The organism is Anabaena azotica SJ-1 (assembly GCF_047275885.1).
GTDB lineage: Bacteria > Cyanobacteriota > Cyanobacteriia > Cyanobacteriales > Nostocaceae > Trichormus_B > Trichormus_B azotica_A.
Genome location: NZ_CP178454.1, coordinates 3,804,630 through 4,266,002, shown reverse-complemented (window position 1 = coordinate 4,266,002; position 461,373 = coordinate 3,804,630). Strand labels below are relative to the sequence as shown.

Annotated in this window: 402 protein-coding genes, 3 tRNA genes, 3 rRNA genes, 13 pseudogenes and 2 CRISPR repeat arrays (2 of these 423 running past the window's edge); of the genes and pseudogenes, 233 read left to right on the top strand and 188 right to left on the bottom strand. The window is 38.8% G+C overall.

Annotation, left to right across the window (positions count from 1 at the left end; genetic code table 11):
- From ACLLO5_RS18760 to ACLLO5_RS18750, 3 genes are all read left to right on the top strand, one after another.
- Positions 1-908, top strand: the end of a protein-coding gene (locus ACLLO5_RS18760; protein ID WP_413171993.1) for an ATP-binding protein. The gene continues 2,131 nt to the left of window position 1, outside the view; only the last 908 of its 3,039 coding nucleotides appear in the window; the start codon falls outside the window, past its left edge; it ends in the stop codon at positions 906-908.
- Positions 909-911: 3 nt separating this feature from the next.
- Positions 912-1,952: a diguanylate cyclase domain-containing protein gene (locus ACLLO5_RS18755; protein ID WP_413171992.1), complete on the top strand. Its 1,041-nt coding sequence runs from the start codon at positions 912-914 to the stop codon at positions 1,950-1,952.
- Positions 1,953-2,844: 892 nt separating this feature from the next.
- Complete coding sequence (locus ACLLO5_RS18750; protein WP_413171991.1) at positions 2,845-3,438, top strand: diguanylate cyclase domain-containing protein; 594 nt, start codon at positions 2,845-2,847, stop codon at positions 3,436-3,438.
- 250 nt (positions 3,439-3,688) lie between these two features.
- Here the strand turns inward: ACLLO5_RS18750 and ACLLO5_RS18745 are convergent, their stop codons facing one another.
- On the bottom strand, positions 3,689-5,137 hold the full coding sequence (locus ACLLO5_RS18745) for a protein adenylyltransferase SelO (RefSeq protein ID WP_413171990.1): 1,449 nt from the start codon (positions 5,135-5,137) through the stop codon (positions 3,689-3,691).
- A 119-nt stretch (positions 5,138-5,256) separates the two neighbouring features.
- On the bottom strand, positions 5,257-5,826 hold the full coding sequence (locus ACLLO5_RS18740) for a GNAT family N-acetyltransferase (RefSeq protein ID WP_413171989.1): 570 nt from the start codon (positions 5,824-5,826) through the stop codon (positions 5,257-5,259).
- 51 nt (positions 5,827-5,877) lie between these two features.
- Between ACLLO5_RS18740 and bioB the strand changes: the two genes are divergently transcribed.
- Positions 5,878-6,885 carry a biotin synthase BioB gene (gene bioB, locus ACLLO5_RS18735; protein WP_413171988.1) on the top strand — a complete coding sequence of 336 codons (1,008 nt, stop codon included), beginning with the start codon at positions 5,878-5,880 and terminating at the stop codon, positions 6,883-6,885.
- Positions 6,886-7,280: 395 nt separating this feature from the next.
- Here bioB and ACLLO5_RS18730 read toward each other — a convergent pair whose 3' ends face one another.
- On the bottom strand, positions 7,281-8,648 hold the full coding sequence (locus tag ACLLO5_RS18730; protein WP_413171987.1) for a cytochrome P450: 1,368 nt from the start codon (positions 8,646-8,648) through the stop codon (positions 7,281-7,283).
- 185 nt (positions 8,649-8,833) lie between these two features.
- Here ACLLO5_RS18730 and ACLLO5_RS18725 point away from each other — a divergent pair, with 185 nt between their 5' ends.
- The gene (locus ACLLO5_RS18725; protein ID WP_413171986.1) at positions 8,834-10,132 is read left to right on the top strand and encodes a cation:proton antiporter; all 1,299 of its coding nucleotides are present in this window, start codon (positions 8,834-8,836) and stop codon (positions 10,130-10,132) included.
- Positions 10,133-10,358: 226 nt separating this feature from the next.
- Here ACLLO5_RS18725 and ACLLO5_RS18720 read toward each other — a convergent pair whose 3' ends face one another.
- Positions 10,359-11,459: a saccharopine dehydrogenase family protein gene (locus ACLLO5_RS18720; protein ID WP_413171985.1), complete on the bottom strand. Its 1,101-nt coding sequence runs from the start codon at positions 11,457-11,459 to the stop codon at positions 10,359-10,361.
- Between the two features lie 666 nt (positions 11,460-12,125).
- Between ACLLO5_RS18720 and ACLLO5_RS18715 the strand changes: the two genes are divergently transcribed.
- The gene (locus ACLLO5_RS18715; RefSeq protein ID WP_413171984.1) at positions 12,126-12,806 is read left to right on the top strand and encodes a hypothetical protein; all 681 of its coding nucleotides are present in this window, start codon (positions 12,126-12,128) and stop codon (positions 12,804-12,806) included.
- Between the two features lie 215 nt (positions 12,807-13,021).
- On the opposite strand, the gene ACLLO5_RS18710 is transcribed toward ACLLO5_RS18715, so the two are convergent.
- The 5 genes from ACLLO5_RS18710 to ileS all read right to left on the bottom strand — a co-directional run bounded on the left by ACLLO5_RS18710 (position 13,022) and on the right by ileS (position 20,705).
- Positions 13,022-13,459: a hypothetical protein gene (locus tag ACLLO5_RS18710; RefSeq protein ID WP_413171983.1), complete on the bottom strand. Its 438-nt coding sequence runs from the start codon at positions 13,457-13,459 to the stop codon at positions 13,022-13,024.
- 5 nt (positions 13,460-13,464) lie between these two features.
- Positions 13,465-14,733, bottom strand: coding sequence for an AAA family ATPase (locus ACLLO5_RS18705; protein WP_413171982.1), 1,269 nt, complete (start codon positions 14,731-14,733; stop codon positions 13,465-13,467).
- A 180-nt stretch (positions 14,734-14,913) separates the two neighbouring features.
- Positions 14,914-16,608, bottom strand: coding sequence for a beta-carotene ketolase CrtO (gene crtO, locus ACLLO5_RS18700; RefSeq protein ID WP_413171981.1), 1,695 nt, complete (start codon positions 16,606-16,608; stop codon positions 14,914-14,916).
- 101 nt (positions 16,609-16,709) lie between these two features.
- The gene (locus ACLLO5_RS18695; protein WP_413171980.1) at positions 16,710-17,471 is read right to left on the bottom strand and encodes a DUF2993 domain-containing protein; all 762 of its coding nucleotides are present in this window, start codon (positions 17,469-17,471) and stop codon (positions 16,710-16,712) included.
- 243 nt (positions 17,472-17,714) lie between these two features.
- Positions 17,715-20,705, bottom strand: coding sequence for an isoleucine--tRNA ligase (gene ileS, locus ACLLO5_RS18690; RefSeq protein ID WP_413171979.1), 2,991 nt, complete (start codon positions 20,703-20,705; stop codon positions 17,715-17,717).
- A gap of 152 nt (positions 20,706-20,857) precedes the next feature.
- Here ileS and ACLLO5_RS18685 point away from each other — a divergent pair, with 152 nt between their 5' ends.
- On the top strand, positions 20,858-21,103 hold the full coding sequence (locus ACLLO5_RS18685) for a hypothetical protein (RefSeq protein WP_413171978.1): 246 nt from the start codon (positions 20,858-20,860) through the stop codon (positions 21,101-21,103).
- A gap of 3 nt (positions 21,104-21,106) precedes the next feature.
- On the opposite strand, the gene ACLLO5_RS18680 is transcribed toward ACLLO5_RS18685, so the two are convergent.
- The 8 genes from ACLLO5_RS18680 to ACLLO5_RS18645 all read right to left on the bottom strand — a co-directional run bounded on the left by ACLLO5_RS18680 (position 21,107) and on the right by ACLLO5_RS18645 (position 30,475).
- Positions 21,107-22,456 (bottom strand): leucine-rich repeat domain-containing protein, encoded by a 1,350-nt coding sequence (locus ACLLO5_RS18680; RefSeq protein ID WP_413171977.1) that lies wholly within the window; start codon positions 22,454-22,456, stop codon positions 21,107-21,109.
- A 379-nt stretch (positions 22,457-22,835) separates the two neighbouring features.
- Complete coding sequence (locus ACLLO5_RS18675) at positions 22,836-23,792, bottom strand: NAD-dependent epimerase/dehydratase family protein (RefSeq protein ID WP_413171976.1); 957 nt, start codon at positions 23,790-23,792, stop codon at positions 22,836-22,838.
- 61 nt (positions 23,793-23,853) lie between these two features.
- On the bottom strand, positions 23,854-24,699 hold the full coding sequence (locus ACLLO5_RS18670) for a GNAT family N-acetyltransferase (RefSeq protein WP_413171975.1): 846 nt from the start codon (positions 24,697-24,699) through the stop codon (positions 23,854-23,856).
- Between the two features lie 97 nt (positions 24,700-24,796).
- Positions 24,797-25,849 (bottom strand): uroporphyrinogen decarboxylase, encoded by a 1,053-nt coding sequence (gene hemE / locus ACLLO5_RS18665; RefSeq protein WP_413171973.1) that lies wholly within the window; start codon positions 25,847-25,849, stop codon positions 24,797-24,799.
- Between the two features lie 152 nt (positions 25,850-26,001).
- Entirely contained in the window at positions 26,002-27,324 is a 1,323-nt protein-coding gene (locus ACLLO5_RS18660; RefSeq protein ID WP_413171972.1) for an ABC transporter substrate-binding protein, read from the bottom strand.
- Between the two features lie 129 nt (positions 27,325-27,453).
- Entirely contained in the window at positions 27,454-28,647 is a 1,194-nt protein-coding gene (locus tag ACLLO5_RS18655; protein ID WP_413171971.1) for a glycosyltransferase, read from the bottom strand.
- Positions 28,648-28,692: 45 nt separating this feature from the next.
- Positions 28,693-29,343, bottom strand: coding sequence for a glycosyltransferase family 2 protein (locus ACLLO5_RS18650; RefSeq protein ID WP_413171970.1), 651 nt, complete (start codon positions 29,341-29,343; stop codon positions 28,693-28,695).
- Between the two features lie 328 nt (positions 29,344-29,671).
- On the bottom strand, positions 29,672-30,475 hold the full coding sequence (locus tag ACLLO5_RS18645) for an FkbM family methyltransferase (RefSeq protein WP_413171969.1): 804 nt from the start codon (positions 30,473-30,475) through the stop codon (positions 29,672-29,674).
- Positions 30,476-30,668: 193 nt separating this feature from the next.
- Between ACLLO5_RS18645 and ACLLO5_RS18640 the strand changes: the two genes are divergently transcribed.
- Complete coding sequence (locus ACLLO5_RS18640; protein ID WP_413171968.1) at positions 30,669-31,412, top strand: class I SAM-dependent methyltransferase; 744 nt, start codon at positions 30,669-30,671, stop codon at positions 31,410-31,412.
- A 10-nt stretch (positions 31,413-31,422) separates the two neighbouring features.
- Here ACLLO5_RS18640 and ACLLO5_RS18635 read toward each other — a convergent pair whose 3' ends face one another.
- From ACLLO5_RS18635 to ACLLO5_RS18625, 3 genes are all read right to left on the bottom strand, one after another.
- A complete protein-coding gene (locus ACLLO5_RS18635; protein WP_413171967.1) occupies positions 31,423-32,337 on the bottom strand; it encodes a S66 peptidase family protein in 915 nt (304 codons plus the stop codon).
- Positions 32,338-32,497: 160 nt separating this feature from the next.
- Positions 32,498-33,616, bottom strand: coding sequence for a peptidoglycan-binding protein (locus ACLLO5_RS18630; RefSeq protein WP_413171966.1), 1,119 nt, complete (start codon positions 33,614-33,616; stop codon positions 32,498-32,500).
- 15 nt (positions 33,617-33,631) lie between these two features.
- Positions 33,632-34,702 carry a DMT family transporter gene (locus ACLLO5_RS18625; RefSeq protein WP_413171965.1) on the bottom strand — a complete coding sequence of 357 codons (1,071 nt, stop codon included), beginning with the start codon at positions 34,700-34,702 and terminating at the stop codon, positions 33,632-33,634.
- A gap of 198 nt (positions 34,703-34,900) precedes the next feature.
- Between ACLLO5_RS18625 and ACLLO5_RS18620 the strand changes: the two genes are divergently transcribed.
- Complete coding sequence (locus ACLLO5_RS18620) at positions 34,901-35,911, top strand: DNA-methyltransferase (protein WP_413171964.1); 1,011 nt, start codon at positions 34,901-34,903, stop codon at positions 35,909-35,911.
- A gap of 78 nt (positions 35,912-35,989) precedes the next feature.
- Here ACLLO5_RS18620 and ACLLO5_RS18615 read toward each other — a convergent pair whose 3' ends face one another.
- Together ACLLO5_RS18615 and ACLLO5_RS18610 are read right to left on the bottom strand one after the other, a co-directional pair.
- The gene (locus ACLLO5_RS18615; RefSeq protein WP_413171963.1) at positions 35,990-38,425 is read right to left on the bottom strand and encodes a filamentous hemagglutinin N-terminal domain-containing protein; all 2,436 of its coding nucleotides are present in this window, start codon (positions 38,423-38,425) and stop codon (positions 35,990-35,992) included.
- Between the two features lie 277 nt (positions 38,426-38,702).
- Positions 38,703-39,008, bottom strand: a complete 306-nt coding sequence (locus tag ACLLO5_RS18610; protein WP_413171962.1) for a hypothetical protein — start codon at positions 39,006-39,008, stop codon at positions 38,703-38,705.
- Between the two features lie 98 nt (positions 39,009-39,106).
- Between ACLLO5_RS18610 and ACLLO5_RS18605 the strand changes: the two genes are divergently transcribed.
- Positions 39,107-40,321, top strand: coding sequence for a murein hydrolase activator EnvC family protein (locus ACLLO5_RS18605; RefSeq protein WP_413171961.1), 1,215 nt, complete (start codon positions 39,107-39,109; stop codon positions 40,319-40,321).
- 29 nt (positions 40,322-40,350) lie between these two features.
- On the opposite strand, the gene ACLLO5_RS18600 is transcribed toward ACLLO5_RS18605, so the two are convergent.
- A complete protein-coding gene (locus ACLLO5_RS18600) occupies positions 40,351-40,611 on the bottom strand; it encodes a hypothetical protein (RefSeq protein ID WP_413171960.1) in 261 nt (86 codons plus the stop codon).
- Positions 40,612-40,722: 111 nt separating this feature from the next.
- On the opposite strand from ACLLO5_RS18600, the gene ACLLO5_RS18595 reads away from it, so the two are divergent.
- Together ACLLO5_RS18595 and ACLLO5_RS18590 are read left to right on the top strand one after the other, a co-directional pair.
- The gene (locus ACLLO5_RS18595) at positions 40,723-40,872 is read left to right on the top strand and encodes a hypothetical protein (protein WP_413171958.1); all 150 of its coding nucleotides are present in this window, start codon (positions 40,723-40,725) and stop codon (positions 40,870-40,872) included.
- 34 nt (positions 40,873-40,906) lie between these two features.
- Positions 40,907-40,979, top strand: a tRNA-Arg gene (locus ACLLO5_RS18590).
- 4 nt (positions 40,980-40,983) lie between these two features.
- On the opposite strand, the gene ACLLO5_RS18585 is transcribed toward ACLLO5_RS18590, so the two are convergent.
- From ACLLO5_RS18585 to ACLLO5_RS18575, 3 genes are read right to left on the bottom strand one after another with little or no spacing between them, the layout of a single operon-like run.
- A complete protein-coding gene (locus ACLLO5_RS18585) occupies positions 40,984-41,187 on the bottom strand; it encodes a hypothetical protein (RefSeq protein WP_413171957.1) in 204 nt (67 codons plus the stop codon).
- On the bottom strand, positions 41,184-41,375 hold the full coding sequence (locus tag ACLLO5_RS18580) for a hypothetical protein (protein ID WP_413171956.1): 192 nt from the start codon (positions 41,373-41,375) through the stop codon (positions 41,184-41,186). Before ACLLO5_RS18580 ends, ACLLO5_RS18585 begins: the two co-directional genes overlap by 4 nt.
- 34 nt (positions 41,376-41,409) lie before the next feature.
- Entirely contained in the window at positions 41,410-41,580 is a 171-nt protein-coding gene (locus ACLLO5_RS18575) for a hypothetical protein (RefSeq protein ID WP_413171955.1), read from the bottom strand.
- A 507-nt stretch (positions 41,581-42,087) separates the two neighbouring features.
- Between ACLLO5_RS18575 and ACLLO5_RS18570 the strand changes: the two genes are divergently transcribed.
- A complete protein-coding gene (locus tag ACLLO5_RS18570; protein WP_413171954.1) occupies positions 42,088-42,501 on the top strand; it encodes a DUF2809 domain-containing protein in 414 nt (137 codons plus the stop codon).
- 292 nt (positions 42,502-42,793) lie between these two features.
- On the opposite strand, the gene ACLLO5_RS18565 is transcribed toward ACLLO5_RS18570, so the two are convergent.
- A complete protein-coding gene (locus ACLLO5_RS18565; protein WP_413171953.1) occupies positions 42,794-42,964 on the bottom strand; it encodes a hypothetical protein in 171 nt (56 codons plus the stop codon).
- 371 nt (positions 42,965-43,335) lie between these two features.
- On the opposite strand from ACLLO5_RS18565, the gene ACLLO5_RS18560 reads away from it, so the two are divergent.
- From ACLLO5_RS18560 to ACLLO5_RS18540, 5 genes are all read left to right on the top strand, one after another.
- Complete coding sequence (locus ACLLO5_RS18560; protein ID WP_413176131.1) at positions 43,336-44,910, top strand: general stress protein; 1,575 nt, start codon at positions 43,336-43,338, stop codon at positions 44,908-44,910.
- A gap of 127 nt (positions 44,911-45,037) precedes the next feature.
- Positions 45,038-45,493, top strand: coding sequence for a BON domain-containing protein (locus ACLLO5_RS18555; protein ID WP_413171952.1), 456 nt, complete (start codon positions 45,038-45,040; stop codon positions 45,491-45,493).
- 350 nt (positions 45,494-45,843) lie between these two features.
- Complete coding sequence (locus ACLLO5_RS18550; RefSeq protein ID WP_413171951.1) at positions 45,844-46,011, top strand: hypothetical protein; 168 nt, start codon at positions 45,844-45,846, stop codon at positions 46,009-46,011.
- Positions 46,012-46,073: 62 nt separating this feature from the next.
- On the top strand, positions 46,074-46,517 hold the full coding sequence (locus tag ACLLO5_RS18545) for a CAAD domain-containing protein (RefSeq protein ID WP_413171950.1): 444 nt from the start codon (positions 46,074-46,076) through the stop codon (positions 46,515-46,517).
- A gap of 622 nt (positions 46,518-47,139) precedes the next feature.
- Positions 47,140-47,547: a hypothetical protein gene (locus tag ACLLO5_RS18540; protein ID WP_413171949.1), complete on the top strand. Its 408-nt coding sequence runs from the start codon at positions 47,140-47,142 to the stop codon at positions 47,545-47,547.
- Here ACLLO5_RS18540 and ACLLO5_RS18535 read toward each other — a convergent pair.
- Together ACLLO5_RS18535 and ACLLO5_RS18530 are read right to left on the bottom strand one after the other, a co-directional pair.
- Complete coding sequence (locus ACLLO5_RS18535; RefSeq protein WP_413171948.1) at positions 47,544-48,503, bottom strand: YegS/Rv2252/BmrU family lipid kinase; 960 nt, start codon at positions 48,501-48,503, stop codon at positions 47,544-47,546. The genes ACLLO5_RS18540 and ACLLO5_RS18535 overlap by 4 nt on opposite strands.
- Before the next feature lie 18 nt (positions 48,504-48,521).
- Positions 48,522-48,689, bottom strand: a complete 168-nt coding sequence (locus ACLLO5_RS18530) for a hypothetical protein (protein ID WP_413171947.1) — start codon at positions 48,687-48,689, stop codon at positions 48,522-48,524.
- Positions 48,690-48,826: 137 nt separating this feature from the next.
- Here ACLLO5_RS18530 and hemC point away from each other — a divergent pair, with 137 nt between their 5' ends.
- Together hemC and glgA (ACLLO5_RS18520) are read left to right on the top strand one after the other, a co-directional pair.
- A complete protein-coding gene (gene hemC / locus ACLLO5_RS18525) occupies positions 48,827-49,795 on the top strand; it encodes a hydroxymethylbilane synthase (protein ID WP_413171946.1) in 969 nt (322 codons plus the stop codon).
- A gap of 158 nt (positions 49,796-49,953) precedes the next feature.
- A complete protein-coding gene (gene glgA / locus ACLLO5_RS18520) occupies positions 49,954-51,393 on the top strand; it encodes a glycogen synthase GlgA (protein ID WP_413176130.1) in 1,440 nt (479 codons plus the stop codon).
- A 47-nt stretch (positions 51,394-51,440) separates the two neighbouring features.
- Here glgA (ACLLO5_RS18520) and ACLLO5_RS18515 read toward each other — a convergent pair.
- Positions 51,441-51,695, bottom strand: a pseudogene (locus ACLLO5_RS18515) (hypothetical protein); the annotation flags it as partial.
- Between the two features lie 20 nt (positions 51,696-51,715).
- On the opposite strand from ACLLO5_RS18515, the gene ACLLO5_RS18510 reads away from it, so the two are divergent.
- The 3 genes from ACLLO5_RS18510 (at position 51,716) to ACLLO5_RS18500 (ending at position 54,157) form a co-directional block, all read left to right on the top strand.
- The gene (locus ACLLO5_RS18510) at positions 51,716-52,249 is read left to right on the top strand and encodes an Rpn family recombination-promoting nuclease/putative transposase (protein ID WP_413171945.1); all 534 of its coding nucleotides are present in this window, start codon (positions 51,716-51,718) and stop codon (positions 52,247-52,249) included.
- A gap of 255 nt (positions 52,250-52,504) precedes the next feature.
- Positions 52,505-53,368, top strand: a complete 864-nt coding sequence (locus ACLLO5_RS18505; protein ID WP_413171944.1) for a M23 family metallopeptidase — start codon at positions 52,505-52,507, stop codon at positions 53,366-53,368.
- A 186-nt stretch (positions 53,369-53,554) separates the two neighbouring features.
- A complete protein-coding gene (locus ACLLO5_RS18500) occupies positions 53,555-54,157 on the top strand; it encodes a peptidoglycan-binding domain-containing protein (RefSeq protein ID WP_413171943.1) in 603 nt (200 codons plus the stop codon).
- An 81-nt stretch (positions 54,158-54,238) separates the two neighbouring features.
- Here ACLLO5_RS18500 and ACLLO5_RS18495 read toward each other — a convergent pair whose 3' ends face one another.
- On the bottom strand, positions 54,239-54,673 hold the full coding sequence (locus tag ACLLO5_RS18495; RefSeq protein ID WP_413171942.1) for a SufE family protein: 435 nt from the start codon (positions 54,671-54,673) through the stop codon (positions 54,239-54,241).
- Between the two features lie 224 nt (positions 54,674-54,897).
- Here ACLLO5_RS18495 and psaK point away from each other — a divergent pair, with 224 nt between their 5' ends.
- Positions 54,898-55,158: a photosystem I reaction center subunit PsaK gene (gene psaK, locus ACLLO5_RS18490; protein WP_413171941.1), complete on the top strand. Its 261-nt coding sequence runs from the start codon at positions 54,898-54,900 to the stop codon at positions 55,156-55,158.
- 166 nt (positions 55,159-55,324) lie between these two features.
- On the opposite strand, the gene ACLLO5_RS18485 is transcribed toward psaK, so the two are convergent.
- Positions 55,325-55,663: a hypothetical protein gene (locus ACLLO5_RS18485; protein ID WP_413171940.1), complete on the bottom strand. Its 339-nt coding sequence runs from the start codon at positions 55,661-55,663 to the stop codon at positions 55,325-55,327.
- A 474-nt stretch (positions 55,664-56,137) separates the two neighbouring features.
- Between ACLLO5_RS18485 and ACLLO5_RS18480 the strand changes: the two genes are divergently transcribed.
- Positions 56,138-57,406: a hypothetical protein gene (locus ACLLO5_RS18480; RefSeq protein WP_413171939.1), complete on the top strand. Its 1,269-nt coding sequence runs from the start codon at positions 56,138-56,140 to the stop codon at positions 57,404-57,406.
- Positions 57,407-57,707: 301 nt separating this feature from the next.
- Here ACLLO5_RS18480 and ACLLO5_RS18475 read toward each other — a convergent pair whose 3' ends face one another.
- Complete coding sequence (locus tag ACLLO5_RS18475; RefSeq protein ID WP_413171938.1) at positions 57,708-58,997, bottom strand: Glu/Leu/Phe/Val family dehydrogenase; 1,290 nt, start codon at positions 58,995-58,997, stop codon at positions 57,708-57,710.
- 205 nt (positions 58,998-59,202) lie between these two features.
- Between ACLLO5_RS18475 and ACLLO5_RS18470 the strand changes: the two genes are divergently transcribed.
- From ACLLO5_RS18470 to ACLLO5_RS18460, 3 genes are all read left to right on the top strand, one after another.
- A complete protein-coding gene (locus ACLLO5_RS18470) occupies positions 59,203-59,472 on the top strand; it encodes a type II toxin-antitoxin system Phd/YefM family antitoxin (protein ID WP_413171937.1) in 270 nt (89 codons plus the stop codon).
- Positions 59,459-59,740 (top strand): type II toxin-antitoxin system RelE family toxin, encoded by a 282-nt coding sequence (locus tag ACLLO5_RS18465; protein WP_413171936.1) that lies wholly within the window; start codon positions 59,459-59,461, stop codon positions 59,738-59,740. Before ACLLO5_RS18470 ends, ACLLO5_RS18465 begins: the two co-directional genes overlap by 14 nt.
- Before the next feature lie 74 nt (positions 59,741-59,814).
- Positions 59,815-61,158 (top strand): cytochrome P450, encoded by a 1,344-nt coding sequence (locus ACLLO5_RS18460; RefSeq protein ID WP_413171934.1) that lies wholly within the window; start codon positions 59,815-59,817, stop codon positions 61,156-61,158.
- A 49-nt stretch (positions 61,159-61,207) separates the two neighbouring features.
- On the opposite strand, the gene ACLLO5_RS18455 is transcribed toward ACLLO5_RS18460, so the two are convergent.
- The 3 genes from ACLLO5_RS18455 to ACLLO5_RS18445 form a co-directional block, all read right to left on the bottom strand.
- A complete protein-coding gene (locus tag ACLLO5_RS18455) occupies positions 61,208-62,683 on the bottom strand; it encodes a carotenoid oxygenase family protein (RefSeq protein ID WP_413171933.1) in 1,476 nt (491 codons plus the stop codon).
- Between the two features lie 213 nt (positions 62,684-62,896).
- Positions 62,897-64,261 carry a folate/biopterin family MFS transporter gene (locus ACLLO5_RS18450; protein ID WP_413171932.1) on the bottom strand — a complete coding sequence of 455 codons (1,365 nt, stop codon included), beginning with the start codon at positions 64,259-64,261 and terminating at the stop codon, positions 62,897-62,899.
- Positions 64,262-64,687: 426 nt separating this feature from the next.
- Positions 64,688-64,882 (bottom strand): hypothetical protein, encoded by a 195-nt coding sequence (locus tag ACLLO5_RS18445; RefSeq protein ID WP_413171931.1) that lies wholly within the window; start codon positions 64,880-64,882, stop codon positions 64,688-64,690.
- 617 nt (positions 64,883-65,499) lie between these two features.
- Between ACLLO5_RS18445 and xth the strand changes: the two genes are divergently transcribed.
- Complete coding sequence (gene xth, locus ACLLO5_RS18440; protein ID WP_413171930.1) at positions 65,500-66,282, top strand: exodeoxyribonuclease III; 783 nt, start codon at positions 65,500-65,502, stop codon at positions 66,280-66,282.
- A gap of 196 nt (positions 66,283-66,478) precedes the next feature.
- On the opposite strand, the gene ACLLO5_RS18435 is transcribed toward xth, so the two are convergent.
- On the bottom strand, positions 66,479-66,841 hold the full coding sequence (locus tag ACLLO5_RS18435) for a DUF5615 family PIN-like protein (RefSeq protein ID WP_413171929.1): 363 nt from the start codon (positions 66,839-66,841) through the stop codon (positions 66,479-66,481).
- The gene (locus ACLLO5_RS18430; protein ID WP_413171928.1) at positions 66,834-67,187 is read right to left on the bottom strand and encodes a DUF433 domain-containing protein; all 354 of its coding nucleotides are present in this window, start codon (positions 67,185-67,187) and stop codon (positions 66,834-66,836) included. The genes ACLLO5_RS18435 and ACLLO5_RS18430 overlap by 8 nt, the downstream gene beginning before the upstream one ends.
- Before the next feature lie 258 nt (positions 67,188-67,445).
- On the opposite strand from ACLLO5_RS18430, the gene ACLLO5_RS18425 reads away from it, so the two are divergent.
- Both ACLLO5_RS18425 and ACLLO5_RS18420 read left to right on the top strand, forming a co-directional pair.
- Positions 67,446-68,321 carry an SDR family oxidoreductase gene (locus tag ACLLO5_RS18425; RefSeq protein ID WP_413171927.1) on the top strand — a complete coding sequence of 292 codons (876 nt, stop codon included), beginning with the start codon at positions 67,446-67,448 and terminating at the stop codon, positions 68,319-68,321.
- A 112-nt stretch (positions 68,322-68,433) separates the two neighbouring features.
- Positions 68,434-69,930, top strand: coding sequence for an HlyD family efflux transporter periplasmic adaptor subunit (locus ACLLO5_RS18420; RefSeq protein WP_413171926.1), 1,497 nt, complete (start codon positions 68,434-68,436; stop codon positions 69,928-69,930).
- Between the two features lie 160 nt (positions 69,931-70,090).
- Here ACLLO5_RS18420 and glgA (ACLLO5_RS18415) read toward each other — a convergent pair whose 3' ends face one another.
- Positions 70,091-71,569, bottom strand: a complete 1,479-nt coding sequence (gene glgA / locus ACLLO5_RS18415) for a glycogen synthase GlgA (RefSeq protein WP_413171925.1) — start codon at positions 71,567-71,569, stop codon at positions 70,091-70,093.
- A 654-nt stretch (positions 71,570-72,223) separates the two neighbouring features.
- On the opposite strand from glgA (ACLLO5_RS18415), the gene ACLLO5_RS18410 reads away from it, so the two are divergent.
- Together ACLLO5_RS18410 and ACLLO5_RS18405 are read left to right on the top strand one after the other, a co-directional pair.
- A complete protein-coding gene (locus ACLLO5_RS18410; protein WP_413171924.1) occupies positions 72,224-72,511 on the top strand; it encodes a hypothetical protein in 288 nt (95 codons plus the stop codon).
- Between the two features lie 141 nt (positions 72,512-72,652).
- Positions 72,653-72,916, top strand: a complete 264-nt coding sequence (locus ACLLO5_RS18405) for a hypothetical protein (protein WP_413171923.1) — start codon at positions 72,653-72,655, stop codon at positions 72,914-72,916.
- A gap of 52 nt (positions 72,917-72,968) precedes the next feature.
- On the opposite strand, the gene ACLLO5_RS18400 is transcribed toward ACLLO5_RS18405, so the two are convergent.
- Entirely contained in the window at positions 72,969-74,351 is a 1,383-nt protein-coding gene (locus tag ACLLO5_RS18400) for a cytochrome P450 (protein WP_413171922.1), read from the bottom strand.
- Between the two features lie 201 nt (positions 74,352-74,552).
- Here ACLLO5_RS18400 and ACLLO5_RS18395 point away from each other — a divergent pair, with 201 nt between their 5' ends.
- From ACLLO5_RS18395 to ACLLO5_RS18350, 10 genes and pseudogenes are all read left to right on the top strand, one after another.
- Positions 74,553-76,766, top strand: coding sequence for a phosphoketolase (locus tag ACLLO5_RS18395; RefSeq protein ID WP_413171921.1), 2,214 nt, complete (start codon positions 74,553-74,555; stop codon positions 76,764-76,766).
- A 94-nt stretch (positions 76,767-76,860) separates the two neighbouring features.
- Positions 76,861-78,081 carry a hypothetical protein gene (locus ACLLO5_RS18390; protein ID WP_413171920.1) on the top strand — a complete coding sequence of 407 codons (1,221 nt, stop codon included), beginning with the start codon at positions 76,861-76,863 and terminating at the stop codon, positions 78,079-78,081.
- Between the two features lie 175 nt (positions 78,082-78,256).
- Positions 78,257-78,901 (top strand): hypothetical protein, encoded by a 645-nt coding sequence (locus ACLLO5_RS18385; protein ID WP_413171919.1) that lies wholly within the window; start codon positions 78,257-78,259, stop codon positions 78,899-78,901.
- Between the two features lie 303 nt (positions 78,902-79,204).
- Complete coding sequence (locus tag ACLLO5_RS18380; RefSeq protein ID WP_413171918.1) at positions 79,205-79,744, top strand: restriction endonuclease; 540 nt, start codon at positions 79,205-79,207, stop codon at positions 79,742-79,744.
- A 29-nt stretch (positions 79,745-79,773) separates the two neighbouring features.
- Positions 79,774-80,325 (top strand): hypothetical protein, encoded by a 552-nt coding sequence (locus ACLLO5_RS18375; protein ID WP_413171917.1) that lies wholly within the window; start codon positions 79,774-79,776, stop codon positions 80,323-80,325.
- Positions 80,326-80,654: 329 nt separating this feature from the next.
- Complete coding sequence (locus tag ACLLO5_RS18370) at positions 80,655-81,248, top strand: Uma2 family endonuclease (protein ID WP_413171916.1); 594 nt, start codon at positions 80,655-80,657, stop codon at positions 81,246-81,248.
- Between the two features lie 303 nt (positions 81,249-81,551).
- The gene (locus ACLLO5_RS18365) at positions 81,552-81,815 is read left to right on the top strand and encodes a type II toxin-antitoxin system ParD family antitoxin (protein WP_413171915.1); all 264 of its coding nucleotides are present in this window, start codon (positions 81,552-81,554) and stop codon (positions 81,813-81,815) included.
- 2 nt (positions 81,816-81,817) lie between these two features.
- Positions 81,818-82,138 (top strand): annotated as a pseudogene (locus ACLLO5_RS18360) (type II toxin-antitoxin system RelE/ParE family toxin).
- Positions 82,139-82,242: 104 nt separating this feature from the next.
- The gene (locus ACLLO5_RS18355) at positions 82,243-82,488 is read left to right on the top strand and encodes a hypothetical protein (protein WP_413171914.1); all 246 of its coding nucleotides are present in this window, start codon (positions 82,243-82,245) and stop codon (positions 82,486-82,488) included.
- A gap of 81 nt (positions 82,489-82,569) precedes the next feature.
- Positions 82,570-82,758: a hypothetical protein gene (locus tag ACLLO5_RS18350; RefSeq protein ID WP_413171913.1), complete on the top strand. Its 189-nt coding sequence runs from the start codon at positions 82,570-82,572 to the stop codon at positions 82,756-82,758.
- Here ACLLO5_RS18350 and ACLLO5_RS18345 read toward each other — a convergent pair.
- Complete coding sequence (locus ACLLO5_RS18345) at positions 82,717-82,953, bottom strand: DUF2281 domain-containing protein (RefSeq protein WP_200324050.1); 237 nt, start codon at positions 82,951-82,953, stop codon at positions 82,717-82,719. The genes ACLLO5_RS18350 and ACLLO5_RS18345 overlap by 42 nt on opposite strands.
- 99 nt (positions 82,954-83,052) lie before the next feature.
- Entirely contained in the window at positions 83,053-83,382 is a 330-nt protein-coding gene (locus tag ACLLO5_RS18340) for a hypothetical protein (RefSeq protein WP_413171912.1), read from the bottom strand.
- 60 nt (positions 83,383-83,442) lie between these two features.
- Between ACLLO5_RS18340 and ACLLO5_RS18335 the strand changes: the two are divergent.
- Together ACLLO5_RS18335 and ACLLO5_RS18330 are read left to right on the top strand one after the other, a co-directional pair.
- Positions 83,443-83,682, top strand: a pseudogene (locus ACLLO5_RS18335) (PIN domain nuclease); the annotation flags it as partial.
- A gap of 233 nt (positions 83,683-83,915) precedes the next feature.
- Positions 83,916-85,019, top strand: a complete 1,104-nt coding sequence (locus ACLLO5_RS18330; RefSeq protein WP_413171911.1) for an alkene reductase — start codon at positions 83,916-83,918, stop codon at positions 85,017-85,019.
- Positions 85,020-85,235: 216 nt separating this feature from the next.
- On the opposite strand, the gene ACLLO5_RS18325 is transcribed toward ACLLO5_RS18330, so the two are convergent.
- A complete protein-coding gene (locus tag ACLLO5_RS18325; RefSeq protein ID WP_413171909.1) occupies positions 85,236-87,338 on the bottom strand; it encodes an ATP-binding protein in 2,103 nt (700 codons plus the stop codon).
- Positions 87,339-87,357: 19 nt separating this feature from the next.
- Positions 87,358-88,620 carry an urea ABC transporter substrate-binding protein gene (gene urtA, locus ACLLO5_RS18320; protein ID WP_413171908.1) on the bottom strand — a complete coding sequence of 421 codons (1,263 nt, stop codon included), beginning with the start codon at positions 88,618-88,620 and terminating at the stop codon, positions 87,358-87,360.
- A 646-nt stretch (positions 88,621-89,266) separates the two neighbouring features.
- Between urtA and ACLLO5_RS18315 the strand changes: the two genes are divergently transcribed.
- The gene (locus ACLLO5_RS18315; protein WP_413171907.1) at positions 89,267-90,628 is read left to right on the top strand and encodes an NAD(P)/FAD-dependent oxidoreductase; all 1,362 of its coding nucleotides are present in this window, start codon (positions 89,267-89,269) and stop codon (positions 90,626-90,628) included.
- Positions 90,629-90,748: 120 nt separating this feature from the next.
- On the opposite strand, the gene petL is transcribed toward ACLLO5_RS18315, so the two are convergent.
- Complete coding sequence (petL, locus tag ACLLO5_RS18310) at positions 90,749-90,841, bottom strand: cytochrome b6-f complex subunit PetL (protein ID WP_413171906.1); 93 nt, start codon at positions 90,839-90,841, stop codon at positions 90,749-90,751.
- Between the two features lie 400 nt (positions 90,842-91,241).
- On the opposite strand from petL, the gene aroB reads away from it, so the two are divergent.
- Positions 91,242-92,336, top strand: coding sequence for a 3-dehydroquinate synthase (gene aroB, locus ACLLO5_RS18305; protein WP_413171905.1), 1,095 nt, complete (start codon positions 91,242-91,244; stop codon positions 92,334-92,336).
- 485 nt (positions 92,337-92,821) lie between these two features.
- On the opposite strand, the gene ACLLO5_RS18300 is transcribed toward aroB, so the two are convergent.
- A complete protein-coding gene (locus ACLLO5_RS18300; RefSeq protein WP_413171904.1) occupies positions 92,822-94,432 on the bottom strand; it encodes an acyl--CoA ligase family protein in 1,611 nt (536 codons plus the stop codon).
- 257 nt (positions 94,433-94,689) lie between these two features.
- Between ACLLO5_RS18300 and ACLLO5_RS18295 the strand changes: the two genes are divergently transcribed.
- From ACLLO5_RS18295 to ACLLO5_RS18280, 4 genes are all read left to right on the top strand, one after another.
- Positions 94,690-95,082: a CAP domain-containing protein gene (locus tag ACLLO5_RS18295; protein WP_413171903.1), complete on the top strand. Its 393-nt coding sequence runs from the start codon at positions 94,690-94,692 to the stop codon at positions 95,080-95,082.
- Positions 95,083-95,088: 6 nt separating this feature from the next.
- Complete coding sequence (locus ACLLO5_RS18290) at positions 95,089-96,111, top strand: IS4 family transposase (protein ID WP_413171541.1); 1,023 nt, start codon at positions 95,089-95,091, stop codon at positions 96,109-96,111.
- A 62-nt stretch (positions 96,112-96,173) separates the two neighbouring features.
- On the top strand, positions 96,174-96,455 hold the full coding sequence (locus ACLLO5_RS18285) for a CAP domain-containing protein (RefSeq protein ID WP_413176129.1): 282 nt from the start codon (positions 96,174-96,176) through the stop codon (positions 96,453-96,455).
- A gap of 87 nt (positions 96,456-96,542) precedes the next feature.
- On the top strand, positions 96,543-97,709 hold the full coding sequence (locus tag ACLLO5_RS18280; RefSeq protein WP_413171902.1) for a pyridoxal phosphate-dependent aminotransferase: 1,167 nt from the start codon (positions 96,543-96,545) through the stop codon (positions 97,707-97,709).
- Between the two features lie 157 nt (positions 97,710-97,866).
- Here the strand turns inward: ACLLO5_RS18280 and ACLLO5_RS18275 are convergent, their stop codons facing one another.
- From ACLLO5_RS18275 to ACLLO5_RS18250, 6 genes are all read right to left on the bottom strand, one after another.
- The gene (locus tag ACLLO5_RS18275) at positions 97,867-99,177 is read right to left on the bottom strand and encodes a tetratricopeptide repeat protein (protein WP_413171901.1); all 1,311 of its coding nucleotides are present in this window, start codon (positions 99,175-99,177) and stop codon (positions 97,867-97,869) included.
- 321 nt (positions 99,178-99,498) lie between these two features.
- The gene (locus ACLLO5_RS18270; RefSeq protein WP_413171900.1) at positions 99,499-101,550 is read right to left on the bottom strand and encodes a ribonuclease catalytic domain-containing protein; all 2,052 of its coding nucleotides are present in this window, start codon (positions 101,548-101,550) and stop codon (positions 99,499-99,501) included.
- A 229-nt stretch (positions 101,551-101,779) separates the two neighbouring features.
- Positions 101,780-101,995, bottom strand: a complete 216-nt coding sequence (gene rpsR, locus ACLLO5_RS18265) for a 30S ribosomal protein S18 (RefSeq protein WP_013193233.1) — start codon at positions 101,993-101,995, stop codon at positions 101,780-101,782.
- A 2-nt stretch (positions 101,996-101,997) separates the two neighbouring features.
- Positions 101,998-102,192, bottom strand: coding sequence for a 50S ribosomal protein L33 (gene rpmG / locus ACLLO5_RS18260; protein WP_013193232.1), 195 nt, complete (start codon positions 102,190-102,192; stop codon positions 101,998-102,000).
- 43 nt (positions 102,193-102,235) lie between these two features.
- On the bottom strand, positions 102,236-102,793 hold the full coding sequence (locus ACLLO5_RS18255; protein WP_413176128.1) for an RDD family protein: 558 nt from the start codon (positions 102,791-102,793) through the stop codon (positions 102,236-102,238).
- A 198-nt stretch (positions 102,794-102,991) separates the two neighbouring features.
- Positions 102,992-107,536, bottom strand: a complete 4,545-nt coding sequence (locus ACLLO5_RS18250; protein ID WP_413171899.1) for a glycoside hydrolase family 9 protein — start codon at positions 107,534-107,536, stop codon at positions 102,992-102,994.
- A 704-nt stretch (positions 107,537-108,240) separates the two neighbouring features.
- Between ACLLO5_RS18250 and ACLLO5_RS18245 the strand changes: the two genes are divergently transcribed.
- The 5 genes from ACLLO5_RS18245 (at position 108,241) to ACLLO5_RS18225 (ending at position 113,513) form a co-directional block, all read left to right on the top strand.
- Positions 108,241-110,286, top strand: coding sequence for a recombinase family protein (locus ACLLO5_RS18245; RefSeq protein WP_413171898.1), 2,046 nt, complete (start codon positions 108,241-108,243; stop codon positions 110,284-110,286).
- Positions 110,287-110,403: 117 nt separating this feature from the next.
- Positions 110,404-110,685, top strand: a complete 282-nt coding sequence (locus ACLLO5_RS18240; protein WP_413171897.1) for an AbrB/MazE/SpoVT family DNA-binding domain-containing protein — start codon at positions 110,404-110,406, stop codon at positions 110,683-110,685.
- On the top strand, positions 110,682-111,062 hold the full coding sequence (locus ACLLO5_RS18235; RefSeq protein WP_413171896.1) for a type II toxin-antitoxin system VapC family toxin: 381 nt from the start codon (positions 110,682-110,684) through the stop codon (positions 111,060-111,062). Before ACLLO5_RS18240 ends, ACLLO5_RS18235 begins: the two co-directional genes overlap by 4 nt.
- A gap of 286 nt (positions 111,063-111,348) precedes the next feature.
- Positions 111,349-112,578: a gephyrin-like molybdotransferase Glp gene (gene glp / locus ACLLO5_RS18230; protein ID WP_413171895.1), complete on the top strand. Its 1,230-nt coding sequence runs from the start codon at positions 111,349-111,351 to the stop codon at positions 112,576-112,578.
- Between the two features lie 389 nt (positions 112,579-112,967).
- On the top strand, positions 112,968-113,513 hold the full coding sequence (locus ACLLO5_RS18225; RefSeq protein ID WP_413171894.1) for a hypothetical protein: 546 nt from the start codon (positions 112,968-112,970) through the stop codon (positions 113,511-113,513).
- Between the two features lie 31 nt (positions 113,514-113,544).
- Here ACLLO5_RS18225 and ACLLO5_RS18220 read toward each other — a convergent pair whose 3' ends face one another.
- Positions 113,545-115,149 carry a B12-binding domain-containing radical SAM protein gene (locus ACLLO5_RS18220; RefSeq protein ID WP_413171893.1) on the bottom strand — a complete coding sequence of 535 codons (1,605 nt, stop codon included), beginning with the start codon at positions 115,147-115,149 and terminating at the stop codon, positions 113,545-113,547.
- Between the two features lie 176 nt (positions 115,150-115,325).
- Here ACLLO5_RS18220 and ACLLO5_RS18215 point away from each other — a divergent pair, with 176 nt between their 5' ends.
- The 3 genes from ACLLO5_RS18215 to ACLLO5_RS18205 are packed head-to-tail and all read left to right on the top strand — an operon-like array spanning position 115,326 to position 117,037.
- Positions 115,326-115,691, top strand: coding sequence for a hypothetical protein (locus tag ACLLO5_RS18215; protein WP_413171892.1), 366 nt, complete (start codon positions 115,326-115,328; stop codon positions 115,689-115,691).
- 5 nt (positions 115,692-115,696) lie between these two features.
- On the top strand, positions 115,697-116,014 hold the full coding sequence (locus ACLLO5_RS18210) for an RNA-binding protein (protein WP_413171891.1): 318 nt from the start codon (positions 115,697-115,699) through the stop codon (positions 116,012-116,014).
- Positions 116,015-116,047: 33 nt separating this feature from the next.
- Positions 116,048-117,037: a DUF4365 domain-containing protein gene (locus ACLLO5_RS18205; RefSeq protein ID WP_413171890.1), complete on the top strand. Its 990-nt coding sequence runs from the start codon at positions 116,048-116,050 to the stop codon at positions 117,035-117,037.
- Between the two features lie 289 nt (positions 117,038-117,326).
- Here ACLLO5_RS18205 and ACLLO5_RS18200 read toward each other — a convergent pair whose 3' ends face one another.
- Positions 117,327-117,572: a hypothetical protein gene (locus ACLLO5_RS18200; protein ID WP_413171889.1), complete on the bottom strand. Its 246-nt coding sequence runs from the start codon at positions 117,570-117,572 to the stop codon at positions 117,327-117,329.
- 366 nt (positions 117,573-117,938) lie between these two features.
- Here ACLLO5_RS18200 and ACLLO5_RS18195 point away from each other — a divergent pair, with 366 nt between their 5' ends.
- Together ACLLO5_RS18195 and ACLLO5_RS18190 are read left to right on the top strand one after the other, a co-directional pair.
- On the top strand, positions 117,939-118,169 hold the full coding sequence (locus tag ACLLO5_RS18195; protein ID WP_413176127.1) for a DUF433 domain-containing protein: 231 nt from the start codon (positions 117,939-117,941) through the stop codon (positions 118,167-118,169).
- Between the two features lie 15 nt (positions 118,170-118,184).
- Positions 118,185-118,418, top strand: coding sequence for a DUF433 domain-containing protein (locus ACLLO5_RS18190; protein ID WP_413171888.1), 234 nt, complete (start codon positions 118,185-118,187; stop codon positions 118,416-118,418).
- Positions 118,419-118,640: 222 nt separating this feature from the next.
- On the opposite strand, the gene ACLLO5_RS18185 is transcribed toward ACLLO5_RS18190, so the two are convergent.
- The 12 genes from ACLLO5_RS18185 to kdpA form a co-directional block, all read right to left on the bottom strand.
- Positions 118,641-119,639 carry a metal ABC transporter solute-binding protein, Zn/Mn family gene (locus ACLLO5_RS18185; protein WP_413171887.1) on the bottom strand — a complete coding sequence of 333 codons (999 nt, stop codon included), beginning with the start codon at positions 119,637-119,639 and terminating at the stop codon, positions 118,641-118,643.
- A 102-nt stretch (positions 119,640-119,741) separates the two neighbouring features.
- On the bottom strand, positions 119,742-120,017 hold the full coding sequence (locus ACLLO5_RS18180) for a hypothetical protein (protein WP_413171886.1): 276 nt from the start codon (positions 120,015-120,017) through the stop codon (positions 119,742-119,744).
- 50 nt (positions 120,018-120,067) lie between these two features.
- Complete coding sequence (locus ACLLO5_RS18175) at positions 120,068-121,108, bottom strand: WD40 repeat domain-containing protein (RefSeq protein WP_413171885.1); 1,041 nt, start codon at positions 121,106-121,108, stop codon at positions 120,068-120,070.
- Between the two features lie 230 nt (positions 121,109-121,338).
- The gene (locus ACLLO5_RS18170; RefSeq protein ID WP_413171884.1) at positions 121,339-122,310 is read right to left on the bottom strand and encodes a CobW family GTP-binding protein; all 972 of its coding nucleotides are present in this window, start codon (positions 122,308-122,310) and stop codon (positions 121,339-121,341) included.
- 52 nt (positions 122,311-122,362) lie between these two features.
- Complete coding sequence (locus tag ACLLO5_RS18165) at positions 122,363-123,262, bottom strand: alpha/beta fold hydrolase (RefSeq protein WP_413171883.1); 900 nt, start codon at positions 123,260-123,262, stop codon at positions 122,363-122,365.
- Between the two features lie 165 nt (positions 123,263-123,427).
- Positions 123,428-124,531: a non-hydrolyzing UDP-N-acetylglucosamine 2-epimerase gene (gene wecB, locus ACLLO5_RS18160; RefSeq protein WP_413171882.1), complete on the bottom strand. Its 1,104-nt coding sequence runs from the start codon at positions 124,529-124,531 to the stop codon at positions 123,428-123,430.
- Between the two features lie 174 nt (positions 124,532-124,705).
- Complete coding sequence (locus tag ACLLO5_RS18155; protein WP_413171881.1) at positions 124,706-125,077, bottom strand: hypothetical protein; 372 nt, start codon at positions 125,075-125,077, stop codon at positions 124,706-124,708.
- Positions 125,078-125,107: 30 nt separating this feature from the next.
- Complete coding sequence (locus tag ACLLO5_RS18150) at positions 125,108-125,263, bottom strand: hypothetical protein (RefSeq protein WP_413171880.1); 156 nt, start codon at positions 125,261-125,263, stop codon at positions 125,108-125,110.
- A 129-nt stretch (positions 125,264-125,392) separates the two neighbouring features.
- Positions 125,393-126,019 carry a K(+)-transporting ATPase subunit C gene (gene kdpC / locus ACLLO5_RS18145; protein ID WP_413171879.1) on the bottom strand — a complete coding sequence of 209 codons (627 nt, stop codon included), beginning with the start codon at positions 126,017-126,019 and terminating at the stop codon, positions 125,393-125,395.
- Between the two features lies 1 nt (position 126,020).
- Positions 126,021-126,251 carry a K(+)-transporting ATPase subunit F gene (gene kdpF, locus ACLLO5_RS18140; protein ID WP_413171878.1) on the bottom strand — a complete coding sequence of 77 codons (231 nt, stop codon included), beginning with the start codon at positions 126,249-126,251 and terminating at the stop codon, positions 126,021-126,023.
- Positions 126,252-126,351: 100 nt separating this feature from the next.
- Positions 126,352-128,418 carry a potassium-transporting ATPase subunit KdpB gene (kdpB, locus tag ACLLO5_RS18135; protein ID WP_413171877.1) on the bottom strand — a complete coding sequence of 689 codons (2,067 nt, stop codon included), beginning with the start codon at positions 128,416-128,418 and terminating at the stop codon, positions 126,352-126,354.
- 54 nt (positions 128,419-128,472) lie between these two features.
- Positions 128,473-130,158 (bottom strand): potassium-transporting ATPase subunit KdpA, encoded by a 1,686-nt coding sequence (gene kdpA, locus ACLLO5_RS18130; protein ID WP_413171876.1) that lies wholly within the window; start codon positions 130,156-130,158, stop codon positions 128,473-128,475.
- Positions 130,159-130,811: 653 nt separating this feature from the next.
- Here kdpA and ACLLO5_RS18125 point away from each other — a divergent pair.
- From ACLLO5_RS18125 to ACLLO5_RS18020, 22 genes are all read left to right on the top strand, one after another.
- Entirely contained in the window at positions 130,812-131,921 is a 1,110-nt protein-coding gene (locus ACLLO5_RS18125; protein ID WP_413171875.1) for a sensor histidine kinase, read from the top strand.
- Between the two features lie 9 nt (positions 131,922-131,930).
- A complete protein-coding gene (locus tag ACLLO5_RS18120; protein WP_413171874.1) occupies positions 131,931-132,593 on the top strand; it encodes a response regulator in 663 nt (220 codons plus the stop codon).
- A 313-nt stretch (positions 132,594-132,906) separates the two neighbouring features.
- Positions 132,907-134,184: a type IV pilus twitching motility protein PilT gene (locus ACLLO5_RS18115; protein ID WP_413171873.1), complete on the top strand. Its 1,278-nt coding sequence runs from the start codon at positions 132,907-132,909 to the stop codon at positions 134,182-134,184.
- A gap of 278 nt (positions 134,185-134,462) precedes the next feature.
- Positions 134,463-135,230, top strand: a complete 768-nt coding sequence (locus ACLLO5_RS18110; protein WP_413171872.1) for a circadian clock KaiB family protein — start codon at positions 134,463-134,465, stop codon at positions 135,228-135,230.
- Positions 135,231-135,391: 161 nt separating this feature from the next.
- Positions 135,392-136,144, top strand: coding sequence for an MBL fold metallo-hydrolase (locus tag ACLLO5_RS18105; protein WP_413171871.1), 753 nt, complete (start codon positions 135,392-135,394; stop codon positions 136,142-136,144).
- Positions 136,145-136,273: 129 nt separating this feature from the next.
- Positions 136,274-137,860: a tetratricopeptide repeat protein gene (locus ACLLO5_RS18100; RefSeq protein ID WP_413171870.1), complete on the top strand. Its 1,587-nt coding sequence runs from the start codon at positions 136,274-136,276 to the stop codon at positions 137,858-137,860.
- A gap of 44 nt (positions 137,861-137,904) precedes the next feature.
- A complete protein-coding gene (locus tag ACLLO5_RS18095; RefSeq protein ID WP_413171869.1) occupies positions 137,905-138,453 on the top strand; it encodes a hypothetical protein in 549 nt (182 codons plus the stop codon).
- 65 nt (positions 138,454-138,518) lie between these two features.
- Positions 138,519-139,289 (top strand): hypothetical protein, encoded by a 771-nt coding sequence (locus tag ACLLO5_RS18090; protein ID WP_413171868.1) that lies wholly within the window; start codon positions 138,519-138,521, stop codon positions 139,287-139,289.
- A 798-nt stretch (positions 139,290-140,087) separates the two neighbouring features.
- The gene (locus ACLLO5_RS18085) at positions 140,088-141,896 is read left to right on the top strand and encodes a GMC family oxidoreductase (protein ID WP_413171867.1); all 1,809 of its coding nucleotides are present in this window, start codon (positions 140,088-140,090) and stop codon (positions 141,894-141,896) included.
- 68 nt (positions 141,897-141,964) lie between these two features.
- A complete protein-coding gene (locus tag ACLLO5_RS18080) occupies positions 141,965-143,068 on the top strand; it encodes a ferritin-like domain-containing protein (RefSeq protein WP_413171866.1) in 1,104 nt (367 codons plus the stop codon).
- A 153-nt stretch (positions 143,069-143,221) separates the two neighbouring features.
- The gene (locus tag ACLLO5_RS18075) at positions 143,222-143,719 is read left to right on the top strand and encodes a hypothetical protein (RefSeq protein WP_413171865.1); all 498 of its coding nucleotides are present in this window, start codon (positions 143,222-143,224) and stop codon (positions 143,717-143,719) included.
- 32 nt (positions 143,720-143,751) lie between these two features.
- Positions 143,752-144,498, top strand: a complete 747-nt coding sequence (locus tag ACLLO5_RS18070; RefSeq protein ID WP_413171864.1) for a pentapeptide repeat-containing protein — start codon at positions 143,752-143,754, stop codon at positions 144,496-144,498.
- 118 nt (positions 144,499-144,616) lie between these two features.
- On the top strand, positions 144,617-145,732 hold the full coding sequence (iolE, locus tag ACLLO5_RS18065) for a myo-inosose-2 dehydratase (protein ID WP_413171863.1): 1,116 nt from the start codon (positions 144,617-144,619) through the stop codon (positions 145,730-145,732).
- A 178-nt stretch (positions 145,733-145,910) separates the two neighbouring features.
- A complete protein-coding gene (locus ACLLO5_RS18060) occupies positions 145,911-146,306 on the top strand; it encodes a YybH family protein (protein ID WP_413171862.1) in 396 nt (131 codons plus the stop codon).
- Positions 146,307-146,385: 79 nt separating this feature from the next.
- A complete protein-coding gene (locus ACLLO5_RS18055) occupies positions 146,386-147,399 on the top strand; it encodes a sugar phosphate isomerase/epimerase family protein (protein WP_413171861.1) in 1,014 nt (337 codons plus the stop codon).
- On the top strand, positions 147,400-149,349 hold the full coding sequence (locus ACLLO5_RS18050) for a galactose oxidase-like domain-containing protein (RefSeq protein WP_413171860.1): 1,950 nt from the start codon (positions 147,400-147,402) through the stop codon (positions 149,347-149,349). It abuts the gene before it with no gap.
- 235 nt (positions 149,350-149,584) lie between these two features.
- A complete protein-coding gene (locus ACLLO5_RS18045) occupies positions 149,585-150,997 on the top strand; it encodes a Dyp-type peroxidase (RefSeq protein WP_413171859.1) in 1,413 nt (470 codons plus the stop codon).
- A 173-nt stretch (positions 150,998-151,170) separates the two neighbouring features.
- Positions 151,171-152,274, top strand: a complete 1,104-nt coding sequence (locus tag ACLLO5_RS18040; protein ID WP_413171858.1) for a hypothetical protein — start codon at positions 151,171-151,173, stop codon at positions 152,272-152,274.
- Between the two features lie 131 nt (positions 152,275-152,405).
- Positions 152,406-154,883, top strand: coding sequence for a glycoside hydrolase family 15 protein (locus tag ACLLO5_RS18035; RefSeq protein WP_413171857.1), 2,478 nt, complete (start codon positions 152,406-152,408; stop codon positions 154,881-154,883).
- 417 nt (positions 154,884-155,300) lie between these two features.
- On the top strand, positions 155,301-158,204 hold the full coding sequence (locus ACLLO5_RS18030) for an NACHT domain-containing protein (protein ID WP_413171856.1): 2,904 nt from the start codon (positions 155,301-155,303) through the stop codon (positions 158,202-158,204).
- A 236-nt stretch (positions 158,205-158,440) separates the two neighbouring features.
- A complete protein-coding gene (locus ACLLO5_RS18025; protein ID WP_413171855.1) occupies positions 158,441-158,671 on the top strand; it encodes a type II toxin-antitoxin system VapB family antitoxin in 231 nt (76 codons plus the stop codon).
- Entirely contained in the window at positions 158,668-159,096 is a 429-nt protein-coding gene (locus ACLLO5_RS18020) for a type II toxin-antitoxin system VapC family toxin (protein WP_413171854.1), read from the top strand. The genes ACLLO5_RS18025 and ACLLO5_RS18020 overlap by 4 nt, the downstream gene beginning before the upstream one ends.
- 95 nt (positions 159,097-159,191) lie before the next feature.
- Here ACLLO5_RS18020 and ACLLO5_RS18015 read toward each other — a convergent pair whose 3' ends face one another.
- A complete protein-coding gene (locus ACLLO5_RS18015) occupies positions 159,192-160,181 on the bottom strand; it encodes a PRC-barrel domain-containing protein (protein ID WP_413171853.1) in 990 nt (329 codons plus the stop codon).
- 125 nt (positions 160,182-160,306) lie between these two features.
- Positions 160,307-160,486: pseudogene (locus ACLLO5_RS18010) on the bottom strand (hypothetical protein); the annotation flags it as partial.
- A gap of 355 nt (positions 160,487-160,841) precedes the next feature.
- Here ACLLO5_RS18010 and ACLLO5_RS18005 point away from each other — a divergent pair.
- Both ACLLO5_RS18005 and ACLLO5_RS18000 read left to right on the top strand, forming a co-directional pair.
- Complete coding sequence (locus tag ACLLO5_RS18005) at positions 160,842-162,023, top strand: acyltransferase family protein (RefSeq protein WP_413171852.1); 1,182 nt, start codon at positions 160,842-160,844, stop codon at positions 162,021-162,023.
- Complete coding sequence (locus ACLLO5_RS18000) at positions 162,013-162,375, top strand: hypothetical protein (protein WP_413171851.1); 363 nt, start codon at positions 162,013-162,015, stop codon at positions 162,373-162,375. Before ACLLO5_RS18005 ends, ACLLO5_RS18000 begins: the two co-directional genes overlap by 11 nt.
- Positions 162,376-162,618: 243 nt before the next feature.
- On the opposite strand, the gene ACLLO5_RS17995 is transcribed toward ACLLO5_RS18000, so the two are convergent.
- From ACLLO5_RS17995 to smc, 4 genes are all read right to left on the bottom strand, one after another.
- A complete protein-coding gene (locus ACLLO5_RS17995) occupies positions 162,619-162,978 on the bottom strand; it encodes a hypothetical protein (protein ID WP_413171850.1) in 360 nt (119 codons plus the stop codon).
- Positions 162,979-163,087: 109 nt separating this feature from the next.
- Positions 163,088-163,339, bottom strand: coding sequence for a UPF0175 family protein (locus ACLLO5_RS17990; RefSeq protein WP_413171849.1), 252 nt, complete (start codon positions 163,337-163,339; stop codon positions 163,088-163,090).
- A 217-nt stretch (positions 163,340-163,556) separates the two neighbouring features.
- Positions 163,557-164,372 carry a hypothetical protein gene (locus ACLLO5_RS17985; RefSeq protein WP_413171848.1) on the bottom strand — a complete coding sequence of 272 codons (816 nt, stop codon included), beginning with the start codon at positions 164,370-164,372 and terminating at the stop codon, positions 163,557-163,559.
- A 190-nt stretch (positions 164,373-164,562) separates the two neighbouring features.
- A complete protein-coding gene (gene smc / locus ACLLO5_RS17980; RefSeq protein ID WP_413171847.1) occupies positions 164,563-168,288 on the bottom strand; it encodes a chromosome segregation protein SMC in 3,726 nt (1,241 codons plus the stop codon).
- 166 nt (positions 168,289-168,454) lie between these two features.
- Here smc and ACLLO5_RS17975 point away from each other — a divergent pair, with 166 nt between their 5' ends.
- From ACLLO5_RS17975 to ACLLO5_RS17960, 4 genes are all read left to right on the top strand, one after another.
- Complete coding sequence (locus tag ACLLO5_RS17975; protein ID WP_413171846.1) at positions 168,455-168,934, top strand: GNAT family N-acetyltransferase; 480 nt, start codon at positions 168,455-168,457, stop codon at positions 168,932-168,934.
- A 21-nt stretch (positions 168,935-168,955) separates the two neighbouring features.
- Positions 168,956-169,162, top strand: a complete 207-nt coding sequence (locus ACLLO5_RS17970) for a hypothetical protein (protein ID WP_413171845.1) — start codon at positions 168,956-168,958, stop codon at positions 169,160-169,162.
- Positions 169,163-169,204: 42 nt separating this feature from the next.
- Entirely contained in the window at positions 169,205-169,861 is a 657-nt protein-coding gene (locus ACLLO5_RS17965) for a ComF family protein (protein WP_413171844.1), read from the top strand.
- Positions 169,862-169,950: 89 nt separating this feature from the next.
- Entirely contained in the window at positions 169,951-170,427 is a 477-nt protein-coding gene (locus ACLLO5_RS17960) for a PPC domain-containing protein (protein WP_413171843.1), read from the top strand.
- 246 nt (positions 170,428-170,673) lie between these two features.
- Here ACLLO5_RS17960 and ACLLO5_RS17955 read toward each other — a convergent pair whose 3' ends face one another.
- Positions 170,674-171,291: a TetR/AcrR family transcriptional regulator gene (locus tag ACLLO5_RS17955; protein ID WP_413171842.1), complete on the bottom strand. Its 618-nt coding sequence runs from the start codon at positions 171,289-171,291 to the stop codon at positions 170,674-170,676.
- A 361-nt stretch (positions 171,292-171,652) separates the two neighbouring features.
- Between ACLLO5_RS17955 and ACLLO5_RS17950 the strand changes: the two genes are divergently transcribed.
- The 10 genes from ACLLO5_RS17950 to ACLLO5_RS17905 all read left to right on the top strand — a co-directional run bounded on the left by ACLLO5_RS17950 (position 171,653) and on the right by ACLLO5_RS17905 (position 180,125).
- On the top strand, positions 171,653-173,284 hold the full coding sequence (locus ACLLO5_RS17950; RefSeq protein WP_413171841.1) for a M16 family metallopeptidase: 1,632 nt from the start codon (positions 171,653-171,655) through the stop codon (positions 173,282-173,284).
- Between the two features lie 151 nt (positions 173,285-173,435).
- A complete protein-coding gene (locus tag ACLLO5_RS17945) occupies positions 173,436-174,944 on the top strand; it encodes a M16 family metallopeptidase (protein WP_413171840.1) in 1,509 nt (502 codons plus the stop codon).
- A 307-nt stretch (positions 174,945-175,251) separates the two neighbouring features.
- Positions 175,252-175,500 carry a hypothetical protein gene (locus ACLLO5_RS17940; RefSeq protein WP_413171839.1) on the top strand — a complete coding sequence of 83 codons (249 nt, stop codon included), beginning with the start codon at positions 175,252-175,254 and terminating at the stop codon, positions 175,498-175,500.
- A 256-nt stretch (positions 175,501-175,756) separates the two neighbouring features.
- Complete coding sequence (locus ACLLO5_RS17935; RefSeq protein WP_413171838.1) at positions 175,757-175,984, top strand: hypothetical protein; 228 nt, start codon at positions 175,757-175,759, stop codon at positions 175,982-175,984.
- A 70-nt stretch (positions 175,985-176,054) separates the two neighbouring features.
- A complete protein-coding gene (locus tag ACLLO5_RS17930; protein ID WP_413171837.1) occupies positions 176,055-176,282 on the top strand; it encodes a hypothetical protein in 228 nt (75 codons plus the stop codon).
- A 70-nt stretch (positions 176,283-176,352) separates the two neighbouring features.
- Entirely contained in the window at positions 176,353-176,580 is a 228-nt protein-coding gene (locus ACLLO5_RS17925; RefSeq protein WP_413171836.1) for a hypothetical protein, read from the top strand.
- 321 nt (positions 176,581-176,901) lie between these two features.
- Positions 176,902-177,117 (top strand): hypothetical protein, encoded by a 216-nt coding sequence (locus tag ACLLO5_RS17920; RefSeq protein ID WP_413171835.1) that lies wholly within the window; start codon positions 176,902-176,904, stop codon positions 177,115-177,117.
- A gap of 176 nt (positions 177,118-177,293) precedes the next feature.
- Positions 177,294-178,472, top strand: a complete 1,179-nt coding sequence (locus tag ACLLO5_RS17915) for a phosphotransferase (RefSeq protein ID WP_413171834.1) — start codon at positions 177,294-177,296, stop codon at positions 178,470-178,472.
- Positions 178,473-178,524: 52 nt separating this feature from the next.
- Positions 178,525-179,622 carry a T3SS effector HopA1 family protein gene (locus ACLLO5_RS17910; protein WP_413171833.1) on the top strand — a complete coding sequence of 366 codons (1,098 nt, stop codon included), beginning with the start codon at positions 178,525-178,527 and terminating at the stop codon, positions 179,620-179,622.
- Positions 179,623-179,822: 200 nt separating this feature from the next.
- Entirely contained in the window at positions 179,823-180,125 is a 303-nt protein-coding gene (locus tag ACLLO5_RS17905) for a HetP family heterocyst commitment protein (protein ID WP_413171832.1), read from the top strand.
- Positions 180,126-180,457: 332 nt separating this feature from the next.
- Here the strand turns inward: ACLLO5_RS17905 and ACLLO5_RS17900 are convergent, their stop codons facing one another.
- The 22 genes from ACLLO5_RS17900 to ACLLO5_RS17795 all read right to left on the bottom strand — a co-directional run bounded on the left by ACLLO5_RS17900 (position 180,458) and on the right by ACLLO5_RS17795 (position 207,306).
- Complete coding sequence (locus ACLLO5_RS17900; protein ID WP_413171831.1) at positions 180,458-181,243, bottom strand: peptidylprolyl isomerase; 786 nt, start codon at positions 181,241-181,243, stop codon at positions 180,458-180,460.
- Positions 181,244-181,397: 154 nt separating this feature from the next.
- A complete protein-coding gene (locus tag ACLLO5_RS17895) occupies positions 181,398-182,924 on the bottom strand; it encodes an HlyD family efflux transporter periplasmic adaptor subunit (RefSeq protein ID WP_413171830.1) in 1,527 nt (508 codons plus the stop codon).
- Between the two features lie 201 nt (positions 182,925-183,125).
- On the bottom strand, positions 183,126-186,173 hold the full coding sequence (locus tag ACLLO5_RS17890; protein WP_413171829.1) for an ABC transporter transmembrane domain-containing protein: 3,048 nt from the start codon (positions 186,171-186,173) through the stop codon (positions 183,126-183,128).
- A 17-nt stretch (positions 186,174-186,190) separates the two neighbouring features.
- The gene (locus tag ACLLO5_RS17885) at positions 186,191-186,790 is read right to left on the bottom strand and encodes a helix-turn-helix domain-containing protein (RefSeq protein WP_413171828.1); all 600 of its coding nucleotides are present in this window, start codon (positions 186,788-186,790) and stop codon (positions 186,191-186,193) included.
- 1,592 nt (positions 186,791-188,382) lie between these two features.
- Positions 188,383-188,634 (bottom strand): hypothetical protein, encoded by a 252-nt coding sequence (locus tag ACLLO5_RS17880; protein WP_413171827.1) that lies wholly within the window; start codon positions 188,632-188,634, stop codon positions 188,383-188,385.
- A 141-nt stretch (positions 188,635-188,775) separates the two neighbouring features.
- Positions 188,776-189,231: a HetP family heterocyst commitment protein gene (locus ACLLO5_RS17875; RefSeq protein ID WP_413171826.1), complete on the bottom strand. Its 456-nt coding sequence runs from the start codon at positions 189,229-189,231 to the stop codon at positions 188,776-188,778.
- 219 nt (positions 189,232-189,450) lie between these two features.
- The gene (locus ACLLO5_RS17870; protein WP_413171825.1) at positions 189,451-190,038 is read right to left on the bottom strand and encodes a hypothetical protein; all 588 of its coding nucleotides are present in this window, start codon (positions 190,036-190,038) and stop codon (positions 189,451-189,453) included.
- A 1,861-nt stretch (positions 190,039-191,899) separates the two neighbouring features.
- Complete coding sequence (locus ACLLO5_RS17865) at positions 191,900-194,311, bottom strand: GH116 family glycosyl hydrolase (protein WP_413171824.1); 2,412 nt, start codon at positions 194,309-194,311, stop codon at positions 191,900-191,902.
- A 135-nt stretch (positions 194,312-194,446) separates the two neighbouring features.
- Complete coding sequence (gene recA / locus ACLLO5_RS17860) at positions 194,447-195,526, bottom strand: recombinase RecA (RefSeq protein WP_413171823.1); 1,080 nt, start codon at positions 195,524-195,526, stop codon at positions 194,447-194,449.
- A 157-nt stretch (positions 195,527-195,683) separates the two neighbouring features.
- Positions 195,684-196,859, bottom strand: coding sequence for an MFS transporter (locus tag ACLLO5_RS17855; protein ID WP_413171822.1), 1,176 nt, complete (start codon positions 196,857-196,859; stop codon positions 195,684-195,686).
- A gap of 176 nt (positions 196,860-197,035) precedes the next feature.
- Entirely contained in the window at positions 197,036-198,208 is a 1,173-nt protein-coding gene (gene moeB, locus ACLLO5_RS17850; protein WP_413171821.1) for a molybdopterin-synthase adenylyltransferase MoeB, read from the bottom strand.
- A 61-nt stretch (positions 198,209-198,269) separates the two neighbouring features.
- On the bottom strand, positions 198,270-198,731 hold the full coding sequence (locus tag ACLLO5_RS17845; protein ID WP_413171820.1) for a Mov34/MPN/PAD-1 family protein: 462 nt from the start codon (positions 198,729-198,731) through the stop codon (positions 198,270-198,272).
- A 275-nt stretch (positions 198,732-199,006) separates the two neighbouring features.
- On the bottom strand, positions 199,007-199,810 hold the full coding sequence (locus ACLLO5_RS17840; RefSeq protein WP_413171819.1) for a carbonic anhydrase: 804 nt from the start codon (positions 199,808-199,810) through the stop codon (positions 199,007-199,009).
- 80 nt (positions 199,811-199,890) lie between these two features.
- Complete coding sequence (locus ACLLO5_RS17835) at positions 199,891-200,526, bottom strand: retron system putative HNH endonuclease (protein WP_413171818.1); 636 nt, start codon at positions 200,524-200,526, stop codon at positions 199,891-199,893.
- Positions 200,523-201,878, bottom strand: a complete 1,356-nt coding sequence (locus tag ACLLO5_RS17830; protein WP_413171817.1) for an AAA family ATPase — start codon at positions 201,876-201,878, stop codon at positions 200,523-200,525. Before ACLLO5_RS17830 ends, ACLLO5_RS17835 begins: the two co-directional genes overlap by 4 nt.
- A 47-nt stretch (positions 201,879-201,925) precedes the next feature.
- Complete coding sequence (locus ACLLO5_RS17825) at positions 201,926-202,651, bottom strand: ABC transporter ATP-binding protein (protein ID WP_413171816.1); 726 nt, start codon at positions 202,649-202,651, stop codon at positions 201,926-201,928.
- Positions 202,652-202,849: 198 nt separating this feature from the next.
- Positions 202,850-203,077: an indolepyruvate ferredoxin oxidoreductase subunit alpha gene (locus ACLLO5_RS17820; protein ID WP_413171815.1), complete on the bottom strand. Its 228-nt coding sequence runs from the start codon at positions 203,075-203,077 to the stop codon at positions 202,850-202,852.
- Positions 203,078-203,140: 63 nt separating this feature from the next.
- Positions 203,141-204,352, bottom strand: coding sequence for an ATP phosphoribosyltransferase regulatory subunit (locus ACLLO5_RS17815; RefSeq protein ID WP_413171814.1), 1,212 nt, complete (start codon positions 204,350-204,352; stop codon positions 203,141-203,143).
- Entirely contained in the window at positions 204,352-205,287 is a 936-nt protein-coding gene (locus tag ACLLO5_RS17810; RefSeq protein WP_413171813.1) for a J domain-containing protein, read from the bottom strand. Before ACLLO5_RS17810 ends, ACLLO5_RS17815 begins: the two co-directional genes overlap by 1 nt.
- 85 nt (positions 205,288-205,372) lie before the next feature.
- Positions 205,373-206,182 carry an inositol monophosphatase family protein gene (locus tag ACLLO5_RS17805; protein WP_413171812.1) on the bottom strand — a complete coding sequence of 270 codons (810 nt, stop codon included), beginning with the start codon at positions 206,180-206,182 and terminating at the stop codon, positions 205,373-205,375.
- A 154-nt stretch (positions 206,183-206,336) separates the two neighbouring features.
- Positions 206,337-206,930 (bottom strand): thermonuclease family protein, encoded by a 594-nt coding sequence (locus ACLLO5_RS17800; RefSeq protein WP_413171811.1) that lies wholly within the window; start codon positions 206,928-206,930, stop codon positions 206,337-206,339.
- Positions 206,931-206,937: 7 nt separating this feature from the next.
- Positions 206,938-207,306, bottom strand: a complete 369-nt coding sequence (locus tag ACLLO5_RS17795) for a 2Fe-2S iron-sulfur cluster-binding protein (protein ID WP_413171810.1) — start codon at positions 207,304-207,306, stop codon at positions 206,938-206,940.
- Positions 207,307-207,412: 106 nt separating this feature from the next.
- Between ACLLO5_RS17795 and ACLLO5_RS17790 the strand changes: the two genes are divergently transcribed.
- Together ACLLO5_RS17790 and ACLLO5_RS17785 are read left to right on the top strand one after the other, a co-directional pair.
- Positions 207,413-207,499, top strand: a tRNA-Ser gene (locus ACLLO5_RS17790).
- A gap of 189 nt (positions 207,500-207,688) precedes the next feature.
- A tRNA-Ala gene (locus tag ACLLO5_RS17785) sits at positions 207,689-207,761 on the top strand.
- A gap of 279 nt (positions 207,762-208,040) precedes the next feature.
- Positions 208,041-208,366: direct repeats of the CRISPR family, unit length 37 nt; unit sequence CTTTCAACCCACCCCTAGTCGGGATGGTAGTTGAAAC.
- Between the two features lie 491 nt (positions 208,367-208,857).
- On the opposite strand, the gene cas12k is transcribed toward ACLLO5_RS17785, so the two are convergent.
- Entirely contained in the window at positions 208,858-210,768 is a 1,911-nt protein-coding gene (cas12k, locus tag ACLLO5_RS17780; protein WP_413171809.1) for a type V CRISPR-associated protein Cas12k, read from the bottom strand.
- Positions 210,769-210,930: 162 nt separating this feature from the next.
- Between cas12k and ACLLO5_RS17775 the strand changes: the two genes are divergently transcribed.
- On the top strand, positions 210,931-211,104 hold the full coding sequence (locus ACLLO5_RS17775) for a hypothetical protein (RefSeq protein ID WP_413171808.1): 174 nt from the start codon (positions 210,931-210,933) through the stop codon (positions 211,102-211,104).
- Between the two features lie 86 nt (positions 211,105-211,190).
- Here ACLLO5_RS17775 and ACLLO5_RS17770 read toward each other — a convergent pair whose 3' ends face one another.
- From ACLLO5_RS17770 to ACLLO5_RS17750, 5 genes are all read right to left on the bottom strand, one after another.
- Complete coding sequence (locus ACLLO5_RS17770) at positions 211,191-214,433, bottom strand: type I restriction endonuclease subunit R (RefSeq protein WP_413171807.1); 3,243 nt, start codon at positions 214,431-214,433, stop codon at positions 211,191-211,193.
- Between the two features lie 82 nt (positions 214,434-214,515).
- A complete protein-coding gene (locus tag ACLLO5_RS17765; RefSeq protein WP_413171806.1) occupies positions 214,516-215,697 on the bottom strand; it encodes a restriction endonuclease subunit S in 1,182 nt (393 codons plus the stop codon).
- A gap of 62 nt (positions 215,698-215,759) precedes the next feature.
- Positions 215,760-215,972 (bottom strand): hypothetical protein, encoded by a 213-nt coding sequence (locus ACLLO5_RS17760; protein ID WP_413171805.1) that lies wholly within the window; start codon positions 215,970-215,972, stop codon positions 215,760-215,762.
- Positions 215,973-215,994: 22 nt separating this feature from the next.
- Complete coding sequence (locus tag ACLLO5_RS17755; protein WP_413171804.1) at positions 215,995-218,163, bottom strand: type I restriction-modification system subunit M; 2,169 nt, start codon at positions 218,161-218,163, stop codon at positions 215,995-215,997.
- A gap of 214 nt (positions 218,164-218,377) precedes the next feature.
- Complete coding sequence (locus tag ACLLO5_RS17750) at positions 218,378-222,520, bottom strand: HEAT repeat domain-containing protein (protein ID WP_413171803.1); 4,143 nt, start codon at positions 222,518-222,520, stop codon at positions 218,378-218,380.
- 353 nt (positions 222,521-222,873) lie between these two features.
- Here ACLLO5_RS17750 and ACLLO5_RS17745 point away from each other — a divergent pair, with 353 nt between their 5' ends.
- Both ACLLO5_RS17745 and ACLLO5_RS17740 read left to right on the top strand, forming a co-directional pair.
- The gene (locus ACLLO5_RS17745) at positions 222,874-223,206 is read left to right on the top strand and encodes a hypothetical protein (protein ID WP_413171802.1); all 333 of its coding nucleotides are present in this window, start codon (positions 222,874-222,876) and stop codon (positions 223,204-223,206) included.
- 5 nt (positions 223,207-223,211) lie between these two features.
- Positions 223,212-223,736, top strand: coding sequence for a hypothetical protein (locus ACLLO5_RS17740; protein WP_413171801.1), 525 nt, complete (start codon positions 223,212-223,214; stop codon positions 223,734-223,736).
- 103 nt (positions 223,737-223,839) lie between these two features.
- Here the strand turns inward: ACLLO5_RS17740 and ACLLO5_RS17735 are convergent, their stop codons facing one another.
- Positions 223,840-224,208, bottom strand: coding sequence for a helix-turn-helix domain-containing protein (locus ACLLO5_RS17735; protein ID WP_413171800.1), 369 nt, complete (start codon positions 224,206-224,208; stop codon positions 223,840-223,842).
- A 16-nt stretch (positions 224,209-224,224) separates the two neighbouring features.
- Between ACLLO5_RS17735 and ACLLO5_RS17730 the strand changes: the two genes are divergently transcribed.
- On the top strand, positions 224,225-224,527 hold the full coding sequence (locus tag ACLLO5_RS17730) for a hypothetical protein (protein ID WP_413171799.1): 303 nt from the start codon (positions 224,225-224,227) through the stop codon (positions 224,525-224,527).
- Between the two features lie 114 nt (positions 224,528-224,641).
- Here the strand turns inward: ACLLO5_RS17730 and ACLLO5_RS17725 are convergent, their stop codons facing one another.
- From ACLLO5_RS17725 to ACLLO5_RS17715, 3 genes are read right to left on the bottom strand one after another with little or no spacing between them, the layout of a single operon-like run.
- The gene (locus tag ACLLO5_RS17725; RefSeq protein ID WP_413171798.1) at positions 224,642-225,196 is read right to left on the bottom strand and encodes a TniQ family protein; all 555 of its coding nucleotides are present in this window, start codon (positions 225,194-225,196) and stop codon (positions 224,642-224,644) included.
- A complete protein-coding gene (locus ACLLO5_RS17720) occupies positions 225,153-226,004 on the bottom strand; it encodes an AAA family ATPase (protein ID WP_413171797.1) in 852 nt (283 codons plus the stop codon). The genes ACLLO5_RS17725 and ACLLO5_RS17720 overlap by 44 nt, the downstream gene beginning before the upstream one ends.
- A 3-nt stretch (positions 226,005-226,007) precedes the next feature.
- Positions 226,008-227,873, bottom strand: a complete 1,866-nt coding sequence (locus ACLLO5_RS17715) for a Mu transposase C-terminal domain-containing protein (RefSeq protein WP_413171796.1) — start codon at positions 227,871-227,873, stop codon at positions 226,008-226,010.
- A gap of 633 nt (positions 227,874-228,506) precedes the next feature.
- On the opposite strand from ACLLO5_RS17715, the gene ACLLO5_RS17710 reads away from it, so the two are divergent.
- Positions 228,507-229,682, top strand: coding sequence for a DNA cytosine methyltransferase (locus ACLLO5_RS17710; protein WP_413171795.1), 1,176 nt, complete (start codon positions 228,507-228,509; stop codon positions 229,680-229,682).
- A gap of 3 nt (positions 229,683-229,685) precedes the next feature.
- Here ACLLO5_RS17710 and ACLLO5_RS17705 read toward each other — a convergent pair whose 3' ends face one another.
- Both ACLLO5_RS17705 and ACLLO5_RS17700 read right to left on the bottom strand, forming a co-directional pair.
- Complete coding sequence (locus ACLLO5_RS17705; protein WP_413171794.1) at positions 229,686-230,069, bottom strand: hypothetical protein; 384 nt, start codon at positions 230,067-230,069, stop codon at positions 229,686-229,688.
- Positions 230,045-230,479: a hypothetical protein gene (locus tag ACLLO5_RS17700; protein ID WP_413171793.1), complete on the bottom strand. Its 435-nt coding sequence runs from the start codon at positions 230,477-230,479 to the stop codon at positions 230,045-230,047. The genes ACLLO5_RS17705 and ACLLO5_RS17700 overlap by 25 nt, the downstream gene beginning before the upstream one ends.
- A gap of 54 nt (positions 230,480-230,533) precedes the next feature.
- Between ACLLO5_RS17700 and ACLLO5_RS17695 the strand changes: the two genes are divergently transcribed.
- Positions 230,534-231,112: a hypothetical protein gene (locus tag ACLLO5_RS17695; protein ID WP_413171792.1), complete on the top strand. Its 579-nt coding sequence runs from the start codon at positions 230,534-230,536 to the stop codon at positions 231,110-231,112.
- A 30-nt stretch (positions 231,113-231,142) separates the two neighbouring features.
- Here ACLLO5_RS17695 and ACLLO5_RS17690 read toward each other — a convergent pair whose 3' ends face one another.
- Complete coding sequence (locus ACLLO5_RS17690; RefSeq protein ID WP_413176126.1) at positions 231,143-233,281, bottom strand: DNA phosphorothioation-associated putative methyltransferase; 2,139 nt, start codon at positions 233,279-233,281, stop codon at positions 231,143-231,145.
- Between the two features lie 593 nt (positions 233,282-233,874).
- Here ACLLO5_RS17690 and ACLLO5_RS17685 point away from each other — a divergent pair.
- Positions 233,875-234,093: a hypothetical protein gene (locus tag ACLLO5_RS17685; protein WP_013190303.1), complete on the top strand. Its 219-nt coding sequence runs from the start codon at positions 233,875-233,877 to the stop codon at positions 234,091-234,093.
- An 87-nt stretch (positions 234,094-234,180) separates the two neighbouring features.
- Here the strand turns inward: ACLLO5_RS17685 and ribD are convergent, their stop codons facing one another.
- The 4 genes from ribD to ACLLO5_RS17665 form a co-directional block, all read right to left on the bottom strand.
- Positions 234,181-235,308, bottom strand: a complete 1,128-nt coding sequence (ribD, locus tag ACLLO5_RS17680) for a bifunctional diaminohydroxyphosphoribosylaminopyrimidine deaminase/5-amino-6-(5-phosphoribosylamino)uracil reductase RibD (protein ID WP_413171791.1) — start codon at positions 235,306-235,308, stop codon at positions 234,181-234,183.
- 42 nt (positions 235,309-235,350) lie between these two features.
- Positions 235,351-235,989, bottom strand: coding sequence for a rod shape-determining protein MreD (mreD, locus tag ACLLO5_RS17675; RefSeq protein WP_413171790.1), 639 nt, complete (start codon positions 235,987-235,989; stop codon positions 235,351-235,353).
- A 127-nt stretch (positions 235,990-236,116) separates the two neighbouring features.
- Positions 236,117-236,914 carry a rod shape-determining protein MreC gene (mreC, locus tag ACLLO5_RS17670; protein ID WP_413171789.1) on the bottom strand — a complete coding sequence of 266 codons (798 nt, stop codon included), beginning with the start codon at positions 236,912-236,914 and terminating at the stop codon, positions 236,117-236,119.
- Positions 236,915-237,002: 88 nt separating this feature from the next.
- Entirely contained in the window at positions 237,003-238,010 is a 1,008-nt protein-coding gene (locus tag ACLLO5_RS17665) for a rod shape-determining protein (protein WP_013190299.1), read from the bottom strand.
- Positions 238,011-238,438: 428 nt separating this feature from the next.
- Between ACLLO5_RS17665 and ACLLO5_RS17660 the strand changes: the two genes are divergently transcribed.
- Positions 238,439-238,801, top strand: a complete 363-nt coding sequence (locus ACLLO5_RS17660; protein ID WP_413171788.1) for a single-stranded DNA-binding protein — start codon at positions 238,439-238,441, stop codon at positions 238,799-238,801.
- A 63-nt stretch (positions 238,802-238,864) separates the two neighbouring features.
- Here ACLLO5_RS17660 and ACLLO5_RS17655 read toward each other — a convergent pair whose 3' ends face one another.
- The gene (locus ACLLO5_RS17655; protein ID WP_413171787.1) at positions 238,865-239,611 is read right to left on the bottom strand and encodes an SIMPL domain-containing protein; all 747 of its coding nucleotides are present in this window, start codon (positions 239,609-239,611) and stop codon (positions 238,865-238,867) included.
- A 506-nt stretch (positions 239,612-240,117) separates the two neighbouring features.
- Between ACLLO5_RS17655 and ACLLO5_RS17650 the strand changes: the two genes are divergently transcribed.
- From ACLLO5_RS17650 to murI, 4 genes are all read left to right on the top strand, one after another.
- Positions 240,118-241,500 (top strand): cation:proton antiporter, encoded by a 1,383-nt coding sequence (locus ACLLO5_RS17650; RefSeq protein WP_413171786.1) that lies wholly within the window; start codon positions 240,118-240,120, stop codon positions 241,498-241,500.
- Between the two features lie 827 nt (positions 241,501-242,327).
- Positions 242,328-244,187, top strand: coding sequence for an N-acetylmuramoyl-L-alanine amidase (locus ACLLO5_RS17645; protein WP_413171785.1), 1,860 nt, complete (start codon positions 242,328-242,330; stop codon positions 244,185-244,187).
- A gap of 311 nt (positions 244,188-244,498) precedes the next feature.
- The gene (locus tag ACLLO5_RS17640) at positions 244,499-246,394 is read left to right on the top strand and encodes an N-acetylmuramoyl-L-alanine amidase (RefSeq protein WP_413176125.1); all 1,896 of its coding nucleotides are present in this window, start codon (positions 244,499-244,501) and stop codon (positions 246,392-246,394) included.
- A gap of 173 nt (positions 246,395-246,567) precedes the next feature.
- Positions 246,568-247,422 carry a glutamate racemase gene (gene murI / locus ACLLO5_RS17635; RefSeq protein ID WP_413171784.1) on the top strand — a complete coding sequence of 285 codons (855 nt, stop codon included), beginning with the start codon at positions 246,568-246,570 and terminating at the stop codon, positions 247,420-247,422.
- Positions 247,423-247,468: 46 nt separating this feature from the next.
- Here murI and ACLLO5_RS17630 read toward each other — a convergent pair whose 3' ends face one another.
- Entirely contained in the window at positions 247,469-247,666 is a 198-nt protein-coding gene (locus tag ACLLO5_RS17630; RefSeq protein WP_413171783.1) for a hypothetical protein, read from the bottom strand.
- Between the two features lie 864 nt (positions 247,667-248,530).
- On the opposite strand from ACLLO5_RS17630, the gene sds reads away from it, so the two are divergent.
- Positions 248,531-249,502 (top strand): solanesyl diphosphate synthase, encoded by a 972-nt coding sequence (gene sds / locus ACLLO5_RS17625; RefSeq protein ID WP_413171782.1) that lies wholly within the window; start codon positions 248,531-248,533, stop codon positions 249,500-249,502.
- Positions 249,503-249,558: 56 nt separating this feature from the next.
- On the opposite strand, the gene ACLLO5_RS17620 is transcribed toward sds, so the two are convergent.
- Positions 249,559-250,035, bottom strand: a complete 477-nt coding sequence (locus ACLLO5_RS17620) for a hypothetical protein (RefSeq protein ID WP_413171781.1) — start codon at positions 250,033-250,035, stop codon at positions 249,559-249,561.
- 179 nt (positions 250,036-250,214) lie between these two features.
- Here ACLLO5_RS17620 and hetZ point away from each other — a divergent pair, with 179 nt between their 5' ends.
- The 3 genes from hetZ (at position 250,215) to ACLLO5_RS17605 (ending at position 255,028) form a co-directional block, all read left to right on the top strand.
- Positions 250,215-251,405, top strand: a complete 1,191-nt coding sequence (hetZ, locus tag ACLLO5_RS17615) for a heterocyst differentiation protein HetZ (protein WP_413171780.1) — start codon at positions 250,215-250,217, stop codon at positions 251,403-251,405.
- Positions 251,406-251,599: 194 nt separating this feature from the next.
- On the top strand, positions 251,600-252,424 hold the full coding sequence (locus ACLLO5_RS17610) for a PatU (RefSeq protein ID WP_413171779.1): 825 nt from the start codon (positions 251,600-251,602) through the stop codon (positions 252,422-252,424).
- A gap of 282 nt (positions 252,425-252,706) precedes the next feature.
- Positions 252,707-255,028: a transglutaminaseTgpA domain-containing protein gene (locus ACLLO5_RS17605; protein WP_413171778.1), complete on the top strand. Its 2,322-nt coding sequence runs from the start codon at positions 252,707-252,709 to the stop codon at positions 255,026-255,028.
- Positions 255,029-255,081: 53 nt separating this feature from the next.
- On the opposite strand, the gene ACLLO5_RS17600 is transcribed toward ACLLO5_RS17605, so the two are convergent.
- Genes ACLLO5_RS17600 through ACLLO5_RS17590 form a run of 3 tightly spaced genes read right to left on the bottom strand, consistent with a single transcriptional unit; the run spans position 255,082 to position 257,373 of the window.
- Complete coding sequence (locus ACLLO5_RS17600) at positions 255,082-255,927, bottom strand: O-antigen ligase family protein (protein ID WP_413171777.1); 846 nt, start codon at positions 255,925-255,927, stop codon at positions 255,082-255,084.
- Positions 255,928-255,940: 13 nt separating this feature from the next.
- Positions 255,941-256,264: a hypothetical protein gene (locus tag ACLLO5_RS17595; protein ID WP_413171776.1), complete on the bottom strand. Its 324-nt coding sequence runs from the start codon at positions 256,262-256,264 to the stop codon at positions 255,941-255,943.
- 26 nt (positions 256,265-256,290) lie between these two features.
- Entirely contained in the window at positions 256,291-257,373 is a 1,083-nt protein-coding gene (locus tag ACLLO5_RS17590) for a glycosyltransferase (protein ID WP_413171775.1), read from the bottom strand.
- A gap of 321 nt (positions 257,374-257,694) precedes the next feature.
- On the opposite strand from ACLLO5_RS17590, the gene ACLLO5_RS17585 reads away from it, so the two are divergent.
- Both ACLLO5_RS17585 and ACLLO5_RS17580 read left to right on the top strand, forming a co-directional pair.
- Positions 257,695-258,837, top strand: coding sequence for a glycosyltransferase (locus tag ACLLO5_RS17585; protein WP_413171774.1), 1,143 nt, complete (start codon positions 257,695-257,697; stop codon positions 258,835-258,837).
- Between the two features lie 88 nt (positions 258,838-258,925).
- Positions 258,926-260,110, top strand: a complete 1,185-nt coding sequence (locus ACLLO5_RS17580) for a glycosyltransferase family 4 protein (RefSeq protein WP_413171773.1) — start codon at positions 258,926-258,928, stop codon at positions 260,108-260,110.
- On the opposite strand, the gene ACLLO5_RS17575 is transcribed toward ACLLO5_RS17580, so the two are convergent.
- Complete coding sequence (locus tag ACLLO5_RS17575; protein ID WP_413171772.1) at positions 260,089-262,179, bottom strand: GumC family protein; 2,091 nt, start codon at positions 262,177-262,179, stop codon at positions 260,089-260,091. The two genes, ACLLO5_RS17580 and ACLLO5_RS17575, sit on opposite strands and share 22 nt — an antisense overlap.
- Before the next feature lie 630 nt (positions 262,180-262,809).
- On the opposite strand from ACLLO5_RS17575, the gene ACLLO5_RS17570 reads away from it, so the two are divergent.
- The 14 genes from ACLLO5_RS17570 (at position 262,810) to ACLLO5_RS17505 (ending at position 278,148) form a co-directional block, all read left to right on the top strand.
- On the top strand, positions 262,810-263,553 hold the full coding sequence (locus ACLLO5_RS17570) for an HpsJ family protein (RefSeq protein WP_413171771.1): 744 nt from the start codon (positions 262,810-262,812) through the stop codon (positions 263,551-263,553).
- 14 nt (positions 263,554-263,567) lie between these two features.
- A complete protein-coding gene (locus ACLLO5_RS17565) occupies positions 263,568-265,148 on the top strand; it encodes a cyanoexosortase A system-associated protein (protein ID WP_413171770.1) in 1,581 nt (526 codons plus the stop codon).
- 270 nt (positions 265,149-265,418) lie between these two features.
- Complete coding sequence (locus ACLLO5_RS17560; RefSeq protein ID WP_413171769.1) at positions 265,419-266,630, top strand: glycosyltransferase; 1,212 nt, start codon at positions 265,419-265,421, stop codon at positions 266,628-266,630.
- The gene (locus ACLLO5_RS17555; protein ID WP_413171768.1) at positions 266,627-267,751 is read left to right on the top strand and encodes a glycosyltransferase family 4 protein; all 1,125 of its coding nucleotides are present in this window, start codon (positions 266,627-266,629) and stop codon (positions 267,749-267,751) included. Before ACLLO5_RS17560 ends, ACLLO5_RS17555 begins: the two co-directional genes overlap by 4 nt.
- A gap of 246 nt (positions 267,752-267,997) precedes the next feature.
- Complete coding sequence (locus ACLLO5_RS17550; RefSeq protein WP_413171767.1) at positions 267,998-268,750, top strand: FkbM family methyltransferase; 753 nt, start codon at positions 267,998-268,000, stop codon at positions 268,748-268,750.
- A 97-nt stretch (positions 268,751-268,847) separates the two neighbouring features.
- Positions 268,848-269,783 carry a glycosyltransferase family 2 protein gene (locus ACLLO5_RS17545; protein ID WP_413171766.1) on the top strand — a complete coding sequence of 312 codons (936 nt, stop codon included), beginning with the start codon at positions 268,848-268,850 and terminating at the stop codon, positions 269,781-269,783.
- A 12-nt stretch (positions 269,784-269,795) separates the two neighbouring features.
- The gene (locus tag ACLLO5_RS17540; RefSeq protein WP_413171765.1) at positions 269,796-271,160 is read left to right on the top strand and encodes a hypothetical protein; all 1,365 of its coding nucleotides are present in this window, start codon (positions 269,796-269,798) and stop codon (positions 271,158-271,160) included.
- Positions 271,160-272,287: a glycosyltransferase family 4 protein gene (locus ACLLO5_RS17535; RefSeq protein WP_413171764.1), complete on the top strand. Its 1,128-nt coding sequence runs from the start codon at positions 271,160-271,162 to the stop codon at positions 272,285-272,287. Before ACLLO5_RS17540 ends, ACLLO5_RS17535 begins: the two co-directional genes overlap by 1 nt.
- A 165-nt stretch (positions 272,288-272,452) precedes the next feature.
- A complete protein-coding gene (locus tag ACLLO5_RS17530; RefSeq protein WP_413171763.1) occupies positions 272,453-273,235 on the top strand; it encodes an FkbM family methyltransferase in 783 nt (260 codons plus the stop codon).
- 2 nt (positions 273,236-273,237) lie between these two features.
- Positions 273,238-274,413: a glycosyltransferase family 4 protein gene (locus ACLLO5_RS17525; protein WP_413171762.1), complete on the top strand. Its 1,176-nt coding sequence runs from the start codon at positions 273,238-273,240 to the stop codon at positions 274,411-274,413.
- Entirely contained in the window at positions 274,410-274,640 is a 231-nt protein-coding gene (locus tag ACLLO5_RS17520; RefSeq protein WP_413171761.1) for a hypothetical protein, read from the top strand. The genes ACLLO5_RS17525 and ACLLO5_RS17520 overlap by 4 nt, the downstream gene beginning before the upstream one ends.
- 105 nt (positions 274,641-274,745) lie before the next feature.
- Positions 274,746-275,870 (top strand): glycosyltransferase family 4 protein, encoded by a 1,125-nt coding sequence (locus ACLLO5_RS17515; RefSeq protein WP_413171760.1) that lies wholly within the window; start codon positions 274,746-274,748, stop codon positions 275,868-275,870.
- A gap of 11 nt (positions 275,871-275,881) precedes the next feature.
- The gene (locus ACLLO5_RS17510; RefSeq protein WP_413171759.1) at positions 275,882-276,547 is read left to right on the top strand and encodes a class I SAM-dependent methyltransferase; all 666 of its coding nucleotides are present in this window, start codon (positions 275,882-275,884) and stop codon (positions 276,545-276,547) included.
- A 74-nt stretch (positions 276,548-276,621) separates the two neighbouring features.
- Positions 276,622-278,148, top strand: coding sequence for a polysaccharide biosynthesis C-terminal domain-containing protein (locus tag ACLLO5_RS17505; RefSeq protein ID WP_413171758.1), 1,527 nt, complete (start codon positions 276,622-276,624; stop codon positions 278,146-278,148).
- Between the two features lie 1,090 nt (positions 278,149-279,238).
- On the opposite strand, the gene ACLLO5_RS17500 is transcribed toward ACLLO5_RS17505, so the two are convergent.
- From ACLLO5_RS17500 to sufR, 8 genes are all read right to left on the bottom strand, one after another.
- Positions 279,239-279,697: a YbhB/YbcL family Raf kinase inhibitor-like protein gene (locus ACLLO5_RS17500; protein WP_413171757.1), complete on the bottom strand. Its 459-nt coding sequence runs from the start codon at positions 279,695-279,697 to the stop codon at positions 279,239-279,241.
- A 119-nt stretch (positions 279,698-279,816) separates the two neighbouring features.
- A complete protein-coding gene (locus ACLLO5_RS17495; protein ID WP_413171756.1) occupies positions 279,817-280,077 on the bottom strand; it encodes a hypothetical protein in 261 nt (86 codons plus the stop codon).
- A 100-nt stretch (positions 280,078-280,177) separates the two neighbouring features.
- Complete coding sequence (locus ACLLO5_RS17490; protein WP_413171755.1) at positions 280,178-280,813, bottom strand: Uma2 family endonuclease; 636 nt, start codon at positions 280,811-280,813, stop codon at positions 280,178-280,180.
- 196 nt (positions 280,814-281,009) lie between these two features.
- Positions 281,010-281,246 carry a hypothetical protein gene (locus tag ACLLO5_RS17485; RefSeq protein ID WP_413171754.1) on the bottom strand — a complete coding sequence of 79 codons (237 nt, stop codon included), beginning with the start codon at positions 281,244-281,246 and terminating at the stop codon, positions 281,010-281,012.
- 169 nt (positions 281,247-281,415) lie between these two features.
- On the bottom strand, positions 281,416-281,790 hold the full coding sequence (locus tag ACLLO5_RS17480) for a hypothetical protein (protein WP_413171753.1): 375 nt from the start codon (positions 281,788-281,790) through the stop codon (positions 281,416-281,418).
- A gap of 27 nt (positions 281,791-281,817) precedes the next feature.
- On the bottom strand, positions 281,818-282,285 hold the full coding sequence (locus tag ACLLO5_RS17475; RefSeq protein ID WP_413171752.1) for a hypothetical protein: 468 nt from the start codon (positions 282,283-282,285) through the stop codon (positions 281,818-281,820).
- A 46-nt stretch (positions 282,286-282,331) separates the two neighbouring features.
- Positions 282,332-283,027, bottom strand: coding sequence for a hypothetical protein (locus tag ACLLO5_RS17470; protein ID WP_413171751.1), 696 nt, complete (start codon positions 283,025-283,027; stop codon positions 282,332-282,334).
- Between the two features lie 166 nt (positions 283,028-283,193).
- On the bottom strand, positions 283,194-283,865 hold the full coding sequence (sufR, locus tag ACLLO5_RS17465) for an iron-sulfur cluster biosynthesis transcriptional regulator SufR (RefSeq protein WP_413171750.1): 672 nt from the start codon (positions 283,863-283,865) through the stop codon (positions 283,194-283,196).
- 207 nt (positions 283,866-284,072) lie between these two features.
- Between sufR and sufB the strand changes: the two genes are divergently transcribed.
- From sufB to ACLLO5_RS17425, 8 genes are all read left to right on the top strand, one after another.
- A complete protein-coding gene (gene sufB, locus ACLLO5_RS17460; protein WP_413171749.1) occupies positions 284,073-285,512 on the top strand; it encodes a Fe-S cluster assembly protein SufB in 1,440 nt (479 codons plus the stop codon).
- An 80-nt stretch (positions 285,513-285,592) separates the two neighbouring features.
- Positions 285,593-286,378: a Fe-S cluster assembly ATPase SufC gene (sufC, locus tag ACLLO5_RS17455; protein ID WP_413171748.1), complete on the top strand. Its 786-nt coding sequence runs from the start codon at positions 285,593-285,595 to the stop codon at positions 286,376-286,378.
- The gene (sufD, locus tag ACLLO5_RS17450) at positions 286,378-287,706 is read left to right on the top strand and encodes a Fe-S cluster assembly protein SufD (RefSeq protein WP_413171747.1); all 1,329 of its coding nucleotides are present in this window, start codon (positions 286,378-286,380) and stop codon (positions 287,704-287,706) included. Before sufC ends, sufD begins: the two co-directional genes overlap by 1 nt.
- Before the next feature lie 184 nt (positions 287,707-287,890).
- Entirely contained in the window at positions 287,891-289,156 is a 1,266-nt protein-coding gene (locus ACLLO5_RS17445; RefSeq protein ID WP_413171746.1) for a cysteine desulfurase, read from the top strand.
- A 63-nt stretch (positions 289,157-289,219) separates the two neighbouring features.
- Positions 289,220-289,477, top strand: a complete 258-nt coding sequence (locus tag ACLLO5_RS17440; protein ID WP_413171745.1) for a hypothetical protein — start codon at positions 289,220-289,222, stop codon at positions 289,475-289,477.
- 33 nt (positions 289,478-289,510) lie between these two features.
- The gene (locus tag ACLLO5_RS17435; protein WP_413171744.1) at positions 289,511-290,110 is read left to right on the top strand and encodes a hypothetical protein; all 600 of its coding nucleotides are present in this window, start codon (positions 289,511-289,513) and stop codon (positions 290,108-290,110) included.
- Positions 290,111-290,119: 9 nt separating this feature from the next.
- The gene (locus ACLLO5_RS17430; RefSeq protein ID WP_413171743.1) at positions 290,120-290,752 is read left to right on the top strand and encodes a Uma2 family endonuclease; all 633 of its coding nucleotides are present in this window, start codon (positions 290,120-290,122) and stop codon (positions 290,750-290,752) included.
- Positions 290,753-291,601: 849 nt separating this feature from the next.
- Positions 291,602-292,216 carry a GerMN domain-containing protein gene (locus ACLLO5_RS17425; protein WP_413171742.1) on the top strand — a complete coding sequence of 205 codons (615 nt, stop codon included), beginning with the start codon at positions 291,602-291,604 and terminating at the stop codon, positions 292,214-292,216.
- Positions 292,217-292,414: 198 nt separating this feature from the next.
- On the opposite strand, the gene accB is transcribed toward ACLLO5_RS17425, so the two are convergent.
- Positions 292,415-292,945, bottom strand: a complete 531-nt coding sequence (accB, locus tag ACLLO5_RS17420; protein WP_413171741.1) for an acetyl-CoA carboxylase biotin carboxyl carrier protein — start codon at positions 292,943-292,945, stop codon at positions 292,415-292,417.
- 188 nt (positions 292,946-293,133) lie between these two features.
- Positions 293,134-293,691 carry an elongation factor P gene (gene efp / locus ACLLO5_RS17415; protein ID WP_413171740.1) on the bottom strand — a complete coding sequence of 186 codons (558 nt, stop codon included), beginning with the start codon at positions 293,689-293,691 and terminating at the stop codon, positions 293,134-293,136.
- Between the two features lie 242 nt (positions 293,692-293,933).
- Between efp and ACLLO5_RS17410 the strand changes: the two genes are divergently transcribed.
- Positions 293,934-295,040 carry a peptidylprolyl isomerase gene (locus tag ACLLO5_RS17410; RefSeq protein WP_413176123.1) on the top strand — a complete coding sequence of 369 codons (1,107 nt, stop codon included), beginning with the start codon at positions 293,934-293,936 and terminating at the stop codon, positions 295,038-295,040.
- 330 nt (positions 295,041-295,370) lie between these two features.
- On the opposite strand, the gene vapC is transcribed toward ACLLO5_RS17410, so the two are convergent.
- On the bottom strand, positions 295,371-295,772 hold the full coding sequence (gene vapC / locus ACLLO5_RS17405) for a type II toxin-antitoxin system tRNA(fMet)-specific endonuclease VapC (RefSeq protein WP_413171739.1): 402 nt from the start codon (positions 295,770-295,772) through the stop codon (positions 295,371-295,373).
- Complete coding sequence (locus ACLLO5_RS17400; protein WP_413171738.1) at positions 295,769-296,041, bottom strand: DUF2281 domain-containing protein; 273 nt, start codon at positions 296,039-296,041, stop codon at positions 295,769-295,771. Before ACLLO5_RS17400 ends, vapC begins: the two co-directional genes overlap by 4 nt.
- A gap of 128 nt (positions 296,042-296,169) precedes the next feature.
- Between ACLLO5_RS17400 and thiL the strand changes: the two genes are divergently transcribed.
- Positions 296,170-297,204: a thiamine-phosphate kinase gene (gene thiL / locus ACLLO5_RS17395; protein WP_413171737.1), complete on the top strand. Its 1,035-nt coding sequence runs from the start codon at positions 296,170-296,172 to the stop codon at positions 297,202-297,204.
- Between the two features lie 104 nt (positions 297,205-297,308).
- Here thiL and ACLLO5_RS17390 read toward each other — a convergent pair whose 3' ends face one another.
- Both ACLLO5_RS17390 and nadD read right to left on the bottom strand, forming a co-directional pair.
- Positions 297,309-298,322 carry a type I glyceraldehyde-3-phosphate dehydrogenase gene (locus ACLLO5_RS17390; RefSeq protein ID WP_413171736.1) on the bottom strand — a complete coding sequence of 338 codons (1,014 nt, stop codon included), beginning with the start codon at positions 298,320-298,322 and terminating at the stop codon, positions 297,309-297,311.
- Positions 298,323-298,438: 116 nt separating this feature from the next.
- Positions 298,439-299,065, bottom strand: coding sequence for a nicotinate (nicotinamide) nucleotide adenylyltransferase (gene nadD / locus ACLLO5_RS17385; RefSeq protein WP_413171735.1), 627 nt, complete (start codon positions 299,063-299,065; stop codon positions 298,439-298,441).
- Between the two features lie 452 nt (positions 299,066-299,517).
- On the opposite strand from nadD, the gene murC reads away from it, so the two are divergent.
- From murC to ACLLO5_RS17365, 4 genes are all read left to right on the top strand, one after another.
- Entirely contained in the window at positions 299,518-300,999 is a 1,482-nt protein-coding gene (murC, locus tag ACLLO5_RS17380) for a UDP-N-acetylmuramate--L-alanine ligase (RefSeq protein ID WP_413171734.1), read from the top strand.
- Positions 301,000-301,125: 126 nt separating this feature from the next.
- Positions 301,126-302,124, top strand: coding sequence for a UDP-N-acetylmuramate dehydrogenase (murB, locus tag ACLLO5_RS17375; RefSeq protein WP_413171733.1), 999 nt, complete (start codon positions 301,126-301,128; stop codon positions 302,122-302,124).
- Between the two features lie 180 nt (positions 302,125-302,304).
- The gene (locus ACLLO5_RS17370; protein ID WP_413171732.1) at positions 302,305-302,655 is read left to right on the top strand and encodes a YbaB/EbfC family nucleoid-associated protein; all 351 of its coding nucleotides are present in this window, start codon (positions 302,305-302,307) and stop codon (positions 302,653-302,655) included.
- 98 nt (positions 302,656-302,753) lie between these two features.
- Positions 302,754-303,227 carry a low molecular weight protein-tyrosine-phosphatase gene (locus ACLLO5_RS17365; protein WP_413171731.1) on the top strand — a complete coding sequence of 158 codons (474 nt, stop codon included), beginning with the start codon at positions 302,754-302,756 and terminating at the stop codon, positions 303,225-303,227.
- Between the two features lie 263 nt (positions 303,228-303,490).
- On the opposite strand, the gene ACLLO5_RS17360 is transcribed toward ACLLO5_RS17365, so the two are convergent.
- Positions 303,491-304,174, bottom strand: a complete 684-nt coding sequence (locus ACLLO5_RS17360; RefSeq protein WP_413171730.1) for a response regulator transcription factor — start codon at positions 304,172-304,174, stop codon at positions 303,491-303,493.
- 308 nt (positions 304,175-304,482) lie between these two features.
- Between ACLLO5_RS17360 and smpB the strand changes: the two genes are divergently transcribed.
- Together smpB and ACLLO5_RS17350 are read left to right on the top strand one after the other, a co-directional pair.
- Positions 304,483-304,950 carry an SsrA-binding protein SmpB gene (smpB, locus tag ACLLO5_RS17355; protein WP_413171729.1) on the top strand — a complete coding sequence of 156 codons (468 nt, stop codon included), beginning with the start codon at positions 304,483-304,485 and terminating at the stop codon, positions 304,948-304,950.
- Between the two features lie 156 nt (positions 304,951-305,106).
- Positions 305,107-305,385 (top strand): WGxxGxxG family protein, encoded by a 279-nt coding sequence (locus tag ACLLO5_RS17350; RefSeq protein ID WP_413171728.1) that lies wholly within the window; start codon positions 305,107-305,109, stop codon positions 305,383-305,385.
- Between the two features lie 126 nt (positions 305,386-305,511).
- Here ACLLO5_RS17350 and ACLLO5_RS17345 read toward each other — a convergent pair whose 3' ends face one another.
- Together ACLLO5_RS17345 and ACLLO5_RS17340 are read right to left on the bottom strand one after the other, a co-directional pair.
- Positions 305,512-306,927 carry an IctB family putative bicarbonate transporter gene (locus ACLLO5_RS17345; protein WP_413171727.1) on the bottom strand — a complete coding sequence of 472 codons (1,416 nt, stop codon included), beginning with the start codon at positions 306,925-306,927 and terminating at the stop codon, positions 305,512-305,514.
- A 241-nt stretch (positions 306,928-307,168) separates the two neighbouring features.
- The gene (locus ACLLO5_RS17340) at positions 307,169-308,713 is read right to left on the bottom strand and encodes a GAF domain-containing protein (RefSeq protein WP_413171726.1); all 1,545 of its coding nucleotides are present in this window, start codon (positions 308,711-308,713) and stop codon (positions 307,169-307,171) included.
- Between the two features lie 287 nt (positions 308,714-309,000).
- Here ACLLO5_RS17340 and ACLLO5_RS17335 point away from each other — a divergent pair, with 287 nt between their 5' ends.
- The 5 genes from ACLLO5_RS17335 (at position 309,001) to ACLLO5_RS17315 (ending at position 315,707) form a co-directional block, all read left to right on the top strand.
- A complete protein-coding gene (locus ACLLO5_RS17335; protein WP_413171725.1) occupies positions 309,001-310,143 on the top strand; it encodes a DegT/DnrJ/EryC1/StrS family aminotransferase in 1,143 nt (380 codons plus the stop codon).
- 68 nt (positions 310,144-310,211) lie between these two features.
- Positions 310,212-311,114: a cyanoexosortase B gene (crtB, locus tag ACLLO5_RS17330; protein ID WP_413171724.1), complete on the top strand. Its 903-nt coding sequence runs from the start codon at positions 310,212-310,214 to the stop codon at positions 311,112-311,114.
- Between the two features lie 46 nt (positions 311,115-311,160).
- Positions 311,161-311,883, top strand: coding sequence for a cyanoexosortase B system-associated protein (locus tag ACLLO5_RS17325; protein ID WP_413171723.1), 723 nt, complete (start codon positions 311,161-311,163; stop codon positions 311,881-311,883).
- Between the two features lie 27 nt (positions 311,884-311,910).
- Positions 311,911-313,281 (top strand): polysaccharide biosynthesis/export family protein, encoded by a 1,371-nt coding sequence (locus ACLLO5_RS17320; RefSeq protein WP_413171722.1) that lies wholly within the window; start codon positions 311,911-311,913, stop codon positions 313,279-313,281.
- A 239-nt stretch (positions 313,282-313,520) separates the two neighbouring features.
- The gene (locus tag ACLLO5_RS17315; RefSeq protein WP_413171721.1) at positions 313,521-315,707 is read left to right on the top strand and encodes a GumC family protein; all 2,187 of its coding nucleotides are present in this window, start codon (positions 313,521-313,523) and stop codon (positions 315,705-315,707) included.
- A gap of 52 nt (positions 315,708-315,759) precedes the next feature.
- On the opposite strand, the gene cofG is transcribed toward ACLLO5_RS17315, so the two are convergent.
- A complete protein-coding gene (gene cofG, locus ACLLO5_RS17310; protein ID WP_413171720.1) occupies positions 315,760-316,710 on the bottom strand; it encodes a 7,8-didemethyl-8-hydroxy-5-deazariboflavin synthase subunit CofG in 951 nt (316 codons plus the stop codon).
- A 198-nt stretch (positions 316,711-316,908) separates the two neighbouring features.
- Between cofG and psbA the strand changes: the two genes are divergently transcribed.
- Positions 316,909-317,991, top strand: coding sequence for a photosystem II q(b) protein (psbA, locus tag ACLLO5_RS17305; protein WP_413171719.1), 1,083 nt, complete (start codon positions 316,909-316,911; stop codon positions 317,989-317,991).
- A gap of 193 nt (positions 317,992-318,184) precedes the next feature.
- Here the strand turns inward: psbA and ACLLO5_RS17300 are convergent, their stop codons facing one another.
- Positions 318,185-318,526, bottom strand: a complete 342-nt coding sequence (locus tag ACLLO5_RS17300) for a hypothetical protein (protein ID WP_413171718.1) — start codon at positions 318,524-318,526, stop codon at positions 318,185-318,187.
- Between the two features lie 219 nt (positions 318,527-318,745).
- Here ACLLO5_RS17300 and ACLLO5_RS17295 point away from each other — a divergent pair, with 219 nt between their 5' ends.
- From ACLLO5_RS17295 to ACLLO5_RS17175, 25 genes and pseudogenes are all read left to right on the top strand, one after another.
- Complete coding sequence (locus ACLLO5_RS17295; protein WP_413171717.1) at positions 318,746-320,299, top strand: cytochrome P450; 1,554 nt, start codon at positions 318,746-318,748, stop codon at positions 320,297-320,299.
- Positions 320,300-320,453: 154 nt separating this feature from the next.
- Positions 320,454-320,828, top strand: coding sequence for a hypothetical protein (locus tag ACLLO5_RS17290; RefSeq protein WP_413171716.1), 375 nt, complete (start codon positions 320,454-320,456; stop codon positions 320,826-320,828).
- Between the two features lie 126 nt (positions 320,829-320,954).
- On the top strand, positions 320,955-322,046 hold the full coding sequence (locus ACLLO5_RS17285) for an AAA family ATPase (RefSeq protein WP_413171715.1): 1,092 nt from the start codon (positions 320,955-320,957) through the stop codon (positions 322,044-322,046).
- The gene (locus tag ACLLO5_RS17280; protein ID WP_413171714.1) at positions 322,043-322,666 is read left to right on the top strand and encodes a DUF4276 family protein; all 624 of its coding nucleotides are present in this window, start codon (positions 322,043-322,045) and stop codon (positions 322,664-322,666) included. Before ACLLO5_RS17285 ends, ACLLO5_RS17280 begins: the two co-directional genes overlap by 4 nt.
- Before the next feature lie 60 nt (positions 322,667-322,726).
- Entirely contained in the window at positions 322,727-323,656 is a 930-nt protein-coding gene (locus ACLLO5_RS17275; RefSeq protein ID WP_413171713.1) for a P-loop NTPase fold protein, read from the top strand.
- Positions 323,657-323,801: 145 nt separating this feature from the next.
- Positions 323,802-324,686 (top strand): hypothetical protein, encoded by an 885-nt coding sequence (locus tag ACLLO5_RS17270; RefSeq protein WP_413171712.1) that lies wholly within the window; start codon positions 323,802-323,804, stop codon positions 324,684-324,686.
- 119 nt (positions 324,687-324,805) lie between these two features.
- Positions 324,806-325,894, top strand: a complete 1,089-nt coding sequence (gene aroC / locus ACLLO5_RS17265; protein ID WP_413171711.1) for a chorismate synthase — start codon at positions 324,806-324,808, stop codon at positions 325,892-325,894.
- Between the two features lie 138 nt (positions 325,895-326,032).
- Complete coding sequence (locus tag ACLLO5_RS17260; protein ID WP_413171710.1) at positions 326,033-326,839, top strand: ADP-ribosylglycohydrolase family protein; 807 nt, start codon at positions 326,033-326,035, stop codon at positions 326,837-326,839.
- 239 nt (positions 326,840-327,078) lie between these two features.
- Positions 327,079-328,152, top strand: coding sequence for a TIGR03032 family protein (locus ACLLO5_RS17255; protein WP_413171709.1), 1,074 nt, complete (start codon positions 327,079-327,081; stop codon positions 328,150-328,152).
- Positions 328,153-328,241: 89 nt separating this feature from the next.
- Positions 328,242-332,930: a beta strand repeat-containing protein gene (locus ACLLO5_RS17250; RefSeq protein ID WP_413171708.1), complete on the top strand. Its 4,689-nt coding sequence runs from the start codon at positions 328,242-328,244 to the stop codon at positions 332,928-332,930.
- A gap of 44 nt (positions 332,931-332,974) precedes the next feature.
- Entirely contained in the window at positions 332,975-333,127 is a 153-nt protein-coding gene (locus tag ACLLO5_RS17245) for a hypothetical protein (protein ID WP_413171707.1), read from the top strand.
- Positions 333,093-333,236, top strand: a complete 144-nt coding sequence (locus ACLLO5_RS17240) for a hypothetical protein (RefSeq protein WP_413171706.1) — start codon at positions 333,093-333,095, stop codon at positions 333,234-333,236. Before ACLLO5_RS17245 ends, ACLLO5_RS17240 begins: the two co-directional genes overlap by 35 nt.
- 228 nt (positions 333,237-333,464) lie before the next feature.
- Positions 333,465-333,578, top strand: a pseudogene (locus ACLLO5_RS17235) (VOC family protein); the annotation flags it as partial.
- Positions 333,579-333,899: 321 nt separating this feature from the next.
- A complete protein-coding gene (locus ACLLO5_RS17230) occupies positions 333,900-337,874 on the top strand; it encodes a beta strand repeat-containing protein (RefSeq protein WP_413171705.1) in 3,975 nt (1,324 codons plus the stop codon).
- 107 nt (positions 337,875-337,981) lie between these two features.
- Positions 337,982-338,740 carry a hypothetical protein gene (locus ACLLO5_RS17225; protein WP_413171704.1) on the top strand — a complete coding sequence of 253 codons (759 nt, stop codon included), beginning with the start codon at positions 337,982-337,984 and terminating at the stop codon, positions 338,738-338,740.
- 17 nt (positions 338,741-338,757) lie between these two features.
- Positions 338,758-339,180 carry a M10 family metallopeptidase C-terminal domain-containing protein gene (locus ACLLO5_RS17220; RefSeq protein WP_413171703.1) on the top strand — a complete coding sequence of 141 codons (423 nt, stop codon included), beginning with the start codon at positions 338,758-338,760 and terminating at the stop codon, positions 339,178-339,180.
- A 666-nt stretch (positions 339,181-339,846) separates the two neighbouring features.
- Complete coding sequence (locus ACLLO5_RS17215; RefSeq protein ID WP_413171702.1) at positions 339,847-340,395, top strand: integrin alpha; 549 nt, start codon at positions 339,847-339,849, stop codon at positions 340,393-340,395.
- Positions 340,346-342,499: a beta strand repeat-containing protein gene (locus ACLLO5_RS17210; protein ID WP_413171701.1), complete on the top strand. Its 2,154-nt coding sequence runs from the start codon at positions 340,346-340,348 to the stop codon at positions 342,497-342,499. Before ACLLO5_RS17215 ends, ACLLO5_RS17210 begins: the two co-directional genes overlap by 50 nt.
- Positions 342,496-342,768 carry an integrin alpha gene (locus ACLLO5_RS17205; protein WP_413171700.1) on the top strand — a complete coding sequence of 91 codons (273 nt, stop codon included), beginning with the start codon at positions 342,496-342,498 and terminating at the stop codon, positions 342,766-342,768. Before ACLLO5_RS17210 ends, ACLLO5_RS17205 begins: the two co-directional genes overlap by 4 nt.
- Positions 342,769-342,851: 83 nt before the next feature.
- A complete protein-coding gene (locus ACLLO5_RS17200) occupies positions 342,852-343,418 on the top strand; it encodes a hypothetical protein (RefSeq protein ID WP_413171699.1) in 567 nt (188 codons plus the stop codon).
- Positions 343,415-344,347, top strand: coding sequence for a hypothetical protein (locus ACLLO5_RS17195; RefSeq protein ID WP_413171698.1), 933 nt, complete (start codon positions 343,415-343,417; stop codon positions 344,345-344,347). The genes ACLLO5_RS17200 and ACLLO5_RS17195 overlap by 4 nt, the downstream gene beginning before the upstream one ends.
- Positions 344,344-344,652 (top strand): M10 family metallopeptidase C-terminal domain-containing protein, encoded by a 309-nt coding sequence (locus ACLLO5_RS17190; protein ID WP_413176122.1) that lies wholly within the window; start codon positions 344,344-344,346, stop codon positions 344,650-344,652. The genes ACLLO5_RS17195 and ACLLO5_RS17190 overlap by 4 nt, the downstream gene beginning before the upstream one ends.
- A gap of 301 nt (positions 344,653-344,953) precedes the next feature.
- Positions 344,954-345,319 carry a VOC family protein gene (locus tag ACLLO5_RS17185; RefSeq protein ID WP_413171697.1) on the top strand — a complete coding sequence of 122 codons (366 nt, stop codon included), beginning with the start codon at positions 344,954-344,956 and terminating at the stop codon, positions 345,317-345,319.
- 79 nt (positions 345,320-345,398) lie between these two features.
- A pseudogene (gene ylqF, locus ACLLO5_RS17180) lies at positions 345,399-346,278 on the top strand (ribosome biogenesis GTPase YlqF).
- 181 nt (positions 346,279-346,459) lie between these two features.
- Positions 346,460-347,122, top strand: coding sequence for a hypothetical protein (locus tag ACLLO5_RS17175; protein ID WP_413171696.1), 663 nt, complete (start codon positions 346,460-346,462; stop codon positions 347,120-347,122).
- Positions 347,123-347,190: 68 nt separating this feature from the next.
- Here ACLLO5_RS17175 and ACLLO5_RS17170 read toward each other — a convergent pair whose 3' ends face one another.
- Both ACLLO5_RS17170 and ACLLO5_RS17165 read right to left on the bottom strand, forming a co-directional pair.
- A complete protein-coding gene (locus ACLLO5_RS17170; protein ID WP_413171695.1) occupies positions 347,191-347,844 on the bottom strand; it encodes a hypothetical protein in 654 nt (217 codons plus the stop codon).
- Positions 347,845-347,995: 151 nt separating this feature from the next.
- The gene (locus ACLLO5_RS17165; protein WP_413171694.1) at positions 347,996-348,697 is read right to left on the bottom strand and encodes a VanZ family protein; all 702 of its coding nucleotides are present in this window, start codon (positions 348,695-348,697) and stop codon (positions 347,996-347,998) included.
- Between the two features lie 836 nt (positions 348,698-349,533).
- On the opposite strand from ACLLO5_RS17165, the pseudogene ACLLO5_RS17160 reads away from it, so the two are divergent.
- From ACLLO5_RS17160 to ACLLO5_RS17150, 3 pseudogenes are all read left to right on the top strand, one after another.
- Positions 349,534-351,155, top strand: a pseudogene (locus ACLLO5_RS17160) (adenylate/guanylate cyclase domain-containing protein).
- Between the two features lie 205 nt (positions 351,156-351,360).
- Positions 351,361-352,730, top strand: a pseudogene (locus ACLLO5_RS17155) (NAD-dependent succinate-semialdehyde dehydrogenase).
- A gap of 104 nt (positions 352,731-352,834) precedes the next feature.
- A pseudogene (locus ACLLO5_RS17150) lies at positions 352,835-354,477 on the top strand (acetolactate synthase large subunit).
- A 188-nt stretch (positions 354,478-354,665) separates the two neighbouring features.
- Here ACLLO5_RS17150 and ACLLO5_RS17145 read toward each other — a convergent pair.
- Both ACLLO5_RS17145 and ACLLO5_RS17140 read right to left on the bottom strand, forming a co-directional pair.
- A pseudogene (locus tag ACLLO5_RS17145) lies at positions 354,666-355,489 on the bottom strand (metal ABC transporter permease); the annotation flags it as partial.
- A 78-nt stretch (positions 355,490-355,567) separates the two neighbouring features.
- Positions 355,568-356,302 (bottom strand): annotated as a pseudogene (locus ACLLO5_RS17140) (metal ABC transporter ATP-binding protein).
- Between the two features lie 388 nt (positions 356,303-356,690).
- Between ACLLO5_RS17140 and ACLLO5_RS17135 the strand changes: the two are divergent.
- Positions 356,691-357,604: pseudogene (locus ACLLO5_RS17135) on the top strand (metal ABC transporter substrate-binding protein).
- A gap of 163 nt (positions 357,605-357,767) precedes the next feature.
- Positions 357,768-358,106 carry a hypothetical protein gene (locus tag ACLLO5_RS17130; protein WP_413171693.1) on the top strand — a complete coding sequence of 113 codons (339 nt, stop codon included), beginning with the start codon at positions 357,768-357,770 and terminating at the stop codon, positions 358,104-358,106.
- A 293-nt stretch (positions 358,107-358,399) separates the two neighbouring features.
- Here ACLLO5_RS17130 and ACLLO5_RS17125 read toward each other — a convergent pair.
- Positions 358,400-360,014, bottom strand: a pseudogene (locus tag ACLLO5_RS17125) (mechanosensitive ion channel family protein).
- A gap of 352 nt (positions 360,015-360,366) precedes the next feature.
- Between ACLLO5_RS17125 and ahcY the strand changes: the two are divergent.
- From ahcY to ACLLO5_RS17065, 12 genes are all read left to right on the top strand, one after another.
- Positions 360,367-361,644, top strand: a complete 1,278-nt coding sequence (gene ahcY / locus ACLLO5_RS17120) for an adenosylhomocysteinase (protein WP_413171692.1) — start codon at positions 360,367-360,369, stop codon at positions 361,642-361,644.
- A 138-nt stretch (positions 361,645-361,782) separates the two neighbouring features.
- Complete coding sequence (locus tag ACLLO5_RS17115) at positions 361,783-361,974, top strand: AAA family ATPase (RefSeq protein WP_413171691.1); 192 nt, start codon at positions 361,783-361,785, stop codon at positions 361,972-361,974.
- Positions 361,926-363,065: an AAA family ATPase gene (locus ACLLO5_RS17110; protein WP_413171690.1), complete on the top strand. Its 1,140-nt coding sequence runs from the start codon at positions 361,926-361,928 to the stop codon at positions 363,063-363,065. Before ACLLO5_RS17115 ends, ACLLO5_RS17110 begins: the two co-directional genes overlap by 49 nt.
- A 3-nt stretch (positions 363,066-363,068) precedes the next feature.
- Positions 363,069-363,806 carry a hypothetical protein gene (locus ACLLO5_RS17105; protein WP_413171689.1) on the top strand — a complete coding sequence of 246 codons (738 nt, stop codon included), beginning with the start codon at positions 363,069-363,071 and terminating at the stop codon, positions 363,804-363,806.
- Positions 363,807-364,062: 256 nt separating this feature from the next.
- On the top strand, positions 364,063-364,248 hold the full coding sequence (locus tag ACLLO5_RS17100; RefSeq protein ID WP_413171688.1) for a hypothetical protein: 186 nt from the start codon (positions 364,063-364,065) through the stop codon (positions 364,246-364,248).
- Between the two features lie 6 nt (positions 364,249-364,254).
- Positions 364,255-364,449, top strand: a complete 195-nt coding sequence (locus tag ACLLO5_RS17095; protein WP_413171687.1) for a type II toxin-antitoxin system HicB family antitoxin — start codon at positions 364,255-364,257, stop codon at positions 364,447-364,449.
- Positions 364,450-364,770: 321 nt separating this feature from the next.
- On the top strand, positions 364,771-365,187 hold the full coding sequence (locus ACLLO5_RS17090) for a putative toxin-antitoxin system toxin component, PIN family (RefSeq protein WP_413171686.1): 417 nt from the start codon (positions 364,771-364,773) through the stop codon (positions 365,185-365,187).
- Between the two features lie 96 nt (positions 365,188-365,283).
- Positions 365,284-365,565: an element excision factor XisH family protein gene (locus tag ACLLO5_RS17085; protein WP_413176121.1), complete on the top strand. Its 282-nt coding sequence runs from the start codon at positions 365,284-365,286 to the stop codon at positions 365,563-365,565.
- A 19-nt stretch (positions 365,566-365,584) separates the two neighbouring features.
- Complete coding sequence (locus ACLLO5_RS17080) at positions 365,585-365,677, top strand: element excision factor XisH family protein (protein WP_413176120.1); 93 nt, start codon at positions 365,585-365,587, stop codon at positions 365,675-365,677.
- Positions 365,678-365,750: 73 nt separating this feature from the next.
- Complete coding sequence (locus ACLLO5_RS17075) at positions 365,751-366,086, top strand: XisI protein (protein WP_413171685.1); 336 nt, start codon at positions 365,751-365,753, stop codon at positions 366,084-366,086.
- A 116-nt stretch (positions 366,087-366,202) separates the two neighbouring features.
- Positions 366,203-366,784, top strand: a complete 582-nt coding sequence (locus ACLLO5_RS17070) for a Uma2 family endonuclease (protein WP_413171684.1) — start codon at positions 366,203-366,205, stop codon at positions 366,782-366,784.
- 357 nt (positions 366,785-367,141) lie between these two features.
- Complete coding sequence (locus ACLLO5_RS17065) at positions 367,142-367,930, top strand: HAD family hydrolase (RefSeq protein WP_413176119.1); 789 nt, start codon at positions 367,142-367,144, stop codon at positions 367,928-367,930.
- A gap of 98 nt (positions 367,931-368,028) precedes the next feature.
- Here ACLLO5_RS17065 and rrf read toward each other — a convergent pair.
- The 3 genes from rrf to ACLLO5_RS17050 form a co-directional block, all read right to left on the bottom strand.
- Positions 368,029-368,146 (bottom strand): 5S ribosomal RNA (gene rrf / locus ACLLO5_RS17060).
- A 55-nt stretch (positions 368,147-368,201) separates the two neighbouring features.
- Positions 368,202-371,027, bottom strand: a 23S ribosomal RNA gene (locus ACLLO5_RS17055).
- Between the two features lie 294 nt (positions 371,028-371,321).
- Positions 371,322-372,810 (bottom strand): 16S ribosomal RNA (locus tag ACLLO5_RS17050).
- The 16S, 23S and 5S rRNA genes sit together here, the layout of an rRNA operon.
- Positions 372,811-373,198: 388 nt before the next feature.
- Between ACLLO5_RS17050 and ACLLO5_RS17045 the strand changes: the two genes are divergently transcribed.
- Positions 373,199-373,570: a hypothetical protein gene (locus tag ACLLO5_RS17045; protein WP_413176118.1), complete on the top strand. Its 372-nt coding sequence runs from the start codon at positions 373,199-373,201 to the stop codon at positions 373,568-373,570.
- On the opposite strand, the gene nblS is transcribed toward ACLLO5_RS17045, so the two are convergent.
- Both nblS and purD read right to left on the bottom strand, forming a co-directional pair.
- The gene (gene nblS / locus ACLLO5_RS17040; RefSeq protein ID WP_413171683.1) at positions 373,559-375,568 is read right to left on the bottom strand and encodes a two-component system sensor histidine kinase NblS; all 2,010 of its coding nucleotides are present in this window, start codon (positions 375,566-375,568) and stop codon (positions 373,559-373,561) included. The two genes, ACLLO5_RS17045 and nblS, sit on opposite strands and share 12 nt — an antisense overlap.
- A 157-nt stretch (positions 375,569-375,725) precedes the next feature.
- On the bottom strand, positions 375,726-377,012 hold the full coding sequence (gene purD / locus ACLLO5_RS17035; RefSeq protein WP_413171682.1) for a phosphoribosylamine--glycine ligase: 1,287 nt from the start codon (positions 377,010-377,012) through the stop codon (positions 375,726-375,728).
- A gap of 399 nt (positions 377,013-377,411) precedes the next feature.
- On the opposite strand from purD, the gene ACLLO5_RS17030 reads away from it, so the two are divergent.
- Complete coding sequence (locus ACLLO5_RS17030; protein WP_413171681.1) at positions 377,412-378,362, top strand: NAD-dependent epimerase/dehydratase family protein; 951 nt, start codon at positions 377,412-377,414, stop codon at positions 378,360-378,362.
- Positions 378,363-378,865: 503 nt separating this feature from the next.
- Here the strand turns inward: ACLLO5_RS17030 and ACLLO5_RS17025 are convergent.
- The 3 genes from ACLLO5_RS17025 to ACLLO5_RS17015 all read right to left on the bottom strand — a co-directional run bounded on the left by ACLLO5_RS17025 (position 378,866) and on the right by ACLLO5_RS17015 (position 385,034).
- Positions 378,866-379,303 carry a DUF29 domain-containing protein gene (locus tag ACLLO5_RS17025; RefSeq protein ID WP_413171680.1) on the bottom strand — a complete coding sequence of 146 codons (438 nt, stop codon included), beginning with the start codon at positions 379,301-379,303 and terminating at the stop codon, positions 378,866-378,868.
- A 225-nt stretch (positions 379,304-379,528) separates the two neighbouring features.
- Positions 379,529-383,410, bottom strand: a complete 3,882-nt coding sequence (locus tag ACLLO5_RS17020) for a DUF2157 domain-containing protein (protein ID WP_413171679.1) — start codon at positions 383,408-383,410, stop codon at positions 379,529-379,531.
- Between the two features lie 184 nt (positions 383,411-383,594).
- Positions 383,595-385,034 (bottom strand): FAD-binding domain-containing protein, encoded by a 1,440-nt coding sequence (locus ACLLO5_RS17015; RefSeq protein WP_413171678.1) that lies wholly within the window; start codon positions 385,032-385,034, stop codon positions 383,595-383,597.
- 200 nt (positions 385,035-385,234) lie between these two features.
- On the opposite strand from ACLLO5_RS17015, the gene ACLLO5_RS17010 reads away from it, so the two are divergent.
- From ACLLO5_RS17010 to ACLLO5_RS16995, 4 genes are all read left to right on the top strand, one after another.
- On the top strand, positions 385,235-385,777 hold the full coding sequence (locus ACLLO5_RS17010; RefSeq protein WP_413171677.1) for a cupin domain-containing protein: 543 nt from the start codon (positions 385,235-385,237) through the stop codon (positions 385,775-385,777).
- Between the two features lie 139 nt (positions 385,778-385,916).
- Positions 385,917-386,564: a histidine phosphatase family protein gene (locus ACLLO5_RS17005; protein ID WP_413171676.1), complete on the top strand. Its 648-nt coding sequence runs from the start codon at positions 385,917-385,919 to the stop codon at positions 386,562-386,564.
- 78 nt (positions 386,565-386,642) lie between these two features.
- A complete protein-coding gene (locus ACLLO5_RS17000; protein ID WP_413171675.1) occupies positions 386,643-387,668 on the top strand; it encodes a glucokinase in 1,026 nt (341 codons plus the stop codon).
- Positions 387,669-387,960: 292 nt separating this feature from the next.
- Positions 387,961-388,317 carry a KGK domain-containing protein gene (locus ACLLO5_RS16995; RefSeq protein ID WP_413171674.1) on the top strand — a complete coding sequence of 119 codons (357 nt, stop codon included), beginning with the start codon at positions 387,961-387,963 and terminating at the stop codon, positions 388,315-388,317.
- Between the two features lie 188 nt (positions 388,318-388,505).
- Here the strand turns inward: ACLLO5_RS16995 and ACLLO5_RS16990 are convergent, their stop codons facing one another.
- The 3 genes from ACLLO5_RS16990 to ACLLO5_RS16980 all read right to left on the bottom strand — a co-directional run bounded on the left by ACLLO5_RS16990 (position 388,506) and on the right by ACLLO5_RS16980 (position 393,619).
- Positions 388,506-390,902 (bottom strand): VapE domain-containing protein, encoded by a 2,397-nt coding sequence (locus ACLLO5_RS16990; RefSeq protein WP_413171673.1) that lies wholly within the window; start codon positions 390,900-390,902, stop codon positions 388,506-388,508.
- 350 nt (positions 390,903-391,252) lie between these two features.
- Positions 391,253-391,552 (bottom strand): hypothetical protein, encoded by a 300-nt coding sequence (locus tag ACLLO5_RS16985; protein WP_413171672.1) that lies wholly within the window; start codon positions 391,550-391,552, stop codon positions 391,253-391,255.
- Between the two features lie 642 nt (positions 391,553-392,194).
- Positions 392,195-393,619 (bottom strand): hypothetical protein, encoded by a 1,425-nt coding sequence (locus ACLLO5_RS16980; protein ID WP_413171671.1) that lies wholly within the window; start codon positions 393,617-393,619, stop codon positions 392,195-392,197.
- A 170-nt stretch (positions 393,620-393,789) separates the two neighbouring features.
- On the opposite strand from ACLLO5_RS16980, the gene ACLLO5_RS16975 reads away from it, so the two are divergent.
- Positions 393,790-394,413 carry a hypothetical protein gene (locus ACLLO5_RS16975; protein WP_413171670.1) on the top strand — a complete coding sequence of 208 codons (624 nt, stop codon included), beginning with the start codon at positions 393,790-393,792 and terminating at the stop codon, positions 394,411-394,413.
- A gap of 133 nt (positions 394,414-394,546) precedes the next feature.
- Positions 394,547-395,149, top strand: coding sequence for a Uma2 family endonuclease (locus tag ACLLO5_RS16970; protein ID WP_413171669.1), 603 nt, complete (start codon positions 394,547-394,549; stop codon positions 395,147-395,149).
- Between the two features lie 88 nt (positions 395,150-395,237).
- Positions 395,238-397,435: direct repeats of the CRISPR family, unit length 37 nt; unit sequence GTTTCAATCCCTAATAGGGATTATTTGAAGTTTCAAC.
- A 378-nt stretch (positions 397,436-397,813) separates the two neighbouring features.
- Here the strand turns inward: ACLLO5_RS16970 and ACLLO5_RS16965 are convergent.
- Positions 397,814-398,311, bottom strand: a complete 498-nt coding sequence (locus ACLLO5_RS16965; protein WP_413171668.1) for a hypothetical protein — start codon at positions 398,309-398,311, stop codon at positions 397,814-397,816.
- Between the two features lie 40 nt (positions 398,312-398,351).
- Positions 398,352-399,722, bottom strand: a complete 1,371-nt coding sequence (locus tag ACLLO5_RS16960) for an aminopeptidase P family protein (protein ID WP_413171667.1) — start codon at positions 399,720-399,722, stop codon at positions 398,352-398,354.
- Between the two features lie 145 nt (positions 399,723-399,867).
- Here ACLLO5_RS16960 and ACLLO5_RS16955 point away from each other — a divergent pair, with 145 nt between their 5' ends.
- Positions 399,868-400,575, top strand: coding sequence for a 16S rRNA (uracil(1498)-N(3))-methyltransferase (locus ACLLO5_RS16955; protein WP_413171666.1), 708 nt, complete (start codon positions 399,868-399,870; stop codon positions 400,573-400,575).
- A 78-nt stretch (positions 400,576-400,653) separates the two neighbouring features.
- On the top strand, positions 400,654-401,736 hold the full coding sequence (locus ACLLO5_RS16950) for a tetratricopeptide repeat protein (protein ID WP_413176117.1): 1,083 nt from the start codon (positions 400,654-400,656) through the stop codon (positions 401,734-401,736).
- 476 nt (positions 401,737-402,212) lie between these two features.
- Here ACLLO5_RS16950 and ACLLO5_RS16945 read toward each other — a convergent pair whose 3' ends face one another.
- Complete coding sequence (locus ACLLO5_RS16945; RefSeq protein ID WP_413171665.1) at positions 402,213-402,572, bottom strand: hypothetical protein; 360 nt, start codon at positions 402,570-402,572, stop codon at positions 402,213-402,215.
- Between the two features lie 353 nt (positions 402,573-402,925).
- On the opposite strand from ACLLO5_RS16945, the gene ACLLO5_RS16940 reads away from it, so the two are divergent.
- On the top strand, positions 402,926-403,594 hold the full coding sequence (locus ACLLO5_RS16940; protein WP_413171664.1) for an esterase/lipase family protein: 669 nt from the start codon (positions 402,926-402,928) through the stop codon (positions 403,592-403,594).
- Here ACLLO5_RS16940 and ACLLO5_RS16935 read toward each other — a convergent pair.
- The 4 genes from ACLLO5_RS16935 to ACLLO5_RS16920 form a co-directional block, all read right to left on the bottom strand.
- Positions 403,524-403,955: a VOC family protein gene (locus tag ACLLO5_RS16935; RefSeq protein WP_413171663.1), complete on the bottom strand. Its 432-nt coding sequence runs from the start codon at positions 403,953-403,955 to the stop codon at positions 403,524-403,526. The two genes, ACLLO5_RS16940 and ACLLO5_RS16935, sit on opposite strands and share 71 nt — an antisense overlap.
- A gap of 45 nt (positions 403,956-404,000) precedes the next feature.
- Positions 404,001-404,717: a DevA family ABC transporter ATP-binding protein gene (locus ACLLO5_RS16930; protein WP_413171662.1), complete on the bottom strand. Its 717-nt coding sequence runs from the start codon at positions 404,715-404,717 to the stop codon at positions 404,001-404,003.
- Positions 404,718-404,832: 115 nt separating this feature from the next.
- Positions 404,833-406,014, bottom strand: a complete 1,182-nt coding sequence (gene devC / locus ACLLO5_RS16925) for an ABC transporter permease DevC (protein WP_413171661.1) — start codon at positions 406,012-406,014, stop codon at positions 404,833-404,835.
- Complete coding sequence (locus ACLLO5_RS16920) at positions 406,011-407,300, bottom strand: ABC exporter membrane fusion protein (RefSeq protein ID WP_413171660.1); 1,290 nt, start codon at positions 407,298-407,300, stop codon at positions 406,011-406,013. Before ACLLO5_RS16920 ends, devC begins: the two co-directional genes overlap by 4 nt.
- A gap of 123 nt (positions 407,301-407,423) precedes the next feature.
- Between ACLLO5_RS16920 and ACLLO5_RS16915 the strand changes: the two genes are divergently transcribed.
- The 3 genes from ACLLO5_RS16915 to ACLLO5_RS16905 all read left to right on the top strand — a co-directional run bounded on the left by ACLLO5_RS16915 (position 407,424) and on the right by ACLLO5_RS16905 (position 410,071).
- Positions 407,424-408,299: a TetR/AcrR family transcriptional regulator gene (locus ACLLO5_RS16915; protein WP_413171659.1), complete on the top strand. Its 876-nt coding sequence runs from the start codon at positions 407,424-407,426 to the stop codon at positions 408,297-408,299.
- A 240-nt stretch (positions 408,300-408,539) separates the two neighbouring features.
- Positions 408,540-409,295, top strand: coding sequence for a 16S rRNA (guanine(527)-N(7))-methyltransferase RsmG (rsmG, locus tag ACLLO5_RS16910; protein ID WP_413171658.1), 756 nt, complete (start codon positions 408,540-408,542; stop codon positions 409,293-409,295).
- A 26-nt stretch (positions 409,296-409,321) separates the two neighbouring features.
- On the top strand, positions 409,322-410,071 hold the full coding sequence (locus tag ACLLO5_RS16905; RefSeq protein WP_413171657.1) for an N-acetylmuramoyl-L-alanine amidase family protein: 750 nt from the start codon (positions 409,322-409,324) through the stop codon (positions 410,069-410,071).
- A 144-nt stretch (positions 410,072-410,215) separates the two neighbouring features.
- Here the strand turns inward: ACLLO5_RS16905 and ACLLO5_RS16900 are convergent, their stop codons facing one another.
- The 3 genes from ACLLO5_RS16900 to ACLLO5_RS16890 all read right to left on the bottom strand — a co-directional run bounded on the left by ACLLO5_RS16900 (position 410,216) and on the right by ACLLO5_RS16890 (position 412,633).
- The gene (locus tag ACLLO5_RS16900) at positions 410,216-411,391 is read right to left on the bottom strand and encodes a nuclease A inhibitor family protein (RefSeq protein ID WP_413171656.1); all 1,176 of its coding nucleotides are present in this window, start codon (positions 411,389-411,391) and stop codon (positions 410,216-410,218) included.
- Positions 411,392-411,492: 101 nt separating this feature from the next.
- The gene (locus tag ACLLO5_RS16895) at positions 411,493-411,798 is read right to left on the bottom strand and encodes a hypothetical protein (RefSeq protein ID WP_413171655.1); all 306 of its coding nucleotides are present in this window, start codon (positions 411,796-411,798) and stop codon (positions 411,493-411,495) included.
- A 118-nt stretch (positions 411,799-411,916) separates the two neighbouring features.
- Entirely contained in the window at positions 411,917-412,633 is a 717-nt protein-coding gene (locus tag ACLLO5_RS16890) for a superoxide dismutase (RefSeq protein ID WP_413171654.1), read from the bottom strand.
- 442 nt (positions 412,634-413,075) lie between these two features.
- On the opposite strand from ACLLO5_RS16890, the gene ACLLO5_RS16885 reads away from it, so the two are divergent.
- Together ACLLO5_RS16885 and ACLLO5_RS16880 are read left to right on the top strand one after the other, a co-directional pair.
- Positions 413,076-413,879 carry an SDR family NAD(P)-dependent oxidoreductase gene (locus ACLLO5_RS16885; protein ID WP_413171653.1) on the top strand — a complete coding sequence of 268 codons (804 nt, stop codon included), beginning with the start codon at positions 413,076-413,078 and terminating at the stop codon, positions 413,877-413,879.
- A gap of 354 nt (positions 413,880-414,233) precedes the next feature.
- Positions 414,234-414,761 carry a DUF29 family protein gene (locus ACLLO5_RS16880; RefSeq protein WP_413171652.1) on the top strand — a complete coding sequence of 176 codons (528 nt, stop codon included), beginning with the start codon at positions 414,234-414,236 and terminating at the stop codon, positions 414,759-414,761.
- Positions 414,762-414,803: 42 nt separating this feature from the next.
- On the opposite strand, the gene ACLLO5_RS16875 is transcribed toward ACLLO5_RS16880, so the two are convergent.
- Positions 414,804-416,225, bottom strand: coding sequence for an NADP-dependent isocitrate dehydrogenase (locus ACLLO5_RS16875; protein ID WP_413171651.1), 1,422 nt, complete (start codon positions 416,223-416,225; stop codon positions 414,804-414,806).
- Between the two features lie 428 nt (positions 416,226-416,653).
- Between ACLLO5_RS16875 and ACLLO5_RS16870 the strand changes: the two genes are divergently transcribed.
- Positions 416,654-417,370: a GUN4 N-terminal ARM-like repeat domain-containing protein gene (locus tag ACLLO5_RS16870; RefSeq protein ID WP_413171650.1), complete on the top strand. Its 717-nt coding sequence runs from the start codon at positions 416,654-416,656 to the stop codon at positions 417,368-417,370.
- Between the two features lie 404 nt (positions 417,371-417,774).
- Here the strand turns inward: ACLLO5_RS16870 and ACLLO5_RS16865 are convergent, their stop codons facing one another.
- A complete protein-coding gene (locus tag ACLLO5_RS16865; protein ID WP_413171649.1) occupies positions 417,775-418,968 on the bottom strand; it encodes a sensor histidine kinase in 1,194 nt (397 codons plus the stop codon).
- A gap of 664 nt (positions 418,969-419,632) precedes the next feature.
- Here ACLLO5_RS16865 and ACLLO5_RS16860 point away from each other — a divergent pair.
- Both ACLLO5_RS16860 and ACLLO5_RS16855 read left to right on the top strand, forming a co-directional pair.
- Positions 419,633-420,775 carry an ABC transporter ATP-binding protein gene (locus ACLLO5_RS16860; RefSeq protein WP_413171648.1) on the top strand — a complete coding sequence of 381 codons (1,143 nt, stop codon included), beginning with the start codon at positions 419,633-419,635 and terminating at the stop codon, positions 420,773-420,775.
- 334 nt (positions 420,776-421,109) lie between these two features.
- Entirely contained in the window at positions 421,110-421,964 is an 855-nt protein-coding gene (locus tag ACLLO5_RS16855) for a M48 family metallopeptidase (protein WP_413171647.1), read from the top strand.
- Positions 421,965-422,033: 69 nt separating this feature from the next.
- Here ACLLO5_RS16855 and ACLLO5_RS16850 read toward each other — a convergent pair whose 3' ends face one another.
- Positions 422,034-422,798 carry a metallophosphoesterase family protein gene (locus ACLLO5_RS16850; RefSeq protein ID WP_413171646.1) on the bottom strand — a complete coding sequence of 255 codons (765 nt, stop codon included), beginning with the start codon at positions 422,796-422,798 and terminating at the stop codon, positions 422,034-422,036.
- Between the two features lie 224 nt (positions 422,799-423,022).
- Between ACLLO5_RS16850 and ACLLO5_RS16845 the strand changes: the two genes are divergently transcribed.
- The 3 genes from ACLLO5_RS16845 (at position 423,023) to ACLLO5_RS16835 (ending at position 425,762) form a co-directional block, all read left to right on the top strand.
- Positions 423,023-423,307, top strand: coding sequence for a DUF2470 domain-containing protein (locus ACLLO5_RS16845; protein WP_413171645.1), 285 nt, complete (start codon positions 423,023-423,025; stop codon positions 423,305-423,307).
- Positions 423,308-423,608: 301 nt separating this feature from the next.
- The gene (locus ACLLO5_RS16840) at positions 423,609-423,926 is read left to right on the top strand and encodes a hypothetical protein (protein ID WP_413176116.1); all 318 of its coding nucleotides are present in this window, start codon (positions 423,609-423,611) and stop codon (positions 423,924-423,926) included.
- Between the two features lie 108 nt (positions 423,927-424,034).
- Positions 424,035-425,762, top strand: a complete 1,728-nt coding sequence (locus tag ACLLO5_RS16835) for a succinate dehydrogenase/fumarate reductase flavoprotein subunit (protein ID WP_413176115.1) — start codon at positions 424,035-424,037, stop codon at positions 425,760-425,762.
- Positions 425,763-426,093: 331 nt separating this feature from the next.
- Here ACLLO5_RS16835 and ftsE read toward each other — a convergent pair whose 3' ends face one another.
- On the bottom strand, positions 426,094-426,840 hold the full coding sequence (ftsE, locus tag ACLLO5_RS16830) for a cell division ATP-binding protein FtsE (protein WP_413171644.1): 747 nt from the start codon (positions 426,838-426,840) through the stop codon (positions 426,094-426,096).
- A 133-nt stretch (positions 426,841-426,973) separates the two neighbouring features.
- Positions 426,974-427,738 (bottom strand): WecB/TagA/CpsF family glycosyltransferase, encoded by a 765-nt coding sequence (locus tag ACLLO5_RS16825; protein WP_413171643.1) that lies wholly within the window; start codon positions 427,736-427,738, stop codon positions 426,974-426,976.
- Between the two features lie 301 nt (positions 427,739-428,039).
- Here ACLLO5_RS16825 and gloA point away from each other — a divergent pair, with 301 nt between their 5' ends.
- Positions 428,040-428,474 (top strand): lactoylglutathione lyase, encoded by a 435-nt coding sequence (gene gloA, locus ACLLO5_RS16820; protein WP_413171642.1) that lies wholly within the window; start codon positions 428,040-428,042, stop codon positions 428,472-428,474.
- Between the two features lie 177 nt (positions 428,475-428,651).
- A complete protein-coding gene (gene clpB / locus ACLLO5_RS16815; protein ID WP_413171641.1) occupies positions 428,652-431,336 on the top strand; it encodes an ATP-dependent chaperone ClpB in 2,685 nt (894 codons plus the stop codon).
- A 591-nt stretch (positions 431,337-431,927) separates the two neighbouring features.
- Here clpB and ACLLO5_RS16810 read toward each other — a convergent pair.
- From ACLLO5_RS16810 to ACLLO5_RS16785, 6 genes are all read right to left on the bottom strand, one after another.
- On the bottom strand, positions 431,928-434,705 hold the full coding sequence (locus ACLLO5_RS16810; RefSeq protein WP_413171640.1) for a tetratricopeptide repeat protein: 2,778 nt from the start codon (positions 434,703-434,705) through the stop codon (positions 431,928-431,930).
- Positions 434,706-434,973: 268 nt separating this feature from the next.
- On the bottom strand, positions 434,974-436,353 hold the full coding sequence (locus ACLLO5_RS16805; RefSeq protein ID WP_413171639.1) for an IS4 family transposase: 1,380 nt from the start codon (positions 436,351-436,353) through the stop codon (positions 434,974-434,976).
- A gap of 135 nt (positions 436,354-436,488) precedes the next feature.
- Complete coding sequence (locus ACLLO5_RS16800; protein WP_413171638.1) at positions 436,489-436,920, bottom strand: DUF29 family protein; 432 nt, start codon at positions 436,918-436,920, stop codon at positions 436,489-436,491.
- A 47-nt stretch (positions 436,921-436,967) separates the two neighbouring features.
- Complete coding sequence (locus tag ACLLO5_RS16795) at positions 436,968-437,222, bottom strand: type II toxin-antitoxin system HicB family antitoxin (protein ID WP_413171637.1); 255 nt, start codon at positions 437,220-437,222, stop codon at positions 436,968-436,970.
- Positions 437,222-437,407 (bottom strand): type II toxin-antitoxin system HicA family toxin, encoded by a 186-nt coding sequence (locus ACLLO5_RS16790; protein WP_413171636.1) that lies wholly within the window; start codon positions 437,405-437,407, stop codon positions 437,222-437,224. Before ACLLO5_RS16790 ends, ACLLO5_RS16795 begins: the two co-directional genes overlap by 1 nt.
- A gap of 7 nt (positions 437,408-437,414) precedes the next feature.
- Positions 437,415-437,804, bottom strand: coding sequence for a hypothetical protein (locus ACLLO5_RS16785; protein ID WP_413171635.1), 390 nt, complete (start codon positions 437,802-437,804; stop codon positions 437,415-437,417).
- Between the two features lie 231 nt (positions 437,805-438,035).
- Between ACLLO5_RS16785 and htpG the strand changes: the two genes are divergently transcribed.
- A complete protein-coding gene (gene htpG, locus ACLLO5_RS16780; RefSeq protein ID WP_413171634.1) occupies positions 438,036-440,003 on the top strand; it encodes a molecular chaperone HtpG in 1,968 nt (655 codons plus the stop codon).
- Between the two features lie 183 nt (positions 440,004-440,186).
- Here the strand turns inward: htpG and ACLLO5_RS16775 are convergent, their stop codons facing one another.
- The 4 genes from ACLLO5_RS16775 to ACLLO5_RS16760 form a co-directional block, all read right to left on the bottom strand.
- Complete coding sequence (locus ACLLO5_RS16775) at positions 440,187-440,417, bottom strand: BrnA antitoxin family protein (protein WP_413171633.1); 231 nt, start codon at positions 440,415-440,417, stop codon at positions 440,187-440,189.
- A gap of 61 nt (positions 440,418-440,478) precedes the next feature.
- The gene (locus tag ACLLO5_RS16770; protein WP_413171632.1) at positions 440,479-441,000 is read right to left on the bottom strand and encodes a hypothetical protein; all 522 of its coding nucleotides are present in this window, start codon (positions 440,998-441,000) and stop codon (positions 440,479-440,481) included.
- 302 nt (positions 441,001-441,302) lie between these two features.
- Positions 441,303-441,698: a RidA family protein gene (locus ACLLO5_RS16765; protein ID WP_413171631.1), complete on the bottom strand. Its 396-nt coding sequence runs from the start codon at positions 441,696-441,698 to the stop codon at positions 441,303-441,305.
- A gap of 255 nt (positions 441,699-441,953) precedes the next feature.
- Entirely contained in the window at positions 441,954-442,715 is a 762-nt protein-coding gene (locus tag ACLLO5_RS16760) for a pentapeptide repeat-containing protein (protein WP_413171630.1), read from the bottom strand.
- A gap of 120 nt (positions 442,716-442,835) precedes the next feature.
- On the opposite strand from ACLLO5_RS16760, the gene ACLLO5_RS16755 reads away from it, so the two are divergent.
- Both ACLLO5_RS16755 and ACLLO5_RS16750 read left to right on the top strand, forming a co-directional pair.
- Entirely contained in the window at positions 442,836-443,066 is a 231-nt protein-coding gene (locus ACLLO5_RS16755; RefSeq protein ID WP_413171629.1) for a ribbon-helix-helix domain-containing protein, read from the top strand.
- The gene (locus tag ACLLO5_RS16750; protein ID WP_413171628.1) at positions 443,063-443,473 is read left to right on the top strand and encodes a 6-aminohexanoate hydrolase; all 411 of its coding nucleotides are present in this window, start codon (positions 443,063-443,065) and stop codon (positions 443,471-443,473) included. The genes ACLLO5_RS16755 and ACLLO5_RS16750 overlap by 4 nt, the downstream gene beginning before the upstream one ends.
- Positions 443,474-443,578: 105 nt before the next feature.
- On the opposite strand, the gene ACLLO5_RS16745 is transcribed toward ACLLO5_RS16750, so the two are convergent.
- Together ACLLO5_RS16745 and ACLLO5_RS16740 are read right to left on the bottom strand one after the other, a co-directional pair.
- A complete protein-coding gene (locus ACLLO5_RS16745; protein ID WP_413171627.1) occupies positions 443,579-444,010 on the bottom strand; it encodes an NUDIX domain-containing protein in 432 nt (143 codons plus the stop codon).
- A gap of 67 nt (positions 444,011-444,077) precedes the next feature.
- Positions 444,078-444,947, bottom strand: a complete 870-nt coding sequence (locus ACLLO5_RS16740; protein ID WP_413171626.1) for a bacteriohemerythrin — start codon at positions 444,945-444,947, stop codon at positions 444,078-444,080.
- A 351-nt stretch (positions 444,948-445,298) separates the two neighbouring features.
- Between ACLLO5_RS16740 and malQ the strand changes: the two genes are divergently transcribed.
- The gene (gene malQ / locus ACLLO5_RS16735; RefSeq protein WP_413171625.1) at positions 445,299-446,807 is read left to right on the top strand and encodes a 4-alpha-glucanotransferase; all 1,509 of its coding nucleotides are present in this window, start codon (positions 445,299-445,301) and stop codon (positions 446,805-446,807) included.
- 231 nt (positions 446,808-447,038) lie between these two features.
- Here malQ and ACLLO5_RS16730 read toward each other — a convergent pair whose 3' ends face one another.
- Entirely contained in the window at positions 447,039-447,842 is an 804-nt protein-coding gene (locus tag ACLLO5_RS16730; RefSeq protein WP_413171624.1) for a helix-turn-helix domain-containing protein, read from the bottom strand.
- A 27-nt stretch (positions 447,843-447,869) separates the two neighbouring features.
- Positions 447,870-448,634: a pseudouridine synthase gene (locus ACLLO5_RS16725; protein ID WP_413171623.1), complete on the bottom strand. Its 765-nt coding sequence runs from the start codon at positions 448,632-448,634 to the stop codon at positions 447,870-447,872.
- Positions 448,635-448,818: 184 nt separating this feature from the next.
- Here ACLLO5_RS16725 and ACLLO5_RS16720 point away from each other — a divergent pair, with 184 nt between their 5' ends.
- Positions 448,819-449,532 carry a DUF2993 domain-containing protein gene (locus tag ACLLO5_RS16720; RefSeq protein ID WP_413171622.1) on the top strand — a complete coding sequence of 238 codons (714 nt, stop codon included), beginning with the start codon at positions 448,819-448,821 and terminating at the stop codon, positions 449,530-449,532.
- A gap of 66 nt (positions 449,533-449,598) precedes the next feature.
- On the opposite strand, the gene ACLLO5_RS16715 is transcribed toward ACLLO5_RS16720, so the two are convergent.
- Entirely contained in the window at positions 449,599-450,471 is an 873-nt protein-coding gene (locus ACLLO5_RS16715) for a phosphatidate cytidylyltransferase (protein ID WP_413171621.1), read from the bottom strand.
- A 64-nt stretch (positions 450,472-450,535) separates the two neighbouring features.
- Positions 450,536-451,138, bottom strand: coding sequence for a precorrin-6Y C5,15-methyltransferase subunit CbiT (cbiT, locus tag ACLLO5_RS16710; protein ID WP_413171620.1), 603 nt, complete (start codon positions 451,136-451,138; stop codon positions 450,536-450,538).
- Positions 451,139-451,315: 177 nt separating this feature from the next.
- Here cbiT and ACLLO5_RS16705 point away from each other — a divergent pair, with 177 nt between their 5' ends.
- Together ACLLO5_RS16705 and tatA are read left to right on the top strand one after the other, a co-directional pair.
- Entirely contained in the window at positions 451,316-452,713 is a 1,398-nt protein-coding gene (locus ACLLO5_RS16705) for a serine/threonine protein kinase (RefSeq protein WP_413171619.1), read from the top strand.
- A gap of 39 nt (positions 452,714-452,752) precedes the next feature.
- Positions 452,753-452,920 (top strand): twin-arginine translocase TatA/TatE family subunit, encoded by a 168-nt coding sequence (gene tatA, locus ACLLO5_RS16700; RefSeq protein WP_413171618.1) that lies wholly within the window; start codon positions 452,753-452,755, stop codon positions 452,918-452,920.
- A gap of 98 nt (positions 452,921-453,018) precedes the next feature.
- Here tatA and ACLLO5_RS16695 read toward each other — a convergent pair whose 3' ends face one another.
- From ACLLO5_RS16695 to ACLLO5_RS16685, 3 genes are all read right to left on the bottom strand, one after another.
- Entirely contained in the window at positions 453,019-453,495 is a 477-nt protein-coding gene (locus tag ACLLO5_RS16695; protein WP_413171617.1) for a hypothetical protein, read from the bottom strand.
- A gap of 256 nt (positions 453,496-453,751) precedes the next feature.
- A complete protein-coding gene (gene cphA / locus ACLLO5_RS16690; protein WP_413176114.1) occupies positions 453,752-456,454 on the bottom strand; it encodes a cyanophycin synthetase in 2,703 nt (900 codons plus the stop codon).
- A gap of 172 nt (positions 456,455-456,626) precedes the next feature.
- Entirely contained in the window at positions 456,627-457,490 is an 864-nt protein-coding gene (locus ACLLO5_RS16685) for a cyanophycinase (RefSeq protein ID WP_413171616.1), read from the bottom strand.
- Positions 457,491-458,134: 644 nt separating this feature from the next.
- Here ACLLO5_RS16685 and trmD point away from each other — a divergent pair.
- The 5 genes in view from trmD to ACLLO5_RS16660 are tightly spaced (at most 52 nt apart) and all read left to right on the top strand, a layout consistent with a single transcriptional unit that may run on beyond the window.
- The gene (gene trmD / locus ACLLO5_RS16680) at positions 458,135-458,845 is read left to right on the top strand and encodes a tRNA (guanosine(37)-N1)-methyltransferase TrmD (protein ID WP_413171615.1); all 711 of its coding nucleotides are present in this window, start codon (positions 458,135-458,137) and stop codon (positions 458,843-458,845) included.
- A gap of 52 nt (positions 458,846-458,897) precedes the next feature.
- Positions 458,898-459,380, top strand: coding sequence for a 2-C-methyl-D-erythritol 2,4-cyclodiphosphate synthase (ispF, locus tag ACLLO5_RS16675; protein WP_413176113.1), 483 nt, complete (start codon positions 458,898-458,900; stop codon positions 459,378-459,380).
- Between the two features lie 34 nt (positions 459,381-459,414).
- Positions 459,415-459,885: a type I restriction enzyme HsdR N-terminal domain-containing protein gene (locus ACLLO5_RS16670; RefSeq protein WP_413171614.1), complete on the top strand. Its 471-nt coding sequence runs from the start codon at positions 459,415-459,417 to the stop codon at positions 459,883-459,885.
- Positions 459,886-459,929: 44 nt separating this feature from the next.
- Positions 459,930-460,562, top strand: coding sequence for a PIN domain-containing protein (locus tag ACLLO5_RS16665; protein ID WP_413171613.1), 633 nt, complete (start codon positions 459,930-459,932; stop codon positions 460,560-460,562).
- Between the two features lie 25 nt (positions 460,563-460,587).
- Positions 460,588-461,373, top strand: the start of a protein-coding gene (locus ACLLO5_RS16660; protein WP_413171612.1) for an ABC transporter substrate-binding protein. The gene runs 1,002 nt beyond the window's last position; the window shows 786 of its 1,788 coding nt (coding positions 1-786); it begins with the start codon at positions 460,588-460,590; its stop codon lies beyond the right edge, outside the window.

The following is a 461,373-nucleotide window of genomic DNA, read 5'->3' as shown; positions in this document are numbered from 1 at the left end:
ACCAAGAATTAATTTTTGAAGCATTCCTCCAGTCCAAAGGTGGAAGACAGTTTATGCAAGGTACTGGACTGGGATTAGCTATTAGCCGTCAATTTGCCAGACTCATGGGAGGTGACATCACAGTTAAGAGTATTTTAGGTGAGGGTACAATCTTTACTTGTCGCGTTCAACTCAGTCTTGCTAATAAGGGAGATGTCATTTCTCCCATTAAAAATACCAACAGAGTTGTGGGTCTAGAACCAGGACAACGTAGATACAGAATCTTAATTGTTGAAGACATTTTAGAAAATCGTCTTTTGCTAGTTAAACTGCTAGAATCCGTTGGTTTAGATGTACGTGCAGTAGAAAATGGGTTACAAGCAATTGATATTTGCCAAGAGTGGGAACCCCATCTAATTTGGATGGATATACAAATGCCAGTCATGAACGGGTATGAAGCAACCAAACAAATTAGAGCCATGAATCAAGGAAAAAATATCATCATGATTGCTCTAACTGCAAGTGCTTTTGAAGAAGATAAACAAGCTATTTTACAAGTCGGTTGTGACGATATTGTTTCTAAGCCTTTTGAAGAAAAAATCCTCTTTGAAAAAATGGCACAGTATCTAAATTTACGTTATCTCTATGCAGATATTAATCAGCAAAAAAAACAAAATAAGCCGAAGAATGATCATAAATTAACAAAATTGAGTAGCTCTGATTTACAGGTTATGCCACCATCTTGGATTGCTCAGGTTCATGCAGCAGCAATAGTCATTGATGATGCACAACTTTATGAACTGTTTGAACAAATACCCGCAGAACATGAACAACTAGCTGAGGCATTAAAAAATTTAGTTTATAACTTTCATATAGAAACAATTATTAACCTCACTTCTCCTGACTTTAATCAAATTAAATTAAATTAAATTATGTTTTCATCTGATTACGAACACAATTTTGGACAAATTTTAATTGTTGATGATAATCCAGACAATCTCCGTTTATTGTCCAAAATGTTAGAATCAAAAGGATTTAAAGTTAAAAAAACAGTTAGTGGAGAAATTGCCATACAAGCAGCAAAAATAGAACCTCCTGATTTGATTTTACTAGATATTAATATGCCAGATATGAATGGCTATGAAGTATGTAGACAATTAAAATCTCAAGAAAAAACTGCTAATATACCTATAATTTTTATCAGTGCTTTAGATCAGACTACTGATAAAGTTATAGCCTTTGAAATTGGTGGAGCAGACTACATTACAAAACCTTTTCAAGAATTAGAAGTATTAGCAAGAGTGAGAAATCAAGTTGTTATTTACCAGCAAAATCAGCAACTTATTCAACAAAATAAAATTTTACAACAAGAAATCACAGAACGTCAACGAGTTGAAGCAGCTTTGCTGGCAGCAAATCAGCAATTACAACTTTTTGTTTTTCTCGATGGATTAACAGGAGTTGCCAACCGTAGAAAATTTGATGAATATTTAAATTTAGAATGGCAAAGACTCGCTCATAAAAAATTGCCTCTGTCTTTATTATTATGTGATGTAGATTTTTTCAAAAATTATAATGATACTTATGGTCATTTAACAGGAGATGATTGTTTAAAGCAAATTGCTAAAACACTTAAATTATCAGTTAAGCGTCCATCTGATTTATTAGCTCGTTATGGTGGAGAAGAATTTGCAGTAATTCTTTCCAATACCAATGAAAAAGGAGCTATTTACTTAGCTGAAGACATTCGACAAAAAGTATATAATCTTAAAATTCCCCATGCTCAATCTAAAGTTGATAATTTTGTTACTTTGAGTATAGGAGTTGCAACTATTTTCCCGAATATGCAAATTGCTCCCAATACTTTAATTGAAGTTGGAGATAAAGCACTCTATACTGCAAAAGCGCAAGGTAGAAACAGAATTGTAGCTGAAAATTTGATGTATAGGCATTTTCCTTATAAGGAGAATTAAGGTGGAATTAATCCGAAATCCAAAATTGCATGACACAGGATTCGCGGAGAGAACGCAGAATATACTGAGCAGATTTTGGGAAATGTTAGCATAAAATATCCTTTATAACACGGAAACGATAATCTATGTATCAGTATTTATTGATAGTATTAATTAGTAATAATTTGAGCTAGCTATTTGATAGTTAATAAGCGATTAATTAATAATGGACAATAAACCCATTGCTTCATAAGACTTTCAAAAATAGAGTTTTTTGTGAATCCTTGATGAATGTGGAATACAAGGTTGTCGTTTGTAGCAATAGCATCTATACTAAATTAAAGTATGTAGCCATACAAATTTGATTCGGATATAGTAGATGTCAAAACAATTACCTGAGATCGGCACATTGTTGAATATTCAGGAATGTGTGATAAAAGCTATATACTATCACGCTACACTACTTACTCTACTGCTTACTTAATTCCGCATCAACCAGGGTATATTTCAATACTAAATGAGGCAACGTTAAAAATTCAACGTATGTAACGAAATGTACAATAAACAAAGACCTTGAAAATAAATTATTCCACGGTTTTTACAAAAATATACATACATCGGTTTTATCGTGCCGACTTACTCAGGACTTACGCAAACAGAACGAAAGTCAAGGTAATTCATGAATTACCTCTACGCAAGAATAAGGTTTTTAGTCAAATCTTGCGTAAGTCCTATTACTTACTCAATTAATATCTAAAAGCTATCAGTTGGTTTGGGGAAAGGTTAAAGGGTAAAGATTTTTCTTTCCCATTCTCCTTTCTCCAGACGCGCAGCACCAGAAATACGAAGTCTTGATTTGAAACTCCTGATTTTAATGATGGAGTTTCCCATACCCTACACCCCCTTTATAAAAATGATTGAACAAAAAAATCGGGAAATAATTGCCTACAAACAACAGTTAGAACAAGCACAATATGAATACAACCGTTTTACAAAAGTTTTGGTTACAGCTAATCAGGATTTACAATCCGGTGTTCTCTTAGACCCTCTGACGAGATTGGCCAATCGGAAAAAGTTTGATGAATATTTAAATTTGCAATGGCAAAAACTTGCTCGTGAAAAATCACCAATTTCTTTATTATTATGCAATGTGGATTTTTTGAAAAACTGTATTGATGCTGATGATCATTTAACAACAGACAGATACTTGCAGCTATTAGCTACAAAAATTAAATCTGTAGTTAAACGTTCAACTGATTTAGTAGCTAGTTATGACAATAAAAAATTTGCTGTAATTCTCCCTAATACTGATTCTAAAGGTGCTGTTTATGTAGGCAAGTTAATCCAAGGAAAAGTTGATTATTTGAAAATAAATCATTTTCCATTTAGAAATAATGAATCTTTTACCTTGAGTATAGGAGTGGCTACTATTTTCCCTAATGTTAAAATGCTTCCAAATTCTTTAGTTGATATGGTGGAAAAAGCTGTTGATACTATAAAATTCTAAAAAAATATCTCTAAGCAATACACACTTAAGATGCACATTTTTTGAAGATATCCCTTAATTCAATAATGTTTAGTTCAGGATTTTTGTAGATTGGGTTATGCCTTCGGCACAATACGTGAACGTTTCGCAACCCAACCTACATAATTTAATTTTTTTGAGTGAGCTAAACCGAAAAGTATTGTCTCTTAAGTCCTCTAAAAAAGGGGACAATAGAGGTATTTTATCCCCCATTAGGAGAGAGGGTGGTATGTTATTGAAATTGTTGAACTAAATCATAAAAAGGTTGCCAATTATCTGCTTCTATTATTGGCTCCCAAATTGATTCAATTACAGGTCTTAATAAATTAGCTTGGGGATTATATTTAGTTAAATTTTTGGCAATTATTACCATTTGATCGGGGTCAAAATTATTGAGAATTTTATGATAAAGCACACACCAATTATCAAAAAGTGCAGATGATCCTAACGCCGGGACAATTTCAGAATCATTCATTACGAAAGCTGGCTCATCACGCCATTTACTTGAAAAAGTACGACTCATATCCGCGAAAAATTGATGATAACTAATTTGACTATCTTTTAAGAAGGTAATTGTTAGTTCTAATAAATCCTCAGCTTCTGCAAAATTTAAATTGTCAAAACCTAATTTTCTCAACATCAAATTTCGATATTCAACCTGATAATATTCGGCAAATTTAGCCAAACCATTTTGTAAATCACCTATATCAATTACTGCCTTTAATGGTTCTTGCAGCATTTCTAAATTCAAATGACAAATACTCGGTTGCTGACCGTAACAATAGCGTTGATAATAATCGAAGTATGCGGCGGTAAAGTATAAATCATAAGTAGGAATAAAAGCATAGGGTCCGTAGTCAAAACTCTCCCCTGTAATTGACATATTATCAGTATTCAAGACTGCATGACAAAAACCTGCGGCCATCCACTGTGCTACTAACTCTGCTACTCGCTGTACTAATTCTGCATAAAACAGGGCATATTTATCATTTTCATTAATTAGGTTTTGGTAATATTGCTCAATCACATGATCTAACAATTTTTTAGTTAAATCAGGACGTTTTAAATAGTGCAGTCTTTCAAAAGTGCCAAACCGGATATGAGATTTGCTCATTCGTATCATTACTGATGAACGAGTAGGGGAAGGTTCATCTCCACGCCATAAACCTAATCCGGTTTCAATCATGCTCAAACAGCGGGAGGTTCTGACCCCTAAACGGTGAAGTGCTTCGGCTGCAAGAACTTCTCTGACTCCACCTTTGAGTGTGAGCATACCGTCACCACCACGGGAGTAAGGTGTTCTCCCAGAACCTTTTGTACCAAAGTCATATAATTCGCGATCGCTTCCCCTAACTTGTCCATATAGAAACCCTCTACCGTCACCTAAATTTGGGTTGTATTCACCAAATTGATAACCGTGATAACGCAATGCTAAAAAGGGTTTTCGTTGTTGAAATTTACCAAAAGCGGTAATAAAATCTTCATCTTTTACTAGTTGTGGATCAAGTCCTAACCGAGGTAATAATGCATTATTGCGCCAACGCAGGATATGTTGAGGAAATTCCTCTGCGACAACTTCATCGTAGTAATCATTACCTAGAGATTCTAAGGCGCTTTCGTAGTTGAGAGATAGTAAAGGATTGCTAGAATTTTTGTAATTTGGAGTTTCAGTCAGTGTCATTATCAGCAATTTTAGATTGTTCTTATCTTTATCTTACATGATTAGTAATTGGTGGTTGGTAATTGGTGATTGGTAATTCAAAAACTCCTGACTTCTGACTCCTGGACTCCTGACTCCTTTTAATATGGTTTCCAGTTATAATTAGTCAAGCTGGTGAGAATATGATCTTCCCATTTACCATTAATTAATATATAGTCTCTAGCATATCCTTCAATGACAAAACCCAATTTTTTTAGCACGTTACCACTACGGCGATTGTGCGGCATATAATTGGCCATGATGCGATGAAAATTTAATTCTTGAAAGATATATTCTGTGCTGGCTTTTAATGCTTCTGTCATGAAGCCATGACCTTGTGCTGTTTCTGCTAGACTATATCCCACATTACAAAAATTAGCTGCTCCGCGCACAAAACTACTAAAATTGACAACGCCAATAATTTTCGTGGGGTCGATTTGGTGATATATAAATAATCTTAAGGCGCAGCCGTGAATTAATTCCAGATGATATTGTTCGATTTGATATTGCCAATATTCTGTTGTGAAAAAACCATCAACCCAAGTGGGTGAAAATGGTGTAAGATAGGCTTTATTAATAGTAAAATATTGGATAATTTGTGGTATATCTTCGGGAATCGCCACTCTTAATAACAGACGATTGGTTGTGATTAGTGGCAGTTCTGATTTCATACACTAGAATTATTAATTTTGTGTATTTTAGTAACAATCTACAAAAGGATAGTGAAGGTGGGAATACGCTACGATTGGCAGCAAGATGAGATTTTGGCAATATATAATACACCATTTCTAGAGCTTATTTATCAAGCTGCTAGTGTGCATCGCCAATTTCATGACCCAAAACAAATACAAGTTTGTAAGCTTATCTCTATTAAAACAGGTGGTTGCCCGGAAGATTGTGGTTACTGCGCTCAATCTTCCCGCTATAAAACAGAGGTAAAGCCGGAAGCACTGCTAGAAAAAGAAACGGTGATTAACATCGCTCAAAAAGCGAAAGAAACAGGTGTCAGTCGTGTCTGTATGGGTGCTGCATGGCGGGAAGTGCGGGATAATTCCCAATTTGAGGAAGTCCTAGATATGGTCAAGGATGTTACTTCCATGGGTTTGGAGGTATGCTGCACTTTGGGGATGCTAAATGCGAATCAGGCCAAGCGGTTAGAGGATGCGGGACTTTATGCTTATAATCATAATTTGGATACTTCCCAGGAGTATTATAGTACAGTGATCACTACGCGCACTTATGGCGATCGCTTGAATACAATTGAAAATGTCCGCCAAACTAATGTTACTGTCTGTTCTGGTGGCATTCTCGGCTTGGGCGAAAGTGTGGAGGATCGCGTAGGAATGTTGTACACACTCTCCAATTTACAGCCCCATCCAGAATCTGTGCCGATTAATATTCTCTCACAAGTTCCTGGTACACCGTTAGCGGATCAACCGGAAGTACCAATTTGGGATGTAGTACGGATGATTGCTACCGCTAGAATTGTCATGCCCACTTCTGATGTGCGCTTAAGTGCAGGTAGAGCAAAACTTTCCCAAGTTGAACAAGCTTTATGTTTTATGGCGGGGGCTAATTCGATTTTCTCCAGCGACGACAATAAAATGTTGACGGTGACAACGCCTTGTCCTGATTATGATGCAGACCGGGAAATGCTGAATTTACTGGGTTTAGAAATGCGTCCACCATTCCAAAAACAGGAAAAAACACCTGTGGCTTTGACTGTGTAGATCCTGGTTCAAAAATGCTAACCATTGCTAAAAATTGTCCTGATTTAGCTAAGTTTGACATTTATATGGCTTAATGCCACACTCCGCTATCAGCAAGACCTATTTAGCCCCCTTGTTAAGCTGCGGTGTACACACAAGTCTTACCAGTCTTCGTTTTGTGCCTATCTTGCCCCCTAAATCCCCTGCCCCCGTGACCCCCAAACTTGGGTGTAAAATGGGGGACTTTGAAAATTCTTGTTCCCCCATAATTGGGGGTTAGGGAGCGGTTCGGTAAGGGCTTGGCTAAATTCGATCACTTGTGTGTACACTGTAGCCTTGTTAAAAGGGGTTTAGGGGGGAATGGCCGCTATCAATAAGTGCCTAAAATCACAGCCAGAAACTTTTAAAACACCCTCTTAAACTCCCACTGCAATCTTCACCTTTTCCCGTTTACCAGTTGCAACCAACCATTTACCACCAGAAGGGGCTAAAGTCACACCCCGACGCATAGGTTTGACAGGAATATTATCTACTAATTCCAAATCTAGCTGCGATAAAACTGTGGCTAAAACCAATTTCATTTCAAACATAGCGAACGCCATACCAATACAAATACGATTCCCACCACCAAAAGGAAGATATTCATATTGTGAATATTGCCGTTCTAAAAAGCGTTCTGGTTTAAATTTTTCCGGTTCAGGATATAAATCAGGACGACGATGAGTTAAATATATGCAAGGTGCAAGTAAAGTACCTGCTGCAAATTCATAACCCATTATTTTTGTTGGTGTTTTGACTATGCGAGGTAAAGTAATCATCGCAATTGGGTAAATACGTAAAGTTTCTTGGCAAATGGCAGTCAGATAAGGCAAACGATAAATTTCATTTAATTCTGTATTTTCAGCAATACTATTTAACTCATTAATCAGCTTTTCTCGAACTGTGGGTAAATTGTGAATCCAATATAATGCCCATGTTAAAGCTGAAGCCGTAGTTTCATGACCAGCTAACAACAAAGTCATTAATTCATCACGCAATTCTATATCTGTCATTCCTTCCCCATTTTCATCTTGGGCTGACATCATTAAGGAAAGAATATCAGTGCGAGATGAATCAGGATTGTCTCTACGTTCCTGAATTTCGGTGTAGAGAATTTGATGAATTTTTTCTCTTTCACGTAGGAATTTTCCCCAAGGACTCCAAGCACCTAAATCTAGTTGTAATGCAGGGAAAAAAGTGACAGCAGAACGCAAAGGAGAACCTGATAAATCTAGTAAAGAAGTTACAAGTTTTTGTAATTTTGTCAAACGTTCTCCCTCACTCAAGCCAAATACAGCTTGTAAAATCACCCGCAGAGAAATTTCTTGCATGGAATCCCGCACAGAAAAAGGTTGACCAAGTTGCCAATCACTAATTACTTGTTGTGTAATGTTAGTAATAATTTGTGCGTAGGCTTTCATTCGTTCCCCATGAAATGGAGGAGTTAACAATCTCCTTTGACGTTGGTGATTTGCACCATCTATTAATAGTAAAGAATTATCTCCAACTAAGGGTTTAATCAGTTTATTTGATCTGCCAGCATCAAAATAATCTGGTGGAGTTGTAAAAACTTCTTGAATCCCTTGGGGGTTGCTAATAAATACTATTGGTTCTGCATTTGTTAGCTGAAGTGAAAAAAAATCGCCGTGAGTCTTGGCAGATATGTCCATGAGTTGCAAAGGATTGAAAACCCATTGCAGACGCTGAATAAAGCTGGGAATTTTTGAGCTAGGTGGGAGTTGCATGACAAAAATTAATATCTATTTATTTTCTCACTAGGCTAACAAATCTACCAATAAATGCCAAATATTTTTCAAAAATCTATCTTGAGGTTATTTCTACTTAAAAGTAGACTCGATTAAGTTGGTAAGGGAGAAATAATTTGTTATGTAATTATTATACAAATTTATACAAATTTATCCAAAAATCTATGGTAGATATTTATATTCTTGATTTATTGGTAATTGGTCTACTCTTACTGATTGTTACTTTAGGTTCAGGTTGGATTTCCCGTCTACCTCTTTCTTTTGCCATGATCTACCTCATGGTAGGGATTTTTTTGGGACCTTATGGTACAGGGTTGATTCAATTACGTCGTCATGAATTATTCAATGCTGAATTGCTGGAAAGATTAACTGAATTTGTTGTGATTATTTCTGTGTTTAGTTGTGGCTTAAAAATAGTTACACTTCTCCAGTGGAAGTTTTGGAATATTACAGCCCGACTGATTGGATTGTTAATGCCAATTTCCATCTTTTCCCTAGCTATTGTGGGGAAATTATGGTTAGGGATGAATTGGGGAGAGGCTATTTTATTAGGTGCAATTCTGGCACCAACTGACCCTGTATTAGCCTCAGAGGTGCAACTGACAGATACACATGACGATGATGAGTTACGCTTTGGTTTAACTTCTGAGGGAGGCTTAAATGACGCTTTAGCTTTTCCGTTTGTTTATTTTGGTATTTATGCCCTGAAAGATAGTAATTGGCATAATTGGTTAGGAAAATGGTTTGTAGTTGATGTAATATGGGCGATCGCAGCTGGGATAGTTATGGGGCTGATTGTTCCTTTGGTAATAGTATGGATTGATAAAAAAATCCAAAAACATCGTCCTGCTGATGCGGTAATGGAAGATTTTGTTGCTATCAGCACGATTTTGATCACTTATTCTTTAACAGAAATTGTCAATGGCTATGGATTTTTAGCAGTATTTGTAGCTGGTTTAGCTGTCCAAAGAAGTTACACAAATCCTCAAAAACCACTTGCACAATTAGAATTTATTGAGCGATTAGAAAAGCTATTAGAAGTTGGTCTAATTTTGCTTTTAGGAACAATATTATTATGGCAGCCAATGTTTAATTATGCTGCCCAATCTTTATTAGTCATCAGTTTGCTATTTTTCGTGATCCGACCTGTGGGAGTATGGATTAGTACCATTGGTAAACGTCCATTAAATTCTCATCGTCACACTTTTAAACCAGCCACTCGCTTGCTATTTGGTTGGTTTGGGATTAGAGGTATAGGTTCTTTATATTATCTTGCTTATAGTTTAAGCAACGGCTTAAAAGATGAGGCTGCTGAACAAATAGCCTGGATAACTTACACAACGATTGTCGCTTCTGTGATTGTACATGGAATTAGCGCCACTCCGTTAATGAATTGGTATGAGCGTAATATTGCCAATTGCACAAAATCTAATATTCCTGCAACAATTGATGAATTTGATTAACGAAGGCAGGAGGCAGAGGGCAGGAGGCAGGAGGCCATTTTTGTCACGGGGATTTATACCCCTCTCCAAGAACTTTGGACGAAGATACGGTTTTAGATCCGATTGTTTCGATAACTATTAAACTATCAGCAGTCAGCTTTTTTAAACTGCCCAAAATACCTATTTTATATTCAAACATTTTCACTCATGACTTCTGACTCCTGCTGGATCTTAAATATGCTTTGTATTACATTGTGACCCAATGAGAATTAATTTGTATTTCCCGTTCTTGCATAATTTCTGTAAATAAATTCGTAGGTAATGCTGATTCTACAGGTGAAACTCCAGGGTGTTTAAGTTTACCTTCTAGGATTAATTTAGCGATACTACCAGTACCGACACCAGAAACAACAGCAGTATTTTCATGGACTAAAGTTGCAGCATAAACAACTGTTTGACCATCTTTTGTTCCTGTCACTTCTGCGCGTACTGCTACTCCAATTCCAGTAAAGATATTTGTTAAATCAGTCATGCTATGACTAACATGAGACAAAAATTCGATCATGTAACGACGCTGCATTAACCATTTTGGAAAAATATGGGCAGCTATCCAAGTGAGATGGTTGTAAAAATCAGGAATTGAACCAAATTTAGTAATTACGGTTTTTACTGTGGGAAAAGAATGAGGTAGTGTGATAGTTTCTGGCATATCAAACCAATAAACTCCACTACTTTGATATGGATGAGGAAAGTTAATATTTTCTCGGTCAGAATAAGGTGTAACTAAACGCCATTCACCATTTATCCAAGCTTCAAAAGAATTCTGTAAACCCAGGAATGTAGTTCGCATGACGGTAACTCCAGCACCACCAGAACCAGAGACTAAATAACTTAAATGTATTTTTTCTGGTTGTTCAAATTTCTCAATTCCCTGACGTACTAAACTGTTAGAAATACCGGGAAAAATACCAGTATTAATAATTGCTGTTACTCCCGCCTCAACAGCTTGTTGATGTAAATTTAACGCCTTTTGAGTATAGGAACGGTGATCACTGACATCTAAGTAATTTACACCTTGGTCAATGCAAATTTCTAAAACTTGTGTATCTCGATAGTGAAAAGGCCCAGCACAGTGGACAACTAGATTTGATTGTGCGATCGCATCCCTTAATTTGTCAACTTCTCCCAAATCCAATTGCAAAAACCGTACTCTCTCACCTAAAGATAAACTCCCCTCTGGGGAACGTCCAGTGATAGTAATATCTGTCTGTGTATGCTTGAGGATATCATTAGCAACTGCGCTACCAATGCGTCCCCGTCCTCCAAGAATTAAAACACGGTCTGTCATGATTACAGTTTGGACAACATTATCTTTATTTCATCAGATTTATGTCCCTTTTGTCATCGGTAACAAGTCATACAATTTTAGATTTTAGATTTTAGATTTTGGATTGGGAATACCCTTCTGTGTCCGAGTCTTACCAAAATATTCTTTCAAAATCATTTTTAAAATTGGTACTAGACAGGAATTCATACTGATTATTTTGTGATTTTTAGTTCATTATGTAGATGGATTCAGGGAGACAGGTGTTGTCTTACCCTTTCAAAGCAAAAGCAAACACATATTTCCAAAACTTCAGCAAGTTTTCATCTGAACTTAATAATATCTTGATTTTTTATGTGTTAGGCTTACCGACATTAGTAAAAATACAGTACCTAAAATTTTGGAGTTAATATCTTCAAGGTATAAAATTAACGTGAAGAAATCGGCAGATAGCTTTCAAGAAAAATAAATTTCTCTGTCGAATCAACATCTTAATTAGCATCTACTCTAATTTTTTGGTACTCAGACAGGGTAATTTCATCGGCTGGTGATCAAAAATACCATCATCGCTACTGAACATCAAACAAATAACCGATAATTAACATTTTTAGCTCAATAACTTCATTGATGTCGTAGCCAAAATATCAAAATCAAATTCACTTTTGCAAAACTATTGAGGATTATTCAATAATGGTAGTTACTTTTAGGAAAACAGTTCGTGATCTTGTATTCAGCAATCGCCAACTAGCAAAACTATACTACTCTGTTAGTTTTAGTCAACCCGTTTTACCACACTGGGTCGGTGCTGATTACTACCGAACAAAATCATCATGGGAATTACAACCCCATCTTTGTCCCTGTGATATTGAATTGAACGAGTATTTGCAAAAATACAGTATTCAGGATCAGAGTATATTTCATTTCGGCACAGGCTCTCATCATATTGTGGGTTTAGAGAATCAGAAACTTGAAAAGCCCAATGAAATATTCGCCATTACTGCTTCTATCCCCGAACATGAAGAATATATCAGTCTATGTCGAAAAAATCGCCAACTCGCTAAATTTTACAAGGTGATTTGTACTGATATATACACTCTTACTGCTCGTTCTTTACCAATGTTAGATGTAGCTTCACTCTTTCATCTGGGTGAATTTTATATGCCTGAAGAAGCTCCTTTTGTACATCATGATGATGCATCTTTGGTTGATTTATTTTTGAGTAAGTTGAATCCTCACGGAAAAATTCTCTTTTACACAAAGTCTGTTGGTTGGGGTAAAGCTGAAGAAGTGATCAAATTATTCACAGCCCAAGGAAAAATCAAAAAAATCGAGGAATACAAAAATCTTTTGGTTTATTCCAAGCATGATTAATAGTTAGCGGTTTTCAAAATCCCTCTTCTCTAGTAGGGAAGGGGGTTAATCTTGTTATATCATGTCCAATTAAATACTTCTTCTTAAGGCAGAAGGGTGCAGGGGTAACTAGTACCGCAGGGCGGAAGTCAAAAGTCAAAAGTCAAAAGTCAAAAATAATATAGAATCAGCTTTTTGGCGGTTTAGAATGGCCATTTTATTTACGCCGTGTTGTACTAGTTATCAGCTATAATTGTATTGAGATTTTCAGTAGATCCTGTCTTTCTAATCCTTAAAACGGCATTATATTTGCTTTTAAATGACTTTGCCTTTACTTGGATTTGTGCAGAGGTTAAAGGACATCTAGTAGTGATTATATAGCAATACTTAGCAACTTCTTTATAATTTTGAGAAACAATTTTAATAGTATTTTCAATTTGTTCAAAAGCGTGTTCTACATCAGAACCTTTTAGTTCTACATAAATTTCAATATAAGGTTCATTAATAATTAATAACCAATCACATTTAACTCCTTGAATATCTAAACAACCATCCACTTGAACTTTAGTTACTTCTATTAAATTTTCATTAGAAAAAACTATTCTACTACTTTTCTTTTCTTCTATCAATATATTTTTATGTTTAATTTTCTCAGCACATTTCTCTAAATCCACAGATTTTATTCTCCAAGTTCAAGCTCTAATAATTTTTCAAAAACTCTACTGAACTCGTTGGATACATCATCAATTATATTTGTATCAATTAAGTTATTTTCTTGATTTATGATACTTTCCATCATGCCATTTTTGATGGTATAAGCACCAATATCATTAATATTTAACATTTGATTGTCTGGGATTATTTCAAATAAATCTTCTAATAAATGTAAGGATTCAGGTCTTTCTTGTAATGCTTTCAGAGTATTTCCTGCTTGAATTAAATTATTAAAAGCAGTTAATATGTAAGGGCTATGAGTTGTTATAAAAAAACTGTGTTTTTTTTGAGTTACGTTAAAAACCAAGCTAATCAAATTTACAATATATTTTTGCGATGTAGGGAATAAATGAGCTTCTGGTTCTTCGATAATAAAAAGATGGGTTGGACTTATAAAAGGTAAAATAGCTAGTATAATGGCCATCGGTAAAGCTTCTTGCTGTCCAGATGAAGAATTTGACAGATTAATTTTTCTATTATCATTTGTATATATCCAGTCCTGGTCTTTTTCAAATACGTAATTACCAACTATTATCTGATTTACTAGGTCATCAATTATATCAATGTATTCTTCATGAAACATTTTCCGGCTAGGGTATGTATTCTTTGCCATTTCATAAACTGATCCAAATTCTTTCAGAAAATAATCTATAGTGATTTTGCCAGATAGAAAAGAAAAAACATTTTTTTGTAAATCTGCAAAAAACGATCTTCCGGCTGGTATAAATGTTAGTAATCCGATATCTTGTTGAATGTATCGAGGAAAAATATTTTTTTCATATTCTGTAATCAATTCGGTATAAGGTTTGCCTATTTCTGTATATTCAGATATTTTATTTTTGTATTCTGCCAAGATAATTCTGCGAATTTTAACTAGATGTTCAGAGTATTCAAGAGATAGTTTATGCTGCTTGCCATGAGATATAATTTTATGATCTAAACGCACATAATACTGATCATTTTCATATAAAATATCGAATTCTTTGTCTTTCCAAGCATATTCAGGAAATATAGTTTTAAAATTAGCAATAATACTTCTATCAAACTCTGCTTTTCTTTGTCCATGAAACTGCATAGATAACCGATATTGAATGAAAAAATTTCTCCCAAAATAAACTAGTTTAGCAATTACACTTTTACCACTAGCTTGCTGTCCAATAATAATATTTATTTTTGATAAATTAAATTCAATATCTTTGATGTTTAAAAAGTTTTTTACTGTCAGTTTTTCCATAAGTTAAATTATAGTGTGAAATCCTCATTTAACACGATATTATACATGATACTTTATAAAGTTGAAACCCGCATAAATAGAAATTGTTGAGGTGCTATAACGAGAAATTCAGAAACCTGCAATGTATGAAATTAAGTGCGCTACATAGCGTTAACGCACCCTACATTATCTAAGTTATAACTACTTAATACCAAACACTGATCCAACAGTAGACTTAATCGAATTACCGGCATCCTTTAAAGTCTGAGTAATGGGGTGTTTATTTTGCAAAAATACCCTGGCACAATTGCGTCCTGGCATACCCGAAATTGAACCACCGGGGTGTGTACCCGCACCAGTTAAAAATAGATTGTCAATGGGGGTTTTGTAGTTCGCTAATTCTGGTAAAGGTCGGAAAAATATCATTTGATCCATAGTCATATCAATATGATAATAATTCCCTTTGTAAGCACCTAATCTTTCTCCTAATTCTGCTGGACTTTCTACTCTTCTAGCGATAATTGAAGTTTTCAAATTTGGTGAATAAGTTGCTAGTTTATCAACTACCCTATCTGCAACTTTATTTTTCAATTCATCAGTCCAACCTGTACCTTTTAAACCTGTACCTTCTGCACCTGCAATTTGATAAGGGGCAAAAAATTCAATCCACACTGTATGTTTACCTGGAGGTGCTAAACTGGGGTCAAGAAAGCTAGGCATGACTACATACATTGATGGGTCAGAGTCGGGAATTTCTCCTAATGTACATTTGCTATGAGCCTGTTCTACATGATTCATGGAATCAGCTATTAAGATCGAACCAATGAGATATTCATCTTGATGATTATGGTGGGGAAAATGTAGAGGTTCATCTAAGGCTAAATCTATCTTCAGGATGGTTTCATTGTTGTTAACAATGCGCCTTGTTAATCTTTCCCATAAATCAGGATCGACTGCATCAATATCATTTTTATCAGTCATTTGTAAAAACAAACGTTGAGCATCAATATTAGAAATGACTCCATATTTAGCTCGATATTCTTGACCACCTACAACCCTTACACCCACAGCTTTTGCATCATCAATTAAAACTTTTTCCACGTGCTGGTCTGTAAGAATTACGCCACCTTTGCTTGTGACTAAATTCACCAATGCTTGCACCAATGCACCTGTGCCTCCCCGTGGTCTAGCCATGCCGGGATTATGACGCATGGACATCATCATGACACCAATTGCCAGGTTTTTTTGTGAAGGTGGCGCACCGAGTTCTGAAGCTAATCTAGCAAGTGGTGCTTTCAAAAATTCTTCATCAAACCATTCATTGAGAATATCTTCAGCACTATTCAACATGGTTCGTACAAAGTCTAAGCTTTTAGATGGAGAACCAACAACTGAAACTAAATCTTTGACTTTTTGGATGTTGTAGTTACCAAAAATATCTATAATTGATTTGGGTGGGGCATTGAACATGGGAATCATGGCACTAATAGCTCGTTGCCAATAGTCTGTAAATTCTGCATATTTTTTAGCATCACGTTCATTGTAACGAGCAATTTCTGCACAGGTTTTTTCTAATGATTTATGAGCTAAGAAATATTTACCATCTGGGTGTGGACAAAAAACTACTGGGTCACATTCTAGATATTCCAAGCCGTATTTTGTTAGTTCTAATTCTTCAACAACTGGACCCAAATGAATAAATTCATGGTCAATAGCACACAAGTTAAATTTAAAGCCTGGTGCTTTGTCTGGTATACATTCTTCGGTTGTGGCTGCACCTCCAGGAACAGGGCGCTTTTCTAGTAGCAGGACACTATAACCTGCTTTGAGTAAATACGCAGCACATACTAAACCATTGTGTCCTGCACCGATAATTACAACATCATATTCTTTCATGAATTTTCTTGTCAAATAAACTAGGTTTTAGAGGTGAGAAAATTTTAATAAATTTACATTATTTTGAATTTATCAACATTTACTATTGAGTATAATAAACCTTAATTGTCAGAAAGTATAGTTTCTGGTAAGGGAATTTGCTTAACGTGCGCTTCAACTATGAGTATTAAATTACTCTTTTGTATTTCCATCTCTTTAATAGAAAATACCATATTTTCCCACTCAAATGATGGTAAGTTGATAATTTCTTTAACTTTTTGCATGGCGGCGGCAATTAATTCTATTCTAATTCCTTCTCCTTCGGTACAGCGAAAACTTTCCAGCATGGGAGGTTTGGTTTGAGTGCGGGGATGAGCGATCGCATGATAACCTAAAATGTGAGTGTCTTCCTTTTCTTTAATCCAGGTTTTACCTTGAAATTCAAGTTTGCCGTCACCAGGTAAGAATATGTGCATTTCTTGTGGTTCAAAATTGACAATCTCTCCATCTACATTCAACTTGAATTTTTTCACTAAGCGGTTAACTATCTCTGAAGTCAAAGCGTAGTTAATATCTGCTTCCGTGAGGACAATACGAATATTGGCATTTACTGGTGCATTAAGTTTAATTTGACCTAAAATCACACTTAAAGGATCAACAACAATATTATCTGTTTGCAGATTAATTTCTTGGACACGAATTTTTTGTTGTACTACCAATCCTTGACCTGCAAGGTAAACTCCATCTAACTTTCCCTGAAATATTTTTCCAATATCCGTTTGCACTTCTACATTTATTTGTTCTACTTCATCTAGTTGTGCTGATAGCCTTCTTGCAGCTTCTTGAGATAATAATTGTTCTTCTAATTTGGGTTTTTCAGACATAATATATTTTGCTCTCCCAGGCTTATACTACTAGCTAATGTAGACTCTGAATACTGAGAGTGTATCTATATTTAGATATAACTAATTAGACAGATGTTAATTCTTCCGCAGGGGTTATTAAACTTTAAATGTGTAGAATTTATACCAATTTCAAATAGTGTTAATAACAAGTTAAGTCAATAAATTTTAAAATTAATGTAGAGACATTTTAGGTAATATCTCTACATTAATTTTTAATGGGTTTTAAAACTCCCCAGCTAAAGCGGGAATACAGCGTTCACACAATAAGGGATGTTCTTCTGATTCACCAACATGGGTAGAATAGTTCCAACAGCGATCGCACTTCTGTCCATCTGCATTTACTATTGCTATAGTCCAGTCTTCTGTGGTTGCTGTATATTTCAATCCTTGGAGTCCCTTAGCAGAGTCTAAAATCTCCACTTGGGAGGTCAGCAACAAATACCGAAGTTCATCAATACCGTTACCGCTAACAGGGTTAAAGGCTTTGATAGCATCGTTTAACTGTTTGTGAGGGATATGAATCAAAGCTTTCGCTTCCAGGGAAGAACCGATTAATTTTTCTATCCGCGCTTGTTCCAAAACCTTATTAACATCGTTGCGGAGTGTACGCAGAGTATCCCAAAATTCGGCTAGATCTTCGTTTTCCCATTCATCATCTACCTTTACCCAACCAGCTTCAAACACTGACTTAGAGGCTGTTTTGTAGGGGATAAATTGCCAGATATCTTCCGCAGTATGACATAAAACTGGTGCGATCGCTCTTGCTAAATTCTCCAAAGCAATCTGCAACACCGTTTGACAACTGCGACGACGGAAAGCATCAGCAGCACTGATATATAATCTATCTTTCGCAACGTCTAAATAAAAGTTAGACAAATCCACAACACAGAAATTCTGCACCGTTTGGAAAAAGCGGAAAAACTGAAAACTATCAAAAGCTTCCGTCACCTCATTAAACACCTCACGAATGCGGTGCAGCATATACTTATCCAAATCTGGTAAATCATCAAAAGCTACAGCATCCTTTTGAGGATCAAAATCATGCAAACTACCCAACAAAAACCGTGCCGTATTGCGAATCTTATTCCTAACATCAGCTAATTGCTTGATGATGTTATTACCCAGACGCACATCACCAGAATAATCTACCGAAGAAACCCACAACCGCAACACATCAGCACCATAAGCCGGTTGTTGTTTTTGATTACTACCACCTTGAATCATCAACTGAGGATCAACCACATTCCCCACCGACTTACTCATTTTTCGTCCATTTTCATCCAAAACGAAACCATGAGTTAAAACCGTTTTATAAGGTGCAATACCATTAACTGCAACACTGGTTAAAAGAGAAGATTGAAACCAACCGCGATGTTGGTCAGAACCTTCCAAATACATATCGACAGGATAGCATAACTCCGGTCTTTGCTTCGCCACCGCTGCCCAAGAAGAACCAGAATCAAACCAGACATCCATCGTGTCTGTACCTCTGCGGTAAGTTTTGCCATTATTGCGGTATTGTTCCGGTAACAACTCCTCAACCGACAACTCCCACCAAGCATCAGAACCTTTCTCAGCAATGATAGCTTGAACGTGATTAATAGTTTCCGCATTCAGCAAAACTTCACCAGTTGCTTCATCATAAAACACCGGAATAGGAACACCCCAAGAACGCTGACGAGAAATACACCAATCGGATCTTTCCGCTATCATAGGCGTGATGCGGTTTTCACCTTGAGCGGGAATCCAACGCACAGATGAAATACCCTTTAAAGCATCTTCCCTAAAACCAGCCACAGAAGCAAACCATTGTTCAGTAGCGCGGAAAATCGTTGGTTTCTTCGTTCTCCAATCATAAGGATACTTGTGAGGATAAGCTTCCTCCTTCAACAGAGAACCCGCTTCACTCAAAGCATCAATAATCGCTTGATTCCCATCACCCAAAACATTCAAGCCAGCAAACTTACCAGCCTCATCAGTGAAATTACCACTATCATCAACAGGCGCAAGAATCGGTAAACCGTAACGCTGACCAACAATGTAGTCCTCTTGACCATGACCAGGGGCAGTATGTACCAACCCAGTACCAGAATCAGTAGTAATATAATCACCACCAACCACCACCGGACTTTCACGGTCAAACAAAGGATGACGGTAAATAGTCCCTTCCAAATCTTGACCAGAGAAACGCACCTTCACCATCAACTCAGCATCCAAAACCGCAGCTAACCTATCCACCAACTCAGCCGCAACGATGAGATACCGGAACCTCACCCCCTCAGTCCCCCTCTCCGCAAGCAGAGAGGGGGAGGTAAATTCTTCCTTTCCTGCTTCTGGGGTGGAAGCAACTTCCTCTTGCTCATCCCCCCTCCTCGCTTGCGGGGAGGGGGTTAGGGGGTGGGGTTCTACTTCCACAACCGCATAATTCAAATCTGCATTCACAGCCACAGCCAAATTACCGGGAATAGTCCAAGGCGTAGTAGTCCAAACAGCCACGCCCAAATCAGGCAAGAAGCCATCCAAACTAGCTTTTAACCCTTCTGCAACCTTCTGCACCGGGAAAGCAGCGTAAATACTCCGAGAAACGTGACCTTCAGGATATTCTAACTCAGCTTCAGCCAAAGCCGTTTTAGAACTAGGACTCCAATGCACCGGCTTTAAACCGCGATAAATATAACCTTTGAGGAACATTTCCCCAAAAACGCCAATTTGCGCCGCTTCGTATTCTGGTTTGAGGGTTAAATAAGGATTTTCCCAATCACCCCAAATCCCATAGCGTTTAAAGCTTTCTCGTTGTTCATCAACCGTCTTCAATGCGAACTCTTTCGCTTTTTGACGCAATTGTAAAGGTGTAAGATTTTGCCGTTCCGCCTGCTTCATATTTTGCAGAACTTTCAACTCAATTGGCAATCCGTGACAATCCCAACCAGGAACGTAACGAATTTTACGACCTTGTAATAGATGGTAACGGTTAATAATATCTTTGAGAATCTTATTTAAGGCATGACCAATATGCAACTGGCCGTTAGCATAAGGAGGACCATCGTGCAGTATAAATAATTCGCCAGGGTTTTCTTCAGATAAGCGAGAATAAATGTTGTTTTCTTCCCAGAATTTTTGGATTTCGGGTTCGCGCTTAATGGCGTTTGCCCGCATATCGAAGTTAGTCTTGGGTAAATTGACGGTATCTTTGTATTTTCCAGTTTCGGTCACAGTTTCATGCCTAAATATAGGTGTGCAGGTTTGATCAATTATAAATCGTAGGTTGGGTTGAGGAACGAAACCCAACAGCAGTTATGGGTATTTTGGAGTTAATTTTTTGTTTTTGCAGGTTTACAATATATAAAGTCACCCACAATAGACTTATGACACTAACCCTCAGCTTACCACCAGAATTAGAACAGTATTTAATACAGGAAGCACAACAGCAAGGACTTTCTGTGGAAACTTATACATTGGAACTTATCCAAAAATCTATTGTGCAAAAAGAAAAACAATTGAAAATAGTTAATGTGCTTCAGTCTTGGATAGATGAAAGTGATGAACAGGAACAGCAGGAAACAGGGGAATATTTAATTAATGCTTTAGATGAAAATCGTTTATCCAATTAAATATTACTTATTTTCTGGACACATACTCATTAATTCTTCTGGTAATCCTACGCAATTAGTAATAGGATTTCCCTCGAAATTTAACTGAGTTAACTTAGATAAACCGGATAAAGGTTGGATATCTGTTATTTGGTTTTCCCGTAAATCCAATAATTCTAACTTAGATAAACCGGATAAAGGTTTGATATCTGTTATCTGGTTGTCACCTAAAAACAACCATTCTAACTTAGATAAACCGGATAAAGGTTTGATATCTGTTATCTGATTTGACATTAAATTCAAATTTGTTAAATTAGATAAACTAGATAAAGGCTTGATATCTTTTATTTGAGTTTCTATTAAATACAAAAGTATTAAGTTAGATAAACCGGACAAAGGCTTGATATCTGTTATTTCATTTCCTGATAAAGTCAAATAAGTTAAATTAGATAAACCAGCTAAATGTTTGATATCTGTTATTTGGTTTAACATTAAATTCAAATTTGTTAAATTAGATAAAGCGGATAAATGTTTAATATCTTTTATTTGGTTTGACATTAAATTCAAATAACTTAAATTAGATAAACCAGATAATGGGTTGATATCTTTTATTTGGTTATACCCCAAACTCAATTGTTTTAAGTTAGATAAACCGGATAATGGTTTGATATCTGTTATTTGGTTTCCCGATAAACTCAATTGTTTTAAGTTAGATAAACCGGATAATGATTTGATATCTGTTATTTTGTTCCCCACTACATTAGTCTGTGGCAAAGAACAACAAAAAAATTTGTTCTCATTATAACCTAAACTCAAATCAGTTAAATTAAATAACCCTGACAAAGGACTAATATCTGTGATTTGGTTTGACATTAAATTCAAATAAGTTAAGTTAGATAACCTTGATAAAGGCTTAATATCTGTGATTTGGTTTCCCTCTAACTTCAAATAAGTTAAATTAGATAACTCTGCTAAAAGTTTGATATCTTTAATTTTGTGATAAACTAGACTTAGAGAAGTTAGATTTTTTAGTTTCTCAATTCCTGCTAACGATTTAATTTCTTCATCATCGGAATTAAAAAAACCCTTAAAAAAATCATCATTCTCTATCTTTAACTCTGTAATTTTCGCTAAAAGACCATCATTCTCTATCTTTAACTCTGTAATTTTCGCTAATTTATCTACTGTTAAAGGTGTTTTTTTACTAATTCCTAATTGTTTTCTAATTGCATTTTCTAAAACTGGATCTACAAATTTCACCTCAGTTTGCTGTTGCTGTGCCAAAATATTATTAATGGGGTTTGCTTTAATCATATTAGTATTACCTAAAATTAAACTCATGCTAACCGCAGCAAGCAATAAATTTTTTCTCATAGTTTTAACTCCTAATTTCACTCCATAACAAAAGGTGGTTTTCTCAGAACATAGACCACTAATTGAGATATTATAATCAATGGTGGGTTATGCCTTCGGCACACTTCGTAAACGTTCCTCAACACAACCTACAAATACCAAACTTGGGGGTAAAATAGGAAACTTTGAACATTCTTGTCCTCCCAGAATTGGTAGTTAGGGGACTGTTCGGTAAGATTTAAAATTTTCCAATTCACCTTAAAAGGGATATTTGATAATATTTATTTCCGGCGTTGCTGATTTTGGGGATGAAAACAATTTTGCATATATTCAAAACCCTTGTAGAGACGTTCCATGGAACGTCTCTACACTCAAAAACATCCCGCATTTATGCAACGCCTTATTTCCTACCTTTAATACCACTAATTTTTAGAACATCGCTCATAGTTGCACAGTAATTAGGTAAATTGAAACTGCTGGGATTAATGGCGTTAGCATAGCTAAAATGACGATAGTTCATACAAAATCTATCCCAAGCTGCCATTTGAATCCGAAATAAAGCAATAATCACATTTGCTAAACCTAAAGATAGAGGAATGCGAAAGTAAATCTTTTTACTTAAATAAGCACAAACTTCTTCTATAGCTTGATTAGCAGTTAAAGCAGATTGACCTAAAACAAATCGCCGTGGTTCTCCTGCTTGTGGTGGATAATCAATTAAATATTGAACGACTGTGGCAATATCTTGACCATGAATGAAGTGAAAACTGCCATCTGCTTGTAAAAAACGAATGATATTAATATATTTAGTAACTTCGGGAATACCAGATGTGAGATGAGAATAAGGTTTTGTTTCATCACCACCTAAGACTAGGGTAGGAAAAACTGTAGTGATTTTGGGGAAAATAGCTAATTTTTCGATTTTATGTAAACAATCATATTTAGAACGGATATAGTCTGTACCGATTTCTCCTGCTTCTTTGAGTGGTTGATTGTGGTGATTTAGGACACTGGCTGTTGAAAAATAAATTACCTGTTGACATTTCTCAGGATTTAGCAGGTTCATTAATTCTATAGTTTTGGAGACATTGATATCAAAAATGCCGTCACCACCCCAAGAAGTGGCTGTTAAAACCGCGATATCAATGGTTTTGAGTAAATTAGAGAAATTCGTAATTTCTTGCATATCACCCTGTAAAATGGTGATTCCTGGACGGGCTGTAGTATCAACTTGTAGTTTTTTTGGGTTTCTCACCAATAAATAAAGTTCGTGATTGGTGTTTTGAATTAAGGCTTCGCTGATATAGTGACCGATACAGCCACTTGCACCTGTAACTAAAATCCGTTTTTTGGGCATGAATTTCGGAGTTTTGGTTTTTATTTGTGGATGAGATTTGATTGATAATGTGAGATTAGATTTAGCCCAGTTCTAGACTTGTTACGCCAAAGATGCGGTTCATGGGTAAATCTGGAGTTTCTTTAGTGTACATCCGGGCGGCTTCAAATCCTGGCTGCATTTGGTGACGTTGCACTAAGGCGATCGCCTGTGGGTTAATATCGGGAATATCAATAAACACTGAAGAATGAATACCTTTGGTTAACAATGCTTGGAATATTTTCTCAGCAATCTCTTCGTTGTCGGCAAATAAGGGACCTATTCTATAACCTGATTCGCTGCGGCGAATGACTCCGTAACCTGTCAAATGTCCATCATTGAGAATACCACAGGCGGCACTGTTTGGTAAATTCAACCAATTTTTCAGGAATTTCCTTCTTTCGGCGGGGAAAAATTGACGATCATAGGTAACTAAGTCCTCAAAAGGAACTGTGTCCAGGAGGACGATATCAGGAGATATTACTCCACCACCTGTTTTTTGGTAGCGAATATGTTTATAGGCGATGTGAAAACCGGACTTTTTGTAGTTCTCCTGTTGGGCAATTACTCCATCTAAGCCGATGTTGCGGTTAGTACCGAGATATTCCATTGCTGCTTGCCAAAGTTTGATGCCAAAACCACGCCCACGATATTCTGGTTTGACGATGTAAAAGCCTAAAAAACCGAAGTATTCGTCGTAAGCAATAGCGGAAATACACCCAATTGGTTCACCGTTTAACTCACCCAATAAAAAGCCCTGGGGGTCAGTTTGATAAAAAGACTCAGCATCATAGATACCTGGATTCCAACCTTCAATTTTTGCCCATGTAATAGCTATATCTACCTCTAGCCTGTTCATGGGGCGAATTATCAAGGTGTCTGTAACCATAATATCGTGTTAATTATTTGCATCAATAAATTAATTTATGTTCAGTAGGAAGAGGATCACCTGTCCCTACTGAATTTGGTAAAACAAGAGTAGCTGACTAAACCAAAGCATTAAGCTGCTTTGCGGTTTCAAAGAAGAATGCGACGTTTTCTTCTGGTGTTTCTGGAAGTACACCATGTCCAAGATTGAGGATGTGTCCCCAGTTGCCGGCTTTGCGAACGGTATCCAAAACGCGATCGCGGATAAATTCCTTGGAACCAAATAACACACCTGGATCAAGATTACCCTGTACTTTCACGTGCTTACCTAATCTAGCTCTGGCATCTGCCATATCTACTGCCCAATCTACAGTAATTATATCTGCACCAGAAGCGGGCATTCTTTCCAAAAGCCCTGCACTACCTGTCACCAACAAAATTAATGGTGTGTCAGGATGAGTTTTTTTGACTTTCTCGAACACCATTTTTTGATAAGGTAAAGCAAAGGTGTCATAATCTTGGGGGCTTAATTGTCCTGCCCATGAATCGAACATTTGCACTACTTGAGCGCCGCAGTCAATTTGATAGCGCACATAATCAGCAATGGAGTCAGCTAATTTTGTTAATAGCTGATGCAGAATAGTCGGGTCTGAGAAGGCCATGTTTTTGATGATGGAATAGGTTTTTGAACCTTTACCTTCCACCGCATAAGCTGCTAATGTCCAAGGTGCGCCGACAAAGCCTAACACTGTGGATTGATTGCCTACTTCTTTACGTAACGATTCCAAAATCGTTTTAATAAACGGTAGTGCTGTTTCTGGATCTAGGGGACGCAGGTTTTCAATTTGTGCTTGAGTGCGTATGGGCGAATAAATAATCGGTCCCTTCCCTTCCGCAATATCCATGTCAATCCCCATTCCTGGTAAGGGGGTGACAATATCGGAAAACAAAATCACTCCATCGGGTTGGAAAGCTCTCCAGGGTTGGAGGGAAACTTCAATCGCTACTTCTGGAATTTCTGAGCGATCGCGGAATGAAGGATATTTTTCCCGCAAATCCCGATATGCTTTCATATATCGTCCCGCTTGTCGCATCATCCAAACAGGGGGACGATCTACTACTTCACCACGTGCAGCCCGAAGAAGGAGAGGAGCCGTTGAGGAAACACCCATTTAACACTTCATCCTAAGTCACTTTTATATGTCACTGTTTAGCTTATCATCCTCAGATTACGGTTTATCAACACATATCAAAAGCTCTTAGAATTGCTTTACTTAACTTAATAAAACGTTAAAAATTTAGGAGTCAGGAGTTACAATGCTAGTTATTTTTCACTCCAAATCACTTCTAAACGTTTTTGTGCGTCTTCTAAAGCTGCTTTTGCCGAAGATTTGCCTAATAAGGTAGTTTCAATAGCTCTACCCAAACTATCCGCAATCCGATTATAGCCAGCTACAGAAGGAACAGAATGTGCTACAGATAACTGTTCAAAAAATACTTTGAGTAAGGGGTTTTTGTTAATATATTGCTGATAAGTTTGACTACGAGCAGCAGAAAAAGTAACTGGCAAAAAACCCGTTTTCATAGTCCATTCTGTTTGAAATTCTTCACTTAAGACATACTCTAAAAATGTGAGTGCGGCTTTTTCTCTTTCTGGTGAAGTTTTCATTACAAACAAACTAGCAGTACCTGTGACTGTTGCAGGTATTACCCCAGCTGGTACAGGAAACACTTGATGATCAACTGGAGATTTCATGATTAATGTCCAAGGCCCAGTAATCTGCATTGCTACGCGACCTTCCAGAAAAGCATCCTCTTCGTAACCTCGTTCGGGAGCAGAAAGCAGAACTGAGCCATCTTTGATCAGGTCTTGCCAAAATTGTAAAGCGGCGATCGCACCCGGATTAGTTAAACTTGGGTAATGATCAGTGATAATCTCTCCTTGGGCAGCAAACAAAAACGGCAACCAACTAAAAACTGTCCATCCTCCCTTACCTAAAGGTAGTAAAATTCCATACTGTTCCGGCCGATGATCTCCATTTTTATCAATAGTCAATTTTTTCGCTACTGCTCTCAATTCTTCCCAAGTCTTTGGTATTTCCGTAATTCCTGCTGCTTGGAAAAGCTTAGGGCGATAAAAAAAACCAATATTACTGGTTTGCATAGGAACAGACCAAATCTGACCATTTATCTCCATTCCTGCTAATAGATTTGGTCTAATATCTGACTTAATTCCCAAGTTTTTTAACCAATCGTCTAAAGGTTTAATTGCTCCCAATTCTACAAACTGTCCAGTATATTCTGGGTAAAAAAATAAAATATCTGGTGAAGCATTACCAACAAATGCTGTTAATATCTTTGGTAATTGAGGATCTGGTTGAAATATAGGCTCAACTTGAATATTCTGATGAGTTTGATTAAATTTATTTACCAGCGTTTGAAAAAAATCTCTATTTTCAGGAGGATTGAGTGAATGCCAAAGTGATAAATGAATTACTCCTTGATCTTTTGGTTTTATTTGCTGACAACTGAATAAAAATAGCAGACAACAAACCAGAATAATTCCTAAACGAGAAATTAGTTTCATCCTGTAGAAAATGTGCTGGACAAAATTAATGATTTTGGATGAGAAAAAATTAATATTCATCTATAGTTAGGAGAGAATAATAGTCAAGTTCATTAGAAATCTCCAGAAATTAAATATGCGGTGTTTAGAACCCTTGTAGAGACGTTGCATGCAACGTCTCTACAGCCTTTTTTGGAGATGTCTATTTCATTACGTTTTTTCATCAAACACTTGCTGGAGCAACATTTCTAAGCTATTAGCACAGCTAGACTCACTAAAAAATCTTTCTATTTGCTCAGAACGGTCTATTATTTCTTGAGGTGTTTCTACATGACTAATAATTGCTGTTGCCAAAGCATCTACATCACTGATTGGGACTAAAGTTCCACAGTTCAGCACTTCAGAAATCTCACGGGGTCCAACGGGACAATCAGAGGAAATAAAAGTTACCCCACTAGCCACAGCTTCTACAAGCACCATCCCAAACCCTTCATAATGAGAGGCAAGTATAACTGCTCTAGATAATGAAAAGTAAGTTCTAGGATTAGTAACAGTACCTGCAAATAAAACAAGATTACTAATTTCTAAAGAAGTCGCTAATTCTTGGATTTCTGTTTGTAAATCACCATCTCCTAGTAAAATTAATCGGATGTTGGAGTGATATTGACTAGCTTGAGCAAAAGCTTTGAGTAATGTTTGATGATCTTTTTGATGATGAAATCTAGCAGCAGATACAAAGGTAATTAAATCAGGGCTTTTTAACCACGATTCGGCTGTAGGATTTAACGGCTGATGACTTGGATCAGGTATTGCTGGATTATAACATATTGCCATGCGACGAGAATTTAAGCCAAGATATAAGAATCTTTCATATAGACTTTTACAAACAAATACTAATCCACTAGCTTGCTGAAGACTACGCAAACTAATCCAATTATCAATCCGTATAAATAAATTCTGTAATAGTTTTATGAGTGAGTATAAACTGCCTTTGCTTTCAGCAGGTAGTTCAGAAATAACATCAGTATGAATATAACTGATAGAAGGAACTGAAAAACGACCAGGAATAAGTTGAGAAAAATAAAAAAGTTTGGTGAGAAATGCGGTATGACAAATAATAATATCTGGTTTTAAATCAGAAATTACTTTCCTTAATTGCATAGCTATCCATATTTGATGTATTAGTCCACCAATATAAAATGAACTGCCGGAAACTTTCATAATTATAAGTTTTTCCGATGCTTGAAAATTTACCATCCATTGTGAATCTAAGTCAGTTAATACTACGGTAGAGACTTTGTAACCGGCTTTTTTTTGAGAAGAAATTAACGAATCCGCAGTTCTTGGCGCTCCACCAATGTTACTCAAAACTAGATGACAAATATGTGGGTTTGATTTTATCATTAGCTTTATGATTTCAGCTTAATTAAACAACCTTAAATTAGGAAATTAGGACATCTCTGAAAAAGTTTTAGTAATACTATTTTCTCCTCTCGTATAATTATACGTTTCTGGTTTGGTTATTTTAGCAGTTTTGAATATTTTTTCGGCTCTTGCCCACAATTCTGCATCTTCTCCATAGGCAATATGTTTAAATCCTCCTAATTCAAAAAATACTTTTCTCTTGCCAAAAAATGTTGGACCCAAAACACAATCTCGAAGATTAATTAATTTACCTGGTTGATAATAGTCAGCCATGAAAATTTCTTCTTCACAATAAAATCCGCCTTCGATTAAATCAATTTCTGGATTGGCTTTCATGTACTCAATCCGCGATTCTAAATGATTTGGTTGATAGGAATCGTCACTGTCAAGCAAGGTAATATATTGACCAAAAGATGCTTGAATTCCGGCATTTTTGGCATAACATTGTTTTTTATTTTGATGTTTTAAATAACGAATGTTATTGAATTTTTGTAGATAAGGATTGACAATTTCAAAGGTATGGTCTTGGCTACCATCATCAGCTATAATTAATTCCCAATCAGGGAAGGTTTGATTGATAACACTGTTAATAGTTTTATCTAAATATGTGGCTCTATTGTAGGTACACATAACTACTGATATTTGAGGAACTGGGTCAAAGTTGATAGGAGTCATAGGATATTAATGTTTGGTAAGAATTTAGGAGTCAGGAGTCAGGAGTCAGGAGTCAGGAGTCAGGAGGCAGAAGGCAGGAGGCAGAAGGCAGGAGGCAGGAGGCAGAAGGCAGAAGGCAGAAGGAAGGCAGGAGGCAGGAGGCAGGAGGCAGAAGGTTTGAGAAATAGGTTAGTGATCAAATATAGCGGTATGCACTTGAATGAGATACACAATTAATGTCAAAAATCCAGACGCTCAAAGACTTTCAACTCTGTTCTCTGTTCCCTGTTCCCTGCTATAGGTGTTTTTGGCGTTAACCTAAAAAAGCTGAATGCTTAGATAAAATCATTTATAAACTAGCATGAGTATCATACCAAGGTTCTTTAATATTCAGTGTTTCCAAAAGCATCCTGCCTAAAGGTAAGCGGGAAATTATGCCTTTGACTCCAAAGATGTTGTAGTTTGTAAAAATGCTTTTATATGCCTTGATTACTTCACTTTCTGATAGCCAATCACCTGGTGTTTCTTTTCCAAAAAGTCCACTAGCACCATATTCAAATTGATAGGGAATATATTTACCTTCTTTTGCTGGTGAGGGACAAAGTTGTTGAGTTACTTTTGCTTGATTGACGGCTTTAAATTTCTGATAACCAAGTTCTTTCAATAATTCCAATTCCTCAAGCAAAGCTGGCCAAGAGGCTTTGGTGGATTCTATAGATATAAACTGTGGTTTAGTGTCAAATTGCTGTAATGCTTTGACGCATAATAAATCAGAACCTTCAATGTCTACTTTCAGGTAGTAGGGAACTCCAAATTCTGCCAAAATGCTTTCAAATCTGCGTCCTGTGACAGTTATCTCCACTGAACGAGTACCAAAAGAGCGATCGCTTTCCTTGACTCTATCGGGTGAAATTGTACCCCAAAAACTTTTATCTAAGTTCGCATAAAAGGTGATAGGTTCGTCTTGCGGTGAAACTGCAACATTTAAAAGGGTAAGTTGACCACTTTCAACATAAGATTTGAGGCGGTTTTTTGCAGATTCATAAATGTCGGGATGAGCCTCAATACCAATAACTCGAAAACCTTTTTTTAAGTAAAATTCTGTATCCTGTCCTGTGTGAACACCTACATCAATTATTAAGTTTTTATCCATAAAAAATTTACTCCTTAAATAAATACGATAATTAATTTATTATCAATTTACAGCAATTTTACACTATTGATGATGTTAAAATCCAGAATTTATAGGATTAATAATTATAATTAAATTTAAGTGTAAAAATGATACATTTTTTTGCTATAATGGGAAAACAAAATTTACTTTATAGTCAAATATCAACAATATTATGGCGCAGGTTGCACTTCCAGCTTTTCTAAGTGATTATTACCAAAATGCATTTAACTTAAAACAGCATTTACAAGAATTTTTGCATTTGGATTCAGAAACACTAGAGCAAAAGTTAGCGGCAGGTACACAACAGTTAGCCGAGTTAGGACATAGAGATTTTGATTGGGAAACAGCAACTACTTTTTATCGTGACAAAGTGGGAGAGATTTATTTATTTGAGTTGGGAGCATGGCATTTAGATTGTCTTAAAAATCTTGAAAGTACGTTATTTTTGATTGTAGATCATGCCCAAGGTCTGGTGTTAGATTTTGGTGGTGGAATTGGCACTCATACTATTTGTGCTGCCCTTTGTCCTCAGGTTGAACAAGTAATCTATTGTGATATTAATCCTCTGAATCGTGATTTTGTTCGTCATCGAGCCGAACAGTTAGGGCTAAGTCAAAAAATAGCTTTTTGTTCAGAAATGCCTCCTGAGAAAACTTTTGATACAATCATTTCTTTTGATGTTTTAGAACATTTACCTGATCCCTGTGAACAGTTGCTTTCGTTCCATCAAGCCTTAACACCTGAAGGTAAAACTATTCTGAATTGGTATTTTTTCAAAGGCTTTAATCAAGAGTTTCCTTTTCATTTGGATGACCCAAAAGTAATGGAAGCCTTTTTCAAAACTATTCAGAGTAAGTTTGTGGAAATTTTTCATCCTTACTATACCACGGCTCGTTGTTACCGTAAGTGGGTTTGAAAAAAATGCGTCATGAGTATGGTGAAATCTCTAATACCCCCTGATTTGCATCCAAAGTAGCCATTACACCTACAGGTAAAGCTGTATTGGGGCTATCATGACCAAAGGATAAATCTGAAACTATGGGAATATTTAAGTCTGATAATCTATCTTGCAAAACTTCCTCTATACTCAAACTAGGTATATTAGGTGGTGCGTCACACTTGGTAAATCCTCCCAAAGCAATACCGCAGACTTTAGATAAAACCCCACTCAAACGCCATTGAGTTAACATCCTATCAATTCGATAGGGTGGTTCTGTCACATCTTCCAGCGCCAATATTACACCATCAAGGTTAGGTAAAATCTGTGTACCCAAAAGATGGGTAGCCACTGTTAAATTACCAGGAAGCAATATTCCTGTAGCCACTCCACCACCCCAACCATTCCCCTTTGAAGGTGCGATCGCACGGCCTTCTAAAATATCAAATAACCGCTGTATTGACCATTCTGGCTCATCTACCAGGGTAGTGAGGACGGGACCATGTACACCCGAAATACCAGCGTTGTACAGACTCCACAACAGGGCTGTGATATCAGAAAAGCCTATCAACCATTTTGGATCTGCGGTGTTTTGTTGCCAAGTCCAATCTTCTAAAATGCGGGTACTCCCAAAACCACCTCTAGCGCAGATAATACCCCGACATTCCGGGTCATTCCATGCTGCTGCTAACTGTTGACGACGGTGGGGATCAGTACCGGCAAGATAACCATATCTACTTTCTAGGCGATCGCTAATTTCAACATGATAGCCGTGGGCTTTCCAAATTTCCAAACTTTGTTCAAACGCCGCAAATTCTCGCAACGCACCACTAGGAGCAATAACGCGCAATAAATCACCAGGTTTTAGAGGTGGTGGTAAAATAGCAGATTTGAAATTGGACATTTTGGTGATTGGTAATTGGTAATTTGTATTGATGATTGGTGATCAGATTATCATGTTTGTATTGTTGATTGTGAAATTATAAAAATCAGAATTTTTAAACAATTCTGGGAATTTAATTTCCCCTGAACTAACAACCATCTTAATTACAAATTACGAATTATTAATTAGGTTTTTTTGTACTCGAATCAGTTCTTTGTCCGGGAAAGCTACGCATACGGTTAATTTTATTTAAAGCATATTTAGCTATTGCTTGTACTTCTGGATCTGGATCTTCTAAGGCATAGCGTAAAATTTGACTCATCTGTGCCATCATGTCATAAATTCGCAATAAATCACGGATAGCATTTTTCCGTACTTGGGGATTATTATTTTGCATAGATATTGCCAAAGCACGGTTCATAGGTTTGAGGGTACGAGTCCCAATTTCTGCCAATGCTGACAAAATCAAACCTTGTTGTTGAGAATCTGCATGAATCAACAAGTCTACCAAAGGTTGAACTGCACGTGAATCACCTTGTTGAGCAATATTCCAAATTGCCTTGCGTTGTTGTGCCAAATCACCACTCTGTAAATCTGCCATTAATCTGTCAAACAAATTGAGTGTGGATACCACAGAAGTATGTTCAACTGGTAATAATTCTGTTGTAGAAATTGGTGATGGCACAGAAGGAGCAGATTTGAGAAAAAATCTTGGTCTTTTTTGAGTAGATGGATTTAAAAGGGGTTGTTCGGAATTAGCAGATTCTACATCTGGCTTGCTATCAGCTAACCTTTGGGCAATGTACAAAAATGCGCTCACAGTTCCTAAAAAACCAAAACTGATTATTTTCCAAAAATTATCATTGTTTGGCTGAGGTTGTACTTGAGTTTTTATTTTCTCCGTCACAGGAGGAGAAGTCTCACATTTAATTTTCTCGGATAAAATTTCTTGGAGATGCTGTCTTGTAGACTCATCAGCAATACCATCGGCTTTCTTTAAACCTTGTTCTTGCTGAAATCGAGTTACGGCATTCTGGGTACTAGAACCATATTGTCCATCTATTAAATCATTGTAATAACCTAACGCCTTGAGTTGGACTTGAATTACTTCCACTTCTGCACCTCGAACACCTGGACTAAGAACCATTAATGGCATAGGTGCTGATTTAGGTGTAGCAGTTATGGCTTGATTTGGATATAAACCCAGACACAGACAAGACGATAATATCAGGAGGGAATTAGTGATTGGTAATTGGTAATTTCCGATTGATAATGGTTTTTTATCCCTCATTTTACTCATCTCCTGCTGATTAAGTTAAGGTAAAATTTCTGGTTCGGATTTTCTGACAGATAAAGCAATATTTGTAAATTTTTTTGCGCCAGATGCTTCTAAAACTGGTTGTTGTTGAGTATGTTTTTCATTGACAGCCACTGTTTTATTATGACCTGCTAAATTTTCTCGTTGGTTAATTAAATAAATACTAATTAGAGTTAGGAAAACTCCCACCCATTGAATGGGACTGAGAACTTCTGAGAGAAAAAGATGACCAAATATCAATGCAAAAACAGGTGTGAGAAAAGTGAGAGAACTTAAGCTAGTGAGATTCCCACTGGAAGCAAAGTAGAAGAATAAACCATAAGCGATCGCACTGCCAAATATAGTTGCATAACTTAAAGCCAACCAATCAGAGATAACCAAACCTTGCCACTGTTGCGATTCCACCACAGCAGAAATTCCCCACAACGGCAAACTACCTAAAATAATATGCCATCCAGTCGCTGTCACCGGGTCAGCATACCTACACACATAGCGAATCAGCACAGTTCCCACAGCCATTGATAAAGCTGCCAGTAACATCAACCATTCACCACTCGCAAACAATTGTTCCCAGTTATCAGCTGTAATCTTTACCCCAGAGTCCAAAAGATGAAAAATCCATTCTTCCGGCAAGCCAATTAAACTAATACCTGTGACTCCCAATCCTAACCCTAACCATCCCCAAAGGCCAATATGTTCTTGAAATAGCCACAAGGAAAGTAAAGCTACTGCTAAAGGTTGAGAGTCAATCATCACAGAACCTAAACCCGCACTGGTTCTAACCAAACCCTCTGCTAAAAAGCCTTGAAATAACGTACCATCAACAAAAGCAAATATAGTAATCCATAGCCATGCTAACCATCCTTTTGGTTGGGGTCTACCCATAAATGCCCCAGCGATAAGAATTAACACCCCCGCAGGTAGCAAACGGACTCCTGCCATGAATAAGGGTGTGGTATGGGGTATTACACCTTTCATAGCCACCATTGCCGTACCCCAGAGGAAAAAAGGGGCAATTAACAGTAGGGAAGCTACGAGAGATTTAGATCCTCTGAGTTGCAGTTGCATGAGTGGTTTTGGTGTTTAGTAAATTAGGTGGAAAGATTACTTTACCTAATTTTACAGAAACATTGCTTTTTGTGTTCGTGTAGCATCTGAGAAACCAGGAATTAATACCTAATAGTAACAAAAGTTACAATAATTGACCTGAAAGACTAAACAGCGAATCGAGTTTAATTATTCTCCCAACTCCTGAATTTTTACGACATGGAAATAAATTTTAACCCTTACTATAAAACAAAATTGGGTACTGCTTATTTAGGCAACAGCTTGGAATTGATGGCAAATATTCCCGATGAAAGTATTGATTTAATTTGCACCTCTCCACCATTTGCACTGGTTCGTAAAAAAGAATATGGCAACGTTGATGCAGACCAATATATTGAATGGTTTCAAGATTTTGCAGTCCACTTTCACCGGATTCTGAAACCGACTGGTTCATTAGTTATTGATATTGGTGGTAGTTGGATTAAAGGAATGCCAGTTCGTTCTCTTTATCATTTTGAATTGGTTGTTGCTATGTGCAGATCAAAAGAAAAAGGTGGATTAGGATTTTATTTAGCACAAGAACTATATTGGTATAATCCAGCCAAACTACCCACCCCGGCTGAATGGGTAACAATTCGCAGAGAAAGAGTTAAAGATGCAGTAAATACAGTGTGGTGGTTGTCTAAAGAACCCCATCCTAAAGCTAATAATAGAAGAGTTTTAAAGCCTTATAGTAAATCAATGCAAAATCTGCTCAAGAATGGCTATCAGCCGAAAATTAGACCATCAGGACATGATATTTCTCATAAATTTGGTAATGACAGAGGAGGTGCTATTCCTCCTAATATTATTGATGGACGAGAGAATAAAGAACAAGAAGAAATGGGAAAACCAATCCTTCAACCAGAAGAAATATTTTCAGAAGATTTCATCCAGCCGGTAAATGTAATTTCTGCTTCTAATACTGCTTCTAATGATTATTATCAAAAGCGTTGTAAACAAGAAGGTATAAAACCACATCCAGCTAGATTTCCCCAAGCATTACCAGAATTTGTAATTAACCTGTGTACAGAACCAGGAGATATAGTTTTAGATCCTTTTGCTGGTTCTAATATGACAGGTCGAATAGCAGAAACTTTACAAAGACGTTGGTTAGCTTTTGAGATTGATGAAGATTATATCAAAAGTTCAAAGTTGAGATTTGAAGAAAATGCTGCCAGTGAAATATAGTCTGAATCAGGATTTACGGTTACTGAGCGAAATCGTTCGCGGAGCGTGGCGTTAGCCATAGTATCAGATTAAAGGTTGCTAAAGTTTATAAGCCTCCGCAGTACAGGTTAATAGTTGTTGCACCTGAGCAGAAGTTTTATCTGCAACTAACTCAATTTTGCCCTGGGTGTTACGATACCAAGATGTGGCTTGCACAAGAACCTCTGGGGATTGGGGTATTTGGGCTTTGACTGCGCTGATTTTGTGGTGTGCAGAGATATTTCGGATATCAGACCAAGTGCGATCGCTCTGAATATCCTGTGTGGGATTTTGCGGTACACCACCCCTACCTGTAGCAACAAAACTACTACCACTGGTATCTGCACATCCCGTAGCGATTTGTTGGGAAGCATCAGTCACATTTGCAGGTAATTCTATCAAGCCAGAGTTGGGGTCAACACCAATAGTATTAACTTTAACTGTGCCATTCACCCCAAATTGCGAACTAGCGGTAATATCATTTTCTAGTGTCATTTCTGAACGATATTCTAATCCTAAAATACCCTGAGTATTAATGTTAATATTGCCACCTGTGCCTTGAAAGGCATTAGCAACGATATCACTGTTTTCCCAACCAAAAATGATTGGTGAATTAATGGTAATATTGCCGCCATTACCGTTGCCTTGTGCTGTAGAGGTAATTTGGCTGCGATCGCGCAATCGCAAAGAGTTACCCACTTGTATATCTATATTGCCACCATTACCAGATAATGTTCTAGCTTCGATGAAAGCTTGATTTTGTAATTGGATAGTATTGGCATTAATTTTGAGGCTGCCACCATCACCAGTACCTTGATTGGTAACGGTCACAGTTCCTTGATTCTTCAGGATGAGGTTTGGTGTCGTCAGGTCGATCGTACCAGCATCAGCGGTCAACTTATATTCTGTTAGTCCAAATAACTTCTGCAATACTGAGTTGAGAATGAGAGCAGAGGAGTTAATAGCACTTGGTGTTAATGGATTGTAACCATTAACTTCCACAAATTCCGTAGCATTGATCTTCACATCCCCGGCATGACCGATAAAATATGAACTTGTGCCGATTGAGGCACCATCTATGACTTTTAACCTAGAGGTATCTATGGTTAAGAGTTTAGCATTGCCAACATTGAAAGTGACTGAGGCAATTCTTGTACCAAAAGGAGAGCTATTACTACTCTGCACAGTAGTATCTAGATTGCGAACCACAATTTCACCACTAGAACCAACACCCCGCGATACAGAAGACAGTCCGCCACCATAAGATACAAGTAAACTATCACCCTGGACGAAAATATTACCTGCATTCCCAGAACCAAATGTACTGGTGTTAATAAAACTGCCACTGGCGTTGAGGTTTGATAAGCCTGATATTTCTACATTTTTGGCATTAACCTGGATATTCCCACTGTTAGACACTCCATAAGTGTTACTACTTAATATCCCTCCATCGTAGAGATTGAGTTGAGGGGTAATAACATTGATATTGCTACCAGTTCCCTGGTTCCAGGTTTCACTCCGCACCCCACTTACTGCACCAATGAGATTCATGCTTTCGGTTGCTTGAAGATGCAAATTCCCGCTAGGGAGATTACCTTGATTTTGCGCCAGTACCAGTGAACCATCGGTAAATTGAATCTGCTTACCTTGTATCTGCACAGAGCCTGAATTCACACCACTGACATCTATTAGGGATTTTTGAGCAACTTGAATATCTCCAAAGCTGTTTACGTTCCCGTATCCCAATGTATACCCTTGAGTTGTTGATATCAGGTCAACAAATTCTGAGCTACCCACACTACCCAACTCAATGTTACCAGTTTCTGCTGTTAGCGTTGCTCCATGCAAATTCAGATTACCACCCACCAACGCCAGGGTTGTTCCCGGTTTTACTTTCAGTTGTGTCGGACTAGGCGTGTGAATAATGGGAGAGAGTATATTAGTGATATTTAAGCTATATCCTGTACCTTGTGCAATAATCTCTCCAGAATTTTGTCCCATCTGCAAGCCAATTGGCACACTTATCGTTAACAATGGCGACGTATCGCGGTTATTTGTCTGAAATTCCGTTCCATCAGCAAATTTAATGCTATTGGCAGTTGTGGCGACAAATGAACCACCAATATTTAAGCTGGCATTTTGCCCAAAAATTATGCCTGCTGGGTTGAGTAGGAATAAATTAGCACTCCCATTAGCACTGATTGAACCATCAATGTAGGAAGTAATACCTCCTGTTACCCGACTAAAAATATTTTGAATATCAGCAGCATTGTTAAATGATGCAGAACCACTACTAGGCACAGAGAATTGGCTGAAGCTATGAAATAAATTATTGCCAACACGAGTACCATTGGTGATGGTGAAGCTATTGTCATTTTGGAAGACGGTAGTGTTGAGGGTAGCATCGGGAATTACTTGAGCGTTAACCCAACTGCTGCAAATCCCAGATGTTAACATTCCACTGATTAAAGCCAACCAAGTACAAGTTACTTTCATCACCTCATTCCCATTTGAAATTACTTAATATATTATAGGTTTCCCAAATTTATATTTTTACTAACGGGATTTAAAGAAAAATCAAGCCCAAATAAAGCCAGTTTTGGTTTTATAAGCAGCAGAATTGAACAGATTTTTTATTATTTGAACCCAATAACAAGATAAAACGTTAAATAAGACTGTTTTTATCTCGGACTTGATTTTCTTTCAATCCTAAAAAATCCTTGGGTTTCTTTTTTTGCCTAAGTCCTGTTAGTTGCTTGAAAATGCCTAGAAACTAATGGGGAGAGTTATTTTTATCGGCGATGGTTGCTAAACCATGTATACCTATTCCGGCGATCGCAAATCCCAGTAACGCCCAAGTAGCATCGGCAAAAACATTGATCCGATGAGATAAAGCTCGATGATAGGCAAGTTGTAGACTTTTTTCATTAGCTTTTTCATCCCTTGCTAACTGTGCAACATAACTTTCAGCTTTGATAAGTGCTGAATAATCTGTACCAAAATAATACAACGAGATTAGAAATACTAATAAACCAGGCATGACTAAAGTTAAAACCAGAATTCCTGGGCGTGTGTTCATAATAAAATTATCATTAATTTTAATAGGTGTTAAATTTTGCCAAACTTTGGGCATAATACTGTAGTTATGCTTGTACTTCTTTGGCTGAATATCACGAGATGAAAACGGTATTTTGGCGAAAAATCAAATTTTGGTCGTTGTTGCTGACATCTTGTTGTATTGTTTGGAGGATTTTAGTCTGTTTACCAGTATACGCAACCTCTTCACCGACCATAAATAATCTTAAACAACAGCAGCAGCAAATTCAGCAACAGCATCAGAATGTGGTTCAAGAACAGAATCGCTTAACGAATCTGCAAAAAGAAGCACAAAAACATCTGGGTGGTTTAAATCAAAATCTCCAAACTACTGATAGCCAAATTAAAGATAGCGAAGCCAGGTTAAAATCCGCTACAGAACGACTCCAGCAACTAGAAGCTGATTTGCTTGTAGCAGAACGTAGTTATCAAGAAAGGCAAGCTGCAACAGTGGCGAGATTGCGGTATCTTCAGCGTTCATCAGCGTCTCAAGGATTAGCTGTTTTGTTGCAAAGTCATAATTTGAGCGATTTTGATAGTCATCGTCATCAGTTGAAGTTGGTTTATCAGGCAGACCAACAAATTTTAGCGAAATTAGCAACCCAAGGAAATTTATTACTTCGTCAAAGAACGGAAGTAGAAACGCAAAAAAATTTAATGGCTTTAATTAGAGAACAATTATTAGTTCAAAAAGCTGATTATCAAAATCAAGCGCAGTCACAAGCCGAATTGATTGAGCGTTTAAATAGCGATCGCTTGGCCTTGGAAGCTGCACAAAACCAATTAGAGCAAGATTCCCAAAATTTGACTGTGTTGATTCAACAAAAAATCGCTGAACAACAAGCTAAAGAAGCCAGGGAAGCCGCACAGGCTAAAGCTAACAGCAAAATTTGGGTTCGTGGTACAGGTATTTTTGCCTTTCCTAGTGATGCACCTACCAGTAGTCCCTTTGGTTGGCGGATACATCCTATTCTTGGTTATCGCCGCTTTCACGCTGGTTTAGATTTTGCCGCTAGTTATGGTAGTACCATTAGAGCCGCAGATTCAGGTACAGTGATTTTTGCTGGCTGGTATGGTGGTTATGGCAAGGCTGTGATTATTAGTCATGGTAAAGGAATTACCACCCTATATGGACATACCAGCGAGTTGTATGTGACAGAAGGGCAATCAGTTCAAAAAGGACAAGCGATCGCATCTGTAGGTTCGACAGGTTTATCCACAGGTCCCCACCTGCATTTTGAAGTTAGGAACAATGGTACACCTGTTGACCCAGCTAATTATTTAGGTTTGCTGTAGAAGTTCAACTTTTTGATCAGGAGTCAGGATTACCGATGATTTGGTTGAACCTGATTACGCTTTGCGTCATGATGATAAGGTTGACGCTGTTTCTGTTGTAGACGGGGTTGGCGATGTTTTACCTTTGGTTTTTGGCGTTGTAATTGCTTCTGGGGTTTTTTAGCCTGTTGTACAATCTGTGGATTGCGTTCAGCGGGAACTTCGGCGATCGCTTGATGGGGTGCAACAAAATTGGATGTACCAATCACAAAAGGAATCATTGCTGCGGCTAACATTGTACGAATATCCATGATCATTAACCTCGAAAATTACTGTTGTTGACATTTCTGATTAATTCATCTGCAAATGACAGCTTGCTTATTTTCGGAATTACATTTTTGTAATTTGAGCCGATGCGATCGATGGACAGAAAACGCCAACAAAGTTCTCAACTGGACTTTAGACTAAAAGAGAGCTATAAAGAGAGCGATCGCACTCACCGCTTCTATCTCCGCGATTCGGCACATAACCGCCAACTTGAACTCAGGCTGAATTTAACCTCAATTCCATAAAATTCAAAAACTGTGCTATACTAGTAGAGTATTTGGGCGCGTGGCTCAGTGGATAGAGCAACAGGTTCCGGTCCTGTGGGTCGGGGGTTCAAATCCCTCCGCGCTCGTTGGTTATTGTAGATTGCTGCATTTCAGAAAATTAAATGATGCTGTATCACTCGCAAACTGTGTTAACATATAACAAGTTTCAGTAACTACTGGATAAGTAGAAATTAGTGGTTCTGAAACATTATTAAAAGCAATCTGTGCTTGAGCATGATAAGTATCTCTTTGGTTAAATAATGCTAAAAAAGCACCCGTATCAACAATAATCATAATCTATTTTCTTCTTGTTTAGCCCTAAGATAATCAGCCATTTTAGTTTTATAATTAACCGACAGATCAGCATCACCCTGAAAACATCCAACTAAACCAAGTTCTTGAAATATTTGTAATGGTGGTTTATTAGTAGTGTTAATTTGGTTGTAATATTGCTCAATAGCTTGTTTGATCGCTGCGCTCAAATCTTGATTTGTCAGGACTTACGCAAATGGCATATTAGTAGGGTGCGTCAGACTTCATAAATCCTGCAAATAACCAGATATTTGATAGCTGACGCACCATAAAATAGATGTTTGGTGTGACACTTGCGTAAGTCCTATTTGTTTGTTCCTGAATATACGCAAGTTTTTGAACAGAGTCATCATCAAGTTGAATTTCCAACTGCATAATCTTACCTCATTGGTTGATAATAATAAACAATATCCTCTATATCCTCTTTTTTAAGATAAACCATTTTTGCATTATTCATAAATTACAAATAATTAAGTTATATCCGTTGGGTTGTTCGCTTCAGCGTTGCGGAGCAATAGAACGAAACCCAACTAAATCATGATAATGTTGGGTTTCACTGCGTTCTACCCAACCTACTCTCTACCTACTATATTTACAGTACCACCAGCAGTTAAAACTTGTTTTGCAGTTAATTGTAAATTGGAGAAAATAGAAGAAATAAGTAGATCATCATGTTGAAACAATTGCTTTTGATACTCATCTTCTATTAACTTACAAAAGGCTTACACCTGGAGTTGAGACTAAAGGAAAGCGTTAGCGTAACTCATCGTAGATATTGCTTGTTTGCGGTTCTGGAATCAGTGCAGATGATCATGTAGTTTTTTGGTAATTCAATTTAGGCATTCTACCAAAATCATGGACATCCACTGGAAACTCTAAATAATGCCATTACTTACAAATATTCGCAAGCGTTCCATTCTTTCGCTGGCTATTATTCTACCCATTGGACTTTTATACAGCCACTATCGCTATTCTATTTCGTGGTTAAACCAAGAAGTAGGAGGGATTTTTTATGAAATATTTTGGTGCTTGTTCGCCTTTCTATTTTTTCCCTCTCGTTCTGCAATTACGCCAATCCCTTTATGGGTATTGATAATTACTTGCTTGTTGGAATTTATGCAATTGTGGCATCCACCATTTCTAAATTGGGTACGTTCGTTTTGGTGGGGAAAAATGTTAATCGGAACTGCCTTTACTTGGTCAGATTTCCCTTATTATTTTATTGGCAGCGGGTTAGGGTGGCTATGGTTGCGGCTAATAGTTCGGCGAACAAAGCTAAAAAAAGTTATTACCTAGAATATGATCAAAAACTGTCAATCCCTTCTGAGAATTAAAAACTCAAAATAAAGGATAATCAGTGGCGAATTCAAGTTCCCACTGAATTTTTAGTTTCTGAATTTCATGCCGTGGGAGACTGTACTCGAAATTAAGTATGTGAGCAAAATAAATTATACATTGTGACAGGAGATAGAAATACCTATAATTTTGTTCTGTTCCCTGTCCCTGTACCGAAATGTGCAATTTATTCCGCAATCCCTACTTAATCAATTTGTAGATGATATTGCATCAATCTTAACGGTAACTTTACTTAACGATTTGAGTCCATTTCTGTATTTTTGTAACGGAGAGTTAAAGTAAAAACTTCATGGGTATTTTTGGAAGTTCCTAATAGTTCGTTTTTAGGATTAGACCAACCCAAATCTGCCAATAGACTGAGACTAAATGTTAAAATGGATGCTAATAATAGTTTTTCCAGCATAAGTGTTACTCTCCATAACCACCAAACAATAATTAAATTATTGAATTGATATAGTTTAAACCTGATTTACTTAACTCTAATTTATCTGCTACTTCCATTAAGTAACAGTGATATTAATAATAAAATTCACGTGATTAATATCACAACAGTATTTTTACTCTAATTTCAGATACCTCTGCTTTTTCCTATTCCCTACATCTACGAGCCAATAAATTAAATTGCATAGTATATCTAATGATAGAAAGATAAATTACTCCAGGGGATTGATGAAACCCTAATCAAAAAACGTAGTAATAGAGTTATTGCCTTAAGTTATTGCCTTAAATACTTTCGGGATTAATTATTGAGTATTTTTTTGGAGGATTATGAGTATGGTTATAGGTAGACATAGACGCGCTCTAGGTGTATTTCCCCATCGTCGTGATGCGGAACAAGCAATGCATGAATTGAAAAATTCTGGCTTTCCCATGGAAAGAGTTTCTGTTATCGCCAGACATGAACATGAGGGAGATGAAATAGCTGGTACACAAGTGCGGGAAAAGGTTGGTGATAAGGCGGATGAGGGGGCAAAAACTGGAGCGATTTCTGGTGGTGTTGTAGGTGGGTTAACTGGTTTATTAGTTGGGCTGGGAACTTTAGCGTTACCAGGAATTGGACCCATTATGCTGGCTGGAGCCACAGCTACCGCCTTGGCGACAACTTTGGCTGGGGCTGGGATAGGTGCGGTAACAGGTGGTTTAATTGGTGCTTTGATTGGTTTAGGAATTCCTGAAGAAAGAGCCAGGGTTTATCACGAAAGAGTAGAACGAGGAGAGTATTTAGTCATCATAGATGGTACGGATGCAGAAATTGCTAAAGCTAGAGAAATTCTTCATCGCTGGAAAATTGAAGAGTTTGAAATTTATGATCATCCAGATGATAAACACACAACTACGGATGTTGTGCATCGGGATGTGACTGTTAATAAATACGCTATTGGTTATTTCACAATGCTGCATGATGCGGAAGCAGCAATTAATGATTTACGCAATGCAGGTTTTCCGTTAAACCACATTTCTTTAATTCACAGGGAAAGTCCACAAAGGTCTGCATTTGCGGGAATTCAGGTGAAAGATCATTTTGAGCCTACTCTTCTAAATCTGCCACCTAACCGGACTGAGTTCTACAACGATTGCATCCATCAAGGTAATTATATCATCATCGTTAGCGGTACTGATGCGGAAATCCACCAGGCTGAGGTAATTCTCAACCGATATCCAATTAAACAGTGGGAAGTTTATGAACAAAATGGCTATGGGAATATCCCTTTGCAAACTACCAAAAGAGCGATCGGTGTGTTTTCCCATCGTCGAGATGCAGAAGCAGCATTGAGAGAATTAAGAAATGTTAGTTTTCCCATGAACCAAGCATCCTTGATTGGGAAAGATGCAAATGGCGGTGTAAACGGGAATTTAGACAGAGGTAATAAAGCCGATGAAGGGCTAAAAGCTGGTGCTGCTACTGGTGGAGCTTTAGGTGGTTTGGGCGGTTTATTAGTAGGTCTTGGGGCTTTAGCAATTCCAGGAGTAGGCCCCGTAATCGCCGGTGGTGCAGCTGCTACGGCTTTAGCGACAACGATCGCAGGTGGTGCTGTGGGTGCAGCAGTCGGAGGTATTGCGGGGGGCTTGGTTGGCTTAGGAATTCCTGAATCACGAGCGCGAGTTTACAGCGATCGCTTCCAAAAAGGCCATTACCTCGTCATTGTCGATGGTACAGAGGCAGAAATTCACCAAGCAGAAACAATTCTCAAACGTACAGGAATAGAAGAATTTGGCATCTATGATGCCCGGACTGTCAGCGAACCTCAACCCAGGTTGGAATCGGTTAAAAATACTGAAACCATTCCCAGTCATCACCCTGGAGAACCCTCTGTAGTGATTATTGACCACCGCCAAACAACGGTTTAATTCTCCAATAATCATTCCCAAGATTAGGAGCATTAATATTAATTTAAAATTAAAATTTTGCTCCTAATTTGTAACTCATATAGTCACAAAATTCACAATTATATCAAATCAAAAACTCCACAAACAAATGAAAAAGCTAACTTCTTTCTTAATTGGTTCGATTTTACTTTTTAGTGCTGCTTGTGATAATACAGCTAAGACAAGTGTAAACGCGCCCGAACCTGGAGAAGTTCCAGCAACTCCTGCTGCACAAACCACACAAGCGGCAAAAGAAGACGCTCAAAGTGAAGTCCGCAGAAGACAACTCAATGCAGATATCCGCGCCCGTGAAGAACGAAATTTGGCAACTGGCGATCGTACAGATAGAGCCACAGGAGATTTAGCAAGTGAAGTCCGATCTAAATTAGAGGCTAATATTCCCGGTGGACAATTAACAGTTAATTCCGCTAAAGATGGCACTGTTACCGTATCAGGAACTGTGAATAATCAAGAACAGTTAGCTAAAATTGAACCTTTAGCAAAAGAAATTAAGGGAGTCAAAAATGTAATTGTCAAAGCAACTGTTTTACCACCAAAAAGCTAAGGTTGCAAACAATTAATAATCCTAATTTGGCGGATATTAACTCAATTGTCATCAAGATACAAACTGAAATATTTTTAACCTTTTTTTGTGAACAGGACTTATGCAACTGGTATATTAATAGGATGTCTCGGACCTATATAGGAATCCGGTTTGATTCCTGATAGCGCAGCGTGGCGTAAGTCATATTTACTCGTAGAGGCAGAGAACAGGGAACAGAAAAGAAGGAATCAAAGTGAAACTGTATTACAGCAGGCTTCAGCCAAGCAAGCCGGAGTATTTCACAGAGAGATATCTTTTAAGCTGGAGATGTACGTGATGCATTCCCGCAAGGTAAGCCAAATCAGGCGTAAATGTCTCAGGAAATTCATGGTAGTATTGCTTTACTCCCTGAAGACGGTGAAAAACCTGATAAGTGGAAACAAAAGACACAAAATCAAGGCAACATTGAGATTAAACTCAGTGGAGCTATTAGAGGTGCATTGACTACACCTTTAAAAGTCTGTTTTAGGGCTACTTAAGGGCTACTTAAGAATCCCTGACCTAAAAGTGCAAAGAAAAGTCAACACAACTGTTCTGCCAAATGGCAAACATTATGGAAATTCAACAACAGCCACCAGACACAATAAATTCAGGTGCATCTGAAGGTGCATTAGCCCTTGAGGTTACAGCAACGGGAAATTTACCCAAACTACCGTCAGCTAAATCCTCGGACACCCAATGGCAGCGAATTAGTCAACAAATTATTGATTTGTTAGACCAACTGCCAAACTATGTAGGTAGTTTTTTCGACAAAAACAAGCAAGCTATATTAACTCTTGTTTTGATTTTGTCTGCGTTTGTGACGGTCAAGGTAGTGATTGCTGTTTTAAATGCTATTAATGGTGTGCCACTGTTAGCACCAATTTTTGAGATAATTGGCATAGTTTATGCTATCTGGTTTACTTTCCGTTATCTCATCAAGTCGGAAACTCGGCAAGAATTATCCTACAAAGTTAGTTCTTTCAAAAAACAACTTATAGGGTAATAATTTTCAGAGCTTTTAATTATTGAATGCGGGGTTGACATTGTTTACCCTGCATTTTTTATCAGTTATTGAAAGTAGGAGTATGGTTTCCCCTGGGTTGATACTCCCTTCTTTCTAAAAGAATATGGATTAAATGAACCGCAAAGACGCAAAGGACGCGTTCATGTAGTGTCCCGTAGGGATAGGAAGAAGGAAGAAGATATGTAATATTACACTGGGAAGGGAGTAGCAGAATATTAAGCTGGTTTTAGGTTAAGAATTTTTAGGGCGTTGCTGATTTTGGGGATGAAAACAATTTTGCATATATTCAAAACCCTTGTAGAGACGTTCCATGGAACGTCTCTACACTCAAAAAACATCCCGCATTTATGCAACGCCAGAATTTTTAGTTAAGCAATAGCGAAACCTAAAAAACATCGGTAAACGTTGGTTTTCCTAACCTCAACCCAACTTACATAAGTTTATTTTTTTCACTGAACTGACAAGTATTGTATCTCAAGATAGATATTGTCAAGTAATATTTATTATAAATTCACTTCTTAAGACAGTATTTTTTTATTCAAAATCAAATTAATCTAGTTGTCGAAGTTATTCTCAAAAAAATTAAAAAGGAATAATATTTATGGCTAATCAACCAGTGAAGAAAACTATAGATTCTGCTCATCGAGTTGATGTAGATAGTGATGATAGAGGAATTATCCCAGCAGAAACAGCAGCACGTATAGCTAGAGAAGGAGAACATTATAAACATCTTCCCACAGAGGAAAATCTCTCTAATGCATCTACAGATGATCAAACAGGTGCTGAAAGCATACGCACTACTGACGGTTACACTGTAGATAAGGAAGGTTTGTTAAATAATTATCCAGTTGAACCAGAAATGTATTATGAGGTTCCGGGTGATGCACGGAAAGATATGGCTGAAGATACTATAGAACGTTTGGAAGAACTTACAGAAGTGAATGAAGATAAAACAGGTGAGTTGACAGAAAAAGCAGATAGACGCGGTAAAGGAACAGGAATAATTTAATTTTTTATCTCCACAGTTAAGTTAGGTAATCCTTCTAATTTTTCTGTGGGAATATCTTCTGGTACGTTGGGAACAAAAACTCTCAAACCTGCGGGTATACAATTAATTTCTATGGGAGTTGTACCAAAAATTTCTCCATCTATAACAACTTTTTGTAGTGGGTCAGTTGTAATTTTAAATTGTTTAGATCGCAAATAACCAATGTCATCCCGTTCTACTGGTGTGCCTGTAGAAGCTGTTTGAAATAAATGAAATGTGGCTGCGATCGCACTGGCTTTAGTCTCTGGTGCTACAATGGTTAAATCTAGCAATCCATCATCAAAAATAATACCTGCTGGGCCTTGAGCTAAAACACAAGTGGGAGGTGCTGCATTTGCCACTGTCACCGCAGAAGCTATAGTCTGAATTATTTTATCTTCGGTTTCAATTTCGACAGCGAATTTTTGTAAGCTTCCTAATTCTTGAATTCCTGCCATGATATATGCCATCATGCCAAAGCGATTTTTAGCTTCTCGGTCTGCTTTTTCTACAGTTCCCGCTTCAAAGCCAATACCCGCTAATAATACCATTGGTCGCTCATTGCAATAGGCTACATCTATGAGCCGGGTTTTGCCTTGTAAAATTGTTTGACAAGCTGCGGCTATTGTATCAGGAATACTCAACGCTGCGGCAAAAGCATTGGCAGTTCCCCGTGAAATAATGCCAAAGGGGATATCTGTATTAATTACTGCTTCTAATGCTGCGGATAATGTACCATCTCCCCCAGATGCAATTATCGCTTCTACACCCCGTTCTACTGCTGCGCGTGCTAGTTCGTCAGCATCAATTTCTTCTGTAGTGAGATAAATATCTAATTCAATTTCTGGTTCTAATATTGACCTAATCTGATCTAGTTCTAATTCTGGATCACCCTGACCCGCAGCTGGGTTAAATATAAGGCAAGCGGAACGACTCATATAGATAAAATAATATAGTTAGGGATTAGGCAGACTTACTTTTAGCATATATTTAAAATTTAAACTTCTATCTATTGGTAGGTCTGGTTGTAGGTGGGTAAAATTTTTAGCCAACCATTTCTTTAACTTTTCTCGAAATTCCAGCACAGCATCTAAAGGATCATTTGCTACTGCAAATTGCGCCAATTTGGTTATTTTGTAAATAAATGTAAAGCCATTTTCAAATAAAATCCTCTGTAATTAGTCTCATCCAATCCAGTGCGTCACTTGCTGCGGTAGTCTAGATAAATGTGAATTTACCGCCTGGTTTGACATATAGTTTTATGACTTCAGTTTCTAGTCCTCCGCGCACTATTCGTATTGGTTCACGTAAAAGCCAACTTGCTCTAGTTCAAACATACTGGGTACAAGAGCAACTCCAGAAAAGCTTCCCTGATATTACTTTTGAAGTCCATACCATGTCTACCCAAGGCGACAAAATCCTGGATGTAGCATTGGCCAAAATTGGCGATAAAGGACTATTTACCAAAGAATTGGAACTGGGAATGATCAATAAGGAGATTGATTTTGCAGTTCATTCGCTTAAGGATCTGCCTACTAACTTACCAGAAGGTTTGACACTGGCAGCAATTACAGAACGAGAAAACCCCGCAGATGCGGTGGTGCTGCACGAAAAGCATAAAGGTCAACAAATTGAGACTTTACCAGCAGGTGCGGTGATTGGTACTTCTTCTTTGCGAAGACTGGCACAATTACGCCATAAGTTCCCGCATTTTACTTTTAAAGATGTCCGGGGAAACTTAATCACACGCATGGCTAAATTAGATGCTGGTGAGTATGATGCTCTAATTTTAGCGGTAGCTGGGTTAGAAAGATTGGATATGAGCGATCGCATCCATCAAATTTTACCCCCAGAAATTTCTCTCCATGCAGTGGGACAGGGTGCTTTAGGTATAGAATGCCGTGCTGAGGACACCGAAGTAATTTCCTTACTCAAAGCCATTGAACATCCACAAACGCGCGATCGCTGTTTAGCAGAAAGATCATTTCTACGAGTTTTAGAAGGTGGCTGTCAAGTTCCCATTGGTGTAAATACAGAAATCAATGGTAATGAATTAACATTAAAAGGTCTTGTCGCTAGTGTTGATGGTCAAAAACTGGTTAAAGATACCGTTACCGGTGCTGCTGCTGATGCCGAAAAATTAGGAGCAGAACTAGCCAGTATTTTACGGCAACAAGGCGCAACAGAAATTTTAGAACAAATCTTTACCGAGATTCAACGCGGTTCATAAGGTGACTGGGGACAGGTGACAGGTGACAGGTGACAGGTGACAGGAAAATTTTCACCACTCACCAATCACCAATCACCAATTACCAATCACCAATTACCAATTACCAATTACCAATTACCAATTACCAATTACCAATTACCAATTACCAAATAAATACTATGCGAATTCTATTTGTTGCAGCGGAAGCTGCTCCCGTTGCCAAAGTAGGTGGAATGGGTGATGTTGTGGGTGCATTACCTAAAGTCTTAAGACAAATGGGGCATGATGTACGGATATTTCTGCCTTATTATGGTTTTCTCCCAGACAAAATGGAAATCCCCAAAGAACCAGTCTGGAAGGGATATGCCATGTTCCAGGACTTTGCAGTATATGAAAGTGTCCTTCCTGGTACTGATGTTCCTTTGTATTTATTTGGACATCCTGCCTTTACACCACGCCGTATTTATGCCGGAGAAGATGAAGATTGGCGGTTTACCTTGTTCTCCAATGGTGCAGCAGAATTTTGTTGGAATTACTGGAAGCCAGAAATTGTCCATTGTCACGATTGGCACACAGGAATGTTACCTGTTTGGTTGAACCAATCCCCAGATATTACCACTGTATTTACCATTCATAACCTAGCTTATCAAGGCCCTTGGCGCTGGTATTTAGAGAAAATTACTTGGTGTCCCTGGTATATGCAAGGACATAACACCATGGCGGCAGCAGTGCAGTTTGCTAACAAGGTAAATACCGTTTCTCCCACCTATGCAGAACAAATCAAGACTCCTGCTTATGGTGAACTAATTGAAGGATTGCTATCTTTTATTAGTGGAAAATTATCAGGAATTATCAACGGCATAGATACGGAAATATATAATCCTGCCAATGATAAATACATCGCCCAAACTTTCACCACTGAGACATTAGATCAACGCAAAATTAATAAAATCGCCTTGCAAGAAGAAGTAGGTTTAGAAGTTAATTCTAAAGCCTTTTTAATTGGCATGGTGACAAGGTTGGTGGAACAAAAGGGTCTGGATCTAGTTTTACAAATTCTCGATCGCTTCATGGCGTATACAGATGCTCAGTTTGTCTTGTTGGGAACAGGCGATCGCTATTATGAAACCCAAATGTGGCAACTAGCATCTCGCTATCCCGGACGCATGGCAACTTATTTACTCTATAACGATGCCCTTTCTCGCCGCATCTATGCCGGTACTGATGCCTTCCTCATGCCTAGCCGTTTTGAACCCTGCGGTATCAGCCAAATGATGGCTTTACGTTACGGTTCTGTTCCTATCGTCCGTCGTACAGGTGGATTAGTTGATACAGTATCACATTATGATCCTGAAAATGAAGCAGGTACTGGTTATTGCTTTGATCGCTACGAACCTCTAGACCTATTTACCTGCATGATTCGCGCTTGGGAAGGCTTCCGTTTCAAACCACAATGGCAAGAACTCCAAAAACGAGGGATGAATCAAGATTTCAGTTGGTATCGTTCTGCTCAACAATACGATAATCTCTATCGATCAATATACGGTTTACCACCACGAGAAGAAGAACCAACATCAGAACCAAAGTTAATTTTAACCGAAGCTAATGAGAAATCCTAATTGATCACGTGGAGACGTTTGAACTAACGTCTCTGCAATTCAATAAACTAACTTAAATTTTCCGGATCAACTCCTAAACTCTTTAACATTTCTGCTAATTTGTGGGCTTTTTCTTCAGCTTCTAAAAGTTTTCTTTCCGATTCTAAACGCTTTTCTTCAGATTCCTGAATCCGTTCTTCTGGTGTGAAAAACCTTTTTCCTTGTTCATCAAACCAATACAACCATTCTCTAGTGATACCTTGATAAGTTCCTCTTTCCTTTCCAATTCCTAAACCTATTTCTGGTAGCCAAACAGGATTTCCATCGCTTTCCTAACAAGCAAATGCGTCAAGTAGTAGTTTACTTGCAAAAAACTGATTCAGAACTGGTTCAGCAAACCACATTTGCTCTAGAAGAAACATTTCATCGTTTCCAGGTCATCCGCTTATGGGAACAACCGACAGAAACATTTTTGCGAACTCCCGGTTTATTGCCTTTTGCTGTTTTAAGCAACACTGATAATAAAGTCAACACTTTGCAGGAAGTGGCAACCATCATTGATGACATCACCGACAAACAGATGCAAAGTAACCTAGCGGCATCTGCATTTATCTTAGCTGGGTTAGTATTAGAAAAAGAAGTGATTCAGCGTTTGCTGCGGAGAGATATTATGCGTGAGTCAGTCACTTATCAATTATTGATAGAAGAAGGACGGGAAGAAGGACGAGAAGAAGGACGGGAAGAAACTGTTCGACTTGTTGCTGTCAATATGATCAAGGAGGGTATGTCTATTGAAGTAGTTGCCAAAGTAACTGGTTTAACAGTTGAACAGGTGCAACAATTACAAACTACAGAAGCAGAAAACTCAGGGGATTGAGTACAAATCATATCTAACACCAACTACCTACACTTTACCTTTATTCAGGTCAGTGCAGTCTTGCAAGCTGATTTTTGCCAGTATGTGACTGTTAAGAGTTACAGCAGGAGTCAGGAGTAAAAGTCTGTTTCTGTATAGGTTTCAAGTTAGATTCTGTACCTGATTGATCTGCAATCTGCTGTATTAAGCGTAGCAATTTTCCTGATGTTAGCCGAGAGATGCTGAAACAGCAAATAAAGAACTCTAGAGTTTTTTATGAAAAAAAATACTATTTCTCGGTTGTGTAGTTATACTTTGATTGGGTTGATATCTTTAACATCTGTTTTAAGTATCAATACCTCTGCATTACCTCAGACTGTTACAGTCTCCCCAGTTAAACAAACTCCCTTACCTAGTAGTCACTTAATCTGGCCGACTCATGGGATTATTTCTCAAGGTTTCCGTAAATATCAACATGAAGGAATTGATATAGCGGGTGCTATTGGTACTCCTATTGTTGCGGCTGCATCAGGTACAGTTGTGAAAGCTGGTTGGGATGATTGGGGTTTAGGCAATTTTATCGAAATTAAACATCCCGATGGTAGTGTGACAGTCTATGGTCACAATAATCGTTTGTTAGTTAGTAAAGGTCAAGAAGTTAATCAAGGCCAAATTATTGCAGAAATGGGATCTACAGGTAATAGTACAGCCCCTCATTTACATTTTGAATTTTATCGAAATCGTCAGTTAGCTGTTGATCCTATGCCGATTTTATCCTCTTCAACCACTGCCAAATTACCATTAGAACAACCAGTTTCACCTTCACAACCAATTTCTGTAACTATTGCACCTGTAAAAGTTGATGCTGAATGCGCTGGGAGTACAGTTATTACAGGTGAGACTGCAAAAATTCGTGTTCAAGTCTGTGAAGAAAACGGTCATCTGTTTTACATTGGACAATCAAAGCAAGATGCGAGTAAACCTGTCAAGATAGCTGCTTGGAATGTTGGTAACAATAAATATCGAGCAGATAATGGTACTTATTCATACTTAGTTAGTCCAGAAAAGGTGGAAGTGTGGCGAAATGGTAGTCAGATTCGTTCTGATAGTTTTTATACTTCCTCTAATGCTGGCAATTAAAATTACTTTTTAGTTCAGTAATTGATGATTTCGATAAAAATACCGTAATGTGACAGTTTACAGGGCGTAATATGGTGTCAAAAATTCTGCAAATTAAAGAGTATAAAATACATCTAGATTAAATCTAGAAAAAATCACAGTCACGTTTGTAATATCCCTAGTATTTACATAAAGGAGCAAAAAATCATGGAATATATGGCTTATTCTTATATGTACATGGCGAATGAAGAGACTCCCGTTAATGTGGATTTGAATCTTCCCAAGTTGCAATTTAATTGGAAAAAATTACTGAAGTCTTCTGCGTGGTTAGCTTTAGCAGGTATTACTGTTTTAGTTGCTTCTGTTTCCCAAGTTAAAGAAGCTTCAGCAGATTATGTGAGAACTAATGGTAATTGTTTATATATTCGCCGGGGTCCTAGCAGTGGTAACTCGGCTGTAGCTTGTGTCCCCAATGGTACAAACATTGGAGAGACTGGAAATGTGCGTAATGGTTTTGCTCAAATTACTTCTGGACGTTACCAAGGATATTATGTTGCGGAAAGATGGATTGGTATGAATCCTGGAACTTCTCATGGTCGTCCTGGCCCTGGTGTTGGTGGTCGAGTTTTGCTGAGACAGGGCGCTAGAGGTGAGCGTGTGAGGGTGGTGCAACGAGCTTTAGGGATAAGAGTAGATGGTGTTTATGGACCGAATACTGCTTACCAAGTCCGCAATTTTCAAAGAAGAAATGGTTTGCTTGTAGATGGTATAGTTGGTCCTGCTACTCGCAGGGCTTTGGGTATTAGTTAGTGGTAACAGGGTATGGGGTATGGGAACAGTCGCAAGAGTTGTAAATCTCATCTGAATCCGTACCCAGTGATGCCCCAGTCCCTAACCTTCCAATTTACATTCCAATGCTTTTTTCTGCATGGTTTTAAAAATATTGTAAAAACCATTGGCGCGGGAAGGAGTTAAACTGACATTTAAACCTGTGGCTTGAATAAAATCAGGAGTTAGTTGGACGATTTCTGTTGGTGCTAGTCCATTTAATCCTTCTATCAATAATGCGACTAGTCCTTTAGTTAGCTGAGAATCCGAATCTCCTTGAAAAACCACTTTCTCGTTATCCAGTGATGCTGTTACATATACCTGAGAAACGCAACCAGGAACTTTGTTTTCGGGAATCTTATCAGCTTCGGGAAATTCTGGCAGTTTTTGAGCATACCAAATTAACTGCTCATAACGACGCTTTGGGTCAGCAGCACGTTGGAAGCGTTGAACAATCTTAGCTAAAGCAGGTGGTAAGGAGTCAAGACTTAAGGACATAGTTAATTCAGTAAATAATCAGTCTCACCTTGAGTTTAAATTATCTGGAGAGCGATCGCTGTTCAGGTTGGTAGACAGTTTAAATTATCAGTATAGTCATTGTTTATGTTAAGGATTGGCAACAACTGTTAAATATTGCTGCAAATTTGGGATTTTTCTTGAATTTTCTTAGTAATTCTGAAGATTATATTGTCAGTGATTCAATAATCTCAGGAGCAAATCCGGTGTTGACCTCAACTTTACTCGCTACTGTACCTACACCCCTAGAATGGAGTCCTACTGTTGGCATTATCATGATTATCGCCAACATTCTAGCGATCGCTTTCGGCAAATTTACAATCAAGTATCCCAGCGCAGAACCAGCAGTACCCGCAGCTAATTTCTTTGGTGGTTTTGGTTTACCTGCGGTACTAGCAACTACAGCCTTCGGTCATATACTAGGCGCTGGTATCATCTTAGGACTGCACAACATAGGTAGAATCTAAGCCTTAGCCTCAAACCCGCCTGTATTTAATTGCTTATTATTCACTTTTCAACTTAAGAACCAGAGAACTTGCTCTCTGGTTTTTTGTGTCTGTATAGAAAAACAGAAATCTTTTTTTAAAGTCAAAAAATATTCCCTGTTATCCTGTATAAATACTTTTTCTGATTCTATACAGGCAAGGGTGCCATACCATGCAACTGACGTACAGCATTAAGGCAAACTGGACAATCACAGCCAAACAACTTGATTGCTTCATCACTTTCTGCTTCCGTAAATTCTAGTTCATCAGGCTGATTTTTATCAGGTTGAACTTGATCAGCTTGAACTTGCGCTATTTGCATAGCTGGTTTAGCAGTCGTAGGAGTAGCATTATCCACCTGTATACATACTTGACGCACAGATGCTGAGTGGGGAGAACGCACACAAGATAGATGAGTACCTACAGGGTTAACAGTTTGACTAGCGTGGACTGGTCTAGCCATCATGACCATAGATATCATAGACATAAACAGGACTGGGCTAGAAAGCAAGGCCAAGATAAATTTTCTGTTCATTTTCTTTAAACAACTTTGTCACTAGGGAACTAAACCAATTCACTTATTCAGATCAATTGGTGTTAATCAGTCCATCTTATACAAACTTGCTGAAAATATGTGTTCCATTCAATGAAAACTATAGAAAAATTCTATTGTTTTTCCACCATGCGGTTTTTTGGTCTTACTCCACCTCTGTAGATGAACTCAATGAGTAGAGCAAGCAATAGTAGAGCAATAGTAGAGCGATCGCACACAAAGATGTATCAAATCAAACCTTGCATATTTACAAACGCCAAAAAGTGTAGATAATTACATGAACTTGGGAACTTGCAGCTAGGCATAAAGTCATATAGGACATCAAAATCAAGTAACCTATTTGACCCAGCACGTCACAAAAGGATCTCAATGTCACAAAAATATTCGCTTACTTCGTTATGCAAAAATGTGTTAACAGTTACAAGCCTGTCCGTTGTAGCTGCCATGTCTGTTCCCTCAGAAGTTTTCTCTTTAACCACGGAAATAGCCAATTTACAAGATAAAACTGTTGACACAAAAGAGCTAGAAACAAATTTCTTGACAAATAAATTGAATGGAAAGGAATCAGATTTTTTCCTTGCTAAAAAAGATAAAGACGATGACAAGAAGAATCATCACAGACGTGACAACGATGATGATGACCGAGATAATTATCGCAGACGTTATGACGACAATGACCGAGATAATTATCGCAGACATGACGATCACAGGGAAGGAGATTATCGTTCCTCAAAATTCTATCGTGTGAGAGATTGGAATTGCTTGTTCAAAGTAGGAAGATTAGTCAATTCCAACCGTAAAGCATTGGTCATACATTTAGATATCCTAGAAAAACCAGTTACTAAATACGCAAATGTCGTTTACACAGTTTATGCTCGTCAAAACAATCGTTGGGTGCAATTTTATAGCAGTACCGGATCAAGACTGATTGAAAAAAAAGCAGGTAAATTCTTATTGCAACCAGAAATAATAGAATTTAACAGACTGCAAGGAAATATTAATTTATCCAGATCGGACTTAAGATTTGTCACAGAAATTCGCTATGATTCCAACAGCAGACGCGATGAAAGAATAGTATTTGAAGATATCTGGAACTATAGCTCAATTACAGAAATAAGCAGTATTACTCAGTTCACTACAGTCAGAAACAGAACTGACGATAACGAGTATTATAACAACGACTATCGCAGACGAGATGATGACAATAATGATCGCAGACGCGAATATCGACGAGTAAACAATCGTTACTCATCAAAAGCATTTAGGAGCAAAGATTGGAATTGCTTATTCAAATTAGGAAGATTAGTTAATTCCAATCAAAGAGCCTTTGTTCTACATCTAGATATCCTAGAAAAACCAGTCACTAAATATGCAAATGTAGTTTACACAGTTTACGCTCGTCAAAATAATCGTTGGGTTCAATTTTACACCAGTAACGGCTCAAGACTAATTTCTAAAAAAGGCAACAAATACTTCTTAAGCCCAGAAGTAATAGAATTTAACAAACTGCGATTAGGTAATATTGATTTATCGAGGTCAGAACTAAGATTTGTCACAGAAATTCGCTATGACTCCGACACCAGACGTGAGGAAACATTAGTGTTTGAAAATAACTGGAACTACAATTCTATTACCGAAATTAATAGTATCAATCAGATGGATATTGTCAGCTTTTAATAAATGGGGAAAGTCTCGCTTACAGCAGTTTTCACCTAGTTAGACCACAGTAGAGACGTTGCATGAAACGTCTCTATAAGGGTTTTAAAGATTGTTTTGTGGTTCATTTACCTAAAAATCGCTGTAATTAAATCAGGACTTACTCAAAAAAAACGAAAGTAGAGGTAATTCATGAATTACCTCTACACAAGAATAAGGTTTTTAGGTGTAAAGATATTCACTCAAACATCTCTACATTTATAGGAACACCAAAAAATAAATTACCCAAAAATTGGGATTTTTTGATTTGGAAGCCTCGTAACTAAGGATACAAACCCCTATCAGTCAAAGCTTGCGCGACTCTACCCACACCCAGCGTATAAGCCGCCAACCGCAGATTTACTCCTCTCATCTGTGACCGTTGAATTACTTGACGATAAGCATTCACCATTAAGTGTTCCATTTCCCGGTTCACTCGTTCTTCATCCCAGAACAGGTAAGAAAGACCTTGTACCCATTCCAAATAACTCACCACCACACCCCCAGCATTGGCTAAAATATCCGGTAAAACCGTCACACCACGAGCTTCTAGAACTCGGTTAGCCTCCAAAGTTACAGGGCCATTAGCAGCTTCAGCAACAAACTGTGCTTGTATCTGATCAACATTTTCCTCAGTGATTTGGTTTTCCAAAGCTGCGGGAATCAAAACATCACAAGGTAAAGTTAGTAAATCTGCGTTACTAATAGGCGCAGCTTGGGGAAAACCCACCACACTCCGGCGGTTTTCAGCAGCATAGGCTTTCAAAGCCGGAATATCAAGGCCAGCTTCCGAAAAAACACCCCCTGCACCACCAGAAACAGCAATAATTTTTGCTCCTGCCGCGTGTAATAATTCAGCCGCCGCACCGCCCACATTACCGAACCCTTGAATAGCAACTCGCACACCTGCAAGGGATTTACCTTGATCTGCTAATGCTTCACGGACGATAATCATTACACCCCTTCCTGTAGCCATTTCCCGACCTAGAGAACCACCAATAGAAAGCGGTTTACCCGTCACCACACCTGGTACAGCATGACCCACATTCACAGAATAAGTATCCATCATCCAGGCCATTTCACGGGCAGATGTACCCATATCCGGGGCGGGTATATCCACCGACGGTCCAATATCTTTAATTAACTCACTAATATAACGTCTGCTAATTCTTTCCAATTCCCCCACACTATACTGTTTAGGATCTATGGGAATTCCACCCTTTGCACCACCATAAGGAATACCCAACAATGCACATTTCCAAGTCATTAACATTGCTAAAGCGGAAACTTCTCGTAATGTCACCGCCGGATGGTAACGAATCCCACCTTTATAGGGGCCTAAAATATCGGAATGTTGTACCCGATGTCCAGCGAGAACTCGCACTTGTCCATTATCCATTTTTACGGGTATGGAAACTGTCACTACCTTACGGGGATGGCTAAGAATTTCTACCACACCTTGATCTAGTTTTAATTCTTTAGCTGCCCATTCTAAATAACTACAAGCTTGATCAAATGGGCAAATATGCGCTGGAGAATGAGTTTCTATTACTGGGCGAGAGGTTGTAACCATAACATTTACTCCTCATCACGGTATTTTGGTGAACCGGATATGTATGGTTAGCTTACCCCAGGTTTTCAAAAAAATAGCGATTTTGTAGTTTTTGTTACAATTTTATTTTTTTAGTATGGTTTAAAATTGCTGTCCAATTTATTTTTGTGGGTTGTCTAAGTCAAATATGCTAAAATATAGTCAAAATGTCTAAATTAGTCATATTATGCAGAAATATACTCTGACAGATGTGCGTAATAAACACGGTGAAGTTTTTGATAAAGCTGCTGTTGAACCAGTTTTACTTACTAAACAATCACGTCCAAGTCACGTAATTATTTCCGCAGATAGCTATCAAAAATTACTTACTAGACTGCAAGAATTAGAGGATATGCTGTTAGCTCAAACTGCTCAAACTACTTTGAGTCAGTCAAAAATGGTTGGTACAGAAGCTTTTACATCGGCGCTGGAGCATTTAGCAAATGGCGCGGCTTGATGGGTTAGCAACTGTTCTAGATTTCCTCAATGGTTTACAGCCGAAAATAGCGGCGCAAATAGCAAAAAAGGTATTAGGTTTGAATGTTGAACCTTTACCAAATGATAGTAAGCAACTATCGGGTTATAAGGATTTTTATCGAGTTTATAGTGGTGAATATCGAATTGTTTATAGATACTTTCCAGAGCAAGATTTAGTAGAAGTTATTTTAGTCGGTAAACGCAATGATGATGATGTTTACAAAAAATTAGACAGATTAATAGGATAAACTAAAGAAATTAATCATTACTAATTATCAGCCCAAACAGATAAGATAAGCATTTCACCAGACTTAATCTAATTATGATAAACCAAGCAACAAAATCACAAAATCAATTACCTTTACCACCTGGAAACTTAGGCTTACCTGTAATTGGGGAAACAATTAGCTTTTTAAGTGATCCAGATTTTGCGACCAAACGACAAAATAAATTTGGAAACATTTTTAAAACTAATATATTTGGCTCGCCGACAATTATGATGATAGGAGCAGAAGCAAATCGCTTTGTATTTAGCAGTGAAAATCAGAATTTCACAATTAAATGGCCTGAGAGTGTTTCTGTTTTACTGGGGACTGCTTCTTTAGCAACACAAATAGGTAGCATTCATCAAAAAAGACGCAAATTATTATCTCAAGCATTTCAACCCAGGGCTTTAGCTAATTATTTACCATCAATGGTAGAAATAACTAATAGCTACTTACATAAATGGACAAATCTAGGTCAATTAACTTGGTATCCTGAATTAAGAAAATATACCTTTGATGTGGCTTGTAAATTATTAGTAGGAACAGATGCTACTAATGATCATCATTTCGCTGAATTATTTGAGGAATGGTGTCTTGGTTTATTTACTCTTCCCATTCGGTTACCTTGGACTAAGTTTGGTAAAGCTTTAAAATGTCGAGATCAGTTATTAGCCAAAATTGAAAAGATTATTCTCCAACGTCAACAACAACCCATTTCTGAACAAGATGCTTTGGGCTTACTATTAAATGCAAAGGATGAAGATGGTAATAGTTTGAGTATAGAAGAACTCAAAGACCAAATTCTTACTTTATTGTTTGCTGGACATGAAACTTTAACTTCTGCATTGTCTTCTTTTTGTTTACTGTTAGCACAAAACCCGGAAATTTTAGCAGCAGCGAGAAAGGAACAACAACAAATAAGTTGTACTGGTGCGCTAACATCTGAACATCTGCAACAAATGACTTACCTAGACCAAATCCTCAAGGAAGTTTTACGAGTTATTCCTCCTGTTGGTGGTGGTTTTCGTTCTGTAATTCAAACTTGTGAATTTAATGGCTATTGTATTCCTGAAGGTTGGTCTGTGCTGTATCAAATAGGTAAAACCCATCAGGATGAAACTATTTATAAAGACGCGAAAAGTTTTGATCCACAAAGGTTTGGTATAGATAGGGCTGAGGATAAATCTAAGCCTTTTAGTTATGCGACTTTTGGGGGTGGGATGAGAGAATGTATAGGTAAAGAATTTGCTAAATTGGAGATGAAAATATTTGCTGCTTTGCTATTGCGTGGTTATGAATGGGAACTTGTAGCTGGGCAAAATTTAGATTTAGCAATGATACCAACTCCTCAACCCCGTGATGGTTTAAAGGTGATTTTCCATTCTATTGACAAGGATTAAAAATTTTTGCGCGTTGGGTTGCGCTGTCGCTTAACCCAACCTACATGAATTAAAGGAATATTTCTGGGGTAAAACTCCCATGTAACCCATAAGGAATATGGTGTTTTAGATGTAGTTTTGCAACTGCACCTTTTTGAAAATTTTGAGCATCCAAAATGATTACATCTGAACGATGATGTTCTGCATCATAAACTAAAGCTATTACCCAACCATCATCTTCTGACTGAGAGTTTGGACGAGGAATAAAAATAGGTTCACCTGTAAAACCGCGTGGTGCTGCACTCCATATTTCTTGTTTTCCTGACTCTAAATCAAGTTTTAAAATTGCTTGTAAAGGTGCATTTTCTGTTGCTTGATGAGCAGAAGCAGTATATAAATAACGGTAGGGTTTACCTACATTATTTGGGTGAATAGTAGGAAACTCACAAGCACGGTTATCTATTAGCTTGTTTTGCACTTGATTTTCTTGTAAATTGAGATTAAAACGCCATATTTGTCCTGGTGCATTAGCTTCAAAGTTGGTTTGTCGATAATCGCTATTTGGTTCAACTTCTGTTAATGATTCATAGCAAATAGAATCAATGATAATTTCATTGCCGATTTCAAAAGCATTGACATGATGGAATATAAAACCTGCTTTAGTTTCTAAAACTTTTACCCCATCTTTATAAGCGTGGCTATTTGTGCGCGGAATAAGTATGATTTTTGTGGGTTGATTTTTTTGAACTTTAATACATTGTCCGGCGCTGGCTATTCCTAAAGCAAAGGGTATGGGATTAAAACTAACAGGATTTTGGAAGAAGATACAGTAGTTTTCGGTAATGACAAAATCATGAATGAAGCAAAAACCAGGAACGCTATAATTTTGTTTGCTGATAATTTCTCCGTTCGTATTCAATTCAAAAATAGTAATTGTGGTTGATAGGCCTGGTTTAATGGCAAAGTTAACTAATTTACCATTGGGATCAATACGAGGATGGGCGCTAAAGGCTTCACCTGTGGATAAAACACCATTGAAATATTCATTTCCTAATGTTTCTAGCGTGTGTGGATTTAGTAAATAAGGTTCTGCTGCTTCCCATAATGCTAAAAGTTTACCACCCCAATAAATAACGTTTGTATTAGCGATGTGTTTGATTTTGAAATTAAAGGCGTTAGCTAACCAACCTCCAGGTTTTTGTGTACCAAATACTCCCCGATAAAGTATTTTTCCAGCTTTTTTTTCTGCTAGATAACCTTCTGTTTCGACAAATCGGTTACGAAAATGAGCGCGGCCATTAGTAAATGTAATGCGGCTAATCATCCCGTCACCATCAAAAGGATGATGAAAGCGTTGTCCATCAATGTCTAATAAACCGGGACCATTCCTAAATAGTGTTCCTTCTAGTTCTAAGGGTATTTCACCTTCTATTTCATCAATCCAATAATCATTTTCTTGTTTGAGAGATTCATATCCTTTTTGCCAATCTTCAAGAGTATAGGATTTTGGTGAAATTTGGTTTGGTTGATTTTCTAATGTCTGCATATTTTTGAAAATGATTTAGAGTTCTCTTGGTTGTAATGTTTGGAAATTCTAATTTGCATGATCAGGGCGATTTCGACTCAGTATAATTCAGTTCAATGCAGCCCAAGCCAGAAGATTTTGATTTCCTGGAAATAGGCATCTTTTGGTTTATTAAATTATCATGCCAGAAATATAAACGCAATAAGTTAGGGTGTGTTTTTATGTGCGTTCAATTCAATTATTAACTGAATTAGTTGCAAATGTTGTAATTTCGTTTTCTTCTTCCTCTGGTAGCCAATTAATAAATATCAGGGGTACAAGAGCTATTGAATTAGTAATTATCACTAACAGCCAGAGTAAATTGAAGTTAGTATCTGTAATTCCTAACCAGTGCATAATTAAGGCTCCAAACTCTCTAGAAATAGCTCCTCCTAAATTAAATATTGACATTAAGAGTGCAAATAATGTTGCTTCTATTCCCAGGGGGCAAATTCTTGCTGCTAATACCATGATGGGCATAAATGCAATTTGTCCCATGATTGCCAGAATTAAGCTATCACCTAAACTAAACCAGTGATCATCTATTCCTAATGCTCTATTTGTATGTGTGACTAACATTAACATTGTCATTCTCAATGCTGCTGAAATGACAATACTCCAACCACAAATAATGCGAAAAGGAACACTTTTAAGAAAGCGTTGAAAAATCCAAATACCAATTAATGAGGCTAAACTGGTGACTAAATGTACTCTGCCTAAAAATTCTGGTTGAAAGTGGAGTTCGTTGGTGAAAAAGTAGAAAAAAGCTGCTTCTCCACTAGGGGTAGATTGCCAGATAAATATAAATGCTGTGGGTATCCAAATTGCTTTTTGGGTGAAGGCTTGACCTAATTGTTTTATTTGAGTTTTGATGGTGAGGGGATGAGTTTGATCAGGTTGTTGTTGGATCTCTTTGTTAAGTGGTTTTTCATTAATAAACCAAGCTACTAGTGAGATAATTAGCGGAAATATTGCAGTCACCAAAAATACTGTGCGAGTGGTGAAATATTCTAAAAGTAACCCGCTAAAATAGGCTGTAATTAAACCACCAAGGGCTGTTGTACCCCAACAAAGGGATTGAAGAGAGCCTACTTGTGCTTGGGATTCTACTCTGGCACTTTCTACAACTAGGGAGTCAGCTATTACATCATTGAAAGCGGCGGAGAGGGAAGATAGTGCGATCGCAATTGTTGCCGTCCAGGGACTATAAGCTAAGGTAGACAAGCTCACCCAAGCAGTAGCCCCCAGGATTCCAGATAATATTAGATAGGGACGACGACGGTAGCCAAAGATTGGCAATCCATCGGAAATAAAGCCAAATAATGGCTTAATCATCCACGGTAGGGCAACTATGCCCAATAGTGCTGATACCTCAACTGGACTCAGATGCAATTCATCTTTGAGGAAGAAACTGACGGCTAGACGCGCTAACCCTAATATGCCTTGGACAAAGTAGACTACAAGAATCGCCATTAATTCTGGCTTAGGTTCATTACCCAAGAGAATTTTTTTGATTACTGAGTCTTTGACCTTGGACAAGCCAGAGGAGTGAATCAGCATTTGATAAATATTCTTTAAGTTTTATCTACTTTTCTATCATATCTGGATACAGATGAAGTTGACAGTTATAGCAGGAGGCAGGAGGCAGAAGGCAGGAGGCAGGAGGCAGGAGGCAGGAGAAAAAGCCTTGTTATATCTACGTTTCAAGGATTAATCATGTCCTAATTATCCTGGCTACAGCTATATTTAGTTATCAGTATAAATACTAACCAATTAATTATTTAAACCAAAGAGCAAGCGTCATCTTGTAGTCTGATGCTTGCCTTTAATAAATATGCATTTGTTGTATCCCACTCTGCTGATATTCAGAACAGTCAGCACCATAACAGGTGACAGAGTTGAAAGTCTATTTGGATCTGGGTTTGGCCAATACCTATAGATTCCAGAAGGTTTACACTTTATATTTTAACCTATCTGGACTATATATTAATCTACAGAAGTAACCACAGATGAAGTAACTACTCCTGTGTTACGGGTTTCTAAATTATTCGATAAGCGACTGATGGTTAATAGCGGTACTTCTTGTCGGCACGACAGGCAAAACCAATATAGTTCACCATGACGAACATGACGCAGAATTGAACCACCGCAGCATGGGCAAGTGTTCGCTCTATGACTCATACCAATGTCCTCCTAAAAAAGTTTGTTGTTGTAATGTCAGACAAAAAAATTTGATTAAAATCGGCTGGATGTGTTGGTTTATTTACCAACTACTCTGCTTGGTGATAGAAACTTGGATGCTATGCCTGACAATAGTCAGGTTTTACTGCTGATTTTTCTGCTTCTTGATTGATTGGGTTGACATAAGCTCTTACTAATCCTGAGATCATTTTATGAGGACAAAACATTTGTACTTACTCTTTGGAAATTTAAATTAACTTTTTTAAGTTCCAAAAGTGTAAACTGTAATTTCGGTTAACTCTACTATCAAGTCACTAACAAATGTAATGTCAGAGGATCAGTAATAGTTAATAATTAACGTCCCTTCTAAATTACAAGTGGACATTTAGTATTATCATCTATCTTGGGGATCATAATCAATTAAAATATTCTGTAGTTTAACTTACAATTTTCACTATTTTGTATTGGTGAATACGAATTCAGTTAAGGGATCAATTAGTTATAGCTTATTTTGGGGTGAATGGCAGCGCAAATAAAAAAATTAACAATAAAAAATGATTACAAAAAATTTACAGTTTTTAGATTTCTTAATTTGTCGTCATACTGATAAGTAACTCATGAAAATCGCTACTTGGAATGTCAATTCAATTCGTACACGCTTAGAACAAGTCATCTATTGGTTAAGTGAAAATCCTGTTGATGTCCTGTGTTTGCAGGAAACTAAGGTTGTCGATAAGGATTTTCCCCTAATTTCCTTTGAAAATGTAGGCTATCATCCTTATATTTACGGTCAGAAAGCTTATAACGGCGTTGCGCTGATTAGCCGTCAACCTCTGGAAGATGTGAGTATGGGTTTCTGTGCAGTTTTGCCAGATTTAGAGCCACAATGGGACGAGCAGAAGCGGGTCATTACTGGTGTTATTGATGGAGTGAGGATTGTAAATCTTTACGTTCCCAATGGTTCGGCGGTGGGAAGTGAGAAATATGAATATAAACTTGGTTGGTTAACGGTGTTGCGGAAATATTTGCAGGTGCTGTTGTTATCAAACCCGGCTATTTCTATGTGTGGTGATTTTAATATTGCTTTGGAAGATATAGATATTCATGACAAAGTGAAGATAGAAAATCACATTATGGCATCTGAACCAGAACGCCAAGCTTTAAGAGATATTCTTTCACTGGGTTTTGCGGATGCTTTTCGTAAGTTTAATAATGAAGGGGGAAATTATAGCTGGTGGGATTATCGGACTGCGGCTTTTAGAAGGAATATGGGATGGAGAATAGACCATCATTATTTAACACCAATTTTGTGCGATCGCGCTCAAAGTTGTATTATTGATGTTGCACCAAGGAAGTTGGAACAGCCTAGCGACCATACACCAGTGATTGTGGAGTTTTAGTTGGGTCAAGGTAAAGCGATCGCATTTGATCAAGCAGAGAGCGATCGCACAGCTTAAAACCTGATATAATATTTATGATTACTATTTAAAAATGGTAAATTAATGAAACTTAAAATTATTGTACATCAAGCATAATTATTTGATTATCTTGATTAAAGCGATCGCTCTTGAGGATTGATCTTATTAGATTATTAGTTTAGTCAGTATACCTACTTTTTGTTAATGGTAAGTGAATGATCTGATTTTGATATTCATCCTGAAAAGAACCTTTAGCAATCAAAATCAATTCATCAATATTCCTACCAATACTTAAATTGGGATTAAGAATAAATATACCGGGCATTTTTCGCCCTAGCTCAATATGCTCTCCTAAATGTACAGGCATGGATCTACGATTGTTAGTGACTAAAATAAAATCATTTTCCTCACACCAACAAAGAATTTCAGGATCTAATGTACCTTGAATGGGAGTATTCGGTTCGCCTACTGCCATAATTACTAACTCCGGTTCTTGTCGCCGTAGTTGATTTGCATACATAGGATTTACATTTTCATCCATGAGATACTTGAGCATCATGAACCTTTTTTTGTCCCTCTAATGTGTCTCTGAGTTGTTGTAGTCTAGCCGCTACAGGTGGAGGATTAATTGCTTGCAGTTTACGCTGTTGCTGTCCCCATTCTAACCAGTCTGCAAGATACTTAGTGATAGCTTCTTGATTGTGAAGATAATACAAAATCGTCGCGTAGACTTGCTCTAAACTTAGTGATGTATAAGTTTGAGAAATTTCTTCTGGAGTACGAGCGCGATAAATATACTCGTAAAGAATAGTCTCAATTCCAATGCGTGTACCTTTAAGGCGAATATCATTCGCTGCTAGAAAGTTGAAGTAATCTTCTAGTTGCATAACTAAATCCTCTTTTTAATGATTCTAATATATTCGATGGCTTAAGCCTATCATCCTGTTGACGATTATTACTCATTGAGGCTGAATATAGATATTGTGGTCTTTGGGTTTGTTTCTGGTATCTGCATCAGTTTTGTTTAACCCCAACATTTCCATGGTATGCAAAATAGTATAACTTCGGTTTTTAGGAATTTGCTGATTTCCAAATAATGATTACACTTAACTACAGAAACAGCCCCATACTCAAATCCAAACGTTATGATTCTAGTCACTGGAGCCACTGGAGATATTGGCCGCCGAGTCGTGCGGTTACTGTGCCAACAACAGCAGTCTGTGCGGTCTTTTGTTCGTCTCACTTCCCATTACAGCGAGTTAGAACACCGGGGTTCAGACATCTTCATTGGTGATTTGCGACGAGAACAGGATATTCAGAAAGCTTGTCAAGGCGTAAAATATATCATTAGCGCCCACGGTTCTAATAATGATGCTCTATCTTTAGATTATCGCGCTAATATTGAACTCATTGATCAGGCTAAAGTCCAGGGTGTTGAACATTTTGTTTTCATATCTGTTTTAGGTGTCCAAAGAGAATATGAAGATGCACCCGTGTTCAAAGCCAAACGAGCAGTAGAAAGATATCTGCAAAGTAGTGGCTTAGATTACACTATTTTACGCCCATCTGGATTAGCATCAAACCTGCTACCACTGGCGGAACGGTTTCGAGAAACGGGTTTGTATCTGCTCATAGGTGATTCAAAAAATCGCACATCTATTGTTAGTACCGATGATTTAGCCAAGATAGTTGTAGATTCTTTGACCGTTGCCGATGCTTGTAATCAAATCTTACCTGTAGGAGGCCCAGAAATTTTATTGCGTGAGGACATTCCTAAAATTTTTAGTCGCATCTTTAACAAAGAACCAATAATCATTAATGTTCCCTTATTCGCCGTTGATAGCTTCCGGGGTGCATTGGGTTTATTCAACTCCTCAGCGCAAACAACTTTAGGAACTTTTCGCACTTTACTAGCTAATGAATTTTTCTGTACATCAGAAGAAATTGCCAATTTAGAAAGGATTTATAACTTTCAATTGGAAACTTTAGAAAACTTTTTTCGCCGTTATTTAGCAATTTAAATTTGGTGATTGGTGAGCAAATTTTGGATTTTGGATTTTGGATTTTTAAGTCATCCGCTCTAAAATCTAAAGTTTTCTTACCAATTACCAATTACCAATTACCAATCTAATTATGAAATATTCCCTCGCTGCAAATGCTGTTCAAGCACGTCAAACAAAAGAGAGATTCGCAAAACCAGAGGAACAGTTATCTTATGAATTAGGTAAGGCTGTACAGGAATTACCACCGCTTTATACAAGATTATTAGCGGGAACAATTAGCATGATTATATTTGGCGCAATTTCCTGGGCGCATTTTTCCGAAATTGATGAAGTAGCGACCGCACCAGGAGAATTAATTGCTTCTTCTCAAGTCAGGCCAGTGACATCTTTGGGTAATGGATATATTGTAGCAGTGAAAGTGAAAGAGGGCGATCGCGTGACCAAAGATCAAGTTTTAATTGAACGTGATCCCAATTTACAACAAACCGATGTTAACCGATTGGCTAAAGCTAGTAAATTAATTGAAGAAGATTTACAACGTTTACAAGCAGAACGGACTGGTGGAAAAAATGCGGGAACAAAATTACAAGATGAACTTTTAAACTCTCGTTTATTAGACTATAAAGCTAAACAAGCAGCAGCAGAAGCAGAAGCACAACGTCAACTTTCAATTATCAATCAAGCCAAAATTCGTTTAACGCGCTTACAGGAAAATTTAGCCAACGCCAAAACTAGCTTTACTAATGCTCAAACTAATTTAGTTAATGTTGAAGGTATCCGTGCTAAAGTTGAAAATAATGTAACCATTGCTCAAGAAAGAGAAAAAAATCTTCGCATTTTATTAAATCCAGGTGCAGTTCCCAGAGTTGATTATTTAGAATCACAGGAAAGATTAAATCGTGCTAATACAGATATTATTAGAAGCTCAGATGAAGTAACTAATACCAAAAATAGGCTGACAGAAGCAAAAGATAAAGTTACATCTTTAGAAAAAGATATTGCTGCTCAAAACCAAGAAATTCGCCAAGCAGAACAGGCTTATCAAGCAGCACGTAATCAAGGTTTACGTTTAGCATCAGAACGCCAAAGTGAAATTTTGACCCAAATCAACAAACGCAAAGAAGAATTAACCAATGTTGCAGGTCAATTAGAACAAGCGAAAAAGCAAAAAGATGGAGAAACCATTAAAGCACCTGTAGCGGGAACAATTTACAAAATTAAAGCTACTAAAGGTCCCATTCAATCTGGTGAAGAATTACTATCAATTGTCCCAGAAGGTGAAGAAATGCTTTTAGAGGTAAAAGTCCTTAACCGGGATATCGGTTTTATTCGTCAGAATATGAAAGCAAAAGTCAAATTAGCGACTTTTCCTTTTCAAGAATTTGGAGTTGTTGATGGTGAAGTTTTACAAATTAGTCCTAATGCAGTTGTTGATAAAGAATTGGGTTTAATTTTTCCCACTAGAATTAAATTGAATCAACACTCCATGAATGTCCGAGGACAAGAAGTAGAATTTACGCCTGGTATGGCTGCAAATGCAGAAATTGTTACTCGGAAAAAATCAATTCTGACCTTTATTGTTGAACCAATTACTCGCAGATTTAGTGAAGCTTTTTCTGTGAGATAGGTGGAAATAGTTTGTTTGTGAATTAATAGAGGGTTTAGCATTGCTAAACCCCTAACAATACTTGTCGGTTAAGACAGTAAGAGAAAGAGGAAAAAAGGGAATAAAAAATCTTTCTCCAAACCAACTAAAACTTTTCGATTCTTAACCAAGTAGTATTGATTTACCAGTTATGTTTAATCCAGTTGTAAATCTCCAAGTATTCTGCTCCGGGAATATTCCAAGAATAGTCATATTGCATACCCTGAATTGCTAGTTTTTGGAACTGTTCAGGTTGCTGATACCATAAATCAATAGCGCGTCCCATTGCTGATTCTAGTGCTTGGTTATCCATGTCATAAAATACATAACCATTACGTTTTTCTGGCGGTAAATTTTGATCGTAATCTCGGTCAAAAACTGTATTTACTAATCCCCCCACACCACGCACAATGGGTACTGTTCCGTATTTTAAACCAATCATTTGAGTTAACCCACAAGGTTCATAATTACTGGGAACAACAATCATGTCTGCACCAGCATAAATGAGGTGGGATAATTCTTCATTAAAACCCAGTTCTAAATGGACATCTGGGTTACTGTTTAAAAATTGTTTTTCATGTTGAAAATGAGCGTTTATTGCTGGTTCTGTCGCCGAACCAAGTAATACAAACTGCGCTCCTTTATTCAAGGCATAATACATGGCATGATGGACAAGATGTACGCCTTTTTGATTATCTAATCGACCGATATACGCCACGATGGGTTTATCACCATGACCTAACATCAGTCTTTCTCTCAAAGCTTTTTTGTTATATGCTTTTTGTTCAAAATCATCCCAATTGTATTTATGGGGAATGTAACGGTCAATTTCGGGATTCCAAAAATCATAATCGATCCCGTTGAGAACTCCAGTGAATTTCTCTTTTTGTAAATGCAATGTATGACCTAAACCGCAACCAACTTCACTGGTTTGGGCTTCTATGGCGTGGTTAGGTGAAACTGTGGTGACTGCGTTAGAGTAATTAATCCCTGCTTTCATAAAGTTGATAGCAAAGGGGTTAAAGTTATCGCGCAGTTTATCGTATTGGAAGTAATAATCTGGTCGATTTAAATTGGTTGCTTCTAGAGTTTCTACACCTCCCATACCTTGATGTTTAAAGTTGTGAATGGTGTAACAAACTCTTTGATATTCCATGCCATGATATTTATAAATTTCATACAACATGACAGGAATTAAACCGGTTTGCCAGTCGTGACAATGGATGATGTCTGGTTTTTTATTGCTTTGCAGTAAAAATTCTAAAGCTGCTTTGCTAAAGAATGCAAACCTCATGTTGTCATCATCACAACCATAGTAACAACCTCTATTAAAGAAGTTGTCCTGACTGTGGGGTTGAATGAAGAAACACACTCGACCATGTACCCAACCGCAGTATACAGAACAGTGAACTGCGCCACCATACCAGGGTACCCACAGGTTGAGGTAGGCATCATGCAGCCCCCAAATATGGTCGTATCGCATACAATCATACATCGGTAATATCAGTTCGACTGTATTTCCCCGACCTTCTAATTCCCTGCTGAGTCCGTAAACAACATCCCCTAACCCTCCGGCTTTAATCACAGGAGCGCATTCTGAGGCAATCTGTACAATGTACATTCCTAGCCCTCGCTTCATAAAACTTTATGCTTACTATATAGCAATATATGAAAAATGTACTCATTGACAACCGGGTGTTGGAATGATATGTAAGGCTTGCTTAATAAAGCTAAAACTTAGATATATCAAGAGTTGGAAGGTTAAAAAGGTGAATCAGGTGCAAGGAATAAGCGTTGAAACTACTAAAAACCTATCACTGGATCTGGTTCAAGACTATTCTTCTTTTCTTCTAATTCTTCCTCCTGACTCCTGACCCCTAGCCATATTCTGCTGTAAATAAGATATCAGCATGGGAATCTATCCTCAGAATTACTATCAAAGCATTAAGTTTCTAGACAAAATCTTTGGATTTATGTCTGAAAAGAGTATGCATCAAACCTTATGATATCGCAATTTTGTATTAATGTAATTTGGTAATCTCAATCTATAAAGGTAAAAATTTCAGACAAAATTGTGTGGTTTAGGTTCTGACATAATATCTAAAAATATTTTTAATATGTGAATTTTCTACTATTTGAATTTAGTAATTTTAAAATATACGAATTACATTTTTAGACAAAATGCTCGTATTTATGTCCTATGATCATGTGCATAAAGCTTTATATCTATCGGAACTTTGGATTATTTTAAATCTAGTTATGCAAAAACATTTGAATGGAATTAATTCCTAATTTAGAGGATAAAACAATGAAGAAAATAGTAATTGCAGACTTAAAATATAATGCAAAAAGCCTTTTTCGTGAGCTATCTGTGGTTGAAACAGAGACTGTATCTGGTGGTAGTGGTGGAAGCGTCAATAATTATTTTATATCGGGTAATACTGGAAACGTGGAGAATACAGGGACTGGTGATGTTAAAGGTGTAGATAGTGGCATCCGTGATAATAAGGTCGCCACTGTAGACTATTCCAGGTCAATATACGTTGTCATAAATTCTTGGTAATTAATTATTTGTATTCTGGCACTGACATTACGAAATTTTTAGTTAGTTGAGGGTAAAAAATTTTTTTAGGGTTTTTTATCACAGATTTTACCTCTCATAAATTTTTATACCTGCTCATTTCTGGATTGGTAAATTACGACAATGGCTGCAATCATGAATGCTGAATTACATTCTGTTAAAGTCAATAGGCTTTTTCAGAAACTGACTTTAGAAGAAATGGAGTCAACGTCAGGAGGTAATACTGTTATTCCTTTATGGAGTAGTGGTTTAGCGGCTTTCTCTTTCAATATGTTTTATGATGAGTTAAATAGCTTATTCAGTGAATATTACATACCCCCGAATTTTTACGACAACAAGCTTTTTGCGGTTGATTTTTCGGGAATAGATGTCTATTTAGTAGTTTAATCATTTGCGGGGGTTAAAAATTGGTTTATACCGACTCTTAACCCCACGAAAATTACACTGTGATTGTTTCTAAAGTTCGAGATTGTTGCTGACGACGACCCAGATAAATCATTTGAATAGGTTTATCTTGACCTGTCACCAAACCACGGCGTTTTGGTTTAACTTCACGAGTATCTGCTAGTTCCATTTCCCAACCTTGAAGTATTTTAGCTAATGCTAATTTCATTTCAAATTGAGCAAATGCTAGACCAATACAACGTCTTGCACCAGCACCAAAAGGAATAAATTGATATGGTGAAAATTGTTTTTCTATAAAGCGTTCTGGGTTAAATTGTTTGGGGTTGGGATAAATATCTTCTCGATGGTGGGTGAGATAAATTGAACCATAGATAACTGTACCTGGTTCGAGGTCATAACCACACAAGGAAATGGGAGTTTTTACCCTGCGGGGTAAGGTCAACATTCCTACTGGATAAATTCGCAATGTTTCATTACAAACAGCAGTTAAATAGGGCGATTTAAAGATGGCGCTGGAGTCTGGATTTTCTCCTAAGCTATCTAGTTCTGCTAGTAATTTTTGCCGTACTTCTGGTAGTTTATGAATCCAATATAAAGCCCAAGCGATCGCAGTGGCTGTGGTTTCATGACCTGCTACTAATAAGGTCATTAATTCATCACGTAATTCTACATCACTCATAGGTTCACCAGCTTCATCCCTTGCGGCCATGAGTAAGCTGAGAATATCTGTGCGGGAAGGGTCAGGATTTTCGCGTCGTTCCTGAATTTCTGCATATATGAGTTGGTCGGCTTGATTTTGGCGCTGTTGCTGTTTTTTCCACAATTGAGAAATACCAATCACATTTTGTAGACCGGGGAAATAGAGTAAGGCTACTCTCCAAACCTGGCTACCTGTCTCTAAAATTTCACACAGTGTTTGCTGTAATTTTTCGGCACGTTCTCCTTCATATAGTCCAAATACAGCTTGCATCATCACCCGTAGGGTAATATCTTGGCTGACAGTTCGCACGTTGAAGGTTTGATTTAGAGGCTGTTTATTGATGACTTTCTCAGTGATATCGTTAATTACGTCAGCATAATTCCGCATTCTTTCGCCATGCAAAGGTGGCATAATTAATTGGCGTTGACGCTGGTGTTGTGCGCCACTGAGTAATATCATGGAATTATTACCCAGTAAATATTTAAAGGGTTCATTCAAATCTCCTGGTGCTTCTAATTCTTTGGTGTCATTGTTTAAAACCTCCTGCATTGCTTCTGGTGTATGGACAAATACTATCGGTGGTAAATTGGGGTTTAGCTTGAGAGTGAAGATATCCCCGTGATTTTTGACGCATTCCTCCATGTAGGGCATGGGACTAAATACCCAGCGGAGAATTTGCAAGTTGGTTGGGGTTGTGGGTCCTTTTGGTTGAGGCATAAAAATTTTTTGGTAGATGTCAGTTTTTATTCTTAAATCTTACGTTAACTGAAAATCTTTAGTTTTTCTGGGTTGAGTATTTAAATTACTTATCCTGATGTGGGAAAAAAGGAATCTACTGTTACAACCTGAAAGTTGTAAAATTTTGGTTACATTAAATAACCATCTCCAGTTTTTTCCGATTTTATTAAGGTACTCAGCATGACAGCTACTACGACAAAGGCATCTTCCGCAATTCCAAATTTTTGTGAAGGGATACAATATTTTGGGGAAGCACTGCCAAATTTTGAGACTTATGGGACAACACCGGCGATCGCATCTGGTAAAGTAGCTATAGACAATCCTACCGATACAAATGCAGTATACCAAACTCTACTCGCGGCTGATGCCCTGCGCTATCTAACTCTACAAATCACTGGTAGTAAGGCTTCTGGACATCCCGGCGGTTTTGCCAGCCAAGCGGAAGCTTATGCAGCTTTGGTCATGCTGGGACATAAAAACATTATCACCGAAGTCGGACATCACGCCCCTGGTTTCTATAGTGCCATGTTTTTAGATCGGTCTTTAGAAGACATGGGCATTTCTACAGTACAACAATTGCGCGATCGCTTTCGAGAAAAGCATGGATTATTAGGACACCTTTCCGGCTACATTCCCGGTATTCTCGCACCGGCTGGACCCCTGGGACAAGGACAACATTTTGCCATGGCCGCAGCACTCTTGCACCGTGACAAACTCTTCCCCTTCACCGTGGGAGACGGGGGACTGGGTGAACCCTATATCATGAGTTCAATGGCGCATTTCAACACCGCTTACCCCACCGTCACCAACTTCTTACCCGTGTTAGTGTGGAACGGTTACAGCCAAGAACACCACAGCATGGTATCTCTGAAAACCAACGCAGAGATGATAGCCTACTGGCAAGGTAACGGTTTTGCCGAAGTCGTGTTAGTAAATGCTAAAGATTTTGACGACCAAAATCAAGCCGGTGAATATGTAGATAGTACCGCATTTTCCTTTGCCAACCGCCTAGAATTTACCAAAGCGGTATTAGTAGGAATGGATAAAGCCGCACGTTCAGCACTTAGCGGTAAATTGACAGTATTTATTATCAAACAACTCAAAGGTGCAGGGGTTCACGCCTTGGGTGCAAAATCACACAACCTCTATCCTAAAGATACATTAGACGCGCCCCATATTGCTACCGCCTTACAAAAACGGGCATTATCAGCCGCAGCATGGGAAACAGTGCGGACAAATGCCGAACGTGCTGGAGGTGGACCCGCTGCTAAAACAGCAGTGACAGAATTTGAACTACCCTTAGCAGATTTAGGGGAATTACCATTAGAAGAATATGCAGTTGGGGGAGAACCAAAAGTTGCCACCACCGCAATGGGTAGGTTAGTGGGAATAGTCGGAAATAAGGATAAAAATTTCCTCGTGACTAATGCTGACGGAAACGAAGCTTCAGGAATTGCTAACATTAACCAAGCTTTAAAAATCAATCACCCCACCACCGATGATTTATATAATCAAGCCCCAGGAGGTCAAGTTTACGAACCTTTGAGCGAAGATGCTTGTGCAGGATTAGCCGCTGGTTTATCCTTAATGGGGGCGAGATCATTGTGGTGTTCTTACGAATCTTTTGCCATCAATGGATTACCAATTTGGCAAACTGTCACCCAAGCAATGGCAGAATTACGCCGTCAAACTCCCTCGACCATTACATTATTTACAGCCGGGGCTTTAGAACAAGGACGCAACGGTTGGACACACCAAAGACCAGAAATTGAAGCTTATTTTGCTTCGTTGATGAGAACCGGAAATGTCTTCCCATTATTTCCCCCAGATGCTAACAGTATTCAAGTCTGTTATGACTGGGCTTTGCAAACAAAAAATAAGGGCATTGTCATTACTGCTAGTAAGTCTCCTTTGCCAATTCGTAGCACCTTTGCCCAAACTGAAAAAGGCTTAATTGATGGTGCGGTGTTATTACATGAAGTGGCTGGTGGGAAGACTGTTGTATTTGCTGTCATTGGCGATTTGACTTTAATTCCTGTGTTTGAAGCGGCGGCTTTTTTAGAGACTGAAGGTATTGGTGTGAAGATTGTTTCTATTATCAATCCCCGCCGTTTATATCGTCCTCATGATACTGCTTGGGATACTTGTTCTGAACCAGATAACGGTTTTTTAAGTGATGCCGATTTTGAGCAATTGTTTGGTGGAGATGCCTTAATTGGTGTGACAGGTGGCGCTGCGGCGATGTTAGAACCGATCATGTTACGCAGTAATTCAAAACGTGATTCTTTCGCCTGGAAGCGTGGGGAAACTACCGCAAGTGCCGGTGAGTTGATGGCTTTTAATGGGTTGACTGCGGAAGCGTTGACTAAGCGGGCTATTGAGTTAGTGCATTAATTAGAACGCAGATGTACGCAAATAAACGCGGATGATTTGGCGTTGGGTTGCGTACATTTGCGGTTTTTTTTAAATAAAAAAATACTTAATATAATTGAGTATTGATCAAGATAATTTAAAAATAGCAATTTTTCAAAAAAAACAGAATTGCTTCTTTTATGAGCAAATACATTGGGATAATCAAATGGTTTTAATTCCTGAAATTTTTGATTGGGCATTTAGTAAAAAAATAACTAATCTTATTGATATCACCGAGCATTTTGGAGAGATGCGAGGAGATTTATTTAAATTATTTGAAGTATTACACTTCGTTGAGCAACTACGATCTGGTAATTGCTCAAATATTCAAGAGAAATTTGCAGATACAACAAGTTGGTCAAAGTTACCTTCTTTAAATTCAGAACTTTTCTTTGCTAATGAATTTGCAAAAATGGGTTTCTCTGTATCGTTGATTCCTGATAATGCTCTTGAATATCCTAAAAAAAGCCCAGATATTTCTGTATTAAAAGATGGACGAGAATTTCTAATTGAAGTTGCACTAATTAGTGGTGATGAGACGACATCTGAGATAGGAGAATCTATTGCAACCGTGGCTAGAGAAACTCATTTTCGTGTAGAAATTCAATACTCAGAAGAATTTTCAATTCCTGTTGTAAAGTCTGATGAACGCAAAGAAAGAGAAAATCTAATAGATAGATTTATTGATGAATTTAAGAAAATAATTCAAACGATTGATCAGAAATCACTTCCACAAAATCGTGATATTTTAGGCTGTAAAGTTACCTTCACTCAGCCTCTTTATGGAAAGCGTGGTTACTATGCAGGCTGTGTAACAGGGGCAATAAATATTCCAGACGAAAAGTTTAAAGAAGAAATTACATTTAGAGTTCAGGAAAAAGCAAAAAAAAGAATGAGTTGGAATGAAACTCAGCAAAATAAACCTTACTTAGTTGCCTTAGATATCCAACAGCTTTTTATGGAATCACAATATTTAGTTTCTCTACTTTTTGGAGAACGATGCTATTTTGAGCCTCCTTCAAAACCAAAATATACTGAACTTCCAGAAGTCAATGAAGCAAAAGCTCATGGTTGGCAAAAACTTTTAGAAGAAGTTGGTTTTAGTGAACAAATATGTCCCGTAATACAGCCTGGTATTTTTATAACTAATCCATTTATTTCTCAAAACGTAACAGGTATTATTGCAAGAATAGGAGGAGAACTTTATTGCTTACCGAATCCTTTTGCTGAAAAGTCAATTAATTGCTTAGATTTACAACAAGAAATTCCTTGGCCTGTAAATGCTAAGTATTATTAATGAATTAAAATAAATCACATAAATCTAGGACTTACGCAAGTGTCACACCAAGCACCTATTTTATGGTGCATCAGATATCAAATATCTGTTTATTTGCAGGATTTATGAAGTCTGACGCACCCTACTAATGTGCCAGTTGCGTAAGTCCTGAAATCTACCAATTGATATTAAAAACATGAAATCGAACATAATTAGTCTAAGCATTGCTAGTATAGTGGGTTTCAGCACCTTGTTGGTGTCCAGTGCTGTACCTATCCATAATAATAGAGTGATCGCACAAACGGAAAAGCCAAGTACAACTCCATCAAACAAAAAATTTGTTTGTAAAGATTCTCAAGTTGTAGAACTATATAACCAAATCAAAGATTTAAATATCCGTACATCCATAGATAAAAACTATGAAGATTTTAGAAAAGCTTTTATTGATATTAAACTTCAATTTAATAAAGTCGATTATTATTTAAACCCGGAAAATTTTGCGTATTATCTCAGGAATATAAAAAAAGAAGAGGAAAATTTTACGTGTTTTTTTGTTGTACAAGCGTTACAGATGAGTATAAATCAATATGATAACGCCAGAATATTCTGGAACGATTATCATCTGTTCTTGAGTGAAGAATTTGGTGAAAATTTTATATCTGTAAATAATGCTAGTGCAAGAAGACTACTTAAAGAAAAACCTGATATTGTAAAAACATATTTCAATGGAAAAGCTGTTAGTGTCAGTAGCATTATAGACGGTTATTTTGCATTGGCTAAAGACTGGTTTAATAAAATCAATAAAGAAGATTCTTTAATTTATGTTCTAGAAGTTAAATAATATACACTAATTAGGTTATATTAAGAAACGAAACCCAACTATAAATAACAACAACATAACCCACCAATAATAACGCTAGATTACAACTCAAAAACCCTGTATCTGTTCACATCATCTCACCCAACCATCACCAACTATCATGTAAATAAGAGAAGACAATAGAACCATCACAGATACACCACCGAAACATTCACCTCACCTGAGAATTATCACCCGAACAAAATCAAATCCTAAAATAAATAGCTTACGTGCTAGTAGTATAATATTAAATCGTCAACAAATTAATATACTTGAAATAGAATCATGACCACAGATGCAGAATATCAAGCAAGAATTACCACTTATAACTGGGATGATTTAATCAAATTATGGTCAGAAATTAAAACGAAGAAGACCTCTAATTTTTGGGATGCAGGTAAAGCATTAGAATATTTGGTATTACGTGCATTTCAACTTGATGGTGCTGACATAGCTTGGCCAGAAACCGTTAAAATTCAAGGTAAAATAGTAGAACAAATTGATGGCGTAGTCTATGCAGATAGCCTAGCTTGTCTGATAGAATGTAAAGATACCAGCGAGGAAGTTAATATTGAACCCATAGCCAAACTCAGAAATCAATTATTGCGAAGACCAGCAACAGCTATTGGTAGTGTGTTTAGTCGCAGTGGATTTACAGAAGCTACAGTAACATTAACTGGATTTGTAGCACCTCAAACCATTCTATTGTGGGGAGGAGAAGAAATTGAATATTCTTTAAAAAATAAATCTATATGTAAATTTCTCATCAAAAAATATCGCGTTTGTGTTCATAAAGGTATCCCAAATTACGACATTATAATTTAATAATTACAGCATTGTAAAGGAGGTTTTTCATGAAACTAGCATACATTCTCACAGAAGATGACAAGGACATAGAAATTCTACAGAAATTATTACCAAAAAAATTAACTCAAGATATTCAATTTATAGCGGGTGGAAGTTCTTACCGAGCGCGTTCTTTAGCTACTTCACTGCTTGCTACTAGAAAAACACCAATTGCTCTTGTCATAGATGCAGATACAAATAATGAATCGCAAATATTTGAAAAAAAAGATTTAATTAATTATGTATTAAATCAAGCATCATCTGGTATTCCTTTTCAAGTGTCTCTAGCAGTTCCCGAAATAGAATCTATATTTTTACAAGATAAATCATTAATTGAAAAAATAGCAAAACGTCAATTCAATGATTTAGAATGGCAATTAGCTCAAAGCAAACCTAAAGAATTTTTAGAAACCGTCTTAGATAAGAAAGCGTCGCTCAATGACAAAATACTGAGAAATCTAAATGATGATGAAATTAAGATATTGCAACAACATCCATTAATACAAGAAATCAGGAGTTTCTTGTCATCAGTTATTGAGTCTTCTGTTGCTATTAATTAACCTAACTGGATATAGAATCTCTATTCACCTATATTAGATGCAGGATTAGAGTTTCAAATCACAGAAACTTACTTTTAACCTAGACATTTAGTGAGTAGGTTGGGTTGACGTAAGGAAACCCAACAATACCCACCATTAATAACGCTAAATTACAACCCAAAAAACCTGTCTCTGTTCATATTATCTCACCCAACCATCACCAACTATCATGTAAATAAGAGAAGATAATAGAACCATCACAGATACACCTGCAAACATTCACCTCACCTGAGAAGTATCACCCGACCATGAGTTATAATCAAGATTAAAGTCATAACCATAAAATTACTATGACTATCCAAATCCTAGACAAAACTACCGCAATTTCAGAACAGCGATTTCTTCTACCTGGTTATTACACCTGGAAGGAATTTGAAATAATAGAAACCTTAACCGCAGACGCAGGAAATTTGCGGATAACTTATCTTGATGGGTACATCGAATTTATGACACTTGGTGAACAACACGAAAATATCAAAAAAATTATCGCTATTTTGATAGAAGCATATCTCTTTGAAAAAGGGATAAACTTTATCCCTGTAGGTAGTGCTACTCGTCGCTCAAAAGAAAAGAGTGCTTCCTTTGAACCTGATGAATCTTATTATATAGGAGAAAAAAAATCAAATCCAGATTTAGCTATTGAGGTTAATATTACCAGTGGTAGTATTGATAAACTAGAAATATATAAAAGGTTTAATATTACCGAAGTCTGGTTTTGGGAAAATGATCAATTGTCTTTATATCATCTCAAAAATGATAATTATGAGCAAATTAATCAAAGTGAATTATTGCCAGATTTAGATATAGATTTATTAGCGAGTTGTATTTTAATGCCTTCCATTATTGATGCAAGAACAGCATTTATTAAAGGTATTAAAAAATAGTAGTTTGTAGGTTGGGTTGACACAAGGAAACCCAACAATACCCACCATTAATAACGCACTTATTACAACCCGAAAATCCTGTATCTTTTCACATCATCTCACCCAACCATCACCAACTATCATGTAAATAAGAGAAGACAATATAAGCATCACAGATACACCACCGAAACATTCACCTCACCAGAGAACTATAAGTATATTTAGCTACTAAAATTTATTATCGTAAATACTTATTTTGTGCATAATGGCAGAAAATGACACAACCTGCCATAATATAAAAAAGTAGATTTAGGAAGTCAGATTATGAAAAGTATGAATATTTCCTTACCTGACACCATGCGCGATTATATAGAAGAACAGGTAGCGCAAGGAGGTTACAGCAGCGTCAGTGAATACTTTCGGGAATTAGTGCGACAAGACCAAAAACAGAAAGCAAACGAACGACTACAAACCATGATTTTAGAAGGATTAAACTCAGGAAATGCAACAGAAATGACTGCACAAGATTGGGAAGATATTCGTCAAGCAGTTCGTGAAAAAACTAACAAACGTCAAAGTGCAAATTAGCCATGATGTTTGCAATTAAAAAACGACCTCAAGTTATCCGTGACTTGATAGATTTAGCTACCTACATAGCAGAAGATAGTTTAGATGTTTCTGACCGCTTTTTAATAGCAGCAGAAACAACATTTAAACAATTAGCTAAAACCCCAGCTATGGGAAAAATGTGTCAATTTCCCCATTCCAATTTAGCAGATATTTGACAACAATCTATCAAAGGATTTAGAAAATATCTCATTTTTTATAGTATCACTGAATCAGAAGTTGATATTTTGCGAGTTATTCATGGTGAAAGAGACATTGAAACAATATTAGATGAGGATTTATAACTATGAAATATACACTTGCAAATATTCACTTCATCTGATATTTATCACCCGAACAAAATCAACTATCTGTTAACATACTGAATGATAGAATTAACAGCAAAGTAATGATTGAATTACAACAATTGCAAGAACAGGTATTAAAATTACCAATCAAAGAACGCTGGAATCTTGTGCAAACCGTACTAGCATCAATTCAACAAGAAACCCTATCCTCTATTCCTCCTCAACCCACCCTAGAAACCTTATCTGAACTTGACCCCTGGACACAAAGCCTCATAGGTGTAATTAGTTTAGAATCAGAAAATCCAGAAGAAAGTTATGTTAATTACCTAGAGGAGAAATATAGTTGAAAAAAGGTATCCGCTCAATAAGTAGGGGTAGGAGAAAAAATAAAGTCAGCAAGGGACACACAATAGAATAGAATATGACACATGACGCAAAAACTAGATTCGAGTAAAAAATCAGGAGAAGAGATACTGCAAACCATCGAGCCAAAAGGGATTGCAGACGAATCAATGCGTCGGACAGTAGAAATATTACTGAACTTAATAGAACAATTACAAGCAGAAGTTAAAGAATTACCCACCGTAACCATCCATATAATCTTTATTAGTAGATAAATCATCGGCTGCTTCCACACAACCAACGTATTCTTGAGCCATAGCTAAAGCTGAAATTCCTGATTTTTTGGTTTGATTAGATAACCCTTGCTTTTGCATTTTAGCTAATAAAAACTCTACAAAATCTAAGGCTTCTTGTTGCTTATCAGGAGGTAATATTTTTACCTTATCTATAATTATTTCTTCAACAGTCATTTGATTTGTCATTGATGATAAATTAATATTTACTGCTCTGCTTTTTTTATTTTATCATATCACTCACTTATTACAACCCAAAAACCCTTTTTTCTTTACTTAACACGCTTCTTCTTTCAGATTAAACCACTCTTCAACTAATCCTAAATCACGTTCTGCTCTTTTAATAGCTCCTTGTTTCAACTGTTCTTTGATATTACTAAATTCACTGTAATTACCATTTGCATATTCATCGCGCACTAATTGAATTTCTCTTTTAGTAGCTTCATCTTCTTGCCAATTGTCCTCTTCAGCATCAGCAATAGCTTCATTAAGAAGCTGCGAAATTTGCCGTTTTTCTGATAAACTTAGCGCCTTTAAGGAATTAATCAATAACTCTATAGGAATGAATAGATTTAATCCTGCCTGTGACATTGCTTTGATCATCATGATATAGTCTTCTCAATTATATCAAATGATGCTAGATTAGGCTATAAAAACGTAGCATAAAATTTAACGCGTGCAGAAAAATTCATTCAAGATATCGAATTTATAAATTTAGATAATAATGCTGTCAAAAAGTTTGGAGAATTAAAAGCATAACTTCGCAAAATAGGACAAAGAGTAGCAGATTTCGATTTATTAATTGCTAGTGTTGCAATAACTAGAAACCATATTTTAGTAACTAACAACACTTGTCATTATAGCCGAATTTCCGAGCTAAAATTAGAAAACTGGATTTCACCTTAAAAAAGTTCATAAAGGTATCCCAAAATACGACATTATAATCTAATAATTACAGCATTGCAAAGGAGGTTTTTCATGAAACTAGCATACATTCTCACAGAAGGTGATATCTAAATAACGCACTTATTACAACCCAAAAAACCCTATAATCTCACAATCTTCAACTTGCCAGTAATCGTCCCGTCATTTTTGATATAGATTATCCTATGTACTTAAAAACGATTCCAGTTAGACTTATGGATAACACGCTGCAATTATTAACCCCTATACAACTCGGTACTTACACCTTACCGAATCGTCTGGTGATGGCTCCTTTGACCCGCTGTCGTGCTGCGGCTGGCAACGTTCCCTACGAACTCCATGCCACCTACTATGCACAACGAGCAACTGCTGGACTGATTATTACTGAAGCAACCCAAGTCTGTCCCCAAGGACAAGGTTATCCCGCTACCCCCGGCATCCATTCCGCTGAACAGATTGCTGGCTGGAAAAAAGTTACCCAAGCGGTTCACGACAAAGGTGGTCGCATTTTTCTGCAACTCTGGCACGTTGGGCGCATTTCCCATCCTGATTTTCAGCCAAATGGTGAATTACCCGTTGCCCCTAGCGCGATCGCCCCAACAGGAGAAATTGGAACCTACGAAGGCATGAAACCCTACGTCGCGCCCCGCGCCCTTGAACTCGAAGAAATCCCCAGCGTGATTGACCAATATCGTCAAGGTGCGAAAAATGCCCTCGAAGCAGGCTTTGATGGCGTTGAAGTACATGGAGCAAATGGTTATCTGATTGATCAATTTTTGCAAGACTGCACCAACCACCGCACCGATGCCTATGGCGGTTCAGTAGAAAATCGATCGCGCTTTTTGATGGAAGTTCTGGAAGCCGTGACTGAAGTCTGGGGTGGCAATCGCGTTGGTTTGCGATTATCTCCTTCCGGCAGTTTTAACGACATGGGCGACTCAGACCCCAAGACCCTCTTCAGTTATGTCGTGCAGGAACTCAACAAATTTAACTTAGCCTACCTGCACCTCATCGAACCTCGTCTCAATGCGAGCCAAGACACCCTACAACATCTCAGTAGCGACCTCACCGCTGGTTTTTTCCGTCCCCTGTTTAACAGCAAAATTATTGCCGCTGGCGGATTAAACCGTGAAATTGGCGAACAAATCATCTCCAAGGGCGAAGCTGATCTAATTGCCTATGGTCGCATCTATATTTCCAATCCTGACCTTGTGAAACGTTTTGCCCTGAATGCGTCGTTAAATCCCTACGATCGCAGTACCTTTTACGGCGGCACAGAACAGGGCTACACTGACTATCCCTTTTTAGAAGAAGGCTAAAGTTATGACCTTGGAGTGCCGATTTTAAGAGTTGCTCTAGCTTGGCGATTGGCACTCCCAAAAGCTGCCTAGAAATATTTTTTGTGATTCGTGGCGATCGCCTCTGGCACTGCGCTCCGCGCAATCGCCGCCTGCGGTTGGTCGGCGTTGGTAATTACTGCGTCTCAGACTGTATTTTGAGGATATTTTGAACAGTTGTATAAATAAGCTCTAAGATTAACCCTCTTTAAGATTTTGATACAAGGGAATGGAAATAATAAATTCTGTACCGTGTCCAGGGAAAGAAATACACTGCAATTTTCCATGATGTTGTTCAGTAATAATCTTATAACTAATGGATAAACCTAAACCTGTCCCTTTACCTATGGGTTTAGTAGTGAAAAATGGATCAAATAATAGCTTTTTTAATTTCTCTGGGATACCTACACCGTTATCTATAATGTGAATAATTACTTGTCCGTCGTTAGTTAATTCCGTGGAAATGTGAATTTGTAGTTTATCTAAACCTAAAAAATTACTGATTTTTCTTTCTTCCAAAGCATCAATTGCATTGGCAAGAATATTCATAAATACTTGATTAAGTTGTCCTGTGTAACACTCTACTAGTGGTAATTTAGCATATTTCTTAATCACTTCAATTGCTGGACGATCAGATGTAGCTTTGAGACGATTTTCTAAAATCATTAGTGTACTATCAATACCCTCATGGATATCTACTGCTTTCATTTCTGCTTCATCTAAGCGAGAAAAATTTCGCAGTGACAGCACAATTTCTGTAATTCTTTTCGCACCAATTTCCATTGAAGTTAGCAGTTTAGGAAGGTCTGCAATTAAGAAATTAATATCTATTGCTTCTGCTTCATCTTCAATTTCTTGGATGGGGTAAGGATAGTGGTGCTGATAAAGTTTTAACAGTCTGAGTATATCTTGAATGTATTGCCTAGCAGGAGTGACATTCCCATAGATAAAGTTAATTGGGTTGTTGATTTCATGTGCTACACCCGCTACTAACTGTCCCAAACTCGACATCTTTTCACTTTGAATCAATTGGGCTGCTAGTTGATGTGCTTCCTGCTGCACTTCTGCTAAAACTTTTTCTAGTTGTTCTTTGGCTATAGTCAGTTCCTGTTCCCGTTCTTTAATAGTTTCAAAGGAAGCTTCAAGTTGTGCTGCCATACTATTAAATGACAGTTCTAATTGACCAATTTCATCATCGCTAAAAACTGATGCTTGTTTACTGAGATTTCCTTGAGCAAATTCTTGAACTATTTGGGTAAGTTCAATAACTGGTTGAGAAATAGATTTAGCTACTATAATAGCTGCCAATGGAACTAATAAGAGCGTAATAGTTCCTAACATAATAACAATATTTCTGAGAGTTTTTAAAGGTGCAAAGACTTCATCGGCATCTATTTTTACCAAAACTCCTGCATTTAAAGAAGGTAAATATCTCCAGGCAGCAATAGTTTCTTGATTCCGGTAATCAATTGTGATGTCATTTCCTTTAAGACCTTGAGTTGCTTGGTTGAGTGGGTGTAATTTATTGTTGTTAATATTGACATATCTTTGAAAAGCTGCTTTAGGATCATGTCTAGTAGGGGCAGTAAAAATTATGCGCTCATCAACTAATGAACCTACAATTGTCTCACCGCTTTTCCCTAAACCCGTATAATCATTAACTACTTTATTAAACTTTTGATTATTTAGTTGCAATACTACTACACCAATAATCAGATTATTTTTAAAAATAGGGGCAGCAATAAAAGCAGTGGGTTCATGATTAGATGTATAATATGTGAAATTGGATATCTCAACTTGCATTAATGTTTTAGCACGATCAAATACTTTGGCTATTTCGGAATTTTTATAAGTTAGTTGATAATAGTTTTTTCCTATTTCTTTAGGGTTATTTAGAGAAAAAATTGGATTTCCCGCTTGAGAAATTAACAAAATATCAGAATATCCAAATATTTCTAAATAATTAGTAATAAAGTGACGATATTTATAATTGACTTGCTGATATTCTTCTGATTTAATCCCATATTTATTAAAAGCTTTTTGATATGCTTCTGCTGCATCAATTATATTTGGTATTTGTGCGATTGTTGCAGCATTATTTTGTCTTTCGTTAATATAAGAATCTAAAAATTTGGTTTTACTTTCTGCAATATAATTTAAATTATTATTAACTTCTTTTTTTAAAGAGTTACGAGCCATGTAATATTGTATGGAAGTAACTATACTTAAGGGTACTAAGGCAATTAATAAAAACCAAAATAGTAATTTATTGACAAGTTTTTTATTTTTCACATTTTTCATTTCCAATTTAAGTATTTATTTAATCAGTATTAGGATTAGCCCACCTTTGATTCCAGCCTTGATAAAGATTGTTTATAAATATTTCCCATTCAGCTTTAGAACGAGAGATAGGATAAGGTACAGGACGAATTGGTTTACCTGAATTCCAAACAATTTTAAATTGTCCGTCTGACTGAATTTTTCCAACTCTAACTGTTTTCCATGTATGTTGGTTATTCGCATCTATATATACAACTCCTCCCGGTGCTTTAAAACTTTGGTCTTTGATATTTTCTCGAATCATATTGACTTCATCTGTACCAGCATCTTTGACTGCTTGCGCCCACAAATAAACTCCAAAATATCCAGCCTCAATGGGGTCAGATGTAACTCGATTTTCTCCATACTTTTTTTTAAAGTGTTGAATAAATTCACTATTTTTAAGGTTGTTAATATTTTGAAAATAATTCCAAACTGCATAATCACCTACCACGTGTTTAGTTGGTAGAGATTTTAATTCTTCTTCAGCAATACTAAAGGAAATAGTAGGTATTATATCAGATCTAATTCCTGCTTTTCTTAAGGCTTTAAAAAAGGCAATATTACTATCACCATTAATTGTATTTAAGATGACATCCGGTTGAGTTGCTAAAATTTTGGCGATGACATTTTCTACTTTATTACTACCTAAAAGTATATATTCTTCGCCTAAAATTTTTCCCTCTAAGGCGGTTACTTGGTCTTTGATGATGGCATTGGCTGTCCGAGGAAAAATATAATCAGAACCGACAAGGAAAAATCGGTTACCTAAATTATCAAAAGACCACTTTACGGCTGGAATAATTTGTTGATTTGGGGCTGCACCTGTATAAACAATATTTGGTGACTCTTCTAGTCCTTCATACTGAACAGGATAAATCAGTAAATGATTGTATTTTTCAAATATAGGCTTTACTGTTTTACGACTAGCAGAAGTCCAGCAACCAAAAACTGTAACTACTTTTTCTTGAGTAATCAGGTTTTGGGCTTGTTTGGCAAATGTCTTCCAATTAGATTTACCATCAACAATTATTGGTTGAATTTTTCTGCCTAGAATACCTCCGTCGGCATTGATTTCTTCAATAGCGAGTAAGGTAGCATCAACAACTGATTTTTCACTAATTGCCATTGTGCCAGTCAGAGAATGAAGAATACCAACTTTAATAGGTTTTTGGGAGAGTTGAATCTGGAGATGAGCTAAAAAATAGATTGTTAACCCCAATCCAAAAGCTACCAATAAAATAATAATTTTTTTCTTCATCATTTTTTAGCTGTAAACTAACTAGTACGTCCGTGAATTAAAAATTAAAAAAGAATACAGCATCAGCTTTTCAGAGATATAAAATGGGTGGTTTATTTCTGCGATAGTGTACTAGAGAAATCCTGGAGGATAAATTAATTCACTAAGTTACAGTCAATTTTAAAGGTTTGATTTATAATCATACGTGCATTATTCGGATAGATATATACCTCATTTATACTACGCTTAATCATACTGTTGATATTATACATCCTGATTTGATGATACAACGATTAAACCAGGTAATATGCCAAATTTTGATGATTTTCAATAAAAAACTAGTAAAAAATAAATGTGTAGTGCTGGATGTTCTCAAATCGGTTTATCAATATTTACGTATATTATTTTAGTATCAAAAAAGACTAATATTGTTTGAATAGGCAATTTATGATGAAGGAAAATTTGAATAGATGAATTGTGAGTACAAGCTTCCACTGATTATCTTTTAATTTTTAATTTTTAATTCACCGAAGGGGTTAATTTATTTCGTAACTTTGAATACTTTTAGTATTTTTTTAGGTGTTCCAAATAAACGGCAAAATACATTATAATTTTGTTACATATTTGTTAAGAAACGTTACACGACTCTTAACAAAAGGAATTATTTTCTATGGTTGTTTCACTTCAAAAAAAGCCATCACATGAGGTTGTCATCATTGGTGGTGGTTTTGGTGGATTGTATGCAGCAAAGGCTCTTGCTAACACAAATGTAAATGTTACTCTCATTGATAAACGTAACTTCCACCTATTTCAGCCGCTTTTATATCAAGTTGCAACAGGTACGCTATCACCTGCTGATATTTCTGCACCATTGCGTTCTGTATTTAGCAAAAGCAAGAATACAAAAGTGTTGCTGGGAGAAGTAAATAATATTGATCCAAAAGCGCAAAAAGTGATTATGGGTGATGAGGTCATACCCTATGATACATTAATTGTTGCTACAGGTGCTAACCATTCCTATTTTGGCAAGGATAACTGGAAAGAATTTGCTCCGGGCTTGAAAACTGTAGAAGATGCGATAGAAATGCGTCGCCGCATATTTTCGGCATTTGAAGCGGCAGAAAAAGAAACTGATCCTGTAAAACGTCGTGCGTTTTTGACTTTTGTGCTTGTGGGGGGTGGTCCGACTGGTGTAGAATTAGCAGGTGCGATCGCAGAGTTGGCTTACAAAACTCTACAAGAAGATTTCCGCAACATTAATACTTCAGAAACGAGAGTTTTACTATTGCAAGGGGGCGATCGCATTCTCCCACACATTGCACCAGAGTTATCCCAAGCAGCCGCAGCAGCTTTGCAAAAGTTGGGAGTGGTTATCCACACTAACACCAGGGTGACAAATATTGAAAATGACATTGTTACTTTCAAGCAAGATGGTGAATTAATAGAAATTTCTTCAAAAACTATCTTGTGGGCAGCAGGTGTTCAGGGTTCAACACTGGGTAGAATTTTAGCGGAACGTACAGATGTAGAGTGTGATCACGCTGGGCGTGTAATTGTAGAACCAAACTTGACTATCAAGGGTTATAAAAACATTTTCGTAATTGGAGATTTAGCCAACTTCTCCCATCAAAATGGTAAACCCTTACCTGGTGTTGCACCCGTAGCCAAACAACAAGGAGAGTATGTAGGAGGACTGATTCAACTCCGGCTTCAAGGTCATACTTTGCCAGAATTTCATTACACCGACGTGGGTAGTTTGGCAATGATTGGGCAGAATTTAGCCGTTGTAGATTTAGGCTTCATCAAACTCACTGGTTTCCTTGCTTGGGTATTTTGGCTAATAATTCACATCTACTTCTTAATCGAGTTTGATACTAAATTAGTAGTAGTAATTCAGTGGGCGTGGAACTATATTACTCGTAATCGTCGCTCTAGATTAATTACAGGTAAAGAAGCTTTTGTAAAACCACAGACTGTTAATAATAGCAGTAATTCCCCAACTACAGAAAAGAAGCAGCCTGTCAAACTCTAGGATTTTTGCTTTGTTGTACCGCTGCATTGTGAGTTCCCCCCAGCCCCCTTTTTAATGGGGGCTTATAGTGGTAGGGAAAATATCTGTACTACAAGAGCTTTTAGCTGATTTTACTGGCTATTAAATGATCTTGGCAGAACGTAGACCAAATAGCAAACCTACAGCTATACCCATAAACACGCCTAAAAAGACAATATATTCCACTATAGCCATTTGCGTTTCTCCACATTAGTTACTTATTTCTATTGAATCAGTGAACTACTCCGCCATAAGACGGAGCTTCCCAATTCATCGAGAATAGCCTCCAGAACTCTATAGTTCTATTGGACTTACATTCTCTCCAAGGGCAGGAGTCCAGGTCTCCAAGACCCAAATCTTTTCCTGCGACATATACCTATTAGCTTGGTTTTCGCTTATGGCATTGATGGTCAAGATAATCAATATCTTACCAGAAAATCCAGGGGATTCGTTATACAGGAAAGAATTTGTTTTTACAATTCAAGAACGTGGAGATTTTAACCCACCTTTCATTTCCTCCCTACTTCGTTGAGGAAGGGGCATTCGGTGGCTTATGGTAAAATACGCAGACTAGTGATTATATTAGGGTTTTTGAATGAGTTCTGTAATTAAAGTAGATATACCAGAAAAGTCTTATGATATAGCTGTTGCACCTGGGAGTTTGGATAACCTGGGTGAACAGATGACGAGTTTGAAACTGGGTAAGAAGGTGTTGCTGGTTTCCAACCCGATGATATTTAAACATTATGGCGAAAGAGCGATCGCATCCCTAAAAAATGCCGGCTTTGAAGTCACAAGCTATAACCTCCCACCAGGGGAACGTTACAAAACCCTGAACTCCATCCAAAAAATCTATGATATCGCCCTAAAAAACCGTCTAGAACGTTCCTCCACAATGGTGGCTTTAGGAGGTGGTGTTGTTGGTGATATGACTGGGTTTGCAGCCGCTACATGGTTGCGAGGAATTAACGTCGTCCAAATTCCTACCAGTCTCTTAGCAATGGTAGATTCGGCTATTGGTGGTAAAACCGGGGTAAATCATCCCCACGGTAAAAACTTAATTGGCGCTTTCCATCAACCCCGCTTAGTCTTGATCGATCCAGAAGTTTTAAAAACTTTGCCAGCGCGGGAATTTCGGGCGGGAATGGCGGAGATAATCAAGTATGGCGTTATTTGGGACGCTGAATTGTTTACCCAATTGGAAGCGAGTAAACACCTTGACCAACTCCGCTATGTAAAATCCGACCTGATAAATTACATATTAACTCATTCTTGTCAAGCGAAAGCAGAAGTTGTCAGCAAAGATGAAAAAGAATCTGGACTCCGTGCAATTCTTAACTATGGTCACACTATCGGTCATGCGGTGGAAAGCTTGACGAATTATACTCTGTTAAAACATGGTGAAGCTGTGGGTATTGGCATGGTAGCAGCAGGAGAAATTGCTGTGAAATTAGAACTTTGGCAAAAAGCCGACACAGAACGTCAAAACGCGCTGATTAAAAAATCGGGTTTACCGACACAATTACCAGCCGGTTTGGATATTGAAGCCATTATTGAAGCTTTGCAATTAGATAAAAAAGTCAAATCAGGTAAAGTGCGGTTTGTGTTACCCACCCAAATAGGTGAAGTGAAAGTCACAGACGAAGTACCTACAGATATTATTAGGCAGGTGTTAAAGGAAATGCAATAGTCCAGGCATTGGGAAGCAGGGGAGAAAATCAACAACTACGAATTACGTTATCAGAAAATAGGCTGAAAACCTTTTATCTCGTTCCCAGTCTCTGACTGGGAATATTATTAAGAGGCTCTGCCTCTATTTTATACTTACAGGACTTACGCAACTGGCATATTAGTAGGGTGCGTCAGACTTCATAAATCCTGCAAATAAACAGATATTTGATATCTGACGCACCATAAAATAGATGTTTGGTGTGACACTTGCGTAAGTCCTAACTTAAATTCAAGGCAGAGCCTTTAGAATTCATTCCTATACAGAGTATAAGAACGAGGAAGGTTAAAAAAGGTGAATCAGGTGCAAGTAATAAGCGTTGAAACTATCAAAAACCTATCACTTTTCCAGGTTTAAGATGATTCTTATCTTCTTCTAATTCTTCCTCCTGACTCCTGACTCCTAGCCATAACGAAAAGACTTTTTCCGCAAACCCTAATTACAAATCATGCCCCTTGAATTTTTCTCTCATGTCCAGCCCATTCTTTATTTCGCAGAAGATATTTTTGGATTTTACCGGTGCTAGTTTTTGGTAAATTCGTAAATTCAATGGCTATAGGACATTTGAAACCTGCTATTTGACTGCGGCAAAATTGGATTAATTCTTGTTCTGTAACTTGTACATCTTCTTTTAAAGTGACAAAGGCTTTTGGTGCTTCACCTCGTTTTTTATGAGGTACAGAAATTACTGCACATTCTAATACTGCATCATGGCGATAAAGACATTGTTCAACTTCAATACTGGAGACATTTTCTCCATTGGTAATGATGATATCTTTCATTCTGTCGCGAACTTCAATATAGCCATCTGAGTGCATCACGGCTAAATCTCCACTGTGAAACCATCCGCCACGAAAAGCCCTTTCTGTTCCTTCTGGATCATTATAATAACCCTTCATGACCATATTTCCCTGCATGATGACTTCTCCCATTGTTTTGCCATCAGCTGGGATATCTTGCATATTTTTATCTACCACCCGCAACCCATTACCACTAATATAAGTCACACCTTGACGGGCTAATAATTTTCCTTTTTCTTCATTGTTAAAATTATCCCATTCTGATTGGTATTCACATACTGTATAGGGTCCATAAACTTCTGTTAAACCGTAAACATGGATGATTTTTGCACCAATGGCTGTATATTTTTCTATTAATGTTGGTGATGGTGGTGCGCCGGCGGTGGTGATGGTTATAGGTTGTGCTAAACTTTGGGGACGTTCTCGATAATTTAGCAGAGAAATTAAAATTACTGGTGCAGCATTAAAGTGAGTGACTTGATATTTCTGAATAATTTCCCAGACTTTTCCAGGATGAAATTTACGTAAACAAATATGAGTTCCACCAATGGCTGTAACCGCCCAAGGAAAACACCAGCCGTTACAATGGAACATTGGTAAAGTCCACAGATAGACCGAGTTGGGTGTTAAGTTTGTTTCTATTATTTCTCCTAAAGTGCTAAGATATGCACCTCTATGGGAGTACATTACACCTTTGGGGTTTCCTGATGTGCCACTGGTGTAATTAATGGTAATTGTCTCCATTTCATCTGTAATTAACCAGGGTAAAAGTTCAGGATTACCAGTTTGGAGAAATGATTCATAATCTTCTCCTGGTAATGGTGTAAAATCTTCTATATCCTGAATATTAATAATATGTTTAACGGTGTTTAACTGATGCTGCACTGGGCGAATAATATCGGCTAATTCTGTATCAATAAATAAAAATTTTGCGCCGCTATCGTTGAGAATATAGGCGACTTCTTGAGGTGCTAAACGGGTGTTGATAGAGACTAAAACTCCGCCAGCTAAAGGTACAGCAAAATGAGCTTCTAGCATCTGAGGAGTATTGAATACAAAAAAAGCGATGCGATCGCCTTTTTCGAGTCCCGCATAACGCAAGGCTGAGGCTAAACAATTGACACGGGTGGCAAATTCGCTATATGTAAATTTTTTCTGTCCATAGATAATCGCCACTTTGTCACTGTAGACTTTGGCGTTACGTTCAATAAAGGTAAGCGGTGTGAGAATGCTTTGATAGACTGCTTCTGAAAGCATAGCGAATACCAATGATTAATATACAAATATGTAATATATAATACGATAATATGAATTGAATATATACTTGAAAAATACGGTCACTTCTAAGTAAATACCGTATTGCTATTGTCTCAATATACAATCACAATGATCTTCTGTTTGTGCATCACCGGCATCAGTGTATGAAAATCAGGACTAGGAAAAAAGTTAATCTGTGGTGGAGATATTTGCTGTTATTTGCGGTGCTTTGGGTTTCCCCGTCCACTATCCATTTTATGAACCAAGCTTTACGTGGACACCCGCTAGATATTAACTATTTCTGGAGTGAACTTTCCCCGGATAGAATTTCCAAGTTAGGTTTTTATAATGGTGATGGTGGGGTAAATTGGAAAATAGGTGAGCCAAAAGCTAATATTTGGAATGCTGAACAGTTACGTTCTCAGCCAGAGTTACAAAAATTTGCCATAGAATTGGTAAATCGCGATCGCACTCTCAATAATTTAAAACCTTTGGCAGCAGATCCTTTACTATCACAAGCAGCCCAACTTTATGCCGAAGATATGCTAACTCGGAACTATTTTAGTCCAGAAGTGTTGAATGTTAATAAAAGCCTGATAAAAATAGCCCAAAATATGTTAAATTTTGGGCGAAGGATTAAAATATTTTGATTAACCATGATCATAAACTCATTTCCCAAGATTGTCAAAAATATCCTGGGAGGGCTACCCAAAAATGATTATCCTGTTTTGAACAGCCGTCTTTTTGTTGAGTGTTGGTTGGCTTATGCTCTGGATAATAGCTTAACGAGTATGCGGGATTTATTTAAACGATTAAATAATACAGGATTTGATGTAGATATTTCCACATTTTCCAAAGCCAACACTCATCGAAGTCAAGAAGTATTCCAGAAAATTTATCATCAATTAAATCAATTAGTCCAGAATAAAGTCCACAAAAAGTTACATGATAAATATGCAATATGTCCAATTGATTCAACAATTATTACATTGACAAGTAAGTTGCTATGGGTGCTAGGTCATCATCAAGTAAAACTGTTTAGTTCCCTTAATCTGTCAACAGGCAGTCCAGAAGATAATTTGATAAATTTTGGTCATGACCATGATTATAAATTCGGTTCATCAATGATGTCTAATTTACCACCAGATGCAGTTGGGGTAATGGATAGAGGATTTGCGGGGCTAAATTTTATGCAAGAGTTAGTGCAAAAAGACAAATATTTTGTAGTGCGAATTAAGAATAATTGGAAACTAGAATTTGAATCAGAAACTGGATTAGTCAAAATCGGTTCATCGACCGATGCTCCCGCTTACAGGGTAATTAATTTTTGTGATTTAGAAACGAAAACTGAATTTCGGTTAGTCACGAATTTACCTGCCGATGGAGAGGCAGCAGTTACAGATGATGAAATCAGAGATATTTATCGTTTACGGTGGGGAGTTGAACTGTTATGGAAATTTTTAAAGATGCACTTAAAACTGGATAGATTAATTACCAAAAATGTTAATGGTATTGCCATTCAAATCTATGCTAGTCTCATCGCTTATCTGATTTTACAACTTGTCTCTGTTCCGAAAGAATGGGGTGAAAAGATGTTAGATAAATTCCGCTATCTTCAAGCTTGTATGTGTCAACAAATCAGTTATGTTCATTGGATGGAACATATTATGAAATGTTGACATTTTCACCCTTGATAGTACTACTATACTTAAATATGTAAAGTTTTGTAACGACATTCAACATTTCTGATTTTAGTCATATTTCTCCTGAAGGTAAAAATCCCAGAGATCGCTATGTTTCAGCAGGTGGTAGTCCTCGTGTGGGTGTAGGTGAAAATATTGCTAAGGCTGAAATTAGAGGTTTGGGATTAACTTACGGCGAAGCAGAAAAATTTCAACGTGGCTGGATGTATAGTAACGGACATCGCGCCAATCTTCTCACGGCTGAATACAAAAAATTTGTTTATGGTGTGGCGACTGGGAGAGACGGAAGAATCTATGCAGTGCAGATGTTTACCAATTAACCATTTGCAGGAATTTAGAAAAAGCAAATCTCTATTGGGATTCTGGGATATCCTTATATAAGATAGAGATTCGCCCAAAGAAGTAGAATGAAGCTGGCAGCAAGAGTAAGTCAGGTGACACCCTCCATAACCTTAGCGATCGCAGCTAAAGCTAAGGCCATGAAAGCAGAGGGTATAGACGTTTGTAGTTTTAGTGCTGGAGAACCAGATTTTGATACCCCAGCCCATATCAAAGCCGCAGCCGCGAAGGCTTTGGATGAAGGAAAAACCAAGTATGGCCCCGCCGCTGGTGAACCAAAGTTAAGGGAAGCGATCGCTCGGAAGCTAAAAACCGACAATGGTCTGGATTATAAAGCAGAGAATGTCCTTGTTACCAATGGCGGTAAGCATTCTCTCTACAATTTGATTGTGGCACTGATTGATCCAGGTGATGAGGTAATTATCCCTGCACCTTATTGGTTAAGTTATCCCGAAATGGTGACATTGGTGGGTGGTAAGTCGGTAATTGTGGAAACCGATGCTTCGACGGGTTATAAAATTACCCCAGAACAGCTAAAAAAAGCCATTACCCCCAAAACTAAGTTATTTATCCTCAACTCTCCATCTAACCCCACAGGGATGGTATACACACCAGAGGAAATTAAAGCCTTAGCTAAGGTGATAGTTGATGCAGATATCTTGGTTGTGTCTGATGAGATTTATGAAAAAATTCTCTATGACGGTGCAGAACATATCAGCATTGGTTCTTTAGGTCAGGAAATATTTTCCCGCACCTTAATTAGTAATGGTTTTGCTAAAGGTTACTCGATGACAGGGTGGCGACTTGGTTATTTAGCAGGGCCTGTGGAAATTATTAAAGCTGCTAGTACCATTCAAGGGCATAGTACATCAAATGTATGTACCTTTGCTCAGTATGGAGCGATCGCCGCTTTAGAAAGTTCCCAAGATTGTGTAGAAGAAATGCGTCAAGCTTTCGCTAAACGTCGTCAGGTAATGTTTGAAAGACTTAACGCCATTCCTGGTTTGAGTTGTCCAAAACCAGACGGTGCTTTTTACCTATTCCCTGATATCAGCAAAACCGGTTTAAAGTCTTTGGAATTTTGCAACGCTTTACTAGAAGCACATCAAGTTGCAGTTATTCCCGGCGTGGCTTTCGGTGCTGATAACAACATTCGCCTTTCCTACGCTACTGATATGGCGACCATAGAAAAGGGAATGGATAGATTAGATAAATTTGTGCGTTCTCGAATTTAGGGACTGGGGACTGGGGAGATGGGGAGCAGGGGAGGATGGGGTGCAGGGGAGATGGGGAGCAGGGGAGCAGGGGAGCAGGGGAGCAGGGGAGCAGGGGAGATGGGGAAGTAATTTTCCCAATCACCAATTACCAATTACCAATCACCAATTACCTTGTCTAATTACCAATTAATCCCATTTCTTGCAACCCTTGACGAAGACGCTGTGCTTCCTGGGGGTTGTTTTGTTCATGGAGTGCGATCGCATATTCAAAAGCTGCTAAACTAGTTTCCACATCACCGGCTTTCAGCAACACTACTCCCAAATTTTGATAAGCTTCTGCATAATCGGGATTTAATTGGATAGCCTTGTCATAACAATCAATCGCTTCCACCAACAAACCCATCGCCTTACATACCATCCCCAAATTGTAATAACCAGTCACAAAACTAGGGTCAATTTTGATAGCCGTTTCATAAGCATTTTTTGCCCCTATAAAATCAGCCGATGCTTTCAACAAATTACCTAAATTATTATATCCTCCCAACTTTAACAGAGGATAAATCGGTAACTTCACAGCAGCTTGATAATGAGAAATTGCCTGGGGTAAATTTTTTAAATGTGTATGAGCGATTCCTAAATGATAATGTAATTCATACAAAATATCATAATTAGTTTCCTTAATCTCTTGAGCCAGAGAATTTCCAACCTTTCTGGATTGAGAATTTTGAAACCCCTTTAAACGGATTTTATCTTTGTGAAGCCGATTATTTGACTGATTTAATTGATTACCAATTATCTGACTTAATCCCCTATTTAATAATTCCATCCCCTCATTAATTTTCCCCATTTCCACATACAAAGCACCCAACTTACTGCAAACATAAGCATCATCAGGATTTGCAGCAAAAAATTCCTCCATTGCGGCTGCGGCTTTAGCATACTTATTTTGCTGATTAATGATAGCTTTTTGATATCCAGCATGAAGAATAGCTACCTCTGGTAAATAGCCAATTTGCCAATAAGTCTCTTTAGCTAAAATTGCTGCAATACTATCATCAACCAACGCATGATATGGACGATCAAATTTAATTTTAGGATGGTTGCGAAATAGTCGCGAAACAAGAGAATATGGTGATTGAGTCGCACCAATTTCCTGACGAACAAGATTGATTAATAAATAATCTTGGATATTAATTGCTTCTTGCAAATAGGGCGCTATTTCTGGTGTGAGACTTTCATCAGCATCTAAAACTAATATCCAGTCTCCCGTAACATACTTTAAAGCTTCATTACGAGCCGTACTAAAATTATTACACCATTCAAAATAATGTACTTTAGCACCGAATTGTGCAGCAATTTGGGTTGTTTTATCAGTTGAACCTGTATCGAGAACTACAATTTCGTCCACCACATCTTTGACACTTTGCAAGCATTTTGGTAAATTGGTTTCCTCGTTTTTGACAATCATGCACAGACTGAGTTTCATAAATTCATCATTTTTTTTTAGTGATAACTTATGTCCGCTCAAAACAACAAGCTCTTGTATAATATAGATGATCAAAAAATAGGACTTACGCAAGTGTTACATTTAAGTCTATTGTAGGGTGCGTCAGATGCTAAAAATCTGTTGATATTAACCAATTTATAGGTCTGATGCACCGTAATGATACAGCAGGAGTCAGGAGTGAAACTGGCTTGGTGTCTAGGTTTCAACTTTGATTCTGTACCTCATTGATCTGAAATCTGCTGTAAATTGAAGAAATTACAGCAGAAATAAATCACCAATCACCAATCACCAATTACCAAACTAAAGAGCAGCTTCTTGATAAATTATTTCTTGAAACTGAATCATATCTTTCTGTGGATCAGCAAGACTCACTTTTACTAATAATTGTTCACCTAAATTCACCGTTCGTCTAAAGGCCATGGGCAACTGTAGACCCAAATCTTCTAACAAAATTAATGCCAAATTGCTATCTTCTCGCAACCACATCAAAACTGTGATTTGCCATATTTGTTCAGGATGACGACGTAAGTATTCTAGAGCATAATATCTGTTGGTTTGTCGTTCCACCATTGTCACTTCTTGGGTGGTGGTGGTGACAGTCATCATCACTTCTTTGAGTTGTTCGGCTGAGAAGGGCAAATCTTCACCCCGCAGGTGTGCCTTGAGTTGGAAGTGGGTCAATAGGTCGCTGTAACGACGAATTGGGGAAGTTGCTTGGGTGTAGGTATCTAGTCCCAAACCAGCGTGACGCACAGGTGTAATACTCATTTCGCTCTTGGGCATACACCGACGCATGGCACAGGCACGAACAAAGCCGGCTGGTAGTAGGAGTAATTCTTCGTCTGGTGGTAATTCTGGCTGTGGTTGACCACGGAAGGGTAGGGGAATGTTATGGGTTTGACCGTAACGTGCGGCTACTTCTCCTGCCAGAATCATCATTTCAGCGACCAATTGCCGGGAGGAGGAATCATCTAAAATATCAATGCTGACATCATCGCCTTTGACTTTAATCATTGCCTCTGGCATATTGATGCTGATGGCTCCTTGATTATATCGCCAGGTTTTACGCTTTTTAGCCCAATTTGCGATCGCCGCAATTTCTGGTTCTGCTTCTACCCCTAATTCCAGCATCTCATCTACATCTTCGTAGGTGAGACGATAGGTAGGCTTCATCAAGCTGGGATGAATACAGTAATCTTCTACAGCCCCATTTTGATCTAAAACTATCCCAAAGCTGAGGGCGTAACAAATTTTCCCCTGTACCAAACTCATCGGACCAGTTGCTAGTACCTCCGGGAACATGGGAATCATTCCTGTCGGTAAATAAACGGTGCTTCCCCGCTTTCTAGCTTCTAAATCTAATTCATCCTCTGGCATTAGCAACCGCGTCGGGTCAGCAATATGCACCCATAGCTGTTCCCGTCCATCTGATAATACTTCCCAACTCAGACCATCATCTATTTCTGTGGTACTTTCATCATCAATTGTGTATACCTTGAGATGAGTTAGATCCATTCGATTTGTATCTAAGTCAGTTGGTGGAAAATCAAAGCGTTGTTGCGCCACTTCTAATACCTTGTTGGGAAACTGGACGGGAATTGAAGAACGACGCAGGAACAGGTTCTCATGGGGACCCCACCAACCCAAGTCGATCAACAGTTGAAAGGCTGCTGGGGGCGTAGCAGAACGTCCCAGCATATTCATGGTTTCTAAGACTGGGGCTGGAGGTGGGTAGGCGCGGGCTAAAGAATCGGTGTTTACCCCCGTTCGCACAATATCCGCCACTAAGGACGCATACTTTTCTAATGCTTCCAAACGCTGACGGTCTTGCCGTTGCCATTCTACTGCTTCACCCTTAAGTGCCTGTTCTACACGCGCTAAAAATTCCTGCTGTCCCTTGGCTTTTTGCGCTTCTACTTCTATTTGATGCTTCCGTTCTGCCACCTGTGCTGCGCTGCGGGGTTCATAAGCGTCACCTTTTTGCTTGAAATAGAGTTTGTCTTCTGATAACAAGCAATGAGCAGCGTAACAGTATGGCGGTTCGGATTCTGAAAACAGTAAATTAGCCATTTGGCCAGGGGTGACTGTTTCTCCATCTTCCACCAATAATTCCCAAGCCACTTCTAAGCTAGATGGATCTAGGTACGGTTTGACTTGTTCTAAAAATTGGGCAATATCTGAGGGTTTATAAGTTTCCCCGTTTACTGTATAGGTTAGTTGTCGAGGCGCGAGGCTGTGGGATTGACCTCGTTCATCTACTACAAACCAACGGGTCTTTCCGTCTGGACGATCTACCACTCCCAGACGGCGATCGCCTTGAACCCTAAATTCAACTAGCGTCCCCTTCTCCACAACTCTCGCACTTTTTTAGTAATTTTAGATTTTAGATTTTAGATTAAATGATTGGCTTTTAATCCCAAACCTAGTGGTTTTAATGATTTGATATTGGGAATGCTATTGTACATTCCTTTAATTTTGTCAAATTTTAGATTTTGGACTGAAAGTAAACGTTTAATTATAATGCCAACGCTACTTTTTTGGATTATTATCTAAAATCCAAAATCCAAAATCCAAAATTTTCTTAGCCTTCGGCGTTGATGAATGGCAACAATGCCACAATCCGAGCGCGTTTAATTGCTAATGTTAATTCGCGCTGTTGCTGCGATGTCAACCCGGTAATGCGCCGGGGTAATATTTTACCACGCTCGGTGATAAATTTACGCAATAAATCAACATCTTTATAATCTATTGGCTCTCCTGGCTTAATTGGCGACAGGCGACGACGGTAATAGCTCATCTTTACTTGATTTCCTTGTGAACAGTGTGTTTATTACAGTGGGTACAGAACTTTTTCAGTTCTAAGCGGCCAGTGGTGTTCCGGCGGTTCTTGGTGCTGGTATAGCGAGAAACGCCTGGAGAACGCTTGTCTGGGTTAGTACGACACTCGGTGCATTCTAGTGTCACTATTATGCGGGCACCTTTACTCTTAGCCATAATCTTACAAACAGCAAAGCCGGGAGAGATTTAACACAAATGACTATCTTCTCACATTTCGCTGCACTTTTTCAACTAATCGCCTAATTTTTAAATCCAGCGAATAGCCGCGCCGTGAGGAAACGATTACAGTTCTAGCATAGCGGTCATGGAAAGCCTGTCGCATCTGAGTATCTGACAAGGCGGCACCACAGTCAATTGCTAGGGGAAGCACTAGCAGTATAGCAGTGGGATTGGCTATTATATTTCTCAAAAAAATTGAGCCTAACAAGCAACCAAAGCAAATAATCCCCTCACGCTGCAATAATGCCTGTACTTCGGGGATTCTGCTGACTATTTGCCCATTGTCAACTTCTAGCACTTTTAAATTAACTGCCCATCTTCCTAAACTCTGTCCCTGATTGTTGTAGACGATTAAAACCCGCAAAACCAGCCAGGTGAGAATAAAAACAAAGATTTGGGCAAATTGGATACCTAGATCATTGCTTCCCAACAGAGAACTGACCAACCATGCACCAAGAAAATCTATCCCCAGTGCCATGACTCGACGGGTAATTTCTGCCTTGGGATAGTGTTTTTGAGGTGTTTTAACTATGGTCATATAAAATAAGTATTTATGTATAGATGTATGAAAAGAATTGTTGTCCGTATCTTTAATATTAAAGCGATATGGCGATCGCACCCAAGATGACATCAGCCCCCAAAAATATGAGATTAGTACGAGATGAGCGATCGCATTTTTGGAGTTAAGGGCAACTCATGAATTGCCCCTCCTGTCAATCACTACATCGGATTCAGCCTAAACAGTTACAAAATTATTAATTCCCAAAGTTCCTGTTAAACCAGTCACTTCAATAATGGCATCAGCAGCAGCACTAAAACCAGCCGTAGCATTGTTAATCGCTACAAAGGTACGAGTTCCAAAGCTGAATTGAGCGGCAAAATTTGCGCCAAAATTAGAAGTTGTTAATTTGGCACTAATTCCGGCTGCATCAAGAGTTGTCACAGTTCCCGCATTAGTAAATCCCGTCCGTGGGTTGGTAACAAGAAATAAATCGTTGCCAGTGGTAGCATTGAAACTTGTGATCACATCAAAGTTACTCAAAACAGAATCGGTAAGAGTTTTGTAACTAAATCGGTCAATTCCTACTCCACCAAACAGTGTATCTTTGCCACCACCACCAGTTAAGGTATTATTCCCACCATTACCCCTAATCACATTGTTTCCGGCATTACCTGTACCATTAATATTTGCAGTTCCTGTCAAAGTCAGGTTTTCTACACCTGCGGCCAGGGTAGTGGTAGCAGAGGCATTGAGAGTATCAGTAATGGTTGTGGTAGCAGAGGTTTTAGTTCCTAAGCTGGCATTGGTGGGAGATGTCAGCGTCACGGTAAAGGTTTCATTGGCTTCATTGAGGGAATTATTGAGAATGGGGATAATGATAGATTGAGTTTTTATCCCTGGGTCAAAAGTCAATATTCCTGTTTTGCTGGTATAGTCTGACCCTGCTATGGCTGTACCGTTAACAGTTGCATATTGGACAGTAATGGTTTGATTGCTGGTGCTGGAGAGAGTAACGGTATAGGTAACATTTTGTGGACTGATAAGACCTTCAACTATGGTCTGGTTCGCATTCAGGTTAATGGTGACAGATGGTGCTACATCATCATTAGTAATAGTTCCCGTCACCGCAGTAGTTGTACCAACGGTGTAACCTGTGCCTGTAGCTAAAGTTAAAACCACGGTTTCGTTAGCTTCAACAGTGGTATCGGTTGTGGGATTTATTGTTAGGGTTGCGGTACTTGAACCAGCGGCAAAAGTGATGGTTTTTCCTGTTCCGGGTGTTGCACCTGTATAGTCGCTACTGTTGGCTGTTCCAGCAATACTATAGTTGACGGTTAAGGGATTGGTGGTACTACCTGTGCGGGTGAAGGTGTAAATTAGGTTGCCAGTTCCATCTTCTGTAACGCTAGTTGGTGTTAAGGCTAGAGTAATACTAGTATTCAACGGTTGTCCGTTAAGTCCATAAATACGTGCAATGGCACCTGTTAAACCTGCATTGTAATCAAGGGCAACTTCGTTGGTAACATAGTTAGTGCGATCGTCTGAGTAGCTGTTATCGTTAGCTTGATCAGGTCCACCTACCATTGCACCATAAAGAATGTTGCGATTAACAACTGGATCGTTAATATTATTTGTGAGAGAACCGTGGGAACCACGATGATGGGGATTTTGAGGTGAATTATTACCAAAGCCAACCATATAGCTACGTTGGTTGGGATTATCACCTAAAATGTAGTCAATTTGGCTTTCTGCAAAAGTGGAATAAAGTTTATTTGGGTCGTTCACCGTATCAGCATACACACCTGCAACAAAGGCGGTATTTGCTGCGTAGCGAAGAGAACCCCACTGATTTAACCATGCCAGTCCACCGGGTGTGTATGTGACTCCTGTACCGTTTTTATTAGTCCAGAAACCAAGCCATTTTTCTACTTCAGTCCGATAACGAATGTTGGTACTTTCTTGGGCGAGAAGAACCATTGCACCATAGGACTTATCATCCCATGTTTGAGTCCATGTCCCTAAATTCAGATTTGTAGAGTAGTTTTCGGCTTTGCTAAGATAGGTTGTATTCGCATTTCCTGCTGCTTTGGTTGCCTTGTACAGCCATGTTGAAGCCCAAATTAGTTCGTCGTTATATCCATTGGATTTGTAAAACTTGGCAGCATCGGTAATGGAGTCAGAATATTTACCTTTATAGGTTTCGGCAAAGGCAAATAATTGAATAGCATTTTGTAAGAGACGATCAGCGTAAGTGACATTTGTAGATCGGAAAATAATTGATGCAGATGCTAAAGCTGCGGCTGCTTCCCCTGCCAGATCAGAACCTGGTTTAGTCGCATCTATTTTGAAGGCAGGGCGTGCCATAGTCATCTTTTCGGGAGGACCCCAAAAGGCGTGATCGCTATCGCCTAATCCCACCTGTCCCCAAAACCCTGTGGTAACACCACCATTGGTGACGTGGGCTTTGAGGATGTAATCGGTTCCCCATTTGATAGCATCCATGATTTCGTCTAGTTGTCCACTTTGCTGATAGGCGTTGCGATACTGAACAGCCCCCCAACTCAGCATTGTCATGGAACTAGCCATGGGAAAACCAAATTTGACATGATCTCCGGCATCATAGTAGCCGCCTGTTAGATCAACTCCAACATCTGCACCATCATTGAGTGCAGAATCACCACGCCAAGGAACTCGGTTTGTGGCTTCATTTAAGTTCCCAGAACGTTGGGCTTCATAAAATAAAATTGATTTCTCTAAAGCTTCACTATAATTAAATCCAACATTATTAGTATTGCTGCTAATTGTTCCAATGACAGGGGTTGTATTAGCGATCGCATATCCTGTACCTGCAACGAGAGTGAGGATAATTGTTTCGTCAGATTCCACTATGGTATCTGGGATGGGATCAAGGCTGAGAGTCGCGCTACTTGCACCAGCCGCAAAGTTAATAGTTCCTGCGGTAGTAGTGAAATTTACTGCACCGTTTTGATTGTAGTCGGCATTCAAGGTGGCTGTACCACCAACATTATAGTTCACTGTTAGGGCGCTGGTTGTGCTGCCTGTGCGAGTGAAAGTATAAACGAGGTTGGCGCTTCCATTTTCACTGACAATGCTGGGAGATAACGCTAGATTAATGACGGGAAGTGCAGTATCAATGAGAGTTATGGTTTGATCTGAAAATTGGATTTTCTCGATGTCGTATAATTGATCAATTCCGTCACCATTGCTGATCAAATGAGTAATGGTATAAAGCCCATTGGAATTACTCAGTTGATATTGAGAACGAGTACCAGCGTAAACTGCTGTATCATTACCTGCACCGCCGTAGAGGATATCATTGTCTGCACCACCTTCTAAGCGGTCATCTCCTTGTTCCCCAAACAAGGCATCCTCACCTCTCCATCCTCTCAGGATATCATTCCCTAAACCACCAAATAAGCGATCGCCATGATAGTCATTACCATCAACAACGTCATTGGCATTAACTGTATTAAAAATGAAGTCAGTTGATTGTAGTTGGGCGTAATTAATTCCATTCAGCTGTAACTTGGATTCAAGTCCGTCAACATAAGTTTTAATCAGTGCATTATTTTGTCCATCATTACCCAGGAGTATTTGCAGGGTAGACCAATCAGAAATATTAAGTTTTGTAATATCAACTTTGTCCTGTCCTCTCACAAAATCTATAACGATATCATTATTGTTTTGATATCGCTGATAGCGGTCAAAATCAAATACAAATGTATCATTACCTGCACCGCCGTAGAGGATATCATTCTCTGCACCACCTTCCAAAAGGTCATCTCCTTGTTCCCCAAACAAGATATCCTCACCTCTCAATCCTTTGAGGGTATCATTCCCTAAACCACCGAATAAGCGATCGCCATTGTAATCATCACCATTGATAGTATCATTGGCAGTAACTGTATTGAAGATAAAATCAGTAGTTTGTAGTTGAGTAGAATTGATGCCATTGAGTTTTAATTGGGATGCATAACCACCATAATAAGTGGTAATTAAGGCATTATTTTGTCCATCATTACTAATGAGCGTTTGCAGAGTAGCCCAAGCACTAATATTCAGGTTTTTAATATCAACTTTGTCCTGTCCCTGAACAAAATCCATGACTACATCATAATTGTTTTGATACCGTTCAAAATCAAATACGAATACATCATTACCCGCACCACCGGAAAAGGTATCATTACCTCTCAAGCCCTGAATGACATCATTTCCTGAAGTTCCAGTAATAGTATCATTACCATTAGTTCCTGTAAAATTCTGCTGTTCTACCTGAATAATTTGCCCATTTACAGCAATCGTTGTGTGATCATCCTCAGCCTTTAAAGCCTCTAAAATTTCAATATCCAAACTATAACCCTGTACTAACTCCGCAAAAATCGCCCCTTCATCACCATTACTATCTGTGAGATTAATTTGAGCATCTACAAAATGTCCAATTTCCTCTAATAAAACCGCGTTAATAGTTGCTGTTGTGGCATTAGCAATAAGGATATTTGACAGATAAATCTTATTAGTGCTGCTGGCATAAGCCCCATTAGCGTTGCCAAGAATGCTATGATCAAGAATCTCAATTTGTGGAAGTTGAGTAAAATCACCAGCTTGCCACTGTAAACGCAGATTTTCCGCGAAACTACGATTGTATTGCGTACCAAAAGCGGTATCAAGAATCTGCCAGAAATTGTCTAAACCAGAAAATGCGCTCAGTTGATTGTATGTCAGCGTTAGGGCAGCATTTATCCATGAAATAGTAGCCATTGGGTTAAATCTCCTAAATGGTTAAATCAGTATATTTACGCTTGTTTTTTGGACTAATTATTAAACTAGTCTAGACGCTTAAAAAGCAACTAAAGTAGTGTGGTTGCGAGTGATTTACTGTTGCAGCAAATTTCACTATGCAAAAGTATAATATTTTTATACGGAGATGTCTATTAGCTTTAGATAAAGAACATACTGTTTTCACATAAATTTATTTATGCGATATAAAACACAATGAATATATGGTAAGAAAGGATGTAGAAACGTTATATGCAGTGTCTCTACAAGGGTTCTGGATAACGCATATTTGAATTCGGTCAACGAACCCATTACTTAATGCCCATCTCAAGAACCCATCAGAAGACTTAACCCAAATCGAAATTACTGATGTAATGCACCCACTATTTGGACGAAGGTTTGCAGTGATATCTATATCAAACCCGCCAAATGGTAATGGTCATGTGGTAGTGGCTTATCAGGGTCATATGCGATTACGCATTCCTCTATCGGCAACCCAACTAGCCATCCCAAAAGAATATTTATGTACTAAGCTCACATTAGAGAGTGTAACTGAGTTGGTCAACTTAGTGAAAGAATGTGAGGTTTTATGTCAATCAAACCCTGTGAAATCTGGGGTCGCCTCACCCCGGCGCTCCAAGAAGTCATCATCAACGAACTCCAAACCGTCTTTGAGGAGGTAATTTATGAGTACCTCAGAACTGGTGACACTCCAACACCTGAACCGCAAAGCCATAATCTATATTCGTCAGTCTACCCCACATCAATTAGTCAGCAACCAGGAGAGCCTGCGCCTACAATATGCCTTGCGTCAAAGAGCGAGCGAACTAGGCTGGTCGGATAATAACATTGAAGTGATTGACAGTGATTTAGGAACTACCGCAGCAAGTGCTGAACAGCGACCAGGTTTTAAAGAAATGTTAGCTCAGGTAACGTTGGGATTGGTAGGAATTATCCTCTCTTATGATGTTACTCGCTTGTCACGTAATTGCTCAGATTGGTATCCTCTGCTGGACTTGTGCGGATACAGAGGTTGTTTGATTGCTGACAGAGATGGGGTTTATGATCCAGGCAGTGCCAATGGTCGATTGTTATTAGGACTCAAAGGACAAATCTCAGAGGTAGAATTACATACCATTCGGGCGCGTTTAACCGCTGGAATTCTCAGTAAAGCCCAAAGAGGTGAACTGGCGCTGACCTTACCTGTTGGTTTGGTTCGTAATGAACTAGGTGTTGTGGAGAAAGAGCCGAATCGTGAGGTTGTAGACCGGATTGACTTAGTATTTCAAACTTTTGGGCGGGTCAAGTCTGCTGCCAAGGTGTTGCGGATGTTCAATGAGCAGGGGCTATTGCTTCCGCGACGGGACAGATTTGGGGATATTATCTGGCACAAGCCGAGTGTGGCAAGTATTATCTCAATCCTGAAAAACCCTGCCTATGCTGGTGCATTTGTGTATGGACGTACACGCACACTCAAAAGTGGCTCTGGTTCAAATCTCTCTCAGCAAAAGCATCTACCGATGGAGGAATGGAAAATTCGAGTCAACGATGTGTATCCGGCTTACATCAGTTGGCAGACTTACGAGCAAAATCAATCCCAGCTAATGAACAATTATGCTGAGTATGACCGTAATAAAACCCGTGGTATTCCTCGCCCTGGTGCAGCATTACTGCATGGGCTAGTTTATTGCGGTGAATGTGGTCACAAGATGGTTGTACAGTACAAAATGTCCACTCGCTATATCTGTAACTTCCTTCGTCAACAGTATGGCGTGCCTGTTTGCCAGTATATTCCAGCTGATACAATTGATGAGTATGTCGTCAATGCATTTTTTGAAGCTCTGTCGCCAGTGGAGCTAGATGCTTACCAACAGGCTGTCAAAGCTCAACAACAAACTGAAGATTCAGTAAAACGAGCGCATTGCCAACAAATTGAACGCTTGCGCTATCAAGTAGCACTAGCTGAACGCCAATTTAATCGGGTTGATCCAGATAACCGATTGGTGGCAGCAGAACTGGAACAACGTTGGGAAAACTCTTTACGTGAATTGAAACTAGCAGAGATTGCTGATGCTCAACACCAACATACTCCCAAAGTCACCTTACTACCAAAAGAACTCAAAGCTACCTTTACTGCCATTGGGCAAACACTCCCTCAACTATGGCACAGTGGTGTTTTGACCCAAGTTCAAAAGAAATCTCTGCTCCGTTGCCTCATTGATAAAGTTGTTATTCATCGTGTTGTCCGCGACCAAGTTCGTACTCGTATTGTTTGGAAAGGTGGTGACACTACTACTATTGATCTTCCGATTCCAGTTGGTTCGCTTGCTGAACTCACAAATGCTCATGAACTGGAAACTCAAATTATTTCCCTTAGCCAAGAAGGTTTCGACGACCAAATCATTGCTCAACAATTGACAGTCCAAGGTTATCGTTCACCGCTACGCAAAACTCTCTTACCCAGTACAGTCAAAACTATCCGGCTCAAACATCGCATTTTTCAAAATCATAGCCAGTCTCATCCTCGTCAAATTTCTGGCTATCTGACGATTCCCCAAGTTGCCACAGTTTTGGCAGTTCCACCACACTGGATTTATGATCGTATTCGTAAGGGAGCGATCGCTATTAGCAGAGATGAAACAACAGGGCTTTATCTGTTCCCAGACTTGCCTGAGACGTTGCAACAACTCCAACAGCTAAAGGCTGGACAAATCTACAACTTACGTTTTTGATAGGAGTATCAAGATGCCCAATCAAATGTCTATTGCATATCTCAATCAAGAAACGGTAAAACTGATAAGATTAATGCCATATATTAGTAATATGTGGCATTAATGGAAAAAAGTGGCATGATAAAGAATAATATGAATGAACTATCCAAATCGGTAGAAGTCCATCTCGGTCGCCAGGGGCGTTTGGTGATTCCGGCAGCATTGCGGCGATCGCTCAGTTTTGAAGCAGGAGATGCTCTGATTGCTCGTGAGGAAGAGGGTCGGCTAGTTCTGGAGAAGCCAGAAACAATCAAGTTGCGGCTGAAAGCTCGGTTCTCACAGGTACAGAAGGACAGAAGTTTGGTAGATGAATTAATAGCGGAACGCCGTGAAGAAGCAAAAAGGGAAGACGCTGAATGACGCTTGTTCTGGATGCTTCGGCGCTGCTGGCTTACCTAAAGGATGAGCCGGGGGGTGATGTTGTGGAAGCAATACTGGCTGAGTCGGTAATTTCGAGTGTGAACTGGGCTGAGGTGATTCAGAAGGCGATCGCAGTGAATGTAGTTGTTGAGGGAATGCTGGATGATTTGCTGGCGCTGGGGCTGGTAGTAGAGCCGTTTACATGGGAGGATGGTGAGGTGGCGGGAAGGCTGTGGGAACAAACACGCTCCTTTGGGTTGTCTCTAGGCGATCGCGCCTGTTTGAGTTTGGGGTTGAGGTTGGGAGTTGTTGTTTTGACAAGCGATCGCGCATGGCTCAATCTCGATTTGGGTTTGGATATCCGTGCAGTGCGCTAACAATCTTTTTTCTTTTGATGGTGTTTGGTTTTGAGCGATCGCACTACTGTTTTTCGATTTCCATCTTTTGAACCATCTCTAAGAGGAGTTAGGGGAGATCTCAATACAACCCTAGACTTGTTCATTCATCCTCTAAACTATACTCAAAACGGCTGAGGTTTTGACTTTTATAAGATTACGGAAAACCCTGGATGTGTAGGGGTTTAGCGATGCTCAACCCCTACTTGTAGAATCAAACAATTAAGCCATTTTGAGTATAAAATATATAAAACAGTAATTATTCACTATGCTTTCAGTTAGAGATGCAGAAGCTACTATTTTAAATGCTATAAAGCCGCTGAATAACCAGCAGGATATAGAATTTGTTGATTTATTGATGGCTAATAATCGTATTTTAGCTACTCCTGTTACTGCTTCCCTGGATTTTCCCCATTGGGATAATTCGGCAATGGATGGTTATGCTGTGCGTTTTGCAGATGTACAGCAAGCAAGGACTGATAAACCGATTATTTTGGAAGTTGTGGAAGAAATTCCTGCCGGATATCAACCCCAAGTTATTATTAAACCAGGACAAGCAGCACGAATTTTTACAGGTGCAGTGATGCCAGCAGGTGCGGATACTGTGGTTATGCAAGAAAAGACTCACCGGGAAGAAAACCGCGTTTTTATCTTTGCGGCATCTCAACCACAAGAGTTCGTTAGACGCAAGGGTGATTTTTACCAAGCTGGAAAAGAACTGTTACCCGCAGGTATTGGTTTAACTGCTTCTGAAATTGCGGTTTTAGCTGCGGCAGGACGTGAGCAAGTCTGTGTTTTCCGTCGTCCCCGTGTGGCGATTTTTTCCAGTGGTAATGAGTTGGTGATGCCGGAAGAAATGCTCAAACCTGGGCAGATTGTTGATTCTAATCAGTATGCTTTGGCTACGTTGGTAAGGGAACTGGGGGCGGAAGTGTTACTGTTAGGAATTGTTAAGGATGATCCTACGGCTTTAAAAGAAATTATAGATTATGCGATCGCTAACTCTGATATAGTTCTTTCTACTGGTGGTGTATCTGTGGGCGATTATGACTACATAGATCAGATTTTAGTATCTCTGGGGGCAAAAGTTCACTTTAGCTCTGTACAAATGCGTCCGGGGAAACCTCTGACTTTTGCAACTTTCCCCAATTCATTATACTTTGGTTTACCTGGAAATCCTGTTTCTGCGTTGGTTACTTGCTGGCGGTTTGTCCAACCAACGATTAAAAAACTGGCAGGACTTGCTAAAGGTTGGGAAGGGAAATTTTTGAAAGTAAAATCGTCATCCGAACTACAATCTAACGGCAAGATGGAAACTTATATTCATGGTAAGTTACATCTGGTAAATGGTGTTTATCAATTTCACAAAGCCCAGGGTAATGATAGTTCGGGTAATTTAATTAACTTAACTCAAACTAATGCCTTAGCCATATTACCCGTAGGTACAACTTTAATTTCTCCCCAAGAACTAGTCTTGGTTTTATCACTCAGGGATTAAATCATTATGGCTCTTCATTTACAATAGAATAGCCTTGATCCTTACAATAAAATTATTTTAGTTCTATCAATAAATACTAGAGTAGTTAATTGAATGCGATCGTCATCAAAGTTCCTCTCAGAAGTTTTTGCTACCCTACAATTAGCAATTCCTTTGGGAGGCATTCAGCTTGCCAATGGGCTGTTAGTTTTATCAATACCATCATGATGGGATAGTTAGGCGTTGTTATAGAACCAGAACGAAAAATCACTATATATCTTAATTTAAGTTAAGAATTTTATTCTAAAAATAGTGCTATTATGTCCGTGAATATTTGATGTTCTGGATATGCTGAAGTAACTGTATTTTCCTTTTACTTTCCGATAATTCATAACAAAGTTTTAAAACTTATGAACCTACACAATAGCAATGATGATGAAGTGATTATCGCCATGATAGATCATATAGAAAAATTTATAGAAAAGCCAAATCCTGTTTTTGATAATATGCCCATTTGCCCTTTTGTAAATAAATTTCGTCAGGAGAATAAAATTCTATATAAAGTTTATAATTTTTCCTACTCTGAGCAATTGGGCTTAGATGCAAAAGTTATGGATTTAATCAATGAATTTAAAACAGATAAATATCACGAAGTAATGATAGTTATTCATCCCGACAAAGAATCTTTCTCACTAGAGGATATGAAGCAGTTTAACATAATTTTAAATAATCTCATATCTCCTCTCGGTTTAATTGCTTTCACTGGTCATCCACTTGATGATTTTAATATAGATGGAGTTTATACAAGGCGAGATCCATTTATAAATTTTACAGTTCAAAATATAGAAAAGGTTAATCTGTATGCAGAAAAATTAAAATCTACTGGCTATTATCAGAGATGGACATTAGAAAATCTTAAATATATAAACCATCTAGAAATAAATCAAAATGTATAGGCGATGACTAATGTAGGCATCGCCTTTAACTCTAACTAACTACAGCCTCGGCTTTTTCTTCAGCTTTCTCCTTCACCAGCACAGGTACATAAGGTTTTTCTACACCTTGGGCTACATAAGCGGCTAATTGACTTTCGATTTCATCGCGGACAATTTGCCGATATTCCATAAAATGTTCGATGTGGGCGCAAGTAGAAACGTACTGTTCGATTACTTTAGGATTATGCTTGAGAATGCTAAAGAAGTGATGCCAGAATTTCCAGCGGGTTTCCCGTTTAAAGCCTTGTCTCCAAATTACAATTAGCAATGCTTTGATCACTATCCATTCTGGTGTTTTCGCTGGTGCTGTCCATTGGGGTGAACCCAACATCAAGAAACAGCGATAGGTGCGATCTAAATAGGCTACTGGGTCATATAAGGCACAGAAGGCTTCTACATATTCCCTGGCAAGTTCTTCTAAGGGACGAGTGGGAATGAAATTCATCAATGTGGTTTGATTGATGTTTCCATCTTTGTTTTCCCGCAGTCTACCTTCTTTTTTCAGCCGATGCCATAATGCGGTGTTGGGTAACGCTTGTAACATGGCAAAGGTAGTGGAAGGGATAGCGGCTAATTCTGCAAATCTGACGATGCGATCGCCCGCACCGGCTTTTTCACCATCAAAACCAATAATAAACCCAGCCATTGGCCGCAGTCCAGCTTTAATGATAGTTTCTACAGATTCAGTTAAAGAACTGCGAGTATTTTGGAATTTTTTAGTTAGTTGTAAACTATCTTCATCTGGTGTTTCAATACCCAAAAATACGGCTTTAAATCCACAATCAACCATCAACTCCATCATCTCTGCATCTTGTGCCAAATCAATGGAAGCTTCTGTGTCAAAATTGAATGGATATTGATGTTCAGCCATCCAAACTTTTAACTCTTTTAGCAACAATTTCACATTGCGTTTGTTGCCAATAAAGTTATCATCCACCATAAACACGCCACGTCTCCAACCCAACTCATAGAGATAATCTAATTCTGCTAAAAGTTGTGCAGGTGTTTTGGTTCTGGGTTTGCGTCCATATAAAACAATGATGTCGCAAAATTCGCACTGGAAGGGACAACCCCGCGAAAACTGCACAGACATCATATCATAAGCTTCAAATTCTAATAAATCAAAGCGGGGAATGGGTGTACCAGTGACATCTGGTTTTTCAGTAGCGCGGAAAACTCCAGATTTTTCACCTTTTTGTACCGCTTCCACAAACATAGGTAAAGTGATTTCCCCTTCATCTAAAATCAGGTAATCTGCCCCTGCTGCTTCCACTTCATGGGGTGTAGAGGTAGGATAAGGACCACCCAAAGCTACCAACTTACCACGTCTTTTTGCTTCCCGGATTTGATCTAGTAAATCTTGTTTTTGGACAATCATAGCCGAGAATATGACTATATCTGCCCATGCCCACTCTTCTTCTGTTGCTGGGCGAATGTTACGATCTACAAGTTTAAATTCCCATTCTTGGGGCAAAATCGCCGCAACTGTCACCAAACCCAATGGTGGTAATAGAACCTTTCTATCTACGAGTGCTAGGATTTTTTCATAGGACCAGAAGGTTTTGGGAAATATTGGATAAACTAGCAAGACACGCATAGTATCACCCCTCACGATTTATTTGTTATCTAACTGTAACTAAATTTAGGACTGATTGACTTTTTTCTCAATTTGCCTGGTGTATGTGAGAATGGGGGAATTGTCAGAATCAGGATGACCAGGATGAAGACTGGGAACAATTAAAAAATACAAATAGTTTTGAGCTTATTCTATTCATGCAGTCTGGTCAATTAGCATCTACTCTAAGCGTTACAATTTACAAAGCACCACAAAAAGGTAAAGGTCAAAAATTATTACAGGAAGGTTTTCAAGTCGCTGATTTTCCCTATAATCCACCCTACCTTGATGGAAGTTGCTACTTTGCAGGACCCAACCACAGAAGCATTGCAGAGGAATTCAACGAAAGCTATCAAGAGGGGATTCTTGAGGTATATATTGATCAGGCAAGCTACGAACAGTATTTCAAATCTCTTGAATATCGTTATGATGAAAAAGATGGTTGTGAGCGAATAGAGGTGGTTGTTCCTCAACGTTTGTTTCCCATCCTTAACCAATTTCCACGAGTCCTGAAATCACGGTGAATATTATGGATAGTACAAGTTGGGAAAATATTAAATCTAAGTATCAGCTAGGTCAGTTTGTTTTGGGAAAAGTAGAGTTTCATACACCCTTTGGCGTTTTTGTCAATATTGATGAGTCTTTAGTTAAAGGGTTGATCAAAATCCCAGATTTTTTAGATGAAGGGGGAATGAGTCCAGAAATGTATCCAGAAATTGGTACAACTATAGGCGCAGTTGTGGTTGGATACAATGATAGCAATTGCCGCGAGGTGTATTTAAGTGCAAAACCTAGTGTACTGCATAAAGCTCTTGTACCTTTGAAGATTCCTGTTTTAGCTGGTTAGGACTACTTTCCGTTTTATTAAGGAGACTTTAGATTGAAACTACCACAAGTATCAAATAACTACTTTACTGAACGTGCAGGAGTTTTAGCTGTTGCTGCTCAACTCAATAGAACTGATTTGATTTTTCGAGAAACTCCTAATGCAGATGTAGGAATAGATGGACAAATTGAACTGGTTTCAAATGGAAAAACTCCTGGAAGATTAGCGGCTGCTCAAATTAAGTCAGGATTGTCATATTTCAATGATAGAGGTGATCATTGGGCTTTCTATCCAGAGGAAAAGCATAGAATGTATTGGGAGGCTTTCCCACTTCCAGTTTATCTATTTCTACATAATCCAGAATCTAGTTTGACTTATTATACAGATGTAAGATACCAGCTAAATATACCTAGTAAAGAGAGAGAAAACTGCTATATTAGTGTTCCAAAAACAAACAGACTTGACCTAGTTGCTAGTGAAGAGTTGATGTTGTCTGTTGGTCCTGTTTCTTCGACTTTGCTTGAATATCCAGAACTATTAAAGGTAATGGCAAGTAAACATTCTGGTAATGCTTCATTTCCCATAACTTACCTGGATCTTTTCTGCAATGGACTGACTAATTTATGTAGACATATTTACTTTGGAATATCTCTAGCTGCTGAAATTGCAGAAATTTATCTTGGAATTAATAAATCTGAGGTTGGGCTTGGGGTTGGACCAGATGAACATCATTTTTTACATAATTATACACGATTCCTTATTGCCCAAAACTTAGTAAAGATAGATTATTCAGACTACTTAATTGATTGGTTTGAAAGAGAGATACAACCTGAGTATATTGCTCCATTACTTTTAAGAGGACGTAATTTAATTACATATATTCATGATGTTGAAAAAGGTATTTGTAAAGATTCTTCCTTTGTATCTGTAGCCTGTGAGCGACCTATGAGAATGTTAATTGGTTTACCTTCTGATATGGTTAGAATACCTAAGATAAAAACGTTTGGCGAAAGATTGCTATCAACCTCTACAGATTTGTACTAATAACTTTTAACTTAATCTGCTATATTTTGTTCTGATAACTGTCTTTCATACACCTATTATTGCCACAGTGCGATCGCTCCTCTTGTAAAGTTACATTTTATTAACCCACCGTTTTTATTTGCATGGGAGCGATGCCTGTGAAGAGGAAAGCGATCGCATCAGATAAACTATAGGAGTGCGATCGCAATTTTGTTTTAAATAGTCAGCAATAAACTACAATCCCATCAAAATTTTCAGCCTGTCTTCGACTTCTGCTAGTGTCTCTGAAGATACATTTCCCCAACGCTTACTAACCTTCAACCCCGTCCGCTATAGTTTGCTCCCATAACTGTCTCTCAGAAATCTCCTCTTCCCACAGAGTTTCATTCTGCCTTAAAAGAGTGAAAGCTTCATTGGCTCGTGTGAGAAACAAAGACCTGCGATAATTCTCAATAGCTCGATCTAAAATTGATTGAATTGTCTCACCAGAGTCCTCTACCATTGTTAGCAGAGTTTTGTGTGTAGTTTCACTGATGCTAACTTTTAGTTCAGGCATGACTTTTTCTTGTTGCTCACTGACATCATTATAGCAGTTGCGAGAGCGATCGCATGAGATAAACTAGAGTAAACATCAGACTATCTGAGCAACTTTTTCTTATGTTTGCTGAAACCTCCTCAAGATATGTTACCCGCAATTCTGAAATTTTAGATTGAACGAAATCAAGTACCTAATGAATTATTACATCCTGCTGTGAAAGCTACACGTAAAGATTATCCCTTGGCTAAATTTGCAGGAATTTTAAGTGATCAGAAGCAGCAGAGATAGAACATTCAATTGCTGAATGTCGGCGGGCAAATGCAAATGAGTGATAAAATTGCTTTTAATACTTCCCGATGTCAAATATTCATACAATTAATAACTATGGATTGGCAATCTCGAATTACTATAGATCCAAACATCTTAGTCGGTAAACCTATCATCAAAGGCACACGACTAGCAGTAGAATTTATTATTGATCTTCTTGCCCAAGGCTGGAGTAATGAAGAAATTTTGCGTAATTATCCAGGTATTACTATTGAAGATATCCAAGCCTGTCTTGCCTATGCTAGTGCTTTCTTAAAAAAAGCAATATCAATTTATTATCCTGCTTAATATTAGGAGTTAATAATGCTGAATCAATTAGATCGCATTACTATTAATCCTCACATTTGTTTAGGAAAACCAACAATTAGAGAAATGCGTATTACTGTAGCTTGTATTCTCAAATTACTAGCCAGTAAACTTTCAATTGAGGAAATTTTAGCAGCGTATCCAGAGTTAGAGGAAGAAGATATTAGACAAGCTATCAACTATGCAGCTTGGACAGTTTCAGATAACATTACCAGCATTCCTTCAACATGAATAACCTACATTTTATTGCTGATGTACATAGGGTTTGTTGAATAAATGTAAAACCTGTATAAATCAAGGGATTGAGGTGAAAAAGAGAAGAAGGAAGTGCAAGGTTTTTGAAGCTATCAGTGCCAAAAGGCTGCATTTTGCTTTTGCAGAAATACAAAATTCAACTATACCAGACAGCTAAAACTGTTCCCTGTCTCCACGAAAAGACTTTCTCAGCAAACCCTACTTACCAACATTCGGTGCAAACTTCAGATACGTTCCACCCAATCCTTCCACAATACTGCGCGTATTAGCATCCATCATTTTTTGATAGGTTTCTCCGTCACTACCAGGTTCACCAAGTCCATCAATATAAAGTTGTCTGGAGAAAAGTTTCACATTTGCTTCTTTAGCAATTGGTTCAAGTAAAATAGGGTTAGTTTTTGTATCTGCAAAAACTGTGGGTACTTTTGCTTGTTGAATATATTCAGCTAAATTTTTCACTCTTGTATCTGTCAAATTATCTTCATTGCTAATATCATGTAAACTACCTTTGTAGGGGAAATTATAAGCTTTGACATAATAAATCATCGCTTCGTGAGTTGTCATTAATTTACGATTTTTCTTAGGAATAGTAGCGAGTGTAGATTCAATCCAGTTATGTAGTTGGTTTAACTCTTTGTTTAATTTGCTGGTGTTACTGTTATATATTTTTTGATTTTTTGGTAATAACTTAACTAGATTGCTATTAATTACTTCCACCATTTTAATGGTATTTTTAGCATTGTGCCATATATGTGGTTCAGTAAAAATTCTCCCATTTTTCTGCAATCTTTCTGGTTTAGGTACAGCACGTTGACTAACGGCTATTTTGGTTGAACTGTTTTTATTAGCTTGAATAATTTTGATCAAACTTGGTTCAAAATTATAGCCATGATAAAAAATTAGATTTGCTTGTTCAATGGCTTGCATATCTTCTGGTGTTGGTTGATAAATGCGCGGATCTAGACCAGGAGGAATCAAGCAAATAAGATTAATTGTGTTTCCAGCGACCTGTTTAGTTAGGTCACACAATACACTGGTAGTTGCTACAACTTGAGGAAGATTTTTGTTAATTCTAGTAGTTTGATTAGACTGAAGATATGTTATAGATTTAACTTGATTTCCACAACCAGAAAATCCCATTGTTAAAACCAGAAATGCACTTTTAAATAAATTCTTATATAGGATTTTTTTGAGCATAAATAAAATCAAAAATATATTTTTATGTTTGTGTGCTGATATCTCAATTAATAAAGGCACAGTAGGTCTGTGCCTTGAAAATTTTCATAAGTCCTAACTTGATTAAAAGCCAGCAGCAGGTAGCTTTCCTTGCAACATTTGAAAATTGGACTGAATACAGGTATTACAACTGCAACCAATATGATTAATAATTTGAGGTTCTGGTTGAGTTAATTTTGGTGCTGTTAATTCTGAATTTGCTGGTGCGGATGCTACTACAGTTATTTGTGCATCAGGTACAGCTTTAAATTTAGTAGATGCGTGCGCTGGACTAACTACCAGCAGCAGAGATGCAAGAAAGACATGACAAGCAAGGAAAATCAGTTTAGCTATGTTCATAGTTCACACTTAAAGGCTGCTGCTGATACAGCATAGCCAATTATTTAGCATTAGTCAGTAGTTCTTGACCAGATTATTAGTTCCCCTTGTTCCCCACCGGCGGCTAATAATTTACCTTGGGGGTGCCATGCTAGGGTAGAGAAGCCTCCACGGACACCTGTGAGTATTTGGGATACTTCATAGGCTTGGTTCCACAAACACAACCAACCATCAGCACCAGCGGAAGCAAGAATGAGGCTTTGGGGTGAGTAGGCGATCGCATTAATTATATCCACATGATTGGTCAATATTCGCGCTTCCCAACCCAAGGATTCATCCGCTGATTTTTCCCAAACTACTACACCTTCTACACTGGAAGAAGCCAAAAGCGGCGCACCTGTAGCGGTTGTGACTTCTGACCAAGCTAACTGGCGAATTTTTCCCGGAAAACCTCGCATTACCCAAGGATCAGGATTTTCCCATTCTAAAACGGTGACGCTGCGATCCATATTCCCAGAAGCTAAATATTTGCCATCAGGCGACCAAGCCATTGCTACACTCACTGTAGTTGTAGCCAAAATATACGGTTCGTCATCCCAATTGTGAGTATTCCAAACTTTCACTCCCTGATAGCCGCTAATAGCTAAATACTGTCCATCTTTACGCCAATCAATACCTAAAATTGATGAGTTTTCAAAATTGAGAGTGACAACAACTTCTTCTGTCTCTGCATCCCATACTTGAACGTAACGCCCTAAACTAAAAGCTAGTAAATTACTTGTATGATTCCAAGCTAATTTATCAACCCAAGCAGGTTCATTTTCTAAAGTATTAATTAATTGATTTTCTCGCCAGATTTTCACTTTCCCATCTTGTCCCCCAATGGCTAAATATTTACCGTCAGAGGAAAAAGCTACACAATCAATTGATTTACCTGTAGCTGTTTGTAAGTTCGTAATTTCGCCATCTTCCCAAATTGCAACTTCTCCAGCGGCGGAAGTTACCGCCAGGGTTTTTCCGTTAGATGACCAAGCTAGAGATGTGACATAATCTGCTAGTTGACCTGAATAGTAGATGTCAAAATTTTTTGATTTGCTAGTTGTTAAATTCATTTTTGGACAGAAGATAGGGATTAAGGGATAGGGAAGAGGGAATATTTGCATTTGTAAGTATTCAGGATAGAGAATACTCCAAGTCAAGAGAATAGAAGAATAAAGGATTTTTTAATCAACTTTGATGATTTTGATAGAATCTCAATTCTCTCTATTCTTCATGTCATCAGCATTCTGACTCCTGACTCCTAAATTCTTACTTGCATTTATTCTCCAATTCCCATGTCAATTTAGACAAAACAAGCCTGAAAATCCTGTTTTAATTTGGCTTCATCTAAATTACGACCAATGAAAACCAGTTCATTTTTCCTAGTTTCGTTAGCTTTCCAAGGTCTATCTGGTCTACCATCAAATATCATGTGTACTCCTTGGAAGACAAAGCGATCATCTTCTCCCGCAATATTTAAAATGCCTTTCATGCGGAAGATATCTACACCTTTGGTGCTAAGAAGTTCTGACATCCAAGCATTTAATTTTTGCCCATCTAATGCGCCTGTTTCTACTAAAGCTACAGAGTAGACGCTTTCATCGTGTACATGAGCATCTTCGCCTAAGAAATTTGGATCAATTTCTAAAGCCCGTTCTAAATCAAAGGCTTTGACTCCTAACAAAGCATCCATTCCTAATTCAGAGTTACGGGTGCGGTAAATTTTTGCCATTGCATTCATTGACCGAATCCGCTTTTCTAATTCTTCTAAATTCTCTGGAGTGACTAAATCTGTTTTATTTAATAAAATCACATCTGCAAAGGCAATTTGTTCTTGGGCTTCGTCTGCTTCCCAATGTTGCCAAATATGCTTGGCATCTACAACTGTAACTACCGCATCTAGTGATAGTTGGCTTTGCATATCTTCGTCCACAAAGAATGTCTGAATTACAGGTGCAGGATCAGCTAATCCTGTGGTTTCAATTACTAAATGGTCGAATTTATCTCGCCGTTTCATCAAATTACTAATGATGCGAATTAAGTCGCCACGCACTGTACAACAAATACAGCCGTTGTTCATTTCAAAAATTTCTTCATCTGCATCAATAACCAGTTGATTATCAATGCCTACTTCTCCAAATTCATTGACGATAACAGCAACTTTTTTACCGTGTTCGTAAGTGAGAATATGGTTGAGTAGGGTGGTTTTACCTGCGCCTAAATAGCCGGTTAAAACAGTTACGGGTACTGAGTTGGAAATTTCTGAAGCCATCATAATTCAAAGCAATTTTGATGATTTGTTGATAATCATTCTCTATTTAACACATTCAGGTTAAAAATGGTAGTATTGCTTCAAAAACAATTGCTGGGTATTCTTCATGCAGTCCCAATGAACCGGGAACGACAATGCTATTTATTCTTGGTAAAGCTGCTAAAGCGTCCATTTCTTGACGTGATTTCGGGGGGCTGGATGCGCCTATAACTGCCATGACTGGTATAGATAGGGCTTGTACTAAGGAGAGAAATTCAGATTGACTATGAATGGTATCAATGTTGCCGGTGACAAAGGCCGCAGACGCGAATCTGGCGTTTGGTTGTTGAGTGCTTTGCCATTTTTCGGTGATGAAGTCGGGTGTAAGTTTAGCGGTATCGGTAAAAACGTGGCGGCTATACATCCAACTTAGGAAGGATGGGGTGGTGTTGAGTTTATAAAGTGCTTGACCGAGTATAGGCGATCGCACTATCCCTCTCACCATAGCAGCTAGATTCGGATTTGCCCCCATTGTCGGCAGTGGTCCACGCCAAGTTGGTGCGATTAAAACAATATGTGAAAAAGCATCTGGTTGCTTAATCGCTAGTTTCAATACATAACCGGTAGCATGACCGGCTGCAACTACAATTATGGGGGCATTAAAAACAAATTCCACAAAATCCGCCAAAAATTGCTGATATATCGCTGGGTTATAATCTAGATTCAATCGGTCAGATTCTCCAAAACCCGGCCAATCTAAAGCGGTAACTTGAAAATGGGAAGCAAGTAATTTGGCGAGTTCTCCCACTTCCCCCCGTGTAGAAACGCTACTAAAAGCAGGAAGTAACAAAACTGGTGAACCTTCTCCTATGGTTTCATAAATCACCCGCAAAGGCTGATTTTGCCAAGACCACAAATATTCTTGAACTTCACCACCATAAGCACTAGTGGGTTTTGTTAATAAGTTGGTAGCCATGATGATTTCTTGATTTAATTCGTAATTCGTAATTACAGCAGGTAACAGGTGACAGATGGTAAATTGATTCTCCCCATCCTCCTCATCATCCCTATCCTCCCCATCATCCCCATCCTCCTCATCATCCCTATCCTCCCCATCATCCCTATCCTCCCCCAGTCTCCGTTACTGTAAATAATTTTTCACAATTTCCAAAATCCGTTCTGCTGCATGACCGTCACCAAAGGGGTTAATTGCATTAGCCATTGCTGTGTATGCTGCTGGGTTGCTGAGTAGTTCACTTGCAGCAGTAACAATACTCTCTGTTTGGGTTCCCACTAATTTAGCTGTACCTGCGCTGACGGCTTCTGGTCTTTCTGTGGTGTCTCTGAGAACGAGTACCGGTTTACCAAGACTGGGCGCTTCTTCTTGTAAGCCACCGGAGTCTGTTAATATTAGGTGCGATCGCCCAATTGCTCCCACTAATTCACCATAATCTAACGGTTCTGTCAAGAAAATTCGGGGATGATTACCCAATAATTGCTGCAATGGTTCTCTAACGGTGGGATTTTTGTGTAAAGGCAATAATAAAGCTGTATCAGGAAAGTGATCTAAAATCTGTAAAAATGATTGTGCGATCGCTTGTAATGGTTCACCCCAATTTTCCCGACGATGGACTGTAGCTAATATAGTCCTATATTCACCCCAGTTTAAACCCGGTATATCACAAGCTGGATTAGTTGCAGCCACATTCAACAGGGCATCAATCACCGTATTACCTGTCAAATGAATTTCTCCTAGCACCCCAGAAGCTTGCAAATTTTCCACCGCTAAAGAAGTGGGCGCAAAATGTAACTGCGTAATTTGGGAAATTAACCTTCTATTCGCTTCTTCAGGATAAGGATTAAACAAGTCATCAGTTCTTAAACCCGCTTCCACATGACCAACAGGGATTTTTTGGTAAAAAGCAGCCAAAGCCGCCGCAAAAGCCGTTGTCGTATCTCCCTGAACTATCACTAAATCTAGATTTTGTTCTATAAATAAAGCTTCTAAACCTTGTAAACTCCTACAGGTAATATCATTCAGAGATTGTTTTGGCTGCATAATCTCCAAATTCCAATCAGCTTGCAGGTGAAAAAGTTGCATCACCTGTGCAACCATCTCTCGATGTTGTCCCGTCAGAATCACCTGTAATTCAAAATCTGGAGAACTTTGGAAAACCTGAATTACCGATGCTAGTTTAATGGCCTCTGGACGAGTACCCAAAATAATGCCAACTTTTTTAGTCATTAGTTATTAGTTATTAGTCATTAGTCATTAGTTATTAGACATCAGACAACTGACAAGTGACAAGAATTAAAAATTAAAAATTAAAAATTAAAAAACTTCTTCCTGTTCCCTCAAACATTAAAAAACCCGGCTTCACCGGGCAGATGTACTGTTTGTCGAATTCAACAATGTTAATTATTTAAGTTCACAAGTTAAAGGACAAGCTGCGTAAACGGTGGTTTGAACTTTATCTTCTTCACCATGTAACCAGCTTAACCATTTCATTTCCTTGGGATGAACACCCTTAGCAGTTAGTACACCAGCCACTATTAATACTGCCATAACATTGAACATGATTAAACCACCTGCCACCAACAACACTGCACTTACAGGCATTACAGATTGCAGAACAATCGACAACAGGCATCCGGCCGTAGCCATTACAACAACTAATGGAAAACCGACAACCAACAGACATACTGCCAATGTGAAAGTCCAGATTAAAAAACTTTTAATCATCAGCAAGGAGTAGGTCTTACCTTGATTAGAGCTTTGAGCCGAAACCATGACTATTCCTCCCAATTTACACAGCAAAGTTTAAAGTTGAACTTCAGTTATGGCTCGTTGTTTACGAGTTAACTGTTTTGATTCAGTGAAATCCAGTATATAGAAAGCTGCGGGAAAGATGAGCATTTCTTTACTAAACTTTACACTTAATTTTTTGTAATTATGAATTTGAAGTGGAATAGGCATTTCAGGTCTATGACCTCTATAAGCATACGTCTTCAGGAATAGAACCTTATGGATAGTGAGCCAAAATCTGATCCCCAAAACCTAAGTCAGAGTTAGCTTAACATTTCTTATAAAAAAGAGGATCGCTTCTCATAATTCTCCCAAGACGCTCAAAACATGATCTAATGCTAAATTTAGCTTCAACACATTTACCCCTGGTTCACCAAACACACCCAAAAAACGGCCATCAGTATTTTGAGCAATTAAAGTTTCTAGTTGCTTGGCTTCAATTCCTCGCGCTTTTACTATTCGGGCAATTTGCAACTTCGCACTTTCGGGGGTAATGTGAGGGTCAAGACTCGAGCCAGAAGTGTAAACTAAATCCCCTGTAGGTTGGATATCTGCTGTTTGAAGTCGCTTGATTTCACCTCCAGTCCCGTTAATTCTTTCTAGCAAAACTGGATTACTGGGAGCTAAATTACTAGCACCAGATACACCAGTTTTTAAGATTCCAGCTTTATCATCTTTTGGGTTGGCTGTGCTGTAATTAGTGGTACTAGGACGATTCCAAAAATACTTTTCGCTAGTAAAAGGTTGTCCGATTAACGCTGAACCAATAATTACTCCTTGGGAATTTTTAATTAAGCTACCATTTACCTGATCAGAAAAAGCAATTTGTCCCGAAATCAACATAAACAGGGGATAGATAAAAGCTGTTAACACCCACAAAACTAAAGTGGAACGAATCGCATGACTAATTTGATATCTCTGGCTCATATTAAAATCTCTCTGGTTGAAAAATAACAACGAATAAATAAACACAAAGACTCAGGGTAATAATTCCTAACAAAGTGATTGTGTAAGCTGAAAAACGAGATTCTGCTGCTGGTGTCGCGGCTTGAACTGCTGGTGCTAGTAATAAGTTAAGGCAAAGCAGTAAAAACAAATTTAAAGGTATGCGATTTCGTTTATAACTGATAATTTTGATGAGTTCTGATAGTTGGTTCATAATTTAAGAGGGGAAGGAGTTTAAACGCAGCGAAAAGTTCCTCGAAGCCGGGTTTCCCGGCGTAGGAAACTTTTCAAGACAGAGGTACGCGGAGTTTTTATTAGGCTAGTCCTACGGAGGCAATTAAAACGTCAATAATTTTGATGGCAATAAAGGGAGCAATCACGCCACCTAATCCGTAAATAAATATGTTTCTTTGCAAAAGTTGGTCGGCTGTTAGAGGACGAAATTTAACTCCAGTTAATGCTAGGGGAATTAATGCGGGAATAATTAAGGCGTTGTAAATTAAAGCTGATAAAACTGCTGATTGGGTACTTACTAAACCCATGATATTTAAACCATCTAAACCTATACCTGGGAAGATGGCGGGAATAATTGCAAAGTATTTGGCGACATCATTAGCAATTGAAAAGGTTGTCAAAGCACCACGAGTAATTAGTAATTGTTTGCCAATAGTGACGATATCAATTAATTTGGTGGGATCAGAATCCAAGTCCACCATATTTGCAGCTTCCTTTGCTGCTTGTGTACCAGAATTCATTGCCACACCCACGTTTGCTTGAGCTAAAGCTGGTGCATCATTAGTACCATCTCCAGTCATGGCCACTAATTTGCCTTGAGCTTGTTCTTTACAAATTACTTCAATTTTATCCTCTGGAGTGGCTTCAGCTATAAAGTCATCAACACCAGCTTCTTGGGCAATTACTGAAGCAGTAAGACGGTTATCACCTGTCAGCATTACAGTTTTTATTCCCATTCTTCGCATTTGATCAAAACGTTCTTTAATCCCAGGTTTAATAATATCTTTGAGATAAATTACACCGTAAATTTCATTATTTTTACAAACAGCAAGTGGTGTTCCACCTAATTTAGAAACTCGCTCATAAGCTGCATCAAGTTCTGGTGTTATTTGTCCATTTCGGGAACGCACAAATCCTTTAATTGCATCTACAGACCCTTTGCGAATTTCTACCCCGTTGGGTAAATCAATTCCACTCATTCGCGTTTTTGCTGAAAATTCAATCCCTTCGGCAGTTTTGGGATTAAAATCTAATTTTGCTCCTAATGCTTCGGCTAATTTAACAATTGATTTTCCTTCTGGTGTTTCATCAAAAATACTTGAGGATAAGGAAATTTGGGCAACTTCATCGAGGGAATGACTTTTAACTGGAATAAATTCCTCTGCCATGCGGTTTCCTAACGTAATTGTTCCGGTTTTATCTAAAACCAAGGTGTTAATATCTCCACAGGCTTCTACAGCCCTTCCAGATGTGGCTATGACATTAAATTGAGAGACTCTATCCATTCCTGCAATGCCAATTGCACTTAATAATCCACCAATTGTGGTGGGAATTAATGCCACTAATAAGGCAATTAATACCGCAATACTTACAGGTGATTTAACATAAACTGACACTGTAGGTAGGGTCACAATTACCACTAAAAAAACTTGAGTTAGAACTGCTAAAAGTACAGTTAATGCAATTTCATTGGGGGTTTTAGTGCGAGAAGCGCCCTCTACTAAAGCAATCATGCGGTCAATAAAACCTTGACCTGGATCTGATGTCACCCTAATTGTTAATTCATCAGAATTAATCCGCGTTCCTCCTGTTACAGAACTAGCAATATCAGTCCCTGGTTGTTTCAAAACTGGTGCAGATTCTCCAGTAATAGCAGATTCATCAACAGCAGCCACCCCAGCAATTACTTCTCCGTCTGCGGGGATAATATCACCAGCAATAACTTTAATTTGATCACCACGACGCAAAGTAGTAGAATTAACATTTTGAATAGAACCGTCTGGAAGAAGTTTTCTCGCTGTAACATCAGATTTTGTTGCCCGTAATGAGTCAGCTTGAGCTTTTCCTCTTCCTTCAGCCACCGCTTCGGCAAAATTTGCAAATACAAGAGTAAAGAACAAAATGATCGTAATTAGACCGTTAAAAAGTCGTGGGTTATTACCAGGAATAACACCAAAGAGATTGGGGTCAACTGTTACTAAGGCTGTAATAATTGTACCGACCCATACTAAAAACATGACTGGATTTTTCAGCATATTGCGTGGGTCTAGTTTCACAAATGCTTGTTTAAATGCACGAGCATAAATTCCAGTTTTTTGAACTTTGGGTGTATGTTTACGTTCTTGTCGAAGTTTTGTATTTTTCATGGAGGTTCAGTTACTTTTTTAATTTTTAATTTTTAATTTTTAATTTTTAATTGTTTACCCTCCTTTGGCAATTAAAAACCATTCAGCAATTGGACCTAAGACTAATACAGGAAAGAAAGTCAGCGCCCCCAGAATTAAAATTACTCCTGCTGTCACTCCGGTAAATAAACGAGTGTCGGTTCTGAGAGTACCGGCGGTCATGGGAACTGGTTGTTTTCTGGAAATACCATCTGCTAATAACAATAAAGCGATGATAGGAATGTAACGACCGGCTAGAATGCTGACACTGGTGCTGAGATTCCACCACAGGGTATTATCTCCTAAACCTTCAAAGCCAGAACCGTTATTTGCAGCAGCAGAAGCATATTCATAAACTACTTGAGAAACGCCATGAAATCCTGGGTTACTAATACCTGAAAGAGTATCGGGAAAGGCAAAAACTATTGACCAAGGAATCAAAACTGCGAAGGGGTGAACTAATAAAACTACGCTGGAAAGAACTATTTCTTGTTTTTCAATTTTGCGTCCTAAAAATTCTGGTGTTCTTCCTACCATCAAACCAGTTACGAATACTGCCAAAATCAAGTAGATAAATAAATATGCTGTTCCTGTTCCCTGTCCTCCCCAAATAATTTGTAAAAACATATTTGAGAGTGTAGAAAATCCGCCAGGAGGCATAAATGAATCGTGCATTCCATTAACAGCGCCACACATTGTTGCTGTTGTCATTACTGCCCAAAGTGCTGTTTGCGCCCAACCAAATCTTACTTCTTTTCCTTCTAAATTTGGTTGCTGTGAACCTAACAGAGAATTAACAAGAGGATTTCCTTGATATTCACCAATTGCTGTTATTGCTACTAAGAAAATAAAGATGATAAATACCATCCAAAATACTAACCAAGCTTGTTTGATATTATTAGCAAATACTCCGTAGGTGTAAATTAAGGCTGAAGGGATAGAAATCATTGCCCAAGTTTCTAATAAATTAGAAAAACCGTTGGGATTTTCAAAGGGGTGGGCTGAGTTAACACCAAAAAAACCGCCGCCATTTTCACCAATTTGTTTGATTATCTCATAATGGGCAACTGGTCCGCGTGCGATCGCTTGTGTTGATCCTTCTAATGTCGTCGCTGTTGCTACTCCTGCAAGGGTTTCAGGTACACCAGCCATCATTAATAATAATCCCCCGACAATAGACATGGGTAGTAAAATCCGGGTAATTGATTTCGTTAAATCACTGTAAAAATTACCTACTCCTCTCCCAGTTAAACCGCGAATAAAGGCGATACCTACTGCTAAACCTGTTGCGGCTGAGGTAAACATTAAAAAACCTAAAGCAAAGGTTTGACTGGCATAACTAAAGGTTGTTTCACCAGCATAATGTTGTTGATCTGTGTTAGTTAAAAAAGATATGGTGGTGTGTAATGCCAAATCCCAACTTGGTGCTTTTAACTCTGTAGGATTGAGCGGTAAAAATCCTTGAGTTATCAAAATAAAAAATACTAAAATCCCCATGACAAGATTGCTATAAAGTACCGCTTTTGCATATTGCAAACCTGTCATTTTATCTTCGGGACGAACTCCAATTAAAACAAAAATTATTCTCTCTAAGGGATTTAACACAGAATCGAGCGGTGTTCTTTCTCCCAAAAAAACGTGAGCTATATATTTTCCTAAAACAGGAGTAGTTGCAATGACAATAATTAATGTTAACGCAATTTGTATCCATCCTTGTAACATGAATTATCAAAACTCCTTCTTCAATTATTTCTTTAAGTTCTTTAGAGGATGTTGGAAAACTTTTTGTGTGGTATCCAATACCTGTAGATCCCCATAAATCCCCCTTAAAAAGGGGGACTTTGATAGATTCTATTCATTCCCCCCTTATCAAGCTAGGGAGGATATGAGAGTTTTTGATACACCATAAGGGACTTTTCAAACACCCTCTTAGAATCAATTCACTGCTGAATACTTAATGTCTATCATTAATTATTATGGAAATAAAAACAAGGCATAGAAGGATATAAAAAACGTTTAATTTTTATATTCAGGTGTTTACTTAAAGATATATATCGGTGTTTAGTCCAGTTTAGAATAAATCTAAACGTTAGATATGATTTTCCCTAAACACTATATTTAATTAAACCATTCATCTAAACTTAATATAATCGCCTCGTCTACTTGGAAAACCATAGTTGTTTATTAATCGGGTTGTATTCCCCCAAATACTATACTCTTCACTGTTGCTTTTTGAAAAACTGAAACCCATGATATTTATTCTTCTCTGTTCCCTACATTTGCAAGTAATTATGGATTATTCCAAGCTGCACTATCAGCAACTCTAAGCGTATCTCTATGGTTTAAAATAGTAGTAATAAAAGGTGGCTTGATAAATGGAATATTTAAAAAACAAGTTCATAAATAATAACTTACAATTCAGTAAGGCATTGCTAGTTATAACTATATTTATAGTTCTAGGAGTTGTGGAATATTCCACCCCAACTGAGTATGTTTTTGGATATCTCTACAGTGGAGTAATTTTATTAGTTAATTTTTGGTTTGGAGGAATAGCAACCACAAGCGCAATATTTATTGCTGTTTGCCTAACCATGCTAAATGTGTGGATACCCGAAAGCGAATTAATTCGGGCTTCTACTATTGCTAATCGAGTAATTGCGGTAATGGCGTTGATAGTTACAGGATTCTTAAGTGAGCAACTGAGAAAATCTCAAAAAGCTATTACATTAACTCAAACTCAACTAGAAACCCAATCGCAATTAGTGAGATTAAGAGAAGATTTCGCTTCCACACTGACCCACGATTTAAAAACTCCACTTTTGGGGGCAATTGAAACTATTAAAGCCTTGCAACAAGAAAAATTTGGTGCAGTTTTACCAACCCAGCAGCAAGTTTTGGCAACAATGGCACGCAGTCATGAAACTTCTCTAGATTTATTAGAAACCTTGTTAGATGTCTATCGCAATGATACTGAAGGCTTAAAACTAAATTTAGAAGCAGTAGATTTAAGCATATTAGCAGAAGCAGCGACTGCTACACTGATTGAATTAGCAGCAAATCGTCGCATTCATCTATCATTAAACTATGGTAACTCTGATTGGAAGCGATCGCTCTGGGTTTACGGTGATACCTTGCAACTACAAAGAGTTTTTAACAATCTTCTCATTAATGCTATCAACCATTCTCGACGCGGTGATCATGTCGAAATTGTCTTAGAAACCCAAACCTCCTATCAAATCGTGAAAATTTTAGATACAGGTGCAGGTATCCAACCTGAACAATTTTCTCAGCTATTTGAACGATTTTACCAAGGAACTAGCGATCACGGTGGAATTTCCCAACGTCAAGCCAAAGGTTCTGGACTAGGACTTTACTTATCTCGACAAATTATTGAAGCTCATAATGGTATAATTTGGGCAGAAAACAGAGTTCCCAATGGTGCCATTTTTGGTTTCAAGCTCCCTGTTTTGCCATTTCAGTCTTAAACAGAAGAGATGTCTTCTAACACAATAAAAATTCTCCTAGTTGAGGATGATGAACTGTTCCGCTTGGGCTTGCGTGTGCGATTGCAGCAGGAAGCAGGTTTGGAAATTATCGCTGAAGCAGAAGATGGTGAAACAGCCATTGAGTTAGTCAACCAGTATGCTCTCGATGTCGTTATTTTAGATGTAGGATTACCAGGAATTGGAGGAATTGAAGCCTGTCAGCAAATTAAACAAAAATATCCCAATTTACCAGTTTTAATCCTCACTTCCCATTCCCAAAAATCCCTGATTACGCAGTTAATTGAAGTCGGCGCTCAAGGTTATTGTCTCAAAGGAGTGGCTGCTGAAAAATTGGTATTGGCTTTGTGTTCTGTTGCTGCTGGGGCATCTTGGTGGGATGAAACGGCAACCAAGGAAATTCGTTCGGCATTAGTAGATAATCATCACCAGATTGAATTAGAAAATAGCCCAAAACCCGCTAATAAACTAACACAGAGAGAGCAAGAAATTCTATCACTATTGGCAGCCGGAAAAACTAATCAAGAAATCGCCCTGGCACTTTATATTACACCGGGAACCGTGCGCGTTCACGTCCATGCTATTTTACAAAAACTAGAAGTTAGCGATCGCTCTCAGGCTGTTGTTGTCGCTTTACAAAAAAACTGGGTTTAAAGCCCCGTTCCGGTCTTCCCCCCTGCCCCTTTTCCTCTTCGTGACGGATATAGCGTTTCCCAGTCCGGTGAAGTACACACCAATTTATTTCCTGTTCCCTGTTCCCTGTTCCCTGTTCCCTGTTCCCTTTTTCGTAATATTAATACTAGACTAGCAGCAAATATTTAAGAGATAATACGGAAGATAAACTGGTGTAAAACAAGGTTATAGTGATTAAAGTATTTGGATATAATCAAGAGAATATTCTGGAATCATCAGCAAAAAAAGACACAGAAAGTCTATTTAATCTTTTACCTACCCAATTTGAAAATATATGACAGAATCACAAGGACGCAATATACCACCCGCCCCACCAGTACCACCACCAACATCTGCAACACCAAGACCGATACAAACAATGCAGATGCAAACAGAGATCAAAAGTAATCCCCCTGGGAGAAATGCACCACCACCACCACCATCTGCATCTCAACGTCCAGTGGCACCACCACCACCAATGCCACCTGCTCCCGCTACTCCAAAACAGCCTTCTGGACTGACCTTAGCCCAACTAATTCAAGAAGCTTTTGATCAAGGATATTCTGACGTTCACGTGGGTATAGGTGAAATACCACGCTTCCGTAACCGAGGAGAAATTCAGATGACGAATTATCCAGAGGTTGATAAACCAACTTTTATGAGTTGGTTACGGGAGATTATGACCGATGCAGAAATTCAACGCTTTCAAGACACCCTAGAATTTGATGGTGCAACTCAGTACGAATTTGCTCGTGTACGGATTAACGTTTTTGACTCCCTGCGAGGCTATGCAATGGTACTGCGGTTAATTCCGCTAAAAATATTGTCAATGGATCAGTTGAGATTACCGCCGGTCTTTCGGGAGATTTGCCATTATCACAAAGGTTTTATTTTGGTGACAGGCCCCACTGGTTCTGGTAAATCTACGACAATGGCTGCAATGGTTGACTACATCAATCGAGAGATGCCTAAGCACATTATCACCATTGAAGATCCAATTGAATTTGTTCACCAAAGTCGGAAATCTTTAGTCAAACAGAGGGAAGTAGGAATGCATACCCTCAAGTTCGATAACGCCTTAAAAGCAGCTTTGCGGGAAGATCCAGATTTGATTCTGGTGGGGGAAATGCGGGATAAAGAAACTGTGAATACTGCCTTAAAAGCGGCTCAAACTGGTCACTTGGTAATGGGAACACTGCACACTAATAGTGCGGTAAAAACTATTGAACGGATTCTCAATTTGTATTCAGGTGACGAACAAGATGCGATGCGGGTAGCTGTTTCCGAGTCTTTAGTGGCGATCATTGCTCAAGGTTTGTGCCGCACTACTGATGGTAAGCGGGCTGCATTCCACGATATTCTCATTAACACTGAAGCAGTCAAAGAATGGATTAAAGATGGTAAGTATGACGAAATTAGTGAATTGATGAAGCAAGCCGGTTTTGATGGCATGATTACCATGAATCAGTCATTATTCAATCTTTATCAAGAAGGTCGCATTACAGAAGAAACAGCTATAGAAATGTCACCAACTCCCAATGAAATGATGCAATTCCTCCGAGGTCGTGTTTAATGGTTCAGGAGGCAGGAGATAGGAGGCAGAAGGCAGGAGTAACCTCCGTTTAAAAACGTAGTATTAAAGCAAGGACGCTTTGTGTCTTGTGGCACTCTCACTCGATACAATTCTTTTTTTGAACTGGGCTTTAAACCCAGAACTAAAGTTGTTATTTATACTTGTTTCCTCCTGCCTCCTGCCCTCTGCCTCCTGCCTTCTTTGTAATGGGTAATTGGTAATGGGTAATTTGTTATTACCAGTTTCCAGTTACCATGCCTTCCAGTCCCGAAAATTCTATGACCAAGCTTACTACAGACAAACTATCTACACCCCAATTATTTAAAGGTATTGCTCTTTTTACACCTGGAGGAGATTTAATTTATTGTATTGATCCTAGTAAGCAGGGGCGATGGCATCTGCATCTGTGTGGGGCTTTACAGGAAATTCTGAATTTACCAGAACCGCCACATTTTTTAGTACCTTGTTATACCGCAACAATCGATCACTGGCTAAATCCACGCACACAGCAAGTACAAACTTTTGCGGAAGCTTATCCAGCAGTTATGCGTCATCAATCTGTGCTAAGGGCAATTTTTGGCACTGGGGAGCTAGTATGGCAAACAGCACCTTGGCAGGAAGATTTGTGCGATCGCATGGTATTAGGAACTTATCGTTCTTCTTTCCCCCAACTTTGGGAAGATCATGATTTAATTGTCCGCTTGGATCGTGCAGATACAGCCCCACAATACCAGCAACATCAACTCAATCCACAACAGGGCATACCTCATACTCCAGGCTATGTCTTACGTCTGTTTGTTGCCGGTCATAGCGTCGCTACAGAGCGCATTTTACAAAATTTACATGAATTATTAGAGCGATCGCTAAAATATCCCTATACCCTCAAAGTTATTGACGTTTTAACACACCCAGAACAAGCAGAAATCGATCAAGTTTCAGCAACTCCCACCCTAGTAAAAGTTTGGCCTCATCCCATTCGGCGCATTGTTGGCGATTTGGATAATGTCGATAAGCTTTTGCAAACACTGGGGGCAAAAGAAATATAATTAACCATTATAGCCGTATGTAGTTGAATGAGATACAAATTGAAACTTAAAAATCTACAGGATAAGGCTTTCCCTCCTGCCCTCTGCCCCCTGCCTCCTGCCTCTTGCTATAGTGAGCAGTAAATAACATCCCAAGCATTATTATTACTATCTTCAAAACTATGTACTTCACTTGGTTAGACAGCAATAGTTGGCTGATGGAAATTGGTAACCAGAGAATATTGGTTGATCCTTGGTTAGTTGATTCCTTAACATTTAATAACTTGGATTGGCTATTTAAAGGTTATCGACTTCAAGATCGGCCAATACCAGAAAATATAGATTTGATCTTGTTATCTCAGGGTTTAGAAGATCATGCCCATCCACCGACCCTAAAGCAACTTGACAAAAATATTCAAGTTGTCGCCTCTCCTAATGCAGCTAAAGTCGTAGAAAAATTAGGCTATAAAAATTTTATCACCCTCAATCATGGTGAAACTTTCACCTTAAATAATCAACTAGAAATTAAAGCTTTTCCAGGTTCTCCCATCGGACCTACCGTATTAGAAAATGCTTATCTCCTCAAAGAGTTGTCCAGTAATTTAACGTTATATTACGAACCACATGGTTATCATTCACCCCAACTGAAACAAGTTGCACCCATTAATGTAGTCATTACACCAATTGTTGATTTAGCCTTACCTTTGCTGGGATCAATTATCAAAGGCATGAATAGTGCCTTAGAAGTCGCCAAATGGGTGCAACCTCAAATCATTTTACCTACAGCTGCTGGGGGAGATATCTTATTTGAAGGACTTTTAAACAAATTTCTGCAAGCAAAAGGAAGTACAGAAGAATTTCAAGCCTTATTAGAGAAAAACAATTTAGCTACACGAGTAGTTGCACCCAAACCTGGTGAACAAATCGCTTTTTAGCTATTTTTCCCTTTTGCTTCTCATTTTTAAGTAGCGGTTTAGCAATGTGCTTTAACCCTACTTCTTTACTCAAACCAGATTTTTGATTAAAATGACTCCATCAAAAGACCGCAGAAATAAATATAATAAATGGATTGGATTACCTTACTGCGATCGCTACAAACCGACTTTCTTCAAAGATTCAAATCTGGTTGTCTACTTCACTGCCAAACACAAGGCCAACACAGTGAATTAACTATTATCTCTGGACAGAGATTAAAATCACTAAGGGAATTTTGCTGGTTAATGGCAGAAAAATATAAACGAACATCCCCAGTCCGTGACGTTTTTATTAATAACCTTAAAGGTAAACTAGGTGAAGAACTCGTCAAAGAACGTTTAGCTGACCTTATTACTGAAGTCGATTATGAAAAACGCATGGGTGGTGACGGGAAAAGTGATTTTACCTTCACCTCCAACCCCTCCATCGGAGTAGAAGTAAAATCTCGTCACGGTACAATTGATAAAGTTAGATGGTCAGTCAGTTCTGAAGAAGTCGAAAAAAATACCGTTATTGTTTGTGTCTTAATTCAAGAAGAAGTTAATGAAGCTCAATCTGAATATCATCTTTTTTTAGCTGGTTTTCTCCCCACCAAAATGATTAAATTAAAAACTGGCAGAATTTCTTTTGGAATCAATCAATTATTATATGGTGGTGGTTTATTATGCTATTTAGAACAATCACAAACTACTCCAAATAACACCCATCAACTAGTAGAATCATCTCTGGATAAATCTCATACAACTAATCTCACCCCAGAATCAGAACAAAATCAACAACCAAATCTAACTCTAGTTTATGAAAAATTAGGTGATAAATATTTGCAAAAACGTGAATATGCACCAGCAATTAACAATTATCATCAAGCATTGCAACATGAACCTGATAATGCCGATATTTATTATAAATTGGGAATATCTTATTATCAATTAGGTGATTATCAAAGAGCCATTACAAATTACAACCAAGTAATTACTATTAATATTAATTATGGCAAAGCTTATAATCAAAGGGGTCTAGCGCACTATCAACTAGGCCATTATCAAACCGCAATTGAAGATTATAGTCAAGCAATTAGAATTAATCCTGATATTGCCGTTAATTACAAAAATCGTGCTGACACTCGTTCGCGCATTGGAGATCATCAAGGAGCAATTGAAGATTATACTCAGGCAATTAAAATTAATCCGCATTATGCTATTACCCATAAAAACAAAGAACTTGCTCGTTATCTTACAGATGAACAGCAAAAATTAATTCCAGCCAGCCAGATTGCTCCTGATGATGCAATCGCTTACAAAAACAGGGGCAATACTCGGTTAGAACTAGGAGATTATGAAGCAGCAATTGCAGATTATAATCAGGCAATTCAAATCAACCCTAATTATGTCGATGCCTATTATCAACGAGGTAATACTCATTGTGATTTAGGTAACTATGAAGCAGCAATAGATGATTTTAACAAAGTAATTAAAATTAAATCTAATTACACAGATGCTTATTATAATCGTGGTAATGCTCGTTTAATTATAGGAGATAAACAGGGAGCAATTGATGATTTTCAGAAAGCCGCCCATTTATATTGGCAAGATGGACAACTAGAAGAACATAAAGATACACAAGCTAGAATTTTAGATTTAGAAATAGAAAAATCATTAGATATTTTAAATTTCTAAAAAATAGTAAAATTTATTATATTTAGTAAAACAGGTGTGAGAATATGATTATCAGATCAGAACACATTAGTGCTTTATTTGCGTTATCTTTACTCGTCAATATCGGCAGCTTTCATGATTTAGCGATAGCAGGTGTACCACAGCAGCATATTAATAGCCAAGCTTCGCAACCACACCCAGTTTTTAAGTCAATTCTGCCTAAATTAAAGAAAAACAGTCAAATAAAAATTTTATTACCAACGTATGTTCCTGAATCAGATGGCGAAAACCCACTTTACGCCATTCTCGAAACCAGCACCAAAAATAAGTACGATATCTTATTAGGATTTAGCCCAGATTGTAGTGGGGGTACAGCTTGCCGTCTTGGTATAATTAGTGCTGAAGCTATCAATAGCAAGACATCCAAACTTACTGGTAAAGCCGTATCTTTAGCTAAAGGTATCACTGGCTATTTTGTAGATGCTAAATGTGGTGCTAATTGTTCTGATGCTACCTTAACCTGGCGACAAAAAGGTGTTCAGTATACCATTGGTTTAAAAGCAGGTAAGCAGACTGATTTAGTAAAAATGGCCAAGTCAGTAATTAAAGCATAGTCATAAAATTGACATTGCACAGAAAATAGGAATTCCTGTAAACCACTGATGGAAATTGTCATCACATGCGTAATTCAATAATTTCTAGCCGTCAAGTCATCAAGTATCTAAAATTTCCAGCTTTAGCAGTAATTTTAGGGGCTAATTTAGCAATTACAACTTTAGTATCTCCTAAAGTTTTAGCCCAAAATGCTTCAGCCTCTTTTTCAGGAAGCTCTGTAACATTTACTTGCAATGATAGTGAAGCCACAATTAAAGCTAAAAACGGGCCAAAGGCAGTATTTGGGACAACAACTATCTATATTGGTTATCAACAAGTATCATCTGTTAATAAAGATCCGCGCATCATCCGGTTTGATAATGGTGTAAAAAAATGGTGTCGCAGCGACTACGAAACAACCGGTGACGACGGTACAGGATATGGATTGCTTTGGAATGGAAGCGGCGTTTTATATGGCGTTTTTACCTCTACAGGTTCCCAGACTGGTAATGATTTCCGGCGCTTTGCTACTGGCCGTTGGCTACCTAGCTATGGTAGTGGAGGCGTTGCAAAAGTAGCAGTTATAGCCAGTATCAACCCAACTAATGGGAATGTAAACTATGCTACGTTTGTCAGTGCGAGAAAATTGAGCGATGGGAAAACTAACTCTTTAGTAGTCAAGGGATTATCCTGGAATGGAACAACTTTGACTTTAGAAGCTGATTCTTGGTCAAGTCCCCGTCGTGCTGATACAACTTCCATGACTTGTACTGGTTCATCACCTTTTAAATACACAGCAGTATTCACTGGTGATTTAATCAAAGTTAATTCCGCTACAGCAGATACTTGTACTTAAAAAGAGGATGTAATAGCTAGAATTAGGTATTTAGATCGAGAAATATAATCCCACACTGAGGCAAGCATAAAGTGTGGGCTTCTAATTCAATCCAGCTATTGCTTATTAAGTAATAAGCTTAGTTTTGACTCTACAAAATGCCCTTTCTCACAGTTGAATTTTATAAACAAACAGTAAAATTACTTATTGGTAACGTATTTATTTATTTTGTATTTTGTTATATAGTTATCAATTTTCCTGCCAACTTAACTTACAAGAAATGGTAAATCAGATGTTGTTTGCCCAACTCAAACCCTGAGGTTCTACCGAAATACAGGTATTTTTGAGCCTCCAAATGCCATAGCAACTGATTGGATTTAAAAAGATTGAACCTCTGATTTGGAAGAGGTTATAGCTCTACTCAGTAACGATCACGTGGTATTACATAATAATATAAGTACATCTACCCTGAAAATCAATCAGTATTATTTCTAGTAGACAGAGACTGACAAAATCTGTAAATTCAGAAATTGAAAAGTGAAATCGTCTTGATTCTGACAACATACATTTGCTTTCTTAAGTAAGTGGAATTACAGCTAGTATCCTAGTATGTTAATAAACTTGACGATACCTATACTTGATGGACATTCATTGCAAAAGTTGCTGTTAACCCTATATAGAAGACATCAGTTAGAGTTCACTCACTCAGATCAATGAGGGAGCATTCAATAATGAGACTGCTGAAGCAAAACTCCTCTCATTACCAGGAGATGTTGCTAAATACACTCATGTCAAAAAGTAGCTTTTAAGGAGTAACCAATGAGTCAACCTCAGACATTTGTTACAAATGTCGATTATCAGACTGTCTCTAAAACAACTTATGATGTGGTCATCGTAGGTGCAGGGGTAGCTGGAGCTATTGTTGCCAAAGAATTGAGTCAACAAGGAAAGACAGTATTAATCCTGGAAGCAGGAAAAAGTAAGGATTTCACCCTTGCAGGATTTCAAAGCTATGTTGATACCTTTTACAGTGCAGTTGCCAAGGATGCAAACTCCCCATATCCCAAAAATCCTAATGCACTAAGTCCCAATGATATTGGAGATTATTTTGTAGAAAGAGGTCCGATGACACTTGGGGGTTCTTATACAAGAGTTCCCGGTGGGACGACTATGCACTGGGAAGCAAAAACTCCACGGATGTTACCAGACGATTTCAAGTTATGGACTCTCTATGGACAAGGTCTGGACTGGCCAATTAGCTATGACGATCTGATGCCCTACTACCGCAAAGCGGAACACGAAATTGGAGTTTGTGGGGACACAGAAGAGCAAAAAAAACTAGGTGTCAAATTTGAAGAGGGCTATGTTTTCCCCATGGAAAAGCTGCCCCCCTCTTACTTGGATAAGAGAGTCATTGAGAAAGTTAGTGGGACTAAAGTTAACCTCTATGACGAGACCCTGGAATTAAGCTTTGCTACTTTTCCTCAAGGTCGTAATGGTGTACCCAACCCTAAATACGATAATGGTAACGGCTTTGTTCCTGACGGAGTTGCCAGTACCCATCCTATTCAGTATGGGGAACGTTGCCAAGGGAACGCCAACTGTGTTCCCATTTGTCCAGTGCAAGCAAAGTATGATGCTCGCCGCACCTTAGTTAAAGCTCTCCATACAGGTCGGGTTCATATACTTTCCCAAGCAGTTGCTGACCGGGTAGAAATTGCAGAAAATAGTCGTGTCAGTGCCATTCACTTCAAGCGTTATGAAAAACCTGATTGTGCTGAATACACTACAGGCACCGCCAAGGGAAAATTATTTGTTTTAGCGGCTAATGCAGTGGAAAACGCTCGGCTGATGCTCGCTTCTGAATTGCCTAGCACCAGTGATATGATGGGTCGCCATTTAATGGATCACCCCTTCATGTTAGCTTGGGCTTTGATGCCTGAAGTGACTGGAACTATGCGAGGTCCGCTGGTTACATCAGGAATCGGAACATTTCGTAACGGTAAATTTCGTAAGAAACAATCTGCCTTCGCGGTAGATATTCACAATGATGGTTGGGGATGGGCAACAGGATCACCTTATAGTGAAGTCTTGGATGCAGTTGATAGTAAAAACAAATATGGCGAAGAATTGCGCCAAACATTGATTAGTCGGATTTCACGACAACTGTTGTTGGCTTTCATGTGCGAATTGCCTCCTGATGCCAATAACCGAGTCACTATTGATCCGAAGTACAAGGATCAACTGGGTAATTATCGTCCCATCATTAACTTTAACCTACCTGACTACGCGCTCAGAACCCTGGCCTACACAAGAAAACTCTCTCGTGTGATCTTCCAGCGTTTGGGAGCAGAAGATTATACCCATTACGATTCTTCAGACCCTGCCTATTTTGAATTTGAGGGTGAAGGTTACTTCTACCGGGGTGGAAACCACTTTTCAGGAACTCATATCATGGGAACAACGAAAACCAACTCAGTTGTTGATAGACATCTGCGTTCTTGGGATCATGAGAATCTCTACCTACTGGGTGCGGGAAGTATGCCAACCATTGGTAGTTCAAATACAACTTTGACAATTGCTGCACTGAGTTTTGTTGCTGCCGAAGATATGCTCAAAAAGTTGTGAAATCCGAGGATTTCTAACCAAGCTATTACCCCTGAGAGAATCGAGAACACATTGTCAGTAGACGTATTATGACTACGGAAAATATTTTAACGCTGATTACAACGGTAGAGGAATTGCGTTACTATCTGGTTCAAGCAATGAAGCTAGAACACGCAACTATTCCCCCTTACCTTACTGCTCTTTACTCCCTCAAACCTGGAACTAATTTAGAGGCTTTCCATATTATCCGGCAGGTTGCTGTAGAAGAAATGCTACACCTAACCCTCGTAGCCAATGTTCTGAATGCGGTGGGAGGAGATCTTGAAAACACTCTGACGGCAGATGATTTTGTTCCCAGATATCCTGCGTTTCTACCAACAGGAGCGACAGATTTTCAAGTACCTTTAAGCAAGTTTTCCCAGGAGACTGTAGCGATTTTTCGTCAAATTGAACGGTCTAAAGAAGTTCCCGCCAATACTCCATTGGTTAAGTCTCGCTCTTTCCAAAAAGTTGAACAAGTGGTGCTGTCTATTCTGGGACTTGATCGATCCTATACTTTCGAGACCATTGGCTTATTCTATGCAGAGATCATTCGTGGTTTGAATGCTTTGTATAAAGAAATGGGTGATGCTCTATTCTGCGGTGATCCCAAGCGACAAATTACCCCAGAATACTACTATAGTGGTGGCGGAGACATCATCCCTGTTACCGATCTGCGTTCAGCAATACGGGCTTTAAGAGTGATTCAAGAGCAGGGTGAGGGGTCAAGAGTCGCAACCATCTATGATGCAGAACGAGAACTAGCCCATGATTTTCGTTTTGAGCAATTAGCAATAGGGCAATACTATGTAGTAGATAAGGATGATCCTGTCAAATCCGATCAACCCCATCATCCTACAGGTGAAAAATTTACCGTAGATTGGGATGCTGTTTATCCTATTAAGGACAATGCACAACTGAGCGATTATCCCGAAGGATCAGAATTGCGTACAGCAGCCTTGAAATTTCAAACCGCCTATAAAGATTTTTTAGGCGATCTTGAAAATGCTTTTAATGGACATCCTGAAAATTTGATCCCTGCGGTTGGGACAATGTTCCGTCTCAAAGAATATGTTAATCAGTTAGTTCGTAATCCTATTCCTGGTATGAATGGGGTTCATGCCGCTCCTGTTTTCCCACAACCACGAATATAACCCAAAATTTAGGACATCACAAATAAAAAGTGATCGGCTCAAAGCAGCACTTTGCGATCGCTCATCCATAGCCAGATTTTTGCTATTGACCCTTAGTGCCATCAGACTTACAACCTTCTTACCAATCTATATTTTTGTGGAGGTAAACAATTAATGGATATTAATGCAGCTGAGTATAGGGAGTATTTTCTCGATATCTCAGTGGCCTTAACTGGTTTCTCTCGGTTTCATCTACAGGGAACCGGACAAGCAACTCTTTACTTTGACACCATTCGGGACATCATTGGTGGAAATATGTTTGGAGAACTGTTAGAAACCTTTCATCGCCTCGATGTAAAAGCCAAAACCTACAATGACGAGTCCATCATCACTAACGGACTGCGGATTGAAATTTTGGGGTCCCAAAAACTAGGTGCGATCGCCCGCAACATTATCAAGCTTTGGTATGTGGCTACCTGGTATCAACTACCCCAAGATTGGCGAGATACCTTTGGAACTAAACCAAACGATAAAACCTTTATTCCCAGTCCCCAAGCCTATCCAGAAGGACTCCTCTGGCCAACGATTGGTGTTAACCCACCAGGCGCTAAAGGTCTTGGCTATGCAACTTGGAGTGAAGACCCTTCAGTCAAACTCGCTAAAAGCTCATAGCAATTCTGAATAGGGGGTAAATACAGTTAACTATGTTTACCTCCATCTTGAAAAAAAGAGATTCTTCGGTACTCACACAATTGCCAACATTCACAATTTTAAGGATGAACATGAATCTGACATCTTGGTTGCGTAGACTTTCTACCATTACCTTCTCTGTGATCTTGGGCTTAACGATCTTTAGTTTGCCCGCTCACGCTTTTATCAACACAGATTACCAAAAGTTGCTGGTAACAAATGCCTGTAATAACTGCGATCTATCGGGAGCAGATCTATCGAATAGAGATTTATATGGCAGCGCACTCAATGGGGCAAATCTATCCAAAGCAAATCTATCCGGTGCCCTACTTAATGATGCCAAGCTTCAAGGAGCCAATCTAACGGAAGCCAATCTATCAGAAGGTATTCTGATGGGTACTACCTTGACGGAAGCAATCCTAACAGGGGCTAATCTTGCTAATGCAGATTTGTATAATGCCCTGATTAATAAAGCAAAGTTAAACAACGCGAATTTAACTAATGCTGATCTAACATCAGCAATTATATCTGATGCAGATTTGTCCAATGCTGTGGCCAAAAATGCACAGCTTAGAGGAGCAGTTCTTTCTCGATCCAATTTATCGAGTGCAGATTTTTCTAGTAGCTTCATGAGAAATTCCAGGTTATCAGATGCCACTCTTCAGGGAGCAAAGTTCTTTAATGCGGATCTTTCTAATTCTCTCATGCCTAACAGCACTACTTATAACGGAAATGTCACCCAATTTGGGGCTTATCAGTAAGACCTGAAACTCTTTTCATTGTCATGATTAGCAATGGGTTTTATTTACTCTTTACTCATTGCTAATTATTTGAGAGTCCTACTTTTATAACAGATCAAAGATTAGGAATCACTAAGTCATGTTTGCAAACAATGAGCGCAAGATGAACAACTCTGCAATTTTCCAGAAAATTAGATATATTGGTCGCTTATCAGTGCTGTTAGTTGCCCTTCTCCTCATAGGCATAACTAGCGTAACGCCTCCCGCCACTGCTGCTACAATTGGAAAAAATTCAGTCTTGGTGTCTCTGGTTCCTCCTACCAACAAACCCGCAATCTTAGACCCTACATTCGATCGCACAAAAGTCAATTTAGGCATTACTCCCACAGGTTGGAGTAATAGTGATGATCTGACTATTGACCTCGATCCTCCTATCCCTTTCCAGCAGATTCTCAGTGAAATGGCGCTTTCTGGTTTTGAAGGTACCCAAAATGCACCTAAATTTCCAAAAGCAATCAAAGATTTAAAAAGAGAGTTAAAACTTCGTAACTTGAGAATTTCTGAACCTTGGGTGGGAACTGAGTTTACTATAGGAAAAGCCCAAGAAACTCGTGATGAATTCGACAAACAAGTAGACTTCATGAAGAAGATGAATGGCAACACCATAGTGGTAGCCGAATTAGGTGGTGCTGTTCATCAAAAGAAATGCGTAGACCCATTAGTTAACAGACCACGTTTTAATGACCAACAATGGTCTGATTTATTAACCGGACTAAATGAACTCGGTGCAAAGGCCAATGCCAACGGTATGCAGTTAGTTTATCACCCCCACATTGGTACAGGTGTGGAAAACTTTGAAGATATTGATCGCCTGATGAAAGGTACTGACCCTGACAAAGTTAAGCTACTACTCGATACTGGTCATTTGTACTATGCAGGAGTTGATCCTCTAGCAGTAACTAAAAAATATGCTAATCGGATCAAACACGTTCACCTGAAAAATATTCGTCAATCAGTTTTAGACGAATCCATAAAAACTGGTCGTAGCTTTTTAGATTCCATTCGAGAAGGAATATTTACTGTTCCAGGAGATGCCGCTGGTGCAGTTAAGTTTCAGCCAATATTACAAGAACTTGCTAAAGCTAACTATCAGGGATGGCTCATGGTGGAAGCAGAACAAGATCCTAATAAAGCTGAACCTTTAACTTATGCATTAATGGCTCGTAAATACCTGCAAAAACAAATTGGTTTTTAGTCTCTTTGAGATTATAAATACTGAGATTTAAACAGGGAGTAGATAGGAGTTAAGATTTTGAAAATGTCTGTAATTCTTAACTCTTTACTCCCTAATTCATCAAGTAACTTTTGGAAAGTATGTCAGTAAACAAGTTTTTACCAGGCATATATACCATTAAACACACAGGAGTTTGAACATGATATCAGCAGATAAAGAAGAGATTAGAATGATATTTGAAGAAGTCTATCCCAACAATGTTAGGGAAAGAAATCTAGAACTTTACGGACAAATGTACACCTCAGATGCACTTTGGATGCCTCCAAATGCTCCTGATCGGTGCGGAATTCCTGATATCTTGGAAGGATTTGCGCTAACCATCGCAGATAAATATATAGATCCAACTTTTACTGCTGAAGAAATCAAGGTCATTGACGATATTGGTTATGTGATAGGAATTTCTATCGCTAACATTTGCCCGATGGATGGCAGTCCATCTACACAAGCTCATTATCGGGCTTTATGGGTAATGAAGAAAGAGTATGGATGCTGGAAGATTGATCGCCAAATTTGGAATAATAAGCCCTTGAATTAATCACCAAATTGGGAATTTAAACCCATTGTAAAGTTATCAGTTTCTGAAAAATTATCATCCCCAAAGGATAAATTACAACATGAGTAACCAATTGAGTTTACCTGATATTTATTTAAGCTTTTTCATGTTCACTACTAATATGAAGCCGGATGATTTGGATTATCGAAAAACCATTATCCAGCACATTAAAAAGCTGCAAACTTATGGATACACTGGTTTTGAGTTTCCAATTGCTCCTGGGGTAACTCAAGACTACAGCAAAGATTTACAGGATTATACAAATCTGCGCTGTTATTTGGACGAACAAGGATTAGCAAATGTCAAAATTAGTACCAACGTTGGTGCAACTCAAACATTAGATCCTAGTTCTTCAGATCCTAAACAACAACAACAAGCCTTAGAGTATCTTAAATCACGGGTTGACATCACCGCCGCATTACGCGGTGAAATTATGATGGGACCAATTGTCATCCCCTATGGTGTGTTTCCAACTACAGACTGTGGCACTCCTATCTGGAGTGATGAACTCCAAGAACATCTTAAAATCCGCTATGCCAACGCTCAACCCATCCTCAATCAGTTAGGTGAATATGCGAAGTGTAAGAACGTCAAATTAGCCATTGAACCGATAACACACTGGGAAACTCCTGGCCCAAATAAGTTGTCACAATTGATTGAATTTTTGAATGGAGTTGACAGTAAACAAGTGGGAGTAGTGATCGATAGCGCCCATGAAACTCTAGATGGTGATGGGCCAGATATATTTAAAACCCAAGTAAAACACTTAGCCGAACAAGGACGACTTCATTATATTCAAATTTCTCCTCCCGATAGAGGGGCTGTGCATACAAGTTGGCTACCTTGGCGAGGGTTTTTAGAACCAATTATGCCAGTTTATCAAGGTCCGATCGCTATCGAAATTTTTAATGCTATTCCTGATTTTGTCAATTCACTGCGTTTAACTCGACGTAAGTTTTGGATTCCTGGTGAAGATCCTGCAAATCAATATCCAAGCGCCTACGAAATTGCAGAAAAAGCCATTAAAACTACGCAGAAAAAAGTGCAAAAAATTATTTACCCCAAACAGAAGTAAATGTTAACTAAAAAATCAAAACGCACTATAATTTCGATTTTTGTAGCTTTTATCCTCGCTGTAACTCTAACGATCTTTGGCTGGGAGGAGGCGATCGCTCTCCCCACAGTCGGACCGAGAACAGAAATGGGTGCATGGAAAACTATCCCTCTGCCTCCTCCAGAAAACCGGATGCAGTCTGTCCATACTGTAGTCCTTCCCAACGGCAAGGTATTAAGTTTCAACGGTAGTAGCTTTCGCAATACTCTTGTTAATGACAATGGCAAAGTCAGCTTTATAGAGGGAGTCAATGTCACAGACAATGAAGTAATTAACAATACTTCCCTGTTCAATCCCAAAACGGAGAAATTCGATCGCATTTCTACACCACCAGCCATCGAATATGGAGAAACAAACGATTTATTTTGTTCCGGTCATTTGCAACTAGCTGATGGTAATGTTCTGGTTATCGGTGGTACTGGACGCTATTATCCTGGAGGAGCTTTTACAGGCTCTAGACAAGTAAATCTTTATAATTGGAAAACTAACACCTGGTCTAGTTTAGGTCAACTCAAACAAGGGCGTTGGTATCCTAGTTTAATTCCCTTAGCAGATGGCAAAATAGTCATTTTTTCGGGACTCAAATTAGATGCTCCCAATCAAATTAATCCCAGTTTAGAAATCTATGACCCCAAAACTCAAAAATTCCACTTTATAGACCTCACAACGATTAGAAATAGTCCTTTTAACACCAAACTTAAAGATGTTGATAGCTATGACAGTATTGACCTTTATCCCAGGGTATTTCCAACTAGTGATGGCAGACTTTTGATCACTGGAGATGATGGAGGTATTGCTGGAGTTTTGGTGTCACAAGCCAGCAGAAAAAGCTATTTAATGTCCATCAATGAAGATGTAAATGGTAAGTTTTCGGTTAGTTTTGAAGTTGGCCCGGAAAGGGGAGAAACATCTAAAGCTTATGGAACTGCTCTCCAAGTCCCTAATTCTGAAGATGTGTTGCTAATTGGTGGTCTTGTCGGCACTAACGATATTAACTTTGGACGTTTGGGTAATACACAAGGATTTCCCCCAGGTTCGAGGGTTGCTACCAGTCTACAGCGTTGGATACCTCCTCAAAAGAGTGGAGAAAAGAATGGTAAGTGGGAAATTGTGAGTAACTTTCTCAACAAGCCAAGAGCCAATCTGGAAACAGTAATTCTCCCTAACAAAGAACTGTTGGTAATCAATGGTGGTGAATATCCAGAATATAAGCCAGTTTATGAGCCTTTGCTGCTAACCCCTGATTCCTCTGCGGCTGGTGGTTACAGCACCAAATCTATGAATCCAGCTAGACTACCCAGGCTATATCATAATGGGGCAGTCCTGTTACCTGATGCTCGTGTTTTAGTGATTGGTGGTAATGCTAACCGGGCAGCACGTGAAAAAGATGGAACTGTTCACGTGAATATAGTCCGAGATTCGCAGACATATTATAAGTTCCCCACACTGACAGACAAATCAGGTCAGGAGAAGGAGTTCAATGTTGAGGAGTATTATGAATCCCCTCAAAGTTATTTTGCTCAGGGAGATCCAGAACCCTTTGTTCCTGGTGAAATTTGGCAAGCAGAGATATTCAGTCCTCCTTATTTATATAAACCAGGTTTGCGCCCTCAAATTCTGACAGCCCCTGAACAGCTTAAGTATGGTGAGTCTGGAAGCATTTCTGTGAAGAATGCCACCGAAAAAGGTTCAGTGGTGTTAGTGAAGTTGGGTGCTGTAACTCACTCCTTTGATTATGGACAAAGATTAGCAGAATTAGCGATCGCAAATGTCGTTTTGGGAGATGAGTCTACCATCAACTTTAACGCCCCAACAAACGCCAATCTTTACCCACCAGGTTACTACATGATGTTTTATGTCAATGAAGTAGGCAAGCCTTCCCGCGCCAAAATGGTAAAAATTGCAGCGTAAATAACTAATGGCAACCCAGTCTAACATCTTAGAAATTGTAGCCGAATGAGCGATCGCTTCTGATTTCAGGGCAAACGCATCTAAATTATGTAATCCAAGACCAGTAAGGGTTTCAATTTTTAGCTACAAAGCTCAACAATAGTTGCAACCTTTGTCCTGTAAGCATTTTCAAAATAAGATGCATTTGCCCTGCTTTTGATTTTGATCTACCTAACCTAAAACCAGGAATTAAACAATGGCACTAACTGAAGAAGATTTAAAAAAACTACCAGAAGATGGGCTTGATCCAGAAAATCCCGGTAAATACCAGACTTTACTTGAGGATTTACAGGGTAACATTCTCAAAGGACATGGACGAGACTACAACGTGCATCTGTTTTTACAATTCAAACCTGATCAAATAGATGCAGCCAAACAGTGGATTGAAAGCTTTGCTAAAAATTATTTAAAATCAGCCAAACAACAATCTGACGAAGCAGTACGCTACCGACAAGAAAAAGTTTCTGGTGGTTTGTTCGCTAACTTCTTTTTATCGTGCAAGGGATATGAATATCTGGAAATTGAACCGTTTCAAATTCCCACAGATCAGCCATTTCGCCAGGGCATGAAAAATAATAATATCAGAACTTCCTTAGGCGACCCAGAAGTTAATACATGGGAAACCGGATTTCAAAATCAAATTCATGCCCTAGTGTTAATGGCAGATGATGACATCATTTCTTTATTGCAAGCCGTCAATAAAATGATGCAACAACTACGTCTAGTAGCTGATATTCTACACAGAGAAGATGGCTTTATTCTGAGAAATCAAGCCGGACAAATTATTGAACATTTTGGTTTTGTTGATGGCGTAAGTCAGCCTCTATTTTTGAAACGAGATATTATCAGCGCCCGCACAAAAGACACCGGTTTTGATCAATGGGATTCTAGAGCTTCTCTAGATATTCTGTTGGCGAAAGATCCTAATGGCAGAACAGAGGATAGTTACGGTAGTTATTTAGTTTACCGAAAACTTGAACAAAATGTAAAAGCATTTCGTCAAGATCAGGAACAACTAGCCAAAACTCTCAACATTCAAGATGACTTAGCAGGAGCATTAATTGTTGGTCGCTTTTATGATGGAACTCCAGTCAATCTATCAGATACCCCCACTGCCGCAACCACCCCAATTAATAACTTCAACTTTGACAATGATAGCGCCGGCACAAAATGCCCATTTCATGCCCACATTCGCAAAACAAATCCTCGCGGAGACACAGGCAAAGTCGAGACTTCTCCTGGTTTTGATGAAGCTTTAGAAGTAGAAAGACAACATCGCATCGCCAGACGAGCAGTTAGTTATGGGACTAATAATCCCACACAAGAACCAGAAACAGATTCAGGATTACTATTTCTTTGCTTTCAAGCTGATATTGAAAATCAATTTAATTTCATGCAAACCAGATGGGCAAATGCTAAAAACTTTGTCCAAGTTAACGTTGGACCAGATCCGCTGATTGGTCAACCAGAAGGAACTCAAAAATGGCCAGAAAATTGGGGTCAAGCTGAAACTGTAGATTACAAATTTAAGTTGTGGGTAAATATGAAAGGAGGCGAATATTTCTTTACCCCTAGTATTAGTTTCTTGACAACTATTACAACTTATTGAGCAACCTAGTACCGCTTCGCGGAAGTCAAAAGTCAAAAGTCAAAAGTCAAAAGTCAAAATAAAGTTTACACACCCTACTAATATATCAGTTGTGTAAGTCCTGGAAGATGTTTGAAACCTTGTTCGTTTAATCAGACATCTTCTCAACAAAAACTTGAAAAGGCGAATTCATTATGAATACTTCAGTGATTCTTGATGTATCCATTGGGTTGATTATTATCTATATTTCTGCGGCTCTGATTGTTTCAGCTATTCAAGAAATAATTGCATCTCTTTTGCAATGGCGTTCTCAGCATTTAGAAGAGTCTATATTGCAATTAATGCTTGGACAGGATATTCAAGATTTCCAGAAAACAAAAGATTTTCGAGATCAGATTTATAACAATCCGCTCATTCAAAGTATGAATCATACTGGAGTTTCATTTTGGTCAAGGTTCACAGCAAATTTAGTTTTTAATTGGCAAAAACATAAAAATAAAGATAAGGACAATAACCAGCATGGAGAAGCAGCAGAAAAAAACGCTGAACAAAAACTATATTCAACATCATCTCCTAGCTATATAGACTCTAAAACATTTGCGATCGCTCTCATTAATGAACTTCAAAAAGGTACATCACCCTTTGGGAAAATCCAAGAACTAATCACAATTCTGGAATCACCAGAAACTCAAAGTAAAATTCCCAAATCACTTCTAGACACCCTTTTAATACTGGCTAACAATGCCAAAATTAAAATAAAAAATGGTGAAAATGAACTATTGTCATTCCAGAAAGAAATTGAGATTTGGTTTGATAGTTCCATGGATAGAGCCGCAGGTGTTTACAAACGAAATGCTCAATTAGTCTGCTTTATTTTAGGCTTATTTATCACACTTTTATTGAATTTAGACACCCTATATATTTCTCAAACACTGCTTAATGACTCTACTCTGAGAACTACCTTAGCTAATAATGCCGGAGAACTTTTTTATAATTCATCAACTGATGCTAATGGTCAACTGGACATCGAAAAATTGGAAGCAAACTTCCCCAAAATTTTTGACAATCATTTACCAATTGCACCATTTTATGAAAATGTGGCAAATTTTATGGATTGCCAAAATCAAAATTATTGCCCCATTAACAAAGGTCAATTTAATCTGGGTAAATTTTCATCTGCCGTGTGCGGATGGATGATAACTACATTAGCGGTTTTCATGGGAGCCCCCTTCTGGTTTGACCTGCTTAGTAAGTTAGTCAATGTCCGCGCTACTGGCAATAAACCCGATAACTCTTAGGAGAAAATTTCCATTTTTGGTAGCGTTATTCACAAAAAATCAATGTTTTTGAGTTTCAGTTAAATATGCAAAAATCAAAATTCTCAATTCTCGTCCTATCGTTTGTTTTTGTATTTGTGGCGCTGGGGTCTATGCTGCTCCAACCTAGTTTAGTATTGGCAGATAATGCACCTTGCGCCCCTGGTGTCCCATCTGTGTGGGCTCCATCAGCTAAAGATTTTCTCGGCACTTCCGCCAGTGATACATCGAAGGTGTATTTCACTGGTGCGGAAGGCGTTCTGACTGAAGTCTTTTACCCAACCGTAGACAATGCACAAAATGTTGACCTGCAATTTTTAGTCACTGATGCCAATAAAACTTGGGGTGATGAAGAACGTCAACAAAAGCATGACATTGTTCAAGTTAACAAACGCTCAATGGTTTGGCAGACCACAAGCACGGATAAAGATGGCCGTTGGAAAATTACTAAAAAGTTTTTTAGCGACCCTACTAGTCCTACTGTCATTCAAAGAGTTACCTTCGAGACGCTTGAGCCTGGAAAAACTGTCAAAGACTATAATGTCTACGTTCTCAACAATCCGTCTATCAATAATACGGGAAGTGGCAGTGCTTCTACACAGTGCAATTCTCCAGCCTCAACCGGTGGGGACAACTCCCGGACTCTATCTTCTGGGTCTAGAACTTTCTTAGTTGCCTCTGAACCCAATTCGACTTCTTCTGCTCTCACCACTTCACTACCATGGAAAAATGTTGACGGTAGTGTGATGGTATCCAATGGTTTTGTTGGTAAAAGTGACGGCTTTACCGACCTGTTAAGCAGTAAAGATCAGACAATGAACTGGCATTATGAAGGTGCCTTTGGCGGTAACGTCGCGCAAATGGGCTGGCTGGATTTTGGCAACACTACTGCCTCTAGCATTTCCTTTGATGTTGTCTTAGGATTTGGCAAAAACGAGTCAGAAGCGATGGATGTAGCTAATGGTACTCTCAACAGTGATTTAGTTGCTTTGGAAGGCACTTATACCAAGGAATGGGAAGCTTACACCAAAGGGCTGAAAGATCAAGGTGGCTTGGCTGATGATCAGTATTACTTAGCAGCCATGACCCTGAAGAGTATCCAAGACAAAACCAACGGAGCCATGGTAGCAGGGCCTGCAACACCTTGGGGTGAAACCAATGGTGATGGTAATCAAGGCGGCTACCATCTAGTTTGGCCACGTGATTTGTTCAAATTTGCTAGTTCTTTGATTGCGGCAGGTGATACAACTTCGGCAAATAAAGCCGTTAACTACCTGTTTAATGTACAAATGCAGTCCAATGGCCGCTTCCCACAAAACAGCTATGTTGATGGCCGCATCTATTGGAATGGTACGCAGATGGATCAAACAGCCATGCCAATTATCTTGGCTTGGAAACTAGACCGGACTGATTTGTGGCCGAGAATCAAATTAGCTGCTGAATATTTAGCCAAAAACGGACCCTATACTGACCAGGAACGCTGGGAAGAAATGGCTGGTTATTCACCTTCGACCATTGCTGCTGAAATCTCTGGTTTGGTTTGTGCTGCTGACTTAGCCAAAAAAAGCAACGATCCTGACGCAGCTAGTTTTTACCTCAAAAAAGCAGATGAGTGGCGCAATAATGTCGCTAACTGGACTTTTACTAATACTGGCTTTCATGGCAATGGCAAGTATTACATCCGCATTACCGCTAACCAAGATCCTAATGATGATGTAGAACTGGAATTTAAAAATGGCACTGGTAAGAACGGTGAACGCTACATTATTGATGGTGGGTTTCTGGAATTGGTACGTTTAGGGGCGATGAGTCCAAGTGATTGGACAATCTTAGAAACCATCCCCGAATACGATGCCATACTCAAGCAAACCATTTCTGTTAATGGCAATAAGAGTGCTGATGCTTGGTTCCGTTACAATTACGATGGTTATGGAGAACATAATGACGGTCGTAACTTTGATGGAACTGGTCGTGGTCGTCTCTGGCCAATCTTCACAGCTGAACGTGGTATCTATGAAGTAGCTAAATCAGGGAAAGGTGCTGTTGGAGATTCCTATCTTAAAGCTCTCAAAGCCTTTTCTTCAGAAGCGGGATTTATCCCTGAACAGGTTTGGAATAAAAGTACCTCTCTTACTGGTTGGGAAACCACAACCCCTGCTGATTCTATCCCTGGTACAGCAACACGCTCTATCCGTCCTCTCAGCTGGGCAATGGGTGAGTACATCAATTTAATTGAAGCAATGCATAATAACGAAAGCGATGCACCTAAAGTTGTGTGCGATCGCTATGCTTGCAATCAGCCTCAAACTGATGTCACCTTTAATGTTAATGCCACCACAAACCCAGGTGAAAATATCTATCTGGTTGGTAACAACCCATTGTTAAGCAATTGGGAAGCATCTTCTGGTATCAAGCTTTCTCCAACTGCCTATCCAACTAGGAGTGTGAAGGTTTCCTTACCTGCTTCTACAAGCTTTGAGTACAAGTTTGTCAAACGTGATGCTAATGGCAAGACTATCTGGGAGACAGGGGACAATCACAGTTTCCAAACCCCAGCCAATGGCAGCATTACACGGGATGATACATTCTAATGGAATGTGACTCAACCTCATCGCCTCAAGATTAGGGCATCTGTGACAGGTTAGGAACTCACAGATCAAGAAATATGCAATTTGTATGGTGTGTTAGGGTTGTATTCCTTGACACACCTTTTTTATGAATTGTCTATGGTAATGGAGTTAATGGAGCGATCGCACATTTAAGATAATATATTTTTATACAAAAAACAAGAATATCGTTAGTACAAACAAAATAGTTTTTGGTCATTTTTAACTCAATGCCCAGTTGTAGTTCCAAAAATGATTCCAAATTGTTCGATCTCCCACTGGGTATAGCAAAAGCGTAAATTAGCACGCTCTTTTTTACGGACAATTATGCAGAAAACCATTAAAATTAAAATATTACTTCAATTCTATTTATCTTAAACCGAATTATTTTAGGAGTTGGTAATGTTGGAGCAGATCATAACTATCTTAGCAAACCCTCTAAATCAGATACTTTTGTCTGTACCACTTTCGATTATTGGTAATTACTCTAGTGATATTATCAAAACACTTTTTAATTCTTTAAACGAACAAGGAAAATTAAAAGATTTAGAAGAAACACTTTTTTTATCTTTCTTAAAAGCTCTTGAAATTCACCAATCTAGGTATGATACTGTTGCTAGAAATGAAACAAAAAAAATAAAGAAAATAGCAATTAGTAAAAAAAACGAGTTTCTTATAGCGTTAAGATCATTCGATAATGAGGAAGGATATCATATTCCACCAAAACTTGATGATACAAAAATAAGGCAATTACTTACTCAAAAGATAATTAAGGTATTTAAAGAAGATATTCCAGAAGATAACTTAGATTTAGTCACAGCTATAACTAGAGATACCTGTATTTTTTACAGAGATGCTTTCTTTCAAGAAATATCTCAAGAACAACAGTTATGGATTGTTTTTAGAGAAAGTCTTAAAATAACATCTATTGTTGCTCTTATTCAGGAGATACAACAAAATATACCGACTAGAGAAGAGTTTGAAGAAATTCGCTCTTATATAGTGAAGAATGAAGTCACACCAAAAAGTATTCAAGAACTAAAACAGCACTATATTGAATATTTGGAAAGAAAGTTTTCCTCTATAGAGCTAACAGGGGTTTCACCACGTGTACATGGTCAAGATATTTCTTTCGCATTGGAAGAGATATTCATTCCCTTTAATATTGGAAGCAATGATACTTATAACCAGAATGCTTTGATGGTTATGCGAGAAGATAGATCCAAATACACTGTTCTCTTTAAGGATGATGAAACACTCCTCGATGACAAAATAAAGTTACTACAAAATCTGACAAGATTTTCCCAAATTGTTTTGCTTGGAGATCCAGGGGGTGGTAAAACAACGCTCTTGAAGTACATAACTTATCAAATGTGTAGATTCCAACGAACAAATACATTTCTCCCATTCTATCTGCCTATTTTTCTAAAAATATCGGAGTATGCTCAAGTTATCAAGACTAATTCTTCAAAACGACTACTAGATTTTATATTGTATGACTATGATAAGCAATTTGCTAATCTTTTCCAATGGGCATTTGATAATGGACAAGTATTATTATTACTTGATGGTCTCGACGAAGTTTTAGATACATCACAGCGTATAAAAGTTGTAGAAGAAGTGCAAGATATAGTTGCTCGTATGCCCGAAAATCGTTACATTGTTACTTCTAGAATTATAGGTTACGATAGTGCCAGAATTAGCAGCAATTTTAAACACTTTACAATACAGAAGTTTAATCGACAGCAAATTAAAGCATTTTGCTGTAGCTGGTACAAGGCTGTTAATAAAAATAGTTCGCAAAATATTAACTCTGCATTATTAGAAGCGGAAAAACTTTATAATGCTATCATCAATAAGAGGGAAATAGAAAATCTAGCTTGTAATCCTTTGATGGTAACTTTAATAGCAAATATACATTTCAAAGGACAAAACCTTCCTTACAGTCGGGTGCAATTATACGACATAGCTACGGAAACATTGCTGCAATACTGGGTACAACATCGTGTATCTGATGGAAGTCAATTAAAAGATAAAGACGATGTTATCGAAATTCTTTCACCTGTTGCATTTTATATTCATGAGAATAATCCTGAAGGTCTGATTACTGAGTATGAATTTCATGAACAATGTCGAATTATTTTAGAGAGGGATGAATACAATTTAAATACCAAAGAAATCAAAAAAGAAATTAAAGAATTGACAAAATTTTTACGCGAGCAAAGTGGTTTTTTTCATGAAAAGGGTGTTGATGAATCTACTAATACTCGATTTTTTGGATTCCTTCATCAAACTTTCCAAGAATATTTAACAGCAATAGAAATTGTAAATCAGTGGAAAGAAGGAATACTAAATTTTGAAAATTTACTCCAGAATCAGCGATGGACAGAGAGCTTTAGATTAGCAGCAGGCATATTAAATACAGAGAAAGGTCGTTCAAGAAAGAGAAGCACAACTCAATTTGCTGAAGATATTTTAAAGGTTAGTGCTGATGATGAAAGTATATATATTCGTGCGGTTTTATTAGTATCGCTTATTCTCGTCGATAACATTGATTTAACTCCTCACACTCAAGATTATTTTTTTCAAACTATATTTAAGCTTTGGAGTAAAAATCCTGAGTTAAAAACAAATGAACAAATAGAAAAGCACATGGGCTTTTTACTTCTATCTAAGTATAAAGATATTATAGAAGAAATGATTAAATCAGTTATCGAACAGGAGGAACATCCGTTACATTCTAAAATTACAAAGTTTGTTATACAACACTCTAGCTTGATAAAAGAAGCCAAAAAATATTTGATTATATTTCTCACGAGTCCTAAGCTTGAACTATGCCTCTCTGCCTGGAAAGCCCTCAAAGAGTATGCACACAATGCAGAAATGTCTATATTCTACGAAGTGCAACAGTATGGTGGTATTTATAACATAGCATACGACCCGACTGTAGAGATATCAAGCTTACTTGGATATTCATCTTTTGTGGAAATTATAAATTTAATACCAGAAGAAGTATTTGAACAAGTAATTTCTGTTGCCGTTGATACGCTTCGGATTTACCTTTGGATTTACTTTACTCCAGATTTTTATAGTGATTACCGACCAGAAGATTTAGTTTCAGAACTGAAGAAAAACGAAGCTGTAAATATAAAAATTCTACTTCTTTTAATCCTTGAAAAACGGCATGATTTGTCCTCATTTAAAGATGATGTACAGGAAATATTACAAAGCATCGAGTGCAAGAATAAGCTATTTGAGGAGACAAAATATAAAATTACAGAAAAGATATCACAACTTACACTATAGGGTTTTATTAGTTTTATTTTATATAGCAGCTAACGCTCATTGGGGGTTAAAAAAGTAAATTGATCATAACAAAATTAACGTTTATACTAATGTTTAAATCTCTAGATATTTAGGTTGTTGTTATGACTTGAATATTATTCGATTTCAGCACTTATGGCAATAACTGAAGAATCTATCTACTTTTGGTGATCTGCTTAACAAAATCATTCAGATTTAACACAACCAAGGATAAAGTTATGACCATTATTACAATAGATGATGAACTAATTAATGAAATTATCGCAGTAGGTCACTATGAAAATCCACAGGAAGCAGTTATTAAAATCTTATCCAATTACTTGCAGCAGCATAAAAAAGAACTGCCTTTATTTGAGCGACTACGTTTTATAGATGACGAATCTGCTGAAGATGATATCGCTTCTTTGTTTGAACGTGATAGAGACACAGGCAGTAATTTTGAACTATGACTTATCTAATTGACACCTGTGTAATGTCTGAGTTTGTTAAAAAAGCTCCCAGTTCTCAAGTTAGTCAGTGGTTTAATCAGCAACCGATTGAACAACTATTTTTAAGTAGTATTACCATCGCTGAAATAAAAAAAGGAATTTATAAGATCCAATACTCACAACCTGAACGATATCAAAAACTAAAAATATGGCTGCAAAAAGTAGAAATTGAATTTTCTTCTCGTATTTTACCGATAAATGATGATATTCTAGATAATTGGGCTAAATTTTCTGCAAATGCCGAATTGAAAGGTAAAAAAATAGCTGTAATGGATAGTCTGATTGCCGCAACAGCACATCATCACAAATTAACTTTAGTTACCCGCAATGTTGATGATTTTAAACTGACACTAATTAAAATTATTAATCCTTACAGTCTTGTGTGAATTAACTGATGAAGCCGCTCTATTCTCAAATTCAGGATGCTAAAGAGATAATAATAAAGCCCCCTCTAACTTGTGGTTGAGGGGGTTTACAAAACTTAATATCCGCCTTCTTCCTCGTATTCCACCTGTCTTTCCTTCACCTTTTTGGGAATATTCACAGGTTTAGGTGCATCTTCCCAAGCATCACCTTCTACATCGTCATAATCGTCGTAATCGTCTACATAAGGCTTGCTAGAAGGTTGAGGTGTGTATCTTGGTGGGGCTTGATACCTATCTCTACCTGTAGCTTCACTCCAGTTATCTTCTTCGTCTTCTTCGTATTGAATTGATTCGTAGGAACGGGCTTGCATGACTCGACGCTGTGGTCTTTCTTCTTCCACGTAATCTTCAGTCCATTCCTCTTCTTCCTCTGCTACAGGTTCAGGAGCGCGTACTTTGGGCTTAGGTGGCTGTAATGGTACTCCGCTGGGTAACTGATTGGCTGGGGAAACTGCACGCGGGGCAGAATAGCCATATTCTTCTTCTGCGTCTCTTTCCCAAGGTGCTTTACCAATACCCAGCCGTTCTAAAACACCGACTGTTAACTGGTTAACTCTTTCTTCTGCACCTTCAAAGACAATTAACCGACTTGGGCCAGTGCTGACAACTTCATCTATTGAGATTTCGTAGGTACTCAAAAATTGGTCGGGTATTTGGGGTAATCCCAAAGATGCTATGACGATGGAGTAAATTTTTCCCGTTTCTCCATTAAACTTAAAGCCCCTAACTTTACCTAATACTTCCCCAGTTTCGGTGATCACTTCCCAGTTCATCAGGTTACTGAGGGCTTCAACTTCAATATCTTCAATCACATCTTCGTTATCAACGAGGATGACATCACCAATTTGGTTGATACTGTTGAGATACATTTGGCGAGGTAGACCAGATATAGAGATCAGGCTGTCTCGTAAACCAAGCGCCACAACCTCTCTTTGGTCAATATCAACCCAGACTTGACTGACAATGCCTAGCCGCTTGCCATTGTCGCGGGTGATTACCTGGGTGTTTAATATATCGGAACGTCTAATAACTTGTTCAGAGGTCATTCTATAGGTCGTCCTGATCTCGAATCCGGTTTATCCATACACTATTTTTAACAGAAACTCAAGGGGATTGGTAATTGGATATTGGTAATTGGTAAACTTCTTACCTGTCACCTGTTCCCTGTCGCCTAAGTAGAGGGTTGTAACTTAATACCCAATACTTGAGTATAAGCGCCTCTAGCTTGAGTTACGCCAATTGTGCGTTCGGCCGATTCTATCATCGGACGACGCAAACTCACAACAATAAACTGTGCCTGTTGTGCTTGTTGTTTTATCATTCTAGCTAATCGTTCAAGGTTTGCCGTTATATAAAACCTACTCAAATCTACACTTCCACAAGCTATGTTACCGCTTTGAGCTTTGTTTACTTCCTGTTTCATCCCAAAATTAACCCCTATAACCCTTGCTCCGTAGACATTGTGGATATTTAGGTGTGGTAGTAATGCAACAAGAAAAGTGCTGTAAATGCCTTATATGTTTCTATAAATTTATTTCTACATTTTTAATGTATAAATAAACATTTTTATATATGTTAAATCTTAAGTATAATTTCCATCTAGCAGATGTTATTGACAATACAGTATTTTGTTAGTTATATAGTTTTCAGTGAGTATGGTTTGTTTTTTTACAAAGTGTATTGTATATTTCATTTTTTGAAAGATAATGAGCGAAAAAAGTAAAACTCGATTTTTGGAACTTGATGTTCTCAGGGGTATTGCAGCATTTAGCGTTGTTTTATTTCACTACACTAGTGAATATTCTACGCAATTCAAGCATTCACCAGATTTAAATTTTTACTTTGGTTACGGAAGACATGGTGTGGAATTATTTTTTATCATTAGTGGTTTTGTGATTTTGATGACATTAGATAACACTAAAAGAGGTTTAGATTTTATTGTTGGACGTTTATCCCGTCTTTATCCTGCTTACTGGGTTGCTGTTATTATCACTTTTGTAGTCGTTAAAATTAGTAAACTGCCAGTCAAAGAAGTTAATATTTTGGAAGCTTTATGCAATTTAACAATGATGCAGGGCTTTTTTGGTATTCCTAATGTGGATGGTGTTTATTGGACTTTAAAGGTTGAACTTTGCTTTTATCTATTGATGTTTACAGTTTACAAATTAGGTCAATTAAAGAATATAAGTTTAATTACTCTTGGGTGGCTATCTCTGACGAGTTTTTATGCTATTAAGACATATATCGCTCGTTGGAATTTGTTCACAGGATTAACCTCTAATACCAATAATACGAACTTTTTGCTTCATGGAAACTATAATTTTCCTACATTATCTATTAATCATAAATTAATGGTTTTAGATATAGTAGGAAATATACCCGAATCTGGATTCAATATTAAAAATATTTTGCGTGACATACTTGTTTTTGGTCATGCTCATTTATTTATTTTAGGCATTACTTTATATTTAATAAAACGAAATGGATATTCTCTTTGGCGATGTGTGATGTTACTTTTTTGTATACTAGTTCAAAGAGTTGCTTATTCTTGGGAAAATTCATGGGAAACAACAATTTTTGTAGCTGCGTTCACATTGATTTTTTGTTTAGCTATGCAAGGTTATCTTGGTTTTATAAAAATCAAACCGCTGATCTTTAGTGGTAGTATATCTTATAGCCTCTATCTTATTCATCAAAATATAGGTTATGTAATCATAAAAACTTTGTACAACTATAAAATAAATCCCTATATTAGTATTATGGTAGCTATTATATGTTCTATTGTTTTGGCGCTACTAATTTCTAAACTGATTGAATATCCTGCTATGGTTTTTATCAGGGATAAATATAAAAATAAAATTCTCCCGAAATTAATTAATGGTAATTAGTAACAACAGTGAGTTGTTAGTTTTTCTGGTGAAATTCTGTTTTTTTGTGGATGCTGATGTGGCGATCGCTCCAGATACCATCAATCGGGTCAGATTAGCGTTTACACAAGATACAAGTCTAGCAGCGGTGATTGGTTCCTACGATGATACTCCAGTAGCTAGTAATTTTCTATCTCAATACAAAAATCTTTTTCATCACTATACCCATCAAAATGCTAATGAGGATGCTTTTACATTTTGGGGTTCTTGCGCTGCGATTCGCCGTGATATCTTTTTGGCTTGTTATTGGGTTTTTGCACTTAGTCGAGTTATAAATAGCGATCGCACTGATATGATTTTGACTTTCTCTTGAGAAGTTACTCCGAAAAAATCGCTTTTGTTCAATTAAAAATAAGGTGTGTTAATGAAATGTAACGCACCCTACAAGATCGGCGATCGCACTTGGTCAAGGCATAAATGGCGATCGCACCACAAAGTCACCGAACTGACCAAAGCTCTTCGGGAATCGGGAATCTAAGAAACAGTCCTTGCTGTTCGTACTAAAACAGTGTTAGACATTACCATCTATTTAGACGCGGAAATTAAAATTAAGTATTCATAGTTCCGTCACTGTCCACTGTAGCCCTTGCATCTGGGTAGACTCAACGACTTTTGGATGCGGATCAATTGGTTTGATTAGAGTTCTCAATTTAAGCTGTACTTTTGAAGGATCAATAGCACGTGGAAATAACTTTGAAGTTGTTACTGGCTGCTCAAGATGCAAAACAACACGCAACTGTTGCCCTCTCAAAACTTCTCTAGCAAAATGACTTTCGGAAGTATTCGATGCATTAATCTTGGCAGGTAACATGGCCGCAAGGGTATACAAGACTTTTTGCACTACTTCATCTGCTAAATCTATGGTTTTAGTCCGAGAATGCTGTCTATAGTCCTTAGCTTCAATTAACCATATCACCTGACTCTCAATTGCGAGAAGATCAACTGCTTATGGTAAATAGCTTCTAGTAACCCAAGATGATCAACAAGGGCAAGATTCGAGAGAGCAGAAGTATTACTGACAACAATCATAGCCAGCCCCGACTCCGCAGGTGTTGAACATCTTCCTCAAAGTCTTCCACATCGTAATGGACACAAATATTCCGGTCTGCCAGCAGCTTTTGAAAGTCTATTATGTCTATTCCAGCAATTTTGCTGGCGCGGCTGAGGGAAATCCGCTGCTGCTGGAATAGGGCAATGGCTATTTCCCGAAGCCATTCACTCTGGTTAAAGGTTTCAGTTTTACTGAGGCCATCAGGTAGGTTCAGGGTAATTTGCATTAAGTTATCCTCACGCAGTTACTTTTAATTTTACTGTTGCCTTATTCAACCCAACAAGCGATTCCTATGTTGTGCTTCACCGCACTTTATCAACCTAACCTATGAGCGATTCCTACGGGGCGCTTCGCTATCGCACTTTATCAATCTAACCTATGAGCGATCGCACTAGCAGTCAGTGTACTTCAAGGTTCCGCTGCATTGCGATTTTTATGCCTAGTTAGTATCGAAGTTTCAACCATTTAGAGACCTGAAATTGGGGAACATAAGGTTTACTTCTTACCTCGTTCATCAAATTCCAATAGCAATGTTTTGCAAATTTATTTTGAATGCCAGCAGGGTATGTATAACTATACATTGGAGGATTGCCTTCCTTCCAAACTATGCTTCGGTGATATTCTGGCTGCAAATACTCATATATTCCCCAACGAATATCATTTAGAAATTCAGCAATGGTGCTGCTGTGGTAATTGAGAATATCTGTATGAAATCTTTCGTAAAAGTCAGCTAACGCTATTAATGAATCTTCAAATGTTATTGGATATCCACTTTTGCTCAAAACATCTTGAAATTCATTTGTAATACCGATTGATCTTAGAATATTGTGTTTCGATAAGTTACCACACATTTTGAGAAATAGTATTCGGGTAATTTTTATTGTTACTTGCATTGAAATAGATGCGAGCCAAGTGTCAACTTCAACTTCTTGATTGAGCCAGTCGCAAAATAATTGTGTAGCCTGTTGTAATGAAGTAATTGAATTATCTGAATTGAAGTGTGGATTCCCAGATATTTCTCGCAATGCCCCCAAATACGATTTGGGTTTTACGGGTGCTTTTTTATCTGAGCAGGACAAAAAATCCACAAGAACAATATTGAAGAATCGTTGATGTGTACTTGTCTCAAATAGAATATTAGACTCTGGATAAGAACCATATATTTTGAGCATTTCATAATTAACCATTGAGTCAATTTGCTCTTTGATTGAGTTCAAAAATATTACTTCTTCCTCAATGCTGTTTAAATTTAAGGGCATATTAATTCAAAGGCATAACTAGTTATTATACGAAAATTTTTCATATAACACTTTTATATACAACCATATAGTAAAAATTACAAGCGAATCTTGTCAAGTTCTACAGAAATTTTCTTGTTAATATCTCTATTGGCGTGTTATACAGCGATCGCTTCTCAATTATATATATTACGTAATCCTGCGGACTACTTCAATGGTCAGATGATTGTAATTTAATACCCAAAACTTGAGTATATGCGCCTCTAGCTTGAGTTACGCCAATTGTGCGTTGGGCTGATTCTATCATCGGACGACGCAAACTCACAACAATAAACTGTGCCTGTTGTGCCTGTTGTTTAATCATTCTCGCTAATCGTTCGACGTTTGCCCCATCTAAAAACATATCAACTTCGTCAAAGGCGTAGAATGGTGACGGGCGATAGCGTTGTAGGGAGAAAATAAAACTTAGTGCTGTTAAAGATTTCTCTCCCCCAGACATGGAAGCAAGACGCTGTACTGGTTTACCTTTGGGGTGTGCAACTAGGTTTAAACCGCTGTTAAAGGGATCTTCTGTATTATCAAGTTGTAAATAGCCGTCACCGTCGGATAGGGTGGCGAAAATTGATTGGAAGTTTTCGTTTACTGCGTCGAAGGCTTCTTTAAAGGCGATTTGGCGTAAGGTGGTGAAGTTTTCAATTCTTAATAATAGTTCTGTGCGTTCTGCTTCTAGGGTTTGTAATTTGTCAGTCAGTTCTTGGAGACGATTTTGGACTTTATCATAGTCTTCCAAAGCCAGCATATTGACGGGTTCCATTGCTTGCAAGCGTTTGGCGAGATTCCGCAGTTCTTTTTGCAATTCTTCTAAATCAACTTGAGCGGGAACTTCTGGGAGGGGGTTTGGTAATTCTGCGCCTAAATCTCGCAATTGAGTTTGTAATGCGGTGAGGTCTTCTCGCCGTTTTACTTGGGTTTCTTGCAGTTTCTCTAATTCCCATTGTAATTGTTGTTGTCGCAGGAGGAGCGATCGCACTGCTGTCTCTGTTGCATCCCGTTTCTTTTTCTCTTCTCCTAAATTCTCTTCCAATTGCTTCAAATTAACTTGAATTTCCATAATTTGGCTATTCAGTTCTGTCAATTGACTACTAACTGTTGCTAGTTGATTGTTAACTGTTGTTTGTTCTTGTTGATATTCAATAACTCGCGTCTGAGCTTCTTCTGTTTTTTCTTGTAAACGTTGTTGTTGATTTTCTAAGTTCTTTAATTGTTGTTGTGCATCCCTTAAAGCGGTTTCTTTTTGTTGTAATTGTTGCTCTTGGGTTTTAATTACTGCCTGGATTTGTTGCCATTCGCTTGGTGTTTGAGACGATTCCAACTCAGAAAGCGTATGTCTCAATTGTTGCAACTGATTTTCTAAACCTGGTAATTCCCGATTTAAAATTTCCAGACGAGATTGGGAAGTGGTGAATTTTTCGGTATTTTGGGATAATTGAGCGCGTGCTGTTTCTAACTGCGTGGTTAAAGTTTTGATATCTTTCTTTAACTGTTCTAAATGTAACTGCTGTTCTCTTCGTGCTTGACGCGCTTCGGTCAATTCCTGGGAAAGTTGCTTACTGCGAGTGGATAAATTAGAAATTGCTTCTAGACAACGGTCTAAAACGCGGTCAATATCTGCCAACCTGGTCTTTAAACTAGTGACTTCTTCCGATTCCTTGGCTTCACCTGTGCCAAATTTTAACGCCGAACGCTGAGTATTACTTCCCCCAGTCATTGCACCGCTAGTTTCTAATAATTCACCATCGAGGGTGACAATACGATAAAGACCGATTTGTTTTCTGGCTTGTTCTAAACTGGCAAAAACTACCGTACTACCAAAAACATACTTAAAAACTTCTTGATAACGGCGATCGCACTCTACCAAATTCATAGCATATTCTACAAACCCATCCGCATAACGCAAAGTTAAATCTGGGGTAAATTTCGGGGCTTGAATTTTATTCAAAGGTAAAAAAGTTGCTCTCCCCGCACGTTTCTGTTTTAACAACTCAATTCCCGCAGACGCAACTCTGTCATCTTCTACCACAATATGTCCCAAACGCGCACCCGCAGCCGTTTCCAAAGCCAAATGATAGCGGGATTCCACCTTACCCAGTTGTACCACCAACCCACACAAACCAGGTAAACCAGATTGAATAATCACCTTACTGGCTTGCGTACCCTGAACTTCCTGCTGTGCTTGGGCTTGCGCTTCCAATTTATCTAACTGGCGTTGTTTTTCTCGCTGTTCTTGCAAAAGTCGCTTTTGAGTTTCCTGCTGAATTTGTAACTCTTGTTCCGTCGCCGCCAGATTTTCAGCTAAATTTTGAATAGGTACACTAGAAGCATTAAATTCCGTTTCCAGTTGATGACATTCAACTTGTTTGTCTGCCAATTCCGGTTCTAAAGTGGCAATTAATTCCGATTCCTCCTGAATAAGTTGCTGTAACTGCGTATTTCGTTCTTGCAGTTGTGCTTGCTCAGTGCGTTGAGGTTCGAGAGTTTGTAATAAAGTTTCAATTTGGCGATTTAACGCTGTTTGTTGTTGTACCCAAGCTTCCGAAGCGGTCGCAATTTCCGCCGCAGCTTGGCGAGAAGCTTCTAAAACTTGTTGTGCGTCATTTCGTTGATTTTGTAGAGACGCTACCTGTGTAATTTCTACATCTTGTTGTTGAACAGCTTGTGCTAGAGAAACTTGATGTTGTTGAATTTCCTGCTGAGTTTGAGTTAAACGCCTTACAGATTCTTGTAAAGCCGTTTCTAAATCCCGCTGCTGACGTTGGAGTTGCTTTTTTTCCGCTTCCTGAGTAGCGAGGTTAGCCTGTACCGCTAAAAGTTCCTCTTCCCCCAAAGCTTTGACATGAGAATTAAGTTCCTCAAGTTCAGTAGTTTTTTGGGAAATGTCTGAATTAACCGTTTGCAGTTGATTAGTAAAATCCGTAAAAGATTGTTCACCAGCTTGAATTTGTGCTGTTAACTTTTCCTGCTGTGCTTGGAGAGAACGCCAGGATAACACAGCTTCCCAAGACTGCTTATGAACAAATTCCGTCCGTAACTTTTGATATCTTTCTGCTTTCGCCTTGTCTTGACCCAAGCGATCGCGCTGTACAGTTAACTCAGTCTCAATAATCCGACAACTATCTTCCCTTTCCTTCACCTCATCCAAAGTTGACTTAGCTTGGATAATCTTCCGATCATAAGCCGCAACCCCGGCCAACTCATCAATAATTTCCCGACGTTCCCGTGCATTCATCGAGATAATGCTGGTTACATCCCCCTGCAACACCACATTATATCCTTCAGGATAAACCCGCAGTTCCTGTAATTGCTCATGCAACTCCGACAGAGTACAAGCAACGCCATTAATATAATAATTCGACGTATACGTTCCTTGCGGTGTAACCCTTAAGCGTCTAGTCACACTCCATTCATTCGATTTTGGATTTTGGATTTTAGATTTGGGATTTTCTTCCTCTTCCCCTACTTCCCCTACTTCCCCTACTTCCCCTACTTCCTCTGCTCCTCTGCTCCCCTGCTCCTCTGCTCCTCTGCTCCCCTGCTCCCCTGCTTCCCCTACTTCCCCTACTTCCTCTCCCCTGCTCCCCTGCTCCCCTGCTCCCCTGGGTGAGGCAATATCCGACAAATCAAACGTCACCGTCACACTAGCTTCCAACGAAGACCGTCCTTTATGCTTTTGGGCATTATTTACCAAATCTGGTAAACGTTCAGCCCGCATTCCCTTAGAACTAGCTAGTCCTAAACAAAACAGCAAAGCATCGAGAATATTTGATTTACCAGAACCATTGGGTCCAGATATGACAGTACACCCCGGCAGCAAAGGGACAGAAGTAGTACCGCCGAAGGATTTAAAGTTTGTCAGTTCAACGCGCTTGATATGCACCATTATGGGCGCTGCTTAACTCTTGACAGATGAACAAAGAACAAGTGTATCAATTATTTTAATATATGCAACTCTTGTGAAGAAGAAATTTTGACTTATAGTAACTTTAATGAGTAGGCTATACTTTGATTTCGTATAATTTATAACTTCAGGGTATAAAAAATAAGTAATGAAACAATATTACCAAGATTTTGTAATTCGTGATTGGGAACCCAAAGACCGCACACGAGCAGCATCTGTAATTAGTTATGTATTATCAGAATATGGTTTGGGTTGGGAACCTGACGGGGCGGATAGAGATGTGTTGGAAATCGAGAAATATTACTTAGAAACTGGGGGCGAGTTTTGGGTAATTGAACACGAAAATCAGATAGTAGGTACGGGGGCGTATTATCCTATTAATCGGGGTGAAAAAGCTGTAGAAATAAGGAAAATGTATCTTTTACCCAATGTGCGAGATTTAGGTTTAGGAAAGTATTTATTACAACAACTAGAATTAGCGATCGCTAAACGTGGCTTTGAGCAAATTTGGATTGAAACAGCCACTGTCTTAAAAGAAGCAGTCCAACTGTATGAAAACAAAGGCTATATCCCCAGCACTGGTGTAGAAACAAAAAGGTGCGATCGTATCTATGTGAAATATCTTTAGGTGAAAAATAGGAGTACCAAGATGAACGCTCACAAAGTGGAAGCTGTTTTAACTGAAGATGGAACTTTGATGCTGCGGGGTTTACCTTTTCATGCAGGGGACGCTGTAGAGGTAATCATTCTCGAAGCTAAAACTCCACAGACTCAAGAAGCACTACCTACCCAACCAGAAACAAATTTTTATCCAATGCGCGGGAAAGTAGTCCGTTATGATGACCGTAATGATTAGGTAATTTGGCAACGCGGTCAAATAATTGATTATTCGACAACTATGTTCAAAAATTTACTCAATCTTTTTTTACAAAGCAATTGTCCTATTTGTCAGCGCAGCACACAAGGAGAGATTTGTCAATATTGTACCAAACAACTACAAACCTGTTACTTGAAAAATCCTAACTATTTATGGCAGCAACCATTACCAGTATTTGGTTGGGGGAGTTACGGAGGTGCATTAAAAAGAGCGATCGCAGTGATGAAATATGAAAATCACCCGGAAATTGGGCGAGTTTTAGGTAATTATTTGGGAGAAGCGTGGTTGTTAAATACTCCTGCATTAAATAAAAAACCTGTAATTGTACCCATACCACTCCACGCCAAAAAACTCAAAGACCGAGGTTACAACCAAGCCGCATTAATAGCTGAAGGTTTTTGTCAAACAACAGGGTTAAAATTAAAATTAAATGGTTTAGCGAGAATTAAAGAAACTAAAGCCCAGTTTAGTGTATCCGGTTCAGAGAGAGAACAAAATTTAGCAGATGCTTTTTCCATAGGACAAGATTTTAGCCGTCATCACCCAGATGCACCAGTGCTGTTAGTGGATGATATTTATACCACAGGTGCAACCGCCAAATCTGCTGTTTACGCACTTCATCAAAGTAGCATCGCTGTACTTGGTTTAGCTGCTGTTGCCACAACCGGCGCACAATAGATTCAGCCTGGAGTGTATGGGCAATTTGCCGTTGGGAAACCTATAATTAGGAACATTACCCTGTATTTGAGGGAACACCGTATTAAATTATGAATAAAGCTTTTGTAGCGGCTTTGGGAAAAATTATGATCTTTCCTGTCATGTTGCTGACGATGGGGATATTTACCAATACAGCCTTTGCTCAAAAAAATACTATTATTAACAGCAGTAACTTATATAAGCCACTTCCGATCAATGGAAGTACGGAAATTAACGATACATTATCAGACAAAGATATTCCCACGGGTCAAGGAGGATTCGCCCGTGATTATACCATGAAGTTAAACAAAGGTGATAATTTAGCTATTGATTTGTCTTCTGATAACTTTGACAGCATTATTACACTGTTAGCACCCAATGGTTCGACAGTGGCAGAAAATGACGATGGACCAGATGGTAGCAGTAATTCTCTATTGTTTACTCGCATCACCGAAACAGGAAACTACATAATTCGTGTTCGGTCTTTCGGGGAAACTGGGATAGGGAAATTTCAACTCAAAGTGACAAAATTGCAAGCAGTGAAATAATTTGAATAGGAGGCAGGAGTCAGGAGTCAGGAGTCAGGAGTCAGGAGTCAGGAGTCAGGAGTCAGGAGTCAGGAGTCAGGAGGCAAGAGGCAGGAGGCAGGAGGATAAGAAGAAAATATTTCCCTCATCCTCCTCATCCCCCTCATCCCCCTCATCCCCCTCATCCCCCTCATCTTCCCCATCTTCCCCATCTCCCTGCTCCCCTGCTCCCCTGCTCCCCTGCTCCCCTTCTCCCCCTCTCCCCCTCTAAGATTCCTTTGCCAATACACCGTTGAGAAAGATATCAGCGAGTCCTTCGGCCATTTGCTGCATTTCTTGAGGTGAGGCATTAGGTTCAATGAGGGTGTTGTCTGAAAAGCCGGCAACAGCGAACATTCCTAAAAATACCTTGGCGACTAGGTTAGCATCCATTTGACGATAGATGCCTTTATCCATAGCGGTTTGGAAGAATGCTTCAGCGACATCAGTCATTTTGCTGATTACTTCTGTTTGAATGCGATCGCGCAAATCTGGGTGAAATTGTACCTCCATGAAGCACACGCGCATCATATCGGCATTTTTTCTTAAATTCCACATCCGACGGCGCATAACCTGGGCTACGGCCTTATAACTGCCCATTTCGCTTAACTCGGTCAGTAAATCTGTGAGAATATCAACCCAGCCATTTGTGGCTACTTCGACTAAAATAGCTTTTTTATTGGTGAAATGACGAAATAGAGTACCCTCAGCCACACCCGCTGCTTGCGCCAAGTCGCGGGTAGTAGTACCATCAAATCCCTGAGATGCAAATAACCGCTGTGCAGCCTGAAGAATGCGGGTGCGCGTCTGTGCTTCTGATGGTGGAGGAGAATTAAAAACTCGCATAATAGTAGTTATTGCTATATCTCTGGAACACGACTTGTAGCAATATTGTCTAACGTGAAATCCAAAAAGCACAGAAAGCTTAATACAAGATTAACGCTTTGTCTGCTAAATAACCCAAATTTAAGGGTGTAGGGGAGATGGGGAGCAGGGGAGCAGGGGAGCAGGGGAGATGGGGAGATGGGGAGCAGGGGAGCAGGGGAGAGGGGGAGAATAAATAACCTTTTGCCTTTTGCCTCTTGCCTCTTGCCTTCTGCCTCCTGCCTCCTGCCTTCTGCCTTCTGCCTTCTGCCTTCTGCCTCCTGACTCCTGACTCCTGCCTTCTGCCTTGTAAAAAAGTGTAAAATTAGTTTGATTTTTGCTTATGAATTATTCAATTTTGGATTTCTGGAAGAGTAAAACCAACAAGTCTAAATTTAGATACTCTCAATTATTCCACAAATTTTCCTTCTCTCCTATTTTGCATCGTTTGTTAACAACTGCTTTGGCGGTAATGATATTTTGTTTAGGTGTAATGCCACAAGCAGCGATCGCACTGCAACCTAACAAAACTTCAATTCAACCCTATTTAGATCAAGTAGTTAAGCAATTAACAGAATTTCGCCTTGATAATGGTTTGAAATTCATTGTTTTGGAAAGACATCAAGCGCCAGTGGTTTCTTTTTTGACTTACGCTGATGTGGGTGGGATAGATGAACCAGATGGTAAAACAGGTGTGGCGCACTTTTTAGAGCATTTGGCTTTTAAAGGTACTCAGCGTATTGGGACAATAGATTACAAAGCCGAAAAACCGCTACTAGAACGTTTAGAACAGTTAGATACCCAAATTAGAACTGCTAAATCCCAAGGCAAAAAAGATAATTTAGCCAAGTTAGAAACTGAGTTTAAATCATTAGAATCTCAAGCACTCAAACTAGTCAAACAAAACGAAATTGGGCAAATTGTTGAGCAAGCGGGAGGTGTAGGTTTAAATGCGAATACTTCCACCGAAGCTACCCGTTATTTTTACAGTTTTCCGGCTAATAAGTTGGAATTGTGGATGTCTTTGGAATCAGAAAGATTTTTAGATCCTGTGTTTCGGGAGTTTTATAAAGAAAAAGATGTAATTTTGGAAGAAAGACGGATGCGGGTGGAAAATTCTCCCGTTGGTTTGATGGTGGAGAAATTTATTGACACTGCTTTCAAAGTTCATCCCTATAGACGACCAGTGATTGGTTATGACGAAGATATCCGCAATTTGTCACCGAAAGATGTGAAGCAGTTTTTTGACAGCTATTATGTTCCTAACAATTTAGCGATCGCTATTGTCGGTGATGTTAAACCTAACGAGGTAAAAAAATTAGCACAAGTTTACTTTGGACGTTATCCGGCTAAACCTAAAGCCCAAGCAAAAATTACCCCTGAACCTAAGCAAACTGAACCCAGAGAATTTACCTTAAAGTTACCTACTCAACCTTGGTATTTTGAAGGTTATCACCGTCCAGGTATCACTCACCCCGATAATGCAGTTTATGACATTATTGGTAGTTTATTGAGTGATGGTCGCACTTCACGATTGTATAAGTCTTTGGTGGAAAAACAGCGTTTAGCCCTTGCGGCTCAAGGTGTGAGTGGGTTTCCTGGTGATAAATATCCCAATTTGATGTTATTTTATGCTCTCACATCTCCAGGTCATACAGTTGATGATTTGGCGATCGCACTAGGAAAAGAAATCGAAAAATTGAAAACTGAACCTGTCTCCACAACTGAGTTACAGCGAGTGAAAACTCAAGCGCGGGCTGGTTTGTTACGTAGTCTGGATTCCAACATGGGTATGGCACAGCAGTTATTGGAATATGAAGTAAAAACTGGTTCTTGGCGGAATTTATTTAAGCAGTTGGACAATATTGCAGCAGTGACACCCGCTGATATTCAACGGGTAGCACAGATGACGTTTACGCCAGAAAATCGCACTGTTGGTAAATTGTTGTCTCAGGAAAAATTAGGTGACAGTTGACAGGTGACGAGGTGACAGAGAAGAAAGCAGGGGGAAAAATTAGGTGACAGTTGACAGGTGACAGGTGACAGAGAAGAAAGCAGGGGAAAATTAATCAAATTTTGCCTCTTGTCTGTAAATAACTGAGAAAAAAAGAGGATAAAAAATAAAGATGGTGAAGGGTAAAAAATTGAAGTTTTCGCTTAAGTTTTCTAAGAGTTGGCGGTTTATTTTGGCTTTTGTTGTTGCTTGTTTGTTCACATTTAATTTTTCTTGGGTAGCGACAGCAGCAGCAAAGCATTACACAGATTTACAATTTACTCCCTTGTCGGAGGTGAAGTTACCCAAGTATGAACGGTTTGTACTGGATAACGGCCTGGTTGTTTATTTGATGGAAGACCATGAGTTACCATTGGTGAGTGGTACTACACTTGTGAGAACGGGAAGCCGTTGGGAACCAAGTGATAAAACTGGGTTAGCGGAGATTACTGGTTCTGTCATGCGGACTGGTGGAACCATCAAACATTCAGCTGATGAGTTAAATGAGATTTTGGAACAACGGGCTGCGGCGGTAGAAACTAGTATTGGTGAAGCTGTTGGTAGTGCTAGTTTTGACAGCTTGACTGAAGATTTAGAAACCGTATTTGGGTTATTTGCTGAGGTGTTAAGAGAACCAGCATTTGCTCAAGACAAGTTAGATTTGGAGAAAACACAGATTAAGGGCGGTATTGCTCGCCGCAATGATGATCCTAGCAGTATAGCCAGTCGGGAGTTTAAAAAATTAATTTATGGTCAAAATAGCCCATACTCTCGCACAGTAGAATATGCGACCTTAGAGAAAATTACCCGTGAGGATTTGCTGAAATTTTACCAGCAATATTTTTATCCCAATAATATGATTTTAGGGATTGTGGGAGATTTTAACGCCAAAAAAATGCGATCGCTCATTCAAGCCAAATTTGGTGACTGGAAAGCAAACCCCAAAATCGCCAAAACTCCATTACCACAAGTTTCACAAGCCAATGTAGGCGGTGTGTTTTTTGTCAATCAACCCCAACTCACCCAAAGTAACATTCTCATTGGTCATTTAGGTGGTAGTTTCAATAATCCCGATTATCCAGCCTTGGATGTCATGAATGGGGTATTAAATGGATTTGGTGGACGCTTATTTAATGAAGTGCGATCGCGTCAAGGTTTAGCATACTCAGTATATGGCTCCTGGAGTCCCCGTCATGATTATCCAGGTATGTTCATTGCCGGTGGACAAACCCGTTCTGATGCCACAGTTCAGTTTATCAAATCCTTGGAAGCAGAAATCAAGCGGATACAAACTGAAAAAGTGACCACAAAAGAACTGAATTATGCTAAAGATTCTACCCTCAATTCTTTTGTATTCAATTTTCAAGACCCCAGCCAAACCCTATCTCGGTTAATGCGCTACGAATATTATGGTTATCCCGCTGATTTTCTGTTTCGCTATCAAAAAGCCGTCACCGCAACCACAACAGCAGATATACAACGAGTAGCTAAAAAATACCTCAAACCAGAAAATCTCGTCACTTTAGTAGTAGGTAATCAAACCGCTATTCAACCACCACTAACACAATTAGCTGCTAAGGTAACACCAATAGATGTAACTATTCCCAGTTCTCAAACCCAAGCACAGAACTCTAGCAAGTAACAGGTGATAGGTGATAGGCTTCACTGTAAGCGTTAGCAGTTTCCCTCAAAAGGGGGATTAATAACTGTCTCAAACCACATCAACCACTTTTAAAACAACCTCTCAGAGATTCTGATTCCCGACTTCTTGAAGAAATCGGGAATTTTATTTTTTTAGATAATTTTAGTAGACACAACTCCTTAAATTCTGTCTGGAAAATCACGCTAAAAATATTGACTTCTACAGACATAAGTTCAAAATATAAGAGAAGGATTTTAAAATCTTAACTTGATTTTATCCAGACCAATATTTAAGGAGGTGATTCCAGATGAACATACAAATTTATGACCTATACTCTACTCATGAACCACAACTGATTCATGAATTAACATCCTCAGAAATGAAGAATATCAATGGCGGTATATCGAGCCGAAGAAGTAGAAACAGAAACCCAAATACAACAGATAGAAGCGAGCTTTCCGCACTGCTGGCAGATGTAAATAGTAGTATAGCTAACTGGAGATTGGAACTCAATGAAACACTTGATAACTTGAGAGTAGAAAGATTAGATGTTTGATAAATTGATTTTGTAATTAACTAGAAATATTCAAATACCCGATTTATTCCCTAAGTCGGGTATTTTTTTATATGAGCAGGTAAATAATTGCAATCTCCAAAGACATAAAATCGTGCTTAATGTCTAATCAACATAGCTATAAGCCTTGATTTTCTAGATTTTTATCAATAAAAATAGAAGCATCAGTTAAGAAAACAACAACTTAACTGCCCACACAAATTCAATTTACTGAAAACAAGTCTTTTAGGAGGAAATTATGGCAAGTATTAAACTTTCTGAATTGCAAGCAACTGGAACTGAATTATTCCAAGATTCCGAAAGCTTTCTCAACGACATGAGCGATGCTAATACCGTTTATGGTGGATATTATGGCAGTGGTGTGAGCGATATCTCTACATTAGAGAAATTGGCTGAAGCTTTCGTTAACGTTTATGGCATTGGTCATATCGCTTACTTAGCTAAGTCCTACAGCGATAAATACTAATCATCTAGTATTTGAATCAAAAATTCCCACAAGTTCAATTGACTGAAAACAAGTCTTTTAGGAGGAAATTATGGCAAGTATTAAACTTTCTGAATTGCAAGCAACTGGAACTGAATTATTCCAAGATTCTGAAAGCTTTCTCAACGACATGAGCGATGCTAATACCGTTTATGGTGGTTATGGTGGAAGCGATGTCAGCGATATCTCTACATTGGAAAAATTGGCTGAAGCTTTCGTTAACGTCTATGGCATTGGTCATATCGCTTACTTAGCTAAGTCCTACAGCCACGGCTATTAATATTTTTGTGTTTGTTTCCAAAAACTTCACAAATTCAATTGACTGAAAACAAGTCTTTTAGGAGGAAATTATGGCAAGTATTAAACTTTCTGAATTGCAAGCAACTGGAACTGAATTATTCCAAGATTCTGAAAGCTTTCTCAACGATATGAGCGATGCTAATACCGTTTATGGTGGTTATGGTGGAAGCGATGTCAGCGATATCTCTACATTAGAGAAATTGGCTGAAGCTTTCGTTAACGTTTATGGCATTGGTCATATCGCTTACTTAGCTAAGTCCTACAGCGATAAATACTAATAACGTAAGTTGCTAGTTACAAATATTCAGGTTTATTTCTCGATTAGATCCCCCCTCACCCCCCTTAGAAAGGGGGGAAATTAATCAAAGTCCCCATTTTTAAGGGGGATTTAGGGGGATCTAGAAGGCTTATCGTTATAACTAGCAACTTGGGTTAATAGTTTTGTAGTTTAGGACTCGGCTAAACGGCTCTCCTGGGAATGAAGGTAAAAGTAATTTATGTAAATAACATAAGTTGATAAATTTACCAATCAACCAGGAGAGCCTGTTAAAAACATCTAATTCTGGGCAAATCACTTCAATAAATTAAATACAAAATAAATGGCACGAATTATCATTGCTGATCTCCATCTCATTGATTCTGAAGTATTTATCAATGAAATCACAAGTACAGATGAAAAATCCGTATTTGGTGGTCAATATGAATATCGTCCTCAAATTTTAGAAGTTGGGGGTAAAGCTCTTGAGTTTATACTTGTGATTGCAGCTATTGATGCTATTTCATTTCTCACGACTTCATTCATAAAAACTGATTAATATTCTCATTATTTACGGTGTTTTTTACACACTTGATATAAACCAAAAAGCAAATTATATAGCGGTATGCACTTGAACGAGACACATAATTTACTGCAAAACCTATGATGCACTAAAAAACTGTCAACTCTTTCCCCTGTTCCCTGCTATCAATCATTTCACCATTATTTGACAATATGGCATTTCTCTTAAGTTCTCAAAATGTTTTTAACTATCTAATTTCCCAAGGACTGTGTAATCAAGAAGAACAGTCATTGAGCAAAATTGAGTTAAAACCTGCCAAAAACTTTAATTTATTAGTCAGCTTACCCGATGGTAGTCAATTTTTAGTCAAACAAGAGCGTCTAAACCGAGAAGGTAAAACTCGTGGTGAGTTTGCTGATGAATGGCAAGTACATAATTTTTGTCGGACATTTCCAGAAATTAGTCATTTACGCTCATGCTTATCAGAAGCGATCCATTTTGATGCTGAAAATTCCATTATTGTTTTCAATTATCTCAATGACTATCGTGACCTAGCAGAATTTTATGCTCTAGAGAACATCTTTCCTACTAATATTTCACGCTCAATTGGAGCGAATTTAGCATCAATTCATCGTTTAACCATAAACCGTCAAGATTATCGGGAGTTTTTCCAAACCTCTGATAATACAATAGATTACACAACGTCTACCCTATCTAGGGGATTAGATAGAATTACACCAGAAGTTTTTGGTTCAGTTCCTGCGGATGGGTTAAAATTCTTTGCACTTTATCAACGTTACGATAATTTAGGTCAAGCGATCGCAGATTTGAGTAATGCCGTCAATCCTTGTTGTTTAACTCACAATGACCTCAAACTCAACAATATTCTGATCTCGTTAAATTGGGACACAGTCATTCATCCAGAATCACGCTTTAGTGATAACATAATCCGCTTCATCGACTGGGAAAGAGGCGCTTGGGGAGACCCAGCTAGTGATTTAGGTGCAATTATTGCTAGTTATCTCCAAATCTGGCTATATAGCATGGTCACTAGTAAAACAACACCGATTGAAGAATCTCTACGTTTAGCTGCAATTCCCTTACAACTGCTACAACCATCCCTCTCATCCTTGGTAAGTGAATATTTAACCAACTTCCCGGAAATCCTAGAACTTCGTCCTGATTTCTTGCAACAAGTTGTCCAATTTGCCGGTTTTTCTCTAATTCGTGCTATTCAAGCCAAATTGCAACATGAGAGAACTTTTGGTAATTCTGGTATCTGCATTCTCCAAGTGGCCAAGAGTTTATTGTGTCGTCCGCAAGCATCTATGACCACGATTTTTGGGATGGAAGCATCAAACTTGACCCCCGCAACCTTATCTCATGTTTGATTTTGGATTTTGGATTTTGGACTAATTTCCCCACACCCCACACCCTACAGCCATGCAACTATTAGATTCACTCCATACACAACTTTCCGAATTACCAGAACAATTGCAAATATCACTACAAGATATTGTGACCGAGATTGAAATTGCATCTCACCACTGTATCAAGCATCCAAAGCACAAAACCATAGGGTTGCCAGAATCAGTCATCCCTCGTTTTGAGCAGTTACCATTAGAGATGCAGCAACAGCATTTAAAACTACAACTGCGTAATTTTATATACAGTGTTTATTATAACGTTGCCTCAAAGCCTATTATCAATGCTGATGAGCAGGAAAGCAATGGGAAAATTAACCAAAATCTTGAAAATAAGAACCTATTCGGCATAGATTTAGAATTTTACGATCGCTTACATACCAGGAACAAAAGTGAAGGCTACTGGAGTCATAACTGGCAGGTGGTCAGGGAAGAAACGGATGGCACTTTCGCAGTGCATAAGAATGGGTTAACGCTGCACGTTGATCCAAATTTGCATCTGTTACCAACAACCCAAAAGGTAACTGTTGGTAAATTTGTATCTATCAAGATGCCAAAGAATTTGGTACAAAACGGGTTTTATATGGCTGTAGCTAATGCAGGCTCCCAAAATGGTCATAATATTACGCGAATTTACTTCAATTTAACACCAGAAGGGGCCGCCGCCGTAATGGAAAGTTTAACAGCGCAACTAAATAATATTCCCATTTCTTTTTCCTTCAAAGCACTATATAACCCTGCCGATTATGGACGTTATGACTCAGCCGTGCTTTACTTTAACAAAGACCAATATGAGATAGTTCACCCAGCATTAGCAAGAATCTATGCGGAAAATCAATCCTATTTTGAGAAACAAGTGCCTTTGTTTACTAAGCAATTAGCACCAGGGTTAGCTTGTGCAGAAGAACCAAACCAAAAATTTGGTGATCAAGAAAGTTTTGGTACAAATCGTTGTCAAATTATCGCTAATGGTTTAATTGCTGCTTGGCAGCAAGGTGAGCATAGTCCAGATGAAAGAATGGCATCTATTTTTAAGCAATTCGCGTCACATAAAATTCAATTACAACGCCCTTATCTTAATGCTAACTCTGAGGATATTTACACTCCCTTGTCTTAATAGCATTAAGCATCATATCTAATAGTTGAATGCAGATGATTTTTGTGGCAGTAGGGGCGTTCGCGTAGCGTGCTGGAAGCATCAGCATTCAGGTGATAACCTATCGCTGAAACCATTGATATTCTGTCCGAATGCTTCGCCCTTCGGTGTTTTAGTAGGGTTGATAAATTAGGTTAACTTCACATATCGGAGGTAATAGAATGATTAAAGAAAATTACGAACAAAATAAACAATTAGATAAGATATTTAAACAGTCACAATTTCAAGAGATTATCAAAGCCATCATCCTTGGTAAATATTCCTGGGCTTGTATTCTATTTCTCCATTTTTCTGGATGCGATCCTCTAGACTATATGCCTCATGAAACTTACAGCAAACTAATCCAAGACAACTATATCTTTACTGAAGATAATCATGATTCAATTCATGATAAAAAATTAAAACTACCTGGAATAAAATTAAGCTGGATTAATTTGAATAATGAGAAACATAGCTCCAATTAAAGTTGGGTGATTTAAGATTGGGAATTGTTTGAAGAAGGAGTCAGGAGTCAGAATCAATCAGGAATTCAGTACCCGCAATTGATTGAAAACCACGAAATCGTAGATTTGGTGGGGTCTTAAACCCGGTTATTCATCCACCATTCGCACAGAATACCCAACTGAATTCTGACTCTTGAATTATGTTCGGTAAATTTTAAATTTCAACCAATTCCTATAACTAATCATTTTTTGATAAAAAAACACCAGATTTATCTGGGAAATTATAAACGAAAATATCCCCGTTTCTCTAAGAAGTCGGGGATATGAAATTTGTTAGATTAAACTATATTATATTAGCTGGCTTCACTCAACATCTCTGATGAAGATGGGGAATTTTGATTTTCTATGAGTTTGGCGACAATTTCTAATGTATTAACTTGTTGTTTTAACCAATTTGTAAATAACTCTCCCATAATTTTTAAGTGCATCTGTTCATTTAACTGGGGTTTAATAATTTCTTCAACCATAATAATATGCGCTCCTTTAGGTGTAATTATGGGTTTGAGAATTTGCGGTGGATTAGCTGCAAAAATTGCCGATGCTATTTCTGGTCTAAAATCGCTACGTTGTCTAATACCTTGATATCCTCCAGCACGACGAATTTCTGGATTTTCTATATATTGACGGGAAATTTCTTGGAAACTTATTTCTCCTTCTTGCAGAGCATAAAATATTTCTAAAGCTAAATCTTCATCATCTAATATCACTTCATAAGTTACTGCTCCGGTGTAATCGAGTTGATGAGCATAAAAAAATGGTTCAACTTTATCTGCAAATAAATGATTAGCTAATTTGGCTGATAGTAAATTAATATGGGCAATTTCTTCAAAGTTATCCAAAGAAAGATAATGTTTTTCTAACCAAGCCCAAGTGTCTTCTGCTTTAATCAGTTTATTGGCTAATCTGAGACTATCTGCTGCCTGTTGTAGTTCTTCGATTTCAACTTGAATACCTTCTTTAACAGCGGTATCAACAATAATTTTTCTGGTGGCGATCGCTTCTAATAAATTAGGAATTTGACAAGTTATTTTTACATGATCAAGAATATCTTCACCAGAAACAATTATAACTTTTGACATGATCTAATTCCTCAATTCTGCCCTATTTGTAGTTTTAAATTCTCGATTTTGGTTGAGAATTAATTTAAATTAACGGATGTGATGACAATCTAAATGCTCATATTCCCGACTTCTCTAAGAAATCGGGAATCCTGTTATTCATGATGTCTAATTTCTAAAGTTCTAGACCATTATTTTGTAGTTTTTTGAAAGGATCTAAGATAAAGTCAATGACTCGACGCTGACGGACAATTACTTCAGCGGTTGCTGTCTGACCTGGTGTGAGAGGAATGCGTTTGTTACCTGTTTGAATATAAGGTTGATCCAAGGCTATTTCTAACTGATATGTTTCCTGACGAGTCGGGCTATTTTCCTGAACTTTAGAATCAGGTGAAATCCAAGTTATGCGCCCTTGCGTCACACCATATTCTTGGAAAGGATAAGCATCAAATTTAATTTTGACTAGCATTCCTTCCTTCACAAAACCACTTTGCTGGCTAGGCATTTGTGCTTTCAAAATTAAAGCCGCACCTTTGGGTGCAATTTGTGCCATCATTTGTCCTGGTTGCACCACAGAACCCGGCTTTTTAATGGGTAATTCAAAAATTGTCCCATCAATAGGCGATCGCACTACTCGTTGCTGTAACTGCAACCTTAATGATGTAATCTGACTCTTAGTTTGAGCAATTTCTGATTTCAGAGAACTAACTTGTGTTTGCAAATCTTTAAGCTGTTCCTGATTTTTCAGCAATGTGAGTTTACCTGCTTGCACTACACTTTGATAACTGTTTTCCTCCTCTTGTAAACGGAATTTTGCCTGTTCAATATCTGACTGAGCTTGATTCATAATTGAATGATATCGACTTAACTCTTCCTGTAGACGCAACTCAGCTTGTTGGATATTAGCTTTAGCTTCTTCCTGTAATCTTTCGCTGTCTTCTGCTGTTTTTTCTACTTCTACAAATCTGGTTTGAGGAATTGCACCTTCCTGTAACAATAGACGATAGCGTTTAACTTCTAATAAATCTCTACTCAAGCGACTTTTGGCTAACCGATGAGCAATTTGCGTAGAATTTATGTTCTGTTTTACTTGATCAATTTGAGCAATTTTTTCCAGTTTTTGCAAATGATATGCACTTTGTTTTGCATCCAAGTTTTGCCGTGCTTGATTAAGTTGAGCCAGTTTTTCTAAACTTTGAGACTGATTTTGTTGTTCTTGAATATTAATCGCCAACAATACCTGATTTTTGAGTAATTCTAATTGTCCTTGACGATTTACTAAACCTTCTAATTTAGCTTGTATTTGTTGAATTTCGGTTCGCAAAACCTCAGAGTCTAGTTCTACTAAAACCTGTCCAGCTTTAACATTTGTACCTTCTTTCACATTGACAGCAATAACACTACCAGTAACTACACTATCTAATTTTTGGGTTGCACCTTTAGGTTCTATTCTTCCACTAGCATTTCCAGTTTCATCAACTTTAGTAAACATTGCCCAAGGTAAAGCTACTACTGTAAAACTAATCAGTAAATAGAGCATTGAGCGTGTCCAAGCTTTGGGTAAAGCATCTAATAATTCTTCTGTACCATAAAACCAGTCGCTAGTTTTACCTGCTGTTTGTGTCTCATGTAGACTGGATGAAGATTTGACCTGTCCTGAGATAAAAAGAGTAGATGATGAATTGTAAGTTGACTGTGGCATAACTAAATTTGGATTAATAATATTAGTGATTTGGAAAAACTGTTACACATGAATAATTAACCGCAGATTAACGCAGATTCATGCGGATAAAATCCCCTGATGGAATCTTGAAAATAAGTTGTAAATGAGGCATATATATTAGAGACGTTGTATGCAACGCCTCTAAGTTTGAGTTGGAAATTATCAATTTTGAATCAAAATTCAGCCTGTTGACGCTAGTTGTTGTTGATTGAGATAGTAATAATGTCCTCGCTTGAGAATTAATTCTTCATGAGTGCCACTTTCAACTAAAACGCCCCGATCTAAAACTAAAATTAGGTCAGCATTACGCACGGTGGAAAGACGATGGGCAATAATAAAACTGGTGCGTCCTTTAAGAATAGTTTTCAGATTGTTCTGAATAATGCGCTCAGATTCTGCATCCAGATGACTGGTGGCTTCATCTAATATTAAAAGGCGCGGATTTCCTAATAATGCACGAGCTATTGCTAGGCGTTGGCGTTGTCCCCCTGATAACATTCCTCCACCTTCACCAATTTGGGTTTCATAACCCATAGCCATGCGTTTAATAAACTCATCTGCACCTGCAAGTTGGGCTGCTTCAATAACTTCTTCTAGGGCAGCTTCTGGATGAGCTATGCTAATATTTTCCCGAATTGTACCGCCAAATAAAAATGTATCTTGGTCAACAACTCCTATTTGCGATCGCAACGAATGCAGAGAAATACTAGTCACATCTTGATTGTCAATTAATACTCGGCCATCTGTCGCTGGATATAAACCTAAAATCAACTTAGAAAGAGTTGTTTTTCCTGAACCACTCCGCCCTACAACTGCAACAGTTTGTTCAGGTAAAATTTCAAAACTCAGATTTTCCAGGATGTTAATATCGCTTTCAGTATGATAGCGAAAAGTTACATTATCAAAACGCAAATGACCACGTAATCTAGGTAATATTTGACGTGATTGAACTGCTAAATCTTCTTCTGGCTCTGCTTCTAAAACATCATTAATTCGTTCTGTAGAAACTATTACTTCTTGTAACTGATTCCACAAAACAATTAACCTTTGAAAAGGCTGAATAACGTTACCTAGTAACATATTAAAAGCTACTAGTTGTCCAATGGTTAACTGGTTCTGAATTACTAACCATGCTCCAAACCACAATAACCCGGTGCTGGCTATGGCTTGAATTGTAGAACTAATAATTTGCAGTTGGTTGCCAATTACTTGAACACTAAAGTTTTTCTTAGTCAAATTATTCAGCAATTCTTCCCAGCGCCATCTTACTGTTTGTTCAATAGCCATGGAGCGAATCGAAGAAATTCCTGTCAAACTTTGAATTAAGTAACTATTTTCCTTTGTAACTGCGGTAAAAACTTCACGACTAATTCGTCTTAAAAAAGGTGTGGCAAAGAGGGCGAGTAATACAAAGGGTGGTACAATTGCCAAAACCAATAAAGCCATTGGTGGACTGTACCAAAACATCAAGCCGATGTAGATAAACACTGTCAGCAAATCTAAAACAATAGATAGTGCTTCACCAGTTAAGAAACGCTGAATTTTTTGATTTTCTTGGACACGAGAGACAATATCACCAACGTAACGAGATTCAAAAAAGGACAGAGGTAAACGAAAGGTATGTTTAATAAAACCTACCATCAACGCCACACTAATTCTGTTGGCTGTGTGGTCTAGTAAATATTGTCTGAGTCCATTGATGACAACACGAAATAAGCTAAAAATGAGTAACCCAAACCCAACAGTGTTTAAAGTAATGGTGCTACCTTGAACAATTACTCTGTCTAATAATAGCTGAGTAAATAAAGGTGTCACCAATCCAAATACTTGAATTAACACTGAAGCCACAAATACTTCTAGTAGTACCTGAGAGTGAGGTTTTACTAACTCAAATAACTGCCAAAATGGTGTATTAGCTTCAGGAATTTCTTGCAGTGAATTTGTTGGTTGTAATAACAACGCATAACCAGTCCAACCGGCTTTAAATTCTCCAATAGATAGTTTACGTTGACCGATCGCAGGATCGGCGACAATTACCCGTTTTTTGGTAACCTCATAGACGACGATGTAATGTTTACCCTCCCAGTGTGCGATCGCAGGTAACGGTTGTTGTGCTAATTTATCTAAACTGGCTTTCACCGGACGAGTAGCAAAACCAATACTTTCAGCCGCCGCAGTTAAATTCCGCATAGATGCACCAGCACGGTTAACATTGGCCAGTTCTCGCAAGCGATTAATGCTAAAGTTCTTACCCCAATAACGACTAATCATCACCAAACAAGCCGCACCACAATCAGAGGCGCTTTGTTGTTCAAAAAATGGATAGCGTTTACTAACTTTACGCCACCAATTTCCAGCGGTGACAGTAGGACTAGGAAAATATTTTTGGCGTTGTTTTTGTTTTGGTTGTGATTGTTCCTGGATTGTGGTTTGGGGAAATTGAATCACATTGCGGCTTTTTGGTTTAACTTCCCGCTGAATGGGTTCTGTAATTGGCTCATTTTCTACATCAATTAACCTGCTTAATTGCGGCCAATGTTGTAGTGCTGTCGATAAATCAGCATCACGCAAAATGTATACTCTGCTGGGTTGTGTTACTTGCCACTTTCCATTATGGGGATTTACATAAATACTACCTGGTGTTAATTTTGTTCCCTGAGAATGTTGTAATTCCCCCTGACGCACTAGCAATAGTTTAGTATTTTTGGTGACTTGAGGATTGAGAGAACCAATTTCTAGATTTTGTTTTGCAAATAGAGATAATGCTGTTAGCATCTCCTCTACCGATTCATGACGTGGTGTAGCAGGGTTTTGAGACAATAACAGCAGTGTATCCCAAAGTTCTGCCTTTATGAATAAGCGATCGCTCACACCCGCCAATCTATTAATTACCTCCTGGGGAAGATAACCAACTTTTAAATTTACAGAAGCCCTCGCTACATAATTACTAAAATTCTGTTCAGGAAATAAAGTCAACTCCCCAAAGGATGAACCAGTTGTCAAAGTGGAAATTAAATTATTTCCACCATCTAATAGCCTGACTTTACCCGACAAAACCAGATAAATTCCTGGTGCTGCTGTTGTCGATATCCAAAATTGTTTGGCTATTGGTGGTTCAATAATTTCTAATGCTTGAACACAATCCTCAAGTTCTTGATTGGATAAAGAATTACCCAAAATTTGGGTAATTTGTGCTGCTAAATATGACTGAGAAAACGCTGCTGGCATTTCCTTACCTCGCAATATTAGTTATTGGTCTGAATCAAATTAAATGACCAATTGAAACTAGGTTTCGAGTTAGATTGCAAATCGCAAATCGTGATACCAGAATCCTGATTTTGAGCATTTGTTGATGGTTGGGAACTTTTGCGTTTCGTAGAAAGTCCCATTTGTTTAAGTAGACGATTAATATGGCGATCGCTAATTTCAATCCCCAACTCATTTGCTAAATGTTTACTTAACCATTGAGCCGTCCAATACCCAAAAGCATAACCATATTCACGTGGACTATGACTAACCAATTCTTTCAATCTTTCAATATATTGACTATTCACCGTCTTGGGTCTACCTATCCTTCTTTCATTCCATTTATGCGCCATACCAGCTTCAGCTATACCTATCCAATACCTCGCCATCTCCTGAGAACAGCCAATAATTTCACAAATATGAGATTGCGATTTACCCATATCTGCTAACAACATAATTTCAATCCTGCGTCGATATTCTGGTTGTAAATCAGATTGCAAATTTTTCAGCAACGCCTTACGCTGAAACGGTGTTAAAAACTTACTTTCGTGAGCATCGTAAATTTCAGAAACTTTGTTTTGATTGGAAGACGAGGACATAATTCTTACCAGTTGCTGTCTACTGTAAAATTTGGGCAAATTTTTCCCTTACATCTGTTGCTAAAATCCAGATGCACCATTAATCAATTACTATCGGACAGTAAAAATCTCAATAGCTTTCAGTTAAGGAAAAAAGAAAAAGGTTTTAATTTACCCCCCACCTTTACACCTGAAATTCCAGTATCAGCCCTTGATCAATAATTACATAAATGCAATTTAGAGCTTATTGTTAGCCCTAATTTTGAGGATCTATTTGAACACTGCAATGCAAGTTCATACAGTAGCCTCCAACATATTGAAATCGGTTGGGTTTTAATTAACCCACACTTCTGAGGTAAAACCTGTTATAAACACACATTGAAGCCTGAAAATTGCTAAGATCAGGCAAGGAATTTATCTATTTATTAACACTAGCTTAAAGCTAATATTTTCTCATCCCCAGATTGTCGTAAATCTGAAATTTTTCGGGAGAAAAAAGACAAAAAAAAGCTACAACTCCTCAGTTTTTATTTTTTGTTACTATTATTCATCCTAAAATTCTCCTACATCTTTGCCAATGATTAATATAAAGAAATAAAATCTTTATCTAATCTTTATAATAAGTTTATATTAAATTTATATTTTTATAATAACCACTTAAGATGGAAAAAATCAACAATTTAGAATTATTAATCAATTAGATTATCAGTTATTTGAAATACTATTCAATCATTTTGTGAAAGTATAAAAATAACTATTTTGTCAACATCAGATAGATAAACATCTATCTTGAGCAATAGAGATATCTTCTATTACCATCTCAAATACAATAAAAATATATCTATCTTGAGAATGAAAATCTTTAGTTATTGATATAACCCTTAAAATATAGATAAATTCAGTTAAAAAATCTAACTTTAGTTCAATTATTAAACAGCTAATATGTAGTAAGTGATAGGGACTTTGCTTTCATTGGGATACTCCCTCTATATAAAAAAAAGAAGCTGTATAAATTTCAGCTTCCAGTAACAGTTATATAAATTGCCAATTTATACAGTGAGCGTAATCCTGTTTGGGGAAAAATAGGATTATCATAATTGAGACAGAAGTGTAATAGCAATAAATTCTACCAGCCATGAAGACGGTTGCACCGTAACTTTTCTATTTCCTAGCCTACTTTTGGTGCTAAAGCTTGTAATCAAAAAATCACACCTCAAATAGCAAAATAATTTCTATCACAATCTCAAATTTGGAGGAAGCCACTACCCCAATTTTTAATTGCTGAGACCTTCCAGGAAAAAGAACCACCAATAGTTACGGCTTAGTGTCATTGGTGTAAAAATCATCTAATGCATAAAATAATGAATGTTGAAACATCCATTGTGATGTATTTTATGGTTAGACAGAATTATTCACCTTATGGGTAAAAGCGAATTTATGTGCTGTTCACTTCTTTCAGGTTGTTATATCTAATCTATAAGATGTTATGAGTATATATTTGCCATTCTGGCAGAACTTTACACCGATTCAGCAATTTAACCGGCTTGCGGTACATAGTAAATGTATTTCTATAGTTTTTAGAAAATTGCATAAAACATTGATTTTGGGAATACTCACAGGGTATTACCCACCCGACTATACCAGTACAGTGCGGCGTAAATAAACCAACTATCTAAAATAGACGAAAAGCCTACTCCATCAGATTTTTGACTTTCGTCTTGGGGGACAAAGGTAAGGGGTTTGAAGAAAAGAAAAATCTTTAACCTCAAACCAGTTACTTTTCCTCGTCCTTTGAGGGTATGGGGAAAACTGTCCTTCCCTACACCCCGTAATTCATACCCCAGACCCTTTTTTCGGTCAGCCATACTCCTGAACTTCCTATCTCAAGATGGTAGTTATAGCAACGGATAAGGAGGTTAGGACATCAAATTATAGCGTGGCGTAAGCTATTGATGAAACTCCATCCACAACAGAGTTTTACTCCAGAATTCTGACTCCTGCTATAGCTATGCTGATTTCTTCTCTCTGTGGCTACCGCGTACTTCTGCTTTTTGCTTACCCCCTACTTCCAGATAAGCGATATCTTTAATTTTGCTCAAGCAAGCAGATGCTAGATGAGTATCAGACCTTTTCTCTGTTGCTGGTTTAGCAAGTTTGAGACTTTCATTCTGTTGCGTGTTTGACCTACTCATACGAGAGTTTTCTTTGAGTAGTCGGTTATAAGTGCGGTAAGGAATGTAATGCAACGGATTGTAACCAACAAACCGCAGCATCAAAACACAAGCCCAAGAATACTTACCAGCCAGGATAGCTTCTATTACTTGGTCAAACTGTTCAGGATTGATTTTCTTCTCTAAGTTGCTACTATTGCCAGAAATGTCTTGATTCATAATGAGTATTAGTTTTATTTGAATGAAGTTGACTAGTCCAGTCGTTTTGAGTGTGATTGTGTCAAGTGCCATTTACAAACTGCAATACTAGTCCACCACACCAACTTTGATAAGTTCACAATGGGAAGACAATTTATCTTCTTTCCATGCGTACCTTGACCCACCAATTCTGGTTTGGTTGATTACTAGCTTTGAGACAGCAGTTGAATTAATTACAGGAATATATTGGTAATGGATTAGTAGTGATTGAAAAAGTAGATAACCTTTTCAACAGGCACATCCCGAAATTTCTCAAGTTCTCAGAGGTTTCCGTAACTCCCAGTGGAAAAAGCTATTTCTAAAACTGCTCTGTTGTGTTTTCTGTGTATGGATACTTTTGAGCCAAGTTTTAGTTTCCACAATGTTGGTTGCTGTCTGGGTAGTTTTCTGTATGTTGGGGAGCAGCTTTAATAAATTAATTTTCAAAGCTAAAACTCTTCGGGTTGCTTGTTCTGCTCTAGCTATAATCTCCCCAAGGGTTTGAGTCTTTGAAAAACTATGAGCTATCCCATCTGTGATTTTCGTTCTTTGGGTGTGGCTGACTTTGACAATCTTTCCTATCCACACCCAAACCACAACTATGGGAAAAAAATCTAACTTGCTCCCCCAAACTAAATACAGAAGGTTTGAAAGCACCTCAGTTTCAAAGGATGTTGACCTGTTGCTTATATTCTTAATTGCTATGTCACTACTTGTTCGTAGGACTGATAAATTTAACGTTGGTGAAAGTACGAGACTTTCATGAATAGATTGACGAGGATGTAAATCAGAGAGTTTGACCCCTAAAAGACCCCTCTGGCTTGATGTTTCGACTGCATTTGACCTGATGATTTGTTTCATGACCTGACCTGTGATTGAAAACCTGACTGTTTTTAATCAAGTCTGTGTGCTGCTTTGCTGTATTGACCCTGTTGAGCAGTTTTGTAACTTGGTGGTTTGAGTTGCTGATGAAAGACAACTACCATTGGTTACTTCTAGGCTGTAGCTTTTGCTGATTCGTGAATGAAAGGTAAAAATTTACCATCTTTCTGTAATCTAGCGGTCTTAGTAGATGCTGTTGTGTCTTTTAGAAATTACACAACCTTGAGTTGAATAGATGTTCCCTGGCTATTATTGTATAACTTGCCGCTGAGAATTAGTAAAAATTTTCAGTGAAGTCTCATAATTTTCAATTGAGCCGAGAAGATCATTCATATTGGAATCTAAATAGCTACATTCGTATTTATACTATTTTTTGTCGCTAATGTCATCTGCTAATTTTGCAGTCTTATAAGTTAAATTTACTGAATATCTCAGAATGTTCATTTGAGCGTTGTGCAACTTTGACTTTTGTCCCATTTTTGTTAAAAAAATGGGGGGTGTCACCCCTCATTTCATCTATTAAAAACCTTTTATAATCTGTAGTTTAACAGCAAACATTACTAGTAATTTAATTTCAGAAGCCTTGTAAATAAACGAGTTTAGGGATTTTTGTAAAAGCATTATTTGTTATTTTTAGAATAATTAGCTCCGAAAGTTTAGTGATTATATATTGTTATATGTTTTTCTTGGAGGTGTTATCTGAAAATCGTTTCAGCCATACCTGTTACCTATAAGTGCTAGTCATATCTGACTCATAATTACCTAAGAACAAGTTAGTGCATACAGAACCTAAGTGGTTAAGACTACTATCTTAGAATATGATATATTTAGGTTCTTGAACACATAAATTTTTACAATAAAAAACACCCATGGTGGGTGTGGTCTCTAAAAATTTAGCATATTAAACTTGTAGGCAATTATATATTTATCCAAATAAATCCAAATTAAGCGATAAAATGCACTTGTGAGTAGATTTTAAATAATTTATTTTTTTTATAAGGAGGGAAAATCTGTTATTTCGGTAAAATTACAGTTGCTATTTCAGTTTAATTAAGTGCAGGTTTCACCAGTTAATTGTTATTAGTTTTCTACTAGTAAATCTTGCAAAATTGATACTTCGGTTTATTAGACTTATTTGATTTGTTGAGTCCTGGTCTAAGAGAATTAACACTCTTTGCTTATTACTTGCTAATTAGAATTAAAGGAGTTATAATGTAATTCCCTAAAGTTAGAACTCGCTGCCAACGGTAAAGAGTGAAACGGCTTGTAAACCTGACATCATCAATCAAGACCATTTTTGCTGCTTTTGCTTTCACTACATAGACCTAGATTTGTTTTTGCTGTGGTTTTTTCTGGGTAAAAGTTTAGAAAAATCTCATTTTGGCTGTCATCTAAGCGTTTATTATCTTAAATGTTTGTCAAACCATGTTTTATGGTTGATGGAAATCTTGCTGTTTTTGGCTCTGGTAATCATGTTTCTGATTTTCCTGGGCGATGGATTGTGAGAGAAGGTGAAAAATTGCCATCTGGGATTGTAGTAATAGAGAGGGTGGTAAGAACATGAATTAAAGGGTTCTTTGCCTGAATTCTGTTTCCTGCTATGTAACAGGTCTCAATCCTTGTTTGTTGAGGCAAAAAGGGTGAAAGCCTTTACTTTGTATCCATGCCAACCTGATTGTGTGACAAGAGTCTCCTGGTTTAAATCTTTCAACTCTTACCAATTACTTATTTTTTCTAAGGATTCCGGAAATAACCGGAAAATAATATCACATTTATTAAGATAAATACTTTTCCCAAGTATCTCTTACCTATTACCAGAGATGGCGAAGATCATAAGTATTTAAATGCACATCATATAAATTGCCCAAATAGCCATTGGGCGCAAATAGGTACTAGCGCGAAAAGTCCCAACGGGGGTAATGGCTTCTGGGGTGCGAAATTGTAAACCATTGTCGTAAATTTGCCCAACAACGGCTTGGGTTAACTGCATGGCTTCTTTTTTCATCCCCATCTGCACTAGGAAGGCGGCTAAACCAAAGTTGATTCCAGTCCATACTTCTAGAGGATGGGTGGCTTTGGGGTTTTCTGGAGAACCGTCGGGACGAACGCCGTTAGCTGCACCAAATTTACCGTCATAAAACTTTACAAAACAGGCTTCATATACTGTTTGCAAGGCAGAATGAGCGTTATTAATGGGGACAATATCCGGTAAACTTAGTAAACGGGCGTAAAATTGTCCACATAATTGGTCTGCCATGACTACATCAGAACCACTTTCACTGTCTAAGCGGTAATATTGACCGTTCCAAAGCTTTTGTTGATAAATTGGTTTTGATTGTTGTAACCAAGATTGATAAATTAACTTTTGCGTGCTTATTTTCTCTGTGTTTTCTATGTCTCTGTGGTTTGTTAGAATGTCAGCGATCGCGATCGCACTTTCTAAAGCCGCTAACCACAACCCGCCACAATAAGCACTAACCCCATTTAATCGCCAATCATCAAAGGTTTGATCTGGTGCGCCAGAATTTTCTGGTATTCCATCACCATCTAAATCAAAGGTTTTCAAATAATCGAGAGTCTGTACAATTGCATCCCAACAGTCTGCCAAAAATTGTACATCATCCCCTCCTGTAAACAGAAAATCTCGGTATACTTGCAATACAAAATCGCTACCTAAATCTTTCCATAAGTTGCAATCTTGATAACAGGTGTAGTTGGTTTTTTCCCATACCCATTCATTTGGTGCGCCTAAGTCGTGGGGTGTGGCGTTAGCTACTTTGCGGGCGGCTTTTGTAGTCTCTGCCCCAATTGTATAGTAATAACCAATTACTCGCTGATGGTCATCGCTGTGGGGTATTGCCCGTGCAAAGGCGCGAATTACTGATTTTTCTAGTTCTGGGAATAAGATGAGGAGGGCAAAAGAACCATATAACCTGACATCTAAACTTTCATACCAACGGTAATCTAAACATTCTAAGACAGCAAACTGACCGATGGGATCAAGTTCTGAGGCTGCACTCCAGAGAGTTCCACCGCTGGTGAGGTCATAAAGTTCGTTAAAGAGTGCCATCTTAAACCATTCTGGCAAATCTTCCCGGTCGAGGATGGGTTTTTGCCAGTTGTGAATGTGCGATCGCCAAATTTGATATTCTTGTAGTGCGGTAGATGCGATCGCCCAAGCATTATCACCATTACGACTAAAAAAATCTGTATATCTACGATAATAATTTATTCCCGCTGCAAATTCTGTTACAGGAAAATCCCAAGCCAGAGTAAAGGGAATTTCCAAATTTTCCCCTGGTTGGAGAGTAAAACGCACAGCCAATGCTGCCCCTAACCTTGTATTTTCATCTGCGGGAGTTGCATCTGCATAATTAGGCAAAGAACCATCCTTAGAGAAGCTTTCCCAAAGATCCGCACCTGAACTAACAGGATACCAATGTGTATGATAAAATACTTCCACGCCTGGTTGTTTCAACGTAGCAATAGACCAGCTACCCTCACCTTCCTGCACCGGAAAACCAGTAGCCATGCGACCTAAAAAACAACCAAAATGTTCTGTATTTTCAACTATATAATTATAATTACCTTGACTTTCACCTAAACGCGGCTGATATTCATAAACCGGACTCCCATCATCTCGTATCTGCACATCAGGAGATTTCAACGCATTAGTAAACCAACCCACCATATTTTCCCAAGTCAGCATGATACTAAGGGTAATAGGTGCATTTGTGGGGTTATGTGCTTTCCAAACAAAAACTGCTACAGGATAACTAGTTTCTTGATAATTATTTGCCCAAATGGGGGAAAACTGTTCACAGGTTAGCTGGGTTTGCAAGACGTTTTCATAAACAAACCAGCTACGAGGGTAAAGTGCATGATAGCTGCCGGTTGCTTGATTAGTAGTTGATGCTGGATACCATTGCCAATTTTGCAGAGTCCCATCTTCCGGTGGTTGGGTAGATAAGGCATAAGCTTGAGAAGATGTACCAGTAGATTCAAATACACTAAATTGACAAGAGGGGAAGGATTTGAAGAGATGTTCACCACCGTCAATGTGCCATAGATTAAAGTCTCCCCGTGAAGAACGGCCAATACAACCTGCACCAAAACCACCCAGAGGCATTCCGTGCCATGGTCCATCATCTATATTACTAGCGTAACGGACAGTATAAGGCTTGTCCCAACCTAAACCGATGGGACGCTGCCAACTACAGGAGGGAATTTCTGGGGAGTGGTGAGTGGTCATTTTTAGGCAATAAGGAACAGGGGGCAGGGGGGCAGGGGAGCAGAGGGGCAGGGGAGAAAATTTTAGATTTTAGATTTAAGTTACTCAAAACAATCCAAAATCCAAAATTAAGAACACCCTACACCCTATTTCTAATTATTCTTCTTCTAATTCAGTCTCTTCTTCTTCCTCTTCTTCATTGACTTTAGAAACAGAGTTAGCAGAAACTACAGCGCCTTTATCCAGCTTTTCACGTACTTGTTCTTCAATTTTGGCAGCAAATTCTGTTTTTTCTTCTAAGTATTTGATCGCGTTGTCTCGACCTTGGGAGATGTTTTCACCGTTGTAGCTGTACCAAGCACCTTTACGCAGGAGGACACCGGTTTCTTCTGCTAAGTCAACTAAACAACCAAGGGTAGAAACTCCCTTACCAAAAATAATGTCAAATTCAGCGATTCTAAACGGTGGTGCTACTTTATTTTTGGCTACTTTTACTTTGACGCGATTACCAAATTCATCTGAGCCTTTTTTCAAGGTTTGAATCCGACGAATATCTAGACGCACGGAAGCGTAAAATTTCAACGCATTACCGCCAGTTGTTGTTTCTGGGCTACCGTAGGTGACACCGATTTTTTGCCGTAATTGGTTAATAAAAATTACTGTGCAACCAGATTTACCAATATTACCTGTAATTTTTCTTAAGGCTTGGCTCATTAATCGGGCTTGTAAACCAACGTGAGTATCACCCATATCGCCTTCGATTTCTGCGCGGGGTACTAGGGCGGCTACGGAGTCAATGACGACAATATCAACTGCGGCAGAACGTACTAGTTGGTCAACAATTTCTAAACCTGCTTCACCTGTGTCTGGTTGGGAAACGAGTAAATTGTCAATATCTACACCTAATGCGCCGGCGTAGGTAGGATCTAGGGCGTGTTCTGCATCAACGAAGGCAGCAATACCGCCGTTTTTTTGTACTTCTGCGATCGCATGAAGAGCTACTGTAGTTTTACCAGAACTTTCCGGCCCATAAATCTCAATTACCCGCCCTTTGGGTAAACCACCACCCAAGGCTAAATCCAAAGTCAGCGCCCCTGTGGATATAGTTTCTACACGCATCCGGGTAGCATCACCCAAACGCATGATTGCTCCTTTACCAAAGCTGCGCTCAATCTGGTTGAGTACCATCGTCAGTGCTTTTTGCTTACCAGAAGTATCTGCTGTGTTGGTTGCCATTAGAGCCTCTAAATATAGGATTTAAGGAAGTTTACGTTGGAAGTTTGATTAGAACAGATATACTATTTTAACCGGAAAATGCGCGATTGGTACTCTTGGGAAAAAAAAGGTTGAGAAGATTGTAACGCAATTGAAATTAAAAATTAGAAATTAAAAATTAAAAATCGCCCCTTTGAGGTAACAGAATACACACACCAGCCAGCAGAAATGCCAATGCACCAGCTATACAACTGACTATAACCGTTATCCCTGGGGTAAACACAGATCCAAATACACTCATTGCCAAAGAGAACCCACCAAAATAGCTACCAATACCTAAACCAGCCCAGCGAGGGGGCATTAATTCTAAGATAAATGGAATTGCCCCATTGACAATTAAACTGAAACTCGCTATTATAAGAATTATAATGGGAATCTGTGCGCGCAGGTAAGCCATTAACAGCATTGATAAAATAGTTAAAATAATACCTCCAAGCATTGCCCGACGATTACCTACTTTGGTAGCACAAAATCCAGCAGGTAAAGCTGTGACGGCAAAAGCTAAACCAATGCAAAGCATGATTGCAGTGATATCGTTTGTGTTTAATTGGGCTTTCAGGGTTTTGCCTAAAGAATCCATGAGCAAACGCGAACCCCAAGCGATGCTAAAACCTGTGAGAAAAATAAAAGATACATTTTGAAAAGGTATTTTTGGTGTTTGTAGGTTTTGTAATTCTGTTGGTGTTTCTGGAGGTTGGAAAAACCGTAGTGTAAAAGCTGCTGCTAGAAGAACAAAAGATGCGATCGCAAAAGCCCAAACTGCGCCTAAACTGAGAATAAAGGTATTAGCAACTCCACGAAAAGCCCCGACCAAACCCCCTGCTAAAGTGACAAAACTGAATGCTAAAGGTAACTCAGCTGGCATGGAATATTTTACCAACAAGGCAAAAGCTGGAGAACGAAAGACTGTCATTGCTAACGCCCAAGCTATTAAAGTTAGAGGTAAAATACCGCGTATCACCTCAGTTGGTGGCACAAAAGTAGCAACACAGGGAATAGCAATTAACAAAGTGGATGCTAAAATTACACCAAAGGAAATAAAAGGAAAGCGAGTTCCGAATTTCTGTTGATTTTGATCGGAAAGTCCCCCCATTAGTGGTTCCATCACCACAGCTAAAGCATTTTCCACAACCAGAATGATCGCTGCTAAAGATGCAGGAAAGCCAAACTGAGTCAAAAGTTGGGGTAAATAGGCATTATAAACCAACCAAGCTAAGGTAATAGCTCCCTGCAACCCTGCTAAAACCCAAACTTGAACCCATAAAACACTTGGTTGAGATTTTGAGGTAGTCATCCGATTTTGGATTTTGGATTTTAGATTTTAGATTCATCCTACAGATAAATCCGGGGACTTGTACCATGCAGGAATGATTGGTGATAGTGGTGCAGGGGAGAAATAAATTCAAAACTCAAAATCCAGAAATCTTGCCTTTTGCCTCTTTTCTGTCACCTGTCACCTGTCACCTATTATTAATACTGTGGAACAGAAGGATCTACTTCCTGACTCCAAGCATTAATTCCACCTTTGACATTTGTTCCCACAATACCTGCTTCCTTGAGGATAGCCAGAGCTTTGGCAGAACGTCCGCCCATTTTACAATGAGCAATCAAGCGGTGTCCGTTGAGTAGTTCCTTCACCTGAGTCACACCATCACCATTTTCAATATCTGGTAAAGGTACTAATACAGAACCGGGAATTTTCGCAATTTCGTACTCATGGGGGTTGCGTACATCTAACAGTAGAAAATCTTTTGCACCGCTATCTAGTAATGCCTTCAATTCCTTGACGGTCATTTCTTGAATTTCCATCTGCTGTTTCGCTTCTTCTGCTTTTGCTTGGGGAATACCACAGAATTCTTCGTAGTCTATCAATTTTTCGATGACTGGACGGATAGGGTTGGGACGCAGTTTCAACTCCCGGAATTTCATATCCAAAGCGTTGTAAAGCATCAAGCGTCCACTAAGAGTATTACCTTGACCAATAATTATTTTGACTGTTTCCGTGGCTTGGATAACGCCAATAATACCCGGTAAAATCCCTAATACACCACCTTCTGCACAGGAGGGAACCATTCCTGGTGGTGGTGGTTCTGGATACAAGTCACGATAGTTGGGACCACCTTCGTAGTTAAATACAGTTGCTTGTCCTTCAAAACGGAAGATTGAACCGTAAACGTTGGGTTTGTCTAATAATACGCAAGCGTCGTTGACTAAATAGCGTGTGGGGAAGTTATCAGTTCCATCTACGACGATATCGTAAGGACGAATGATATCTAAGGCGTTTTCGGAACTTATGCGAGTTTCGTATAAATCAACCTGACAATGGGGGTTAATTTCGTGAATACGGTTTTTCGCGGATTCAATCTTAGGTTTACCTACCCAGGATGTACCGTGAATTACTTGACGTTGCAGGTTGGAAGTATCAACCACGTCAAAATCAACAATACCGATGCGGCCAATACCTGCTGCGGCTAAATATAACAGCAATGGTGAACCTAGTCCACCTGTACCGATACACAATACACTGGCAGCTTTGAGGCGTTTTTGTCCCTCTAGTCCCACTTCTGGCAAAATTAAGTGGCGAGAGTAGCGTTCATAATCGTCTTTGGTCAACTGGATTTCATCCAGATTGGGATTGAGCATAGTAGTTAGATGAGAAGGCGAGGAGTATTAATCCTAACTAAAAACGATATCCGTTGTTAACTTAAGTCGTTAAATTTATGTCTTCAATGGTTTCTGCTTGAAACTGGTGCTTGTTGTCAAGACAAAAGCTGTGCAGTTCACCAATTTTACCATTTTGAACGGAAACTATTATATACGAGTATTCTGGCCAAGCATAGAGGCGATCGCATTCTGAAGGTATAGCGGGATAATCGGGATGGGAGTGATAGATCCCAATGATATTTAGATTGCGGTTTCTGGCTTCTCTCTGCGTTTGTAACATGATTTGGGGTGCGATCGCATATCTTCGCTTGATACTCTGTGTTTCTTCTGTAAAATTAGACGCTTCTGTATTCCAAGCGTTTTCTGTAGGTATTACTTCTACCACAGTTTTATATTCACTACCTAAGTAGCCCAGTAGTAGTCCACAACATTCGTCTGGGTAGGTTTTTTGGGCGTGGTTTTTGATAATTTGGAGATGATTTGTGTTGAGTTGAAGATGCATGAATATTTTTTATTTCAATTTCACAATCAAAAATTTTGATCCTAAGTAAGTATTCCTTAAAAATTGTCGTTATAACAAGGCAAAAGTAAAGAAGTTTTCAGGCTAATTTATATTTTTTCACATACTTTTGTTTTTTCACGTCTTCTAGTTAAGCACATATAAAAACAGTATAACAGCTTGATTTTGGTTATACAAATCTTTCAATGATTTCATCATAGATATTGTTTATAGGTTTTCTCCTATCAAATCTCAAAAAGAAATGAGAAAGGAAAAAATCAAGTTAAAAATTGAACTTTGCCAGTATCAATATCGTAAAAAGCACTAACAATTCTTAACCTATCAGCCTGAATCAAACGTTCTAAAACTGCTGAATTTTTCCGCAATTTATCTGTCTGATATTGAATATTATTAATTACTGCATTTTTATTACTATCAACATCATTTGTCTTCGTTTGGTTTTCAGAAAAGGGTGGTTCAATATTTTCAAAATCGTCACTATTATCAACACCGTCAATATTGTCAGAATTAATATTGTCAATACCGTCAATATTCTCAGGAACGGATCTAATTTGATTAAAAAATTGTCTATTGTTGATGGATTCTCGAACTGCACCACATCTTTTATGACCCAAAACAACTATTAGTTGTGTCCCTAAAGTAGCCGCAGCATACTCTAAACTACTTATAGTTTCATCACTGGCAACATTACCAGCTACACGCACAACAAATAAATCTCCTAATCCTTGATCAAAAACCATTTCCGTTGGTACGCGAGAATCAGCACAGCCTAATATTGCTGCAAAAGGATACTGTATTTTAGCAACAGATTGTAAACGTTTTTTTGATTGATTGGGATATCGACGATTTTGATTTATAAATCTTTTGTTCCCTTCTATTAATCTTCTTCTGGCTTCATTTGCACTAACTGGGTTAGGATTAGGATTAGTTTCAGGAATGGTAATTGTTTCTCGGTTAGTAACCATGCCATTACAGGCAGTAATACTCCCAATACTTAAGGTGGTTAAACCTGCAAATTTTAAGAAGTTACGACGACCTATAAATCCGTTAATTCTACTCATGAATCTTCCTGACAACTTCTATATGATTTTTAGGAAGATATCAGATTTAATAATAATGTGAGAGTACCTGATTACACGGTTTAAGGGTTATTTAATCTTTTGCTTAAATACCAAACAAGATATTGGCAGTATGGACTATATTTACCTTCGGCATCTTTGCTACTCAGTTCTTCGAGTTTCTTTTTGATAGCTTCTTGTGACCAAGTTTTGTTAGGGAATTTTTTATTTAATACTGCAATTACCGTATCGAAAGCTACTTTACGATTTTCTTTAAGAGTTTGAATATTGAGATTCAGAATAGTATCTAGTTCATAATTTATAGTTTCATCATCAGATAATATTTTTCCTTGTGAACTATACTTGATGTAATTTTCACAATTTTTATAATCTGCGGGATTAATAGTAATTTCTGTATCACCTTTTCTGGGATTACAATGCTGATTATCCTTTTTACTACCACGATTACCTGAACAAGAAGCAAGAAGATTTTTATAGGTTATTTGCAATTCTGGATATTTACTTTCTGGTTGCCAATGCTCAATTTCCATATTCTCTTCAGATATTCGTCGCATACAATAGCAACAAATATAACCTTGTTCTGCCAATAATGCCTTTTTTAAAGGTTCTTTGGGATGATACCCGTCATAATTTGCCCCATCTATTTGTCGATATTTCAGAAGACAAGGAGGTTCTGTTCCTTTAATAATGCGTTTCATTCTACCCTGTTTAAAAAGTCAATAAGTGTATGAGCTTTGACTATATCTAAATCATTTTCTCCCAATGAATCAGATAATTCTTTGAGTTGTATTTTTGCTTCTTCTAATCTACCATCATCTATTAATTCAAAGCAATTATCTATTCTTTCCTGCATTTGTGCAGGTCTTTTTTCTACACCCATAACTTCAAATAGAATTGAGTTACTGTCTCTCCCAAAAGTATGGGGTGTAAATTCTACAACTTTTGAATCTTCTAAAATAAATACGTTTTCTCGCTTTACTCCACTCAAAACTTGAGGTGAATGAGTAGTAACAATAAATTGACAGTTGGGGAATGTTCTTCTAAAGCTGGGAATGACTATTCTTTGCCATTGAGGATGTAAATGTAAATCTATTTCATCAATTAATATTATTCCTGTTCCTTTTTGTAGGAGTTCTGAAGGATCGGTAATACTAGGATTTAAAATTGCTAACCTTCTGGCGATGTCAACGACTAACATCAGTAAGGTTTTTTCACCATCGGAAAGTTGATCTAGTTTAAAGTTTTCACCATTTTTTTTGATGACTAATGAAGGTTTAATTGAACGACGAATATTACCATTGCGACTATAACTTACACGCACTATGTGTAAATCGGAAAAAACAGTATTGGGAAAACCTTCTAAAAATCTTTGTAATGCTATCCTAATAAGTTCTAAATTATAACTTCTAAAGTTGGCATTTGTTCTTAATCTAACTTCATTTTCATATTCTTCTTCTTCTTTAAACCAGTATAAAAAATCTCTAAAATCATTTATTTTCCGTGAAAATGATTCTTTATAACCATCAAATTGATTATTAATATAACTATTTTCTCGTTCATCTTTACTTAAATCTTCTAAAGATTCAGAACTTATTAATATTCGATTTGTTTGATAATAAACTAAAATTGGTAATATTGGTAAACTTGACTCAGGTAATACAGTAATATTTTCAACTATTTGTACAGCAAAATCATGTATTACCATTCGTGTGTTATGCTGTATTACTTCATACTCTGCTAATCTTTGTAAATCTTTTGTAGAAGACTTGACATTTTTCCAGATCAATTTTGTATTTGCATCAGTAAAAATACTAATATTGTTATAGGTTGTATCTGAGTTGATGTTAATATCATCTTCTGTTAAATCAAATTTAGAAAATGCTGTATTAAATAAAGATACAAATTCTGATAAAAATATAGCAACACTATCTAAAATGGATGACTTACCTGAACCATTAACACCAATGAAGACAGCTAAATCTGGAGGAAGTTTCAATTTAAGTTCTTGAAAACCTCGAAAATTCTGTAAATGTAATTCTTCAATGTGCATAGTTCTAAATTCTGACTCCTGACTTCTGACTTCTGACTCCTTGCCTTTTAATGTTTTCCTGCACCTAAATATAATTCTCCCACCTTGGGATCATTCAATAGTTCTAATCCCGGACCAGTAATAGCATCTCTTCCCGATTCTAAAACACAACCACGGTCTGCCATTTCTAATGCTTTACGGGCATTTTGTTCTACTAAAACTATCGCAGTACCAGATTGATTAATTTGTTTAATTTGCTCAAATACTTGCTTTACTAAAATGGGAGATAAAGCCGCAGAAGGTTCATCTAATAATAATAAACTGGGTTCTAACATTAAAGCTTTACCCATTGCTAACATCTGACGTTCTCCACCAGATAGTGTACCAGCGCGTTGACGACGGCGATCGCTCAATCTGGGAAACATGGTATAAATTTTATCTTTTAAGGGTTTCAAGGGGACATTCCGCACAAAAGCCCCCATTTCTAAATTTTCCTCTATTGTTAAAGAAGGAAAAACATTAGCGATTTGGGGAACATAACACATTCCCCTCTGCACGATTTGATTTGATTTTAAACCAGTAATATTTTGCCCTTTGAAGGTAATAGTACCTGTGTGGGGTGTCAAAAGTCCAAAAATGGTTTTGGCTAAAGTGGATTTCCCAGCACCGTTAGGACCGATGACGGTAACTAATTCTCCTGCTGCAACCCGGAAATTTATACCTTGCAAGATATCTACATCTTTAATATATCCCGCATGGACATTTTCAACTGTTAATAAATAGTTATTAGTCATAAGAAATAAGAAATAGGGAACAGGGAACAGGGAACAGGGAATAGGTAATAGGGAACAGGGAACAGGGAATAGGGAATAGGGAATAGGGAACAGGGAATAGGTAATAGGGAATAGGTAATAGGGAATAGGTAATCAATAAAATGATTTACTGTCACCTGTCACCTGTCACCTATCACCTGTCACCTATCACCTATCCACCTAATCTGCTATTTTTTGCAATTCAGGGTGTTCTGCTGGTAAGATTGCTCCTTCTACTGGGCAAACTTGTAAACAGATGCCACAGTCGATACAGGTAGCAAAGTCTATCCAGTACCAATCAGTTCCTTTGATGTTTTTACCAGGACCTGGATGGATGCAAGCTACAGGACAAGCACTTACGCAGTCAGCAACACCTTCACAAACGTCCGTCACAATTGTATGTGGCATTTTTTCGATTCCCTCTCTTTATTGAATCAGCAGTTTTAGCGTAACAATTTGTAATATTACCTGTTAACGGACTGCTTCAATTGTGGGTGAACCATCGGCTTTAATCCAGGCGATTTGGGAGATAGAGCGATCGCTTGCATAGTTCCGAATAGCTTCTGTATCCCTTCCCCCCAAGTCCATTTCTACCCGCACTAAGTGAGTAGAATCTCGCAGTTTTTGGGCGTAAGCAAAGGCAGCAGCATCAGCATTTTTGCCTTCTGGCACTACTAACCAGTTACTCGCTGGGGTAGTTTGCGGTAATTGCTGAGTAGAAGCAAGAACTTGGTATAAATCGTCAATGCTCAATTCAAAGCCTATGCCGGGAATGTTTTCGCCTTGAGGATGATATAACCCTAGAAGCTGATCATAACGACCACCGCGCCCTAGTACCTGTGCCTGACCATCAGTATTACTAACTACTTCAAACACTATACCTGTGTAATAGTCTATGGTTTGAATCAAACTCAAGTCAAGAATTAAGGCAAATTTACCTTCTGATTCTAGTAACTCGACGAGAGATTTGAGATTATTTACTGCTTCTTGTTGATCTGCATCTAAGTTTAAACTGCTGACTTTTGCCAAGACATCTGCACTATTACCACGCAAATCGAGCATAATTCTGGCACGTTCGTGCAGTTCTTCACTCAGAGGTAAAGTATCTAAAGCTACTCTATCTAAATGAGCGATCGCACTCCGCACTTTACTTCTGACATTGGTTGGAAAAGCATCAAGCAGAAATTTGGTAATTCCCGCTTCACCTAGAATTAAATGCCATCCCCGCAAATCCAAAGCTTCTAAACAATTGGCTACCAACAGCAACACTTCTGCATTTGCCAGTAACCCACCTGATCCTAGCAACTCTACTCCAGCCTGATAATACTCTTGCTGGCGATTATGTCGCTTTTCCCAGTTACGACGAAACACATTAGCATTGTAATACAATCTTTGGGGATAAGTAGCCTCTGCCATGCGAGTAACTACTGTCCTGGCAATAGAAGCTGTGAGTTCTGGACGCAGTCCCAATTCTTCATCTTGCCCATTTTGTAACTGTATTACCTGATGGCGTTGAATTGCTCCACCAGCCATTAAAGTATCCATTCTTTCCAAAGTTGAGGTGATAATCCTGTGATATCCCCAACGATGAAAAACTTGTTGTAACCTATCTTCAATCCAGCGTTTTTGAGCCACATCTAAGGGCAATAAATCCCTAGCTCCCGCTGCTGGTTGATACACCATTATTTTTTCTTCCCACCAAACAAACCACCAAACAAACCACCATTTCCAGACTTATCTGGTTGTGACTCTCCGCTATCGGCTGATTTTTTCACCTGACTAGTACCAGATTGATTCCCTAAAACCTGATCAACTTTGGGTTTCCACTCCAAAGCGATGGGGTCTTTGGGATCTAATTTAAGTGCATTATCGAAGTGAATTCTTGCCATTTTTAGCTGATTTTGCCGCATATATAATACAGCCATGTAGCTATGGGCGCGACTATTTTTCGGCTCCAACTTCAAGGCTTCTTGTAATTCTACTTTGGCTGGGACAAATTGGTTATTCTTAATCAGAGTTTGAGCGCGTCTTAGGTACTGTTCCACCACGGAGTCTTCTTTTGGTGGTGGTGGTGGTGGTGGTGGGGGTGGTGTGCTGGAATGAATTGCCAGTTTAACAACTGGTGTCGTTATATTTAACTTACCTGCACACCGCATTAAGTACACTAAATTCAATTCACTAATTTGGGCAATGAATTGGGTCGTTTGCTGTAACTCAGCAAATTGGATTTCTGCAATTTTAGCAAGTGCGGTTTTATACGCTAAATCAATGTTAGGTGCGATCGCTAATTCCTTAGCTGCCTCAGTCTTCAGTTCTATCTCTGTTGACTCTTGTGCTAGACGCTTGCCAATTTGGGACAAAACCAAAATATATTCTGCCCGATTACGTTCTACAGACAGTTTTTCATAAGCCGGATTCACCAGCTTGGATAGTAACATATTGGCTATATCTTTGTCAGAAGTCTTGGCAACTATGGAACTATCTGGGTGCAAGCGACGAGCAACTTTGAGATAACGTCTACGTACTTCTTTGGCATCCGCATCAACAGGAACACACAGAATTGCGTGATAATCTATGAAATCATATTTAAATAGTCCACCATCTATTTTTAAAGACATATAGAAATCTTGCACCCAAGCGCCAATTTTTATAGTTTAACCTGCCTGTAATTTTTATTTATCAAATCTCAGCAGTTTTTCTTGTTTACCAAGATGACAGAGGCGAGATTTGCATTAATTTTTGACTTAGCTCGTTGTGAATATAAGCATTAGTAGCCAGGATTCTCCCTGATTCAATATTTAGAGTCGTACCATCATAAGCTGTTACCAATCCACCAGCTTCCTGTACTAAAATTATACCAGCCGCAACATCCCAAGGAGCAATACCTCTCTCCCAATAACCATCAACACGGCCACAAGCAACATAAGCCAAATCTAAGGATGCTGAACCGCCACGCCGAACACCTTGAGTAAGATGAGTAAGATGACAAAATTCTGCATAATTATTGTCCGTAGTTTCCCGGCGATCATAAGCAAATCCTGTTGTTAATAAACTTCTACTCAATTCAGCATTTCTAGAAACTTTAATGGGTCTGCGGTTGCGAGTTGCACCTAAGCCAGCAGCAGCCCGGAATAGTTCGTTATGGAATGGCTCATAAATTACACCAACTTTCGGTATACCTTGAATCAACAAGCCAATGGAAACTGCAAAACAGGGATATTGATGGGCGTAGTTAGTTGTACCATCCAAAGGATCAATAGCCCAGAGATATTCATTTGTTTGATCTCCCAATTTTCCCGATTCTTCCGCGAGAATGGAATGTTGAGGAAAATGACGTTGTAGTATTTCCAAAATCACCTTTTCAGAAGCCTTATCAGCTGCTGTAACTAAATCACCAGGTCTGCCTTTTTCGGTAATTGCATCCTCAACTTTACCCAAATAGTCTTGCAAAATAACACCAGCCGCTAAGGCTGCTTCAGTAGCAATATCTAGAAAAATTTGTAAGTTAGTCATTAGTCAGAAGAAGGAGTCAGGAGTCAGGAGTCAGGAGTCAGAAAAAAGAAGAAAGAAGTCAGGAGTCAGAAAAAAGAAGAAAGAAGAAATTTTTACCATGCTCCTCTGCTCCCCTGCTCCCTTGCTCCCCATCTTCTTCTTCCCTGTTCCCTTTTTAACGATTCATACGGCGAAATTCACCGGGAGTCAGACGCATGGGTTTTTCTGGGTTCCAGATGCCTTTGCCCATGAGTCTAGCCCATTGCTGGGCATTCTCTAGGCGATTATCGTATTTGTGGTTAGGCGATCGCGCTACAAATAGAGCATACCCTTGTTTGAGGACTTGTTCATTCAAAAATACCTGATCTTTCCACGCATAAGCTAATGTGCGTCCAAATTTGTCTTTGGCTTCTAAGTCAAATTCCAATTTGATAGATTTTTGGGGACTATCAATCAATTTTTCTAACATTTCTTTGGCATCATCTCCCCAAGGTAACTGACGCGAATCTGGTGCATCCACACCTATTAAGCGTACTTGGGAAATCAAATTTGGTTGTTCTGCCATTCCCAGCACTTCTAAGGTTTGTCCACTGACAACCCGCGCTATTTTCACTTCAGCGAGAATATTTGTTGATTGACTTTTGGCTTGACAACTCACCAATAACAACAAACAGGATAATATTGCTATTTTTTGCGCCAAGATGATAAATTGCGCTTTTGAAAATGCAAATTTATCTTGTAAGTATCTGCACCCTGCCACAATATTCATTTTGCCTCTAATCTTCATCTAAGGGGAAACCCGCTTTGACTTTACCCTTACCGAAAAAACGCCCAAACTGGAGTTCATAAACTTCGTCTTCGTCTTGTGTCTCTACTTCCAAGTCAGAACGAGCATAACTTACACATAACAAAGCGTAACCCTGACGGCGCAACTCTGGGGATAGTCCAATGGCTTCGGGTTGGTAAATTTCTCCTGACAACACCCTGACAGCGCAAGTGGTGCAAGCCCCGTTACGGCAGGAGAATGGCAGATCCACACCATTATGTTCGGCTGTGTGCAGGATATAGCGGTCTTCTGGAACTTGCAGGGTGTATGATTCGCCAGTAGCGCGATCGCGAACTCTGATTGAGTGAGTCTGAACCATCTTGTTTTTGCTTGAGAATGTAGGATTTTAAATTTATTGTAAAAATATCTTGTTTAATAATTGCATTTTTTGCAGTTTCGTTTTATTATTGAAATTCATGGCACCTGGAGAGGTGGCCGAGTGGTTGAAGGCGCAGACCTGGAAAGTCTGTTATGCAGAAATGTATACGAGGGTTCGAATCCCTCCCTCTCCGTTTAAAAGTAAAAATAAGCGTTGCTGAATCACAAAGATGTTTGTGGATGGTTAGTGCGATCGCACTCATCACCCCAGCTAGAAACTAAGGTGAGCTAAAATACCACAAATTCATTTTTCTATTTTACAACGCCTAAAATGTTAATATATGATATGGTGAGTGTCGGAGTTTGTCGCTCCAGACTCGCACGGGGAATTAGCTCAGTTGGTAGAGTGCTGCGATCGCACCGCAGAGGTCAGGGGTTCGAGTCTCCTATTCTCCATTGTACGTTCGCAAATTAAATGTCGCATTTCGCAATTTAGTGTCGTTATTCGCAAATTAATGTCGTGGTGGTTGTTTTTCAGAGTCAATTTAATTATTCTAAGTTTTCGCAAATTAATGTCGCATGAACTTAACATTTACTATACAATAAATTATTGCTGCAAGGGCATTATTTGATTATTGATATGTGTTCGATCGCAGCACTCCTTTCAACCCCCCCCATGATCATTTCTACTTTGCAACCATTTTAATGGTTAACGCAAGTCAATAACCTATATATATTTTTAACTACCCCTAGTCGGGATGCTAGTTGAAACCTAGAAGAAGTGAAGTTAGCTAATTGGATAGCTAACTTTCAACCCACCCCTAGTCAGGATGGTAGTTGAAACCAAGAAAGGAGATAAAAGTGCAGCAAGGCTTCGTTACTTTCAACCCACCCCTAGTCGGGATGGTAGTTGAAACGTTTGAGCCAACTGACAACCAATATTTAATACGCCTTTCAACCCACCCCTAGTCGGGATGGTAGTTGAAACTTCAATATTTGTCCAAGGGACTATATCGGGTGCAAGCTTTCAACCCACCCCTAGTCGGGATGGTAGTTGAAACCGCGCCCGTCTAGACCCTTGCCAATACAGGCTTCCAGATGCGATTTTGGCAAACCTGTTAAAAAATCTGTTTTTTTGCTCTCAATGGAGGACATTCATCACTCTTCAAATGAGTCAAATTAATACTGGACAAGGGATTCAAGGTTTTGGCAGATCCCCAGGGTTTTTGCCCCCGCTTATGGTTTGCCAAAAAAAAGATTTGGGAGGATTCCCCCGACGAAGGGGGTGATTCAGTAGCCACCACTGTGGAAATCCACATCGTTATAAATAACGACTATGGCTAAAAGCCTTACTCCTTATTGCTGGGAGCGCACCTATCCTGTCTTGCGACAGCAGCATCAGAAGCGGGCAGCTACCAGGCTCAGAAAGCATGACAGTCTTCCAACTGCCAAACTAAGCCAGATTTTTCATAGTACAGAGACTCCAAGGAGCATGAACTACGGCGCTATTGTATCTATATTATATTTTCAAGGTTCGGATTAGTAAACTAAATTAGACCGGGTTAATAGTTTGACGTTCTTGGTAAGCCAAAACAGCTACATCTCGCGCTTTTTCCTGTGGACTAGCTCTGATTGATTGTGTCCCAGTTTCAATTGCAATTCCAGCTTGTGCTGCTTGGGATTGGATACTCTCGATTAATCGTCCATAACTCCAGCGATGAACGTTAATCCGATATTCTTTAGCATATTTTTTTTGGCCTTCCTTAGAACCAGGACATCTGTTCTCTGCTCTGGATTGAATTTCACTGCTGATTTGCTCCCGCATATCGCGGAGTTTTGGTAAAACTATACTGCCAGCTTGATATTTTTTAGCGATCGCAATTATCCCATCAGCCAACAATCTATCCACATATTGCCCTAATTCTGACTCACCAAAAGCGTTGGGTTTATTTTGTTTTTGGGCTTTGTGGCGTTCGTGAGAGAGGCGTTGCTGTTGTTGTCGCTGACGATTTAGTAAATTATAGTTTTCCCCAAGTAGTTGTTTCACACTGCGATAAGCTATAACTTTATTTTTAACAACATCTACCACCGCTATTGTGACTGGTTTTTCTAGTCCAAAACTAACACCTATTAGGATAGAAGATTTACCTTGATAATTAGGTTTGCTGGGACGAGGAAAAGGGTTATTAATTCGAGCTAGTGTTGATTGCTGACGAATAATAAAAGCTTGTTGTTTATCGTTAAGATCATCTTTCTGTTTTGTTTTATTTAAAATTTCGGTAATTGCTGTAACTTTCTCCTCAACTACCTGTTTAGTTCCTTCACAAGTCATCATTCGAGTATCTAAAGAACAATAAAAATTTAGTTGATTGACTTTCCAATGTTCACCTTTTTCTTCACCTGGCAACCAAGAAATTCTTCCTGAGCGTAAAGTAAACAAACTGCTTGAGTGCTGCCTTTTACTATTGCGTAGAATTTCTTGATCCTCTAGGAAGCGTTGGAAGTAGTGCAAATGACGCTTATCGCAATAAATCTCAAAAGTAAGTTTTCCCAAGCCATTGAACCGGACAAAGAGACGATTCTTATCATTTTTTAACCATGTCATATCCTCGTTAGATTCATAAGCTACAGGAAAGGGAACATTAGCAGTTTTTCTTAAAAGTGCTGCTTGCCATGCTTTTGCTTCGTTTTCATTTTGAGGGACATTGACGGTGGCAATTTTTAAGGTTTCTAACCACTCTTCTCCTGTTAAATCTCTACCTTTGGGGATGCGACTTTGGAGTTGATCTTTTAATCGCTCAATTTCTATTTCTTTTCTGCGTTTATTTCTAGTAAATTCTTCTGAGTTTTCATCCAGTTCGCTAATTTGACAATTATTTTTGAGTAGATATGCTAAAGCGCAACGAGTAAGAGGCTCTTCTGTTTCTTCGTAAGTGTTTAAGAGAATTTTGAAAATTGAAGATGTTTTGGATTTTGTGGCTTTTTTAGTCTTTTTTCCCTTTTTCTGTTTGTCATTTTGATCAGATTGAGGGGTAAATTTGCTAAAAAGTTCGGTGGCTTTAGTACGGATTACTTCTAAACTAGATTGACTTTCTTGCTCAAGTTCTTGATCACTTTTGAGCATTTTTAGCCAACGCTGTTTCCCTTCTATTTGGTTCTTTCTTCGTTTCTGTAAAGCAAACCAGGATTTATACAGATAATCTACTAAGGTAATTGCTGAGGTGTAAAAACGTCCAGGTTGTCCAGTAAAAGGTTCTTGAGTTTTGAGGGAATTACCCAGTGTTTTAAGTAATTCAGCAGGTATTCTCCCTTTTTCTAGCCAAGTTTCAAATTCTGGGTGTTTTCCTATCTGTAGCAATATTTCATTGATGAATGGTGTATTTTTTTCAGTCATCAATTCCCATAGTTGACGGAGGCTGTCTTCCTCAGCAACTAAGCGACATTGAATTGTAATAACGCTCATAGTGTCTTTGATTTTGTGGATTTGAGAAAAGTGACATGGTTGTTAGTTGTTTTTTACTTCCCTTAATTATAGCGCAATGACGCAATGACGCAATAGCGCAAGTGATTTTTTTCTCAAAGACTGTGCAAAAATGAAAGCCGCAAGCTTGGGCTTCAAATTAGGATGGCAGAAGAAACTAGAGAGGTTAGGGGAAGAGTCCCTAAAGACATAAAAATAGCCTTTGAAATTGCCTGTGCGCGTCTGGAAATGACGCAAACTGCGGCTTTGGAGGAGGCGATTAGAGATTGGTTGCAAAAAAAAGATTCCCCTGCTGGTGGTAAGTCAGAGGGGAGTTAAAAGTGCAATTCTGTAAACAGGTTGAGGGGGCGATCAATAGCCTATAGTTTTATATATTGATGTAAATTTACAACACTGTTCCTTGATCATGCTGCCCATTTGACACCTTTGCTGGCATGGTCATAGATCAAATCAAATACGGTGTCGCATTTGGACTTAAACAACACCCGATCATAACTGTCAGGCAGATTTTGATCTAACACTGCTTCAACTGCGGACTTTACCTTACTCTGACTTTGCATATCTTTATACCAGTCTTGAACTAATACTTTTGGCTGTTCTCCTGTCAAACGATGCAAGAGAGACTGTGCAGCTAACTTGACTTTTTGGGTTTCCTCAGTAGTCATTTTGTCTTTTTTCAGCAAATCAAACAGTTCCAGTTCGTCTTCTGTCAACCCTTCCCGAATATGGCGTTCAGCTTCTGCTTTCAAGTTTTCGGTAAAATTCACCAGGGCTTCGTAGTAGTTTTCTGTTGATGAACCACCAGCATTGTATTTGTCAATGATGGCTTGAAGCCTTTGGGCGAAGTCGGCGCGGGTGGTGTTTTGCTGAATCATTTTGTTCAGCTTGTCTTCAATAAAACTGCGTAAGTCGGTAATTTCAATATTTTTATATGGTTTGTGGGTAAATTCGGCTTTTAGTTGCTCAAAGTTAATTTGACTTAAATCCCAGACTTGACCTTTCTGGATAATGTTGTATTCTGCACTATATTCTTGGGTGGTAATCCCTTGATTGTCAGCTACTATGCTTTCATCTAGCAGTTCAGCAATTTTTAAACTTGCATGATCAATATCTTTGCGTTCAATGATGCTATCCAGCACTCCTCGCAGATATTGGAAGATGGAAACCAGTGGACGTGGTTGGTTGATTATCTCTGGTTTACAGGCTTCATAGAGTGAGGTAATGGTATTTTGATAAACAAAAAATGCTTTACGCCATTCGTCTTTTTGCAGTAGTGTGTCAGCAAACTGGTTAAATTGCTCTAATTTCTGGAAAGTCTCTGGAATTTTGAGGATGTTTTCCAAATCAATCCCCCGTTCATGGCAAAAATTCAGCCCTTGCGCGATCGCATCATCCAGTAATTCAAACAGGTTAAACTTTTCTTGAATGGGTGACTCTTCCTTGTTTCCATCATCACCCAAAGCGTAATCCGCCAAGGCTTGCTTCATGTTGCGGAAAACGTTGTAATAATCAATAATCTCGCCGTTACTTTTGGTGACGTTGTGAATCTGATATGAGGTGACGCGATTCGCACGGGCGATAGTTTGCATCAGTGTGTGGTCTTTCATCGGCTTGTCAAGGTAAAGCGTCGAGAGAGTGGGCGCATCAAAACCAGTCAGCCACATGGCGCAGACAAACACCAACCGCAGGGGATTTTCGGGTTGTTTAAACTGATACTCGATATCATGTCCCTGTGCATCAACAGTATTAATTCGTTCGCGGTGGGGTTTAATATCAAGTTTTTGTTGAGCAAATTTGGTAACTTCGCTCTCGCTTCCTTCTAGACTAATCACCACAGCCATTTGGGTTTCTCGCATAAATTCGAGAATCTTTTTCAAGCGCAGTTTCTCAATGTCGTTACTTGATTTTTTAATCCTTCCCAGCAAATTTTTAATTTCTGCTTTCCAGTGATACTGTACTTTGTCGTACATTTTCACAGCAGTGAATTTATCTAGAGAAACCACCAAGCCTTTACCAAGGTAGCCACGACGGGGAAAGTGGTAAACAATATCTTTCGCTATTGTCTCTAACCTATCATCGCGTTTTATTACCTCCGTTTCACGGGCAAATTTCCTCTCTAGCTTGGCTTGCTGGGTGTCATCCAGGTTTTCATCTTCGATAATTTGATAAAATTCCTCGCTTAAATCCTCGTTTTGAATCAATACCTCTGGTACTCGCTTCTGGTAAAACAGGGGAACGGTTGCACCATCATCCATTGACTGCGAAAAGTTATACTCGCTGACATAATCGCCAAACCATTCGTTAGTCTTGCGCTTTTTACCTAATAGGGGTGTACCTGTAAAGGCGAGATAATTGGCATTGGGTAAACCTGCCCGCATATTTTCCGCTAAGGTTTTATACTGGGTGCGGTGTGCTTCATCGACAATTACAATGATGTCATTGCGATCGCTCAATAGTGGATACTTTTTACTCTTGTCGTAGCGGAATTTTTGAATCAAGGTAAAAACGATTTGCTTGTTTAGCGAGAGATACTCCCGCATCTGTTGACTATTTTTCGGTTGGGCTGCTTCGCTCTTTTTAACCGTTTCGGTGTTTAAGAAATTGCGGTAAATCTGCCCATCTAAATCGTCACGGTCGGTAATGATGACAAAGGTAAAATTGCCCGTGAGCTTGCGGAAAATCTTCCGAGCATAAAAAATCATCGAAAAGCTTTTACCAGAGCCTTGTGTGTGCCAGAAGACCCCTAATTTGCCCTGTTTTTCTTCCCGGTGGATGAAAGCATCAATGGCGCGATTTACCCCGATGAACTGGTGGTTTTGGGCGATGATTTTCTGAGTTTCTTTGTGGTAGAGAATAAAGTTTTCGATGTAGTCGAGTAATTTAGGCGGGTGACAAAGCCCATCTATGGCTCGTTCCAGGCTCGTTCCAGATTCCTGAATCTGCTGACGATCTATTTTTTCCTTTTCATCGTCCACTCGTAACCAGTTAAAAAAGTGTTCCCACTCGGCGGTAAAGCTGCCGATTTTGGTTTCTAGGGCGTTGGAGAGGATGCAGAAGGCGTTGGTGAGAAAGAGTTGGGGAATATCTTCTTTGTAGTCGCTGAGGTTGTCGTCAAAGGCTGTTTGCAGTTTGATGTTGGAGTTTTTTAGTTCGATGAAAACTAGGGGTAAACCGTTGATATAGAGCAGGATATCAGGACGGCGATAGTTTCTTTCTCCTTGAATCCAAAGTTGAGAAACGGCTAAATATTCATTATTTCCATTGAGGCTAAAGTCGTTAAAATCTATAACGCGCACTTTCCCCGGTTCGGTTCTACCTTGGGCGTTTTCATATTCAATGGGGATACCGTCACGAATTAGCCTTTCTACTTCCCGATTTGCGGCGATGGGAGACATAGCCTGACGTTTATTCGTGAGAGTTTCTAAACCTTGGTCTATGGCTGCTGCTGGTAAGCTGGGGTTGAGGCGAATTGCTGCTGCTTTCAGGCGATCGCTAAAAATGACATCTCGTTTATCTGTGCGGTTGGATCTGTCGTTGAGATCATCTCGGTTAGGGGTGAAGCAGTTGAGTAATTTAAAGCCGTGCTGCTGCTTTAATTTACTGAGTACCGCTTGTTCGATGTCATCTTCAGAGATAAAGTTAGGCATAGTTTAGGCAAGCTACACAATAATAGAGCTTTTTTGATATTCATCCTCTATTAATGTCCCAATTTTAACCGATTTCTTCTAGTTATTCTGTCATGCTGGGCGGAAATTGGATGTCTAAGTCTTCGACGGAAAGCTTACCTGAGATGAGACGAGTTAGAAGGCGATCGCGGGATTGGGTCAATACATTGTTAGACTCAGTTAAAATCTCTTTTTGCTTAAAAATAATTGAAATTTTACTATCGAATTGTTTTTGGATATTTCGGGGCGGGACAGACATATAAAGTCCACCTAAATGGTTTCTGTTTAGTGTGGGTACACCAGCACCAGAATTAAAATTTTCAAGTTTTAAAAATTTTAGTGTGTAGTAAATCAGATTTGGTGAATTACTATAAAAGTTCTTGACGAATAATGTTGTGTTTAAAGGCCAAGCACGACTATTTATAAATATAACTGTGCCTAGAGAACCTGAACGCCCAGTTGTAATGACTGGAGGATTAACTTTAAATTCATTGTGATAAGTCTTGATTGAAGTTGAAGCAATTACTGGATATTTACCAGCCTTAACTTGAGCATCTGGCAAGTCGTAACCCCTTTGGAGTAAGCAAAACTTGTCAAATCTCTTTCTCTCCCAACCATCCGGGATGCCTTTATTAAACTTAACTTGTTCATGACCCGGAAAGCGCAGACGGACAAACCACTCGCGGTAGATTTCCTCTGCCATTTTTTCTAATATGGCAATACGGCGATTATTGTTTTCAATCAGGTCATCATAAGCAGAAAGTATCGCCGCAATCTTATCTTGTAATTTTTTAGGTGGTAATTTAAGCTTTAACTCCTTTGCAACTGTAATATTAAAATGCTGTTGCGCCGCTCCAACAAGGTTTCCCGAAACTAAGTTTTTTCCAAAAGTAGAATTAAATATTGCTGCCAAGAAATACGAATTAAGCTCCTTTCCAGGTCTGACTATTACTAAATCACTGCAATTTGCAATGCCTAGTGATTTTGGTATTACACAAGCTGTTCCAGGATAGCCAGTCCGAACAATTGCAACATCATTCGGTTTTAAAATAGATTTTTTTAATTTAGAGTTAAATTTTTCATCTATATATTTCAAATCATTAAAATTAATTTTATACGGATTGATATTTAACGATCTCAAAAACGGTATTCCTAATGGCTGATATTGATCAGCCATTGATCCAACATGACCAACCGTTATCTTTTCGCATACATCTTTGAGCCTAACTTCTTTCCAATCGCTCATAAATACACCACAATGTTCTGCATATTATGAGCAATAATCTCCTCACAATTTCTCATAATCATTTAATTATCTTGCGGTTGATGAGTTGATACAGATAATAGATCAACCGCTTCAAACCACTGCTTCCACCTATCTGTTAGAGTATCTTCAGATTGAACATTAACTCCTTGGTCTTGCTGTTGAGCGATCAAAAAATCGAGAAACTCATCTACTCTTGACAACAGAGAGCTAGGTAATTTTTGTAACTTATTAACTACGGATTCACGAGTAGTCATAGATTTATTCCTTTACTCTTACCTAATTATCACCTGCAATCTCTTTCACATTATGAGCAATAATCCCCTCTAACAAGTGTGCCTCTTGATTTAACTTTTCCAACTCATCATTTAAACTCAAAATCTCCTCAATAAACTCCTCCTCAGTCTTCCCATCTTCCTCAATCACCACCCCCACATACCGCCCAGGATTGAGCGAATAATCCTGTTCCTTCACATCTGCGGGAGTCGCCAACTTACACAACCCCGTCACATCCTCATATTCTGCCTTCGGGAAGCGTTCCTGTAACCAGCGAATGTGGAGAAAAAATGATTCCGCCGATTTTACCTCAGTATGCAGCGTTTTCAGCGTCGTTTTCAGCGTCTTCACTTGCTTGTCAACCTGTCCCCGTTTCCCCTCTTCCTTAGCCTTTGCTGCTAAAGCCGTTTCATGGGCGCGGATAGTTTTATCAAGCTGCTTCAATCCCAGATGGAGATCATCAAAAAATGGTTTAAATGCCGCACTGAGTTCTTGCTGTGCTTGATTTTGGGTATCTATATTTATTTCTGGTAAATTATATTTATCTAAATAACCTTGATACTGAATTTCTAAATCTGGCAAATCATCCCACAAATTGAGAAAATCAACAGCCGCTTCCCTAGCTTTCACATCATCCGTCCCATCATTCAACACAGTGATTAACTGCTGGGAAACTTGCTGCACCTGTGCTTGATTCTCTCTTAGCTTCACCATCCCTTGCTCAAAATAGCGATTAATCAGTTTAATAAACCGATGCTTTTTACCCCGGCGCAAATGGCTAATAATCGCAATATTACTAATTTGTTCTGCTGAAAATTCTCGGTGCGACCTATCAACCTGAGTAAAAATATTTCGGGCATCAATAAACAGAATTTTATCATCTATCTTGCCCCGATCAAAAAACCACAGCGTCGCCGGGAGCGTCACCGTGTAAAACATATTCGACGGTAGGGTAAGCATCCCGTAAATCAAATTTTCCTCAATTAGCGTTTTGCGAATATCAGCCTCAGAGTGACGCGCATCTGATGCCGAATTAGCCATGACTAACGCCGCCCTACCCTTGGGCTTGAGGGATGTGGCAAATAGATTAATCCAGAGATAATTGGCATTAGGTACAGTCTGCTGACCTTCCTGCTGCTTCTTCACCTTGGTTTTATTGCGGGGGATACCGTAGGTGTTAAATCTGGCATCCTTTTCTACCTGAGTCAGATTCACATCATCCACGTTAAACGGTGGATTAGCCAGAACATAATCAAACTCGCCAAAGCTGTTAAATGGGTCTTCGTAGTATGTATTCGCTTGCTTGACTTCCCCCCGTAACCCGTTGACTGCAATGTTCATCTTTGCCAGTTTCACAGTTTCCAGGCGCTTTTCTTGTCCACAGACAAACAAGTTATTGAGATCATTTTCCGTTCCGTTCTCTTTCACAAATCTGGCACACTGAACGAACATACCCCCAGAACCGCTAGCAGGATCAAATACTCTACCCTGATGGGGTTCGATAATTTCCACCATCAACCGCACCACAGAATCCGGTGTAAAAAATTCACCACCACCCTGTCCCTCTGCGAGAGCAAAATTACCCAAAAAATATTGATAAATCTGCCCGAACATATCCCCAGCAGCATCGGCGGGAATATTGGAGAAGTTCTTTAATAACCGCTTCGGTATGCTTTTATCTTCACCCCTAACCAGCCGGAAATATTCATCTTCAGGCAATACCCCCTCAAGTTCTTGCTTATACTTAGCTATTTCCTGCATCGCCGTTTTAATTGCTTGGGCGATATCCTGGTCATCTGGCAAAGTCAGCAGATAGTCATAGCGGGCTTTTTCAGGCAGATAAAACCCACATTTTTCAATAGCAATTTCGGAAATACTTTTTTCTCTGCGAGTTCCTTTCAGGGCTTCAAATTCTTGCTGAATCTCTACCTCAAACTGGCGATACTTATTATCAGCAAATTTGAGAAATATTAACCCCATAACGGGCGTAGAATATTCACTAGATATCAAGTCCGAATTTGCCCGTAGGGTATCGGCACTCTGCCAAAGGTTCGCTTCAAGTTGTTTGAGTTCTGCTGGTGTCAAGGCTGTGGGTGGGTGATTTATCGGTTCTACGAGAACATGAACATTGAAATTATATGCACAAATGGGTTCTGTGAGAAAAATAATCACTGCCCTGGTCAGAAACTAGAGTAACTTGATTTCATGCGATCGCTTCCCCAGCCGTAGACGTATCGCCCACTTAATTATTCCACAAAATTACCAGAATTAGAGCAGAACGAGGAAAATCAAACAACAGCAAACCAAAAAGCAAGCCCACCACCAAACGCAAAACCAAAACACCAGAAATACAGGAAACAATACCAGGACTAGAGTATTATGATGATCACAATTCCTCTAGCCAAGTTTGAACCACCCCTAATAAATTATCCTGTTGAGGCGGAAAACCACTCAAGGGAGATGCTATTGGTGTGTCGGTAATAAAGGCGATTTTTAACCAGTCATTCTGTAATTGCTGACAGAAATTAATTAATTCTGGGTGAGGATTAATGTCACAGAAAATGAGGGCGATTTTATCTGTTTTTAGATGTTCTCTCAGGGGTTGGAGTTCGTTTTCTAAGTCGAATATATCTTCTATGTTTTTGGCTTTTTGTTTGGGATAGATTTCGCCATAAATTTTGATTAATATACCTTTGGCTATGGCTTTTTCTGCGGTTTTACCTTCCAGGTTGGCGGCGTTGAAAGGGATGGGATAGGTGGTGGAGGTGGGTTGCAGTTGCTTTAATTGGGTATAAATATCGGTGTATTGTTGTTCGAGTTGGTTAAGGGTGGTGGTGTCGGTGGAAGGTTGGTAATCTGCCATTTCGGGATGATAGGTTGGGGTGGCGTGCCATGCTTGGTAGAATTTGGGATAGGTGAGGTTTTTGGCACATTGCCAGAGGATTTTATAACAGTTTTTGTAGAGGTCAAAGTTGTTTTCATAGACTTCATTAGTGAGATATTTACTTAAAGCTGAGACTGTCATTAAATAGTTATTTTCAGTTTTTAGAATTTTTCCTAAAATCTCAGCAACACTCCTACGGGTAGATTCATCCTGAGTATCTTTGAGGAGTTGGATTAAAGCCGTAATTGCCTGTTCATTCCCTACTGCTATGTTTTCTAAACTATAAGCAACACTCCTACGGGTAGATTCATCCTGAGTATCTTTGAGGAGTTGGATTAAAGCCGTAATTGCCTGTTCATTCCCTACATCTATCTTTCCTAAACTATAAGCAACACTCCTACGGGTAGATTCATCCTGAGTATCTTTGAGGAGTTGGATTAAAGCCGTAATTGCCTGTTCATTCCCTACATCTATCTTTCCTAAACTATAAGCAACACTCCTACGGGTATCTTCAGACTGAGTGTCTTGAAGGAGGGAGATTAAAGCCGTAACCTGTTCATTCCCTATATCTATGCGTCCTAAACTCTCAGCAACACTCCTACGGGTAGATTCATCCTGAGTATCTTTGAGGAGTTGGATTAAAGCCGTAATTGCCTGTTCATTCCCTATATCTATGCGTCCTAAACTCTCAGCAACACTCCTACGGGTAGATTCATCCTGAGTATCTTTGAGGAGTTGGATTAAAGCCGTAATTGCCTGTTCATTCCCTATATCTATGCGTCCTAAACTTTCAGCAACACTCCTACGGGTATCTTCAGACTGAGTGTCTTGAAGGAGGGAGATTAAAGCAGCGATTGCCTGTTCATTCCCTATATCTATGCGTCCTAAACTCTCAGCAACACTCCTACGGGTATCTTCAGACTGAGTGTCTTGAAGGAGGGAGATTAAAGCAGCGATTGCCTCTTCATTCCCTACTGCTATGTTTTCTAAAATACTAGCAACACTGCTACGGATAGACTCAGACTGAGTGTCTTGAAGGAGGGAGATTAAAGCAGCGATTGCCTCTTCATTCCCTACTGCTATGTTTTCTAAAATACTAGCAACACTGCTACGGATAGACTCAGACTGAGTGTCTTGAAGGAGGGAGATTAAAGCAGCGATTGCCTCTTCATTCCCTACTGCTATGTTTTCTAAAATACTAGCAACACTGCTACGGATAGACTCAGACTGAGTGTCTTGAAGGAGGGAGATTAAAGCAGCGATTGCCTCTTCATTCCCTACTGCTATGATTCTTAAACTAAAAGCAAGCATGTGATGGGCAAATTGATTCTGAGTGTCTTGAAGGAGGGAGATTAAATCAGGGATCGCCTCTTTATTCCCTACTGCTATGTTTTCTAAAATACTAGCAACACTGCTACGTATATCTTCATCCTGAGTGTTTTCAAAGAGGCCTAATAAAAAAGCAATTGCCGTTTTATTCCTTTTATTCATGCTTCCTAAACGAAAAGCAACCATGCAATGGGCAAATTGATTCAGAGTGTCTTGAAGGAGAGAAAGTAAAGCAGCGATCGCCTGTTCATTCCCTACTACTATGTTTCCTAAACTAAAAGCAACACTGCTACGGGTAGCTTCATCTTGAGTATCTTGAAGGAAAGAGATTAAAGCCGGAATTACTTTTGCTGTATCAGTCAATGATAAAGTTTTTATTGCATCTTCTGGAATGGGATCAATAAAAGTTCTCCATTCTTGTTTTTCAATATTAAAATAACCAAATCCCCATTTGATAATTTGATCAATAATTTCATCAGCAAGGGAACAACTTTTAAACTCAGCAATAGCTATACCCGCTTTAAAGTAAGCCAGATTACCGTAAAAATTATTTACACCATCTGCAAAATTTATTAATCCTCGAATAAAGTCTTCCTTTTTATCATCAATATTTTCTCTTCCCATCCACAATAAAAATATCTCATTCCATTCATTCTCAAAAATGCGATATTTCTTACCTTCAACAGGTTTATCTACATGATTTTTAGGTAAAAAATAATCCCAATCATCAATCACACAAGCTGCAAAATATTCTGCAAAACTCAGGTGAAAGAAAGCATAAACCCTTTCATCATTTTTTTGGTCACGATAAACCCAATTTAACCAACCTAACTTTTCTGCTAATGCAAACTCCTCTAAACTCATGACATCTTTAATCACAGACTCCTTGAGACTGATTTGTTCATCAATCATCCTCAAAGCCAATTTTCCCAAAGCCTGATTTAACAGTTGTCTTTGCGTTGCTGTAGTGCCAAATTCCCCTTTTTTCCATTCATAAGTTGCATCAACAAAACGCTGATACAAATTCGCTTTGGTTTCCGGTAATTCCCCTTGCAAAAAATACCAACTCTGACACAACATTGCCAACCGCAAAGGGTTTTTAACTAAATCAAAAATACGGCTGTGTTGGGGTACGGTTAACTTTTGCTGTAACTGTTCCCCTAACTCCGGTTTTTCTGCTTTTTCATACCACTGCTGAACAAAATCTCTCATCTGGACATTACTAAAAGCCAGAGTGCGATAGTAGTCAAAATTAGCTATGGGGTTAGGTTGCCAAACATTGAGACGACAGGTGAGAATTACTCTTGTCCAAATTAACCATCCTTCTAATTGGCTATTGAGTTGGGATAAAGGAGAGTTTTCGGTGGTTTTCATCTCATCTACCCCATCCAACAACAACCACACTCGCTGATTCTTAAACTGTTGCTGAAAATCTGCCACTAAAGCAGGTGTAAAGGTATTTTGGGAGGGAATAAACTCTAAAGCCTCTTCTAGCCAAGTATGCAGTAAATAGTCTTTTAGGGTTCTATTATCTAAGCGACTGAGATTAATAAAAATAGGGCTAGGATAATCAGATTTACCAACTAAATATTCGGCAATTTTGCTTAACCAAGTGGTTTTTCCTGCCCCTGGTTCTCCAATAATGGCTAAATTTTTGGTTTGCTGGCCAATGACATCATCAATAAATTGCTGATATTCGTATTGTTTGGTAATTTCTTCTGTTTTTAATTCATATTGCCGCATACCCTCCGCAGCATCGGGAAAAGGCTGTTCTTCCTTCCGTCGTGCGGGTTGGGGTTGAATTAAGCCTAACGGAACAAAGATTTCTATTTCGTGTTTTAATTCGGTGATTTGTCGTCTTAATCGTTGTTCATCTTGCTGTCTTTTCAGCATTTTCTGGCATACTTCGCGCCAGTTGATTTGTAGGGTTTCGGGTTGGGGTTCAGGTTGATTATTTTGGGTTTGTTGTTGTGCAAGCCATTCAGGATATTTCTCTTCCCAAAGCCATTCATAAGCCTGTTTCCAAGGCTCGTTTCCTTTTTTTGGCCTACCTGCTTTTGATTCTATATCACAATTATTTTTTCTGAGAGTTTCATAAATTTTATTTTTTAGTTCATCTTTAATCTTTTGATATGTATTAACATTTCCATCCTTCCAATTAATTTTTTTAGCAAGTTCTTCATCCTCATCAATAGTATAGTTATTCGGGTCGAATCGAACTATAAATATTTGATATGTATCTCCAGTAAATTTGAATTTTCTTGATATTTCTCGTAGAAATTGTTGTTGTATTGTTGTTATTTCTGGGGATGTCATAAATTGCACCTTGCTAATTAATTATTTATATATGGCGATTTTATCATTCTCAATTCGCCTCATAACCCGCCTGGGAATTAATTCCCAGTCTCATAGCCCAAGTCCGTTAAAACGGACTCAAATATTCTTCCAGTCGTCTTGAGACGACTTCTGCTATTAGGCTCAGAATTCATTCTGAGGCGGTTATGGGTGAGTTTATTTATTCAAGTTTAATTGATATTACTAAAATAACATGATCAATGATGATGAGCAAAAATTCTATTAAATTCTAGTAAATTCTATTTTTTAGATATTTATTTTCTATTTTTTATTTGATTTGATTGAATCATCTGATTCCAGGTGCAGGTGAAACCATGCAATTAAAACTCACAAGTTCCGTCAAGCCTCCTATCCAAACAAAAAACAATTTCCTAATTCCCAATGAAACTGCTTTCATTGCCCAATTTCAACAAAATGTAGAAACCTTACTAGCAGAACGCAACATCAATCCTGAAACCATCATCTATATCCGTTCTCAACTCTCCCATACCAAAGCTATTAGATATTATCGTTTTGCTTTAATTGCCCAACAATTAATTAAAGTGTTTGGCTTATTAGATGCTCATAAAGCAAATACTTTAATCTTTGATATTGCTTTGGCTTTATTTGCTTTAAAAATTCTCGATGACATTGTAGACGGAGAATAATAACCATGAATACACTCAACGATTATTTACAAACAACTGCACCATTTTCAGATGCAGGTGTTCAAACTGAAGCGGCAAAAATTTTAACAGAAATTTTGTTAACTAAAGGCTATGAAAAAGCAATTAATCATACCCTGGTTAATCTCTGCCAAACCATGATTAATGAACATGAAACCGCAAATATTCAACATTTTTGTGAAATACGAGAAACATCTGCTATTGATGGCACTGAACTATTTTTAGATTTGATGCTTCCTCACATTTCTCCAGAGAAAAACGTTAATTTTACAAACTTACGCCGCTTTTTCTATGCCTTTGCTAAAGCTGGAAATTATTTTGATACTCTACTGGATTGGCAAGAAGACTATGATCATGGAATTGCGCCTAAGCCTACTCTTAGCTATAAATTTCATGTAGCGAAACGCTTAGGAGTAAATTTGTTTCATTGTGCCAATACTTTCCCAGTTAGCTTAGAGGGGATAAAAGCGATCGCTCAAATCACAATCTCAGCTTTTGATTTCTCCAATTAATATCCTGTCCAATCAGGTTTTACACAAAGATAGCAAGAGGTTAGGATGTAGCGATTCCTAACCTTTTGTTGATCATAGTCAGTGGTTCTAACATTTCACGAAGTCACGCCACCTCAACAATAGAAACTAGCTTCCCATCATCATCATTGGGTACATATTCCAAAAGCTCCCCTGGCTGACAATCTAAAGCTTGACAAATGCCGTTTAACCTTTCTGGGGTTAATCGTGGCATTTCATCTACCTTACGTAGCCTGTACACCGAATTTTCAGTTATCCCTAGCGTCTCAGCTAAATCCTTATTCCTCACTCGCTTTCGCGCCATCACTTCATTTAATTTCCAGCGAATCACTTTATCCATAGGCATATCACTACATCCCCAGTTTAGTAGCTGTGAGGCGTAGATTATTGAATAGACAAAAAAGGCGATCGCCCTCCGGGAAGAGAAATGCGATCGCCTTTTGTCAAACCCCATCAACGAGGTTATTCAGATGATTGTACAAGATGAATTTGATAATCAAGCCTTAGCTCAAATTGAGTTTGAGGAGTACATTGAGCAGCTAAGTGAAGAACTTGCCCCAGAAATCGAAATAGACTCAGTAGCAGACGAATTTGGACTATTGTATCGAGTATGGAATGGTTCTCAGCTACTTGGCACTTTTTACCAAAATCTACAAGAAAAATGGATAGCGCAACCATGCAATACCGATGAAAGACCCTTTTGCAACACTCCAGAAACAGCACAGCTAATTATCATTGCTGTTAATGGACTGCTTGTGGCAAATGTAGCGTAAAATCCGGCACAAATTTTTCCCATCATTGAGAGACGTGAACACCACGTCTCTTTCTTGTTTGTAACTGAGGTGCGATCGCAAAGCACTCTGTAATAATTGCTTTACTCCCAGTATTTAATCACGCTTTTGCCTTTTCGCCATCTTTGCAAAAGGCAGCGAACAATGAGGACATTCACCTTTAACCCAATCCGCAGGAATAGGGAAAGGAGTTTCACAGTTAGTACATTTTATTAATAAACGTAAATTGTGGCGATCGCATTTCATTCTATCCTTACACTGCCACTCAATCCGATGACAAGGAGATTCTGCATAACAAGCCCCACATAACTTAATTGGTCTAGGCTTCATCGTCATTCCCTGAGAGGGGAGCATTTCTATTAATCTATCTGCATTAACTCCCACCGCAGAGGACAAAGCCTCCAACTCTTGTGGAGTAGGGAAAGGATTGAAATAAAGCTTCTCCCAACGTGAAATCATTGCACCGAGTCCAGCAATTTTTCCCAAAGAGTATCCTGACGGTAGGCTGTTAGCCTTAAACCGTCGCAAACGCCCTAGATAATGACTAATACTCTCCCCCTCATAAGGTTCAACATAGCCTAACTTTGGGCGAATTTCATCATCTTCATCAATCCCTATTTCTGTTTTTGAGAGGAATATATTTTGTGCCATAACGACTAGCAATTTTTTCTAAAATACTTTCATCAACTCGGTGAAATCCATTTTTGAGAGAATGTAAAACAGCCTTAGTTAGTATCTTGATTAAAATTCCCATTCGTGCTTCTGTACTAACTGCTAAAATCTCAAAAATATTGCCCTCAGCTAAATTAGATGCTTCTGGAAGAGATAAAAAATCTCGTTCAATTATAGTTAATGTTTTTTTGAAATCATCATATTCCAACCGTTCAAACTCATAGAGTGTGGGAAAATTAGTTAACAAATCACAATCTTGTAAAAGATCATCTAATTCCTTACCTCCAGCTAAAACAATAGGAACATTACACTCTTCAAAAAGTTGTTTCAAGTCTAGCAGTGCTTCTTTTTGAAGATTTTCCGCATTATCTATAATCACTAATTCCAATCCAAATAGTTCCAGACTACCAGCTAATCTTGGACGTAAATCCTGCCTTTTACCTGTTGGTGCAGCATGGTTAATATCCTTTAGAATTTGTGAAAATAGCCGCTTAGAACTCGATGCAGACCAAGCCTTTACATAGGAAACTCGTTTTTTATCCTCATCTCGATAGTGAAGTGCTGCTCTGCTTTTTCCCACATTTCTGGGACCAATAATTCGACCACATTGTTTGAGAATACGCAATTCATCTAACCATCTGAAGCATTCCGAAGCCCGATCAGTTGTGATAAAACCAGCTCTAAAAATCTCTTCAATATCAATAGTTTTAGCAATTTGAGCCTTAATGTCTAACCTTGGGGCTAGGACTTCAACAATAGGTTGTGTTGCCAGTTGGTGTTGCGCCATAATTTACCAAATATCTTTCATTTTTTTTTGACGGTTAGAGATAACTGAATTATGTCTCTGTTCTTCTTGAGGGTTAGGTAAAGTTGATAGATTTTCCTGTGGTTGCTGTTCTATTTTCTCAAACTTGATTTCTTCCCTGTAAATTCTCTCTGGTAAAACTTCCTGATTTTCTTGCTTCTTCAAAGATTTGGAAGCTCTATTTTTGCGTAATTCAATAACATTTGAATCTTTTTTAGATGCAGAACGGAGACGCTTTTGTTCTGAGTTTATTTTTGCTTTTTTATCCTCTTTACGTTCCTCTACAAGTTCCTTACGTTTACCCAATGCTAATAAAGCATCATAGTTAAAATGCTCCTTACGAGCCGTACTTCGCTCTTTATTCAGAGCTTTTAATTCTTCTATACTCAAATCATGGGTATCCATATTAACGGCATGAGCATAACCCAAAAATTCTCCTGCATTATCATCAGTTTCACCACTGTAGATATATAAACTCAGGATATGATCTGGATCATATCTCAGCGTTACATATTCACCTTTATGTGCTTTGAGAAATTCTCCTCGATAAATCAGGTTTTCAAATTGAATAGATCCATGTGCTTGAACAACTCGTTGCGCTTCTTTCATCAAACAAATATCTAATTCTCGCTCATCCAAAGGTTCAGGTAGTTTTCCTCCCATACCTTTGAACCAACGTTCAAATCTCGTATCACGAGGTTCTTTAGGATAAGGTTCGTGATTATAGATATCACAAAAGAAACTAGCGAGAATTTTATCCAAATCGTGAATAGTTAAACAGGCTTCTTTCTCGGCATTTTCCGGGCGTTCCTGAACATTTGCCCCTGTATAACCTGGTAACTCTTTGAGGACTTGAGTATTAATTGTTTTGAAAATCCGTTCAACAATACCGCCTTCTGGTGGGCGATCGCGTAGTTCACACTGAAATCCTAATTTCTTACCAATAGCTTTGAGATGTTTTGAGCGAAAATCTTTACCACCATCAGTAAAAAAATATTGATAGGGGTGTCCACATACATCCCAAGACTTATTAAGTTGATAATCTTCAGGGTAGTTTTTAGGTAAAATAGCGTGTCTTAAAGCTAAAGCCACCTCTGTAGAACCGGGTTGTTTTATCCATAACCGAAAACCAACAACACAGCTTGAATAGGTATCCACAATCGTAGTCAGCCAAGGACGATCAGACAGTAAATTGCCATGATTATCAACTATGCGAACATCCAGTTTAGTATGATCACACTGGATAATTTGGTTACTAAAGTCAGCCCTCAATAGTTCGCCATCCCTTGTTACCACTGTCATCCAAGATCCCGAACCCGGATTTCTAACTCTTGTTTTCCGTTTATGTTGCTCGATTAAAGGATCTAAAATTCTATAGACAGTAGCTTGATGAGGATAATCTCCTAGCTTAAGTCCAAGATCCACAATTGCGTGTCGCTTCACTTCACGAACTATAGATGCTGGTGATATGGGATGTTTTTCTTTCAGACTCTTTTCGTATATTTTTTTGATGAAGTCTTGCCAATATTCGCTAACTCGATATTTCCCCTTATCTGCTCGTTCTATTCCTGCTGTCTCTCTTAGCTTATCTTCATCATATTGCTTGAGAAGACGTTCCACCTGGCGAGTAGAAACATCAAGGGTACTTGCTACTGCCTGTTTTCTCTGAGACTTAATAGTGCGATTGGGTGATTCAGCAAGCCACTGGATTAAATTAAATGTCAGTTTATGCCTATCCGACGTTGCCAGAATAATTTGGGATGGATCTACGACAAAATTACTCTTGTCAAGCAAAATAGCTTCTGGAACTTGCGTCGAGTCTTCAGTGAATTCAAATTCTTCGTCTGCCATAGAGTGAAACCCACTCATGAATGATTAAGGTACTAATGTACCATGAATCTCTCAAAAATGCGACATCTAATTTGCAAAATACCAAAATCTTAATAAACGACGTTTAATTTGCGAAATTAGGTTTTACGACATATAATATGCGAATTAGGTAAATTAGTCTTTTGTAGGGATAAATAGCTTATGATGCTTATAGAATAAAGGTTTTAGCCCTTAAAAGCCCTTGCGACATGACTTGCGAAATGCGACATTTAATTTGCGAACGTACATTCTCCGTAATCTTTTAATAATTCTTCTAGATAGTCTTTGGCAAATTGATCATGTATGAACCTAGTCATTAAATTTTAATTTCGAGTAAAATCTGGGGAATAATTTAGACTTCTATTATATAGCAGTTATGAATTCTCCGTAAGAGGATATTTTAAAAATTTTTGGTGTTGTAATCAATACTTTTATATCTCCCCTAAATCACCCTTGGAAACGGCGACTTTACCATTCCAGGTATCGGAATTATTAAATGTTGATCTACCGTGCATTTAGGGCTTGTAATAACTTATAATTTGAAATTACCAGAAATCACATATATAATGTATATTATATAATATCCTTAATTGCGATAGACTTTTAATCACAAACATGATAAATAATCAACCTATTTCTATTTCTCTATTTACAGGTGCTTATGGCTTAGATTTAGGTTTAGAACAAGCCGGATTTCATACAGTAAGTGTAGTAGAAAAAGATCGGGATGCAACCAAAACAATCGCTATAAATAGACCTTATCTCCAAGAAAGTGCTATTCCTAGAGAAATAGAAAAAGTCAGTTCTCAAGAGTTACTAGAAGAAGGAGGAAGAGTTTTAAATTTAGGTCGCGCTTTACTTCCAGGTGAAGTAGACTTAGTAACTGGTGGTCCCCCATGTCAACCATTTAGCACCGCAGGAAAACGTGGTTCAGTTATGGATCCTCGCGGTAGTTTATTTATGGACTTTATCCGCATTGTTAAAGAAGTCCAACCCCGCTCTTTTTTGATGGAAAATGTCAGAGGTTTACTTTCAGCTTCTCTTCGTCACAGGCCAATAAACCAACGAGGAAACAATTACCCACCTTTAGAACCTGATGAAATAGCTGGTTCGGCTTTGAAGGTAGTTTTATCAGAAATGAAGGAATTAGGATACAACGTAGTTTACAACCTATTAGAAGCAGCAGATTATGGTGTTCCTCAAAATAGATTGCGTGTAGTTTTTATTGGCTCTAGAGATAGTGAAACTGCTACATTTCCTTTAGCTAAAAATAGCAAAGACGGTAAGATTTTACCTCAATGGCAGACTTTAAAAGATGCGTTAATAGATTTAGTTGATAACGAGCCAGAATTCATTGCTTATTCTGAAAGTCGTCTGAAGTTTTTAAGATTATTAGAAGCAGGACAAAATTGGAGATATTTACCAGAAGAATTGCAAAAAGAAGCAATGGGAGGTGCTTATAATTCTGGTGGTGGAAAAGTTGGATTTTACAGAAGATTATCTTGGGATAAACCTTCACCAACTATCACAACTTGTCCCCATCAAAAAGCTACGGATATGTGTCATCCTGTAGAACTTCGTCCTTTAACGGTGCGTGAATCAGCAAAAATTCAAACTTTCCCTGATGATTGGATTTTTTATGGCTCAGTAACTTCTAAATATAAACAAATTGGTAATGCAGTACCTGTTTTACTTGCTAAAGAACTGGGTGATTATCTGTTTAATTTAATGCAGGGAAATCAACCAAGAGGAAAAGCAGTAGCTGAACAACTTTCTTTATTTTCTCTATAGAATTTACTTTGCTGCTAATTCTGCAAAAGCTTTATCAATTTTTTGTAACATATTTCTCACATGGTTCTCAATTAGGTCATATTCCAGATGAATTATTTCCCAAAATTCTTTACCAGCTATGCGAGGAATTTTAGAATCGTTAAATGTCCATCCACCCAAATTAAAAGCAGCTATAAATAAGGGATAATCATGAATTCCTAATTCTTTTTTAGCTCTATTTGTTTGTGAACCTGTCAAAGTACCTTTTAAAGTTTTTAATTGTGCAAACTTAATTTTTTCATCTGCTAGTATAACAATATCTATTCCTTTAATTTTAATTCCAAACTCAAATTCAGGTACAATTATGTAAGGGCTGATATCAGCTATTTCTTCCCACAGTTGACCCATTTTGTGCTAAGGCTTCTTGTGACTGAGTTACTAGTTACTAGCAATTTTGCTCCACAGAGTTCAAAAAGATTTTGCGGGTTAGGGTGATGCTCAAGAATTTCACTTTTCTTTTCAAAATCTGCTTTTAACCATTCAATAAAATTATCTGCAAATTTATCTGTTTTCTGGTTGATTAATTTAGATTGAGTTCCTAATTCTAGGACAGAGCCGTTTTGATTATCTTGTTGAAGTTGATATTCAAAATAAGCTGATGCTATTGAGGAAATGACTTTCCCATGTTTATATGCTGTATGCAAATCTTCATCCGTTATGAGAGTAGCATCAATTAATGAAGCATGATGTAAAATTATTTCTTTTCTTTCTTGCATAGCAAGTGGTATGAGAATCTCAGCATTTAGCTTGATAGACATAAAATACTTATAGTAAACTATTTTTATAAAATTACCATATAGTGGTACTGATATATGAATATCAAAGAATTAAAACTAGGCAAGTATCTCACCCTAGAAGAATTTTGCACCTGCACCCAGACATATCATAAATATGCCCAACACATCAACCCATATCCCCAAAACAGCAAAGAAGTAATTCCCGCTTTACAAGACTTAAATAAATATATAATCGACCCAATTATCGACAATTACGGAATAGATAAATTTCATCTCACCTATGGCTTTTGTTCAGCCGATTTAAAAAAATATCTCGAAAAGAAAGACCCAGTAACAGGTCAAAAAAATGGTCGTGTTGCACCCAATTTAGATCAACACATCAGTCATGAAATTAATAAAAAAGGTAAATACTATTGTGATAGATTAGGTGCAGCTTGTGATTTTTTCATTGCAGATTTGCCTAGTAAAGAGGTTGTAGAATGGATTTTGCAAACCAAATTACCTTTTGATTCGCTCTACTTTTACGGAAACGAAAGACCAATTCATATTAGTTATGGACTCCAGCATAAAAGAGATATTTGGACATTCAATCCATCAGGAATACCCACGAAAAAAGGAATTGAAGATTGGGTTAAATTAGCCCAACAAGTCTAATAATCTGAACCTTCAGCAGTTTATCTATGATTAATCAGAATGATCTTTAATTTTTAATTCCTCTTTATGTCGCTGTTTTCTTCGAGTTTCTACAGCAGCTTTAAGTGCTTTTACTTTATATGAATCAGCATCTTTACGCCAAGATAACTTATAACCGTGAATAAAAGCACAGTGGTCTTCTAAACATTTATTCCACCCAGAAAGATGACTAATACTACGCCAGTTTTCCAGCAGTCCCCAATCTTCTTCTTGACGAGTTAACTTAGCAAATTTCTCATATTGGGGATAATCAGGAGTTACTAAACTATCTATTTGGTGTAAAATTAATGGATCTTTATCACCATCAAAATCTCGATAAGTTACGTGCAAATTTCGTAAATCAATTTCCATTGCTCGATATAATCTGGGATGGGGATTATGATCAAAATCAGGATAATATAAATAGGAAATTCTCGGCGTTTTCAAATGAAATTTAATCACATTTGCTTCTTCTAGCCGCCCAATAGTCCGACTAGCACAACCTTCATAAAGACGTAATAAAGGATCAAGAGCTTGTAATGCAGAAATATGAACCCAGAGAGAATTAGGTAATTTTTTACCAATCTTACTTTCTTGACAACGTTTAATAATCAGTTCTGTATTTCCCAAGCTACGTAACATTTGGTCAGCATCCAGACAAGCTTGTTTATAACTGCTATATAAACCAACTATATCTTCTTGTACTGCTGGTGCTAATTGTCGTAATCTGGGACGACGACTAAAATTACACAATGCTAAATAAACCATCAAATCTTGACGACGTTTATCTGCGATCGCTTCCCATTCTTCTGAGTCAGTCGCCTGTATAATGACATGAAAAGCACGTCTTAAACTCCCAAACTCCGCACAAATTTCTGCTTCTTGGACTAGTTCACCCTTACTAGGAATTCGTCCCCGTTCAGTGATAAAATCCATCATAGGTGTTAAAAGTTCTCGAAATTCCTCAAACCGCTTCACACCAGCCCTGACTTTAGGAGTAGTAGCGCGAGAACGAAACCGAGAAGCCCGAAATACTTCCGTTTCAGCATCATCTCGAAACACAAAATATACACCCAAAGCCACAGGAATAGCATCAACCCCCAGCACTTGGTCAATGTAAATTTTTAATTCTTCCTGTTCATAATATTTCTGAAATGTGTTCCGATTAGTAATAATCCCATCACCATAAGCCACCACACCTCTTCGACTATCAGCTATTAAAACCTGAGCCGATACCAACAAAACTTTCTGTGTTAACTCCCAAGCTTTAATCAACGCTTCCCGTCGTTCACTTTGATTCTCAATTACATTAATTACAAAACCAATATTGACAATATCCGCAGATGTACAGGGAGTATCTGGTGAGTAATAAGGGTCCCAACCGCAACTAATATAACCCTGTTCCGCAATTCTGTTCACATCACCACCGTGTCCACAACCATAATCAAAAAACGTAGTTTCTGGACTAAACAAACCAGCATCTAAAGCTAAACGCACAGGACGGGATAAATCATGACGAACAATAGCAGCTTTATGTCTTTCTATTTTTGGGATTAAATTAGCTGAAATAACATTTATTGGTTTTTGAATCAAGCTATGTCCCTGTATTTCTACACCATAAGCTTGTAAACGTTTTTCCCAACCCGACCTTGTACCAATACCTCTGGTATTATCCAGTAAACCTAAAGCCTCTTGAGCGCGGGTTAAAGCTGCAAACTCTTCATAAAGCGGATAATCAGGAGTAACAAAAGTTTCTTTGCGATGAAGAATAGGCGGATTTTCTGTGTCTGAATAATCTCGATAACTAATAGTGAGAGTTTTGACATCAACTTGAATACTGGTTTGTAAAGCCGGATGAGGATCAGTATCAAAATCAGGATAAAATAAGTAGGAAATTTTGGGTTTACTAGTGCTAAATTTAACTAATGTTGCTCTCTCTACTTCAGGTGCAGCACTGCGAGCGCGGTTTTCATATTCCTGAAGGTGTATATCCAGGGTATGCAGTGCCAAAATATGAATGTAAAAGGCATCAGGTAGAAGTTTACCAAACTGGCTGTTGTAGCAATAAGCAGCAATGCTACTAACCTCAATCTGCTCTGAAGGTAGGCAAATTTCCCCAAGGGTGTTCAAGCTGTTGTCAGACTTAACCATTGCACTCATTAGTAGAAAACCGCCGCAATAAATAATCTTAGAAGCGACATTTTAATCTCAATTCTCTAATAATAATGATGATTTGATGTTTTTGTGATCAATAATATTTATGATTAGTCAATCTACCCACAATTGACATTACTGAAACCATGATTATAGCTATGTTTTTTTTCCTAATAGATAAAAATAAACAATATTATTACTGGATTTATATGTAAAATTAATTACTTTTACTATCTAGTTCATTGGCTCAATTCATAGCAATTATACTTAGTGAGTTCTCGCTCAATCAGATTAAAATCGACATAATACATTATATAAATCTTGATTTAAATAACCAAAAAAAGAGAATGACTCAGTTATAATTAGATACATCTCTAATTTTTGACCAATAACTACAAGCCAGTTCTGAGTTCAGTGAATTTTTGTTAACTTAAGTGATGAGAATTAACCATTCTTAATCTTTATAAAGATATAAATCTGTTTATTAAGTTTTTGATAATACTTGTCTCAACTTGTGGAGTTATTGCGTCAGCTAATATCGAAATTGTGTAATCTGGAAACAACTAAGCTAATAATTTAATAGAGGTCTGATGACTCCTACGATTATGCGTCAGCTTTGGTCTATAGTTGAAGCCGCCCAAACGGTAACTCTTTTGCAGCTCGACGATGCTAGCTTGGTACAGTGGTTAGTTAAACAAACCACAAAGCAAGCTTTGTTAGACCCCAACGAAACTGATTTTCTTTGTGACTACATTCGCGCTCGACTTAGTCTCATCCGTGATCTTGCTTATGAACGTCAACAGTCATAAACAGGTGATAGGTGACAGGTGACAGTAAATAGGCAAGGGAGCAGAGAGCAGGGAACAGGGGGAAGTTAATAACCCAATGACTAATAACTATTGACTTTTTTGTGGTAAATAACCTTCTACTAAACAGTCTGAACCCACCACACGCCAACAAACGTTTTCTAAACGCAAAGCCTCTGTCATGGTGGTAAAACCTAAGTCACCTACTGGTGTGGGAGCATGACTACCACCAATGATTTTGGGGGCGATAAAAGCCAAAATTTTTTGAACTGCACCTTGAGCGATCGCACTAGCAGCTAAAGTACCACCACATTCCCACAGCACGCTACAAAAACCAAGCTCATACAAATGAGCCATAACATGATCTGGTGTAAGTAAGGGCAATTCTATCACTTTCACACCCTTGCCATGCAACATCTTTTGGAAATCTGGGGAACTGCCCTCCTGGGTCAACACCAAAGTCGGAGCTTCAGCAACGTCCCACAGCCGAGCATCTTCTGGCAAATTCAAACTCCGACTCATCACCACCCGCAGAGGATTATTACCATCCCATTGATGACAAGTTAAAAAAGGATTATCCTGTCTGACAGTATTTCCACCCACAATTACAGCATCACAAGCCGCCCTCAGTTGATGAACTTCACTGCGAGCATCTGGATTTGTAATCCAAGCACTATGACCAGAACTAGTCGCAATTTTGCCATCCAAAGTCATAGCATATTTCAAAATTCCCAAAGGTCGTTTATGAACAATGCGATGGATAAAACCTTCATTCAACTGCCGACAAGCAGCTTCTTCCACCCCCACCAACACTTCAATTTCCGCCGCACGTAACCGCGCAATACCACCCCCAGCGACCAAAGGATTAGGATCAACCATACCCACCACCACCTTAGATACACCAGCCGCTATCAAACCCTCCGAACAGGGAGGAGTGCGTCCATAGTGATTACAAGGTTCAAGACTCACATAAATCGTAGCTCCACGAGCCTTTTCTCCTGCTGCTCTTAGGGCAAAAACCTCAGCATGAGGCTCACCAGCACAGGGATGAAACCCTTCTCCCACAATCTCGCCATCCTGAACAACCACCGCCCCCACTAATGGATTTGGTGAAGTGCGACCCAAAGCACGCCGAGCTAGTTGCAAACACCGTTGCATCATCAGAGAGTCAAATTCAGTGCCTACCATATTTGAGGATACTGCTGTTGGGGTTAACATCCGCTATATAAAACCTACGAATTACTAATTACTAATTACTAATTACGAATTATTAATTAATTTCATCTGTTGCCACCAGCGATTTAGAGGATAATAAACTACAGGAGCCCACAAACTACTCAGAATCGCCGAAGCTAACGCAACACGCTGGTAATAAGTCCAGATATCTTCAACTTTGCGGATGCATTCTTCCCCACAGCTACCACCCATTAAAGATAACTGCACAGCAAAAATAGTATCAGCTATAACTGCCATCCCAAAGACGATTAAAGCAATAGAGATAAAATCTTCTTGAATAAAACGCTGCTTCTGAATCAGACTCGTCAGCATTCCTACTATTCCTAAACTCAGAGCATGGGTAGGATTAGGGGCTGTCAAAGCATCTTGCAGTAGACCTAAAACAATTCCTGCCACCGCACCCTCAAAGACAGAACGTTTCACACTCCAAGCCACTACCCAAATTAGTAACCAGTTTGGACCAATGCCTAATAATTCCATACCTGGGAGTCTAGTAGGCAACATTAGTAAACATAACAGCACAGATCCAGATGTTACCAAACAATCCAAAAATTGATGCACACGCGGATGCCAAAGCTTCCACTGCGGAATCAAAGATTTAAATTTTCGAGCTGGCTTTGTGGCTATCTTATTTTTGTTGCCCAGAAATCCAGGAATTTTCATTGTTTTACAAAATTTTCAAGAATTAAGAAAGATATTTTTATGATCAGGATTCAGAATCCAGAATCTAGACTGGAGTTTAGCAGCCTGTATACCGACTCCTGAATCCTGACTCCTGAATTCTTAACTTTTATGGCTGTTTATTTTCCACCTTTGGTTTTTCCGGATCTCTATTTTCTGGTCTTGGATATACAGTTACCCAATCCAAATAACGAATTGGTGGAAATAGTTCAACTTTGGCTACTGATGCCGGAAGTTTCTTTAAATCTAAAGACTTGATTCTTCCCACCGGCACACCAGCTGGAAACTTCTGACTATAAGTGGAAGTGGAAACTACATCTCCTACCTTCACATTAGGAACTTTTTCATAAAACTCTAGCACTCCTTCAACGGAAGAATCACCACGCAAAACTCCCTTCGCTGATGTCCGGCTAATGGTAACACCCACTTGACTTTTCAAGTCACTAACCAATAAAACACGACTGGTATTAGGCGTAACAGTTTCTACCAAACCTACCAAGCCACCATCAGCCTTGACAACAAAGCCTTCCTTAATTCCAGCATTTTTACCAATATTCAAAGTCACTTGTTGCCACCAATGGTCAGCACTGCGCCCCACTACCCGCGCTATAATCGGACGTTCTGTCAGCGGTTCTTTTTCTATGTAACCCAATAAACTTTGCAGTTTTTGATTTTGACTTTCTAGATCAACTATCCGCGTTTGTAGCTCCAACAACCGGGCATCACGAATCCGATCTTCAGGACTTATCCCTGGCTGTAACGTCTGCAAAGGACGGGTAATGCTTTGATATATTTCCATTACCACTCCACCCTGGGTCTGTCGCAGCATCCAAGCACTACCCACAACCAGAGTTAACAAACCTATTTGTAATGCTTTATGTTCCCACCAACGGCGTGTAGTAAACATTTATACCTGTATATATTTGCTAAATTATTCTAGATAATGGATGCCATATTTCCTGGATACAGAATCCATCATCTTTTTAACCTTTTGGTTACATATTGCGAGAACGACCACTGAATACTCGTTCTAGCTGCTTGAAGTTTTCTAACACACGACCAGTTCCTAAGACAACACAACTTAGGGGATCGGCAGCAATGTGAGTAACAATACCTGTTTCATGACTAATTAAGGTATCTATACCTTTAAGCAATGCGCCACCACCAGCTAACATGATTCCTCGATCAATAATATCTGCGGCTAGTTCGGGAGGTGTGCGTTCTAGTGTCCGTTTGACCGCTTCTATAATTATTGATAGCGGCTCTAACATACTCTCTCGAATTTCTCCACCTTTAATAGTCACTGTTCTCGGTAAACCAGAAAGCAAGTGTAAGCCACGAACCTCCATGATTGCGTCATTATCATCATTGGTCGGATAGGCCGAACCAATGCGAATTTTGATATCTTCAGCAGTCCTTTCTCCAATTACCAGGTTATGAAGTTTCTTCATGTACTGGATAATTGCTTCTGTTAATTCATCTCCAGCAATACGTACTGACTCGCTAATCACAGTTCCTTGGAGACTGAGTACGGCGACTTCTGTTGTCCCACCACCAATATCAATGATCATGTTACCAGTCGGTTCAGCTACTGGTAAGCCTGCACCAATGGCTGCTGCTACCGGCTCATCAATTAAATATACTTCTCTAGCCCCCGCTTGAGTAGCTGCATCCATTACGGCTCGTCTTTCTACCCCTGTAACACCGCTGGGAATGCCAATCACAATCCTGGGTAATATTAGGGATCTACCCTCGTTAACTCGTTGAATAAAGCTTTTGAGCATCAATTCAGCGGTATCAAAATCAGCAATAACACCATCACGCAATGGACGGACGGCTATGACGTTGCCTGGAGTCCGACCAAGCATTTTTTTGGCATCCTCTCCTACCGCCAGTGCTACTTTTTCATTTTGATCAATGGCAACTACGGAAGGTTCTTGGAGTACAATTCCTTTACCAGATACATAAACTAGGGTATTAGCTGTACCGAGGTCGATACCCATATCCCATGATGAGCGAAAGTTCCTGAACAGGCCCACGCGTCTCTATGCCCCCTATTTGTTTTAATTTGTGATGATAACAGTGAGAATTTATTGTGCTGGATTTTATGATGTTTTGCTGCCTGACTCCAGTAAACCAGACTATTTTTTTCTATAATTTTTGTCAATCTTAATGGATGTTTTAGCCATCTTATTTTCTCTATTCCAAAGTTACTCAGTATAACCGTATAATTTTGACAATTATGACAAGTAATTTTTAAATCATTTTTTTGATTTAATTATATTGCTAAAGACTTAACATATTTTAAAGAATTTTACAAGATAACTTAAGAAGGGAGAAGGAGAGTTCAGATGTCAGAAGGATAACTGGTAACTTGGGTTATTATAGAGTTCACAACAAGCTAGTACATTTGTATCTAAAGGTAAAATCCATGAGCATCAATGTTGTCACCCTTGTTGGTCGTGTAGGCGGCGACCCAGATATAAAGTATTTTGAGTCGGGTACAGTTAAATGTAAATTAACATTAGCAGTCAATCGCCGATCGCGTAACAATGATAAGCCAGACTGGTTTAATCTAGAACTCTGGGGTAAAACTGCTGAAGTTGCTGGCAACTATGTGCGGAAAGGTAGCCTAATCGGGGTTAAAGGTTCGTTGAAATTCGATTCCTGGAGCGATCGCCAAACAGGTACACTCCGTTCTTCACCAGTTATTAACGTTGAACAACTGGAGTTACTTGGTTCTAAGCGTGACGGAGACGGCGGTATGTCCGATATGTCTCCAGATAATTTCTAATTGGTTCAGTTGTTAGCGGGAAAAGGTAAAAGGTGGAAGTCACCTGTTCCCTGTTCCCTGTTCCTAATAACTAATTTGTAATGTTACTGATGCTTGTACTTCCTGCTCACCAGCAACTATGGGTGTAGAAGCATCAGCGTTAGCAATCTTTGCAGCTTCAGCCCGGTAAAGCATGGGTGGTGGAGGCGCACTTGCACCATTAATTTGAATACCAACTATTTCTTTTTGTTGTAATCCCAAACTGCTGAGTACAGCTTCAGCTTGATTTTTAGCATCCTGAGTAGCTTTTTTAAGTGCTTGTTTTTGGGCATTAGCGATCGCCTCATCACTAGCAACAAAACTTACACCACTAATTTGCGTCGCCCCAACCTTTACCGCTTCATCCAATAATGAACCAGCTTGCTCAGTAGGAATACGAAAACTCACGGAGTTGCTGGCAGCATAGCCAGTAATTCGCTGTACATTATTGGCGTAGCTATAGACCGGGTTAAGGCTAATACCCGTAGTTGTCAATTTTTCTACATTCCGACTTTTCAGAAAAGCCACCACAGCTGATGATCTACGCGCCGCTTCTTTTTGCACCTCTTGGGCTGTTTTGCCTTGAATTTCCACACCTAAACTAACTTGTGATAAAGTTGTAGGAATTGCTTCCATACCACGACCACTTACAGTCAAAGTCCGCCATAATTTTTCTTTTTCTTGGGCTGATGCAGGTAATGTAAACATCACAAATAACAGTAAAATCAAAGACAAATTTTTCCCGATTTTCCCAGCATGAAAACGAGAACCAGATAAAGTAGTTCCAAGCATTAGATATACACTCCTCAAACATTTATCACTCAAGAATTCAGGATTTCAAGAATTTACAGTATTTCCACAAGTGGCATTCTTTGATTCTGAACCCCTTTCTTATACTTTGACACTGCTAAACCCAAAAAGTTGCTTGGTTACAATTTTGGCAACTAAAAAAATTACACCAGTCTCGATAATTTAATTAACCGGGCTGAAGCACCTATGGTGGTCGAGGTTGAGAATAGGGCAAAGTAAGTTATAAATACAGCAGGAGTCAGGAGTCAGGAGTAAAACTGGCTTTGTATATAGGTTTGAATTTAGATGTTGTACCTCCTAAATACGCAAACCGCTGTAATATTGGAGCTTTTTTATGACCAATACCCAATACCCAATTTATACTCTTAATCAAGATTGCATATATATTTAACCACTAATCGTTGGTGTTAGGACTGCCAATATATCAATAGCTATAAAATGGTTTCGATAAAAGAGTAAAAATAAAGAGAAGGATATTCACAGAACCAATGCAGTTTTTTAGTGCAATCAATTTTACTGTTCCCCTGTTGGCTAGTGCCACAGAATCAGCAGATAGTTCAATGGTGGTAGCAGCCGTACTGCTGAGTTTAGTGGTAATTTACTTCGCCAGCAAAGTAGGTGGCGAATTATCGAACAAAGTGGGTTTGCCCCCAGTCTTAGGTGAACTTGTCGGTGGTGTGATCATCGGCACATCTGTATTACATCTGTTGGTATTCCCAGAAGGTGGTACAGACAGTTCTAATTCATTAATCATGACTTTCCTGCAAATCACTGCTGGTTTAACTCCAGAAGCCACTCCACAGGTGTTTGCCGCACAGTCAGAAGTCGTTTCTGTTTTAGCAGAACTGGGTGTGATTATCCTGCTATTTGAAATTGGTTTGGAGTCCAATTTAAAAGACTTAATGGCAGTTGGTATCCAAGCCGTTGTTGTGGCAGTTGTGGGTGTAGCAGTACCCTTTGCAGCAGGTACTTTTGGTTTAATGACTTTATTTGGTATCAGTGCTGTACCAGCAATTTTTGCCGGTGCGGCTTTGACTGCTACTAGCATTGGTATTACCTCCAAAGTCCTTTCAGAAATAGGACGTTTGAATTCTAGAGAAGGCCAGATTATTCTCGGTGCAGCGGTAATAGATGACATATTGGGAATTATTGTCCTGGCTGTAGTTGCTAGTTTGGCGAAAGATGGTGCAGTGGATGTAGGCAATGTCATTTATTTGATTATCAGTGCCACTGTTTTTTTAATTGGGGCGATTGTTTTGGGTAATATTTTCAATAAGTCCTTTGTGGCGATCGCCGATCAACTCAAAACACGCGGTGAACTGGTTATACCAGCTTTCATTTTTGCCTTTGTCATGGCCTACCTAGCTGATGTTATTCACCTAGAAGCAATTCTTGGCGCTTTCGCAGCAGGCTTAGTCCTCGAAGAAACAGATAAACGCAAAGAACTGCAAAAGCAAGTAATTCCCATTGCCGATATGCTGGTGCCAGTTTTCTTTGTCGCTGTCGGGGCAAAAACCGATTTGGGAGTCTTAAACCCAGCAATTCCCAGCAATCGGGAAGGCTTAATTATGGCAATCTTCCTGATTACAGTCGCTATTCTTGGTAAAGTGATCACAGGTTTGGCCGTGTTTGGTCAACCTGGAATTAACCGTCTAGCAATTGGCGTGGGTATGATTCCCAGAGGTGAGGTAGGTTTAGTATTTGCCGGTGTTGGTGCTGCTAGTGGCGCTCTCTCAAAACCATTAGGAGCAGCAATAATTATGATGGTAATTCTCACTACCTTTTTAGCTCCTCCGCTGTTAAGATTCGTCTTTCCCGAACCAAAAACAGCTGCTGCTTTAGATAGTTCTTCTGACACATCATCACTCTAGCAACAGCAAATGATGACAAGGGTTTGGAAGTTATGTCAGCTTCTCAGGCAAGCCTAAACAAGTAGAAGCATTATTCTTCTGATATTTACTTGTCCATAATCAACAATGGACAAGTATATTTTGGTTTATTGTCTCAGTGCCTGATATTCTATAGCAGAATTCAGGAATAAAAATCTCTTCATATATGGCTTTTTACGTAAATTGTCTACCTCTTTCAAGTGCATACCGCTATAACTAGATCATTTATTTTGCACCACTACTTGTATAGCAGCTATAAATAATTAACGGAAACTTATTTTTTGCAATCCCCGTCTGCTGTGATAGTTAATTTTCTTAGCTTTTTATTCTTTCTAAATTGGGGAATCATATCTGTCTCTACCCTAATTCTACTCACCTGTTATATCCTGAATATTTATTCAATTATTAGGAAGTAACACCCAACAACAGGATTTGATCAGTATTATTGAAGTTGGGACAAAGTCAATACTATATTTTGCTTGTCTTTGCTGTAGACTGTTGTTAGGTATTAGCTGATCGCTGAATACTGATAAATTGACTGTTGAGCAATTATCTTGTTCCTTACCTACAGCGAATAAATAGCAACTGGGGTTATTATTTAAAAATCATTTATTATGTCTTTGTATTGCCTTTACAACTTAAACTCTAATATCCAATTCTGTCTGCTTAGAATAACCCTGTGGCAGAGAATTTTAATTTAAAATCTCCCATCCAAAATTTAAACTTGTTACAAGTGTTGACAGCGTGCAGATTTGCCAAGGTTTTGACATATTGATCACTTCTATAAATACAACTCAGGAGAAATAACTGTGAAATTACAGTGGTTACTACCCGGTACTTTTGGAACTGTTTTACTATTATCTTCACCAACTTTAGCGGCCAAATTAGAATCTTGGCGGTTTGATAAAAATCAAAACAGATTAGAAATTAACACTTCCGGTGCTGTACAACCCCAAGCACAATTAATATTTAACCCAACTCGGTTGGTAATTGATTTGCCCAACACTCAATTCGGGCGATCGCAGTTAACACAACCAATAGGTGGTAACATTCGCTCAATTCGCATTGGCCAGTTTGATCCAAAAACAGCCCGCTTAGTAATAGAACTCGCACCAGGTTACACCCTCGACCCCAAACAGATCAAATTTGTCCCCATCACTGCTAAACGCTGGACAGTACAATTACCACAATTACAAGCAGAGCAACCAACATCCCCAACCAGCAATAATAGTAATAACACCTATAGTTTAGCAACCATAGAATCCCAAGCTAAACCTGAATTTTCCACAGCAACCACCATCTCAACCGGCATAACCCAAATTCAAAAATTACAAAGCACCGGAGACGGGTTTTTTATTCGCACCAGCGGTGGCAATCCTCAAGTTAAAGTCAATCGTAGCCTGGATCGCAGCACAATATTCGTAGATATTGCTGGCGCTACTTTATCACCACTGCTTTCCCAAAAAAATCTCACTATCAACGAACATGGGGTCAGTCGCATTGAATTCAACCAATCATCAACCAGACCAACCAGTGTTCGTCTGACGTTACGGGTAGATAGAAATAGCCCCGACTGGCAAGTAACTGTAAGCGATATTGGTGGTCTGGTTTTACTACCAACTAAAGGTGTTGTCCGCTTACCTCAAAGCATTAATCCATCAAGACCGACGCTCACCACAGAAAACACAATTATTAATAACTCCCCAGCCACCATTGAGTCTGTAGAATTAGCGAATAATGGTACACAACTACTGATTAGAGCTAACCAAAATGTATCTGCTCAAGGTAGTTGGGATAGAAGTTCTGGACTATTTCGCATCACCATTCCTAATGCTAAATTAGCTCCCAGAGTCCAAGGCCCAACTTTTGATGCTAATAGCCCCGTTCTGAGGGTGCGTTTGCAACCCCAAGCCCCCAACACAGTAATTATTTTTGTTCAACCAGCTTCAGGAGTTAGCATTGGAGAACTCAACCAGATCGGCAATCAGCTTTTGGGTCTACAATTACAACGATATCGTCAAGTTAGACCTCCAATTAGTTTACCTCCCTTACCATCACCCAATAATGTAGAACTGCCAAACCCGAATATTAGAACTCCCCAGCCCCGTCGTCGTCCCGTTGTTCCCAAAGGAAAATTATTGGTGGTCATCGACCCCGGACACGGTGGTAAAGACCCAGGAGCAATTGGTATCAGTGGCTTAGAGGAAAAAGATATAATTTTACCAATTGGTAGGAGAGTGGCAGCAATTTTGCAGCAAAATGGTGTACAGGCGATAATGACAAGAGATTCGGACTACTTTGTCAGTCTCCCAGGACGAGTAGAAATGGCAGAACGAGCTAATGCCGATGTATTTGTCAGCATCCATGCTAATTCAGCGGGTGCAAACCGTCCCGAAGTTAGTGGCTTGGAAACGTATTATTACGACAACGGATTGAGCTTGGCTAGAATTGTCCACAATAGAATTCTTCAAAGTCTCAATATTAAGGATAGGAGAGTCCGGAAAGCTAGATTTTATGTTCTTAGAAAAAGTTCTATGCCCTCAATTTTAGTAGAAACAGGTTATGTAACAGGCAGAGAGGATGCAGCCAAGCTCCGAACTTCAGCTTATCAAAATCAAATGGCAGAAGCGATCGCTCAAGGTATTCTCCAATACTTAAGGCAAAGATAAGTCATGAAGCTTCATTATAGAAAGTAACAAATAATACCAAGGGGTTCAGCAATGCTGAACCCCTACAACTGATGAATGGGCAAAGCTAATTTTGATAGCTATTTTTTGTTGTCATCTAATGCTTTGCAGGTTAAATTAGTCTACGCTCATAGCATGGCAAAATTCTGAGTATATGCTATAGTGTTACGCCATTAGTTAAGTTGTATCCCAATACCAGCACAAAGCTAAAGTTTGGGCGGTAGAGGTGTGAGGATTTGCCAAGATGTTGAGATATTGACGACTCCCATGAATGCGAATCAGGAGAAATGACTGTGAAACTACACTGGTTAATACCCAGCACTGTTGGAACTATCTTCATGCTATCATCGCCCGCAATGGCTGCAAGATTAGAATCCTGGCGGTTTGATACCAATAAAAATCGACTAGAAATAAACACATCTAGTCCTGTCCAACCTCAAGCACAATTGATCTTTAACCCGACTCGGTTAGTAATTGATTTGCCAGGTACTACCTTTGGCCGTCCCCAGCTAACCCAACAAGTAGGTGGATCAATTCGCGCTATCCGAATTGGACAGTTTGACGAACAAACCACACGCCTAGTTGTAGAGCTGATGCCAGGTTATACTCTAGACCCCAATTTAGTAAAATTTACAGCCAATACTGGTAGTCGCTGGCTAGTACAATTACCACAAATAATAGCTGAAGCCCTTCCTTCCTCTGGAAATACAGGCGAACAAGCAGCAGAAACACCTGCATTTATACCCCCTCAATCACCCTTTACTCCAGCAGCCACCCCCAGCAATACTTACAATATGGTGACAACATCTCCTGTCACCCTACCTAATCAAGAAGTGGCTATTAGTCCCACAGAAAGGGTTACTCAAATTGAGAATTTGCGAGTCACAGGGGATGGTTTTTTTATCCGTACTAGTGGCGGAAATCCTCAAATACAAGTTAATCGCAGCCTAGATAACCGAACTATAAATCTAGAAATTACAGGCGCGGCTTTATCATCAAATCTAAAACAACGAGATTTGTTAATTAATCGCTATGGTGTTAGTCGCATTCAATTTACCCAAGTCTCAAGTAGAACCCCTATTGTTCGCATGACTTTGCGGGTAGATAGCAATAGCCCCGATTGGCGCGCAACAAGTAGCGGTAATGATGGTTTTGTTGTCCTGCCTAATCGTTTTACCAGATTACCAAATAGTCAACTCTCTACACAAATTCCCAGTAATTCTCCGGCTACAATTCAAGCTGTGGAATTGGCTGCTAATGGCACGCAATTACTAATTAAAGCTAACCAAGCTGTATCTGCTACAGGTGCTTGGGATAGAAGTTCTGGTTTGTTTCGCATTATTATTCCTAATGCCAAGTTAGCTAGTAAAGTCCAAGGGCCAGCTTTTGACGCTAATAGTCCTATTCTCAGGGTGCGTTTGCAACCACAAGCGCCTAATAATGTAGTTGTCTTGGTTCAACCTGCATCAGGTATACAAATTGGTGAACTTAACCAAGTGGGAGAACAAATTTTAGCTCTGCAATTACAAAGCTCTCGTCGTTTACAACCTCCTATTAGTCTACCTCCCTTACCAGGAACTAGAGGACAGCTACCATCTATTGAAGACAATCCTCAACCACGTCAACAGCCGCGTTTATCAGTTCCCAGAGGAAAATTAATAGTCGTTATTGACCCCGGACATGGTGGTAAAGATTCCGGCGCTCCCGGTATAGGTGGTTTATTAGAAAAGGATGTGATTCTGCCTATTGGTAGGAGAGTGGCTGCAATTTTGGAGCAAAATGGCGTACAAGCCGTAATGACGCGAGATGCTGACTTTTTTGTGGAGTTGCAAGGGCGTGTGGATATAGCCAAGCGGGTAAATGCTACTTTATTTGTTAGCATTCATGCTAATTCGGTTGATAGTCGTCCTGATGTCAATGGTTTAGAAGTATATTATTACGACAGTGGTTATGATTTAGCAGAAGTTGTTCGCAAGACTATTCTCCAAGATATCAGCACTATCAAAGATAGGGGAACGCGCAAAGCCAGATTTTATGTGCTTAGAAAAAATACTATGCCCGCAATTTTAGTGGAAACAGGCTACATGACAGGTCGTGAGGATAATCCCCGTTTAGGATCTCCAGAATACCAAAGTCGGATGGCTGATGCGATCGCTCGTGGTATTCTCAAGTACCTACAGCAAAGATGAACAAGCAGGAGTATGACTAACGCTGCCCTATCAGGAGTTCAGAAGAAGAAAGAAGAAAGAAGTTTTTTCCCCCTGCGCCTCTGCTCCTCTGCTCCCTATCATTAGTAGTCAATAATCAGATTGTCTGCTAAATTCTGTATTTTAAATAGAAACCGCTAAATCAATATTTGCCTGTGTATTCATCTTCCATTTTTGAAAGTAATTTTGACGATTTCTCTGACCAAAACTCTCAATGTGCCATTGGGGTGTTTGACAGTGGTGTGGGAGGTCTAACGGTATTACGACAAATTTATAAGCAGCTTCCCAATGAATCTATTATTTACTTTGGAGATACTGCTCACCTGCCTTATGGTATTCGTTCACAAGCAGAAATTTTACAATATGTAAGGGAAATACTGAACTGGATGCAGCAGCAACGGGTGAAAATGGTAATTATGGCTTGTAATACCAGTTCTGCCCTAGCTCTAGAAAACGTCCGCCAAGAATTTGACTTTCCCATTCTCGGAGTAGTTCTACCAGGAGCAAGAGCCGCAGTCCAGCAAGGTAAACGAATAGGTGTCATTGCTACTCCAGCTACTGCTAAAAGCAATGCCTACCGTCAGGCTATTATGGAAATACAACCTGATGTTCAAGTCTGGCAAGTTAGTTGTCCAGAATTTGTGCCACTAATTGAACAAAATCGCATCCATGACCCCTACACAACAGAAGTAGCCAAATCCTATCTAGAACCTTTAATCAAACAGGAAATTGATACTTTAGTCTACGGCTGTACCCATTATCCTCATTTAGCACCTGTATTGCGATCGCTCCTTCCTTCCTATGTTAAGTTAGTTGACCCAGCAGTTCATGTTGTAGCAGCTTGCGCCCAAGAGTTAGACCTATTAAGCATCCGAAATACTCGCTTACCAATGCCTACTCGCTTTGCTGTCAGCGGCTGTCCACAACAGTTTGCTCAGTCTGGATTACAGTGGTTAGGCTACACTCCTCTGGTAGAACAGGTCTACCTAACTGATGCCACAGTCTCATAGTCATAAATCATAAGTCATTGGTCAAAACATCAACCAATGACCTGTGTTATTGGCTATTAACTACCCCAGTCACCTTAGTTCTTAATCCTCTTTCCTGCTTGTGCTGTTCCTGGATAACACTATCCCTACTTTTAATAACATTATTTCTACCTGTTCGTTTTGCTAATGCTAATAATAAGTAGACAGTAAATAAATATCCAGAAGCTAAAATAAATATCATCATAGGCATATTTCCATAAATCATTGTTCTACCAACTCTGCTTTCAAAAGAAGATAAAATTGCATACGAAAATAGCAGAACTTCAGCGAATCAAGTACATTCTTGATTGCTGTAGTTGGCTATGCAAAGCCAACCAGTAGAGTAATTATCCTCTCCGGTCAAGCGATTTATTATTTAATTTACTTGTTCGCAGACCACACATCCGACAGCAGTAAAATTGCTAAACAGCAATCTCAAACTGCGCTCCTCAGCAGTCTACCCAGTCTGCGTTATTTACCCTCACACCAATTAAGTAAGATATACACTCATACTCCACTGGAGATTAATGAGCTTAGTGGCTTCCCTCACAGGAAACGCATAATCCAACCCAAAAGGTCTTCTGGCCGCACATCAAACAATCAGGAATCATTCCCTTCATTTTGTGGGCAACTGGTTATTTTAGACTCACAAATCCAATGAGTAAGATCACCTAAAGATGATTTACTTTCTTGGAAGTGAATATCTGAAAGATTTAAAATTCCTATAATCTAGCGTAACACAACAGACCTGCATTTTTAGCTAACTTCTAGACTAAATTTCAAATTTTCTCAATGTTGACACACAAGCTTTTCTAATTTTTCATAGTGCGCGAAAAATTGTCAATAAAGAAAGTTTGAAGGGAAATTGTAAAACCTATTCTTGGGTGTTTTAATATACTAAGTATTTAATTCAGGTAGTAATTGTTAACTTTGTCCCAGACTACAAGAGCTAGTAACGGAAGTTGTTTGTGCTAATCCGAAAAATGGGACATGGGAGTTCCAGATCAAAACTTTGCGCTGGCTATGGTTTATCTTAAAATGAGTAAAGGATATGTAAACTTTCGTAACCTAAGTCAGAGTCCGCCCATCCATGACCCCAGCCACCTCCCTGTTTACCCCTGTGGAAGCAGACCTGCGAATACTAGCAGATAACCTCACACAGCTAGTTGGAAATCGCCACCCCATCCTCTATGCAGCTGCCGAGCATTTATTCGGAGCTGGGGGCAAGCGTATTAGGCCAGCAATAGTGCTACTGATATCGCGGGCAACCATGCTAGAACAAGACATTACACCCCGTCATCGACGCTTGGCGGAGATTACGGAGATGATTCACACAGCCAGTTTGGTACATGATGATGTAGTTGATGAATCTAATGTACGGCGTGGTGTGCCGACAGTTCATAGTTTGTTTGGAAATCGTATTGCTGTATTGGCAGGAGATTTCCTTTTTGCTCAATCTTCCTGGTATTTAGCTAATCTGGACAATTTGGATGTGGTCAAACTGCTTTCAGAAGTGATCATGGATTTAGCCGCAGGGGAGATTCAACAGGGTTTGAATCGTTTTGATACAAATCTTTCTACAGAAACGTACCTCAAAAAGAGCTATTACAAAACAGCCTCATTAATTGCTAACAGTTCTAAAGCTGCTGGCTTACTCAGTGAAGTTTCACAAGAGAGTGCTGAAAATTTGTATAACTATGGTAAGCATCTTGGTCTGGCATTCCAAATAGTAGATGATATTCTAGATTTCACTGGTTCAACAGATACATTGGGTAAGCCAGCCGGATCGGATCTTAAAAGCGGTAATTTAACGGCACCAGTGCTATTTGCCTTGGAAGAACAACCTTACCTAGAAGTTCTGATTGAAAGAGAGTTTGCCCAAGAAGGGGACTTGGAGCAAGCACTAGGACTGATTTCAGATAGCCAAGGCATACAGAAGGCCAGAGAATTAGCTGCTCACCATGCTAAAGCATCCGCTGAACATATTGCCACGCTAGAACCCTCAGAATCACGGCAAGCACTAATTAACATGACTGATTATGTACTGAGTCGGCTTTATTAGGGAATTTTAGATTTTAGATTTTCAGTTCAATCCAAAATCTAAAATCTAAAATTGATTCAAGCGATGTTGGGAGGCACTTGCTGATTGGGTTTTTGCGGCTGTAGGCACTGCTGAATCAGGTTTTTCAAGTCGGTTCGCTGCACTTCAATAGCGTTACTGGTCGTGCCAGGAGTCTCAAAAAAAACTATACTATCTACTGGTTCTAAAGCTACCAGTTGAAACAAAATATTAATTACAGGAATGGCTTTACCTGCTACTTGAGGGTTAAGCCCAGCAGATGAAGAGAGGGAAATATCCTGTAATCTAGGAAAGGCGTAAACTACGTGCTTTTCCAGTTTTGGATTTTCCTTGTTACTTAATGTAGTTAAAATCCACCTTTCCTGCAAATTTTGGAGAATATAGTATTGAGAGTGGCGTAATTTTTGAGCGATCGCTCTCAGAGCCGGAGCAATTGTAGCCACAAGTTCTGGTGTCTTGCCATCATGAGGTGCATTATCAATCAATAATTGAATTTGTGCTTCTAGATCAGTCATGACTTGTAAATGGTTTCTGATTGATGTCCAAAATATTAAATCAGGGAACAGGGAGCAGGGGGGAACATAATAACTGACAACTGATAACTGATTAGCTGATACGCAAAATCTATTAAGCTAACACCCACAGCCCTACAGGTTGTGTTTAAGTATGTTAGGGTCTTTTTCAAAATCTGACTATGAATTCAGCCGCAACCGCAACTACTCAGGGAGACAAATCTATCGGCGTGGAGGTTATATTTCAATTTCTATTGAAAGAACTACAGCAGTCAACCAAGGCTACTCACAAAAATTGCCGTGACGTGGCATTGCGAATTGCAGGTGAAGTCCTGCGGATTTGCAATGAAAGTAAACGCATTCAAGCTTCTGGTGACATAGAAAACTCCGCCATGACCCTAGCTCGACATCGGCTACAACAATGCCTTCGGTATTATCAATTGGGGTCGAATCGTAGCAGGGTGGAACTACACAGTACATTAAGTGCCATAATTTATCGTTACATTAATCCTCCTCAGAAGCAATTGAGCTATCAAGGGCGGCTGACTATCATAGAAGATTTTCTTCAGAATTTTTATCTGGAGGCACTAAATGCTTTTCGTAGGGAAAATCAACAAGAACCTACCTATCGCCCCCAAACCCTACTAGAATTATCCGAGTACATGGCATTTACGGAACGCTATGGCAAACGTCGTATCCCCCTACCCGGCCGTCAGCAACAGCTAATTATTCTGCGAGCGCAAACTTTTTCGCAACAACAGCCGCCAGAAACTAGTGTGGATATAGAGCAAGCGGCCGAAGGCAGTGGCAATGAAACTGACAGTTTTTGGGAAGAGCCAGCTGTGCAACAACTGCGTTCTGCTATGGCTATGCAGGCAGAAGCCGAACCAGAAGAAGATACTTTGCGTTCTGTTGTAGTTACCGAATTAATGAATTATCTCGAACAAAGACAACAATCGGACTGTGCTGATTATTTCTCCCTCCGTCTCCAGGATTTATCAGCACAAGAGATTGAGTCAGTTTTGGGTTTAACTCCGCGTCAACGAGATTACTTACAACAGCGTTTTAAGTATCATTTAATTCGGTTTGCACTTTTGCATCGTTGGGAATTAGTTCATGAATGGTTAGAAGTTTCTTTACCCACTAATTTAGGATTAACTCCCCAGCAATGGCAAGTCTACACAGGAAAGTTGGACGATAAACAGCGGTCTTTATTAGATTTAAAGCAAAAAGGACAGTCTGACGAAGCGATCGCCAAAACTTTAGGCTTGTCAATGGCACAACTGCAAAAACGGTGGTTTAAGATTTTGGAACAAGCTTGGGAAATTCGTAACTCATTTGTGTCCGGATCTGGTGCATCTACCCATGAATAGTGACTCACAACCCTTACAATACCAGTGACTCGTAGGAGCTTGACAAATAATGTCAAACCGGCGAGTATCCCTCGGTAGAGTATGAGAAAATTGATGGGGTAGAAGACCCTCTCAAGGAAGCCGCTACATTATTAAGTGGTAAGGCAGAGTTGGGAGGACAACCCCTAACCTTTCAACTAGGAGAAATTCCTACTGTGCAAGAACGTTTTCAAGCCGTCCTCAAGCGTCGGTTACAAGTCGAAATCCAAAACCACCCACCTTTATTCCCTTGGGAAAGCCAGTTAATAGATTATCCAGAATTTGTGGAAGAGCCGTCGATTGCCTTAGTTCCTGCCTGGGGGTGGTTGGCACAGCAATCAAAGCTCAATCTTCCAGTTTCTTTACCAGATAAAATTTTTCAACAATTAATGGAAAAGTGCCAGTTATTACTGACATCTTCTCTGCCTTTAGGGCCTAAACTGGTTCAGGCAGTAGAAAGCCTTTTCCCGGAAGATTACCAGTTAATTAATGATTTAGCTGGATTGGTACTCAGAACTTCCTATCGATCTGTTGATGCGCTGGAGACTATACCCAATATTCAGAGTGATTATTCAGATTTACAACCACGTCAACAAATGGCGTTGTCGTTAATAGCAGCTAAACAACTGCTGGAAAATCTGACATTGCCAATTTCTTTCACTAATCCAGTGATTGAAAAACAATGGCAAACTAATGCGGGAACTCTGAGTATTCGAGTAGAATTACAAGCCTTGGGTCAGAGAACAAAGTTATCTGTTCATGGTGAGTTACCTACTTCAGGCGTTTTGAAGCTGCATGGAAATAGTACCCAAGTGATTGGCAGCACTAGTGCTGGAGGTAATGCTCCTAGCTCAGGAGAGGTAGTGGCAGAATCTGCGAATCTAGCCAATCCTAGTGTGGAATTATTCTGTGAACGCGCCAATAAAACCTATACTCTGGAAGTTGAATTTCCAGAAATAGAAGAACAACCTCTGTTCTTGGCGATTAATCTCATGATGTAATCCTAGTTACTGCTGCCAGCACTCTCAGTTGATAAACGCCAATAAAACAAGATGATCATCCTGGTTTTCAAGTTTACTCCTCTTTGCAAAAAACACTAATTAGGTCATCTATAGTAGGTAGCTATGAGCAGGACACTTCCTAAAACAGCGTAGATTCCCTTAGATACCTAGAGGGAGTCTAAGGCTAGGATAGAGTAAGGCTAAGGTTGAAGACAAGGTGATTAGCTTTGATTCCTAGCATTGTGTCCTTAGCGTCTATATCATAGTTCTACTTACTTAAAAATGTTAAATTTTTCCAGGATAAATCGGTTTTGGCGTGTACCCGCAGGTGATTACTGGCGACAAAATAAACAAAGGTCGTCTTCAGCAGAAGTGGAAGATTCTATTTCCTTGCGGGTACTGGTACTAGGGCTGGTGGTGTTAGGAACTGTGGCGACGGATATTGCATCTGAGACTAACTTTAGTCTTTGGGCTGTTCCTTTGAGTATAGTTGGTGCAATTTGGAGTTACTACCGTCGCCGCAATGCTAATATTCCGGTTAAGTTCTGCATTGCTATTGGAATGTTGGTCGCTTTGGGGGCTTTTTTTGGTAGGTTTTTGGGCGACTGGAATGATACAAGGATGAATTTGGCTCAATTGCTGATTGAGCTTCAGGTGCTGCACAGCTATGATACTCCCCGACGCAAGGATTTGGGCTATTCGATTGTGATTGGGTTAATCTTGTTGGGTGTGGCTGCAACTGTGAGTCAAACTATGGGTTTTGCTCCTGTGTTGCTGTTATTTTTGGGTGTGGCTCTACCAACTTTGGTTTTAGATTATCGCTCACGGTTGGGTTTGAGGCCATTAACAAGAACAGGGTCGGGTAAAAAGAATTTTACGAGTGCTAATTTTAAAGTTTTAATTGTCAATTTTTTACTAATTTTGGGGCTAGGGCTAGGAATTTTTGCTGTTTTACCTCGTTTTCCTGGTTATCAATTACGTTCTTTTCCTGTGAGTGCGCCGATTGATGTCAAGGGTGATTTTACAGGTCGTAGTATTAATAATCCTGGTTATGTCCGCGAAGGTAGTGGTGAAGGTGAGGGGAACGGTACTGGACAGGGAAGAAGTGGTGAGCCAGGTAAGGTAGATAATAATTTTTATTACGGTTTTAATAGTGAGATGAACCAAAATCTGCGGGGGGAAATGAAACCCAAGGTGGTGATGCGGATTAGATCCCAAGCAGAAGGTTTTTGGCGTGTTTTAGCTTTTGACCGTTATACAGGTAAGGGATGGAAAATTTCTCGAAATGATGATGTTACTACTTTGAGGCGTTCTTCTTGGTCTTACAGAATTTCTCTGGATCTACCATTAATTACAAATCCTACGAAGGAAGTAGTACAAACTTATAATGTGGTATCAGATTTGCCTAATTTGATTCCTGCGTTGTCTTATCCGAAGGAAATTTATTTTCCTGGTGCAGTGATTGCGGTTGATCAGGAAGGGGGTTTACGATCGCCTGTACAATTATCGGAAGGGATGACTTATACTGTAGTTTCGGAAGTTCCCACACGCGATCGCACATTGTTGGGTAAAGCTTCAAATAAATACCCTCCAGAGATTAAAAATTATTATCTCCAAATACCGCCAGAAATTGCTGATAAAGTCCGGCAAAAAACTGAGGAAATTCTGGCAGGATATAATCATGAACGGGTTTCTCGCACGGAAGATACTAAAACTCTAGATTCAGCTTACGAAAAAGCACTTTACTTAGCTCAATATCTCAAACAAAAATACTCTATTCCTGAAAATCCTTTGGGATTACCTTATTTGGATGCAAAAGAAGATTTGGTGGAAGCCTTCTTGTTTAAACATCAAGGTGGTTATCCAGACCATTTTTCGACTGTGCTAACGGTGATGCTGCGTTCTATTGGTATTCCTGCACGGTTGGTAGCTGGGTTTGCACCGGGAGAGTTTAATCCGTTTACAGGGATGTATATTGTCCGTAATACAGACGCTTACTCCATGACGGAGGTATATTTCCCTAAATATGGCTGGTTCGCATTTGATCCGATTCCTGGTCATCCCTTAATACCTCCTTCCATTGAAGAAGATCGGACTTTTAGTGTATTGCGTCAGTTTTGGAATTGGGTGGCTGGTTGGCTACCTTCACCTGTGACAGGGTTGCTGAATGGTATATTTGGGACATTATTTACTTGGTTGTTTAGAGCGATCGCTTGGTTTATAGCTTTATTCTCCAAAGGTTGGTTAGGTGTTTTAACTGGTTTAATAGTAGGAACAACTACAGCTTTCTTAGGTTGGTTGGGTTGGGTACAGTGGCGAAAATGGCTCAACAGTAGGTGGTTAAAGAAATTACCACCAGTAGAAAGTCTGTATCAACAAATGCTGCAATGGACAGCCGCAAAAGGTTTAGGTAAACATCCAGCGCAGACACCTTTGGAATATGCCCAGGTATCATACAACCAACATCCAATAGAAACGGCTCAAATCATTGATGAAATTTGTCAAGCTTATGTGAGTTGGCGTTATGGCGGTCATACTCCTAACTGGCAGGAATTACAACAACGGTGGAAAGAATTGCAGAAGATGAAGACTATTAGTAGGTGACAGGTGACAGGTGACAGGTGACAGGGAAGATAGCAAAGGTAGAAAATTCCTACTCAGCACTCACAACTCGGTACTTTGCCATAACTAAGCGCCCACCATGCTAAATGGGTAAATTGGGCGCACTCAAACCAAGTGAAACCAAAAGCGAGATAGGCTATTACCAAGGCTTCAATTCCCCGGTATGGTGATTTAATTACCTGAAAGAAACACCATCCTAATAGCCCTAAATAGGCAGCTAAACCTAGTAAACCTACAGATAAGGATGTATCTAAAAATAAATTATGTGCTTTTGTTGTGGGTAGTTGCAACGTTTGCATCTGCCCTTTTTTGTCTCGATATTCAAAATTAAAATCATCTAAACGAGTTAACTTACCTAATGTCACACTACTATAAATATCAGCAAAAGCAACACCGTAACCATCACTACCCCACCCAAACAAAGGACGTTGACGAATGCCATAATTTGCTATTTGCCACAAATGGACTCTATCTAATGTCATTTCTTGAATAGGTGGTAATTTATTTGTATATCTGGTGTAAGTGGTAATAGTAATTATTAATAAACATAGTAATGTAACGGGAATTAATAATTTATAATATTTACGTCCTAACAGATAAATAGTTGCTACTAATAAAGCTAAAATACCTGTCCTAGTTTGGGAGAGTATTAACGCTGGTATAATGAGGATACTTGCAATAATAGCAAAATTTGTATTTATCCATTGCCATTGCCAACCAACAAATGTAATCACTGCTATTGCTGCGAGAACAAAAGAAGTATGACCACGATGGGAATATAAACCTATTGGTTGTTGATTTTGAAAAATTGTACTTTGTAAAATGTTGTCTTGAATTAATTTTCCTGTTGTGGCAGTATAGTCAATTCGCCAGTCTATCACTTGGGGAAAGATGCTAAGTGCTAGAATTACTCCACCAATTACTAAACCTTGAAGTTGAGAACGGCCCGTTTGTATTCACAAGTTCTGGAAATAAAGTGAAATAAAAGCTGAATCGTTTAGGAATTGAGGTGTTATTAATAATTTGTATACCAATTTGTACAGAAAATTTAGTTTGAAAATGTCTTGGTGGAATTGGTAATAAAGATTCCAAAATGCTTAGAATTTTCCGCATTACATTTTTTCTTGATAATAAAATAGTCTGCTCAGGAACTATAGTTTCAAAGCGAATACCATCTACTTCAAAGGCATTGTTACTGTTTGATTCAAAAGTATTCATATTACAAAAGCAATATTTTATTGTAATTACAACAAAATATCATTGATAAAATTTGTTACTCTAACAACTTGCTGCTCTAGGTCAAAATCTGATATTTGATTGGGGATTGCTTTTTGCTTAATTTGGATTTCTTCAAAAGTTATTTTTTGCATTAAATTAGCTAATGATTTGATATAAGTATCTTCCCACGGTTTAGCGCCTGGCAACTTCCAAATCCAATCTCCACAAATATCATAGGCCATAGGAATTTGACTTGTAACTACTGGCAATTTTGCTGCTAGATACTCACTAATTTTTGTGGTATAGCGAAAACTACCAACTCTGTCTACGCTTTGAGGTAAACTAGCAACATCCATGGCTGCCATGTAATCAAGTACCTGTTCAACGGGGACATTACCTGGCAGAAAAATGCGCTTTTCTAAATCTGCTGCTGCTAATTTCTGTAAATAATTTAATCCACTTCCATTTCCAACTACTAAGATGCTGATATCTTGGCGGTTAGTTTTATGGAATGCTTTTAATAATTCATAGCCATAGCAGTATTGAAAACGTTGAGTCCAAGCTATTGAACCTAGTAAACCAAATACTAGAGAATCTTCTGGAATTCCTAGTTGTTTACGAATTTTTACTCGACTATCGGCTAACTGTTCCATAGTCCGAGTGCAATGTGACCAACCTGCTGCTGTTACTGCTTTTGGCGCTCCAAATGTTAAGGCTCGACCTACTAAATAAGGTGTCCAACCAATAAATCCAGCGCAAAAACGACAGAGTATTTGCTCATATAGATTTACAATTGGTGCAAGGATGGGATAATTTAAACTAATAAAAGGTGCGATCGCATCCCCACTACTGAAAATATAAGGAATGCCGAAAAACAATCGCAGCCATAAACACGCCATACCCCCTACAAATCCTGTCCCTTCCATCACAACTAGTCTTGGTTTTGTGTGTACAGCTTGTTGAATAATATTAAGCAAGCTTTTGAACTTATCACTCCGTTCAAATTCCATAACCTGAACTGTAAAGTTTTGTAAAAGTTTCAAAATTCTAGCTTCATCATTTGATTTTGTGCCGTTAGTAGCGAAAACCAAGATTTTAGCTTCTACCATCTGATGTGCCTCTATTCAGTCAACATATTTTTACAATACTCATGCTGTAATATATTTTAGGGCTTATGCACTTTACAAATTAATCAATGGTATGGATTTTCTGAAATAGCTCATCTCAGGCATTAGTTAATCACTCAGTTAGTGATCAGCATTTCTCCAAAATACATACAGCAGATTGCAGATCAATGAGGTACAGCATCAAAATTGAAACCTATATACCAAGCCAGTTTCACTCCTGACTCCTGACTCCTGAATTCTGCTGTAATTGATGTTTTCTTTAAATATGTAAGTCCTATATTTTTTTCAGATCACTAAAATTATATGCGCCTTGCAATTATATGCGATTACCTGGAAGAAAACTGGCATAGCATGGATTTATGCGCTCAAATGCTACTTAAGCAAATGCAAGCTGAACACACAGCATCTATTCAAGCTATACAAGTTCTTCCCACATTTAAAAGGCGATTTCAACAAATTCCTCAATTTGGTAAACAGCACTTTGCCTATAATGCAGACCGTCTACTTAACCGAGTTTGGTACTATCCCCAATATCTCAAAAAAAGGGTGTCAGATTTCGATTTTTATCACATTGCTGACCACTCCTACGCCCAATTAGCCCATGTTTTACCACCAGAACGCACGGGAGTATATTGTCATGATATTGACGCTTTTCGCTCCCTTGTAGAACCAAAAAAAGAACCTAGACCAGGCTGGTATCAAGCCATGTCGCAGAGAATTTTAAGCGGTTTACAGTCAGCTGCTATTGTATTTTATTCTACCGCAGAAGTTAGAAAACAAATTGAGCATTACCAGCTAATAGAACCATCACGGCTAGTTCATGCTCCCTATGGTATTGCCGCAGAATTTAGTATTACTACAGGTAGTCAAAGTGATGTTGACCAAGAAATAATCAAAGAAATAGGTACTGCACCTTTTATTCTCCACGTCGGTAGTTGCATTCCTCGTAAACGTATTGATATTCTATTAGAAATATTTGCACGAGTACGCAATATTCATCCCAAGTTACAACTAGTTAAAGTTAGTGGTGAGTGGACACAAAGCCAAAAGCAACAAATTGCTGATTTGAATATTAGCAATTCGATCATTCACCTACAGGGTTTAGAACGGGCAACTATAGCATATCTTTACCAACGAGCATCAGCTGTGTTATTACCAAGTGAAGCAGAAGGTTTTGGATTACCTATAATTGAAGCCTTAGCTTGTGGAGCAGTAGTAATTGCTAATGATATTCCTGTACTGCGTGAGGTGGGTGGACAAGGGGTGATATACTCCCCGAATGCGGATGTGTCAGCCTGGGTGAAGACGGTGACACAAGTCTTGTCAAGCCCGACTATAGCTCCTAATATCAATCTTCGTTTAAATCACGCACAAAAATATTCTTGGTCTAATCACGCGCAAATTATTGCCCAATCTTATTTAAAATTAGCGGGTATGGAAAACTAACTATAGCAGGGAACAGGGAACAGGGAACGGGGTTGAAAGTCTTTTCGTGTATGGATTTTTGACGTTAATTGTGTATCTCATTAATTATATGAAAATTGTATTTGTCAACCCAGTAGGAGCGATTGGTGGTGCAGAAAGAGCTTTGCTCACTATTATGGCTGCACTTTTGAATACAAAGCCAGATATGCAAATTTACCTGATTGCTGGTACTGATGGATCTTTAATAGGACAAGCTGAGAAATTGGGAGTGGAAGTAAAGGTACTAAAATTGCCAGAAGAATTTAACCAACTGGGTGACAGTGCTTTGAGGGGTAATAGCAAAGTTGCAGCAGGAATGAAATTGTTATTTCAGCTAGTAAGTCTTGTTCCTAGTTTATGGCGATATATCAACGAATTCCGGCAAATCATCAAATTACTGAAACCTGATCTGATTCACACCAATGGTATTAAAGCTAATCTCATTACAGCATTGGCTGGAGTCAAGGATATACCTGTAATTTGGCATATTCAAGATTTTTATGGTGCGCGTCCTGTGGTGGCAAGAGTGCTAAGATGGGCGAGTAAGAGGGCAACAAGTGCGATCGCAATTTCCCAATCTGTAGCACAAGATGCCAAAGCCACCTTACCAGGCTTACCGATAGAAGTAATTTATAGTGCCATAGATATTAATTACTTTTCTCCTCATCCTTCCTCTTCCCATCTTCCCCTACGAGTGGGACTAGTTGCTACCTTTGCCCGTTGGAAGGGTCATGATATTTTCCTAGAAGCCGCATCAGAAATTATTAAAAACCATCCTCATCTAAACGTGCGTTTCTGTATAGTTGGTGGGGCGATTTATAAAACTCGTGGTTCCCAATTTTCCGAACAAGAATTAAAAGACAAAGCCACACATCTAAATATTGCAGACAAAGTTGATTTTCTCGGTTTTCAGCAAGACATAGCCGAAATTTACCGTTCATTGGATATTGTAGTTCATGCTAGCACTCAACCAGAACCATTTGGTTTGGCAATAGTAGAAGCAATGGCTTGTGGTAAACCAGTGATAGTATCCCAAGCTGGTGGTGCAGCAGAGTTATTTACCCATAACCATGATGCCGTTGGTGTATCTCCCGGAGAACCAAAAGCCTTAGCGGCTGCTATTCTGGATTTGCTTAATAACCCAGAAAAACGTCAATTGCTATCAGAACAAGCAAGGCATACAGTTACAAAACGTTTTAGTCACGAACGTTTAGGTGAGCAAATTTTGGCTGTTTATACTCTACTAATTGCGTAATAACTAGAATCTGGCTGGTTAGCATTAATGCCATTCATTGCCACACCTAAAACATTTTGGTCAGCTTTATCCAGCATTTCCTTAGACAGTGAAACACTGGTAGAATCAGCCACTCCTGGACGGACTACAAACAAAATTCCATTTGACAGTTTTCCTAAAATAGTTGCGTCCGCAGCTACCGTCAAGGGCGAAGTATCAATTATGACAAAATCATACTTTTGTGCAACTTGGGCAACAAACACAGCCATTTGACTAGAATCCAGTAGTGAAGCTGGGTTATGATTTAATTCGCCAGCAGTAAGAACTTCTAAGTTAGGTATAATTTCATTCACAGCTAGGTTTAAATCTAACTGACGTTTGAGAACATTGCTTAAACCAACTTCATTCGGAATTTCCCAAATTTTGTGCTGACTGGGATTACGTAAATCCGCATCCACCAGTAATACATTGCGTCCCAATTGAGATATAGAGAAAGCCAAATTCGCAGCAATTGTTGATTTACCTTCTTTAGGGACCGCACTCGATATAACAATCACCTTAATTGATTGTTCTGAATTAAAAAATCTCAAGTTAGTTTGCAACATCCTGAAAGCTTCGCTAATAGGAGAATCAGGTTGTTTTCTGACAATTACCTCTGGAATAAAACCACCATTGGGAAAAGGTGGAATATAGCCAAGTAAGTTATAACCCAATAAATCTTTGGCAGATTTTGAAGTTTTGATCGTTGTGTCCAATCTTTCCAAAACAAACGCTGTCGCTACCCCCAACACGATACCACCAATTAATCCTTGCAGTAAGTTTATATACTGCCTGCTCTTAATAGGTACACCAGGAATTAAGGCTGGTGTAACAATCCTGGCATTGCTGACTTGTAGATTTTCTGCTACCTGTAGTTCTTGATAACGAGCCAAAAGGTTTTGATAGCTAGTCTCAGTTGCAGCTATTTCCCGTTCTAATTGACGCTGTTGCAATTCCAACTGAGGCAAAGTATTAGCCCTTTGTCGGTAAGATTCAATAACTTGAGCTAAAGATTTTAATCGTACTTGCAAACTGAGTCTTTCAGCTTCAGCAGCAGCGTATTGGCTAAGAATTCCTTGCTGTAAACCAAGCGTTCTCAGTTGTACAATTCTGTCAGGTTCTTTGATTTGATTTAAACGTCCTGCTTTACCAATAAAGCTTTGTTCTATCCTTTTTGCTAGTTCTCTTTTGAGGATAACTTCCTCTTTTTTGAGATCAATCATCGTGGGATGAGTATCCGTCAAACGCAACGCAGTCACAGCTATCTTTTGCTGGATATCTTGCAGCTGTCCAAGCACGGAAGTAGTCGATGGAGATTCACCCACAAAACCGTTAATTACGGCCTGCTGTGAAGTAATACCAAACAGCGACTGAATTGATTGTAACCGCGCAGTTTGCGAAGATAAATCAGATCTAGCCGCAGCTACTTGTTTATCTAAATCGGTAAGGATGCCCACACTTGATGCAGCTTCAGCTTTCAGGTCTAAAACTCTGTTCTGTTGTTTAAAAAATTGTAATCTGCGTTCAGCTGTTTGTAATGCGGCTTTCCTTACTGGTAACTGTTGAGCAATAAAGTCTCTTGCTGATCTTGTTTGAGCTCTGTTGGCATTGATATCATTCTCTATATAAATTTTCATTAAAGCGTTAACAATTGAAGCCGCTTTTCTGGGATCTTCACTTGTGAAATATACTTCTAATATATCAGTGTTCTCAATATTTGTTACCTCAAGGTCTTTTAAAAAAATCAGAGGGTTCATATTAAGTTCAAGGTTACTGATTACCTTTTCAGCCAAGGGTAGAGAACGTAAAACAGCTACCTCTGTTCCTAATGGTCTACCGCTGACAGAACTCTCTAATTGTCCTAATTGATTACCTACTCCTGTGAGGGAAGAAGTAGAATTCTTTTTCAATACCAGCTGCCCTCCTGCCTGATAAAGAGGGGTTTCTATAATTGTTTTCACTATGCTTAAGGCTAAGAGTGTCATGAAAACTATAGAAGTGGGCAACCAACGTCGCTTAAGTATTGACCAGTAACGTAAATATTCTTCCATATTGTTGTCTATGAAGTTTGATTTTTATGTTTTCTATCGTCAGATTTGGCTTTTTTGCTATTTCTCGAATCAGCAAAGACTTTAATTTTACATATTTATTTACAGAAATGAATGTTGATATTGAAATTGGTATATTTTGCAACATTGTTCTAAGATGTTACGCTTAAAATTTTGAAGTAGTAAATACTACAAAATTTTCATTTGTATATATCCTAAGACATATAGATGTTTAGTGTCGCGAAAAACAGTGTATTTGTCAATACACTCATCTGAAAAATTGTAAACCCATCTCTTCCTGGGATAGAGTTACTCTGATGTATTTCATGATCAGTCCTTATGGCTTTTCATAAACTATGAATATAAGATTTTTATAGCTGGTCATCATATATAGTTTTATATATATACATAACTAAAACAGTATATTTTAACCTGGAAAAAAGGCAAGTTACGTATATTTACTCTTAAAAATAGCCAAAATTTGTTAGAAAATAACTTTTCTGGCGACAAAAACCTGAGTAAAACTGTTATACTTGTGAGTAAAAATAATCTATGCTATGTACTTAATAGTACAGTATTGTTTTTAACATTAAAAATTGTATCTAAAATCATAAAAAATACACAAGACAGCAAATGACAACACAAAAACAAAAAAATTTTCCAAAACAGCCAATAGAGATAACAAACTTTACTGAAAATTTATCTTTTGCTTTGTTACGCTTGCTTGGCTATAGTCTCCTAGTCTTTTCTCTGATTGATTACGCTGCAATCCTGATACCCCCACAGTTAACCAATCCCAATTGGGAATTTCAAGCAATGGGACAAATGGTGGATCATGTATGGTCTATTTTGCTGGGATTAATATTTGTATTTTTATACAACAAAGGCAGCATTATTAAATCTGAACAGATTTCCATATTAAAATTTTTATCGTGGATAGGTTTAGGAATCGGAATTTTTTATTTATTGATGTTGCCTTTGGGAATTAATAACAGTCTGACCATATATAAGAATATCAATAATCAATTTCTCAACCAACAGGGACAGCAACAAGAACAATTGGAACAGGTAAATAAAAAGCTAAAATCCACTGATTCCATCCAAGACCTAAATAACTTAGCCAGAATTTTAAATCTTCCCAATGACAATATTTCTAGTCAATCAACCCAAGACTTGAAGAATAAATTATCTCAACACATTCAAAAATTGGCTCAAAATTCTATCAACACTGCCAATGCTGCCAAGCAAGCACAGGTAAAAAGTTTAATGAAAAATGCTGTGAGAATAAATTTAGGAACAGTAATCTCAGGTGTTTGCTTAATTACTATTTGGAATATGACTCGTTGGATACGCATTATAGATAAAAATCCTGGATAGTAATAGGACTTAAAATGTTTACCAGTAGTCAAAAACTGAACGCAACTATCAAAGGATTTTTGAGCCAATTCCAATCTTTACTGTTGGTTCATAAATTTTATTTGCTAGTTATTTTTACAACTTTGGCAGTTTTGCATCTAAATATCATTAAAAACCATCAAATAGAAGGTGAAAAAATTACATTTTATGCCGTTTATTGGGGGGGGATTCTATATTTATTGTGGCAGTATCGGCAAGCAAAGAATAATCCCAGTTGGCTCTCTAGTTTTTTGGGTGTAGGATTGCTATTTATAGTCATACTTAGACCTATAAATCTGTGGCATTTGGATATGATGTTATTTAGAATTGGTCCAATTGTTGCTGGTTTAGGTGTAGGTTTACTATCTTTTGGCTTTACAGGATTAAGGCATTATTGGCGCTTATTTTTATTATTGCTCCTAATGCTTTTTCCCTTTGAATTTATCAATGAAATTTTTAATTCTCGCTTACATTTTAGTGAAGTAACTGCTGCTATTTCGGCTTTCTTACTGCATTATTTAGGATTTGGTGCTACCCATTCTGGAACTTTTGTCAAATTGCCTACTGGATCTGTAGATGTCCTATATTACTGTACTGGAGGGCTATTAATCGTATGGCTGCTACAACTAACTTTGTTGATTATAGTAGTGGTTTTTCCCTTATCTTGGCAACAAAAGTGGGGATTAGTTATATCTGCCTTCGCAACGGGATTTCTAGTTGGTTGTATTCGCGTTGCTTTGTTAGCTCTGCTAGTTAACAATCGTAGCCTTTTTGACTATTGGCACAGCCACAGTGGGGGAACAATTTTTATGGCGATCGCAACTATTACTTATGCAGCCTTATGTAATTGGATTCTACCAGTGGAATTTTTATCTCCATCAGCTAACCCTAAACCAACTATAGAAATTATAGATCCCAAGAGACGCTTGCTGCTAATTGCTACCTGGCTAGGAATTATCCTCACAGCTTTCTATTTAATAGCCAGCAAAAAACCCATAAGTGCTGGTATTTTTCCCGATACTATAGCTATGAATAGTTGGCAACAGGTCAAAGTCAAGTCTCTAAGTAAGTACAAATATAAAAATCCCACCACTGATAAGTTGGAAATAGTGGAATCTGGAAAAGACTATAGCTATTTCAAAAACGGTCATAAATTGGCAGTGCAGATGCGTTATGTGGTGAATACGAGGGGTCAGTCTAACCCCTTTGTGTACCACCTAAGTCAGAACTTGCTTAAGGATAGTCAAAACAATATCAAACAGTTAAAAGAAGTTGGTTACTATACACTCTATAACGATAGCAAGCAAGCTTATCTAACAGCCTGTATTAATCCTCGGGGAGGTAGTACCGTGACTTCATCTCAATTTATGAAAAATCGGTATAAATACGATATTATCTCGAATCGTTTCCTACCTTGGATTGCAGGACAAAACCTGATCAGAGATGACCGCTGTATATGGACACAATTATCTATTCCTTTGGATGGATATGTGGCGCATGAAATTTATACAGTGTTAGAATCTATCTGGAATGATAATTATGCTACATGGCAGTCTTTGTTTCTGACCAAATATTAAGTATGATATTTGTATCATTTACTCCTAATAAATTCATATTTGCTTTTTCAAATTTATTAATGATCAGAATGGTCAGTTTCAAGGCGGTAAGTGGGTAATCTATAAAAGTAGAAACTTGAAAATATACTTTTCAAAAAGCAATTTTTTAATTAGTGTCTGTTTTTAAACAAATACAAAAGAGTATAAATCCGTTGATTTAGACTTGGTTAGAGTTCAGTCATGATCATGTTTCGTTGAATAACCAGGCGTTTGCTATTAATCTGAAAAACTATGCCGAAAACACCAAATTATCGGATTATTCATTTGTCTAAATATTATCCTCCAGACCGTGGTGGAATAGAAACTCATGTACAAACTCTAGCTCAAAGTCAAGCTGCTATGGGTGCAGCAGTTCATGTAGTGTGTGTTAATGCCTTTGATCAAAAAGGACAATTATCTAAAAGAACCCAAACTATCGAAGAAAAAGATGGTGATGTCAGTGTAATACGTATGGGTCGGCTTTTATCATTAGCAAGATTTGATATTTGCCCAGAACTTCCTACAAAATTATGTCAACTTGTTAAAGAACCAAATACCCTACTGCATCTGCATACACCTAATCCCACAATGCTGATGGCTTTGACAATACTACGCCATCGCTTACCTTTAGTAATTACGCACCATAGCGACGTGATTAAACAAAAAATATTGAAGTATGGATTACGTCCATTTGAACATCTAGTTTATAGTAAAAGTTCACAAATTTTAACAACCAGTTCACCATACATTCAAGGTTCAAAATTTTTACATTTTTACCATGATAAATTAAGTTATTTGCCTCTTGGGTTAGATGCCTCTAACTACAGTCAACCTAATCACAAAGCCGTTGCTTTCAGTCATAGTTTGAAAGAGAAATATAAAGGGCCAATCTGGCTTGCTGTTGGTAGATTAGTCTACTACAAAGCATTCCATATAGCAATTGAAGCATTACGTCTGGTTCCTGGAACACTCGTGATAATTGGTGTTGGACCTCTAGAACAAGAACTAAAAACTCTAGCGAAGAAGTTAGGAGTAGAAAACCGAATAGTCTGGTTAGGTCGTGTGAATGAAGATGAACTAGTCGGTGCTTATCATGCTGCAACTAGTCTTTGGTTTCCTTCTAATGTCCGCAGTGAGGGCTTTGGTTTAGTCCAAGTAGAAGCAATGGCTAGTGGTTGTCCAGTAATTAATGCCAATATTCTCTGTAGTGGTGTGCCTTGGGTGAGCAGACATGAACAGGAAGGTCTAACTGTACCAATTAATGATTCAGTGGCTTTTGCTGAAGCTGCACAACGTATACTGTCTGAACCTGGACTCAGAAATAGACTCGTTAAAGCAAGCCGCAAACGAGCCGAGTATTTTAACCACAAAACTATGGCACAACGCAGTTTTAAATTTTATGAAACTGTTTTAAATCAAGAGCGCAACTATACGGTTATCCCAAAACCAGTGGATTTGTTATGAAGGTGCTGCACATTTATGCAGGAAATTTGTTTGGTGGAATAGAAACGCTGCTGGTGACACTGGCAAAAGCACAGGGTTTATGTCCACAGATGCAGCATCATTTTGGTTTATGCTTTGAGGGAAGTTTATCACATCAACTACAAAGCTTAGATGCACCTTTACATCTATTAGGTAAAGTGCGGATAAGTCGTCCTTGGACAGTGTGGAAAGCTAGACAACAACTCCACCAACTATTGAGACGAGAGAAATTTGATCTAGCGATTTGTCATTCTTGCTGGCCGCAAGCGGTTTTTGGGTCAACTGTCAGAGCTAACAATTTACCATTGGTCTTTTGGTGTCATGATGTGCTGAATGGTAAACATCCCTTGGAACGTTTGGCCAAGTTAGTACCACCAGATTTGGTAATTGCTAATAGTCATTACACCCAAGCATCTGTACCAAAACTCTATCAAACCGACAGCGATACTCTTTATTTACCTGTAGCTTCTCCAAATACTGGTAATCGTGCTGCCATTCGTTCTACGGTGAGGGCTGAACTTAGCACCCCTGATCATGCAGTAGTTATTGTCCAAGCATCTCGTCTAGAACGCTGGAAGGGTCAAAGTATGTTAATTTCAGCCTTGGCTCAGTTACGTGACATACCTGGTTGGATATGTTGGATAGCTGGAGGAGTACAACGTCCTCATGAGGCAGAATATTTGCAAGAACTGGAGGTGCAAGCACAAACACTTGGCATTAGCGATCGCGTATTATTTCTAGGACAACGGACTGATGTACCATACTTGTTAGCTGCTGCGGACATTCATTGTCAACCTAATACCGGGGCTGAACCGTTTGGTATTGCGTTTATAGAAGCTCTTTATGCAGGTTTGCCAGTGGTAACAACAGCTATAGGCGGAGCAATGGAAATTGTCGATGACTCTTGTGGACGTTTAGTGGCAGCTAATGATATTGATGCTTTGAGCAAGGCTTTAGGAATGCTGATTTCTAATCCGGATGAAAGAGCCTCTCTTGCATCTGGAGGAAAAGCCCGGGCTGAGTATCTTTGTCATCCAGAAAGGCAAATCAATCGACTTTATCATCTCCTTTCTCAAGTTGTGGAACAGCCGACTGTGGCTTGATTTTATCGGATGAGAAAAACCGGGCGCTACAAAGCCTGGGTGCGAGAATTGGAGAAGTTAACTCAGCCAGGAGGTTAGTAGCCGATTAAAATTTTACTAACTAATGCCAACAAATACTCTTAAAATAGATTACACTAATTCCGGTCGTCTACTTTTTACATCTTGGGACTAGCCGAAAAGTCTGAGGTTTCGTGAGCGTGTATTTAGTGCCAATATTTTGTGTGTAGGAAAAAAATAAATAAGGATATGTTTAGAGAAATTATTAAACAGGTTCTGGCATTTTTCGATTATGAACTCAGAAGACGTTCCCGTTACTTCGTTGATGCTTTTCAAGACCAAAAAAAACTCCTACAACAGCAGCATGTAAAGTGTATTTTCGATTGTGGAGCTAATATTGGTCAGACGACAGCTAAGTATAAACAGTTGTTCCCAAATGCGACCATATACTCTTTTGAACCTACACAAGAAACATTTGATGTTCTCTGCCAAACATTCAAAAGCGACGAATTGGTAAAACCACAGCAATTATCTGTTAGCAATCTCACAGGTCATCAACAGTTTTTTGTATACAAAGATAGCCAGTTAAATTCATTATCAGCTATTGATTCACAGTCAGACAGATATATGCTTTCTTTAAGTGATTCAGTAGAATATACTAAGGTTGAGAGTATTACTCTAGATGAATTTTGTGAGAGAGAAAAAATAAAGGAAATTGATATCCTAAAAATGGATATACAAGGTTCGGAATTACTAGCATTACAGGGCGCAGTTGGTTTATTAAAAAAGCAGGAAATATCTCTAATTTATCTAGAGATCTTTTTTGGACAATTGTATGACCACCAAGCCAATTTTCATGAAATAAATAAATTGCTGCAAGAATATAATTACATCTTATATGGAGTCTATAATCTTACTCGCTTGTCAGATGGTACTCTTGGTTACGGAGATGCAATATTCATCAGTTCTGACATCAAAAATAAGTTACCGCCTTTCTTATAGCGCGTTAGTTAGAGTTGATACTTATTGGTGATTCAATATCACCATGTTAAATTCACATATAGTTTTAATACCTAATATTTCTTAGATGAGTTCACTAATGAAAATAGACGATAAAGAACAAAGCCCAAATAAAGAAAACTCTCTAGTAACAATAGTAATTGCTACTAAAAATCGTGCTGATTGTTTACACAGCTTGATAGATTCAATTCACCAACAAGATTATAAAAACATAGAAATAATTATTGGTGATGATGGTTCGGATATAGCTATCAATATAATCGAACCCGATATCAAAATATTCCGCAGTAATATTAGCAGAGGAGCTTGTTTCATTCGCAACCGCTGTCTGGAAATAAGCCAAGGTGAGTTCATTATTATTTTTGATGATGATACGGAAATTAGAGATCCTTCCACAATTACACGAGCTGTTACTCTTGCCGAAGCTCATTCTGATGTAGGTGCAATTGCTTTTCATCAAATATTTGCTGACGGAACATCTCAAGCATTTCAGCCAGCAAATGTGGATTATTTATCTTATATTGTGACACCAGCTTTTTATGGCTGTCTGCTGCGTAGAGAAGCTTTATTAAAACTAAAAACTGGCTTGATTGAAGAATTCAATTATTACTATGAGGAAGTAGAATTGACTCTGCGGCTATTAGATGCAGGATATAAAGTTATTTATGATCCTGAATTAAAAGTTATACATTATGCTGATGATAGAGGGCGAAATTGGCAGAGAATTAGGCGTTTGTGGGCGCGTAATGCCATGCTGACAGCATTCTTGCGATATCCTTGGTTGGCGGTTTTCCCGGCATTAATAGCTACTATTATTACCTTTTTACGGATGCAAGATGAAAGAAGACAACACGATTGGGCTGGGGTATTTTGGATAATTAGCAATTTGACTAATCTTGTACCTTTTGCGTTATCCAATCGCTGTCCTATAAAAAACCAGACTTTGAAGTTATTCAAACAACTTCGTAATCAACCTATGCCTGTTGTACCTCAGAAAGTCAATGACTTTACGTAATCAGATGGATATATGGCTTTGAAAACAAATCAGAATTTACCCGTTTCATCTCCGATGATCGCAAAACTACACTGGACGTGGGCGCACACCTTTATTGTGGTACAGTTTGCTCTGCAAATATTACTCTTAATTCCAGGAATCGGTTTTTTACGAGCGCCAATACGGATTGCTGCTTTTGCTGTTGGTTTGTTTTTATTGGTGTGGCTACCTACGGCTGAAAGAAAGAAGCATCCAGCCACTATGCCAGCAATGATAATACTGGCAATTATGCTGTTACAGTTTTGTCTCAATCCTTATATAAATTCAGTAACAGCTGGAGTAGCTCAAGGAGCTATGTATCTTGCTATTCTCAGTCCTCTTTTTTGGGTCAGAGGTTTAAAAATTACACCTACTGCTTTTGAAAGTTTAATGTTTCTGATGTGGGGCATTAATACCTTAAGCGCAGTTGTTGGAGTGTTACAAGTATACTATCCCGGTAAATTTCAGCTATCTCTATCTACAGTTATTAAAAACAATCCCTTTGGTGGAGAGAATTTATTAATTACCTTGGCTAACGGACAAGAAGCGTATAGACCGATGGGGTTAACCGATGTACCAGGTGGTGCAGCTAATGCAGGTTTCTATGCTCTTTTATTTGGTGTTGTTATTGCTCTCAAACACAAAAATCCGATTTTAAGGATGGCTGGTGTTGCTAGCGGTGGTCTTGGTTTATTTTGTATTTACCTGACTCAAATCCGTTCTGTATTAGTGTTGGCTACAATTGCTATGGTGTTTTTGGCAATTGTCTTGCTGAGAACAGGACAAATTGCCCGTGCAACAACTATGCTAACAGGTGTAACAGGTTTATTTACCGGTACATTTTTTTGGGCGATCGCTATTGGTGGACAGTCAACCCTAAAACGTATCTCTAGCTTATTTAGTTCTTCTCCTCAAGAAATTTACCAACAAAATCGCGGGTATTTTTTACAAAATACTATTGATAAGTTACTGCCTAAATATCCTTTGGGTGCAGGTTTGGGGCGTTGGGGGATGATTAATAAGTATTTTGGCGACAACACGGATTTAGTATCCCAACCGATTTATGTAGAAATCCAATGGACAGCATGGTTGCTGGATGGAGGAGTACCACTGATATTGGCTTACGTTTTTACCCTTTACTGGGCGTGTCAAACGGCCTGGAATATTGCTATCAATCGTCAATTGGGAGATTTTGCCCTGTGGGGTGCCTTGGTTTTTGCTTATGACATTGGGGTGTTGGCAATCACTTTCAACTACCCTATTTTTATGAGTCAGGGTGGGATGGAGTTCTGGTTACTGAATACAGCACTGTTTGTAGCTGCTAATCATATTTTGGATCAAAAACCCTTAGATGTGTGATGAAATCTTATTTGCTAGTAACAGGTGATTTTGTCAAAACAGGTGGGATGGATAGAGCCAATTTTGCTCTAGCTGACTATTTGGCTAGACAAGGGGAACAGGTACATTTAGTAGCCCATCGGGTAGCCAATGAGTTGTTAGCATATCCCCATGTTCAATTCCATCAAGTGCCGAAAATAGGGAATTCTTATCTCCTCAGTAGTCCTTTACTGAATAGAACAGGGCGCATTTGGGCAAAGCATTTGGCTTTGGAGAGTGCTAGGGTCTTAGTCAATGGTGGTAATTGCCAATGGACTGATGTGAATTGGGTACATTATGTTCATGCAGCTTACGAACCTAATCATCAAACTGGGTTGTTGCATCAGTGGAAAGGATTTGTGTCTCGGCGGCTGTTTTTAGATCAGGAAAAACAAGCATTAAAATCTGCACGGGTAATAATTGTTAATTCAAACCGTACTAAACAGGATTTAATGGATAAGTTGTCCATTTCTGAACACAAGCTGCACACAGTTTACTATGGCATTAATCCGCACATATTTTACCCAGCAACACCAGCCCAAAGAGCCGCACTACGTCAGCAGCTAGGATGGGCAGAAGATAAGACAGTGGTAATATTTATTGGTGCTTTGAGCGATCGCCGTAAAGGATTTGATACACTGTTTACTGCTTGGCAACAGTTATGTAAATCTCCCGATTGGGATGCAGATTTGGTAGTAATTGGTGTTGGAGCAGAATTACCTTTATGGCAGCGTCGCGCCACTGATGCTGGTATTTCTAATATTCATTTTTTGGGATTTCGTTCTGATGTTCCCAACTTGTTACAAGCTGCTGATTGCCTAGTTGCTCCCACTCGTTACGAAGCTTATGGTCTGGGAGTTCATGAAGCCTTGTGCTGTGGTTTACCAGCTATAGTCAATGCTAATGCCGGAGTAGCAGAACGCTATCCCCCGCAGTTACAAGACTTATTAATTCCTCATCCTGATGACGCTGTTGATTTGGCAACGCGATTGCAAAAGTGGAGTAAAAATAAAAAATATTACACTAGTCTAGTATCTTCTATTGCACAGGAATTAAGAGGTTATACTTGGGATGATATGTCTAAATCTATTTGGCAAATTATATCATGAACTACCCCAATAATCTTGAAACTATAGCAGTATGCACTTGAATGAGATACATTATAGTCCCCTCATCGCTTGCGGGGAGGGGGTTGGGGGTGGGGTTCTTGTATCTCACTCCACTAAGAATCGCTATATCATAGCAATTAAAATGAGGGAGCAATTGATAAAAAAATGAAATTAGAAAAAACCTTGTTAAATTTATGCCCCAAATCTTTACGTCTTCCAGTTAAGTATCACTATCAGAAAATTAGAAACAGGCTCGAACCAGAAATTTTTTATCTTCACCAGTTAGGAATTACTCGCAATCGGGCAATTGATATAGGTGCAAATTCTGGAATTTATACTTATGCCCTTTCTCATTTATGTAATGTAGTTGAAGTTTTTGAACCTCAATCTTGGTGTACAGAAAATATACTAGCATATAGTAAATTATTCCCAGCTAATATTAACGTTTATAACGTGGGTTTAGCAAATTTTAATGGCTCATTAAATTTACATATTCCTGTCAGTGAAGGTGATTATTCACAATTAGTCACAGGCTTGGGAAATTTAAATACTGGATTAAGTAGTTTTAGAAAATTAGAAGGTGAACAAAAGACCATTGAAGTTCCAGTTCATAAGCTAGATGATTATCAATTTCAAGATGTTGGTTTTATTAAAATAGATGTTGAAGGTTATGAATCTCAAGTCATTGCAGGTGCTAGTCAAACTATTTTGCGAGAAAAGCCAATTCTGCTGATAGAAGTTGAAAATAGGCATTTGGATGGTAAATCGATCACAGATGTATTTGAGCAAATATATAAATTTGGATATGAAGGCGAATTTATCTACAAAGGTTGTTTAATGAAACTAGCTGATTTTTATCCTCAAATTATAGCCAAACAAAATCATTTTTTAGAAGATAAATCCCAGCAGACTTATATAAATAATTTTATTTTTAAACCATTATCTTAAAAATGAAAGAAAAATTGCGTATTATTTTGTTAATTCCCGTACCACCGTTACCCATGGGAGATGCTGCGGCCAGATGGTTTTATGTTTTAGTAAAGGGTTTAGTAGCACGAGGTCATAATTTGACTGTATTTGTTGTTTGTAACCAGTTAGAAGAAATTGACAAAGTTAATCATCTTTTTCCCAAACCGGATTATGATTTACGCTGCTATCTGATTCCCAAGCGGCTACCAGGAATTATCTCTAAAATTGAAACTTTAAAACGTCCTTATTCCTATATATTTAGTTCAGAATTACGAAAAGATTTAGCCGCAGAACTTGCCAAGCCTTATGATATTCTGCATTGTGAAGTCATTTGGAGTGGTTGGTTAGGAATTACACATAAAGAACGAGCAGTCATTTCTATTCATTACTTATTTTCTTTAGATGGGACATTTGAAAATCAACCATCTTTACAAATGAAATTAATCAAGTTTTTTACATATCGCGCTGAACAGAAACTATTAAAGACTTTTCCGAGAATCATTACATTGTCAGAACGTCTCACCCAACATATTCAAACCATTAATCCTGAAGCTGAAATTTATACAGTTCCCTTGGGAATAGATTTTTCATTTTATCCATTTGATAAACACAAGCATATCAATCCACAACCAATAGTAGGGCTAATTGGTAGCTTTAATTGGACACCATCCTATACCGCAGCAGAAAGACTGTTAACTAGGCTATGGCCAGAAATTAAACGCCGTATTCCAGATGCTAAACTGCAAATTGTAGGGCGATATGCTAAAAACGCACTGGCGAAATTTACTGATATAGAAGACTTGGAAATTCATCAGGATGTACCAGATACTTTACCCTATTTTGCAAATATGGATGTCATGCTATATGCACCTATTTCAGGAAGTGGGATGAAAGTAAAAGTAATGGAAGCTTTTGCTTTAGGTACACCCGTTGTTACTACATCTGATGGTGTTGAAGGTATTCCGGCGGAAGATGGTATTCATGCAGGTATTAGTGAAGATGATCAAGGTTTGATTGACAGGACTGTAGAATTATTAAATAATCCAAATTTACGACAAAAAAGTAGACTAAAGGCTAGATATTTAATCGAAAAATATTGTAATCCGCAGGTGACGATAGCACAAATTGAGCATATTTATAATGAGATGCTAAGATGAAAAATCTTCATGCGGTAATAGCTGGTAGTTTGCATACGGGAAATATTGGCGATAATACATTAGTGAAAGCATTTATTAATCAGCAAAGAGAAAACTATCAAAAGCTAACTATATTAGGTAAAGCTAATCAGGATTTATTATCTCTAGGTGAGATGATAATTTATCCACCGCCTATGGCTATTGGCTATTGTTTTTGGTACGGTTATAAACGGGAAGTTTCAACCTGAGTATTCAAAGCTAAAAGCTGGTATGAAAGCTCATCAAGAGGCTTTGGTCGATTTATCTTTGTTCATTAAAAATTAAGTAAAATAAGTAAGACAGAATTTTGTTTTATGAAAATTGCCTTTAACGCTAGACTCTTAAACTCTCCTACACTCAGAGGATGGAATCGTTATACTGTTAATCTTCTGGCGGAGTTATCATCTTTGGGTATAAAGCTTTTTCTTTATTCTGATAGTCCATTACATGAAAGTCATTTAAAAAGATTAGAAAAAGATAGTTATCAAGTCCGTATTTCTCCCCCTATGCGCTATATTTTATGGGAACAGTATTGGTTGCCAAAACAATGTGAAAAAGATCAAATAGATATCTTACACTGTCCTATGAATTTTGGTCTTCCCTGGTCTAGCCCATGTCCTCGCATCCTGACTTTACATGATGCCATAGACCAAGTTTATTATTCTCAAAATATACGTTGGCATCAAAATTTTAGTTTGGCTAATATCCAAAATCAAGCTTATCATTGGATTGCTAGAAATAGAGCGGATCATCTTATTACTGTTAGCCAATATTCAAAACAAGATATAATCAAATTTTTACATATTCCCGAAGATAAGATTACAGTAATCTATGAAGCTGCTGATACAAGGTTTCATAATGAAGTAACTCAAGCAGAACGCTTGCAGGTGAGAAGTAAATATCAACTGCAACTTCCTTATATTTTCTATATTGGTGGTTGGGAAAAACGCAAAAATATTCCATTTTTAATTCAAGCTTTTGCAGAAGCTAATTTAAATGGTGTAGAATTGGTGATTGCTGGTGGTAAAGACGAACAGCGTGATACACTTGTGGAATTAGGAAAATCATTAGGTGTTACAAATCCTTTGCGTTTATTAGGTTGGGTAGATGATGCAGACTTACCAGCACTTTATGCTGAGGCGTTTTGTTTTGTTTATCCTAGTGAATACGAGGGTTTTGGTTTACAATTATGTGAAGCAATGGCTGTTGGATGTCCAGTTTTAGCAGCTAGAAGCACTTGTTTACCAGAGGTTTTAGGTGATGGTGGAGAAACTTTTTCACTTTCTAAAACTAGAGAATTAGTTAATTTATTACAGCAACTAAAAAGCGATGAATCCTATTACTATGATTTAGTAAATAAAGCAAAAAAACGTGGTCGTAACTTTAATTGGCAAGTAACTACTCGACAAACAAAAAGTGTTTATCAAAAAATTCTGTAAATATTATTCTTATGCAAGAAAATCTAGTTTATTTGAATTATTGGAAAAGAAAAGAGTTATTAAAATCAGGAAATCCAAAATTTTCTGTGCTGAGATGGTGGGTTTCATTGGAATTATGTGAAGTTGAGCAAGTTTTTTTTAATCTAGTTAAAAATCAAGATACTCTGCTTGATGTAGGTGCCGGTGATCTCAGTATCATGCGAAAATTTCAAAAAGCAGGTTATTCAGGACAATATCATACACAGGATATAGGAGAGGAATTCCAATATCATTATACAAATTTAGATCAAATTAATCATCAATATGCAGCTATTTTATGTCTAGATGTGATTGAACATTTACAACTATCAGAAGGTTTAGCTCTGATTCATAAACTGATCAATTTATTAGCGCCTGATGGTGTGTTGATTATTCAGACTCCTAATGGCAGGTGCGTGAGAAGTCCATTAATTTCAGATATGACGCATTTGCATTGTTATAATTTACCTGATTTATGGGCTTACTTAACTTCTATGGGTTTACAAGTAGAAGGATATAGAGTGGTTTTTGAAGCAGAACATAGACCCTGGATCAAGCGAGGTTTAGAATTACTAAATAAATATATAATTACTCGTATTTTGGGTCTTGATTATGCCGATAATATAGTTGTAATAGCTCATAAATCTCCCCTTACTTAATAAGAAGTATATATGATATTTACAAAAAATTCTATTAACTACCGCATAAATCCAATGGATTGAATACAAATAATATGCAACGAACTGGACGCTCAGTAGTTAACTTTGGCTCTGGACTTATGTTACAGGTAATGACTCTGAGCATAGGTATATTTAGTACACCATTGCTGCTGCATTGGCTAGGTGATGAACGCTATGGCGCATTTCGCGCTGCTAATGATTGGGGAAATTATCTCAATCTTTTAGAGTTGGGTATTAGTGGTTCATTATTGGCACTGTTAGCAAAAACAGTGGGAATTGGAGAACATCAGCAAATCCGCCTCACCCTGGCAACAGGTATTAAAGCCTACCTAAAAATCATGATTGTGATGGTATTGGCTGGAGTTGGGTTAGGTTTGTTCATTACTCATCTTGTACCAGTTCAAGGAGTTTTGGTCAGTGAACTACAAAAAGGTTACTGGTTAGGATTCCTGGCTGTTTTGTTGTTGCCATTAACCCCTTTCCGACTTTTGGCAGATGCCAGCCAACGCAGCTATTTTGCCAACGTTTTTATCATGTTTCAAAGCTTGTTAATCACTGGGTTAGCTCTTTTGCTGGCATGGAAGGGGTTTGGTATTACTGGACAATTCGTAGCTGTACTTGTTGGCAATATTGGGTTTCAAGTTTTGATGTGTTGGGATGGGTTGCGTCGTTATCCAGATGTTTTTTCAGCGATGAAAGATCATCAAGCCCAAATTCCCATAGAGAAAGAACTTTGGCAACTCAATTGGTCAACATTTACTCTCAATCTTTCAGGTCGCTTAGGTTTGTTTACCGATAATATTATTATTTCTTATAGTCTCAGTCCCGCTACAGTTGTACCGTTTTTTGTCACACAACGTTTAGCGACATTGGCACAGGCACAAATACAAGGAATTGGTAATGCTACTTGGGCGGCTCTTGCTGACCTCTATGCTAAAGGAGAAACAGAAAGATTTAATGCTCGTCTCATTGAACTGACGCGGTTGGTAGCAGTGATGGGAGTAACTTTTATGGTTGCGATCGCATCTTATAACCATCATTTTATTACATTGTGGGTAGGAGAAGATCGTTTTGGTGGTGATGGACTCACCCTACTCGCAGCCTGTAATGGATTCTTACAAGGGCTTTTATCGCTTTGGGGATGGTGTTTTGGTGGTACTGGCAAGCAACCTAAATTAGTTCGGCCTACAATGCTGGCATCTGGAATTAATTTTTTATCCAGCCTGATCTGCACTCACTTTTTTGGTATTATTGGTCCGCTGTTAGGTACTTTTATTGCATTTACAACCGTTAGTTTATGGCAATTGCCTCTATTACTGCGAGAAGTATTTGGTACATCATTGAAACAGCTTTTTTTAGCAGTCGCTCAACCCTTAGCAATTGGAATTCCTTACGGTTTAGCAGTTTGGTGGATTGCTAAAAGCCACACTCCTTGGAACTGGTTAGGATTAGCTACAGAAATGGGTTTGACAGCACTAATCTACTTGGTTATAGCGTGGTTATTAGTATTGAATAAATCTGAGCGTCAGCAGTGGATCAATAGGTTACGTATACTGTTTTCAATCTTTCATCGCAAGTAAATTTTTAGCTTGATCAAAAAGAAGCCTCTCGCCTACCCGAAACGGGAGGCGATGAGATGAATTTTTGGGCGATGACGAGTTGACCTCCGACCATTATCAACCGTTAGGTTGATTAGGGAGTGGGGTCGAAGAGGAATCGCCCTTCGGGTTCGGCAGTTTCGACTCGACGGAAACCGCCAAGACTCGAACTGCCTCACCAGTTTTTTGGCTTGGCAGCCTATCGATCCAGTCTTCAATAAGTTGAGTAACCGTCTTTTCCTTGCTTTGTGCATAAAGTCGTAGCTTATTCAATCTGTTCTCAGAAAGCCTTAAATTTAATCTTCCAGTTTTCATGTAAAGACGTACAATGTATGTCTTTATATGTTAATATATAAATGGTCATTGACCCACTCACACGGCTGTAAACAAAATGAAGTAGCGGTACGACGCTTGCGGAGGTAACTAGCGTGAGTAAGGGGGAAGAGAATTTGCCACTGGAACGCATAGGCACACTCCACGTAGATTCTCGGATTAACAATTAAACTACCTGCGGAAGGCGGGTGGCTGCCTGGGTTCTGGCTTGTCCAGATAAAGGGGGAAACCCCAGAGATGCTACATCAGACTCGGAGCGTTTTTGGTAACGCACATTGTTCATCAATGTTCCTAACAGAGCAGTGGTAAATGAGACAGGAAGCCTACACTGTATACTTCGTATACAGTGTAGGTACTTCACGCTGTACTCTTTATAGCTGCGATGCTATAGACATTTTCTGTATCTGGTTTTGGACATTGAACAAGATTAATCTTTAACAAAAGCGAAACATCATATTGTTTTTGTTGAAAAAAGTCAATACGTCCAAAGGTATATTCAGACTATTCCTCCAGATAGATGAGGTATGAGAGAAATAAATTATATCTTCAATAATGAGACGTAATACTAGATAAAAAATTATCTAACTACTTCGTCACCAAATTGCAGCCTACCTATTTATCTAATTTTTCTGCTAAACACCCCTCTCCCCAAAAGAGGCATTAATGACTTCAAATTATCCCTCTATAGTATGTAGAAACTATGGAGGGATTTTTGTATTTTGCAAGCCCTATTTATGATTTAATGCTGGCGTTGGTAGCGGCCAATTAATTCTGCTTTTCCCAAAACATGGCCTTCTATTTCTCTTATAATTTGGCTTTTACTAGCACCAGTTGCTAAACTCAATTTTTGATCTAAAGCATAAAGTTGGAAAAAATAGCGATGGCTTCCACTAGGGGGACAAGGACCACCATAACCCAAATTACCAAAATCATTTTTTCCCTGTACACCACCACTAGGAATATTTTTACTACCAATTATTTTTTCTGGTAGTTGCTTAACTGTAGGGGGAATATCATAAACAACCCAATGCACAAAAGTCATTCCTGGTGCATCTGGATCATCAACAATCAATACTAAACTTTGCGTTTCCGATGGAATTTCATGCCAAGTTAAAGGTGGGGAAATATCTGCACCATCACAGGTATATTTTGCAGGAATTAAACCATTATCTACAAAAGCACTGCTGGTTAATTTCATAGTTTTTCCTGTCTTAGAGGATGGAAATTATAATTAACCCCAAAATAGCAAAGTGTAAGTTATAAAAACTCACCTTTTAGTTATACATATCAAGATAATGTCCCCCTATGAATTATCCCCTACCACTTCAAAAATGCTTCTTCAACTCCTTTTTCTCTCCTGATTTTCGCATCAATCTCAAACCAATTAATGATTTGCTTCGCTGTCAATTCCTCAATCGGTACATCATATTCCTTGGCAATATGTTGTAAAATCCGTAAGGAGGAAATTGTCAACCTTGTTAAAAACTTCTCAGGAGAAGATAATAAAGCTGCATCAACTTGAGCAGATTCGTCTAGGGTTAAAAATTGAGTTGATGATTGATTAGGTGAAATATCCATAAGATTTCAAGTTCTGTTTAATTACAAAATCGTCATTCTAGCATTAAACCATATTATTGTAACCCTTGAGTAATGAAGATTGTTCTTTTCATTAAGTTAATCAGGAAATTTGTGTTTTTAACCAACTCCGAAAATTCCTAATCATTGCCACCTCACCCACTTGTAAACTAGAACCTAAAAACTGAGGAACTTCTGTATTTAAAGGTAAATTCGCAAAGGTTGGTGAACCATTGCAAGGAATATATTTATCCTCAGATAAACTATAAATTTGCATCACAGGTTCATCATAACGCCAAACTTCAGGAACACCTAAAGCTAAATAAATCGGTAATTTATCAATAGAAGAACTAGCATAATCAACTTCTATTACTAAATCAGGTGGAGGATCTTGAGTTAAATTTAAACTGGTTTTATTTCTCATGATAGGTTCATTTTGTATATAGAAACTAGAATCAGGTTCTACACCTCTAGATAAATCTTCTCTTTTACAAGTCAATGAACCAGTGCTTTTGACATTGAGATTTAACTCTTCAACTAAAACAATAATTAGGTTTTGTAACAAACGGTTATTATGTTCATGGGGCATTAATGGAGTCATGATTTCTAAGATTCCCTGATTATAAGTAAATCTGTGATGGCGATCATCACCTGTTTCTAATAAAATTCGTTCAAAAGTATTCCAAGAAATATTATGGAGGGTGACGCTATTGGTGTGATTAGGTGCTAGAATTACCATATAAATTCATCTCGCAGTTTTAATTATTCTATTATATCACTATAATCAATTTCCATTAGAAAAAAGGATTTATCAAAGGGAGTTGATAGCATAAGGTTGTCTATTTTTAATTTTGACTTATGAACATTCAGCAAAAACTTTACCGAAAGCTATAGCTGAAGTTTTAATAATGTTTAATTGCGAACTTGTGTTTATACTAAATCATATTATTGTAAGAAAGAGAGACTTCTAAAAGATTGGTTAAACGCCAACCAGGAGACATTAATTGACCTAAAGTAATACTACCATCACCCAATTTTAACTGAGATTCCAAAGGATTATATAAACAAGATTCTGCATGTAAGTTTTCTGCTTGATTTCCTTTAATTCTGTTAAGATAAGCATCTCCTAAGTTCAGTTGTAACTTTGCCCAGTTAATAGGATATTCTAGCAACGTATGAACAGGTAATGCTGATTTAAAATTATAAATTGCCTCTTCTAAATTATCTTTCTTTTCACCCTTAGGCTTGATTACAAGCTAATATTGCTTTTTCTAAATTTTCTGCTTTATCCTCCCTTATTCTATCAACATAAACAACACTAAGATTCGCTTGTATTTCTGCTCAAGCACTTTTGTTTATACTCTTTATAAAATCTGCATTCATTTCCCAGCCAATAATTGCTATTTCTAGGTTTATTTCTTTATTTCCTAAATAAAATTGGTTTATTATTTCACTAAATAATGATACTTTTACAGATAATATTAATACTTCTTTAGAAATAGGTTGAGATAATTGTTTTGACAGCCATACAGAATACCAATCAAGAAATTCATCATTTATAATTTCCAACTTTCCTGCTAAAAATTTGTAAACTTTCTCTGTATTTTTAATATTTTTATAACTTGTTTGTAATGCTTCTTTTAGAAAAAAATAAAATTGTGAATTTTTATTTTGTGTATTGTTGTAATCTTTTTTATTTCCAAATCCCTTATCCATATTTATTGCCCTTTTATTAAATAATAATTACCCTAAAATATCCGTCAACTTCTCCATCAAATCTTCTGCTAATTCCAACAACTCAACCTCATCAATATCACTATTACCAGAAGCGCGACTACTTCCAGAAACCAAAACATCACCAACTAAAAAATCCTTAGCTGCAAAAATTCGATCCTTCTCCGTTAATTGACTCAAACAATATTCTAAACCACCAATAATTTCATCAAGAGATTTATCCTGTAAATGTTCCCTCACCTTCGCCGCAACCACATCATCACTTTCTAAGAAAGTGGTAATTTTCTCAATATAACCCGGTTCATCGTCATCATCACCCCAAGTTTCTAACCAATCACCATCAACATCATCACAATATAAATAGGCAGCATCTAACCCATATTTCATAATATCATCTTGTAATTGCTGTGCAGCTTTTACAGATTCTAAAAAACTTGCTAATCTTTGTTGATGGTTAGATAATTTTTCGGCTACCATAATTAATTACCTCTGGTAAAAATATATCAAGTTCAAAAATATAAAACTATAAAATCAATTGCTGATAACTACCAGAATTTAGATTATCACTATTATCTAATGCTGTATTCACTATCTGATTAACAAAATCCTGATTTTTAGGGTTGTAAATTAAAAATAAACCTCTTTCTATTTCCCAGAAAATTAGTCTATCTTTCCAATCAGTAACTTTATCTATTAAAAATTCTTCAGCTAGGCTAGTAAGTTGTACACAAAGCGGTTTATTTTGACTACCACTAACAATTATATCAGTCGCCATTGACAAGTCAGCAATATATCTTTTGACAACTGTACCACCATCTTGATTAATAATTGTAGAGATAGCGTCTATGAGCGGTGCGTCTTCCTGATGAAAATTTCCCGCCATTAACTCTTTTCTCCAAATATAAAATCTTTTGTCTTCTTTACTCAACCACCGGGGAAATAAATCACCATACCAATACTTCAGCGTCGGTGGTAGTGCATTCAAAGCAGATTGTTTTTCTACGTCAGAACCTAAAGATTGAAATTTTATCCAAGCATCTGCATCTCTGATAATTTCGAGGAGAAATAAAATAACAAAACGTTTAGAAATCAGCTTACCTGGTTTTAAGTCTTTAATCCAGTTGTTAATCTGCTGTAACTTAATTGCTAAACTACGATCTATGGTTGATGCTTCCTCAATTAATGATTTGAGTTTTTCCTTAATCTGTTGTGGATGCAAAATATATAGCTGAAAAATAATAAAAATCTTTATTTAGTTTAGATATTGTTAATGATTTTGTAAAGTAATAATTTATTGAATTAACCAGAGTACGTTTTAACGTACTTTAGCTATTAGCCCGGAAATTGATTTCCGGGTGAGTATAGAAGCACACAATTAACCTCACTTAACTTTTTTGTACCAAATAACCACAACGATGTTCACCATCAATCAACCAGTGAGTCCGTTCTACAGTACAATCTGGTAAAATCGCCGCAAACATTTCTAACTCATGGCCGCACACACTAGGAAACGATTCTGCAACATTAGAAATAGCGCAGGTGTGTTCCATAAAAATGAATCTTTCACCGTCAGTAGAATCTGATTCGACAGGGTAAAATTCCGCCATAAACCCTTCCGCTTTTCGCAGTTCTACCAAATTTGCAACCCGTTCCTGCAAAGAACCAGTACCTACTCTTTCTCGATATTCTTGCGCCTTACGTTCCCACTGCTTTTGTAAAATAGTCTTAACTTGCTCCCGTCCCACAGTGGCCGCTAAGGTATCCAACAGGGAAACAGCAAACTCACCATAACCGTCACTCAAGCGGTTTACATTTCTTTGTAATTGTTCCCGTCCTCTTTGACTTAGCTGATAAAGATGCTGGGGACGACCCATACCCACTTGCTCAGGTATAAAATATATAACTAAATTATCCGCCTCTAAATCCTTTAAATGACGGCGAATAGCTTGGGGACTGACATCTAACGCTTCTGCAAGCTCCAAGGCGGTGGCTTGTATTTGTTTCAAAAGATACTCTAAAATATCCTGCTTTGTTGTGGACTGCTGGGTAGTGGCCATTTTAGTCCCAAAAATTTTCTGAAAAAATTGACTTAAACAACATTGTTGTTGTTAATCTATCGTACAATGAAAATAGATTAAACAACTGCCGAGTTGTTTTAGTCGTTAAGCCTATTCTAGCAGTCCTGTTAGCGATCGGTAACACAAAACGGGAATCAGCGTTAAGCAGCCCGTCGCCCATCCTTTAAAGAGAAAACAAGAGAACCGATGAGCGCATCTGTCACAACCTTAGTCAACCAACCTTACAAGTACGGCTTTGTTACCGATATTGAAGCCGATACTATCCCCCGTGGGCTAAATGAAGACGTTATTCGCCTGATTTCCGCCAAAAAGAACGAACCGGAATTCATGTTGGAGTATCGTCTCCGCGCCTACCACCAATGGCTGAAAATGACAGAACCAACTTGGCCTCATGTCACTTATCCGCCTATTAATTATCAGGATATTATTTATTATTCTGCACCGAAACAAAAGAAAGCAAAGCTCAATAGTTTAGATGAAGTTGATCCCACTTTGTTGGAAACCTTCGCGAAGTTAGGTATTCCTTTAAATGAACAAAAGCGATTGACTAATGTTGCTGTTGATGCGATTTTTGATAGCGTTTCTGTCGCCACTACATATAAAGAGAAACTTGCCAAAGATGGCGTAATTTTCTGTTCTATTTCTGAAGCTCTGCAAGAACATCCAGAACTGGTTAAAAAATATTTGGGTAGCGTTGTTCCCATTGCTGATAATTATTTTGCTGCTTTAAATGCGGCTGTATTCAGCGATGGTTCTTTCGTTTATATTCCCAAAGGCTTAAAATGCCCAATGGAATTGTCTACATATTTCCGTATTAACTCCGGTGATACAGGACAGTTTGAACGGACTTTAATTATCGCCGAAGAAGGTAGTTATGTTTCTTACTTAGAAGGTTGTACAGCACCCATGTATGACAGTAACCAGTTACACGCCGCGGTGGTGGAATTGGTTGCTTTAGATAATGCGGAAATTAAATACTCTACCGTGCAGAATTGGTACGCTGGAGACGAAAATGGTAAAGGTGGAATTTACAACTTTGTAACTAAGCGCGGTTTGTGTCAAGGTGTCAATTCTAAGATTTCTTGGACTCAAGTAGAAACGGGTTCAGCTATTACTTGGAAGTATCCTAGTTGCGTCTTGGTGGGTGATAATTCTGTGGGTGAATTTTATTCAGTGGCGCTGACAAATAATATGCAGCAAGCTGACACCGGAACAAAGATGATTCACATTGGTAAAAACACTCGCAGCACTATTATTTCTAAAGGTATTTCTGCTGGTAAATCTAGCAATAGTTACCGGGGTTTGGTGAAGATTAATCCTACTGCTAAGGGTGCGAGAAATTATTCTCAATGTGATTCGATGTTAATTGGGGATAATGCTCAAGCTAATACTTTTCCTTATATTCAAGTTCAGAATAATACTGGAAAGGTTGAGCATGAAGCTTCTACTTCTAAAATTGGTGAAGATCAATTGTTCTTTTTTGCTCAACGCGGTATTTCTCCAGAAGATGCTATTTCTATGATGATTAGCGGTTTCTGTAAGGATGTTTTTAATCAGCTTCCTATGGAGTTTGCTGTTGAGGCTGATAAGTTGTTGAGTCTGAAGTTGGAAGGTAGTGTTGGTTGATATGTTTTCTTTGAGGTTTTTTTGAATGAACCGCGAAGGCACTAAGGACGCGAAGTAAGAAGAAAGAAGAGAGAGAGAAGATGATTATTGAGAATAGTGATTTGATTTTGTCGGTTAAGGGTTTGACTGCTGATGTTGATGGAACTCCAATTTTAAAGGGTTTGAATTTGGATGTTCGCGCTGGTGAAATTCACGCGATTATGGGTCCAAATGGTTCTGGTAAGAGTACCTTTTCTAAGGTGTTAGCTGGACATCCGGCTTATACTGTGACTGGTGGTGAGGTGATTTTCCAAGGTCAAAATCTTTTGGAAATGGAAGCTGCTGAAAGAGCTAGAAGTGGTGTATTTCTGGCTTTTCAATACCCTTTGGAAATTCCCGGTGTGAGCAATTTAGATTTTTTACGGGTTGCTTATAATTCCCGTCAAAAAGCGCGAGGGTTGGAGGAGTTAGACGCTTTCGATTTTGATGATTTGGTTGAGGAAAAGTTGGATGTTGTAAAAATGAATCCTGCTTTTCTTAACCGCAGTGTAAATGAGGGTTTTTCTGGTGGTGAAAAAAAGCGGAATGAAATTCTGCAAATGGCGATTTTAGAACCAAAGCTGGCAATTTTAGATGAAACTGATTCGGGTTTGGATATCGACGCTTTGAAAATTGTGGCTAATGGGGTTAATCAATTAACCAGTCCTGAAAATGCCACAATTATGATTACTCACTATCAGCGTCTTTTAGATTATATTGTTCCTGATTTTGTTCATGTTATGGCACAGGGACAAATTATTAGAAGTGGTGGTAAGGAGTTGGCTTTAGAATTAGAATCTCGCGGTTATGATTGGGTGTTGGAAGAAGCTTTGGGAGTAGGTGTATAATGACTATTCAAGTTTCTCCTAGTTCTATTCCTGATTCTTTGTTAGACAGAGATGCTTTTTTGAGTGATTTATTAAGTCGGGTAACTACCAAAAAAGAAGATGGTTGGTTACAAGATTTACGCGACGGTGCTGCTAATTGGGTTCGTCATTCTGTTATCCCTAATACGCGCGAGGAAGAATGGCGTTTTACTGATTTATCGCCTTTGAAACAGGTAACATTCAATAATGTAGAGGCTTTCCATGGAATATCCCTACAACAAAATGATTTGATTTTACCTGAAGTTTCTCAGCGGTTAGTGTTTGTAAATGGTGTTTATGCACCTGATTTATCGAATACTAAAAATTTACCTGCTGGGTTAATAATCGGTAATTTAGATGTTTTACCTGGTGAAGTTGTCGAGGAATATTTAGCCCAAGCTGAAGGTGCAAAGGAAGTTTTTACTGCTTTAAATACTGCGGCTTTAAATGATGTCGCGGTGGTATGGGCTAGTAAAAATGTGGTGGTTGAAGAACCTATTCATCTACTATTTGTTTCTGTGTCTGGTGAGTCTGCGACTATTTCCCAACCTCGTTGTTTAGTAGTCGCTGAAAGTAACTCTCAAGTGAGTTTAATTGAAGAGTATAGAAACCACAAAGACACAGAGGAAGCGGTTTACTTTACTAATAGTGTTACGGAAATCTGGGTAAATGAAAATGCTCAGGTGAGTCATACTAGAGTTGTGTTAGAAGGTGATGCAGCTTTCCACATTGGTAAAACTGCGGTAACACAAGCGAGGTATAGTCGTTATAGCTGTGATGCTGTGACTATTGGTGGTAAGCTGTCACGTCATAATTTAGAGATTTTGCAGACTGGTGAGCAAACGGAAACCATTCTCAATGGTTTAACTGTTATTGCTGAAAAACAATTAGCTGATACTCACAGTGCGATCGCTCTGAATCATCCTCATGGTATAAGTAAACAGCTACATAAGTGCATTATAGGCGATCGCGCTCATGGTGTATTTAATGGTAAGGTTTTCGTTCCTAAACCCGCACAGTTAACGGACGCATCTCAGTTAAACCGCAATCTATTGCTATCATCCAAAGCGCGAATTGATACCAAACCCCAACTGGAAATTACTGCTGATAATGTTAAATGCGCTCATGGTGCTACTGTCAGTCAGTTAGAGGATGATGAAATTTTCTATCTGCAAAGTCGTGGTATTGATGAAAATAATGCACGCAAGTTATTAGTTAATGCTTTCGCTTCGGAAATTATTAACTTAATCCCTATTCCTTCATTGCGAGACAAACTGTTGAAAACAGTCGTCAGTCTCACGAATAAATAACCAAAACACCCAAAAACCCCACCTTGAAAAAGTGGGGAAACTCACGAGAAATCTCTCTGTAAACTTCTTCTCTTCGCGTCCTTTGCGTCTTCGCGGTTCATTCTTCTTAAATTCTGCATAAATCGTAAAATCTATTTATTATTCTGAACTTCTGTAACTCCTGAACTCCTGAACTCCTTAAATTATGACATTCACTTCTACCAAAACCCTAGCTGACAAAGTTCGCAAAGACTTCCCAATATTACATCAGGAAGTCCACGGTAAACCCCTTGTTTACCTCGACAACGCTGCTACTTCCCAAAAGCCTTTAGCTGTATTAAATGCTTGGCGCGATTATTACGAACAATATAATTCTAATGTCCATCGTGGCGCACATTTTTTGAGTGCGAAAGCTACTGATGCTTATGAAGCAGCACGGGATAAGATTACTAATTTTATTAATGCGAAATCACGCCAAGAAATTGTTTACACTCGCAACGCTAGTGAAGCTATTAACCTAGTAGCTTACAGTTGGGGAATGAACAATTTACAGCCGGGGGATGAAATTATTCTCTCAGTAATGGAACACCATAGTAATATTGTTCCTTGGCAATTTGTTGCCCAAAAAACAGGCGCAATATTAAAATTTGTCGAATTAACACCAGAAGAAACTTTTGATTTGGAACAGTTTAAACAACTGATTTCAGAAAAAACAAAACTGGTGTCAGTGGTTCATGTCTCTAACACTTTGGGTTGTATTAACCCAGTCAAAGAAATAGCCGAAATTGCTCACAGATACGATGCGAAATTCTTAATGGATGCTTGCCAAAGTGTCCCTCATATGCCTATTGATGTCCAAGAAATTGACTGTGATTGGTTGGTCGCTTCTGGACATAAAATGTTAGCTCCAACTGGCATTGGCTTTTTATATGGTAAATTGGAATTATTAGAAGCAATGCCACCATTTTTTGGTGGTGGTGAAATGATTGCAGAGGTATATTTAGACCATTCTACCTATGCAGAATTACCCCATAAATTTGAAGCTGGTACACCTGCAATTGGGGAAGCGATCGCACTCGGTGCAGCCATAGATTATCTTACTAATATAGGTATGGATAAAATCCATGCTTATGAAGCAGAATTAACAGCTTATTTGTTCGAGCAATTAGAACAAATACCCCAAATTAGAATCTATGGACCAAAACCTAATGCTCAAGGGGAAGGTAGAGCCGCATTAGCAGCTTTTACAGCAGAAGGTGTCCACGCCAATGATTTAGCAACATTGTTAGATCAAGAAGGTGTAGCCATACGTTCTGGACATCATTGTACACAACCATTACACCGTTATTTAAATTTAGCGGGAACTGCACGGGTAAGTTTATCTTTTTATAATACCCGTGAGGAAATTGATGTTTTCATCAAGGCTTTGAAGGAGACGCTGGACTTTTTTGCTAGTGTGTTCGGTGAGTAAATGCACAGGGTGGGTAAATTCCCACCTTTTTTGATGTATAATTATACAACTGAGTAAATAATTATGCAAATTAGCGATCGCTCCCTTCCTATTGCTAATTCTATTCTGAAAGCAGAAATTACAGAATTAGGCGCAGAATGTCAACATATTACGGCTTTAATTTATCAACTTCAGACACCTCATTTGAGTGCTAGACAAAAAGCGGAAATTTTGGCAGACTTGCTAAGTGCTACAATTCATTTGAATGTTCATTATGGAGATGATTTTCAGGAATTAATTGCTGAAGAAATGGAAAAATTACCTGATGATGATGAAGAATAAATTTAGGGTAGGTAACTTACAGAAATAAATCAAATGTCATATAGTGAATTCACTTTAGATAAAGTTAGAAAAGCCTTTGCTTTAACTATTATAGACAAAGTTAATATTTTTGCATCTATTCCAGAAATTGAATGTCCAGCTTTATTAGCAGATTTATTACAAGAAAATGTCCCTTTGGCTCTGGCTAGTAATACGGAAAAAGCACGTTCTGAAATGATAATTGCGCCGATTTTAATAGCCGCTAGAAAATTTTTAAACAATCAAATCAGTTTATTCTCAGGGATTGATTTTACTGTAGATACCGCACAAGGATTAAACGGTAATTGTGATTTTATTATTAGCCGTTCACCTGAATTATTAATTGTTAATGCTCCAGTTGTAACAATTGTAGAAGCTAAAAAAGAAAATATTAATGCAGGTTTGGGACAATGTGTGGCGGAAATGATCGCTGCAAGAATGTTTAATGAACGTGAAGGTAATAACATTCAAACAATTTATGGAACTGTCACCACTGGTACTAACTGGAAATTTTTAAAACTTATTAATCAAGTGGTAGAAATTGACTTAAGCGAATATTATATTAATAATATCGGTAAGATTTTAGGTATTTTATCTAGTATCGTGATGGAATAGGTATTGTATATGCTTCTGGAGTCAATTCCTGCTGAACAAAGAACAGTTTTATATAACGTTAGCTGGGATACCTTTGAAGCCTTGTTGAGAGATACAGGTGAGGATAGGGGTTCTCGCTTTGCTTATGACTGCGGTACTTTAGAAATCATGACTCCACTATTTGAACACGAAAACCCGAAAAGCAATTTTGGTAATTTTATCATTGCTTTAGCTGAAGAATTAGATATAGAACTTAGAAGTGCTGGTTCTACAACATTAAAACGTAAACTCTTTGCAAAGGGAATAGAACCAGATAGTTGTTTTTATATTCAACATGAAGCGGCTATTAGAGGTAGAGAAACTTTAAATTTAGAAATAGATCCTCCTCCTGATTTAGCAGTTGAAATTGATATTACTAGCAGTTCGGTGAATAAGTTTAATATTTATGCGGCTTTAGGTGTGGCTGAACTTTGGAGATATGACGGTGAAGTTGTGAAATTTTATCAATTGCTGGAAAATCAATATATTGAGATTAAGTTTAGTATGGCTTTCTCTCTAGTTTCTGTTGATGATATAAATAGATTTATCCAGCAAAGTAAAACAATGGGTGAAATTGCTTTGTTGAAATCTTTCCGCAGTTGGGTGAGAGGAAAAATAGGTTAGTTTATTTATTTGGTAGTATCGTATATAATCGTGTCGTGCTTGTGGTTTACAAGGTGCTTGGCTTATCAATTAGGTATATAAGAATTAGAAATTATTACTCCCAGTGGCACTAAAATAATTGAAGTTACACCCCCAAAGACAAGGAAGAAACAATGTTTGTATCCAAGTTATATACAGATAACTGGACGGGAAACAGAAATAAAGAAAACTTCATTGATCAATAATAAACTACAATATTATACAACAGAAATGTCTGAAACTGCTCATAAATTAATTGAAGGTGTGCAATTAGACGATGAGTAACTTTGTCAGTAATGGAAGGAAATTTATGATTATCCTCAACTATTAGGATTGTTATATATAAGATTTTAGGATTTTATATTATGAAATTACGGAATAGTGAACTCAAATAAGGTAGTTTAAAGAGTAGATTCAAGTAGCAAAGGTACACAGAGACTTAAATACTTCCTAGCGATGTTTAACTTAACCAACAATCAAGAGGCATAGTATTAAATATCCTTCCGTACATCCTCTTAAAGCCCGTATTTCAAGAAATGATTATATTTACATAAAGTTTCAGGTGACGGACAAGAACTGTCAACCTAAAATTAAAGATGAGATAAAGTTACTGTGGGTGTCACATTACAAATTGCTGAAATAGCCTAACCAGCAGGATTCCTAATCTCGCATCCCAAATGGGATGAGACAGGCCAAATTAAAATCAGCATCATTTTCACATATTCAGGCATCTACCAATTTTAAGAAACTGCCCACGCATCCCCATCGTCTTTAACCAGGCTGCTCCTCTTATAAACAGTATTTCAGCCCTTTGTCAAGTAGGTTTTATATATGAATGACCAACAAAGAACTAACCGTAATGTTTCTTCAGGTGTAATAGCAGCCGTCTCAGCTGCGGTTGTAGCGGTAAGTGGTGGGGTAGCTTGGTTGACTTCCCAAACACCCAATACTCCCACACCAGGAAACCCTTCTCAAAGCATTAGACAGCCTCAACAGCCATTAACTACCCAGCCAGGTAATGAACAAAGTGCCAATATATATTGGCTGAGACCAACAGAAAAAAGCCTGGAGTTAGTTCCTCAGCCTGTGAAAATTGCGGCTGCACAACCTAACAAAGCTTTAGAAACTGCTTTTAAAACTTTATTAGCGGGGCCAACTGAAGGTACAGATTCCACAACTATTCCCAAAGGAACTCAACTACTGGGACTGAAAGTGGAAAATAATGATGTTCACGTCAATTTATCAGAAGATTTTACTAGTGGTGGTGGTAGTACCTCAATGGTTGGTCGTATAGGTCAGGTTGTCTACACAGCTACAACACTTAATCCTAACGCCAAGGTTTACATTGAGGTTAATGGTAAGCAGTTAGATGTTTTAGGTGGAGAAGGAGTGGAATTACAACAACCACTCACTCGTGAAACCTTTAACAAAAATTATCCTCTTTAGTCAGTGGTCAGTGGTCAGTGGATTATTAGTTTTTTTCGCAACTGACAACTGACTAATTTCTAGATTCACTTGGTAGGCTGAAGTATTAGACTACTTGTTGCACTATTTCTGGTGGTATAGACAACGTTTGTTTCATCAGGATTAACCCGCAAGTAATCAGAGTTTTAACAATGACTTATGTCATAGATAGATTAATAGTTAATCAGGGTTAATTCGCATCAAAGGTTGACCATATTCGACAGGTTCGCCATTTTGCACCAAAATTTCCATTACCTGTCCAGAAACTTCTGCTTCAATTTCATTCATCAGTTTCATTGCTTCAATGATACAGACTGATTGACCACTGCGGACGCGATCGCCTACTTCCACAAATGGCGCTTCACCAGGTGCTGGTGCGCGGTAAAAAGTTCCTACCATCGGAGATTGCACCTCTACAAATCTGGCTGAAGGCGTGTTCACTGACAAAGGTGATTGCCCCCCACCTACAGAATTATCACGGCTGGTGGCCGCTTCTGGTAGCTGTGTGGATGCTATTTGGTTTCCTGTTGTCACCGATGTCAATCCCGAACCAACCACACCGCCTAGTGTTGCTTGACCCACTGACAATACAGGACTGACACCTTTACGTACTATTAACTCAAAATCGTCGCTTTTGAGGGTTACTTCGGCAATATCCGTTTGTGCAATAGTTGCCAGTAGTTGGCGGATTTCATTAAAGTCTAATGGCACAGTTTTTTTTTCCTCGACCTAACCGTAAATGAGAATCTTAAGTGTGGCAGGGATTAAAATCCCTATATAAACAAGGGATTGAAATCGGTATTACCAATTTTAGATTTTGGATTTGTAATTGGAAATAATAATTGCCTATTACCCATTACTTAATCACTATTCCAACTTGGTATCAGGAGAAATCAAAATTATTCCCTGCCCAAGTATTTATCTTCCCTGGTATCTATCTTTATACGTTCTCCTTGAGTAATAAACAAGGGAACCATTACTGTTGCACCAGTTTCCACAATTGCGGGTTTAGTGCCACCCGTGGCAGTATCACCTTTAATACCAGGATCTGTTTGCACAACTTCCAGAACTACAGAATTAGGTAGTTCCACTTCTAGCACTTGTTCGCCCCAACGAATAACGTTGGCTTCCATACCTTCCTTAAGATACTTTACGCGATCGCCAATTTGTGCAGCCGTCAATCTACCTTCTTCATAGGTTTCCATATCCATAAAGACGAATTCTTCACCTTCTTTATAGGTATGCTGCATCGTGATCTTTTCCAAGGTAGCTTGGGGTACTGTTTCACCAGCCCTGAACGTTTTTTCTACCACGCTCCCGTTCTGGACATTTTTCAGCTTAGTTCTGACAAAAGCAGAACCCTTCCCAGGCTTAACATGGAGAAATTCAACCACTCGCCATACAGACCCGTCTAGGACAATAGAAACACCGGGTCGAAAATCATTACTGGAGATCATGAAACTTTCAATTTTTGCAAGACAATCGGCATTTATTGTACCCTTCAAAGGTAGTCAGTTATCAGTTACTAGTGACCAGTTATCACGGTTTATTGTTCACTGTTCACTATCACCTGCCTTCTTAACTCCTCACTAGCAAAAGACTACTGATAAAAAACTCAAGACTCAGGACTGTTACTGTGGGAAGATTATTCATGGGTGATTTCCTTCTCAACAATTTGATGCTGCATTTGAGCAAATCCATGTTTAATTTATTAAAGTCCTGGCTGAAACACAGCCTAAAGGCAATACTCCTGGTAACAATACTTTTAGGCATAAGTACAGTCGGGTGGACTACTTCCAGTTATGCCGCCCTACCATCTGGGAATGCAATTACCGACGGCAAAGCCTTGTTAAGGTATGCACTCCCCATAGATAATCAACCAGTCAGAAAACTGCAAGCTAGTTTAGAAGATATTTCTAACCAACTGCGTGCTAATAAACGTTGGGGTGCAGTTTCCAGAGACCTCAGCCAAGCATCACGGATTCTCGATAAACCCTCCCAAATCTTAGCAAGCGTTCCCGAAGAACGCCAACCCCAAGCCGAAGCTTGGATTACTGAGTTAAAATCTGGCATAGCAGAACTGCAAGAAGTAGTCAAAAACAAACAAAAAGACCCTATTCTGGAAGGCAGAGCTAAATTACTCAGCCTCGTCACCTTGCTAGAAGAATCAATGGTGAAGGAATTCCCCTTTGAAGTTCCTGCTGAATACAGCAATTTACCACAACTCAAAGGTCGCGCTACTATCGCTTTCAAAACCAACAAAGGCGATCTTACCGTGGTCGTAGATGGTTATAGCGCCCCTGTAACTGCTGGTAATTTTGTCGATTTAGTCCAACGAGGTTTTTATAACGGTTTAGAATTTACCCGTTCTGAAGAATCTTATGTATTGCAAACAGGTGATCCAGAAGGCAAAGAAGTCGGTTTTATTGATCCCAAAACAGGTAAATATCGGGCTATTCCCTTAGAAATTTTAGTAGAAGGCGAAAAAGAACCAACCTACGGTATTACTCTCGAAGATGCTGGACGTTATTTAGATATGCCAGTATTACCTTTTTCCTCCTTTGGTGCTTTAGCAATGGCACGCCCCGAAGGTGATGCAAATGGTGCTTCTTCTCAAGTTTTCTTCTTCCTCTTTGAACCAGAACTTACTCCCGCAGGACGTAATCTTTTAGATGGTCGCTATACAGTGTTTGGCTATCTGACAGAAGGTAGAGAGATTTTAGATAAACTCAAAGCTGGTGACACAATTGAATCAGCAACTGTTGTTCAAGGTATGGAAAATTTAGTTCAGCCACAGACAACTTAATTAATTTTGGATTTTAGATTTTAGATTAATTCTGAAATCTAAAATCTATCAGGTTTGCTGTCGTTTATTTGTTTATTTCTACTCTTATTTTGAGTAACTTTTAGCCTTTTCGTGAGATATATTTATATTTTTGGTTCTTGCGTAGATTTTATGGTAATTGAGGATTGATAAAAACAAAACCCTTACTCTGTAAGGCTTCTAAACGATCATGCCCAATATTTTCAATGAAAAGCCGACACAATAAGGCTTTCAACGATTTTGAACTGGGTTCTCCATAAAAAGTACCGAAGAAGCATATTTTTTAATATTTTTAATATTAGCAAATGAAAATTAAATTTCCCAATCTTCAAACTGCAAACCATTTACCCGACTAAATTCTTTGACATTATGTGTCACCAATATCAAATTATTGGACATAGCAATAGCAGCAATTTGTAAATCATTAGAACCAATCATAATTCCTTTTGCTGATAATTCTGCACGAATTCTTCCGTAAATTAGAGAAGCATCATCATCAAAGGGCAGTGAAATAAACAACTTGAGAAAATCTTGCTGTCTAGCAAGGGTTTTTTCAAGATTATTGCTTTTCATTGCACCATAAAATAACTCGCCTTTAACTACAGAACAAACCGCAATATCCGTCAATTTTGTTGAGCGTAAACGCTGCCGAATTGTCAAAGATTTCCCATTAAGATAACGAGCGCAAACATTAGTATCTAGTAAATAAATCATGCGGCTTGTTCTTTTTCTGCAAAATTATCCTCATCATCAAGAATAATGGGATCATCCTGACAACTACCATAGGTCTGTTCAAAAAAACCAGGAGGCCAGCCTAATTCCTCTGATGATTTTTGTTGAGGTTGACTTTTTGTGTCGATATCATGTTTTTGTGATTTAAACTGTAAAAACTCAATAAAATTTAACACTTCTTCCTGTTGTTGAGGCGTTAAACTTTCAATAATTTTTAAAATAGATTTAGGCTTTTCTAGTGCTTGAGTCATAATTAAACATCCTCATCATCTATTAAAAACTAACTTCTTTAATTATAATCGCCTAAAAAATTACAAATCCATAAATCTCAAATCAATTACCAATTACCAATTACCAATTACCAATTATCAGCATTATTGTGAATAATAATTTATCTTCCCTAAAAGTTCGAGATATTGGCGAACAAGGTCTTCTAGAAAGATTACAACGCTTTTGTCCACCAGACATTATTGGTGATGATGCAGCAGTTTTAGCTACAAAAGCAGAAGAATCTTTGGTTGTTACCACAGATATGCTAGTTGATGGCGTGCATTTTAGTGATATTACCACTTCAGCAGAAGATGCAGGTTGGCGTGCAGCAGCCGCTAATTTGTCAGATTTAGCCGCTATGGGTGCTTTTCCCTTGGGTATCACCATCGGGTTGGGTTTACCTGGAGATGTTGCTGTGAGTTGGGTGGAAAGACTGTATCAGGGAATGACAGAATGTTTGCAAAAGTACAATGTGCCTATAGTTGGAGGTGATATTGTGCGATCGCCCATCACCACTTTAGCAATTACCGCTTTTGGTCAAGCCAACCCCGATTTTATTATCCGTCGTTCAACAGCACAGGTAGGAGATGCAATCATCGTCACAGGTATACATGGAGCCTCCCGTGCGGGCTTAGAATTACTCCTCAATCCCCAAATAAGTCAAAACCTCAAAACTGAAGCAAAGACAGCTTTAATCACAGCCCACCAGCGCCCCAAACCCCGTTTAGATGTTATACCTATTTTGTGGGAAATTGTAGAATCTCAATCCAAAATCCAAAATCCAAAATCTAAAATTGCTGGTATGGACAGCAGCGATGGTTTAGCAGACGCTGTATTGCAAATCTGTCGTGCTAGTAGAGTTGGTGCTATTTTAGAAGCGAGTAAAATTCCTCTACCATCAGCATTTAATCATTGGCTGACACCAGAGCGATCGCTCAATTATGCCCTATACGGTGGTGAAGATTTTGAATTAGTCCTGTGCTTACCACCACAAGCAGCATTAACATTAGTCCAAAAATTAGGTGCAGAAGCATCCATAATAGGCACAATTACACCAGGCTCAAGAGTCATATTACAACATGAAAACAAAAAAATCCCCGACCAAGTTTTAAGTCTTAGCCAGGGATTTCAACATTTTGGTTAAGGAACAGGGAACAAGGAACAGGGAATAGATAGAAAATAATTCTCCTCTGTCCTCTGAATCCTCTGCCTTTTACTGTTACCTGTCACCTGTCAACTGTCACCTAATTAAACCCATTTTTGAGCTACTAATTCAGCCAAATCTAGAACGCGTTGGCTGTAACCCCACTCATTGTCATACCATGCCATGACTTTCACCATGTCATTACCCATGACGATAGTTAAGTTGGCATCAACAATAGAAGACTCATTTGTACCTTGATAATCAGAAGATACAAGTTGAAGTTCGCTGTAACCTAAAATACCTTTGAGTGAACCTTCAGAAGCTTCTTTAAGAGCTTGGTTAACTTCTTCAGTAATAGTGCGCTTCTCGGTCTGAACCACAAAATCCACCATAGAAACGTTGGGGGTAGGTACACGCAAAGCTACACCATTAAGCTTACCTTTCAGGTCTGGAAGTACCAATGCCACTGCTTTTGCCGCACCAGTGGAAGTGGGAACAATGTTAATAGCTGCTGCTCTTGCGCGACGTAAATCACGGTGAGAAGCGTCTAACAAACGCTGGTCTCCAGTGTAGCTGTGAGTAGTGGTCATTGTGCCTTTGATGATGCCAAATTTCTCATTTAACACCTTTGCAATGGGAGCCAAACAGTTAGTAGTACAGCTGGCATTACTAATGATGTTGTGTAAGTTGTGATCATAATCATGATGATTCACACCCATTACAAAAGTACCATCTTCATTTTTACCAGGGGCAGTAATCAGAACCTTCTTAGCACCAGCATTTACGTGCCTCATTGCCCCTTCTTTGCTGGTAAAAACACCAGTTGATTCAATAATCAGGTCAATGTTCCACTCTTTCCAGGGCAAGTTATCTGGGTTGCGATCAGATACGCATTTAATCGTCTTACCATTGACGGTGATGGAATTATCATCAGCACTAATATCGGCATTTTGTAACCTCCCTAGCATAGAGTCATATCTGAGGAGGTGAGCATTGGTTCTAGGGTCAGAGGTGTCATTGATAGCCACAAGCTCAATTTGGCTATTTTCTCTACCCACCCAGCAGCGTGCGAAGTTCCGTCCAATGCGCCCGAAACCATTGATTGCAACTCTAATCACAGTGTCTTGCCCTCTGTATTTATGCCTATATGTTGATATCGTTGACCCCAATCATATCGCAAAGGGGGGGAGTCTTTATAACCATAAAGCGTTAGATCTAAAAAAAAACACATAATTTATTCAGAATTATTTGTGTAAAGGTTGTGATTGACGATGTAGGATCTGACCGGATCAGGTACTAAATCACCAATTGCACCACCTTGGCGACAAAGTTCGCGTATTAGACTAGACGAAAATCTTACTAAAGGTGTATGCAATAATTGCCAATTGATGGTATATGATTGTTCGTTAAGTTGTTGTTCCACTTGCTTGCAGATTGACTCACTTTGAGCTATAGTCTCACCACCTACCAGTCGGGGTGCGATTAACCAATCACACATTTGTGCTAGTTCTTGTCCACGATACCAACGGGGTAAAGTTTGGAATGCATCCAAACCAATAATCCAGTACCAATGAGTATTTGGGTAACAAGCAGATAATTCAATCAGGGTATTGATGGAGTATGAAACCCCAGAGTGCTTTTTTTCAACTAGTGAGACAGTAAAGCTTGGGTTGTGTTTCGTGGCTAGTTGCAGCATAGCTACCCGATGCTCAAATAAAGCTGCTTGTTTATGAGGAGGATTTTTTGAGACTACCCAAATTACCTGTTCTAGATGTAATTGTTCCAACGCTGTTGTGGCCACAAGCAGATGTCCCCAATGAATGGGGTCAAATGTGCCACCAAAAATCGCTACTTGTTGCATCCAGTTCAGAACTTGGGAATTATTAGGTTAGATGGATAGACAGGGGTTTCTATCTAGACTACCAACTTGAGTCCAGAGATATCTTTCTCCAACTGGTTGAATAATATTTTCACTCCCAATGTACTATTGTAGTCAACTCAAGCTGAGGCTGAAGGCAATTTCAAATCAGCCATTAATTCCAGTAAGGTAAATAAAAATATGTGTTCAAAATTACAAGAAAAATTTTCCCGATGTAGCCCCAATTTTCAGAATGATCATACAAAGATATCAGCAATAGAAAAAATCTCGGTTGAGGGTAATATTTTTTTGAACAAACAAAACCACAGTAAAAAATTAACTCTTTATTCAGCCATGACTATATGACAGGAGCCGTATCTGCAAAAATCAAAATCCTGTTATGATACCCGTGTCATTTGTCATGATTATTTGGTGTGGTGTTAGAGGAAAAAAAGATGAATAATTCTATAGATTTTAGCGGTAGACCATTTCATTTCATAGGGATTGGCGGGATAGGAATGTCTGCGCTGGCTTATGTTTTAGCAAAGCGTCAGTTGCCAGTATCCGGTTCTGACTTGCGTCCTAATCAAATTACCCGTAAGTTAGAATCTCTTGGCGCGCACATTTTTAGTAGACAAGAAGCCAGCAACCTTGAATTCTTTCGTCCCCAAGTATCGACTGATGGAGTATTACTAAATTCTCAAGAACAACTGTCTGCTACCAAAACATTATTACCCCAAGTAATTTGTTCCACAGCTATTAACACGAATAATTTAGAATACAAAGCGGCTCTAGAATTGGGTTGTCCAATTTTACACCGTTCAGATGTATTAGCCGCCTTGATTGCTGATTACTACAGCATTGCTGTGGCAGGCACTCATGGTAAAACTACAACCAGTAGCATGATTGGTTATATGCTGCTACAAGCTGGTCTTGACCCAACAATTTTGGTTGGTGGTGAAGTTAACGCCTGGGAAGGTAATGCTAGATTAGGGGAAAGTAAGTATCTAGTCGCTGAGGCAGATGAATCTGATGGTTCACTCGTCAAACACTCCCCAGCTATTGGAGTTATAACTAATATTGAACTAGATCATCCCGACCACTACGAGAATTTAGAAGAAGTAGTAGACACTTTCCAAAAATTTGCCCAAGGTTGCCAAATTTTGGTAGGTAGCATTGATTGTGACACAGTGCGCGATCGCTTCGCTCTTCCAGGACAACGCCTGAAGCCAACTATTAGTTACAGTTTACATCCAGAAACCAACGCCGATTATACAGTCACCAATATTGACTATCGTGCTGATGGGACAACAGCACTAGTTTGGGAAAAAGGCAAAGCTTTAGGCGTATTAAATTTACGCCTCCTAAGTCGGCATAATCTCAGCAATGCTCTAGCAGCAGTTGCGGTAGGGCGCTCTCTGGGTTTAGAATTTGGGGAAATCGCCAAAGGTATAGCCACCTTTGAAGGTGCAAGACGGCGCTTTGAGTTCCGGGGGGAAGCCGCTGGTATTACCTTCATTGATGATTATGCCCATCACCCTAGCGAAATTCGTGCAACTCTTGCAGCAGCACGTCTCCAAGCTAGACCAGGACAACGGGTAGTTGCTATTTTCCAACCACATCGTTATAGTCGTACACTCACATTTTTAGATGAATTTGCTGGGTCATTTGCCCATGCTGACTTAGTCGTATTGACTGACATTTACAGTGCTGGTGAACCCGATTTAGGACAAATTACTGGTGAACAACTGGCAGATGAAATTGCCAAGCAACATCCCCAAGTTATTTATCAACCAACTTTATCTTCTATCTGTGAATTATTGTTGTCAACACTACGCCCTGGAGACTTAGCACTATTTTTAGGTGCAGGTAATTTGAATCAGGCAATTCCTGAAGTCATTGCCACACTTCGTGAACCGGCTACGGCGACATCGTAAGTAGACCCAACTTGCTAGGTTTTCTCTGTGAGCCAATTCTTCATCTAGCAATAGTTTCATCATTTAATAATAGTACCGTAGCAATACGGTAAGTTTTTGTAACAAAAATTCGCAAAAAAAGTAAAGATGACAACCTCCCAGGTATCTGGAAACGTCTGCATGATTTCTGCTTTGACTACCAATAAACAGGAAAAAGCCAATTCAAGTGAAAGAAACATAATTCACTTAAGAGGCACTGATTGTGTGATTAAGTCCGCAGCTTCTTTATCAGCATTTACTTCCTATAGAGTTGGGGGATCTGCTGAATGGTATGTCGCCCCCCGTAGTTTAGAAGCTCTACAAGCAAGTATTGAGTACGCAAAAGACTTAAATTTGCCAGTAACCATACTTGGAGCCGGTTCTAACTTATTAGTAAGTGATCAAGGTATACCGGGCTTAGTGATTGCTACTCGTCATTTTCGTTCTAAGCACTTCGACCTACAAACAGGTCAATTGACAGTTGCTGCCGGAGAATCTATTCCTAGCTTGGCATGGGAAGCAGCAGATTTAGGATGGCAAGGTTTAGAGTGGGCTGTTGGTATCCCTGGAACTGTTGGTGGTGCTGTTGTTATGAATGCAGGAGCGCATAATAGCTGCATTGCAGATATGTTAGTTAGTGCTGAATTACTCTTACCAGATGGTAGATTAGAAACTCTTACCCCTGCTGAATTAGGTTATCAATACCGAACTTCATTATTGCAAGGGGGTAAACGTATAGTCACTCAAGCCACCTTCCAACTCCAACCAGGAGCAGATCCAGCACAAGTCACAGCCACAACCAAAGAACATAAACAACATCGGCTGACTACCCAACCTTACAACTATCCTAGTTGTGGTAGTGTTTTCCGCAATCCTAAACCATATTCTGCTGGTTGGTTGATTGAACAGGCTGGTTTAAAAGGCTACCAAATTGGTGGGGCGCAAGTTGCCCAACTTCACGCCAATTTTATCGTTAATCGTGGCGGGGCTAAAGCCAGCGATATCTTCTGTCTTATTAGTCATATTCAACGTGAGGTACAAGAACGTTGGTCAATTTGGTTAGAGCCAGAAGTTAAAATGATCGGTGAGTTTCAACCAGTTGGCTGATGGGGACAGGTGACAGGTGACAGGTGACAGAAAGAAGGCAAGAGGCAAGAGGCAAAAGGCAAGAGTTTATTTTTTCTTCCCAATTACCAATCACCAATCACCAATTACCCATTACCAATTACCTACCACATCTATAATTGAATTTGATTTGTTATTCAAAGTACAAGTGGACAATTAATTATGACAGCAGGAAAAGGCCAGGGTTTTGGTTTTGGACTAGGAAAAATGAAAGAACTAGCGGCAGCTTTTCAAAAAGCCCAGCAAGTTCAAGAAGGTGCAAAGCGTCTCCAGGAAGAATTAGAGCAAATGGAGATCCAAGGAGAGTCTGGTGGTGGACTGATCAAGGTTATTGTCAGCGGCAACCAAGAACCCAAGAGAGTAGAAATTTCCCCAGATGCTTTGGGTGAAGGTGCAGATGTACTTTCTGATCTGATCACAGCGGCTATGAAAGATGCCTACAATAAGTCCACTGCTACAATGCGGGAACGCATGGAAGACTTGACTAGTGGGTTAGAACTTCCAGGATTGTAGTTAATTAGTCATTAGTTATTAGTCATTAGTCAGTAGTAAAACAAGTAGGGGTAAAGCGCAATGCTAAACCCCTATCACTGACACCCAAAACAAAATTTATGGCTTACAAATTACTGTTTGTCTGCTTGGGTAACATTTGCCGATCGCCCTCAGCAGAAAATATTATGAATCATCTGGTTTTACAGGCTGGATTGAGCGATAGCATTTATTGTGATTCTGCTGGTACTTCTAGTTATCACATTGGCAGTCCACCTGACCGACGGATGAGTGCGGCTGCTGTGTCCAAGTTGGGAATTAAACTCCTTGGTCAAGCTCGTCAGTTTCAAAAATCAGACTTCCAAGAGTTTGATTTAATTCTGGCAATGGATAAAGACAATTATGAAAATATCCTGGCTGTTGACCGTTCAGGACAATATCACCATAAAGTGCGCTTGATGTGTGATTTTTGTTCTAGACACACCCTCAAAGAAGTTCCTGACCCCTATTATGGCGGAACAGAAGGATTTAATCGGGTGATTGATCTCCTCATTGATGCTTGTGAAGGGTTGTTGGAATACATTAATAGGTTGTAGGGAGCAGGGGAGCAGGGGGGCAGAGGGGCAGAGGAGCAGGGGAGCAGGGGAGCAGGGGAGCAGGGGAGCAGAGGGGCAGAGGGGGCTAGTAATTGAATCAAAATATCTGTCTAAATCTACTCATATCTGATTAAAAAATTACCTAATATGAAAATATGATCAGGCTTAACGGAGAATTTTTTTTCTTATCCTCCTGACTCCTGACTCCTGACTCCTGACTCCTGACTCCTGAACTCCTGAACTCCTGAACTCCTGAACTACTGTTACTCCACCAGACCATGCTTCATAGCAAAACGTACAAGTTCGGCTCGATTGCTTGTTAAAGTTTTTCTCAATAAACTGCTGACATACTTTTCTACTGTTCGTGGACTCAGGTGTAATTGATGACCTATATCGGCATTAGATAAACCATGAGTCAATAATTCTAGAACTTCTTGTTCTCTGGTCGTTAGTGATGAGAGCAGTTTAGGTGCATGAATTTGGGTAGATAAGGCATGATTACTATCTCGGAGTTTTCCGGTTATGGAAGTCTCTAGATTGTCTTGATGAGGAAAACGGTACTCTGATTGAATTATTTGCGATCGCTCTAGTAAATTCCTAATCGCTGCTGCTAACTCTTCCAATTCAAAAGGCTTAGGTAAATATAAATCGCAGCCTGATTGATATCCGAGAATTCTTTCTTGGGTTTTAGTTCGTGCTGTTAACAAAATTACAGGTAATAACCTAAACTCCGCTTTTTGGCGTACCCGACGCACTAATTCATAGCCATTCAACCGTGGCATGACAATATCCGTAACAATTAAATCAGGATTGTTCTCTTCTACCATAGCCAAAGCCTCTTGACCGTCATCAGCCATAATCACTAAATAGCCGGACAGTTCAAGATAATCGCTAATAGACAGACGAGTACCCAAGTCGTCATCCACTACAAGGATTTTTAAGGCCATGGACAGTACACCCCTAGCATTTTTGTTCTCCAGCAATTTGCTTTTGATGAACACTATCAATATAAACTGGTAATAATAGTGTTCTTATGTTTCATACTATGACAGGATTACTTACTATTGACTGCATTTAGGATGATTTATAAAGAAAATCTTAAATGCTTAGGAAGTATTCATAAAACTTAATATAAGTTACCAGGAATAAGAATGCTATAATAATGGATTGAATTAAATGTAACCCTAGTTGGTTCAGTCTGGTTATTCAAATTACACAGTATCTTTAAATATAATTTAATACAAAGAAATTTTCAATGAGTGACAAAAACGAAGGTTTTAAAGTTATTACCGACAATCGACAAGCCCGTTATTTGTATGAAATCTTAGAAACCTACGAAGTAGGAATTCAACTAACAGGTACTGAGGTAAAATCCATTCGTGCGGGTAAAGTTAATCTCAAAGACGGCTATGCGTTGATTCGCAATGGTGAAGCATGGTTGATAAATGCACATATTTCTCCATACACTTCCAGTGGACAATATTTTAATCATGAACCACGTCGCACACGAAAATTACTGCTGCATCGTCAAGAAATCCGCAAGCTAATTGGTAAAGTGGAACAGCAAGGTTTAACTCTAGTGCCGTTAAAAATGTATTTTAAAGGGGGCTGGGTAAAACTGAGCATCGGCTTGGGTAAAGGCAAGAAAGTTCATGACAAGCGCGAAGATATAAAACGCCGTGAAGATCAGCGTGATATTCAAAGAGCAATGAAAAGTTATTGACAAGAGGATTGTGAGGGTGAAATTTTTACTCCTGACTCCTGCTGTAATATGTCCTTAGCATGATTTAAGACAAAACCTAGTTTATAGCTGTAGATTGATTAACCCAATTTTGGGAATAGATACAGTGGTGAGAGTCAGGTATAAGGAACTTTCACCATGAAAAGTAATTTCACTAAAACTATTGGCGCTGGAGTTCTGACTTTGAGTATGGGAATTTTACCTGTAAGTCTACCAGCGCAAGCCCAAGTAACTCAACCCAGAACTGATACTGTACCCAACAGAACTGTTTATGATGATCGTAATGATGTGAATTGGGGTTGGTTAGGACTACTTGGGCTAATAGGTCTAGCTGGTTTAGTGGGTAAAAGACGTGAAGAAGAACCAACCCGTTATCGTGACCCCAATGCACCAGGGGCTACTAGTTACAGGGATTAATTTGGATTTTAGAATTTAGATTTGGGATATAAGGATGCTGAGTTGGTTTAGGCAAGTTATGGAACAAAAAATTGTCGGTTGTCAGTAAAAATGATACTGACAACTAGACTTCATTGTTGTTGTATATTAGTTGAGTTCGGGTTCTGGGTTAGGTTGGTTTGTAGTTTGAGCTAAAGGAGTCCAATAGCTGGCAACCAAAGCAACCATGAGCCACCAAAGGGTGTTAACTGAGGGACGATACCAGACGGTATCTACCATGCCGTGAGCAAGCATACCTAGCAAAGCAGCGATCGCTCCAATTACCCAAAATCCTTCTATATTTCTTGATTGACGAAATCTTTGGAGTTGGATAAAAGCTGTATTAAAAGTGACAATTATTAACCACAAGAAACAAGCTAAACCCATAAAGCCAGTTTCCACAGCCACTTCTAGAAAAATTGAATAGGCGCTCAAAGCAGTATAGCGGGGTTGTTGGTAGAGAGGATAAACCTTGTTAAAAGAATGGTGTCCAGGGCCAATACCAATAATCGGGCGATCGCCTATCATCCTAAAGACAGCATCCCAAACATTTCGGCGAAAATTATTACTACTATCTTGACGGTCTGCAAAAATACTCACAACCCGCAAGCGTACAGGTTCAACAAAAATCATAGCCAGCACTAATAATCCAATTAAACTACCGAGAATAATTGGTAATGACCAAGTACGCCAAAATGGTGGCATTTCTAGACTCCACCAATAAACCAACAAGGCCATTGCGGTTAAAAATGCCACTACTAAAGCAATCCAGCCCCCACGGCTATAAGTGAGAACCAAACAGACGGTATTAACAGCAAACATTGTTACCGCCAAAGCTTTCTTGATCCAACCCTGCCAAGCAAAAATTGCTACTAAACTTAAAACAACGGCTGGTAGGAGATATCCTGCTAATAAATTGGGATTACCTAAATAACTGTAAACCCTTGTAGTTTTGGAGAGAGGAGACTCTGGATCAACCCAAGTCGCCAATGCCTTTGCACCAAAAAACCATTGCCTGATACCATACACACTGACAATCAGGGATGTGTGTAAATAAAGAGTGATCAGCCAAGACCGGATGCGGGAAAACCTCAGCACCCTCGCGCAGACTGTAAAAAGTAACAGATAGAGTGATAATGTCGCCAAATCACTCAAAGCTGCCTTTTTCACAGGAGATAAAGCAGTAGCGATCGCCGCAATTCCCCAATAAAGCAATACCAAAAGATGAATAGGGGTTACAGAAGCTACATTTGCAGAAGTTTTTTCATCCGATAAAGTCAGCAACAGCCAGAATCCTATACAAGCCACCAACAACACCAGCATTAAACCAGTGGAGACAAAAGGTGCCAAAGCATAAACGAGACTAAGAAGAGCAGCCGCTATAGTATCTCCCCACTGCATCAACAGACTAGTTTGCCGCCAAGGACGTAAAATCCCGACCATAAACCGATGCAGGTAACTGGTATTCAGATATTCTTTGAGCGGTAGAGAGGATAAAGTAAATCTTTGCCAGACTAAATTCATAAAAAGTTGTCACCAAACAGCACCTATTGTGTGCAGAACTTGGCCTCAATCATAATCCGAGTGCTATATAAAGATAACAACCAAGATGGGCAATTGAAAAATTAGGACTTTTTTATAGCGATCTTTAACCGGTTACTAAGTAGGTGAACCGAAAAAATTAAAGGTATGTGAAGAAAAGTAAAACGCTCAAAACTCTCTTCCTGTTCCCTTGCCCCAACGACAATTTTTAACGCCCACCTACTTAGACATCATTCATAAATTCAGAATTAGTAGTCGATTGCAATGGTAAAGAAATTACATAGCGGTATCCTGATTCTGGTGAACCTTGAATAGCAATTTGTCCACCATGCTGTTCTGCTAGTTGACAGCTAAGTAACAAACCCAATTTTTCACGGGACAGATTACCAGAAGCATTGGCTAAACTCTTATTGGAAGCATCAACTAAAATTCCTGATGGTTCATCCATCAAATTTTCTGACTTTTGTAATATTTCGGGCAAATTATCCTGATTTTCGGCATCAATCTGATAATTTTCTGGCTCATCCAATATGTCGAATATTGATAAAGAGTCAAGACGGAAGTAAGGGTCTATGTCAGTAACTCCATCTCCTAACCATGGATGGGAAACCCAAACAGTAATGGAGAGTGCATCTTCTTTGGAAGAAATGTGAACACGCACAATACTACCTGTAGCAGAAAGTTGAATCACACTAAATAGTAAGTGATAAACCATCTGCCGCACCTTATCTTTATCTAAATACCAAATGCGATTGCGTCCTGGTTCTACAGACAAACGAATATCTTGTTCTCGACGAACAGTTACTTCTGATAGGGTATTGATAGCTTGTTGACATAGCATTTCCACATCTACAGGAGCTAAATTCAGCCCAGATGAAGTATCCGATAGTGTTCCTAATTCAGTAATTTCATTGACTAAAGAAAGTAGATACCGTCCACTGTGTTCAATAATTTCTAGATATTCTCGCTGTTTAGTTGTTAAAGGCCCATAAATTTCTCGTCCCAGAACACCAGCCATACCCAGTACAGAGGTTAAGGGTGTACGTAACTCTTGAGTTAGCTGTCCTAATAATTCTAGTTTGATCTGCTGAGTCGAACTAGAGTTTGTGTTTAGATGGGGAGGGGAAATTTTCAGATCAATTATCTGTTCTTCGGGAAATGGCAGCACAGGAATATTTCTGCTACTGACGGTTTGTAATTTCCCTTGCAGTAATCTGTTGCGCTCAAATTCGCTCATACTCCAACGAGCAATGATTTGCAAAAACTCAATGTCTCGCTCTGTAAAATTTCGCGGTTGGCGATCCATTACTGCTAATGCACCTAAACAATACCCAGAAGCATCAATTAATGGTACTCCCAAATAGGAACGGATACCATAATGCTGAACTAACTTACTAGTGGATATTTGTAAATTGTCAATATTTGTTGTATCATTAATAACTAATATTTTTAAGGTTTCTACTACTTGGGTGCAAAAAGATTCCTGCCGTAATAATTGACGGTTTTTGGCTAGATCATTCATCAACCCCAATCTTGATAAACCCACAGCTGATTTGAACCAGTGGATTTCCTGATCTATAAATCCTAAAATACAAATTTCTGCGCCTAAAAAGTGGGCAGCAGTTTGAGTAGTTTCTTCAAATATGGGGATAGTTTCTGGTAGACGCAAACCTAACTCAGACAAGACTTTGAGCCGTTGTTGTTCTTTTGTTTCTACAGGATTCCAACCATCATCCGGGGCAAATAGTTTATTTTCAGGCTCTATCATTACCATTGCAGTTATGAGATTACAATTTCCTATTCATTAGGATTCCCCAATTTGAGGTTTAATCAACACTTCTGAGTAAAAAAGTTTTATTTTCACGATTAATAAGAATATTTTTTAATTTTTATTAAATACTGGTGCTATATTATGATTAAAAAATCAGGAATATTACTGGAAAAAATCATATTTATTCCCAAATCCTCAATATCCAATCATCAATTACCAGCCTAAAATAAATAAGTAGCAACTTAGTCCACTTAAATTTTGATACTAGCAATCTAAACAACAAAATGATGATTAAAGTTCCTTTTGTAGACCTGAATTTACAACATCAACCGATTCAAGCTCAATTGCAACAAGCCATTGAGGATGTATTAGTAAAGGGAGATTTTATTTTAGGTCAAGCGTTATCCGATTTTGAGACTGCGTTTGCAGTAGCATCTGGTACAGAATATGGAATTGGTGTGGCATCTGGAACTGATGCGATCGCACTGGGTCTACAAGCTTGTAACATCGGTGCTGGGGATGAAGTTATTTTACCAGCTAATACCTTTATCGCCACATTGATAGGTGTAGTCAGTACAGGGGCTAAACCAATTTTGGTAGATTGTCACCCCAAAACAGCCTTAATTGATTTAGAAGCAGCAGCTAAAGCCATTACCCCCCAAACCAAAGCCATTATTCCTGTACATCTCTATGGTCAGATGGTATCACCCAGCCAATTATTAGACTTTGCTAACACGTACAAAATTTTAATTTTTGAGGATGCAGCCCAGGCACATCTAGCCGAACGGGAAGGATATCGCGCTGGTTCAGTGGGTATAGCAGCAGCCTTTAGCTTTTATCCCAGCAAGAATTTGGGAGCATTTGGAGATGGAGGTATGGTAGTAACTAATGATCCAGATGTAGCAGCAAAAATGCGACGATTGCGAAATTATGGTTCATCGCAAAAATATGTGCATATTGAACCCGGTACAAATAGCCGCTTAGATACCTTACAAGCAGCCATATTACACCAAAAATTACCCTATTTATCTCAGTGGAATAGCGATCGCCTAAACATTGCCCAGAGGTATGATATAGAACTAGCACCTTTAGCCTCAGTTGGGATTATTCCCATACACAACCAAAGCGGTACAGGACACATATATCATCTTTATGTAGTCAAAATTGATGACTCTTGTCGTCTCCAACGTCAACAACTGCAAGAACAATTAACAGCAGCAGGAATTCAAACCGGCATTCATTACCCAATTCCGTGCCATCTTCAACCCGCATTTAATTATTTAGGTTATCAACAAGGCGACTTTCCCCAATCAGAACAGCTATCCCAACAAATATTATCCTTACCTATGTACCCTGGTTTGAACAATAGCCAAATCACAGAAGTTATCACTGCTATTTATTCCATATTGAAAATTAAATTAAACTGAATTTAATTCATTTTACCTACTCAACAATAACCAGTCCTAAGAGCATTTTAAAAATTGGAATTAACACTATGGAACTACAGCAACAAATTAAAAACCGCAACACAATCCAATTGTTAAACTGGGGAATTTTAGTAACTTTGCTTCTGCTTTATGCTCCCATATTGCTACATTGGGTAGATGGTTGGCTACACAAAAGTATCAGTATAGAACATGAATATTTTAGCCATGGTATGATTGGTCTGCCTTATGCTGGTTATTTAAGTTGGACAAACCGGAAACAGTGGCAACGGCTACCGAATATTAACCATCCTCTCAGCATTGGTTTATTCATAATAGGCGTAATTTTTTATCTAAGTGGTGTAGCTGAATGGGTTAATTTATCCTTACCCATCATCTTGACAGGACTGTGCTTATGGTTCAAGGGCATCCCAGGCTTAAAATTACAAGGATTTTCCCTATTATTAGTATTTTTAGCTACACCAACCGCATTACCTTATCTTATCGCTCCCTATACATTTCCTCTGCAAAGCTTTATTGCTGGTACAGCAGCCTTTATCCTCAATCAGTTTGGCATGAAAGTTATAGTAGATGGAATAAACTTATACGTGGGTGGAAGAATTGTAGAAGTTGCACCCTATTGTGCCGGATTAAAAATGTTATTTACCACTGTTTACGTTGGTTTAATGCTGCTTTATTGGACAGATGCCTTATCTTCACGGCGCATAACTATGAGTTTTTTATCTATAGCCATCGTTATCAGTATAACTGCTAACATCGTTCGTAACACCTTATTAACCTTTTTTCACGGTACAGGTAACGAAGGCGCTTTTGTATGGCTACATGAAGGTTGGGGTGGCGATCTCTACTCTGGTTGTATGCTGTTATTACTAATACCTTTACTCAATTACCTCAACGATTATTTTTCAGAAACTCCAGTAATGCCGTTACCAGAGGAAATAAAGGATGTATAAACAAGAGTATAGTATATAGATAATTAAGTGATTAGACGGACATGATATGATTTCCTTATCCAAAATTTTCCAGGAAAAGCAATGGAGTCAGGTAGCCGTATTGATTTTACTGCTACTGTTGTTAACAGTGGGAGCAGTTCCTGGATACCTAACAGGAAAATGGGTGTGGCAGCAGCCACCGTCAGTCAATAAACTCCAGGAATTGAAAAATATTCGCAAAGTAGGATTAAATATTCCTGGTTGGCAAACTGTTCAACAGTCAGAATCACAAATTGGCGAACATAAATGGTCTTTGCAGATACTCAAACAAAAAGACCCAGCAAATGAAGCTATACTGCTGCTGCTGCCGCAAAACGGTCCGCGAGATCAACCAGAAGTAGAGTGGATAGATATTAGTGGTTGGGGGAAATCAACTTGGGGAAAGTGGGATATGGCTCAATATCGTACTGCTGAATTTACTTTCAAACAGCCCTCCACTCAAGATTTGAATAATACCATAAAAATCAAGTCAAGATTTTTTCGGGCTACAACACAAAAACAAACTTTTGCTGTTTTACAATGGTACGCAATGCCAAATGGTGGAACATCATCACCTTTTAAGTGGTTTGTATCAGACCAATTAGCACAGTGGCAAAAAAAGCGTGTACCTTGGGTGGCTGTGAGTATTTTAATGTCAATGGAGTCTTTTGGAGAAGCAGAAACATCTTGGTCAAAGCTTCAGTCGTTGGGTGAAAAAGTACAATCTGAATTAATGTCAATAGTTTTATAACTGATTTTATTTCACAAATCTGCACCAATGTTTATAGTGCCTAGTTCTCACAAACGTGCATTTAACGCCCTGTTTTTTGTCACTCTCCAGGTAAGTGTTGGGTTGATAACGTCTATTCAACCTATATTAGCGCAGCCTTTACCATCTGTAGAACCATCTTCAGTAGAATTTACAACACCTCCTCCTACGTCTGAAGAAGTATCTCCCAGTACAAAGGAAGAAATTTCACCACAATTCAACCGTTATCTATTGGATACAGGAGATACACTCAATGTTATCTTTCAGCGTCCTCCTGGACTATACCGGTTAGGAATTGGAGATTCTATCAGTGTGTCAGTGCAAAGATTTCCAGATTTAACTTTTCAAGCGGCAATTAATCCAGAAGGTAATATTGTAGTGCCTCTACTGGGAGTGATATCTTTACAAGGCTTGAGTTTGAAAGAAGCCGAAGCAAAAATTCGCTCTGGTTTAAATCGCTATGTTATTGATCCCATTGTCTTGTTATCACTATCTGGAGAACGTCCGAATTTAAGTTTCTCAGCCCCTGTTGGTCAAGATGGTAATATCATTATCCCGCAAGTTGGAAAACTATTTGTAAAAGGCTTAAGTTTGGAAGAAGTTCAAGAAAAGATTCGCTTGGCTTTAAGTCGTATTACTACTGATACTGTAGTAACGTCTTTATCACAAATACGTCCAGTTCAAGTTACAATTACTGGGGAAATATCTCGTCCAGGAATTTATACTGCTGGTGTGGGAATGCCTCGCATTACTGAGATTTTATCATTAGCTGGTGGTTCAACTTTGACAGCAGACCTGCGACAAGTGCAAATACGCCGTAAGCTCAGTGATGGTTCTATAGTTTCACAAAATGTTGACTTATACGCCTCATTGCAAAGTGGTGGTTCGCTGCCTAATTTGCGTTTACAAGATGGGGATGCAATCATTATCCCACGTCGAGAACTTGGTACAGATGATGGTTATGATCGCAAATTAGTGGCACGTTCGACTTTGGCTGTACCTCAGATTAAAGTCAGAATTTTAAATTATGCTGCGGGAGGAATTGTAACTCAATCTTTACCCAATGGTAGTACATTTATAGATGTTTTGGGAGGTGTGAATCTTAACACTGCTAATCTTCGGGATATTGCTTTGGTTCGTTTTGATCCGGAACAAGGTAAAGCTGTTACTCAAAGACTTGATGGTAAAAAGGCGCTAGCTGGTGATGCTTCTCAAAATTTAGCACTGCAAGATAATGATGTAATTGTTGTTGGTCGAAACTTAATCGGCAAACTTCAAAATTTATTTACTACCATTACCCAACCATTTTTTAATGTGCAGTCCTTTTTGCAATTTTTTCAAACCTTTGGTAACGGGGTTTTCGGTGGTGGTTCAAATTAATAATATGGTCAGTAGGAATAGCTTCTTGAACCTAATGAATGAGTAATTATTAAGGTTCTTCAGTATCTAGTATGCAAAATCAAGCCAAAAAATCTCGGAAAGCTGACTATACATAAGAAATAAACCATAATTTTGAACATTATTACAAAATATCGCCTCTTTACCCTGTTCCCTTTGTGAGATTGGAGATTTAGCATAACAAGTGCGGTAGAACCATTATTAATAACAGATTAAATCCTATGACACCACCAATCATTAAGAAATATATTATTGCTTTTGAGAAGTATAAATGGATTGGATTAGCTAGTTTTGGTTTAGTAGTAGCTGGGACAACAGTGGTGGCTATACAACCAGAACCACCAGTTACCTACCTAATAGAAGCTGCGGTGTCCTATAGTGGACCACCAGTTTCTTTCTCAAAAACAGCCAGTGAAATTCAACAACAAGGGAAAGAACTGACACAAGAGGTTTTACTCTCAGATCAAATTATTCTCAAGGTAGCGGATAAAGTAAAAATAAAACCAAAAACGATTGCTGCCAATGTGAAATTAAAGATGCCTGAAAAAACGAAATCGGGAGCATTAGAAAGTCCAATAATATTAGTTTATTATACAGATAGTGATGTTAATAGAGGTGTAGATGTATTAACAGAATTGACAAAATTAATGGTGCAGTTGAGTGGTGATATTAACACTGGTAGACTGAAAACAATTATAAAAAAAATTAATGAGCTTTTGCCACAAGTTAAGAAGGAACTCCAAGCTGCTGAAAATACACTGGAAGAATATGATCGTCGGGAACGTCCGGCACTTATGGAAGCAGAAAATGGTAGTTTGCTCCTGGGGATTAGTAATAGTAAAATGCAGCAAAGAGAAATTAAATTCACTATTGCTGGAATTGATGCTCAACTTCGTTCTTTAGAAAATAAGTTGGGTTTAACAGTTGGTCAGGCTTATGTTTCTTCAGCGTTGAGTGCTGATACTATTATTGCCAATTTGCGATCGCAAATTTATCAAGTAGAGTCACAAATTGCCATTCTCAGAAAAGATTTGCGGTCTGAACATCCGACCATGATTCAATTACAGCGCCAAAAAGAAGCGGCTGAAGAATTGCTGCAACAACGTGCTAGTGAGGTGTTAGGTGGTGGCGGGATGGCTGCTCCTATACGAGGTAATGTTACAGGTATTCGCACTCAAAGTAGTTTAGACCCGACACGACAGGCGTTAGCAAATCAAATGGTGGCTTTGCAAACCCAGCGTGAAACCCTGGAACAACAACTAAAGCAACAAATTCAACAGGAGAAGCAATTACAGCGAGAATCTACTCTCATCCCCAATAAGCAGTTAGAGCGATCGCGTTTGGAACAAGCTGTAGGCTTTAAAAAAGCTATATATGACCAAATGCAAGCCAAGCTTACCGATGCAAAAGCCGCAGAAGCAGAAACTGTTTCTAGTCTGAGCTTAACCAAACCACCAACACCTTTACCTGTAGTTGCTAAACCCAAGAGTGTACCTGCTACCTTGGCTATTGGTGGTTTATTGGGTGCTGTAATTGGTGGTGGTGTCATATTTCTGCTGGGGTCACTGGAAGGAACTTTCAAAACCAGAGAAGATATTCGGGAAAGCCTCAAGCAACGAGATGTGCTACTACTGGGAGAATTGCCAATAATCCCATCTGATGATTTAGAGCCAGAAACCTTGCCAGTCATACTTTCCCCCGATTCTCCTTATTTGGAGTTTTATGAGAAATTCCGCAGTAATTTACGTCGGATTGTTGGTAAAGAGATAAAGGTGATATTAATTACTAGCGTTAGTAGTCAGGAAGGTAAAACATTGAGTGCCTATAACCTGGGGATAGCTTCAGCAAGGGCTGGGAAAAGAACCTTGATTATCGAAGCAGATTTGCGATCGCCCTCCCAAGCTTCATCTCTGAAGGTTATTCCTGACTCCTATATCCATATTGAACCTCTGTATTATTATTCTAGTTTGAGTGAATGTATTCGCTTAGTTCCTGATGTAGAGAATTTATACATTATTTCTAGCATCGGTCCTGTGCGTCAATCTGCTGCTATCATAGAATCTAATGAAATGCGTCGCTTGATAGAAGATGCTCGTGAACGCTATGATTTAGTTATTGTAGACACAAATCCTCTCAGTATTTCCAATGATCCATTATTATTTCAACCCTATAGTGATGGCATAGTGCTGGTAGCGCGACCTAACTATACACAAGAAAATATGCTCACTGAAGCTATTGATCAATTAGTAGAAGATGAGTTAGGGCTATTAGGAGCTATTATTAATAGTGCTGATATCAGAGTTTCCATGCCTCAACTAGCAGAAGAATTACCTACATCTATACCTGACCTAAACCTGGAAGTGATTCAACAAACAGAAGACATATCCACTATTTTCGGTAAAAATTAGCGTTTTCAACAGGGTGTCGAGTGTGGGGAAAATTTGCAGAAAACAGAATCTATCATCTATTTCTAACCGTCGCTGCTAACTCCTCAACCAACCAGCTATTAAATTGATTATAAACAGGTAAACGTGGTCTCAACTCCCAGCCCGCAGGTTGTAAAATTTCCCTGAGTCTCTGTTCCTGCAAATGTGGATAATCAGGGTTAACCTCATCCTTGGGACTTATTCCCCCCAAATCTCTAGCACCTGCATCTAAACACGCGAGTAACCAACCCTCATCTTTAATTAAATTAGGCGGAATTTGAATTGTAATATCTGCGGGTAAAATTTCCCGTGCTTTAGCTATGACTTCCGGTAGTTGAAGAGGATTAAAAGCTTCTGCATCAAAGATTTGCTGACTTCCCGGACTGTGGGGTTGCAAAATCACCTCTTGTATATGTTGGTAACGGTGATGCAAATCAGAAATAGCTGCTAAAGTCTCCCACCAGTCATCTTCAGTTTCTCCTATTCCCAAAAGTAACCCAGTTGTAAAGGGAATTTGTAACTCTCCCGCCCACTGTAACTGTTGTAAACGCAATTGGGGTAACTTACTCGGTGCATGACGATGAACAGTATTTAACAACTTGGGTGTCAACTGTTCCAACATCAACCCCATGGAAACATTAACATTTTTCAGCTTTTGCATTTCCGCAAAACTCAGTGGTCCGGCGTTGGTATGGGGTAAAAATCCCATTGATAAGGCTAAAGCACATAAATCATAAATAAGCCCAAACCAAGCCTCACGCCTGGATGATAAAGGATGCACTTCACCACTAAGGATGAGGATTTCACAGACATTTTGATTTTTTAAAGGTAATAAAATATTCTCTGCTTCAGCTAACGTCATCCAAGGATGAGAACCAGGTTCAACACGGAAATTACAGTAACTACATCTATTAAAACATTCGTAAGTGGGAACAAGAGTATATGCAGGACTGTAAGTAACGATTTTTTGGTTAAATGAGAGCATTTGTACTAAACCAGAAATATGTTTACAAAAAAATAAAGGCTGAAACCCTTAATATATCTAGGTTTTTTCAGGCTGTGAGAAAAATATTAAAAAATATTACGAAAACCCCTTTACAAATCGAAACATTTTGCTTAATATAAATTCATGAGGTAGAAACACCTACCAAAACATACATAACCAAAACGCAATTATAAAGACATGACCACAGCCATTCAACAGCGCCAAAGCGCCAACGTATGGGATCGATTCTGCGAATGGATCACCAGCACTGAAAACCGGATTTACATAGGTTGGTTCGGAGTCTTGATGATTCCAACCCTACTATCTGCGATCGCTTGCTTCGTAATTGCATTCATCGCTGCTCCCCCCGTTGATATCGACGGTATCCGTGAGCCAGTAGCAGGTTCTCTACTCTATGGAAACAACATCATCTCCGGTGCAGTTGTTCCTTCTTCTAATGCGATCGGTTTACACTTCTACCCCATTTGGGAAGCAGCTTCCTTAGATGAGTGGTTGTACAACGGCGGTCCTTACCAATTGGTAATTTTCCACTTCTTAATCGGTGTAGCTTGCTATCTCGGTCGTGAATGGGAACTTTCTTACCGCTTAGGTATGCGTCCTTGGATCTGCGTAGCTTTCTCCGCTCCTGTAGCAGCAGCAACCGCAGTATTCCTAATCTACCCAATCGGTCAAGGTTCATTCTCCGATGGTATGCCTTTAGGTATCTCTGGAACATTCAACTTCATGATCGTGTTCCAAGCTGAACACAACATCTTGATGCACCCCTTCCACATGCTTGGTGTAGCTGGTGTATTCGGTGGCTCCTTGTTCTCTGCAATGCACGGTTCTTTGGTTACATCTTCCTTGGTTCGTGAAACAACCGAAACCGAATCTCAAAACTACGGTTACAAGTTCGGTCAAGAAGAAGAAACCTACAACATCGTTGCAGCACACGGTTACTTCGGTCGCTTGATTTTCCAATACGCTTCCTTCAACAACAGCCGTTCACTTCACTTCTTCCTCGCTGCTTGGCCTGTAATCGGAATCTGGTTCACCGCTTTGGGTGTAAGCACAATGGCTTTCAACTTGAACGGTTTCAACTTCAACCAATCCATCATTGATTCTCAAGGTCGCGTCATCGGTACTTGGGCTGATGTAATCAACCGCGCTAACTTAGGTATGGAAGTAATGCACGAGCGTAACGCTCACAACTTCCCCTTAGACTTGGCTGCTGGTGATATTGCTCCTGTTGCTTTAACTGCACCTGCAATCAACGGTTAATAAATAAAGCTTAGTCAAATAAAAAACGCTCTCCTGACGGGGGGCGTTTTTTTGTTGTTTTTATACTAAAAACGGTTGGGAACTTTACTTTTAAACGCAGAGGTTCGCTGAGGTAAACGCAGAGTGACGCAGAGTTTTGATTTAAGTTTTTCCAACGATGAGATAGAAGTAATTTATTTTTGGTGGATGTCTTTTACACAGGTAAGCGTCCGGTGATGAACATTTTATAGCCTCCTGACATGAGAACTAGTGAGAGGAAAAATTGCCAGAGGCTCGTAGGATTGAGAATGGCTCGACTACTCATAAATACAAGGATAATTCCCATAACTACGGGTATCCAGCCGAGATTTTTCATACTTCTAGGGAAGAATATTAATATCATCACTCCTATTGTTAGTGCAAGTACAGATGTGTCCGCAGCTATTCCCCGCCACCAGTAAGGATAAACGTTGGTTGTAAAAATGATGTTTTGTCCAACCAAGTAGATGCCCAATATCAGCAACCCAAAGCCTAATATTCTCAGTAAAAAGCCCATAATTACTTTAATTTACAAATTTGGTTACACTTTAGCACATACTATACTGGGTGCATAAGTATTGTTATGGCACAGGAAAGGGTAGCCAGGACATCAATTAATTAAGGATTAAACTCCGGCTACAAACAAAAAGATTTTACTTCTGAATTCTGATTCGGTAACTCCTTACTCCTGCTATATCTGGATCATCTGAAGTGTTTGTTGTATGAAGGACGATTTATGTTACAAGATGTTGCTGCTCAGATTGCTTTTTCTTCTTCATCTCTAAATTTAGTCACAGTCTTAGGCGCTACTGGCACTGCGGGAATACTTGGTTGGCGGTGGTGGAAACAAAAAAATGCTTACAAATCTCTAGAGTCTCTTCCTTCTCCTCCCAGACATTGGCTATTAGGAAATATTCCTCAAGTATTAGCAGCAGTAAAACAAAAGAAATTGTTCCAATTATTATTTGATTGGAGCAAGCAACTAGGCCCGATGTATGTTTATTGGGTTGGTCAACCTGTTGTTATTTTGACTAAACCAAAAGTGATCGAAGACACCATTATTAATGGTATGAGAGACGGTAGCTTAGTTAGATCCGAGCGAGCAAGCAAAGCTTGGAACGATATTAGTGGACCCATTCTTTTGGGTCAAAATGGCGCTGAGTGGCAGTGGCGACGCAAAGCTTGGAATCCTGAATTTAGTTCTAGTGGTCTTTCCAAATATGTTGAGATTATTAATCAAGCTTGTGAACAAGTAATTGAAACTATTCAGGAAGTTGCACCAACACAGGAAGTACAGGTAGATCCTTTATTTGTAGAATTGACGATGAGGGTAATTTCCTCTTTAGTGCTGGGTATTCCTGTAGATAGAAAAACCGTTAGTCCTGAAGGACCACCCTTGGATGTTGCTAAAGTGTATGAGGCAATGTCTATTTTAGGTTATCGGTTTTTACGGGTAGCTACTGGTGAGAAGAGATGGAGGAAATATCTACCAACTAAAAATTCACGAGATTATTGGTCAGTAAGACGATGTTTAGAGGAGTTTCTTGCTCCCCGTGTAGATTTAGCTTTGCAGATGAGAGAACAAAACAAAACTGATTTAGGACAGGTCAGTTCTTTGTTCCGGGAATCAATGTTAGTGAAAATAGCTGCTAAAGAACCAAACTATAATCGAGAATCATTAATAGCAGAAGCTGTTGAATTATTAATAGCTGGTACTGATACAACAGCCCATACTTTATCTTTTGCAGTAGCAGAGTTATTCTTAAATCCCAGGGTTTTTCAAAAAGCACAGGCGGTAGTTGATCAAGTTTGGCAAAGTCAAGGCACGATTAATACAGAAAGTTTCAAGGAATTGAGTTACATTCGCGCTATTTTCAAAGAAACTTTGCGCCTTTATTCCATCGCTTCCGGCTCAACTTCATTGGAAGCTAAACGAGAAATTGTGATTGAGGGTCAGGTAATTCCTTGCGGCACGAAGATATTCTGGTCAATGCTTGCAGCGGGAAGAGATCCAGAAGTTTATACAAATCCTGAAGAATTTTTACCAGAACGTTGGTTAGACCAAGACAAAGAAAATATTCAACTGCCAATGATAGATTTTGGATCGGGTTATCATCGTTGTTTGGGTGAGCATCTTTCAATGCTAGAAGCAACGGTGATGTTGGCATTATTGTTGCGTCACTTTGATTGGGAGTTGGTCAATGGTCGTTCATCTGTGGAAAATTTACAGCAAAACCTTTTGATTTATCCATCTGATAGAATGCCAGTACGTTTTCGGTTGAGAAGTTAGGTATTTTTCTGGACAATATGTCTAACTTTTAAGTTATAGGTAATTGGGCGTTAATAAGCACAATGCCTATGGCTAAATAAAGGTGAATATTTCAAGTATTTTTTGTCAGAATCAGGATGTCCAGGATTTGAGGATTTACAGGATGGTAATTCTTATGAATCAAGATGTAAATATTGATAATCTGTATAGTTCTGAGGTAGATTGGACGTATCTGGAAGCATCCCAACAGTTGCAGCTAGATAAGCAAAATTATGGTTCTGATTATATTCATCTTTATGTTGATGATATAGAAGGTGATTGGCTAGAAAATTGGAATTGGGAAGAGGATTTAAACGATTATATTGATGCTTTTTATCATCATTGTGAACAGGGAAATTATCAATTTGCTTTTGATACTTTAAAAGCTGGTGATGATTTGTTGAATCAGCCGGAGAATTATGAAAAGGGTTTAGAAGTTTATGGTTATTTGGTTGAAAGATTAGAGCAAGAGAAAGAAAAAAATCTAAAAATCACTGAAGAAATTCTATAATTATCGAATCAACGTTATTTTAGTATTCAAAAATAATGTAAAATATAAAAAATATAAAAAATATAAAAATGAATGCAAGTTAGTAAGCTAATTCAATAAATGTAGATGTTTTACCTAAATAAAAATATGACCGAACTCTCTAATAAAAGACAGCTATCAAGGATTGTTTTAAAAGGTTTCAAATCTATTGCGGAATGTGATCTTCAGCTTTCTCAACTTAACATACTCATTGGCTGTAATGGTGCAGGAAAATCCAATTTTATTGGCTTTTTTCGGATGATTGAGCAGATGCTTGAGAAGAAACTACAAGTTTTTGTCAGTCGTCAAGGTGGACCAGATTCAATATTACATTTTGGTAGAAAAACAACTGCAAAATTGGAAATTGAACTCTATTTTGGCAATAATAGATATTTTGCCACCCTTGAACCTACTCAAGATAACCGTCTGATGTTTTCTCAAGAGTGTTTTGGCTGGGGTGATGGTGAGTGGGAAATAGGTAGTGGTTATTTTGAAACTCAGGCTTGTACTGGTACTGGAACAGGAATTGATGAATATGTATTATCTGCTATGCAGCAATGGCGAGTTTATCATTTTCATGATACCAGCGACAGTGCTTATGTAAAACAAGTTGCTCCTATTAATGATAATATTTACCTGCGTCCAGATGGTCGTAATTTGGCAGCTTTTTTGTATTTATTAAAAAACAATTATTCTCAATCTTATCAACAAATTGTCAAAACAATCCGGCTTGTTGCTCCTTTTTTTGATGATTTTTTCTTGCGTCCTTCTCCACACAATCAAGATTTTATAGAACTAGAATGGTTTGAACAAGGTCAGGATATTCCTTTTAAAGCTCATCTGCTGTCTGATGGAACGCTGCGTTTTATATGTTTAGCAACTGTATTTTTACAACCTGCTGCTTTGCAACCAGAAACTATTTTAGTTGATGAACCAGAATTAGGTCTTCACCCTTATGCAATTACTATTTTAGCATCTTTAATGCGTGCTGCTTCTAGAGAAAAACAAGTAATTGTTTCTACTCAATCTGTGGAATTATTAAATGAATTTACAGCAAATGATGTGATTGTTGTAGATAGAAAAGATGGTAAATCATTACTGCGTAGATTAAATGAGGATGATTTACAAGAATGGTTGGAAGATTACACTTTAGGAGAATTGTGGAAAAAGAACATTATTGGAGGTAGACCTTCAAAATGATTCGAGTCAACATTTTTGTAGAAGGACAAACGGAAGAAACTTTTGTCAGAGAATTACTTTACAATCATTTTTTGCAACAAAACATATATGTTAATCCTATACTTTTAGGTGGTGCGGTAACTTATGGAAAAATCAGAAAAGAATTATATCGTAAATGTTCTGAAGATAGCACCGCTTTTGTAACTACGATGTTAGATTTGTATGGATTACCAAAAGATTTTCCTGGTACAAGTTCTATTCCTACTAGCAATAATCCTTTTGAGAAAGCTGAATATCTAGAAAAACAAATGGGTGTAGATATTGGAAAACAAAATTTTATTCCTAATCTCTTGGTACATGAGTTTGAGGGACTTCTCTACAGTAATCCACAAGCTTTTTTAGGATGGTTTGATCAAAGTATTGTAGAACAGCTACAACGTGAATGTGAATCATTTCCTTCACCTGAACATATTAATGATAGTCCGATAACAGCACCTTCTAAACGTATTCTCAGATGTTGTCCTGGATATGATAAACCTTTACATGGTTCTTTAATTGCTATGGATATCGGTTTGGATATAATACGTAATCAGTGTCAGCATTTCGATAAATGGTTAACACGACTGGAAAATATTAAGTAGTTAGCTATTTTGTCTGAATTAGGATGTCCAAGATTTAAGGATTTACAGGATGGATATTTTATGACTAACAATGTAGATATGTTCAATAGAAGTACAAACGCAGTAAATTTTGGAGTTAATCGAAAACAAGCAGAAAGTATTATCGAGAGATTCTTAGATAATGAAAATTATAGAGTTTTAGCTGTTAAGGGTAAATGGGGTGTTGGCAAAACACATTTAGTAAGAAATCTTTTAGACAACCAGCGCAAAAATGATTATTTATATGCTTCTATTTTTGGTATTTCTTCAATTGAACATTTGAAAGCAAGAATATTTGCTAATTATCAAAAAAATCAACTTAAGCCAATTCAGAATGTTGTTGAATTTTTAAATCGCAATTCTGTAAGATTAGAAAAACCTCAAAAACTAGACTTTGAATTATCAGGTGAAAAACCTCAAAAACTAGACTTTGGATTATCAGGTTCATTACTTACTATAGGTGGTGATTTGTTGCTGGAGATATTATTTAATTTAAACGTTAATGGTAAATCAATTATCTGTATTGATGATTTAGAAAGAAAATCTCAGCTTCCATTAAAAGATATATTTGGATTTGTTGAGTATTTGGTTCAAGATTTGAAATGCAAAATTATTCTCATTTATAATGAAGATGAGCTTGAGAAAGATTCACAAACTGCTTTAGAAACCTATCGTGAAAAAGTAATTGATAAAGAATTTAATCTAAATCCAACAGTAGAAGAAAATTTAGATTTTATATTTAAAGATTCTTCTGATATGGATGTAATTAAAGAAGTATTCAAAAAAGCTGGTACGAATAATATTCGAGTTATCCGCAAAACTAAATGGCTTATTGATGAGTTCATTCCCTTAATGCAAGATTGGGAAGAGAGTTTGCGGCATCAAATTATCAGAAATATTATGGTTATTAATATAGCCAAATTAGATACTGAATTCAGTAAAAGATTTTCTATTGATGGTATAGATCCTTAGGACTTACGCAAGTGTCACACCAAACATCTATTTTATGGTGCGTCAGACTTCATAAATCCTGCGAATAAACAGATATTTGATATCTGACGCACCCTACTAATATGCCAGTTGCGTAAGTCCTGATCCTATTGATACTATATTATCAATGTCCCATAATGCACAAAAATATTATGATCAATATAAAGACGAAGATGAGAAAACCGCTAACGAAAGATGGAACTTGAGGCTAAAAATAGGAGATATAGGGTATATAAATTTAGAAAAATTAGATACAATTATACTTAAATTTATCGAAACATCTTTATTAAAGGATGAAGAGTTTATTAAAGAAGGGCAGATTTTAAACGAAAAAGAACAAAGAGATCAAATTATTAAAAAACTTGATGAGCTTTCCAATCATCTTTATAGATTTAAATACTATAATTCATTTGCAGATAATGAAAAAGATATTACTAATGGAATACTTACTTTTCTGGAAGATAATCACATTCAATTAAGCATCCCACAATTTGAACAAATTGAAAGATTTGCTTCAATATTAGGACTTGATATTTCTAGTTATAAAAAATCACTATTAGAAACCATATTAAAGGAGATTTTAGAATACAACTATTATGATGATTTAATCAGTTTTAGACATCAAGTAACTAAATATCCTGATTTAGAAGCCTCTTTAAACGAGAAAATTAAAGAATATTACCAGATATTAGATATTACTACAGCTTTGCAAAATATAATTAATGTTGATTCTTCTTCAAGATCATCTAGACTTCATGAAGATATTAAATTTTTGAAAAGCTGTACCGTTGATGAATACTGTGAATGGCTTAAAAAAGGTCATCCTGAGTTACTAGAAATGGTTAGATGGTTACTAAAATCTGGTTATGAACCAGCATCCCAAAACATAGAAACAGCTATTCGTAGATTAGCTGAATGCAGTAAAATAAACAAAATTAGAGCAAAGTACCTTTACAATATAGATATAGATAATCAACCTCATCCTGATAGCGAAGCGTGGCGTAAGCCATAAATCCTTAAATCCTGGACATCCTGATTCAGACAAAGAACATTACTGAATAACCAACAGAATGCTTTAAAATGACCAACTCCATGTAAAATACATATTTCGGTCTGTATTTCCTCAACATCATGGGCAGCACTTTTGGTCATCTTTTCCGAATCACAACATTTGGCGAATCTCACGGCGGCGGTGTGGGTGTTATCATTGATGGTTGTCCCCCACGACTGGAAATTTCCGCTGAGGAAATTCAATTTGAACTAGACAGAAGACGGCCAGGACAAAGTAAAATCACCACACCCCGCAAAGAAGCGGACACCTGTGAGATTTTATCTGGGGTGTTTGAGGGGAAGACGCTGGGAACGCCAATTTCGATTTTGGTCAGAAATAAAGATACCCGTTCCCAAGATTATGATGAGATGGCGCAAAAATACCGTCCTTCCCATGCAGATGCTACCTATGATGCTAAGTATGGGTTTAGAAATTGGCAAGGTGGCGGTAGGTCTTCAGCCCGTGAGACAATAGGTAGAGTTGCTGCTGGTGCGATCGCTAAAAAGATTTTACATCAAGTTGCAGGTGTGGAAGTTATCGCCTATGTCAAGCGCATCAAAGATTTAGAAGGCGTAGTTGATACCAATACCGTCACATTAGAAAATGTAGAAAGCAATATTGTCCGCTGTCCAGATGGTGAAATTGCTAACCAAATGATTGAATTAATTGAAAAAACTGGTAGAGATGGTAATTCTATCGGTGGTGTGGTTGAGTGTGTGGTGCGGAATGTTCCCAAGGGTTTAGGTGAGCCAGTTTTTGATAAATTGGAAGCAGATTTAGCCAAAGCGGTGATGTCACTTCCTGCAAGTAAAGGTTTTGAAATCGGTTCTGGTTTTGATGGAACTTTGTTAACAGGTTTTGAACATAACGATGAATTTTATATAGATGAAAATGGCGAAATTCGTACCATAACCAATCGTTCTGGTGGTATTCAAGGGGGAATTTCTAACGGAGAAAATATTATTTTGCGAGTTGCTTTTAAACCAACTGCAACTATTAGAAAAGAACAAAAAACTGTAACTAAGGAAGGTGAAGAAACAGTTTTAGCCGGTAAGGGAAGACATGATCCTTGTGTTTTACCCCGTGCTGTACCGATGGTTGATGCTATGGTGGCTTTGGTTTTATGTGACCATCTCTTACGGCATTATGGACAGTGTAAGGTCTTGTAGAAATTTGGTGTTTGTACAGGTTTGAGGTGCATAAAGAGCGATCGCACTTCACCCTGTTCCTATCCTACGTTAAGCTGTGAGACAATAAGATATCGAAAAAAACTAACTCAAATATTACAGTCTGGAGATCAGTAAGTTATGTTGGGTGCGATCGCAGGTGATATCATTGGCTCAATTTATGAGTTTTACAATATAAAAACAAAGGACTTTCCCCTTTTTGACGATAGATGTCATTTTACAGATGACACCATATTAACCCTTGCAGTTGCTGAAGTCATTCTCAATGCAGACGAATTTCCTGATAAAACTAAATATATTGACAAATTACAATATATTCAACAATTCAAATCCTACTACGGTGAATATCCCTACGCTGGTTATGGTAGTGGTTTTATTAAGTGGGCAAATTCTGGTAGCACAGAACCATACAACAGTTGGAGTAACGGTTCTGCTATGCGAGTCAGTCCCATTGCATCTGCATTTGATGACCTCAATATTGTGTTAGAAGAAGCGCGACATAGTGCCGAAGTCACTCATAGCCATCCTGAAGGCATAAAAGGCGCACAAGCAACAGCAGCATCTATATTTTTAGCCCGTACAGGTTATGATAAGACCGCTATCAAATCCTATATCCAAAATTCTTTTGGTTATAACTTAGAGCAAACTTTAAACGACATTAGACCAACTTACAAATTTGATGTTTCCTGTCAAAATTCTGTTCCCCAAGCCATCATTGCTTTTATAGAATCAACAGATTTTGAAGATGCAATTCGCAATGCTATTTCTATCGGTGGAGATAGTGACACCATTGCTTGTATTACAGGTAGTATTGCTGAACCATTTTATGGTGGTGTTCCAGAACATATAGCAGAATGGATATTCACTAAATTAGATGATCATCTTTGGACTATTACGGACAAATTTATGTCTCAATATTACGCCTAAATCAAGGCAAGAAGGCAGGATCTAAGAGTTAGGAAGGAAGAAGCATAGTAACGGTTTTAGGTTTTTCATCTTTTGTTAAATAGTCATTATTGATCTGAAAAAGGAGATATAGAGTTTTATTGACTGCGAGCCTTGCTAGATAATTTATGATTACACTTAAGTAGTAAGTAATTGAATTATCGACTTTATCAGGGTTTTCATCAGTAGAACTATCAATCTTGTTTTCACTAAAAACATAAATGACTCAAATCCCCATTACTCCTACCAATGACCTAGAAATCAACGCCTCTAGGCAGTTCATTCCTTGGCTACATGAACAAAACCTCAGTTTGGCCTTCACCACTTACCAAGCTGGGAAAATTTTTTTCATCGGCTTGCAACCAGACGGGCAACTGTCAGTATTCGAGCGGACACTAGATCGGTGTATGGGCTTGTATACTCAGGATAGTAGCTTATACATCAGTACACTATATCAACTATGGCGGTTTGAAAATGCCTTAGAACCAGGGCAAAATCATCAAGGTTATGACGCGCTTTATGTACCCCAAGTAGGCTATATCACTGGAGATTTAGATATCCACGATCTTGTTCTCCAGCGAGAGTTAAATAATACACAAAAATTAGTATTTGTCAATACCCTGTTTAGCTGTCTGGCAACCGTCAGCGAAACCCATAGTTTCATTCCCCTGTGGCAGCCGCCTTTTATCTCCAAGTTAGCAGCTGAAGACAGATGCCACATGAATGGATTGGCATTGCGAGATGGAAAAGCCAAATATGTTACTGTTGTCAGCCAAAGTGATGTGGCAGAAGGATGGCGAGATAAACGGGTAGACGGTGGATGCGTCATTGATGTGGAAAATAACGAAGTCATACTCACCGGACTTTCCATGCCCCACTCACCCCGTTGGTATAGAGACAAACTGTGGTTACTCAACTCCGGTAGAGGGGAATTTGGTTACGCAGATTTGGAACGGGGAATATTTGAACCTGTGGCCTTTTGCCCAGGTTATCAGCGTGGTTTAGCCTTTCACGGAGACTTTGCCGTCGTAGGCATATCTCGACCCAGACACAACAAAACCTTTAGCGGATTGCCCCTAGATGAGCAATTACAAGCGAAAAATGCCGAACCACGCTGTGGATTACTGGTCATTGACCTCAGAAGTGGGGATGTGGTTCACTCATTGCGTTTAGAAGGGGTAGTTGAAGAACTTTATGACGTGGCAGTTTTACCCGGAATCAGGCGACCAATGGCAATAGGCTTTCGCACTGATGAAATCCGGCGCGTCATTACGATAGGTGCATCTGAGATTTGAGATGAGATAAAACAACCAGCCAATTTTTAGAGAGAGAAACCCAATTCCAATCTTGTTTATTCCCAAAACTAAAACCATTCACAAAAATTATGGCTAATTCAGTTTTAAATCTATCAGACCTCAACGGCAGCAACGGCTTTGTTATTAACGGCATTACAGCAGGTGACTACTCTGGTCGCTCCGTCAGCAGTGCAGGGGATGTGAACGGTGATGGCTTCGACGACCTGATTATCGGCGCATTCAGGGCAGACCCCAACGGTTACGCCTCCGGGCAAAGCTATGTGGTGTTTGGGAAAAGTGGGGGCTTTACTTCCGCTCTCAACCTTTCAGACCTCAACGGCAGCAACGGCTTTGTCATTAATGGCATTACAGCAGGTGACTTCTCTGGTTTTTCCGTCAGTAGTGCAGGGGATGTGAACGGTGATGGCTTCGACGACCTGATTATCGGCGCATTCAGGGCAGACCCCAACGGTAACGACTCAGGGCAAAGCTATGTGGTGTTTGGGAAAAGTGGGGGCTTTACTTCCGCCCTCAACCTCTTTGACCTCAACGGCAGCAACGGCTTTGCTATTAATGGCATTACAGCAGGTGACTACTCTGGTGTCTCCGCCAGCAGTGCAGGGGATGTGAACGGTGATGGCTTCGACGACCTGATTATCGGCGCATCCGGGGCAGACCCCATCGGTAACGACTCAGGGCAAAGCTATGTGGTGTTTGGTAAAAATGGGGGCTTTACTTCTGCTCTCAACCTATCAGACCTCAACGGCAGCAACGGCTTCAAAATTAACGGTATTACCGCATTGGACTCATCTGGTCGCTCCGTCAGCAGTGTGGGGGATGTGAACGGTGATGGCTTCGACGACCTGATTATCGGTGCATACAGGGCAGACCCCAATGGTTACTCCTCCGGGCAAAGCTATGTGGTGTTTGGCAAAAGTGGGGGCTTTACTTCTGCTCTCAACCTATCAGACCTCAACGGCAGCAACGGCTTCAAAATTAACGGTATTACCGCATACGACAACTCTGGTATATCCGTCAGCAGTGCAGGGGATGTGAACGGTGATGGCTTCGACGACCTGATTATCGGCGCATTCAGGGCAGACCCCAACGGTAACTCCTCCGGGCAAAGCTATGTGGTGTTTGGTAAAAGTGGAGGCTTTACTTCTGCTCTCAACCTATCAGACCTCAACGGCAGCAACGGCTTTGTCATTAACGGCATTACAGCAGGTGACCGTTCTGGTTGGTCTGTCAGCAGTGCAGGGGATGTGAACGGTGATGGCTTCGACGACCTGATTATCGGCGCATACAGGGCAAACCCCAACGGTAGCTTATCGGGGCAAAGCTATGTGGTGTTTGGGAAAAGTGGGGGCTTTACTTCCACCCTCAACCTCTCAGACCTCAACGGCAGCAACGGCTTTGTCATTAACGGCATTACAGCAGGTGACCGTTCTGGTTGGTCTGTCAGCAGTGCAGGGGATGTGAACGGTGATGGCTTGGATGACCTGATTATCGGCGCATACAGGGCAGACCCAAACGGTGGTGACTCCGGACAAAGCTATGTGGTGTTTGGTAATGCTGCCCCAGAACTTGACCTCAATAGTGGCAATCGTCTTGTCAACGGCTTTGTCATTAACGGCATTACAGCAGGTGACTTGTCTGGTTACTCCGTCAGCAGTGCAGGGGATGTGAACGGTGATGGCTTTGACGACCTGATTATCGGCGCATTCCGAGCAGACCCCAACGGTGGTGACTCCGGGCAAAGCTATGTGGTGTTTGGTAAAAGTGGGGGCTTTACTTCTGCTCTCAACCTATCAGACCTCAACGGCAGCAATGGCTTCAAAATTAACGGTACCGCATACGACTACTCTGGTCGCTCTGTCAGCAGTGCAGGGGATGTCAACGGTGATGGCTTTGACGACCTAATTATCGGCGCATTCGCGGCAGGGCAAAGCTATGTGGTGTTTGGCAAAAGTGGGGGCTTTACTTCCGCCCTCAACCTCTCAGACCTCAACGGTAGCAACGGCTTCAAAATTAACGGCATTACAGCAGGTAACTACTTTGGTCCCTCCGTCAGCAGTGCGGGGGATGTCAACGGTGATGGCTTCGATGACCTGATTATCGGCGTAACAGGGGCAAGCCCCAACGGTGGCTACTCAGGGCAAAGCTATGTGGTGTTTGGCAAAAGTGGGAGTTTCAACTCCACCCTCAACCTCTCAGCCCTCAACGGCAGCAATGGCTTTGTCATTAACGGCATTACCGCATACGACTACTCTGGTCGCTCCGTTAGCAGTGCGGGGGATGTCAACGGTGATGGCTTTGACGACCTAATTATCGGCGCAAGTGGGGCAGACCCCAACGGTTTCTCTTCCGGGCAAAGCTATGTGGTGTTTGGCAAAAGTGGGGGCTTTACTTCCACCCTCAACCTCTCAGACCTCAACGGCAGCAACGGCTTCAAAATTAACGGTATTACCGCATTGGACTCATCTGGTATCTCCGTCAGCAGTGCGGGGGATGTCAACGGTGATGGCTTTGACGACCTGATTATCGGCGCATTCGCGGCAGACCCCAACGGTAGCTTATCGGGGCAAAGCTATGTGGTATTTGGGAAAAGTGGGGGCTTTACTTCCACTCTCAACCTATCAGACCTCAACGGCAGCAACGGCTTCAAAATTAACGGCATTACCGCTTATGACTTCTCTGGTCGCTCCGTCAGCAGTGCGGGGGATGTGAACGGTGATGGCTTCGACGACCTGATTATCGGCGCAAGAGGGGCAGACCCCAACGGTAGCTATTCAGGGCAAAGCTATGTAGTGTTTGGTAAAAGTGGGGGCTTTACTTCCACCCTCAACCTCTCAGCCCTCAACGGCAGCAACGGCTTCAAAATTAACGGCATTACAACAGGTGACTTCTCTGGTCGCTCCGTTAGCAATGCGGGGGATGTGAACGGTGATGGCTTCGACGACCTGATTATCGGCGCATACGCGGCAGACCCCAACGGTAACGACTCCGGGCAAAGCTATGTGGTGTTTGGTGGTGCAGCTATAGGCGCAGGTGGTAGTCTAGAGCTATCTCAACCTAGTGGTAGTGCTGTTGCAGGTATTGATTTTAATGCCACCTTTACTGGCAGTCCCGTCTTGATTGTGAGTAGTAAACTGAGTCTTGTAGACCGTAATTCATCAACTCTCACTAAAGCTACAATCAAGATCGCTAATCCCCTCAATGGCTTCCAGGAATTTGTCTTTGCTGATACCACAGGTACTGCCATCACACCAGGCTACAACTTTGCCACAGGTACGCTGACTCTGAGTGGTATTGATACAGTAGCAAACTACCAAAAAGTTTTACGCACTGTCCAATACTTCAACACGGCAGCTAATCCCAACACTACTGCCCGTACCATTCAGTTTGTCGTCGATGACGGACAAGCCCACTCTAATACCAGTGCAGTAGCTACAACCACCATCAGTTTTACTCCCCCAGATACCACTGCACCCCTACCTCCAACTATTACTGGCATTAGCCAAGATACAGGGGTGAGCAACAGTGACGGCATTACTAATATCAATACCCAAACATTTAGCGGTAATGCTGAAGCCAACAGCACTGTGCAAGTCTTCATTGCAGGTAATTCCATTGGCACGACTACGGCTAGTGCTACCGGTAATTGGAGTTTGGGTCTTCCCTCTGCCTTAGTCTTAACAGAAGGTACATTCGTGATTACGGCAACTGCAACTGATGCTGCTGGCAACACATCAGCGATCGCTAATCCCTTTTCTCTAACTGTCGATAAAACTTCGCCAGTTTTGACTCTGCCATCCAATATTATTGTGGAAGTTGGCTCTCCTACGGACACTTCCGCGACAGGAGTAGCTACGGCTAATGATAACCTAGACCTAAATGTTGATATCACCTTCTCCGATACGACTGTTTCTTCTACCATCACCCGTACTTGGGTAGCTAAGGACGATGCAGGGAATGTCAGCAGTGCTAATCAAATCATCACGGTTCAATCACCCACGACTATCAATGGCACTAACTCTAGCGAAGTAATTGTTGGTACTAATACAATCAACATCATTGACGGTAAAAGAGGTAATGATGTCATCTATGGCTACCAAGGTGATGGCGTTTCTGGTGTGGGCAGTACAGCTACGATTCCTACCCTTAACCCTGCGGGTGGTGGAGTGAACGACCATGACATAATTCGTGGTGGTGCTGGCAATGACATTATGTACGGTGGCGGTGGTAATGATATTTTTCTGGTATCAGGTATTGGTGATGGTTTTGATACCTTCTTTGGTGATGACGGTTATGACACTGTAGTTGCCGAAACTGTCGGTACTGTTATTGGTGTGATTGGGTATCAAAATGGCGTGGAGGAGTTTGTCGGTCATAGCAGTGGTGATACTGTCATTAAAGATTCCACTAGTGGGAATATCTTAAACTTCAGCAACACAAAGCTGACAAACATAGCCGAATTCAACGCCAATAATGGGAATGATACAGTAATTGCCTCTAACCTCAGCAGTATGAAAATTCGGGGTGGTGCTGGCAATGACAATCTCAGTGCTGGGTTAGCCAATGTAACTTGGCTCTATAGTGGCACTACAAACGGCTTTGATAGCTTTAACAATGGATCTGGTACTAGCACTATTCTGGCAGAAGCGGATAATACAATCATTGGATTAGCCTCTGGTTTTAATAATGGTGTTGATCGAATTGATGTCAATGGTAAAACCAATGTCAAAGTTGTAGGAACGGGGGCAATGATACACTGAATTTCTCTAATGTCACTGTTCTCAACAATCCTAGTAATTTTGAGTTGAATGGGGGTAACGGTAATGACGCAATTATCGGTACTAGTGGTGATGACAGGATTGTTGGTGGTGCTGGCAGAGATGCACTTACTGGTGGTATTGGTGTAGATAGTTTTGTATTTAATGCTCAAAGCGACTCACGTTTTAGAGCTTGGTGATGCGATCGCAGATTTTGATGCTACTACTGGAGACAAGATTATTCTCAGTGCTATCACTGGCGGTATTGGCTCGTTTAATGGCGGTGCTGCTTTTACAACGGGGGAGTAACTAATGAAGCAATTCTCTTTGGTAGTCAACTGCGAGTGGATTTAAATGAATGGCATCTTTGGCACTGGTGATCTGGAAATCAACTTTACGGCTATCACAGGTACTTTTAATGCCGCAAATGTTGCGTTCTAATGTTTTCAAGTTGAAAATTTAAAACAAGCCTGTTGCATTTTAAAAAGCGATCGCATCTTAGATTTTACAGGTGCGATCGCCTAATTACTCAATATTCAGCTACTAGAACAAGAACCACACAGCCTGATTCCCAATGTCTATGCTGAGTTTCAAATTTCTAGCTTCAGTTTAGGTATTTTTAAACCTAAAAAAAATCATGAATCAGAATTTTGGCAATAGGTTTTTACACTGATGAAATCCGGCACGTCATTACGATAAGTGCATCTCAGAGTTGAGAGGATGTTTGAAAATTCCTTATTGATGTATCAAAAACTTTTAGAACCCCCTAAATCCCCCTTAAAAAGGGGGACTTTGATTCCAGTCACCCCTCTTAACAAGGGAATGGCTACGCTATCAATAAGTGCCTAAAGCCACATCCAGAACTTTTAAAACACCCTCTGAGACGGGATTAAACAAAAAGCCAATTTTTAGAGAGAGAAACCCAATTCCAATCTTGATTTATTTCCAAAACTAAAAACATTCACCAAAATTATGGCTAATTCAGTTTTAAATCTATCAGACCTCAACGGCAGCAACGGCTTCAAAATTAATGGTATTACGGCAAATGACAAATCTGCTTATTCCGTCAGCAGTGCAGGGGATGTGAACGGTGATGGCTTCGACGACCTGATTATCGGTGCATTCGGGGCAAACCCCAACGGTAACGACTCCGGGCAAAGCTATGTGGTGTTTGGTAAAACTGGGGGCTTTACTTCCACCCTCAACTTATCAGACCTCAACGGCAGCAACGGTTTCAAAATTAACGGCATTACAGCAAATGACAAATCTGGTTTTTCCGTTAGCAGTGCGGGGGATGTGAACGATGATGGCTTCGACGACCTGATTATCGGTGCATTAGGGGCAGACCCCAATGGTAGCGAATCCGGGCAAAGCTACGTAGTGTTTGGTAAAACTGGGGGCTTTACTTCCACCCTCAACTTATCAGACCTCAACGGCAGCAACGGTTTCAAAATTAACGGCATTACAGCAAATGACTACTCTGGTTGGTCTGTCAGCAGTGCGGGGGATGTGAACGGTGATGGCTTCGACGACCTGATTATCGGTGCATTAGGGGCAGACCCCAACGGTAGCGAATCCGGGCAAAGCTATGTAGTGTTTGGTAAAAGTGGGGGCTTTACTTCCACCCTCAACCTTTCAGACCTCAACGGCAGCAACGGCTTCAAAATTAATGGCATTACCGCTTATGACTACTCTGGTTGGTCTGTGAGCAGTGCGGGGGATGTGAACGGTGATGGCTTCGACGACCTAATTATCGGCGCATACGCGGCAGATCCCAACGGTAGCTACTCCGGGCAAAGCTATGTGGTGTTTGGTAAAAGTGGGGGCTTTACTTCTGCTCTCAACCTCTCAGCCCTCAACGGCAGCAACGGCTTCAAAATTAATGGTATTACAGCAAGGGACTTCTCTGGTCGCTCCGTCAGCAGTGCGGGGGATGTGAACGGTGATGGCTTCGACGACCTGATTATCGGGGCATACAGGGCAGACCCCAACGGTGGCTACTCAGGACAAAGCTATGTAGTGTTTGGGAAAGGTGGGGGCTTTACCTCCTCTTTCAACCTATCAGACCTCAACGGCAGCAACGGCTTCAAAATTAACGGCATTACAACAGGTGACTACTCTGGTGGCTCTGTCAGCAGTGCGGGGGATGTGAACGGTGATGGCTTCGACGACCTGATTATCGGTGCATTCGGGGCAAACCCCAACGGTAACGACTCCGGGCAAAGCTATGTGGTGTTTGGGAAAACTGGGGGCTTTACTTCCGCTCTCAACCTCTCAGACCTCAACGGTAGCAACGGTTTCAAAATTAACGGCATTACCACAGATGATCGTTCTGGTTGGTCTGTCAGCAGTGCGGGGGATGTGAACGGTGATGGCTTCGACGACCTGATTATCGGCGCAAGAGGAGCAGACCCCAACGGTAGCTATTCAGGGCAAAGCTATGTGGTGTTTGGTAATGCTGCCCCAGAACTTGACCTCAATAGTGGTAAGGGACTTGTCAACGGCTTTGTCATTAACGGCATTACAGCAGGTGACTTGTCTGGTTGGTCTGTCAGCAGTGCGGGGGATGTGAATGGTGATGGCTTCAACGACCTGATTATCGGTGCATTCGGGGCAAACCCCAACGGTAACGACTCCGGGCAAAGCTATGTGGTGTTTGGTAAAAGTGGAGGCTTTACTTCTGCCCTCAACCTCTCAGACCTCAACGGCAGCAACGGCTTTGTCATTAACGGCATTACCGCATTGGACTCATCTGGTCACTCCGTCAGCAGTGTGGGGGATGTGAACGGTGATGGCTTCGACGACCTGATTATCGGTGCATACAGGGCAGACCCCAATGGTTACTCCTCCGGGCAAAGCTATGTGGTGTTTGGCAAAAGTGGGGGCTTTACTTCTGTTCTCAACCTCTCAGATCTCAACGGCAGCAACGGCTTCAAAATTAACGGCATTACGGCGTATGAATACTCTGGTCGCTCCGTCAGCAGTGCGGGGGATGTGAACGGTGATGGCTTCGACGACCTGATTATCGGCACAAGAGGGGCAGACCCCAACGGTGGCTACTCAGGACAAAGCTATGTGGTGTTTGGTAAAAGTGGGGGCTTTACTTCTGCTCTCAACCTCTCAGACCTCAACGGCAGCAACGGCTTCAAAATTAACGGCATTACCGCATTGGACTACTCTGGTTGGTCTGTCAGCAGTGCGGGTGATGTGAACGGTGATGGCTTCGACGACCTGATTATCGGCGCACCAGCGGCAGACCCCAACGGTGGCTACTCAGGGCAAAGCTATGTGGTGTTTGGTAAAAGTGGGGGCTTTACTTCCACCCTCAACCTTTCAGACCTCAACGGCAGCAACGGTTTCAAAATTAACGGCATTACCGCTTATGACTTATCTGGTTGGTCTGTCAGCAGTGCGGGTGATGTGAACGGTGATGGCTTCGACGACCTGATTATCGGCGCATACAGGGCAGACCCCAACGGTGGCTACTCAGGACAAAGCTATGTAGTGTTTGGTAAAAGTGGGGGCTTTACTTCCACCCTCAACCTTTCAGACCTCAATGGCAGCAATGGTTTCAAAATTAACGGCATTACAACAGGTGACTACTCTGGTGGCTCTGTCAGCAGTGCGGGGGATGTCAACGGTGATGGCTTCGACGACCTGATTATCGGCGCACCAGCGGCAGACCCCAACGGTGGCTCTTCCGGGGAAAGCTATGTGGTGTTTGGTAAAAGTGGGGGCTTTACTTCCGCCCTCAACCTATCAAACCTCAACGGCAGCAACGGTTTCAAAATTAATGGTATTGCAGCAGGTGACAACTCTGGTTGCTCCGTCAGCAGTGCGGGAGATGTGAACGGTGATGGCTTTGACGACCTGATTATTGGCGCAAATGGGGCAGACCCCAACGGTAACTTCTCTGGGCAAAGCTATGTGGTCTTTGGTAGTGCGGGGATAGGTGCTGGTGGTAGCCTAGAACTATCTCGACTTGGTGGTAGTGCTGTTGGAGGTGTTGATTTTAATGCCAACTTTACTGGCAGTCCCGTCTTGATTGTGAGTAGTAACCTGAGTCTTGTAGACCGTAATTCATCAACCCTCACTAAAGCTACAATCAAGATCGCTAATCCCCTCAATGGCTTCCATGAATTTGTCTTTGCTGATACCACAGGCACTGCAATTACACCAGGCTACAACTTTGCGACAGGTACGCTGACTCTGAGTGGTATTGATACAGTAGCAAACTACCAAAAAGTTTTACGCACTGTCCAATATTTCAACACAGCAGCCAATCCCAACACTACTGCCCGCACCATTCAATTTGTCGTTGATGATGGACAAGCCCACTCTAATATCAGTGCAGTAGCTACAACCACCATCAATTTTACTCTCCCAGATACCATTGCTGGTACTAACTCTAGCGAAGTAATTGTTGGTGCTAATACGCCCAACATCATCAACGGTCAAGCTGGTAACGATGTTATTTATGGCTATCAAGGTGATGGCGTTTCTGGTGTGGGCAGTACAGCTACGATTCCTACCCTTAACCCTGCGGGTGGTGGAGTTAACGACCATGACATAATTCGTGGTGGTGCTGGCAATGACATTATGTACGGTGGCGGTGGTAATGATACTTTTGTGATATCAGGTATTGGTGATGGTTTTGATACCTTCTTTGGTGATGACGGTTATGACACTGTAGTTGCCGAAACTGTCGGTACTGTTATTGGTGTGATTGGGTATCAAAATGGCGTGGAGGAGTTTGTCGGTCATAGCAGTGGTGATACTGTCATTAAAGATTCCACTAGTGGGAATATCTTAAACTTCAGCAACACAACATTAACAAACATTGCCGAAGTTGATGCCAATAGTGGGAATGATACAGTAATTGCCTCTAACCTCAGCAATATGCAAATTCGGGTGGTGCTGGCAATGACAATCTCAATTCTGGGTTAGCCAATGTCACTTGGCTCTATAGTGGCACTACAAACGGCTTTGATACTTTTACTAATGGCAGCGGTGACTCAATTGCCCAAGCGGAAACTGCTGGTACTGTCATTGGTGTGATTGGCTATAACAATGGAGTGGAGGAGTTTGTTGGTCATAGCAGTGGTGATACTGTCATTAAAGATTCCACTAGTGGGAATATCTTAAACTTCACCAACACAAAGCTGACAAACATAGCCGAAGTTGATGCCAATAATGGGAATGATACAGTAATTGCCTCTAACCTCAGCAATATGCAAATTCGGGGTGGTGCTGGCAATGACAATCTCAGTGCTGGGTTAGCTAATGTAACTTGGCTCTATAGTGGCACTACAAACGGCTTTGACACTTTTACTAATGGCAGCGGTGACTCAATTGCCCAAGCGGAAACTGCTGGTACTGTTATTGGTGTGATTGGCTATAACAATGGTGTCGATGAATTTGTCGGTCATAGCAGTGGTGATACTGTCATTAAAGATTCCACTAGTGGGAATATCTTAAACTTCACCAACACAAAGCTGACAAACATAGCCGAAGTTGATGTCAATAGTGGGAATGATACAGTAATTGCCTCTAACCTCAGCAATATCAAAATTCGGGGTGGTGCTGGCAATGACAATCTCAGTGCTGGGTTAGCCAATGTAACTTGGGTTTATAGTGGCATTACAAACGGTTTTGATAGCTTTAATAATGGATCTGGCATTAGCACTATTCTGGCAGAAGCGGATAGTACAATCATTGGATTAGCCTCTGGTTTTAATAATGGTGTTGATCGAATTGATGTCAATGGTAAAACCAATGTCAAAGTTGTAGGAACGGGGGCAATGATACACTGAATTTCTCTAATGTCACTGTGATCAACAATCCTAATAATTTTGAGTTGAATGGGGGTAACGGTAATGACGCAATTATCGGTACTAGTGGTGATGACAGGATTGTTGGTGGTGCTGGCAGAGATACACTTATTGGTGGTATTGGTGTAGATAGTTTTGTATTTAATGCTCAAAGCGACTCACGTTTTAGAGCCGGAGATACGATCGCAGATTTTGATGCTACTACTGGAGACAAGATTATTCTCAGTGCTATCACTGGCGGTATTGGCTCGTTTAATGCCAGCAATGCTTTTACAGCCGGAGGAGTCACTAATGAAGCAATTGTCTTTGGTAGCCAACTGCGAGTGGATTTAAATGCAAACGGCATCTTTGACACTGGTGATCTGGAAATCAACTTTACGACTATCACAGGTACTTTTAATGCCGCAAATGTTGCGTTCTAATGTTTTCAAGTTGAAAATTTAAAACAAGCCTGTTGCATTTTAAAAAGCGATCGCACCTTTAAAATGTGGTGGGATGCGATCGCCTAATTACCAATGTTTTGGCAGGTCTTAAACCCCTATGGGCAAAGCATAGAGGTTGTTGTTTTCATATCAAATTAATCCCTTCTGCCTCCTGCCTTGCCCGAATGGCAGATAACAATGAATAATGAATATGGAATATAAAAATCTATTTGTTACCATTGCCACGGTGAATTTTGATAAGTAGAACGATGGGAAACAACCAAAGTATGTAAAGAAAAGTAAATTAACCTAAAAACCTCTTCTCTCTTGCTTTTTGCCTCTTGCCTTGTCATAACGACAATTTTTAACGCCTACCTACTTAATTTAGTGAATTTCTATATTCAGCTACTAGAACAAGAACCAAACAACCTGATTCCCAATGTCTATGCTGAGTTTCAAATTTCTAGCTTCAGTTTAGGTATTTTTAACCCTAAAAAAATCCTTAAAATTTTGGCAATAGGTTTTCACACTGATGAAATCCGGCACGTCATTACGATAGGTGCATCTCAGAGTTGAGACCGGATTAAACAAAAAACAAATTTTTAGATAGAGAAACCCAATTCCAATCTTGATTTATTTCCAACACTAAAATCATTTACAAAAATTATGGCTAATTCAGTTTTTAACCTATCAAACCTCAACGGCAGCAACGGCTTCAAAATTAACGGCATTACAGCAAATGACTTGTCTGGTTTTTCCGTCAGCAGTGCGGGAGATATCAACGGTGATGGCTTTGACGAACTAATTATCGGTGCATACGCGGCAGATCCCAACGGTAGCTACTCCGGGCAAAGCTATGTAGTGTTTGGCAAAAATGGGGGCTTTACTTCTGCTCTCAACCTATCAGACCTCAACGGCAGCAACGGCTTTATCATTAACGGCATTACAGCGTTTGACAACTTTGGTCGCTCTGTCAGCAGTGCGGGAGATGTCAACGGTGATGGCTTCGACGACCTGATTATCGGCGCATTAGGGGCAGACCCCAATGGTAGCATCTCCGGGCAGAGCTATGTGGTGTTTGGCAAAAGTGGGGGCTTTACTTCCTCTTTCAACTTATCAGACCTCAACGGCAGCAACGGTTTTGCTATTAATGGCATTACCGCGTATGACTTCTCTGGTCGCACCGTCAGCAGTGCGGGGAGATGTCAACGGTGATGGCTTCGACGACCTGATTATTAGCGCATTTCGGGCAGACCCCAACGGTAGCAACTCCGGGCAAAGCTATGTGGTGTTTGGTAAAAGTGGGGGCTTCACCTCCACCCTCAACCTATCAGACCTCAACGGCAGCAACGGCTTCAAAATGAACGGTATTACAGCAGATGACAACTCTGGTTCGTCTGTCAGCAGTGCGGGAGATGTGAACGGTGATGGCTTCGACGACTTGATTATCGGCGCATTCCGAGCAGACCCCAACGGTAGCTACTCCGGGCAAAGCTATGTAGTGTTTGGCAAAAGTGGGGGCTTTACCTCCTCCTTCAACCTATCAGACCTCAACGGTAGCAACGGCTTTGTCATTAACGGCATTACAGCAGGTGACTACTCTGGTCGCTCCGTCAGCAGTGCAGGGGATGTCAACGGTGACGGCTTCGACGACTTGATTATCGGCGCAGAACAGGCAGACCCCAACGGTAGCTACTCAGGGCAAAGCTATGTGGTGTTTGGTAAAAGTGGGGGCTTTACTTCTGCTCTCAACCTATCAGACCTCAACGGCAGCAATGGCTTTGTCATTAACGGCATTAAGGCAAATGACTTCTCTGGTTACTCCGTCAGCAGTGCAGGGGATGTCAACGGTGATGGCTTTGATGACCTGATTATCGGCGCATACGGGGCAGACCCCAACGGTAGCTACTCAGGGCAAAGCTATGTGGTGTTTGGTAAAAGTGGGGGCTTTACTTCTGCTATCAACCTATCAGACCTCAACGGCAGCAACGGTTTTGCTATTAACGGCATGACCTCGTATGACAGTTCTGGTTCGGCTGTCAGCAGTGCAGGGGATGTCAACGGTGATGGCTTAGATGACCTGATTATCGGCGCATTCCGGGCAGAACCCAACGGTGGTGACTCCGGGCAAAGCTATGTGGTGTTTGGTAATGCTGCCCCTGAACTTGACCTCAACGACAGCAACGGCTTTGTCATTAACGGCGTTACAGCAGGTGACTACTCTGGTTGGTCTGTCAGCAGTGCAGGGGATGTCAACGGTGATGGCTTCGACGACCTGATTATCGGCGCATTAGGGGCAGACCCCAACGGTAACAACTCCGGGCAAAGCTATGTGGTGTTTGGGAACAGTGGTGGCTTGACCTCCACCCTCAACCTATCAGACCTCGACGGCAGCAACGGCTTTGTCATTAATGGTATTACAACGTTTGACTTCTCTGGTCACTCCGTCAGCAGTGTGGGGGATGTGAACGGTGATGGCTTCGACGACCTGATTATCGGCGCATACGCTGCAGATCCCAACGGTAGCTACTCCGGGCAAAGCTATGTGGTGTTTGGCAAAAGTGGGGGCTTTACTTCCTCTTTTAACCTATTAGACCTCAACGGCAGCAACGGCTTTGTCATTAACGGCATTAAGGCAAATGACTACTCTGGTTGGTCTGTCAGCAGTGCGGGGGATGTCAACGGTGATGGCTTCGACGACCTGATTATCGGCGCATACGCGGCAGACCCCAACGGTAGCAAATCTGGGCAAAGCTATGTAGTGTTTGGCAAAAGTGGTGGCTTTACCTCCACCCTCAACCTATCAGACCTCAATGGCAGCAACGGCTTTGTCATCAACGGCATTACGGCGTTTGACAACTCTGGTTGGTCTGTCAGCAGTGCGGGGGATGTCAACGGTGATGGCTTCGACGACCTGATTATCGGCGCATTCGCGGCAGATCCCAATGGTAGCTACTCTGGGCAAAGCTATGTGGTGTTTGGTAAAAGTGGGGGCTTTACCTCCACCCTCAACCTATCAGACCTCAATGGCAGCAACGGCTTTGTCATTAATGGCATTACGGCGTATGACTACTCTGGTTGGTCGGTCAGCAGTGCAGGGGATGTGAACGGTGACGGCTTTGATGACCTGATTATCGGCGCATACGCGGCAGGCCCAATGGTAGCTACTCTGGGCAAAGCTATGTGGTGTTTGGTAAAAGTGGGGGCTTTACTTCTGCTCTTAACTTATCAGACCTCAACGGCAGCAACGGCTTTGTCATTAACGGTATTACAGCAGGTGACTACTCTGGTTGGTCGGTCAGCAGTGCAGGGGATGTGAACGGTGACGGCTTTGATGACCTGATTATCGGCGCATTAGGGGCAGACCCCAACGGTAGCAAATCCGGGCAAAGCTATGTGGTATTTGGCAAAAGTGGGGGCTTTACTTCTGCTCTCAACCTATCAGACCTCAACGGCAGCAACGGCTTTGTCATTAACGGCATTACCACAGATGATCGTTCTGGTCGCTCTGTCAGTAATGCCGGGGATGTCAATAGTGATGGCTTTGACGACCTGATTATCGGCGCACCAGGCAAACCCCAACGGTAGCAAATCCGGGCAAAGCTATGTGGTGTTTGGTGGTGCAGCTATAGGCGCAGGTGGTAGTCTAGAACTATCTCAATTTGGTGGTAGTGCTGTTGCTTGGTATTGATTTTCATGCTACCTTTACTGTCAGCCCTGTCTCGATTGTGAGTAGTAACCTGAGTCTTCTAGACCGTAATTCATCAACTCTGACTCAAGCGACAATCACAATTACTAATCCCCTTGATGGCTTACAAGAATTTGTCTTTGCTGATACCACAGGTACTGCCATTACAGCCGATTACAACTCTGCTACGGCAACTCTGACTCTGAGTGGTATTGATACAGTAGCGAACTACCAAAAAGTTTTACGCACTGTCGAATATTTCAACACGGCAGCTAATCCCAACACTACTGCCCGTACTATTGAGTTTGTCGTCGATGATGGAGAAGCCCATTCTAATACCAGTGCAGTAGCCACAACTACCATCACTTTTACTCTCCCAGATTTCATTACTGGCACTAACTCTAGCGAAGTAATTGTTGGTACTAATACAATCAACATCATTGACGGTAAAAGAGGTAATGATGTCATCTATGGCTATGAAGGTGATGGCGTTTCTGGTGTGGGCAGTACAGCTACTGTTCCCACCCTTAATCCTGCTGGCGGGGAGTGAACGACCATGACATCATTCGTGGTGGTGCTGGCAATGACATTATGTACGGTGGGGGTGGTAATGATACTTTTTTGGTATCAGGTATTGGTGATGGTTTTGATACCTTCTTTGGTGATGACGGTTATGACACTGTAGTTGCGGAAACTGCTGGTACTGTCATTGGTGTAATCGGGTATGAAAATGGTGTCGATGAATTTGTCGGTCATAGCAGTGCCGATACCATCATTAAAGATAAAGATTTCACTAGTGGCAACACTTTGGATTTCAGCAACACAAAGCTGACAAACATAGCCGAAGTCAATGCCAACCGTGGTAATGATAATGTAATTGCCTCTAACCTCAGCAATATGCAAATTCGTGGTGATGCTGGCAATGATATCCTCGATGCTGGGTTAGCTAATGTCACTTGGCTTTATAGTGGCACTACAAACGGCTTTGATACTTTTACTAATGGTATAGGAGTCTCAATTGCTCAAGCGGAAACTGCTGGTACTGTCATTGGTGTAATTGGGTATAACAATGGTGTGGAGGAATTTGTCGGTCATAGCAGTGGTGATACTGTCATTAGAGATGTCACTAGTGGCAACATCTTAAACTTCAGCAACACAACATTAACAAACATTGCCGAAGTCAACGCCAATAATGGGAATGATACGGTAATTGCCTCTAACCTTGGCAGTATGAAAATTCGGGGTGGTGCTGGCAATGACAATCTCACCGCAGGTAGCCAAACTGTTACTTTCGTTTATGACAACACTAAAAACGGTTTTGATAGTTTTAACAATGGATCTGGTATTAGCACTATTCTGGCAGAAGCCGATAGTACAATCATTGGATTAGCTTCTGGTTTTAATAATGGTGTTGATCAAATTGATGTCAATGGTAAAACCAATGTCAAAGTTCTAGGAACGGGGGCAATGATACACTGAATTTCTCTAATGTCACTATTCTCAACAATTCTGGTAATTTTGAGTTGAATGGGGGTAACGGTAATGACACAATTATCGGTACTGGTGGTGATGATAGGATTGTTGGTGGTGCTGGCAGAGATGCACTCACTGGTGGTATTGGTGTAGATAGTTTTGTATTTAATGCTCAAAGCGACTCACGTTTTAGAGCCGGAGATACGATCGCAGATTTTGATGCTACTACTGGAGACAAGATTATTCTCAGTGCTATCACTGGCGGTATTGGCTCGTTTAATGGCGGTGCTGCTTTTACAGCGGGGGAGTAACTAATGAAGCAATTCTCTTTGGTAGTCAACTGCGAGTGGATTTAAATGCAAATGGCATCTTTGGCACTGGTGATCTGGAAATCAACTTTACGGCTATCACAGGTACTTTTAATGCCGCAAATCTTGTTTTCTAATGTTTTCAAGTTGAAACTTTAAAACAAGCCTGTTGCATTTTAAAAAGCGATCGCATCTTAGATTTTACAGGTGCGATCGCCTAATCACTCAATGTTTTGCCAGGGTAACATTTTAGTCTTTATATGGGTAGGGATTTCACTAAAGAGAAAAAGTAATAAAAATGAATATGGAATATAAAAATCTATTTGTCACCATTGCCACTATTAATTTTGATAATTTAGTGAATTTCTATATGCAGCTACTAGAACAAGAACCAAACAACCTGATTCCTAATGTCTATGCTGAGTTTCAAATTTCTAGCCTCAGTTTAGGTATTTTTAGACCAAAACAAAATCATGAGTCAGAATTTGCTGTAAATACCAAAAGTCCGCTAAGTTTATGTTTAGAAGTCAGTAATTTAGAAAATGCGATCGCACATCTGCAATCTTTAGGCTATCCACCACCAGGAGACATTTCCACTGCTTCCCACGGTCGAGAAATTTACGCCTACGACCCAGACGGCAACCGTCTAATTTTACATCAAAGTCTTTAGTCATTGGGAAAAGGCAAAAAGCAAAAGATAAATATTTTTTCCCAGTCCCCATTCCCCATTCCCCAATCCCCAATCCCCAATGTCCATAACTCAAAACTACAAATTAAATCTCATTCAATGGTATCCCGGTCACATTGCCAAAGCTGAAAAAATCTCAAAGAACAGCTAAAGCGGGTAGATGTGGTGCTAGAAGTGCGGATGCACGTATTCCCATAGCAACAAACCATCCGCAAATGAATGAATGGGTGGGGAGTAAATCACGGGTGTTGGTAATTAACCGATTAGATATGATTTCACCACAAGTGCGATCGCTTTGGGTAGACTGGTTTAAAAGCCAAGAACAAGTACCTTATTTTACCAATGCTCAACACGGTCAAGGTATCACAGCTATCATGAAAGCCGCACAAGCAGCAGGAGTAGAACTTAATCAACGCAGAAAAGACCGGGGAATGTTACCCCGTCCAGTTCGTGCTGTCGTCATTGGTTTTCCCAACGTCGGAAAATCAGCATTAATCAACCGATTGCTAGGAAAGCGCGTCGTTGAAAGTGCAGCACGTCCCGGTGTTACTCGTCAACTGCGTTGGGTGCGAATTTCTGATCAATTGCAACTCCTAGATGCTCCTGGTGTCATTCCTTCAAGAATGGAAAATCAAGCCGCAGCGGTAAAATTAGCTATTTGTGACGATATCGGTGAAGCATCCTATGATAATCAGCTAATAGCAGCAGCCTTCGTAGATATACTCAATGAACTCCAAGAAACACATCCTCATTTGTTACCATCGCACCCCTTACTTTCACGCTACGAAGTTGATTCCATCACCCACACAGGAGAAGCATATCTGCACATCCTCGCAGAACATCGTTATAAAGGAGATGTAGAACGCGCTGCGAGAACACTAATCACCGATTTTCGCAAAGGACTTTTAGGTACTATTCCTTTAGAAATTCCACCCCATTGATCTATAATAAGGCTTTCAAGGCTTTTTTTGAGTAGAAAATGAGTAGTTAAAAGTCGTGATTTTTAGGCATATTTGACGCATAGTGGATTAAGAAGACTATTTTTTATACCCCACTATGGAAATCCTCGCCATTTTGCAAATAGTTTTAGGACTTCTACTGTCCATATTTTCACTAATTTGGATGATTAACTCGCTTCAATACTGGAGGCTACAAAGAAAGATTCTGGACTTGCAATTAAAGGAACTTCAAAAACGTCACACATCGCAAAAATCGACACCAAAAACAACACCGCTTATTAATCATCAGCCCATTCCACAATTCTCAAAAACAGAGGAGGAAATTGAACTAGAAAACAAACAACTTCACAGTGAACTGGTTCATATCACAGGGAACTACAAAGTTGCTGACGAGTTGTTAAAACAAAAACGAAAACAATATCCCCGTAAAACAGAAACTTGGTGCTTGAAGCAACTGATTAGTGAATTAAGAGGTGAATCTAAGTCAACCGATACACCTAAAAAAGAACTATCTCAACCACAGTCTAAACCTACAATACCAAAACCTGATGCACAAAAAACACCATCAGCATCAATACCCAAAACCGAGCCACCGCTAGGGACACCTCTACCAAATCTGAAAGCAATCAAGTACCCCAAATCTGCCAAAAAAACTAACAATCCAAACATCAAACAATTGCAAAAAGAACTGCTGACAATGTTGGGAGGTAATACAGAAGTTGCTAACAGATTGGTTTCTCGACAACAACAAATAAACCCTGGTCAAACTGAGGCTTGGTATCTAGAAAAAGTTATTTCCGACCTGAAACGAGATAGGAGAGCTTGATGATTGAAAGCGCCCAATTTAATCACATAATAAATGTCAATGGTATCGGACTAAATCAACGGCAATAATTAACTTCTAGCCTTTAAATATTCAACTCTGAGTCTGAAAATTAACATTGTCACTGCCGTAAATAATATTCCCAGAAATATGTTTTTCAAACTCAATGCTTTAGGCGTTTCACTAATTAGAATAGCCTCCAATAGAATAGAAGGAAAGAAAATGCCACTCATCAACAATACCTTAGATAATATCATCCGATTTTTTATAAAAAGATTTATTATAGCTAAACCTGCACCTAACGGAATAAAAATCATCGCATAGGAAAATAATTTTTGTTGTAAAGGAATTAACTCCAGTAAATTAAAAGAGTAATAACGTTGTATTCTATCTATATAGACTTGAACAATTCCTCTGGAATATGTGATGATAATTTTCTTGGATTTATTGTCAGTGAAAACATGAGGAATCCTCAATTTTATATCTGAACCATTTTCTCCAGTCAGGGGAGTTCTTAATCTTATATCCAGTGATTTTTTTAGTTGTGAAATTGTAAAGTTACGCCGTAAAGAATCAGCAGAAATTGATATTATTCGTGCATAATCAGCTTGCTTATTATTGTCAGTCCTAAGAGTAGTAGCTAGAGTAAATTCAGACTTTTGGCTGATTCTTTGACTAAGATTTTTTACAGATCCTGCTGTTTTTAGCCATTGACTAGAATTCAAAACAATCTCTTTTCCTTCTTTTCTATTTTTAGGATTCCCTTGCCATACTAATTCAGGAGAATTTCCGGTTTTATCTGGATAACAACATTTACCATTTAATTGATAATTAGCTAGAAGGGAATACCAATTTGCTTAAAATAATCAGCATCATTTAATCCTTTTGTGCTTCATCATTTGTTATGGCTTTATCCATGAAATAAACTTCAGAAATAGATCCTTGCCAATTTCTATTATCTTGAAATTCATTACCAAGTAACAACGGATAATTTAAATCCCAATTACTTAAATTTATTGTGCTTTGCCAGAAAAATGAAACCAGTAAAATGATACACATATAAGCCAGCACAAATCCTGTGATTTTTTGATTTGACGCTCGCGAATTACTGCTTTTAATTTGTGTAACCGTATTACTGAAGCTTGGGTAATTCCAGAGATAAAAACTCAGAAAACCCAAACATCCTCCAATGGTGTTATTAAAAATATCTGCTGGTGTAGGAGTTCTCGAAGGCAGAAATATTTGCAAAATTTCAACCGTTGAAGATAATCCAGCACTAAACAAGAAAACAATAATAATTTGGAATACTACCTTAACTTTCAGTTTGTGTAAAAAATTGGCACAATAGAAACCCAAAGGCATAAATAATAAAACATTATTTACCTGATCTTGAAAAGTGCTAGAATGGTTAAAACTAGTTAAAAAATACGATATAGAAAATTTATTAGGTAGAAGGAAATTAAAAGGATAAACAGTAGCAATAATGACTATTAAAATAGTTATTAGCACTAATATAAAATTCACTGAATAAAATTTAATAGCCGGAGGTTTTTGAGAAAATTTTGTTTTTTGATTCATATAATATTCTTGCCAAATTTACTAAATTGAGATGCAATAAATAATTATATATTTTAAACAAAATTTTCACGGTGGCTAGATATACGAAACATTTGTGATGCAGAATTTAAGTAGTATATTAATATTTAGTATCAGATTAACTAAAAATTCAAGTAAGAATTCAGGAGTCAAAAATTAAAGGAGTATAAGGTGTGGAGAACCCCATCATTAAAATCAGGAGTTTCAAATTCAGACTTTGTATTTCTGGCGTTGCGCGTCTGGTATCACATAGAGAAAACTCAATCCAAAATATTGCATTTGTGCTAGACCAACAAAATTAAAAAACACCTAGTTTCTTTCTATCCCTATTTCTGATAGAGTTTGCTGACGACAAATACGTAGTTAACTGTAGGTATATTAGTGCAACTGCTGACTTCTAAATTTTTTTGTACACAGGACACCTATTTGAGTTTTGTTGGTGTAGCTTGTGCTTTGCGCTTACAGATGACGTACACATCTGCTCTCTTTCTTCCCTATTCCCTACCTCAATGATAAATATATAGTCCCGCAAGGGATACATAAATCAGATTTGATTGCTGTATAACGTCTAATTAATTAATGCGACCTCACATAGAATGAGTATGAATCTCAGTGATATTGACTACAAGCAATTTTTTCGTAATGCCCTTAACAGTATGATTAAGAAAAGGTAAGGTTAGGATTTACGCAAACTTACCTGGTTTATACCCAAACCTAGTGTTAAGTAACCGGATATCTGGTATCTGATGCGTAAGCCTTAAGTAAGATTAGTTTTGATGTTTGTGTTCCCAGCTTCCAGTATAAATAATATGACAGTCATGACTGAACTTACACTACTCCTAATGGAGGGTGATGTTGAAACCTCTGTTTCAGTAACGCAAAATGTGTTTATTATCGGTCGTTTGCCCGATTGTGACTTGTTTTTACCTTTTGCCGGAGTTTCCCGCAAACACGCCCGCATCTTCAAAACTAAGAGTGGTACTTGGAATATTGAAGATATAGGGAGTAAAAATGGAACACAAGTTAATCAAAGTCCTGTGGTTTCACCAAGAGTTACATGACAAAGACGTGATTTGGTTGGGTAATATCAGATTAGTAGTAGCTTTTTCACCAACGTTAGAAAATTTGCCACCCCAATACATCCCAAATATTGATACGAGTAGTCAGCAAATAACAATTTTTCGGAATGTAGAAGAACTGCAACAAAAATGGATAGAAGCAAGTGATGTTAATGGTAGTAACAAAAATAAAGAAAAACTATTGCTCGTCTGAAAGATTTGGTAGATATAGCTAAAAATTTGTGCAGCAGCATCTATTGAAGAAATTTTTGAGCAGGTGCAAAAAGTAGTTTTTCGTTATCTTGATGGCATTGAACGCTTGGCGTTATTAATTGATGTTAATAGTTCTGGTAATTTGGAATTAATTAATTCGGCAACCAGAAAGAATTTACAAGCAGAAAGTTTGCCAGCGGATGGGGTATGGATTAGCCGTAGTATCTGTCAAAAAGTATTTACAGATAAAGTTGCTATTCAATGTGCTAATACCCAAGCAGATGAACGGTTTTCTAGTGAAGAAAGTATTTTGTTTAAAGGTATTCGTAGTGCAATGGCTGTACCGTTGTGGGATGAAAATAAAGTTGTTGGTGTTCTCTATGCCGATGCTCAACTTTATTCTTTCCACTGGGCAAATGAAGGTGAGGAAGAACTAAGCTTTTTTTCGGCTTTAGCAAATCTTGTTGCCTCTGGTGTTCAACGTTGGTTATTGTTAGAAAAACTGAGAATGGAAGAAGTGATCCGTCACCGTCTCGAACGGTATCATTCGCTTAGTTGTACAGCAGTTAATCTCGGTGAGAGGAGTTCCTGATGGACGTTTAGCTCCTACGGAAAGTGAAATCAGTATTTTGTTTGCTGATTTGGTGGGATTTACGGCTATTTCTGAACGGCTCAAACCCCAAGATATTGCTAAATTATTAAACTATTTATTTGAAGAAATGTTACAAGAAGTGTTTGCTTATGGCGGCACTTTAGATAAATATATTGGCGATTGTATTATGGCGTTTTTTGGCGCTCCTGAACCACAATCTGATCATCCAGACCGAGCAGTTGCTGCGGCTAAGGGTATGCTTTCTCGTCTACAAAATCTCAATAATAATAATTTTTGGACTGAACCTTTACAATTACGTATTGCTATTAATAGCGGTAAAGCCGTTGTTGGTGATGTGGGTAGTTCTCAAAGGGTGGATTATACTGCATTGGGAGCAACAATTAATCTGGCAGCTAGAATGGAACAAATTTGTCCTCCTGGTGAATGTGTTATTAGTGAAGTTACTTATAAAATGCTGTCGCAACGGTCAGAGTTTGAAGAAATGGGAGATTATCGTTTTAAAGGTATTAGTCGATTTATTAAGATTTATCAGACAAAAATGGTTAATTTTTATTAGTCAGTGGTCACTTGTTAATTCATTACTACTATTTTTTAAGTGTATTTTTCAGGCTGTATAATTTATTTCAAATTTAATTGTCAATTTTTAAAATTAAGCAACTCTTTTGAAATTAAGAGACTAAAATTTTGATGGTGGCTTCTATGATGAATCTGTGTAAGACTAGTAAGCTACTTCAAGCTATTTTTTAACGGGAGGTCAGGGAATGGCTATTGCTACCATTAATCCCGCCACTGGGGAAACGCTGAAAACCTTTGAACCACTGAATCATGGGGAAATTGCTGCTAAATTGGATTTGGCACAGTCGGCTTTTGAGGAGTATCGTAGGACTAGTTTTCCAGAGCGATCGCACTGGTTGGTTACAACAAGCAGCCACTATTTTAGAGCAAGAAAAAGGCAAATTTTGCCAAATTAATGACTTTGGAAATGGGTAAAACTTTCAAATCTGCGATCGCAGAAGTGGAAAAATGCGCCCTTGTTTGTCGTTACTATGCCGAAAATGCTCCTAATTTTCTCGCTGATGTCACCGTCAAAACTGATGCTAGTCAAAGTTTTGTTAGATATCAGCCTCTAGGGATAATTCTCGCTGTCATGCCTTGGAATTTCCCCTTCTGGCAAGTTTTCCGCTTTGCAGCACCAGCACTCATGGCCGGAAATGTGGGTTTACTCAAACACGCATCCAACGTTCCGCAGTGTGCTTTAGCAATTGAAGATATTATCAACCGTGCAGGTTTTCCAGCAGGTGTGTTTCAAACTTTATTGATTGGTGCTTCTCAAGTTGCCGATTTAATGGCTGATGACCGCGTAAAAGCAGCCACCTTGACGGGAAGTGAACCAGCAGGTGCTTCTTTAGCTGTTGCAGCTGGGAAACAACTGAAAAAACCGTCTTGGAATTAGGGGAAGTGACCCTTTCATAGTATTGGAAAGTGCTGATTTAGAAACAGCAGTATCCACCGCAGTTACAGCACGGATGTTAAATAATGGACAATCTTGTATTGCCGCTAAACGCTTTATTTTAGCAGAAACAATTGCTGATAAATTTGAAAAACTGCTGTTAGAAAAATTCCAAACTCTGAAAATTGGTGATCCTCTGGCAACAGAAACAGATATCGGTCCATTGGCAACAGCCGATATTCTCCAAGATTTAGACCAACAAGTCAAAATTGCCGTCGAAAGTGGTGGTAAAGTTCTCACAGGTGGATCTGCTTTATCAGATATTCCTGGAAATTTTTATCCGCCAACAATTATCATAGATATTCCTTTAGATCATCCCATTGCCAAAGAAGAATTTTTTGGCTACCCCGTAGCTTTATTATTCCGAGTTGCGGATATTGATGCTGCCATCAAATTAGCCAATGATATACCCTTTGGTTTGGGTGCAAGTGCATGGACAAATAATGAAACAGAAAAAAATCGCCTCATTCAAGAAATTGAAGCAGGTGCAGTATTTATTAATAGCATGGTTAAATCTGATCCCCGCTTACCTTTTGGGGGAATTAAACGTTCTGGCTATGGCAGAGAATTAAGCATTCAAGGCATACATTTGTGAATATCAAGACTGTTTGGGTTAGTTGATAGTTGATAGTTGATAGTTAAGAGGGGATAGGGAGGAGAGTTAGTTCTTCATTCTCCTGACTCCTGACTCCTGACTCCTGTAATTATTCTTTTGAGGAAATAAAATGAATACAGCAGATTTGTTAGTACAGTGTTTAGAAAATGAAGGAGTACAATATGTTTTTGGACTGCCTGGTGAAGAGAATTTGCACGTTTTAGAAGCTTTAAAAAATTCATCCATTCAATTTATTACTACTCGTCATGAACAGGGTGCAGCTTTCATGGCGGATGTTTATGGTAGGTTAACTGGTAAAGCCGGAGTCTGTCTTTCTACTCTTGGGCCTGGTGCTACTAATTTAATGACTGGAGTTGCAGATGCTAACCTGGATGGTGCGCCCTTAGTAGCAATTACAGGGCAAGTAGGGACAGATAGAATGCATATTGAATCCCATCAATATTTAGATTTAGTAGCTATGTTTGCACCAGTTACTAAGTGGAATAAGCAGATAGTTAGACCGAGTATTACACCAGAAGTTGTGAGAAAGGCATTCAAGCGATCGCAAACTGAAAAACCCGGTGCAGTCCACATAGATTTACCCGAAAATATTGCTGCTATGCCCGTAGAAGGCAAACCTTTACATAAGGATAACAGCGAAAAAACCTATGCTGCTTTTGCTAGTATTCGCGCTGCTGCTGCCATAATTTCTCAAGCAGTTAATCCCATTATCTTAGTGGGAAATGGGGCAATTCGCGCCCAAGCTAGTGATGCGGTGACACAATTCGCCACCCAAATGAATATTCCAGTTGTTAATACTTTCATGGGTAAAGGCGTAATTCCCTACACTCATCCATTAGCACTTTGGTCTGTAGGATTACAACAAAGAGATTTCATTACTTGTGGTTTTGATAATACCGATTTAGTAATTGCTATTGGCTATGATTTAATTGAATTTTCTCCCAAAAAATGGAATCCTGACAGCAAAATTCCTATTGTCCATATTGCCTCCATTTCCGCAGAAATTGATAGCAGTTACATTCCCAAAGTGGAAGTTGTTGGGGATATTTCTGATTCAGTTAATGAAATATTAAAATTAGCAGACAGACAAGGAAAACCCAATCCCTATGCCATCAGTTTACGTTCTAATATTCGTGCTGACTACGAACAATATGCCCATGATGATGGCTTCCCGATTAAACCGCAAAAATTAATTTATGATTTGCGGCAAGTGATGGGATAGATGATATTGTCATTTCTGATGTAGGCGCACATAAAATGTGGATTGCCAGACATTATCATTGTCATAGTCCGAATACGTGCATTATTTCTAATGGATTTGCCGCCATGGGAATTGCCATTCCCGGCGCTTTAGCTGCTAAACTTGTCTATCCAGATCGTAAAGTTGTCGCTGCAATAAGCGATGGTGGCTTTATGATGAACTCTCAAGAGTTAGAAACAGCTTTGCGTGTTGGTACACCTTTTGTCACCTTAATTTTTAATGATGGTGGCTATGGTTTAATTGAATGGAAACAAGAAAACCAATTTGGTAAAGGTAATTCATCTTTTGTGCATTTCGGTAATCCTGATTTTGTCAAATTAGCCGAAAGTATGGGATTAAAAGGTTACAGGGTTGAATCAGCAACTGATTTAATTCCTGTCCTCAAAGAAGCCCTAATTCAAGATGTCCCAGCGGTAATAGATTGTCGTGTAGATTATCGAGAAAACCGTCGCTTTAGTCAAAAAGCAGGTGAATTAAGTTGTGATATTTAATTAGGTGACAGGCAGGGGAGCAGGGGAGCAGGGGAGAAGAACTTTATATCTATTCCCAATTACCAATTACCCTTTCACCTGTTCCCCATTCTTGATTTTATAGCTGTCGTGGACAGGGTAGTTAGGACATCAATTGATAATGAACTCCCACTACAAGGGGTTTTCCTCCTGACTCCTGCTATATGAGATACAAAAATTCCATGTCTAGGACTAAACAACAAAGCTAATATAAATAAACCAGAGACTACTAACACAATCGCTGGATAAGAAGGTAAATTATAAAAATAGCTGAGATACATTCCGCTAATACTAGAAATCACCCCAATGACCGCACCTAAAATCATTACTTCATGCAAGCGTTTAACTAATAAATAAGCCGTTGCACCAGGAGTAATTAAAAGTGATAATACTAAAATCACTCCTACAGCTTTCATGCTGGCAACAATTGTTAAAGCAATTAACAACATTAAACCAAAATTTAGGCGATTAACAGGTAAACCAGCGGCTTGTGCGCCCAAAGGGTCAAAGGTGTAAAATAAAAGTTCTTTGTATAGTAAAACAACCACTATTAATACAATTGCTGCAATGATACTGGTGTCTCGCACTTCATCAACAGTTACACTGAGAATATTACCAAACAGAAAGTGATTGAGGTCGATTTTATTGCTTTTTGAATGACGGTAATGAGGGTGACACCAAGGGCAAAAAAAGCTGAAAATACTATCCCCATTGCTGCATCTTCTTTGATGGGGGAACGGGTTTTAATCAATGCTATGGCCATTGTACTGATAATCCCGGCAATAAATGCCCCGATAAAGATATTAGCACCGATCATGAAGGCGATCGCTAATCCTGGTAATACAGAATGGCTAATCGCATCTCCTAATAACGCTAGGCGTTGTACCATGAGGTAACTACCGACTACCGCACACAATAAGCCTACTAAAATAGCGATGATTAAGGAACGTTGCATGAAGCCATATTGCAACGGTTCAATTAGTGCATTAAGCATAGGTGAATAGGGACTGTTGACTGGGGACTGGGAAGAAATTAACCGCTGATAGCTGACGGCTGAATACTTAACTAATGACTAAGCCGCAAAATACATGACTTTTCCGCTGTAAGCAAGACTCAGGTTTTCTTCTGTCAGAACTTGTTGGCGCGACCCTGTGGCGATTAATTCGCAATTTAGTAAAATTAAATCATCAAAATGGGCAATGGATTGGCTAAATCGTGATTAACTACTAAAACAGTTTTGTTCTCTGCTGCTAGTTCGTGGAAAACTTCAAAAATTATTGCTTGGGTTTTTTGATCTATTCCTACAAACGGTTCATCAAAACAAAAAATTTCTGCTTGTTGGGTTAAAGCACGCGCTAAAAATACCCGTTGTTGTTGTCCTCCAGAAAGTTCACCAATGGGACGGTTTTGGAATTCTTTCATCCCCACTCTCTTTCTAAGGCTTCTTTGGCTACTTGGCGGCTAACTGTGGAAAAACTACGCAACCAACCTGTCTTTTTTACACGCCCCATCATTACTACATCCCAAACAGTAGCTGGATAGTTCCAGTCAATTTGGCTACGTTGGGGTACATAAGCAACTTGATCCAGTTGCTGCATTAAAGGCTTATGTTTGTATAAAACTTGGCCGCTACTTGTATGAACTAATCCTAAGATGGTTTCATTAAGGTACTTTTACCAGCACCATTAGGTCCAAAAATTCCTGTCAGTTTTCCTGGTTTAATAATGCAGTTAACATCCCGCAAAGCTTCCTGTGTCCGGTAGTGTACTCCTAAATGGGAAATGTTAATGGCTGCTGTGGAATTCATATCAGTATATTTTCTGCCTTGAGTGGGTGTCTCTTCTACCTGTCTCCGTAAGGGGTTAAATTTTTGGTAAAAAGAAATATTTTGCATAACCGTAGTTAAATAATCATTCTTTGAGCTTACTATAAAAATGAGAGAAATATGAAAAACTCTATAATTAGAATTAATCTGCAAGATAAATGAAACTAATACCTGGGATTAATGGCGACAGTCTGTGGTTATGTATAAGCCTGACACAGAAGGGGATTCGAGACGTATACACAAGTCATGAAAGAATAAACCGCAAAGGACACAAAGGTAAGAGGGTTTCAGAGATATTTTCCGTAAGCCCTGAGATTCTCAATCCCAAATCTAAATCCAAAATCCAAAATGGTATCAGTTATGTTTGGGAATGTTGTTACCTTTGGCGTTATTCGGTTGTACTCCCTCAGACTCCCAAGCACCAAGAAATGGTAAGCAGCAGGTTGTAGCAACTAGTACCATTATTGCTGACTTAGCCCAAGAAGTTGCTGGAGATGAAGTCAAGGTAACAGGTATCCTCAAGCCTGGTGCAGACCCTCACGTTTATGAACCAGTACCCGCAGATAGTCGAGTTTTGGAAACAGCAGACTTAATTTTATATAACGGTTATAACTTAGAACCGGGAATTATTAAGTTAATGAATTCTGCTGGTGGGAAAGCACGGAAGTTAGCAGTAGGGGAAGTTGTCAAACCGTTAAAGTTAGAAAAAGTAAAGGAGAAATCGTTCCTGATCCTCATGTTTGGGGAAGTGTAGAAAATGTCATATCTATGGTAAAAGCAATTAAAGAAGCATTAATTGATTTATCACCAGAAGACAAAGGAAAATTTACTCAACAAGCAGATGAACTGATTGAAGAATTACAACAATTAAATAGTTGGATTAAACAACAAATTCAAACTATTCCTCCAGAAAAACGTAAACTTATCACTACCCATGATGCTTTTCAATATTATGGCAATAATTATGGGTTGGAAATCGCGGGAACTTTAATTGGGATTAGCACAGAAGAACAGCCTAGCGCCCAAACGGTCAGTAAATTAGTAGATTCAGTGAAAAAAATAGGCGTACCTGCAATTTTTGCAGAAACCACGATTAACCCAGCTTTAATTACCACGGTAGCCCAAGAAGCAGGGATAAAACTTGCCAAAAATCAACTTTACTCTGATTCGATTGGTGAAAAGGGAAGTGATGGGGATACTTATATAAAAATGATGGTAGCTAATACCCGCACTATTGTAGAAGCTTTGGGTGGTAAATATACGCCGTTTGTCTTGAAGAAGTAAATCTCATTTTATAACTCTCTTGAGAAAGAACTACTGACATTTTTGATTGTCTAGATTGATATAGAGAGACAAGATCCGCGATTTATTTATAGGTCGTAATGCAAGCCATAGGCATTAATTGAGTGCTTACATTCATAGAAATTACACATTGGATTTTTCAACCATGACTAATCATCAAGATGATCAAGATAACCAAATTCATCAACCAGTCAGTGAAGATAGTTTTTCTAGAAAAGAACCAAATGTTAAAGAAAGGAATTTAACAGCAAATCCTGGAGATAGAATCTCTGAAAAACCCCAATCAATTGAAGAAAAAGCCCAACAAATTGCTGTAGATGTACCGGATATTACTGGTGATCACATTACAGTTCCAACATATTTTGTAGTGGAAACTCCTGAGGGTGAGAAAAAAGCCCTCCATCATGTCAAAGATGCTGAAGAAATTTCTGATATTATTCGTCAAGCGCGAGTAGATGAAGAAGGAAATCGCATTTGGTGGTAAAGGTATAGGGGAGCAGAGGTGCGGAGGAGCAGAGGAGCAGGGAGCAGAGGAGCAGGGGAGCAGGGGAGCAGGGGAGCAGGGGAGCAGGGGAGCAGAGGAGCAGAGGAGGAAAATTAATTCTTTCTTCTTCCTGAACTCCTGATAGCGAAGCGTGGCGTTAGCCATACTCCTGACTTCTGACTTCTGACTCCTGACTCCTGACTCCTGTACGGGCGAAGCATTCGGGCGATCAATTATAAGTTTTTGTTCAAGGTTATTTTCCGAATGCTTCGCCCCTACGACTCCTGAACTCCTTAGTGTGAATTATTTTGTGAAGAATTCAACAGTTGAGGATGATGAACCAACAAGGTTTGCTGAGGTACGGGAATAGAAATTCCAACTTGATCTAAGGCAATTTTTAAACGACGACGATATTCTCTGGCTACTTCCCATTGCTTGAGGGGTTGGGTTTTAATCCAGACGCGAATCATCATACCGCGATCGCTAAAATTGTCAATTCCTAAAATACTGGGTTTTTCAATGATTTGTCGCTTCCATTGTGGTTCTTGATTCATTTTTAAAGCCACATCTTCAATTAACTCCAACGCTTCATCAATATTAGCTTGGTAGGAAATGGGAATAGTTAAATCAGCCCGTGACCATCGACTAGAAAGATTAGCAACTACTTTAATTTCACTGTTGGGAATTGTAATTAAACGTCCTTCTGCATCACGCACTTGGGTCATTCGCAAATTGAGATTTTCTACTAAACCTCCTACATTTCCTACATTAATTACATCACCAAGGGCATATTGATCTTCGAGGATAATTAAAAAGCCGTTAATGGCATCTTTAATCAAGTTCTGAGAAGCGAGAGATACGGCTACACCAATTAAACCAGCACCTGCTAATAAGGGAACTATATCTATACCCAATGCAATCAAAGTTAGTAAAATACCAACTCCCATGCAGATCAGGGTAGTAATGCTTTTTGTTACTCCTGAAAATGTGGAGACTCTTAACTCCATTCGTTCTGAAGCTTCTGAGTTTAATAAAACCCCACCGCTAATGAGAGTCGTGGTAAATTTGTCAATCAGGGCATAACTAAATCGAATGGCTACATAAGTTCCTAATACCACAACACCTACTTTTACAGGAATTTGTGCGGCTGCAAGAATCCCTAATTGTAATGCTCGTGTGTAGGGAAATAAACCCAAGATAGCAAAACTTCCACTTCCCCAAATTCCTGTTTGAGTTAATTGAATTAGGCGTTTTTTAACTTCTACTAAATGCTGATGTTGCTGTTGATTTAGTTGGGTTGTAATCGGTTGATCTATTTCGTTATCTGGGGCAATTGGTTCTACATCATCTTTTTGAGAACGGCGTTGATAACGATATATTAATGAACTTGAAAGAATCATGATTAAACCAATAGCACCAGCAATTTTGCCTTGATTGATTAAAGATGAAGTTTGGCGTTCTTCCTTAGAAAACTCCAGGTCTTTTTGCAAATTATCGGCGATTTCATTAGCTAGTGTTAATGCTTCTATTTGACGTAATTTAGCGTCTTGAGAATTGACAGTCATCAAATATTTATCATTGATGTAAATTACTGGCAAATCTTTGGATGTTCGGATTTGTACCTTAAATTCTGGTGCAGTTGATTGAAAGTAATCGTGGCTAATTTCCTGTAAATTCCGTTGGATATTTTGTAATCGTTCCGAGACATCGTTTTTTGATGCGGCTATCTGAAATAATGGTCTGCCATCTAAATAAATCCATTCGGAAACAGTTTGATTTTCGTTCTGATTACTTACACTACTAGGAGTTTGTAAGTAGGGTAAAAGGAATCTGGGCTGTAGCTTTTGGAACAGAGACAACGGTAACAGCCATTGAAACTGCTGCAATTGCCAAAAATTTTAAACGCACTCAAAAACCTCCTTGAGTCAAATTTATGATCGGGTACTCATAGAGTTATTGCCAACATAGAGGCTATATTATCTATCTTTGGTCAAATCTGCCTTTAATTTCTGTTATTTATATCTGAAGATAGATACACTATGTTGATAGTCATTACCAGACCTGTTGTTCATAATACTAATAGCAGAGATTGGTGAAGATTGACAACTTGGATCAAAATTGTGATTGATAAATTATCGCTTTTTTTCTGTTATATCCGCTCTGATTCGGTAATTACAGCGAAAATTTGCCACTTGTAAGAAATTCTTGTTAAAGTACGTAAAGGTTTCTAGACCTTTCTGTTTTTTAGAGGATAATTTGAATGACCGCAACAACTCCCAGATTAAAGCACGAGGTTAAAGACCTCGCCCTTGCTCCCTTGGGAAGACAACGGATTGAATGGGCTGGACGGGAAATGCCCGTATTGAAGCAAATTCGCGATCGCTTTGAGAAAGAAAAGCCATTTGCTGGATTGCGCCTTGTAGCTTGCGCCCACGTGACCACAGAAACAGCACATTTGGCGATCGCTCTTAAAGCCGGTGGTGCTGATGCAGTTTTAATTGCTAGTAACCCTTTATCAACTCAAGATGACGTAGCAGCCAGTCTTGTAGCTGATCATGAAATTTCCGTATTTGCTCAAAAAGGCGAAGATAGCGCCACCTATAACCGCCACGTGCAAATAGCATTAGATCATCGCCCCAACATCATTGTTGATGACGGTAGCGACGTGGTAGCAGAATTGGTTCAACATCGTCAACACCAAATCGCAGATTTAATTGGTAGCACCGAAGAAACCACCACCGGGATCGTGCGGTTACGCGCCATGTTTAAAGAAGGCGTTCTCACCTTCCCCGCGATGAACGTCAACGACGCAGACACCAAGCACTTCTTTGATAACCGCTATGGTACAGGTCAATCTACCTTAGATGGAATTATCCGCGCTACAAATATTTTGTTAGCTGGTAAAACTGTTGTGGTTGTCGGTTATGGCTGGTGTGGTAAGGGTACAGCCCTCCGCGCTCGTGGGATGGGTGCAAACGTCATTGTCACCGAAATTGACCACATCAAGGCAATTGAAGCCGTTATGGATGGTTTCCGGGTGCTACCAATGGCGGAAGCAGCGCCTCACGGTGATATCTTCATTACTGTGACAGGTAACAAGCACGTCGTTCGCGGTGAACACTTCGATGTGATGAAAGACGGTGCGATCGTTTGTAACTCTGGTCACTTTGATTTGGAACTTGATTTGAAATACTTAGCCGCTAATGCTAAGGAAATCAAGGATGTCCGTCCTTTCACCCAAGAGTATAAGTTGACAAATGGTAAATCCGTTGTCGTACTCGGAGAAGGGCGTTTGATTAATTTGGCTGCTGCTGAAGGACACCCCAGCGCGGTTATGGATATGAGTTTTGCTAACCAAGCTTTGGCTGTTGAATACCTGGTGAAAAATAAGGGTAGTTTAGCTGCTGGTTTGCACTCTATTCCTAGAGAAGTGGATGAAGAAATTGCTCGCTTGAAGTTGCAAGCTATGGGCATTTTCATTGATAGTTTGACAGCAGATCAAATTGACTATATCAATTCTTGGACTTCTGGAACGTAAGTCATTAATTAGTTGATTTTTTCGGGGATAGGCTTTTGGGCTTATCCCTTTTTTATTAAGAATTATTTACTTTTATTTTTACAACCACACCATATTTATATGATATTCTAGATAGAATATACATAATTTTGATATTTTGTGAGGCTTATAGTGTTTACACAAGTTACTCTAGAAAATTTTAGAACTCACAAACTAACAACGATAGAATTATATCCAGTAACATTATTAATTGGAAATAATAATTCAGGTAAAACAAATCTTCTTGTCGGTATACAACATTTTTGTCACCTGATAAGAAGAGGAAAACCCGTAATCGTCATCGAACAGTAAGGGCTGCTAAAGATTTGTATCCACACAGATACAGATTAGCTGATGATAGTGAACCAATTAGCTTTTCCATTACTTGGAATAATACCCAAACTGAAATTTCTTATCATATTTCCATATATAAAAACGAGAATTTTCAGGGTAATGCTAGTTGTCAGGAAAAAATAACTCTTAAATTAGCCGATCATGAACAATTTGAAGTTACAAGTGGTTATGATTCTCCTACTGATTTGTTAGATCTACGAGAAAAAGTAGAGTCAGAATCATCTTTAGCAGAAACAGAAAAGCAATTATGTAGAACCTTTTTTCGAGATTTAGCCAGTATCTTTAGTTATCATTTTCAGCCAACTTTTCTTAAAGGAATTGTTAAAGGTAATGAAAAGAATACAGAAGAAACACAAGGTACTGAAATAGATATCAATTCTGAGATAGAAGAAATTAAAATACCAGCAGCTTTAGGAGAAAATGGAAGTAATCTTCAGTCCATTCTCAGACATATTAAAGAAAATGAGCAAAGAACATTTTCTCTATTTCTTGCCAAAATGAGAACTCTTGATAGAAGTTTTCAAGGGATTCGTTATGATCCAAAACGTTCCAGTTTAATTTGGGAATTCGACTTAGGGCGTAAAGGATATGTTGAAGAATTTATGCCGGATGTAATATCAGATGGTTTTATGAAAATTGCGGCAATAAGTTTGCTGTCATCATTGCGAAGACCGCCTGCTCTTATTATGTTAGAAGAGATAGAAAATGGCATAAATCCAGGCAATATACAACAACTCATGAATTGGATTTGGCAAGCAACATCACCTAGTCAAGAAGGTTTTTCATCACAATTTATCCTTACTTCTCACAGTCCTTCAGTTCTGCGTGAATTTAACCAACAAGCAGATCATGTTTATACAGTACGTTTAGATAAACGTAGCCGACAAAGCGATGTTAGAAATCTAAATGCTGCACTTGAAACTCTTGTAGGAATCGGAACTATTAAAGATGATGAAGTGGAATATGAAGAAAGAACTGGTAAACTTCCACTAATAAAAATTCCAAAATATCAGTTAGCAGAACTGTGGTACTCAGGGACAATAGGTTAGAATATGATGGATAAAATTAATGTAGGGATTGTTGGTGATGGTGCAACTGATCATAAAATTTTTGGAAAAATTATTGAATGTATTTTGTTAGAGGAAAATCCAGAAAATATAAGTTGCGAAATCATACCATTAGTTAGGCATAAAATTTGTGATCATGTTCAAAAGTATAAACGTGAATGTAAGAAAGATAGTGATTATTATTTACCAAGTCAAGCAGCAGTTACACTAAGAGATGGAGTGCTGGGGACAATAAATAATGCTTTCAAAGAATTTGAGAATACAGTAGAAATATCTTACAGAGATATTTTGTTGATAACTACTGATACCGAACATACTCTGGGTAATAAAAATCAATATTTTGAATCTTGGCCAATTAATTTATCTCATATTCTTATGGAATCAATTGATAAATTTTATAATCTCCAAGCCCTAAATGGATATGATAGACAGTATTTACCGATAGTAATGTCTTTAGCAACATTTCCTTCTACAGAAGTTATTGTAGCCGCTGCTAGAGGATTACTTAATAAGCATTATGGCAAAAAACCACAAGAGTGGAAAGATGAATTATATGGAACTCGAACTCCTAGAGATGAAGATATACAAAGCAAAGCTCTAGATTTTATTACTCCAAGCAGTATAAACAATATTTTTAAGGATTTACCAGAATCAAGAGTTTTTATTAAAACATTATCTCTTGGATTAAAATATTGTTTATCAAACTGTCATTCAGATGATTAAATCATACTATGGAAACATTAAATTATCGAGAAATAGTTATGTAGGTTGGGTTGAGAAAACCCAACATCTTTATAATTTTATCGTGTTGGGTTGCGCTTTGCTTAACCCAACCTACGAATTATTACTAAGTAAAGAACAATGAGAATAGGATAGAATTTAATGTAAAGCAATGATAAAATAAAGTAATGTCAAAAAAGCGTAAATTACTGGAGAAAGTTCTTTCAGGATCTAAAAATCTCTTCAATTTGATGATTTAGTGACATTAGTTGAAGCCTTTGGTTTTTCCCTATCACATATAAACGGTAGTCATCACATTTTTACACATCCAACTATCCCCGAACTTATTAACTTACAAAATCGCAATGGTAAAGCTATTCCTTATCAAATTCGGCAATTTTTAATATTAAATATTAATCGAAAAATATTCCTTAACTATGGATAATGAATAATGAAACACTATCACATTAATATTTTCTACAGTCAAGAAGATGAAGGTTATATTGCTGATATTCCTGATTTAAAATATTGTTCAGGATTTGGTTTAACTGAAGAAGAAGCACTGCAAGAAGTTCTCAAAGCTAAAACTGCTTGGTTAGAAGCTGCTAAAATAGAAGGTAAACCCATTCCACCAAGCAAGATATAAACCTGTAATTTATCAAATAGCTTCATAACTTTATAGTTTACTGGTTTTGCATCGGTTTAGATTTTTACTTGATTTTCTGTGATTCTGATTCAAAAAATATAATACCATGATACAAAAAACATACCCACTTCCTCTAACCTTCGAGCAAATTCTTAATCTTGTATTACAACTTCCCCCACAAGAACAAGAAGAAATTATCCAACAAATAAAAATAAACTTACCAAAAAAAAGAAGAAGATTTACTGACTGTTTTTGATAGAATCGGTAGAAATGCTCAATCTAAAGGACTTACAGAAGAAATTTTAGCAGAATTATTAGCTGATGAATCATAAATTAATTGTCATTGACACCAACGTTTTACTTAGTGCTGCACTCAGTCCAGATGGAACAGCCCATAAAGCCCTAGATAAAGCCTATAAACAATTCAAAATAGCTCAAAGTGAGCAAACCTATCAAGAATTAAAAACACGCATTTACAAATCTAAATTTGATAAATATATTTCAGATGAAGAACGGCAAGATTTTTTAGAAGTTGTCAAAAAATACAGCCAATTTATAGAAATAACAACTCAAATAGATATCTGTAGAGATCTAGATGATAACAAATTTTTAGAACTCGCAAAAGAAGCCAATGCCGAATTTTTGATTACAGGAGATCAAGACCTTTTATCACTTAAAACTCTAGCCGAATATCAAAACCAGATTATTACTCCAAGAGACTTTATCAGCATTAATTAAATTTTCGCTTTCTTATCACCCCTTGAAGATGTTTGACTTTGCATAGACATTTACCATAATACCGTTAGAAATGCCCTAGAAAAAGATAATTGACAAATCACCAAACATCCATTTGTTCTCAAATGGGGTATAAGAGATTTATATATAGACTTAGGTGCAGAAAAACTCATAGCAGCCGAAAAAACTGGACAGAAAATAGCAGTCGAAATTAAAAGCTTTATAGGTGCTTCTCTAGTCACCGACCTAGAAAACGCTTTAGGGCAATATATCTTATATAGGACTTACGCAAGTGTCACACCAAACATCTATTTTATGGTGCGTCAGATATCAAATATCTGTTTATTTGCAGGATTTATGAAGTCTGACGCACCCTACTAATATGCCAGTTGCGTAAGTCCTGTTATATTACGACATTCTCTCACGCTTAGAACCTCAACGCCGCTTATATCTCGCTATTCGTCAAGAAACCTACTCAGAACTATTTCAATAGTTGGTAAAATATTATTAGAAAATCAACGCCTTTGTTTACTTGTCTTCGACTCCAAACAAGAGATTATACTGCAATGGATACCTTAAATAATTATCGTCAAATCATTCAAAAAATATTAACCGAATGTTCCCAACTTCCCTACGCTTACGGTGAACTAGAAAGACAACTAATAATAGACCAAACCGCCAACCATTACCTGCTACTAACATTAGGCTGGGAAAATAATCAACGAGTGCATGGTTGCTTAGTTCATATAGATATAATCAACCATAAAATCTGGATTCAAAGAGACGGAACAGAATACGGTATAGCCAACGAACTTGTTAACGCTGGTATTCCTAAAAATCAAATAGTTTTAGCCTTCCAACCAGCCGATATCAGACAATATACAGAATTTGCAATTACTTAAAACCTTGCAATTCTTCCTCTGCGTCTTTGCGCCTTTGCGTGAGAAAAAAATATTCCTAACAATTGCTATACTAGAAAGATTCCCACCCAATCATCTCATGTTAACCGTAACCATATATGACTCTTAGCCAATTTCACCCCTATCTTTCCCCAGAAGAATATTTAGAAGCTGAAAAATCCAGCCCTATTAAACATGAATATATCCAAGGGCAAATTTATGCAATGGCTGGTGCTAGTGATGTCCATGTGACAATTACCGCTAACTTAGTCGCCCTTTTAAGAAACCATATTCGTGGTACAAGATGCCGTCTTTACGTCGCTGACATGAAAGCGAGAATTGAATCTCTCGATATTTTCTATTATCCTGATATTATGGTAACTTGCGATTCAAGAGATACACAATTTGAATATTTTAAACGATATCCGAGTTTAATAATTGAAGTTTTATCACCTTCTACAGAAGCCTTAGATAGAGGTGATAAATTTAGTGATTATCAGGAATTAGACACTTTACAAGAATATGTTTTAGTTAGCCAAAATCGTCAACGAATTGATTGTTTTCGGCGTAATACTGAAGGAAGATGGGTTCTTTATAGCTATAGAGGAAATCAACAATTAGAATTAAATAGTGTGACTTTTTCTTGTCCTCTGACTGATGTTTATGAAGATGTAGCTTTTCCTACAAATTTGAGTAAATGAAAGATGATATAATATTAATTGCCGTAAACTTAACTTGGTAAAACCCGAATCTAATATCGCATCTACAGACCAATTTAACCCATCAGCAGTAATCAAATCAATCTCAGGAAATAGCTGCCCCTCACTACCAAAATTTCCCTAAATCATATCTCTTCACGGCAAGAAGACTTAAAATTAACTAAAGCATATTTTTATTAAACAACTACCTTCTAAGCATCAGCTAATTGTTTATTAAGGCTTTCATGGCTTTATGAATATTTTTGTTGATATAATTTTCTCATTCTGTTCCCACACTGATACAAAAAATAAATTCCACATCAGGTAAACTAAAAACCAACAATTTTCATGATCAAAACAATGACAACAAATAATCCCACAATTTTGGCTTTGGATTTTGATGGAGTGATTTGCGATGGATTAATTGAATACTTTGAAGTAGCATGGCGTACTTACTGTCAAATTTGGTTGTCACCTGCTATCGACACACCACCAGATGATTTAGCTTTGAGGTTTTATCGCTTACGTCCCGTAATAGAAACTGGTTGGGAAATGCCAGTTTTAATTAAAGCTTTAATTGATGGTTTCTCTGATGAAAAAATCCTGCAAGACTGGACAACAATCACTTCACAAATTTTGACAGCAGATAACCTAGATGCAAAAGAAGTGGCTCAAAAACTCGACACTTTGCGAGATGAGTGGATTAACGCAGATTTAGATAGTTGGCTAAATTTACATAAATTCTATCCTGGTGTGATAGAAAAACTAAAAATGACAGTTACCAGTGAAGTTGAACTATATATTATTACTACTAAAGAAGGACGTTTTGTCCACCAACTGTTACAAAAACAAGGAGTTAACTTACCAACAACAGCAATTTTTGGCAAAGAAGTGAAACGTCCAAAATATGAAACTCTGCGACAATTAATTGAGAAATCTGAACATAGTTCTGTAAGTGTGTGGTTTGTAGAAGATAGACTCAAAACATTACAGTTGATTCAAAAGCAGTCAGACTTAAATCATGTGCAACTTTTTCTAGCAGATTGGGGTTATAATACCCAAGCAGAAAGGCAAACAGGAAATAATGACCCACGCATTAAGCTAATATCACTTTCTCATTTTGCACATGATTTTTCTAAGTGGATTTGATAGCTCTATTTTATAGATGAGAAAATTTTAGATAAACAGGAGTACCAAAAACAAAGCCCCCTTCATGTTGTAGGAGGAGGCATTTGTAGAAGTAATAGACCTGGCATAGAGCTATTTTGGCGTGGGGCTACCCCCAGACTATCGTCGCCGCAGCAGCGTTTCACCTCTGAGTTCGGGAAGGGATCAGTGTGGTTCCACCGCGCAATCAACACCAGGAAAAATTGTTGGGTAACAAAACCCTGAAGACTGCAAGTAACGCGAAAAAAGAAAAGAGGTCAAGCCCTCGGTCTATTAGCACGGCTCGGCTGCATACATTACTGCACTTCCACCTACCGCCTAAGAACGGGTGTTCTGCCCGTGACCTTACCTACTTATGTAGTGAGAGCACTCATCTTGAGGTGGGCTTCCCACTTAGATGCTTTCAGCGGTTATCCGCTCCGCACTTGGCTACCCAGCGTTTACCGTTGGTACGATAACTGGTACACCAGCGGTGCGTCCTTCCCGGTCCTCTCGTACTAAGGAAGGCTCCTCTCAATGCTCTTACGCCTGCACCGGATATGGACCGAACTGTCTCACGACGTTCTGAACCCAGCTCACGTACCGCTTTAATGGGCGAACAGCCCAACCCTTGGGACGTACTTCCGCCCCAGGTTGCGATGAGCCGACATCGAGGTGCCAAACCTCCCCGTCGATGTGGACTCTTGGGGGAGATCAGCCTGTTATCCCTAGAGTAACTTTTATCCGTTGAGCGACGGCCATTCCACTCTGCGCCGTCGGATCACTAAGGCCTACTTTCGTACCTGCTCGACTTGTCGGTCTTGCAGTCAAGCTCCCTTTATGCCTTTACACTCGCCGCACGGTTTCCAAGCGTGCTGAGGGAACCTTTGCGCGCCTCCGTTACTTTTTAGGAGGCGACCGCCCCAGTCAAACTGCCCACCTGAAACTGTCCTCTCTCCGGCTGACGGAGATGAGTTAGAATTCTAGCTTCGCCAGAGTGGTATCTCACCGTTAGCTCCATATTCCCCACAAGGAATACTTCATCGCTTCCCACCTATCCTGCGCAAGCGAAGCCCGAACACAATTCCAGGCTACAGTAAAGCTTCATAGGGTCTTTCTGTCCAGGTGCAGGCAGTCCGTATCTTCACAGACATTCCTATTTCGCCGAGTCTCTCTCTGAGACACCATCCAGATCGTTACGCCTTTCGTGCGGGTCGGAACTTACCCGACAAGGAATTTCGCTACCTTAGGACCGTTATAGTTACGGCCGCCGTTCACCGGGGCTTCGGTCGCCAGCTTCACTTACGCTGACCGACTTCCTTAACCTTCCGGCACTGGGCAGGCGTCAGCCCCCATACGTCCTCTTACGAGTTTGCGGAGACCTGTGTTTTTGGTAAACAGTCGCCTGGATCTCTTCACTGCGACCCACGTCTAAGGTGGGCACCCCTTCTTCCGAAGTTACGGGGCCATTTTGCCGAGTTCCTTAGAGAGAGTTATCTCGCGCCCCTTGGTATACTCAACCTCCCTACCTGTGTCGGTTTCGGGTACGGGTACTATGCTTTCATCGCATAACTAGCTTTTCTTGGCACTATCCTTCACCACTCGACCGTCGTAACGGTCTCCCAAACCAATCAGGGTATGGCTATCTTTCATGCGTCCCTAGTCATGCTCCCACATAATAGTCAGGGATTATTGACCCTGTGTCCATCGACTACGCCGTTCGGCCTCGCCTTAGGACCCGACTAACCCAGAGTGGACGAACCTGGCTCTGGAACCCTTAGGGTTTCGGGGTGTATGATTCTCACATACATTTGCGCTACTCAAGCCGACATTCTCACTTCCGTTTCGTCCACAGCTGCTTGCCGCTACTGCTTCTCCCTACCACGGAACGCTCCCCTACCACTTAGATTAATCTAAGTCCACAGCTTCGGTACATCACTTAGCCCCGTTCATTTTCGGCGCAAGATCGCTTGACTAGTGAGCTATTACGCACTCTTTCAAGGGTGGCTGCTTCTAGGCAAACCTCCTAGTTGTCTGTGCAATCTCACCTCCTTTATCACTTAGTGATGATTTGGGGACCTTAGCTGGTGGTCTGGGCTGTTTCCCTCTTGACAATGAAGCTTATCCCCCACTGTCTCACTGGCAATGTGTTCTCTGGGTATTCTGAGTTTGCCTCGATTTGGTACCGGTCTCCCAGCCCGCACCGAAACAGTGCTTTACCCCCCAGATTTAATCATTACCGCTGCGCCTAAACACATTTCGGGGAGAACCAGCTAGCTCCTGGTTCGATTGGCATTTCACCCCTAACCACAGTTCATCCGCCGATTTTTCAACATCGGTCGGTTCGGACCTCCACTTGGTGTTACCCAAGCTTCATCCTGACCATGGTTAGATCACCAGGGTTCGGGTCTATAAACACTGATTATCGCCCTCTTCAGACTCGGTTTCCCTTTGGCTCCAGCATTCTCGCTTTAACCTACCAGTGCCTATAAGTCGCCGGCTCATTCTTCAACAGGCACGCGGTCATCCGTTTAATCGGACTCCCACTGCTTGTAAGCTAATGGTTTCATGTTCTATTTCACTCCCCTTCCGGGGTTCTTTTCACCTTTCCCTCGCGGTACTTGTTCACTATCGGTCACACAGTAGTATTTAGCCTTACGAGGTGGTCCTCGCTGATTCACATGGGATTCCTCGTGCCCCATGCTACTCGGGATTCAGCTCCTATCCTTTAACTTTCGACTACAGGACTTTCACCCCCTCTGGTGCAGTATTTAGCTGCTTCGTCTAGTCTCTAGATTCGTTATTGCTGTCCCACTACCCCAATCAGTAAACCAATTGGTTTAGGCTCTTCCCCTTTCGCTCACCACTACTTAGGGAATCTCTAGTTTGATTTCTCTTCCTCCAGCTACTAAGATGTTTCAATTCGCTGGGTTGGCTCATACCTGTCTATATATTCAACAGGCTGTACTTGGGGTTGCCCCATTCGGACATCTCCGGCTCATAGTTTGCTTCCAACTCCCCGGAGCATTTCGTCGGTAACCACGTCCTTCTTCGCCTCTGTGTGCCTAGGTATCCACCATTAGCCCTTATTAGCTTGACCACTTTTCTTTGGTTCGACTTGCTTTCACTTTCATCCTCTCGAATGTCTGTGTCTGCCTGCTTTTTTTCGCGTTACTATGCAGTTTTCAAGGTTCTGACTGGACTCTAATCCAGCAGTCTGTACTCTCTCTGACTACAGTTGCTGAATTTTTCCACTTTTTTATTCTTAGGTTATGAACCAAACCAAGATAATACTTTGAAAGTTTTCAACCAATTCTCGACCGACCTAGGATAGACCAATTCAGAATCTAATGACAGAATGTGTTCGATTTCTAAATGGATTAGGTCTCCCTAAAAAGGAGGTGATCCAGCCACACCTTCCGGTACGGCTACCTTGTTACGACTTCACCCCAGTCACCAGTCCTACCTTAGGCATCCCCCTCCTTTCGGTTGGGGTAATGACTTCGGGCGTGACCAACTTCCATGGTGTGACGGGCGGTGTGTACAAGGCCCGGGAACGAATTCACTGCAGTATGCTGACCTGCAATTACTAGCGATTCCTCCTTCACGAAGGCGAGTTGCAGCCTTCGATCTGAACTGAGCTACGGTTTATGAGATTTGCTTGCTATCGCTAGCTTGCTGCCCTTTGTCCGTAGCATTGTAGTACGTGTGTAGCCCAAAACGTAAGGGGCATGCTGACTTGACGTCATCCTCACCTTCCTCCGGTTTGTCACCGGCAGTCTCTCTAGAGTGCCCAACTTAATGCTGGCAACTAAAAACGAGGGTTGCGCTCGTTGCGGGACTTAACCCAACATCTCACGACACGAGCTGACGACAGCCATGCACCACCTGTGTTCGCGCTCCCGAAGGCACTTTCAGCTTTCACCGAAATTCGCGACATGTCAAGTCTTGGTAAGGTTCTTCGCGTTGCATCGAATTAAACCACATACTCCACCGCTTGTGCGGGCCCCCGTCAATTCCTTTGAGTTTCACACTTGCGTGCGTACTCCCCAGGCGGGATACTTAACGCGTTAGCTCCGGCACGGCTCGGGTCGATACAAGCCACGCCTAGTATCCATCGTTTACGGCTAGGACTACTGGGGTATCTAATCCCATTCGCTCCCCTAGCTTTCGTCCCTCAGTGTCAGTTGCGGCCTAGCAGAACGCTTTCGCCACCGGTGTTCTTCCTGATATCTACGCATTTCACCGCTACACCAGGAATTCCTTCTGCCCCGAACGCACTCTAGTTCTGTAGTTTCCACCGCTTTTACAAGGTTGAGCCTTGCTCTTTAACAGCAGACTTACAGTACCACCTGCGGACCCTTTACGCCCAATCATTCCGGATAACGCTTGCATCCTCCGTATTACCGCGGCTGCTGGCACGGAGTTAGCCGATGCTTATTCCTCAGGTACCGTCATTTTTTTCTTCCCTGAGAAAAGAGGTTTACGACCCAAGAGCCTTCCTCCCTCACGCGGTATTGCTCCGTCAGGCTTTCGCCCATTGCGGAAAATTCCCCACTGCTGCCTCCCGTAGGAGTCTGGGCCGTGTCTCAGTCCCAGTGTGGCTGATCATCCTCTCAGACCAGCTACTGATCGTCGCCTTGGTAGGCTCTTACCCCACCAACTAGCTAATCAGACGCGAGCTTATCTTCAGGCAGCAAGCCTTTCACCTTCCGGCATATCCGGTATTAGCCACCGTTTCCAGTGGTTGTCCCCGACCTGAAGCCAAATTCTCACGCGTTACTCACCCGTCCGCCACTAAATCCCTAAAGATTCCGTTCGACTTGCATGTGTTAAGCATACCGCCAGCGTTCATCCTGAGCCAGGATCAAACTCTCCGTTTTGTTAAGTTTGTTTTTTAGCTCTATTATTTTTTTTCGATCCTCTCAACCCTCTACTTCTCTTTCCAGGGTCTTCGATTCTCAAATATTTTTGACGAGGAATGGTCGTCTCTATTCTTTCAAAGTATTATCTTTTCGCGGTTCAGTAGTTGGGGCGCTTGCCCTTCACCTCAATTAATATAGCAACTCTTTCTCTTTTTTGTCAAGCTTTTTTTTAAACTTTTTTTCTTGAGTTGCACGGCTGACGCGTTTAATGGCTAAAAGCCTGATGAAATATAGGTTTAGGCTTCTGATAAATATGAGTAAATCTATCTTGCCTGTCTTTGTGGCATCCTTTTTTTGCATCAATGGCTAGAATCAAGACATTTACTTACAGATGATTCCTCAAGTTTTGGCTACTGTATCCTGTTCTCGTTGTTATCAACTAGTTGATAGTCAGGCAATTACCTGTCCTCATTGTCGGCTAACTCTAAAAGCCCATGGTCATCCTGGAATTCCCTTACACCGAGCTATTGGTAAGGAGTATCTGTGTGAAGGGTGCATCTATAATTGGGATGATAGTTGTAATTTCCCTAAGCGTCCCTATGCTCAAGACTGTACGCTTTACCAGAATTTAGAAGAGATTAAATTAGAAAAGCAACGGCAGAATAGTCTTAGAAGCTTTGGTGTAACCGTTAAAACTTGGTTTAAACGCTATCAGGCTTGGCTGTTAATACTATTCGTCTTATTTGTATGCTTGCTTATTGCTGTGTCAAGTTCCTAAAGAATAAGCATTGGCAGTTTCTATCTGTGTGGGGGGTGTTTTTTCTTCAAATACGTCTAAGTCAAACCAAAAAGTAGTACCGACACCAACTTCACTGACTAAATTAACCTGACTATGATGTCTTTCCATAATGTTTCTCACAATGGACAGACCTAAGCCTGTGCCTTCAAGGGTGTGAACTCGATTTTCTACTCGGAAAAAGCGGTCAAAGATTGCTTGTTGGTCTTCTGGGGCAATCCCAATTCCTGTGTCACTGATTTCAATCCGCACTTTTGAACGATGATTGTGTTCGTGCAGTGTTGTCTGGGCGTATTTTTCTGTTTGCACTGAGTCTGTGTCAGGAGAAGATAAGGAAACATTGGGTTGAGGATTTAGCTGGTAGGCTCGAATTGCCACTTTACCGCCGGCTTTGGTGAATTTTAGTGCATTACCGATTAAATTACCAAAGACTTGTAGTAATAAGTCGTAATTACCTATAACTAAAGGTAAGTTGGGGGCGACTTCCTGAACTAGTTCCAGTCCTTTGTCTTTGGCATTGAGTTGGTAAGTACGCAGTGTCTGTTCTAATGCTTGTGCTAAATCAACTCCGTCAAAATTATAAGTGCGCCCAGATTCAAGTTTTGATAAGTCTAAAACATCATTAACTAGGCGGGTAAGTCTGTCGGTTTCATGATTGACAGTTTCTAGAAATTCTTGGCGTTCTTCTACACCTAAGTCTTCTCCGTAGTCATGTAGGGTTTCAATATAAGTTTTGATGTTAAATAATGGTGTACGTAGTTCGTGAGATATATTGCTGATAAATTGACTTTTAGCTTCATTCAGTTCTACTTCACGGGTGATATCTTGAACTGTAATGGCAATACCTTTAATACTTTCCCGTTGCAGGTTGAGAACTGTAGTTAAGAGAATGCGGATGGTGCGTTTGGTGGGTTGCTGGAGGGGGATACGGAATTCAGCACTTTCACATTCACCTGCTGCCATTTCGTATAAAGTGCGGGTAATTTCTATTTGTACGCTTTGTGGTAAGTTATGAAGTACATTTTTGCCGACGACATCAACTCCTTCCCAAGAGAAAATCCTTCTGGCTGTGGGGTTGACTAAAATTATCTGCATATTATTATCAATTAATACTGCACCATCAGCAATGGTGGAAACCAAGGTTTCTAACTTGGCTTTTTCGGCTGTCAGTTCCTCTATATTTTGTTCTTCATAACGTTCTAGGCGCTCTGCCATTTCATTGAAGCTGAAAATTAGTTCTCCTAGTTCCCCTCCTAGTGGTAGGTCAATGCGCTGTTTAAAATTCCCGGTGGCAATTTGTTTAACCCCTACTAATAGTTCTTTAATGGGCTTAGTAATGGTTAATGCGTTAATTACTCCTGCCAAAATCACCATGACCCAAATTGTGATAAAGACGGCAATGGTGACATCACGGGTGAAGTTGGTGGAAATAACTGCTGTTTGGTTGGGGTTGATGCCAATAGCTAAGACACCCAGGTATTTTTTATCCACTATTAAGGGAATAAATACATCTGTGACTATGCCGTCTGGGGTTGTATGTTGGCGTACCATTGGCTGGTCATCATCGCTGGGATAATCTTCTGGTAGTTGGATTTTCCGTTTGATGGTGAGGGAGTTTTCTACTTCTGGTTCCCAGAATGGAATGCCGAAAAAGATTTTTCCTGTTTCATCGGCATAAAGCATATAACGTACGCTGGATGTGCTGCTGTAGAAACGTTGGGAAAATTGGGCAACTTCTGTAAGATTGTGATCTGCGATGAGTGGAGCAACGTTAGAAGCAAGTAGTAATCCCAGGTCGCGGCCGAAACGGGTGTCATTGAGACGTGCATCTTGCTGAATTGTATTGACTGCCCAAAATGTCAGGCCACTCATTACTAGGGAAACGGCCAGGGTAGCGACAGCTAAGAGTTTGGTTTGGAGGGTGAATTCATACCACCAATGAGTAATGGCATCTCGGATTGTTGTAAAAAAAGCCAGCATCTTAAATAGACTTAAAATATAGTTGTTAGTAGTTCTTTAGTTTTCTACCCCAACAACTTAAAAATTAACAGTTAATTCAGTAAAGGTGTTAGGGAGAAGTGGGAAATATGGAAAGATGGGAGGGTGGAGAGATAGAAAAACTACTAATTAAGCTAACTCAGGTTGCAATTTTTAGGACTCTATGACCAATATCTCTACGGTAATATACGCCTGAAAATTGAATGTGTGTGATGCCAGTATAAGCTTGGGCGATCGCCTGTTGGAAATTTTCGCCAATTCCAGTTATATTCAATACTCTACCACCGTCTGTCAAGATTTGTTGGGTCGAGTTCAACTTGGTGCCAGCATGAAATACAATGGCTCCGGCTGCTTCTGCTTCTTGAATTCCAGTAATGCTCTTGCCTTTTTCATAATCTCCAGGATAACCTCCTGAAGCTGCCACTACTGTAGCCGCAGCACCTTCTTTCCAAGCAAGTGGTGGCATTTCTCCTAAACGCTGGTGGATGCAAGCCAAAATTAATTCTTCTAAGGGTGTCTCCAGCAATGGTAAAATTACCTGGGTTTCTGGATCACCAAAGCGACAGTTAAATTCTAAAACTTTAAAGTCGCCATTGGGTGCAACCATTAATCCAGCATACAAAACTCCTCGATAGTCAATACCCCTGTTTCTTAAAGCGGTAATAGTTTTTTCTAAAACTTCTGTTTGCACACGCGCCATTAACTCTGGTGTAGCAATGGGTGTTGGGGCATAAGCTCCCATTCCTCCGGTATTTTCTCCGGTATCTCCTTCTCCAATCTGTTTATGATCTTGGGCTGGTAGTAATGGACGAATTGTTAATCCATCAGTGAGTGCTAAAACGGAAACTTCTTGTCCTAGCAAACATTCTTCAATGACTACAAAGTTACCTGCACTGCCAAATTGTCCCTGAAAAATGGCATCAATGGCAGTTTCAGCTTGTTCAATAGTTTGAGCCACTGTCACACCCTTTCCGGCGGCCAAGCCATCAGCTTTGACAACTATTGGCGCTCCCTGTGCTTGGAGATATGATTTTGCTGCGGTGGATTCTGTAAATACTGCGGCTGTAGCTGTGGGTACTCCTGCTTCCTGCATTAAAGCTTTAGCCCAAGCTTTACTAGCTTCAATTTGCGCTCCTGCTTTAACTGGCCCAAATACCATGAGTCCTTGGTTTTGGAGATAATCTGTAATGCCATTGGCCAAAGGCACTTCTGGACCAACTACTACCAAAGAAATTTCATTTTTTAAGGCAAATTGACTTATGCCTTCAAAATCGTCTACCGCTAGGGGTAAGTTTTGACAGTGTTCCAGAGTTGCTGTACCTCCATTACCAGGGACACAGACAACTTGCTCAATTTTATTCGATTGCAACAGTTTCCACGCTAGAGCGTGTTCACGTCCCCCATTACCGACAACTAAAACCTTCACTTATTTCCTCGTGCGTTCCTTGCAAAACACGAATGCTCTAAAGCTACTCGCAGATCAATTTTTTCATTAATTATGCTACTAATCAAGTGTCATAACAGAGAATGGGGAACGAAAAATAATGTTTTCAAACCAAAATTAATCATAATCTGTTAAAAATGTAAATATTTTGTAAATTTTTATATTTTTTAAGTAAATTGAAAATCAGTGCTTAAAAATTTATGACCATTTAGCTTAATTTATTAATAGTTCTACCAATTTTATGTGAAGTTGCATCAAATAAATCTTGTAGAAACGATAACTCTAAAGTTTCTGTAGTCAGGAATAAAGTGGATCTTCATAAAAAATTTGTATGAATATGAGGCTGCAAGAAAATTCAAAAAAATATCGAAAATAAACAACATGGCTAAAATTATTGTTACTGGGGCTGCTGGTTTTATAGGTTCTCATCTGGTTGATACATTATTGCAACGAGGAGAAGAAGTAATTGGCATTGATGAATTTAATGATTACTATGATCCTGTTTTGAAACGAAAAAATATTGCTACCTTTGAAAATTCACCTAACTTTACTTTAATTGAGGGGGATATTCAATTTTTAGAGTTACCAAAAATTTGCCAAAATGTGGAGGTAATTTATCATCAAGCTGCACAAGCTGGGGTGAGAAATTCCTGGGGTAAAGGCTTTAGGGCTTACACTGAGAGGAATATTAATACTACACAAGTTTTGTTGGAAGCTGCAAAGGATGCTCAAAATTTGAAAAGATTAGTTTTTGCCTCGACTTCTAGTGTATATGGTGATGCGGAAACTCTACCGACAAATGAAGAAATTCATCCTCAACCTGTTTCACCTTATGGTATTACAAAGTTAGCGGCTGAAAGGCTATGTGGACTATATCAAAAAAACTTTGGTGTGCCTTTTGTGTCATTGCGTTATTTTACTGTTTATGGTCCTAGACAACGACCAGATATGGCATTTCATAAGTTCTTTAAAGCTGTTTTAGAGGATGAGGCTATTCCTGTGTATGGTGATGGACAACAAACACGGGATTTTACATTTGTGAGTGATGCTATTGCTGCTAATTTAGCTGCTGCTAATGTACCAGAAGCGGTGGGGGAAATTTTTAATATTGGTGGTGGTAGTAGGGTGGTTTTAGCTGAAGTTCTGGATACAATGTCGGAAATAGTTGGTAAGCCTATTAAACGTAAGCATATTGAAAAAGCTATGGGAGATGCGCGTCATACGGCTGCGGATGTATCTAAGGCGCGGAAAATTCTGGGTTATCAACCACAAGTTTCTCTGAGGGAGGGTTTGCAGAAGGAATGGGAGTGGGTTAAAAGTTTGTATACTTGAGACATTTCAACATACTACAGAATTCAGGAGTCAGGAGTCAGAAGTAAAACTGGCTTTGTGTATAGGTTTCAATTTAGATTTTGTACCTCCTAACTACGCAAACTGCTGTAAATCTTTTTTGATTGTTCCTAAATTTGGGGGAGAGATGCTTTGTTCTTCCTTTTCCCCTTTCACATTTCTTTCAAATGTTCGTTGATGTAGAAATATTTGTATAGTTAATTGATAGTTTTCAGTTCTTTTAGATATCGTTAATGTTGGGTTATGCCTCCGGCACACTACGTGAACGTTCCTCAAACCAACCTACAAGATTAGCGATCGCACTTCTGGATCAAACTCCTCCAAGTACCAACTCCATTTAACCCCAATATTGAGATCACCGACCTCCCCACCGGACAACTAGCAGAAGCCCATCCCACAAGATTGGATAATTTATTTCCCAGAAGTTCCTTACCGCTAGTTTCGTTATGTTTTGTGGTGAGATATTTGTCATCGAAGCCTTAATTTTAATCATCCCATAATGTATATGTTTCTTCAAAAACTTCATCCCAACTCAGAGCCAAAATTTCTGGCTTTTTGCCCATTTCGTCTCTAGCATCCTGTTTTGCGGCAGCAAAACACTTATCCCAAATTGAGTTTAAAAAATCTCTATTGAGGCTTGGCATCTCCTCTTGACTATCAGCAATTTCCCGCTGTGCAGAACGAATCGAAATTACCCAACTGGCAGTACGTTTTTCAGGCTGACATTTCCATTTGATTATGTGTAGCATGAGCCGAGTTAGTTGACTACTTACTGCCCTCTTTTCTGATCTGCCCATTGATTCGGCTAAACTCTCCAAAATATTGTAGGCTTCCGTCATTTCTCCCTCTTGTAGCAATTGTTTTGCTTTCAGCACTGCTAAGTATGGCGATTTAAATACCAGTTCATCCCATGCTACTGCCATAATTTCTGACCTCTCTAGCTTTCTTCTTTCCAAAAATTCCGATCAAGCATATTCTTTTTCCACCTGCTGTCTTAATGATAAGTCCTGGACTTACGCAACTGGCACATTGGTAAGGTGCGTCAGATAAAGAAAATCTGTTAGATGCTCAGTTATCAGGTCTGACGCACCCTACAAGAGATAAAATCCATATTTGATAGATTGTGTGGATGGGTAAGTCCTATTAACCTATTCCCAATTTTCAAATTCGTTGATGGTATTGCGAATGAGGATATTTATTTGGGTACGTCGGGTTTCAAAGTTGGCAGCAATGTAAATTAAGAGAATACCAACTAGCAGACCTACTATCCATTTTAAGAAGGAATAACTGAGACTGAAAATCACCAATTGATAAATGCTGGTGATCAAGAAAGCGGCTGTACCAACATAGAGAAAAGCACGTACTCGTAAAGCTAATCCGACAAAAATGGCAATGAGGCTAAAAATTCCAGGTATGAAGGGCAGATTTTGATGAAACAAGACTGGCCAGCCACAAATTAAACTACTACTTAGGATTCGTAAGCTGTGACGAATTGATTTAGATTCGGGTAGTCTGAGTTGTTGATCTATTTGGGCAATGTATAAGAAAGATAATCCAATGGGTGTGACATACCATAAGCTATCTGTAAGGCCTAAATGATTAAATTCACGAAATAAAGCCCAATCAATTAATGCCACACTGAGATATGTAAAACGTAATTGTGATGTGACTATAGCTAGAAAGATATAAAAACCAGCGCAAAGAACTAGGGTAATGGGGTAGATTTGTTGTTGGGTTTGCCAAATAATGAATAATGGCAAGATGTATGCGGCTCGTTGCCAAGGTGTTTTTGACCAACCCCAATTTTCCCAAGGTATGATGTAAAGGAAGTAGGCGACTATACAAGCTAATGCACCACGCCAAGGTAGTAACAGTTTGCCTATAAAACTTACTACGGGTAAATGCTGCAAGTAAATATTTACGATGGCTGCTTCTATTAAACCCAGGTAAACCCAGATTTCATCTATTTCTATTCCCCAATACCTTTGTACAGGAATATTTAGGGTGTTTTTCCTTCCTTGCCAAATGGCATAGCGCATCAACAATAACCCTGTTCCTATTCCTACAGAGAGGTTAACTTGAATGGGAACTGTAATGGCAGCTAGAAATAAGCAACTACTCCAAACCCAATGTAAATGAGCAATATTTTTGAGTTCTTTTGGAGTGAGATACAAGTAACTAATCAGCCAAGGGGAGAGGATGCGGTAAGCATACATAATGGTCGCACCAAGGGCTGACATGGCAATTAATCCGTCACCTAATGCCCCTCCTGTGGCTTGGGACATTTGATAAAAGAGGAGTTCGTAGGCAGAGATGGATACTCCGATGATGCCGAAGTAAAGCAGGGGTTTGAATTCTTCTTTTCTGCGTCCTATACCAATGAGAATTAAGGCTACACCCAAACTATATAAACCTGTCCAGTCGGTGAAGGTGTTAAACCTCAAGATGACACTAAATGCACCATAGATGAGGGGTAAAATATGGAAACTACTGGGTAAGTTTGTTAATTGATATTTTCGTCGCCACCATTCCCCGAATAGTTGGGTTGTTAAGCCAAGGGCGATATTGGCAATGCCGATTTTAATAATTGAGTGTTCTCCAAACCCTAGTATTTCGGCGACTAATAATTCTAAACACCAACCGATACCTAAAAATGCCCAGTTTGTTGGTTGTTGCCAACTGCGATAGATAATTGCGGTCAAAGCGATTGCTGTGGCGATAAAATAGGGGATTCCGGCAATGGCATTTCCTGAGTATATGAGGTATGAATGTACACTGATGCCTAATAATTCTAGGATACAGAGTGCGATCGCCCATTTGTCAGCTGCTAAGGCATAAATTTGAGTCCGGTTAAATAGTAATTTCCTCGCTACCCATAATCCCAGAACAGCTAAGGCATTTACCATTAACCAACCTGATAACCCTAAATTTGGGAAAACTTGCCATAATGTGGCTACTATTACACTCAAACCCAACCCGATGGTAGTTCCCGCAGTTGTTTGATTTCGTAAATAGCGAGTATTGACGAACATCACAGCAGTACCCACACCCAAACCAATTAATCTAGTTCCCGCTAATGGAAAGGTTAAAAGTTGGGCTGATAATACAGCTATGATGCTGACAAAAATTTTTGTTTTCTGACTGGCTTCACTACTGCGACTTCCTAAAGCTGTGAGTGTTAACGGTGTAATTAACCAAATAGTACGCCAATAATCAGCATTAGCGAGATTACCATACCAAAATGCTTCTGCTTTGATCCATAGTAAGAAAAAACTGACAGTAGCTAAACCTAAACCAATATACCAAGCACTATTTTTCCAGACAGTTTCTCTCCAGCTAAATATCCATTCTCCTACCATCAAAGTTAATAGAAACACTGCCCAAATTTCATAACTGAGATTGGGAAACCACCAATTAATGCTAGAACACAGGGTTAATACTCCTGTAATGTGCGTCAGATAGATTAAGGAGATAGAAGAACGTTGTTTGGTGACAGTAGCCAGGGTGATAGTAGAGAAGAGAAGATTGAGCGATCGCACTGTGGGATTAATTATCCCTAGCATTGTTAAGGATACCCCAAATAATACACTTAACTGATCGCCAAACATCACTAAATTTGGTTTATTAGCACGATGGAATCTATTTGTTAGCGTCACCATCAAAACTAAATAGGGAAATAAAGCCAAACTCAATAATACGAAATGTTGATTTTGAGCATTAGTTAAATTAGCAGCAATATTAATAATTAACTCCTGTAATTCACCAGGAACTAAACGCCAACCTAACCAAATTGTTTGTAACCCAATTACAAAAAATGCTAATAAATCAATTTGAAAACTATACTTTCCTAACCGCTGACTAAAAACCCATAAACTCAACCCACTTACAGTTATTGCTTGCCAAGGTTCATTGAACACCGACACCAACCAACCCAAAAACAATAAAATTCCCCCTAATTTTTCCCAAATAGAAGCAATTGAAGGTGTATTTGTTGGATTGCTTACTCCCATCTCTGTTTGCGGAGAGGAGTTAGAGGTTAGGTTTCTCTCTACTAACCAAACTGTTAACCAACCGCAAAGACCAATAGCTAAACCCAACTGAGTAACATTTACACCAACGATAAAAATCGCCCTTGATAATATTCCTAATAATTCGTAAACAATAACAGCAAAATATATACCAATGCCCCAAATATCATTTTGTGCATCTGAATTTTTTCTAGTTTGGCGTAGGTTTTGATAAACAATGATCAAAGTTGTACCTACCATTGCCAGATAAACAGCAATTAAAGGAAAACCTGATATCTTCCAACCCCAATGCAAATAACTCAGACCCAAAATATTGAATAATGGTAAATTGCCACTGGGAAAATTACTAATAATTGTGCGATTTCGAGACAGTAAAACGGTTATTGTTGATAATACTAGAGAACCAAAAGCTAATATTATCCAGTTGATAGGATTATTCCACAAACTAAAGCTATCCATCGCCCAGAAATTGACAGGCACTAATAATAAAGTCACAATTAATAAAGTCTGTGCTGTCAATTTGAGGTTGGTTTGTTTTCCAGCCCAAAAAGTGAAACCGTAAAAACTCAAAGTATAGGCTAATAAAACTCCATATTGTCCAATAGCAGGAAATCTTTCCCACTGACTTGCAGCCAATACACCAGAGGATAAAACTACTAAAAATACACCCAAAAATAACAACCAGCGCACACTTAATTCTTCACCCAATGATTGAAACATTGAAGTGAGAACATTCGGTTTAGCTGGCGCTTTTGGTTTTGGGGGTAAAGTAGCAATTACGGACTTTGATCTAGTCGCACTTGTCAATACATCTTGTGGCAGATTTTCAATTTGTGGTTGTAATATGACAGAACAAACAAGATATTCTCGACATATTTGCCTAACTTTGGCATCAGATATTAAACCTAAGCGCAGCCAAATATCCAGTCCTTCCAATAACTGAGGATGGGAAGAAGGTAGCCTCAGTTGGATTATTAATGGATGATCAGGAGGTGATGACATAAACCGTAACGATCTTAAGTATATACTGGCATTATGTTTATGATGCTAGTATACTTTGACTCATATTGTGACACTTATTAAAATAACTTACGATCATGCACTCCAAACACATAGAAAAGTGCAATTTTTCATTCAAAAGACAAGGTATATTGTAGCCATTTGCTGAAAGTGTCACTGATGAAAATCAATCCAGACTTGTTTTTTGCTCTTGATATAATTGTTTAAACAAAGCTTGTTGTTTTTTATGGTCTACTATGGGTGTAGGATAACCAACAGCACGACGTTCTAAAGGTGTAATATTGCCACTTATCAAATATTCTGTATCTACAGATTTTAATTCTCGAACCCATTGCCGAATATATTCACCATCAGCATCAAATTTTTGGGCTTGACTAGCTGGGTTAAAAATCCTTAACGGTTTGGGATCCATGCCACTGGAAGCACTCCATTGCCAACCGCCATTGTTAGCAGATAAATCACCGTCAATGAGTTTCTGCATAAAATATTTTTCTCCCCATTGAGGATTAATAATTAAATCTTTGGTTAAAAAGCTGGCTACTATCATTCTACATCTATTGTGCATCCAGCCAATTTCATTTAATTGTCGCATAGCTGCATCAACTATTGGATAGCCTGTTTTTCCTTCACACCAAGCTTGAAAATGAGCTTCATTATTTCGCCAAGGGAAGTTTTTAAAACTATCTCTATATGCACCATCAGCTAAGTCTGGAAAATGATACATTGCGTGTTGATAAAATTCCCGCCAAGCTAATTCTTGTTGCCATGTACGAATACTTGCTGTAACTTCTTCACTATTACTATTTTCTAATGCTTCTATTGTGGCTTGCCAAATTGTACGAATACCAATTACACCAAATTTTAAAGCTGCACTTAATTGAGATGTTCCATTTACGGCAGGAAAATTACGTTGTTCTTGATATTCATTAATGGGATTTTTGATAAAATTTTCTAACTTTGCTTGTGCTGCTGCTTCTCCAGGAGAAATAATTAATTCTCCATCCCAAATAAAATCTAATTCTTTTGCAGAAGGTAAATTAATTGCACCTGATTGTGTTGCTATTTCCTGTTCTGCTGTTGTCAAATGTTGACAATTTTCTAACGTTGCGATTGGCTTGGCTTTTGGTTTACTACTCAAGTTTTTCCAAAAGGGGGTATAAACTGTGTAGGGAGTTTTAGAACCACTAAAAATTTCGTCAGGTGAGTGTAGTAACTGATCCCAATTTTGATGAAGAGTCTGAATACCTTTTCCTTTCAGGATGGAAATTACATCATTATCCCGTATTTGTGCGTAAGGTTCTACATCCCAATTCCAAAATACTGCTTTGGCTTTCAAGGCTTCAGCTAAGGCGGGAATGGCTTTGACAGGATTATCATGTAAAATTAGTAACTGGCTACCTGCTTGAGTATATCGCTGTTGTAATGACTCTAAACAGCCGATCATGTAGCTTACTCTTGCAGGTGCAACATTATCACTGTTTAAAATATTGGGGTCTAGACAAAATACACCTATCACCTTTGCACTTTGTTCTCTAGCCGCAGCTAGTCCTGTATTATCAGCAATACGCAAATCCCGGCGATGCCAAAACAAAATTAAGTCAGACATTCGATATAAAATAGTTTTTTTGTACTATTTTATCCTAATAGGATCAACAATAATTATCAATTGAAAAATTTATGTAAAACTCTGACACAAATCTCCAAAATTAAGTATGTTTTAAAACACCCGTTTTCCAATCGGAAATAGTGGCTTTTTGACACAAATTTCAGTAAACTGATTTTAATAGAGAATTTAGTATTTTTGTCATGGCGATTTTATTACTTGACAACAACACAATCGAGAGTGATTTAAGTCAGATAGTTGATGAACTAGAACCCCTAAATATCAAGCTGAGAAATTATGACCCAGGTACATCGTTGCTTTTCCCAGAACTGCTAGAACAGGAAACAGTTACGGAATCGGAGAAACGTCACATTGTCGGACTTCATAACGGTGTATTTGAATTCCTGCGACAAGAAAACGGTTATCACTGGAGTGATTTACTCAATTTACATCCTGGTTCACCAAATTTAGATACCTGGATAGCAACTTACGGACGTTACCATACTCATAATGCACCTGAAGCAAATTATCTGTTAGCAGGAGAGATGATTTATGGTTTCGTTAAGCCTGATAAGAGTCAAGTGCAGTTATTACTTCAGCAACAAGACTATATATACATTCCCAGCGGAGTGGAACATTGGTGCAGTCCTTCTGCATCATTGCATTTTAAGGTGATCCGCTATTTTATAACTGTAGAAGGTTGGATGCCAAATCATACGGGTACTCATCAGCGTTTCAAAATTTAATTGTTCCAAATTTCACAGAGTGCATCTACCATTATTCTCTAGAAAATCAACTTCTAGTTTTGCTTACTGATGTAAAAGTATATTAAATTGGTAACTTGTAAAGGTTATTTACTTTTATCCTGTAAAGTTTTTTTTACTCATGAGTCAAATAATCTGGATTGCACGACACGCTAATCGCCTTGATTTTGTAAACCCTGATTGGTTTATGACTGCGGAAAAACGCTATGATCCTCCTTTGTCGGATGATGGCATGGTGCAAGCACAACAATTGGCAAAACGACTAAAAGGTGAAAAAATATCCCAAATTTTTGCTTCTCCATTTTTGAGAACAGTGCAAACTGCTAATGCGGTGGCTGAAGTGCTGGATCTACCGATTAAACTGGAAACTGGCTTAAGCGAGTGGCTGAATCCAGAGTGGATGACAGAGGAACCGGAAAAACTGCCAACGATCGCTTTAGCAGCATTATTTCCCAGAATTGATACTGGCTACACATCACGGATTGCGGCACAATATCCCGAAACTCATGAAAAGGTGCGACAACGTTCTGGACAAACTGCTAGATGTTTAGCGGCTGAGTGCTGGCCAGATGATATTCTTTTAGTGGCACATGGGGCTTCGGTACTGGGTGCGGCCATGGGTTTAGTGGGGGATATTGCGAAAACAGAAGTTAAAGCTACTTTATGTTCTTTGGTGAAAGTGGTGCGTCAAGATTCAGAATGGTTGCTAGAACTAAAGGGAGATACTTCGCATTTAACGACAATAGAGGAAGTGGTGCGATTTGTTTAAGTCTCTAATTTAGGGATTGGAAATGAATGGCAACTAGATACCAACTAGGCAAAAATAACTAATTAGCTAATAAATTTTATGACTTTGCTACTAGCAGGGGATATTGGTGGGACGAAAACTATTTTGCGATCGCTTGAATTTTCTGAATCTTCAGGATTAAAGACTTTGTATGAGGAGAGTTACCGCAGTGGAGACTTTCCCGATTTGGTGCCGATGGTGCAGCAGTTCTTGGCCACAGCGAATTCTTCGACACCTGAAAAAGCTTGTTTTGCGATCGCAGGCCCGGTGGTAAACAATACTGCTAAACTCACTAATTTAGCCTGGTTTTTAGATATAGACAGATTAGCCCAAGAACTGGGTATACTTTCGATTTCCCTAATTAATGACTTTGCTGCTGTTGGTTATGGTATTTTTGGTTTAACGAAACAAGATTTAGTGACTTTGCAAGTTGGTAAACACCAACCAGAAGCACCTATGGCAGTTATTGGTGCAGGAACTGGTTTAGGACAAGGTTTTTTAATCAAACAGGGAAATCAGTATCAAGTTTTTCCCTCGGAAGGCGGACACGCGGATTTTGCGCCCCGGAATGAGTTAGAGTTTCAGTTATTAAAATACCTGTTGGATAAACATGATATCCAACGCGCTTCTGTGGAAAGGGTTGTTTCCGGGTTAGGTATTACTTCTATTTACCAGTTTTTAAGAGATAGACAAATAGCCACCGAATCACCAGAAATTGCTCAGATTGTCAGAAATTGGGAACAGGAAGCGGGAAAAGCAGAAAAAACCGTTGATCCTGGTGCAGCTATTGGTAGTGCAGCCTTAGCGAAGAGCGATCGCCTTTCCGAACAAACCATTCAACTTTTTGTAGAAGCCTACGGTGCAGAAGCCGGTAATTTGGCGTTGAAACTTTTACCCCACGGTGGATTATACATTGCCGGTGGTATTGCCCCGAAAATTCTGCCCTTGATGCAAGATGGCAGTTTTATGTTAAATTTCACCCAAAAAGGGAGAATGCGTTCCATTCTCGAAGAAATTCCAGTCCATATAATTCTTAACCAACAAGTGGGATTAATTGGTGCAGCTTTGTGTGCGTCTAGGTTATAAATAGCAGCAACAGTTTATTTTAGGTTTCCCTCACGTTTCCCTGAATTGGATTAATTTTACGTGATTTTAGGTTGTGAGGGAAGTTGTGTATTGATAAGTTTTACTTTTGCGTTCGCCATAACCTTGAGGGTTTTGCTTATCAATTACCTCACTCAGATATATTTGTATATCTCTCACAATGTTTAACGATTCGTTTAACAAAATGTGCAAGGATTCGTATAACGTTTTGTTTAACGATTATAAAGCCACTACCCCAATAAGGATCAAAGAGGGTAATGGCTGGAGTAGTGAAATGGAAGGATTTAACTTAGATGATAATGACGTGGTTAAACTCGATTCTTCAGAGAACCCCGCTGAAACAACAACATCAACCCATAATGAAATTATGCAAGCAATTTGGGCGGGGGTTCGCTATCGACTAAAGGAATGGAGACGGATCAAAGATCCTGGTAGTTTCAATCGAATTTTTTCCTGCGGTGTGCGTGGTCAGGTGTTACGTTCGGATGGTGGTGGCTGGCAATCTGGAGTAGTTCGAGTTCGCCTGGAATTTATACCAGATGAACCTCAGCAAAAAGTTGTATTACTTCCACCCTCAAAAATAGAATCACCTCTAGATGATTTAAGAGCCGAATTACTGAACAACGAATAGTTACCCGTTAAAACGGCTAGAATTACCTGCCATTAGCTACCACTTCCTCAAAACAATATTGTAAAAGGTTAACCTTTCGCAATATTTCTTTTTACAGTCACTAGAAAGTGTTAATTAATTCCAGCTATTTAACCAGGTAGGGTAAGTAATCATACTTACCCGTTTATTTTGAGCTAGAAGGGCAGTCACTACGGCTTTTCGACTAATCGCACATCTTTGTAACCGATAGGTGCTAGAAGAACCTTTTGCGGATTCTTTTTAGCAGTCCCCGCTTTTATGTGAATCAGCTTTACTCCATAACCAGGGCAAACTTCACCTACTTCAAACTTTTTCCCCTTGATAGTTGGAGATGGGAGAGAGTCAGAGATTATTTCCACCCAGTTACCAACCTCTGGTTGTGGGTCAATATCTGTCATGCCATCGGGTAATGGAGTTTTTGACGGTAGACTTGGCATCACATCAGAGAAAGTTGGAGATTCAACGGTAACAGCGGTAACAGATGGCTGTAATCCTTGCATAGCAGGTGTTACCGTGGGCGTTACCGTGGCGTTACCATGAGCATCTGACGGTAACGTTTTTGGTGCATCTGTTACCGCTGGTTGGGTGTCGGTAACGGGTCGGTAACACAACGGTAACGCTTGTCCTGCTTGGGTTTCAGTTTCTGTTACCGTCGTTACCGTTAAATTCTCAACTTTTTCTAATTTCCATGCTTTTATGGGTTTTCCGTTTTTGCGTACTGAGTGACCACTTGTATAGCCTAACCGAGTTAAAGCATCTGATATTGGTTTCCAATCATTTTGTTTTAGCCCTTTACCATCCGATTCTGGGTAAAGGTGTGTATATATCTCTGGAATGGTTACATATTCCTCAGAGTCTTTAAACCATCCCATCACCCTACAGGCATCCTCTACCGCGTCAAATAACGGGTCAAAGCTTGTGTATTTTTCATTGTTGGCAGCACTGGCTATCTGCTCATCTTCTGATAACTCGTAGGAATACCCTGACTCAAACAGTTTGTATGCACAAGCCCAAATCAAATCACGGTATTCAAGTAATGCTTGAAAATCAATTTTCCCTGGTATGTTTACAACCCAAAAACGAGTATGCCCTGTGGGGTCTAAAAGGATATCTTGCTTGTTTGTGGATGCAACTAAAATTGAGCTTCTTTGTAGCGTGACTGTTGTTCTACCATAGGGTAATACAACTTTATCAAACGGGTCACTAATTACAGCTTTAAGGTTAGCTACATCTGTTTTTCTGTATACCTTATCGAATTCAGCTATTTCATTTATCCAAGCTGAATGTAAAGACATTAAATCATGTTTATCAGTAGTTCCTTTGTATGAGGAATTAAAGAATTTATTACCAGCCAATTCTCTCCAAAAACTAGATTTACCAGCATCCTGTTTACCATAAAATACGCATACCCGTTTAAAGAAGCAACCAGGCTTAAATGCACGATTAACAGCAGCTACCAATGTTTTGGTGATAAAGGTTAAGTGCAGGTTATCTGTTACACCTGTTATCTCACTAAGCATTGTATGAAGCTTAGATAATGCGGTATCAGTATCTATATTCGCGGCTTTATCCTTAACAGAATTCAAGTATTCTATAACTGGGTGATATGCGTTATGTTTAGCAACCTTTATCAAGTATTCGATAGCGTACCCTTTTGACAGTTCTATCCCAACTTCTTGGCTGATATCTATAAATGAACTATCAATATAGTATTCACTACCATCCTTTTCTATCTCATTGGTCATCTGATTTAGTCTGATACGATTGCCGTAATACTCAGACAATTCATTGACTATTTCAGCATGAGTTTTTTTATGTGATTTGGGTGAACGCTTTTTAGTCTTTGGCTTATCACCGAATTTATCAATGTAAGCATCTAAGGTATATGCTTTCTCAAGTATTGCTCTAAATGCTTCTATGCCATTTTGGGAGATAAAATCATCCATGCCCTTACCTTGTTCGGGTTGCCATAATCCAGTTATTACTTTAACTGTACAACCCATGTCAACAAGAATCCTGGCTAATTCAATTGTCGCTCTATGTACGTCTGGGTTAGTAGCACAATCAGCGTCATAACCTATAATGAATTTCCTTATTCTAGAATCATATATGGCTTGTAGTGTAGGTACTAGCTTTTTGTTGCCATTATCGTCACGGGTCAAGCTATTCCAAATACCAGTAGAACCGACTGTAAATATACCTTCACTACAACCTTTGATAGCTTTCTTGAATCCCTCTGTGATTAAAACAAACTCATCTAATGAATTTTCTCCGGTAATTAATCCATCTGAAAACTTTTCATCATAGCGTTGACCGTCAGGACAGTATGGGATATAAGCATCCGGTTTACTACCAAATTGGGATTTATATCTAAGCTTCTTGCCTTTAGCATCTGGTTTGGGGTCATCGAATCTTAACTGAGCATGGTTTCCTTTGTGTCCTATCACCCATGCTTTCTTCTTTTCATCTCTAATCGCATTAGCTTCTATCCACTCAACAGGTATATCCCACTCACGGGAAGCACCGATTACTGTGGTGATGTCGTTGCCGTCTATTGTTAGTGTCATTGTTTTGCTTTCCTATCATTTTGTTTTGTTGGGTGGATAGGAAACAGCGGATTGTTATGATAGGATTAAACCAAATCCTTAAACAAATCGTTAAACGAATTGTGTAAGGAATCTGGATTGATGCTGGTTACATACCAGTTTCTATTGCATCCTAAAGAATGATGGACAAAGGCTTTTGCTAGTGGTACGATACCTCATAGCAACCTTTTGCAAAATCATTTAAACAGACGCTGTTACCTTGTGTCTCCTTCTAAACCTTTGCAATTGGCGTTGACGTGGGTTTAGAGTTCAACAACTTAAAACAAGAATACCATGCCTCACTTCAGACGGCGTGGTATTTGCTTTTATGGCTACTCCTCCTCACTGCTTGCGTAAATACCCTTAATATCAATCCCCAGTCCATCAATACGTTCTCTGATTGACGCTGTAAGCTTTCTTGCTTGTTCGTAGCGTGGTGATGTTTTTTTGGCTTCACAGGTTGCCTCCCAAGTTCCAATCTCAATATCTAGTTCAATCAGGAAAGCGTACAAATCATCAAGTTTCCCGGCGATGGGAACGGGAACCCATTTCTGTACCGTATCAGCACCATATTTTTTACTTCTACCACCACCGGGGTTTCGCTTTCCGGCTTTGGGTACACCTCTAGGCATAGTTTTAGATCCAAATAATGTTTTTGCAATCGCCGCGACATCCTGGTTATTGAGTAGAGATCGTCAGATCGCTCAAATGTCCTCTGTGCCTTGGTTATCTTATTTATATAACATTAATAAGATAAGAGTAAAGAGTATAAACGTACTAATTTGTTATTGTTGTGACGAAATAAGATGTATAAGGATTGATGCTAAATGCTATCGTCTCACGATAATTAGTGGATACAAAATCCTTGGTGAAGAGGATACTTTTGGTGCGATTGTACCTTTAGTTTTTATTTTGTGAAAGTGAAATTTAGCTTTCTGGTTGGGGAGAGGTATATGTTTTTATTTGTTTAACGATTTGTATAAGGAATCGTTTAACGAATCGTTTAACGAATCGTTATAGGAAAACAAACACACCCTAAACCAAAAGTCTTGTTTTGCCTAGCTTTCAATAATCAATTACTAACAATATTTGATACTAAGTAATAAACCATAGTAATATCTTTTTAGGCTGAATAAGTACCCCAATCAGCTAACCTCTATCGCCGTCGTTAGAGGTTTTAAAACGAATCTTTATATCGAATTTTTATGAGTCCCATTCGTTGATGTATTGTGTTTTAGCCCTACCCCTTCCAGGGGTTTTTTATTGCGTCTTCATTAATCGCTCATCATCTCCTTAATTTTATCCTCAGACACGCCATAGATAGCTGACAGCAATTCACATACGTGCCATCCATCGCCTATTATTCGGAGTGCCGCTGAAATAGCACTTTCTAGGGGAATAGCTTGATTATTTTCACTAGTCAGGATATCTAATGTTGTTTTAGTTGTAGCTCTTTTTTTGTATACCCTATCATTCATTTCTGGACTATGACCTAAACTCATAGCACGTTTTTCTATTGATATTCCTGCTTGAATACCATTTAAGTTAGCGAGATGTCTTAGTGCATGAGTTTGAGTTATAAATTCATACTTCTTACCCCAATCTATTAGTTTTTTGCGTGCATTACTTACATACCTGTGAACCTTACTTCTATCGTTTCCTTCTACCGATACTTCTGGTAATATCCCATTCCTTATATCCAATAATTCAATCAGATTAGGGTGTGTAGGAGGTATTAAAGGTATAGCTAATCTATATCCTGTTTTAGTCGTTGTACCTGCTATTGTTTCACTACCAATCACAGCTATCATATCCCTATCTGATTCAATTTTAGATAAAGCAGGTATCACACATTTATCCTTTGTGATATATGAATCATGTAGATTTTGAATAGCAAATACTTCACTGATTCTTAGTCCATACACAACCTGCAAGCTAAATACAAACATCCACTTTTTTCGTGATTCGATATCAGCTTTAGAACAGTTCGCGATATCACTTAAGACCTTTTCCCTGAATTCTAAAAACTGTTCTAAGGATACGTTCTGTAATGTCCTGAAAACCGTTTGTTGCGTATCTAGCTTGTCTAGCTCAGACTTGATACTATTCAATCCCGATAATTCACACAGTTTTTTGAAAGCTTGTATGCAATAAATGTATGCCTTAGTTCCTTTTTCTTTTTGGTTGATTGCACACATACATCCTGATAATGAAATTACTTTTGACGTATCGGCTAATAATTCAAAATACCTACCGTATACATCATGGTATGTAGTTTCATCTGATGGATTACCTTTAATGCGTTTCCTACCTGTTTTTTTGGTGTGACTCCAGTAGTAATTCTCTACTTGCTTAATAGCATCCTTAAAGCTTAGTAGATCATTTTTTACTTGATTACGTTCTAGTATGTGAATTTCGTACCATGCGAAAAAGTCTGATTCACTAGTAAATCTATTCAAGGCTTCTGATACTTTATTGGCTTTGTCTAGTGCTTGAATAATTCCTACTTGCGTAAATTCGCAATTACATGATTTTTCTCGCCTTTTCTCACCTATCTGTATTTGCAATGATATGTAAGCTTTATTGTTCTTTGTTGACCTTTTCAACCCAACGCCTTTAGGACTATTTTTTTGTGCATCCTTAAATAAATCCAATAGGTGCTGATATCCGTTATAAGGTGCTGTATTCTCTGATTCCATGTTTTTTCCCTCATTAAGATTTTTACCAGTGGGAATTAGAGGGAAAAACAAGCTAAAATAAACTGTTTGTAATTCTTAACCAACAAGTGGGATTAATTGGTGCAGCTTTGTGTGCGTCTAGGTTATAAATAGCAGCAACAGTGAAAACCGCATCTGCGAAGGCTACAAATATGACGATCAAATTTTTCTTACCATTCATTGCTGCCACTTTTATATACAGTGGGTTTGTTTCGGCTGAGGTGCGTAAACCTAAATCTGCGGCTTCTAAAAGTAAACCAACCGTTACCCAAAAAAAACCTGCTGTTCCTCAAATAGTGCAGCCACAATGGAAAGTATTTACTCCCCCAGACAAGGGTTTTCAGGTTTTGATGCCAGGAAGACCAAAAACGAAAACTCAAGTGCAGAAAACCTACATGGGAGAAATAAAATTACAAATATTTGTAGCCCAACCACCAGAACAGGAAGTTGCATATTTAGTAACTTACAACGAATTTCCTTATAGTTATGCCCAAATGACTAAACCGCAGACTATTTTGAATCAAGCTCAATCTAATACCTTAAAAGCTACACAAAGCAATTTAATTAGTGAACGCAATATTCGCAGTTCTAATGGTCATCCAGGCAAAGAAATTCAGTATATAGATTCGGCTGGTAAGGTAACTACAAATAGGATGTATGTTGCTGAAGGAAGATTATATCAAGTGATGGCAATAGTTTCTAAAAAACAGCGTTCAACTTTAAGTAAAACCATTACAGGATATTTGAATTCTTTTCAGTTAGTTTTGCGAAGATGAGCCGATTTTAGATTTTGGATTTTGGATTGTGAGAAAATAAGCATAGCCCGCACAGGCGGGCTATACCGGAACAAATAAAGATAGTTGTGAAACTTCGTTAAAATAAAATCATCTCCTGTCCAAATATAAATTTATGACTTACAGCCCTCCTAAACTAATCACTTTTGAGCAATTTTTAGCTGAGTATGGGGATAACACCCGTTACGAACTAATTGACGGAGAACTGCGTGATATAGAACCCAGTGGACTTCATGAAGAAGTTTCAGGAAATCTTGCTGGTAGAATTTATGCTGAAATTCTTCATTCTAATTTAAACTGGCTGATTCCAAAAACTTGTTTGATTAAACCACTTGCTGCGGAAGCAACAGCACTCCGTCCAGATGTTATTGTTCTAGATAAAATAAAACTTGGATATGAACCAATTTGGCAAAAAGAACCTATTATTTGTAATGGCAATACTATTCAATTAGTTGCTGAAGTTGTAAGTACAAATTGGCAAGATGATTATGCAAGAAAAGTTGAAGAATATGCTTTTCTAGAAATACCAGAATATTGGATTGTAGATTTTCGCGGTTTGGGTGGTTTGCAATTTATCGGTAATCCTAAACAACCTACTTTCACAATCTGTCAACTGGTTAAAGGTGTATATCAGCAGGAACAATATCGCTTAGGAGATGCTATTTACTCCCATTTGTTTCCCAATTTGCAACTTAAACTTGATGATATTATGCCATAGTAACTAAGCAATTACTAATTCATAATTTATAATTTCAAGATTATTTGAAGTTTCAACTTAAAAAAATATTTAGTTCCGACTTAGTTCCGTTTCAATCCCTAATAGGGATTATTTGAAGTTTCAACTAGCGAAGAGTTAGCAGCTATATCACAGGCGGAACTCAAGTTAAGTTTCAATCCCTAATAGGGATTATTTGAAGTTTCAACTTCAGGGTAGTTAGTTTGCATCCATCCAGGTTGAGAGTTTCAATCCCTAATAGGGATTATTTGAAGTTTCAACAGAAGTAGCCGTAGAGGCTAGAGCATTAGCAAATAGTTTCAATCCCTAATAGGGATTATTTGAAGTTTCAACCTAGAGGCATTAATTAGAAGTGAGATTGAATTCCTGTTTCAATCCCTAATAGGGATTATTTGAAGTTTCAACATTTCTATACCTTTTGTCTACCAATGCCTTGAAAAATACGTGTTTCAATCCCTAATAGGGATTATTTGAAGTTTCAACTTCAATCTCTCCCCGTCTTTGATCAAAGCGTTCTTGAATCTCTCTCGTTTCAATCCCTAATAGGGATTATTTGAAGTTTCAACAGTCTGCATCTATTTTGTGGTTTTCCCACAAAAGTTTCAATCCCTAATAGGGATTATTTGAAGTTTCAACTTGAACAAACCAGGACTGAGAGGATTGCAAGGTGTACCTGGTAGTTTCAATCCCTAATAGGGATTATTTGAAGTTTCAACATGGTTCTGATTTTACTATAGAAGCGTTTGTCTTTATGTTTCAATCCCTAATAGGGATTATTTGAAGTTTCAACGACATTTAAGTTAGATAATAATTTATGATATTGCAGTTTCAATCCCTAATAGGGATTATTTGAAGTTTCAACTCTCTTTGTTCAAGAGTCAAGTCTTGATTTTTATCGTAAAAAGTTTCAATCCCTAATAGGGATTATTTGAAGTTTCAACTCACCTTGTTCGCCAGTGAAAAAGCCCACAATGAACGTTTCAATCCCTAATAGGGATTATTTGAAGTTTCAACTTCAACAGGTATGCGACTATTCTCACTACATATTTGCATGTTTCAATCCCTAATAGGGATTATTTGAAGTTTCAACGTAACAGATGACGGCATCTTCTAGCGTTAGGTGTTTCAATCCCTAATAGGGATTATTTGAAGTTTCAACAGATTGCTTGGTTAACTTTGTTGTTTGGCTACAGGGTTTCAATCCCTAATAGGGATTATTTGAAGTTTCAACATGCTTTTTGTACTGGTGTAGCAGGTAGGTTGGTTTCAATCCCTAATAGGGATTATTTGAAGTTTCAACTTCAAACGATTGAGCGAGCGCATTAAGGAAGCTTTTGTTTCAATCCCTAATAGGGATTATTTGAAGTTTCAACCAAGGCGTAGGGGCAGAAGATTTAGGACGAACACCAATCCCGTTTCAATCCCTAATAGGGATTATTTGAAGTTTCAACTTAAATCCGCCCAGGCTGTCTTGATAAGTATCAAAGACGAACGTTTCAATCCCTAATAGGGATTATTTGAAGTTTCAACAAGTTGATGTCTGTTCAAATCAGTCGAAAGCCGAAGTTTCAATCCCTAATAGGGATTATTTGAAGTTTCAACTAACTCCAATGCCCACACATCCAAAAATAGAATGGTTTCAATCCCTAATAGGGATTATTTGAAGTTTCAACACCTATGGGAGTTGTAGGAATCCCGTTGATAACTGTTTCAATCCCTAATAGGGATTATTTGAAGTTTCAACATTGCCCAAGCTGACGGTGCATTTTTAGATGACTTGTTTCAATCCCTAATAGGGATTATTTGAAGTTTCAACATTAATTGGAAGGTTAAAGGTAAATATGTGGAACTTTACAGTTTCAATCCCTAATAGGGATTATTTGAAGTTTCAACACGAGCAGTACCTTGTAAGAAATCTATCCAGCATTCAAGGTTTCAATCCCTAATAGGGATTATTTGAAGTTTCAACCTGATGCTCACGAATTAATCTGATAATTGCTTGACAAAATGTTTCAATCCCTAATAGGGATTATTTGAAGTTTCAACATTCTTCCTCAGCATCGTCCAGACAGTTTGTTTCGTTTCAATCCCTAATAGGGATTATTTGAAGTTTCAACCTAACAGGTCAGAAGGCTCTAAATCGAAAAAGGCTAGACGTTTCAATCCCTAATAGGGATTATTTGAAGTTTCAACTTGAGACTTTCCGAGGTACTGATCGTACTTGATCGGCAGTTTCAATCCCTAATAGGGATTATTTGAAGTTTCAACTGCGGGAGGCTGAAAGCCTATATATATGTAGTTTTCAAGGTTCGGTTGCGCGGATGCTCTCATGATAGTCCATTTCAGGAATTGTGTCAAGGGTGAAAATAGCTGAAACCCTTGCTGTGTAAGGTGCGCGGATGGGTGAACTACTCAAAAGCCGTGAAAACCTTGTCTAGATGCGATTTCAGCGATTTTTTGCTGACTGGGATTTTTTACACCCACCCATCCGCGCATGAGGTGAAGAAAATAGTCTCATCAGGGGGGTTGTTCACGACCGATTTGTTCCACTTTACCAAAACAACAAGGGCAAAGGAAGTAAAAACGGATGCTATCGGCTATGGTGTACTTCTTTCAAGTGCATACATACTGCTATGGAAGCATAAATTATCTAGTTGATGGAGAATTTACGGTTTTTGGTTTTGCCTTTTCTTGTTGATACAAACGGACTACTTTCTGCACATAGTCGCCGGTAAAGCCTTTGTTACAACCTGTATAAAGTCCAGTCATCCACCAACAAGCAGCACCAGTAACAGCAGCAGTTTCATTATTATTTGTAGCTTTAAACTGGTTGGTTAATTCGCGGTTGACGATACAGGAAATTATTTGACGTGCTGTTTTGGGATCGTTTTCAAACTGAGTTGGTGTGAGTTCTTTTTTCAGACAAGTTTTTGACCAACCTTTTAAAGTTTCTGGTTTAACTTGCCAGTCACTATAATATCCAGGAGTTGGCTTTTTTTTCTGGGGTGCAGCTAGTCGCAAAGCTTCTACCATTGCTGCAACTTGGCTATCAGAAACTGGTGGTTTTGCTTGGGCTAATAATGGGGATAGTCCTACACTGATAATAATTCCGGCAATTAGCAAATGCTTTGGTTTATTTTTCATGACTATCTACTTTTGTTAAAAACCATGAAGTTTTACGATACTATATTTTGGCTTGCATGGCTAATTCTTCTATAGCACTAGCTTGATTTGGCAATGCGGCTGTTAAAACTTCGCTGCCTGTTTCTGTAACTAAAACATCATCTTCGATGCGAATTCCACGCACATCGGCAAATTGTTCTAAACGTTCCCAATTGACTAAATATTGATATTGATCACGAATTTTTGGATCGTTTAATATTCCGGGAACTTGATAAAATCCTGGTTCAATGGTTACTAACATTCCTGGACGGAGGGGACGATTTAAACGCAGGTAACTTAACCCAAAGCGATCGCTTCTTTTTCTCCCTTCTTCATACCCTGCTAAATCTCCCAAATCCTCCATGTCATGGACATCTAAACCCAATAAATGCCCAATTCCGTGGGGAAAAAATAAGGCATGAAGATCCATTTTTACCAAATCTTCCGGCTTACCTTGTAAAATTCCCAAATCGACTAAACCTTCAGCAATTACGGTTGCGGCTAAAAGATGAATGTCTCCATATTCCACACCAGGGGCGATTTTTTCAATACAAGCATCATGGGCGGCTAATACAATATCATAAATATCTCTTTGGGTAGATGAAAATTTCCCTGATACTGGCCAAGTCCGGGTAATATCAGCAGCCCAACCAGTTTCAGTTTCTGCACCCACATCAGCTAAAAGTAAATCTCCTGGTTGGAGTGAGTGGTGATAATGGTTATTGTGTAAAACTTCACCATGGACGGTGACAATGCTTGTGTAAGCAGTGGTCATGTTATGACCTATAATCACTGCTTCCATGGCGGCACGGATTTCTGCTTCTCGTTTTGCTGTAGCTGTGGCAGCTATTCCTATTTTGTGTGCTTCTACACTCACGGATGCTGCTTTGCGTAATTCTAATAATGCGGCTGCATCGTGGGTAAGACGTAAGGAAACTATTGCTTTGGCTAATTCTAAATCATTTCCTTGGGGTGGTTGTTGGGGTAAAAGCCATCTATCTAATAATTGTGATTGCTGTGTCCAAGTTGCTGCATCTTGAACGGGAATAGTGGCTGCATTTTCTAGGTAATGTTCTAATTCTGCGATCGCTCTAGCATCATCTGCACCTATCTTAGCGGCTATTTCTTCACGGGTTGGCGTTTCTCCGTGCCACAGGGCGCTATTGGGGTGGGGGTCATCTATAAATAGTTGTAGCTTGCCACTTTCTAGGCGAATGGCGGCGTTTTGCAGAGGAATTCCAGCAAAATAGAGGAAATGACTACTAGGGCGAAAGGGGAAGGTATTGGCGGGGAAGTTGCGGGAATTGCTACTACCAGACCAAAGAATTACTGGAAAATCTATCAGTTCTGCAAGTCGTTGACGACGGTGGCGGAGGGTGGTGGAAATGTGCATAAATCAACTATCAGGGTGTGGGGATTGGGGTTGAACCCATTACTATCTTATTGATTTACAAGTTAATCACAGAGAAAATCAAAAATTTTCGTCCTGTATATCCTTAAATCTTGTCAATTCTGATTCAGACAAAATATAAAATTCTATGTCTCAACTACAACGCATTACTATTGATCCTTGCCAAATTCAAGAAACTCAGCTTTTTTTAACGCCGCAACAACAACATTATTTATTGCGGGTTTTGCGATCGCGCGATGGAGATAAATTTATTGCTATGGATGGAATTGGTAACTGGTGGTTGGCGCAATTAATCGGGGAACAAGGACAGATTTTAGAACCGCTGGAAGTAAAAACGGAGTTACCTGTATCTATAACTTTGATGGTGGCTTTACCGAAGGGAAATGGATTTGATGATGTTGTCCGGTGTTGTACTGAGTTAGGTGTAACTTGTATTGCTCCTGTTTTGAGCGATCGCACTTTATTAAATCCTAGTCCACAAAAACTAGAACGTTGGCGGCGCATAGCTTCAGAGGCTGCGGAACAGTCAGAACGGGCATTTGTTCCTACTATCCTAGAACCAGTAGCTTTTAGTACAGCTATCAATGAATGTGCATCTACTCACCGTTATATTTGTGAAGCGCGTGGTGATTATCCACATTTGAGAACGGTGTTAAATAAATTTTCTGGTGAAATTATAATTGCGATCGGACCAGAAGGAGGATGGACAGATCAAGAACTGGAAATAGCAATAAAATCAGGATTTGAACCCATTTCCCTTGGTCGGCGCATTTTGCGAGCAGTCACCGCCCCCATAGTAGCATTATCCTTGATTGCGGCTACTTGTGAAGTATAAATGATATATCTCACGCAAAACGATAACGCTTTTTTTGCATCTTGGCGCGAGACATTCAATCAGGTTAATTATAAAGTCATGCTGGAAGAAGTTATCGCCGCCTTTGAACGCAAGGACTACCAGACCGCAGCCAAATTACTCAAACCGCTACTCAAAGAATCACCAGAAAATCCTTGGGTGCAATTTTATTTTGCACGATTACATGAAATTTCTGGTAAGCGAGAGGAAGCAGAAAAAGTTTATCGTCAACTACTGCGGGTAACAACCCATCAGAAGATATTGTCACAAGCACGCCAGGGTTTACAACGTCTGGAAAATATTCAGCAAGAAGAAAGACAAAAAGCCATTGCTAATGCGATCGCCCAACCAAGTAATAATGAAGCAGGAATATTAGTTTTAGAAACCATCAGTAACGAACTGAAAACTCTAGCTGCGCCTAAATTTGCCCAAATTATGCAAATAGATCCCTACACAGCCAGACTGATGTTACCAAGTCGCTGTTGGAAAGTATACCGCACGGGAAAAATAGGCGAATTGCAATTTTATGGGACGCAGTTACAACAGGCTGAAATTCCTTGCTTTTGGTTGAAAATAGCAAAAATCCAACAAATCCAAGTATATCAAGTCAAATATTTCTCTGAATCGTCATCAAAACCCACTGTTGTATGTCAAAATGGCGAAAATCAACTTGGTTCTATAAATTTTGAATGGTCAGAAGTAACAGCTAAAGTTGTAGGACTACTGCCTATTTTTGAACAAGTAGTAGATATTAACGTCCGTGGTAAACTAGAACGCAAAACCCAAACTCAAGACTATGCCCAATTCTGTGATTTACATTTACCTGGAAGAAATAGTATTTTGCGAATTTATGACAACGGTTATGAATTTCACCAGGGTTTAGAAATCACTCTCCCAGCCAATCAAAATACAATTAGAAACAACTGGAATGGTTTGATGAAATGGGTTGAACAACATTCACTTCAAATCAAAACCTGGTCAGACTTCCAGCCTTTTGGCGAAACCGTTTTAGATCAAACAGACGTGCTAAATCAAATTCCCTCTCATATTCAACTATTTAGGAGAGAAAAAACCAATTGGGATTCAGCATTTCATTTATACAGTGGAATTGTATTTGTTAAAAATGGGTCTATTAAATCCTAATCAGGGAAATTTCCGATTTTAGAGGATGTTTGAAAAGTCCTTATTAATGTATCAAAAACTTTTATATCCCCCTAAATTCAAGCCAGTTCGGACAATGGTGGTGAACCCCAACAAGCGACTGGCTTCCCTAGAAAAGGGGGACTTTGATTCCAGTTTCCCCCCTTGTTAAGGGGTTAGGGGGGATAAATAAGTGCCTAAAGTCACAGCCAGAAACTTTTAAAACAACTTCTTAGAGGATGTTTGAAAAGTCTTTAGTAATGTATCAAAAACTTTTAGATCCCCCTAAATCCCCCTTGCAAAGGGGGAGTTTGATTCTAGTTCCCACCTTTTTAAGGGGGGTTAGGGGGGATCAATAATCAATAAGTGCCTAAAGTCACAGCCAGAAACTTTTAAAACAACCTCTTAGATATCGGATGTTGGATGACATCATTAAGGCTGCTGAATAAATGTAAAACCTAGATAAATCAAGGACAAATTTATCCAGGAACTTTCACTTCACGCGCCATATCCATATAAGTGTTCATGTTCGCACCAGGACGACGACGACCGTTAGAAGATGAAGGCATCAAATACTTAGGTGCAAAAGTAGTTTCAGTTGGTGCTGCTGGTTTAGCAGGTGCTGCTTTGGTTGTTTTTGCAGGTTCTGCTTTTGCTGATGCTGTAGCTACTTTAGCGGGTTCTGCTTTCGCTGCTGGGGCTGCTGCTGGTTTAGCTGCTACTGGTTTGGTTTCAGCAACTTCTTCCTTTAGTTCCAAGTAGTAGCCGTCTTTTTTGCCAAATATCCCAGTGATGAAACCCAAAATACCACCGATTAAATTTTTGATAAACCCGAACATTACAATTTCTCCTGTCTTTAATATCTTGCAATATCACCGCAGTTATTAATTATTGCAACATAATCTTACATTTTGTTGCCATAATTGTTTCCGGTAATAATTTTAGGCATTTTTACTTAATGAACTTGTAATCATACTATAGGGCAATTGTTATGACTTCATTACAACCATTGGCGACCTATAGAGACTGCGAACTAATTATTAAATTTTACTGTAACTAGGAGCAAGATTCTGAGACTTTCCTTAATAAAAATTAATATTAACTAGTTAGCTGCAAAAACTGTCATAATCTCATTGCCAGTGAGTATGGTACTCGGTTAGATTTTCTACAGAGTTAATTAAGAATAGTGGGAATGAATACTGAAAATATACAACGCAATCCCGTCTTGTTAGTTCATGGTATTCATGATACTGGGGATGTTTTCAACAAAATGGCGTTTTACCTCAGACAGCGGGGTTGGTCTGTGCATACTTTGGATTTATTACCTAATAATGGCGCTGTAGTTCTGGATCAGTTAGCACAGCAAGTTGCTAATTATGTGGCTGCTACCTTTGAACCACAACAACCATTAGATTTAGTGGGTTTTAGTATGGGAGGAATTGTCAGCCGTTATTACATTCAACGATTGGGGGGAATTAATCAAATAAAGCGTTTTATCACAATTTCGTCACCTCATCATGGAACAATAATTGCTTTTGGGTCTTGGCTTCCTGGTTGTGTGCAAATGCGTCCTAACAGTGCATTTTTGAATGATTTAAATTCTGATGTCGAGATGTTAAAAGATTTAAATTTCACATCAATTTGGACACCTTATGATTTGATGATTGTACCGCCAAATAGCTCACAAATGCCTATAGGTAAGGAATTTACTGTACCAGTTGTACTTCACCCTTGGATGTTAACACATTCTCGGACTTTAGAAATAGTAGCTAAATCTTTAGCAGAACCGATTAATGGGTATCCCCAATCAGAGTATGTTCAGCATTCTCAAAAATTGCCTCTGAATGTCGATAATACTTAAATTCCATTAAATTATAAAAAGGATCTTCTAGAAAAAAAGTGTGATGTTCTAAGAGAGAACCAACAAAACGGTTTTTGGGTGCTTCTCGAAAATTTAGCTGTTTGATTTTGGCTTTTTCTAGTAATTCCTGCCAATCTTGTTCATGGGTAAAAATTAACCCAAAATGTCGGGGATAAACTCCTCTTTGGGGTGCTAAAGGTTCTTTTGTGATGTGACCTACTAATTGGTGTCCATAAAGATTAAGAATCAAAGCATGGGGGTTTTCCCGTCCGGGTATGCAGCCTAATCCCTCAACATAAAAGGCTTTGGTTTGGGGAATATTGTTGATGGGAAATGCGAGATGAAATATGGTTTGGTTCATAGGAATTATTTGCGTTAACCCTATTTTTTGATTAAAATTATACTTTTACGCGGTCATTGCGCTTACGCCATCTCTAATTAAATGACCATCTTCCATATAAACAATGCGATCGGCTATATCTAAAATGCGGTTATCATGGGTGACAAGTAAAATTGTACACCCCTGTTCTTTGGCTAATTTCTGCATTAATTCTACCACATCCCGTCCCGATTGTTTATCCAGTGCGGCTGTGGGTTCATCTGCTAGGACTATTTTCGGTTGACTCACTAATGCACGTGCGATCGCAACTCGTTGTTTTTGTCCTCCTGATAAACTATCTGGGTAGTAATTAAGTCTGCTTCCTAGTCCTACTTCTTCCAACATTGCTTTTGAACGATTCAGCATTTCTTGAGTTGATATTTTCGGTTGCAATTCTAAACCCATTCTGACATTTTGAATTGCTGTTAAACTTCCATGTAAATTATGGGCTTGGAAAATATAACCGTGTTTTTTTCTTGCTTGGGTGAGTTGTTTAGCATTAGCTTTACACAGTTCTTTACCTAATATTTGCAAACTTCCAGATTGAGCAGAACGCAGTCCACCAACCAAGGTTAATAAAGTGGTTTTACCTGAACCAGATGGACCTGTCATAATGACTATTTCACCTGCATTAATGGTCAGATTAATATTAAACAAAACTTGTTTTTTGAGTTGTCCAGTTCCGAAGTAATGATCAAGGTTTTGGACGGAAATTACTGGTTTAGAAGAGTTAATTATTTCCATATTTAAGGTTTTTTCCACGCAAAGACACAAAGGAAGTAATGTCGGTTAGATTTTATTTTTTTCTGTCACCTGTCACCTGTCACCTGTTACCTGTTACCAATGCCTGTTCCCTAATTTAAAACATATCCGCAGGGTCTGCTGATTGTAATTTATTAGTAGCTATTGTGCCAGAAATTGCACACATGATAATTGTTAGGGATAGGACTATTAAAGCTCTAGCTAATGTCATATATATGGGTAGGTTTGTGGCGTTTCTGGCTAGTTGATAAATTCCTAAAGGGACTATAAATCCAGGAATAAATCCTAAGACTGCTAAAATTATTGCTTCTTCAAAAATGACTCCTAATAAATATGAGTTCTGATATCCCATAGCTTTAAATGTGGCATATTCTTTGATATGGGCATTAACATCTGTCGAAAGAACTTGATAAACAATAATGACACCCACAATAAATCCCATTGATACACCCAAGCTAAAAATAAAACCGATAGGGCTTTCTTTTTTCCAATAATCTTCTTCAAATTTGATATATTCTGCATGGGTCATAATTTTCACATCTTCGTTATTTTTAAGGTGTGATTTTAATGCGGCTGCTACCTGTTCTACTTCATATCCTGGTTGAATAGAAATTAAACCGAGATTGATACTTCCTACTTGTCTTCTGGGAAAGATACGTAAAAAGTTTTCATCACTAGAAATTAACGTCCCATCAGCACCAAAAGAAGCACCTAATTTAAATAATCCACTAATGTTAATTGTCCGTTTATCTATTTCTGTACTGACATTTTTACCACTATCTATTTGACTAAAAACTTGATCGTAATCTCCTCTTGCACCACGATCAAAAAGAAAATTATCGGGTAATTTAATTTTATCTAATTGAGTATTGACTTCTGGTATATTTAATGCTGCTTGTTCAGGATTAAAAGCGATCGCTTGGACTGTGGTTTTGCGTTTTGTTTGCGGGTTTTTCCAAGTCGCTAAACCGATATACATGGCTTCGGCTGACTTTACACCTTGTACATCAGCAGCTTGAAATAACCTTCTGCGGGAAAAGGTGGACATATTTTGCATATTCCGGCTTTGCGGACTAATTAAAATTATGTCTGCAAGCACAGCGCGGTTGAATCTGGTGTTGCTGTCATACAAGGCATTTTGAAAGCCAAGCTGCATAAAAATTAGCACATCTGCAAAAGCAATACCTGATATCGCAACTAACAACCGACTTCTATGATGGCTGAGTTGCAACCATCCCAAAGGTGTACGTCTTTGCAGTTCTTGAATAAATCCTATCATAGTGAAATTACTGCCTTTACTTGTAAATTAGTAAATTTTACTGCTTTATCACTTGATTCCTGATCTAGCTGAACATGAACTTCAACAACTCTAGAATCAATATTTTCACTGGGATCAGAATTAATCACATTTTGCCGCTGTACCTTCCAGCCTAACCAATCTACTGTTCCCTGTAATTCCCCTGGTAAGGAATTACTGGATATTTTTACTTTTTGTTGGGGTCGGATTTTACTAATATCACTTTGGTAAACTTCTACTACTGCATACATCTGGTTAGTTTGTCCAATTTCCACTATCCCGTCATTAGACACCATTTCACCGGCACGGGTGTGAACATCAAAGATGACACCGTTTTGTGGGGCTTTTACATAAGTTTGATCTAAATTTGCCTTTGCTTGTTGTGCTGCGGCTATACTGCGGTTAACTTCGGCTTTGGCTGCTGTTACATCGACTGGACGCACTTCGGCTATTTGGTTTAATGTGGCTTGGGCAGAAATGACTTGTTCGCTACCTGTGGCGTTAATTCTGTTGAGGGCGGTTTTGGCTTCGCTAATTTGCTTTCTGCCCGTGCTATCAATACGATTGAGGTTAGCTCTAGCTTCACTCAATTGTTGGGTAATGGTATCAACACTTAGGCGTTTACTATCAAATAATGACTGAGAAATTGCCCCATCTCGGTAAAGTTGCTGATATCTTTGCAGTTCTACTTCGGCGTTTTTCAGTTCTGCTTGTAGTTTGTTGATGGTTGCGAGTTGTGCTGTTGTTTCGCCTTGCCATTGTGCTTCTAATCTCCCTACTGTTTCTCTCTGTTCTGTTTCATCTCCTAGCTTTTGTGCTTGTATTCTGGCAATTTCAGCTTTTTGGGCTTTTATTTCTCCTATTTTTGCCCCTGCTTGTACTTTGTCTAAGTTTACCTGAGCAATTCTCACCGCTGCTTGTGCTTCTTGGTAAGCTGCTTGGAGTCGGGGACGGTTATCTAAAATGGCTATGACTTGTCCAGCTTTAACTTGATCGCCTTCTTTGACCAAAAGTTGCTCTACTCGGCTGCCTTGACTAGATGTAGGGGCGGAAAGTTTAATGACTTTACCTTTGGGTTCGAGTCTCCCCAAGGCGGTCACAGTCTTAATTTGGGGTATGCTAACTTGAGAAACTTGAGTTATCTTGGCTGTTTTAGATGAATTTTGTAAAATTCTGTACCCTTGCAAGCCTCCAATGCCGACAATTATCGCTGTTCCCAGCATAATTATTGGTCGCTGACTGGGTTTAAATGCTAGTTCACGCATCATAGAGTTTCCTTCTCACATTGAAGATGCTAACTAAACTAATTAGTTTAGTGATATCAATAAACTAAACTGTCCATTACAATAAGTCAAGAGTTATCGCCGAAATTATTCATTTGGGTTGCTTATATGCGAAAAAAGAGTAAACAAGTAGAAGAAAGTGCTGGAGAGCGATTGCTCTCAGCAGATAAAGTAGATGCGATCCTGGCTGGTGCTATGCAGGAATTTTTGGCAAATGGTTACGCTGCAACAACAATGGATAAGGTGACAGCAGCCGCAGGTGTATCGAAAACAACGGTATACAGCTATTTTCAGGATAAGGAAGGATTATTCACTGCATTGATTGAACGATTAGCACAGCAAAAATATTTGGCTGTTTTTAACCCTGAACCCGGATTTCTGGAAGGTGAACCGGAGATTGTGCTGCGTCGCTTGGCAAAAAATATTTTAGATAATACTAATTGTTCACAGGAATTACTGGGTCTTGTGAGGCTGATTATTGCTGAATCTGGACGGTTTCCTTCACTAGCGCAGGTCTTCGTCCGCAATGTAGATAAACCTGCTTTGGAGGTGATTAGCCAATATTTTGCGGCACACTCAGAACTACAATTACCTGATCCAGAGGTAGCTGCACGGATTTTTAAGGGTACATTAATTCATTTTACGATTATTCAGTATATGTTACATGGTGCGGATATTTTACCAATGGAGGGCGATCGCTTGATTGATAATCTGGTGAAGTTAATGACCAGCAACAAATTAGATATACATGGAGATAAGTATTCAGGAACAAGGCATAAATCACCCAGACGCAAGCGCACACCAGGAGGTAAATTTCAGGCTGATTATGGTTCTGAGTCGAAAAAATTGCGTTCTATCCGGCTTACAGATACAGCTTGGGCTAAATTGGATGAATTAGCACAGGAAAATAACTTAACTCGTAGTGAAATGATAGAACTCTTTGCTCGTCAAGGTTTTGGAGATACTAAGGAGTCAGGCACATAAATTGTATATACATGGAATGTATTGCTTATAGAGAAGTGGGTGAGAGGCTTGAAAATCTCTTGAGCATTCTGTATTCTGAGGGAACTCCAGAAATTAAAGTATTCAATTTTCTCCATCTAGTGACGACTATCAGATTATTCTCCCCCTGCTTCCCCTGCCTCCCCTGCTTACTCAACGACTGTATATTTTTTTATTTGGAAGTCCCTGAATCCTTACACACAAACAATTGATTAAGTACAGATGAATTTAGAATTTTTACCTGTAGCTAGTTTGCCGGAAATGGCAGAAATATGGCAACAAACTTTTAATTGGCAACCGACAAATCAACAACAACAACAATTTCAGCAGTTGTATGAATTGATTTTAGAAGGAAATCGTCAACTTAATTTAACTCGGATTACTGAACCTGAAGAATTTTGGGAAAAACATCTTTGGGATTCTTTAAAAGGAATTGCACCAAAACAGGAATTTATTCCTTCTTTGCATCAAGGTGCATCTGTAATTGATATTGGCACAGGTGCAGGTTTTCCTGGTATACCAATTTCTATGATTTTTCCCAAAAGTCAAGTAACTTTGTTAGATTCTACTCGCAAAAAAATCAATTTTATTGACACTGTTTTAAGTAATCTTTCTCTCACAAATGCTAAAACTCTTGTCGGGAGAGTCGAAGAAATAGGACAGGAAAATAAACATAGAGAAAATTATGATTTAGCTGTTATTCGTGCTGTTGGTAGCGTTGCTGCTTGTGCTGAATATAGCTTACCTTTAGTGAAAAAAGGTGGTTTAGCTGTAATTTATCGGGGAAGTTGGACGGAGGAAGAAAACCAAACTTTAGAAAATGCAGTTAAGCAGTTAGGTGGAACAGTTGAATTAATTGCAGAATTTACAACTCCTTTAACTAACAGTATTCGGCATTGTTTATATTTGCGAAAGATCAAAAATACACCTTTTAATTTTCCTCGTGCTGTGGGTGTACCGACGCAAAAGCCACTTTAGAGGAGTTGTGAGAATAATGTTTAAAAATGCGCCAAACTATTTTAGATGTAAATACAATTCGGTTACAGTCAAAAACTTTCCATCAATTGGGTAGGTTAGTAGGATTGTTTCTGTTAGTCTTTCTTTATAGTCCGTTGCCAGTTTTAGCCGCAGTAGAACCTTTACAAGCTTTAATACAAGTTATCGACTACCAAAAGAAAGGAAAAAAATACAAGCCATTATCTGGTATAAAAATTTTAGTTAATCCAGGACACGGTGGGAAAGAAACCGGTGCTGCTGGTGCCACTGGATTTTTAGCCAAGGATGCGAATTTAATTGTTTCTCAATTACTGCGTACTGAGTTACAAAAACGAGGTGCTACAGTGGTGATGACCAGGGAAGATGATCGGGAAATATCTTTACTGGAACGTCAAACAATCATTAATCAAGAAGAACCTACAATTGCTATTACCATACATTATACGGCTGTAGAGAGTGATGGTGATGCAGAAAAAACCCAGGGAGTAAGAAGTTTTTGGTATCATCCCCAATCCCATAGTCTAGCAATAGCCATACATGACTATTTAGTTAATAAATTAGGACGTAAATCTCAAGGTGTGTATTGGAATAATTTAGCACTGACTCGTCCAGAAATTGCACCATCAGTAGTGCTGGAATTGGGTTTTATGACACATCCTGAAGAATTTGAGTGGATAGTTAACCCCCAGGAACAAAAAAAATTAGCGATCGCACTGGCTGAAGTAATTGTAGAGTGGTTTAGACAGTCTAGGATCTAAGTATTCTTCATTCCCAGAAAAACGCCATAATATAGCGGTATGCACTTGAATGAGATACATTATAGTCCCCTCATCGCTTGCGGGGAGGGGGTTGGGGGTGGGGTTCTTGTATCTCACTCCACTAAGAATCGCTATAGGTGTATTTCAACCAGACCAAACAGCAACTGTAGAAACTCCCACAAAATCGCCATTTTGAGTATTACCAATAGCATAAAGGTGATAAAGGGAATAAGTACCAATCACATATTCCCGTAAATTTGTGAGATTTAATTGCAATAGTTGATCTAAAGGATCGATGTTATAGCAAAATTCAGGATCTTCATATTCTGCGACAGAACCAAAGGGAGCAAAAGAACAAGTAATAACAAAATCAATTGCATCAAGTAACTGATAAATAGTTTGCTCCTGAGAATTAGCAAATGCTAAATAAAATTCTCTGGTAGTTGTGTCTGGTGTAGTCGCAAACTCCAACCCCTTTAATACATTTTCTAACGTATTAATTAATGTCTGATTGCTGTCAATAGAGATAAAATCTGTGGAAACTTGGACTCGCTCAGTGTCGGTTCTGATATTATCCATAGAACCTATTTTGGGTGCAATTCCCAACCAATTACCCTGATGAGTTTCAGCAATAATAATATAAAAATTATCCAGGTTTTGATCTGGTGATACCGGATCGAATTGAATAATTTTATAAACGGCAATATTTTTACACTGCGTTTGCAACGTGGTTTCTAATGTTTGACATTTTTGAGAAATTTCTTCAGGAGTTAAATTTGCTTCTAAAGTCAAATAGGTGATGAGATTACTGCTATTAGTGATCACAGACTGCAAAAAATCATCCCATACCACCGACTTCATAAACCCTTGTGCTAAAAGTAGTTTATCTATTGTGAATTCTCCCTGTTCATCTACTTTCCAAACAAATGTTTTAAAAGGATAACAGCTAGATTCACTTTCATAAATTTCTAAACCGGGTAGCACTACTGCTAAACGATTTACTAATTCTTCTGTTGATAAATTTTGTTCATTCAAATCGAAATCAAATGAGCGAGGTGAAAATATTTCCTTTTCTTCCTCTTCATCATCTAATTCAGTAGATAATGACTCAGTGGGGGGTTGATAACTAGGGTTCTCTCTGCGAATAGTCGTTTCATAAAATTCCATAGCTTCGGTTTCATTAGCAAATTCATGAGTTTCAAAAGAGTATGCCTTGAAACCAACTCCATCAATTGTGATACTGACTGTACAATCAGAAAGAGTAATTGTTTTGATATAATTGTATTTTCCGTCATCAAAATATATTGTATGACTAGACATATATTTAAAATCAATTAACAGTTTAATGTTATTGTCTCATAAATTACCAATTTTAAATATAATTTTTATGGATTTTATTAATGTAAATTTATGCTTAAAAGCTATAAATATAGAGTGGTTAGATAGATAAAGATCGCTCCCATTACAGGACTAATTATACATATCAGAACTAGTCCAATACCTAACCATGCTACTCCACCCATTGAACCTGCTTCCGCAGGAGGAGAATTGCGATCATGTTGCCATGCTAGTAGTAAAGTTAAATATATTGCGGAAATTCCGCCAGTTACTAACCCTAGAAACCCAGCCAGCACTAATAATATCAACTTCCATATAAAACCGACTTGCACTAAGGCTAAATAGCTTGTCTGCGGTAAAAACAAGATACGGGCAAAATTTATTATCATGTAATTTTCATCATTGAGAATTTTTAAGCTTCACTATAATACAATATTGTTTTATTTAACCAGGGTTAGTTTTATTTAACCCTGCTTGTTTTGCTGCTTTAAAATTCCGAATTATAAACTACCCTAATTTTTTGGCATCTGCAAACCGTTGATTAATTTCATCCCAATTCACTACATTCCACCAAGCTTCTAAATAATCAGGTCGGCGGTTTTGATATTTTAAATAATAGGCGTGTTCCCAAACATCATTACCAAAAATTGGGTATTTGCCTTGCATAATGGGACTATCTTGATTTGCTGTAGTTGTGATTTCCAATTTACCGTTTTTGCTGCGAACCAACCAAACCCAACCACTACCAAAACGACCAGCACCAGCTTGATTAAACTGTTTTTGAAAATCTGCGAAACTGCCAAAATTATCTTTAATTGCAGTTGCTATTGCTCCCATAGGTTCACCACCTCCATTAGGTTTCATTATTTTCCAAAACATCGAGTGGTTAACATGACCACCACCATTATTTCTGACTGTAGTTCTAATATCTGCCGGCAACTGATCAAGATTTTGCAGTAGTGCTTCTACAGATTGGTTTTTCAGTTTTGGGTATTTGTCTAATGCCTTATTTAAGTTGTTCACATAAGCTGCATGGTGTTTATCGTGATGAAACTGCATTGTTCTTGCATCAATATGCGGTTCTAGTGCGTCGTAAGCATAAGGTAAAGGAGGTAATTGAATAGCAGTTGGGGAAGATGTTTCAGCAGTAGCATTGCTATCTAAAATAAAAGCACCCGCACTAGCACCCAGTAAAACCAAGAAATGACGACGATTTAAGCTCATAAGCCTTTTTGCAGCTAAGTTTTTGTAATTTTACTTACAGTTTTTACTGTTTTAGATCATAACTGCAAAAACGTATTTAGGAATGGTGAGTTTTACCCCTCCAGAATATGAGGTTAGTTATAACGCTGCAACCCACACTACGATAAAGTTATCATTTGATCTGGTAATTATTCGTAGATTGATTTATTTAACCGTAAGATAGTTTCAACACAACAATAGGTATGAATGTGTAATTAATTTTATCCAATTACTTATTTAAAAAATTTGTTTTAGGCAAAAAAACGTGATCAGGTTCATAATAGTGAATCCAGAAATACAGATTTTTTAATAGGAGACTAATATGGTTAACTTGAATGCTGCATAGGTTACTAAAGGTCAATTTTAATAAAGTTCATATAAGAACTTTTTTGCTTTATTCAAGTTAAATTAGCCATTGTATCCAATGAACAATAATCATAAATATCAACAAAAAACTGCGCTAATCACAGGGTCAGCACATGGAATTGGCTACCAATTGGCATATATTTTTGCCCGTCATAGTTACAATCTGGTTTTAGTGGATAAAGATGAAGAAAAACTTGCAGTTATTGCTGGAGAATTTATCCAAAAATTTGGGATTTCTGTCAAAATTTTAGTTAAGGATTTATCTATATCAACATCTCCAGAAGAAATATTCAACGACTTACAGCAATCAGCAATCAAGATTGATGTATTAGTTAATAATGCTGGATTTGGTACTTATGGAGTATTTAGCGAAACTGACCTCACTACAGAACTAAAAATGTTACAGGTAAACATAGTGAGTCTCACTCATTTAACTAAGTTATTCCTCAAGGATATGATCTGCCAAGGCTATGGAAAAATATTAAATGTTGCTTCTGTTGCAGCTTTTCAACCAGGCCCACTAATGGCAGTATATTTTGCGACTAAAGCTTATGTTTTATCGTTTTCCGAAGCGATCGCTAATGAATTAGAGGGTACAGGTGTAACAGTCACTACTCTTTGTCCAGGACCGACAGCATCAGAATTTCAAAAAGCAGCCGCAATGGAAGAATCCAAAATTTCTCATGTTAATAGAATGATGAATAGTGAGACTGTTGCTAAAATTGGCTACGATAGTTTAATGGCCAATAAAACTATTGCAATTCCTGGTTTGAGAAATAAAATATTAGCGAAATCCGTTAGATTTGCACCCAGAAATATAGTTACCCAAGTCGTGAGAAATATGCATGAACAAAGGAAATAATCCAGAAATGATGCAGATGAGAAGTGGATGTTCCCAAACGATCGCCCCCATTTAGTCGATTTCATTTCAGTATAGTGGGAAAACTAAAAGTATAAATCGAGCCTTATCTGACGATTCCAAATACCTAAATCTATAATAAATTCTGCGTAATTATTCAGCTATAGCCATCTTTCATACCCAGGTCTCCGACTTCTTTTATTTATTGTGTCCATAAATGATAAATTGATTTCAGAAGTCGGGGTTCTTATTACTTCAACTGAATTCTTACGTTTTTAGCACTATAATAAATATAAAAATTTAGTTTCCCAGTAGCAAATTAATCAAGATTATCCATGCAAATGGAGGCTAATAAAGATGACCCAGGAATTGATTGACCTCAGAAATAGCATTTTACAAGGAAATTACGCGGAGGCTTTAGCAATTGTAGATGAATTAGAAGGAATGAGTAAACAAGCTAATCTTAGACAAATTCAATCATTTTTGAAAATCCTCCTCATTCATTTGATTAAAAACCAAATAGAACAAAGATTAACAAATTCTTGGGCAGCTTCTATTCGTAACTCAATTAGAGAAATTCAAAAAATCAATCTTAAAGAAAATAAAAAATCCTATTACGTCAATCAAGATGAATGGGAAACATTAATAGAAGAGGAAGTAATTGAAGATGCCATTGCTGATGCGAGTTTGGAAGTCATGAACGGTAAATATAGCCAATTTAAACTAGCGGACATGGTAGATAGAACAAAATTGATTGAAATAGCTGTGAAGTTTTTAGGATTAAGTTATTCCTATTCACCTAAAGCATTACCCAAAATTGTGGCAGAAACATTAACTCAATTACCTGGTGGAGAAGATTGGAATATTGATAACTCAAAAAAGTAATAAATTAGGACGGGGAAACCCCGCCCCTACGATTAATCTAAATTAACCGAAATATTTGATGATTGCGTCAGCAAATTCAGAACATTTCAAAGGTTCTACAGGTGGTTCAATCATCCGCGCTAGGTCGTAGGTAACTTGACCATTGGCTATGGCCGCACTTAATCCTTTTTTAACCAAATCTGCGGCTTCTTGCCAACCCATAAATTCCAGCATCATCACACCGGAAAGGATTACAGAACCGGGGTTAATTTTATCCAACCCTGCGTGTTTTGGTGCTGTACCATGAGTAGCTTCAAAAACCGCGCAGGAATCGCCAATATTTGCCCCTGGACCCATACCTAAACCGCCAACAATCGCCGCAGCAGCATCAGATAAATAATCACCGTTCAGGTTCATTGTCGCCAGAATAGAATACTCATCTGGTCGGGTTTGGATTTGTTGAAAGATACTATCGGCAATGCGATCATTGACCATGATTTTCTCTTTCCATTTGCCATTTCCATGACTTGCCCAAATATCATTAAGAACTGTTTCCACTTCTTTGACAATTTGCGCTTTTTTCTCTGGAGTTAAGGCATCAAAGCCAGGATCAATCATTCTGGCGTTTTCTTCTAGGGAGAGATTGGCGTTTTTCTCCTTATTGCCCAAAATCCAAGATTCCCTTTCTGTAACACACTCTTGGCGGAATTCGGTGGTTGCTAGTTCATAACCCCAGTCACGAAAAGCGCCTTCGGTGTATTTCATGATGTTGCCTTTATGCACCAAAGTTACTTGTTGCTTGTTTTTGGGCAACGTCAAAGCGTGCTTGATGGCACGTCTCACTAAACGTTGAGAACCGCTTTTACTGATAGGCTTAATACCAATACCCGCATCCAGGGGAATTTGCTTTTTACCATGTTCTGGAGTTGCGGGAATCAATTCTTCGTTGAGAATTTTAATTAGGCGATCGCCTATTTCACTTCCCTGTTTCCACTCAATCCCCAAATAAATATCTTCCGTATTTTCCCGATACACAATTACATCCAATTTTTCAGGATTTTTGTGTGGAGATGGTGTACCAGCGTAGTAACGGCAAGGACGCACACAGGCATAAAGGTCAAAAATTTGACGTAATGCCACGTTTAAAGAACGAATCCCACCACCCACGGGAGTAGTTAAAGGTCCTTTAATAGCAATACCATACTCTTTAATAGCCGTGAGAGTATCCTGGGGTAAATACTGGTATGTCCCATACAAATCACAGGCTTCATCGCCAGCATAAACCTTAAACCAGCTAATTTTTCTTGTACCTTTGTATGCCTTAGCAACCGCAGCATCAAGCACTTTTTCAGTTGCTGGCCAAATATCTATACCTGTTCCATCACCGCGAATAAAGGGGATAATGGGATTTGCCGGAACAACAGGTTCACCATTTTTGAAGGTGATTTTTTCGCCAGTCGTCGGAGGGGTAATCTTGTCGTACATAGTTAACACATTTCAAATAGAAGAAGTTCAGGAGGCAGAAGGCAGGAGGCAGGAGGCAGAAGGCAGAAGACAGGAGTCAGGAGTCAGGAGTCAGGAGGCAGAAGGCAGAATTTCAGGAAGAAGAAAGAATTAATTTTCTCCCCCATCCTCCTCATCCTCCCCATCTCCCCATCTCCCCATCTCCCCCTGCTCCCCTGCTCCTCTGCTCCCCTGCTCCACTACATCCCCTGCCCTTTGTTTGAGGCGCAGATCATCCCCTGCTGTACCTGATGGTAAATTATTGGTAGCTCAGACGTAGATTCCAGTTAAACCGTCGCTATTTTGTACAGTCAAAAATAGTAAACTACTTTTCGCTATCTGTGCTTCACTTTGTAGAATGCCCAATAGCTGATTCGTTTGTTCACTGAACCGCTAACACGAGTAATGGCATGACAGACCCAATGATTGTATCAGGCACTGCTAATGACATCGACTCCCTGCGCCAAAAGTTAATCGCTGGGTCCCAAAAAGTCCAACAACAAATTATCCCCCAGTTAGCTGACTTGGGTAATGAGGGATTACAGGTGTTGCAGGAATTTTTACTGAAACGTCGTGACACTCCAGCAACTTGGATTGATGGTAAAGCCTACCAAGTAGTCTACAACTCTGATGCACCGACAGCCAAGGAATTTTTAGAAACTTACTTTCCTGAAGGAATTGTACCTCTAAAATCCGACTGTGGGATCAGTTACAATTCTTTGCAACAATTACTCATTCGTCAAGAGTTCCAAGCCGCTGATTTGTTGACGATCCAAAAAATGTGTGAAGCAGTAGGACCACAGGCTGTACAAAGAAAATGGTTGTATTTTACTGAGGTCGAAAATTTCCCAATTCAGGATTTACAAACAATTAATTATCTTTGGGTGGTTTACTCGGAAGGTAAATTTGGCTTTTCTATACAGCGAGAAATTTGGTTAGGTTTGAGTAAGAACTGGGAAAATTTATGGCCAAAAATCGGCTGGAAGGACGGTAATAAATGGACACGCTACCCACATGAGTTTACATGGGATTTAAGCGCCCCTAGAGGTCATCTACCCCTTTCTAATCAACTGCGGGGTGTGCGGGTGATGTCTTCACTTCTCAATCATCCTGCTTGGAATACCTAGTACAGCACGGCGTAAATAAACCAACCATTCCAAGTCAATGAAAGGCCTATAGAATTAAGTTTTTTGACTTTTGACTTTTGATTTCCGCCCTGCGGTGCTAGACCGTTGGCCGGAATACAGGTAATGGATTAATTGAAATGCTCGGATACATTTAACAAGTATGAGCTAAATTTGGGCGTAGCTGAGTGCAAGTATGAATTTGTTTCACGCAGAGGTGCAAAGAGGCAGAATTTGAGAAATAAAATGATTTCTGGGAATTAATCGAAAATCCAAAATTGTCTGACTTTTATACCTCGATTCAGCAAATATCTAAATTGAAAGAATGAGGTTTATTGGATTGAGAACTACTGATTTCACACAAAGACGCAAAAATATTTTTAGCCTTTTTGCGTCTCTGGTCGAAATCAACTTTCTTTCATTTCTATTTGCAAAGGCAAAATTACAGTAAAACTAGAACCAACTCCTACTTGAGAAACTAGCTTAATTTCACCTTGTAATAGTTTTACTAAGTGCGAAACTATTGTTAAACCTAAACCACTACTATCAGGTAGATGAGACTTTTGAGTAGTGCAACGAAAATAGGGTTCAAAAATCTGCTTTTGGTTTTCTGGCGTAATGCCAATCCCTGTATCTTCAACGATAAGTTCCCCTTTTTGATGATCTGATATGTGAAAAGTAATATTAATAGTTCCCGACTCTGTATAACGAATTGCATTACTAACAAGATTTATGAGAATTTGTTGTAATTGAAATGCATCTGTGATGATTTTTTGGTTTTTTTGTTCACAATTAATTATGAGGTCTAATTTTTTTTCGACAGCTAAAGGCTCAAGCATTTCACATACATTAGTAATGATTTTGCAGACATCCGTAGATGTCAGTTCAAGTTTGATTTTGCCAGACTCATATCGGGATACTTCTAGTAAATCATTAATTAAACGTAGCAATTGTCTGCCATTACGTAAGACTCGTTCAATATGTTCAATATTGTGAGAAGTTTCTTTTTCATCAGTTTTTTGATATTGACGTAAAAATAAATCAGAGTAACCAATAATCGAAGCTAGAGGCTGTTTTAGATCATGAGTTAGTAAAGAGAGATTTTCTCGATTAGCATTAACTAATCTAGTTAGTTCCTGATTGTGCAACATTAAAGTCTTATAAAGATGGTCTAATTCTCTTAATCGTTCATCAACATAACTATTAAAACAGCGAGCAATGGCTTCATCAAGTACAGCGTTAATCAACCGAAAAGCCCGAATTATATCTCTAGGAGTTCCCTGCAACAAGTCTTCTTGTATTACATTACATATCACTGTTCTTAAATGATGATATTCCCTAGCAATTTCTTCTGAGTTAAAGCCTTGTGTGGCTCTAATTAATCCATGTTCCCAACTAGCAGTGACGATTGATTTAAAATCATTGCTCTCATCTGTTGAAAGAACTGTTACTATTGCTTTCAATATATATGGGATGTGATTTTTAATTGCACTGAAGGATAGATTGTCAGCACTTTCTATCTGTTTATCTTGGCGAACAGCTATCACCCATTTATCTAAAATAATATCATTTTTGTCAGCCAGCACTTGACTAAAATCCATTTATTTAAATTCCGTGAATCTAATGTAAACTAATAATTTTAATTCTTCTAGAAGATGATCATTCACAATTATCGACATCAATCATGATATGAAGATGAATTAGGGCTTGTTTAATAAAGCTAAAACATAGATAAACCGAGTCTACTTTGAAACCCATAGTTTTTTCTTGTTCAGGTTTTATTCCCAAATCGTATACTGTTCTCTGTTCCCTCTTGAAAAACTTCAGTTCTCGACTTGGATGAGGTTTATATCAAGAGTTGGAAGGTTAAAAAGGTAAATCAGGTGCAAGGAATAAGCGTTAAAACTACCAAAAACATATCACTGGATCTGATTCAAGACTATTCTTCTAATTCTTCCTCCTGACTCCTGAACGGCAGTTGCTACAAGTCGGGAAACCCGCCCAACGCACTGCCTCCTCCTGACTTCTAGCCCTAACGGAAAGACTTTTATGGCTTACGCCACGCTCCGCTATCAGCAAAACCGAATTATATATGATCAAAATCATAGATAGCAACTAATCCGTCAACTACGACTTTTAAAATGCCATGAATCTCCTAAAATATCAGAAAAGTACAATAGGAGCATCTAAAAGCAGGGCGGAGTTTATAGTTACTATTCCCTTATAATTGTATAAAACTGCCAAATACAACGAATTAATTTCATAATGGCAAAAGTTCTTCTAGAAAATATTCAGCGTAAATTTAACAATGTCACTGCGATCGAGGATATTACCTTTGAAATTCCCGATGGTGAGTTTTGGGTGTTGGTTGGTCCTTCAGGATGTGGAAAATCTACGATTTTGCGGACTATTGCTGGTTTGGAAACTGCGACATCTGGGAATTTGTTTATAGGCGATCGCCTGGTTAATGATATACCAGCAAGAGCGCGTGATGTGGCGATGGTATTCCAAAATTATGCCCTTTATCCCCATAAAACCGTAGCCCAAAATATTGCTTTTGGGTTAGAAATGCGGAAGGTTGACCGGAAAATTATTCAAGAACGGCTATTGACTGTTGCGCGATCGCTATCTCTAGAAAATCTCTTAGACAGAAAACCTAAACAACTTTCTGGAGGACAGCAACAACGGGTAGCATTAGGGAGAGCGATCGCCCGTCAACCACAACTATTTCTACTGGATGAACCTTTATCTAATTTAGATGCTCAATTACGAGATGATACCAGAGCAGAATTAAAACAACTACATCAACAATTAAGAATTACGACAATTTACGTCACCCATGACCAAGTTGAAGCCATGACTTTGGCTGATAAAATTGTGGTGCTAAATCGGGGACGAATTCAACAAATTGGTGATCCTCAAAGCATTTATGCTTTACCGGCTAATGAAATGGTAGCCAGTTTTTTGGGTAATCCACCCATGAATATTTTACCCGCCATCTATAAAGGTGATAATTTTGATATTAGCGGACAGTTATTAGCAATTCCTGAAAATATTAAAAACTCTTTAAATTTACACCCAGAACAAATTTGTAATTTGGGTATTCGTCCTGAACATATTTATATTAACTTAGACGAGCAATCAACTTTCGGCAGGATACTACAGAAAAACGGAGAATACAGAGAAGAAGTAAGTGATTTGTTGGCGGAAGTTAAGGTTATTGAACCTTTGGGAAGGGAAACGCTGATTCGTACTAGTTTACCTAATTCTTTTGGTTTTATAAATGTACAAGTCCCTGGGGGTGTACGTTTACATCCAGGAGAACGTTTGCATTTGCGATTAGATTTAGATCATTTATTTCTGTTTGAACCTAGTAATGGCAAGAGAATTTTTCCCATTACTAGATAGCCTATTTTTTAATAATTTCTGATTCTTAATCATAGCTTAGACTCTAGACGCTTCATATCTTGCTATTCTAGAGTTGATATGGTGGTTGTGATTAGATGGACTAATACCATTTCCCGAAAACCCGGATACAAATTATTAGCTGCTCCCCTGCTAACTATTTGTATCAACCTGAAAGTTAAACGGTATCAGGGACAAATTTGGCGCTTTTGCTGTCACCTTTGTTATCCTCTATCATCTGTATTTATGTACAGATATTGAGTTGAGAATGCAACTTAGTCAGTTGTAAATACGTCCTCTATTTTAATGTCTCACGCAAGTCTCTTTTTATTGGATTATGATTAACTGGAATAGATTTTCGGCAAGCTATCGTTTATGGCGGCGGTATTGTTTGTATCCGCTGATTTCTCTAAGTGTAGCTTTGAGTGTGTGCTTGAGTACACTTCAACCAACTAGAGCTATAGATTTATTACCACTTTTATTTCAAGGCGCTCAAATACTTCAGTTGTCTAATATATCTGATCGCCAGGAAGTTGAGCTTGGTAAGCAGATGAATGATGAGTTGCGCCAAGAGGTGAGAATTTCCCGTAATCAACAGCTTACAAGTTATGTGGAACAGATTGGGAGACGATTAGTGGCTAATAGCGATCGCCCAAATATTCCTTATACTTTTCAAGTGGTTGAGGATGACACTGTTAATGCTTTTGCGACTCTGGGTGGTTTTCTCTATGTCAATACAGGACTAATAAAAACTGCGGACAATGAAGCGGAACTAGCCAGTGTTATAGGTCATGAAATGGGTCACATTGAGGGTAAACACTTACTTAAACAAATGCGACAAAAAGCGATCGCATCTGGTGTAGCTACAGCAACTGGTTTAGATCGAAATAAAGCAGTAGGTATTGGTGTAGATTTAGCACTCAATCGCCCACGTAGTCGTCAAGATGAATATGATGCAGATACAAGAGGATTAAGAACTTTAACACGAGCAGGTTATTCTCCCTCAGCAATGGTTTCGTTTATGAAAAAGCTGCAAGGAAGAAGTTCAATCCCCACCTTTTTGAGTACACACCCTGGAGCAAGCGATCGCGTTAAAGCTCTACAACGCCAAATTGACCTCCAACCAAGTAAAAGCAATTTTGGTTTGGATAATGCCGCTTATAAAGCTAACATCCGAGCCTTTCTCCAGTAGAAATTTTGCTTTGGTTAGTCAAAAGTCTCCTTATTTGCTAAATTGAGCAAATTTCTGTGAACCTGAAATTCAATATATTCGTTGTTTGTGACGGCGACTAACCTTAACTTCTTTTGACTTAATCTTCATAACTGCTTTTTCTAATGGCAAAGTCCGTACGGAATTGCTAAAAACATTGACCTGATAAACCAAGTTATTGGTAATATCAAGTCCCGTTAGCCAGCCACTGCGGGGATGATATGCTCCAGTATCAATATCTAACCATCCTTGTCCTAGTGCCAACTGACCAGGAATAACCCCTGGTAAAGTGAAGGTAATTGTATGACCAACAATAATTAATTTGTTAGCAAAATACGGCTCTTCCATGCTGTGAAATTCTTCTCTGATCCAGCAAAGTTCTTCAGCCGTTTGTTCAGAAACAGATTTTCTGGGATTAACACCCGCATGAGTTAACCAATAATCTCCCAAGTCTATAAATACTGGTAAAGCCGAAAACCAATCTATATGTTCTTGGGGAATTTGCGCCGCTTGATAACTGGCAATAGTAGCTTGTCCACCACTGTAAAGCCATGCCTGTAAAGCTTGATTAGATCGGGACTTATTACTCAATACATTTAGTAACATTTGTTCATGATTTCCTAGCAGACAAGAATAGTTATTTTGCTTAACAAAATCTACTACCTGTGCGCTCTGCGGACCACGGTCTATTAAATCTCCCAAGAAATAAACCTCATCTGCTGATGAGGGTGCAATTTTATCAAAAAGGTTCATTAAGCCTTGGTAGTAACCATGTACATCGCCAATTATTATTCTGCGTGGACTAGTTTCGCTCATCGGCTCTTGCCTTGAATAAAGTTCTTAGATAGTTTAACTAAAATTTTATTTTTTGTTCTTTCCGCTTAAATAGGTCACTACTAGATTAATTAAATAATTTATACTTAACAAATAAATTTAAGTAACTCATCTAAAATTCACTCATAATGTGATATGGGTATTTTAAATCTCGACCTACTATAGCTTAAAATATAGACCATATCTACCTAATTTAGCACGGTGCAATGTCTAATCAGTTTTCTCCAGAAATTAGCTCTCGTATCTGCAAACACATGAATGAAGATCATGCTGATGCTGTTGTTATGTATGCTCAGGCTTTTGGTGACATCAAAAATGCCAAAACAGCCCAGATGCTATCAATTGACGCTGATGGTATGAATTTAACAGCACAGGTGAATGGAGAAGCAGTACCAGTTCGTATTCAATTTGATCATGTTTTAACAGATGCTGAAGATGCTCATCAAACTTTGATTGGGATGGTCAAACAAGCACGGGCAAAGACAAAGTAGAAACTGCGGAAAATAGTAGATATCTCACTTGACAGTTACACAAGGGAATAACAACCGAAATTGTTAAGTGATATTACAAACCTTGGAAAAATATTGAGAAATCGCCAGTCAGCCGAACATGGTTCTAAGGTAGAACCTATAGCAATACTGCTGGAATTTTGTCGGAAAAAAGGAAGGAGACAGGACAAATAGAAGACCTTGAAGCTATACTTTTTTACCTTGTCCCAAACCAACCGGCAATTTCCAGTTTCACAAAGCGAGTAAGATTGAAATCTATAGGATAGACTGGAGGTAAATAATGATGAATAAAAATAATATTCAAAACTATCGGTTTGTCTGCACTTTGACCTTTGGGGATATTTACGGTCAGATTATTGTTTGGTTAATCACAATTACCGTTAGTTTGGCTTCAGCTTTGGCATTGATGGGTGCGAGAAGACCAGTATATGCTTTAGCTACAGTGGGATTAGTCGTTTTTCTCACACTGCCTTTCTTGCTTTTTGCCTTTGTGACGACATTGCTAAATCATATTGAATTAATTGCTATAGAACCAGGGACAAAAATGGAACCTATACCTGGTAACGTTTCTCAGCAAAAACCGATTCAAGCAACTAGTTGATGACTAAGTGATTGGCAATGGGTGATGGGAATAAACAAAATGATTAATGAGTAAAGATAACATCCCTGTTGCCAGACAGGGTATTTTTTTTGCAGTTGGGGGTTGATGATGTTAGAACATGATGTAATTATTGTTGGTGGTGGCTTGGCGGGATGTCGGGCTGCGGTAGAAATTTCTCGGACTAACCCTAGTTTAAATGTGGCGGTAGTTGCCAAAACTCATCCTATTCGTTCTCATTCAGTAGCAGCCCAAGGTGGTATGGCTGCATCCTTGAAAAATGTTGACCCAGAAGATAGTTGGGAAGCACACGCTTTTGATACGGTGAAGGGTTCTGATTATTTAGCAGACCAGGATGCTGTAGCTATTCTGACTCAAGAAGCGCCAGATGTGGTAATTGATTTAGAGCATCTAGGGGTTTTGTTCTCTCGTCTACCTGATGGTAGGATTGCCCAAAGGGCTTTTGGTGGACATTCCCACAACCGCACCTGTTACGCGGCTGATAAAACCGGTCATGCAATTCTGCACGAGTTGGTGAATAATCTGCGGCGTTATGGTGTGCAAATTTATGAAGAATGGTATGTGATGCGCCTGATTTTAGAGGATGGTCAGGCTAAGGGTTTGGTGATGTTTCACCTGGTGGATGGAAAAATTGAGGTAGTGCGGGCTAAGGCGGTGATGTTTGCGACCGGTGGATATGGTCGTGTTTATAACACTACTTCTAATGATTATGCTTCCACTGGTGACGGGTTGGCGATGACGGCGATCGCAGGTTTACCTTTAGAAGATATGGAATTTGTCCAGTTTCACCCCACTGGTTTATATCCTGTAGGAGTGCTGATTTCCGAGGCTGTGCGGGGGGAAGGGGCATATTTAATTAATGCTGAAGGCGATCGCTTTATGGCTAATTATGCTCCCAGTCGCATGGAATTAGCTCCTCGTGATATTACCTCAAGAGCGATCGCCTATGAAATCCGCGCTGGACGAGGTATCAATTCTGACGGTAGTGCAGGTGGTCAATTTGTTTACTTAGATTTGCGTCATCTGGGTAAAGAAAAAATTATGAGTCGCGTTCCCTTCTGCTGGGAAGAAGCACACCGCTTAGTTGGTGTTGATGCTGTCACTCAGCCCATGCCAGTACGCCCCACAATTCATTATTGCATGGGTGGTATACCAGTTAACACCGATGGACAAGTCCGCAGCAGTGCAGATAATTTAGTAGATGGCTTTTTTGCTGCTGGAGAAACCTCCTGTGTTTCAGTTCATGGTGCAAATCGTCTTGGTAGTAACTCCCTACTGGAATGTGTAGTTTATGGTAAACGAACTGGGGCGAGTATAGCTAGATATGTGCAGAACTGCAAATTACCATCCGTAGATGAGCAACGTTATATTACAGAAGCAAAACAACAAATTCAAAGTTTACTAGAACAGCCTGGAAAATATCGAATTAATCAAATTCGTCAAGATTTTCAAGACACAATGACACAATATTGTGGAGTATTCAGAACAGAAGAATTAATGCGTGAAGGTTTGCAGAAATTAGCAGAATTAAAACAACAATATCCACAAATTTATTTAGATGATAAAGGCAATTGTTGGAATACGGAATTAGTAGAAGCTTTAGAACTGCAAAGTTTAATGGTAGTAGGACAGACAATTTTAGCATCAGCTTTAAATCGTCAAGAAAGTCGCGGCGCACATTTTCGCGAAGATTTTCAGCAACGGGATGATGGTAATTTCTTAAAACATACAATGGCTTATTATTCACCGACGGGAATTGATATTCAATATATGCCAGTGGTGATTAATATGTTTGAACCAAAAGAAAGGAAATATTGAATCATGCAAAATTAATAAATTCCGATGTTACCAGATTCTCTAAGATGATGTTTGAAAAGTGGTATCCGGTAATTTTTATCCCATTTTTACCCCTCTTAGTCCCCCCTTGATAAGGGAAACCAGAAAATCCAGTTCCCTCCCCTTCACAAGGGGAGGGTTAGGGAGGGGTAAAAAATATTTGATACATCAATGCATGACTTTTCAAACACCCTCTAAGGGATATGGTGTTGGATTTTGGATAATTGGTATCATTCCTCAATGGTGCAAGTAACCTAATTTATCGGTGGAATCAATCCAAAATCCAAAATCCAAAATTGGATGACCTCAACCCCTACTTCCTATAAAATCGCCCATTTTTAACCTGCACAACCGGATGATTACACCGTCTCACTAACTGTTCATCATGAGTAGTCACAATTACAGTCGCACCAAACGTATTTAATTTCTGAAGAATCTGGATTACTTGCCAGGAATTATCAGGATCTAGATTTCCTGTTGGTTCATCTGCTAACAGCAGTGGAGGAGTAGCAATAATCGCTCGTGCAATACTCACCCGCTGCTGTTCTCCTCCAGAAAGTTGATCAGGAAAACGGTCAGCTTTAGATGATAAACCCACCAATTTTAAAGTCGGTTCTAAACGCCGTTGAATTTCTTTACGAGTATAACCTTGAGCTTGCAATACAAAAGTTATATTTTCGGCTACTGTTCGTTGGGCAATTAATTTATAGTCTTGAAAAACAATACCTATCCGACGACGCAAAAATGATAAGCGATCGCCCTTCAGATTTGCTACATTTACACCATCAACAATTACCTCACCCTGACTAGGTAATTCCTGACCATACAGCAACTTTAAAAAAGTCGATTTACCAGAACCACTAGGGCCAGTAATAAACAAAAACTCTCCCTTTTTGATATCAATACTCACATCTAGCAAGGCATTATAACCATTCGTATAAGTCTTGGACACAGAACGTAATTCCACCATTGTCCCAGCTTGACTATCCTGCTGTTGACTAACAGTATCTTCTCTGTGAACAGACGGATCTGTTTTTTCTGGAGTTGTTAAGATTGGCATCGCTCAAATTTCCTGACACCCACAAGCAAAAAATTCAAAATATCTCCTCTGCCTTCGGCACGGTTTTGCCGAACAAAGGGCTAGCTGCACCAACAAAATTAAAGAACTTCCACTTACAGCCTCCTACCTCTAATCAGCACTCAGCACTGTTGATACCTCTGGCAGAAAAACGGTAAACAAAGGCTTTGAGTGCAAACTGAGGCAAAGCTAACATTCTTCGCCAGCGCCAAGGTTCTTGATACAAACGATACAGCCATTCTAAATTATTATTTGCTAACCAACGGGGAGCGCGAGTTTTTACACCAGCCCAAATATCAAAACTACCACCTACCCCTATCCAAATTGCTTGCTCACACAAATGACGGTTTTTGGCAATCCATAACTCTTGACGTGGTACTCCTAAACCAACAAAAATAACTTGTGGCTGCAATTGAGTTAGAGTTTGTTGTAATATTTCTTCTTCTTCAGGAGAGTGGTAGCCGGAATGAGTACCTGCTATACTTAAATTAGGTAGTTGTTGCTGCCAAAACTCTGCTGCTGTTGCCGCAACTCCTGATGCTCCTCCATAGAAAAATACGTTCGTTGCTGTTTTCTGCTCACCAAGTTCTTGTAAAAGTTTTTCTGCTAATTCTATTCCTGGACAACGTTTTACTTCTTGCCTCAATAAATAGTGCAAATAAAGCACAACTCCTGCTCCATCTGGAATTACCAGATCAGCATTTTGAATAACTTCAGCTAGAGATGGATTTCGCTCGGCTTGCATAGTCATTTCTGCATTGAGCGTGACTACATGAGTTCCTCTACCTTGTTGTAGGCATTCTAGCAACCAGCTTGGATAGTTTGTCATCAGATGAACTGGTAAGCCCAACACTGAAAATTCTTGGGGCGATTTATACATAGTCTATTCTTAATTAGACTGAGAGCAAATTATATAGAAGCCTAGTTTATCAAATTTTTTCCCAGGTGGATGGTGCATATCGTATCAAATTTATCTGATTATCATTGTCTTTTTTACTGAATTCTATCAAATAATGCCATATCTGGGAAGATTTGGCATAACAGATGTTGAAAGCATAGAGATTAAATTCATCCTATTTAGTAGAATAAAAGCCTGATTAGGCATGACTTTTGTAAAAATTATCATCAGCTTACCAAGTGATGATCAGCTATAAAATATAAGAACTATATAAAGGGTCAATATGCGATTACTACACACAATGCTACGGGTAGGCAATCTGGAAGAGTCTTTGAAATTTTACTGTGAAATCCTGGGAATGAAATTACTCCGCCGTAAAGATTACCCAGGTGGAGAATTTACCCTCGCTTTTGTTGGTTATGGAGAAGAAAGCGACCATACGGTGCTGGAACTAACTTACAACTGGGGTGTAGAAAAGTATGAATTAGGTAATGCTTATGGTCATATTGCCCTTGGCGTAAACGATATTTATGGAACTTGTGAGGACATTAAAAACCGTGGAGGTAAAGTAGTAAGAGAGCCGGGTCCAATGAAACATGGTTCCACGGTAATTGCTTTCGCCGAAGATCCCGATGGCTATAAAGTTGAATTGATTCAATTGGCTATTCACAGCACAACAGATCAAGAAAAATCCTCACCACAACTGGCCAGTCAGTAATTCTTCTCTCAAGTGTTTTATCTTGGAGTAGGGTGGGCAATGCCCACCAAGACATTATCATGAGAGTTACTAGCTTTGGTAGATATTGCTCAACTGCCAAATTACCAGCAAAATGGGTGTTATTCTTTCTCAATCCCCAATTTATAACCTAAAATCTAAAATCTAAACTCCTACGAAATGCAGCCTACAGATCCTAATAAATTTACTGATACAGCCTGGGAAGCAATTACAAAATCCCAGGATATAGTCCGTGCTTATCAACAACAGCAATTAGAAGTTGAACATTTAATTATTGCTCTTTTAGAAGAACCCACCAGTTTAGCTACAGGTATTATTACTCGTGCAGAAATTGATCCAATCCGCTTTAAACAGCAATTAGAAGCTTATACTCAACGTCAGCCAAAAGTTGGCAAAAGTGATCAGCTGTATTTAGGCCGCAATTTAGATTTGCTATTGGATCGTGCTGAAGAAATCCGCGCGAGAATGAGAAATGAGGAAATTGCAGAGGGGCATATACTCCTTGCTTTTGCTGACGACGATCGCATTGGTAGAAGAATATTTAAAGGTTTAAATGTAGATATAGCTAAGTTAGAGGCTGCTGTCAAAACTGTTCGCGCTACCCAAAAAGTGACTCAAAAGGTGGGTGAAGGAGAATCTGCGGATGTACCCTATGAAGCTTTAAAACGTTTTGGTAGAGATTTGACAGAACAGGCAAAAGCAGGAAAATTAGATCCTGTAATTGGCCGAGATGATGAAATTCGCCGAGTAATTCAAGTATTATCGCGTCGTAGTAAAAATAATCCAGTTTTGATTGGTGAACCGGGAGTTGGTAAGACTGCGATCGCAGAAGCATTAGCTCAAAGAATGGTTAACGGTGACGTTCCTGAGTCTTTGAAGAATCGTCAATTAATATCTTTAGACATCGGTAGTTTAATTGCGGGTGCAAAATACCGTGGTGAATTTGAAGACCGTTTAAAAAATGTCCTCCGGGAAGTTACGGAATCAAACGGGCAAATAGTTTTATTTATTGACGAACTGCATACCGTTGTTGGTGCAGGTTCTAACCAACAAGGATCAATGGATGCTGGTAACTTACTTAAACCCATGTTGGCACGTGGTGAGTTGCGTTGTATTGGTGCAACTACCTTAGATGAATATCGCAAATTCATTGAAAAAGATGCAGCTTTAGAAAGAAGATTTCAACAGGTATATGTAGACCAACCAACCGTAGAAAACACAATCTCGATTTTACGAGGTTTAAAAGAACGTTATGAAGTGCATCATAACGTCAAAATTTCTGATTCCGCTTTAGTAGCAGCCGCAACTTTATCAGCGCGTTACATTGCAGATCGCTTTTTACCAGATAAAGCCATTGACTTAGTTGATGAAGCCGCAGCGAAGTTAAAAATGGAAATTACCTCCAAACCTGCGGAATTGGAAACCATTGATAGACGCTTGATGCAGCTAGAAATGGAAAAGCTGTCCTTAGCAGGAGAAGACAATGGTATTGTCCAAACTAGGGAACGTTTGCAGCGCATTGAACAAGAAATTAGCACTTTAACTGTTAAACAGCAAATATTTAATGAACAGTGGCAAGGGGAAAAGCAGTTATTAGAAGCTATTAGCACCTTAAAAAAAGAAGAAGATGCTTTGCGAGTGCAAATTGAGCAAGCTGAAAGAGATTATGACTTAAATAAAGCTGCTCAACTGAAGTATGGCAAATTGGAAGGAGTGCAGAGAGAGCGGGAAATTAAAGAAGCGAAACTCCTAGAAATTCAAAGCCAAGGTTCTACCCTGCTGCGCGAACAAGTCACAGAAGCCGATATTGCCGAAATAGTCGCCAAATGGACAGGAATTCCTGTAAATCGGCTTTTGGAATCAGAACGGCAAAAACTACTGAAACTAGAAAGTCATTTACACGAAAGGGTGATTGGACAAGAAGAAGCCGTTTCCGCCGTCTCTGCTGCTATTCGTCGCGCCCGTGCAGGGATGAAAGACCCTGGGCGACCCATTGGTTCATTCTTGTTTATGGGACCAACAGGCGTAGGTAAAACCGAACTTGCACGCGCTTTAGCTCAATTTCTCTTTGATTCTGATGACGCTTTGGTGCGGTTGGATATGTCCGAGTACATGGAAAAACACTCCGTTTCCCGGTTAGTGGGTGCGCCTCCTGGATACATCGGTTATGAAGAAGGTGGTCAACTTTCCGAAGCAATTCGCCGTCATCCCTACTCTGTAGTGTTGCTGGATGAAGTAGAAAAAGCCCATCCAGATGTATTTAATATTTTGCTTCAGGTATTAGATGATGGTAGAATCACAGATTCCCAAGGACGAGCAGTAGATTTCCGAAATACCGTCATAGTCATGACTAGCAACATCGGCAGCGAGCATATTCTCGATGTTTCCGGTGACGATAGTAAGTATGATATGATGCGAAACCGAGTCATGGAAGGTTTAAGAAGTCACTTCCGTCCCGAATTTCTCAACCGCATTGATGACTTGATCCTCTTCCACACCCTCAACCGTTCAGAAATGCGGCATATCATCCGTATTCAACTAAAACGGGTTGAAAATCTCCTGAAAGAGCAAAAAATCTCCTTTGAGATATCCCAAACAGCTTGTGACCACCTAGTAGAAGCAGGTTATGACCCAGTTTATGGCGCACGTCCGCTAAAAAGGTCAATTCAGCGCGAAGTCGAAAACCCTCTTGCTACCAAGTTATTAGAAAATACCTTTATTTCTGGTGACACAATCATCATTGATAAAGGTGAACATGGTCTGACATTCTCAAAAAAACAATCAGTTACAGTATCAGTGGAGAAAAAGACAGTGAAGTTAATAGAAGCATCTTCTGAAGTGTAAGTTCATATAGCTTGTAGGGGTGAATAGGATAATTAACCCTACAAGATTATGTTGCATTACCTAATATATTTACCGAGGTGATTTTCTATGATTGCAAATCCTAGTTATAACTATATTTCCCCTGAAGAATTGGAAAGGAGGAAAATTTACATTTAGCAAGTGTAGATTTTCAATGTTCTATAAATGATGTTTATGAAGATGTAAATTTTGAATCTCCCTCTTAATTTGGCCAAGCTTCTAATTATCTGAATCAGGATGTCCAGGATTATAGGATTTACAGGATGATAGATACAAGAGTGATTATTGTGGATGATTTATGGATTTCACTTTAATCACTCTGTAATTTTCTATCTAAACAGTTTTCTATTTATGGTTTGAGTAGTTATTATTAATGGTTTTTGGTAAGTTAATTATGAATTTTACAAAAATTATACATACTTGGTTTAGTGAGGATTTACCACAAAATCGCACTATATTTATTTTACTCAAACATGATTTTATTCAGGATTTGAGTAATTTATCAAGTAATTTGACACTGATAATCCTGTAAATCCTATCATCCTGGACATCCTGATTCAGACAATTTTATTATTACGTATCATCATCAGATGCTTCTGTTTGCTGTTGTAAATATTCTCGAATAGATGACAATAACTCAGGATTGTTTTCTATCATTTCCAGCAAAGTTAATGCTGTTTTATTATTGAGTGCGGAAAGGTTTGCTTGTTGTGCAAGTGCTTGGAGAATACTAATCAATGTTTGTTTATTGCAATGCAAAAGTCCCATTACATAAAAGAACTTTACTGTAACTGCTGCATTTTGCGTATTAGGGTGTTGATTGCCTAATCTGGTTTGATATATTACTAATGCTTGTTTAGCTAAATTTTCAGCTTCTAAATATTTACCTTGCGCTTCATATAATAATGCCAAATTATTGAGACTGGTAGCAACATCGGGATGGTCAGCACCTAATTGGCGTTTTCTGATTTCTAAAGATTGCAAATAAAGAGATTCCGCATCGTTGTAACGTCCTTGTGAGTTATACAATAATGCCAAATTATTGAGACTGGTAGCAACCGAGGGATGGTCAATATCTAATTGGCGTTTGGTGATTTCTAAAGATTGCAAATAAAGAGATTCCGCATCGTTGTAACGTCCTTGTGATTTATACAATCCTGCCAAATTATTGAAACTGAAAGCGACAGAGGGGTGGTCAGCACCTAATTGGCGTTTCCTGATTTCTAAAGATTGCAAATAAAGAGGTTCAGCATCGTTGTAACGTCCTTGTGATTCATACAATCCTGCCAAATCATTGAGACTGGAAGCAACATTAGGATGGTCAGCACCTAATTGGCGTTTTCTGATTTCTAAAGATTGCAAATAAAGAGGTTCAGCATCGTTGTAACGTCCTTTTGACCTGTACAATCCTGCCAAATTATTGAGACTGGAAGCAACATTGGGATGGTCAGTACCTAATTGACGTTTGATGATTTCTAAAGATTGCAAATAAAGAGGTTCAGCATCGTTGTAACGTCCTTTTGACCTGTACAATCCTGCCAAATTATTGAGACTGGAAGCAACATTGGGATGGTCAGTGCCTAATTGGCGTTTCCAGATTTCTAAAGATTGCAAATAAAGAGGTTCAGCATCGTTGTAACGTCCTTGTGATTTATACAATCCTGCCAAATTATTAAGACTGGAAGCAACATTGGGATGATCAGCACCTAATTGGCGTTTCCAGATTTCTAAAGATTGCAAATAAAGAGGTTCAGCATCGTTATAACGTCCTTGTGATTCATACAATCCTGCCAAATTATTGAGACTGGAAGCAACATTGGGATGATCAGCACCTAATTGGCGTTTCCAGGTTTCTAAAGATTGCAAATAAAGAGGTTCAGCATCGTTGTAACGTCCTTGTGATTCATACAATGCTGCCAAATTATTGAGACTGGTAGCAACATTGGGATGGTCAGCACCTAATTGGTGTTTTCTGATATCTAAAGATTGCAAATAAAGGGGTTCAGCATCGTTGTAACGTCCTTGTGAATAATAAAGTAATGCTAATTGATTTAAACAGTAAGCAAGTTGAGTATTTTCAGTATTTTGACACCAAGCAATCATCTTTTTGAGATGTGGTTCAATTAAATTAAATGTTTCTATATTGCTTGATTGCTCAATATTACTACCAACAATAGCAAACACATCACAATATAATTGTTTGATTTGGTTGTAGTCAGAATGTTGTTTCAGATGCTCACTAAAATAGTCGTGAATCAGTAAATGTAAATTATAAATATTTTCTTCAACAGTTATCACCAAATGTAGTTTTCTTAAAGATTTTAACCAACGGTCTTTTAAATTATCTTCATTAAATGATTCACCTTGCAATTGTTGATAAATTCTTGTCACAAAACCCCAATAAACAGGAGAAGCAGCAAAAGCACCAAACACACAAGCGAGATGTTTAGCTTCTGGTTTTAATTCATCCCAACTCAAATCAAATGCTGCTTGCAGTCCTCTTTGTGCTTGCATTCCTCCCGGTACTTGTTCCGGTGATAATGAAGGATGTTTGACTTTTTCTTGTAACTTACCACGCATTTTTTCTAGCGTTAGTTCTTGATAGTCTTCATCATCTAAATAATATGCCACCAATTCTAAAGCTAAAGGCAAATATCCCAATTCATAACAAAGTAGTTTAGCTTGTTCTGGTTCTGCATCTATTCTTTCTTGTCCAATAATTGAAGCTAATAATTCTACTGCTGCTGCTTCTGACAATACTTGTAATTCTAATGTTTCCGCAATGCGTTTATCTGGTGTTTCCCGCGAAGTCATCAACAACCGCATGGAAACTAAATCTTTTGGTGGTAAATAGGGTTTGATGTTCTCCGCTAAATTAGAAACATCATCAAGAATCAATAATACATTTTCTGTTTGATATTTCCATGCTTGCCAACAAGCAGTTACCATTTGTTGAGGTGTTAAATTTTTTGGTACTTCACTTTTAAATCTCCACTCTGTCAAAGCGAGAATTTCCGCAGCCATATTTTGCCTATCTCTGGCATTAATATAATAGACTCCACCAGTAAAAAATGATGTGCATTCTATTTGATTTGCATATTCTCGCACCAGTCCAGTTTTACCAACTCCACCCATACCGGAGACAACACAAACATTTTTACCACTTTGCAATAATTGATGTAGTTCTTTTAATTCCTCTTTCCGTCCAAACAGTCCACCTTCACGGGGTTTTGGTGGTGTGAAAGGGTTTGCTTCTAGTTGTGGTGGAAGAGAGGGAAAGTTATTAATTTGGGTATTACCTTCGCCGGCTTGTGTGATAATTATTTGTTTGTCAATGTTGTTAAAGTTCATAGGAAAATTGTAGTTAAAAAGTGTTTATCTCGTTCCCAGTCTCAGACTGGGAATGCTATCATCGAGGCTCTGCCTCTGCTATTATTGAAGTCAGAGACTTCTAGAATTCATTCCCATACAGAGTATGGGAACGAGAAAAGCTTGAAGAACCCCACCCCTAACCCCTCCCCGCAAGCGAGCTATCCATTACCCACATCTTTCTTAACATGGCTGAAAAACAGACAAGATAAAGGTTGTAGAAAATTGGGTAGGGTGCCGGAGGCGATCGTTAAGTAAAGACAACAGATGGCGAATCAGAGTGAAGTAATTGCCAGGTTACAGCGATATCGTGTAAGCGTCGCAGCCCACGCCAAATCGTTTTCACGCCTGGTTCACCATCACCTGTTCGACCTAAAAAGCCACCTAAAGTGGCAATCATTCGTACAGCATCTCGCAAAGAAGGTGGCTTTTCTGGTGGAATTGGATTATGGTTGATAGTTGCACATAAGGACTGCCATTCATTCTTTTCCAAAACAACATCACAGGGTAAATCTGGATTAATTCGTGCTTCATAAGTTAGCCATAATAAACGCCAAGCGACAATTGTATAAGTAGCCAATGCCATGTGAATTCGGTCAGCAGTTTCCAGTTGCAATTTCTCGATACCACAGCCACTTTTTAATGTGTAATGATAACGTTCTATCAACCAACGATAAGTGTACCATTGAATACAACGTGCAGCATCTTCTAAACTGTTAATTTCTAAGCTAGTAATTAATAACCAACTAATCGGATTAGTTCCTAATGGTGGATTTTCTTCTTCTGCTAGAATTACTTGCAACCTCACAGGTTTTAGTTGTAAACGCCCAATGTGATGTAATGGTACTTGGATATCAAAACTGTTAAATCTAATGGTGAGTAGTGCTTTTCTGGAACTATGTTCTGGGGAGCGGTTAACTTCTACTGTAAGTGTTCCAGAAGGTTGAATTTGACGAATAGCAAGATGTAGATATTTGGCACAATGATCTACTTTTCGATTGTGAGTACCACGAAATAGTAAGTGAGAATTTTCTCGACGTTTGAGGTTAAAGAGGTCAAATATATCTGCTTCTGAATCACCTATTGTTACTACTTGAATTCCTGACGGGATTAAATTCTGTGTAGTTTCTAATCCATCCAACCAACGTTGACTTTCTTTTTCTTGGGTTTCCCTCTGACGACGTTTTTTAGCAATACCTAAATTTTCTTGTTCTCTTGCCCATACAAGCTGTTCAATTATTCCTAATGGTACTCCATCACTTGTCGCTGTTAATGTTGAATGTACTTTCAATCCTGATGATTTTCTATGGTCAAGATAACCCACTCCTTTTATTGCTGGGTGTGATGTTAAATCTATGTTTGTTGTATCTTGAATTGCCAATACTATCTCATGTTCTTTGATTCTTTCTATTGTGCTGGTTCTGTGGGCAGCACGAATATCACTTGCTTGAAAATATGGTGATTTCCAAAAATTATATGCGGCTTTAGTTGCCGCTATATTTCCACAAGCCAGTGGTACACTACTATCTGGTTGTGCTGCCAAATCTTCTACTATCCGTATTAAACGCTTGTTTCGACGTGCATCCCCTAAGTTTACCTGTGCCAACTCTTTAGCTGCCCACTTTTCCATGATGCCATCACCCACTCTCTTCTTTCAAAACTATATATATCAAGCCTTTCACTTTGATGTTAAGTCTCTTGTTTCTTTGTTAAGAAAGATGTGGGTAATGGATAGCCGCAAGCGAGGAGGGGGACTGGATCTTGTTTATGTGGGATTGGCTGAAATTAAGGCAATGGCTTGTTCTAATATCATTTCTTTATTTACCATCTTTGCCACTGCTTCCTCATCATATTTACCTGCGAATGCTTCTAATGCTGCCTGATTTAAAGCTGATTGGTAGGCATCTTCTAGGGTTTCTTGCAATTCTGCTAAAGTTAAATAAGTTCCACCTGTCTTGCGTCTTTTATTGGTGCGTTGAATTTGCTTAACTGAATTAAAAATAGATATTTCCCAAGATTTTGTTGAATGCTTTTCGGCTGATTGTTTAATCAAATGCAGTAGTAAAATAATACCAAAACTAAAAATTTTATTCAGTTTGTCATCTTTACTCATTTCGGTCATCTCTTCAACTAGCAGCAATGCACCAGGAATATTGCCATTAATCAGCAATTGTTGAAGTTCTAGCAATTCTTCCATAACTTAAACCTCCTGAATTAAATTGCTCAAATTAAGATTGTGAGAGATTATTTCAAAATACCCACACCTATATGCGTGAGATAAAATTCCTCTCCTTCTGATTCGCGTAACGCATCCAAATAAGCATCAATACCACGAGGTTGAGGAATTTCGCTATCTTGAAGATGAAAAACTAGGGCTGAACGCATATTATCTAAAGTTGTTTCCAGTGTCTCACCTGTAGCAACGCAACCCCACACATCAGGGGAGTATGCGGAAAATCCTGTTTCGGTTTTTTCCAGAACGATCAGATACTTATCCATTATTTGAGTCCTGCTTGTCTGAGAATGCTTCCTAACGTTCCTTTTCTGACATCATCACTCGTTTTTCCCGATACCGTTACCTTACCTAGCTTTGTTGGATGTTTAAACTGACGATGACTACCCTCTGTTCCTACCAGATACCAACCATCTGATTCAAGCAAGTTAATAACTTCTCGTACTTTCATGATAGATTCAGAAATTACTGAAGTTGTTTGTTTGAGTGCCGCCTGTACCAGCTTGTGAAATGTTAATCTGTTTACCAATAATGTTAATTGTGCCACCTGATTTCAGGGCTTGATATTTGTCCGCAAATGTGGCATTTTCTTCTACATCAGCAGTAGCAACCAACTCCGCAAAAATCGGATCGGGTGGGATTTGTTTGAGGACTTCTGGATTGAGATTTAATGCTTCTGGATTACCTGCGGCTAATGCTGTGGCTGTTTCTGGGGAATGGTTGCGGATTTTAGCAAGTGCTTCACGAACCTTTTGTTTTAAAGCATCACTAAAATCTTCGCCCTGTTTCTGTAATACTCCAGTTAGAAATATGGTAATCATGGCAGTAGCTACAGTTATGGGTTCCATAGAAATATTCCTTAAGATCGCCGAATATACTCATCTCATTATAATCACTTAAAACTAGCAACTAAGTTTGCTACAATTTTTTACCTAAAATTTTCTTCCCAGTCCCCATTCCCCTAACATGGTAGTGTAATCCGAATCATTATTAAGAGGTATTCCTTACCTCAAAAAAGACATACATAGCGGAAAATTGATCCTCAGAATTATCTCTGCAAGTAAAACAGACGGATAACTATGTTAGAACAAGGCACTATCAGTATACATACTGAGAATATTTTCCCCATTATCAAAAAATCTCTCTATTCAGATCACCAAATCTTCTTGCGGGAACTGGTATCCAACGCTGTAGATGCCATCCAAAAGCTAAAAATGGTGTCCCGCGCTGGTGAGTATAATGGAGACACAGGTGAAGACGAAATTACAATTGCCATTGATAAAGATAAAAAGACCCTCTCTATCTCCGATAATGGGATCGGTATGACCGCAGAGGAAGTCAAGAAATACATTAACCAAGTGGCTTTCTCTAGTGCAGAAGAATTTATTCACAAATATGAAGGGAAAGCAGACCAGCCAATTATTGGACACTTTGGTTTAGGTTTTTACTCTTCCTTCATGGTGGCAAAACAAGTAGAAATTGATACTCTCTCCTACAAAGAAGGTTCTCAAGCTGTTCACTGGACTTGTGATGGTTCACCAGCATTCACCTTGGATGAGTCTTCCCGCACTACTCGCGGTACTACTATTACCCTCACTTTAATGCCAGATGAGGAAGAATATTTAGAAGCTGCCAGAGTTAAGAATTTAGTTAAAACTTACTGTGATTTTATGCCTGTTCCCATCAAATTAGATGGGGAAGTATTGAATCAACAAAAAGCTGCTTGGAGAGAATCTTCTAGCAATTTAACCAAAGAAGATTATCTAGAATTTTACCGCTATCTCTATCCTTTTCAAGAAGAACCTTTGTTATGGGTGCATCTGAATACAGATTATCCGTTTATTATTAACGGGATTTTGTATTTCCCGAAAATGCGTCCTGATGTGGATGTGACTAAGGGACAAATTAAGTTATTCTGCAATCAGGTGTTTGTGAGTGATAACTGTGATGAAATTATTCCGCAGTTTTTGATGCCAATGCGGGGCGTGATCGATAGCACTGATATACCTTTGAACGTTTCTCGTAGTGCTTTGCAGGGCGATCGCACCGTTAAACGAATTGGTGACTACATAGCCAAGAAAGTAGGCGATCGCCTCAAAGAATTATACCGCGATGACCGCGAACAATACATCAGTGCTTGGAAAGATTTAGGAACATTCGTTAAATTTGGTGTTCTCAACGACGATAAATTTAAAAAACAAGTCGAAGACATCCTCATTTTCCGCACTACCGCCAAATTAAACGCCCAACCCACAGAAACACCTGCCGTTGAAGTCCAATCTTCAGAAGGTGATTTTTGGCAAGATGTCACCCCATCTAACACCAGCAGCACACCATATACCACCATCAAAGAATATCTAGAACGCAACAAAGAACGCCACGAAAATAAAGTATTTTACAGCACCGACGAAGCCACCCAAGCTACATATATAGAACTGCACAAAAGTCAAGGTTTAGAAGTTCTATTTATGGACTCCTTCATCGACACCCACTTTATTAACTTCCTAGAAAGAGAATATCAGGATGTTAAATTTACACGGGTAGATTCTGACTTAGATAATACCTTATTGGATGATAAATCCGGCGAAATTGTTGACCCTATCACCAACAAAACCAAAAGTGAAATTATCAAAGAATTATTTGAAAAATCACTCAACAAACCCAAAGTTAACATCCGCACCGAAGCCTTAAAATCAGACGATCCCCAAGGAACACCACCAGCAATGGTATTGTTACCAGAAATTCTCCGTCGTCTGCGGGAAATGAACGCCATGATGCAACAGCAAAACGCCGAATTTCCTGAAGAACATATTTTGTTAGTAAATACTGCCCATCCTTTGATTCAAAACCTTTTAACTATCAATCAAGGGGCTATTATTCAAGATGATGGAGAATCTCCCGCAGCGCAGTTAACAAAAATGATTTGTCAGCACGTTTATGATTTAGCCTTGATGTCCCAAAAAGGCTTTGATGCTGAAGGAATGAAATCTTTTGTTGAACGTTCTAATGATGTGTTAACCAAGCTTACAGAACAAGCGAGTAAGTAGATATTACAATATGTAGAGGTTTAGCAATGCTAAACCCTACCTTTTTATTGTTGACATATTTAAACTCAAAGCGTCACCCCATAGGAAATTGTCTGATAGCGTAGCGTGGCGTAAGCCATATCAGGATGTCCAGGATATGAGGATTTACAGGATAAAAACATTCAATATTTTTGGTGAAGTCCCTTAGAGATGTTCTTGATGGTTAATATAAGAACGAACCACAGTATTAATCATTGATTCATAGTCTTTCCCCTGGTTCTTAAACCATTCCAGAACATCACTATCTAAGCAAATGGAAATAGCTTTTTTCGTGATTGGTTTCACCATTTTAGCTGTTTCCCAAAAATGATCGTCTAATTTGGGAATATCAGAGGTATCAATAGCAGAATCTGGGATATTTTTGGATTTCTTCAAGACGTTTCGGCGAGATATTCATAGTATTATCCCCTTACACCCTGAAGTTGAAAAGTTTATCCTAGCCAACCGTTGTGGTTACAGGGTTGGCGATGTGGGTTTTTGATGCTATACTTTTTTTAACTTTTCTCATCAGTGCTAGGGCGAACAGAGAGCCGACAGTAGGCATAGTTGCGCCTCCGGGGATGTCGAAGGGGACAGAGGCATCTGGTGTAGCAGTAGCATACGTCCATTCCGTACCCGCTTGCAATTGAGTTTGTAATATCTCATCACTAAAGTACCATATATTAGGTTCGCCAGATGTTTCTCCATACGCAAAGAAAGGACTAGCTTCAGATATGTTCGGAAGCCCTAACTGAATGTTAACCGTTTGAGCAAATTGTTGAGCTAAAGCACTATTACCCCACCACACTTGAGATTGTAAGGTAGTAGCTAGGTCGTTATAAGTCCCTGTAACTGTCGTCACGTCATAGTTTGTTCCTCCAACATTAAACACCAAAGCTTGCGCTGGAGATGCGCTACTAGCTAGGATACCAGCAGCAGCAGTACCAACAACTAATGGCAGAATACGAGATAGTTTCATCAGAGTTTTCTCTTTTTGTTTGTAAATAACATCAACCGTACAAAGCAAGGGGTGATTTCAAATCCAGAAAGCAACTGGAACACCCAAGCATTGAAATATTAACTGCATTGTAAAAAAGAAGAACAACTCTGTCTAGTATCTTCACTGAAAAGTTATGTGAATCTTGAAACTATGTGAATCTTTATGACTACAGAGTTAGTAGAACAAGAAAAACAACGTGCTGAAAGATTAGCTGCACAATTGCGTGCAGCAGGTATTGAACCAGAAAACTGAAAGTAGGGTGGGCAATACCCACCGTATAATTAACCATCAATAACAGCAATACACTCAATCTCTACCAGCACATCTTTAGGTAGACGGGAAACCTCCACACAAGCACGTGCTGGGGCAGTTTCTTCTGAAAAATATTTGGCATAAACCGCATTAACAGCGGCAAAATCTTTCATATCAGCTAAAAATACACCTGTTTTAACTACATCATTAAAAGTCGCGCCGGCTTCTGTGAGGATAGCTTCAATATTTCTCATCACCTGTTCCGTTTGCTTAGTGACATCATCGGTATAAACAACATCACCCAAACGAGGATCAATAGCTATTTGTCCAGCTACAAACAGCATTTGTCCAGAAGCAAGAATGGCTTGATTATAGGGTCCAACGGGTGCTGGCGCATTATCGGTACGGATAACTTTACGAGTCATATAAATCTCTTTTGGCTCTTTTGGTAAAGGTGCATCTGGTTTAATGAAGTCTACATTAGGGGATGCTGAAAAAGTCTTTCCGTGAAGGCAGGGAACAGGGAACAGGGAACAGGGAACAGTTTCAAGAGTTTGATGGGAGCGATTTTTCTTTGGTATCAAACTTAAATGCAAGGTTTTCGAGTTTCCACCTCGTAAAAGCTTGCACTTTTTTTACCTCAAAACGGCTCAAACCCTTTACCTGTAATCTTTTCATGTTTATTCAGCAAACCCTACATTAACATCTGTTGTGTAAACTTCTCCATCTGGCATTATCGCACCTGTGAGGTCAGCATTTTTAAAGGTTGCACCATATATATTTGCGCCGGTTAGATTTGCTTTTTTCAGATTTGCACTGTTGAAATTTGCATTCATCAAGTTTGCATTTTCTAGACAAGCTCTTTCTAAATTTGCACCTTGTAAACTGGCATTGTTGAGGTTGACTTGCCCCAGGAAGACAGCAACCAAATCCGCTTCAGCTAAATTCGCACCTGATAGATTACATTTTTCTAGATTGGCACCTCGAAATTGAGCTTTTTGAAGATTGGCATTTTTAAGTGCTGCACTATTGAGACTTGCCTGAGTCAAGTCTGTTTCTGCCAAGTTTGCCCCAATTAGATTTGTATTATTGAGGTGAATGCTCTTCAAATTCGCCTGATATATACTAGCATTGCTCAAATTGGCACTATTCAAGCTTGCTCCAATCAACCAAGCCAAGTTAAGGTCTGCCCAGCTTAGATTTATTGAAGAACCTTCTATTAATTGCAAATCTGCATTTTTTAGACAGGCTCTAGTAAGGACAACACTATTAAGTTTTGCTCCAATTAGGATTGCCTCACTTAAATCTGCTCCATTCAAATTTGAATTATATAGGTCTATCTCTTTGAGGTCTGCACTTTTAAGGTCTACCCCTCCCAAATTTACAGAATGAAACTTCCGTTGTCCTGCGGCGTACTTTTCTAAAAGTTCTTCAGCGTCCATAATATCACTATTAAATACTCATATAAGTATAAAATTATGCTGTCTTGTAAAATACAGGTATTGATGGCGATATTGCTTAATGGGTAATTATAGTGTTACACTAACACTAGCTAACACCAAATGACAAGAGGAGCGAAATCAAGAGAAAATGGAAGCATAAAAATATTTAGCAATGCTGTTATGACCCAAGGAAAAAGACTCAACATATATTTCACAGACGAAGATGATTTAAAGCTTTATGCAGAAATATCAACAGCAGCGAAAAACGAAAAACGCTCTATGAGTCAAATGATGAAAATACTTGTCAGTGATGCACTAGCAAACCGCCAAAAACAAAAAGAACTAACATGACCACAGAACAAAGGCTTGACCGTGTAGAAAGTGAATTTGCTACCATTCGGCAACTGCTAACCTCAGCTGCTACTTATGCTGAGTCAGCTAATAGACGAATTGATGACTTAGGTGCAAAACAAGACCGTACTCAGACACAACTTGATCAGCTAGGGGTAAAAGTTGACCAATTATCAAATCGAGTTGATGAGTTTGTCTTTCATACCCAACGCCTATTTAACAAAGCAGGTAGTGAGACAGAAGAAACAAAAGCACGAACTGAGCGATTAGAAGCATTAATGTTAAAACTTGACCGGAACTATGAAGAGCAAAAATCACAGTTTCAAGAATTCCAACGTTCAACTAATGCAGCTTTGGAACGAATTGATAGAGTTTTAGACTATCTTTTAAGGCAGTCTGGGAGTTAGACAGCTTGAGTTTAGCAATGCTAAACCCCTGTTTATCCTTTCTTCTTCTCTTCCTCTCTTCCTCTCTTCCTTCGCGTCCTTCGCGTCCTTCGCGGTTCATTTCTCTTACCCCAACCTTGGACGAATCCCATAATTTCTATATTGCCAATAATCCCGCAAAATCCGGTCATGATCAAAACATAAATTACCGGGAACACACCAAGGCTCAAAAATCCCCACATCCTTAGCATCATCACCCGCTATAGGTTCACCCGTTGCTGTTGCTAAAAACACAATACTAATCGTATGCTGACGGGGATCACGACTAGGATCAGAATAGACCAAAAACTGCTCAATCAACTCTATTTGTAAACCTATTTCTTCCTTAGCTTCCCTTCGTGCTGCCACTTCCACAGGTTCACCATAATCCACAAAACCGCCAGGTATAGCCCATCCAAAAGGTTCATTATGTCGCTCAATCAAAATAATCGGCCGATGAGGTCTATCAATTAATTCGATAATAATATCAACCGTAGGCGCTGGATTTCTGTAAATCATAGTTATTTGTGAAGTAGCTTAACCTAATTTGAGAAGATACAAGTTATTTTTTAGATGAATTTTTATGTTATTTTTGTCGTTTTTGGCGTAGAAAGGAAATCATTTTTTGGTCTTCATTTTTGATGTGATGAATCAGCCAATCCGTCAAGAAATGCGATACCGTAATGGTAATATCAGATTTATTCTGGATCTTTATTTGTTGATTAAACTCTTTCACCTGTTCCCGAAGAAGTTCATGTTTTGCTTTATGATCCAGGTAGCCTGGATAGTTATTTTTAAGCATCACTTCTTCTTCTGTTTCAAAATGAATAGTTGTGTAGATGTTGAGAATATCTAAAGTTCTTTCGAGTAATTCTGCTCCTCTTCCTGCCAGCATGGCACTATTGAGGGCATTAATAGCATGGAAGAGACTTTGATGCTGATTATCAATGAGTATATAGCCTGTTTCATACTCAGGTCGCCATTGGGCAATTTCTATTTTAGAAGCACCAGAAACAAAGGATGGAATATCGTCAGGTTTAGATTCACTCCAATGACCATGACGGCAAAATACAATCATCTTGAGGTCTTCATCTTTAATGTGATGAATTAACCAATCGGTTAAAAAGTGAGAAACTGCATTCGTTAACTTGGATAAGTCATCGTGATTTTCTTTCTCAAAGCTCAAAACCTTGGCTTTTAGAGCTTCATGCTTCATCTTATGTTCTACATAACCTGGATATTTATGGTCTAGCATGAATTTTTCTTCAGTGTCAAAATGAATTGTAGTGTAGTCTTTTAAACTCTGAAGTGTTTTTTCTAGTAACGCTTGGCCTTGTCCTTCCAACATAGCACTATTCAGCGCGTTAATTGTACTAAACAAGCTTTGGTGTTGCTCATCAATGATTACATCTCCTGTTTCATACTCAGGTCGCCATTGTGCGATTTTAATATTCATATATAATTCCTCAAAAGAGAATAAAATTTAACTTCTCAGACAGCCACCTAACTCTGAAAGTCTTAGCTGTGTAAAACTTGCAATAAAAATCTTCGTATTTCTTTACGATTTTTGCTATTTCTTTATACTTAAAATCTATCTATATTAACTATACCATGATAACTTCAATTAAGTTCTCGATTGTTAGTTATAAACAGGACTTAGGCAAGTGGCATTTTAGTACAGTGCGTCAGAATAAATAATTTGTTAAGAATCAACATATTTTTAATATTTGACACACCATACAAAATAAATTAAATGTAACATTTGTGTAAGTCCTAATAGACAATCTACTCATATTTACCATTAATTATGCCTTTTCCTAGATCAAGCGGTATTTTGTTACATCCAAGTTCATTTCCAAGTCGTTTTGGCATTGGGGATTTAGGTTTAGAAGCTTATCGTTTTATTGATTTTCTCAAAGATAGCTACCAGCAATATTGGCAAGTTTTACCTCTAGGTCCAACTGGTTATGGTAATTCTCCTTATATGTGCTATTCAGCAATGGCGGGAAATTTCTTTTTAATTAGTCCTGAAAAGCTTGTAGATGAAGGTTTGTTGGTTTCGGAAGACTTTGCTAATTTACCAGAATTTCCAGCCGATAAAGCTGATTTTGAGCAAGTCATACCTATTAAAGTAAATCTTCTCAAAAAAGCCAGCGAGAATTTTAAAACTCACGCTACTGATCTGCAAAGAAAAGCATTTCACCATTTTTGTAATACCAAAGGCTATTGGCTCAATAATTATGCTTTATTTATGGCGATCAAAGATGCCCAAAATGGTGCAAGCTGGCACACTTGGGAAGCAAAACTGGCGAAAAGAGAACCCGCAGCATTAGCTCAAATAGAACGAGATTTAGCGCCAGAAATATTTTATTACAAGTTTGTCGAATATGAATTTTTCCGTCAGTGGTCAGAATTGAAGATGTATGCCAATCAAAACGGTATAGAGATTATTGGTGACATCCCTATTTATGTAGCTCATGATAGTGCTGATGTGTGGGCTAATCCCGATAATTTTGCTTTAGATGAAGAAACGGGTACAGCGGCTTTAATGGCAGGTGTGCCACCAGATTATTTTAGTGCTACTGGTCAATTGTGGGGCAATCCTGTCTACAACTGGGAAGAGTTGCAAAAACAGGATTTTAAATGGTGGGTGCAACGTTTTGAGGCCATGCTGGATTATGTAGATATAATTCGGATTGACCATTTCCGAGGATTTGAGGCTTATTGGGCTGTACCCCAAGGTGAAGAAACTGCTATTAATGGTGAATGGATTGAAGCGCCAGGAGTAGCTTTGTTTGAGGTGATTAAACAAAAGTTGGGTAAGTTACCTATATTGGCTGAAGATTTGGGAATTATTACAAAAGAGGTGGAAGCACTGCGAGATCAATTTGAGTTTCCTGGGATGAAGGTATTACATTTTGCTTTTGGTTCTGATCCCGGTAATCCATTTTTACCTTTTAACTACCCACGTAACGCTGTAGTTTATACTGGCACTCATGATAATGACACGACTGTAGGCTGGTTTAATACTACGAATGATTACGAAAAGCAAAATTTGTTGTTGTATTTGGGATCTATCAGTCCTGATGGGATAAACTGGGATTTAATCAGATTAGCTTTGAGTTCCATTGCCAATCAAGCGATTATTCCTTTGCAAGACGTTTTAGGGTTGGGAACTGACGCAAGAATGAACTATCCCGGTAAGGCTGAGGGCAATTGGGACTGGCGCTATCAATCTGGTTGTTTGACTCAAGAATTGAGCGATCGCTTAAAGATTATTACCAAACTTTATGGACGCGCTCCCAGAAATTCCTGATCACAAAATCATGAATCCGTAGAATAAGTAATACTTGCCTTTGATTACTCCCAACTCAATGCTTCTGTAGGGATTGGCTAAACTTAAGTTGGTGTCCAACTATAACACAGGTGTTTGACTGTAGGTATAATTAATCACATCAAAAATTAACAGAAATGTTATGTATTCTGTGGCATCACGAGTGATAAATTTTCTATTTAGTTAGCCCAATCCCTACTAAATCAACACCTTTCACGACCTAATTTTAGCGGCGGCAATCCTGATTTCTTCCGCCTTGCCTGGTTGTCCCATTTGCTTCGGTTGTTGTTGATTAACACTCATAAACACACCACCAGCATTATCTGTTTTCACGGTCAGTTCCTCAGTGGCTTTCCAATTGCGATGAGTTCCTTTTGGCAGAATCCCCTCAAATTCGGTTTTACCGTCAGCAACAACACGAATCCAGGATGATGACTTCAATGTGACACCGATCTCTACTGCTTGAGGTTCTGGAATGCTACTACCAACTTGAATCTCCTCCATATTCTTGGCTTGGAGTTGATTTGTTGTTAAATCAGAGTTCTTTTGCACCTGCTGTCGATCTTGTCTATTATTTGCTTCTAAAGCAGCCTGATTCAGCAACTGAGATAAGCCTTTGACAGAGCAGATAATGACAAAAATGTAAAGCAAGTACAGATGCACAGGACGCAATTGAGTAATAGGTTTAGGTTTCCATCTGTTTTGTAAACTCACAGGTTGAGAACCAATGGGAAAATTACTGGCAAATTCGGCTCCCTTTAGTCCCAAGGCATCAGCAAACTGCCTGATTAAACCCTGAATATAAATTGGTTCTGGTAAATCGTTTAAATCACCCGCTTCAATTGCGTGTAGCAGTCGGCGAGGTATTCTAGTTAATCCGACAATTTCATCTAGGGATAAACCCTGTTGTTCACGCAAAATTCTCAATTTATTACCCAATTGTGCTAATTTTTCCGCCTGTTCTTCCTTTATTGATGGTTTATTAAGCTTTTCATCTTTCTTTTTTAGCCATTTCATGATTTTGATTACACTCCGTAACTCAGCTTAATCTTTAATAGGTATCTGCTTTATCTGCTTTTTTAAAAAAATCATCTCCTCCGGGGTGAGATGACGATAGTCACCCACGCTGAGAAATCCAGCTTTTGGGGTTTGTAATTGAATTGAACCTATGGCCGTGCGATGCAGTTGAATCACTGGATATCCTAACTGTTCAGCGACACGACGAATCTGGCGATTTCTTCCCTCTTGCAAAATAATTTCTAATTTGCTTTGGTGAGCCAAAGATTCAATTAATTGCACTTTAGCTGGTCGTGTCTTTCTTCCTTCCAGAAATACACCTTCACGCCACCTCCCTAGAACTACTTCTGGGGGATGTCCTTTAACGACAATATGATATGTCTTAGCAATATTATGACTAGGATGAGTTAGCGCAAATGTCAAGTCCCCATCATTTGTTAATATTAATGCCCCTGTTGAGTCTGAATCCAAGCGTCCAACTGGGTGAATACCTAAACCATGTCGCAATTTTTGTGGCAATAAATCCAAAACAGTAGGCCTGCCTTGGGGATCATCACAGGTGGAAACAACTCCGGGTGGTTTATGTAGTAACAAATAAATTAAAGACGGACGCTGGCTGTGAGAGACTGTTTGACCATCAATGGAAATTGTGTCTCTTTGGGGATCGACTTTTTGACCTAAATGTGCCAAAATCCCATTTATCTTCACTCGCGATCGCTTAATCATCTCTTCAGCTTCGCGACGTGAGGCAATGCCCCATTGAGAAATTATTTTTTGTATCCGTGCCTCCATGTAAAAATTAATTCTTCCTTTATTACAGTTATCAGTTGTCAATCTATGTGCTGTTAGCTGTTTTTAAATTGAATACCTAAAATTTCATCTTCTCATTTTGTAGTTAATAGTCATAAGTTTTATATTTAAGAATAGGTTAAGCTTCCGGATTTTTTTCAGCAAATATACCAAATCAAGTTGTTAAATGACTCCTAAAAGTTCTCCAGTAACGAATGGTAAGAAAATACGATTTATTACTCAAGCTCTCACCACAGCCATCAAGCTTTGGCTAAGAACACAACTAACTCAAGTATCTCAGATTGAGGTCGAGATTGGCGCAAGCGATCGCCAACTCCTTTCTGGTTGTATTCCATCTGTGTCTATTTTTGCTACTAATGCAGTTTATCAAGGTGTTCATGTTACACGCATTCAAATGCTGGCAGAGAATATACAGATAAACATTGGAGGTATACTTAAGGGTCAGTCCCTACGACTATCACAAATTGTGCCAGTGTTGGCTGAACTGGTAGTGGAAGAACAGCATCTTAATGACTCCCTTACATCCGCATTATTATCAACTGCCTTAAATGATGTACTGGTAAAACTATTACCAGAAGCATGGGAAAAATCCAAGCCTATTTCTTGGCAGGAAATTACACTTGACAATGATCGCTTGATCATATCTGGGGTTTTATCACCCCAAAGTCAACCTAAATTGCTTGAGCTTGCAGCGGGGTTAGAGCTACTCAATGGGCAGGAATTACAACTATCTCAGATTCAAATCAAACAGAACCAAGCCGTAATTTTAGAAAATCCTGCTGGATATAATTTAGACTTGGGATCAGATGTTGAACTCCACGAAATAACTTTCAAATCTAAACAATTAGTATGCCGTGGACGAATTAATGTCAATCCCTAAATTCACTGATTAGTGATAACTTGTCAGTTATCAGTTTCTTTACTGTTAACTTTTCCCTGTCATCTGCTATACCAAAAGCGTTACAAAGTAGTAAACTAAAGGGGCTGTAAAAATATAACTATCAGTCCGGTCTAATATACCACCATGACCTGGTATCAATTGTCCTGAATCTTTCACACCTGCATCTCGCTTCAACATAGATTCAGTCAAGTCACCTAAAAGACTGGCAATACCAATCAACAAACCCAAGGCTAAACCGGTGATTAAGTAATTAGGCAAATTCAGAAAATAAGCCCCTGCTAAAGCTACTATAACGCTGGCTGTGATTCCAAATACGGCACCTTCTACAGTTTTTTTCGGGCTAATATCTGATAAACGAGTTTTACCGAAGAACTTACCAATAATGTAAGCTCCAATATCAGCAGCCCAAATACATAAAAAAGTTAAAATTGTGTATGTTAAACCTTGTGATAAGTTAGCTAAATTACCCTGTGTTAAAATGTCGTTCCAGTTGTCAGGCCAGTAACCACCTAAAGGGATATTACTAATGGCTACGCTGTCGAGATTTCGCAACCTGACCCAATAACTAGGCAAATAACCGACATAAAATAACCCCATAATGGAAGCGGAAATATCAGCAATGGTGGCAAATTGGGGTTGAAATAGCAGGTAAAAACAAATAAGCGTACCAGCTATGGGCATAACAGCATCCGCTAAACTACTATCAAGAGTGCAAATTATTAATAGAGCTTGACTTACAAACATAGTAGTTTTGCCAGCAGGAGATATGCCTCTAGCTCGCACCAAATTAAAATATTCCTGTTGACCTAAAAAGACAACGATCGCAATTGCTATGGTAAAGTACCAGCCCCCTAAGAGGGTTGAAGACAAAGCAAGGGCGATCGCAATAACTCCACTAATAATTCGAGACCAAGGCATAATAGTATTTTGGATTTTAGATTTTGGATTTTGGATTGCATCCAAAACCGAAAACCGAACAGATTTAATCTAGTTTCTCACCACTGAGAATAAAAATGGGATCAGCTGCGACAAAGGTTTGTGAAAAGCCTTTTGTTTCTAAGCGGTTAACAGCAGACTGTACAACTTCGATATTTATGGCTCTTAACTGAGAAAAGCTTTGGGAAATAGCATACAGACTTTCTAGATTAGCAGCTGTAGCGACCACTCGCCCGGATGGTGGTAAATAATGCCACACAGCTTGCAAAATTGCCTGTATAGCTTTTCCTCCTTCAATACAGACGCGCTGTGGAGCCAGTTTAATTTTTTCTAAACACTCTGGGGCGCTACCTTCAATAACTTCCACATTTTTTAACTCAAAGCGATCGCAGTTGCGTTTAATCAGGTTAGCCACTTCTTCATCTCTTTCTACAGCGATTACCCGTCCCTGTGGACACAGCAACCCCACTTCAACAGGAATTGTACCTGTCCCTGCACCAATATCCCATAATACTGAATTTGGTTGCAGTCGTAGTTGGGAAATTAACAATAACCTCAATTCTCGTTGACTCAAAGGGATACCTGGTAAATTCTCAAATAATTCATCGGGAATACCAGGGGTAACGTAAGGCCAAAGTTGGGAAGGCATAAGCAATTAAAAATTAAAAATTAAAAATTAAAAATTAAAATTTCACTTGTCAGATATCATTCTTAGACTAGCGCAGTCAAAGGTGTAAATCAACCTACTTGCAGATTAACCTCAGACTGAGCCATGATTGATTTGTGATCACAACTGGGGTGCAAACTCATAAAAAGTGATAAATTTATGGGAAATATCTTAGCAAATCGTTATGAAGTGCAAAAGCAGTTAGGCAAAAAAGCCGGACGACGCACGCTATTGGCAAAAGACTTAACAACTGAAGAAATGGTAATTGTGAAATTACTTTCCTTTGGTAGTGATTTTCAATGGGATGATCTGAAGTTATTTGAGCGAGAAGCCGAAACTTTAAAATCTTTGTCTCATCCTTGTATACCGCGTTATTTAGACTATTTTGAAATCAACTCTGATGAATTTAAAGGTTTTGCGCTCATTCAAACTTATATACCAGCTAAAACCCTAGAACAATACTTGCAAAGTGGACGCAAGTTTACAGAATCAGAAGTTAAACAAATTGCTAAATCTGTCCTCAAAATTCTCGTTTATCTACATACCCTGAATCCACCTGTAATTCACCGTGATCTTAAGCCTAGTAATATATTATTAGGAGACAGAACAGGTAATACAGTCGGTCAAGTTTATCTGATAGATTTTGGCTCTGTACAAACAGTTTTAGCCACAGAAGGAACAGGAACAAGAACTATTGTAGGGACTTATGGTTATATGCCACAGGAACAATTTGGTGGAAGAACTGTTCCCGCTTCTGATCTTTATAGTTTAGGGGCAACATTAATTTATTTAGTGACTGGTTCTCATCCCGCAGATTTACCAGAAAAAGATTTTCGCATTCAGTTTGAAGAAATTGCTAATTTAAGTGAAAATTTTACTACCTGGTTAAAAATGATGACTGAACCCAGTTTAGTAAAACGTTTAAATTCTACGGATGAAGCATTGAAAGCATTAAAAAAACCTCTTTTACCAACTTCAAAAAATACGAATTTAATTGCTAAAAAACCAACTGATAGTAAAATTAAGCTAATAAAGGATCAAGATTACATAGAAATCATCATTCCCCCTGTGGGCTTAAAACTGTCTACAGTCGGCTTATTTTTTGGGAGTGTAGTTTTAAGTTATGCAACTTGGTTGTATGCGTTGCTGTATATACAAAGTTCAGCATTTGATACCTTAGTATTAATATTTTTATCTGGTTTTTTAATTACCTCATTAACATTAATATATAAATTCATGTTTCGCTTGTTTGGTAAAATCAGATTATTGATCAATCAACGTCAAATTACATTAACACATGAATTGTTTGGGATAAAAATAAAATTTACCAGACCAGCGAAAAAAAAAGATATTTGTTTACTGCAAAGAATCAGAAAAGCAGGTTATAAAGACCTAAAAGTTAATACAGTAGAAATTAAAGCCAAAATTATCATTTGGGCTGGTAAACATAAACAATACATTCTTGGTAATGATAATGAGTTAATATCTGAATCAGAACTTGATTGGCTGGTACATGAATTAAGTGATTGGTTAGATTTACCAATTAGGACTGAATAAATTCTATAATCAATAACAGTGACGCAAGAGGAAAATTATATGTTTGGATTAGGATGGCCGGAAGTAGCGATAATTGCTGTAGTTGCTATTTTGATTTTTGGATCGAAGAAAATTCCTGAATTGGGGGGAGTGTTAGGAAAAAGCTTGAAGAATTTCCAAGAGGGAATTAAAAAGACTGATGAAGATGATAATTCAGAACAATCATAGTTGTCATAATCAGGATGTCCAGGATTTCAGGATTTTTAGGATGAGGATTTTGATAAATCCCTGACTTCCTCATGAAAGAAGAAATCAGGGACATTATCTCATTGATTTTGCTGTAATTCTGTATCAATTAACCTTTGGAATTCCTCCAAGGAATTAACATTGATACTTGATAAAAGCAGCTTTTCTAAAATAGTTATATCCTCAATTTTTTTGAGAGACTCGCTCATCAATTTGGTAACATTATTAAATCTGTTGGACAGAATTTTGATAATATTGTTTTGGCAGGTTTTTCTAGCACCTTTGATTTCACCTTTGGCTTCACCCCGTTCTTCTGCCATTTCTTCAATAGTGCTTAGGAAAGGCATATTTAACTCCTTTTCATGTTGTTCTAATTTCTGGTTGAATTCTGTTTGTAATGGTGGTGGTAAGGTCATCATTTTATCAATGAACTTAACTAAATTGATAATATCAAATCTAGTTAAACCCTTTTGATATAATGGTCTGACTATGTTCCATTTCCATTGTTCTCGTTGCGTTAAGTCTTTAGTCGTGGCTTTGGTTTTCAGATGTGCCATAACTATTAACCTAAGTTGCTAGTTATCTAAGCTTATGTAATTAGTAATTAAATTTACATTTTCATCCTGTAAATCCTTTAATCCTGGACATCCTGATTCTGACAATCAAATCCTTTAATCATGGACATCCTGATTCTGACAATCAATTTATTTAATAATTTATTGATAACTCAAAAAAAAACCGACGACCAGACGAACTAATAACACAAAGAAAAATCATTAGTAGGGACAATTCATGAATTATCCCTACCTGACATTAAAGTAGGGTATTAACCACGGAAGAAGGTGCTACCCCATTTTGGGAATCGTTGATAGTAGTAGTTGTGTTTTGTGGCTGTATTTCTTCCTGTACACCCCGCACCTTAATTAACTTAATAGCCCTGTTAACGCTTTCTGGTAAAATTACCACCAGACTGCCATCGGGAGCCATATCTAAGGCTTTGTTAATGGCTTGGGTTTCATCCAGAATTGATTCAAAGCGGGAGTTAGGCTTAACTTGGGTAATGCCTTGAACAATCAAATCTGAAGCCGAACCGCGCAATCTTCCTCTAGTGTCATCATCTTCTTTGACAATGATGTAGTCAAAGATATCTGCTGATAATTTACCCAGAGTAACAAAATCTTCGTCACGGCGATCGCCAGGGCCACCAATTACACCAATGCGTTGTCCAGTTGTCCAGTTGCGGACAAAAGAACCCAAAGCTTCATAACTGGCAGGATTATGGGCATAGTCTACCAAAGCATGGTATTTACCCAAATTGAACAGATTCATTCGTCCTGGCGTTTGACTAACTGAAGCGCGGAAAGTCCTTAAACCAGCGCGAATTTGCTCAATAGTCACATTCTGCACAAAAGCTGCCAAACTTGCGGCTAAAGCATTGGCAATCATAAATGGTGCTTTTCCGCCCATTGTCAAGGGAATATTTTCTGCTCTTTCTATGCGGTGTGTCCAATCACCTTTGACAATTGACAGATAGCCATTTTCATAAACTGCTGCCACGCCTCCTTTTTGGATATGCTTACGCACCAAATCCGAATCCGGGTTCATAGTGAAGTAGGCAATATTCGCTTTTGTCTTTTCTGCCATCGCCGCAACGCGGTGATCATCGGCATTAAGAACCGCATAGCCATCAGGGAATACAGCTTCTGCGACTACACTTTTGAGATTAGCTAATTGTTCAATGGTATCAATATCGCCGATGCCTAAATGATCTGCGGCAACATTTAACACCACACCCACATTAGCAGATTCAAAACCTAAGCCAGAACGGAGAATACCGCCACGAGCCGATTCTAATACCGCTACTTCTACAGTTGGGTCTTGGAGGATGACATGGGCGCTTTGGGGACCTGTGTTGTCTCCAGCTTCAACTAAGTAATCCCCGATATACGTGCCATCTGTAGTGGTATAACCTACAACTTTTTTTGTTTGCTTATAAATATGTGCTAACAGACGAGTTGTAGTAGTTTTGCCGTTGGTGCCTGTGACGGTGAGGATAGGAATTCGGCTAGGCTTTTCGTTGGGAAACAGCATATCCATCACTGCACCAGCAACGTTGCGGGGGATGCCCTGACTGGGGGCAACGTGCATCCGAAAACCAGGGGCAGCATTCACTTCCACAATGACACCATCCACATCTCTGAGAGGACGGCTAATATCTGTGGTGACAATATCTAAGCCGGCAATATCCAAGCCGATAATTCTCACTACCCGTTGTGCTAACCAAACATTTTCTGGGTGAATTTCATCGGTGCGGTCTACAGCACTACCACCCGTACTTAAATTGGCTGTTGCCCGTAAATAACAAAGAGTTCCCTTGGGAGGTACGCTATTGAGGGTATAACCTTGCCGTTCTAGTAGCTGATAGCTGGTACGGTCTAGTTCAATTTTAGTGAGGACGTTATCGTGTCCTTCGCCGCGATTGGGGTCTTGGTTGGTTTCGGTAATCAGTTCAGCAATGGAGGATCTGCCATCACCAATTACGTGTGCCGGTACTCGTTCCGCTACGGCGACAACTTTACCATCTACCACTAATACCCGGTGGTCACGACCGACATAATAGCGTTCCACAATAATTGAACGGGAAACTTGTCTGGCTGCTTCATAAGCCGCCTCAGCTTCATCCCAACTTCTGATATCAATGGTGATACCACGGCCATGATTACCATCTAAAGGCTTGATGACTATGGGATAACCACCAACATACTCAATGGATTCTTCTAAGTCATCCAAGAAGTTAATTACCGTACCTCTAGGTACAGGCACACCATTAGCCGCGAGAATGCGTTTTGTAGCTTCTTTGTCACAAGCTAATTCTACGCCGAGAATGCCTGTGTTATCGGTCATGGTTGCCTGCATTCGCTTCTGGTTGACCCCGTAGCCTAGCTGAATCAGAAAGCGTGCGGCTAGAGGCATCCAGGGAATACCTCTTTTTTCTGCTTCTTTGATGATCGCTTCTGTAGAAGGACCCAAGGAAGCTTCACGGCTAAAGTCTTTCAGGTCTTGGATATCTTGCTCTAGTTCTGCCTTGGGATAACGGCCCCGATCAACAATACTTTGACATAGCCGTACTGCTGCACGTCCTGCATAACGTCCCGCTTCCTCATTTATGTACTCAATCACTACCTGGTAAACTCCAGGTGTGGCAGTCTCACGGGTGCGGCCAAAACCTACGTGCATTCCAGCTAATTCCTGGAGTTCTAAGGCCACGTGTTCTACGATATGGCCCATCATAGTGCCTTCTCGTACCCGCATCAAAAAACCACCACGACAGCCAGGAGAGCAATAATGACCCTCCAGACTTGGCAGTGCCTCAACTAATCCTTCATAAAAGCCAGGGATTTCATTTGAGGGCGTTTCCGCAAGGTTTTCTAGATCAAGGCGCATGACGATCAGCTTATGGCGTCGAATGCTCCAGTAGTTTGGGCCGCGTAAGGTCTGGATCTTGAGGATTCTCATGGGAATAGGTAGATGGAGATTCGGAACCAAAATTCTAGTTTCTTACTGGAATTGACCGCTAAACTGTTTGTTATGAACAGTTTTTTCTTTTCAGATAGTATTTAGTCCAATATTTTGGGCAGTAAGAAATCAAGTGCGGTCAAATCAGTGTAACCTCAGATACTCTATCCCGTCAGCTGGAGATCCGATGCACAGCGGGTAAAACAGTACGTTGGTAAAGATGGAAACGATCTCCGTAACTGAGGATATGTAGGCGTAAATTATGCACTGTCAATGGTTCATTGGCACTAACATGGGGTTCGTTAGTATGAGTCAGTTCTGTGGGGTCAACAATGGTAACACTGCCTTTACCCATAACTTGTAACCAACCATCGCGTTCAAACACAGCACAAGTATCTTCATCAATGCCAATGCCTAGACGGTCAGGATGTGCTGCGATCGCACTTACAAGTCTCCCCATGCGATTCCGGTTATGGAAATGTTGATCCACTATGACTTCAGGAATAAATCCTAAACCCGTTGCCATATCGACTAGGGAACGATTTGGTGTTTCACCACTCCCACCACCGGCTATCATGTGATGTCCCATTACCGCTGCACCTGCACTAGTTCCTGCCAGTGTTAGTTGTCCTGCTCTTACCCGCTGCCGGATAATATCCATTGCGGCTGTGTCAGAGAGAACTCCACAGAGACGTAATTGGTCTCCTCCTGTTAAAAAGACACCAGTACAGGCTTCTAGAGATGCTTTAATTTGAGAATTGTCGCATTGTTCACGTTCGCGAATGTCTAAAATCTCAACTTTTTGGGCACCCATTTCTTCAAAAATGCGAATATACCGACCACCGATGATGGCAGGTTCGCGGGAGGCGGATGGAATAATTGTAATATACGCCTTACTAGCACCAGCACGAGCAACAAAAGTCCGCAGGATTTCGCGTCCGTGAACTTTGTCTTCTGCGCCTCCGATAACTAGAACGGCGGTTTTGGTTGCTTGGGGTGTCCTCATTTCCAGCGATTTAGCTTTTAATTGCTGCATTGTGTTTCTGCTGCTCCATAAAACTTATACAATGCTGATAGCGCAGCGTGGCGCAAGCCATACATTGCTGTTTATTTCCCGCTTCCACCAGAGCCACGGAGAGGGTTTCTTGTCCACGGGCGTAAATTCCGCCAGAGCCTGGCGTACAAATTTAGGGGTTGCATTCAACAGGTTATTAGCTCCTGTCAACAACTTCAGGTAAATTTAACAAGGTTTAATAGCCTGTTGATTTTCGCCCTTTGCTTTTTTGAGAGGACACTTTTCGGAGATTGGCTCGGCACAAGCCGTTCCAATTTTTTCGTTAACCCACACGATGCCTCCTGGAAGTTGTTAACTTGGGTTGGATTATTAATTTAAATTTAGTTGTGACAATATTTAAACATAAATTAAGTAATTAGAAAAATTAGAAAAATTTTTGAACGCACCAAAAACCCAAGAGTTTTGGTAATTTTAGATACTGTTGATCAAGGGGAAGAAGAGGGTGTAGGGTGTAAGGTGTAGGGTGTCAGGGGAGAAACTAATTAAAAATTAAAAATTAACACTCTTCTGCCTTTTACCTCTTAGCTTTTTTGGCAACTGACGTTAACCAGAAATTTACGTTAAATGTTCCAATCTCAGATTAGTGTCATTGAATACGAATTACTGTGCGTTTTGATATAGTTACGCTTTTTCCTGACTGTTTTAGCTCGGTTCTCGGTTCTGGACTGTTAAGCAAAGCTCTAGCCAAACAGATTGCTCAGGTAAATTTGGTTAACCCCAGGGACTTTACCACGGATAAACATCGTAAGGTCGATGATGAACCTTACGGTGGTGGTGTGGGGATGCTGATGAAGCCTGAACCAATTTTTGCTGCTGTGGAGTCGCTACCATCGTTACCCCGGCGAGATGTGATTTTAATGAGTCCCCAAGGTCAAACTATCAATCAACCCCTGTTGCGGGATTTGTCCACGAATTACGACCAATTGGTGGTGATTTGTGGTCACTATGAAGGGGTAGATGATAGGGTGCTGAATTTGGTAACTCGTGAGGTATCTTTGGGTGATTTCATTTTGACTGGTGGAGAAATTCCCGCTATGGCTTTACTGAATGGGGTAGTACGTTTACTACCAGGGACGGTGGGTAAGGAGGAATCTCTCAAAGCAGAAAGTTTTGAAGAGGGATTGTTAGATTTTCCTCAGTACACTCGTCCCGCTAATTTTCGGGGGTGGAAAGTACCGGATGTGTTATTGAGTGGAAACCATGCGGAAATTGCTAGGTGGCGTTTCCAACAACAACTTGAACGCACCGCTTCCCGTCGTCCCGATTTGCTGGAAAAATGGCAACAAGAGAGGGAACAGGGAACAGGTGACAGGTGACAGGGGGAAAATCACCAGTCACCAACTATCAACTATCAACTATCAACTGACTATGAACATCAGAATCGGTAACGGGTACGATATTCACAGATTGGTGAGCGATCGCAATTTAATTTTAGGCGGTGTTCACATTCCTCATGAACTGGGTTTATTGGGACACAGTGATGCTGATGTCCTCACCCACGCCATCATGGACGCTATGTTAGGAGCATTATCTTTAGGCGATATTGGTCATTATTTTCCACCAACCGATCCCCAATGGAAAGGGGCTGATAGTCTTGTATTATTGAAACAAGTACATCAGTTAATTCTTGATCAAGGTTGGAAAATAGGAAATATTGATTCTGTCGTAGTTGCAGAACGTCCTAAATTAAAACCCCATATTTCTAAAATGCGGGAGAAATTAGCAGCAGTTTTAGAATTAGAACCCAATCAAGTTGGAGTCAAAGCTACTACTAATGAAAAATTGGGACCAACTGGCAGAGAAGAGGGTATTTGTGCTTATGCTGTAGTTTTGTTAGTGACTGGTGATTAGTTAAATTATTTACTGAATTAGAGGAAACAATGATATGGATATCAAATTTTCTGATAATATTCCACAATATCTCCCTGACATTGTGTTTAAGAACAGGCATGAAAATGTTGTTTTATTAGTTGAAATAAAAGCTGAAAAACTTGAAACTATTTTCAGGCAAAATGCTATTTCTCAATTGAAAACATATTCACAGAATGTCAATCAAGATATTCCTTTCGGTATGTTTGTTGATTTGGAGGAAATTAATATTTTCTCATTGACTCAAGAGCAAAATATCAAAGATTCAGTATCTTTGAAAACAAATGATATACTCAGCACTTACGATCCGGAATTTAGTCAAAAAAGAATATTTCATTTTCATCTAGAAACTCTTGTTCAATCTTGGCTCAGAGATTTAGCATATCATTGGAATTCAGATAGCCCACCAGCATATAATGAAGTAGCCAAAATTGGCTTGTTGTCATTAATGGAAGGCGAAGAACATACTTACAGAATCAGAAATTAAATAATATAATTTACACTTACGTACTTTTTATTAGGAAAATCTAGGTGCTAATACTATACATTGAGACTAATATTATCATGGCTGTTGCCAAAGGAAGAGACTTAGAAGCAGAAAAACTGCTTCGTAATCCTCCTCCATCAATTAACATAGCTATACCTTCTATTTGTTATATTGAAGCCATTAATACATACAGGAAGGATAAGGAATATCAATTAAAATTTCAAGCAGAAATGGATAAACAGATTAACGAATCAATACGTGATCAAAAATCTGTTCACGCTAAATCTTTTTCTCGGCATTTACAAAAAGCATCTATTGAAAACACACTATTATTAAATGATATCCAAAACCGTTTCTCTGAAATCATAAATTTACTACTGGAAAATGCTGAAACAATAAATTTCCAGAATAATATAATTCAGGAAATTGGCTCACAAGTTTTCCTAGAGAAAGAAACTTTATTAATCAAAAATGATCTGATGGACAACTTGATTTTACAAAGTATTCTTGATCATGCAAATCAGCATCCTAGCGAGCAAAAAGTCTTCATAAGTGGTAACACTAAGGACTTTGGGAAACAGAATGAGAATGTGACACAAATTTTAAATAGAGCAGGTATACAATACTTTAGCAATACCAAGCATTTTCTGGGTTGGTTAGAGTCTCAATCATTATAATTTAATTATTTTAGGTCAATAAATTATGGCATTTATTAAAAACATTCTCAACCACACAAAACGCTTTTTATTAATCATCACTATCTTCTCCTTTACAACATTATCAATTACAGGTTGTAATCCCAGAAATTTCAAAAGTAATGCCAGTCAAGAAGTACCGCAATTAGTAACTAGTATTCTCAGCGATCCCAAAACCTTTAACTATGCACTTAGTTCCGAATCTCCTAATATTTTCGGTTATACTTATGAGGGATTACTCAATCAAAATCCACTCACTGGTGAACTAGAACCAAATTTAGCTGAATCCTGGGAAGTTTCTGATGATAAATTAAAAATAACATTCACTTTAAAGGATAATTTAAAATGGTCAGATGGTCAACCATTAACAGTAGATGATGTCGTCTTTACCTATAACAATATTTATCTAAATGAAGACATACCCACTGATGTTAGAGATATTTTGAGAATTGGTAAAGAGCGCAAATTACCATCTGTGAAAAAAGTTGATAATAGAAGGGTAGAATTTAGCGTACCCGAACCTTTTAGACCATTCTTACAAAGTGCTGGTGCTGCTATTTTACCTGCTCATGTATTAAGAGAATCAGTAAAAACAAAAGATCAAGATGGTAAACCGAAATTTCTGACAATGTGGGGTGTGGATACACCACCTGAGCAAATTATTGTTAATGGGCCTTATAAACTAGAACGTTATGATACCAGTCAACGGATAATTTTTCGGCGTAATCCCTATTATTGGCGTAAAGACGCTCAAGGTAAACCCCAACCTTATATTGAAAGGATTGTTTGGCAA

Excerpts from the sequence above, each read along its gene's own strand:
- ACLLO5_RS16935 (WP_413171663.1), bottom strand. The coding sequence starts at position 403,955 with ATGAACCAAACCATATTTCATCTCGCATTTCCCATCAACAATATTCCC.
- ACLLO5_RS17435 (WP_413171744.1), top strand. The coding sequence starts at position 289,511 with ATGTCATATAGTGAATTCACTTTAGATAAAGTTAGAAAAGCCTTTGCT.
- ACLLO5_RS16810 (WP_413171640.1), bottom strand. The coding sequence starts at position 434,705 with ATGAACTTTAACAACATTGACAAACAAATAATTATCACACAAGCCGGC.
- ACLLO5_RS17340 (WP_413171726.1), bottom strand. The coding sequence starts at position 308,713 with ATGATAGAGCCTGAAAATAAACTATTTGCCCCGGATGATGGTTGGAAT.
- ACLLO5_RS17900 (WP_413171831.1), bottom strand. The coding sequence starts at position 181,243 with ATGTCAAAAGTTATAATTGTTTCTGGTGAAGATATTCTTGATCATGTA.
- ACLLO5_RS17750 (WP_413171803.1), bottom strand. The coding sequence starts at position 222,520 with ATGACATCCCCAGAAATAACAACAATACAACAACAATTTCTACGAGAA.
- ACLLO5_RS17890 (WP_413171829.1), bottom strand. The coding sequence starts at position 186,173 with ATGCCAGCAGCGTTTTCTCAGTCATATTTAGCAGCACAAATTACCCAA.
- ACLLO5_RS16705 (WP_413171619.1), top strand. The coding sequence starts at position 451,316 with ATGGGAAATATCTTAGCAAATCGTTATGAAGTGCAAAAGCAGTTAGGC.
- ACLLO5_RS18545 (WP_413171950.1), top strand. The coding sequence starts at position 46,074 with ATGGCAAACATTATGGAAATTCAACAACAGCCACCAGACACAATAAAT.
- ACLLO5_RS18375 (WP_413171917.1), top strand. The coding sequence starts at position 79,774 with ATGAAACTAGCATACATTCTCACAGAAGATGACAAGGACATAGAAATT.
- ACLLO5_RS17090 (WP_413171686.1), top strand. The coding sequence starts at position 364,771 with ATGAATCATAAATTAATTGTCATTGACACCAACGTTTTACTTAGTGCT.
- ACLLO5_RS17955 (WP_413171842.1), bottom strand. The coding sequence starts at position 171,291 with ATGCGAGTTTTTAATTCTCCTCCACCATCAGAAGCACAGACGCGCACC.
- sufC (WP_413171748.1), top strand. The coding sequence starts at position 285,593 with ATGATTATTGAGAATAGTGATTTGATTTTGTCGGTTAAGGGTTTGACT.
- ACLLO5_RS17800 (WP_413171811.1), bottom strand. The coding sequence starts at position 206,930 with ATGAATATTGTGGCAGGGTGCAGATACTTACAAGATAAATTTGCATTT.
- ACLLO5_RS17945 (WP_413171840.1), top strand. The coding sequence starts at position 173,436 with ATGGTGAAGGGTAAAAAATTGAAGTTTTCGCTTAAGTTTTCTAAGAGT.
- ACLLO5_RS18675 (WP_413171976.1), bottom strand. The coding sequence starts at position 23,792 with ATGCCCAAAAAACGGATTTTAGTTACAGGTGCAAGTGGCTGTATCGGT.
- ACLLO5_RS18660 (WP_413171972.1), bottom strand. The coding sequence starts at position 27,324 with ATGAATATTAATTTTTTCTCATCCAAAATCATTAATTTTGTCCAGCAC.
- crtB (WP_413171724.1), top strand. The coding sequence starts at position 310,212 with ATGGAACTACAGCAACAAATTAAAAACCGCAACACAATCCAATTGTTA.
- ACLLO5_RS18405 (WP_413171923.1), top strand. The coding sequence starts at position 72,653 with ATGGCTGCAATCATGAATGCTGAATTACATTCTGTTAAAGTCAATAGG.
- rpsR (WP_013193233.1), bottom strand. The coding sequence starts at position 101,995 with ATGAGCTATTACCGTCGTCGCCTGTCGCCAATTAAGCCAGGAGAGCCA.
- ACLLO5_RS18575 (WP_413171955.1), bottom strand. The coding sequence starts at position 41,580 with ATGCAGTTGGAAATTCAACTTGATGATGACTCTGTTCAAAAACTTGCG.
- ACLLO5_RS18615 (WP_413171963.1), bottom strand. The coding sequence starts at position 38,425 with ATGAAAGTAACTTGTACTTGGTTGGCTTTAATCAGTGGAATGTTAACA.
- ACLLO5_RS18625 (WP_413171965.1), bottom strand. The coding sequence starts at position 34,702 with ATGCAACTGCAACTCAGAGGATCTAAATCTCTCGTAGCTTCCCTACTG.
- ACLLO5_RS18240 (WP_413171897.1), top strand. The coding sequence starts at position 110,404 with ATGATAAAGAATAATATGAATGAACTATCCAAATCGGTAGAAGTCCAT.
- ACLLO5_RS18175 (WP_413171885.1), bottom strand. The coding sequence starts at position 121,108 with ATGAATTTAACAACTAGCAAATCAAAAAATTTTGACATCTACTATTCA.
- ACLLO5_RS18120 (WP_413171874.1), top strand. The coding sequence starts at position 131,931 with ATGTCTTCTAACACAATAAAAATTCTCCTAGTTGAGGATGATGAACTG.
- ACLLO5_RS18455 (WP_413171933.1), bottom strand. The coding sequence starts at position 62,683 with ATGCAGACATTAGAAAATCAACCAAACCAAATTTCACCAAAATCCTAT.
- cphA (WP_413176114.1), bottom strand. The coding sequence starts at position 456,454 with ATGAGAATCCTCAAGATCCAGACCTTACGCGGCCCAAACTACTGGAGC.
- ACLLO5_RS16895 (WP_413171655.1), bottom strand. The coding sequence starts at position 411,798 with ATGATAATAAATTTTGCCCGTATCTTGTTTTTACCGCAGACAAGCTAT.
- htpG (WP_413171634.1), top strand. The coding sequence starts at position 438,036 with ATGTTAGAACAAGGCACTATCAGTATACATACTGAGAATATTTTCCCC.
- aroC (WP_413171711.1), top strand. The coding sequence starts at position 324,806 with ATGGGCAGCACTTTTGGTCATCTTTTCCGAATCACAACATTTGGCGAA.
- ACLLO5_RS17495 (WP_413171756.1), bottom strand. The coding sequence starts at position 280,077 with ATGGATATTTCACCTAATCAATCATCAACTCAATTTTTAACCCTAGAC.
- ACLLO5_RS17820 (WP_413171815.1), bottom strand. The coding sequence starts at position 203,077 with ATGCCACATACAATTGTGACGGACGTTTGTGAAGGTGTTGCTGACTGC.
- ACLLO5_RS17065 (WP_413176119.1), top strand. The coding sequence starts at position 367,142 with ATGACAACAAATAATCCCACAATTTTGGCTTTGGATTTTGATGGAGTG.
- ACLLO5_RS17700 (WP_413171793.1), bottom strand. The coding sequence starts at position 230,479 with ATGTCTATCAAGCTAAATGCTGAGATTCTCATACCACTTGCTATGCAA.
- ACLLO5_RS18250 (WP_413171899.1), bottom strand. The coding sequence starts at position 107,536 with ATGGCTACTATTTCATGGATAAATGCTGCCCTAACGCTGACATACAAT.
- ACLLO5_RS18495 (WP_413171942.1), bottom strand. The coding sequence starts at position 54,673 with ATGTCCTTAAGTCTTGACTCCTTACCACCTGCTTTAGCTAAGATTGTT.
- ACLLO5_RS18325 (WP_413171909.1), bottom strand. The coding sequence starts at position 87,338 with ATGAAAAATGTGAAAAATAAAAAACTTGTCAATAAATTACTATTTTGG.
- ACLLO5_RS17795 (WP_413171810.1), bottom strand. The coding sequence starts at position 207,306 with ATGGTTCAGACTCACTCAATCAGAGTTCGCGATCGCGCTACTGGCGAA.
- ACLLO5_RS18025 (WP_413171855.1), top strand. The coding sequence starts at position 158,441 with ATGACCATTATTACAATAGATGATGAACTAATTAATGAAATTATCGCA.
- ACLLO5_RS17815 (WP_413171814.1), bottom strand. The coding sequence starts at position 204,352 with ATGGTGTATCAACCAGCAGCGGGAGCTAGGGATTTATTGCCCTTAGAT.
- ACLLO5_RS17975 (WP_413171846.1), top strand. The coding sequence starts at position 168,455 with ATGAAACAATATTACCAAGATTTTGTAATTCGTGATTGGGAACCCAAA.
- ACLLO5_RS17870 (WP_413171825.1), bottom strand. The coding sequence starts at position 190,038 with ATGAAACAAATCATCAGGTCAAATGCAGTCGAAACATCAAGCCAGAGG.
- ACLLO5_RS16890 (WP_413171654.1), bottom strand. The coding sequence starts at position 412,633 with ATGAGCTTAAATCGTCGTCATTTCTTGGTTTTACTGGGTGCTAGTGCG.
- ACLLO5_RS18610 (WP_413171962.1), bottom strand. The coding sequence starts at position 39,008 with ATGAACACACGCCCAGGAATTCTGGTTTTAACTTTAGTCATGCCTGGT.
- ACLLO5_RS17910 (WP_413171833.1), top strand. The coding sequence starts at position 178,525 with ATGCAACTATTAGATTCACTCCATACACAACTTTCCGAATTACCAGAA.
- psbA (WP_413171719.1), top strand. The coding sequence starts at position 316,909 with ATGACCACAGCCATTCAACAGCGCCAAAGCGCCAACGTATGGGATCGA.
- vapC (WP_413171739.1), bottom strand. The coding sequence starts at position 295,772 with ATGATTTATTTACTAGATACTAATGTTTGCGCTCGTTATCTTAATGGG.
- ACLLO5_RS18150 (WP_413171880.1), bottom strand. The coding sequence starts at position 125,263 with ATGCCTATTCCACTTCAAATTCATAATTACAAAAAATTAAGTGTAAAG.
- ACLLO5_RS16765 (WP_413171631.1), bottom strand. The coding sequence starts at position 441,698 with ATGACTCGTAAAGTTATCCGTACCGATAATGCGCCAGCACCCGTTGGA.
- smpB (WP_413171729.1), top strand. The coding sequence starts at position 304,483 with ATGAGTGACAAAAACGAAGGTTTTAAAGTTATTACCGACAATCGACAA.
- ACLLO5_RS16725 (WP_413171623.1), bottom strand. The coding sequence starts at position 448,634 with ATGGAGGCACGGATACAAAAAATAATTTCTCAATGGGGCATTGCCTCA.
- ACLLO5_RS16695 (WP_413171617.1), bottom strand. The coding sequence starts at position 453,495 with ATGGCACATCTGAAAACCAAAGCCACGACTAAAGACTTAACGCAACGA.
- crtO (WP_413171981.1), bottom strand. The coding sequence starts at position 16,608 with ATGAAAGAATATGATGTTGTAATTATCGGTGCAGGACACAATGGTTTA.
- ahcY (WP_413171692.1), top strand. The coding sequence starts at position 360,367 with ATGACCGCAACAACTCCCAGATTAAAGCACGAGGTTAAAGACCTCGCC.
- ACLLO5_RS16965 (WP_413171668.1), bottom strand. The coding sequence starts at position 398,311 with ATGAAAAATAAACCAAAGCATTTGCTAATTGCCGGAATTATTATCAGT.
- ACLLO5_RS18365 (WP_413171915.1), top strand. The coding sequence starts at position 81,552 with ATGAAAAGTATGAATATTTCCTTACCTGACACCATGCGCGATTATATA.
- ACLLO5_RS17690 (WP_413176126.1), bottom strand. The coding sequence starts at position 233,281 with ATGGTTAAGTCTGACAACAGCTTGAACACCCTTGGGGAAATTTGCCTA.
- ACLLO5_RS17445 (WP_413171746.1), top strand. The coding sequence starts at position 287,891 with ATGACATTCACTTCTACCAAAACCCTAGCTGACAAAGTTCGCAAAGAC.
- ACLLO5_RS17990 (WP_413171849.1), bottom strand. The coding sequence starts at position 163,339 with ATGCAAATTACCCTGAACCTACCTGATGGCCTCAGTAAAACTGAAACC.
- ACLLO5_RS17885 (WP_413171828.1), bottom strand. The coding sequence starts at position 186,790 with ATGTCCTCGTCTTCCAATCAAAACAAAGTTTCTGAAATTTACGATGCT.
- ACLLO5_RS17360 (WP_413171730.1), bottom strand. The coding sequence starts at position 304,174 with ATGGCCTTAAAAATCCTTGTAGTGGATGACGACTTGGGTACTCGTCTG.
- ACLLO5_RS17215 (WP_413171702.1), top strand. The coding sequence starts at position 339,847 with ATGGCTAATTCAGTTTTTAACCTATCAAACCTCAACGGCAGCAACGGC.
- hemE (WP_413171973.1), bottom strand. The coding sequence starts at position 25,849 with ATGGGTGTTTCCTCAACGGCTCCTCTCCTTCTTCGGGCTGCACGTGGT.
- ACLLO5_RS16790 (WP_413171636.1), bottom strand. The coding sequence starts at position 437,407 with ATGAAAGTACGAGAAGTTATTAACTTGCTTGAATCAGATGGTTGGTAT.
- ACLLO5_RS18620 (WP_413171964.1), top strand. The coding sequence starts at position 34,901 with ATGGAAATAAATTTTAACCCTTACTATAAAACAAAATTGGGTACTGCT.
- ACLLO5_RS17105 (WP_413171689.1), top strand. The coding sequence starts at position 363,069 with ATGATGGATAAAATTAATGTAGGGATTGTTGGTGATGGTGCAACTGAT.
- ispF (WP_413176113.1), top strand. The coding sequence starts at position 458,898 with ATGAACATCAGAATCGGTAACGGGTACGATATTCACAGATTGGTGAGC.
- ACLLO5_RS16850 (WP_413171646.1), bottom strand. The coding sequence starts at position 422,798 with ATGAGCGAAACTAGTCCACGCAGAATAATAATTGGCGATGTACATGGT.
- ACLLO5_RS17655 (WP_413171787.1), bottom strand. The coding sequence starts at position 239,611 with ATGCTTGGAACTACTTTATCTGGTTCTCGTTTTCATGCTGGGAAAATC.
- ACLLO5_RS16720 (WP_413171622.1), top strand. The coding sequence starts at position 448,819 with ATGACTCCTAAAAGTTCTCCAGTAACGAATGGTAAGAAAATACGATTT.
- ACLLO5_RS18290 (WP_413171541.1), top strand. The coding sequence starts at position 95,089 with ATGATCATAAACTCATTTCCCAAGATTGTCAAAAATATCCTGGGAGGG.
- ACLLO5_RS17030 (WP_413171681.1), top strand. The coding sequence starts at position 377,412 with ATGGCTAAAATTATTGTTACTGGGGCTGCTGGTTTTATAGGTTCTCAT.
- ACLLO5_RS16955 (WP_413171666.1), top strand. The coding sequence starts at position 399,868 with ATGTCTCAACTACAACGCATTACTATTGATCCTTGCCAAATTCAAGAA.
- ACLLO5_RS18280 (WP_413171902.1), top strand. The coding sequence starts at position 96,543 with ATGAAGCTGGCAGCAAGAGTAAGTCAGGTGACACCCTCCATAACCTTA.
- ACLLO5_RS18105 (WP_413171871.1), top strand. The coding sequence starts at position 135,392 with ATGTACTTCACTTGGTTAGACAGCAATAGTTGGCTGATGGAAATTGGT.
- ACLLO5_RS18110 (WP_413171872.1), top strand. The coding sequence starts at position 134,463 with ATGACCAAGCTTACTACAGACAAACTATCTACACCCCAATTATTTAAA.
- murC (WP_413171734.1), top strand. The coding sequence starts at position 299,518 with ATGAATAATTCTATAGATTTTAGCGGTAGACCATTTCATTTCATAGGG.
- ACLLO5_RS17570 (WP_413171771.1), top strand. The coding sequence starts at position 262,810 with ATGACAACACAAAAACAAAAAAATTTTCCAAAACAGCCAATAGAGATA.
- ACLLO5_RS18600 (WP_413171960.1), bottom strand. The coding sequence starts at position 40,611 with ATGGATATTCGTACAATGTTAGCCGCAGCAATGATTCCTTTTGTGATT.
- ACLLO5_RS17540 (WP_413171765.1), top strand. The coding sequence starts at position 269,796 with ATGGCTTTGAAAACAAATCAGAATTTACCCGTTTCATCTCCGATGATC.
- ACLLO5_RS16940 (WP_413171664.1), top strand. The coding sequence starts at position 402,926 with ATGAATACTGAAAATATACAACGCAATCCCGTCTTGTTAGTTCATGGT.
- ACLLO5_RS17660 (WP_413171788.1), top strand. The coding sequence starts at position 238,439 with ATGAGCATCAATGTTGTCACCCTTGTTGGTCGTGTAGGCGGCGACCCA.
- ACLLO5_RS18345 (WP_200324050.1), bottom strand. The coding sequence starts at position 82,953 with ATGACTGTTGAAGAAATAATTATAGATAAGGTAAAAATATTACCTCCT.
- ACLLO5_RS18430 (WP_413171928.1), bottom strand. The coding sequence starts at position 67,187 with ATGCAACTAGAAGATTACTTCAACTTTCTAGCAGCGAATGATATTCGC.
- ACLLO5_RS17550 (WP_413171767.1), top strand. The coding sequence starts at position 267,998 with ATGTTTAGAGAAATTATTAAACAGGTTCTGGCATTTTTCGATTATGAA.
- kdpC (WP_413171879.1), bottom strand. The coding sequence starts at position 126,019 with ATGAGCCAGAGATATCAAATTAGTCATGCGATTCGTTCCACTTTAGTT.
- ACLLO5_RS18635 (WP_413171967.1), bottom strand. The coding sequence starts at position 32,337 with ATGTCCAATTTCAAATCTGCTATTTTACCACCACCTCTAAAACCTGGT.
- kdpA (WP_413171876.1), bottom strand. The coding sequence starts at position 130,158 with ATGTTACAAGGATGGATACAAATTGCGTTAACATTAATTATTGTCATT.
- devC (WP_413171661.1), bottom strand. The coding sequence starts at position 406,014 with ATGATAGGATTTATTCAAGAACTGCAAAGACGTACACCTTTGGGATGG.
- glp (WP_413171895.1), top strand. The coding sequence starts at position 111,349 with ATGCTTTCAGTTAGAGATGCAGAAGCTACTATTTTAAATGCTATAAAG.
- ACLLO5_RS17130 (WP_413171693.1), top strand. The coding sequence starts at position 357,768 with ATGACTAATCATCAAGATGATCAAGATAACCAAATTCATCAACCAGTC.
- ACLLO5_RS18605 (WP_413171961.1), top strand. The coding sequence starts at position 39,107 with ATGAAAACGGTATTTTGGCGAAAAATCAAATTTTGGTCGTTGTTGCTG.
- ACLLO5_RS18500 (WP_413171943.1), top strand. The coding sequence starts at position 53,555 with ATGGAATATATGGCTTATTCTTATATGTACATGGCGAATGAAGAGACT.
- ACLLO5_RS18705 (WP_413171982.1), bottom strand. The coding sequence starts at position 14,733 with ATGGAAAAACTGACAGTAAAAAACTTTTTAAACATCAAAGATATTGAA.
- ACLLO5_RS18070 (WP_413171864.1), top strand. The coding sequence starts at position 143,752 with ATGTTTACCTCCATCTTGAAAAAAAGAGATTCTTCGGTACTCACACAA.
- ACLLO5_RS18295 (WP_413171903.1), top strand. The coding sequence starts at position 94,690 with ATGAACCAAGCTTTACGTGGACACCCGCTAGATATTAACTATTTCTGG.
- ACLLO5_RS17240 (WP_413171706.1), top strand. The coding sequence starts at position 333,093 with ATGCTCAAAGCGACTCACGTTTTAGAGCTTGGTGATGCGATCGCAGAT.
- ACLLO5_RS17370 (WP_413171732.1), top strand. The coding sequence starts at position 302,305 with ATGACAGCAGGAAAAGGCCAGGGTTTTGGTTTTGGACTAGGAAAAATG.
- ACLLO5_RS18035 (WP_413171857.1), top strand. The coding sequence starts at position 152,406 with ATGCTGCTCCAACCTAGTTTAGTATTGGCAGATAATGCACCTTGCGCC.
- ACLLO5_RS18425 (WP_413171927.1), top strand. The coding sequence starts at position 67,446 with ATGATTCTAGTCACTGGAGCCACTGGAGATATTGGCCGCCGAGTCGTG.
- ACLLO5_RS16750 (WP_413171628.1), top strand. The coding sequence starts at position 443,063 with ATGACCACAGAACAAAGGCTTGACCGTGTAGAAAGTGAATTTGCTACC.
- ACLLO5_RS17575 (WP_413171772.1), bottom strand. The coding sequence starts at position 262,179 with ATGGAAGAATATTTACGTTACTGGTCAATACTTAAGCGACGTTGGTTG.
- ACLLO5_RS18115 (WP_413171873.1), top strand. The coding sequence starts at position 132,907 with ATGACAGAATCACAAGGACGCAATATACCACCCGCCCCACCAGTACCA.
- mreC (WP_413171789.1), bottom strand. The coding sequence starts at position 236,914 with ATGTTTACTACACGCCGTTGGTGGGAACATAAAGCATTACAAATAGGT.
- ACLLO5_RS16870 (WP_413171650.1), top strand. The coding sequence starts at position 416,654 with ATGACAGACCCAATGATTGTATCAGGCACTGCTAATGACATCGACTCC.
- ACLLO5_RS17590 (WP_413171775.1), bottom strand. The coding sequence starts at position 257,373 with ATGGTAGAAGCTAAAATCTTGGTTTTCGCTACTAACGGCACAAAATCA.
- ACLLO5_RS17720 (WP_413171797.1), bottom strand. The coding sequence starts at position 226,004 with ATGGCGCAACACCAACTGGCAACACAACCTATTGTTGAAGTCCTAGCC.
- ACLLO5_RS17825 (WP_413171816.1), bottom strand. The coding sequence starts at position 202,651 with ATGACTAATAACTATTTATTAACAGTTGAAAATGTCCATGCGGGATAT.
- ACLLO5_RS18695 (WP_413171980.1), bottom strand. The coding sequence starts at position 17,471 with ATGTCTGAAAAACCCAAATTAGAAGAACAATTATTATCTCAAGAAGCT.
- ACLLO5_RS18075 (WP_413171865.1), top strand. The coding sequence starts at position 143,222 with ATGGATATTAATGCAGCTGAGTATAGGGAGTATTTTCTCGATATCTCA.
- ACLLO5_RS18720 (WP_413171985.1), bottom strand. The coding sequence starts at position 11,459 with ATGACAGACCGTGTTTTAATTCTTGGAGGACGGGGACGCATTGGTAGC.
- ACLLO5_RS17810 (WP_413171813.1), bottom strand. The coding sequence starts at position 205,287 with ATGTCTTTAAAAATAGATGGTGGACTATTTAAATATGATTTCATAGAT.
- ACLLO5_RS17730 (WP_413171799.1), top strand. The coding sequence starts at position 224,225 with ATGATTGTACAAGATGAATTTGATAATCAAGCCTTAGCTCAAATTGAG.
- ACLLO5_RS18015 (WP_413171853.1), bottom strand. The coding sequence starts at position 160,181 with ATGACCTCTGAACAAGTTATTAGACGTTCCGATATATTAAACACCCAG.
- ACLLO5_RS18080 (WP_413171866.1), top strand. The coding sequence starts at position 141,965 with ATGACTACGGAAAATATTTTAACGCTGATTACAACGGTAGAGGAATTG.
- ACLLO5_RS18640 (WP_413171968.1), top strand. The coding sequence starts at position 30,669 with ATGGCGCAGGTTGCACTTCCAGCTTTTCTAAGTGATTATTACCAAAAT.
- urtA (WP_413171908.1), bottom strand. The coding sequence starts at position 88,620 with ATGATGAAGAAAAAAATTATTATTTTATTGGTAGCTTTTGGATTGGGG.
- ACLLO5_RS18170 (WP_413171884.1), bottom strand. The coding sequence starts at position 122,310 with ATGATGGCTTCAGAAATTTCCAACTCAGTACCCGTAACTGTTTTAACC.
- ACLLO5_RS18370 (WP_413171916.1), top strand. The coding sequence starts at position 80,655 with ATGACTATCCAAATCCTAGACAAAACTACCGCAATTTCAGAACAGCGA.
- ftsE (WP_413171644.1), bottom strand. The coding sequence starts at position 426,840 with ATGCCAATCTTAACAACTCCAGAAAAAACAGATCCGTCTGTTCACAGA.
- ACLLO5_RS18195 (WP_413176127.1), top strand. The coding sequence starts at position 117,939 with ATGGATTGGCAATCTCGAATTACTATAGATCCAAACATCTTAGTCGGT.
- ACLLO5_RS16970 (WP_413171669.1), top strand. The coding sequence starts at position 394,547 with ATGACTTACAGCCCTCCTAAACTAATCACTTTTGAGCAATTTTTAGCT.
- ACLLO5_RS17510 (WP_413171759.1), top strand. The coding sequence starts at position 275,882 with ATGCAAGAAAATCTAGTTTATTTGAATTATTGGAAAAGAAAAGAGTTA.
- ACLLO5_RS18745 (WP_413171990.1), bottom strand. The coding sequence starts at position 5,137 with ATGACACTGACTGAAACTCCAAATTACAAAAATTCTAGCAATCCTTTA.
- ACLLO5_RS17595 (WP_413171776.1), bottom strand. The coding sequence starts at position 256,264 with ATGAATACTTTTGAATCAAACAGTAACAATGCCTTTGAAGTAGATGGT.
- ACLLO5_RS18380 (WP_413171918.1), top strand. The coding sequence starts at position 79,205 with ATGACCACAGATGCAGAATATCAAGCAAGAATTACCACTTATAACTGG.
- ACLLO5_RS17165 (WP_413171694.1), bottom strand. The coding sequence starts at position 348,697 with ATGAATCAAAAAACAAAATTTTCTCAAAAACCTCCGGCTATTAAATTT.
- ACLLO5_RS18005 (WP_413171852.1), top strand. The coding sequence starts at position 160,842 with ATGAGCGAAAAAAGTAAAACTCGATTTTTGGAACTTGATGTTCTCAGG.
- ACLLO5_RS17930 (WP_413171837.1), top strand. The coding sequence starts at position 176,055 with ATGGCAAGTATTAAACTTTCTGAATTGCAAGCAACTGGAACTGAATTA.
- ACLLO5_RS16800 (WP_413171638.1), bottom strand. The coding sequence starts at position 436,920 with ATGGAAGAATTGCTAGAACTTCAACAATTGCTGATTAATGGCAATATT.
- ACLLO5_RS16840 (WP_413176116.1), top strand. The coding sequence starts at position 423,609 with ATGAATAAAAATAATATTCAAAACTATCGGTTTGTCTGCACTTTGACC.
- clpB (WP_413171641.1), top strand. The coding sequence starts at position 428,652 with ATGCAGCCTACAGATCCTAATAAATTTACTGATACAGCCTGGGAAGCA.
- ACLLO5_RS16860 (WP_413171648.1), top strand. The coding sequence starts at position 419,633 with ATGGCAAAAGTTCTTCTAGAAAATATTCAGCGTAAATTTAACAATGTC.
- ACLLO5_RS18555 (WP_413171952.1), top strand. The coding sequence starts at position 45,038 with ATGAAAAAGCTAACTTCTTTCTTAATTGGTTCGATTTTACTTTTTAGT.
- ACLLO5_RS17020 (WP_413171679.1), bottom strand. The coding sequence starts at position 383,410 with ATGTCATCACCTCCTGATCATCCATTAATAATCCAACTGAGGCTACCT.
- ACLLO5_RS17430 (WP_413171743.1), top strand. The coding sequence starts at position 290,120 with ATGCTTCTGGAGTCAATTCCTGCTGAACAAAGAACAGTTTTATATAAC.
- ACLLO5_RS17285 (WP_413171715.1), top strand. The coding sequence starts at position 320,955 with ATGACCGAACTCTCTAATAAAAGACAGCTATCAAGGATTGTTTTAAAA.
- ACLLO5_RS16835 (WP_413176115.1), top strand. The coding sequence starts at position 424,035 with ATGTTAGAACATGATGTAATTATTGTTGGTGGTGGCTTGGCGGGATGT.
- ACLLO5_RS16915 (WP_413171659.1), top strand. The coding sequence starts at position 407,424 with ATGCGAAAAAAGAGTAAACAAGTAGAAGAAAGTGCTGGAGAGCGATTG.
- ACLLO5_RS16880 (WP_413171652.1), top strand. The coding sequence starts at position 414,234 with ATGACCCAGGAATTGATTGACCTCAGAAATAGCATTTTACAAGGAAAT.
- ACLLO5_RS18385 (WP_413171919.1), top strand. The coding sequence starts at position 78,257 with ATGAAATCGAACATAATTAGTCTAAGCATTGCTAGTATAGTGGGTTTC.
- ACLLO5_RS16770 (WP_413171632.1), bottom strand. The coding sequence starts at position 441,000 with ATGAAACTATCTCGTATTCTGCCATTAGTTGTTGGTACTGCTGCTGCT.
- recA (WP_413171823.1), bottom strand. The coding sequence starts at position 195,526 with ATGGCAACCAACACAGCAGATACTTCTGGTAAGCAAAAAGCACTGACG.
- ACLLO5_RS16900 (WP_413171656.1), bottom strand. The coding sequence starts at position 411,391 with ATGTCTAGTCATACAATATATTTTGATGACGGAAAATACAATTATATC.
- ACLLO5_RS16730 (WP_413171624.1), bottom strand. The coding sequence starts at position 447,842 with ATGAAATGGCTAAAAAAGAAAGATGAAAAGCTTAATAAACCATCAATA.
- ACLLO5_RS16920 (WP_413171660.1), bottom strand. The coding sequence starts at position 407,300 with ATGATGCGTGAACTAGCATTTAAACCCAGTCAGCGACCAATAATTATG.
- ACLLO5_RS18645 (WP_413171969.1), bottom strand. The coding sequence starts at position 30,475 with ATGGATAAAAACTTAATAATTGATGTAGGTGTTCACACAGGACAGGAT.
- rsmG (WP_413171658.1), top strand. The coding sequence starts at position 408,540 with ATGAATTTAGAATTTTTACCTGTAGCTAGTTTGCCGGAAATGGCAGAA.
- ACLLO5_RS17005 (WP_413171676.1), top strand. The coding sequence starts at position 385,917 with ATGAGTCAAATAATCTGGATTGCACGACACGCTAATCGCCTTGATTTT.
- aroB (WP_413171905.1), top strand. The coding sequence starts at position 91,242 with ATGAGTTCTGTAATTAAAGTAGATATACCAGAAAAGTCTTATGATATA.
- ACLLO5_RS18725 (WP_413171986.1), top strand. The coding sequence starts at position 8,834 with ATGGTAGATATTTATATTCTTGATTTATTGGTAATTGGTCTACTCTTA.
- ACLLO5_RS17545 (WP_413171766.1), top strand. The coding sequence starts at position 268,848 with ATGAAAATAGACGATAAAGAACAAAGCCCAAATAAAGAAAACTCTCTA.
- ACLLO5_RS18350 (WP_413171913.1), top strand. The coding sequence starts at position 82,570 with ATGACGCAAAAACTAGATTCGAGTAAAAAATCAGGAGAAGAGATACTG.
- ACLLO5_RS17650 (WP_413171786.1), top strand. The coding sequence starts at position 240,118 with ATGCAGTTTTTTAGTGCAATCAATTTTACTGTTCCCCTGTTGGCTAGT.
- ACLLO5_RS18510 (WP_413171945.1), top strand. The coding sequence starts at position 51,716 with ATGCGTCAAGTAGTAGTTTACTTGCAAAAAACTGATTCAGAACTGGTT.
- ACLLO5_RS18460 (WP_413171934.1), top strand. The coding sequence starts at position 59,815 with ATGATAAACCAAGCAACAAAATCACAAAATCAATTACCTTTACCACCT.
- sufD (WP_413171747.1), top strand. The coding sequence starts at position 286,378 with ATGACTATTCAAGTTTCTCCTAGTTCTATTCCTGATTCTTTGTTAGAC.
- ACLLO5_RS18220 (WP_413171893.1), bottom strand. The coding sequence starts at position 115,149 with ATGCGTGTCTTGCTAGTTTATCCAATATTTCCCAAAACCTTCTGGTCC.
- ACLLO5_RS18020 (WP_413171854.1), top strand. The coding sequence starts at position 158,668 with ATGACTTATCTAATTGACACCTGTGTAATGTCTGAGTTTGTTAAAAAA.
- ACLLO5_RS18055 (WP_413171861.1), top strand. The coding sequence starts at position 146,386 with ATGAGTAACCAATTGAGTTTACCTGATATTTATTTAAGCTTTTTCATG.
- ACLLO5_RS18200 (WP_413171889.1), bottom strand. The coding sequence starts at position 117,572 with ATGCCTGAACTAAAAGTTAGCATCAGTGAAACTACACACAAAACTCTG.
- wecB (WP_413171882.1), bottom strand. The coding sequence starts at position 124,531 with ATGACTAAAAAAGTTGGCATTATTTTGGGTACTCGTCCAGAGGCCATT.
- ACLLO5_RS17905 (WP_413171832.1), top strand. The coding sequence starts at position 179,823 with ATGATTAAAGAAAATTACGAACAAAATAAACAATTAGATAAGATATTT.
- hetZ (WP_413171780.1), top strand. The coding sequence starts at position 250,215 with ATGAATTCAGCCGCAACCGCAACTACTCAGGGAGACAAATCTATCGGC.
- kdpB (WP_413171877.1), bottom strand. The coding sequence starts at position 128,418 with ATGAAAAATACAAAACTTCGACAAGAACGTAAACATACACCCAAAGTT.
- ACLLO5_RS17255 (WP_413171709.1), top strand. The coding sequence starts at position 327,079 with ATGACTCAAATCCCCATTACTCCTACCAATGACCTAGAAATCAACGCC.
- ACLLO5_RS18470 (WP_413171937.1), top strand. The coding sequence starts at position 59,203 with ATGCAGAAATATACTCTGACAGATGTGCGTAATAAACACGGTGAAGTT.
- hemC (WP_413171946.1), top strand. The coding sequence starts at position 48,827 with ATGACTTCAGTTTCTAGTCCTCCGCGCACTATTCGTATTGGTTCACGT.
- ACLLO5_RS18400 (WP_413171922.1), bottom strand. The coding sequence starts at position 74,351 with ATGCCTCAACCAAAAGGACCCACAACCCCAACCAACTTGCAAATTCTC.
- ACLLO5_RS18585 (WP_413171957.1), bottom strand. The coding sequence starts at position 41,187 with ATGATTATTGTTGATACGGGTGCTTTTTTAGCATTATTTAACCAAAGA.
- ACLLO5_RS17875 (WP_413171826.1), bottom strand. The coding sequence starts at position 189,231 with ATGGCACTTGACACAATCACACTCAAAACGACTGGACTAGTCAACTTC.
- ACLLO5_RS18420 (WP_413171926.1), top strand. The coding sequence starts at position 68,434 with ATGAAATATTCCCTCGCTGCAAATGCTGTTCAAGCACGTCAAACAAAA.
- ACLLO5_RS17605 (WP_413171778.1), top strand. The coding sequence starts at position 252,707 with ATGTTAAATTTTTCCAGGATAAATCGGTTTTGGCGTGTACCCGCAGGT.
- ACLLO5_RS16995 (WP_413171674.1), top strand. The coding sequence starts at position 387,961 with ATGGAAGGATTTAACTTAGATGATAATGACGTGGTTAAACTCGATTCT.
- ACLLO5_RS17010 (WP_413171677.1), top strand. The coding sequence starts at position 385,235 with ATGGCGATTTTATTACTTGACAACAACACAATCGAGAGTGATTTAAGT.
- iolE (WP_413171863.1), top strand. The coding sequence starts at position 144,617 with ATGTTTGCAAACAATGAGCGCAAGATGAACAACTCTGCAATTTTCCAG.
- ACLLO5_RS18715 (WP_413171984.1), top strand. The coding sequence starts at position 12,126 with ATGGTAGTTACTTTTAGGAAAACAGTTCGTGATCTTGTATTCAGCAAT.
- ACLLO5_RS18045 (WP_413171859.1), top strand. The coding sequence starts at position 149,585 with ATGGCACTAACTGAAGAAGATTTAAAAAAACTACCAGAAGATGGGCTT.
- ACLLO5_RS18185 (WP_413171887.1), bottom strand. The coding sequence starts at position 119,639 with ATGCTCAAAAAAATCCTATATAAGAATTTATTTAAAAGTGCATTTCTG.
- ACLLO5_RS18410 (WP_413171924.1), top strand. The coding sequence starts at position 72,224 with ATGGAATTAATTCCTAATTTAGAGGATAAAACAATGAAGAAAATAGTA.
- ACLLO5_RS17695 (WP_413171792.1), top strand. The coding sequence starts at position 230,534 with ATGAATATCAAAGAATTAAAACTAGGCAAGTATCTCACCCTAGAAGAA.
- ACLLO5_RS17295 (WP_413171717.1), top strand. The coding sequence starts at position 318,746 with ATGTTACAAGATGTTGCTGCTCAGATTGCTTTTTCTTCTTCATCTCTA.
- ACLLO5_RS17775 (WP_413171808.1), top strand. The coding sequence starts at position 210,931 with ATGGCAGAAGAAACTAGAGAGGTTAGGGGAAGAGTCCCTAAAGACATA.
- ACLLO5_RS17095 (WP_413171687.1), top strand. The coding sequence starts at position 364,255 with ATGAAACACTATCACATTAATATTTTCTACAGTCAAGAAGATGAAGGT.
- ACLLO5_RS18235 (WP_413171896.1), top strand. The coding sequence starts at position 110,682 with ATGACGCTTGTTCTGGATGCTTCGGCGCTGCTGGCTTACCTAAAGGAT.
- ACLLO5_RS18435 (WP_413171929.1), bottom strand. The coding sequence starts at position 66,841 with ATGGATGAAAATGTAAATCCTATGTATGCAAATCAACTACGGCGACAA.
- ACLLO5_RS16795 (WP_413171637.1), bottom strand. The coding sequence starts at position 437,222 with ATGGATAAGTATCTGATCGTTCTGGAAAAAACCGAAACAGGATTTTCC.
- ACLLO5_RS16875 (WP_413171651.1), bottom strand. The coding sequence starts at position 416,225 with ATGTACGACAAGATTACCCCTCCGACGACTGGCGAAAAAATCACCTTC.
- ACLLO5_RS17520 (WP_413171761.1), top strand. The coding sequence starts at position 274,410 with ATGAAAAATCTTCATGCGGTAATAGCTGGTAGTTTGCATACGGGAAAT.
- ACLLO5_RS16985 (WP_413171672.1), bottom strand. The coding sequence starts at position 391,552 with ATGCCTAGAGGTGTACCCAAAGCCGGAAAGCGAAACCCCGGTGGTGGT.
- ACLLO5_RS18550 (WP_413171951.1), top strand. The coding sequence starts at position 45,844 with ATGTCTCAGGAAATTCATGGTAGTATTGCTTTACTCCCTGAAGACGGT.
- ACLLO5_RS16755 (WP_413171629.1), top strand. The coding sequence starts at position 442,836 with ATGACAAGAGGAGCGAAATCAAGAGAAAATGGAAGCATAAAAATATTT.
- ACLLO5_RS16885 (WP_413171653.1), top strand. The coding sequence starts at position 413,076 with ATGAACAATAATCATAAATATCAACAAAAAACTGCGCTAATCACAGGG.
- ACLLO5_RS17970 (WP_413171845.1), top strand. The coding sequence starts at position 168,956 with ATGAACGCTCACAAAGTGGAAGCTGTTTTAACTGAAGATGGAACTTTG.
- ACLLO5_RS17300 (WP_413171718.1), bottom strand. The coding sequence starts at position 318,526 with ATGGGCTTTTTACTGAGAATATTAGGCTTTGGGTTGCTGATATTGGGC.
- ACLLO5_RS18465 (WP_413171936.1), top strand. The coding sequence starts at position 59,459 with ATGGCGCGGCTTGATGGGTTAGCAACTGTTCTAGATTTCCTCAATGGT.
- ACLLO5_RS17210 (WP_413171701.1), top strand. The coding sequence starts at position 340,346 with ATGACTTCTCTGGTCGCACCGTCAGCAGTGCGGGGAGATGTCAACGGT.
- ACLLO5_RS18340 (WP_413171912.1), bottom strand. The coding sequence starts at position 83,382 with ATGATGATCAAAGCAATGTCACAGGCAGGATTAAATCTATTCATTCCT.
- ACLLO5_RS16670 (WP_413171614.1), top strand. The coding sequence starts at position 459,415 with ATGGATATCAAATTTTCTGATAATATTCCACAATATCTCCCTGACATT.
- ACLLO5_RS18330 (WP_413171911.1), top strand. The coding sequence starts at position 83,916 with ATGGATAACACGCTGCAATTATTAACCCCTATACAACTCGGTACTTAC.
- ACLLO5_RS17745 (WP_413171802.1), top strand. The coding sequence starts at position 222,874 with ATGCAATTAAAACTCACAAGTTCCGTCAAGCCTCCTATCCAAACAAAA.
- sufB (WP_413171749.1), top strand. The coding sequence starts at position 284,073 with ATGAGCGCATCTGTCACAACCTTAGTCAACCAACCTTACAAGTACGGC.
- ACLLO5_RS17345 (WP_413171727.1), bottom strand. The coding sequence starts at position 306,927 with ATGAATTTAGTCTGGCAAAGATTTACTTTATCCTCTCTACCGCTCAAA.
- ACLLO5_RS16945 (WP_413171665.1), bottom strand. The coding sequence starts at position 402,572 with ATGTTCGGGTTTATCAAAAATTTAATCGGTGGTATTTTGGGTTTCATC.
- ACLLO5_RS17440 (WP_413171745.1), top strand. The coding sequence starts at position 289,220 with ATGCAAATTAGCGATCGCTCCCTTCCTATTGCTAATTCTATTCTGAAA.
- ACLLO5_RS17410 (WP_413176123.1), top strand. The coding sequence starts at position 293,934 with ATGTTTAATTTATTAAAGTCCTGGCTGAAACACAGCCTAAAGGCAATA.
- ACLLO5_RS16760 (WP_413171630.1), bottom strand. The coding sequence starts at position 442,715 with ATGGACGCTGAAGAACTTTTAGAAAAGTACGCCGCAGGACAACGGAAG.
- ACLLO5_RS17365 (WP_413171731.1), top strand. The coding sequence starts at position 302,754 with ATGGCTTACAAATTACTGTTTGTCTGCTTGGGTAACATTTGCCGATCG.
- ACLLO5_RS17475 (WP_413171752.1), bottom strand. The coding sequence starts at position 282,285 with ATGGTAGCCGAAAAATTATCTAACCATCAACAAAGATTAGCAAGTTTT.
- ACLLO5_RS16685 (WP_413171616.1), bottom strand. The coding sequence starts at position 457,490 with ATGCAGCAATTAAAAGCTAAATCGCTGGAAATGAGGACACCCCAAGCA.
- ACLLO5_RS17250 (WP_413171708.1), top strand. The coding sequence starts at position 328,242 with ATGGCTAATTCAGTTTTAAATCTATCAGACCTCAACGGCAGCAACGGC.
- nblS (WP_413171683.1), bottom strand. The coding sequence starts at position 375,568 with ATGCTGGCTTTTTTTACAACAATCCGAGATGCCATTACTCATTGGTGG.
- ACLLO5_RS17565 (WP_413171770.1), top strand. The coding sequence starts at position 263,568 with ATGTTTACCAGTAGTCAAAAACTGAACGCAACTATCAAAGGATTTTTG.
- ACLLO5_RS18060 (WP_413171862.1), top strand. The coding sequence starts at position 145,911 with ATGATATCAGCAGATAAAGAAGAGATTAGAATGATATTTGAAGAAGTC.
- ACLLO5_RS16740 (WP_413171626.1), bottom strand. The coding sequence starts at position 444,947 with ATGAATATTAAAATCGCACAATGGCGACCTGAGTATGAAACAGGAGAT.
- ACLLO5_RS18655 (WP_413171971.1), bottom strand. The coding sequence starts at position 28,647 with ATGATAAAATCAAACCCACATATTTGTCATCTAGTTTTGAGTAACATT.
- ACLLO5_RS18730 (WP_413171987.1), bottom strand. The coding sequence starts at position 8,648 with ATGCAACTCCCACCTAGCTCAAAAATTCCCAGCTTTATTCAGCGTCTG.
- ACLLO5_RS18485 (WP_413171940.1), bottom strand. The coding sequence starts at position 55,663 with ATGTCTATGATATCTATGGTCATGATGGCTAGACCAGTCCACGCTAGT.
- ACLLO5_RS17620 (WP_413171781.1), bottom strand. The coding sequence starts at position 250,035 with ATGACTGATCTAGAAGCACAAATTCAATTATTGATTGATAATGCACCT.
- ACLLO5_RS17560 (WP_413171769.1), top strand. The coding sequence starts at position 265,419 with ATGCCGAAAACACCAAATTATCGGATTATTCATTTGTCTAAATATTAT.
- ACLLO5_RS18125 (WP_413171875.1), top strand. The coding sequence starts at position 130,812 with ATGGAATATTTAAAAAACAAGTTCATAAATAATAACTTACAATTCAGT.
- ACLLO5_RS16930 (WP_413171662.1), bottom strand. The coding sequence starts at position 404,717 with ATGGAAATAATTAACTCTTCTAAACCAGTAATTTCCGTCCAAAACCTT.
- ACLLO5_RS17765 (WP_413171806.1), bottom strand. The coding sequence starts at position 215,697 with ATGAGCGATTGGAAAGAAGTTAGGCTCAAAGATGTATGCGAAAAGATA.
- ACLLO5_RS17270 (WP_413171712.1), top strand. The coding sequence starts at position 323,802 with ATGTCCCATAATGCACAAAAATATTATGATCAATATAAAGACGAAGAT.
- glgA (WP_413171925.1), bottom strand. The coding sequence starts at position 71,569 with ATGTACATTGTACAGATTGCCTCAGAATGCGCTCCTGTGATTAAAGCC.
- ACLLO5_RS17805 (WP_413171812.1), bottom strand. The coding sequence starts at position 206,182 with ATGACTAACTTACAAATTTTTCTAGATATTGCTACTGAAGCAGCCTTA.
- ACLLO5_RS17855 (WP_413171822.1), bottom strand. The coding sequence starts at position 196,859 with ATGACTACCTCAAAATCTCAACCAAGTGTTTTATGGGTTCAAGTTTGG.
- xth (WP_413171930.1), top strand. The coding sequence starts at position 65,500 with ATGAAAATCGCTACTTGGAATGTCAATTCAATTCGTACACGCTTAGAA.
- ACLLO5_RS17770 (WP_413171807.1), bottom strand. The coding sequence starts at position 214,433 with ATGCCTAACTTTATCTCTGAAGATGACATCGAACAAGCGGTACTCAGT.
- ACLLO5_RS17580 (WP_413171773.1), top strand. The coding sequence starts at position 258,926 with ATGAAAATTGTATTTGTCAACCCAGTAGGAGCGATTGGTGGTGCAGAA.
- ACLLO5_RS16975 (WP_413171670.1), top strand. The coding sequence starts at position 393,790 with ATGACGATCAAATTTTTCTTACCATTCATTGCTGCCACTTTTATATAC.
- ACLLO5_RS17535 (WP_413171764.1), top strand. The coding sequence starts at position 271,160 with ATGAAATCTTATTTGCTAGTAACAGGTGATTTTGTCAAAACAGGTGGG.
- murB (WP_413171733.1), top strand. The coding sequence starts at position 301,126 with ATGACAACCTCCCAGGTATCTGGAAACGTCTGCATGATTTCTGCTTTG.
- ACLLO5_RS18685 (WP_413171978.1), top strand. The coding sequence starts at position 20,858 with ATGACACTAACCCTCAGCTTACCACCAGAATTAGAACAGTATTTAATA.
- ACLLO5_RS18300 (WP_413171904.1), bottom strand. The coding sequence starts at position 94,432 with ATGCTTTCAGAAGCAGTCTATCAAAGCATTCTCACACCGCTTACCTTT.
- ACLLO5_RS17490 (WP_413171755.1), bottom strand. The coding sequence starts at position 280,813 with ATGGTAATTCTAGCACCTAATCACACCAATAGCGTCACCCTCCATAAT.
- ACLLO5_RS18275 (WP_413171901.1), bottom strand. The coding sequence starts at position 99,177 with ATGAAACTCAGTCTGTGCATGATTGTCAAAAACGAGGAAACCAATTTA.
- ACLLO5_RS16950 (WP_413176117.1), top strand. The coding sequence starts at position 400,654 with ATGCTGGAAGAAGTTATCGCCGCCTTTGAACGCAAGGACTACCAGACC.
- ACLLO5_RS17665 (WP_013190299.1), bottom strand. The coding sequence starts at position 238,010 with ATGGGTATCGACCTCGGTACAGCTAATACCCTAGTTTATGTATCTGGT.
- ACLLO5_RS16905 (WP_413171657.1), top strand. The coding sequence starts at position 409,322 with ATGCGCCAAACTATTTTAGATGTAAATACAATTCGGTTACAGTCAAAA.
- ACLLO5_RS16715 (WP_413171621.1), bottom strand. The coding sequence starts at position 450,471 with ATGCCTTGGTCTCGAATTATTAGTGGAGTTATTGCGATCGCCCTTGCT.
- ACLLO5_RS18630 (WP_413171966.1), bottom strand. The coding sequence starts at position 33,616 with ATGAGTAAAATGAGGGATAAAAAACCATTATCAATCGGAAATTACCAA.
- ACLLO5_RS17025 (WP_413171680.1), bottom strand. The coding sequence starts at position 379,303 with ATGGCAGTAGCATGGGATGAACTGGTATTTAAATCGCCATACTTAGCA.
- ACLLO5_RS17715 (WP_413171796.1), bottom strand. The coding sequence starts at position 227,873 with ATGGCAGACGAAGAATTTGAATTCACTGAAGACTCGACGCAAGTTCCA.
- ribD (WP_413171791.1), bottom strand. The coding sequence starts at position 235,308 with ATGTTAACCCCAACAGCAGTATCCTCAAATATGGTAGGCACTGAATTT.
- ACLLO5_RS17070 (WP_413171684.1), top strand. The coding sequence starts at position 366,203 with ATGACTCTTAGCCAATTTCACCCCTATCTTTCCCCAGAAGAATATTTA.
- ACLLO5_RS17985 (WP_413171848.1), bottom strand. The coding sequence starts at position 164,372 with ATGCCCTTAAATTTAAACAGCATTGAGGAAGAAGTAATATTTTTGAAC.
- ACLLO5_RS18595 (WP_413171958.1), top strand. The coding sequence starts at position 40,723 with ATGGACAGAAAACGCCAACAAAGTTCTCAACTGGACTTTAGACTAAAA.
- ACLLO5_RS17835 (WP_413171818.1), bottom strand. The coding sequence starts at position 200,526 with ATGAAACGCATTATTAAAGGAACAGAACCTCCTTGTCTTCTGAAATAT.
- ACLLO5_RS17185 (WP_413171697.1), top strand. The coding sequence starts at position 344,954 with ATGGAATATAAAAATCTATTTGTCACCATTGCCACTATTAATTTTGAT.
- ACLLO5_RS18040 (WP_413171858.1), top strand. The coding sequence starts at position 151,171 with ATGAATACTTCAGTGATTCTTGATGTATCCATTGGGTTGATTATTATC.
- moeB (WP_413171821.1), bottom strand. The coding sequence starts at position 198,208 with ATGCTCAATCCCAATCTGGATGAAATCCAGTTGACCAAAGACGATTAT.
- ACLLO5_RS17335 (WP_413171725.1), top strand. The coding sequence starts at position 309,001 with ATGATGATTAAAGTTCCTTTTGTAGACCTGAATTTACAACATCAACCG.
- ACLLO5_RS17830 (WP_413171817.1), bottom strand. The coding sequence starts at position 201,878 with ATGCACATTGAAGAATTACATTTACAGAATTTTCGAGGTTTTCAAGAA.
- tatA (WP_413171618.1), top strand. The coding sequence starts at position 452,753 with ATGTTTGGATTAGGATGGCCGGAAGTAGCGATAATTGCTGTAGTTGCT.
- ACLLO5_RS16960 (WP_413171667.1), bottom strand. The coding sequence starts at position 399,722 with ATGCACATTTCCACCACCCTCCGCCACCGTCGTCAACGACTTGCAGAA.
- ACLLO5_RS18155 (WP_413171881.1), bottom strand. The coding sequence starts at position 125,077 with ATGGTTTCGGCTCAAAGCTCTAATCAAGGTAAGACCTACTCCTTGCTG.
- petL (WP_413171906.1), bottom strand. The coding sequence starts at position 90,841 with ATGGCTATAGTGGAATATATTGTCTTTTTAGGCGTGTTTATGGGTATA.
- ACLLO5_RS17075 (WP_413171685.1), top strand. The coding sequence starts at position 365,751 with ATGGATACCTTAAATAATTATCGTCAAATCATTCAAAAAATATTAACC.
- glgA (WP_413176130.1), top strand. The coding sequence starts at position 49,954 with ATGCGAATTCTATTTGTTGCAGCGGAAGCTGCTCCCGTTGCCAAAGTA.
- ACLLO5_RS18750 (WP_413171991.1), top strand. The coding sequence starts at position 2,845 with ATGATTGAACAAAAAAATCGGGAAATAATTGCCTACAAACAACAGTTA.
- efp (WP_413171740.1), bottom strand. The coding sequence starts at position 293,691 with ATGATCTCCAGTAATGATTTTCGACCCGGTGTTTCTATTGTCCTAGAC.
- ACLLO5_RS18505 (WP_413171944.1), top strand. The coding sequence starts at position 52,505 with ATGAAAAAAAATACTATTTCTCGGTTGTGTAGTTATACTTTGATTGGG.
- rpmG (WP_013193232.1), bottom strand. The coding sequence starts at position 102,192 with ATGGCTAAGAGTAAAGGTGCCCGCATAATAGTGACACTAGAATGCACC.
- ACLLO5_RS18650 (WP_413171970.1), bottom strand. The coding sequence starts at position 29,343 with ATGACTCCTATCAACTTTGACCCAGTTCCTCAAATATCAGTAGTTATG.
- ACLLO5_RS18180 (WP_413171886.1), bottom strand. The coding sequence starts at position 120,017 with ATGAACATAGCTAAACTGATTTTCCTTGCTTGTCATGTCTTTCTTGCA.
- ACLLO5_RS17480 (WP_413171753.1), bottom strand. The coding sequence starts at position 281,790 with ATGGATAAGGGATTTGGAAATAAAAAAGATTACAACAATACACAAAAT.
- ACLLO5_RS17280 (WP_413171714.1), top strand. The coding sequence starts at position 322,043 with ATGATTCGAGTCAACATTTTTGTAGAAGGACAAACGGAAGAAACTTTT.
- ACLLO5_RS16825 (WP_413171643.1), bottom strand. The coding sequence starts at position 427,738 with ATGTATAAATCGCCCCAAGAATTTTCAGTGTTGGGCTTACCAGTTCAT.
- ACLLO5_RS16990 (WP_413171673.1), bottom strand. The coding sequence starts at position 390,902 with ATGACACTAACAATAGACGGCAACGACATCACCACAGTAATCGGTGCT.
- cofG (WP_413171720.1), bottom strand. The coding sequence starts at position 316,710 with ATGCTCTCATTTAACCAAAAAATCGTTACTTACAGTCCTGCATATACT.
- ACLLO5_RS17585 (WP_413171774.1), top strand. The coding sequence starts at position 257,695 with ATGCGCCTTGCAATTATATGCGATTACCTGGAAGAAAACTGGCATAGC.
- ACLLO5_RS17760 (WP_413171805.1), bottom strand. The coding sequence starts at position 215,972 with ATGACTACTCGTGAATCCGTAGTTAATAAGTTACAAAAATTACCTAGC.
- ACLLO5_RS17505 (WP_413171758.1), top strand. The coding sequence starts at position 276,622 with ATGCAACGAACTGGACGCTCAGTAGTTAACTTTGGCTCTGGACTTATG.
- ACLLO5_RS16745 (WP_413171627.1), bottom strand. The coding sequence starts at position 444,010 with ATGATTTACAGAAATCCAGCGCCTACGGTTGATATTATTATCGAATTA.
- ACLLO5_RS17290 (WP_413171716.1), top strand. The coding sequence starts at position 320,454 with ATGAATCAAGATGTAAATATTGATAATCTGTATAGTTCTGAGGTAGAT.
- ACLLO5_RS17725 (WP_413171798.1), bottom strand. The coding sequence starts at position 225,196 with ATGGCACAAAATATATTCCTCTCAAAAACAGAAATAGGGATTGATGAA.
- ACLLO5_RS17525 (WP_413171762.1), top strand. The coding sequence starts at position 273,238 with ATGAAAGAAAAATTGCGTATTATTTTGTTAATTCCCGTACCACCGTTA.
- ACLLO5_RS17865 (WP_413171824.1), bottom strand. The coding sequence starts at position 194,311 with ATGACCACTCACCACTCCCCAGAAATTCCCTCCTGTAGTTGGCAGCGT.
- ACLLO5_RS18565 (WP_413171953.1), bottom strand. The coding sequence starts at position 42,964 with ATGCTGGAAAAACTATTATTAGCATCCATTTTAACATTTAGTCTCAGT.
- ACLLO5_RS16865 (WP_413171649.1), bottom strand. The coding sequence starts at position 418,968 with ATGGATTTTAGTCAAGTGCTGGCTGACAAAAATGATATTATTTTAGAT.
- ACLLO5_RS18535 (WP_413171948.1), bottom strand. The coding sequence starts at position 48,503 with ATGAGTCGTTCCGCTTGCCTTATATTTAACCCAGCTGCGGGTCAGGGT.
- ACLLO5_RS18100 (WP_413171870.1), top strand. The coding sequence starts at position 136,274 with ATGGATTGGATTACCTTACTGCGATCGCTACAAACCGACTTTCTTCAA.
- ACLLO5_RS17630 (WP_413171783.1), bottom strand. The coding sequence starts at position 247,666 with ATGATTTATGGAAATATGCCTATGATGATATTTATTTTAGCTTCTGGA.
- ACLLO5_RS17960 (WP_413171843.1), top strand. The coding sequence starts at position 169,951 with ATGAATAAAGCTTTTGTAGCGGCTTTGGGAAAAATTATGATCTTTCCT.
- ACLLO5_RS17925 (WP_413171836.1), top strand. The coding sequence starts at position 176,353 with ATGGCAAGTATTAAACTTTCTGAATTGCAAGCAACTGGAACTGAATTA.
- ACLLO5_RS16845 (WP_413171645.1), top strand. The coding sequence starts at position 423,023 with ATGTCTAATCAGTTTTCTCCAGAAATTAGCTCTCGTATCTGCAAACAC.
- ACLLO5_RS17315 (WP_413171721.1), top strand. The coding sequence starts at position 313,521 with ATGACACCACCAATCATTAAGAAATATATTATTGCTTTTGAGAAGTAT.
- sufR (WP_413171750.1), bottom strand. The coding sequence starts at position 283,865 with ATGGCCACTACCCAGCAGTCCACAACAAAGCAGGATATTTTAGAGTAT.
- ACLLO5_RS17230 (WP_413171705.1), top strand. The coding sequence starts at position 333,900 with ATGGCTAATTCAGTTTTAAATCTATCAGACCTCAACGGCAGCAACGGC.
- ACLLO5_RS18680 (WP_413171977.1), bottom strand. The coding sequence starts at position 22,456 with ATGAGAAAAAATTTATTGCTTGCTGCGGTTAGCATGAGTTTAATTTTA.
- ACLLO5_RS18255 (WP_413176128.1), bottom strand. The coding sequence starts at position 102,793 with ATGACCATAGTTAAAACACCTCAAAAACACTATCCCAAGGCAGAAATT.
- ACLLO5_RS17735 (WP_413171800.1), bottom strand. The coding sequence starts at position 224,208 with ATGGGGTTTGACAAAAGGCGATCGCATTTCTCTTCCCGGAGGGCGATC.
- ACLLO5_RS17840 (WP_413171819.1), bottom strand. The coding sequence starts at position 199,810 with ATGAGTAGAATTAACGGATTTATAGGTCGTCGTAACTTCTTAAAATTT.
- ACLLO5_RS18000 (WP_413171851.1), top strand. The coding sequence starts at position 162,013 with ATGGTAATTAGTAACAACAGTGAGTTGTTAGTTTTTCTGGTGAAATTC.
- ACLLO5_RS17175 (WP_413171696.1), top strand. The coding sequence starts at position 346,460 with ATGATTAACTCGCTTCAATACTGGAGGCTACAAAGAAAGATTCTGGAC.
- ACLLO5_RS17920 (WP_413171835.1), top strand. The coding sequence starts at position 176,902 with ATGGCACGAATTATCATTGCTGATCTCCATCTCATTGATTCTGAAGTA.
- ACLLO5_RS18165 (WP_413171883.1), bottom strand. The coding sequence starts at position 123,262 with ATGGCTACCAACTTATTAACAAAACCCACTAGTGCTTATGGTGGTGAA.
- ACLLO5_RS18475 (WP_413171938.1), bottom strand. The coding sequence starts at position 58,997 with ATGGTTACAACCTCTCGCCCAGTAATAGAAACTCATTCTCCAGCGCAT.
- ACLLO5_RS18245 (WP_413171898.1), top strand. The coding sequence starts at position 108,241 with ATGAGTACCTCAGAACTGGTGACACTCCAACACCTGAACCGCAAAGCC.
- ACLLO5_RS18095 (WP_413171869.1), top strand. The coding sequence starts at position 137,905 with ATGATTATCAGATCAGAACACATTAGTGCTTTATTTGCGTTATCTTTA.
- ACLLO5_RS16805 (WP_413171639.1), bottom strand. The coding sequence starts at position 436,353 with ATGGAAAAGTGGGCAGCTAAAGAGTTGGCACAGGTAAACTTAGGGGAT.
- ACLLO5_RS17915 (WP_413171834.1), top strand. The coding sequence starts at position 177,294 with ATGGCATTTCTCTTAAGTTCTCAAAATGTTTTTAACTATCTAATTTCC.
- cas12k (WP_413171809.1), bottom strand. The coding sequence starts at position 210,768 with ATGAGCGTTATTACAATTCAATGTCGCTTAGTTGCTGAGGAAGACAGC.
- smc (WP_413171847.1), bottom strand. The coding sequence starts at position 168,288 with ATGGTGCATATCAAGCGCGTTGAACTGACAAACTTTAAATCCTTCGGC.
- ACLLO5_RS18030 (WP_413171856.1), top strand. The coding sequence starts at position 155,301 with ATGTTGGAGCAGATCATAACTATCTTAGCAAACCCTCTAAATCAGATA.
- ACLLO5_RS16980 (WP_413171671.1), bottom strand. The coding sequence starts at position 393,619 with ATGGAATCAGAGAATACAGCACCTTATAACGGATATCAGCACCTATTG.
- ACLLO5_RS16785 (WP_413171635.1), bottom strand. The coding sequence starts at position 437,804 with ATGGAACCCATAACTGTAGCTACTGCCATGATTACCATATTTCTAACT.
- ACLLO5_RS18740 (WP_413171989.1), bottom strand. The coding sequence starts at position 5,826 with ATGAAATCAGAACTGCCACTAATCACAACCAATCGTCTGTTATTAAGA.
- ACLLO5_RS17555 (WP_413171768.1), top strand. The coding sequence starts at position 266,627 with ATGAAGGTGCTGCACATTTATGCAGGAAATTTGTTTGGTGGAATAGAA.
- ACLLO5_RS18315 (WP_413171907.1), top strand. The coding sequence starts at position 89,267 with ATGGTTGTTTCACTTCAAAAAAAGCCATCACATGAGGTTGTCATCATT.
- ACLLO5_RS16855 (WP_413171647.1), top strand. The coding sequence starts at position 421,110 with ATGATTAACTGGAATAGATTTTCGGCAAGCTATCGTTTATGGCGGCGG.
- ACLLO5_RS18090 (WP_413171868.1), top strand. The coding sequence starts at position 138,519 with ATGCGTAATTCAATAATTTCTAGCCGTCAAGTCATCAAGTATCTAAAA.
- sds (WP_413171782.1), top strand. The coding sequence starts at position 248,531 with ATGACCCCAGCCACCTCCCTGTTTACCCCTGTGGAAGCAGACCTGCGA.
- ACLLO5_RS17015 (WP_413171678.1), bottom strand. The coding sequence starts at position 385,034 with ATGTCTGACTTAATTTTGTTTTGGCATCGCCGGGATTTGCGTATTGCT.
- ACLLO5_RS17325 (WP_413171723.1), top strand. The coding sequence starts at position 311,161 with ATGATTTCCTTATCCAAAATTTTCCAGGAAAAGCAATGGAGTCAGGTA.
- ACLLO5_RS18355 (WP_413171914.1), top strand. The coding sequence starts at position 82,243 with ATGATTGAATTACAACAATTGCAAGAACAGGTATTAAAATTACCAATC.
- ACLLO5_RS18050 (WP_413171860.1), top strand. The coding sequence starts at position 147,400 with ATGTTAACTAAAAAATCAAAACGCACTATAATTTCGATTTTTGTAGCT.
- gloA (WP_413171642.1), top strand. The coding sequence starts at position 428,040 with ATGCGATTACTACACACAATGCTACGGGTAGGCAATCTGGAAGAGTCT.
- ACLLO5_RS18445 (WP_413171931.1), bottom strand. The coding sequence starts at position 64,882 with ATGAGTCATAGAGCGAACACTTGCCCATGCTGCGGTGGTTCAATTCTG.
- ACLLO5_RS17260 (WP_413171710.1), top strand. The coding sequence starts at position 326,033 with ATGTTGGGTGCGATCGCAGGTGATATCATTGGCTCAATTTATGAGTTT.
- ACLLO5_RS17000 (WP_413171675.1), top strand. The coding sequence starts at position 386,643 with ATGACTTTGCTACTAGCAGGGGATATTGGTGGGACGAAAACTATTTTG.
- ACLLO5_RS18540 (WP_413171949.1), top strand. The coding sequence starts at position 47,140 with ATGGCTAATCAACCAGTGAAGAAAACTATAGATTCTGCTCATCGAGTT.
- ACLLO5_RS17350 (WP_413171728.1), top strand. The coding sequence starts at position 305,107 with ATGAAAAGTAATTTCACTAAAACTATTGGCGCTGGAGTTCTGACTTTG.
- ACLLO5_RS17425 (WP_413171742.1), top strand. The coding sequence starts at position 291,602 with ATGAATGACCAACAAAGAACTAACCGTAATGTTTCTTCAGGTGTAATA.
- ACLLO5_RS17935 (WP_413171838.1), top strand. The coding sequence starts at position 175,757 with ATGGCAAGTATTAAACTTTCTGAATTGCAAGCAACTGGAACTGAATTA.
- nadD (WP_413171735.1), bottom strand. The coding sequence starts at position 299,065 with ATGCAACAAGTAGCGATTTTTGGTGGCACATTTGACCCCATTCATTGG.
- ACLLO5_RS17705 (WP_413171794.1), bottom strand. The coding sequence starts at position 230,069 with ATGGGTCAACTGTGGGAAGAAATAGCTGATATCAGCCCTTACATAATT.
- ACLLO5_RS18755 (WP_413171992.1), top strand. The coding sequence starts at position 912 with ATGTTTTCATCTGATTACGAACACAATTTTGGACAAATTTTAATTGTT.
- ACLLO5_RS17275 (WP_413171713.1), top strand. The coding sequence starts at position 322,727 with ATGACTAACAATGTAGATATGTTCAATAGAAGTACAAACGCAGTAAAT.
- mreD (WP_413171790.1), bottom strand. The coding sequence starts at position 235,989 with ATGAAAATTCCTGGATTTCTGGGCAACAAAAATAAGATAGCCACAAAG.
- ACLLO5_RS18210 (WP_413171891.1), top strand. The coding sequence starts at position 115,697 with ATGGATAGTACAAGTTGGGAAAATATTAAATCTAAGTATCAGCTAGGT.
- ACLLO5_RS17965 (WP_413171844.1), top strand. The coding sequence starts at position 169,205 with ATGTTCAAAAATTTACTCAATCTTTTTTTACAAAGCAATTGTCCTATT.
- ACLLO5_RS18190 (WP_413171888.1), top strand. The coding sequence starts at position 118,185 with ATGCTGAATCAATTAGATCGCATTACTATTAATCCTCACATTTGTTTA.
- ACLLO5_RS17530 (WP_413171763.1), top strand. The coding sequence starts at position 272,453 with ATGAAATTAGAAAAAACCTTGTTAAATTTATGCCCCAAATCTTTACGT.
- ACLLO5_RS18560 (WP_413176131.1), top strand. The coding sequence starts at position 43,336 with ATGGTTATAGGTAGACATAGACGCGCTCTAGGTGTATTTCCCCATCGT.
- ACLLO5_RS17400 (WP_413171738.1), bottom strand. The coding sequence starts at position 296,041 with ATGACTCAAGCACTAGAAAAGCCTAAATCTATTTTAAAAATTATTGAA.
- ACLLO5_RS17500 (WP_413171757.1), bottom strand. The coding sequence starts at position 279,697 with ATGAAATTAACCAGCAGTGCTTTTGTAGATAATGGTTTAATTCCTGCA.
- ACLLO5_RS18085 (WP_413171867.1), top strand. The coding sequence starts at position 140,088 with ATGAGTCAACCTCAGACATTTGTTACAAATGTCGATTATCAGACTGTC.
- ACLLO5_RS18450 (WP_413171932.1), bottom strand. The coding sequence starts at position 64,261 with ATGCTGATTCACTCCTCTGGCTTGTCCAAGGTCAAAGACTCAGTAATC.
- ACLLO5_RS17940 (WP_413171839.1), top strand. The coding sequence starts at position 175,252 with ATGAACATACAAATTTATGACCTATACTCTACTCATGAACCACAACTG.
- ACLLO5_RS17845 (WP_413171820.1), bottom strand. The coding sequence starts at position 198,731 with ATGCATCTTCAACTCAACACAAATCATCTCCAAATTATCAAAAACCAC.
- ACLLO5_RS17515 (WP_413171760.1), top strand. The coding sequence starts at position 274,746 with ATGAAAATTGCCTTTAACGCTAGACTCTTAAACTCTCCTACACTCAGA.
- ACLLO5_RS17950 (WP_413171841.1), top strand. The coding sequence starts at position 171,653 with ATGAATTATTCAATTTTGGATTTCTGGAAGAGTAAAACCAACAAGTCT.
- ACLLO5_RS17880 (WP_413171827.1), bottom strand. The coding sequence starts at position 188,634 with ATGGCTGACCGAAAAAAGGGTCTGGGGTATGAATTACGGGGTGTAGGG.
- ACLLO5_RS17895 (WP_413171830.1), bottom strand. The coding sequence starts at position 182,924 with ATGCCACAGTCAACTTACAATTCATCATCTACTCTTTTTATCTCAGGA.
- malQ (WP_413171625.1), top strand. The coding sequence starts at position 445,299 with ATGCCTTTTCCTAGATCAAGCGGTATTTTGTTACATCCAAGTTCATTT.
- ACLLO5_RS17320 (WP_413171722.1), top strand. The coding sequence starts at position 311,911 with ATGTTTATAGTGCCTAGTTCTCACAAACGTGCATTTAACGCCCTGTTT.
- ACLLO5_RS18215 (WP_413171892.1), top strand. The coding sequence starts at position 115,326 with ATGCAGTCTGGTCAATTAGCATCTACTCTAAGCGTTACAATTTACAAA.
- cbiT (WP_413171620.1), bottom strand. The coding sequence starts at position 451,138 with ATGCCTTCCCAACTTTGGCCTTACGTTACCCCTGGTATTCCCGATGAA.
- ACLLO5_RS18225 (WP_413171894.1), top strand. The coding sequence starts at position 112,968 with ATGAACCTACACAATAGCAATGATGATGAAGTGATTATCGCCATGATA.
- ACLLO5_RS17740 (WP_413171801.1), top strand. The coding sequence starts at position 223,212 with ATGAATACACTCAACGATTATTTACAAACAACTGCACCATTTTCAGAT.
- ACLLO5_RS17685 (WP_013190303.1), top strand. The coding sequence starts at position 233,875 with ATGACTCCTACGATTATGCGTCAGCTTTGGTCTATAGTTGAAGCCGCC.
- kdpF (WP_413171878.1), bottom strand. The coding sequence starts at position 126,251 with ATGAACCAACTATCAGAACTCATCAAAATTATCAGTTATAAACGAAAT.
- ACLLO5_RS18395 (WP_413171921.1), top strand. The coding sequence starts at position 74,553 with ATGACAGCTACTACGACAAAGGCATCTTCCGCAATTCCAAATTTTTGT.
- ACLLO5_RS18570 (WP_413171954.1), top strand. The coding sequence starts at position 42,088 with ATGCCATTACTTACAAATATTCGCAAGCGTTCCATTCTTTCGCTGGCT.
- ACLLO5_RS18670 (WP_413171975.1), bottom strand. The coding sequence starts at position 24,699 with ATGGTTACAGACACCTTGATAATTCGCCCCATGAACAGGCTAGAGGTA.
- ACLLO5_RS17710 (WP_413171795.1), top strand. The coding sequence starts at position 228,507 with ATGATAAATAATCAACCTATTTCTATTTCTCTATTTACAGGTGCTTAT.